Source organism: Corallococcus sp. AS-1-12 (genome assembly GCF_020036995.1).
GTDB lineage: Bacteria > Myxococcota > Myxococcia > Myxococcales > Myxococcaceae > Corallococcus.
The window spans coordinates 113,506-574,878 of sequence record NZ_JAIQDD010000003.1 but is presented as its reverse complement, the minus strand read 5'-3'; the positions used below and the strand labels follow the sequence as shown (position 1 = coordinate 574,878).

The window sequence follows — 461,373 nt, the reverse complement described above, 5'->3', positions numbered from 1 at the left end:
CCCACCTCGCCCTGCGGGATGTCGCCCGCGGCGCCGGTCGACTGAGTGGACCCGGCCGACTGCGTATCCCCGGCCTGGAACGCGTCACCCGCGTCCGACGGGCCGCCCGCGCCGGACGCGCCATCGATGCTCGGAGCGCCACCCGAGTTGGACGCACCGGACACGCAGGACGCCCCCTGGGCTCCAGCCGCGCCGTCCGCGGAGGCAGCGGCGCCGCCCATCTGGGCCTGGAGCAGTTGGACGAGCTGCTGCAACTGCTTCACGACGTCCTCGAGCCCCTCCGAGAACTGCTTCCACTGCGCGCCCTGCGCGGGGCCCGCGCTGAAGCCATCCTCCTGGAACCGGGCCGCCAGGTTCGAACCCGGCTTCTGGCAGGCGCCGCCCTGCACGCGGGCGCCGGCGATGGCATCCGGGCGGGTGGCGAAGTCCTGGGAGGGAACGCGGAAGGAAGCGGAGCGGGCGGAAGCGGGCGCGATGGCCATGGGGATTTCCTCGTGAGCTTGAGTGCTGCTGACGAGGAACACCTACAGCAGGAGACATGCCATCCCCTGGACCGACACCTGCTGGAGGCCAAGTGCTTGAGTTCCTTGAGGAAGCACGAGGCGCGGGGGGACGAACCGGGGCCCGTCCCTGGTGACTGGAGTCACCGCTCGCCAACCGCGGTCACCAGCCGCGACGCACCCTACTTCGTGCGCCGGGCCTTCTTCGCGGCCGAGGCCTTCTTCTTCACCGGCGCGGCCTTCTTCACGGCCCGGGGCTGCTTCGCGGCCACGGCCTTCTTCGTGCCGCGCGCGGGGCCCTGCTTCTTCAGCGACGCCGCGCCCTGCTTCGCGAGGCCCGCCTCCAACGCAGGGGGCTTCTTCGCGCCCTTCTTCCCCGCGGGCTCGCGCTTCGGAGCCCCTTCACGGGTCACCTCCACGGTCCTCCCGGAGAACGCGTCCCAGTTCTCCAGCGCACGCGTCCAGCGCGCCAGCGTCTCCTCACGGGAGGACGCGTCCGGCAGCCCCTCCGCGTGCAGCGCCACGGTGACGCCATGCACCGACGGCAACAATCGAAGCTGCACGGTGCGCGCACGGGGCCACCCGTCACGCTCCAGGCGCAGGCGGAGTTGCCTGGGCGGGACCTGACGCACCACCTGGACGCGCGTCCCGTCCGTGAGCGTGACCTGCTCGCCCTCCTTCAGCGCGTGGGCGCAGGCCCCCACCCACCGGACCAGGCCAGCCGCCTCGCCCCACGCGGCCCAGGCCATCTCAGAGCCCACCGCGAAGGAGCGCCGCACTCCCGCCTGATAGCCACCATCCGAAGTCCGACCCGTCGCCATGGTCAATCCTGTCTGCCCAATCACCCCGTCGGGCGGTAGCCCGGCATGAGGAAGTTGTCGTGGTCCGCGTACGCCGGCGCGTCCGCCTCGCCGGTGAAGGCGCGCAGGGCGCAGTACTCCGGATAGGAGGCCTGGACGGTGATCTGATCCCCCACCTGGAGGACCACGTCACCGTTGGGGTGCAGCGTCTCCTGGTCGCCCCGAATGAGCGACAGGGCCAGCCCGCCGAAGCGGTCGCGCACCTGGGAGATGTTCATCCCCGGCAGCCCCTCCCGCACCACGAACAGCGACACCACCATCAGGTGCTTGCCGATGCGAAACGAGTGCACGAGCCGCGGATCCAACGCCGCCAGCGCCATCGCGGGCGCGGCCAGCGAGGAGCTGGACAGGGCCTCCGCCTTGAACGTGTCGCGCACCTTCGCGCCCAGGTCGTCGTCGAACAGGCGGATGACCACGCGGATGCCGGGGTTCAGCCGCCGCGCGTCCAGCGCGATGTTCAGGTTCGCCAGGTCGTCGTCCGTGGCGCAGACGATGGCGGACGCCTTCTTCACGTGCGTGCGCGGCAGGCACAGCGGGCTGCGCGTGTCGTCGATGAGCAGCGGGATGTTCTCGTCGCGCAGCGCGGACACGAACGTCGCGTCCTCGCGCTTCTCCACCACCACGACGTCCTTGCCCATCTCCCGCAACTGCGTCACCACGCGGTAGCCCACGCGTCCCGCGCCGCACACCACGACGTGGCCCTTCATCGTTTCGGACACCACGGAGACCCACTCCTTGTCGTTCTTGTGCCGCGCGAAGAAGAGGTACGCGAAGCGCACCACGCCATCCACCACCAGCGCGATGCTGACCGGCGGGATGAGGATGTTGAGCGCCTCCACGAACCAGTCGCTCACGTAGGGCAGCGACGGCTGGCCGAAGAGCAGGAAGTAGACGTGGTGCAGCGCCTCTCCGTAGGAGATGCGGCTCCCGTCCGGCCCCACGTAGCGCCAGTGGTACAACGCCGGCCCCACCCCGAAGATGACCGCGGCGAGCAGCAGCGTGCTGCGGAACCTCCGCGACAGCGCGCGCAGGTACCGCAGGTCCATCATCAGGCGCGCGGCGGGGCTCTTCATGCGCGCGGGAGTCTACGCCGCCGGGGTGATGTCCGTGGAGGCCTCCGCCTTCGCACGGCGCTTCTCGATGAGCCACACCGCCAGCACGCCCAGCTCGTAGCAGAGCAGCATGGGGCCGGCCATGAGCGACAGGTTCACCACGTCACCCGTGGGCGTCAGCACCGCCGCCGCGATGAGGCACACCACGAACGCGTGGCGCTGGTAGCGGATGAGGAAGCCCGACTTCACCACCCCGACGATGCCCAGCAGCGCCATCACCAGCGGCAGCTCGAAGATGACGCCGAAGGCGAGGATGAGCAGCAGCACCAGCGACAACTGCTCGTTCATGGTCAGCATGGGCCGCGTCCAGCGCGCGGCCTCCGCCTCGGCGTGCCCCTTGGCCAGCTCCTTCTGGAGCCGCCACAGGCCGGCCATCTCCTCGGCGCGCGTGGGCGCCACGCCCGCGAGCAGGCTGGCCGACTGGTCCATGGCGGCCTCCGACGCGACGTAGTCCTGCTTGCCGAAGGCCGTCACCGCCTCCACGCGCTTCTCCACCGCCTGGCGCAGCACGCCGCGCGCGGGGACGCCCAGCCCGTCCGCGGCCGCGTCCAGCAGGTCGCCCAGGCCCCTGAGGCGCGCGGTGAGCTCCACGCTCTTCGCGGACGCCACCTCCGGGTCCTTCACCTGGCCCTCACCGGCGGCCGTCAGCGCGGCGCTGGTCTCCTTGGCCACGTGGCCGGCGCGCTCCACCTCTCCAATGCGCAGGAAGCGCAGCGCGTCCTCCGCGCCCATGCGCGCGGTGTCCATGCGCTGCTCCAGGGCGAGCGTCTCCTCCTCGTTGAGGAGGAACTTGAACATGGAGGGCAGCACCAGGAAGTAGCAGAACAGCGAGCCCACGATGAACGCGACGGAGCCCAGCACCACGAAGGGCGACGCGTACTTGCGCTCCTCCGGGTAGAGCCCCGGCGCCACGAAGCCCCAGATCTGCCAGAGGATGACGGGCGTGGTGAGGAAGATGCCGCAGTACACGCCCACCTTCATCAGCACGTTGATTTCTTCGATGCCGGATGTGTAGACGAGCGAGCGCCCCTCCGGGGGCAGCGCGTCCAGCACCGGCCGCATCAACACGCCGAAGATGGGCTTGGCGAAGATGAGCGACACGGCGCCCAGCACGAGCACCGCGAGCGAGCACTTCACGAGCCGCGAGCGCAGCTCCGTGAGGTGCTCCGACAGGCTCATCCGGAAATCCGACAGGTCAACCCCTTGGCGATTCAGGGCTCAGCTCCGTTTCGGCGCGTTGCGCGCCACCGTGCCCGGGATGGGGGCGAGTTGCGGAAGGCCGTTCTCGTCCTGCGCCGGCGCCGCGCCGGGCTCCGCCACCGCCTGCGCGCCGGGGGCGGGAGCCGCGCCCGCGGCGGCCTCGGAGGGCGCGGGCACGTTCGCGGGGTCCACCGTCGCGGTGAGCGCGGGCGCGGGCTCCGCGAGCACGTTGGCGGGGGCGGCGCCCGGGAGGGAGGACGGGGCGAGCTCCGGCGGCGGGGACGGCACGCGCGTGCCCGGGCGCGGCGGGGGCTCGCTGCTGAACTCCTGGTCCATGGCGTAGAACTCGCGCTCCACCACGTTGCGCACGTCGTCCGTCTGCCGGCGGAACTCGCGCATGAACTTGCCGATGGCCCGCGCCAGCTCAGGCAGCCGCTGGGGGCCGAGCACGATCAGCGCGGCCACCAGGATGAACACCATTTCGCCTGCGCCGATGTTGAACATGGGTGGTCGTCTTCCCCTTGGAGGGAACGTCCCGGGGTTATCGCGCCCACAGGCGGCCCGCGCAACCGTCAGCGACCGTCCAGCGTCCGTCTGGCCTCGTGGCCAGGAGGCGGGCGGCCGGGCTCCCCGGGCCTCCTGGGGCACATTGCCCCATCAGCCGTGGGAATGGGCCTCCGGTGACAGCGGCGCGGCCATCCCCTGCGCCGGGGGCACCGCCAGGGCCCGGGCCTGCTCACGCGAGCGCACCCGCCCCTCCACCACCCGCAACATGACGGGCACCCCCGCCGCCAGCCCGATGGACACCCAGGCGATGGTGTCCATGCCGCCGAGCGTCCCGTCCGGCAGGTCCACCAGCAGGCGCGACGACAGGAAGGCCCCCAGCGCGGAGGCCATGTGCTGGGTCGCGGACTGCAGCGACATGAAGCGGGCGCGCACCGGGTTGTCCGGCACGCGCGAGGTGAGCGTGTTGTACGCCACGTTGCGCACGCCCATGGCCAGCATGAAGGCCATGAACAGCACGGGGATGGGCAGCCACGCGGGGTAGTGGATGAAGCCCACGTACGTGGAGAAGGCCGCCAGCACCACGCCCACCGTGCCCACGCGGAAGGAGCCGAAGCGGTCCACCAGCGGCCCCGTCATCCGCAGCGTGAAGAAGCTCACGACGCCGCCCGCGGCGTAGATGATCCACAGGTCCTCGCGCGGGTAGCCCAGGTTCTGCTGGAGGTAGGCGGAGATGTTCGGGATGACGATGAAGCCGCTCATCATCACCAGCGCCGTCATCCCATAGGACAACTGCACGTCGGTGCTGCCCAACAGCGCCCCCACGCCCGGGGCCCGGGCCGCGCTGCCGCCGGGCTTGAGGTGCCCGCGCACGGGAGGCAGCAGCCAGAGCGCGGCCACCACCAGCACCAGCCCCAGCGCCGCCACCACGAAGAAGGGCGTCCGCCAGGTGCCCAGCTCCGCGACCTTCAAGGCCAGGGGCACGCCCAGCACGGAGGCCACGGAGAAGGACGCCATCACCGCGCCCAGCGCCCGGCCCCGGCGCTCCACCGGGATGAGGTCCGCGATGATGGACAGGGACAGCGCCGTGGCCGGTCCGCCGAAGAGCCCCGCGCACACCCGCGCCAGCAGCAGCGTGGACAGCCCCACCGCCAGGCCCCCCGCCGCGGTGGCCGCGACCAGCCCCAGCATGCACACGGCCAGCGCCTTGCGCCGGTCGAAGCGGTCCAGGAAGTAGCCGCCCAGGAGCCCCGCCACGCTCGCGGCGGCGGTGTAGCTGCCGCCAATGGTCCCGATGTGCGAGGACTCGATGCCCAGCCCCTTCGCGAAGTCCGGGCCCAGCGGCATCACCATCACGAAGTCGAGGATGTTGACGAACTGCACCGCGCCGATGAGCAGCACCACGGCGCGCTCGGACACGGGACGGGAGGAGGCGGACTCGGACGACTCGGGCATGAAGGCCTTTGAAGGGGAGCGGCCGGCGCGTCAGACGCGGAAGCGGCGCACCTCGGCGCGGAGGATTTCGGCCTGGCGCGTGAGGTTGTCGATGGCCTCTTCCAACTGGCGCACCGAGCGCGTCTGGTGCTCGGACACGCCCTTGATGGTCTCCACGGCCTTGAGCACCTGCTCGCTGCCCTTGGTCTGCTCCTTCTGGGCGCGGTTCAGGTGGGTGACCATCTCGTTGATGCTTTCGATGGAGCGGGTGATCTGCTTGCTGCCGTGCGCCTGCTCCTGGCTGGAGCGCTGCACGTGCTGGGTGAGCGTCTTCATCCGCTCCGCGCTCTTCATGATCTGCTCGCCGCCCCGGGCCTGCTCGTTGGAGGCCTGGGAGATCATCGACACGGTGGCGGAGATGCGGTGGATGGCGGCCGTCACCTGCTTGCTGCCGCGCGCCTGCTCCACGGTGGCGCGGGCAATGGCCTTCACCATCTGGGTGGACTTCTGGGTGCTGTCGTTGATCTTCCGGAGGGCGCCCTCCGCCTCGCGGCCCAGTTGCACGCCCTCCTCCACGCTCTTGACGCCCTGGTTCATCACCACCACGGCGTTGCGGCTCTCCTCCTGCACGCCGCGGATGAGCTCGGCGATCTCCTTGGTGGACGCGCCGGTGCGCTCGGCCAGGTCCTTGATCTCCTCGGCCACCACCGCGAAGCCCTTGCCGTGCTCGCCGGCCTGCGCGGCGATGATGGCGGCGTTGAGGGCCAGCAGGTTGGTCTGCTCGGCCACGTCGTCGATGACGTTGAGGATGTTGCCAATCTCGCTGATGCGCCGGCCCAGGCTGTCGATGACGCCCGCGGCGGTGCGGCTGGTGTCCTTGATGCGGTCGATGCCGGAGAGCGTCTTGCGCAGGGCCTCCACGCCCGTCTGCGCGTCCTCGAAGACCTGCTCGGACAGGCGGGCCGTCTCGTTGGCGTTGGCGTCGACCTGACCGATGGCGGCGTCCATCTGGCTGATGGCGGAGGACGTGTCCTCCGTGGACGCGGAGAGATCCTCGATGTTCTTGGCCACCTCCTTGATGGAGTACGTCATCTGCTCGATGGCGCTGGTGGTCTCCTCCACGCTGGCGGCCATGGCCTGGACGTTCTCCGCCACCTCGTCGTTGGTGGCGGCCATCTCCATGATGGAGGAGCTGCTCTCCTCGGCGCTCTGGTAGAGGACCTCCACGTTCTCCGCGATGCCGCGCAGGGAGGCCATCATCTCCACCATGGAGGAGGACGTCTCCTCCACGCGCGACTGCACGGTGCCCGCGCCGGAGGACACGGTGGTGCCGGTGCGGTGGATCTGCTCGATGACGCCGGCCACCACGTCGGACACGCCGCGCACGCGGCCCAGCGTGTCGCGCCAGGACTGGGCCATGCGGTTGAGGGCCTCCGCCAACTGGCCCAGCTCGTCCTTGCTGTTGCGCACCTCCGCGCGGCCGGTGAGGTCCGCCTCCGCCAGCTTGCGCGCCATGGACATCATCGCGTCCAGCGGGTGGAGGATGAACGCGCGCGAGATGAGGAACGCCACCAGGAGGAAGAGCACCAGGCCCACGAGGAAGGCCAGCAGCACCGTGTGGCGCAGGGCCGTGAGCACGCCCTCCAGCCGGGCGCCGTCCACCACCACCACGACCTCACCGGGCACGCCGCCCGCGAGCGTCACCGGCCGGGCCACCGCCCAGTTGCCGTTGTCGAACTCCATCTGCTCCAGCGACGGGAGCGGGCGCTGCTGGAGGCGCTTCTCCAGGCCCTGGGTGAACCAGGCGGGCGCGGTCGCCGGAGAGGTGGCGCGGGGCACGCCCTGGGCGTCCAGCACGGCCACGACGCCGAAGTCGTCATCCCGGGGGAGCCCCTCCAGGTTGGGGACGGGCTGGGTGTCCGCCTGCCGCTGGACGAGGGCGGACACCTCCTCCGCCTTGTTCTGGGCGTGCAGCGCCATGCGCTCCCTCAGGTGGTTGCCCACCTGGCGGGGAACGACGAAGTAGAGCGTCCCGAGGATGACGGCCAGCGCGAGGCCGAACGAACCCAGGAGGATGCCCCGGAGACCGGGTTTCTTGAGGCGACGTTGCAAGGCCCGCCCACTGTAGGGAGGGTGGCCCGCCCAGGGCAAGGAACGGACCTCCCCGTCCGCCCGGGTCGGACGCTGGGTTCCTGGGAGCAGGATGCGTAAGGTCCAGGGGATGACCGCGACGCTGCTGCTCACCGACCCGCTCTTCCTCCAGCATGACGCCGGCGAGGGCCACCCCGAGTCGCCCGCCCGCTTGCGGCGCATCCTCCAGATGCTGGCGCGAAACCCCATCGCGGGCACGGTGATGACCCATCCCCGCTCCGCCACGGACGCGGAGCTTCTGGCGGTGCACACCCCGGCGCACCTGGACGCGATGGAGAAGCTGGGCGGCCGCTTCGAGCGCATCGACGAGGACACGGCGGTGTCGCCGGACAGCATCGACGCGGCGAGGCTGGCGGCGGGCGCGGCGGTGCAGGCGGTGGAGGCGGTGATGGCGGGGACGGCGAGGAACGCGTTCGCGCTGGTGCGTCCGCCCGGCCACCACGCGGAGCCGGACCGGGCGATGGGCTTCTGTCTCTACAACAACGTCGCCATCGCGGCTGAGGCCGGACGGCGGCTGGGGGCCGAGCGCGTGCTGGTGCTGGACTGGGACGTGCACCACGGCAACGGCACGCAGGCGGCGTTCTGGGGGCGCCGGGACGTGCTCTACCAGTCGGTGCACCAGTTCCCCTACTACCCGGGCAGCGGCGCGGCGCCGGAGGTGGGGCGCGGCGAGGGCCAGGGCTTCACGGTCAACTGCGGCCTGCCGGGCGGCAACACGGACGCGGACTACGGCATGATCTTCGAGGAGCTGCTGCTCCCCGTGGCGCAGGCGTACCGGCCGGACCTGATGCTGGTGTCCGCGGGGTTCGACCCGCACCGCGCGGATCCGATTGGCGGCATGGACGTCACCGAGCGCGGCTTCGCGGCGATGTGCACGGCCGTGCGCAAGCTGGCGGAGGAGGTCTCCGGCGGGAAGCTGGCGCTGGTGCTGGAGGGTGGCTATTCGCTGGAGGGGCTGTCGAACTCCGTGCACGCGTGCATCGAGGTGCTGGCGGGGCGCGATGACAGCTTCGCGCCCGGCACGGTGAACGCGGACGCGAGGGCCGCGCTGGCGACGAGCCGCGAGGCGCTCAAGCCGTTCTGGGCCAGCGTGCGCTGAAGCGACCGCTGGCGCGACGCGGCGTCCTCACCCGCCGGACTGGCGGCCTTCAATCGCGCACAGGAGCACCGCCGCGGCGATGCCCAGACGCCGGTCCAACCGGCGCTGCGTGTCCACGGAGAAGTCCAGGTCGATCTTCTGGATGAACGGGTTGAAGTGCTGGCGGAAGCTGAACACCTGCTCGCCGCCCAGCGTGCCGGTGAAGGTCTGGGGAATCAGGTTGGTGAGGAAGCGCCGCACGAGCGCCAGCAGCATGCTGTCCTCCTCCACCTTGCCCACCTCCTGCCCGTCCGCGTCCAGGATGAGCCAGGTGTCGCGCAGGATGGAGCTCAGGGCCTTGCGGCGCAGCGCGCCCACGCGCTCGCCCGTCGCCGCGTCCGTGACGTCGTAGGTGGCGCCGAAGTCCAGGATGCTGCGGGCCTGGATGGTGATCAGCTCCTCCTGCATGTCCTCGCCGCTGTAGACGCGCAGGTCCTCCTTCAGCTTGAAGGCCTTCATCTTCGAGTAGAAGGCGACGTTGCCCGCCTCGTCGTAGATGTGGAACGCGCCGCCGAACAGCTTGAAGAACTTGCGGCGGAGCATGAAGCGGGTCTGGCCGAAGCGCCCGGAGGCAAGCTCACTCCGGGGACGGGTCTGGAGGGCGGTGGACATACCGCCACTCCCTAGCGCGAAGCGGCGCGCGGAGCCAGGGGCCTACTTGATGCCCTGCTGCTGCTTGCTCTTCGCCACGAGCTCCTCGGCCTTGGCGTGGATGTTGTCGAACTGGGTGCGGTAGACGTCCGAGTGGCTCTTGCCCGTCTTCGCGTCCGGGACGTTCTGGCGCGCCCAGTAGCTGTCGAAGCTGGGGTCGGCGCCCTCCAGCCGCTTGCCGAACCGGTCCATCTCCTTCGGCCAGCCCTGGTTCTGGATGCCGTCCTTCATCACCTCATGGTGGCGCTTGATGCCGTCGTACTCGATGCGCTCCATGCTCTTGGCGAAGTTCTCCCGCCGGGCGCTCAGGTCACCGCCGAAGGCCGGCTTGCCCAGCGCCGCGTTGACTTCGTTCTGGAAGGCGTCCGTCGTGACCTTGCTGAACTTCTTCTGCTGGGCCGCGTTCGTCAGCTCGAAGGCCATGACGCCCGCGCGCTTGGGGCCCGTGAGGTCCGGCCGCAGGCCAATCTGCTTCGGGCCCGAGTAGAACATGCCGCCCTGGACCTGGTCCTTGGTGATGATGTTGAGGGTCTTGCCATCGGACGCCTGCGAGGCGTCGTTCGCCAGCGCCGCGTACTTCGGGTTCTTCAGCATCTCCTCGTGCGCCATCTTGTCGTAGGCGGCGTGCATGGAGGGGTCCGTGGGCGGCTTCCGCACCGGCTGCTGCGGCAGGGACTCCTGGGTCCGCTGCTTCTTCAGCGGGGGCCCCTCCGCCACCGGCTTGCGGATGGGCGAGGTGAGGTCGTCGTGCTTGCGCTTCGGCGGCAGCGAGGGGCCAGCGCCTGCTTTGAAGATGCCACGGGGCATGGGGAGCGCTCCTGGAAGGGGAGCGCAGGATAGCGCGAAAACCCCTGCCTGGACACGCCGCGTCAGGTTTCGCGCCGCTCGTGCTGTTGGAAGGCTTCCAGTTGCGCCGTCAGCGCGCGCTGGAAGGCGGGCCGGGCCTCGCAGCGTTCCTTGTAGGCCTTGAGCGTGGGGTGTGCGTCGAGCATGTCGGTGTGCCTGAGGATGCGCAGCACCGTGGTCATCATCAGGTCGCCCGCGGTGAAGCGGTCCTCCAGGTACTCGCGGTCTCCCAGCCACGTGGCGAGCTCGCCCAGGCGGTGGTGGAGCCGCGCCACCACTTCAGGCCGGTGGAGCTTCGCCCACGGGGCCTCCGGCGCGAAGAGGTCGATCTCCGCGAGTTGCTGGACGTAGATCTCCAGCGAGTTCAGCGCCGCGAACACCCACGTGAGCGCGCGCGCCCGGCCCGCCTCGTCCCTGGGGAAGAGCACCTCGCTCCTCGACGCGAGGTGGACCACGATGGCGCCGGATTCGAAGAGCGTCAGGCCGTCCTCCTGGAACACCGGCACCTGCCCGAAGGGCTGCTGCGCGCGGTAGTCCGCGGACTTCTGCACCTGCGGGTCGATGAGCCGCGCCTCGTACGGCAGGCCCGCCTCCTCCAGCGCCCACCGCACCCGGAGGTCACGGACCACGCCCTGCGCGAACGGCGGCACCCACTTGAAGGCACTGATGGTGATCATGCCCGGCAGCCTCGCGCCGTTCCGTCAGGCATGACCAGCGTCATCCATGGCGCATGTCGCCGGAGTGGCGGGCTTGAAGCGTGGAGGGCGACTCGCGGGGGCCCAGGCATTGAAGGGACGCGCTGGTACTGTGCGCGGGTCCCCTCCCCGAAAGAACGTGGCCATGCAGGGTCGAGCCGCCATCGCGCTTCTGCTTCTTCTCTCGGCGTGCGCGTCTACGACGCCGACGCCGCGCGGTTCAGCGACCGGGGGCACGCGCCTCGCCAACCTCCAGCGGGCCGCGGCGCTGCCCTGGACGGATGAGGGACGGTGCATTGTCCAGGAGGCGACCCGCCCCTGGGCAGAGATGGTGGAGCGGTGCTTCCCGGCGCTGGATGCCGACCGGGTCCGGTTTCACGACACGACGGGACGGTGCACCGTGGCCTCCACGGATGCGGCGGCGTTGGGAGTCGGTATCTGCGTCCTGGCCGCGCCCGAAATCGCCGTGGGCGCGGTGATTGTCGTCGGCGTGGTGGTGGTCGCCGTCGTCATCAAGGAGGCGCTGGATGCATACGAGTTCCGCCAGCTCTATCCGGAGGAGGTGAAGCCCACGATCGGAACCAGGGTGGCGCCTCGGGAGACCGTGGCGAAACGAAGGCCCCTGCCACAGCCTTCTGGCCAGGACCTGCTGCCGCCGCTTCCGCCCAGGCACCGCAGGCGCCCGTCCCGCTGCGAGCCCATCCCCGTGCCGCACCGGGGCGGCGACGACGACCACAACACGTGCGCGGATCGCATTCCGCCGAACCGGTATCCCGGCATGGATGTGCTCGTGGATGGGAAGCACTTCGACGCGCTGCAGGTCGGCGTACCCGTGCTGTGGGAGATCAAGACCGACCGGTTCGACACCTACAGTGAGTTCCTCCAGGGACAAGTCGTTGAAAAACAGGTGATGGAGATGCGCGAAGAGCGGGACATCGCGGAGGCCTGTGGGTATCGATTCGTCGTGGGAGTCAGCACCGAGCAGCACAAGCAGGCATTGCTCGACGAGGACGACTCACTTCATATCGTCGTCACGGGGTGCACACGATGACCCGCCTCCTCTTCACGATTTATGCTCCCGCCCTGCAGCCCAACGACGGCCGCTCGCTCTCGGTGGTTCGTGCACTGGAAAGCGCGTTCCCGGGCCTGCGCATGGAATGGGAGATCTCCAAGGAAGGGCACCCGATTGCATTGCCACAACGGGATGCCTGGCTTGAGGAAGCCGCCGCACACGGGAAATTCCCCCTCCTCTGCAACGGCGATGAGAGTGCTCCTGTGATGCTCAATGGGCTGGAGATTCCCGCACGGCAAGCTCCAGGCGGGCAGCCCCTTCTCGATATCCACGCGAAGCTGCCCATGGATGCGTTCACGCTCGAGAAAGCCGCAAGCATGCTGGAGGGCATGGCTGAGAGTGCACGGGGTTTCTGGGGACATGCATCGCAGAAGAACTTTGGCGTAGAGATTTCGGAGCAACTGCGTCGCTCCGCGGATGCACCGATGTTGTCCCCCCGGGGGCTCCCCATGCTGGAGATGCCCTGGAACATCCGTTCCGCAGTGATTCCCCGGTACCTCGGGTGGCTGAACTACTGGTCCGAAGCCGCCGCTCGGGCCATCGGTTTCCCGGACGCTGCTCGTGACGCGGAGCTGCTGTCCTGCTCACGGCGCACCCCTTCTGGGGGCTGGGTGGTCCAGCTCACGGAGGCCCCGCTGGACTACGACAACCCCGCGCACATCGAAGCGCTCCAGCGAGCCTACGAGCGGTTCCCCGCCATCGGTGGACGCGACTCCCGCTGAGCCCCGGACCTGCCTCCCGGAACGATGCCCGCGCCCTTGGCTATGAACACCTCGTGTCCAGGAGGTCGTGCATGGCAAGCAAAGCGAAACCCTCGGGCAACGGACACGGCAAGCAGGCGAAGCAGAAGCCCAACATCCTGGTCATCTGGGGAGACGACATCGGCTTCTGGAACATCAGCGCCTACAACCAGGGGATGATGGGCTACCGCACGCCCAACATCGACCGCATCGCGAAGCAAGGCGCGCTGATGACGGACTGCTACGGCCAGCAGAGCTGCACCGCCGGCCGCGCGGCGTTCATCACCGGCATGAACCCGCTGCGCACCGGACTCACCACCATTGGCATGCCGGGCGCGAAGTACGGCCTGCAGGACTCCGACCCCACCCTCGCGGAGATGCTCAAGCCCCTGGGCTACACCTGCGGCCAGTTCGGCAAGAACCACCTGGGCGACTCCAATCCCTACCTGCCCACCGTGCACGGCTTCGACGAGTTCTTCGGCAACCTCTACCACCTCAACGCGGAGAACGAGCCGGAGTGCCCGGACTACCCCAAGGACCCGGCCTTCAAGGCCCGCTTCGGCCCGCGCGGCGTGCTGCACAGTTGGGCCACGGACCGCAAGGACGCCACCGAGGACCCGCGCTGGGGCGTGGTGGGCCACCAGCGCATCGAGGACACCGGCCCGCTCACCACGAAGCGCATGGAGACCGTGGACGGCGAGTTCCTGGAGGGCACCCTGGACTTCATGGAGCGCGCCGTGAAGGACGGCAAGCCGTTCTTCCTCTGGCACAACACCACGCGCACGCACGTCTGGACGTTCCTCCAGGAGAAGTACCGCAACGCCACGGGCTACGGCCTCTACGCGGACGCGATGCGGGAGCTGGACGACATCGTCGGGGTGCTGCTGGACAAGCTGGATGAGCTGGGCATCGCGGACAACACCCTGGTCGTGTTCTCCACCGACAACGGCGTGGAGAAGATGGGCTGGCCGGATGGCGGCAACAGCCCGTTCCGCGGGGAGAAGGGCTCGACGTGGGAGGGCGGCGTGCGGGTGCCGTGCGTGGTGCGCTGGCCGGGCGTGGTGGAGCCGGGGCGCGTCATCAACGACATCTTCGCGCACGAGGACTGGATGCCCACGCTGGTGGCGGCGGCGGGCGGCCCCACGGACCTCGTGGAGAAGTGCAGGAAGGGCTACAAGGTCGGCGCCAAGACCTTCCGGGTCCACCTGGACGGATACGACCAGAGCGGGCTGCTGGCGGGCACGGAGGAGGGCCGCCGCAGCGAGTTCCTCTACGTGCTCGACAGCGGCGACCTGGCGGCGGTCCGCTACAAGGACTGGAAGATCATCTTCAGCTACCAGGACGGGGAAGGCCCGGACATGTGGTTCAGCGGCAAGCGCTTCAACCCGGCGTGGCCCTACCTCATCAACCTGCGCTCGGATCCGTTCGAGTACGGGCCCCACTCCGGCCTGTACACCCAGTGGTACGGCGAGCGCATGTTCACGTTCGTCCCGGCGCAGATGCTGGTGAAGCAGTTCGCGGAGAGCCTCATCGAGTTCCTGCCCAGCCAGGCGCCGGGCAGCCTGAGCATCGGGCCGATGAAGGAGCGCGTGAAACAGAAGATGGCGGAGGCGCGCAAGCAGAAGGAGGCGCCCAGCATCGGCGACCAGGTCATGACCCTGGCCAACGAGGTGGAGCAGTTCATCCACCGCGCCCAGCAGTCGCACCATTGACCCCGCGTACCGCCACCGCCGGATGGAGCACCGACGGCGGTGGCGGTGCTGCCTCGCTACTTCGGCCCTGGAGGTCCCAACTCATCCGGAAGGGGCGTCCGGAGGAACTTCAGTCCCTTGGGCAACTGGATGACCTGAAAGCCCCGGCCCTCGATCCTGACGAGCGTGCCATCGACAGCTTCTCCACTGGCTAGCCATATGTCCGCATCGGCCTGGGTCGCGAACTCCCTTGAGATGGAGACGTGCGCCGAGGAGTCGGAGAACTCCCGATGAAACTCAAGAAAGCCGTCCAGCTTCTTGAGCCGGCGGAGGTAGAGCAAGGAGATAGCCGCAAGTTGGACAGCGGCCTCTTCCTTGGAGCCGGGCGGATAGCTTTTGCTCACGGCGTCCAGGATTCGCAGCGTCGACTCCATTTCGAATTCCTTGGAAGCAGTCATGGCCTTGTCCCGTTCGCTGTCACTAGAGCGCAAGAGGGGCGAGAATCAACGCTCCCGATCCAACCGTGGCGACGACGAACGCCACGCCCGCGATGACGACGACCGTTCCAATCGCCACCTCCGTCCGGTGCGTTCTCAACCAATCCAGCGCCCCATCCCGATTCGAGAACCGCAGTTCCGAGCCCTTCCGTGACGCCCGCTCCACGTCCTCGATGCAATCCATGTAGCGTGCGCGGCACTCCTCCGTGCAGTACTCATGGTGCTTGCCGGAGCCCCACTTGATGCTCGTCAGCGGCGGAGCGGAGTTCCAGCACCGGTCGAAGCAGGTGACATGCTCGGCATCGCAATCACGACCACCGGCGCCACCCACTCCACCTGCATCCTCCGCGATGAGATAGGTATGCCGCGCTGGCCTCTGGGCCTGGGAGCACCCGCCTGAAACAGTGGCGGCGAGCAGAAGCCATGCGCCCAAAGCCTTGGGCAGGACTGCCCTCTGTCCTCGGACTTTTCCAGCCATCCAGGCTCCACCGCACGTCAACGCGCCGACACCCTACCCGGCCCCCGGTGCGAGTGTCATTCCCCGCGCCGGACCGGATGTTCTCCAGTGGAGGACCTCAAGCCATGCACCGGAATGACAGCCGCGACGCCGCCCCCGACGTGGAGCCCACCGACACCGCCGCGCGCCCCGGCCGGGCTCCGTTCCCGGACATGGTGTGGGTCCCCGGCGGCACGTACTGGATGGGCTCCGACCACCACTATCCGGAAGAGGCGCCCGCGCACCAGGTGACCGTCTCCGGCTTCTGGATGGACCGCTTCACCGTGACGAACGAACAGTTCGCCCGCTTCGTCGAGGCCACCGGCTACGTCACCGTCGCCCAGCGGCCCCTCGACCCCGCGGACTACCCCGGCGCCACGCCGGAGACGCTCGTCCCCGGCTCGCTCGTCTTCCAGAAGGCCCCGGGGCCCGTGGACCTGGGCAACGTGGCCAACTGGTGGAGCTACGTCCCCGAGGCCTGCTGGAAACACCCCGAGGGCCGCCGCTCCTCCGTGAAACACCGCCGCGACCACCCCGTCGTCCACATCGCCTTCGAGGACGCGGAGGCCTACGCCACCTGGGCCGGCAAGGCGCTCCCTTCCGAAGCGGAGTGGGAGCGCGCCGCGCGCGGCGGCCTGGACCGCAACGAGTTCTGCTGGGGCAATGACTTCACTCCGAACGGCGAGCACATGGCCAACACCTGGCAGGGCTACTTCCCGTGGCAGAACCTCCGCGAGGACGGCCACGAGGGCACCTGCCCCGTCGGCGCCTTCCCGCCCAACGGCTACGGCCTGCATGAGATGGCCGGCAACGTCTGGGAATGGACCACCGACTGGTACCAGGAGCGCCACCAGGGCAACAAAGGCAAGGCGTGCTGCATCCCCGTGAACCCGCGAGGCCCCTCCACCGCGCAGGGCAGCCAGGACCCCTCCACGCCCGCCATCACCATCCCCCGCCGCGTCCTCAAGGGCGGCAGCCACCTGTGCGCGCCCAACTACTGCCGCCGCTACCGCCCCGCGGCACGCTCGCCCCAGGCCGTGGACAGCGGCGCCAGCCACATCGGCTTCCGCTGCATCGTGCGCCCCTGAGCCGCTACGCGGGGCCCGCGCCCGGAGGCACCGGCGTGCCCCGGTCCACGGAGAAGCGCGGCGGCACCACCACCGTGGCGAACACCAGCCCCAGCACCAGTTGGAGCGCCACCAGCAGCACGTCGAACAGCCGCGCGTCCTCCGCGCCCGCGGCGCCCCCGCCGAGCAGCGCGACGAGGACCTTCGTGCCGATGAAGCCCGGCGCCAGTTGCAGCAACCCCGGCAGGATGACCGTCATGGGCATCCGGTCCCCCTTGCGCCCGTAGAGCAGCCCCGCGACGCCCAGCACGAACGCGGCCACCAGCGGACTGCCCCGGTCCCCCAGGAGCGCCTTCGCGCCCGTCTGCGTCCCCCAGGCGAGCAGCACCCCGGCGACAATCCACGCCACGTCGCGAGGCCGTCCCGACATGCACACCGACAGCGCCACGCCTCCCACCGCCATCAGGAGGAACGTCAGGAGCGGCGGCAGGGCGGGCCCCGCCGCGTGCGGCGGCAGCGGCCAGAAGAAGCTCCAGAGCGTCCCCGCCGCGGCCATGCCCACGCCCATCATCAGGAAGCGCAACAGGCCGTACGTCAGCCGGGGCAGGCCCGCCTCCACCGACTCCATGGCCAGCTCCAGCGAGCCCAGCGTCACCACCATCGCGGGCACCAGCAGCACGATGCCGCCGAACAGCGCCCGCACGGCGTTGAAGGGCGGCAGCACGAACGTGAGCCCGAACGCCACCAGCGTCCCCAGGAACGCGGCGAGGAAGCTCTTCTGCAGGTCCACCCGCTGCGAGTGCAGCGTGCCGAAGTGGATGCCCCCCGCGACGAAGCCCACGACGAAGGCCGCCAGCATCTCCCACCCCGCCCCGCCCACCCGCGCCGCCACCGCGGCGCCGTAGACGCCGTACGCCACGAACACGAGCCACACGGGATAGGGCGCGCGCCGGGCCAGGATGCGGTCCAGCTCCGCGCGGGACTCGGGCACCCCCCCGCGCCCTTCGGCGATGGCGTCCGCCAGCCGCAGGAGCGCCGCGGCCCGGACCAGGTTCCAGTGCGGGCTGAAGGGCAGCCTCGCGAAGGCCACGCGCGGGCGCCGCGGTGACGCCACCTGCGTCATCGCCAGGCTCTGGAGCGTAAAGACCTCCACGTCCAGCCCCCACGCCTTCGCCGCCCGGCGCACGCGCTCCTCCACCAGCAACGACGGCTGGTAGGCCAGGTGCAGCGCCTTCGCCAGGTCCAGCAGGAAGGCCGAGGCCGCCTCCTCGTCCACCGCGCCTTCGTGCCGCGGCGGCGTCATGGCGCGTCCGCCTTCGGGGCTTCCTCCACGCTGCCCTTGCCGCTGGTGCCTCGCGTGTCCTTGAACGAGAAGCTGGCGCCCACCAGCAGCGTGGCCTGGAAGTAGCGGACGTCCTGGGTCCGCAGGGAGGAGGACAGGCCCAGTTGCTGGAGCGACTCCGAGAAGCGGCCGGTCTGCTTGCCGCCCCACGCCAGGTCGCCGCCCAGCGTGAAGCGCGAGCGGCCCAGCACGAAGTGGATGCCCGAGGCGACGTGGTACAGGTCCCAGCCGCTCAGCAGCGCGTTCGTCCCGGGCGTCTGGTCCAGCGCGCTGAAGTCCGTGTGCCCGCTCAGGTACACCCGCACCCGGTCCCCCAGCGCCTGCTCCACGCCCAGCGCCCCGTTGAGCAGCGCCTTGAGCGCGAAGGCGTAGTCCCCGTCGATGGGCTCGGTGGTGCCGCGCGGCACGATGGGCTCCGCGTCCACCAGGGTGACGGTCGCGACGCGCGCGTAGCCCTCCAGGGACGCGTACACCGCGGTCGACGCGCCGAAGCTCCGGCTGACGCCGAGCGCCGCGGACCAGGAGTTGCGGAAGTGCGCCGGCAGGTCCTCCTGATAGTTGAACACGGGGGCGGGCGCGTTCGTGTCCAGCCCCTGGGACTGCACGGCGCGCTCGTACCCCACCGAGCCCCGGCCCCAGAGCGCCACGCTCGGCGTCGTCACCGCGAGCCCCACGGCCCAGGGGCCGCGCTGGTAGCTGGCGCCCACCTTCAACAACACCCGGACGTGGTCGAACTCCAGGTCGCGGCCCAGGGTCGCCAGCAGCTGCTGGCCGGCGGCGCCGGAGCCCTGCGCCAGCGTCTGGAAGCTCAGCTCGTGATGCCGGGACGCGATGAACGGCGTCAGGCCCAGGCCCAGGTGCTCCGTGACGGGGTAGGCCCAGGAGAGGCCCGTCCAGAACTCGCTCACGTTCTGGTCCAGGCGCACGTTCGTGGACAGCAGGTCCAGGCCCTGCACGCCGGCCAGGTCCGTGCCCAGCCGCGTGCCGCGCGACTGCAGGCTGTAGGCGAAGCCCTGGCGCGTGAGCAGCGAGTAGGCCATCCGGGACTTCCCCAGGAACCCGAAGCGCAGCGAGCCGGCGATGAGCGACGGCAGCACGTCCACGTTGGAGTCGGACAGGCCCCTGCCCTGGCCCTGCCCGTCCTTCACGTTCACGTGCGTGTACTCATAGACGCTGCCGGTGAGCTCCAGCTCCGGCGCGTCCAGGAGCGCGAGCGCGCCGGGGTTGTAATAGACGGCGCTGATGTCGTTCGGGTTGCCCACGAAGGCGCCGCCCAGCAGCCACGCCCGGTTGCCGAACTGCCGCGTGGTGTAGTGCGCGTCCTGCGCCAGCGCCGTCACGGAGAGGAGCAGGCCCAGCGCCGCGCCCAGCACCGTGGCGCCCGGGGCCCTGGAATGGATTGGCATCATGGCGTCAGTGCACCTGTGGCGAGGAGACGGGCGCGCCGCCTTCGGCGGTCCGCGCGTCGCCTCGCGATTCGAGGTAGGCGCGAACGGCCGCGCCCACGGTGGGAAAGAGCAGCTCCTCGCCGATGCGCGCTGTCAGCCCGGAGCGCTTGAGCATCCGGCGCATCGGCGCGCGCGCCTGGGCCACGGCGAAGACGATGCCTTCGTCCGTGAGCTCGTGGCGCACCTTCTCCAGGCTCTCCGCGGCGGTGATGTCCAGGTCGAACACGGAGGACGCGTCCAGCACGAACCAGCGCACCGGGTGGCGCGAGTCCGCCACCAGCCGGCGCACCTGTTCGCGCAGGAAGCGGGCGTTGGCGAAGAAGAGGGGCGCGTCGAAGCGGTAGACGACGAGGCCCGGGATCGTCTCCGCGTCCGCGTGGCCCTCCACGTCGTGCCAGCCGGGCATGCCCTCGCGCTCGCCCAGCACGGCGTCGTGCGGGTGCGCCGCGCGGCGGATGAGGTCCACCAGCGACAGCGCCACCGCGATGAGGATGCCCTGGAGGATGCCCAGGAAGAGCACGCCCAGCATCGTCACCACCGCGAGCACCGCCTCCACCGGCCGCACGCGCCACAGCCGCAGGAGCGGCTTCACCTCCAGCAGGTACACCGCCGCGACGATGACGATGGCCCCCAGCGTCACCAGGGGCAGCTTCGCCAAAAGCGGCGTGAGGAACAGCGAGAACACCAGCACCACCCCGGCCGCGCCCACGCCGACGAGCTGCGTGCGCCCCTTCATGGACGCGTTGACCGCCGTGCGCGAGTCGCTGCCCGACACCGGGAAGCCCTGCGTGAGGCCGGTGAGCAGGTTGGCCGCCGCCTGGCCGAAGAACTCCTGCTGCGTGTCCAGCCGGTAGCCGAAGCGGTCCGCGTAGATGCGGCCCGTGAGCACGGAGCTGGCGTAGCTCACCAGCGCGAGGCTGAAGGCCGCGGGCAGCAGCGCGCGCACGTCCTCGAAGCGCAAGGAGGGCAGGCCGAACGCGGGCGCCGCCGCGGCGATGGGCCCCACCACCTTCACGCCGCCGTGCTCCAGTTGGAACGCCCAGGTCGCCGCCGTGGTGAGCACCACCATCACCAGCGGCGCGGGCCAGCGCGGCAGGAAGCGGCGCATGGCCACCAGCGCCGCGACGATGCCCAGCCCCAGGAGCAGCGTGGGCACGTGCGTGCGGCCCACGTTCGCCGCGACCTCCTGCAACTGCCCCGCGAACTGGTTCGACCCGCGCTCCAGCCCGAACATCCGGGCCAGTTGGCTGCCGATGATGATGAGCGCCGCGCCGTTGATGTAGCCGATGAGGATGGGCCGCGACAGGAAGTCCGCCAGCGCCCCCGCCCGGAACAGCCCGCCCAGCAGGCTCACGCCCCCCACCATCAACGCGAGCAGCGCCGCCAGGGACGCCAGCCGCTCCGGTCCGCCGCCCGCCACCACCGGGCCCAGCGCCGTCGCGGTGAGGATGGCCGCGCCCGCCTCCGGCCCCAGCAGCAGGTGACGCGACGGACCGAACAGCGCGTAGGCCAGCATCGCGAAGACGCCCGCGTACAGCCCCGCCGCGGGGCGCACGCCGACAATCTGCGCGTAGGCCAGCCCCTGGGGGATGAGCATCGCGCCCACGGTGAGCGCGGCCAGGACGTCCGCGCGCAGCCACCGCCGCTCATAGGTGCGTGCCTGCTCGATGCCCGGAAGGAAGCGACCCAGGACCTGAGCGGCCTTGGCCGCGGTGCGCTTCATGGCCCTTCCCCCCCGTGTGCCTGGCCTCCCGGACGCAAGGAAGGGTGGAGGCCCACGGGCGCCGCCGCATCACCCACCGGGGTGCGTTGCGCGCATCGGCTTCACGACAGGAAGCGGCCTATGTGCCCGCGGAGGCCCGCCTGCCCGACGGCAGGGACGGCCCGCCGCCGCGCTCGGACGCCTGGTGGCGCTGGTTCCAGAGCAGGTACGGCACCAGGGCCAGGGTGCGAATCAGGAGGTACAGCCCCATGACGCCCAGCAGGCTCTTCATGGGGTAGATGCTGCTGCCCAGGCAGAAGGCGAAGGCGGGGTTGCCGAAGACGGCGGAGATGGCCAGCGCCGTGCGGTCCCCGGGCCGGGGCCGGCCGGCCACGTGGCCCAGGGCCGCGGCCCCCAGCGTCACCACCACCATCGCGACGAACGCCCAGAAGTGGAGGCGCTTCAGCAGCGGGAGGCTGACCACGACCAGCGTCAGCGCGGCCACGGCCAGGGCGACGTTGAAGTAGAGCTTCACCGGCTTGCGCAGCCGGTGCGCCCAGGCGGGGGCCACCTTCTGGAAGCCGATGCCCAGGGCGAAGGGCACGAGGAACGGGAGGATGACCCTGCCCAGGAGCGTGCTGTACGGCGGCGCCTGGATGGCGAAGGGGAACAGCCGCTCCAGCAGGTTCAGGGACAGCGGCATCAGCACGATGGCGACGAGCGACAGCGTGATGGACAGCGCCAGGGCCAGCGACAGGTTGCCCTTCTGATGGGACACGACGTTGAGCGCCATGGGCAGCCCCGGGCAGAACGCCATCACCGCGATGACGCCCGCGGCGACGGGCGGCACGGGCAGCACCTTCACCACGATGAGGGACAGCAGGGGCACGCCCACGAGGCACACCCCCAGGCCTCGCGCGAACGCGGGCTGCCGCACGCCCTGGCCCAGGTCCGCCAGGCGCCACGACAGCCCCTGCGACAACCCGAGCGCGATGATGAAGGTCGAGATCATCAGCTCGATGAAGGCATGCAAGACGTCCATCACCGGCCCTCCTGCGGGAAGACGCGCTTCCAGTCCCGGCGCATGCTGACCACGGTCCAGCCGCCCTCGCGCGCGGCCTTCAGGGACGCGTCGTTCTTCTCCTGGTAGGCGAACTCGCGCTCCGCGTCGTCGTGGTCGATGAGCAACGCGAAGCCGGGGCGCGGCTGCTCCTTCGTGTACTGGAGCATCGGGATGTCACCACCCGAGCGGACGTTGCCCGCCGCGAACACGGGCCGCCGCCCGATGTGCTGCTCGATTCCCACCGGCTTGCCGGCCTTGTCGTTGAGGTGGTCCAGGCGGGCCTCGCGCCGCAGCACCGGGTGGCCGTTGTTCTCGTCGTACTTCTCCTTGAGGCTGCTGCCGATGACCTGCTGGGGCGGGATGCCGTAGGTGTCCTCGGAGACGACCCGCATGAAGTCGGCGCCGCCGCCCGAGGAGATCCACGTCTGGAAGCCGTTGGCGCGCAGGTACTGGAGCAGCTCCAGCATGGGCACGTACGCGAGCTGCGTGTACGGCACGCCCAGCGTCGGGTGGCGCGCCGTCTGGAAGAAGGCCTGGGCCTCGCGGGCGAACGCGTCCTGCGTCTTGCCCGCGTGGGTGGCGGCGAACAGCTCCATCAACTGGGGCTCGTCCATGGCGGACAGCAGGGCCAGGTCGCCTTCCAGCACGGCCTTGAAGGGCTGCCGCTTCGCGAGCGACGCGTCCTCCTTCACGCGGGCCTTGACCTGGTCCAGCAGGAAGGCGCCCTGCGCGACGGGCTGCTCCTGCCAGAGCGTGCCGTCGTTGTCGAAGGTGGCGATGCGCTCCTCCGGGGGGACGTAGCCGGGGCCGCCCTCGGTGGTGGCGCGGGTGACGAAGTCGATGATGGACTGCTTCACCGGGCCTTCATTCCAGGACGGCAGCGGATCCGCCGCCAGCGCCTGGAGGGGGATGGCGACCAGCAGCGCCAGCGCCCACGGCAGGCAGGCCGTGCCCTTCCACGTGCGTCGCATCAAGCTCGCCTCCTGTCCCGGTGCAATCCCAGACATGAGGGTGGGAACGCCGGGGCCCCGCCACAACGCGGCGTGGGGGCTTCAGGAGGAGGGCCCGCTGAGCCCGGCCGTCAGGGAGCAGGCGGCGTCTGGAGAAGAGGGGGAAACGGCGCAGCACAGGCCCCCCATGAGTCCGAGCAGCAGGCAACGCGTCCGGACTCCCGCCATCAAGTCCTCCCCCTGCCTGTGCCGCGCCCGGGGATGAAGCTGGTGAGGAAGTGGAGCCGGTCGCCACGGAACGCGGGTCGCACGGGGATGTCCGCTGACGAGGTGAGGTGCCTGCCTTCAGACGAGCTCGCGGCGGCGCAGGGCGCGCCACTCCGCGGCGGCGAGGACGACGAGCACGAGCACCAGCAGCAGGAACGAGCCACGCCAGTGCCTGCCTGGGATGCCGCCCAGGTTGACGCCCAGCAGTCCGGTGATGAAGGACAGGGGCAGGAAGACGCCGGAGATGATGGTGAGCATGTAGAGGATGCGCTGGCTGCGGGCGTCCTGCCGGGCCTTGATGTCCTCGTGGAGGATGCGGGCGCGCTCCACCAGGGCGTCCATCTCCTTGAGGGCGCCGCCGGCGCGCTCGGCCATCTGGCGCAGCTCCCGCTGCTGGGCGTGCACCCACTCCACGGTGAGCAGGCTGACGCGCAGGATGGCGTCGCGGACCAGGGAGAGGAAGCGGCGCTGCTCCACGAGGGTGCGGCGCAGTCGGCGCAGGTCCCCCGGCACATCGGCGGTGTCGTCGCGGCGCGCCTCGAAGCGGGTCTCCAGGCCGGACAGCGTGTCGTCCAGCTCGCTGGTGCGCAGCGCGGCCGTGGAGATGGCGGTGGTGGCGAAGGCGAGGAAGAGGTCCGTGCCACGGGGTCCCCGGCCATGGGCGAGCTGCTCCCGGACGGCCACGATGGCGTGCTGGGACGTGGGCGCCACGGTGACGCAGCGGTCCGCCGTCATCCAGGCGCGCAACTGGCGCGGGGACGACGCGTCGGGAGGCGTCGAGTCCGGGTGCAGCAGGAGCAGGACGAGCTCGTTCTCGTTGAGCACGTCGATGCGCACGCGGCCCGTGTCGGCCAGGAGCGGTTCACGCACCTGGGGAGGCAGGCGGAAGACGGCCTCCAGCACGCGCGGCAGGTCCGGCAGGTCCGGAGGCAGGTGGACCCAGAGCATGCCATCCGAAGCCCGCCAGCTCCGCGTCTCCTCCAGGGTGAGCGGGCGTGCACCGCCGCGGCCATCCAGGAGCAGCGCGAAGGCGTTCTCGAACCCGTCCATGGAAGGAAGGTGGCGAGGGAGTGGACAGGGACCAAGGTCCCGGGCAGCGCATCAGCCTGGCGCCCGCTCACCCCGGGTCGAAGACGGCTCAACCCTCACGCGCGGCGCCACCGGGACGACAGCACCGTCAGCGCCACGAGCGCGCTGCCTGCTCCCGCGAGCGCCAGCAGGGGCCGTCTCAACCGCGCGCCCAGGGCCTCCAGCGCTCCGGCGGTGATGTCCCGGCTCGTGCGCCGCACCAGGTCCTGGTGGCGGGGCTCCTGCCGCCAGCGGAGCTGTTCCTGCGTGAGCGCGCTCCCCGCCCCCCGGACGGTGGCCGCCGCGGTGCGCTCGGCGAGCGCCGCCAGGGACGCGCCCAGCGCTTCCCGGGAGGCCATCGGGTTCGTCACCAGCTCCTCGTGGAGGCCCGCAGCCAGCCCCCGCACCAACCCCTGCCCCGCCTGCTCCACCAGCCCCAACAGCCACGCGGAGTCCTCTCGCAGCATGGACTCGACGCCCGACACCAGCCCCCGGCCCACCTTCGACGCCACCTCCTCCCCCAATGGCACCACGCCGCGCGCGTCCTCCAGGATGGCCGGCAGGGAGTCATGCAACTGCTCCGTGGCCGCCTTCACCACGCCCCGGGCCATCGCCTGGGCGCGCTCGCCTGGCGTGCGGATCTCATCCGTGCGGGAATGGGCGAACGCCACCACCTCGTCGAAGAGCTGGTTGAGCCTCACCATGAAGCCGTGGAGCGGCAGGCCCCCGTCATTCCACTCCTTCTCCAGCGCCTTCAGCGCCCCCTCCATGGCCGCGCCCGCCAGCACCTCGGTCGCGTCCGCCGACGCTCCCGGTTCGCGCCCGGCGGCCTCGTGCGCCATGCGGCCCAGCACCGTGAGCGAGTCCTGGAGCAGGGTGTGCAACTGATGGTCGCCGTCGGGGACCTCCTCGCGGAGCCCGTCGGCGGTGCCGCGCACCACGCCGGTCGCGATCTCGGCCGCCACCATGCGCTGCAGTGACAACGTCAGGTTGCGCAGCGCCTCGACAGGTCCCGTGCGGCCCGTGATTCCCATCAAGACACCCGTCCTTCCACAGGGGGTTCCCCTGGAGGATGGGAACCGCCGCGCACCCGGGCAATGACATCCAGACACGCCCTCCGCACGCCACGCCGCTCCCTTCCGGTTGTCCACCGCCCGCCGCGTCCCCATCCCTACGCGCAACCCCAGACACCGGAGCGTGCCCCCATGGCGACGAAGCCCGTGAAGAAGAAGCAGCCCAACATCCTGGTCATCTTCGGAGACGACATCGGCTACTGGAACCTCAGCGCCTACAACCTGGGCGTCATGGGCTACCGCACGCCGAACATCGACCGGCTGGCCAGGGAGGGCGCGCTCTTCACTGACTACTACGCCCAGCAGAGCTGCACCGCCGGCCGCGCGGCCTTCATCACCGGGCAGTGCCCCTTCCGCACGGGCCTCACCAAGGTCGGCATGCCGGGCGCGAAGGTGGGGCTCCAACCCGAGGACCCGACCCTCGCGGACCTGCTCAAGCCCCTGGGCTACCGCACCGGCCAGTTCGGCAAGAACCACCTCGGTGACCGCGACGAGTTCCTGCCCACCGTGCACGGCTTCGACGAGTTCTTCGGCAACCTCTACCACCTCAACGCCGAGGAGGAGCCGGAGAACGTGGACTACCCCAAGGACCCCGCGTTCCGGCAGCGCTTCGGTCCGCGCGGCGTGCTCAAGAGCAAGGCGGACGGCCGGGGCGGCCAGACGGTGGAGGACACCGGCCCGCTGACAAAGAAGCGCATGGAGACCGTGGACGAGGAGTTCCTCGCCGCGACCCTGGACTTCATCGACCGCACGCAGCAGGAGCAGAAGCCCTTCTTCATCTGGTTCAACACCACTCGCATGCACATCCACACGCACCTGCGGAAGGAGTCCCAGGGCAAGACGGGCTTCGGCCTCTTCCCGGACGGCATGGTGGAGCACGACGGGCACGTGGGGCGGCTGCTGGACAAGCTGGACCAACTGGGCATCTCGGATGACACCATCGTCATCTACAGCACGGACAACGGCGCGATGACGAGCATGTGGCCGGACGGCGGCATGACGCCCTTCCGCGGCGAGAAGGACACCAACTGGGAGGGCGCGTTCCGGGCCCCGTGCCTCGTGCGCTGGCCCGGCGTCGTGAAGCCCGGCACGCAGATCAACGAGCTGTTCTCCTCCGAGGACTGGCTGCCCACGCTGCTCTCCGCCGCGGGCGAGCCGGACATCGTGCGGAAGCTGCTCGACGGCCATGACGCGGGCGACAAGCACTTCAAGGTCCACCTGGACGGCTATGACCAGACGGCGCTGCTGTCCGGCCAGTCCCCGGAGTCCCGGCGCGAGGAGTTCTTCTACTTCGGCGACGACGGCGAGCTGGTCGCCATGCGCTACAGGCGCTTCAAGCTCGTCTTCGAGGAGCAGAACGCCAGGGGCATCGAGGTGTGGGCGCAGCCCTTCACCAGCCGCCGCGTCCCGCTCATCTTCGACCTGCGCGCGGATCCGCTGGAGCGCTCCATGGACTCCGTCGGCTACTTCTCCTGGATGGTGGACCGCACCTTCGTCCTGGTGCCCGCGCAGGCCCTGGTGGGCCGGTTCCTGGCCTCCTTCCAGGAGTTCCCGTCGCGCCAGCACCCGGCCAGCTTCTCCATCGACCAGGTGATGGCGAAGATGGAGAACGGCGCCGCCCCCGTCCACTGAGGGCGGTGTCGCCCATCCATCGTCGCGAGGAAACACGCCTTGTGCGTGCCGGGAGCATGAGGCATCCAGGGGCCTCTTCCCGGAACCTCGCGACATGACCGTCTCCCCTCCCCCGGACGTGCAGGACGCGGCCCCTCGCGGCAGGCGCTGGCGCCGCGCCGCCCTGTGGGCCGCGGTGGCGGTGGCGGTGCTGGAGGTCGCCCTCAACGTCGCGCTCAACACGGGCGTCACCCAGGCCATCATGGGCCGCGCGACGGACCGCACGCGGTTGACGTGGGAGCGCGCGTGGTGGCTGTGGCCCGTGGGCCGGCTGCACCTGAAGGGCTTCACCCTCACCCAGCAGGACGCGAACGTCTGGTGGAAGGTGGAGGTGGACGCGCTGGAGGCGGGCATGTCGCTCACGGGCCTGTTGCGCAAGCGCGTGGACGTGGACGGCATCGACGGGCACGGCGCCCGCTTCCACCTGGAGCCGTCCGGCGCGCCCGAGGAGCCGTCCAGCCCGAGCAGCAAGCCCTGGGTCATCCACCTCCGGGACGTCACGCTGCACCAGGTGCGCGAGCTGGACTTCAGCCGCGTGCGCTTCGAGGGGGCCCTGGACGTCACCGGCACGCTGAACCTCCAGTCCCGCGAGCGGCTCCAGGTGGACCTGCCGTCGGTGCGCGTGGCCGAGGGCTTCATCGCGGTGGACGGCAAGCGCGTGGCGCGGCTGGAGTCACTCGACTCGCGCGCCCGGCTCGACGCGCCCTTCCAGGCCGACAAGGGCTACGACCTGTCCCAGGCCCTGGGCGGCCAGGTGAAGACGCGCATCGACGTGCTGCCCCTGGATTGGATCAACGACCTGCTGGGCGAAAGCGCCCCCGTGTCCCTTCACGGCGGCGCGGGGCGGGTGGACCTGGACGTGCGCATGGAGCGCAACACGCTGGAGCCAGGCAGCCAGCTCAAGGCCTCCGGTGAGGCGCTGGACCTGAGGGCCGGCCCCATGCGCGCCCGGGCGCCGTGGAGCCTCCAGGCGGCCATGGCCCCGGAGCCGAAGGGGCCGCCGTCAGGCTCGCTGCGGCTGGCCTTCGCGCCCGTGCACGTGACGGGCCCCAAGGGCCACGACCTGGAGGTGCCGGAGGTCGCCCTCACCGTGCAGGCCCGGCGGCGGGAAGGTCAGTCCGGCCTGGACCTGGCCCCCGAGCTGCGCGTGGCGAAGAGCAAGCCCCTGGACCTGCGCGTGCTCAACCCGTGGCTGGGCCAGACGCTCGAAATCGACTCCGGCCACGTGACGGTGCGCAGCGAGGAGCCCTCCCAGGGCGCGAAGGCGCGCAACACCCTGGAGCTGCGCATGGACACGGACCTCGTCTCCGGACGCATGGGGCCCAACAAGGTCCTCCTGCGCGCGGAGGTGGAGGTGGACGCGCGGAACCTGTCCTGGGACATGACGGAGCTGGGCCTGAGCGGGACGACGCTGCGGCTGAGGGACGTGTCCTCCAACGGCAACGTGCCCATCCGCGCCTGGAGCGGGACCTTCACCCTGCCGCGCGCCAGCCTCTCCCTGTCCCCCACCGTGCTGAGGGCGCGCTTCGCGAGCCAGCTCACGGACACGCAGCCCATCGTCGCGCTCATCACGTCCTCCAGGAAGCTGCCCGGCTTCCTCACGTCCCTGCTCAACATCCCCAAGGTGGAGGTGACGGGGGAGGTGCAGATCGACGAGCGCGGGCTCCAACTGCGCGAGCTGAAGGCGAAGGGCGAGGGCTTCTCGCTGCAAGGCCACCTGGACCTCGTGCAGGGAAACATCACGGGCGCCCTGCTGGCGTCGCTGGGCGCGGTGACGGGCGGCATCGAGCTGCGGCCCGGCAAGCACGACCTGCACCTGCTGAACGCGACGGAGTGGTTCAAGGGGCAGCCCGCGCCGCCGTTCCGTTGAGCGGCGCTCCTACTGGAGGGTGTGGCCCAGGAAGGCCGCCGGCCTCGCGTAGGCCGCCACCGCGGCCAGCAGCACGTCCAGGTCCACCGGCTTCTCCAGGAAGGCGTCCACGCCCAGGGCGTTCATCGCCCGGGCGCCCGCGTCCTGCGAGTACAGGACGATGACCGGGATGGAGGCGAGCGCCGGGTCCTCCAACTGTCTCAGCCGGAACGACCAAGCGTTCATCCCCGGCATCATCAGGTCCAGCAGGATGAGCGCCGGGCGCAGCCCCTGGTCCAGCAGGCGCAGCGCCTCGAAGCCGTTGCGCGCCAGCGCCACCTCGTACCTGTCCAGCTCCAGCGCTTCCTTGTAGGCCCGGAGCAGGTCCAGGTCGTCGTCCACCACCAGGATGCAGTTCCACCAGGGCATGCGTCGCACACTCCCGAAGAGTCCCGTCCCTCCAGGGTGTCAACGCGCGGAAGGAGCCACCTCGTCCTCGGGTGGGGGGGGAGGTGTTTTGCCTGCCTTCGGGCGCGCAACCGTGCGACAAGGCAGGCCGCTGCGACACCCTTCGGAGGACGGCATGGCGGAGATGACCTACCGGACGGCGCTGGTGACTGGCGCCTCGAGCGGCCTGGGACGTGGACTGGCCCTGTGGCTGGCGAAGCACGGCGTGCGCGTCTTCGCGACCGGCCGGCGGCTGACGCACCTGCAGGCCCTGTCCGCGGAGGCCCAGGCCGCGGGCGCCGCGGTGGAGCCCGTCGTCATGGACGTCAGCGCGTCCGAGGCCTCCCAGGAGCGCATCCGCGCCATCGACGCGGAGTGCGGCGGGCTGGACCTGGTGGTGGCCAACGCCGGCATCGGCGGCCCCACGCACGGCAAGCGCATGGACTGGGAGCGCGCCCGCTCCATCATCGACACCAACGTCACCGGCGCCGCCGCCACGCTGTGCGCGGTGCTGCCGCAGATGGTGGAGCGCCGCCGGGGCCACATCGTCGGCGTGTCCAGCCTGGCGGGCATGCGGGGGCTCGCGGGCCATGCGGCCTACTCGGCGTCCAAGGCGTTCCTCGCCACCTTCCTGGAGAGCCTGCGCGTGGACCTGAAGGGCACCGGCGTCCAGGTGACGTGCGTCTACCCGGGCTTCGTGAAGAGCGAGCTCACCGCGAAGAACACCTTCCCCATGCCCTTCCTCATGGAGACCGAGGACGCCGTGGCGCGCATGGGCCGCGCCATCTTCGCGGGCGCCGCGGAGGTGAGCTTCCCCTGGCAGTTGTCCACGCCCATGCGCGTCCTGAAGGTGATGCCCAACCCGCTGTTCGACGCCACCGCGCGCCGGTTGAAGTGAGAGAGGAGGCCCGCCCTTGAAGACGCCCCTGTCCTTCGCGCAGCGCTTCGCGAAGCTCGCCGACGAGCGCTCCCCCTTCTGCCTGGGCCTGGACCCGTCCCGCGACGTGCTCGCCCGCTGGAACCTGCCGGACACCGCGCAGGGCCTGTCCGACTTCTGCGACCGGCTGGCCGACGCGGCCGGCGACACGCTCGCGGTGGTGAAGCCCCAGAGCGCCTTCTTCGAGCGCCACGGCCCCCAGGGGCTCGTCGTGCTCCAGCGCGTGCTCCAGCGCTTCCGCGCCGCGGGCACCCTCACGCTGCTGGACGTGAAGCGCGGCGACATCGGGTCCACCATGGACGCCTACGCGGAGTCGCTGTTCGGAAGGGGCAGCGCGTACGACGTGGACGCCGCCACCTTCACCGCGTACCTGGGCCTGGGCGCGCTCGCGAAGACGGTGGAGCGCGCGAGGGCCCACGGGGCCTGCGCCTTCGTCGTCGTGCGCTCGTCCAACCCGGAGGGCGTGCCCGTGCAGAACGCCGTGGGGAGCGACGGCCGCACCGTGGCCCAGGCGGTGGCGGACGGCCTGCGCGAGCTGAACGAGAAGGCCGGCCCCGGCGTGCTGCCCGCGGGCGCGGTGATGGGCGCCACCCTGCCCCCGGCCGACCGCGACGTGGTGGAGCGGCTGGGCGGCGCGCTGCTGCTCACGCCCGGCATCGGCTCGCAGGGCGCGGGCTTCAACGACCTGCCCAGGCTCTTCTCCGGCCGCGAGCGGCAGGTGCTGCCCACCGCCGCGCGCTCCGTGCTGGAGGCCGGTCCGGACGTGGCCGCGCTGAGGAAGGCCCTGGAAGCACATCAGGCGCCCTCGCGTGCGTTCCGCGAAGGCGCCTGAAGGGGCACTGCGTCTTGAGATGCGGCGCGCGGGCTACTGCGCGCCCATCATGAACTGGTCCACGCCGACCTGGTTCTTGTCGGGCACGGCCTCCTTCGGCTCGGTGCCCTTCTTGAAGAACATCAGCTCCGCGCCCTTGGCCCCGGGGCTGGACACCTTGCCCGTCTTCTTGTCGATGTAGAGCCGCGCAAGCTGCATGGACTGCCAGGGGTAGAACTCCGGCTGCGGCCGGCCCTCCAGCGCGCGCTTCATGTAGTTGAGCCAGATGGGCAGCGCCGCGCGGCCACCCGTCTCGTAGCGGCCCAGCGGGTGCGGGTTCAGGTCGTAGCCCACCCACGCCACCGTCACCAGGTCCTTGGTGTAGGCCGCGAACCACGCGTCGAAGGAGTCGTTCGTCGTGCCCGTCTTGCCCGCCGCCGGCTTGCCCAGCCTCTGCGCGGGACCGCCGGTGCCCTGGAGCACCACGCCGCGCAAGAGGTGCGTGAGGATGAAGCCCGTCTCCGGGCTCATCACCTGCTCGCCCGGCTCGAAGAGGCGCGCGTAGCCCGCGGCCACGCGGTCCTGCAGCGGGGCCCACGCGTCGTCGAACGCCGTGTGGTCCTCCAGCGTGCGGCCGAAGCGGTCCTCCACCTTGCGGATGAAGTACGTGGGCTTCTTGCGGCCGTAGCGGTTGAAGGTCGCGTACGCGCTGGCCAGGTCGAACGGGTACACGCAGGACGAGCCCAGCGCCGCGGAGAAGTCCATGTTCATGGGCGTCGTCAGCCCCAGCTTCTTGGACCACTCCGCCATGTTGTGCACGCCCACCGCGCCGAACGTCTTCACCGCGGGGATGTTCATGGAGTTCACCAGCGCCGTGCGCAACAGCACGTCACCCACGAACTCCTCGCTGTAGTTGGCCGGCTTCCACGACACCTTGTTGTCCGGGTCGTGCTCCACGATGGGCGAGTCCACGATGACGGTGGCCTCCGTCCACTCCAACTGCTCCAGCGCCGCCGAGTACACGAACGGCTTGAAGGACGAGCCCGGCTGGCGGCACGCCTGGAACGCGCGGTTGAACTCGTTGTCGTCGAAGTCGTAGCCGCCCACCATGGCGGTGAGGTACTGGCGATGCGGGTCGATGGAGACCAGCGCGCTCTGCGCCTCCGGCGTCTGCTCCAGCCGGAAGAGCTTCACGCCCTCCTCGGGGATGGCCTCCGCGAGCTTCTTGTCCCACTGCTCCTTGTCGTCCGTGAGCTCCTTCTTCACCACGTGGCGCAGCACCACCACGTCGCCCACCGCCACGGCCTTCTTGACGGAGGTGATCATGCTCGCCGGGTAGTAGCTCTCCGGGTTCACCTTGCGCGCCCAGCGCATGCCCAGCAGCGGCAGCCGGCCCTGGTGCGGCCCCACCTGCACGTCCGCGCCCTTGCCGTCGTCGTCGATGCGCGTGACGACGCCCACGTAGAGGCGGTTCTCGACGAGCTCCTCCTTGCCCATGGCCTTCTTCGCCTTGTCGAGGAACGCCTTGCGCTCGCCCTCCGTGGCCAACTGCATCACCGGGCCGCGCCAGCCCTGGCGCTTGTCCACGGACATCAGGCCGTCCAGCACGGAGTCCTGCGCCGCGCGCTGGCGCTCGCTGTCCATGGTGGTGAAGACCTTGAGGCCCTCCTTGAGCAGCACGGGGTTGCCGTAGCGGTCCACCACGTCCTTGCGCACCTGCTCCACGAAGTACGGGGCGAACTCGTGGAAGACGTCCTCCACCGGGTACACCTTCACCGGCTCCGCGTTGGCCTGGTCATGCTCGGCCTTGGAAATCATGCCCTCCGTCAGCATGCGGCCCAGCACGTACGAGCGGCGCTTCTTCGCGGCCTCCGGACGCAGGAAGGGCGAGTAGCGGCTGGGCGCCTGGGGCAGGCCCGCGATGAGCGTCATCTCCCCCAGCGTCAGGTCGCGCACGTCCTTGCGGTAGTAGTTCTCCGCCGCGCTCTGCACGCCGTAGCTGTGGTGCCCCAGGAAGACGTTGTTCAGGTAGAGGTACAGAATCTCTTCCTTCGTCAGCGCCTGCTCCAGCCGGAAGGCGAGGATGGCCTCGCGGATCTTCCGCTTGGGCGTCTTCGCGGTGGCCTCCTTGTAGCCCTCCGCGGAGATGAGGACCGCCTTCGCGGTCTGCTGCGTGAGCGTGGAGCCGCCCTGCACGCCGCCGGCGCGCAGGCCCAGCTTCGTCATCACCGTCTTGGAGACGGCGCGCGTGGTGCCCAGCACGTCCACGCCGAAGTGGTCGAAGAAGCTGGAGTCCTCGCTGGCGATGAACGCCTGCACGAGCCGCTTGGGGATGCGCTCGTAGGGCACCACCTTGCGCCGCTCGTTGTAGAACTCGCCCGCGAGCACCGCGTCGTCGGTGTAGACCTCCGTGACGATGGGCGGCCAGTACTCGTCCACCTTCGGGATGGCGGGCAGCCCGTCGGAGAAGACGTAGTAGGCGCCCACGACGGCGAGCACGCCCGCGGTGGCGCCCATGAGGCCCAGCACGGCCACGAGCTTCATCAAGCGCACGAGGATGTTGCGCTTGGGCGGAACGCCGTCGAGCACCAGCTTGGAGCGGCTGCGGTCAATCTTCGGGTCGGACATGCGTGTTCTGTCGAGTCCTGGGCTCAAGGCTTAGAGGAGCGCCGCCCGCTTCAGCACGTCCTTCAATTCGGGTGGCATGGGGGTCTCCACGACGACCTTCCTGTCATCCTCGGGGTGCGGAAATTCGATGCGCTCGGCGTGCAGGAACAGACGTTTGAGCCCCCAGCGCGCCCGCACGTCGCGGTTGAAGGCGAAGTCTCCGTACTTCTTGTCACCCGCCACCGGGTGGCCCACGGCGACCAGGTGCCTTCTTATCTGATGCGTGCGCCCGGTCTCGATGGTGCAGGAGAGGAGGGCTGCCTCGCTCGACTGGCGCACGACCTTCCAGCGGGTGACGGCCTCCTGCATGTTCACTCCCCGACGGGCCTTGGACTCGGCCGTCTGCTGGTGCTCGGCGAGCGGCAGGTCGATGACGCCGGAATCCTTCGGCATCTTCCCCTTCACCAGGGTCAGGTAGCGCTTCTTCGGGTGGCCGTGGGTGAAGATTTCCGTGAAATGCACCATCGCCGGGCGGCGCTTGGCCACCAGGATGACGCCGGAGGTCTCCCGGTCCAGGCGGTGGGCGGGGGAGGCGGTGAAGTCGTTGCGGGTGGCCTTGGGGCCCAGGTAGGCGCGCACGTAGTCCACCAGGGTGCCCCCGGTGATGCCGCTGCCGGTATGGACGGCCATTCCGCTGGGCTTGTCCACGGCCATGAGCCAGTCGTCTTCCATCAGGATGACCAGCCGGGAGGGGTCCACCGGTGGCGGCGGGGGGGGCGGACGGTCCGATTTCGGACGCTCCGCGAGGGTGAGTTGCTCTTCGGTGCCGCGGATGGTGAGCACGTCTCCTTCGACAAGCAACTGCTCCGGCTGCGCGCGCTTGCCATTCACCCGCACCTTCTTGGTGCGGATCATCTTGAAGAGGTGGCTGACGGGGACGTTGGGCATCCGCTTGCGCAGGTGCTTGTCCAGCCGCATCCCGACGGTGTCGGCTTCGATTCGGTACTCGATCATTTGTGCTGGCGCCTGGACCAGAGCACACGAATAATTCGGGGTCCATGCCGAAAGCCCCAACTATCGAGAAGCTGCTCCAGAACGGTTCCGCCGAATGGAACAAGCTGCGCAAGTCCGGCCAGGCGCCCACCGGCCAGACGGGCGCCACGTTCACGCAGTTGTTCTCCGCCAACGCCGACCTCTCCGGACTGGAGCTGGTGGGCTCCGAGTGGGAGCGCTGTGACCTGTCGAAGATGAACTTCCGGGACACGGACCTCACCAACGCCTACTTCCACGGGGGCCGCCTCCAGGACTGCGACTTCCGGGGCGCCAACCTGGAAGGCTGTGTCTTCGAGAAGCTCAAGCTCCTGCGCTGTGACTTCACGGGCGCCAAGGGTCTGGACGACCTGGAGATGGACGACGTGGACATGGACCGCGTGACGGGCCTGGACGGCGAGGAGGCCCCGCCGCCGCCGCCCCCGCCGGTGCAGGGCATCACGGCGTTCACCCGCGAGCAGCGTGAGAAGATGCTCGGCCAGTCGCACGCGGGCGGCGCGATGGACGGCGCGACCTCCGCGCACCCGGACGAGCTGCCCCCGTTCCGGCCGCAGGACCCGCCGGGCTCGCTCTTCTTCCGGGCGCTCAAGCGCGTGGGCGCGCCCCCGCTCTGGGTGCTGGACGTGCCGGGCCTGCGTCCGCTCCTGCCGCAGCGGCTGCCGCCGGGCAGCTCCCTGGAGACGCTCTACCGCGAGGCGGTGAAGACGCGGCTGGAGAACAAGAAGCCCGCGGCGGACCCCGGCGCGGTGGAGCGCGCGCAGAAGGCGCTGCGCATGGGCGGCAAGGAGGCCAACGTCGCGGCGGTGTACCTGCGCGAGGTGGGCGTGCTGCCCCTGTTCCGCTTCGCCGCGGCGAAGCAGCTCAAGGCGGAGCTGCGCACCGAGGTGGAGGTGGACGACCTCACGGGCTCCGTGGACCCGCGCACCACGGGGGCGCTCCTGGAGCTGCGCCTGACGCACGAGGTGGTGGAGCACCTGCACGAGGTGCGCCGCCGGCTGGCCGCCGCGCAGCTCTACACGTCCCTGCTGGAGGCGGGCTTCAACCCGGAGAACAACTGGGACGAGGCGCTGGAGTCGGCGGACGCGTCGCTGGAGCTGGCGAACGCGGCCACGGGCGAGGACCGGCAGGCGCTGCTGGAGGGCTTCCAGGTGTTCGCGGCCCTGCCGGAGGAGGCGCGGCTGCGCCGCCTGGCGTACCTGGCGGAGTCCGTGTCGAACCTGGAGCTGCTCAGCCGGCTGCCGGAGGGCATGGAGCCGCAGTGGCTGTCCGGCCCGGAGGTGCGCGAGTGCCACGAGCGCGAGATGACCTACGTGCAGTCGCTCAAGGCGCAGGACATCCCGGCCAAGGTGCCGGCGCTGGCCAAGGCGGAGCTGGGCGTGCCCGAGGGCGAGGTGCCCGAGGAGAGCGACGACGACCTGTTCGTGCACGTGCGGTGCGACGTGTGCGGCAAGGAGAAGCTCATCGTCCAGTCGCCGGAGGCCTGAGGCCTTCCGTCCCGCGGGTGACGTGACGACACGGCCCGGCCGGAGCGCCCCCAGGCGCATCCCGCCGGGCCTTGTCATGTCCTCCGCCGCCTGTGCGCTGGAAGCCGTTTCTCCCTCCTTCCAGGAGGAGGATTTCATCCGGCGCCTCGCCGCCTACCTTCAAGACGCGCGGCGTGGCACCGCGAGCGAGGGTGCGGCGGACGGGATATGGGGCGAGGCAGGCACGCACGGGGGCACGGCGGAGGCGGAAGTCCGTGGCCTCCAGGGGGCGTGCGGCTGGCCTGCGCGCTGCTGGTGGGCGCGCCCGCCTTCGCCCAGGAGGCGCCGTGCGAGGACGCTCCCGCAACGGAGGCTCCCGCACGGGCCGGACCGCGGTCGCCGCCAGCGGATGCCCCGCTGAACGAGGAGACCGTCCGCGAGGACGCGCGCCGGGAGAAGGCCCACCCGTGGCTCGCGGTGGGGGAAGTGACGGCCATCAACCTGTTCGTCTGGACGTGGGACCGGGTCCTCGCGAACAAGGACTGGGCGAAGGTGAGCCCGTCCACGTGGGCGAAGAACCTGCGCACGGGCTTCGTCTGGGACGCGGACGGCTTCCTCACCAACCAGTTCGCGCACCCGTACCACGGCAGCCTCTACTACACGGCCGCGCGCGACAACGGCGTGCCCTACGCGGCCGCCCTGGCCTTCACGCTGTTTGGCAGCGCGCAGTGGGAGCTGTTCGCGGAGAACGAGCTGCCGTCCGCCAACGACCTCATCAACACGTCCGTGGGCGGCATGGCCATTGGCGAGGGGCTCTACCGGCTGTCCTCGCTGGTGCTGGACACGGAGGCCCGGGGCGGCGAGCGCTTCGTGCGCGAGCTCACCGCCGCCGCCATGAGCCCCGTGCGCGGCTTCAACCGCGTGGTGCGCGGCGACGTGACGCGCCACGAGCCCACGCCCCCGGACTGGCGCCCCAGCGACCTGTCCATCTGGGGCAACCTGGGCTACCTCAAGCTGGGTGACGGCCGGCCCCTGGCCTGGGGCGAGGACCAGTTCTTCCTCCACGCGGCCATGCGCTACGGCGACATGTACCAGGGCGACATCCGCCGCCCCTTCGACGCCTTCGACGCGCGCGTCCAGTTCACCTCGAAGGAGACCAGCTTCATCAGCCATGCGCGCATCCAGGGGCTGCTGCTGAAGGCGTCCCTCTGGAGCACGGAGAAGGACGAGCTGCGCTTCGGCCTGCTCCAGCAGCTCAGCATCGTGGACACGGAGGCGTACGAGCTGGGCGGCCAGTCCGTGGAGGCGGGCCTGCTGCATGAGCGCCAGCTCGGCGCGCGCTCGAAGCTGCGGACCGCGCTGCTGGTGGACGGGAGCCTCCTCACCGGCATCTCCTCCGAGCACAGCGGCGTCGCGGGCCGCAACTACGACTACGGTCCCGGCCTGGGCCTGAACCTCCAGGTCGCGTACATGCGCGGCGCCTGGGAGGTCCTCACGCTGGAGGCGGGCACCTCCCACATCGTGGTGGTGGACGGCTCCGGCGGCTCACACCAGGTCTTCACCGGCCAGCTCCAGGCGGACATCCCCGTGTACAAGCGCCTGGGGCTGGGCACGGAGCTGAACTGGTTCCACCGCCACAGCCGCTTCGAGTCCTACCCGGACGTGGAGAAGGACGCGTACCAACTGCGCGTCTTCTTCTCCGTGCACTACTAGAAGTCGCCCGAAAGGATGAGCTCCGGGGGCGCTTTCCAACACCTGACTGCTTACCTTCCGCGAGCGCGGCATGCAGCCGTGCGCGGAGGCGCGGGCGGACCGGATGGGGCACGGTGGGTGGGGGCCATGGCTGCCGCGAGGCGTGGCGCTGGCGTGCGCCCTGCGCGCCTGCGTCGCGGTCGCGGATGGTTCGCCACAGGACATGGCGCGCTCCGTTCCGTCCAGCGTCATGGCCCTCTGCGCGGCGCGGCTTTCGCCCGGCCAGGAGACCCGGTGGGAGCCCTGCCCTCCCGTGGCCGAGGCGTACGCCGCATTGCCGGCGGATGCGCCCGTGAGGGAGGACGAGCTCCGGGACAACCCCGGGCCCCACCCGTGGATCGCGGTGGGGGAAGTCACGGCCATCAACGGGGTCGTCTGGACGTATGACCGGTACATCGCGAAGAAGGACTGGGCGTACATCTCCACGTCCGTGTGGAAGGAGAACTTCCGCACCGGCTTCGTCTGGGACCAGGACGGCTTCTCCACCAACCAGTTCGCCCACCCGTATCACGGCGGCCTCTACTACACGGCCGCGCGAGACAACGGCCTGCCGTTCCAGGCCGCGGTGCCGCTCACCTTCCTGGGCAGCCTGCAGTGGGAGCTGTTCGCGGAGAACGAGCCGCCCTCCGCCAATGACCTCATCAACACGACCGTGGGCGGCGTGGCCATGGGCGAGGCCCTCTACCGCCTGTCCTCGCTGGTGCTGGACACGGAGGCCCGGGGCCGCCAGCGCTTCGTGCGCGAGCTGACCGCCGGCGTCCTCAGCCCCATGCGCGGCATCAACCGCGTGGCGCGCGGCGACGTTTCCCACCACGGCCCGTCGCCGACGGAGTGGTGGCCGGAGGACATCGCGGGCTGGGCCTCCCTGGGCTACCTCAAGCTGGGGGACGGCAGGTCCCTGGCCTGGGGCGAGGATCAGTTCTTCATCCAGGGCACCCTGCGCTACGGCGACATGTACCGGGGCGCGCACCACCGGCCCTTCGACGCCTTCAACGCGCGCGTCCAGTTCACCTCGCGGGAGAGCAGCCTCGTCAGCCACGCGAGGCTGCAGGGCCTGCTCGTGAAGTCCACGCTCTGGAGCGCCGAGCGCGACGAGCTGCGCCTGGGGCTGCTCCAGCAACTCGACTACACGGACACGCTCGCGTACGAGGTGGGCGGCCAGTCCCTGAACGCGGGCCTGCTGCACGAGCACAAGTTCCCCAACCGCGCCCGGCTGAGGACCGCGCTGCTCGTGGACGGCAGCCTCCTCACCGGCGTCACCTCCGAGCACACCGACAGCGAGGGCAACGAGGGCCGGGACTACGACTACGGCCCCGGCCTGGGCTTCCAGCTCCAGATGGCGTACCTGCGCGAGGACTGGGAGGTCGTCACGCTGGAGGCGGGCGCCGAACACGTGGTGGTGGTGGACGGCTCCGGCGGCGCGCACCGGGTGCACCAGGCCCAGCTCCAGGTGGACCTCCCCGTGTACCGGAACCTGGGGATGGGCTCGCAGCTCAACTTCTTCCGGCGCCACAGCCGCTTCGACGCCTTCCCGTCCGTGACGAAGGACACCTGGCAACTGCGCATCTTCGTGTCCCTGCACTGACGGCGGGGAGGACGCTCAGCCCACCGCCTCCGACGGCGGCGCGGAGGGCAGCGAGTACGTCACCGGCGGCGGCAGCATCACGCGCACCTCGTCGCCCGCGCGGATGAGGCCCGGGCGCTCCACCCAGCCCACCAGCCCGCGCTTCTGCCACGCGGCCTTCACGAAGCGGCCCGCCAGCCCCTTCAGGTCCGGGTGGTGCGCTTCAATCACGCGGCCCGGCTGCACGCAGGGGTGGTTCTCCCCTTCCATCACCAGCGTGGCGTCCTCCGGGAAGAACAGCCGCGTCCCCGGCGGCAGGTGCGTCAGCCGCGGCACGCCCACGAGCTCCAGGTTCGCGCCCAGCCACGACGCCAGCACGTGCGGCACGCCCAGCGCGCGCGCCACCTCCACCAGCTCCTCGCGCGACACGATGGAGAGCTGCCGGGTGTTGCGGATGAGCGTCCCCTTGGGGAACCACGGCACCCGCACGTCCGCCTTGCGCGTGAGGCCCGCGTGCCGGTCCCCCACGATGCCCGCGAAGTCCACCGTCACCTCCGGGACCTCCCGGGTGACGAAGCGCTTGGGTTCAGCGTCCGTGCACAGCAGCACGTTGGCCAGGTGTCCGGTCAGCGAGGGAGCAGGAGTGGGCATATCGGGCGCCCGTTCCAACACGCCAGCGCGGCGAAATCAAAACAGGGTCATCTGCTGTGGCTTGCCCAGCGGGCGGGCGTCCGTGCCCGCGTCGCGCAGCGCCTGGGCCAGCTCCTCCGCGAAGCCGTGGCAGGTGATGACGTCCCGCGCGCCGGTGTCCTTCACGTAGCGCAGCAGCGAAGGGAAGTCCGCGTGGTCGGACAGCGGGAAGGCCACGTCCGCGCCGTAGCGCCGCGCGCCGCCCGGGTCCATGGCCCAGCCGGTGAGCACCGCCGTGGCCCGGGGCCAGTGCGGCGCCAGGGCTCCGCCCCGCGCCAGGTGCGGCGGGAAGAAGAGGACCTCGCCCGGCTCCACGCGGCCGTCGTAGCGGCGCAGGTTCTCGATGGGGACGCCCAGCTCCGCGTACAGCTCCGCCACCTCGAAGATGGACGGGTGCGCCACCAGCTTGAAGCCGCGCAGGGCCAGTTGCTTCATCGCCTCCTGGCTCTTGCCCAGGGGGTAGCCCAGGAGCACCGGCGTCGCGCCCCGGCTCAACTGCGCGTGGAGCCATGTCTCCACCTGCCCCAGCACCTCCGGGCGCGGCGGGAAGCGGTAGCGCGGGTGCCCGAAGGTGGACTCGATGACCAGCGTGTCGCAGGTGGCCACCTCCGTGGCCTCCGCGGTGAGCGACGGCGCGGTGTTCAGGTCCCCCGTGTAGACGATGCGCCTGCCATCCGCGCGCGTGACGCGCAGTTGCGCGCTGCCCAGGATGTGGCCCGCGGGCAGCAGCTCCAGCAGCAGCGGGCCCAGCTCGAACGGGCGGCGGAACGGCACGGACAGCGGCGCCGCCACCGGCCCCAGCCGGTGGGCCATGAAGCGCAGCGTGGCGGCCGTGGCGATGGTGCTCTCGTGGCGGGCGATGTGGTCCGAGTGTCCGTGGCTGACGAAGGACAGCGGCGACTTGCGCTTCGCGTCCAGCGACAGGGGCGTGCCCGACAGGTGCAGGCCGTTGCGTCTCAGCTCCACGCTCATGGGATGGGCGCTGTCTATAGCGCGGCCCGGCTGCTCGCGCTCACGGCTGGAGCCGCGTCGGATGCTCAGGCTGCGGGCGTGCGGCCCCGTGCCCGCCATCCGTCCCACACCACCGTGCCCAGCTCCGACGCGAAGACGCCCACGACGATGAGCGCGCCGCCCAGCCACTCCTTCGGGCCCAGCACCTCGCGGCCCACCGCCACGGAGTAGGCCGAGGCGAACACCGGCTCCAGCGCGAAGATGAGCGCCGCGCGCACGGCGCTGGTGCGCGCCTGGCCCCACGTCTGCACCAGGATGGCCACCGCGCTCGCGAGCACGCCGCACGCGAGCACCGCCACCACCAGCGGCTGGCTCCACTCCAGCCGGCGCTCCACGAAGGGCAGGCACAGCGCGGACAGCACCGCCACGCCGACCAACTGCACCGCCACCAGGCCCACCGCGTTGTCCTTCGACGCGAAGCGCTCCGTGAGCAGGATGTGCCCCGCGTACGCCACCGCGCACCCGATGGACAGCCAGTCCCCCAGGCGGAAGCCGCCCATGCCCCCGGGCAGCGCGTCGTCCGGCGTGGGCCGCGTCAGCCAGTACAGCCCCACCGCCGCCAGCACCACGCCCACGCTGGTGCCCCACCGGGGCAGGCGCTTGAGCAGCACCATGGACAGCAGCGGGACGAAGAGGACGTTGAGGCCGGTGAGGAACGCCGCGCGCGACGGCGTCGTATCCGTCAGCCCCACCGTCTGGAGCGCGAAGCACAGGAACAGCACCCCGCCCAGGAGCAGCCCCTTGGGGACGATGCCGGGCGCGAACATCCGCCGGCGCGCGATGACGGCCAGCGCCGCCGCGCCCACCACGAAGCGCAGGGTGAGGAAGGTGAAGGGGTCCGCGAACGCGAGCGCGTCCTTCACCACCACGAACGTCAGCCCCCAGAAGACGGTGAGGAGCACCAGCGCCCCGTCCGCCCTCCACCGCGCACCGTCACGCCCTTCGGACACCGCATCCACCCTTCCCCGCCCAAGGCCTCGAGCAGGACGCCCCGCCGTTTGGCCCAGCCACCGGCGGAGCGCAACCCCCATCCGGCGTCAGGGAGGCAGGGGGCGCACCAGCACGACCAGCCGCTTGCTCCCCCCGGCCGCGTCCCACTGCTGGTTCGTGGCGACCGTGAGCGCGTCCGGCGCGGGGCGGAACCCCAGGCCGGAGAAGGTCCGCAGGGAGGCGGTGTTGTCCTCGTCGATGTCCGCGTGGAGCCGGTCCGCGCCCTGCCGGTGCATCTCCTCCACCAGGCACCGCACCAGCGCGGTGGCCACGCCCATGCGCCGCACCTTGGGGGACACCACCAGCGAGCGCACCCAGAAGCCGTCCAGCGACAGCCCCTCCTGGTGGTAGTCGTCCGCCCACGCGAAGCCGAGCAGGTGCCCCTGGGCGTCGAAGGCGCCCGCCGCCGCGCCCACGCGCCGGTCCGCGGGCAGGCCCCACCGGTCGCGGAGCTGCCGGCGCAGGAAGGTGCCGGACACCACCAGCCGCTCCGTGGCGAAGGCGAGCAGCGCGTCCAGGTCCTCCGGGCGCACCAGGCGGATCTCCAGCGGGCCCACGAACTGGCGGCGCAGCGGCTTCGTCCACCCGGAGAACAGGTCGCGCAGGTGGCGGAACACCGCCCGGGACGCGGGCTTCGTCCACACGCCGGACAGGGTGCGCTGCAGGAGGAACAGCGCCGGCCGCGTGGGCCGGGGCAGCCGCATCACCCACCGCCCGCGCTTGAGCGCGATGATGCGCCCCACCAGTTCCCCGCCCGCCACGTCCGTGCCGCCCAACAGCGACGCCGTCACCCAGGGCTCCGTGGACAGCACCACCTGCGCGGCCAGGCGCGGCCCGTGCCGCACCAGCGCCACGTCCCCGCGCGCCAGCCGCTCCGGCCCGCAGCGCAGCAGCCGCACCGCGTCCCCGCTGCGCAGGAGCGGGTAGAGACACCGCCCCATGCCGCGCACCCACAGCCGGTGGCCGAAGGGCAGCGCCGCAAGCAGGTCCGCGAGCTCGGCCGTCGAGACGCCACCAGAGGGCATGCCCCCACTCTGTCATGAAGGCGCCCCCGAAACCCGCCCCCGGTGCAGGCCCACCCCCGCTTCGTCCGGAAACGGCTATGACACGGCCCCAGGTCCAGGCCAGGAGGGCCCATGCCGCCGACGATGCCCGAGGGCGAGTACGCACCCGTTCCCCGCCAGGGATGGTGGAGCCGCAATTGGAAATGGGCGGTGCCCCTGGGCTGCCTGGGGATGCTGGGCTCGTGCTTCTGCTTCGCGGCCATCGCCGTGGGCTGGGGCTACTCGTCGTTCAAGGACATGGGCGCGTACACGGACGCCATCGCGGAGGCCCAGGAGGATCCGCACGTGCGGCAGGCCCTGGGCGGCACCTTCACGCCGGGCTTCCCCAGCAACACCCAGGTGAGCACCCGCAACGGCCGCACCCACGCGGAGTTCACCGTCCCGCTGGACGGCCCCAAGGCGGACGGCAGCCTCCACGCCGTGGCCGACAAGGACGGCGAGACGTGGACCTTCCGCACCCTCTACGTCCAGGTGGAGGACGGGCAGCGCATCGACCTGCTCGACACGGGCGAGCCGTCCCCGGAAGCCCCCGGCGCCCCCCCGGAGCCGGAGGAGGTGCCCCACGAGCTGGAGCCGGACGACACCGAGCCCCCGGAGCCGCCCGCGCGCCAGAAGCCCGGCCACGACACCGACATCGAGCTGTAGGCCCCACCAACGGCAAAGGGCGCGCCGCCGGGATGTCCCGGTGACGCGCCCCTCGCGGGTCACGGTCCGCCGTGAGGACGGCGGAGGCGGCCCTACTTCAGCTTCTGGATGCCCTCGCGCAGCGCGGGCAGGACCTTGAAGAGGTCGTCCACGAGGCCGTAGTCGGCCACCTGGAAGATGGGCGCCTCCGGGTCCTTGTTGATGGCGACGATGGTCTTCGAGGACTTCATGCCGGCCAGGTGCTGGATGGCGCCGCTGATGCCCGCGGCGACGTACAGCTTCGGCGCGACGACCTTGCCCGTCTGACCGACCTGCAGGTCGTTGGGCACCCAACCCGCGTCGCACACCGCGCGGGACGCGCCCACCGCGGCGCCCAGCAGGTCCGCCAGCGCCTCAATCTCCTTGAAGTCGCCCTTGGTGCCACGGCCGCCGGACACCACCACGCTGGCCTCCGTGAGCTCCGGACGCGCGCTCTTCACCTCGTTGAACGACACGAACTTCGTCTTGGAGGCCTCCAGCTTCGGCTGGAAGGACTTCACCTCCGCGGACGCGCCGGCGCCCGCGGCCGGGCTGAACTCCGTGGCGCGGATGCTGATGACCTGCACCGGCGTGGAGAGCTTCACCTCGGCGAACACGTTGCCGGCCCACATGGGGCGGGTGAAGGTGATGTCCGCGCCGCCGCCGTTGATGGCGGTGATGTCGGTGGCCATGGCGGCCTTCAGCCGGGCGGCGACGCGCGGCAGCAGGTCCTTGCCCTGCGCCGTGGAGGCCGCGCCCACGAAGGTGGCCTTCAGCTCCTGGGCCAGGCCCGCGATGACGGGGGCGTAGGTCTCCGCGAGGTAGTGCTCGAACTCGGGAGCGGCGGCGGTGTGGATGACCTTGGCGCCGGAGCCCTTGAGCTCCTCCGCCAGCTTGGACGGGTCCTTGGAAAGCAGGACGAGGTGCAGCTCCGCGCCGGCCTTGTCCGCGAGCTGCTTGCCCGCGGCGATGGCGTTGAGGGAGGCCTTGCGCAGGTTCCCGTCCGGCTGCTGCTCGGCGACGATGAGGACGATGGACATGGTGTCTGTCTCCGGAATCGTTGGAAGGGTTGGGAGCGCGGTCAGACGACCTTCGCCTCGTTGTGCAGCTTCTCCACCAGGGTGGCCACGTCCGGCACCTTGATGCCCGCCTTGCGCGCCGGAGGCGACGCCAGCTTGAGCACTTGAATCTTGGGGGCCACGTCCACGCCCAGGCCCGCCGGGGTCAGCTCCTCGATGGGCTTGCTCTTCGCCTTCATGATGCCGGGGAGGCTGGCGTAGCGCGGCTGGTTCAGGCGCAGGTCCGTGGTGACGATGGCGGGGAGCTGGACCTCCAGGGTCGCCAGCCCGTTGTCCACTTCACGCACCACCTGGACGCTCTTCTTGTCCGCGGACAGCACCACCGCCGGGACCTTGTTCTTCTCCTGGTCGCTCTCCAGCGACTCCACCTTGGAGGCGAACGTGGCCTGGCCCCAGCCCAGGAACTCGGCCAGGTACTGGCCCACCTGGTTCTGGTCGTCATCGATGGACTGCTTGCCCAGCAGGACGATGTCCGGCTTCTCCTTCTCCGCGACCTTCTGGAGCAGCCCCGCGATGCCCAACTGATCCAACGGGCCCGTGTGGTTCACCCAGATGGCGCGGTTGGCGCCCATGGCCAGCGCGTGGCGCAGTTGCTCCTGCACCTCCTTGCCGCCGATGGAGACCACCACCACCTCGCCGGTGTGCTTCGCCGCGAGGCGCAGGCCCTCTTCCACGCCGATTTCATCGAAGGGGTTGATCTTGTACTTCAGCCCCTCCTTCACGATGTCCGAGCCGTCCGGCTTCACCTTGATCTTCGACTCGGGATCTTCCACGCGCTTGGCGGTGACGAGAATCTTCACGGCGGGCTTCTCCTCAGTGGGGAGTGTTTGGAAATCGGGCGCTTGACGCGTCGCGCATCAGGGCCGGAGTAATAGACATCCGCACACGGCGGCGGCAACGGGAAAGCCCCGCCGGGCACAGTTTTGCTTTTCTACCTGAACAGTTCCTTCGCGATGACCAGGCGCTGCACCTGGCTCGTGCCCTCGTAGACCTGGATGAGCTTGGCGTCGCGCATCAGCTTCTCCACGGGGTATTCCTTCATGTAGCCGTAGCCGCCGAACACCTGCACCGCGTCCGTGGCGACCTTCATGGCCATGTCCGCGGCGAAGCACTTCGCGTAGCTGGACTGGAGGGTGTTGCGCTGTCCCTCATCCAGCACCTGCGCGCTCTCGTAGGTGAGCAGGCGCGCGGCGTGGGTGTTCATGGCCATCTCCGCCAGCATGAACTGGACGGCCTGGTGCTCGCGGATGGGCTTGCCCATCGTCTGGCGCTGCGCGGAGTACTCCAGCGAGTGCTCCAGCGCCGCGCGGGCGATGCCGATGGAGATGCTCGCCGTCAGCGGGCGGCTGTTGTCCAGCGTGGCCATGGCGATCTTGAAGCCCTCGCCCTCCTCGCCGATGCGATTGGCGACAGGGACACGCACCTCGTCGAACGTGACGGTGGCGGTGTTGCTGGCGCGCTGGCCCATCTTGTTCTCGTGCTTGCCGGTGGTGAGCCCCTGCGGACGGCCCTCCACGACGAAGCAGGTGATGCCCTTGTGCTTCTTGCCCTTGTCCAGCGTGGCGAACACGGTGAACTGATCCGCGTAGCCGGCGTTGGTGATGAAGCACTTGCTGCCGTTGAGGACGTACTCGTCACCCTCGCGGCGCGCGGTGGTGCCCATGGCCGCCACGTCCGAGCCCGCGGCGGGCTCCGTGAGGCAGAAGCAGCTCAGCTTCAGCTTCTCCCCGAAGGGGGCCAGCAGGCGCTTCTTCTGGTCGTCCGTGCCGGACAGGATGATGGGCAGGTTGGCCAGGTCGTTGGCGATGAGGGACGTGGCCACGCCCGCGCAGCCCCACGCCAGCTCCTCGCACACGATGACCTGCTCCAGGTGCGTCAGGCCCACGCCGTTGTACTCGGACGGGATGGCCATGTTCAGCAGGCCCAGCTCGAAGGCCGCGGAGATGAGGTCCTTGGGGAAGTCGGAGGTCTCGTCGTAGTGGGGGGCCTTGGGGCGCACCACGTCACGGGCGTACTTGCGCGCGGCCTCCTGCAAGGCGCGCTGGTTTTCGCTGAGCTGGAAATCCATGGGCGGGGCTCCGGGAAGGTTGATTCAAATATCAATCCGCTCCCTCTGCCATACCGCTCCCGCCGTCCAGGCGCCAGCCCCCGAAAGGGGCCCCCCGTCGTTCCAGGGACACCGGAACGGCGGAGGGGAGGCTCGGAAGCCGGCCTGGGAGCCCGGGCGGTTACTTCCCCGCGGGCTTGCCCTGCTTGGGGACCTTCTCCCAGTCCGCGAGGAACTTCTTGATGCCCGAGTCGGTGAGGGGGTGGTTCGCCAACTGGGTGATGACGTTGTAGGGCAGCGTGGCCACGTCCGCGCCCAGGCGCGCGGCCTGGAGGACGTGGACGGGGTTGCGCACGCTGGCCACCAGCACCTGCGTGGTGAAGTCGTAGTTCTGGTAGATCTCCAGGATGTGGGCGATGAGCTCCATGCCGTCCTGGGAGATGTCGTCCAGCCGGCCCACGAAGGGCGACACGTACGTGGCGCCGGCCTTGGCGCACAGCAGGGCCTGGTTGGCGGAGAAGCAGAGGGTGACGTTGGTGCGGATGCCCTCCGCGGTGAGCGCCTTGACGGCCTTCATGCCCTCCACGCCCATGGGGATCTTCACCACGACGTTGTCGTGGATCTTCGCCAGCTCCCGGCCTTCCTTGATGAGGTCCGGGGCGTCCAGCGACACGCACTCCGCGCTGATGGGACCGTCCACGATGGAGCAGATCTCGCGGATGGTCTCGTCCAGCCCGCGGCCGACCTTGGCCAGCAGTGACGGGTTGGTGGTGACGCCGTCCACGCAGCCCATCTCATGGGCCTTGCGGATTTCGCCGACGTCCGCGCTGTCGATGAAGAACTTCATGCCGTCCCCTTGGGTTTTTCCGGCCACGGGCGGCCGGGCGGGCAGGCCGTAGCCCAGGCCCCCCCATGCGTCAAGGATGGCCGCCCACGCGACGGCTGGAGTAGAGGTAGCGCCCATCCATGGCCCGCGCTCCCCGCTCCACCGCCAAGAAGCCCAAACTGCGTGCCCTCCCCGGCCGCGCGCCCTCCCCCGCCCCCGCCCGCCGCGACGACGACGACGAGGCCGCGCTCACCTACGCGCGAGGCGTGCTGGAGGCGGAGGCCCGCGCGATTCTAGGCGTCACGGACCGGCTGGGGGACGCGTTCCTGCGCGCGCTGAAGCTGGTGCGCGACTGCCCGGGCCAGGTGGTGGTGACGGGCATGGGGAAGGCGGGCCACATCGGCCAGAAGCTGTCCTCCACGCTGGCGTCCACCGGCATCCGCTCCGTGTTCCTCCACCCCGCGGAGGCCGTGCACGGGGACCTGGGCCGCGTGGGCCCGGGCGACGTCATCCTCGCGCTGTCCAACAGCGGCAGCACGGAGGAGCTCCTGCGCCTGTTGCCCCTCTTCAAGCGCATGGGCACGCCGGTGGTGGCGCTCACCGGGGACGCGGACAGCCCGCTCGCGAAGGGCGCGGAGGTGGTGCTGGACATCGGCCGGATTGAAGAGGCCTGCCCCATGGGCCTGGTGCCCACCGCGTCCACCGCCGCGCTGCACGCCGTGGGGGACGCGCTGGCCATGACGCTGCTGCGAAGCCGCCCCTTCGGGCGGGACGACTACGCGCTCCTGCACCCGGGCGGGAAGCTGGGGCGCTCCGTGCTGCGCGTCTTCGAGCTGATGCGCACGGGCCCCGCGAACCCGCTGGTGCTGGACACCGCGCGGCTGTCCCTGGCGGTGGTGGTGATGACCAACACGCCGGGCCGGCCGGGCGCCGCGTGCGTGGTGGACCGGGACGGGAAGCTGGAGGGCATCTTCACGGACGGCGACCTGCGCCGGCTGGTGGAGAAGGGCCACACCGACTTCGAGGTGCCGGTGCGGCAGGTGATGGGCAAGCGCCCGCGCTGCATCACCCCGGACACGCTGGTGCTCACCGCCGCCGCGCAGATGCGCGAGCTGAAGGTGGACCAGTTGCCCGTGGTGGACGTCGAGGGCCGCGCGGTGGGCCTGCTCGACGTCCAGGACCTGCTGGCGGCGAAGTTCGTCTAGGAAGGCCGGGCGCTACTGCGACAGCTTCGCCTGGAGCGCGGCCTTGTTGGGGTAGTTGGGCACGTCCTGGGCCAGCTTCTCCCAGAGCGCCCTGGCGCCCTTGGCGTCGCCCTTGGCGAGCAGCGTGTCGCCCAGCTTCTCCACCGCGCCCGCGTCGGACTCCAGCGCCACGCTCCACACGCGCGCGCCCATGGGGCGGCCCAGGCCGACGAGCGCCCAGGCCATGCCCGCCTTGGCGCGGCCGTTCTCCGGCTGGAAGGGCACCACGCGGGTGTAGTTGGCCAGGGCCTCCTGGTAGCGGCCGCGCGCCAGGTGCTCCTCGCCCTCCTCCACCAGCTTCGTGAGGCCCGCCTCCAGCTCCGGCGTGCGCTCGGTGTTCTTCACCGCGTCCACCATCTCCGGCGTCAGCGGGCGCGGCGCGTCCGGCGGCATCGCGGCGGCCTGCGCGGTGGACTGGGACAGGCGCACCTTGCGGTCCTCGGCGCGCGACTGAAGCCACTTCTTGCGCCCGCCCGCCTTGGCGATCTCCTGGATGCGCACGCTCAGCTCGCGGGCCATGGGCGCGCGCTGGGAGTTCGGATGCGCCTGCACCAGCGCGTCGAAGCCCTGGCGCGCGGCGCCGAGCGCCGGGAGGTTCTCGCCCTGCGTCTCGAAGAGCAGCGAGGAGTGGGCGTAGAGCGCCTCCTCGTGTTGGGGCTCCACCTCCAGCACGCGCTCATACGCCTTCAGCGCCTTGGCGCTGTCACCGCCCAGGTACAGCGCGTTGCCCATCAACACGTCCACGTCCACCGCGGGGACCAGCGCGGCGCCCGCGCACGCGGCGGCGCCCGCGGTGTCACCGGACTTCGCGCGGGCCTGCGCCACGGCCGCCATGGCGTCCAGCGCCTGGCCAGGCGTGAAGCCGCAGTTCGCGGCCTCCGGGGTGGGGATGGCGGCCTTGCCCAGCTTCTTCCTGGACGCGAGGAACAGCGAGCGCACGCCGTCCGCCTTGGCCTGCGCCTGGCCCAGGTAGGCCAGCGCCTCCGCGTTGCGGCCGTTCGTGTAGTAGAGCTTGCCCAGCGACGAGGCGATCTCGAAGGTCTTCTCCCGCTCGCGCAGTCCCTCGGACGAGTCGAGCTGCTTCATCAGCTCCTCGGCGGAGGGCGGCAGCTTGTTCGCGTCCACCGTGGGGTGGCCCGAAGGCAGCGGCGTGCCCGGCGCCACGGGAGAGCCCGCGGGCATCGTGGGGTGGCCGGGGGGCAGCGCGCCGGTGGCGGCATTGGCGCCAGCGCCCATGCCCGCAGGCGACGCCTGGGTGCCGGGGGGAATCGTGGGGTGGCCAGGAGGCAGGGAGGTGGGCTCGGCCGCGAGCAGCGCGGTCGTGGCCAGGACGAGGGACAGGCTCATAGTTCGTGGACGGGGAAACGGGCGCCCATGTCGGGCCAGTAGAGGGCCTCGCGCTTGCGGACGTCCTGGGGGGCGAGCTTCGCGAGCAGCTCCTGCACCGTCATGCCCAGCACCGGGTGGCGGGAGTCGGGGGCCAGCTCCGCCAGGGGCTCCAGCGCGAAGCGGCGCTTGTGCAGTTCAAGGTGGGGCACCTGGAGGTTCGCGTCCGCGACGACGCAGTGGTCCTCCTCGTCCCACAGGAGGATGTCCAGGTCGATGGTGCGCGGGCCCCAGCGCTGGAGCCGGCGGCGGCCCAGGTCCTGTTCGATGCGCTGGAGGATGCACAGCAGGCGCTGCGGCGTCAGGTCGCACTCCAGCGCCACCACGGCGTTGAGGAAGCGCGGCTGCGCGGGCCCCACCGGGGCCGAGTCATAGAGAGAGGAACAGCCCAGCACCGACACCGCGTCGATGCACGACATCGCGGAGAGGGCGGCCACGAGGTGGGCCTCGCGGTCGCCCTCGTTGGAACCCAGTCCTACATAGACGGTCGCACTCAAGGCTCCATCTCAACCGGGTTCACCAGGGTTCCGATTCCCTCCAGCTCCACCTCCACCGTGTCCCCCGCCTTGAGCGCGCCCACGCCGGACGGCGTGCCCGTGCTCACCAGGTCGCCGGGCAGCAGCGTCATGATGTGGGAGATGAAGGACACCAGGCGGGCGGGGCTGAACACCATGTCGGACGTGCGGCCATCCTGGCGCACCTGTCCGTTCACCCGGCACACCACCCGCAGGTCCGCGGGCGACAGGCCCGTCACGGCCCAGGGGCCCGCGCAGGCGAAGGTGTCGTAGCCCTTGGCGCGGGTGTGCTGGATCTCCTTGCGCTGGATGTCGCGCGCGGTGACGTCGTTGAAGGCGGTGAGGCCCCAGATGGCGCGCGCGGCGGTGGCCTCGTCCGCGTTCTTCAGGCGCTCGCCAATGACGAGCGCCAGCTCCGCCTCGTGGTGGACCTCCTGGCTCGCCCTGGGGATGCGGATGGGCGACCCCGGGCCGTTGAGCGCGGTGGAGGGCTTGGTGAAGATGAGCGGCTCCGTGGGGATGGGCTTGCCCATCTCCTCCGCGTGCTTGCGGTAGTTCTGGCCGATGCAGACGACCTTCGACGCGTCCGAGGGCGTGAGCAGCGTGAGCCCCTGGAGCGAGCGGCGCAGGCCGGTCTCCTTGCCGCCGGCCCACGGCGCGGCGGTGAGCACCACCACCTCGTTGCCGTCGACGCGGCCGAAGCTGGCGCGGCCCTCGACCTGGAAGCGGCAGTAACGGGCGGTCATGTCTTCCCCTGGAGGCCGAGCACGTCGGCCATGTCATAGAGTCCCGGCGCGCGGCCCGCCACCCAGCGCGCGGCCCTCAGCGCCCCTTGCGCGAACTGATCACGGTTCGTCGCGCGGTGGGTGAGCTCGATGCGCTCGCCCTCCCCGAAGAAGTACACCGTGTGCTCGCCCACCACGTCCCCGCCGCGCAGCGCCTGCACGCCAATCTCACCCGGCGGGCGGGCGCCCGTCTGGCCCTCGCGCGCGAAGGTGAGGTCGTCCTTCGTGCGGCCCAGCGCGTCCACCAGCACCTCCGCCAGCTTGAGCGCGGTGCCGCTGGGCGCGTCCTTCTTCATGCGGTGGTGCGTCTCCAGCACCTCCACGTCGAACGACGGCCCCAGCACGCGCGCCAGCTCCGCCGCCATGCGGATGACCAGGTTCACGCCCACGGACATGTTGGGCGCCGCGACGATGGGGACCTGCTTCGCGTACGCCTCCAGCCGCGCGCGCCCCTCCGGCGAGAAGCCCGTGGTGCCCACCACCAGCGCCACGCCGCGCTCGGCGCAGACGCGCGCGTGCTCCAGCGTGGCCTCCGGGCCGGTGAAGTCCACGACGACGTCCGCCTTCGCGCCGTCCAGCGCGCGGCCCAGGTCGTCGTGCGCCACCACGTCCAGCGGAGCGCCCAGCCGGGCCACGAGCCCCGCGTCCTGCCCGGAGAGGGGGCTGCCCGGGCGCACCGTGGCGCCCACCACCGGCAGGTCGCTGGCGGCCTTCGCCAGGCGCGCCAGCGTGCTGCCCATGCGGCCGGAGATGCCGGTGATGACGGTGCGGGTCATGGCGCTCTCTTCCCTTCAGCCCTTCAGCAGGCCCAGCCCGGACAGCTCGGCCTTCAGCTTCGCGGCGTTCGCCTCGCCCATGGGCACGAGCGGCAGGCGGAGCTCCGGGCCGAACATGCCCATCAGGTGCAGCGCCCACTTCACCGGGATGGGGTTGGACTCCACGAAGAGCAGCCGGTGCAGCGCGTTCATCCGCACCTGGAGCCCGCGCGCCTTCGCCATGTCGTTGCTCCGCGCCGCCGCCACCAGGTCCGCCATCATGCGGGGCGCGACGTTGGAGGACACGGAGATGACGCCCTTGCCGCCGCACGCGATGAAGGGCAGCACCGTGAAGTCGTCACCGGACAGGAGCGTCATCCGGTCGCCGCACTTCTCCACCAGGTCCACCGCGCGGATGAGGTTGCCCGTGGCCTCCTTCAGCGCCACGACCTCCGGGACGTCACACAACTGGAGCACCGTGTCCGGCAGCAGGTCCACGCCCGTGCGGCCCGGCACGTTGTAGGCGATGAGCGGGAAGCCCGGGTGCTCCTTCGCGATGGCGCGGTAGTGCTCCACCAGGCCCGCCTGCGTGGGCTTGTTGTAGTAGGGCGTGACGATGAGCGCGCCGTCGGCGCCCACCTCGCGCGCGCGGCGCACGGACTCGATCGTCTCTCGGGTGCTGTTGCTGCCCGCGCCCGCCACCACCGGCACCCGGCCCTTCACCTCGTCCACGACGACGGCGATGGCGCGCGCGCGCTCGTCCGCGTCCATCGTCACGGCCTCGCCGGTGGTGCCCATGGGCAGCAGCACGCTCGTGCCGCCGTCCAACTGGTAGCGCACCAGGGCACGGAAGGCCCCCTCGTCCAGCACCCCTTCACGGAACGGAGTGGCCAGCGCCGTCATGGAGCCTTCGAAGGTCTTCATGCCGGCGCTTATACGTTCAGGCCCGCTCGCCGCGCCAGAGGTCCTCGACGCGCTCGCGCTCCCGCACGACACGCCAGGCCGCTCCGTCCACCAGCACCTCCGCCGGCCGGGGCCGCGAGTTGTAGGTGGAAGCCATGCTCATCCCGTAAGCCCCGGCGCTCATGAAGGCGTACAGGTCGTCCTGGCGGGGCAGCACCAGGGGGCGCGCCCGCGCGAGCACGTCCGTGGACTCACACACCGGCCCCACGACGTCCACCTCCACGTCCCGGCCGCGGCGCTTCACCACCGGCTGGAGGTCATGGTGCGCTTCGTAGAGGGCCGGGCGCATCAGGTCGTTCATGCCCGCGTCCACCACCACGAAGGTGCGCGCCCGCGTGGGCTTGCGGTACAGCACGCGCGTGAGCAGCACGCCCGCGTTGCCCACGAGCGCCCGCCCCGGCTCCAGCAGCAGCGTGGCCCCCGTGGCCTCCGTCGCGTTGAGCACCGTGCGCGCGTACTCCTGGGGGCTGGGCGGCGTCTCGTTGGAGTAGGTGATGCCCAGCCCGCCGCCCACGTCCAGGTACTCCAGCGCGTGGCCCCGGGCCTTGAGCGTGACGTAGAGGTCCGCCACCTTGGTGAGGGCGGCCTTCATGGGGGCGGTGCGCGTGAGCTGCGAGCCGATGTGGCAGTCCAGCCCCAGCGCCTTCAGCCCCTTCAGCTTCTTCGCCTTCGCGTAGAGGGCGACCGCCTCCTCGAAGGGCACGCCGAACTTGGACGTCTTCAGGCCGGTGGAGATGTAGCGGTGCGTCCTGGCGTCCACGTCCGGGTTCACGCGCAGGGCGAACGGCGCGCGCCTGCCCAGCCTGCGCCCCACGGCGTCCAGCGCCTCCAGCTCCTCCGCGCTCTCCACGTTGAAGAGCAGCAGGCCCTGGGACAGCGCCTGGGCCATCTCGTCCGGCGTCTTGCCCACGCCGGCGAACACCGTCCTGCCCGTCTCGCCGCCGGCCTGCTTCACGCGCGCCAGCTCGCCGCCGGACACGATGTCGAAGCCGCTGCCCAGCCGGGCGAAGAGCCCCAGGATGGCCAGGTTGGAGTTGGCCTTCACCGAGTAGCAGATGAGGTGCTTCTGGCCCTGGAACGCCTCCGTCACCGCCTGGAAGCGCTCCGTGAGCGCGGCGGTGGAGTAGACGTACGTGGGGGTGCCCACCGCGTCCGCGATGGCGGGCAGCGGCACCTGTTCGGCGTGCAGCACGCCCTTGTGGTGGTGGAAGACGCTCACTCGGGCAGCCCGGCGTCCAGGGTGGACGGAGGCACCGTGGGGCCGGAGGGCTCCACGGGCCCGCGCGGCGGCTGCTGCGCGGGCACCGTCTCCGCCGTGGGCGCGGGCAGCGGCGCCGGCCGGGGCGCGCGGGGGCTGCCCTTGATGCCGCACGCCACCAGCGCGAGCGTCAGGCTGGTGGCGGCGCACAGCCGCGGGAGGCAGGAGCGCATGGGGCTAGAACCGGATGGCCAGCGTGCCGCGGATGGCGTGCGCGGTGTTCAGCTCCTGGGCCGGCAGGTTCAGGTCCTTCAGGCCGTCCAGCGGGAAGAGGATGCCGTAGTCGATGCCCGCCACGAAGCCGTCCTCGGTGACGTAGCGCGCGCCGATGTCCGCCTCCAGGCCCAGGCTCTTGCTGATGTAGGACGGCGTGGACTCCGCGTAGAACGCCTGCGAGTAGATGACGCTGCCGAAGACGTCGAAGCCCTCCGCGATGGAGTACTTGAGGCCCGGCTTCACGTAGAACGCGTCCGTGACGCCGTTGAGGATGGACCGCCACAGGATGAGGTCCACGCGGTAGTCGCGGTTGAAGCGGAAGTTGCGGATGGCGTTGTCGCTGCAGCCGCCGGTGTCGCAACTGTACTGGCGGCCCTCCACGTCGCCCGGCGCGGTGTTGCCGTCCGAGCCCGTGCCCTGGCGGCCCGGGTAGTTGCCGAAGCCCGGCGCCCTGTCACCGGACGCGAAGCCCGCCTCGATGCCCAGGTGCAGCTTGTTCTCGATGACGTGGAACTCCGTCTGGAGCACGCCGCCGAACTGCGCCACGCGCAGCGACTGGGTGGTGGGGTCGGTGGCGGTGAGCGCGCGCCCGTCGATGGTGCCCAACTGCGCGGCGAACTCCGCCTCGATGCGGAACTTCTTCTCCTCGTACTTGAACCACAGGTCCGGGATGTAGAGCGTGCCGCCGCGCGGGACGAAGGCCGGCGTGGTGACGTTGACGGGGATGGAGGGGTTGGCGTCCTCGAAGGGGACGCCCGTCTCCGTCAGGGTGGCGTAGCGCTGCGTGCGGTAGGTGAAGTACAGGCCGTAGTTGAGGACGCCCTGGTTGTTGTCCAGCTTGGCCTTCTGCTGCTGGTCGGTGTCGCGCCGCGCGATGGCCAGCACCAGGCTGTGCGCGTCGTCGGACTGGGTGAGGTCCACCGGCTCGCCCAGGGCGTTGGCCTTCTCCGTGGACAGCCCCTCCGAGTTGAAGTCCAGCATGGGCGTCACGTACCAGCCGGCGAACGGCTCGGTGACGAACTGGATGCGGTCCACCGTGTCGCCGTAGTCGCAGTCCAGGCAGTTGCCGTCGTTGCGCAGCATGCCCAGGCCCCAGTGGCTGCCCATGCGGCCGAAGCGCAGGATGCCCACCGGCGTCGTCACCTCACCGTACGCGCGGCGGACATGGACGGAGTCCTTGAACGCGTTGACGGCGGAGTCGGACGGGGACTGGTTCTCCGAGAAGAGCGTGAAGTTGTTGCGCCCATCCCCGCTGTAGGCGCTGTCCGGGTTGGAGCCCAAGAGGACGTTGTCCAGCGCGTCCACCTGCGCCTTGATGCGCACGTCCTCGGAGATGTTGAAGGACGGGTCCAGGCGGAAGCGCATGTTGGCGCCGGCCTGGGTCTGCTCGGCGCCGGAGCGCGGCGAGCGCGTCCAGAGCTGGCGGCCCAGGGGCGTGCCGGAGGGCAGCGGGGGCTTGCCCAGGTCGAACTTGTAGAAGAGCGTGGGGCGCACGCGCAGGTAGCCGTCCAGCGTGAACAGCTCCAGCTTGCGCTTCTCCTCCGTCCACTCCTCCTGCCAGTCGTTGTTGGCCACGGCCTGGGTGGCCGTCTGCGCGCGGATGTCCTCGCGCAGCTCCTGTCGCGTGGCCTCCAGGCGCTGCTCCAGCTCCTCGCGGCTGACGGAGCCTTCGGAGGCGGGGGCGGGGGAAACGGCGGCCGGAGCCGCGGGAGCCGCGGCGGGAGCCGACTCCTGGGGTGCCGAGGGCGTGGTGCCACCATCGGGCACCGGCGTCTGCGCGGTGGCCGTGGACGAGGCGACGAGCAGCGCCGCCAGCAGGACGTGAGACATGGTCAACGGTCTCCGGGGCCGCGACATGACGCGGCCGGGTGTAAAGGGCGGGCGATTCAAGCCATGCCCCCCTGGGGTGTCAACGTCTACGGGATCGGGGTTTCGGGCCGCGGACGGCGGGAGCCGGCCCCTTCCCCGCCGCCGTCCCCTTCCGGGACGCGCGGACAGCAACCGTGGAGAGCGGCTGACATTTCGGACAGAAATGCGTGGTGCGCCCACCCTGGGTGAAGGCTTCCACCTTCGTTCCACACTTCGAGCACGGCCCGTCCGCCCGCCCGTAGACGCGGAAGCGGTTCACGGACCCTGGCTCCTCCAGGTAGGTGATGTCCTCGCCCTCCTGCTCCTTGAAGGCGAAGTCGAACGCGGCGTGGATGGCCTTCGCCAGGTGCTTCCAGTCGTCCGGCGTGAGGGTGCCGGGCTTGCGCGCCGGGTGCAGCCCCGCGCGGAAGAGCGCCTCCGCGGCGTGGATGTTGCCCAGGCCCGCGACGCGGCCCTGGTCCATCAGCGCCACCTTCAGGTCCTGCCGGGAATCCCCCACCGCCTCCTGGAGCTGGGGGCCGGTGAGCCCTTCAGTCAGGGGGTCCCGCCCCAGGGCCTTCACCGAGGGCAGCTCCCACAGCGCCTTGGCGGGCACGGGCTCCATGCGGCCGAAGAGGCGTGGATCACTGAAGTGGACCACGTGGCCGTCATCCAGGTGGAAGCGGGCGCGGCTGTGGGGGACGGGCACGCCCTCCTCGCGGCGCACGAACTTGCCCGTCATGCCCAGGTGGGCCATCAGGCCGTGGCCGCCCTCCAGGGTGAGGAGCAGGTACTTCCCCTTGCGCTCCAGGGACTCCACGCGCCCGGTGAGCCGGGTGAAGAGGGGCAGCTCCGCGCCCCGGAAGACGCGGGTGGCGTCCGCTTCCGCGCGCACGATGCGGCGGCCCTTGAACCAGCGCTCCAGGTTGCGCCGGGCGATCTCCACTTCCGGTAGCTCAGGCATCCAGGCGCAGGGGCATACCACCGGACCGTGTCCGGCGCATGTCCCCCGGTGGATGGCGCTCCGGGAAGGTGCTTGCCCGGGACGCGGAGGCGCGGTTACGACGGGCCGCGAAAGCTTCCACCCACTGAGCAAGAAGGGACGACTCGCCCATGCAACGGATGGTCACCGCACTGCTGACCCTCACCCTGGCCTCGGGCCTCTCCACGGGCTGCACCAAGCAGCGCGTGGGCGCGGAGAAGGCGATCGCCAGTGTCCTCATCTCCGACGAGCAGGAGAACCAGCTCGGCCTCCAGGTGAAGAAGGAGCTCGAGACGAAGGAGAACATCCAGTACGTGGAGGACCCGGAGGTGCTGGCGTACGTCCGGGGCATCTCCCAGCCCATCCTCGCGCAGGCCAACAAGGACCGCTCCGGGGTGAAGTGGAAGGTCAACGTCATCAATGACCCGAAGACGGTCAACGCCTTCGCCACGCCGGGCGGCTTCCTCTACGTGTACACGGGCCTCTTGCTCGCGGCGGACACGGAGGCGGAGCTGGCGGGCGTGATGGCGCACGAGGCGGGCCACGTGGTGGGCCGTCACTCCGCGCGCGCCATGGTGAACGCCTATGGCCTGCAGGCCATCACCCAGGTGGCGCTGGGCCAGAACCCGAGCACCGCCGCGCAGATCGCCGCGCAGTTGGCGGGCGGCGGGCTGCAGTTGGCGCACAGCCGCAGTGAAGAGACGGAAGCGGACGAGTACGGCGCGAAGTACGCCTCCGCCTCGGGCTTCGACCCCAACGGCCTCATCACCTTCTTCCAGAAGCTGCAGAAGGAGCAGGGCCACACGCCGGGCGTGCTCAAGTGGCTGTCCACGCACCCCACCAGCGAGGACCGCATCGCGCACCTGCGGAAGATCATCGCGCAGCAGGGGCTCAAGGGCGACCGCGACTCCCCGGGCGGGCTGACGGCCATCCAGGCCAGGCTGCCCAAGCAGTAGCCGTGACGGCCGGGCCCCGGCGCTTCAGTGCACGGACGGGTTGTCACTCCCGTCCGGCATCAGGCCCGGGGGCTCCGGGTCCTTGCCCTCCGCCACGCGGCGCTTGCGCCGGAACAGCGCCAGCCGCGTCTTCCGGGCGCTGGCGGCGCTCTTGGCCGCGCCGGGCGTCTTGAGGGGCGGCTCCAGGGGCGCGGGCTGGCCGAAGTCGCGCGCGCCCTTGGCCTTCCCCTGCGCGGAGGCGTGCTCCAGGATGGCGTTGAGCTCCCCTCCGAGGATGAAGATGAGCCCGGAGATGTAGAGCCACAGGAGCAGCACCACCACGCCACCGATGGAGCCGTAGGTGACGTCGTACTTGCCGAAGTGCTCCACGTACTGGGTGAAGCCCCAGGTGCTGCCCAGCCACGCCAGGGTGCCAATGACGGAGCCCGGGGTGATGTACTTGAAGCGCTGCTTCACGTCCGGCAGCAGGTAGTAGCAGAGCGACAGCATCAGCATCACCAGCGCCGCGGTGAAGGGCCAGCGCAGCCAGGACCAGACGAGGTGGAACTCGTCGATGAGCGCCAGCTTGTCCGCCACCCACGCCCCCACGCGCCCGCCCAGCAGCAGGATGGCGAAGGACAGGGGAATCAGCAGGCCGCCCATCAGCGTCACCAGCAGCGCCAGGCCCTGCGTCTTCCAGTAGGGTCGGGACTCCGACACGTCGTAGGCCAGGTTGAGCGCCTTGCGCAGGGCGTCCACGCCGCGCGACGCGGTCCACAGCGCCACGATGAGACCCACGGTGAGCAGCTTGGGGCGCGTCTCCCCGACGAGGGAGGTGAGGTGCTGGCTCACCACGCCCAGCGCGTCGCCGGGGACCAGCGGGCGGATGCGGTCCATCATCGCGTCCACGGCGCCGGGCGCGAACGGCATGTACGCCACCAGCGTGACGAGGAAGAACAGGAAGGGGAACAGGGAGAAGATGAAGTAGTAGGACAACTGCGCCGCCACGTCGGTGACGGTGTCCTCTTCAATCTCCTTCCAGAAGCGCCGCGCGAACTCCCTCCACGTCAGGTACTTGAGCCGTGGCAGCCCCATGTGGTTCCCCCTCGGGTCCGTGGGGAGCCAATGTGTGAACGGCCCGGCCCTTCGGCAGCAGGCGGCCGGACGAGCGCTCGCGGCCGGAGGCGCTGGCGGCGTGCCGGCTGTTGAACGCTAGACGAGCCCGGAGGGCAGGTAGCGGCCCAGCAGCGGGCGCAGGCGGCTCTTCACGTCGGCGGGGATGCGGGTGCGGTCGGTGAAGATGGCCAGCGCGAGCGCGCTGTCGCAGCGGCAGGTGGTGGGCGTGCCCGCGATGCGGGGCAGCGCGCGGCGCAGGAGCGCGGCGCCGTGGGCGGTGACGGCGTCCAGCCGCTGGGCGAAGCGCGGCAGGAGCGCTTCGGGTTCCTGGCCCACGGGCGGGGAGCGCCAGGAGTCGTGGTCGGTGGGCAGCGCGACGAGGGCATAGTGCAGCTCCGCCTCGCGGGCGAGCCGCGCCTCCGGCATGGCGGTGAGCCCCACCAGGTCCCCGCCCCACGTGCGGTAGAGCTGGCTCTCCGCCTGGGTGCTCAGGGAGGGGCCCTCGATGCAGACGTAGGTGGCGGAGGCGTGCACCTCCGTGTCGCTCTGGAGGGCCGCGTCGGTGAGCGTCTGGCGCAGGGTGGCGCAGAAGGGCTGGGCCAGCTCCACGTGCACGGCGACGTCGTCGTAGAAGGTGCAGGGGCGGCGGTAGGTCCGGTCGATGACCTGATCCGGCAGGGCCAGGTGCAGCGGCTGGATGGAGTCACGCAGGCTGCCCACGGTGCCGGTGGCCAGGACGTGGGTGACGCCGAGCGACTTCAGGGCGAAGAGGTTGGCGCGGTAGGGGGCGCGGGTGGCGTTGTGGACGTGGCCCTGGCCGTGGCGGAAGACGAAGAGGATGGGGACGCCGTCCAGCTCCGTGGCGATGAGCGGGGTGCTGTGGGGCCCGAAGGGCGTCTCCACGGAGAGGTGCTCGCCGCGTCCCTGGAGTCCCAGGGCCTGGTAGAGGGCCTGGCCCCCGATGATGCCCACCTTGACCGCCGCCATGCGTCTCCTCTCGCCCGGTCGCCGGGCGTGGGCCTGACGATATCGCGGGGGGCTCGCCCAGGAAGCGCGGAAGACTGGTAGCTTTCACATTTGCCATGCGTCTTCTTCCGCGCCTCGTCGTCCTCAGCGTCCTGTTCGCAACCCCCGCCCTGGCCGGTCCCGTCCCGCCCGGCTGCGAGGAGGACGCCACCACGTGCAAGGAGGACTGCACCATCGAGTACGGCGGCAACGGCGCCGCCCTCAAGAAGCTGACGCGCTGTTTCGAGGGCTGCCTGGAGACGCGCACGCAGTGTACCCGCCGGTTCAACGCGGTGAACAACCGGGCGCCGGACGCACCGGAGGCGCCGCCCGAGCGCCGGATGGGCAAGACGGAGGCGGCCAAGCTGCGCGAAATCAAGGAGAAGGACCGCCGCCGCGAGGAGGACCCCTTCGGCGACGACGAGAACAAGGAGCCGCGCGCGAGGCCGGTGCGCGACTCCTACGATGATCCGCCGGAGCCGCCCCCGGAGCGCACGGGCTACCGCGCGTCGGACGAGAAGCCGGCGAGGAACAACGGACGGAAGCAGGCGGCCGTCCCGGCGAAGGCCCAGGAGCCGGAGCGCACGCCGCCCCCGCCCTCCCCCGCCGTGGCGCCCGAGCCGGAGCCCCGGCGCACGGAGACCCCGGACATCGACGCCTTCGCGGAGCCGCCGCCCCGCGCCGAGCCGCCCGCGCGCAAGCCCGAGCCGAGGCCGGCGGTGGCCGAGCCCGCGCAGCCGAGCCGCTCGGACGACGAGGACCTGCCGCCCCCGCCGCCGCCCGTGGCGAAGAAGGAGCCGCCGCCGCGCATCCAGGAGCCGCCGCGCCCCGTGATTCCGCCGGAGCCCGCGAAGAAGGACATCTCCGAGTGGGACCCCAACGGCGACTGACGCCGGTCCGTCAGCCCGCGCGCACCACCACCGGCGCGGCCTTCACCGGCGCGCCCTGCGTCAGCCGCACGCCCACGAGCACCAGCGCGCCGCCCAGCGCCAGCTCCCAGTGCAGCGCTTCATCCAGGAAGAGCCACGCCACCAGCGCCGTCACCGCCGGCTGCAGGTTGGAGAAGATGGCCACGCGCGACGCGGGCACCTTCGACAGCGCGTAGGACCAGAGCAGGTACGCCACCACCGACGTCATCAGCCCCACGTACACGATGGAGGCCTTCGCCGCGGCGCTGGAGGCCCACACCGCCGCGGGCTCCAGCACGAACGGGGCGAGCGGCAACTGCAACACCGTGGCGACCGTCATCGTCCAGGCCGTCGCGCGCAGCGGTCCATGCTCCGTGGCCAGGGACTTGCCCTCCGTCGTGTAGACCACCCACGCCACCACCGCCGCGAGGATGAGCAGGTCCCCCTCCAGCGTGCCCCGCGCGCTCGCGAGCCCCCGGCCCAACAGCAGCACCACCACGCCCACCAGCGCCGTGAGGATGCCCGCCGTCGTCCGCGTGGACGCCCGCTCCCGGCCCAGCACCAGGCTGGCCACGTACACGCCCAGCGGCGTGAGCGCGTAGAACAGCGCCGCGTGCGCCGCCGTGGAGCGCGACAGGCCGGAGAAGAACAGCGTCTGGTTCACCGGCCCGCCCATCAGCCCCAACAGCGCGATGCGCGGCCACGCGTGGCGCGGCGGCAGCTTCCGCCCCGGCGTCAGCGCCAGCAGCGCCACGAACGCGACGCCGCAGACGAGGAAGCGCCACAGCACCACCGTGAACGGCGACAGCTCCGTCATCGCCCGCTTGGCGGCCAGGTACGTGCCCGCGCTGATCAGCACCTGCACCGTCAGCGCCGCGTACACCCGCCCGAGCGGCGGCGGCGCGGCGGACGGCGTCACGGCTCCAGTTGCAGAAGCGCCCATCGTGCGGCGCTGCGTACCAGCTCGCTGTCGTCGCCGCTGAGTTTTTCGAGCAGCGGCCGGGCGTGTGCCTGCCGTGCGACGCCCAGTGCGTAGACAGCGTTGCGCCTCAAACCGTCGTACCGCGCGCGCGCCAGCGCCGTGCCCGGGATGAGCTCCTTGTATTGCTCGGGGGTCAGCGCCGCCAGCTCCAGCGTGCCCAGCGACGCCACCGCGCGGGGCATGAAGCGCTCGTCGTCCGCGAACACCGGCTTGCGGTTCAGCGGGCACACCTGCTGGCAGATGTCGCAGCCGAAGATGAGGTTGTCGAACTTGAGCCGGAACGCCTCCGGCACGTCACGGTCGCGGTTCTCAATCGTCTGGTACGACAGGCACGCCCGCGCATCCACCTGCCGGTTGCCCACCAGCGCGCCCGTGGGACACGCCATGAGACACCGCCGGCAGGAGCCGCACCGGTCCGCCACCGGCCCCTCCGGATACGCGTCCACCTCCGCGTCCAGGATGAGCGTGGCCAGCAGCACCCACGAGCCGTGCGACTCCGTGATGAGGCAGCCGTTCTTGCCCACGTAGCCCAGGCCCCCGCGCGCGGCCCAGACCTTCTCCATCATGGGGCCGCTGTCCACGCCGCCGTAGGTGCCCAGCCCCGGGTACCAGGCGTTGAGGGTCTTGCGGAACGCCTTCATCCGGTCGCGCAGCGTGGAGTGGTAGTCGCGGCCCCTCGCGTACCGCGCGATGGGCGAGCCCTGCGACGGCGCGTCGTCCCGCCAGTAGTTGTTCGCGAGCGACAGCACCGTGCGCGCCCCCGGGAGGAGCACCGACACGTCGAGCCGCTCCTCCGCGCGCGACCCCATCCAGTCCATGTCCGCGTCGTAGCCGGCCTCCAGCCACGACATCAGCGACGACGGCGGGATGGGCTCCGCGCGCGCGAAGCCGATGAGGTCGAAGCCCACGTCCTGGGCGAGCCGCCGCAAGCGGGCCGTGGGCAGTTGCGTCGCGTACACGGGGCTACTTCGTCGGCTTCTCGGGGATCCACTTCACGTCCGGCAGGCCGGCGCGGAAGTTCACCAGCCGGGCCACCACGAAGAGCAGGTCCGACAGGCGGTTCAAGTACATGGCCACCGCGGGCGGGGCCTTGTCCTCACGCAGCAGCGTCACGACCCGGCGCTCGGTGCGGCGGCACACCGTGCGCGACAGGTGCAGCGCAGCGGCCGCGGGCGCGCCTCCCGGGAGGATGAAGTGCGTCATCTTCGGCAGCTCCTCCTCGTAGCGGTCGATGTGGCGCTCCATCTCCTCCACCCACTCCGGGCGCAGCTCCGGGATGTGGGCCGCCGCCTTGGTGTGCGGCGGCGTGGCCAGCACCGCACCCACCGTGAAGAGCTGGTCCTGGAGGCGCTGGAGCAGGTGGTCCAGGTCCGCCGGCAGCGAGAACGTGCGCGCGAGGCCCAGCGTGGCGTTGAGCTCGTCCACCTCGCCGTACGCCTCCACCAGCGCGTCGTCCTTCGACACCCGGCCGCCGCCGAAGAGGCCCGTTTCGCCGGCGTCGCCGGTCTTCGTGTAGATCTTCATGGCAGCCCTTGTTTAACGATGCGACACGGCGACGCCGTGCGCGGGTGGACAGCGGCCGATATTTTGCTCGCTTGCCCGACCCCACCTAGGGAAAAAGGGCCCCATGCAGCCTTACCTGAGTCTGATGGAGCACGTCCTGAATCACGGGACGAAGAAGGGCGACCGGACCGGCACGGGGACGCTGAGCCTCTTCGGCCACCAGCTCCGCTTCGACCTCACCCAGGGCTTCCCCCTGGTGACGACAAAGAAGCTCCACCTGAAATCCATCATCCACGAGCTGCTGTGGATGCTCCGGGGGGACTCGAACGTGCGCTCGCTCCAGGAGGTGGGGGTCACCATCTGGGACGAGTGGGCCAGCGCGGACGGCAGCCTGGGCCCCGTCTACGGCCACCAGTGGCGCTCGTGGAACACGCCGGACGGCGGCCACGTGGACCAGATGAAGCAGTTGGTGGACGGGCTCAAGAAGAACCCGGACTCGCGCCGGCACCTGGTGAGCGCGTGGAACGTGGCGGACGTGCCCTCCATGAAGCTGCCGCCCTGCCACGTGCTGTTCCAGTTCTACGTGGCCGACGGGAAGCTCTCCTGCCAGCTCTACCAGCGCAGCGCGGACATCTTCCTGGGGCTGCCCTTCAACATCGCGTCGTACTCGCTGCTGACCCTGATGGTGGCGCAGGTCACGGGCCTCACCGCGCACGAGTTCATCCACACCATCGGTGACGCGCACCTGTACCTCAACCACGTGGAGCAGGCCCGGGAGCAACTGACGCGAGAGCCGCGCCCGCTGCCGCGCATGCGCCTGAACCCGGACGTGAAGGACCTGTTCGCCTTCCGCTACGAGGACTTCACGCTGGAGGGCTACGACCCGCACCCCGCCATCAAGGCGCCCGTGGCCGTATGAGCCCGCGCGTGTCCGCCATCGTCGCCATGGCGGCGAACCGCGTCATCGGTCAGGGCAACACCCTGCCCTGGCGCCTGCCGCCAGACCTGGCGCGCTTCAAGCGGCTGACGCTGGGCCACACCCTCGTCATGGGCCGCAAGACGTACGACTCCATCGGACGTCCCCTGCCCGGCCGCACCACCGTGGTGCTCACCCGCCAGCGCGACTGGCCCGCGCCCCAAGGCGTCCACGTGGCCCACACCGTGGACGAGGCCCTGGAGCGGGCGCGGGGCGACAGCGAGGTCTTCATCGCGGGCGGCGCGGACCTCTACGCGCAGACGCAGGCGCTGTGGCAGCGGCTCTACCTCACCCGCCTCGAGCGGGACGTCCCGGGCGACGCCTTCTTCCCGCCCATGGACCTCAGCGGATGGACGCTGGTGGAGGAGGAACGGCACCCGGAAGGCGACCTGCCCTTCGGTTTCTTCACCTACGAGCGTCAGGGCCAGCCCTGATTCCAGGGGTTTGCCTCACGAGGGGGGCTTATCAATTGAATTTGATTCGCAGAATTGAACACGCGTGGCGCGGTTGGTAGAAAGCGGTCGTGAAACACGCCGCCGCCCTCACGTTGTGCCTGCTGCTCGCGCTGTCCTCTTCCGCCCGGGCCGAGTCGCCGGCGTCCGACGAGGGGCGTACCTGGCACCGGCTGGTGGGCATCCTCCAGTACCTCCAGGCGGACTACCCGGCGGCGGTGTCGTCCCAGTCGGAGTTCGAGCTGACGGAGCAGAAGAGCTTCGCGGCGGAGGCGCTGGCGGCGGCGAAGGACCTGGGCCCGGCGGCGGCCACGTTCGTGCCCCGCGTGGAGGCCATCCAGGCGCGCGTCAACGAAGCGAAGGACCCGGAGGGCGTCAGCCGCGACTGCGGGGAGCTGGTGGAGAGCCTGGTGCTGGCGGGGGGCCTGGCGCGCAGCCCTCGCGTGGCGCCGGACCTGGAGCACGGCAAGAAGCTCTTCCAGGCCAACTGCACGGCGTGCCACGGCGCGGAGGGCAAGGCGGACGTGTCCATCGCGGCGAACATGGAGCCGCGGCCGGCGAACTTCCATGACGCGGAGCTGATGGAGGACGGCCTCACGCCCTACAAGGCGTTCAACACCACCAGCTTCGGCGTGCCCGGCACGGCGATGCCGGCCTACCCCACGCTCACCGAGGACGACCGCTGGTCGCTGGCCTTCTTCGTCTTCACCCTGCGCCAGCCGCCGTGCCAGGGCGAGCCGCCCAATGCGTCGCTGGAGCGGCTGGCCACGTCCACGGACGCGGAGCTGGCGAAGGCGTTCGGCGCGGACAAGGTGGCGTGCCTGCGCCGGAACATGCCGGACGCGGACGAGGAGAAGGTGCTGCTCAACGCGCGCGCGGCGGTGGGCCACGCGATGCGCATGGGCGCGGAGGGTGACTACGTGGGCGCGAAGAACGCGCTCCTGGACGCGTACCTCAACGGCCTGGAGCCGGTGGAGCCCAAGCTGCGCGGGCGCGACCCGGCGCTCACCCAGAAGCTGGAGGAGGCCTTCATGCAGGCGCGGCTCGCCGCCGAGCGCAAGAGCCCGCACCTGCAGGACGAGGGGCGCGAGCTGCTGTCGCTGCTGGACCAGGCGCGCAAGTCCACCGGGAGCACCACGGACGTGCTGTCCGTGGCGTGGCTCACGCTGCTCATCCTGCTGCGCGAGGGCTTCGAGGCGACCATCATCGTCACGGCGCTCCTGGCCGCGCTGAAGAAGATGAAGGCCATGGACCAGGTCCGCGTGGTGCACGCGGGCTGGGTGTCCGCGCTCATCGCGGGCGCCCTCGCGTACATCGTGGGGCGCAAGCTGCTGGCGGGCGCGCAGCGCGAGTGGATGGAGGGCATCACCGCGCTGGTGGCGGTGGGCATGCTGCTGTACGCGGCGCTGTGGCTCAACGCGCGCGCCAACGTGAGCCACTTCATGGGCGAATTGCGCCAGAAGATGCAGGGCGCGCTGGGCCGGGGCAGCACGGTGGGCCTGTTCGTCATCGCGTTCACGTCCGTGCTGCGTGAGAGCTTCGAGACGGCCATCTTCCTCCAGGGCCTGGCGGTGGACTCCGCGGCGGGCGTGGCCTGGGGCGTGGCGGGGGGCCTCGTCGCGCTGGCGGTGCTGGTGCTCTTCGTCAACCGCCTGGGCTACCGGCTGCCCATGAAGACGCTCTTCAGCCTCTCCACGGTGGTGATGGTGGTGACGGCGGTGATGCTGCTGGGCAAGGGCATCCACTCGCTGCAGGAGGTGGGCGCGCTGCCGCTGGTGCCGGTGCGCTTCATCTACGTGGACATGCTGGGCCTGTACCCGGATGCGCTGTCGCTGGTGCCGCAGGCGCTGCTGGCCGTGGCGCCGCTCGTCTACCGGGCCCTGCGCCGCCGCACCCGCGTGGAGACGCCCGCCTCCGGTGACGGGGCGACGCCGACACAGCCGTTGCGGTAGCCTCCCGTCCTGGTGAAGCACACACGTCTGTCCACACTCCTCGCCCTGCTGCTCGTATCGGGCCTGGCCTCGGCCCAGGAGGCCCCCTCCGAGCCGGCCCGGGCGCCCGCCGGGAGCCTCACGCCGCCGCCGTTGGTGGGCGCGCCGGACGAGGACGTGCCTCCGCCGCCGGACGTCACCCCCGGTGACGAGGTCCCGACGCGCGCCGCCGTCCCCGCCCAGGCACTGCCCCCCGTGAAGGCCGCGCCCGCCGCGAAGGACCCGGTGCCGCGCGTGGCGGTGGAGGTGCTGGGCGGCACGGCGGGCGGCGTCGTGGGCGCGACGGTGCTGGGCTCGGTGGGGTACCTGCTGGGGTCCGCCACGGTGGGCTGTGACGAGTGCCTGGTGATGGCCGTCGCGGGCGCCGCGGCGGGAGGCATCATCGGCATCCCGGTGGGAACGTACGCGGGCGGCCGGTTCATGGGCGGGCGCGGCCGGGTGGGCGCGACGGTGGCCGGGAGCATGGTGGGCTGGGGCGCGACGTTCCTGGCGCTCACGCTGGTGAACAGCGGCACGGAGGCGCCCCCGGCCCTCAACGCCGCCCTCTTCATCCTCCCGGTGGTGGGAGCGAGCGCGGGCTTCGAGCTGTCCCACGCCAACGCCCTGAGCAAGGAGGCCGCGATGCAGGAGCCCCCTCCTGGCCCGTCCGTGCGCCTGATGCCCGTGGCCACCTACAGCTCCAAGGGCCCGCACCTGGGCTTGATGGGCAGCTTCTAGGCGCCCACGCTGAGAAAAGACCAACACGCATTTCCTCACGTATTAGCCACATATGAGGATGCATAGCTAGAATCGGCGCCCGCACTGGGTATTTGGGTGGTTCGGCGCACCGACGGGATGAACCATGGACACCATCATCCGATTGCAAGACCCCGACGGCGAGAGTTCATCGTACTTGCTCGAAGCGATTCTCGATGCGAGTCACAATGCGTCAGAGGGTACGGGAATGTTCGCCTTCGCATCAGCGAAGGGGGTCCGCATGCTGTTCGACGATGCCGACTTCGCGGCATTCCTCAAGCGGGCTTCATTCGATCTGATCGTTGGGGTAGACGCAGTTACCAACGTCGCCACGTTGGCATTACTGAAGGAGTACACCGAGACGTACCGGAAGCTCGTCGTTCGTGTCTTCCTTCATCATCGCAAGGGCATCCTGTTCCATCCGAAGTTCTGCTGGTTCCGCTCACTCAAGGGCGGCACGGCAGTGCTTGGCTCTGGAAATCTCACGCTAGGTGGGTTGGCCGGAAACTGGGAGGCGTTCAGCCTCTGCGGAGCGACTACCGCTGAGGCCCAGACCACTGCGGCACAGTGGAGGAAGTGGACCCTCAGCAACAAGGCCCGGCTGAAATCGGTGGATGATGAAGAGGTGCTAGCACGAGCGGCAAAGAACGTCGCCGCAGCTATTCCAGCGGTCGATTCCGACGACGTCGCGCTTGATGATGTGTCATCAACAACGGCCCCAGACACGGTCATGATTGCTGAGATTCCTCGCGGTGAGCGCTGGAAGCAGGCGAATTTCGATCTTGAAACGTTCCGTCAGTTCTTCCAAGCAACACCGGGTGCACGCCAGCGCGTGTTTCTGTGGCACGTCGCGGCTGATGGCACTGTAGGAGACATCGAGGTGCGTCCATGCGTTAGCGTCAAGAGCCAGAATTACCGAATTGAGCTGGGGGCGGCTGTCAACCTGTCCTACCCCGAGGGCTCCGCTCGTCCCATCGCCGTCTTCTTGCGCAGCGCGACGCGGAAGTTCCGCTACCGGCTGCTTATGCCAGAAGATCCTTCGTACAACCACGTCCTGCGGATTCTCGCCCAGCGCTGGACGGGCCGTACGGGTCGTATGCGCCGTGTGACGATGAGTTCTGACGAGCTTCGCCGAGCCTGGCCCGATTCTCCCCTTCTCCCAGAGCCCTGAGGCACAAACCAGGAGGGTTTATGGCCGGCATACGATGAGGACCTCTGAGTCGTAGAAAACTCGCGTGTTCAACTGATGCTGATTGAACTTGTTGTGCGCATAGCGGCCAACCGACTGCACATCCACGTCTCGGAAATGCTCTCGCGCCAACGCAACGATGCTCTCGACCGTCATGAGCCGAGGGCGTGCCCCTTCATCCTTCTGGTAGGGCGAGTACGACAGCACAAGGGGGGACTCCAGGCGCCGTACACCTGCGAATAGACGAGCGAATGCTCCTGGCGCTTGCGACTTGATGCAGAAGGGCGACTGGTGCCGATCTACCCGATAGAAGCCGCGGCTCAGGAGTTCGTGGCCCCCCAGGCGCATCGTGGAAACCTCCGGGTTGTCGCGCAGGCACATTGTTTCGAGCACATGGTAGAAGCGGCTGTAGTGGTCTCGCGTGTACGGCGGGTCGGCATAGACAACACCAAGCCGACCGTCGAACTGTGACAGAAACTCCTGGTAGTCCAGGCGCAGCACCTTGTGATGATGCTGCGTACGTGGCAACTGCTGATAACGGGCCATCCAATTCGCAAATACGTCGAACGTCTCCAAGGAGCGGTCGCGGATGATCTGCCGCGTTAGGTGGTGTTTGGGCCGACCTTCCGAATCCCTCGGACGGATTGGTTGGGCGAACTGCTTGCCCACCGTGTTCACGATCTCACTAGCCGTGCTGAGCACGGGAGCGAGGTAGTAGTCCCGCTCCCTAGTTGGAAACGCGTGGACGCGCTCAAGCAGTGCGTCGAGTTGGAGGGTCTGCCGAAATGAGAAGTACACGCCCCCGAAGTATCGCGTGGTAAGGGTCCCTGGATGGGAGTCCAGGTCCCCGCGCGCGAGACGACGAGAGGTGCTCGCGAGCGCCTTTTCCAATCCGGTGCTGATCTTTTCCGGAGACTTGCGCGCATGCGCCAACAAGGATCCCTGTTCCACGAGTTCACATAGAGGATCGGGGTTGCCAGCCACTGCGTCCTCAATGCAGCGTTCCTCGTAGGAAAGGAGCGGCTCCAAGGCCTGAGCGAGCTTCTCCAGATGGGCGGAGCGCCGAACATCGGCGAGGAGGCTCTCCCCCAGCGCCGTATCCCAGGACTGCCGAAGCATGGCCGAACAGACGACTCGGGAATACTCTTGGATGTCTACAGCGATGACATCGCGGCCGTGGGCGAGCGCCAGGGAAACGGTCCCCGATCCGGCGAAGAGATCGCATGCCGACCCGTGCGGGAGTTCGACTTGCTCGATGGTCTCGAGAATCGTTTCCACGAGACGCAGCTTGCTACCGAGGTAGTGGATGGGCCGGAACGCGATCCTCGTCTCGCCGGCTAGCGGTACAGGCGTAGAGGACGGGAAGAGCGGCAGGTTCGCATTGGCGGCGGTCGTCTTACTTGTCACTTGGGTACCTCTCCATTACCTTCCGTCGACCGTCCACGACCTCGCGCATTGCGAGGCCCACATCGAAGCTGTGCCATGTTCCCTGGTCCTGTGAGTGAGGCAAAATCCTTCGCTTCAAGTTCCGCCGCCGCCTCCGCCTCGCGCGAATTCACAAGGGAGCCGAAGCTCTCCTACGGCGCCAGTGGATCCGGTAATGGCCTCTATCATGGGGAAAACTTGGCGACGCTTGCGCGCCTTGAACCTCTGCTGCGCGGCACCGTTCGATGCATCTACATCGACCCGCCCTACAATAACCAGGAACGGTACGCCCATTACCACGATGCGCGGTCGCACTCTGAGTGGCTCGCAGCAATCGTCCAGCGAATCGAGCGGCTCGCGCCGCTACTACGTGAGGACGGCACCCTCTGGATTTCTATCGACGACCGCGAGGTCCACTACCTGAAAGTCGCGGTGGACGCGGTCTTCGGTCGGGAGAACTTTGTCTCGACCATTATCTGGCAACAGCGGACGACGAGAGAGAACCGAAAGGTCTTCTCGAACAACCATGAGTATCTACTGGTCTACGCGAAGGACGCCAAGGGCTTCCGTCAGTCAAGGAACCAGTTGGCACCAACTCCGGAGATGCTGAGTCGGTACAAGAATCCGGATCAGGATCCACGCGGCCTCTGGCAGTCCGTATCAGCGAACGTGCAGGCTGGGCACGCCACGGCCTCACAGTTCTACCTGCTCGCTGCTCCGAACGGGCGTCGCCATGCGCCACCGAACGGCCGGTGCTGGATATACAGCGAGAGGAAAATGCAGGAGGAGATCCGCAAGAACAACGTGTGGTTCGGAAAGGATGGGAATGGAACCCCGCGCCTGAAGCGGTTCCTGTCGGAGTCGTCAACAGGGCTCACCCCGGAGACGTTCTGGCCCGCCGTGGACGTAGGGACCAACGATCTGGCCAAAAAGCACTTACTCCAGTTGTTCCCTAACGAGACGGTCTTCGATACGCCCAAGCCCGAGGCATTGATTCACCGCATTCTTCACATCGCCACGAACCCTGGTGAACTCGTGCTCGACGCCTATCTCGGCTCGGGAACAACGGCGGCCGTCGCGCACAAAATGCGCCGGAAGTACATCGGCATCGAAGAGGGTAGTCAGGCTGTCTCCCATTGCGCCAGCCGCCTCAAGAAGGTCGTTGATGGCGAGGCGGGAGGCGTGTCCGCAGCGGTTGGCTGGAAAGGCGGCGGGGGGTTCGACTTCTATCGGCTGAGCCGTTAACTGGGGAACAATGGGGAGTTGGGCCAAGCACGGCGGAATTCGCCGGGGCTCATCATCAGTCGCCTCATCTGGCCCGCGCGTGCCGGCTCGCTTTGGTCCAAAATGGAGAGAGCGCGCTTATACAAGGGATCGGACGGCATTAGCAGGTAGTAGCGGAAATGCCGCGTCATGATCCGTAGGAACACGCCGATCGGGCGAAGCCCGCCCCCTGGATAGGGGAGCCCCTTGGCTGCACCAAGCTCAATCCGGTAGTTCCTGCTATGGACGCTGACACTCTGGCGTACTTCTCGGTCTTGCACCCGACCGTCCGGCGCAACCCGCCACAGCGTGACGTAGTGACGTTCGCCCGGCTCTAACTGGAAAAACTCACGGAACGTGTTAATATTGAAGTTCGCCTGATTCCAACGCCCACTGGCACGAGGAATCTCGGCGAGCAATACCATTTCGGTCTCCGGCACTTCGGAAACTGCTGGAGACGACTGCTTCCGCCTAAGCACAACATCAATGCTTCTCAGAACCGTTTGGGCCAGGCGCAGCGCATCTACCTGGGTCTCGGGGCGTAGCCGAAGAGGCTCGACGCTCTGGCGGACCTGCCCGACGGAGGAAGTCATTAGGTACCTGTAGGCCTGTTCTGCGGCGCCTCCTGTCGTCCCCAAAGGTAAAACAACCTTCTTTGTTCTCAAGGCGTGCTTGAAGATTTCGTCGGTCTTCCGCTCGCCACCAATGAGGACTACCGCATCCGCGCGCTGGATGGGCTCGCGAAGAGTACCCTTCTCATCACGAACGCTCAATCTTGCCTTGACCAACAAGTCTGTGCGCTTGATACCAGCCCCCTGAAGCACAGCCTCATAAGCAGTTGCTCCTATCTCATCACTTGTGGCAAGTCCATGCCCAGCCTGCGCAAGAGCACTTCCGAGGTACGCGACAACCCGTTGATTCGAATGAATTGGCTCCTGCTCCTCACCACTGGCAATGACTATCCAGCGCCCTGACGGCGACCACTCCAGAAGGAGGACTACCGAGGGTTCGGATACCTCTAGCGTCCACCGCCGTGCGACGGCCGGAAATTCGACGACATAGCTGCCGTACTGCAGTTCAAGCTCCCATGAGCGCTCGCTCGCACGAGTCTCCATAATGGCCTGAGCGCCGCGAGCATAGAGCTGGACCTCCAGTCCGTGATAGATGCTGTGAAACTTGATCCTGACCTGCGAGTGATGAGGCCTCTCATCTAGCCTGGGGCGAAGTGAGACGTCCACCCCAGCGAGGTTACGTGCGACCTCCGTGTAGACACCGCCCATACGCTGAAGCACGTGGGCCGCGATAGTCGCGAAGGCATGGTGTTGCTCCACGAAGGGAGTGGCGTCCTTCGTCGGGTCGACGAGAAGTGCGGGGAAGTTTCGTTCCTGGCCGAACTGGCTCTCTATGAACTCGGAGACGTAAAGGAGCACATTCCGGGCGCTGCCGACCGGAACTGAGTCGAGGAGACGCTCGCGCACACCCGGCCAGAAGTCGTACTGCTTCTCCTCTGGGTTGGTCGATGCCTCCTGTCCCGGAATCTCCCGGAGCACTCCCCCTAGGAACACCTCGGCCAAGTGCTCATGTCTTGCCTCTGGCACTAGGGTTTCCCGGATGAGGTTCATAACCGGAAGGCTGACCGGAACGACTGCCAGCAGTCCCGCTAGTTTTCGAGCAGGCAAAGAGGCCGTAGCAATAAAGCGATCGAAACGCTCCTGAGCGGAAGGGGCATGCCCCGTCCCTGCGACCGCAACCGTAACCGCAAGGTCCTGCGCCGGACGAAACTCGAAGCCTTGAACACATGCACTGCCACCCGCCACCAGCCTCGCCCACGCCGCAATGGACGCCGGCTCCAGCCCTACCACGGGCACGACCGGTCCTCCGAAAGGCCCCTCCTGGGCATCCCCGCTATCATCTTCCACCAGCAGTTGAGTGTTCGAAGAACCGCGCCGCATGGCCCGTAGAACCATATCGGTTCCATTGCGCAGGGCCGTACGCCCCCAGTACTGCTTGGGGAGCACCTGCACTACGACGGTCGGTCCCGCACGGCCCCAAAGGTCAAGCAGCCTTGGAACCTCGCCTGTATGCCATCGTCGGGAAACACAATCGGATACCACCATCACAAGCCGCCGACCCTCCGGGTCGAGCAGTTCATCTGGCCGACTCTCGACAAGTGGCCTCTCGGCCGTGCCAAGTCCGGCCATGAGGCGTAGCTCGTCTTCACTCGAATCCGTGGGCAGGCGCCATACTCGCACGTCCCGGAAAGAGCCATGAAATTGCAGTAGGTCTCGCAGCTCGGTTGCTGTCTGGCGCCAGAGCGCCATAGAGGCTCCACTGTCAACCACGAGGGCAAGTTCGAGCCACCGAACCTGTGCGAGGCGAATTACCGGCAGCCACACGCCGGTCTCCGCGATCTGCTCTGCTGACGCCGTCTCGTCGAGAACCTGCATCCGTTTGGACTGAAAGCGTCTGTGGAATGGGCGCAGCGCACGGCCGAGCCCCAGCCGATCAGGTAGCGCAGAGGCGGACGGGACTCTAATCGGTATGCCCCTATAGGCACGCTCGTGGCTCGGCAGTACCAAGGGAACTGGTGGTGGCGCGACGGGCGTCTTACCTTTCGAGTCCTCCTTGGACATCGGAGGTGTAGGGAGTTCCGCCCCCAGTATCAGTTCCGAGGCAGGTTCTTCCAGAGACGAATTTAGGGCAGGCACCTCCTCCGGCAAGAAGCGCGCTAGCCAGAGGGCATCCGCGAGTTCCTCAGCAGAGAAGTTGAGGCACGAGGACTCAAGCGCGCGTATGAGCTGATTAATCATGGAGCAGTGCGAAGATTCTTGAGTAGGGCGTCGATGACACTCACCTGGTCGCCATCCTTCTCCTTCAGACGCGTCACCATGAAAATGGCATTGAGGAGCTGATCCGTGGCGAGCACCTCATTCTTCGACGCAGCGAGAAACCGGGAAATCAGAGGCTGGGCCTCTGCGAGTGCCTCCGGCCCAAGGTGTGCTTCGACAATAGATCTGAGCCGCTGCTCGTCCGGAACGGAGATCCTCAAGTGGAGACAGCGGCGCAAGAACGCGGGCGGGAACTCGCGCTCACCGTTGCTGGTCAGGAGCACGATGGGGAAAGCCGAGCACCGGACCTTTCCTCCTGGGATAGGGACAGGTTCCCCCTCGTCGGCCGGCCGTACCTTCACCTCGTTTGCGTCTTCCCCCAGCCGGACCAACTCCGGAATCTCGAATTCGCCCTCCTCGAAGACGTGCAGCAGGTCGTTGGGCAGATCGATATCGCTTTTATCGATTTCATCGATGAGCAGCACGCGGGGCCGCGGCTGGGGCAAAAGGGCCGTTCCAAGGGGGCCGAGCCGAAGGAACTGCCCGATGCTGGGTGATGGTGATTGGCCCTCCTTTTGGGCAAGCGATGCGGCCTGGAGCCGCCCTACCGCATCGTAACGGTAGAGGCCCTCATGGAGCGTGGAGCGCGTATTAATGGGCCAGACCAGCACTGCCCCCAGCTTCAGCTCGTGAGCCACGGCATACGCGAGCGAGGACTTTCCCGTTCCCGGCATGCCTGTAATGAGGAGCGGGCGCCGTAGATAGAGCGCCGCGTTGACCATCTTGATCTCCTCCTCACCGGGCCGGAACCACTCGCCACGGTGGGGCTTCTCGCTGTAGTCCCTCCATTGCGGAGGCCTGGGAAGCTCTTGGATACGATTGTGCGGCTCCTGCTGCCCTCGGAAGATGCGCCAGTCGTTCATGAATCGTCTCCCTGTCAGCCCACGGCCGGAGCCGCGAGGACCGACTCATCCTCCGCATCGGGAGGCAGTCGGTCGGGGTTGTCCCACAAGAGGGTGATGTGTTCTTCGAGCACTAGGGGCTCCTTCCGCTGCTGGCGCGCCGTGTGGACGCGATCTGGCAGCCCGAGGAGCGGGCCCTCCAGAAGCTTCTGGAGGTAGAGTCTCGCATCCGCCTCCGTCACGTCTTTCCGCAGGCTCAGTACAGCGGGGGCGCCGGCATTGACGCTGCGCTGGAGGAGCTTCGGCTCGCAGCCCACCGGGATGGCCACACAAAGGGTGCTGTTGCGCTGGAGCCGCTCGGCAAGGTTATCCCCTAATCGGCTGGGCACGAGCCACTCCACGAAGGCCAACTCAGGCGTGACCTGGAGCTGTTTGAGCTGCTCCCATTTGCTGCGCCACAGGCCCCATCCTCTCCACTGCGACTCGTAGAGACGTTCGTAGGGGCGGACGACTACGGGGTACCGGAAACCCAGCCTGACAGCATCATCTTCCTCTCCAGAAGTGAAGGGCCAAGCATCAACGTTCTGGGGGAGGAGTTTGTGGCGCAAGCAGACCTCGATAGTCATCCGGTCGCAGGCCAGAGAGAGCGAGTAGGACACCTTCGGCTCCCGCAGCACCTGGGCTAGTACTTCGGGGAGCTGGCCCAGCGTGCTCTGCCTGCGCGCCAGGACACACTCGGGAATCAACGAGAGGGGTCGCTGATCCTGCCCCAAGGACCAAAGCCAGGCCGTGACGAAGGCCTCATCTTCCGGAAGACCTGTGTCGCTCTTCTTTGACTCGCATTTCACAAACAGGCGAAGCGCGTGAATCTTCTCGGCGGCAGAGGGAGCAATGGCGGTCTCTTCTTCTTCTTGGAGCCACTTCCGGAGCTGTCCAGCCGTAGGCTCCGTCCCCTGCCCTGCAACTTGGTCAATGAACTTCAAGAGGGGATGAGCTCCGTCTGACTGAGCAGGTGCGCTGGAGAGGCTATCTACGAGGCGCATGAATGTCGTGGCCGGCCGCTGCTCCATGCTCGGGGCCGGGGCGATCATCCACCCTTGAGGCATGCTGTTCTGGGCAAGCTGTTCAAGCCGCTTGGCCTCCAGGGACAGGGGTGCCTGTTCGACGAGCGTCTCAAGTTGCTGGAGCCGAGCGGTCGGGAAGCGCGGGAGCAACTCTTTCTCGAGTTGCTGCAGGACCGTATTCGCGGAACTGGCCCTCAGGGCTTGTCGGAGGAGCAGCACGAGCCAGCCCTTGGCTTCGGCGTGCTCCAGTAGTTCCGAAACGCTCGTGTCGAGGTCACGCTCCGAGGTGAATCTGTTGAGCCGGATCCCAAGACGGTACCGGGTGAATTGTTTGAGCGCCTCCCAGCTAGGAAATGCGCTACAGAGCGCATCCGCAAACGCCTTAAGCTGCGCCCCATCCAAGACTAGGTCCATTCAAGGTACTCGCCAGGGTCCTTGCCCCCATGCACACTGGGACCGTAACAGAGCCTGACTCAGGCATCGAGAGGAGAAACGGGACACATGGAACTCACAGGATCCCAGCGCGAGCGACTGCATGAAGCGCTGCTGAGTACTTTTCATACCGAGCAACTATTGAAGCAGATGGTGCGGTATAAGTTGGACCGCAAGCTGGCGACGTTCGCTCGCGGCTCGTTGGGCGAGCAAGTTTTCATGCTCATTGAGCAGGCCGAGGCGCAGGGGTGGCTCGAAGACTTAGTACGAAAGGCCCATGAGGCCGAGCCTGGTAATTCGAAACTCCATGCCATCCACGCGGAGCTTCTGGGCTCCAGTCCGCATGATCAGCAGGCCAGTACCCAAAACGGAGCCGCGAAGAGAGAGTTCCAGGAGCGCCGGGTTGTCATCCTGACCGCACTTTCCGTGGAATACCAAGCCGTTCGCGCCCATCTGACCGACCTCCGTGATGAGGTCCACCCTGCGGGGACCGTTTATGAACGGGGCCAATTCCTTGCCGCAGAGCAGAGCTGGTCCGTCCTCATCGCTGAAATTGGGGCGCAGAATGACACTGCGTCCTTCGAAGCCGAGCGGGCCATTCAGCATTTCACTCCCACCGTAGCATTCTTTGTTGGGGTGGCTGGGGGCATCAAGGACGTTGGCCTCGGAGACGTGGTGGCCGCCACCCGCGTGTATGGCTACGAGTCGGGCAAAGCAAAGGTGTCATTCGAGCCCCGGCCAGATGTAGGAGAGAGTAGCTATGCCCTGGAGCAGCGGGCCCGGGCGGAGGCTCGACGGGAAGACTGGTTGGCGCGGATTCAGGGCGGCCACCCTGGAGTGAGGCCCTGCGCTATCGTCGGTCCCCTCGCAGCAGGAGCGAAGGTCGTGGCGGATACGCGCTCGGAGGTCGCCCAATTCCTGCGGGCGCAGTACGGGGATGCGTTGGCTGTCGAAATGGAGGGACGCGGCTTCCTGAGGGCGACCCGAGCCAATGCCAACGTCTTGGCACTGGTGGTCAGGGGAATCTCTGACCTCCTCGACAACAAGCAGGCGGCTGATGAGGCCGGCTCCCAACAGGTAGCAGCTCGCAATGCCGCCGCCTTTACCTTCGAGCTACTCGCGAAGCACCAGAACTGAGCGCGGGCAAGTACTCGCTGGCCTCATCGTGACGGGCGGCTGGGACTCGTAAGGTCTACGGGATATGTACGATAGATGACGGCGCGTAGAGCTGGAATAAAATGCCGGCTCACGCTCCGACCCGGAACCAAGTGAAGGACTCCTCGCGCACGCGGCCCTCCGCCGTCAGCTTCTCCAATGACGCCAGAGCGCTGCGCTCCGCCACCGGGTGCATGAGCGGTGGCGTGTCCGCGTAGGCCGTGGCCACCACCTCCGCGAGCGTCGCGCCCGACGCGGGCACCGCCTCCAGGATGAGGGCCTCGCGCTGGGCGCGGTGACGCAGGTACTCGTTCAGCTTGCCCGGGCCGTCCGGCACCGGGGAGCCGTGCGCGGGGTAGAGCGTCGTCACGGGCCAGTCGCGCAGCCGCTTCAACTGCGTGAGGTACTCCGCCATGTTGCCCTCCGGCGGGTCGATGACGATGGAGCCCACGCTCGCCACCATGTCCCCCACGATGGCCGCCTTGCTCCGCGAGTCCACCAGGCACAGGTGGCCGCGCGCGTGCCCCGGCGTGTGCAGCACGTGCCAGCGCTGCACCATCGGTCCGTCCAGGTTCAGCACCTCGCCGTCTTCGAGCAACCGCTCCACCGGGAAGTCCAGCCGGTCCGCCGTGCGCGCGTGGCACCAGAGCGGGATGCCCAGCCGCTCCTTCACCGCGAACGCCCCGCCCACGTGGTCGCCGTGATGATGCGTGAGCACCACCGCCACCGGACGGGCGCCCTCCGCCTTCAGCCCCGCCACCAGCGACAGGAGCTTCGCGTACTGCTTCACGTCCGACGAACCGGGGTCCACGATGAGCAGGTCGCCCGTGCCCAGCACGTACGCGTTCGTGTGCGTCGCCGGAGGCAGCGTGGGCGTCTCCAGCGCCACCACGCGCACGCCGCGCTGGAACTCGATGCGCTGGGCCACGAAGCCCGGGCAGTACGGCGGCGTGCACAGCTTCGCGCGCGCGTCCGCTTCGTCCGTGAACCCGGACAGCACCTGCAACGCGTGCTGCGCGGGCGGGTGCAAGAGCGCCGTGCCGTCGCTCCAGCGCGACAGCGCGTCCTCCGGGCGGATCCACGCGCCTTCCGTCAGCTCGCCGGGGATGATGCTCGCCGCCGCGCCCTCCGGCAGCTCCACCAGGTAGAAGCGCGTGTCGAAGCGCACCGGGATGGCCGGCGGCGTCACCCAGCGCCCCGCGGGCTTGAGGTCCTCCGCGCGCAGGGACAGCGTGTGGCGCGTGAGCCACTCGCTCCACTTCACCGTGCCCGCGAGCAGCGCCGCCCGGCCCTCCTCCAGCGCCTCGGGCGTCAGCGCGCGCGCCCCTTCCGCCACCAGCACGCCCGCCTCCTCGAACAGCTCGCGCGCCGCCGCGGAGCGCAGCGCGGCCTCCTCCTCCTGGGCGCCCTGCACGGGGACGTCGTGGTCGTCCTTGTCCAGCTTGCCGCCGGGGAAGGCCTGGAAGCCGCCCGCGAAGGCGAGCGCGCGCTCGCGCTTCACCCAGAACACCTCCACGCCGGAGTGCGCGCGGCGGTAGAGGATGACCACCGAGGAGGGCCGGGGCTCCACGGGGGTGTGGGGCGCGAAGAGGCCCATGCCGGGAAGGGGCTCGCTCATGGTTGCACCGTCGTCCTTCAGGATTGCGTCGTCTGGCCGAGCAGCCGGCCCATCATCTCGCGCGCCCGCTCCGCCTGGTCTGGCCGGACATAGAGCCGCGTCAGTCGCACCGCGCCACTGTAGCGCTGGTAGAGCGGCGTGTAGCGCGCCACCTCCGTCAGCCGCCCCGTGGACACGTCCAGGATGAAGAGCCCCGGGTTGCCGCCGCCCCCGGAGGACCCCACGTACTTGCTGAGCGCCCCCTTGGACTGCACCGTGTAGTGCTCGAAGCCGCCGCTGGTGAGCGCGCTGCTGAGCACCTCCAGGTCGTAGCCGGTGTCGCGCTCCGTGAACTGCGCCAGCAGCTTGAAGCCCTGCCGGCGGCTGATGCGCTCCGCCCACCGGTTCTTCGAGCGGCGCAGCGTGTACCAGAGCGCCGCGTCGTCGCAGAGCAGGAAGGACTCCGGGTCGTGGGGGATCTCGAACTCGCCGGGCGTCTCCTCGTAGTACCGGCGCAGCATGTGGTCGAAGTTCACCGACGTGTGGTGCAGGTACACCGACACGAACATGTGGTAGCGGCTGAGCAGGAAGTCCTCGAACGCGAACGCCGCCGCGCGCGACAGGGCCAGCACCGCGCGCCCGTCCTTCACCGCCGGGTTCAGGTTGGAGACGATCCAATCCATGTCGTACCGGCCGTAGTTCACGCCCGTGTAGAACGAGTCGCGCAGGAGGTAGTCCATCCGGTCCGCGTCCAGCTCACCGGAGACGATGGCGCGCAAGAGCGGCGTCCAGTCCACGCCCTTGTAGGTGAAGCCCGGGTCCTTGGGCGGCTTCGCGCCGGTGATCAACGCCACCGCCGCCATGGGGGTGATGCCGCGCGGACCGAACTCGCGGTGGATGACGTCCGTCAGCGAGCTGTCCAGCAGCAGCTTCGCCGTGTAGTCCTCGTGGGTCGCCTGCTCCCCTTCCGCCACGGAGTCCAGCCAGCCGGGCAGCCGCAGCAGCGACCGCCGGGGCGCGATGCGCTCGGACGCGTGCGACAGGGGCATGTGCCCCAGGTCATGACAGAGCACCGCCAGGCGCACGGCGGTGCAGAAATGTTCACGTACATCGTCCGGCAGCTCGGAGCGGCCCGCCACGGCGTTGAAGACGCGCGAGGCGACGTACATGGCGCCCAGGCTGTGCGCATGGCGCGTGTGGGTGGCGCCGGGGAAGGCCATGTCCCCGAAGCCCAACTGCCGCACGTAGCGCAGGCGCTGGTAGAAGCGACTGTCGATGACGGCCTTCTCCGGGTCGCTCACCGGGATGACGCCGTGGATGGGGTCGCGAATCCGCATGTCGTCCTTGTCGGGACCTGAAACCGGGAGTGGCCGGTTTCCGCTCCAACGGGTCACCCACCGTAGCGCATACCCCGGCAGGCGGTAGCCCCGTGAGGGACCGACCAGCCACCACGCCACAGGCTGGGAAGGTCCGTGGGGACGTGCTAACCCTCGGGACACTCCGAATGCACATCATCCTGCTGCACAATCGTGACCACGACCTCCTCGAGGACGACCCGGGGCGCGAAGCCCGCGAGGACGTGGTCCGGGTGGCCGAGAGCCTGGCCCACGCGCTGAGCCGGGACGGCGTGAACGCCGAGCCGCTCGCCATCGAAGGAGACAAGCTGGACTTCGTGGAGGCCCTGCGCTTCCTCCAGCCCGACCTCGTGGTGAACCTCTGCGAGTCGCTGGCCGCCGACAGCCGCGGGGAGATGGCCGTGCCCTGCCTGCTGGACGCGCTGGGCCTGCCGTACACCGGCTCGTCCGCCCTGTCGCTGGGCCTGGCGCTGCACAAGCCCAAGGCCAAGGACGTGCTGCGCGCCCACGGCGTCTCCACCCCCGCCTCCTTCGTGGTGAAGAAGCGCGAGGACGCCCTGGCGGTGGACCTGCCCTGGCCGCTCATCGTGAAGCCCGCGCGCGAGGACGCCAGCGTGGGCATGGACTTCGACTCCGTGGTGACGGAGCGCGCGGCGCTCGTGCGGGCGTGCGAGTCCGTGCTGCGCACCTTCCATCAGCCCGCGCTCGTGGAGCAGTTCATCCCGGGGCGTGAGGTTTACGTTCCGCTGCTCGGCAACAGCCCGCGCCAGGCGCTGCCGCTCACGGAGATCCACTTCGGTCGCGCGTTCGAGGACCGGCCGAACATCGTGTCGTACCGGGCCAAGTGGGAGGCGGAGTCACCGGAGTACCGGGACTCGCCCACGGGGCCCTGCCGGCTCGACGCAGTGCAGGAAGCGCGTTGCATCCAGACGGCGCTGGAAGCATTTGCAGCGCTGGATTGCCAGGACTATGGACGCGTGGACCTTCGGGTGTCGCCCGAGGGTGTGCCGTACGTCATCGACATCAACCCCAACTGCGACCTTCACCCGGGCGCGGGGTTCGCGAAGGCGGCGCAGGCCGCCGGCATGGACTACGCGGCCCTGGCCTCCCGCATCGTGGAGGTCGCGCTCGAAAGGACCCATGGAAATCCGCACGCTCGAAAGAAAGGACCGGGAACCGCTCGCCGCGCTGATCCGGCGAATCGAAACCTTCTCGCAGGAGGAGCAGGACTGCGCCATCGAGCTGGTTGACACCGCGCTCACGGCGGGCAACCGGGACTACACCATCCTGGTGGCGGACCGCGGGCAGGACGGCGGCGGTCTGGTGGGCTACTGCTGCTACGGCCCCACGCCGATGACGGAGAACACCTTCGACCTGTACTGGATCGCCTCCGCGCAGGAGGTCCGGGGCCAGGGCATCGGCGCGGGGCTCGTCTCCGCCATGGAGGCCGACCTGCGCCGCCGCAAGGCGCGCATCATCCGCGTGGAGACGAGCGCCACGGAGGCCTACGGCCCCACGCGCGGCTTCTACGCGTCCATGAAGTACGGCGAGGAGGCGCGCCTGCGCGACTTCTACAAGCAGGGTGACGACCTCATCATCCTGACCAAGCGCCTGTAGTCCTCCCCAGGAGCGAGCAGATGCCTTCCATGAACCGACCGATGCGACGCACCCGTCTGGGATTGTTGAGCCTGCTCGCCCTGCTGACGGGGGCGCCCTCCGCGGCCTGGGCCCAGGCCCCCGCCCTGAAGAACCAGGTGAAGGCCGCGGCGGCCAAGGCGCAGGCGAAGGCGCCCCAGGCCCCGCAGGCCCAGGAGCAGCTCTCCGACGCGCTGAAGGCCCCGCGCCCCAAGGGCGGCGAGTACTTCGGCCTGTACCTGATGGACAAGAAGGTGGGTTGGTTCTTCACCGACCTGACGGTGCTGCCGGGCAACAAGGCCCAGAGCATCAACGAGCTCATCTTCAAGGCGCAGGTGGGCACGCGCGTGTCGGAGCGCGTGCACCGCGAGGTGCGCGTCTACGAAGCGAAGCCGGGCGGCAGGCTGCTGTCCTTCACCGTCACGCAGAAGGGCGACGGCGGGGACAACGAGCTGGTGGGCACGGTGACGGGTGACACCTTGCGCGTGGTGCGCAAGCGCCCGGGCCAGCCGGATGAAGTGCTCAAGCCCCTGCCCGCGCCGAAGGAGACGATTGAGGACGCGGACCAGGCGCGCGTGGCGCTCCTGCGCGGCCAGAAGGTGGAGGGCGTGGCGCTGGACGGCACGGACCTGGAGGGCTACCGCACCGTCACCACGGTGGAGGCCCCCGAGGAGCAGATGCTGGGCGGCGTGAAGGTGAAGCTGTCGCGGGTGAGCACGCTGTCGGACAAGGAGAAGGTGCCGGTGGCGGCCTTCCTGACGACGGACGGCAAGATGGTGCGGGTGGACTTCGGCCAGACGATGCAGGCGCGGGCCGAGTCCGAGTCCGTGGCGAAGCGGCTGGACCTGGTGGAGGTGTTCGGCCTCACGCGCGTGGTGCTGCCCAAGCCCCTGCCCGCGAAGGCGCGCGAGGTGCCCGGCCAGGTGAAGCTGGTGATGAAGAACCTGCCGGAGAAGTTCCAGCGGGACACGTACCGGCAGAAGTACCAGCGGCTGCCGGACGGCCGCGTGGAGGTGACGCTGCTGGCGGCGCCGCCTTCGCCCAAGGGCCGCGTGGCCCGGCCGGTGGCGGACCCCGACGGCGGGGAGAACCTCAAGTCCACGCTCGCGGTGGAGGCGGACGCGCCGGCCATCAAGGCGCAGGCCAAGAGCATCATCCGCGAGGAGAAGGACGCGTACACGGCGGCGCGGATGCTGTCCGCGTGGGTGTACAGCAACCTGCAGAAGGACTACGGCGCCAGCGCGGACCGGGCCACGGACGTGCTGCGCCAGAAGAAGGGCGACTGCACGGAGCACTCGCTGCTCACGGTGGCCATGCTGCGCGCGTCCGGCATCCCCGCGCGCCGCGTGGACGGCGTCATCTACATGGTGAACTCGGACGGCGTGCCCGCGCTGTACTGGCACGAGTGGGTGGAGGCCTACGTGGGCGAGTGGACCCAGTTGGACCCCACGTTCAACCAGCCCGTCGCGGACGCCACCCACTTCTACGTGGGCTACGAGGGGAACGCGGAGATCACGCCCCTCATCGGTTCGTTGCAGGTCACGGACGTGAAGTAGTCACGGTGCCGCGTCCCCCGGGCCCAGGTCAGTGGCCCGGGGCCGCCACCAATCGCTCCGCGAGCAGGCCCGCTTCGGTGATGGGCCGCTCGCAGACGAAGCCGCGGCAGAGGTACGCGGCGCCCTTGCCCTCCACCGGGTCGCGTCCCGCGAAGAGCTCCTGGAGGCGCGCGGGCGGAGTGGCGCGGGTGTCGTGCCAGCCGAAGGAGAACACCGGCGCGTAGGTGCGGTTCGCGGCGGCCAGCAGCGGAGCCACGGCCTCGCGGGTGCCCGCGAAGGTGACGCCGGACGCGCCGTCCACCAGCGAGTCCGCCGCGAGCCCCAGGTGGCCGTAGCCCATGGGGTTGCGCACGAGCTGATCGTGCAGCTTGGCCACGTAGTGCTCGGGCTGGTCCAGGTGGCACACGTCGCCGGTGAGCGCGGAGAGCGTCACCTGCGCCTCCGTCAGCGTGGACGCGCCGGACGGGAAGGCGTTGTCGAAGAGGGAGAAGGCCGCCACCACCAGGTCCTTCTGTCCCCGGGGCGCGGACAGGTACGCCTGCTTCTCCTCGTCCCAGAACAGCTCCACCGCGCGGTGCGCGAGCGCGTCCGCCGCGTCCAGGTACTTCGCGTCGAAGGTGGCCTGGTAGAGCGCGGTGAGGCCGGAGGCGAAGTCGCCGTAGTCCTCCAGGAAGCCGTCGATGCGGCCCTGGCCGTGCTGGTACGAGCGCAACAGCCGCTTGCCGTCCCACATCTTCGCGAGCACGAAGTCCGCCGCGTCCGCCGCGAGCTTCGCCCAGTCCGGCCGGTCGAACACGCGCGAGGCCAGCGCGAGCCCGCGGATCATCAGCCCGTTCCAGCCCGCCAGAATCTTGTCGTCGCGGCCCGGCTTCACGCGCTGCTCGCGCAGGAGGAAGAGGACGCGGCGCGCCTCCGCCAGCTCCTTCTCCACGGCCTCCACGGGGCGGCCCTGCTCCTTCGCGAGCTGCTCCACGGGGACCACCACTTCCAGCACCGTGGCGCCGTGCTCGAAGTTGCCTCCGGGCTTGATGCCGAAGTGGCGCAGCACGGTGTCCGCCTGCGGGCCCACGGCCAGGGCCGCGCGGACCTCCTCGGGGCGCCAGACGAAGAACTTCCCCTCCTCGCCTTCGCTGTCCGCGTCCTGCGTGGCGTAGAAGCCGCCGGCCGGGTCGGTCATCTCGCGGCGGACGTACTCGACGGTCTCCTCCACGACCTTGCGCCAGAGCGGCCGTGACTCCACCTGCTCCGCTTCCGAGTACAGGTGCAGGAGCTGGGCGTTGTCGTAGAGCATCTTCTCGAAGTGGGGCACCAGCCAGCGCTCGTCCACGGAGTAGCGGTGGAAGCCGCCGCCCAGTTGGTCGTAGATGCCGCCCAGGGCCATGCGCTCCAGCGTGCGGAACACCGCGGCCTTGAGGGGCTCGCCGCCGCCGCGCCGCCACGCGCGCAGGAGCAGCGCCACGTTCATGGGGTTGGGGAACTTGGGGGCGCCGCCGAAGCCGCCGTTCACCGGATCCATGCGCTTCAGCATGGACTGGCCCATGGCGACGATGTCCTCCGCGGACAGGTGCGCGGGCGCGGCGTCCAGGCCGTGGGTGGACAGCTCTCCCAGGCCCTCCTGGAAGCGCCGGGCCTGCTCCTCGATTTCGTCCGCCTTGTTCTCCCACGCGTCGCGCAGCGCGGAGAGCAGGCGCGGGAAGCCGGGCCGGCCGTAGCGGTCCGAGGGCGGAAAGTAGGTGCCGCCGTAGAACGGGCGCAGGTCCGGGGTGAGGAACACGGTGAGGGGCCAGCCACCGCCCTGCCCCATGAGCTGCACGACGCCCTGGTAGATTTGATCGAGGTCGGGGCGCTCCTCGCGGTCGACCTTGATGTTGATGAAGCCCTCGTTCATCAGGCGCGCGATGTCGGGGTGCTCGAAGGACTCGTGGGCCATGACGTGGCACCAGTGGCACGCGGAGTAGCCCACGGACAGCAGGATGGGCTTGTTCTCCGCGCGGGCGCGGGCCAGGGCTTCCTCCCCCCAGGGGTACCAGTCCACGGGATTCGTGGCGTGCTGGCGCAGGTACGGCGACGGCTCCCGGGCCAGACGGTGGGTGTGCCCAGAGGGGGGATGGTCATCCATGAGGTACTCCCGGTGTGCAGCGGCTTCGCGGTCCTTCACATTGTGAGCCTGGGTTCGCGGGGGCAAGCTGAAATGGCCTCACTCCCCGCTGGCCAACGGCCCTCCGGTGAGATTTGTCAGGGGGCGTGCGTGCGTCCGCCCCCTCCAGCCCCGGCCCGGGAATGAAGGCGTGTCTCGTCCTGGTGGGGATGGGCGTGGGGGTGCGGCTCGCGCTGGCGCTGGGAACGGACGTCTACTTCGACGAGACCTATTACTGGCAGTGGGCCCGGCATCTCGCATGGGGATATTTCGACCATCCGCCGATGGTGGCGTGGCTCATCGCCGCGCTGGGCATCCGGGGGACGGCGCTCCTCTGCGGGCTGGGGACGGGCGTGGCGGTGTGGGGGCTGGCGCTGGACGTGTACCGGTCCAGGGACGCGGCCTGGAGGGCGGTGGCGCTGTGGAGCGCGGTGCCGGTGGGCATCCTCTCCGGAGTCTGGGCCACGCCGGACTCGCCCATGTTGCTGTTCTGGGCGCTGGGGTTGTGGGCGCTGTACCGCGAGAAGTGGGTGCTGGCGGGGCTGACGTGTGGGCTGGCGCTGCTGTCGAAGTATCCGTCCGTGCTGCTGGGCCTGGCGTTCATGGTCGCGGCGTTGAGGGCGCGGCGGCTGCCGGCGGGGGCGTGGCTGACGGCGGGGCTCGGGCTGTTGTGCTTCCTGCCGGTGGTGTTGTGGAACGCGAGCCACGACTGGGTGGGCTTCAAGTTCCAGTTGAACCACGGGCTGGGCGGGCGCGGAGGGTGGGCGACGTTCGGAGAGTACGTGGCGGGGCAGTTCGCCATGGGAGGGCCGGTGGTGTTCCCGCTGGCGCTGGTGTACGCGGTGCGAGGGCCGAGGGAGCAGTTCCTGCTGCGCATGGCGGCGGTGATTCCGCTGCTGTTCTTCGGCTACGCGGCGGCGAAGACGCGGGGTGAGGCGAACTGGCCGGCGGCGGCGTACGTGGCGGCGTGCATTGGCGTCGCGGGGATGCGGCCGGTGTGGCAGCGGGCGGCGGCGTGGAGCGGGATGGCGGTGGTGCTGGCGGTGACGTCGCACCTGTTGTTCCCGGTGCTGACGTTCGAGCGGGACGTGGTGCTGGCGAGGACGCACGGCTGGGGCGTGCTGGAGCGGCTGAGGACACCGGAGCAGTTGTTCCCGGGCATGGCGCCGGGGCCCACGGCGGTCTACGCGCCCACGTACCAGTTGGCTTCACAGGTCGCGTACACGGCGGGCGTGGAGACGGACACGGTGGGGCCGGCGAGGCGCAAGAGTCAGTACGACCTGTGGCCCGAGCTGGAGTTGAAGCCCGGTCAGGACGTGCTGTGGTGTTCGGAGAACGGCGTGGCGCCGCCGGAGGAACTGGTGCAACGCTTTGGCGCCGTGGAAGGGCCTGTGAAGCTCACGGGGGTCTTCCAGGGACGAAGGCTGCACACGTTCACGGTGTGGCGGCTGAGGATGTTGAGCTCCGCCGTGCAGCCGTAGCCCGTCCTCACCAGTCCTGAGCCATTGGTCTATAGTCGCTGCACGCCTTCCTGGGTTGCCGGACATGGACCGCAATACCAAGTTGATACCACGGGCTTGGCGTACAGAATCGGAGCGGGTTGTCCGATTCACGGAGACATCTCTTGCGCCCGGATAACCCGTCCACGGGGCCACGCTCCAGAGAGCGCATAAGTACTCGCCAGCTAGCAACTGGTCGCTCATCGCATTGTCCTCAGCGGAGAAATACCGCGCCCGTCTGTCGTAAAAGCCTTCGCCACAGCCATCGAATCACTTGGGCTAGTCAACCTATAATCAATACAACATAACCATGTTCCAGCTCACACAAAGGGCTTCAGGGACGAGCATCTCCTTCAGCAATCCGTATTCCTTCACATATGGTCCAACCCTCTTTGCCCCCTATCAAACGCTACGGCACCATTATCGTAGACCCCCCCTGGCCTGAACAGGGTGGGGGACGAATCAAGCGCGGCGCGGATCGTCACTATCCGCTTATGTCACTGAAGGACATCACTGCACTGGGCCCCAGGATCCAGGCTATCGCTGCGCCTAACTGTCACCTCTATCTCTGGACGACCAACAACTACCTCATCAGGGCGGGAGCAGAGGTCCTTCCGGAGTGGGGATTCTCGTACATCACCTGCATCACATGGGAGAAGGAGGGGATGGGGCTTGGGCAGTATTTTCGGGGCACGACCGAGCATGTCCTCTTCGCTCGCAGAGGGCAGCCCCCCTACCGCCGCCTCGCCTCTGGGAAGAGGGCCCAGGGCAAGACTGGCTTCACGACCCAGAAGGAGACCGTCCAGAGACAACTTGAGCGAGACGGCGCGTGGTTCGTACAGCGGAAGGCCCGTCACTCCGAAAAGCCGAGCATAATCCATGAATGGGCAGAGAAAGTGAGCCCAGGCCCATACATCGAATTATTCGCGCGCTCAATTCGCGATGGATGGGATTGCTGGGGCAACGAAATTCCATCCAATGTGATCTTTTGAATCGAGCATTTGCGGCCCCGCCCCTATGCGCACTTCCGACCTGTTGCCTCTCTATTTCTTCCGACGGATCATCGGAGCCGTTGGAGGCACCTGGGCTCGCTCAGCCTCATACCTATCTCTACACCGGACATAGCGGGCCGCGTTGGCGTGTCCCGTGCTTTCCGAGTGATTGAGTTCGCGACACCTCTGGCACCAACTCTGTATCCCGTCCGGGTGGTTTCCGGATACTCGCTGAGGCGTTGTGCCAAATTCAGGAGGTTGTCGGAACACATGATGAGACTCCGTACTCCCTGAGCAGTTTGGGCAAGACTTGAGCAACTCCCTCTCGCTCATAATGCTCAATCTCAGGACCTTGCCGCAGTCGTCACAACGCATACCCGTTCCAGGCAGCTCGTTCGCAGTTGGCATGAGTCAAACGGTAGGTCAGCTCTCGCTCTTGAGTCCAGGTGGGTAGCAATTCACCTTGGGCATCAAATCGGAAGATGCATGCATGACTGGCACACATCGGCAGATTCGGTTCCTCACTACAGCCAAAGCTGAGCTACGCATTGGGGCCCAGAAGTGACATAGCGCGTCATCAGCTTGATTCCAGAGCCACCAGCAACTCCACGCTTCGAGGAGCATGAACAGCCACCGGTTCTTCGTAGATGCGAGAGCAGGAGTCCTGCACTTCTTGGACGGAGTGAAGCCACAGCTTGGCTATTTCACTAACGTCATCAACCTGCTCCATCGAGAATCGTAGATGGAGCGCATATGAGGACAGGCGCACTCCGGGGACAGATCCCTCCCAATAGAGGCATGCGAATTCCCATGCATTGAGGTCCTTCTCAGGGATTCTTCCCCACTTCCCCTCGCCCTGATGCATTACACCGCGCACGCGAGCACCCTGCGCCTATCCTTGGGTCCGGAGCCCGCCACGTACCAGCTTGGTCTCAAGTGGAGGCGCGATATCTTCTCAAGCAGTACGTCCATCGCCTTCCGCCTGTTCTCCATAGGGATGGCACGCACCCTACCGCGCTCAATGAAGAATCCGCTCCGGCACGAAACCGGGGGAACAGCATCTCCCCCGGCTTCGTGGCTCATGTCAGGGGCAGAGGGTGCCTTCGCGGCGGCACACGCGGTCGCCGCAGAAGCAGGAGTAGCCCGACTGGCAGGGGCCACACTGGGGCGGCGGATTGGTGCCACCGTAGTAGCCCTCACCCGTCACGGTCGCGGTGGCGAGCAGCGTGGTGTGCGCCCGGCCCGAGTAGAGCTTGAACGCGAAGGTGTTGCCCGCGGTGATCCATGGCGCGGCCTGACACAAGTTGTCGCCCCGGGCGAAGAGCACCTCGGACTGGTTGTTCACGCTCACCCAGACCTCTCCCTCGGAGATGCCGCTGACGTCGAAGCAGACGTTCGTCGTCCCCGTCTGCGTCACATCCAGGTTGATGCGCACGTTCGTGGGCGTCGCGCTGATGGTCCCCGTGATGGGATCCGGCTTGTAACAGAGGGTCTCGTTGTAGCCCCAGGTCGTACACGGATAGCCCATCGTCGTGCAGTACGAGGAGCAGTACTGATTGAGGATGGTGTACCCGGACGGGCAACTGAACACCGGCGCTCCACAGATGTAGTAGGTCGCGGCGTTCTCCTGCGTAGCCAGGGACTCGCCCCCTTCCTCTGCTGCGTCATGCATGTCCGGGCCCGAGCAGGCCAGGGCCAACGTGGCGATCATCAATGACAGGATGCGCTTCATGGACATCACTCCTCGTACGGGTTCGAGAGACGAGGAGCAGACCATGTCCAAGCCACTCAACCAACACCCAAAGTGAAGGCGCACATCAACATGACGAAGAGGAACGCGAAGTAGCTCCGGGCCGCCAGCCGTCCCGAGAGCGCGCGGGGCCGGCGGTTCTTGAAGAACAGCGTCAGGTTGATGACCGCCATTCCCAAGGGCAGCAGGAAGAGCCAGCCCCTGGTCAGCCACAGGTAGAGCCCTGACGCTCCGGCCATCATCGCGAAGGCAATCACCGCGCTGGCCATGGAGCCCACTTCGTCGCTGTAGAGCTTCTCCCCTGGCTTCGTCGTCCCCGGCCACGCCGTCTTCCGCATCACCTCCCAGTGCAGGTACAGGAAGACCATTCCCAGGATGGCCAGCAGCCCGTTTGGATTCAGGGGCCTCCCCGTGCGCTCCGCGTGCGCCACCCAGACGTAGAGGCCGTGGCCCACGTGGAGCTGGATGGCGATTCCAATCATCAGGAACATGCTGCGCTGGTACGCGACCCAGTGCTTCTCCAGTGCCCAGAGCACCAGCGCGTGCACCATGATCCCCAGCAGGATGGCGGCCCTCACCCACGACACCGCCAGATTCGCCCCCAGCAACACGGCCGCGTTGAGCCCCAGCGCCACGTACAGGTCCCCGAAGCTGACGTCTCCCTTCGCCAGGCCCCGGTTGGGGTTGTGGACGAGGTCGTATTCGTAGTCGCGCAGCTCATCCACGATGCGCATGAAGTAGCCCACGCCGAAGATGCTCAGCGCGACGTGCAGCAGGTCCGGAGAGAACTTCAGCCCCCCTCCCCCGTCGAGCACTCCGAACATCCCGTCCAGGCTCACGCACCAGAGCGAGATCACCAGCAGGTAGAACAGCGGCGGGTAGCGCTGCACCGAGAAGCGCAGCGTCGCCCTTGCCCGCTCCATGACGGTCCTGCTCATGCCGCCACCAGCGTGACCGTCCCCGTGGAACCATCCACGCGGACCCTGGCCCCATCCGGAATGCGCGTGGTCGCGTTCGCCACGCCCACCACCGTGGGGATGCCGAACTTCCGGCCCGCGATGGCCGTGTGCGACAGCATGCTGCCGCGCTCCACCACGATGCCTCCCGAGGCCAGCATCAGGAACAGCCAGCCCGGGTCCGTCTCCTTCGCGATGAGGATGTCGTCCTTGCCCAGCGTGCCCACCGCTCCCGGGTCCAGCACGATGCGCGCGTTCCCCTCCACGATGCCCGCGCTTGAACCGATCCCCTTGAACAGCGAGGCGTTGTCGCTCGCGGCCTCCACGACCCTCGGGATGCCGTCCGCCACGCTGCCCACCGTGGTGAAGTCCCTTGGCGGCTGGCGCTCCTGGTTCTCCTGCTGCTCCCTCCGCCGCAGCCTCGCGAGCTCGCCCAGGCTCCTCGTGACGCTGCGACCTTCGAAGTGGTCCAGCACCTCGCGCATCGTGAGGTAATGCACGTCCAGCGGTGCATCCAGCACGCCCCGCTCCGCCATCCGCTGACCGAGCGCCGCGAACACCTTCTTGCTGAATCCGAAGAGCTGGCCTCGCCAGAACCGGCTGTCCTCGCGCAGGCCAATCACCGTCCTCAGCCCCGCCAGGAGCTGCTCGATGGCCAGCTTCCGCAGCGGGTGCCCCTGGAGGAGCGTGGCCAACTGCGCCTCCGCCTCCGTGCGCCTGGCCCTGTCCGACGCCCTCAACTCCTCACGCGTCACGGACGTGCGCGCGTAGGACTGGACGACTCGCACCAGGTCCCAGGGCGTGTCCCGCAGGTTCGGGCGCTCCACGTTCAGCTCCTGCACTCCCCGGTCTCCGAACTCGTTCAGGTGCTCACGGAAGGCTCGGGCGAACGCGGGTGGCACATCCCCGGCGTCGATGCTCCGCCAGAGCGACTCCGCCTCCCCTGCGTCGAAGCGCTTCGCCAGCGCCGGGTCCGCGCGCACCATCTCCGCGAGCGCCACCGCGGAGAGCAGCGCGTGGGTGCCCGCGTCCGGCTTCGCTCCGCACATCAGACCCACCAGCAACGCGCTGGGATCCTCCCCTGTCCACTTGAGCAGCAGCCTGCGCGCCAGGCCGAAGCACGTGTTGATGTACCAGTGGTTGATCAGCGTCAGCCCCCACCAGTTCCCCACCTCCGTCCAGACACGCCGGAAGTGATGGATGAGGACCAGCGGGTCCTCCTTCTCCACCGGCAGGGCCCGGAGCCCCGCGAGCGTCCGCTTCCACCACGCTTCGAACGCTTCGAAGTCCCGCTGGAACGTCGCGGTGACGCTCAGCGCTCCCAGCGCCGAACGCCCCAGCGCGTACGCGTAGCTCGCGGTGCTGGGGAAGCTCTCACGGTGGCCCGGCAGCCGGATGACCAGCGAGGCGTCCCGCTGGAGCACGTCCTCCAGGTCCCGCATGGACGTCGCCGCGATGAACGGGTTGATGCCATTGACGTGCATCAGGTTCGACAGCGAGTGGTAGACGCGCCCGTCGATGAACCCCAGCATGTTCTGGAACGCGGGCGTCTGGTCGTGCAGGACCCTCGCGTCCGCGCCCTTCATGCGGCGCAGCAGGTCGTAGAAGATGACCTCGTAGAAGTAGCTGGCCAGCGAGTACGTCAGCGGCGTCGTGACGCCCGGGAAGCTCTCCGAGACGTTTCCGCAACCCCACACACGGATCTTCCGGAAGTCGAAGGCGATGGGCCGCGCCTGTAACACGTGCAGCGTGCCGTCCTCCGTGAACGTACCCTCGATGTCCTGGGGCAGGCCGAAGCTGCGCTCGATGTCCTTCGCCAGCGCGGCCAGCCGCTTCAGCTCCTCGTCCGTGAGGCACGGCGCGTCCCGCAGGGGCTCCGGCACGGGGCGGCGGACCAGCTCGCCTCCGGGCTCCGGGTTCTCACAGAGCATGTCCGCCTTGTGTCCCAGCTCCCGGTCGATGCGGCCCGTCTCCGGGTGGATGAAGTAGTGGTCCACCCCCACCTTCTCCTGGACCACGCCCTCCCCGATGCCGTGCCCCGCGACCACCAGCGTGCGCCGCTCCGTCGTCTTCGGGTCGCACGTGAAGACCACGAACGAACGGCGGCCCGGAATCATCCGCTGCACTCCCACCGCCACCATCAGCCCCCGGACGTCACGTCCCTGCGCCAGCCGGTAGATGAGCCCCTCCGGCGTATAGGCGGAGGCCCAGCAGCGGCGGATGCGGTCCAGCAGCATGTCCCTCCGCACGTAGAGGAACGTGGAGCTCACCCCCGCGAACGGATCCGTCTCCGAGTCCTCGCTCTCCTCCAGTGCCCGGCCCACCACGGAGGCGCGCACGGCCACCATGCCCTCCTCGCCGAAGGTCCGGTCAAAGGCAGCCAGGAGGGTGGCTTCGCGCTCGGCGCCCAGCGGCACCTGGAGGAAGCGCTTCTCAATCTCCTCCGCCACGCGGCGGATGTCCTGATGCGACGTCCGGTCCACCGCCGTGGTGAGCCGGTCGATGTCGGTCTGGAGGGGCGCCGCCACCTCCTGGAACATCGTGGTGGTGAGGCAGAAGAACTCGGGGACCGGGAAGCCGTGCTTCGCCAGGTGCTGCTGGCGCGCGAACTTCTGGCCGACGTGTCGCGGGTCACCGGCCTCGGTCATCGAGACGAGCGGTTGGGGGGAAGGCATGACAGGGGATTCCTTCAGGGACGAAAGTCATTGAGCGCGCTTCGCAGGGCATCCACCGGGGACCTCGCCAACAGGTCCTCCGGCCCGAGCACCGCCGCGAGCCGCGAGACATCCAGACACTGTGAATGGACCAGCAACTCCAGACGTTCGGCCACCGCCCGGGCCCTCCGGCTGGGGACCTCCCGCATGAGTCGCGGCACCCACCCGGGAGCCCGGACCTTCACGAGCGGAGGAGGCAAACCCAGCCCCCGCCCCACCGTGCCCAGGAACTCGCCTCGCAGCAGTGGGCGTGAGTACGCGACGTTGAACGCCTGCTGTTCGGGGCGCGGCGTCTCCACCATCCGCCGCGCGAGCCTCCAGAGGATTCGCCCCAGGTCATCCACGTCGATGACCGAGCACCCCACCGCGTCGTGCCCGACCTGCACGCCCTGCTTCAGGAGCTTCACCATCGCGGGCAGGACGAACCGGTCCCCACGCCCGAGCAGGAAGCGCGGCCGGAGCAGCGCCGCGTGACGCCCCGTCCGGACCGCGTGCTCCGTGATGACGTCCTCGGCCGCCACGCGCGAGCGGGCCAGGGCGGTGACGGGCCGGAGCGGATGGTCCTCCTTCACGCCCCGGTGGGGCCCCGCGCCATAGACAGACATGGAGCTGCCGAAGAGGACACCCCGGCAATCCCCCGTGAGTCGAGACAGGAGCCGCCGCGTGCCGTCCACGTTGGTCCGCTCGTAGCCCGTGCCGTCCGTGTCCCGCTGCTTCGTGGCCAGGTGCAGGACGACGTAGGGATACGACGGGAACAACGCCTCTGGAATGCCGTGCAGGTCTCCCCGCACGACGTGCACGCCGTCTCCCCACTCGCGGCCGTCGGGCGAGCGCACCAGCGCGTGCACGGGATTCCCTCCGCGCTGGCGCAGGAAGGCCTGCCCCACCATGCCGGTCGCGCCCGTGAGCACGACGCCGAAGCCGCCTACCAGACCCATGGGACCAACCGCTTGCGGCTCGCCGCGTACTCGGCGTAGCCCGGGAAGGAGCCCAGCAGCAGCCGCTCCTCGTGCCGGATGCGCAGGAGGACCGCCGGGACGAACAGCAGCGCGAAGACGGCGATGCCCACGACCGCGGGGAACACCAGCAGGTAGCCCACGTGCGCCAGCAACATGCCGGTGTACGCCGGGTGCCGGAGCCTCCGGTACACGCCCTCCGTCACGAGCAGGCTCGCGTCCGGCAGCCGCACCCGGTGCGAATAGGCCTTCCCCAACGCGCGGATGGCCGTGAGCCGCAGCGACACCCCGGCGATGAAGCAGAGCAGCCCCACCGCTCGCGGCACCGGCCCCCACTCCAACGTGGGGAACGCGACCGCCAACAGGAGGGTCGCCAGGCGCCCTATCGCATACAGCTCCAGCGTGGCGCTGTCCCGCTCCGCGGTGGGCTTGCGCGTCTCCCGCAGCGTCACCCGGCTCTCCACCAGCATCCACGTCAGGTACAGGCCCAGCATCAGGGCCGCGATGGGCCGGCTGTCCTCCGGCGTGCGCAGCACCTGCCGCGAGCCCAGCGGAATCAGCAGCCCCACGCCCGTCACCAGCAGCAGCGTGGGCATCCAGCGGTGCAGACCCTTCATGACGCCGCCTTCGCGCTCACGGCGCCAATCAGCCCCGAGTAGCAGCAGATGTCCTCCTGCCAGCCCTGCACGGCGATCCACATGCGGTTGCGGCGCCCTTCGCTGCGCACCGGCTCCGCCCACTCCGGGAGCCGGAAGCTGGAGAAGGTGCGGATCACCACCGGCAGGTCGTTGCGCACGAAGCGCCGGAACTCCAGCGTCAGGCGCGTCATGATGAGCGACCAGTCCAAGGGCAGCCCCACGCCGTGGATGGCCGCGATGCTCGCCTGCCGCGCCAGCTCCGTGAGGAGCATCCCCTGCACGTGCTCGGAGGGATGGTCGAAGACGAACTCTGGCGAGTCCGTGAACGCGTTGAACTGATGCAGCGCCCCCACCCGGCACGCGTTGGCGAGCAGCACGTTCGCCGGGTCGCGCTTGTGCACGAGCACCGGGTCGATGCGCTCCAGCGGCCGGGCCTGCTCCGCCCCGGTGAAGGACTGTCGCCCCTCCGAGACGGGGTTGCGCACGGGGATGCGGGCCAGGAGCTCGGAGACGTTCTCCGGCGGTTCCTTCTTCCAGGGTCTCCCCACGCGCACGCCCACCGGCGTGGCGTCCGCCCACTCCGCCAGCGCGGGGAACCCGGCGGCGCGCTCGCCCAGGTAGAGGCCGCAGTGCTCTTGCAGCACGGCGGCCAGGAACTCCGCCTCCTCCACGTCCTTCACCGGGATGCGACAGGGGTGCTCGACCTCCGGCAGCAGGGGCTCCGGCACGAGCAGGAACGGGACGGCCTCCGGCGACGCCACCCGCAAGCGGCGCTCGGGATGACTGGGAACGGAATCCATGTCTGCCTTTCTCCAACCGAGGGGGAAAGACAGTCTAGGTATCGCGATGTCTCAACACGAGAACCGGGGAAGGCCCGTTTTTACGAGCCAGGGCACCAGACCCGGAGGGATTCGCGGGCCTGTCTCATGAACCATCATGACACGTCGCGAAATGAGTCTTGGATTGAGACGGCCGGTGCGGCCCCGGGCCCACCGCCCCTCGGGAGAGTCCGGTGCGCGGCGGATCCGCGCCTCCCGCTTCTCCCCACCACCGCCCAGGTAGAAGCACCTCCGCGCCCGAGGGCGGCGACCGGTGGTGAACAGATGCCCCTGGCATGGCGCCGGCGGTGCGCAACCTGTCGGACAGTCGGACAGGTCGCGGGTTGTAGCCCGGCGGGGGCGTGATGACGGTGCGCCCCCAGCGGGACAGTTGGCAGGCGGGCGGGCGTGGAGGGGCGGGCATGGGGATTGTCAGCGGTCGTGCGTGGCTTTCGGCGTTGTCGTTGGCGGTGGGTGCGGCCCCGGCGTTCGCGCGGGCCGAGCCCGCCCAGATGGATCCGGTGAGCGTGCGCCGCCTGGTGGACCTCACCTCCACGCCCCAGTTGCTCCCTGACTTCAATCGCCCCGGCGCGCAGGCCACGGCCGAGCTGAACGGACGCCTCTACTTCCTCGCCACACCGGGCGACGGCAGCGCCGGCCCCTACATCCAGGACCTGTGGGTGACCGACGGAACGCCCGCGGGCACCCGCTCCGTGCAGGAGGAGCTGCTGCCCTCCGGCGCGCGCATCGACCCGGGCTCGCTGCGCGCCACGCCGCACCGCCTGTTCTTCACCGCGACGTCGGCGGAGACCGGACGTGAGCTGTGGACGAGCGACGGCACGCGCGAGGGCACGCACGTCACGCGTGAGCTCAACCCGGGCCGGCTCGACGGCGTGGCCTTCCAGGCGCCCGTCTTCGTGTTCGGGGACTCCGTGCTCTTCGCCCCGGCGGGCATGGGCGAGACGGAGTTCGACCTCTGGAAGTCTGACGGCACCGCCGAGGGCACCGTGCCCGTCAAGGACATCTACCCGGGGCTCGCCACGGCGAACGCGAACGGCTTCGCGCGCGTGGGGGACACCGTCTTCTTCTCCGCGGAGACGGAGCAGGGCTTCGAGCTGTGGCGCACGGATGGCACCGAGGCGGGCACGGCGCTCGTGCGGGACCTCCACACCGGCGTCGGCGACTCCCTGCCGCGACACCTCACCGCCGTGGGCGACACGCTCTACTTCACCGCGGAGGACGCCACGCACGGCCGCGCGCTGTGGAAGTCGGACGGCACCGGAGCGGGCACCGTCCTCGTCCACGGCTTCAAGCCCACGACCACGGCGGGCCCCAGCGTCCACCACCTCACCGCGCTGGGCAGCTCGCTCCTCTTCCTCGTGACCGGCACGCCCGAGGGCATCGAGCTGTGGCGCACGGATGGCACCGAGGCGGGCACCCTGCCGGTGAAGACGCTGCCCCGGTCGATGCTCGAGGGGCCTCCGGGCGTGACGCTCGTCCCGGCGGGCAGCCGCGTCTTCGTGGTGGCGCGGGGCGCCGCCTCCGGTGACTCGCTGTGGGTGACGGACGGCACCGAGGCCGGCACCGTGCACCTCTCCCGGCCCACCGCGTACGGAGTGGAGTCCGTGCGCGGCTTCACGCCGTGGGAGGACGGGCTCGCCTTCATCGTGACGACGCAGGCGGGGGCGAGCGAGCTGTGGCGCACGGATGGCACCGGGGCGGGCACGGCCCGGCTGACGTGGCTTCCTTCAGGCAACCTGTCCGCGCTGGCCTCGGGGCTGGTGTCCTTGCAGGGGGCGCTGCTGACGACGGCCGGCGACCCGTGGACGCCTCGCGCGCTGTGGCGGATGGAGCGGGATGAAGCGCCGCCGACCTTCGTGTGCCCGGCCACCCGGGACGTGCCCGCCAACCGCCCCGAGGGGACCCTGACGCAGGGCCTGGCGCCGGTGCTGACCAGCGCGCTCGCGGCCACGGTGCGCACCACCCATCCGGACTCCAGCCTGCTGCCGCTCCACCAGCCCGTCCTCGTCACCACCCGGGCCGAGGACGCGACGGGCCGGCTCGCGTACTGCTCCACCGTGATGACGTCACGGGACCTGACGGGGCCCGCCATCAACGGCTGCCCGACGCAACTGTCCCTGGGCACGCGGTCCGCTCGCGGAGCGACCTTCTACTACCCGACCCTGAACATCCAGGACGAGTCGGGCTCCAAGGTGCTCGTCACCTACAGCCCGGAGAACGGCAGCATGCTGCCCCTGGGCACCACCCAGGTGAACATGACGGCGAAGGACGCGGCCGGCAACGAGACCACCTGCGCCTTCCCCGTCACCGTCTTCGACGGACAGGCCCCCACCGGCGCCTGCAAGGTGAGCGAGGTCCGCGTGGAGGCGGAGGGGCCCGACGGCGCGCACGCGTACTGGCCGGAGCCCACGCCCACCGACAGCATCTCCAGCAAGGTCACCGTCACCAGCACGCACGCGTCCGGGGACCTGTTCCCGCTGGGCCTCACCCGCGTGCAGGTCGTCAGCACCGACGACGCGGGCAACAGCACCTCCTGCGAAATCCAGGTGCGGGTGCGCGACTCCCGCCCGCCCGTGCTCACCTGCCCGCAGGACCAGACGCTGACCACCGCGGTGATGTCCGGCACCCGCGCGGCGTACCCGGACGCCACCGCCGCGGACGCCGTGTCCGGGACGGAGATCTCCTACAGCCCCGTCGTGGGCACGCCGCTCGCGCCCGGCCTGCACGCGGTGCAGGTCACCGCCATCGACGCGGCCGGCAACGCGGCGCTCTGCAACTTCCAGGTGACCGTGCAGTACGACCCGACGAGCGACATGCGGCAGGGCATGGGCTGCTCGGTGGGCGGCGGCCCGGAGTCGGCGGTGGGCTGGGCCGCGCTCGTCGCCCTCGCCTGGACGCTCAGCCGCCGTCTGAAGGACGGCAAGCCGCGCGCGTGAGCCATGAGCCGTGGCGGCGAGGGGGACTTCCGCTACAGTCCCCAGCGCCCCCATGGACCTCACCCTCTTCGTCGTCGGACTCATGAAGGTCGTCCTCGGCGGACTCGTGGCCGCGCTCGGCATCGGCTTGAGCATGCGCGGCCTGAGCCGCCTCCTGGACAGCCACCCCGTGGAGGAACTGCGCCAGGGCAACGTCGCCTCCGGGCTGGTGCACGCGACCAGCCTCGTGTCGCTGGGCCTGCTCGTGCAGCACGCGCTGAAGGCCACGGGCGACGCGGTGGACCTGGCGGTGCAGAACCCGCCCGTGTCCGCCATGTCGGTGCTCCAGTTGCTGGGCCTGGCGCTGGTGCACGTGGCGCTGTCGCTGGCGGTGGGCGTGGCGGTGCTCGCCCTGGGCGTGCGGCTGTTCGACAAGATGACGCCGGGCATCGAGGAGCTGGCGGAGGTGCGCAAGGGCAACATCGCCGCCGCGCTCCTCCTGTGCGCCTTCCTGCTGGTCATCGCGCTGCTCACCGCCCCGGGCCTCCAGGCCGCGCTCAACGGGCTCATCCCCTTCCCGCAGCTCCCCACCGGGGTGCTGCGCGCGCCCGCCTGAGCCACCCCATGGCCGCGCGCGCGTGGAAGACGCTGCTGTCGCTCCTGCTGGTGGGCGCGCTCATGGCCTTCGCCAGTTGGGAGCTCGGGGTCGGCCGCAAGGCGGGCCGGCTCCCGGATCCCCCCCGGCCACCGACGGAGGCTCCCCCCGCGGACCCCCAGGAGGCGATGCGGGACCTGGGCGTGGTGCTGGTGCCGGAGGACACGCCGCCGGAGCGGGCCAGGTCCTATGACTGGCGCGTGGACGGCATGGAGCCCGCCCGTCAGCAACTGGCCTACGGGCTGGGAGAGGCGATGGAGCGCGGGCTGGAGCAGGCGCACCGCGACTACAGCGTGCGGCTGCGCTACCGCGCCATGGGCCCGGAGCGCTTCACCTACGTGGCGCCGCCGGGCTGCGGCACGGACATGCGCTGCATCTACGCGGAGCTGATGCGCAGCAACGCGGAGCCGGTGCGCGTGCTCGGCGAGCGCTTCGCCACCTCCATCCGCGAGCGCGACCTGGACGCGGCGCAGGCCACCGAGCTCATCCTCGGCTTCGTGCGCCGCATCCGCTACGAGCTGCCCGGCGACGAGCCCTTCGGCATCGTCCCGCCGGGGCTGGTGCCCGCGCAGGACCGCGGCGACTGCGACTCCAAGGCGGTGCTGGCGCTGATGCTGCTGCGGCAGGTGGGCGTGGACGCGGTGATGCTCTACTCGGACGCGCTCGCGCACGCGGCCATCGGCGTGGGGCTGCCCGGCACCGGCACCCGCATCCCCTTCGCGGGGCGCGCGTACCAGTACGCGGAGCTCACCGCCGAAGGCTGGCCGCTGGGGATGATTCCGCCCCAGTACGACAAGCCGCAGTTGTGGCGGGTGCTTCCACTGCCGGACGTCCAGGGCTGAGCGCCGCTGGAGATTTGCATCGAATACGGCTATTCCTGCTCTATCCGGGATGCTCGTCGAGCGCGGGCATCCCGTCTACCCAAATGGGGGCAGGCACATGGCGGCTTCACGGACGTGGATGATGGGCCTCACGGCGGGGCTGGTGGCGCTGGCGGGGGGTTGTGGCGGCGCCGGGGACACGGCGGCTCCGAGCACGGTGGAGCAGGCGCTGGGCGCGTGCACGCACTCGGTGACGACGAACACGTACGACGGGCCGGACTACTGGGGCACGCTCGTCTTCAAGAACACGGGGACGGTGGCCATCGCCAACCCGGTCATCGCGCTCGACGTGCCCTCGGGGGTGACGTGCGACGATGACCAGCCCGGCTGGACGCACACGCAGTCAGGCCGCACGTGCACCTTCACGCGCACGTCGTCGCTGACGGTGGCGGTGGGCGCGTCCTACACGTTCAACTACTCCACCAACTCCAACGTGTCCTTCACCGCGGCCAACGTGAAGGTCCAGTCCGACAGTTGCGGCGGCACGTCCCCTGGCGGCTCCGGCCTCACGGCGAACCAGAAGAAGGTGGCCGAAGGGCTGACGAGCATCTGGGAGAACGACACGCCCACGCTGGACTACGCCTATTCGGAGAACATCTTCGACGGGCGCGGCTACACCAACGGGCGCGCGGGCTTCTGCACCGGCACGGGCGACGCCATCCAGGTGGTGGAGTGCTACCGGGCCCTGCGCACGGAGGCCAATGGCAACCGCCTGGCGAAGTACTGGAACGCGCTCACCGTCATCAACAACCGCTTCCTGTCCACCGGCCAATCCCAGGCGTCCACGGCGGAGCTGGACGCCGTGGGCAACTGGACCGCGGACTGGGCGGCCAGCTTCAACACCACCGCCACGAAGGCGGACTTCAAGCAGTGCCAGGACCAGGTGAGCGACGCGCTCTACTACACGCCCACCATCAACGAGGCCGCGAAGTGGGGCCTCACCCAGGCGCTCACCAAGGCCGCGCTCTATGACGCGTCCATCAACCACGGCTTCGACGGCATGAAGGACCTCATCCGCAAGGCCAACACGGCCCTGGGCAACAGCGGCCAGGTGGCGCCGGTGGTGGGCTACAACGGCATCACGGAGAGCGCGTGGCTCCAGAAGTTCCTGGAGAAGCGCCGCGACGTGCTGGCGGCGGACTCCACCTGGGTGGAGGCGGTGGACCGCGTGGCCGCGTACGAGAAGCAGCGCCGCCGCGGCAACTGGGACCTGGGAGTCGCCCTGCGCAACGACGTGCGCGCCCGCGACTGCTGGACGACGGCCTACCCGGCGAGCGGCTACACCGTGCGCAACATCAACCCGGACGGCACCTGGAGCACGCCGTCCTCGTACACCTATTCCTGCCAGTAGCAGGACGGTCCGGCACGCGGGCCGTGACGGCGGGCGCCCCGGGATGGCATGACCTGGGGCCATGGCCCGTGACGTTTCGTTCTTCGACAAGCTCGGCTCGCTGCTCGCCCAGGAGCGCGAGGCCGAGAAGGCCCGGATGACCTCGCTCGCGCAAGGGCTCACCCTGCGCGAGCGCGAGGAGCAGGGCCTGTCCGTGCTGGACCTGGAGACCGTCGAGGAGGAGGTGGGCCTGGGCGGCCGCATCCTCCTCACGCTCGCCCGCGCGGACCGGGGGAAGCTGCCCACGCGCGTGTCCAACGGCGACCTGGTGGCGGTGCTGCCCCGCCGCGCGGAGGTGAAGGACCCCGCGAAGGCGCTCGTGTCGCGCGCCACCTCCACCCGCATCCAGCTCGCCTTCGACCGCGAGCCGCCCGCCTACCTGTCCGAGGGGCTGCTGCGCCTGGACGTCGTCCCCAACGACGTCACCTACGAGCGCGTGCGCGCGGGGCTCCAGCGCGTGAAGGCCATGGACAAGGGCCAGGAGCGCCACAAGCGCGAGGTGCTGCTGGGCAACGAGCCCCCGCGCTTCGACAACACGAAGGACTTCACCCCCACCCGCCCGCTCAACCCGGAGCAGCAGGACGCCGCGAAGCGCGCGCTGGCCGCGGAGGACTTCTTCCTGGTCCACGGCCCGCCCGGCACCGGCAAGTCCACCGTGCTGGCGGAGGTGGCGGCCCAGGCCGTCGCGCGAGGCGAGCGCCTCTTGTGCACGGCGGCCAGCAACGCCGCGGTGGACCACCTGCTGGAGCTGTGCCTGGAGCAGGGCCTGCGCGCCATCCGCGTGGGCCACCCCGCGCGCGTCGCCGCCCGCCTCCAGGAGCACACCCTGGACATCGTGGTGGAGGAGCACCCGGACCGCGTCGTCAGCCGCGACCTGTTCGACGAGGCCTTCGACCTCTTCGGCTACGCGCGCAGGCAGCGCAGCCAGGGCCGCAGCCGCGAGCGCTTCTCCAACGCCCGCTCCTCCACCGCCGAGGCCAAGGACCTGATGGACGAGGCGCGCAAGCTGGAGAAGAAGGCCGTGAAGGCCGTGCTCGCCCGCGCGGACGTGGTGTGCGTGACGCTCGCGAGCCTGGGCTCCGGCGTGCTCGCGGGCGAGGAGTTCGACCGCGCCCTGTTGGACGAGGCCACCCAGGCCACGGAGCCGCTGGCCCTCCTGGGCTTCCTGCGCGCCCCCAAGGTGGTGCTCGCCGGAGACCCCCAGCAGTTGCCGCCCACCGTGCTGTCCCAGGAGGCCGCCAAGGCGGGCCTGGGCACGAGCCTCTTCGAGCGCCTGCTCCAGGACCACGGCGACGACGTGAAGCGCATGCTGCGCGAGCAGTACCGGATGAACGCCGCCATAATGGCCTTCCCCTCCCAGGAGATGTACGGCGGCGAGCTGCGCGCCCACCCGTCCGTGGCGGAGCGCACGCTGTCCGGCGTGCTCGACTCCGGCTCGGGCGCCCAGGTGGACGCGCCGCCGGTGCTCTACCTGGACACCGCGGGCAAGGGCTTCGACGAAGAGGTGGAGCCCACCACGCACTCCCTCCTCAACCCGGGCGAGGCCACCTACGTCATCGCCCGCGTGCGCGAGCTCCTGGAGCGGGGCCTGTCCCCGCGCGAGGTCGCCGTCATCGCCCCGTACAGCGCCCAGGCCCGCCACCTGCGCGAGGCCCTGGAGGCCGTGCACCCGGAGGTGGAGGTGGACACCGTGGACGCGTTCCAGGGGCGGGAGAAGGACGCCATCCTGGTGAGCATGACCCGCTCCAACAGCGAGGGGCAGTTGGGCTTCCTCAACGACCTGCGCCGCATGAACGTGGCCCTCACCCGCGCCCGCCGGCACCTGTTCGTCGTGGGCGACTCCGCCACCCTCAGCAGCCACCCCTTCTACGCGCGCTTCATCGAGGGCACCCAGACGGACGGCGGCTACCGCTCGGCGTGGGAGTGGCCGGACCCCGCTGAACAATGATTGTCATCCCAACGACCCGGACCTGCCCTGGAGGACTACGCAAGGAGTGCGACCCGGGTGCGCGAAATTTGTCGCCCCGCTGAACGAATTTTGTCACCTGCTCGGCGGCCGGGCGTGGGAGACGGCCGGAAATCAGGCATTTGGCTCCATCCGAGGGGTCGGCACGAAGACTGCTTTCCTTTCCGGACACGGAGGGAATGCATGTCTCAAGCGCCTGTGGTGACCAAGGAGAATGACGTCTGGGTGATTCGGATTGAACGGCCCAACGGCAAGACCCAGGAGTACCGCTGCGCCACGGAGAGCCAGGCCCGGCAGTTGGCCATGGTGCTCGGCAAGCCGGACACCGGCGGCCCGCCGCGCCCGGCCGCGGCGTCGTCCAGCACCGTCGCGTAGGGTCGCCAGCACCCGGGGGACGGAGTAAGGCGTGGAGGCACGAGGAGGCACCCGTGCCCGCCGCCGCATTCGAATCCCTCACCGTCGACGCAGAAGGGCTGCCGCTGCACGTGCGGCAGCGTGGCCCCCAGGGCGCCCCCGCGGTGCTGATGCTCCACGGGTGGCTGGACCACTCCCACAGCTTTGATCCGCTCTGCGAGCACCTGCCCGAGGCCTGGCGCACGGTGCTGCTCGACTTTCGCGGCATGGGCGAGAGCGGCCACGCGGGCCCCGGCGCCGCGTACCACTTCAGCGACCACCTGCTGGACGTGGAGGCCACCCTGGACGGGCTGGCCCTGCCGCCGGTGCACCTGGTGGGGCACTCGCTGGGCGGCATCGTCGCGCTCGCGTACGCCGCCGCGCGCCCGGAGCGCGTCCAGAGCCTGACCCTCATTGAGAGCCTGGGGCCCTCCGGCGGTCCGCCCGCGGGCGCCGTGCAGCGGCTGCGCGGCTTCCTGGACGACGCGCGCCGGCCCCCCAACCGCAAGCGCTACCCCACCGTGGAGGCCGCCGCGGAGCGCCTGCGTCAGGCGAACCCCACCCTCTCCCCGGACGCGGCGCTGCTCTTCGCGCGCCATGGCACCCGGCGCACGCCGGAGGGCGACTTCGCCTTCACCTTCGACCCGCGCCACCGCCGCCGCTTCGGCCAGGGCTTCGACGAGGCCCAGTGGCTGGCGCTGGAGGCCGCCGTCACCTGCCCGGTGCAGCTCCTGCGCGGCACGCAGGGGCTGTCCCCCGCCCCGGAGCTGCTGGAGGCGCGGCTGGCCGCCCTGCGCACGCTGGCCGCCCCGCCCCGCTCCTTCGAAGGCGGTCACCACGTGCACCTGGAGCAGCCCGCCGCCGTCGCCGCCGCGATCGCCGCCTTCGTGACCGGAGCGTCCAGTTCATGACCTGAAAAGTTGGGGGTGCAGGTTGGCAAAGGGTCGGGAAAAACCTTTCACCCTCCAGGGCACCCCGGTTCCCTCCAGCGCTCACTTGGCCGCTGGAGCGTCCGCCAAGTCCCTGATTTCTGGTGGTTGACGGGGGGCGCTCCCGTCCGGCACGGGTCTTGATTAGGGGGAGCCCGAGTTGGATCACGTGTCCCGGGCATCCGTGTGCGTGTGGTGGGGAAGGGTGGGGAGCGGACAATGGTGATGGGGTGGAGGGGTCGGGTCGTCCTGCTGGCGTCGTTGGTGGCGGGGACGATGGCGTGTCACGAGGAGGACCAGACGCGCGGGGTGCAGGCCACGGCGGTGCTGGACGTGGACGCGCTCGACTTCGGCGAGGTGCCGGTGGGCGAGTGGCGTGAGAAGGAGGTCCGCATCCGCAACGTCGGCTACGTGCCCTTCTCCGCGCTGGAGGCGTTGGGGCTGGGCAACAACCCGTCCTACCAGGTGGAGCTGACGGACGGCGGCGGCCGCGTGCCGCCGGGCGAGTCGCACGTCGTCAAGGTGCGCTTCCACCCGCTGGCCGAGGGGCCGGTGGAGGAGACGCTGCGCGTGACGACGGACGCCAACGTGGGCGCCCTGCAGCAGGTGCCCGTGCAGGGCCTGGGCACGCCCACGCGCATCGGCGTCAACCCGCCGGTGCTGGACTACGAGACGCTGGAGGTGGACAGCGACCGCACGCTGGAGGTCACCGTCACCAACCCGGTGGACCTGCCGCTGACCCTGAAGGTCGCGGGCGAGAACGCGGATCCGTTCACCGCGGACACCATCACCGTCCCGCCCAACACCACCCAGGTGGTGAAGACGAAGTACCTGCCCCGCGCGCTGGGGCAGATGGGCGCGCGGCTGGAGGTCGTCTCCTGCGAGACGTGCACCCCGTCCGTGGTGGACCTGAAGGGCAACTCCGTGGCGAGCGCCTTCGTGTTCGACCCGGCGCCCGTGCCCTTCGACGAGATCCCGGTGCACGAGCGCACCGAGTCCTTCACCCGCGCGCGCAACATCACCTGGCGCCCGGTGACCATCTCCGCGCTGGCCACCAGCGACCGGGCCTTCTCCGCGCTGTCCAAGCCGGAGGGCAGCACGGTGCGGCCGGGCGAGGTGGTGGAGATGCGCATGGAGTTCGCCGCGCGCTTCTCCGGCCCCAACGTGGGCAACCTCACCGTGGCGTACGCGTCCGACAAGGCGCGTGAGTCGCGCGTGATGCTGGACGCGCGCGGCGGCCGGCCCACGCTGGCCGTGGCCCCGGTGGCGCTGGACTTCGGCGAGCTGCCGGTGGGCGGCAAGGTGGAGCAGGTCATCCGCATCACCAACGCGGGCAGCAACGGCCCGCTCACCTTCACCGGCGTGCGCGCGGACGGGGACGCGGTGCAGTTCAACGTGGCCACGCCCACGCGCGGCACGCAGGACTACCCCTGGAAGGGCGGCACCTGGCCCACGCTGGAGGCCAACGGCCTGCAGATCCAACCGGGCGACGACGCGCTGGAGCTGAAGGTCTACTTCGAGCCCCGGAACGAGGGCACCTTCACCGCCACGCTCTACGTGCAGTCCAACGACCTCTTCACGCCCGAGCGCGCCATCACCCTGACGGGCCGCGCCCGCGCGTCCGGCCCCTGCGTGTACGAGCTGCTGCCGCAGCCGAAGCTGGAGTTCGCCAACGTGGTGCCGGGCCGCGGCGCGGTGCTGGGCTTCTACTTCCGCAACCCGGGCCGGGCCGAGTGCGCCATCAAGAACGTGCACCTGTCCAATGACGGCGGCGGCGTGTTCTCCATGCCGGGCGGCCCCATCACGGGCGGCGTGGTGCTCTACGACACGGCCTTCAGCTCCATGATTGCCTTCCGCGCGCCCACCACGGGCGGCGAGTTCAACGGCGAGCTGATGCTCACCGTCAACAACCCGGCCTACCCCACCGTGACGCTGCCCATCCACGCGGTGTCCAACCCGTCGTGCCTGGTGGCCACGCCGTCCTTCGTGGACTTCGGGCCCATCCGCTACGACTGCCCGGCCCGGCCGCGCACGACGTTCCTCTCCAACCGCTGCAGCGAGCCGCTCACCGTGGGGGACGCCACCATCGGCAACGGCACGTCCAAGCAGTTCTCCCTGCGCACGCCGGTGACGTCGCCCATCACGCTCCAGCCCGGCGAGGGCTTCGAGATGGAGGTGGACTACGCCCGCAGCGTGCTGGGCCAGCACTACAGCCCGCTGTACTTCCAGGTGGACGCGGAGGCGAACCGCTTCCTCGTCCCGCTGCTGGCGGAGACCAACCACGAGGGCATCCAGGTGGACCGCTTCACGCAGGGCACCGACAGCCAACTGGACGTGCTCTTCGTGGTCTCCAACACCACCACCATGGAGCCCTACCAGCAGCGCCTGCGCAGCGCGATCCCCGGGTGGCTCGCGCGGGCCAAGGAGCTGAACGTGGACGTGCGCGTGGGCGTCACCAGCACGGGCCTGGTGCAGCGCCCGGGGCTGTGCGGCGGCGGCGCCAACGGCGGTGAGGCCGGCCGGCTCTTCCCGGTGGACGGCAGCCGCGCCCGCGTGGTGTCCGGCAACAGCGCCAACGCGGCGACCACCATCCAGGCCAACATCGACGTGGGCCTGTGCCACAACCTGGTGCAGGGCCTGGAGACGATGCGCCAGGGCCTGTCCGCCCCGCTGTCCGACCAGGCCGACGACGTCCGCACCCCGCAGCCCAACGACGGCAACCTGGGCTTCACCCGCGCCGCCGCCCGCATGGCCGTGGTGGTGCTGGCGGACGAGGACGACCACTCCGGCTTCGAGCCGGAGAGCTACATCCAGTTCCTCCAGACGCTGAAGGGCACGGGCATGTCCCAGCGCAGCAACCTGCACGCGCTCGTCCCCAACGGGACGTCCTGCTCCACGGCGGGCGCCAACGCGGACCGCTTCGCCGCGGTGGCCCGGGGCACGGGCGGCTCCGTGGGCTCCATCTGCGAGGGGGACTACCGGGGGTTCCTGGACCCCATCATCCAGCAGGCCGGTGAGCCCCAGGCGGACTTCCCCCTCACCGCGACGCCGGACGGCACCGCGGAGATGAGCGTGCGCGTGAACGGCCGCACGCTGGGTGCGGACCAGTGGACCTACGACCCGGCTCGCAACGCGGTCATCTTCGCGGCGGGCTCCGTGCCCACCCCGGGCCAGGCCGTGGAGATCCGCTACCGCAGCATCTGCTCCGCCACGCCGTAGGCGGACGCGTCCGTGACGCAGCGCGGCCGGGCCGGTCCCTGAAGGGGGGCCGGCCCGGTTCGCGTTTTTGCGGAAGCCCGGGCTTTTGAGATCCGCGCTGACGCGGCTATCGTCACGGCCGGAGTGGAAACGTTCGGCCGCTATGAATTGCTGCGCAAGCTGGCCACCGGCGGCATGGGGGCCGTCTACCTTGCCCGGCAGAAGGGGCCGGTGGGGTTCCAGAAGCTGCTGGTGGTGAAGCGGCTGTTGCCCCACCTGTCGGAGGACGACGAGTTCCTCCAGATGTTCCTGGACGAGGCGCGCATCGCGGCGCTGCTCAACCACCCCAACATCGCGCAGATCTACGAGATGGGGGACGTGGACGGGCAGTACTACATCGCGATGGAGTACGTGCACGGCGAGCCGCTGGGTTCGCTGGTGCCGCGTGCGTCGGCGCACCCGGGCGGGTTTCCGCTGGGCCTGCGGTGCCGGATCATCGCGGAGGCGGCGGCGGGCCTGGACGCGGCGCACAACGCGCGCAGTCCTTCCGGGCGGAAGCTGTCGCTCATCCACCGGGACGTGTCGCCGCAGAACGTGCTGGTGGGCTTCAACGGCGGCGTGAAGCTCATCGACTTCGGCGTGGCGAAGGCGCAGGGCAAGCTGTCGCAGACGGTGGTGGGCACCATCAAGGGCAAGCACGCGTACATGTCCCCGGAGCAGGCGCGGGGTGAGCCGCTGGATGCGCGCTCGGACGTGTTCGGTCTGGGGACGGTGTTCTACGAGCTCCTGACGGGCGGGCGCCTGTTCAAGCGCGAGACGGAGATGGCCACGCTCAAGGCCGTCGTGGGGCACAAGATCGTCCCGCCGTCGGAGGCGGTGCCCGGGATTCCGAAGTCGTTGGACCCCATCGTCTTCAAGGCGCTGGCGCGCAAGCGGGACGACCGGTTCTCCACCGCGGGCGAGCTGCAGTTGGCGCTGGAGGAGTTCCTCCAGCAGGAGAAGCTGTCCGGCACCAGCGCGCACCTGGCGGCGTTCATGCGGGACGTGTACGCGGACGAGTTGGAGGAGGAGCGCTTCGCGGCCGAGCCGACGATGATCTACTTCGACCCGCGCCTGATGGCCCGGCCGGGCGGCGCCGCGTCCACGAAGCCGCCGGCCGCCGGGACGACGCCGTCCGCGGGCAAGGCGCAGGCCCCGGCGAAGACGCCGCCGCGCGCGCCGGAGCCGTCGGTGAGCCAGTCGTCGACGAAGGCCTCCGCGTCACCGGAGGACTCCGGCATGGGGACCGCCGCGGAGCGGACCTCGCGCACGAAGGAGAACTCCGGTCTGAGCCGCCCGGAGGCCCGGCCCGTGAGGACGCGGGAGAACACGGGCGTGAGCCTCGCGGACACGCGGCCCCTGCACGACGAGGATGCGGGCCGCCCCACCGCGAAGCACGAGGCCATGCGCGGCGACGCGCGTGCCTCCACCGGGAAGTTCGATGCCGTGCGCGGCGAGGACGCGGCGCGTGCCTCCACCGCGAAGCATGACGCCGTGCGCGCTGAAGACCCAGGCGCGTCCACCGCGAAGCACGACGCGATGCGCGCGGAGACCGGCCGCTCGTCCACCGCTCAATTCGGCGCCGTGCGCGCGGAGCCCGGTCGCTCCTCCACGGCCCAGTTCGGCGCCGTGCGCGCGGAGGGCTCGAAGGCATCCCGTCCGGCCGAGGGCTCCCCCGGAAGCCGCTCGGCGGCGAAGGCCGTGAAGGCCACCGGCGACGCGACGGGGAGCCGCTCCGCCGCGAAGGCGGTGCGTGCGCCGGAGGACTCCGTCGGAGGCAAGGCGCCCGCGAAGACGGGCCGCACCGAAGGCTCCGTGTCCTCCGCCCGCCGCCCCGCTCGCGGCACCGGGCCCGACTCCGACAAGTAGGCTCCCGCCGGAACCGCTCGGCTACAGGCTCGCCAGGGCCACGCGGTACAGCGCGCGGTAGCCCATGCGCGGGGCCACTTCGAAGCGGTCCGCGTTGAAGATGTCGCGCAGCAGCGCCTGCCCGTCCGGCGTGGACGGCAACCCCAGGAGCGCCGCCTCCAGCGCCGTCACCAGCGGCGCGGGCAGCCCCATCGCCACCGGCACGCCGTCGTTGGGGGCCTCGTCCGTGTACGCCAGGAGCTCGAACTTCGCGCCCATCCCCGGCCCCAGCACGTCCTCCACGCCCGTGGTGAACGTCAGACCCGTGGAGGCCGGCGGACAGAAGACGCTCGTCACGTCCGCCCTGCCTTCCAGCACCGCCTCCAGCGCGCCCTGGTACGAGCCCGTGAACTGCTGCGACACGAACGCTCGCGACGGCTCCAGTCCCTGCGTCTTCAGGAACGCGCTGGGCAACAGGTAGCCCGCCACCGAATCGCGGTCCACCCACGCCGCCGTGGCGCCCTTCAGCTTCTCCAGCGTCAGCCCGGAGCCCGCCCGCCCCACCAGCGCGGAGCGGTAGCTGGACATGCCCCGGCGCACCCCGCGCGCCAGCACCCGCACGCCCATGGCCTCCATGCGCGCGCACACGAAGGGCGGCGCCCAGGCGGCGTCCGCCCGCCCGGACAAGAGGTCCTTGGCCAGGGTCTCGTAGCTGGTGGCGACGTTCACCTCCACCAGCTTGCCCAGCGCGCGCTGCAGGAACGACGCGAGACGTTCCGCACGCTCGCGCGCCGTCTCGCTGCCCAAGGACGGCGGCAGACCGAAACGGAAGGAGTGCCGCGAACCGGCGGGGACGTGCGGGGTCATACGACTCCCGGTTTACCCCTGCTGGTCCAACCGCGCCACTTCATCGTCAGCCAGACCGAACGTCGCCTGGAGCAGATCCAGGATGCGCTGCTCCGCGGTGCTCGTCCGGCCGGACGCATGGGCGATCTTCGTGGCCAACTGGTACGCCTTCACCCGCTGCGAGTGCGTGGCCAGCCCGTGCGCCAGGACATGGAGCCGCTGGGGCAGCCCGTCCGTGGCCAGCGCCGCCACGGACTCGCTCACGAAGCCCTGCGCCCGCTCCGGGCTCACGTTCTGGAAGAGCGGATCCGCCGCGAAGCTCTCCACCATCGCCCGCGCCTCCGCCTCCTTCAACTGGCCGTCCGCCGCCAGCACCAGGACCATCACCTCCGCGAACAGCCGCTCCAGGGGCTCGCCCAGCGCCTCCGACAGGCTGCCCCCCTGCTCGATGACGTCGATGATCTGCGCGACCTCGTCCTCGGAGATGCCCAGCGCCGCCTGGAACGTCTTGAGCAGCCCCAGCTCCGACCGGGTGGCTCGCTGGTCCGCCAGCGCCACCGCCGCCGCCAGGCCGAACGCCAGCATCCGGTTCTTGTGGTCCGGCAGCCTGCGGCGCAGCGAGGCGAGCACCTCCTCCAGGTTGCGCGCCTCCGACAGGCGCACCGCGCTGGTCTCCACCAGCAGGTTGAGCTCACCGGACTGCGTGCCCTCGAACTCCGGGCGCTCCAGCACGCGCGCCAGCAGCGTCTGCATCTCGCGCTGGGACACGCTGCCGTCCGCCATCGCGGCCAGCAGCATGGCCTCCACCAGCGCCGCGTTGCGCTCCTTGCGCGCCTTTACTGCCTGCTCTCGAGCCATGGACTGGCGCTCCCTTGCGTCTCGTTGGTGGGGGGGGTGGCCACGGGCCCGTCTTCCGTCGCGTTCAGCGGGTCCGGGTTCAGCGTCTTGTCCAAGAGGTGCGTGGGCCGCACGTTCGACATCGCGTTGAGCAGGCTCTGGCGGACGTTGGGGATCTCCTTGCCCAAATCCTCCACCAGCTTCTGCATCCGCTTGCGCTGCAGGTTCTCCTGCGACCCGCACAGGTCGCAGGGGATGATGGGGAACTGCTTCGCTTGCGCGAACTGGATGATCTCCTTCTCCGGCGCGTAGCACAGCGGCCGGATGACCACGTTGCGGCCGTCGTCGCTCTTGAGCAGCGGCGGCATCGCCTTGAGGCTCCCGGCGAAGAACATGTTCAGGAGCATCGTGTGGATGAGGTCGTCGCGGTGGTGGCCCAGGGCGATCTTGTTGCAGCCCAGGTGCACGGCGGCGTTGTAGAGGATGCCCCGGCGCAGGCGTGAGCACACCGAGCACTGCGTCTTCCCGGGCGGGGTCTTCTCCAGGACGATGCTGTAGGTGTCCTCCTTCAGCATCTTGTAGGCGTAGCCTTCCTTCTGGAAGTAGCCCTCCAGGATGTGACCGGGGAATCCCGGGTGGCCCTGGTCCAGGTTCACGGCCAGCAAGTCGAACTTCACGGGGGCTCGCCGCTGCAGCTCGCGCAGCAGGTGGAGCATCGTGTAGGAGTCCTTGCCTCCCGACACGCCCACCATGATGCGGTCCCCGGCCTCGATGAGGCGGAAGTCCGCGATGGCCCGGCCCATGTGGCCAAGCAGGCTTTTTTCAAGACGTTGGGCGTCGTTCATCGGCGGGGCCATCCTAGCGGCGGTTCGGGAAAAAACACGTCAAAGGGGCGGGCCGGTCCGCTAGCCTGCTCCCCGCGATGCCGACCTTCCCTCAGGGTGCCGTGGACGTGGTGGACCGCGCGGGCGAGGAAGCCGCCACGCGGGTGCTGGAGGCCGCGCCGGAAGTGGCGGTGGACCTGGAGGCGGACGCGATGCACGCCTTCCGCGCCCGCCTGTGCTTCCTCCAGTTGGGCACCGACACGGACATCTTCCTCTTCGACACGCTCCAGCCGGGCGTGGATCCGCGCCTGCTCTCCCCCATGATGGAGGACCCCGCGCGCACCAAGTACTTCCACGCCGCCCAGGGCGACCTGCAGTTCCTGGCGGAGGCGGGCGTGCGCGTGCGCGGCCTCTTCGACACGCACCGCGCGGTGACGCTCCTGGGGTGGCCCAAGGTGGGCCTGGCGGACCTGGCGCGCGAGCGGCTGGGCGTGGAGCTGCCGAAGGAGCACCAGCAGTCCGACTTCTCCCTGCGCCCCCTGCCCCCGGGCATGCGGGACTACATCGCCAATGACGTGCGCTACCTCTGTGAGCTGGGCCGCCAGGTGCGCGACGCGTGCCGCGAGGCGGACATCCTGGAGGAGGTGCTGCTGGACTGCGAGCGCATGTGCGCGGAGGCCGAGGCCCGGCCGGAGGTGGGCGCCGAGTACAAGCCCAAGCTGTCGCGCACCGGCCTGAGCACGGCCCAGTACGGGCTCGCGTACGCCATCGCGCAGGCGCTGCACAAGCTGCGGCTGGAGTGGGCGGAGAAGGACAACGTGCCCATGGGCCGCATGCTGTCCAACATGGCCATCACCGACCTGGCCCTGAAGCAGCCGGACACGCACAAGGACCTGGCCCGCGCGGCCGGCGTGCGGGGCGCGGTGGTGCGCGCGCACGGCGACGCCATCCTCGCCCTCATCCGCGACCATCAGCAGAAGGCCGCCCGGGGCGAGCTGGACCTGGACCGTGAGCCCAAGGGTCCGCGCGACCCCCACCGGCGCAAGCGCGAGGACGCGCTCAAGGCGTTCCGCGTGGAGCAGGCCGCCCTGCGCAAGGTGACGCCCAGCGTGGTGCTCACCAACCCGCTCATGGACGCGCTCGCGTCCAAGCCGCCCGCGGACGTGTCGGAGCTCTCCCAGGTGCCGTACCTCGGGGAAAAGCGGATCAAGCTGTACGGCGACAAGCTGGTGGCGTTGCTCAAGCCCTTCCCGGTGCCCGGAAGCTGACGTTCCCCCGCGACGAAGAGGCAACTGGGCTACGCTTCGGCGGAATCGTGCGCGCGGCTTGTGCATCCCTTGCCGGCTCGCTGTCCATGGCCCTGGAACGCAGGTGTTGAAGCGCCATCTGCGGCTTGGGTGCCGGTTGCGAGAAACGCGTGCGTGCGTACCTTTGACGCCGCACAAAGGGAGGGCGTGGCCATGTTGGGAGCCAGGACAGGCGGGGCGCGGACAGAGGTCTCCCGGTGCATCGCCGCGAGCCAGAAGTGCCAGTCGGCCTGCGAGGCGGGCATGGCGCGCCTGACGGCGCAGGGCATCCCGGCGGATGACGACGCGGTGCGCCTGCTGCGCCAGTGCGCGGAGCTGTGCGAGCTCAACGTGCGCGCGCTCCAGAAGGAGAGCCGCCTGTCGCGCCGCACCGCCAGCCTGTGCTTCGAGTTGGGCAGCCAGGTGGCCCGCGCCGCGTGGCTGGAGGCGCAGGACCCGGACGCGCACGCGCTCGCGCGGGACGCGCTGCACCTGGCGCGCGCGTGCCGCCCGCTGGTGTTCGCGGCCTGAGTCGCTAGAGCTGGATGCCGTACAGCGCGCCGTACTTCGCGCGCAGGTACGCCAGGAAGTCCCGGTCCGTGAGCCCCTCGCCGGTGATGGCGCGCACGCGCTCCTCCGCGGGCAGCCGGAAGCCGTGCGAATGCAGGTTCGCGCGCAGCCACCCCAGCAGTGACGCCGTGTCGCCCTTCGCCAGGTCCGCCTCCAGCGACGGCAGCGCCCGGCTCGCGGCGGCGTACAGCGAGGCCGCGTACAGGTTGCCCAGCGAGTACGTGGGGAAGTAGCCCAGCTCTCCCCAGGCCCAGTGAATGTCCTGGAGCACGCCCTGCGTGTCGTCCGGGGGGGTAATCCCCAGGTAGCGCCGCATGCGCTCGTTCCACGCGGACGGCAGCTCCGACACGGGCAGCTCGTCGCGCAGCATCGCCAGCTCCAGCTCGTAGCGCAGGGCGATGTGCAGGTTGTACGTCACCTCATCCGCCTCCACGCGGATGAGCGACGGCACCACGTGGTTGATGCCCGCGTGGAAGCCGTCCAGGTCCACGTCCGCCAGCGCCTCCGGGAAGGCCTCCTTCAGCGCGGGGAAGTGCGGCACCCAGAAGGCGCGGCCGCGGCCCACCAGGTTCTCCCACAGGCGGGACTGGGACTCGTGCAGGCCCATGGAGGGCACGGACGCCAGCGGCGTGCGGTGGTGCTCCGGGGAGAAGCCCTGCTCGTACAGGCCGTGGCCCGCCTCGTGGAGCGTGCCGAAGAGGGCGGCCGGAGGCCACGTCGCGTCCAGGCGCGTGGTGAGGCGCACGTCCTGCGCGTGCACGCTGTTGGTGAAGGGGTGGATGCTCACGTCCTGGCGGCCCGACTCCAGGTCGAAGCCCACCGCCTTGAGCAGCCGCATCGTGAACCGCCACTGCTGGCCGGTGTCGTAGGTGCGGCCGGAGAGGAACGCGGGGAAGGGCCGCTTCTGCTCGCCCAGCGCGGCCACCATGGGGATGAGCGCGTCTCGCAGCGCGGTGAGCACCGGCGTCAGGCGCTTGACGCGCATGCCGGGCTCGAAGCCCTCCAGCAGCGCGTCGTAGCGCTCACCGTCGTGGCCCTGCGCATCCGCCTGCTCGCGGCGCAGGGCCAGCAGCGCCGCCAGCGCGGGCTGGAAGCGCTCGAAGCGCTTCGTGGTGCGCGCCTCGCGCCAGGCCTGGAGCCCCTCGCCCTGCGCCTCCGCCAGCGCGGTCACCAGCCGGGCGGGCAGCCGCACCGCGCGGTCGCGCTCGCGGGTGAGGACGCGCACCATGGCGCGCTCGTCGGGCGTGAGGGACGCGAAGTCCGGGCCCCCCTCCCCCGCGCGGGCCAGGGCCTCGCCCAGGCGTGGATCCACCAGCCGCTCGTGGTGGAGGGCCTGGACGGTGGCCATCTGCTGGGCGCGGGCGGCGCCTCCCTTGGAGGGCAGGTAGACCTCCCGGTCCCAGGAAGCCAGGTTGATGACGCTGTTCAGGTCGTTCAGCTCATGCATCCGCGCGCGCAGCCAGGAGTCCATGGCTTGTGTTTCTAGCGCGCTTCCAGGGTATGAGGACCCCCGCGATGGCCAACATCCTCCAATTCTTCATGGCACCCGACGACGAGGTCGCCTTCTTCCGCTTCCTGGAGCGCCACGTCCTCGAGGTGTACCCCCGCCGCGTCCCCCCGGACTGGCAGGCCTTCCGGGCCACGGCGGAGAACATCCCGCGCCTGCCGGAGGAGGACCTGTACCTGGTCGCCAGCGAGATTGGCCCCGCCATGGTGGACAAGGTGAAGCGCGGCCCGGACAAGGGCTTCTGGCGCATCGACGAGGTGCGCTCGCCCGTCATCTTCATCGAGCGCTCGCGCCGCAACGAGGAGGGCGAGCTGCTCAGCGGGAAGATGTGGGTGGAGCTGGAGGTGACGTCCCAGACGGGCCGCCGCGACGCGGCCCCGGACAAGTTCCGCCGCCTCTACCTGGAGGTGGAGGAGTTCGTGAAGAAGACCTTCCGCCGGGGCGACCCGAAGGACTTCTTCGTGGGCAACCGCGCCGCGCGCCTCTTCAAGGAGGGCCTGGTGCTGCGCGACTCGGCCTTCCGGGGCGGCACCGTGGTGCCGCACAAGTAGGCGCGTTGTCCTAGCTGCCGGTCGCGGCCGACGCGGCCTGGCGCAGGAGCGGGGCCTCGGAGAGGAACTTCAGCTCCGGGTGCTTCTCCTCGGCGTGCTGGAGCGCCCAGTCGTCGCGGAAGAGCACCAGGGGCAGCCCGTCGCGGTCCTGCACCGTCTGGCGGTTGCCCTCCCAGTCGAACGACTTCGGGTCGAAGTTCTGCCCCACCACCCACCGGGCGTGGCTGAAGGGCAGCCGGTCCAGGGCGATCTTCGCGCCGTACTCGTGCTCCAGGCGGTACTGGAGCACCTCGAACTGGAGCGCGCCCACCACGCCGACGATGGGGTCCTTCATGCCCATGGCGAGCTGCTGGAAGATCTGCACCGTGCCCTCCTCGGAGAGCTGCTCCAGGCCCTTCTCCATCTGCTTGCGGCGCAGCGGATCCTTGGAGCGCACCACCGCGAAGAACTCCGGGCTGAAGCGCGGCACGCCCTCGAAGAGCACGTCCTGCGAGCCCTCCGCCAGCGAGTCGCCGATGCGGTACTGCCCCGGGTCGAACAGGCCGATGACGTCCCCCGGCCACGCGTCCTCGATGGACGTGCGCTCGGCGGCCATGAACTGGCTGGGCTTGGCGAGCCGCACCTCCTTGCCCAGGCGCGAGTGGAAGGCGTTCATGCCCTTCACGTAGCGGCCGGACACCACGCGCATGAACGCGATGCGGTCGCGGTGCGCGGGGTCCATGTTCGCTTGAATCTTGAAGACGAAGCCCGCGAACTTCGGGTTGGTGGGCTCGCGCGGGCCCTGCGTGGTGGGGCGCGACGTGGGCGCGGGCGCCAGGTCCAGGAACGCGTCCAGGAAGGGCCGCACGCCGAAGTTGGTCATCGCGCTGCCGAAGAACATGGGGGACAACTGCCCCGCGTCCGACTTCTCGCGCGTGAACTCGTCCCCGCCGATGTCCAGCAGCTCGATGTCCTCGCGGAGCTTCTCCAGCTCGTTCTCCGTGAGGACGGTCTTGATCTCCTCCGAGTCGATGGACACCGAGCGCTCCGCCACCTCCGACTCGCCGTGCGAGCCCTCCGCGGAGAACACGTGCACCACGCGCGCCTGCCGGTCGTAGACGCCGCGGAACTCCGGCCCCATGCCAATGGGCCAGTTCATGGGGTACGAGCGGATGCCCAGCACCTGCTCCAGCTCGTTCATCAAGTCGAGCGGCTCACGGCCGAAGCGGTCCAGCTTGTTGACGAAGGTGAAGATGGGGATGCCGCGCATGCGGCACACCTTGAAGAGCTTCTTCGTCTGGGGCTCCACGCCCTTCGCCGCGTCGATGAGCATCACCGCCGCGTCGGCGGCGGAGAGCGTGCGGTAGGTGTCCTCGGAGAAGTCCTGGTGGCCCGGGGTGTCCAGCAGGTTCACCGCGTGGTCGCGGTAGCTGAACTGGAGCACGGACGACGTGACGGAGATGCCGCGCTCCTTCTCCAGCTCCATCCAGTCGCTGGTCGCGTGGCGCCGCGCCCGCTTGGCCTTGACGCTTCCGGCCAGGTGGATGGCGCCGCCGTACAGCAGCAGCTTCTCCGTCAGGGTTGTCTTTCCCGCGTCGGGGTGGGAGATGATGGCGAAGGTCCGTCGCCGGGCGACCTCCCTCTCGAGCTCGTTGGCCATGATCCGAGGCCAACTATCACGGGCGGTCGTTCCTTGCAGCTTCGCAAGCAGCGCCTGGAGGTCCGGCCGGGCTCCGGCCCTCCGGGGTGGCCCTCCCTCCAGCCCACATTGGAGCCACGCCATGCCGCGAATCCTCCATGTCACCGGCACCCCCTGGGAGCCCCGGGTGGGCTACTCGAGGGCGGTGCGCACGGGCCCCTTCGTGTCCGTGTCCGGCACCACCGCCACTGGCGCGGACGGCCAGCTCGTGGGTGAAGGGGATGCGTACCGGCAGGCGGCCCAGGCGCTGTCCAACATCCGTGCGGCGCTGGAGGCGGTGGGCGCCCGGCTGGAGGACGTGGTGCGCACGCGCATGTACGTCACCGACATCTCGCGCTGGGAAGAGATTGGCCGCGCCCACGGTGAGGTGTTCGCCGCCATCCGCCCGGCCACCTCCATGGTGGAGGTGAAGGCGCTCATCGACCCGCGGATGCTGGTGGAGATCGAAGCGGACGCGGTGGTGGCGTCCGCGCTGGCCTGACGGCCTAGAACTCGGGGGTGACGTCGGTGGGGACGTCGTCCGGCGCGCCGGGGTTGCCGGGCTCGGGCGTCACGTCGTCGCCGGTGCCCTCCGGGGGCGTCACGTCGCCGCGCAGCTCCACCGCGGGGCAGGCCTGGAAGGTGCCCACGCGGCTGCCGGGCACCTCCGTGCAGCCGGACTCCGAGCACTGCAGGAGGACGCGGTAGACCTCCTTCTCCTGCGCGTCCCAGCAGGCGGTGCCCACGTAGGAGGTGTTCGCCGCGATGTCGCCGCCCCAGGCGCGCACGTCCACGCGGCCGCCGGTGCCGGGGATGTGGCGCACGGAGGAGAGCACCTTCTCCTTCGCGGAGGTGGCGGTGCCGGGCAGGTTGTACGGGCCGAGCACGCGCACGCGGGTGACGCCGGTGGCTTCAATCTTGTGGCCCACGAAGGCGCCGGTGACGGCGTCGTGCGTGGCGGGGTTGGGGGTGAAGTTGGCCAGCCGGTACGCCAGGGACTTGCTGCCCTTGCCGAAGTGGGCGAACGACATCATCAGCTTGCCCTGGCCCGCGTAGGACGGGGCCACCGCCTTGAGGTTGTCCAGGGAGATGGCCAGCGTGCCCCGGCCCCGGTGCGCCGCATCCCCGCGCTTGAGCGCGCCCGCTGCGATGACCTTGAAGGCGACGTCGTCCGCGCTGTTCAGCGGACGGGCCTCCAGCTTCCACTGGTAGCGCTGCCCCGCGCCCTTGCGGATGGCGAGCTTGAAGGTGGCGTTGGCGCGGTCGGTGGGGCCGTACACCAGCACGTCACCGGGCTGCGCGTCGGCGGCCTGCTTCGCCAGCTCCGCGATGGGCACCAGCGCCTGCCGGAGCGTGTCGTTGAGCGCCTTCACCTCCATGCGGGCGCCCTCCAGCATCGCGGCGCCCTGACCGTCCAGCGACGCCTCCACCTGCATCAGGTCCTGGGCCACCAGCGCGGCGCCGTCCTGCGCGAGCGCGTCCGTGTTGATCTCCAGCGAGGTGCCCGCGAAGTCCGGCAGGGACTCCACCGCCTCCTGATCATCCACCCCGCCGCACGCCGTCGAGAGCACCAGGGCCGCACCCACCGCCAACGTCTTGTTCCAGCGCATCGTCATCCTCCAGGTCGAAAAGGTTCGCATGACTGCCTGCTGTTCCTTCAAACCCGGCGGACCCGGCGCGGTTGCGGGGCGGGGAATTTTCTTCGCGGGGGGCCGCGATGTGCGCGGGTGTCGGCCCACGGGGTGGTCGCCCTCCCGGGGAGCCCCTACCTTTCAGGGACCATGGGCGTCGAATGGAAGAGCAACATCGACATCGCGGACGCGCTGGAGCGGGTGGCGGACCTGCTGGAGACGCAGGACGCGATGCCCTTCCGGGTGGGGGCCTACCGCAAGGCGGCGGCGACCATCGCGAACTGGCCGGACTCGGTGGCGCAGGTGCTGGCGGCGGAGGGAGAGGCCGGCCTGCGGGCGCTGCCCGGCGTGGGCAAGAGCATCGCGGGGACGGTCGCGGAGCTGGTGCGCACGGGACACGTGGGGCTGCTCGAGCGGCTGGAGGGAGAAGCCTCCCCCGAGGTCCTGCTCGCCAGCGTGCCCGGCATCGGACCGGAGCTGGCGAAGCGCATCCATGACGCGTTGGACATCTCCACGCTGGAGGCGCTGGAGCTGGCCGCGCACGACGGGCGCCTGGAGCGGGTGGAGGGCTTCGGCCCCCGGCGCGCGGAGCAGGTGCGCGAGGTGCTGGCGGCGCGGCTGGGACGCAACCGGCGCGAGCGCGAGCGGGCGCGCTCGCATGGCGGAGAGGACGCGCCGCGCCCGCCGGTGGCGCTGCTGCTGCGCGTGGACGCGGACTACCGGCGGAGGGCGGCGGCCGGGGAGCTGCGCCGCATCGCGCCCAAGCGCTTCAACCCCTCCGGAGCGGCCTGGCTGCCGGTGATGCGCGAGCACGTGGACGGCTGGAACTTCCGCGCGCTGTTCTCCAACACGGCGCTGGCGCACCAGCAGAACGCCACGGATGACTGGGTGGTCCTCTACTACGACCAGGACGACGTGGAAGGCCAGTACACCGTGGTGACCTCCCACGTCGGGCCGCTCAATGGCAGACGCGTGGTGCGCGGGCGCGAGAACGAATGTCTCGCGTACTACGCCCGCCGGGACGCGGCGCACGAAGCGCCGCACGCGGGCGCGTGAAGCCAGCGCCCGGCTCAGGGCGCCGGTGAGTACACGTCCACGGCGACGCGCGCGCCGCTGCTCCCGCTGCCGCCCGCGACCAGCACGCGGCCGGAGGGCAGCAGGGCCAGTCCGTGGTGCGTGTTGCGCGTGGACAGGATGCCCGCGGGCGTCCAGGCGTTCATCGCGGCGTCATACACCTCCGCCGAGTCGAGCACGCCCAACCCCGAGCCCCCCTCCCCCGTCACCACCAGCACGCGGCCCGTGGACAGCGCCGTGGCGTGCGGCAGGTAGCGCGGCGTGTTCATCGGCGCCACGGTCCTCCAGGTGCCTTGCGCCACGTCGTACAGCTCCGCCGAGCGCAGCGGCCCGTCCACGCCCCAACCGCCCGCCACCAGCACCTGGGCGCCATGGCCCAGCGGCACCGCGATGTGGCCATAGCGCGCCACCGCCATGGACGCCGTGGGCCGCCACGTGCCCGTGGCCGGGTTGAACAGCTCCGCGCTCGCGGTGATGGCGTCCGCCCCCGTGGAGCTGCCGCCCATCACCAGCACCTCGCCCGAAGGCAGCGGCACGGCCGCGTGGTACGTGCGCGCGTGTCCCATGGCGCCCGTGGCGCTCCAGGTGCCCGTGGCCGGGTTGAACAGCTCCGCGCTCGCGAGCGTGGAGGAGATGCTCGCGCCCGACGCGCCGCCCGTCACCAGCACCTGGCCGGAGCCCGGGAGCAGCGTCGCGGTGTGACGGGCCCGCCCCGTCCCCAGGTCCCCCACCGGCGTCCAGGTCCCCGTGGCGGGCGCGTAGACCTCCGTGGCGGACAGCCAGGTGGAGGCGTCCCGCTGCCCGCCGCTCACCAGCACGCGGCCGTCATTCAAGGGCGTGGCCGAGTGCAGGAAGCGCGCGGTCCCCAGCGAGCCGGTGTCCCGCCAACTGTTCGTCGCCTCGTCGTACAGAATGGCGCTCACCAGGGCGGCGCCGGAGAAGGACGCCCCGCCCGCCACCAGCACGTCGCCCGTGCTCAGCCGCGTGGCGCTGAGCTGCGAGCGCGCGGTGCCCAGGCCCGCCGCCGCGCTCCACGGCAGGGCGGACGGGCGGTAGCGCTCCGCGGACGCGCTGAGCGCCCCCGCCTGGGGCACGCCGCCCAGCACGAGGACCTCTCCTGACGGGAGCAGCGCGGCGGCGTGGCTGATGCGGCGCGAGGCCATCGTCGCCGTCTCCGTCCAGACGCCGGTGGCCGGCGTGTAGAGCGCGGCGCGGTCCAGGTAGGGCTGGCCGCCCGTGGAGCCGCCCGCCACCAGCACCTGCCCGGAGGTGAGCAGCGTCGCGGTGTGGAAGACGGACTGGAACGGCAGCGCGCCCTGGGACGTCCAGGTGCCGGTGCCCGGGTCGAACAACTCGGACGTGTTCGTGGCCAGGCTGCCCGCGAAGCCGCCCGCCACCAGCACCTGCCCGGAGAGCAGCAGCGTCGCCGTGTGCCCGGTGCGCTGCGTGACCATGCGGCCCACCGCCGTCCACTCGCCCGTCGCGGGGTCGTAGCGCTCCGCCGTCGCCAGCACGTCCCCGTTGGCGCTGTCCCGGCCGCCCGTCACCAGCACCTTCCCGTCCGGCAGCAGCGTCGCCGCGTGGCCCAGCCGGGCCGCGACCATCCGGCCGGTGACGGACCAGGAGTGGGTCGCGGGGGAGTAGAGCATCGCGCTGGACAGCGCGTTGCCGAAGCCGCTGTCTCCGCCCGTCACCAGCACCCGGCCATCCGGGAGCAGCGTCGCGGTGTGCTGGGAGCGGGGCAGGTCCAGCCCCGTCGCCGCGGACCAACTGTTGGTGTCCGGGTCGAACAGCTCCGCGCCGGCCGACGCCAGCACGGAGGTGCCTCCGCCCACCACCAGCACCTTGCCGGAGGCCAGCAGCGTGGCGGTGTGGCGCTGGCGGCTGGTGGCCATGGCGCTCAGCGAGAACCAGCGGCCGGTGCGCGGATCATGCAGTTCCACGGCGGACGTGCCCCCGCCCGCGACGAGCACATAGCCATTGCGCAGCAGGGTGGCCGTGGCATCCACGCGCGCGGAGGCCATGGTGCCGGCGCTGCCCCACGAGGACGTGTCCAGGCGCGAGGTGGAGGTGGAGGGGGCGTCATGGAACGACGGAGCTTCGGGGGCGCAGGCCGCCGTGGACGCAAGCGCGAGCGCGGCCAGCAGGCCGTGAAGACGGATATGGAGCATGGAGGGGGAGGTCCTTCACTTCATGGGGGGACGCGGCTTTCGCCGCGCGGGGGGGGCGGCCCTTAACCCAGACGAAGGAAAGACAACAGCGGAATTCCTATCAACCAGACAAGCCGGGTCAGACATGCCTCCGCGACGCGGCTCAACTGCTCGCGGACGTGTAGTGGCGGATGGACATCCGCCACACCCACCGCGCCACCGCGGCGAACGCCACCGCGCCCACCACCGCGCCCACCAGCCAGGTCCACGGCAGCCGGCCCAGCAGCGCCAGCGCGGGGAAGGTCGTCATCAGCGCCAGCGGGATGATGAAGGTGAACACCCACGCCAGCGAGCCCCGAAACACCGAGGACGGCCACCGGGCCGCGTCGAAGATGGACGTGAACAGGTACGTGAGGTTGTCCACCTTCACCACGAAGAAGGCCGCGCTCACCACGAGGATCCACATCGAGTAGAGGATGAGCATGCTCGTCCCCAGCAACACCAGCGACGCGAACACGCCCGGCAAGGACGGCCAGCGCCCCAGCGACACGAACGCGTAGACGAACAGCCCCACGCCGGACAGCACGTTCACCGCCCGCCACGGCAGGAAGCGCTGCGTGGACACCAGGAACTGCGCGTCCGCGGGCTTGAGCAGCACGAAGTCCAGCGTGCCCTTGCGGATGTGCTCCACCATGCCCGTGAGGCTGGGGCTGATGGCGCCCTCCAGCACGCCCTGCAAGAGCGTGAACCAGCCCACCACCAGCAGCGACTCCTGGAACGTCCAGCCTTCGATGCTGGGCCGCGCGCCGAAGACGACGAACAGCGGCGCCAGCGCGGTGAACGTCCACGCCAGCGACGTGAGCCCCTCCGCCAGGAAGTCCGCGCGGTACTGCAACGCCAGCAGGCCGGAGGCCTTCAACTGCACGCCCAACAGCCGCAGGTAGCGCCTCGCGTTCACCACCGCCCTACCCTCCGAACGCCGCGAAGCGCGCCAGGCCCCGCCGCCAGACCGTCATGGACACCACGCCCAGGCCCAGCACCCACGCCCACTGCGCGGCCAGCAGCGCCCAGGCCTCCTTCGCCGCGTGCGCCCCCGTCATCAGCTCCACCGGCAGCCCCATCTGGTAGCGGAACGGCAGCCACTCCATGACGGTGCGCACGCCGGGCGGGAAGAACTCCACCGGGAACATGTACCCGGAGCAGACGAAGAACAGCACCATGTAGACTTCCATCAGCTTCTGGCTGCTCTCCAGGAACAGGCTCAGCGTGCCCAGCAGGACGTTCAGGTAGAACGTGATGAGCCACGCGCCCACGATGCCCAGCGCGAACAGCCCCCAGCCCCCCAGCGACGTGGGGATCGCCCGCTCGGCGCCCGCCGCCCACAGGCTGATGCCCAGCACGGGCACGACGATGGCGACGCGCAGCGGGATGCCCGCCAGCACCTCCGTCGCGTACGCCAGCAGCGGGGAGATGGGCCGCAACAGCCGCATCGCCAGCGTGCCCTGCTTCACCTCGTAGCTGACCAGCCACGCCACCCAGGAGCTGGTCATCTGCCGCACACAGAAGGCCGCGAGGAAGTAGCCCGTGAACTCCGCCTGCCCGAAGCGGCCCACCGGCCCGCCGCGCGCCACCGCCGACCACAGGGCCAGCATGATGAGCGGCATGGTGGTGGCCAGCACCCAGATGATCATCTCCGCGCGGTAGGCCACCGCCTCGGAGAAGCCGATGCGCAGCATCGTGGGCAGCGCCTTGAGGGCCGTGCGCAGGCTCACGCGGACGCCGCCTCCCGGGCGGCCTCCGCCCGGCGCGCCTTGCCCTCCTGGAACAGCTCGCTCATCACCTCTTCCAGCGGCGCGTTCTCCACCGTCAGGTCCGTCACCGGCAGCGTGGACAGCGCGCGGCCCACCGTGGCGTTCACCGCGTCCTGCTGGACCTGCAACACCGCCGAGCCCGGCTCGTGCGACACCACCTTGCCCAGCGCTGTCAGCAGGCCCGCGTCCACCGGCTGGCCCAGCCGCAGCACCACGCGCTTCTCCGGGCGCACGCGCTGCACCAGCGCGTCCAGGCTGCCGTCGTAGGACAACTGCCCCTTGTCGATGACGATGACCCGCGGGCAGAGCGCCGCCACGTCGTCCATGTAGTGGCTGGTCAGGATGAGCGTGGCGCCCGTCTGCTCGTTGTAGGCCTTGATGAACGCGCGCATCGTCACCTGCATGGACACGTCCAGGCCGATGGTGGGCTCGTCCAGGAAGAGCACCCGGGGGCGGTGGATGAGGGCCGCGGCCAGCTCGCACTTCATCCGCTCCCCCAGGCTGAGCTGCCGCGTGGGCTTGCCGATGAGGTCCCCCAGCTCCAGCAGCGACACCAGCTCCTCCAGCGTCTGCTTGTACTGGGGGCGGGGCACGTCGTAGATGGCGCGGTTGAGTTCGAACGTCTCCGAGGGCGGTAGGTCCCACAGGAGCTGCTGCTTCTGCCCCATCACCAGCATGATCTTCTTGAGGAACGCCTCCTCGCGGAAGCGGGGCACGTGGCCATCCACGGTGACTTCACCCTCGGACGGGTGGAGCAGGCCGGCGAGCACCTTCAGCGTCGTCGTCTTGCCCGCGCCGTTGGGGCCCAGGAAGCCCACGCGCTCCCCGGGCCGGATGTCGAAGGAGATGCCGTCCACGGCCTTGACGGTCGTGTAGCCGCGGTGGACGAGCGAGCGAAGGGCCGCCTTCAGGCCAGGCGGGCGCTTGTGGACCTGATAGTGCTTGCGCAGTCCGCGGACGGAAATCATGGCGGGATGGGTTTAACGCGGTCGCCTCCGGGTGGCGACCCCTGATGTGAAGGCAACGATGAGCAACGCATACAGCAAGGACCTGGAGCGATGGCTGCCCCGGCTCATCTCCGTGTGGCGCGCGTCCCGGGGCCGGGGTGACGGGCCGGAGACGCGCCTCACGCCGCAGGAGGTCAAGGAGGTGGGCGCGGGCGTGAAGCAGCTCTCCCACGGCCTCACCCGCGAGCGCCAGTTGGCCGGCGCCCGGTACATGGACGACCCGCGCCTCTTGGGCGCCTACCTCCTCTTCTACTGGCCGGTGTCCTACGCCCAGGCGCGACAGGTGCTGGGCGAGCTGCCCAACCGCCCCCGGCAGGTGCTGGACCTGGGCAGCGGCCCGGGCCCGGTGGCCTTCGCGGCCATGGACGCGGGGGCCAGCGAGGTGACGGCGGCGGACCGCAGCAAGCCCGCGCTGGAGCTGGCGCGCAAGCTGGCCACGGAGGCCGGCGAGGCCCTGGCCACGCGCGAGTGGGATCCGCTGAAGAAGAACGCCACGCTGCCGGAGGGGCAGTTCGACCTCATCACGATGGGGCACGTGGTGAACGAGCTGTACGGCGCGACGGACGAAGCGCTGAAGCCGCGCGCGGCGCTCCTGGAGTCGGTGCTCGCGAAGGTGAAGAAGGGCGGCAGCCTGCTGGTGATGGAGCCCGCGCTGCGCGAGACCAGCCGCAACCTGCTCAAGGTGCGCGACCTGCTGGTGGAGCGCGGCTACGCCATCCGCGCGCCGTGCCTGTACCGCGGCGCGTGCCCCGCGCTGGTGAAGGAGACGGACTGGTGCCACGCCGAGCGCCCGTGGCCCATGCCCCGCGTGGTGGAGGAGCTGGCGCGCGCGGCGGGCTTCCACAAGGAGTCGCTCAAGATGAGCTACCTGGTGGTGGCGCCCAAGGGCGAGGCCTGGCCGGAGCCGCCGCCGGGCCGGCTGTTCCGCATCGTCAGCGAGTCGCTGGAGGGCAAGGGCCGCCAGCGCTACATCGGCTGCGGGCCGGAGGGGCGCGTGGGGCTGGCGATGCAGGAGCGCCACCGCGCGGAGAAGAACGAGAGGTTCTTCCACCTGCAGCGCGGCGACGTCATCGAGGCGACGGACATGGAGACCAAGGGCGACGGCTACGCGCTCGGGGAGAACGCCGAGGTGCGCATGGTGGCCCAGGCCGGCCGCGGCGTGCCTCCCGCGCCCAAGCCCTGAGCGGACGCGGGGGGGAGTCGTTCTGGGGCGGACGCGGTATTTCCGAACGGCTCGCCCCAGGGGTGCCGTCTGTTGTTAGGTTGCGTGGCACCCCGTTCCCAAGGAAGGAATCCCGTGCCCGCTCCCACGCCGCTGCGAACGCTCTATCCCTCCATCGAGCCCTACCGCACCGGCCAGTTGAAGGTCACCGGGGGCCACGCGCTGTACTTCGAGGAGAGCGGCAACCCGAAGGGCAAGCCCGTGGTGTTCGTGCACGGCGGCCCCGGCGGCGGCACCGACCCGAAGCAGCGCCGCTTCTTCGACCCGGCCGTCTACCGCATCATCCTCTTCGATCAGCGCGGCTGTGGCCGCAGCACGCCGCACGCCAGCCTGGTGGAGAACACCACCTGGGACCTGGTGGCGGACATGGAGCGGCTGCGCGAGCACCTGGGCCTGGAGCGCTGGATGCTCTTCGGCGGCTCGTGGGGCAGCACCCTGTCGCTCGCGTACGCGGAGGCGCATCCGGAGCGCGTCACGGAGCTGGTGCTGCGCGGCATCTTCCTGTTGCGCAAGCAGGAGATCGACTGGTTCTACCAGCGCGGCGCGAGCGCGCTGTTCCCGGACGCGTGGGAGCACTTCCTCGCGCCCATCCCCGAGGACGAGCGCAGCGACCTGCTCCAGGCCTACGCGAGGCGGCTGATGGGCGACGACAGGCACTCGCAGCAGGAGGCCGCGAAGGCGTGGAGCGTGTGGGAGGGCCGCACGAGCTGCCTGTACCCCAACGCGGAGCTCATCGCGCGCAACGCGGGCGACGACTTCGCCATCGCCTTCGCGCGCATCGAGTGCCACTACTTCGTCAACCGGGGCTTCCTGCGCACGGACACGCAGTTGTTGGACGACGTGCACCGCATCCGCCACATCCCCACCGTCATCGTGCAGGGCCGCTACGACGTCGTGTGTCCGCCGGAGAGCGCGTGGGCCCTGCACCGCGCGTGGCCGGAGGCCCAGTTCGTGATGGTGCCGGACGCGGGCCACTCCGCCAACGAGCCCGGCAACACCTCCGCCCTCATCGAGGCCACGGACCGCTTCCGCGGCCTCTAGCGGGCCGCGCTCAGCCGCGAGGCGTCAGCGACTTCGCCAGCTCCTCGTAGAGGTGGATGGCGGAGCGGATGGCCTTCTCCCAGTCGCCCAGGTGCAGGCTCTCGTTCTCCGAGTGGGCGTACGTGTACGGGTCCTCCACGCCGATGAGCAGCGCGGGCACGCCGCCCAGCTCCTTGGCGAACGGCTCCACGAACGGGATGGATCCGCCGCACCCGATGGTGACCGGCTTCTTCGCGTAGCCCTTCTCCAGCGCGCGGAACGCCGCCTGGAACGCCGGGTGCGACGAGTCCGTGTACCACCAGCCGGACGCCGGGTCCTCGCGGATCTCCAGCTCCAGGCCCCACGGGCACACCTTCTTCAGGTGCGCCACCAGCCGGCGCTGCACGTCCTCCGGATCCATGTCCGGCACCACGCGGATGCCCACGCGCGCCCACGCGGACTCCACGATGATGTTGCGCGCGTCCTTGCGGCTGCTGGCCTGGATGGCGTTGATGGCCAGGCTCGGCTGGCGCCAGTTCGTCTCCCACGGGTGCCGCCCGCCGCCCAGGAGCTGCACCCCTTGGCGGATGCCCGCCTGCTCGCGGAAGGTCGCGTCGTCACCGGGCAGCGCCTGGATGCTCTGGCGCTCCGCGTCCGTCAGCGGCTTCACCTGCTCCATCACGCCCTCAATCGCGATGGAGCCATCCGCGTGCGTCAGCGACGCCAGCATCCGGCACAGCGCCATCGCCGGATCCGGAATGGGCCCGCCCCACATCCCCGAGTGCACCGCCTGGTGCAGCCCCCGCACCTCCACGTCCACCGTCACCAGCCCGCGCAGCGCCGTGGTGATGGACGGCAGGCCCGTGTCGAAGTTCGTCGTGTCCGTCAACACGATGGCGTCCGCCGCCACCAGCTTCGCGTGCTTCTGGAGAAATGCACCCAGGTGGTCACTGCCCGCCTCCTCCTCGCCCTCGATGATGACCTTCACGTTGAGTGGGAGTTGGCCGGTGCTCTTGAGCCACGCGTCCACGGCGGAGGTGTGCACGACGATGCCCGCCTTGTCGTCCGCCGCGCCGCGGCCGTACAGGCGGCCGTCACGCACCTGGGGCTCGAAGGGCGGGCTCTTCCAGGCCGCCTCGTCGCCCGCGGGCTGCACGTCGTGGTGCGCGTAGAGGAGGAGCGTGGGACGGCCCGGCGCCTTGAGCACCTCGCCATAGACATACGGGTGCGCGCCCTCGATTTCGAGCAACTGGACGTTTTCAAATCCACGGTCCTTCAACAGGGCCGCGGTGGCCTCCGCGCTCTGGCGCACGAGGCCGGCGTCGAAGCCGGGGAAGGACACACTGGGAATGCGGACGAGGGCCTTGAGGTCCTCCAGGTACGCGGCCTTGTGGGACTCGAAATGGGACAGCGCGGGGTCGGTGGACATGCCCACCCCTTAACCCAAAAGCCGAGCAGGCACGCGGGATGCGCGCGCCCAAACGTCGCGCGTCTTATGTATCCTGCCGCCCATGCCTGGACTACCTACCCTGCTGTTGGTGGATGACGACAGCTTCGTGCGTCGCATCCTCAAGGACGTCATCGCGGACACGGGCATCGACCTGCGGCTGCTGGAGGCGGCGGACGGGGAGGAGGGGCTGGCGCTGGCGCAGAAGGAGCAGCCGGCGGTGATGTTCCTGGACCTCTTCATGCCGAAGAAGAGCGGGCTGGAGGTGCTGGGCGCCATCAAGAGTGTTTCACCGGAGACACGCGTCCTGGTCATCAGCAGCATGGACGCGGAGCCGGTGGTGGAGCAGGCCATTGCCGCGGGGGCGATGGGCTTCGTGGGCAAGCCCTTCCATCCCCTGGAGATCGCCGCGGCCGTACGCCAGGCGCTCGCGTCCTGATTCCGCCGAGGTCCCTGTGTCGTCATCCGTTGTCGGTTACTGGGTGGGAGACTCGCTCGGCCGCGTGCTGGGCCCCCTGCAACTGCAAGCCTTCCGCGACCTCATCGCCTCCGGTCGCCTGAAGACGGCGGTGCGCGCGTCGCGCGACGGAGCGAACTGGGTCGCGCTCCAGGACCTCCCGGAGGTGCGCGACCTGTTCACCGCGGCGCCCACGGCCACCCTGGAGAATCAGCAGGCCGAGCGCCTGCGCAACCAACTGCGCGGGCTGCTGCACCTGCCGCCGCACGAGGTGTTCGGGCTCAAGCCGCAGGCGTCGCTCGACGAGTTCCGGCTCGCCTTCTTCCGCATGGCGAAGCGCTTCTCACCGGAGCACCTGTCGCCGGATCTGCATCCGGAGCTGCGCAAGGTCTCCGTTGAAATCTTCGACTTCCTCTCGCGGCGGATCCGCGAGGCGGAGACGCTCTTCCTCCAGGGCGCCCTGCATCCGCCCGCGCCCCCGCCGCCCCGGTTGGACATGGCGGGCGCGCTGCCCGCCGCGCCGCTGCCACTGAGCGGAACCGCGGTGCCCGCGCGTCCCCAGGCCGCCGCGATTCCACCGACGCCGGTTCCAGGCTCCCTCACGCGCCCGGTGGCGGCCTCCATTCCGCCCACGCCCGTGCCGGGAACGATGACGCGGCCGGTGGCGGCCTCCATTCCGCCCACGCCCGTGCCGGGCAGCATGACGCGTCCGGGGGTTCCTTCCGCGCCGCCCCGGCCGCCTCCGGTGATGACGCCCACGGCGGCGCGCCCGGTGACGCCGCCCGCGCCTGCTCCCGCCCCCACGCCGCCGCCTCCCGCGCCCGTCCGGCGCCCCATCGCCGCCCCCGCGCCCTCGTATTCGAGCGCCGAGTTCGTGGGCCTGGAGCGCCGGTCGGACGACCGGCTGCACGCGGACGTGAAGGTGACGATGAAGAACACGGGCATCTTCACCGACCACCGCATCATCAACCTGTCGTCGGGCGGCCTGTTCATCGGCACGGACCGGCCGCTGCGGCTGGGGACACAGGTGGAGCTGACCTTGCGCTTCGAGGATCCGGAGCGGGTCATGACCCTGCGCAGCTCCGTCATCTGGGAGAACTCCCTGGACGACGGCAAGAACCCCAAGGGCTACGGGTTGCGCCTGAGCGCGCTGCGCGCGGAGGAGCGGGACTTCATCCAGCAGTACGTCCGCCGCACCAAGAAGCCCTGACAGGTTCCCGGGCGGTGGCCAACGCCCGGGACTAGAACAACTGGCCCAGGAAGACCGCGCCCATCGCCACGAAGGCGACCCACACGGCCATGACGGACTTCAACTCCAGGTCCCGGCGGTCCAACTCGTTCGCGAAGTTCATGGTGTCTCCTCCAGTGCTCAACGCCTTCATCCCTTCCTACGGCCCACCCGCGCGGCGATTGCCTCCGGGCCCCCGTCCCCCTGGAACGCAGGAGCGGCGATGAGCGCCTCCAGCCCGCCCGGCACACTGGATGGCCTGCTGCCCGCGCTGCCGGTGCCGCTGTTCGTGATTCGCGGCGACCGGCTGGTGTTCACCAACACCGCGCTGCGCACGCTGCTGGGCCTGCGAGAGGACGAGCTGCCGTCCCTGCTGGAGCTCGCCGCGCGCTTCGGGCCGGAGGAGCGCGCCTGGCTGGATCCCCTGTGCGAGGCGCTGATGCGCGGCGAGCAGCCCACGCCGGTGCGGCCCTCCTGGGTGCGCGTGCGCGGCGCGGACGGACGCCAGCACCTGCTCTCCCCCGTCAGCGCGCCCGGCCGCGTGCCGCAGGAGCAGCTCGTGCTGCTGCTGGACGCGGAGGGCGGGGACGCGGTGCGCACGCTGTCCACCATGCTGGTGGCCACCGCGGCGGAGCTCCTGCGCTGCCGCGACGAGGGCACGGTGCTGGAGCTGGCGGTGGAGTCCCTGCACCGGCAGGGCTTCTACGTCTCCGTGCTGCTGCTGGAGGGAGACTTCCTGCGCCACGGGCCCATGCGCCAGGAGCCGGAGAGCCTGGCGGCGGCGGCGCGGCTGTACGGGCAGGACGTGCACGCGGTGCGCTTCCACCGCTCCGGGATGCCGCACCTGGAGGAGGTGCTCACGAGCCGCCGGGCGACGTTCCACCCGGACGCGTTCAGCATGGCGCGGCGGCTGCACTCGCCGGAGGTGGCGGACAACATCCAGCGCATCTACCCGCCGGGCTCCCGCGCGCTGGACGCGCCCATCTTCGTGGGGGACGAGCCCTTCGGCGTGCTGGCGGTGCAGTCCACCACGCTGACGCCCGCGAACGCGGGGGCGCTGGAGCTGTTCGCGCAGCTCATCGGCGGCGCGCTGGAGAACGTGCGGCACCACCGCGCGGCGGAGGCGCGGCTCGCGGAGGTGCACCGCCTGCAGAACGAGCTCATCGCCAGCGAGCGGCTGACGGTGCTGGGCGAGGCGGCGGGCGTCGTGGCCCACGAGGTGCGCAACCCCCTGGGCGCCATCCTCAACACGGTGGCGGTGCTCAAGCGCGAACCCCGCCTGGGGCCCGCGGGCGCCTCCGCCGTGGAGATGCTGGAGGAGGAGGCCATCCGGCTGGAGGACATCGTGCGCGACCTGCTGGACACGGTGCGCCCGCTGGAGCCCCGCCCGCGCCCCGTCTCGCTGGGCGAGCTGGTGCACCGCGCGCTCGCGCAGTTGCTCCACGGCCGGGAGGAGCTGCCCAGGCCGCGCGTGGCGTTCGACGAGGCGCCGGACGTGCCGGAGCTGTCCGGTGACGAGACGCTGTTGCAGTTGGCCGTCACGCACCTGATGCGCAACGCCATCCAGGCCTCGCCGCCCGGAGGCACGGTGCGCGTGGAGGTGCGCCGCGTGCCGGACGGGGTGGCGCTGAGCGTGGAGGACGAGGGCCCGGGCATCGCGGGGTTGGATCCGCAGCGCGTCTTCGAGCCCTTCTTCCTCACCCGCGCCAACGGCCGGGGCCTGGGCCTGGCCATCGTGCGGCGCGTGGTGCTGGCGCACGGAGGCAGGGTGCGCGCGGGCGCGCGTCCCGAGGGCGGCGCGCGCTTCGAGCTGGTCCTGCCGCTCTAGCTCAAGCGCCCGAGAGCAGCAGCAGGCAGCGCAGGCCGCCGTTCTTCACGTCGAGCTGCCGCGCGCCCTTCAGCCCCAGCGCCGCCACCAGCCTCGGCTCCTCGGGGACGATGAGCGCCTTGCGCCAGTCGCGGAACGCGCCGTTCAACGTCGCGCCCAGCGCGCGGTAGAGGTCCGGCAGGTCCTCCACCTCGCCCACGCGCTTGCCGTAGGGCGGGTTGGCCACCACCAGCCCGGGGGCGTCCGGCGGGGCCTTCAGCGTGCGCAGGTCGTGCCGCTCCAGCGTCAACGTCACGCCCGCGCGTCTCGCGTTGCGCCGCGCCGTGCCCAGCGCCCCCGCGTTGAGGTCGTATCCGCGCATGGGCGCGCGAGGCTCCGCCAGCCCCTCGGCCTCCGCCTCCGCGCGGCGGCGCGCCCAGGCCTCCTTTTCGTAGGACGGGAAGGACTGGAACGCGAACGTGCGCAGCAGGCCCGGCGCGCGGCGTTGGGACAGCCATGCGCCCTCCACCAGGAACGTGCCCGAGCCGCACATCGGATCCACCAGCGGCACGTCTCCCGCGTAGCCCGCGAGCCGGAGGATGCCCGAGGCCAGCGTCTCGCGCAGGGGCGCGCGCCCCACCTCCTGCCGGTAGCCGCGCTGGTACAGGGGCGCACCGGACGTGTCCACGCTCACCGTCCAGCGCGCGCCCTCGCCGCGCACCAGCAGCGTGAGCCCCGGCCCTCCGCCCTCCTCGTCCAGGTGTCCCGCGACCGTCACCTCGCACGGGTCCCAGGCCACGGCCGCGGACTCCAGGACCACCGCCGGCCCCGGGGCCACGGAGCGGTGCAGCGTCACGGACAGCCGCAGCGGCGCCTTGCCGTCCCAGACGGCCGCCATGGGCAGCGCTCGCAGCCCCTGCACCAGCGCGTCCGCGGTGGGCGCCGTGAAGGTGCCCAGGCGCAGGAGCACGCGGCTCGCGGTGCGCAGGCGCAGGTTCGCGGTCTGGTGCAGGCCGGGAGGGCCCTCGCACTCGATGCCGCCCTCCGCGCGCCGGAAGGACAGCCCCAGCTCGCGCGCCTCCGCCTCCAGCGCGGGCTCCAGGCCCGGCAGCGTGGACACATAGAGGGTTTCGCCCGTCCGGGCCCGAGCGTCCGTCACGCCGGCCGCGTCCGGGCGGCGGAGCCAACATCCATGGCGGCCTGCTCCAATGCGCGCTCCATCTGGTTCAGGTCATAGGGCTTGGGCAGCAGCACCACGCGCTCCAACATCTGGCCGTCCTCCGCCGACACCGCGCGCGAATCACCGGACGCGATGATGATGCGCAGGGACGGGTAGCACCGCGCGGCCTCGCGCGCCAGCACCACGCCGGACTTGCCCGGCAGCGTCACGTCCGTGAAGAGCAGGTCGAAGGGCTCCTTCGCCAGCGCCTCGCCCGCCGCCTCCGCGCTCTCCACCGCGCGCACGGTGTGTCCCAGGTCCGCCATCAGCTCGGACGCGGACTCGCGGATGTCCGCGTCGTCCTCCACCAGGAGGATGCGCAGCGCGCCCTTCGGCGGCGTCTCCGCGGGCGCGGGCGCGCGGAACGGCTTCGCCGCCAGCCGCTGCTCGCGTCCGCGCAAGAGCGAGCGGATCTTCCGCGCCAGGTCCTCGCGCCGGTACGGCTTGGACAACAGGCTCACGCCCGGGTCCAGCCGGCCGCCGTGCACGATGGCGTTCTCCGTGTAGCCGGACGTGAAGAGCACCTCCAGGTCCGGCAGGTGCGCCTTCGCCAGCCGCGCCAGCTCCGGGCTGCGCACCGGCCCCGGCATCACCACGTCCGTGAAGAGCAGGTCCACCGGCAGGCCGCTCTGGATGACCGCGAGCGCGCTCTGCCCGTCGTGCGCCTTGAGCACGCGGTAGCCCAGCTCCGTGAGCACCTCCACCACCGTGGCCCGCACCGCCGCGTCGTCCTCCACCACGAGGATGGTCTCCGTGCCGCCCTCCACCTGCCCCGGGCCGCTCTCCACCGGCTGCGCCGCCGCCTGGAAGGTGCGCGGCAGGTAGATCTTGATGGACGTGCCGTGGCCCAGCTCGCTGTAGATCTTCACGTGGCCGCCGGACTGCTTCACGAAGCCATACACCATGCTCAGCCCCAGGCCCGTGCCCCGGCCCTCCGGCTTCGTGGTGAAGAACGGCTCGAACGCGCGCTCCATCACCTCCGGCGTCATGCCTGAGCCCGTGTCGGAGATGGCCAGCAGCACGTACTGCCCCGCCGTCACCTCCGGGTGCAGCATCGCGTAGTGGTCATCCAGCATCGCGTTGCCCGCCTCGATGGTCAGCCGGCCCCGGCCCTCCATGGCGTCGCGCGCGTTGATGGCCAGGTTGAGGATGACGTTCTCCAACTGGTTGCGGTCCACGGACGTGTTCCACAGCCCGCCCGCGATGACCGTCTCCACCTCCACGTCCTCGCCCAGGGCGCGGCGCAAGAGGTCGTCCATGTCGCGCACCAGCCGGCCCAGGTTGAGCGCCGTGGGCGCCAGGGGCTGCCTCCGCGCGAACGCGAGCAACTGCGAGGCCAGCCGCGCCCCGCGCTCCACCGCGCCCAGCGCCGTCTCCAGGCGCCGCTGCGCGCGCGAGTCACCCACCGCGTCGCGCTGGAGCAACTGGAGGTTCCCGCTCACCACCTGGAGCAGGTTGTTGAAGTCATGCGCCACGCCGCCGGTGAGCTTGCCCACCGCCTCCATCTTCTGCGCCTGGAGCAGCGCGGCCTCCGTCTGGCGGCGCTCCGCCTCGCTCTCCTCCAGCGCCCGCGTGCGCTCGCGCACCAGCTCCTCCAGGTGGTCGCGGTGGCGCGCCAGCTCGTCCTCCGCCCGCTTCTGCGCCGTCATGTCGTGGCCCTGGACGAAGATGCCGGAGACGCGGCCGTCCGCCTCGATGACGGGCTGGTAGACGAAGTCCAGGAAGGCCTCCACCAACGGCCCCCCGGGCTCTCGCTGCAACTGCACCCGCATGTTGTGCCCGACGAAGGGCTCGCCGGTCGTGAACACCCGGTCCAGCAGCTCGAAGAAGCCCTGCCCGGCCACCTCCGGCAGGGCCTCCCGCACCGTCCGGCCCAACAGCTCCCGGTGCCCCACGAGCTGGAGGTAGGAGCGGTTGGCCAGCTCGAACACGTGCTCGGGCCCCCTCAGCGAACACATGAAGCCCGGCGCCTGCTCGAACAGGCGGCGCAGGTGGCGGCGCTCGTCGTCCAGGACGCGGTTGGCCTCCTGCACCGCCTGGGCGCGCGCGAGCACCCCGCCCATGAGCTGCGTCCGGGCCCCCGCGTCCGGTGACGCCTCCGCGTCACGCACGGCCCGCTTGAGCTGCTGCAGCTCCGTCACGTCCATCGTGTGCTGGAGGATGAAGGCCACCTCGCCCCGGCCATCCAGCAGGGGCGTGTGCGTGGCGCTCCAGTAGCGCTCCTCCACCACCACGCCGGACTCCGTCTGGCGCGGCACCCGGTAGGGGATGAGCGCCAGCGTGTCCAGCGTCCGCTCCGTCAGCACGCGGAGGAACGACTCGCGCAGCATCCGGGCGCTGGCGTTGGCCGGGTCGTCCGGGTCGTGCGGGAACGCCTCGAAGATGGGGCGCCCGACCAGGTCCTCCAGCCGGCTGGCGGTCACCCGCAGATAGGCCGCGTTCGCCGTGACGTACCGCAGCTCGCGGTCCAGCAGCATGTAGGGATTGGGCGACAGCTCGAAGAGCTTCTGGAAGTCGAAGGGTGCCTGCATCCATTCACGGGGAGGTCGAGCAACCTCCCCGCCTTTCCCGGGCCGCGAACGCGGAAAGGGGTTCCCGTCCAGTGTACGGACGTCCCCTCCATCACACCGTCCAAAAGGCCCGGGGCCCACCTCTTCCCGGATGCCAGGCCTCCCGGGGGGCAGCCTTCTGGACACCACTCAACATCCGCTTTGCCCAGCCACCCCTTGGACCTGCCACGTCCGTCATGGCTGTAAGACTGAGCGGGTCTTTCAGACCTCAGAATTACTATGATATGAGATTATTACCGCAAGGCGGTGTAGTCCCACATGAACCGGGGTGTGCGGCAGGGGGTCGCCTTGGACGGGGGAGGAAACGACCTCCCGGCCTTCCGCCAGAGCGCTCGCGCCCGGCAGGAGGTCTGTCCCCAGATGCTCGCCGTTCCAGAACCGTTGTCGCTGGATGACTCGGAAGCGGTCACCTCCCGCGCGTTCGACCGTCGTGGCTTGACGGCGTCGGTGAGGAAGCTGTCGGTGGTGACCAACGCGCGGGGCCTGTGGGCGGTGGCGCGCCAATGGCTCATCATCGCGCTGTCGGTGGCGTTCGTGGTGCAGGTGGACCGGTGGTGGGCGTGGGTGCTGGCCGCGGTCATCATCTCCACGCGGCAGCACGCGCTCCTGAGCCTGGTGCACGAAGCCTCGCACCACCACCTGCTCACGCACCGCAAGGCCAATGACGTGCTGGCGGACCTGCTGTGCGCGTTCCCCATGAACATCACCACGGAGGGCTACCGCAAGGAGCACGCGGAGCACCACCGCTACGTCAACACGGAGAAGGACCCGTACTGGCGCACGGCGCAGCGCGACCATGCGTGGATGTTCCCGCGCACGCGCGTGGGCACGGCGCTGGTGCTGCTGGGGGACATGGTGGGCTTCTTCACCCCGTCCCACGTGCGCATCATGATCCCCTGGTCCTATACGGGCCGCGCGCTGGGCAAGGGCGGCCCGCCGCCGTCCCGCGCGGAGCACGTGCGCTACGCGCTGTGGCTGGCCGGCTTCATCACCTTCCTCACGCTCACGGGCGGCTGGCTCCACTACCTGCTCCTGTGGTCCATCCCGTCACTGACGCTGATGATGGTGGCCTTCCGCATCCGCGCGGTGGTGGAGCACCCCTTCACCCCCGCCACCCCGGATGAGACGCACGAGACGCGGGACGTGGCGGCGGCCACCTGGTTCGAGCGCTTCTTCATCGCGCCCTTCAACGCCAGCTACCACCTGTCCCATCACCTCTTCCCGTCCGTGCCCTACTACCACCTGCCCGCGCTGCACGCGCAGCTCATGCGGACGGGCCTCTACCGCCCCGGGGAGAACCACTTCCAGACGTACCTGGGCGGCGAAAAGAGCGCGTGGAGCTTCCTCACGTCCTTGGGCCGGAATAAAGACCGTGATACATTGTCTGTGAATGATTGAAGCTGGATGCATCACAGGCTGACAGGCTTTCCCCTGGAGGCGCGCCCGTGGCGCCTCCAGGCGTGTTTCACTCTCAAAACAGACGCTCGCCGCCCCGCTGATACAGCGGCCTGGCGTCCTTGAGACGTGTTGAAATAGCCCACCCCGTGGCTTGAACACAGACGAAGAATCGCGATGTGTCCTTGCCTGCGATTCGCCAGGTCCCCCCTCACACGCCCGCCAATCCCGGCGCGGCGACAGGGCGACCGGGGGACCCCTGCCACGCGCCGCGAGCAGGGGAAGCGGTCCCCCCGGCCCACCCTCTTTCACCTGGCCGCAGGAGAGAACTTGAGAAGGCAGCTCATTGGGTTCCTCGTGGCGTTGGGCGCGATGCACACCGGCTGCGGTGGCGCGCCGGACTTCACGTCCACGGCGGGTGACGACGACTCGCTGGGGACGTCCGGGGACGCGCTCGCGAGCGCGACGACGATGTTCGACGACGCGCTCGGTTCGGGATGGCAGGACTGGTCCTGGGCGACGCACAGCCTTGGCGCGACCCGGCCCGTGTACGCGGGCACCCGCTCCATCTCCGCGACGTTCGGCCCCTGGACGGGCCTGTACTTCCACCACGCGGGCGTGCCCACCGCGGGCCAAGGCTTCGTGGAGCTGCAGGTGAACCCCGGCGCGACGGTCAACCCCGCCATCGCGCTCTACGCGAGCGTGGGCGGCGTGGCGAAGCCGCCCGTGGCGCTCAACCCCACCTGCGCGGGCGGCACCATCAAGGCCAACGCGTGGACGCTGTGCCGCATGCCGCTGAGCACGCTGGGCGCGGCCAACGCCAGCCTGGATGGCCTGGTGGTGATGGAGAACGCGGGCCGCAAGCTGGCCACGATGTACTTCGACAACGTGCGCCTGGCGGCGAGCACCACCGCCCCTTCCGCGCCCACGGCCCTGCAGGCCACGGGCTCCACCACGGACGTGGCCCTCACCTGGGGCACGGTGGCGGGCGCCACGGGCTACCACGTGTACCGCTCCACGTGGCAGACGGGCACGTACACGCGCCTCACCTCCACGGCGCTCACCTCCGCGGCCTACAAGGACACCAGCGCGGTCGCGGGCACGGCGTACTGGTACGCCGTCACCGCGCTGAACGCGGTGGGTGAGAGCGCGAAGTCCACGGCGGTGTCCGGCAAGCGGACCTCCCCCACCGGCGTGAGCGTCAGCGTCACCCCCACCACCGCGACGCTGTCCCTGGGCGGCGTGCAGACCTTCACCGCGACGGTGACGGGCAGCACCCACACGGCCGTGACGTGGAGCGTCCTGGAAGGCTCCGCGGGCGGCACCGTCACCTCCAGCGGCACGTACACCGCGCCCCGGACGGCGGGCACGTACCACGTCGTGGCCACGAGCAACGCGGACGCGACGAAGAAGGCCACGGCGGACGTGGTGGTGACGGGCCCGGTGGGCACCACCAACAAGTGGGTGTCCGGCTACTACACGGGCTGGAACGCGGATGACTACCCGCCTGAGAAGGTGGACTTCAGCGCGATGACGCACATCATCGTGGGCCGCGTGACGCCGAACACGGACGGCACGGTGGACGCCATCTTCGACAACTCGAACGGCTCCGCCATCGCGAAGACGCTCTCCTCCCGCGCGCACGCCGCGGGGCGCAAGGCCATCATCATGGTGGGCGGCGCGGGCGAGCACGCCAACTGGGTGGGCGCCGCCTCCGCCGCGAACCGGGAGAAGTTCGTCCAGAGCCTGCTCAAGGCGATGGACGACCACGGCTACGACGGGCTCGACATCGACTGGGAGCCGGTGGAGGAGGTGGACAAGCCGAACCTGCTCGCGCTGGTGCAGCGGCTGCGTCAGGTGCGTCCCAACATGCTGCTGACGTTCCCCATTGGCTGGGTGAACAACAACTTCGCCACGGACGCGTCGCTCAAGTGGTACCCGCAGCTCGCCCAGTACCTGGACCAGGTGAACGTCATGTCCTACGAGATGATTGGCGTCTGGGACGGCTGGGAGTCGTGGTTCACCTCCGCGCTCACGGGCGAGTCCGGCACCCACCCGACCTCCGTGGAGTCCAGCCTCAAGGCCTGGGTGGCCGCGGGCATCCCCAAGGAGAAGCTGGGCATGGGCATCCCGTTCTACGGCCTCGCGTGGCGGCACATCACCGGCCCGCGCCAGCCCTTCACCCACTGGTCCGACTACGTGGGCGGGGACAACTCCTTCACGTACAAGAAGATCCTGGCGCTCTCCAAGACGGGCAAGCTCCAGTGGGACGTGGCGGCGCAGGCCAACTACGTCACGTTCGACACGCCGGTGGAGGACGGCACGGTGCGCTGGATTACGTACGACGGTCCGGAGGCCATCCAGGCCAAGGGCCAGTACGCCAAGGCGAACGGCTACGGCGGCACCATCATCTGGACCATCAACCAGGGCTGCACCGACCCCGCGACGGGCACCAACCCGCTGCTCACCGAGGTCAAGAAGGCCTTCCTCCAGTAACCGCTGACGGCGTGAAGACGGACGGCCGCGTGGGCACCCGCCCGCGCGGCCGTTTCCGTTCGCGGGCGCATGGGCCCGCCTACGCGGAGGGCGGCACGGCGGAGGGCGGGGCCGTGGGGGCCACCGGGTCCGGGCCGCCGGCATAGACGCCCTGGTACGCGGGCGGCAGCAGCGCGGCCACCCGGCGCATCATCGCGTCCACCAGCGCCTGGCGCGCGTCGGAGGCGCCGGACACCTCCGGCTCCAGGTCCTCCATGCGGAAGGCGGGCCCGAAGGTCACGGTGACGTCGGCGTGGAAGAGCCGCTCGCCGCCCATGTCCGCGTCGTTGATGGGCATCAGCTTCTCCGTGCCCGTGAGCGCCACCGGGACGATGGGCACGCCCGCGCGCTTGGCGATGAGCCCCACGCCCTTCTTCGCCTGGAGCAGGCCCGCGGAGCGGCTGCGGCCCCCCTCCGGGAAGATGAGGACGGACTGGCCGCCCTTGAGCAGCTCCACGCAGCGGCGCAGCGCTTCGATGTCCGGCGAGTTGGGCGTGATGTCGATGGTGTCCATCGTCTCCGCCGCCAGCCGGGTCATCACCGTGCCGTGCAGCTTCACGCCCGCCAGGAAGACGACGCGCCGGGGCCGCAGCGCCCGGTAGAGCGTGAAGCCGTCCGCGTTGGACAGGTGGTTGCAGATGAAGAGGCAGGGGCCCGCCGGCAGGTCCTTCAGCCCGTACACCTTCGCGTGGGACAGCCGGCCCCACACCCCATGCATCAAACCGCGCACGACATGGCGGCGCACCCCGTAGGGGAGCAGCGACATCAGGGCGAAGAGAAGTCGAAGCACGGGCCGGCCCACCTCCTCCTGGAAGATGTAGTCCTGCCCGGTGGGGTGGGTCAGCGGTCCTCCGGGAGCGCCAGGCCGCCCGCCCGCCCTTCCGTCATCCAGTCAACGAAAGGCCTACCCCAGGGTCCGGATGCGGGGAGCGCGCCGCCCGCGCTCGCGCCCGCACGGCCCCGCACCCCGCGTGTTATGGGGTGGCGCATGAGCGCCGAAGCCACGCCCTCCCGGGCGAAGCGGCCCGTCGAGTACGAGGCCACCGTCACCGCCCTCCGGATGGAGACCCACGACACGGCGACGCTGTCGCTGGAGCTGGACGCGAGCGCGGGACCGCTCGACTACAAGGCCGGCCAGTTCCTCAACATCGACCCGCACCAGTTCCGGGCGCTCGCGCAGCAGTGCGCGTACCTGCAGGAGCAGAAGGGGCGCAAGGAGTCGCCGCGCTCGTACTCGCTCGCCTCCGCGCCGCACGAGCGGCACGTGGCCATCACGGTGAAGGACGAGGAGTTCATCCCCGGCGTCACCCGCTACCCGCCGCTCCTGTCGCCCCTGCTGGTGCACGGGCGGCTGGTGGGGGCGAAGCTGAAGGTGACGGGCTTCATGGGGCCGTATGTGCTGCCGGACGACGTGACGGAGCGGGCGGACCACGTGCTGCACGTGGTGGCGGGCTCCGGCGCGGTGCCGAACTTCGCCATCGTGAAGGACGCGCTGCACCGGGGGCTGAAGCTGCGGCACACGTTCCTCGCGTCCAACAAGACGTGGGGGGACATCCTCTACCGCGAGGAGCTGGCCGCGCTGGAGCGCTCGGCGCCGGACCGCGTGCGGGTGGTGCACACGCTCACGCGCGAGACGGATGAGACGAGGTACGGCCCCCAGGTGCGCAAGGGCCGCGTCGGAGAGGCGCTGCTGCGCGAGCTGGTTCCGGCGCCCGACACCTGCCTCGTGTACGTGTGCGGGCCCGCCATCACGCCATGGGACCGGCGCAAGGCGCTGGAGACGCGCACGCCCGCCACGCCGCGCTTCATGGAGGCGGTGCTGGGCCACCTGCATGAGCTGGGCATCCCGGACAAGCGCATCAAGCGCGAGGCCTACGGCTGACCGGACCTCAATGCGCCGTGACGTCCACGGGCGGCAGTTGGTCCAGGAACGTCAGCACGCGCTCGGCCGTCTCGCGGGGGTGCTCCATCGGGAAGAGGTGCGAGCCGAGCGGCAGCGCGTCCACCCGCGTGCGCTTCATCTCCCGCTCCGCCCGCGCCAGCGCGTCGGGCAGCAGCATGGCGGAGCGCTCGCCTCGCAGCACCAGCGTGGGCGCCGCGTTGGCGCGGATGAGCTTCCAGGGGTCCGCCGGGAAGGTCTCGAAGATGCGGGCCTCCCACTCGCGCGGGAAGCGCAGGCGGAAGTCCCCCTCCGGCGTGGGCACCAGCCCGTGCGTGATGTAGTCGCTGAAGCAGTCCGCGTCCCAGTCCCGGAACAGCTTGCGCTGGCGGTACGCGGCGGCCGCCTCCTCGCGCGTCGCCCAGCGCTCCTTGCGCCGCAGCGCGCCCTGCACGATGGCGGCGCGGTCCATGCGGCCCATCAGCTTCATCAGGCGCATCGCCCAGAGACGGGAACCGGTGACGAGCACGGGGTCCAACGCCACCACCGCGCGGAACAGCCCCGGGTTCGCGGCGGAGGCCATCAACGTGCTGGTGCCGCCCACGCTGTGCCCCACGCCCAGCACGCCCGAGCGCCCCCGCGCCTTCAGCGCGCGCGCGAGGTCCTCGCCCAGCTCCCTCCAGGACGTGAGCGCCTTCGGGTCCTGGCCCGGCACCAGCGGACGCATGCGCAGCGACACCACGTGGTAGCGCGTCGCGAGCCGCGTGAAGAGCTTCCGGTACGTCTCCGGAGGAAAGCCGTTCGCGCAGGCGAAGTGCAGGAGCGGCCCGCTCCCACCCCAGTCATCCAGCTCCAAGGCCATGCCCCTTCCCATCCAACGACCCCCACCGCGTCACGCGGAGGGACTTCACGGCTCGCCCCACACGTCTCCGGTGCCCTGACGGCCACCGGCCGGCCCCATCCCGGGACGAGACTCCGTACCCCGACATTCAGACACCGCGAACGCCGCCCTGGGTCCTGCCGCCGGGCCCGACCTCCGGCATTGACGCCATCCTGACCGGCCCCCCTGACGTGCCCACGTCCTCCGACATCCGCCCGGACGCGTCCTCAAGGAACCCGGCCGTCTGGAATGTCGTCCCGTGCGCATCCCAGGGACAGAGGGCATGTAACGCCTGCCCGGCCGCCTCGCACGGCCGGGGCGGCGGCCGTCCCGGTGCGGGGGGAAGACGCCTCCCCCTCCCGTGAGGTCACCTGCCCCGCCCTACGGTCCAGGTCCGGACTGCTTGCGTTTCAGGGCTCCGGCGGCGACGCGGGCGCAGCGTCCGGCGCGGGCTCCGCGTCCGGCGTCTCCGCGTCCGGCGTCTCCGCGTCCGGCTCCGCGCCACCAGCGGCCGCGCCCGCGGGCGTGATGCCCAGCAGCCGCGTCAGCCGGGGCTGCACGCCCGTCTCCGCCAGCAGCGCCTGGAGCTGAAGGCGCGCGCGCCGGTTGTCCCGGTGCACCCGCCGCCCGAGGATGAGCTCGTTCTTCAGCGAGTGCTCCCACCCGGTCAGCTCCGTCACCGTCACCTGGTAGCCGAACGCCTCCAGCGTCAGCGCGCGGATGACGTTGGTCAGGTGCGAGCCGAACTCGCGCCGGTGCCACGGGTGCTGGAAGAGCAGCGACATGGAGCCGGCCGGCTTCGCCTTCTTCTCCTTCAACTGCGCGGCCACCTCCGCCTGGCAGCACGGCACCACCGCCACGTGGTCCGCGCCGTGCTTGATGGCCGCCACCAGCGCGTCGTCCGTGGCCGTGTCGCACGCGTGCAGGGCCATCAGCACGTGGATGCGCTCCGGGTACTCCGCCTGGTCGATGTGCGCCGTCTGGAAGCGCATCCGGTCGAAGTGCAGCCGCTCGGCGCGGCCCTTCGCGCGCTCGGTCAGCTCCGGCCGCCCTTCGATGGACAGGAGCTCACCGCCGCCCGCGTCCTTCAGGAACAGCTCGTAGACGACGAAGCCCAGGTACGCGTTGCCGCTGCCCGCGTCCACCACCAGGGGGTTCGCGTGGCGCGCCTGCACGTCCTCCATGGCGGGCCGCAAGAGGCCCACCAGGTGGTTGACCTGCTTGAGCTTGCGCAGCGCGTCCGCGTTGAGGTTCCCCTCGCGCGTGAGCAGGTGCAGCTCCCGCAGGAGCGCGGGGGACTGGTCCGGGAGCAGCTCCTTGCGGACCTGCGGCGCCTTGACGTTGCGTCTCAGACGGACACCACTTCGGTGACCTCCGGGATCATCTCCCGGAGCCGGCCCTCGATGCCCATCTTCAGCGTCGCCGTGGACGACGGGCAGCCCGCGCACGAGCCCTTCATGTGCAGGTACACGATGCCGTCCTCGAAGCGGTCCAGCGTGATGTCACCGCCGTCCTGCGCCACGGCCGGGCGGATCTCCTCGTCCAGGATGACCTGGATGCGCTGCTCCACCGTGCCGTCCGCGCTCGTCACCTGGCGCGCCGCCGCGACGGCCGCCTCGTCCACCACCGGCAGGCCCTCCGACAGGTGCGTGTCCAGCGTGGACATCACGGAGTCGTTGAGCTCGTCCCACTCGCCGGCCTCGCCCTTCGTCACGGTGACGAAGTTCGTGCCCAGCATCACCGCCGTCACGCCCTGGATGTCCATGAGCCGGAGCGCCAGGGGCGACTTCGCCTGCGCGTCGTCCCGGTTGGTGAAGTTCACCGCGCCACCGCCCAGCAGCTTGCGGTCCACCACGTACTTCAACGTGCTGGGGTTGGGGGTCCACTCGAGCTGGATGTTCACTGACATGCTGTTCTCCCTACGAAAGTCCGCTTCCTCTAAAGGGCGCCGGGCCCCATAGCAACCTGTCCGGCTGTCAGGCAAACGCCCCGCGCTGGCCTTTCACTCCGGATGGAGCCCCGCCCGCCGCCGATGTAAGACACGGCACCATGCCCTACCCGCCGCGCCTCGCCCACCTCGCCACGAAGGCCGTGGTGGTGGCCAAGCTGAGCCCCACCTACGCGGACGCCCACCGGGTGGACGCCGAAGAGGCCTCGCAGCGCCTCTCCACCGCCCTCTCCGGGCGCCTGCTGACCTCCCTCCTGGAGGCCACCTGGACGCAGATGCTCGGGAGCACGAAACGTCTCAAGGAAGAAGGCCTCCTGGAGAAGGTGGCCGCCACCCTGAGCGACCGGCCACAGCGGCCGGGCAAGGTGGCCACCGTGACGGCCGGGTGGAGCGCCTTCCTCATCCTCGTGGACCTGGAGGTGGGCACCGCCAGCGACGCCGCCCGCCGGGTCATGGAGTCCGACGAGGGCCGCAAGCGCGCCGCCGCGGGGCTCATGGAGGTCGCCGGCTTCCTCGCCCAGGAGCTCACGCGCGGCAAATAGGACGGCCGGCCGGTCGTGGCGGCAGCCGCCACCCGCCGTTATAGGCTGGCGCTCGCCACGTCCATGTCCGCCCCGCTCCCCACCACGCTGCGCCTGCTCACGTCCATCACCGACGTTCCCGCGTCCGCGTGGGACGCGCTCGTGGACCCGGGGTCGGTGCCGTTCCTGGAGTGGGGCTTCCTCGCGGCCCTGGAGGAGAGCGGCAGCGTGGTGCCCGAGCGCGGCTGGCACCCGCGCCACCTCACGCTGTGGCGGGGCGCGCGCCTGGTCGCCGCCGCGCCCGCGTACCTGAAGGACGACAGCCACGGCGAGTTCGTCTTCGACGCCGCCTGGGCCACCACCGCCGAGCGCGCGGGCATCCGCTACTACCCCAAGCTCGTCCTGGGCGTGCCCTTCACGCCCGCCACCGGCCGCCGCGTGCTGGTGGCCCCCGGCGAGGACGCCCCGTCCCGCGAGGCCGAGCTGTACAACGCCGCGCTGGAGTACGCGCGCGCCGAGGGGCTCTCCAGCGTCCACGTCCTCTTCCCCACCCCGGAGGAGCTGCCGGTGCTGGAGGCCCAGGGCTACGCGCTGCGCCTGGGCGTGCAGTACCTGTGGCGCAACGCGGGCTACCGGACGTTCGACGACTTCCTCGCCCGCTTCCGCTCCAAGCGGCGCCACCAGCTCCAGCGCGAGCGGCGCGCGGTGGCGGACCAGGGCCTCACCCTGCGCACGCTGCGGGGCGACGCGCTGGAGGAGGTGGACGCGGCCTGCGCCCACCGGCTCTACGTCTCCACGGTGGACCGCTACCCGTGGGGCGTCCGCTCCCTGACCGAGGACTTCTTCGTCCGCCTGCTCGCCGGCTTCAGGCACCGGTGCGAGTTCGTGGAGGCCCGGCGGGAAGGCCGCAGGGTGGCCGGCGCGTTCAACTTCACCGGGCCGCGCACGCTGTACGGCCGTTATTGGGGAGCGTTCGAGGAGCATCCGTTCCTGCACTTCAACGTGTGCCTCTACCACCCGGTGGAGGACTGCATCGCCCTGGGGCGCGAGCGCTTCGAGCCCGGAGCGGGCGGCGAGCACAAGCTCACCCGGGGTTTCGAGCCGCACCTCACGTACAGTGCGCATCTGTTCCTCCACCCCGGCCTGGACCGGGCGGTGCGCGGCTTCCTGGCGCACGAGCGGGCAGCCGTCGAGAGCGGCCTGCCCCTGTGGTGGGCGGAGACGGGTTTCAAGGAGCGGGTCTGAGCGGTTTCAAGCAGGCCCGCCAATGGTTCGCGAAGCGAAGGCAAGGGAGTCCGCAAGCCCATGGCTCAGAAGCACCAACACGATGACGGCCAGGTCGTCACGGAGGCCGTCCCCAAGCAGAAGCTGAAGAGGCCGACGCTCTACAAGGTCCTCCTGCACAACGACAACTACACCACGCGTGAGTTCGTCGTGGCCGTGCTCAAGGAGATCTTCCACAAGTCAGAGACGGATGCCGTGCAGATCATGATGCACGTTCATTACAACGGCATCGGTGTGGCGGGCGTTTATACCTACGACGTCGCCGAGACGAAGCTCAAGACAGTGGAGGCCGCGGCGAGGGACAACGGGTTCCCCCTGCGGCTGTCCATGGAACCCGAGGAAGGCTGAACCGTGGCGGGACCATCGATTGCCAAAGAATTGCAGGCCAGCTTCCGCACCGCGCTCGACGAGGCGCGGAAGATGCGTCACGAGTACCTGACCCTGGAGCACCTGCTCCTGGCCCTCACCCGTGAGTCGCGCACCCGCGAGGTGCTCAAGGGCTGCGGCGCGAACGTCAAGCGCCTGCAGGAGAACCTGACCTCCTTCCTGGAGGAGACGGTCGAGCGCCTGCCCGACGACGTGGACGCCGAGCCGCAGCAGACCATCGGCGTGGAGCGCGTGCTCCACCGCGCCGCCATGCACGCGCTGTCCGCGGAGCAGAAGTACATCGACGGGGGCGACGTGCTGGTCGCCATGTTCCGTGAGGAGGAGAGCCACGCGCTCTACCTGTTGCAGCAGGAGGGCGTCACCCGCCTGGACCTGCTCAACTTCATCTCCCACGGCACCACCAAGGACGGCGAGTCCGAGGGCGAGCCGCGCGCCACGCCCGCCGGGGACGACGAGGACGGCGAGTCCCAGAAGAAGAGCCCGCTGGAGGCGTACGCCATCCAGCTCAACACCGAGGCCAAGGCGGGCCGCATCGACCCGCTCATCGGCCGCGACAAGGAGCTGGAGCGCACCATCCAGGTGCTCTGCCGCCGCCGCAAGAACAACCCGCTCTACGTGGGTGAGGCCGGCGTGGGCAAGACGGCCATCGCGGAGGGCCTGGCGCTCCACATCACCGAGGGCCGCGTGCCCGAGGCGCTGAAGAACGCGGTCGTCTACTCGCTGGACATGGGCGCGCTGCTCGCGGGCACCAAGTTCCGCGGCCAGTTCGAGGAGCGCCTCAAGGGCGTCCTCAAGGCGCTCCAGGAGCTGCCGGACGCCATCCTCTTCATCGATGAAATCCACACCATCGTCGGCGCCGGGGCCACGAGCGGCGGGTCCATGGACGCGTCCAACCTGCTCAAGCCCGCGCTGGCGTCGGGCCGGCTGCGCTGCATCGGCTCCACGACGTTCCAGGAGTTCAAGGCGTCGTTCGAACGCGACCGTGCGCTGTCCCGCCGCTTCCAGAAGATTGAGGTGGACGAGCCCAGCGTGGAGGACACCGTCAAGGTGCTGGAGGGCCTGCGCAGCCGCTACGAGGAGCACCACCACGTGAAGTACGGCGAGGGCGCGCTCCAGGCGGCGGCGGAGCTGGCGGCCAAGCACATCAACGACCGCTTCCTGCCGGACAAGGCCATCGACGTCATCGACGAGGCCGGCGCGGCCGAGCGGCTCAAGCCGGAGGGCGTGCGCACGGGCGTCGTCAGCGCGCACGACGTGGAGCAGGTCGTCTCCAAGATGGCCAAGATCCCGGCCAAGAGCGTGTCCGCGAGCGAGGGCGTCCAGATTCAAAACCTGGACAAGGAGCTCAAGGGCGTCATCTACGGGCAGGACAAGGCCATTGAAGAGATGGTGGGCGCCATCAAGCTGTCGCGCTCCGGCCTGCGCGCGCCGGAGAAGCCCATTGGCAGCTTCCTCTTCTCCGGCCCCACGGGCGTGGGCAAGACGGAGCTGGCGAAGCAGTTGGCGCAGAGCCTGGGCGTGGAGTTCCTGCGCTTCGACATGAGCGAGTACTCGGAGAAGCACACGGTGAGCCGGCTCATCGGCGCGCCTCCGGGCTACGTGGGCTTCGACCAGGGCGGCCTGCTCACGGACGCCGTGCGCAAGCACCCGTACGCGGTGCTGGTGCTGGATGAGATTGAGAAGGCCCACCCGGACCTCTTCAACATCCTGCTCCAGGTGATGGACCACGCGACGCTCACGGACAACAACGGCCGCAAGGCGGACTTCCGCAACATCATCCTCATCCTGACCACCAACGCGGGTGCGCAGGAGATGAGCACCAAGGCCATGGGCTTCGGTGACCCCAGCGTGGTGGTGGACGGCTCGCGGGCGAAGAAGGCCATCGAGCGCACCTTCACGCCGGAGTTCCGCAACCGGCTGGACGGGTGGATCCTCTTCTCCGGCCTGCCCCCCGAGGTCATCCTCAAGGTCGTGGACAAGGAGGTGCGCCTGCTCCAGAAGGTGCTCGACGAGAAGAAGGTCAAGCTGGAGCTCACGCCCGCCGCCCGCGCGTGGCTGGCCGAGCACGGGTACGACCCGGCCTTCGGCGCGCGCCCCATGGCGCGGCTCGTGGACAACACCCTCAAGAAGCCGCTCGCGGAGGCGCTGCTGTTCGGCTCCCTCAAGAGCGGGGGCGTGGCCCGCTTCGACGTCGTGGACGACGCCGTGAAGCTCCAGGCGGAGGCCACCGAGGCCGTGCCGGCTTGAAGCACGGCTGAGGCTTGAAGCACCCGAGGCCCCGGGCCCCCTTCATGGGGACTCGGGGCCTTCGTGTTTCTACTCCGGCTTGGACTCGACCTTGTACGCGCCCACGGCGCTGGAGAGCTGCTCGGAGATGATTTGAAGCGTGGTGGCCGCCTCGCCCGTGGACCCGATGCGGGCCACGGTGTCGTCCATCATCCTGGACAGGTCATTCACCGCCAGGGTGATTTGATTGATGCCCACGTTCTGCTGGTTCACCGCGGCGGCGATCTGCCGGACGGCGGCGGCGTTGTCCTGGACGATGGAGGACAGCTCGCGCAGGTTCTGCCCGCTGTCGCGCACCTGGGCCAGGCCCGCCTCCATCCGCTCCGCGCCGCGCTCGGTGATGCGCACCGCGGCGGTGACGGAGTTGGCGATGTCGTCCAGCAGCTCCCGCACCCGCGTGGTCGCCTGGATGGACTGGTCCGCCAGCGCCCGGATTTCGCGCGCCACCACGCTGAAGCCCTTGCCGTGCTCACCGGAGCGCACCGCCTCGATGGCCGCGTTGAGCGCGAGCATGTTGGACTGGTCCGCCAGGTCCTTCACCGTCTGGGTGATGCCGCCAATCTGGCGCGTGCGCTCGCCCAGCTCCAAAATCTTCTCCGCGATTTCACCCACCTGCGCGCGGATGTCGTTGAGGCCCGCCATCGTCTGCTCGATGGAGGCCTCGCCCGCCCTGGCCAGGGCGTCCGCGCGCTCGGCGACGCTGAGCACGCTCTCCGCCTTCTGCGCGGCCAGCGTGGACGTCTGCTTTATCTCCTGCGCCGTCACCTGCGTCTCCTGGAGCGCGGCGGCCTGGCGGGAGATGGTCTGCGCCTGCTCGGTGGAGGACGCGTTGAGGTGGTCCGTGGACTGGGTGAGCGCGGTGGCGGCGTGCTGGAGGTTGACCGTCACCTCGCGCAGCTTGCCCACCATCTGCGAGAAGGAGTTGGACAGCCGCCCCACCTCGTCGTTGCCGCGTGCCTGGATGGGGCGGGTGAGGTCGCCGGACGACACGATGTGGCCCGCCACGGACGTGAGCTCCGCCAGCGGCCGCACGATGCTCCGGCCGAACAGCGCCGCCAGCACCACGCCGCCCGTCACCAGCAGCAGCGCGAACCCCAGCATCTCCCAGCGCAGCGAGTCCACCCTCGCGTCGATGAACTCGCGCGCCATGCCCACGTGCACGGTGCCCAGCCGCCCCTTCTCCGCCACGGCCGCCGCGACGTCCAGCGCGCGCAGCGTCTTGCCGCCGCGCAGGATGCGCACCTCCGGCACCACGCGGGTGCGGCCCTGGCCCACGCCGGGCTGCGCGTCGAGCGCGGCCTTCAGGTTCTCCGGGAAGCCGCCCTGGAACGAGTGCACCAGCACGAAGCCCGTGGGGTCCTGGATGAAGATGTAGGCCAGGTCCTCGCGCTCGCGGAACGTCTCCAGGAGCGGCTGGAGCGAGCCCATGCCCGCGGACACGCCCTGCTCCGCCGCGATGGCCAGGCTCAGCGCCACGGCCTCGCCCTCGCTGGCGTGGCGCTCCTCCAGGTTGGACTCCAACTGGCGGGTGGCGATGAGGGTGAGCAGCAGGGCCACGGAGGCGCTGATGACCGCCGTGACGAGCACGAACTTCGGCGCGAGCCCGAGCCCGCGCAGGAAGGAGACAGGGAGCGCGGCGGAGGGCTTCAAGGGAACACTCCCGGGCGACGGCGGTGTGTTGCTGGGAAACGGCTCACCGGGCCCCCCCCTCCGGGCCGCGGGCGGGACGGAATGACGGGCGCTGGCAGCTCTGCAGGATGAGGTCCGCCACCAGCGCCAGGGGCGTGCCCCCGTCGGTGGCCTTCAGCTCCACGGCGGCGCGGGGCATGCCGTAGACGACGCTGGACGCCTCGTCCTGGGCCAGGGTGACGCCCCCGGCCTGACGGATGGCCAGCAGGCCCCGCGCGCCGTCCTCGCCCATGCCGGTGAGCACGCCGCCGCCGCTGCGCCGGCCGTACGCCATGGCCAGCGAGTTGAGGAGCACGTCCCCGTTGGGACACGGGCCCCCCTGGCTGCGCTGCAGGCGCGCCAGGCCCACGCTGTCCACCAGCAGGTCGTGGCCATCCAGCGGGAAGTACACGCGGCCCGGCTCCAGCCGCTCGCCGTCGCGCGCCACGCCCACCTGGAGCTCGCACACCTGGGACAGCCAGCGCACCATGCCCTGGGTGAAGCCCACGGTGATGTGCTGCGCGACGAGCATGGGCACCGGCAGGTCGCGGGGCAGCTTGGACAGCACCTCCGCCAGCGCGGGAGGCCCGCCGGTGGAGGCGACCAGGCCGAACACGTCCACCCGCGTCCCGCTGGGCACCGGCGGCGGCGCCACGGCGCGCGGACGGCGGGAGATGACCGGCACCTCCGCCATCAGGCACACGGAGTGGGCCAGCTCCCGGCCCCAGCGGCGCAGCTCCTCCGCGTTGGTGACGTTGGGCTTGCCGATGAGCTCCAGCGCCCCGGCGCTCATCGCCTGGAAGCCCAGGTCCACGCCGCGCTGCTCCGCCACGGCGCTCACCACCAGGATGCGCGCGGGCGCCTGCGACATGATGTGCGCGATGGCCGCCGGGCCGTCCAGGCCGGGCAACAGCAGGTCCATGGTGATGACGTCCGGCCGCAACAGGCGCGCCAACTGCACGGCGCGGTTGCCGTCCCCCGCCCGGCCCACCACCTCAATGCGCGGCTCCTCCGTGAGGAGCGCGGTGAGGGTGTTGGCCATGGTGGGCGAGTCATCCACCACGAGCACGCGAATGGGCTTCTTGGAGCTCAAGCGCGGCTCCCCCTGCGGCTCATCACGTCCAGCACCTCCGCCAGCAGGCGGCCCGCGGCGCACTCGCGCTTGCTGAGGAAGCCGTCCGCACCGGACGACAGGCCCCGCTCGCGCGCCACCGCGCTGTCGTGCGCGGAGACCAGGATGACGGGCAGCGTGCGCGTGTCCTTGCGCTCGCGCAGCCGGGCAATGAGCTCGATGCCGTCCATCTCTTCCATGTCCAAGTCGCAGATGACGACGTCGTAGGTGTCCGCCTGCAGCCGCTCCAGCGCCCGCGCCCCGCTGGCCGCCAGGTGCACCTGGAAGCCGCCCGCCTCCAGCATCGCCCGGTGCAGCGCGCGCGCGGTGAGCGAGTCATCCACCACCAGCGCCCGCCGGCTCCCCGCGGACACCGTCACCTTCTCCGAATCCGACACCACCCAGTCCGGCCGGAGGATGAGCAGCAGCTCACCCCGGCTGAGCGTCGCCGCGCCCTGCCAGGCCGCGACCTCGCGCACCTCCGAAGGCAGCGGGCGGATGACCAGGTCCCGGTCCCCCACCACCGCGTCCACGCCCAGCGCCACGCGCTTGCCGCCGCTCTGCACGATGAGCAGCGGCTGCCCCTCGGCGGGCGGAGACGACGCGCGCAGGCCCAGCCGCGCGCCCAGGTCCACCACCGGCAGCAACTGCCCCTGGTGTTCCAGGTGCGTGCGGCGCTTTCCCACGCGCAGCATGTCCGGGCGCGCGAGCTGCGTGGACTCCACCGCCAGCATGGGCAGGCCCACGAACTGCTCCAGCGCGCGCACCATCAGCACCGGCGAGCTGCCCAGGTCCACCGGCAGGGTCAGCACGAAGCGCGTGCCCTGCCCGCGCGTGCTCGACACCTCGATGCGGCCCTGCAGCGACTCCACCGTGGCGCGCACCGCGTCCAGGCCCACGCCGCGCCCGGAGGTGTCCGTCACGTCCGAGCGCGTGCTGAAGCCCTCGCGGAAGATGAGCTCGCGCACCTGGTTGTCGTTGAGGCGCGCCGCCTCCTCCGCCGTGACCAGCCCGCGCTTCTCCGCGACCTTGCGCACCTGCGTAAGGTCGATGCCGCGCCCGTCGTCGCTCGCCTCCAGGTACAGGAGGTTGCCCTGCTGCTCCACGCGCAGCGTGAGCGCGCCCTCGTGGTGCTTGCCGGCCTTCTCGCGCTCGGCGGGCATCTCCAGGCCGTGGTCCACGGCGTTGCGCAGGATGTGCACCAGCGCGCCCTGGAGCTTCTCCAGCAGGCGCCGGTCCAGCGACACCTCCGCGCCCACCACGGACAGCCGCGCTTCCTTCCCCAACTGGCGCGACAGGTCGCGCACCATGCGCTGCAGCGGGTCCAGGATGGTGCGCGTGGGGCGCGTGGTGATGGCCTTGAGGCCGTCCTCCAGCGCGTCCACGATGTCGCTCGTCTCCTCGCCGTCGGTGCGCAGCGAGCGGCCCGTGCCGGACAGCAGCGTGCGCGCCTCCGCGGTCTCCGCCAGCAGGCCCTGCTTCGCGAGCAGCGCGGACACCCGCTCCAGCTCCCGGCTGCGCTCCTCCACCCGCAGGCGCACCTCGCGCAGGCGCTCCACCTCGCGCATCAGCGACGTCACCTGGCCCGCGCTCACGCGCCACCCGGCGTCCGCGGACTCCCCCGCGGGCTCCAGCGAGGCGGACAGCTCCGCCGGCGCGCCGGCCACCGCGGGCTGGGCGGCGGGCGGCGGCTGCGCGAAGGCGCCCCCCGGCAACACCGCGGCCTCCTCCGGCGGCGGCGCGGCGGCGACCAGTTGGGCCAGCGCGGCGGCGGGGTTCGGCAGGTCGTCCCCGCGCCCGTCCGCGTGCGCCTGGGCGCGCAGCATGAAGAGGTCCAGCCCGTGCAGCAGCACGTCCACCACCGGGCGCGGCATCTTCTGCGTGTGCGCCTTGAGCGGCGCCAGCGCGTCCTCCAGCTTGTGGGCGATGTCGCCCAGGTCCTGGAGCCCCAGCGAGGACGCGCTGCCCTTCAGCGTGTGCAGGTGCCGGCCCAGCCGGGTGTAGATCCTGGCGAGCGCGTCGTTCTCCAGCCCCTCGCGCTCCAGCTCCAGCAGGTCCATGGTGACCTTCTGGATGACCTCCTGGGCCTCCACGGCGAAGCCCGCCACCAGCGGTTGCAGCATCGGATCAACGGGCATGGCGCACTCCCCCGTCGGACCGGCCGAACAGGCGCTTCGGGTCGATGAGGTGGATGAGCTGCCGGTCGTGGGTGAAGACCTCCACCACCGGGCCCTCCGCCCGGGCGCGCGCGGCCTCCACGGACGCGAGCGGCAGCGTCGTGGGACGCGGAATGGCCTCGCAGTCGAGCGCGCACAGCTCGCCGTCGCCCCGGTCCACCACCAGCAGCACGGCCGGGTCCTGCCGCCACCCGTGGCCGCCCAGCAGCGACGCCAGGCTCAGCGCGGACAGCACCTGGCCCTGGAAGCGCAGCACGCCAATCACCGCGGGCGCGGACAGCGGCACCGGCGTCACCATGCGCAGGGGCAGCGCCGCGCGCAGCGACTCCAGCGGCAGCGCGTAGCGCTCCTCTCCCAGGGGGAACTCGGCGATCCAATGGACCGCCTCCTCCACCGCCGACTCGCCCTGCTCACGCAGGCGCGCGGCCCGGCGCGCGAGCAGGTCGCGCGTCTCCGACTCCAGGGTCTCGTCCACCACCAGCGGCGTCGCCTTCATTCCAGCGCCCCCAGATTCAGGTAGGCGTCAGCGGACGCCAGATAGAAGCGCGCGGGCAGCGCCTCCGGTCCATCCACCAGCGCGTCCGGTGGCAACTGCCCCGCCCGCGTGCGCAGCGCGCGCATCAGCGGGAAGGCCGCGTCCCGGGCCCCCGCGCGCTCGCGCAGCAGCGCCAGCTCCAGCAGGCCCGGCAGGTAGTCCGGCGCCTGCTTCACGAGCAGCTCCAGCACCGCCGTCGCCCCGGCCACGTTGCCCTCTTCAATGCGCTCCAGCGCCTGCAGGTGCATCCGCGCGGGCGAGGGCGGCGGGGACGGCGGCGTGGGCGACACCGGCGTGGGCGCGGACAGCCGCCGGGGCGCGGGCGTCATGCGCGGCGCGGGCACCGGCGGCGCCACGGGCAACTGCGCGAAGGGGCGCTCCTCCGGGCGGGGCTTGCGGAAGGCCTGCAGCTCCGGAGCCCCCTCGCGCGTGAGCCCCGGCGGCGCGCGGTCCACCTCCACCGTGCCCAGGAACAGGAGGCCCCCCGGCGCCAGCGCCCGCGCCAGGTGGACGAGGGCCGCGTCCCGCGCGGACGGAGAGAAGTACGTGAGCACGTTGCGGCAGAGGATGAAGTCGAACTGCCCGAAGCGCTCCGGCAGGGGCGCCAGCAGGTTCGCCGGAGCGAAGCGCGTCACCTTGCGCACCTCCGGGAGGATGGACACCTGACGCCCGTTGAGCAGCTCGTAGACGGGGTGCAGCGCGGGGGCGGACTCGCGCCGGGACCACGCGCCGTAGGTGCCGCGCCGCGCGGCCTCCAGGCTGGCCTCGTGCAGGTCCGTGCCCACCACCTCCACCGGCATCCCCGCGGGCGCGCACGCCAGCAGGCACGCGGCCAGCGAATAGGCCTCCTCGCCGGTGGCGCACCCGGCGCTCCAGCCGCGCAGGTGCATGGCGCCGTGGCGCAGCGCCGCCGGGATGCCCTCCTGCGTGATGTAGCGGAAGTGCTCCGGCTGGCGGAAGAAGTACGTCTCCCCCACCAGGACCGCGCGCACCAGCGTGTAGGCCAGGGGCGAGCCCAACTGCTGCAACTCGCTCAGGACCTCCGTGGGCACGCGCCCCCGGGCCAGCTCCGCGCGCAGCACGCGCTCCACCGCCTCCTGGGCAATGGCGTCGTCCCGGAAGCCGGTGGTGTCCGCCACCACTTCCCGGGCACGGGCCAGAAGCCTCGGGTCGAGCCCCGCACTCATGCGCTCCGCTCTTCCTCCACCGGCGCGAGCAGCGCGGGCAGGTCACGCAAGAGTCCCCGCGAGATGAACACCTTCGGATCCAGGATGGGCAGCGCGCGGCCGCCCGTGCGCAGCATGCCCACGAGCCCCTCCTGCAACAGCCCGTGCTCCGCGCCGCCCACCTTCTCCCGCCGGTCGATGTCGCCCGCCTGGAACTCCTCCGGGTCCTTCACCGTGTCCACGGTGAGCGCCAGCGACACGCCCTCCACGTCGATGACCACCAGCATCCGCTCCGCGATGGGCGACTTGTGCTGGACGCCCAGCCGCAGCGCCACGTCCAGCACGCACACCGCCTGGCCGCGCAGCTCCACGTACTCGCGCAGATACGACGGCCCCGTGGGCAGGGGCCGCGTCAGGGGCTGCAGCAGGACCTCCTTCACGGAGTCCAGCGGCACGGCGAACTCGCGCTCGCCCACGCTCAGCCGCAGCACCAGCATGGCCCCGGAGCGCGAGCGGCGGCGCGCGTTCTCCAGCGCCTCGCCCACGCGCAGCAGCAGCTCGTCCGCGCGGAAGGGCTTGGCCAGGAACGCCTCCGCGCCCAGGCCCAGGCACGCCTCCGCGCGCTGCTTCTCCGAGGAGATGATGATGACCGGGATGTCCGCCGTGCCCGCGTCCGCCTTCATCCGCTGGAGCACCTCGTCCCCGTCCATCTCCGGCATGGACAGGTCCAGCAGCACCGCCGCCGGGTGCAGCCGCCCCACCTTGTCCAGCGCCTCACGGCCATTGCTGGCCGTGTGGATGGTGTAGTGCCCGGAGAGGATGGCCCGCTCCAACGCCAGGATGGCGTCGCTGTCATCCACCAGCAGCAGCGTCGGCAGGCTCACGGTCTTCAGCCCCCGCTCAGGAACTGACGCACCGTCTTGGTCAGCTCGTCGTGGGACACCGGTTTCTGGATGAAGGCGTTGGCCCCCGCAGCCGAGCCGCGCTGGCGCAGGTCCTCTCCCTTCTCCGCCGTCAGCAGGATGACCGGCACCTTCTGCACCTGCGCCTGGGCGCTGGCGCGAACCTCCTTCACGAAGGTGATGCCATCCATGTTCGGCATGTTGATGTCGGCGATCACCACGCTCACCGGCACCAGCCGCAACAACTGCAGCGCGCGCTGCGCGTCCTCCGCCTCCACGATGCTGACCTTGAGGTTCATCAGGTAGATCTTGAGGATGTTGCGGACGGTCGGGCTGTCGTCCACCAGCAAGACGTTGGTGCTCACTGTGCCACGGCTCCTCGCGCCGGCGCCGCGAAGTGCGGGAGGTGCCTGCGCTGCATGGGTGATCCTACCGTGAGCGCTCCAATCGGCGGAAGCGGGGGGGCTCCCGTCCGCCGGGGAGCCGGGCAGGCGGATGTCTGGACTTCCCAGGAAGGTTGGATGGCTTCAGCCCTCCTTGGGCGTGGGGTTCGCGGCGACCCCTTCTGGCGGTGCTTCCACCGTCTCCACCGGCGGTGCGCCCACCGCGTGGTAGCCGCCGTCGACGTGAATCATCTCGCCGGTGGTGGAGGACAGCCAATCGGACAGGAGCGCGCAGGCCGTCTTGGCCACGTGGTCGTGGCTGTCCTTGTCGCTCCAGCCCAGCGGCGCCTGCTTGCCCCAGTACTGCGCGAGCGCCTTGAAGCCCGGGATGCCCTTGGCGGCCACGGTGGCCAGCGGCCCCGCGGCGAGCGCGTTGACGCGGATGCCCTTGGGCCCCAGGTCGCGCGCCAGGTAGCGCACCGTGGCCTCCATGGCCGCCTTGCACACGCCCATCCAGTCGTAGATGGGCCACGCCTGCCGGTTGTCGAAGTCCAGCGCCACGATGGAGCCGCCCTGGGTCATCAGCGGCGCGCACGCCACCGCCAGCTCCTTCACGGAGAAGGCGGAGATGCGGAACGCGGTCTGCACGCTCTCCCACGGCGTGTTGAGGAAGTTGCCGCCCAGCGCGTCCTCGGGCGCGAACGCGATGGCGTGCAGCACGCCGTCCACCCGGCCCCATTTCTGCCGCAGCGCCTCCGTCAGCGCCGGAAAGTGCGCCGGGTTCGTCACGTCCAGCTCCAGCACCTCCGTGCCGGGCTTGAGCCGCTTCGCGCTGCGCTCCGTGAGGGACTTGGCCCGGCCAAAGCCGGTGAGGATGACCTCCGCGCCCTGCGCGATCGCGTGCTCCGCGACGCCAAAGGCCAGCGACTGCGGGGTGAGCACGCCGGTGATGAGCAGCTTCTTGCCCTGAAGGAGCATGTCGGTACGTTCTCGAAAAAGTGGGTGGAAGAGGGGGCGTGTGCTTACCACTCCTCAAACCGCCGTGGGGGCCCCCCGGCCCCGTGTCCCGTTCGCCTCGGATGTACGTCTGTTCAGCATGCCAGGGGCCCTGGCGGCTCCTTTGAGCCCCTCGCAGCGGGGGGATTCCGGTGCTCGGTGAAGCTGCGCTCACGCGGGGCATGATTCCATCTGCTCCCGGAAGTAAAGCCGGGCAGCCATGCATGACGCGGTTCAACAAACCTGAGGCGAAAACCCCCCAACACGTCCCCCATCCAGTAAAAGACCCCCGCCATGGCGAATTTCCAGGACAGTTTCCTCTCGGGTGGAAACATCGACTTCATCGAGGGGCTCTACGCGCGCTTCCTCGAGGATCCGGGCAGCGTGGACGCGAGCTGGCGCGAAGTGTTCGAGCGCAACAACAGCACGGGCCGCCCCATCTTCAACACGAAGCTGCTGGAGGCCCCGACCCCCGCCGCACCGGAGGGCAAGGGCAAGGGCAAGGCGAACGGCGCCGCCGCGCAGGCCGCCGCCGCCGCGCCGCAGGCCCCGGCCGCGCCGGCCCAGGACATCGGGCTGCAGTCGAAGGTGGATCAGGCCATCACCGCCTTCCGCCTGCGCGGCCACCTGCGCGCGCGGTTGGATCCGCTGGACCGCCCGCGCCCGCAGCTCGGCCACGTGGCGGACGTGGCGCTGATGGATGAGAACCACTTCTCCGCGAAGGAGCTGGAGCAGGCGGTGGAGTGCAACGGCGTCTTCCCGCAGCAGCGCGTGCGCCTGGCGGACCTGGTCACGCGGCTGCGCCGCACGTACTCCGACCACATCGGCGTGGAGTTCATGCAGATGCTCGACAGCGAGCGTCGCCGCTGGCTCATGAAGCGCATGGAGCACAGCGACAACCGCACGCCGTTCTCCGTGGAGGAGCAGCGCCACATCCTCACCAAGCTCTCCTACGCGGAGGGCTTCGAGAACTTCCTGCACACGAAGTACGTGGGCGCCAAGCGCTTCAGCCTGGATGGCGGCGAGGCGCTCATCCCCATGCTGGACGCGCTGCTGGAAGTGGGCAGCGGCATGGGCCTGAAGGAGCTGGTCATCGGCATGGCCCACCGCGGCCGCCTCAACGTGCTGACCAACATCCTGGGCAAGAAGCCGGATCAGATCTTCAGCGAGTTCGACGGCCCCAAGGACCCCAAGGCGTACCTGGGCCGCGGCGACGTGAAGTACCACATGGGCTTCTCGTCGGACCACGCCACGCGCGCCGGCAAGAACGTGCACCTGTCCTTGGCCTTCAACCCCAGCCACCTGGAGTGCGTGGGCCCCGTGGTGGAGGGCCGCGTGCGCGCCAAGCAGGACCGCGGCGGGGACACCGAGCGCACGCAGGTGATGCCGCTGCTCATCCACGGCGACGCGGCCTTCATCGGCCAGGGCATCACGTCGGAGACGCTCAACTTCTCCGGCCTCAAGGGCTACACCACGGGCGGCACGGTCCACATCGTCATCAACAACCAGGTGGGCTTCACCACCGACCCGTCGGACTCGCGCACCAGCATCTACTCCACCGCCATCGCGCAGATGCTGGACATCCCGGTGTTCCACGTGAACGGGGATGACCCGGAGGCGTGCGTCCACGCGGCGCGGCTGGCGGCGGAGTACCGCCAGACGTTCAAGAGCGACGTGGTCATCGACCTCATCTGCTACCGCCGCTACGGCCACAACGAGGGTGACGACCCGTCCTTCACCCAGCCGGCGATGTACGACCTCATCCGCAAGCACCCGCCCGTGCGCGCGCTGTACGCGAAGGCGCTGGCGGAAGGGGGCCGCATCAGCGCGGAGGACTCGGACGCCATCAAGCAGCGCTGCTTCCAGGACTTCGACGCGGCGCTCACCCGCGCCCGCCAGGAGAGCCAGTTCAAGGAGCCCAACGCGCTGGAGGGCCTGTGGAAGCCCTACAAGGGCGGCCTCCTGAAGAACGCGCCCCAGGTGTCCACGGCGGTGGCCAAGGCCACCCTGCGGGACGCGCTCCAGAAGCTGGCCACGGCGCCGGAGGGCTTCAACGTCCACCGCGACGTGGAGCGCACGGTGCTCAAGAAGCGCCAGGGCATGCTGGAGAGCGAGGAGCTCCAGTGGAGCGAGGGCGAGTCGCTGGCGTACGCGACGCTCCTGTCGGAGGGCTACGGCATCCGCCTGTCCGGCCAGGACAGCGAGCGCGGCACCTTCAGCCACCGCCACGCGGTGCTGCACGACACGCAGACGGGCGCGGAGTACACGCCCCTGCGCCAGTTCGCCACCGGCAAGGCGACCTTCAACGTCTGGAACAGCCCCCTGTCGGAGATGGGCGTGCTGGGCTTCGACTACGGCTACAGCCTGGACGTGCCGGACGGCCTCACCCTGTGGGAGGCCCAGTTCGGTGACTTCGCCAACGGCGCGCAGATCATCATCGACCAGTTCATCGCCGCGGCGGAGAGCAAGTGGCGCCGGCTGTCCGGCATCACGCTGCTCTTGCCGCACGGCTACGAAGGCCAGGGCCCGGAGCACTCCAGCGCGCGCCTGGAGCGCTTCCTGGACCTGTGCGCCGAGGACAACCTCCAGGTCTGCTACCCCACCACGCCCGCGCAGATCTTCCACCTGCTGCGCCGCCAGGTGCTGCGCCCCGTGCGCAAGCCGCTGGTCATCATGTCGCCCAAGAGCCTCTTGCGCCGTCCGGAGGCCACCAGCCGCATGGACGAGCTGGCCACGGGCGCGTTCCAGGAGGTGATTCCGGACGCGAAGGCGGACGCCGCGAAGGTGAAGCGGCTGCTCCTGTGCAGCGGCAAGGTGTACTACGACCTGGCCAAGGCCCGGGACGAGCGCAAGGACGACTCCATCGCCATCGTGCGGGTGGAGCAGCTCTACCCGTTCCCGCAGGACGAGCTGTCTCACCTGGTGGCGAAGCTGCCGGCGCTCCAGGAGCTGTACTGGGTGCAGGAGGAGCCGCGCAACGCGGGCGGCTGGCACTTCATGTTCCCCCGCCTGCACGACCTCCTCTCCGGCCGTTCGCAGCAGCAGACGGTGAAGCTGGGCTACATCGGGCGCGCCGAGGCCGCCAGCCCCGCCACCGGTTTCACGAAGACGCACGACTACGAGCAGCAGCTCATCATCGAAGAAGCCATCCTCCGAGGACCCCAGAATGGCCGTTGAACTGAAAGTCCCTCCGCTCGGCGAATCCATCACCGAGGCCGTCGTCGGCAAGTGGAACAAGAAGCAGGGTGAGGCTGTCGCCGCGGACGAGCCGCTCGTCGTGCTGGAGACCGACAAGGTCACCATCGACGTGCCGGCCCCCGCCGCGGGCAGCATCGCGTCCATCGCCTTCAAGGAGGGCGACAAGGTCCGCGTGGGTGACGTGCTGGGCACCATCGAGGCCGGCGCTGGCGCCTCCGCCGCGGTGGCCGCCGCCACGCCCGCGCCCGCCCAGGCCGCGGCGCCCGTGTCCGCGCCCGCCGCCGCTCCGGCCCAGGGCGACACGCGCATCACCCCCACCGCGAAGAAGATGGCGGAGGAGAACCGGGTGGACGTGGGCCAGTTGAAGGGCTCCGGCACCGGGGGCCGCATCATGAAGGAGGACGTGCAGGGTCAGCTCAACCGCCCGTCCGCCCCCCCGGCCCCGGCCGCGCCGTCCGGTCCCCGCCCCAACGCCGCGCGCGAGGAGCGCGTGCGCATGACGCCGCTGCGCAAGCGCGTGGCCGAGCGCCTCATCCAGGCGCAGTCCACCGCCGCCATGCTCACCACCTTCAACGAGGTGGACATGGGCGAGGTGATGGCGCTCCGCAAGAAGTACAACGACAAGTTCCAGGCGAAGCACGGGGTGAAGCTCGGGTTCATGAGCTTCTTCATCCGCGCGTCCGTGGAGGCCCTCAAGGCGTTCCCGCAGATCAACGCGGAGATCGACGGCGAGGACGTCATCTTCAAGCACTACTACGACATCGGCGTGGCCGTGAGCGGCAGCCGGGGCCTGGTGGTGCCGGTGGTGCGTGACGCGGACAAGCTGTCGCTCGCGGACCTGGAGAAGACAGTCGGTGACTACGGCGGCCGTGCGCGCAACGACAAGTTGACGATGGCCGACCTCACGGGCGGCACGTTCACCATCACCAACGGCGGCATCTTCGGCTCCATGCTGTCCACGCCCATCCTGAACCCGCCGCAGACGGGCATCCTGGGCATGCACAACATCGTGGAGCGCCCCGTGGCCCGCGACGGCCAGGTGGTCATCCGGCCCATCATGTACATCGCCCTCACGTACGACCACCGCCTGGTGGACGGCCGGGAGGCCGTGCAGTTCCTGGTGCGCGTCAAGGAGTGCATCGAGGACCCCGAGCGTCTGCTGCTCGACATCTGACTTACCCCCCCGCACATGACAGTGTTGGGGGCTCAAGTCGGGCAATCCCGGAGGGCCGGCTGGACTTCCAGTCGGCCCTTTCACTACAAATAGCTCTGTCTCCCCGGTCGTCGGGCAGAACGGGTGGCCTTCCCCACGGCTGCCCTGCAAACGCAAGGAAGCGCAATGGCAACTGGTACCGTGAAGTGGTTCAACGACGCGAAGGGCTTCGGCTTCATCACCCAGGACGGCGGCGGCGAGGACGTGTTCTGCCACCACACCGCCATCAACATGGATGGGTTCCGCACGCTGGCCGAGGGCCAGAAGGTGGAGTTCGAAGTCACCAAGGGCCCGAAGGGCCTGCAGGCGCAGAACGTCCGCGCGGCGTGAAGTGACGCGTCTCAGCCATTCCTCACGGACTGGTTGAAGCAACAGAGGCCCGGTCCCCGCAAGGGAACCGGGCCTCTGCCTTTTCAAGCCCTGGGGCCGCTCGCGGCCTACTTCTTCAGGTTCTGCTCGAAGTGGGCGATGACGCGCTCGTACTGGCGCTCGGTGATGAGCGGATCCGGCACCATGTGCGTGAGGCCGGACAGGGGCAGGAGCTGGTGCGGCTTGCCCGCGCGGAAGAGCGCGTCCGACAGCTTCAGCGTGTGGAAGAAGTACACGTTGTCATCCGCGGTGCCGTGGATGAGCAGCAGCGCGCCAATGGGGCTGTCCTTCTTCGCGTACGTCAGCAGGCTGCTGACCTCGTAGGCCTGGGGGGTCTCCTCCGGCAGGCCCAGGTAGCGCTCGGTGTAGTGCGTGTCGTAGTCGCGCCAGTCCACCACCGGGGCGCCGGACACCGCGGCCTTGAAGAAGTCCGGGCGCTTCAGCGCGGCCAGCGCCGCCATGTAGCCGCCGAAGCTCCAGCCGGTGATGCCCACGCGGGAGAGGTCCATCTCCGGGACCTCCTTCGCCAGGGCCTGCACGGCCTCAATCTGATCATCCAGGGTGACGGTGGCGAAGTCGTTCTTCACCGCGCGGTTCCACTCGGAGGTGCGCAGCGGCGTGCCGCGGCCGTCCACCTTCACCACCAGGAAGCCGTGGTCCGCGAACCACTGGCTGAGCAGGTGCGCGGCCATGGACTGGTGCACCACGGTGACGGTGGGCCCCGCGTAGACCTCCACGATGACGGGCAGCTTCTGGCCGGGCTTGAAGTCCCGGGGCTTCACCAGCGAGGTCCAGAACTTCTTCGGGCCCACCTGGCGGATCTCGAAGTTCGGCGTGAAGGACGGCTCCTGCGCCACCTCCGGCAGCTCGCCCAGCTTCGTGCCGTCGCCCTTGAGCACCACCGTGCGCGGCATGCTCTTGGGGCCCTGCGTGTTGAGGACGACCAGGCCGCCGTTCTTGGACACGAGCCCGTTCTCCACGGCCGGGCCGCTGGTGCCGGTGGCCACCTGCTCCGGCGCGCCGCCCAGCTTCACGCGCCACAGGTGGCTCTGCGTGGGGTTCGGGTCGCCGGTGAAGAAGAGCGTCTTGTCCGCCTGCACGAAGCGCGACAGGTTGCGGTAGCCCGCGTCCGGCTTCACCACGGAGCGGTCCAGCTCCCCGTTGGCCTTGCGCAGCTCCACCTCCGGGCCGCCGTTGCGCTCGGTGTACCAGAGGAAGCCGGAGCCATCCTCCAGCCACAGCGGGTAGTCCTGGGCCAGCTCCACCCAGGCGTTGTCCTTCTCCGTGTGGAGCACGCGCGTCTTGCCCGTGGCGGGGTCCACCGCCAGCACCTGCTCCTCCGTCTGGAGGCGGTTCTGCACCACCAGGGTGAGCGGCCCGCCCTTGTCCCACTTCACCGTGGCCAGGTACGGGTACTTCTGCGCGTCCCACTGCGCCCACACCGTCTTGCCACCGGTGACGGGCGTGACGCCCAGGCGCACCTTGGCGTTGGCCTTGCCGGGACGCGGGTACGGGAAGATCTCCCCGCCCTTCTCCGGGTGCATCACGTCCACGATGGTGAGCTTCTCCACGTCGGACGTGTCGGACTCCGTGTACGCGATGGACTTCGAGTCCGGGCTCCACCAATAGCCGGAGAAGCGGCTCATCTCCTCCTGCGCCACGAACTCCGCCAGGCCGTGCGTCTTCTGCGCGGTGCCGCCCTGCGTGACGCGCTTCTCCTGGTTGGCCGCCAGGTCCACCCGGTACACGTCGTTGTCACGGACGTACGCCACCTGCTTGCCGTCCGGCGACAGGCGCGGGTCGATGACGCCGGGGCCCGTCTTCAGCTCCGTGGACTTCCCCGTGGCGCGGTCCACCACGTAGAGCCGGCCGGACAGGGGCACCAGGAGCTGGGTGCCGTCCTCGGAGAGGCTGTAGGAGGTGAAGCCCCGGGCGCTGACGCGCATGCGCTCGCGGCGGGCCTTCTCCTCGGCGGACAGCGTCTCCTCCGCCCCCTTGAGCAGGGCCTCCGGCGTGAGCAGCTCCCGCGCCTGACCGTTGGCCACGTCGAACGCGTAGAGCATCTGCACGTTGGACGTGGGGGACGTGCGCAGGAAGAGGACGGACTTCTCGTCCGGGGTGATGCGCGTGCCCACCGGGCGGCCGCTCTGGAAGCGGCGCGTTTCGGCGTACTGGCGCAGGAAGGTGTCCGGCTGCTTTTGCGAAGGGGCCATGGCGGAGGGTTTGCGCTCCTGGGCGATGGAGGGTGCGCTGCTCATGAGGAGAAGCGCGGCGGTAAGGACCTGACGCATGCGTAGCTGAATCCCCGCGCGGGGCGGGGCTCCTTTCGCGGGAAGGTGCGGGCAAGCCTACACTCCGGCCGCCGCGCGGCCCTGCCAACGTCCGGCCCTGGAGAGGATTCCCAACCCGCATGAACCCGAAAAATGACGACGCCTTGCGCCACCTCCGCCTCGCGGGCGTGGTGCGGCTGGGCCTGGGCGGTGGCCGGGGTCCCATGGACGCCTATGTGTTCGACCCGCATCGGCTCGCGCTGCCCGCGTGGGCGTGCGCCCTGGGCGACGCGGGCCCGCCTGCCCTGCTCGTCACGCTGGACCGGCACCTGGACATCGTGGTGCCGGAGCGCCCCGCGGACATGCCGGACCGCTCCGCCGGCCTGCACGCGCTGGACGAGCACGCGCGGTGGAGGCTGGACGTGCGCAACTACGACCACATCCTCGCGGCGATGGAGGCGAACCTCGTGGGCGACGCGTTGATCATCGCGCGCACCCGGCCCCGGGGCTCCTTCTCCGGGGACACCTACGTGGACACGCGCGGCCGCTCGCACCGCCTCGTGACGGTGACGACCGTGGACCGCGCGGCGGAGGCGTACCTGCGCCCCGGCCCCACGGACGCGGTGCGCGACGTGCTGGAGGCCGCGTCCGCCGTGCTGCTGGACGTGGACCTGGACTGCTTCACCAGCCTGAGCGACGCGGACCCCACCACCGTGCTGCCGTGGCCGAAGGCCGTCATCCGCGAGTTCCTCCTGCCGCCCGACTCGGAGCCCTTCTGGGACGCGGTGCTGGGCAAGGCGGTGGCGCTGACGCTCGCGCGCGAGCCCCACCACTGCGGCGGGCTGCTCGCGTCCGGAGAGCTGTTCCGCGACGTGGCGGAGGTCCTCTTCCGCGAATTGCTCCGCGTCGAACCGCCCTGAGCCGCGTCAGGGGGAGTCGAGGAAGCCGGGCCGGTACTCCGTCACCTGCCCGCTGCTGAGCGACAGGCGGCTGCCCACGGGGGGACGGTCGCCGTTGAGCACGTAGCCGAAGTCGATGCGGAACGGGAACACGTTGAACTGGGGGAACAGCACCCGCAGGCCCACGCCCACGGTGGTCACCATCTCCGGCCGCTTATTGAACGCGCTGCCCGAGTCCAGGAAGAACACGCCGCCCACGTGCACCGTGCGCACGACGAGCGGCGCGGTGCGGTACTCCAGGTTCACCAGCAGCAGCCGCTTGCCGGAGTACGCATCCACCGCCGCGCCGCGCAGGCCGTTGCTGCCGCCCAGGAGGCTCACGCGCTCGGACAGGTCGTCGATGTTCACGTCCAGCAGGCCGCGCGCCACGAAGCGCCCCCCGAGCACGCGCGGCGACACCTGCACCAGCTCCGCGGCCCAGCGGCGGTTCGTCCAGCCCTCCTTCACGCCCGGCCGCGGTGCATTCAACTGCTGGCGGACGGACGCGGCCGCGGACGCGGTGGTGAGCGCGTCCCCCCAGTGCACGCGGTAGCGCAGGGACAGCCCCCCTTCCGCGAAGTGCGCGGCGGACAGGAACACCGGCGGCGCGTAGCGCAGCGTGGCCAGCACCGAGTGCCCCAACTGGAAGTCCTCCGACAGCGTGTACGAGTCCACGTTGCGCAAGACGTCGTAGCGGGCCTCGAAGGCGCTCAAGGAGAAGTTCGCGTACCCCGCGTCCTCCGCGCGCGGCAGGTAGTTGCGGCGGAACCAGTCCGCCTGCGCGTCCGTGAGCTGGGACGCCACCGGCGCGGCGTAGGCGTAGTGGTAGGCCCCCGCGCCCATGCCCACGTTCCACTTGTAGCGCTGGCCGTAGGAGCGCGTGTACGTGGCGCCCGCGGCCACCTCGCGCGCGTTGTAGATGTACGGCACGGGCTCGCCGTCCGGGAACGGGAGCTGCCAGATGTCCGCGCCCCGGAACTGCCGCGCGGTCTCCATGTTCCACGCCACGGACGTGCTCAGGCTCCACGGCGTGGCCAGCGAATACAGCGGCCGGCTGACGACCAGGCTCCCCCGCGAGCCCTCCGCCCTCCCCGTGTCGCGGTTGATCAGCACCGCGGCGGACTCCGTCAGCGACCAGCGGCTGCCGAGCACGCGCCGGTCCGTGTAGCTCTGGCCGAGGCTGAACGTGTCCAGGCGCATGATGAAGTCCAGCGCCACCTTCTTGCCGCGCCCCAGGAAGTTCTGCTCCGTGCCTTGAAGGCGCAGGTAGAGCAGGAGCGAGCCCACGGCGGAGAACTCGTTGTTGAGCCGCAGGGACCACAGGTCCTTGGTCACCAGCAGCAGCGCGACCTTGTCCGGCGCGCTGCCCTTCACCGGCACCGCGCGCACCACGGAGAACAGCCCCAGCTTGCGCAGGTTGCGCACCGACTCCGCGACGAGCGCCTCCGAGTACGGCTGCCCCGGCGTAATCAACACCTCCTGGCGGACGACCTCGTCGCGGGTGCGGACGTGGAAGATGTTGAGCAGCGATGGATACGGATCCATCGGCGCGACCACCTCCTCCGCGGCGACGAGCACCTCCTCCAGCACCTTGCCCTGGGGCGCGAGCTCCACCTGGCGCTCGACCTCGCCCAGGCCCCACGCGATGAGCGCCTCCTCGTAGTTCTTCGTGCGCTCCGCGTCCGTGGCGGCCTCGGGCGCCTGCGTGCCCTCCGGCCCCACCGGGACCTGCTCCGCGCGGGGCGGCGCCGCGACCTCCGTGTTCGACACGCCCGACGGCTCGACGTCCGGCGAGCGCACCGGCGCGTCCGAAGGCACCACGTCCCGGGGCTTGCCGGAGCCTTCAGGCTCGGGCGGACGGGGCGCATCGGAGGGCAGCGACGGAGCGCCCTGCTCGGGCGACGCCTGCCCTGACGGCGTGCCCGTCGCGACGAGCAGGGTGACCAGCAGGACGGGCAGCGGGAGCGGCACGCGCGCATCCTGTCATGCGCCGGGCCTGCCGCCAGCCTCCCCTCACTCCAGCGCGGTGCGCAGGTCTCCCGGCCGGGCCATGGGCAGCTTCTCCCCCTTCGCGATGGCCGCCACGATGCGCGCCAGTTGATCCACTCCGTCCGTCAGCGCCGCCGGCCCCGGCTGGAGGATGTAGGAACTCCTCACTTCGTAGAGCTGGTCGTCCACCACCGCCCGCACGCCGGCCCACCCCGGACGGGAGGCGATCTTCTCCCGCTTCGCCTTGCGCCCGCACCAACTGGCGATGACGCCCTCCGGGTCGCGCCGGGCCACCTCCTCCGGGTCGAAGATGCGGCCCTTCGCCCCCTGCGACGCGCGCGACTCCTGGCACACGTCCACCCCACCCACCACCTCCACCAGCTCCGAACACCAGCGGATGCCGGAGATGAGCGGCTCGTGCCACTCCTCGAAGAAGATGCGCGGCCGCTTGGGCAGCGACTGCGCCGCGTCCGAGTGGCGCTCCAGGTTCTTCTCCAGTTGGGCCGCCAGCGCCTCCGCGCCCTCCGCGCGCCCCACCAGCGCCCCGGTGAGCCGCACCGCCTGCAATATCTCCGCGAGCGAGCGCTGGTTGAACAGGTACACGGGCACCCCGCGCTTGCACAGCTCCCGGCCGATGTCCGCCTGCAGGTCGCTGAACCCCAGCACCAGGTCCGGCTTCAGCTCCAAGATCCGCTCGAAGTTCGCGTCCAGGAACGAGCTGACCCGGGGCTTCCTGCGCGCCTCCGGAGGCCGCACCGTGAACCCCGACACGCCCACGACCAGGTCCCCCGCCCCGATGCGGTAGAGCACCTCCGTCGTCTCCTCCGTCAGGCACACCACCCGCCGCGGATAGCGCGGCGCCGACGACAACAGCTCGGACAGCCCAGCATTCATGCGGGGCACCCTAACCCGCCCGAGCCCCCCTCGCCGGGGATGACGCGACGCACCAGTCCCCACGAACTGTGCGGCAACGGACGCCGATTTCCTCGTTTTCCAACCCCCACCGGGGGCGCGGTGCGCACGGGAGGTGCGGGAGGGCGGGCGCGCCGCGCGGGCCGGAAACTCGGGGCTCGGGCGCGGCGATGATAGCGGCACGTCTCTTGGGCGGTTTTCAAAGGCGGTGCTAGCATCCGCCGGGTCCGAAACGACGTATGCGGTTCTTCTCTTCGCCTTGGGGGAACACATGATCGAAAGCGACGCCCCCCGCAAGGGCGCGCCAGCCGACGTGGCGGATCCCCTGCTCGGGCGGATCCTCAACGAGCGCTTCCGCATCCTGGAGACGCTTGGCGCCGGAGGCATGGGCCGCGTCTACAAGGCCATGCAGGCGCCGTTGGATCGCCTGGTGGCGCTCAAGGTCCTCAACCCGCAGTACAGCGGCGAGGGCAAGGACCCGGGCTTCCAGAAGCGCTTCTTCCTGGAGGCCAGCGTCACCGCGAAGCTGCGCCATCCGAACACCGTCACCGTCATCGACTACGGCAAGACGGAAGACGGCATCTACTACATCGCGATGGAGTACCTGGAGGGGCTGACGCTGTCGCAGTTGCTCACCCAGGAAGGGCCGCTGCCGTGGGAGCGCGCGCTCGCCATCGGGCAGCAGGTGGCCCGCTCGCTGCGCGAGGCGCACAAGGTCGGCCTCATCCACCGCGACCTCAAGCCCGCCAACGTGATGATCCTCAACCAGGAGGCGGATCACGACGTGGTGAAGGTGCTGGACTTCGGCCTGGTGAAGTCGTTCTCCGGCGACGCCGCCATGAAGGAGGACACCACCCTCACGCAGGCGGGCGTCATCCTGGGCTCGCCGCAGTACATGGCGCCGGAGCAGGCGCGCAACATCGCGGATCCGCGCAGCGACGTGTACAGCCTGGGCGTGGTGCTCTACCAGACGCTGATGGGCCGGCCGCCCTTCCAGGCGGCGCAGAGCATCGACGTCATCGTCAAGCACATCAACGACCCGCCGCCGCCCTTCCACACCGTGTGGCCGGACCACACCGTGCCCGCGGAGGTGGAGGCGCTGGTGATGAAGTGCCTGGCCAAGCGCCCCGTGGACCGCTACGCGTCCATGGACGCCGTGCTCCAGGGCATGCGCACCGCCGCGTCCGCGTCCGGCGTCAGCGGCGTCTTCGCCACGCGCACCGGCCTCAACGCGGTGGGCTCCGGCCCCCACAGCGGCCCGCACAGCGGCATCCACTCCGGCGCCCACCCGGCGCTGGGCTCCGGCCCCACGCCCGCGCCCAACACCATGGCGCTGGACATCTCCGTGGACGAGGCCGGCGGCCTGGCGGAGAAGAAGTCCAGGAAGGGCCTGGGCATCGCGCTGTTCGGCGTGTCCCTGTTCGTGGGGCTGGGCGTGGCGAGCATCTTCGTGCTGCGCGGCGCCCAGAAGCCCCCGCCGGAACCGGCCGTGTCCGCCCCCGTGGCGCGCACGCCCGTCGCGCCGCCGCCCACCCGTGAGGCCGCGCCGGTCGCGGAGGCCGCCGCGCCGCCGCCAGCCGCTCCCCGCCCCGTCCGCTTCGACGTGGAGAGCGATCCCCCGGGCGCGGAGGTGAAGATCAACGGCAGGGTGCGCGGCAACACCCCGCTGGTCATCAACCACACGCCGGACACGCCGGGGCTCGCTGACGTGGAGGTGTCGTTCGCGATGGACGGCTACCAGACCGTGAGCAAGACCTATTCGGGCGAGCCGGGCACCACCGTCAACGTCTCCATCAAGCTTCCGCGCATCAAGAAGCAGCCGGGACCGAAGCCCTCCCCCAAGGCTCCCAGCTCCCAGTACAAGGACGATCCGTACCAGTGAATCCCCCGACAGCCTTCCGACGTGGGGCGCTCCTCGCGCTGTGTCTTTGCGCGACCGAGGCCCTGGCGGACGCGCGACTTGAAGCGCGCCGCCACTTCCGCAACGGCATGAGCCTCATCGAGCAGAAAAACTTCGATGAAGGCATCGCCGAGCTGGAAGCGGCCTATGCCATCAAGCCGCACCCCAGCGTCCTCTACAACATCGCCCGGGCGTACCAGGACGCGGGCCGGCTGGACGAAGCGCTGGACGCCTACAAGCGCTACCTCGCCTCCAACCCGCCGGACGCCGCCAACGTGCAGGCCCAGGTGACGCGCCTGGAGGCCACGCGCCAGGCCGCGCAGGCGGAGGCGCCGGAGCCCGGCGCCCAACCCGGCACGGCGGGCTCCACCACCGGCCTGCCCATGCCGCCGCCGCCCCCCACGAGCATCCAGGCCCAGCAGCAGTTGGCCACGCTCATGGAGCGGCTGGAGAAGGCCGTGGCCCGCGCGGAGTCCATGTCCGCCCAGCCCCAGGCCCCGCAGCAGCCCGCGGCCACGCCCGGCCCCACCACCGTCAGCTCCAGCGGCGGCGAGTCCGGCGACACCTCCGGCGACCAGGGCCTGGTGCCGTATGAAGAGCGCGTGGTGACGGCGAGCCGCCGCGCCCAGTCCTCGCTGGAGGCGCCCAACGCCACCACCGTCATCACGGCGGAGGACATCCGCCTGTCGGGCGCCACCACGCTGCCGGAGCTCTTGCGCCGCGTGCCCGGCGCGGACGTGATGGCCATGGGCGTGGGCAGCGCCAACGTCAGCCTGCGCGGCTTCAACCAGCGCCTGGCCAACAAGGTGCTGGTGCTGGTGGACGGCCGCACCGAGTACCAGGACTTCCTCGGCCTCACGGTGTGGGCGGGGCTGCCCATCGGCCTGGAGGAGATCGACCGCATCGAGGTCATCCGCGGCCCGGGCAGCGCGCTGTACGGCGCCAACGCGATGCTGGGCGTCATCAACATCATCACCCAGGCCCCCGGCACCGGCCGGCGCGCGCGCTTCGGCGCCATGGCGGGCGGCGGCAACACCGTGCAGGGCTCCTTCGTCAGCCACGGCCAGAACGGCGGCCTGCGCTACCGCGCGTCCGCCGCCTACCGGCAGGAGGACAAGTGGAGCCGCGATTACGAGAGCGGCCGTCCGGACTTCGCCCTCCAGGGGCCCGCGGATCCCGACCTGGGGCAGCGCGGGGCTCGCGCCAACCTGTCCACCGTCTACACGTTCCAGGAGGGCCAGGCGATTGGCGTCTCCGGCGGCGTGCACCGCTACCTGACGGAAATCTATCCGCTGGGCCTCCTGCGCAACTACTACATCGACGGCCTGGGCGCGTACGCCAAGGCGGACGTGGAGCTGGGCGCGGTGAAGCTCAAGGCGTTCTGGAACCACCTGTCCGGTGACGCGGGCCCGCAGTACGAGGCCATCGGCCAGCGCTCGCTGGGCATCCAGGTCGCCTCCAACGTCTTCAACGGTGAAGCGCTGTACGCGCGCGGCTTCGAGCTGGCCGGCGAGCACCAGGTGAACATCGGCGTGGAGGGCCGCCTGAAGCGCGTGGCCTTCACCTACCTGGACGACCTGCGCGAGGAGTTCCACGCGGCGGCCTTCGTCCAGGACGACTGGCGCATCGTGCAGCCCTTGCGCCTCATCGTCAGCTACCGCGTGGACCGCCACCCGCTGCTCGACAAGGGCAACCCCGGCATCGCGCAGTCGCCGCGCCTGTCCGCGGTGTTCCAGCCCATTGAGGGGCACGCCTTCCGCGCGTCCGTGGCCACCGCCTTCCGCGAGCCCACGTTCCTGGAGAGCTACACCCGGCTGCCCGTGCCCGTGCCGGGCGTCAACGGCGTGAGCCTGCTGACCACCGGCAACCGGACGCTGCGCCCCGAGCGCCTCAACGCGCTGGAATTGGGCTGGCGGGGTGAGTCCCCGCGGCTGGGCCTGGACTGGGACGTGGCCCTCTACCAGAACACGGTGAAGGACCTCATCGCCCTGTCGCCCGTGCAGTCGCTGCCCGCCGGCGAGTCCTACGACAGCGGCACCGGCAGCTACCTGCTGGGCCGCTCCATGTTCACCAACGAGGCCGCCATCTACACCGCGCGGGGCGTGGAGGCGGGCATCAACGTGTCCCCCATCGACGGCCTGGGCGTGAAGGCGAGCGCCGCGTACCAGCACATCAGCTCCGACCTGCCGGACGAGGGCCAGTGCGGCACGTGCAGCCAGACGCCGGCCTTCCGCCTCTTCGGCGGCGTCACCTACCGCACGCGCACGGACCTGGAGTTCGGCATCGAAGCGGCGTTCACCACCTCCACCACCTGGGTGGAGCGCGAGCCCTCCGCGTCCGACCCGACGCGCGTGGACCTCATCGCCAACAACCTCCCCGCGTACACCGTCGTCAACGCCCGCGTGGGCTACACCGTGGTGAAGGACTTCGTCTCCGTGGCGCTGCAGGGCAGCCAGCTCGGTGGCGGCCACGCGGAGCACCCCTTCGGCAACCGCATCGAGCGGCGCGTGTTCGCCAACCTCACGGTGACCCCATGAAGCGCGCCCTCCCCTTCCTCGCCTTCACGCTCGCGTCGCTGCTGTCCGGCGGCTGTGATGCCCCGGACGTGGTGCCCACGGCGGACGGCCGCCAGAACACGCGCTCGGCCCGCATCGAGGGCAACCTGGTGGTGCAGTCGCGCGCGCGCGGCAACGCCATCGTGTTCCTCTACGACGCGGCCAACCCTCCGCCGCCCGCGGGCTCCGGCCGCCCGCTGGCCTTCACCGTCGTCACCGCCGCGGAGCTGTTCGGCGCGTCCCTGGGGGACACCTCCCCGGGCCCGTTCACCGCGCCGTTCGCGCTGAGCCTGGTGGAGCCGGGCCGCTACCTGCTGCGCGGCTTCATCGACGCGGACACCTGCCGGAGCGTCCCGCAGCCCTGCCACGTGTCCGACTTCAACCCCTGGTACAGCGTCACCGCCGAGCCCAACGCGGGCGACGTGGGCGGCGGCGCGGTGGACCCCCTCACCAGCGCCACGCGCATCCTGGAAATCACCACGGACGCGGACGGCTGGCCCCAGCCGCTCACCGGCGTCTCCGTGTCCTTCGCGGACTCGGCCACCGTGCCCTTCGACCGGCCGGCGTTCCAGACCGCGGACCCGCGCGAGTTCGCCGCCTCCACCACGCCCACCAAGCTGCTGACGCTCACGCCGCAGGTGCTCACCGGCGCGGTGGATCAGCGGCCTCCCGGCTTCTGGGTGCAGTTGGCGGACGCCAACAAGGACGGCGTCCCGGACGACGCCAACGGCGACGGCAAGCCGGACATCGCCTGGCCGCGCGTCATCGTGCGCAAGCTGGCGGAGGGCGTGCCGGGCTACGTGGACGACACGGACCACGACCGCGACGGGCAGCCGGACGCGGTGGTGCTGGCGGCCGGGCTGGTGCCTGATCCCCTGCTCGCGGCGCTGCTCGACGAACAGGGGAAGCCCCGCCCGCAGCCCGTCTTCGTCCCGCAGTTGCTGGTGGCCGTCCGCGCGCAGGCGCTGGACGCGCGCGACCCCGCCGCGCCCACGCCGCTCGCGACCGTGCCCCCGGGTCGCTACAGCGTCACCCTGCTGCAGTCCACGGGTCAGACGTGGCGGCTTCCCAACGAGCTGGACCCGGCGCTCGCGGAGGCCGTGGGGCTGCCAGGCGTGGCGTCCCAGGCCTTCGTTCTGGAGGTCCGCTGAGGGTCGTTTTGGCCCTCCCGAAATCGCGGCGTGGCGCCCTGGGTTGCTTTGACTTCGCAGGGCCCTTCCGCGACCATGGGCGAGCCGCTGGAGGCGTTTCCTCCCCGAGGTTTTGATTCCGATGAAGGCCGGCCCTCTCTCCACCCCCGAAAACGCGCCCTCCCGTCCCACGGGGAGCACGCCCACGGTCCGTCCGGCCGGGGGGACCGGTCCGCAGCGCGTGTTGCTGGTGGACGACAGCCGCTCCATCCGGACGCTGCTGAAGATCTACCTCATGGCCCGCAGCTTCGAGTTCCTGGAGGCGGAGTCCGCCGAGGAGGGCCTCAAGGTCGCCGAGGCGGAGCACGTGGACCTCATCCTCACCGACTTCCACATGGACGGGATGAACGGCGCGGACTTCGCCGGGCAGATCCGCGCCAGCACCAACGCCAGGCTGTCCAAGGTCCCCATCCTGATGATGACGGGCGACCCGAACGTGGCGGAGGTCCGCGCGCTGGGCCAGAAGGCCGGCATCAGCGCCTTCGTGCGCAAGCCGGTGAGCTGCGCGCAGTTGATGACGCTGGTGGACACCATCCTCCCGCTGCCCCGCGCCGCCGCGAAGTAGCCCGCTTCAGGCCGGGCGCTCCCGCGCGAGCGCCCGCCGCTTTCGCAGCGCCTCGCCCACCCGCACCGCGAAGAGCAGCGCCAGGACGGCCCCGTAGAGCACCGGCTCCGTGACGTCCTTCTTCACCCGCCACACGAAGTGCACCACGCCCAGCACCGCGGCCACGTAGGCCAGCCGGTGCAGGCGCTGCCACGCGGGGAAGCCCAGCCTGCGCACCCACGTGTTCGTGGAGGTGACGGCCAGCGGCACCAGCAGCAGCAGCGCGGTGAAGCCCACGGTGATGAAGGGCCGGGTGAAGACGTCCTCCGCCATGGCGCGCGCGTCCAGGCCCTGATCCAGCACGGCGTAGGTGAGGAAGTGCGCCGCCGCGTAGGTGAAGGCCAGCAGGCCCAGCGTGCGGCGGATGCGCGCGGGCCACGTCCAGCCCGTCACCAGCCGCAGCGGCGTGCACGCCAGGGACGCCACCAGCACCGCCAGCGCGAGCAGGCCCGTCTGGTTGAGGGCGAACTCGATGCCGTTGGCCCCCAACTGTCCCTGCGCCCCCTGCACCGCGAGCAGCAGCAGCGGGGAGAGCCCTCCGACGGCGATGGCGGGGTTCAGCCAGGGGAGCTTGGAGGAGGCCATCGTTCAGAAGTCCCGCTTCAGGTCCATGCCGCTGTAGAGGCCGGCCACCGCGTCCGCGTAGCCGTTGAAGGGCAGCGTGGGCCGGCGCGAGCCCTCGCCGATGCGGCGCTCCGTGGCCTGGCTCCAGCGCGGGTGGTCCACCGCCGGGTTCACGTTGGCGTAGAAGCCGTACTCGCGCTTGTTGGCGAGGTTCCACGTCGTGGGCGGCTGCTCGCGCGTGAGCGTGATGCGGACAATGGACTTGATGCCCTTGAAGCCGTACTTCCACGGCACCACCAGCCGCAGCGGGGCGCCGTTCTGCGCGGGCAGTTGCTTGCCGTACAGGCCCGTGGCCAGGAGCGTCAGCGGGTGCCGGGCCTCGTCCAGGCGCAGCCCCTCCACGTAGGGCCAGTCCAGCACCGGGCTCTTCTGGCCGGGCAACTGCTCCGGGTCCTCCAGCGTGGTGAAGGCCACGTACTTCGCGAAGGACGTGGGCTGCACGCGGTCCAGCAGCTTGCCCAGGGGCAGGCCCAGCCACGGAATCACCATGGACCAGGCCTCCACGCACCGCATCCGGTAGACGCGCTCCTCCAGCGGGAAGGCGGAGATGAGCTGATCCACGTCCACGGTCCACGGCTTGTGGACCTCCCCGTCGATGACGACGGTCCACGGCCGCGTCTTCAGCAGGTGCGCGCGGCGGGCCGGGTCGTTCTTGTCCAGGCCCAGCTCGTAGAAGTTGTTGTAGGTGGTGACGTCCTCGTAGGGCGTGCGCGGCTCGTCCGTGCTGAAGAGCCCCTGGGCGGGCACCACCGGCTGGTCCACCGCGCCCGCGTCCGGCACGAAGCCGTCCATGGGCCGGGTGCGCTTCATGCCCAGCAGGTACAGCCCGCCGCCCACCACCGCGGCCGTGCCCGCGAACAGGCCCGCGTTCTTGAGGAACTCGCGGCGGCGCACGTAGAGCTTCTCGGGCGTCACTTCGGAGCCGGGGGGCTCGGGAGGGAGCTTGTCGCGCATGGCTCCCTCTATAACGCCCCAGCCCCTTTTCCGGTTACCGCCGGGCGTCCTTCACCCGCCACAGCCGCCACCAGGGCGTGCCGGGGGACTGGTGGTGCTCCCAGTGGTAGCCGAAGAAGAAGCACGACAGCAGGGCCCACGGGTGGTTGCGCGGCAGGGAGCGCGCGTGGTGCGGCGCCATCCCCTCCGTCTCCGGGCGCCGGTGCGGCAGGTACGTGCCGAAGAAGAACAACTGCACGGTGGCCAGCACCGACGGCAGCACCCAGAAAGCCAGGATGCGCGCCTGGGGCACGCCCAGCCACAGCAGCACGTTGAACTTCAGCGCCATGACCGCGATTTGGGGCCACGTCGTGTAGCGGACCATGAAGGCCCCGAACCACGGCCAGAAGGCCTTCCCCCGCGCCGCGAAGTCCGGGTCGTGCTCGCCGGTGGGGTCCGCGTGGTGCGCGCGGTGGTTCACCACCAGCCGGCGGTAGGACAGCCCCGCGAAGAGGAAGCAGGCCAGCCCCCCCACCGCCGCGTTCACCCGGCGGTTCAGGGACACCGTGCCGTGCATGGCGTCATGCCCGGTGATGAAGAGGCCGGTGGACAGCCACATCTGCAACAGGACGTGCAGCCAGGGGAGCGGTGAGGCCCACGGCTGCGCGGGCCCTGCCAGCAGCCACGCCAGGTGCCCGCCCCACGCGCCCACCACCGCGAGCGCGAGCACGACGCCCCACGGGTCGGGGGCAGCGGGATGGGTGGAGGGCTCGGGCGCCATGGCTCCCTTACTGGCCATGCCCCGCCCCCCGCGCACGAAGAAAAGCGCGCGGGCGGGGCGGAAGGCGCGGCCGGGACGCTACTTCGCCGCCGCCGGGGCGCCGAAGTCCTTCACCAGCGCGTCGGCGGTGACGTAGCGCGGCTCGATGTCCACCGGCACGTTCTTCAGCCGCTCCAGCACCTTCTGCACGGAGGGGCGCACCACGCCCTGCTTCGCGAGCAGCGCCTCCGCGGCGGCGCGGTCGCCCTGGGCCTGGAGCGACATGAGCTGGTTGGTCAGCGACGTGACAGCCGCCTGCATCTTGTCCGGGACGACCTCGAACGTGCCGTCCGCGTTCACCTTCACCGCGCCGGTGTCCAGGAAGTGGTTGAGCTGGAGCGCGATGCCCTTGCCGTGCGCCTCGTCGATGCCGAAGCGGATGGAGCGGAACGCGGACGCGAGGAACGTCGTGTACATGGTCCGCTGCAGGCCCTTGTCCAGCGTGCCCTTGTCCACCAGCCGCTGGAGCGCCCACAGGCCGGAGATGTCCGCCTTGGCCTCCTCGATGGCGCTGGAGGACGCCTGCAGCGCCTGACGCACCGTCGTCTGCTTCCCGGCCACGGTGACGTTGTGGGGCCCCAGGCCGTGCATCAGCTCGTGCATGAGGATGTGCGTGAAGAAGGCGTCGAAGGACACGTCCTTGCGGTCCTTCGCGGGCAGCGCCACCTTCGCGATGGGCACCAGCACGCGCTGGAACTTGGCCTCCTGGATGTTCTTGAGCATCACGCGCTTGGTGCCCTTCTCCGCCGCCACGCGCTCGTCGTTGGGCAGGTTGAAGGCCGCCGTCTGCACGCCCCGGTTGCCGTCACCGGAGGAGTAGAGGCTGTTGATGACGCGGATGGGGGCGAGCGCGCCCAGCTTCGGGTTGCGCAGGTTCGCGTCGATGGGGAGGTTGTTCTCCAGCTCCTGGAGCTCCGCGCTGAACTTCGCCAGCTTCTGCGTCTCCGCGTCGTCGCGCACGCCGATGAAGGCCTCGAACGCGGCCTTGTAGTTGAACCAGCCGTCCTCGTAGACCTCGTAGGGCCCGATGGTGGGCTCCACGCTCGCGTCCAGCTCCATCCACGCGACCTCGCTCGCGTAGTAGTCGTTGGACAGGAACGCCGCCGCGCGCGTCTCCAGGAAGCGCTTCAGCGTGGGCTGCTGGGTGAGCGCCGCCGCCTCACGCAGGAGCTGCGCGGCCATGCCCAGCTCGCCCTGGTACTCCACGCTGTAGGGCACGCTCATGAACTTGCCGTCCGGCCCCCTGCGCAGCGTGGTGAAGAAGCCCGTGGCCGCGTGCTGCTGCGCCTCCGGCAGGCTCTTCACCCACGCCTCCACCTCCGCCTTGGTGGCGCCGGCGGGATAGAAGTTCCCCTCGTCCGGCTTGGGCGGCACTCCGGGGATGAACGGCTTCGCCTCGTCCAGGCGGGACCAGGGGCCCTTGTTGAGCAGGAACGCGTGCAGCCGCTCCTTGCCCAGGGGCGTGGTGTCCTTCACCAGGTCCAGCAGCAGGGTCGGATTGCCCGCCCACGCCTGGCCCAGGAAGAGCGGGTCCATGATGCGGGCGGCCTGGAGGACCTTGGCCAGGGCGCGCTTCTCCGCGTCCGGCAGCTTGGACACGTCCACCTTGACGTCCACGGGGGCGAAGCGCGCGGTCATCCGCTTCAGCGTCGGGGCATCCGGCAGGCGGGCGGGGGCCTCCTGGGCGGGGGCGGCGCCCGACAGGAGCAGCGCGCCGAGCAGGGGCAGCAGGGTTCTGGACTTGGGCATGCCCCCTTCCCTACCCCAACCCGCCCCCTCCTCCCAGCGGCGGATGTGGGTGGATTCCCTCTTCTCGACAAGTCCGCCGGCATGGTTATGGGGAAGGGCATTGGCGCGTTCCGTCAGCGCCCGGAGGCCTTCATGTCCGCAGAGACCCACCCCCAGCGGGAAACCCATTCATTCCAGGCGGAGATCCAGCAGCTCCTGAGCCTGGTCATCAACTCGCTCTACAGCCACCAGGAGATCTTCCTGCGCGAGCTGGTGTCCAACGCGTCCGACGCGCTGGACAAGCTGCGCTTCCGCTCCATCACGGAGCCGGAGCTGCTCAAGGACGAGCCCGCGCTGGAGCTCCGAATCGTCCCCGACGCCGACAAGGGCACCCTCACCATCGAGGACACCGGCATCGGCATGACGCACGACGAGCTGGTGAAGAACCTGGGCACCATCGCGCACTCGGGTTCGCGCGAGTTCCTCCAGGCGCTGGCGCAGAAGGGCAAGAACGACGTGCAGCTCATCGGCCAGTTCGGCGTGGGCTTCTACAGCGCGTACCTGGTGGCGGACCGCGTGGAGGTGGTGAGCCGCGCCGCCGGTGAGACGTCCGCGTGGAAGTGGGCGTCGGAGGCGCACGGCACGTTCACGGTGGAGCCCGCGGAGAAGGCCACGCGCGGCACCGCCATCACGCTGCACCTGAAGGCGGACCAGAAGGAGTTCCTGGACGAGTGGAAGCTGCGCCAGCTCATCACCCAGTACTCGGACTACGTGGGCCACCCCATCAAGCTCCAGGTGACCAAGCACGTGGGCAGCGGGGACACGCAGGCCACGGAAGCAGCGCTGGAGGTGGTGAACAAGGCGAGCGCCCTCTGGCAGCGTCCGAAGAGCGAGATCACGGACGAGCAGTACCAGGAGTTCTACAAGCACCTGACGCACGACTACGACAAGCCGCTGGCGTGGACGCACTTCAAGGCGGACGGCACGCAGCAGTTCACCGGCCTGCTCTTCGTGCCCAAGCACCCGCCGTTCGACCTGAACTCGCAGCAGCAGCGCGGCGTGCGGCTGTTCGTCAAGCGCGTGTTCATCATGGACCGCTGCGAGGACCTGGTGCCGCAGTGGCTGCGCTTCGTGCGCGGCGTCATCGACTCGGACGACCTGCCGCTCAACGTCTCGCGTGAGATGTTGCAGGACTCGGCGGTGGTGCGCGCCATCCGCAAGCACGTGGTGAAGAAGTCGCTGGACCTGCTGGAGAAGCTGGCCAAGGACAAGCCGGATGACTACCGCGCGTTCTGGGAGTCCTTCGGCACGGTGCTGAAGGAGGGCCTGACGCTGGAGACGGAGTACCGCGAGAAGCTGGGCGCGCTGGTGCGCTACGAGTCCTCGCGCGAGGAGGGCCTGACGTCCCTGGCGGACTACGTGGGCCGCATGAAGGAGGGCCAGGAGGCCATCTATTACGTCTACGGCGAGAGCCGGAAGGCGGTGGCGGACAGCCCGCACCTGGAGGCGCTGAAGCAGCGCGGCTACGAGGTGCTCTTCATGACCGACCCGGTGGACGAGTGGGCCGCGCAGGGCCTGCGCGAGTTCCAGGGCAAGCCGCTGGTCTCCGCGCTCAACGCGGACCTGAAGCTCCAGTCCACGGAGGAGGAGAAGAAGGCGAAGGAGCAGGTGTCGGAAGGGCTCAAGGGCCTGACGGACAAGATGAAGGACGTGCTGAAGGAGGACGTGCGCGAGGTGCGCGTGTCGGACCGGCTCACGGACTCGCCGGTGTGCCTGGTGGTGTCGGAGGGCGGCACGCCGGCCTACCTGGAGCGCCTGCTCAAGGAGCGCGGCAAGGGGATGCCGCGCATCAAGCGCATCCTGGAGGTCAACCCCAAGCACCCGGTCATCGAGCACCTGCGCTCGCTCCTCGCGAGCAACCCGGCCGCGCCGCAGGTGGGCGAGTGGATCGAGCTGCTCCATGACCAGGCGCTGCTCACGGAAGGCAGCCCGCTGAGCGACCCGAACCGCTTCGCCCGGCGCATGACGGCGCTGCTCACGCAGGTGGCCTCGGGCAACGGCATGCCGGCCGCCCAGGTGCCGCCGCCCGCCGCGACGGCGCCCCAGACGCAGCCGCAGTCCACCTGAGCCCAGGACGTTCCCATGCGTGCGCGGGTCACGAGGCCCGCCACGCACGGGGCGTGGGCTTGCTCACCCCCAGTTCTCGGCCTCCGCCTGCTTCAGGTCCGCGAGCAGCGCCTCCCCGGTCCACGCGCGGCGGTTCCCACTTTCCGCCTCGCGGATGAGCTCCACGAGCCGTGCGTTCACTGGCGCGGAGAGGTGGTGCTGATGGGCCAGCCGGACGACCTCGCCGTTGAGGTAGTCCACCTCCGTCTTGCGGCCCGCGTGCAGGTCGTCCCACATGGACGAGCGCGCCTTCGGGTCGATGGCCAGCATCTTCTTCGCCAGCACCGCGAACACCGCGTCGGGCGCCCCCAGCAGCAGGGGAATCCACCCCGGCGGCAGCGGCGTCAGCTTCGCGGGCTTCACCCCGGCGAGCCCCAGCACCGCCAGCGCCTCGCCCTGCGCGAGCGCCAGGCACCGCCGCCACGCGCGCTGGGACAGCTCCTCCTTCAACGGCAGGTCCGCCAGCGCGTTGAGCGCGTTGTTCAGGTTGAACAGCAGCTTCGCCCACTGCACCGCGACGATGTCCGCGTGCTGCTTCAGCGCCAGCCCCGCGCGGGTGAAGGCCTCCACGAACGGCGCGAGCCCCGCGTGCCGCTCCACCTCCAACGTGCCCTCCGACCCCGCGTGGAAGTGGCCCTGCCCCTGCGCCGCGACGTTGAAGGGCACCATGCCCGTGAGCACCGTGTGGCCGGGCAGCAACCCGCGCAGCACCGCCGCGTTGTGCAGCCCGTTCTGGAAGCTGATGACCCGGGCCCCGGGCTTGAGCCTCGGCGCGAGCGTCCGGCCCGCCTCCTCCGTCGCCGCGGACTTCACCGTGACGAGCACCAGGGCCGCAGTGGACAGCGCCTCCGGCCCCGTGTCGATGCGCACGTCCGCCGCGGGCACCTTCAGGTCCGCGCCCTGCCAGTCCGTCAGGCGCAGGCCGTGCGCGCGCACCTCCGCCACGATTCGTTCACGGCCGATGAAGCGCACCGCCGCGCCCGTCGCGGCGAGCCTCCCGCCCACGTAACAGCCGATGCTGCCCGCGCCGAAGATGACCACTTCCGGAGTCGAAGCCATGGGCGCGCATTGTGGCACGCGCGCTCACGTCGCGGGCCACACCACGACGATGAGCACGTCCCACAACGCATGGCTCACCCAGGCCGCGGCGGGCGTCCGGCGCCACTCGGTCAGCGCGCCCCAGGCGAGCGACGTGGGCAGCGCGGCCAGGGCCAGCAGCGGCTCACCGAAGCCCAGCAGCACGACGCTCGACAGCACCGCCGACCCCGCGACCGCGCCCCACCGCCCCAGCCGGGGACGCAGCGCGCCCTGCACCCACCCGCGCCAGAACAACTCCTCCGCCGGGACGAGCAGCAGCACCAGGGCCAGCGCCGTCCCCAGCGAGCCCGTGCCGAACGTCGAGTAGACGGATTGCAGCGGCGCGCAGAGCGCGTCGGTGAAGCCGCCGCAGAACGCCCACAGGAAGGCCCTCGCGCCCGCGTACAGCACCACCGCCTGGGCGGCCCCCCACGCGGCATCCGGACGCGACAGCGGGGGAAGTGGCCTGCGCCAGGGGCCCATCGCGCGCCACGTCACCGCGAGCCAGACGGCGCAGAAGACGGAGGCGACGGCGAAGAAGCGCGGCGGGTGCACGTGCACCAGCGCCGTCCAGGCCAGCACGCCGCCAGCGGCCGCGACCCGCCACAGGGGCAGGGCCGCGTCACCGGCTGACGGCGGTCCAACGGGAGAAGCAGTCATCGCGCGCGGCAGCGTACCCCGGCGCGAGGGCCACCGGCGGGCGCGTTCATCCCCCCGCCCGCCGGTGAAGGCGTCACGTCACGGCGTGAGGCACACGCCGTTGCCCGAGCCATCGTCGCCGCACACGTAACCGGAGCCGGTGCGGCACTCTCCCGCCACCCCCGGCGTGCAGGACGCGAAGCAGAAGGCGCTGCTGCCGCTGGAGCTGCTGTAGCAGGCGGACCCCGCCGGGCAGCTCGACGTGAGGCAGTCCTGGGTGCAGTAGCCCCCCGGGAAGTACTGGCCCGTGGCGCACAGCCCGTTGGTGCCGCAGTCGCTGTTGCGGGTGCAGGCCTCGCCAATCTTCGAGTCGGACCCGTCGCCCTCGTCCGGGGACTGGTACGGCACCAGGGTGAAGCTGATGCCGCTGGTCGTCTTGCCCTGGGTGACCGTCACGGTCTCCACCTGGGTGGTGTCACGCCAGAAGCCCACGCGGTCGCCGCTGTTGAAGTAGTTCCCGTCGCCGGTGTCGTCGATGGACGCCAGCACCAGGTAGTCGCGCGGGGTCATCTTCAGGCTGTAGTTGTACCCACCGGCCGCGGGCACCAGGGAGATGCCGTCGTCGTCGACCTGCACCTCGCCCGCCGCGTCCAGGTACGCGAACCCGATGACGGCGTCCTTCTCATCCGTGGCGCCCACGCGGAACTTCACCAGCACCTGCGCGGTGCCCGCCCCCGACGCGCCGGTCAGGTCGAGCTGCGCCACGTAGCTGCCCGGCGCCAGCGAGCCCGGGGTGACGGTCACGTTCAGCGACGTGGACTTGTACGCGGGGACCGACAGCGAGGTGCTGGAGACGGACACCGCGGAGGCGTTGGTGCCGGTGACGGCCACGCCCACCTGCAGCGTGCCACCGCCGTTGTTGCGCACCGTCAGCGCCTGCGAGGACGCGCCGGAGAAGGACAACTGCGTGGTGCTGATGGCCAGCTTCGGGGGCAGCGACGTGTCCCCGCCGCCCTTGGCGCGCAGCACGGCGGCGTACGCGTCCACCAGGCCCGCGCCACAGCCCTCCGCGCACTGGCTGGTCGTGTCGGCGGTGGCCTTCAGGATCTCCTCCACGTCCGCCGACGTGAGCGAGGGGTCCTGCGCCAGCATCAGCGCCACGATGCCCGCCACGTGCGGGGTGGCCATGCTGGTGCCCTGGTACCACTCGTAGGAGGGCTCGTTGTTGCTGTTGGGCAGCGTGGACAGCACGCCGTCCGGGAAGCCGTCGCCGTTGCGGTCCTCGCTCGTCTGGCCACCGGAGGCCATCACGTCCACCTGCGCGCCGAAGTTGGAGTAGCTGGCGCGCTTGCCGTTGAAGCGCGCCGCGCCCACGCAGATGACGTTCTGCTGGTTGCAGGGGAAGCTGCTGGAGGTGTTCACGTTCTCGTTGCCCGCGGCCACCACGATGATGGCCCCGCGCCCGTTGGCCGCGTTGATGGCGCTCTGCATCTCCGCCGACGCCGAACCGTCACCGCCCAGGCTCATGTTGATGACCCGCGCGGGCGTGGTGTTCAGCCGCACGCCGGGGACGTTGCCGCCGCTGGCCCAGGTGACGCCCGCGATGATGTCCGCCAGCGAGCCGCCCTGCGTGCCCAGCACGCGCACCGGCAGGATGTTCTGGCCGGACCAGGTGACGCCCGCCACGCCCACGCCGTTGTTGGACGACGCGCCAATGGTCCCCGCCACGTGCGTGCCGTGGAACGACGAGCCGCCGTTGGGCAGGTCCTTGCCGTTGTCCGTCGGGTCCGCGTCCACGCCATCGCCGTCGCCCGCGTTGGTGAGGCTGGAGATGAGGTCCATGCCGGGCAGCATGCGCGAGTTCAGGTCCGGGTGCTTCGTGATGCCGGTGTCCACCACCGCCACGACGATGGACGCGCTGCCCGTGCCCAGGTCCCAGGCCGCCGGCAGGTTCATGTTCTTGTAGTGCCACTGCCGCGCGTAGAGCGGATCATTCGGCACCGCCAGCGCCCGCACCCGCAGGTTGCTCTCCGCGTTCTTCACGCCCGGCACGGCCTGCACCTGGGACAGCACGCGCACGTGCTCCGCCTGGGTGAGCGCGCGCACGGTGGGCGTGCCGCCGGACATCGCCTGCGGCTGGCTCACCTCGTAGCGCAGCAGGTGCTGCGTATCGCTCAGGTAGGCCTGGTGCACGACGTGGTAGCCCGCGATGCGCGCCTGCGCGACGGCCTCCTCCGCGGACAGGCCCGGCGTGTCGAAGCGGAGGATGATCTCCCCCGGCAGCAGCGACGCCTCGTGCGTCAGCGGCTTCCCGGGAATGCCCGTGCGCCACACGCCCCGCGCGGCCAGGGCCTTGGAGACCTTCTGGGACAGGTCCTTCGCGCCCGGCAGGGAGAAGAACGCATCCAGCGACGACCCGGCGTTCGCGGCGGCGGAGCCGGCCTGGAACGGCTGGAGGGACCCTGAAACGGTCCCCTTCGGCGGAGCGGTGTCGTCGTCATCGTCTTTGTTGTCGCCGGGACAGGCCACGAGACCGAGCAATCCCAGGAGGGCAAGGCGGCGGAGCATGAACGGATTCCTTGGAAGAACGAGGGTGTGCGTCCGACCCTAGGTCCGCTGCGGGCAACGCGTCCAGCCGTCAGGGGCCCGGCCGGCCGGTCACCCTCCCCTCCGCGATTTCCCCCCTCGCGCGAGCTGTTGCCTGGCAGGCAACGTGCTGCTTCGCGGACCCCAGGGAGGCCTACCTCCCCAGGTCCTGCAACACCGCCTCCGCCGCGCGGCGCCCCGACGCGAGCGCGCCGTCGATGGACGCGTTCTCGCGGTGGTCTCCGCACACGTAGAGCCCCGCGGCCAGCCGCACGGGCCGGTGCGGCTCCACCAGCGCGGACGGAGGCTGCGCGGGCAAGGCCTCCGCGAGCGTGTACGTGCGCAGGTGCCGCCACGCGGACACCGCCGCGCCGAACCACTCCGTGAGCTGCGCGCGCACGCGCGCCTCCAGCGAGTCCGCGCCGCCCGCGTCGTCCACCACCGACACGGACACCAGCGCCTGGCCCGGGGGCGCGTACGCGGCGGACACCTCGCTCATCACCGCCACGTTGTTCACCGGCCCGCGCCCCTCGCCATCGAGCACGAGCCAGGGCCCCTCCACCGGCGGCTCCGGCGCCGCGAAGTACAGGCACGTCACGCGGTTCATGCGGGGCGCGGGCATGCCCACGAGCAGCGACGCCGCGCTGCTGGGGTCCGTCGCCACCACGACCGCGTCCGCGTGCAGCATCTCCCCACCCGGCAGGAGCACGCGGTGCCCCCACGCCTCCTCCACGCGCACGCGCATCCGCAGCGCGCCCGAGGGCAGCTTCGCCGCCAGTTGCGCGGGGATGGCGCCCATCCCCTGCGCGGGCACGGCCGCGTACCCCGTCGCGAACATCCGGAACACGAACTCCAGCATCCGGCTGGACGTCGTCAGCCCCCGCTCCAGGAAGATGCCGCCGAGGAAGGGCGTGAAGAACGCTTCGAGCATCTCCTCGGAGAAGCCCAGGTCCCGCAGGAAGCGCCGCGACTCCTGCTGGGGCCGCTGCCACAGGTCCTCCAACTCACCGGACGTGGCGTGCTGCCGCAGCTCCAATACGCGCAGCTTGTCCGCCAGCCCCCCTGGCGCGTCCAACAGATGTGACGCCGCCGTGACGGGACGCCGCAGCGGGTCCGCCAGCGTGTGCAGCCGCCCACCCCGCCACACCTTCGCGCCGGGGATGAAGCGTTGGAGTGAGAGGGCCTTCAGGTCCAGCACCCGCCGGCCTTCCGGGTAGGCGGTGAGGTACACTTGGAAGCCCCGGTCCAGCAGGAACCCCTCGTGCGAGTCGGTGCGCACTCTGCCGCCCGGCGCGTCCCCCGCCTCCAGCACGTGCGCGTCCACGCGCGCCTCGAGCAGCGCCGTCGCGCACGCCAGGCCCGCGAGCCCTCCCCCCACCACGATGACCCCGGGCCGCTTCGCCATGGTCCGCCTCCCGTCCGAGCGTGCGGACCCTGGCTTGATAACGCCAAGACGTGCAAGCGAGACTCTGGTTCGGTTGCGGGCATCCGACAGTTACGGCAAAGGTTGCCGTGTGCACGGTGCTCCAGGCACACCCACGCTGGCATTCGCCCGCGTGCCCTTTGGAGAGAAAGAGCAGGAGTTCCCCCATGTTGATCGTGATGCGCCCAGACGCGACGGCCCAGGACATCGAGCGAGTGAACGATGAGATCCGCCGCCGTGGCTGGCATCCGCACGCGATACCTGGGGGCTCTCGCACCGCCATCGGCATCACCGGCAACCCCGGCGCGGTGGAGCCGGAGCCCTTCCGCGTGCTCCCCGGCGTCGCGGACGCGGTCGCCATCTCCCAGCCGTTCAAGCTGGTCAGCCGCGAGGTGAAGCCGGAGGACAGCCTGGTGCGCGTGGGCGACCTCACGCTCGGCGGCGCCGCCATCCACGTCATCGCCGGCCCCTGCTCCGTGGAGTCGCGCGAGCAGATCATCTCCACCGCGCAGGCGGTGAAGCAGGCGGGCGCCACCATGCTGCGCGGCGGCGCGTTCAAGCCGCGCACCAGCCCCTATGAGTTCCAGGGCCTCAAGGGTGACGGCCTGGCGCTGCTCGCGGAGGCGCGCAAGGAGACGGGCCTGCTGGTGACGACGGAGGTGAAGGACACGGCGACGCTGGCCTCCGTCGCGGAGCACACCGACATCCTCCAGGTGGGCGCGCGCAACATGCAGAACTTCAGCCTGCTGGAGGCGGTGGGCGAGACGCGCAAGCCCGTGCTGCTCAAGCGCGGCATCAGCGCCACCATCAAGGAACTGTTGATGGCGGCCGAGTACATCGTCGCGCGCGGCAACACCCAGGTCATCCTCTGCGAGCGGGGCATCCGCACGTTCGAGAACATGACGCGCAACACGCTGGACCTGAACGCGGTGCCCATGCTCAAGGCGCTCACGCACCTGCCGGTGTTCGTGGACCCGTCGCACGGCATCGGCGTGCGCAAGGCGGTCCCCGCGATGATGCGGGCCGCGGTCGCCGCGGGCGCGGACGGCCTCATCGTGGAGGTCCACCCGGATCCGCCGCGCGCCCGGTCGGACGGCTTCCAGTCGCTGGACTTCTCCGAGTTCGAGAAGGCCATGGGTGAAGTGCGGGCCATCGCCCAGGCGATGGGACGCGAAACGGTCAGGCTGGGATAGGCCATGACTCTCAAGGAAGCGCTTGGCAGGGTGGTGAGCCGGCGCGACCTCTCCCGCGAGGAGATGGCCTCCGTCATGGGCCAGATGCTCGCGGGCGAGGCTTCCGCCGCGCAGGTCGGTGCGCTGGCGGCCGCGCTGCGCATGAAGGGGGAGACCGAGGACGAGATCCTCGGCGCGGCGGAGGCCATGCGGGCCTGCGCGGCGAGGATTGCTCCCCAGGCGGAGGTGGTGCTCGACACCTGCGGGACGGGGGGTGATGGGGCGCACACCTTCAACATCTCCACCGCGGTGGCCTTCGTGGCCGCCGGGGCGGGGGCGACGGTGGCCAAGCACGGCAACCGCGCGGTCTCCAGCCGCTGCGGCAGCGCGGACGTGCTGGCGGCGCTGGGCGTGTCCATGGAGCGGGCGCACGCGCAGGTGGCGCGCGACATCGACGAGCACGGGGTGGGCTTCCTCTTCGCGCCCTCGCACCACAGTGCGCTGAGGCACGTGGCGCAGGCGCGCAAGGACCTGGGCTTCCACAGCGTGTTCAACCTGCTGGGGCCGCTGACGAACCCCGCGGGGGCGCGCTACCAGCTCCTGGGCACGTTCGACCGGCAGCGCGTGGAGCAGACCGCGCGCGTGCTGGGGCGGCTGGGCAGCCGGCGCGCCTGGGTGGTGCACGGGCACGACGGGCTGGATGAGATTTCACCGTGCGCGCCCACGGAGGTCGCGGAGCTGTGCGCGGACGGCACCGTGCGCCGCTTCACGGTGACGCCGGAGGACGCGGGCCTGAGCACGGTGCCGCGCGAGTCCATCGCGGGAGGCGACGCGGAGGAGAACGCGAAGCGCCTGCGCGCGCTGCTCGCGGGAGAGCGCGACGGCGTGCGCACGGCGGTGCTGCTCAACGCGGCCGCCGCGCTGCTCATCGTGGGGCTGGTGGACACCCTGAAGGAGGGCGTGAAGCGGGCCGAGCACGCCATCGACTCCGGGGCCGCCGAACGCAAGCTCGCGGCGCTCATCCAGAGGGTCGCGGCATGACAACGTCCTCCTCGGCCGCGAAGCCCGTGGACGCGCCCGGCACGCTGGACGTCATCATGGCGCGCAAGCTCCGGGAGCTGGGCACCCGGCCTCCTCCCACGCACGGCGCGCATCCCCCGACGCGGGACTTCGCCCAGGCGCTGGTGCGGCGCGTGCTCGGACATCCGGTCAACGTCATCGCGGAGGTGAAGCGCAAGAGCCCCTCGGGCGGCGCCTTCCCGCACGCGGACGTGGTCGCGGTGGCCCGCTCCTACGAAGCCGCCGGCGCCTGCGCCATCAGCGTGCTCACCGACGGGCCGGACTTCGGCGGCAGCCTGGAGGACCTGGTCGCGGTCCGGGCCGCCGTCTCCATCCCCGTCCTGCGCAAGGACTTCCTCGTCGCCGCCAGCGAGGTCGAGGAGAGCGCGGCCTGGGGCGCGGACGCGGTGCTGCTCATCGCGGACGCGCTCGGGGACACGGAGCTCCGGGAGATGATCGCCGCCGCGAAGCAGGTGCGCGTGGCCGCGCTCGTGGAGGCCCACACGGAGGCGCACGCCGAACGCGCGCTCGCCGCGGGCGCCAGCATCATCGGCCTCAACAACCGCGACCTCGCCACGCTGAAGACGGACACCGGCACGGCGCTCCGGGTGATGCCCGCGCTGCGCGCCCGGTCCACCGCCCTGGTGGCGGAGAGCGGCCTCAAGAGCCTCGCGGACCTCACCGCCGCGCGCGACGCGGGCGCCAACGCCGTGCTCGTCGGCGAATCGCTCCTGCGCGACGCGGACCCCGGCCGGGCCCTGCGACGGCTGCTCGGGCTGGAAGGCGGCGGGACATGAGGACCCTGGTGAAGGTCTGCGGCGTGACGCGCGTCGAGGACGCCGAAGGCGTCTGGGCCGCGGGCGTGGACGCGCTGGGGCTCAACTTCCATCCAGGCTCCCCCCGCTTCGTGGACCTGGCCAGGGCGGTGAGCATCGCGCGCACCCGGCCCCCGCTGGCCGCCCTGGTGGGCGTGTTCGTCAACGCGACCCGCGACGACGTGCGCGTGCGCGTGCGCGAGTGCGGCCTCACCGCCGTGCAGCTCCACGGCGACGAGTCCCCCGAGGACTGCTCCGGCTACGGCGTGCCCGTCATCAAGGCGCTGCGCGTGCGCGGGCCGGACGACGTGGAGAAGGCCAAGAGCTACGTGGGCGTGGGCGATGTGTCGGGCCTGCTCCTGGACGGCGCGGCCCCGGGCTACGGCGGAGGCGGCGTCACCTTCGACTGGTCGCTGGTGAAGCAGCTTGCGCGCTGCGGCCTGCCCGTGCTGGTGGCGGGCGGCCTCAAGCCTTCCAACGTGGCCGAGGCCATGAGGGCCACCCGGCCCTACGGTGTGGACGTGGCCAGTGGAGTGGAGTCCTCCCCTGGCATCAAGGACCTGGACGCGGTGCGCGCCTTCGTGCGCACGGTCCGGTCCCTCAACCCCTGAGGAGTCGTGCCATGACGACGGACACTGCCGTGGGCCGCTTCGGCCGCTACGGCGGACGCTATGTGCCGGAGACCCTGGTCCCGGCGCTGCTGGAGCTGGAGGAGGCCTACGCGAAGGCGCAAGCCGACGCCTCCTTCGGCGAGGAGGTCACCCGCGTGCTGCGCGAGTACGTGGGCCGGCCCACCACGCTGACGCCCGCGCACCGCCTCACGGAGGCCTGGGGCGGCGCGAACGTGTGGCTCAAGCGCGAGGACCTGGCGCACACGGGCGCGCATAAAATCAACAACACCGTGGGCCAGGTGCTGCTCGCCCGGCGCATGGGCAAGAAGCGCATCATCGCGGAGACGGGCGCGGGCCAGCACGGCGTGGCCACCGCCACCGCGTGCGCGCTCTTCGGCCTGCCCTGCGAGGTCTTCATGGGCGCGCTGGACGTGGAGCGCCAGGCGCTCAACGTCTTCCGCATGCGCGCGCTGGGCGCGGTGGTGCGGCCGGTGGAGTCGGGCTCGCGCACGCTCAAGGACGCGATGAACGAGGCCATGCGCGTCTGGGTGTCGCAGGTGCAGGACACCTACTACGTCATCGGCAGCGCGGCGGGCCCGCACCCCTACCCCACCATCGTGCGTGACTTCCAATCCGTCATCGGCCGGGAGATTCGCGCCCAGACGCTGGCCACGATGGGCCGGCTGCCGGACGCCATCATCGCGTGCGTGGGCGGCGGCTCGAACGCCATCGGCGCGCTGCACCCCTTCATCCCGGACACGGCGGTGCGGCTCGTGGGCGTGGAGGCCGCGGGCCACGGCCTGGACTCCGGCCAGCACGGCGCGTCGCTGACGCTGGGCACGGAGGGCGTGCTGCACGGCTCGCGCTCGCTGGTGCTCCAGGACGAGAACGGCCAGATTCAAGAGGCGCACAGCATCTCCGCCGGCCTGGACTACCCGGGCGTGGGGCCGGAGCTGGCGCACCTGGCGAAGACGGGGCGCATGGAGGTGCGCACCGCGACGGACGACGACGCGCTCGCCGCCTTCTACGAGGTCGCGCGCACGGAGGGCATCCTCCCCGCGCTGGAGACGTCGCACGCGTTCGCCGCGGCGCGCGCGCTGGCCCGCGACCTGGGCAAGGGCAAGCACCTGGTCATCAACTGCTCGGGCCGGGGTGACAAGGACGTGGCGACCATCTCGGCGCGCGGCGTGCCGCCGGCCACGGGGGTGAAGTCATGAGCACGGAGCTGGGCAAGGCGTTCGCGAAGGCGAAGGCCCGGGGAGAAGGCGCGCTGGTGGCGTACGCGATGGCGGGCGACCCGGACCTGCCGAAGTCCGTGGACGTCTTCGCCGCCATGGTGGAGGGCGGCGCGGACGTGCTGGAGATCGGCGTGGCGTTCAGCGACCCCATCGCGGACGGCCCCGTCATCCAGGCCGCGTCCGAGCGGGCCCTGAAGGCCGGCGCCACGCTGCGCCGCGTGCTGGATGAGGTCGTCCCGGAGGTGCGCCGCCGCTGCCCGGAGACGCCGCTGGTCATCATGACGTACGTCAACGTGGTGATGGCCATGGGAGAAGAGCGCTACGCGAAGCTCGCGCGCGAGCGGGGCATCGCGGGCACCATCCTCCCGGACCTGCCGCCGGAAGAGAGCGCGAGCATCCGCGCCGCGTTCGACAAGGAGGGCGTGGACCTGGTGCCCCTGTGCGCGCCCACCACGCCGCCCGCGCGCGCGGAGGCCATCGCGAAGGACGCGAGGGGCTTCGTCTATTGCGTGTCCGTGGCGGGCGTCACCGGCATGCGCTCGGAGCTGCCGCCGGACCTGTCCCAGCGGCTGGACCTGGTGAAGCGCGCCGCGTCCGTGCCGGTGGTGGCGGGCTTCGGCATCTCCAACGCGGACACGGCCCGGCCGCTGGTGGCCCACGCGGACGGCGTCGTCGTGGGCAGCGCGCTGGTGAAGGCCGCCCACTCGGACGGCCCGGCCGCGGCGAAGCAGCTCTGCGCGGACATCAAGCGCGGCCTGAAGCGCTAAGGTCCCGCTCCACGCGCCGGCCCGTCGCCGGCGCCTGGAGACCGGACATGCACACCCCGCCCATCCTGGGACCCACCCTCGAAACGCCGCGCCTCATCCTGCGCCCGCCCACGCTCCAGGACCTGGAGGGCTTCGTGGCGATGATGGCGGACGAGGAGACCGCGCGGTACATCGGCGGCCTCCAGCCCCGCTCCAACGTGTGGCGCGCCGTCTGCACCATGGCCGGCTCCTGGGCGCTCCAGGGCTTCGCCATGTTCTCCGTGTTCGAGAAGGCCACCGGCAGGTGGGTGGGCCGGCTGGGGCCCTGGCAGCCCGCGGAGTGGCCGGGCCCGGAGGTCGGCTGGGGCCTGTCGCGCGACGCGTGGGGCAAGGGCTACGCGACGGAAGGAGCCGCGGCCACCATCGACTGGGCCTTCGACCACCTCGGGTGGACGGAGGTCATCCACTCCATCTCCCCGCCGAACGAGCCCTCGAAGCAGGTGGCCCGCCGGCTGGGCTCGCGCTTCCTGCGCATGGGCATGCTGCCGGCGCCCTACAACGACCACCCGGTGGAGCTCTGGGGCCAGAGCCGCGAGGAGTGGCGGACACGCAAGCGGTAGTACAGATTGGCGCCATGAACACACGCGCCCCCCAGGTGGTCCTCGTCCGTCACGGTGAGACGGAGTGGAGCCGCAGCAGCCAGCACACCGGCCGCACGGACCTGCCGCTCTTGGAGGAGGGCCGCCAGATGGCGGAGCGGCTCCGCGCGCCGCTGGGCAAGTGGCGCTTCGCCGCCGTGTGGACCAGCCCGCTGATGCGCGCGTGGGAGACGTGCGTGCTCTCGGGCTACGGCGACGTGGCCCAGAAGAAGGACGACCTGATGGAGTTCGACTACGGCGACTACGAGGGCCGCACCGGCGCGGACATCCGCACCACGCGCCCGGACTGGACGCTGTGGAAGGACGGCGTGCCCAACGGAGAGACGCTGGAGCAGGTGGGCGCCCGCGCCGACCGCATCATCGCGGAGGCGCGCGCCCTCCAGGACGACGTGCTCCTCTTCTCGCACGGGCACATGCTGCGCATCCTCGCCTCGCGCTGGCTGGGCCTGCCCCCGGACGGAGGCAGGCTGTTCCACCTGGGCACGGCGTCCATCAGCGTGCTGGGCTCCGAGGCCGGCGGCAGGCAGCCGGTCCTCGTGAGCTGGAACGACACCACGCACCTGCGGGAGTGACGGACCGCTACAGCTTCCCCTCCAGGAAGTTGCGCACCAGCGACGGGCCCTCCGGCGTCAGCACGCTCTCCGGATGGAACTGCAGGCCCACCACCGGCCGCGTGCGGTGGCGCAGCGCCATCACCAGGCCGTCCTGGCTCCACGCGGTGGCCTCCAGCTCCGCGGGCATGGACTGCGCCGCCACCACCAGCGAGTGGTAGCGCGCCGCCTGGAAGCCCTGCCGCACGCCGGTGAAGACGCCGGTGCCGTCATGGCGGATGTGCGCCGCCTTGCCGTGCACGGGCTCCGGCGCGCGCACCACCTGCCCGCCGAACGCCGCGCCAATGGACTGGTGCCCCAGGCACACGCCCAGCACCGGCACGCGAGACTGGGAGATGGCCGCCACGCTCACCCCGGCCTCGTGCGGCGTGCACGGCCCCGGGGACACCACCAGGTGGGACGCGCCCGACGCCGCGATGCCCGCGACGTCCAGCGCGTCGTTGCGCACCACCTTCACCTCCGCGCCCAGCGTGTAGAGCAACTGCACCAGGTTGAAGGTGAACGAGTCGTAGTTGTCGATGACGAGGATCACCGCCCACCTCCTTCGCGAGCCAGGCGCAGCGCGGCGGCCATGGCGCCCGCCTTCGCCTCCGTCTCGTCCGCTTCCTTCATGGGGTCCGAGTCCGCCACCAGCCCCGCCCCGGCGGTCCACATCGTGCGGTCGCCGTCCACGAAGAAGGTGCGCAGCGCGATGGCCACGTCCAGCGTGCCGCAGAAGGACAGGTAGCCCACCGCGCCGGCATAGGGCCCGCGCCGCATGGGCTCCAGCTCGTCGATGATCTGCATCGCGCGGATCTTGGGCGCGCCCGACACGGTGCCCGCGGGGAAGGTGCTCGCCAGCGCGTCCAGCGCGTCGAAGCGCGAGGTGTCCAGCTTGCCGCGCACCTGGGACACGATGTGCATCACGTGGCTGTAGCGCTCGATGATCATCAGGTCCTCGATGCGCACCGTGCCCGGCGCGGCCACGCGGCCCACGTCGTTGCGCCCCAGGTCCACCAGCATGATGTGCTCCGCGCGCTCCTTCTCGTCCGCGAGCAGCTCCTTCTCCAGCGCCTGGTCCTCGGCCTCGGAGCCGCCCCGGCGGCGCGTGCCCGCGATGGGCCGCACCACCACGTCCCCGTCGCGCACCTGCACCAGCAGCTCCGGCGACGCGCCCACCAGCGCGCGCGCCTCGCCCAGGTCCACCAGGAACAGGTACGGCGACGGGTTCACCCGCCTGAGCGCCCGGTAGAGCGACAGCGGGGGGATGGCGCCCTTCGCCTCGAACCTGCGCGCGAGCACCGCCTGGAAGCAGTCGCCCGCGCGCACGTACTCCTTCACCTTGTCCACCGCCCGGGCGTAGCCCTCGCGGTCCCAGCACGCGACGGGGGCCGGCGCGTTCTTCTGCGCGGGGACGGCGGCGTAGGCCTCCGGCGGCAGCGGCCGGCGCAGCTTCTCCGCCAGGCCTTCCGCGCGCGCCTCCGCGTCCTTCAGCGCCGCCGCCACGCTGCCGTGCAGCGCGGGCCGCGCGATGGAGATGGCCTTGAGCGTCTGGGTGCGCGTGTCGTGGGTGACGAAGTCCTCCGCGATGAGCCACTCGGAGTCCGGGAAGCCCGTGTCGCGCGGGTGGCGGTCCGGCACGCTCGGCTCGAACCACGACGTGGCGTTGTAGCCCAGGTAGCCCACGAGCCCGCCCAGGAACGGCGCCTCGCCCGGCAGCGTCGCCACGGACAGCTCGCGCCACAGCGTGCGCAGCACGTCCAGCGGCCGGCCCTCGCGGCGCTCCTCCTGCGAGCCACGCCACAACGTGAGCCCGTCCCGGTCCAGCCGCACGCGGCCCGCCGGATTCACGCCCACGTGGCTGTAGCGCCCGAAGCGCTCGCCGCCGTAGCACGACTCGAGGATGAAGCCGCGGCTCCCACCGCCCAGCTTCAGGTATGCCGACAGCGGCGTATCCAGGTCCGCCGGCAGCTCCACCGACACCGGCACCGCCTGTCCCGCCTCCGCGCGCTGCCGGTAGGCTGCCTTCCGCTCCTGCGCATCCATGGTCGATTGCCCTGACCCCTCTTCCATCACCCGGAGGGGCGCCCGGGTGCCCGGCCTTCCGGGCCCTGCACCTACGGCTTCGCGACGGGCTTCGCCTGGGCGAACACGCCGTCCTTCCACTGATAGACCTCGCGCTCCGTAACCTTCTGGGGCTTGCCTTCTTCCTCCTCCTCGACGTTCGTGCGCACCACCAGCGCGCGCTTCTCGGCCGGCTGGAAGGAGACCTCGAAGGTGCTCTCGTTCGGGGGGTCCATCAGCCCGCCCAGCTCCAGCGCCACCTTCGCCTTGCCCAGCACGCCCGGCTTCCCGTTGGCCCCGGTGTAGCTCACGTAGGACGTGACGAAGTCGCCGCAGCGCTCCGGCGCGGAGTCCAGTTGGAGCAGCGGCACGCCCGCCTGCTTCGCGGGCACCAGCTTCACCGTCACCGGACCGCCCCGGCCCTCGCCGTACGCCGTGGACGCCACCGCCACGTCCACGCTGCTCACCCGGCGCGGCGGCTTCACGCCCGGCTCCAGCACTCGAACGCGCGCCTTGAACTCGTTGCTCATCACCACCGTGGCCACTTCCATCTCGCCGTCGCCGTCCAGGTCGGCCTCGAAGCGGAACGGCGTGAGCGTGTTGCCGAAGACCCAACCGGTGACGGGGGCCGCGCCCTTCGCGTCCACGACGGACACCTGGTACCAGGTGTTGACGTACTCGCCGACCTTCGCGCGCTCCCCCGCCTTCACGACCTTCACCGGCGTGCCCAGCATCAACGTCCGCACCACGGACGCGTCCGCCGCCGCGCTCGCGCGCAGGTTCGCCTCGTCCACGCCCAGGTAGACCGTCTGACCGGCGGTGAAGGCGGTGAACCCGAAGGACGCCGGATCCGGCGCGCCCTCCTCCACCACGGAGGCGCTGTATTCGAGCACGGCGTCCGGCGCCGGAGGGGACTGCGCCAGGGTGAGGGCCAGGAGGAGCGCGGACGGCGTCATCGCGAAAGGGTCCGAGGTGGAGGGTTTCCCCGGGTTTATCCCCTGTCCACGCCCACCATCCAAGGGGCCCTCCGGTCCCTGGCTTCGTCGTTTGGAGCGCAAGCATGGCCAGGACGGACGCCCGCCCCCTTGTCAGCGGAGCACGGAGGAGGGTCCGGCCGTGGGTGGCCCCTGCTCCAAGGCCTCGTTACCTCTAGAGGACCGTGGCCACCGCGACCCACCAGGAACGAACGCCGCTGGTTTCCGTGACGCCGCAGGGGCTGTACTGCCAGGCGGGGAACTTCCACATCGACCCGTGGCGCCCGGTGGAGCGGGCGCTCGTCACGCACGCGCACGGCGACCACGCCCGGAGCGGGAGCCAGCGCTACCTGGGCGCCGCTCCCGGACGGGGCCTGCTGCAACGCCGACTGGGCGCGGACGCGGTCATCGACACGCTGGAGTACGGCGAGGCGCTGAAGGTGGGCGACACCACCGTGAGCTTCCACCCGGCGGGCCACGTGCTGGGCAGCGCGCAGATCCGCGTCGAGCACCGGGGCGAGGTGTGGATCATCTCCGGCGACTACAAGCGCACGCCGGACCCCACCTGCGCGCCCTTCGAAGTGGTGCGCTGCCACACCTTCATCACGGAGGCGACGTTCGGCCTGCCCATCTACCGCTGGGATGACACGGGCCTCGTGGCCCAGGACATCCTGCGCTGGTGGGACGCGAACCGCGAGGCGGGCCGCTCCGCGGTGCTCTTCTGCTACGCGCTGGGCAAGGCGCAGCGCCTGCTGGCGGAATTGGGAAAGCTCACGGACCGGCCGGCCTATGTGCACGGCGCGGTGAACGGGCTCGTCACCGCGTACCGCGAGGCGGGCGTCGCGATGCTGCCCACGCAACTGGTGTCGGAGACGGAGAAGGGCGCGTCCTTCGCGGGCGCGCTGGTGCTGGCGCCGCCGAGCGCGGCCGGCTCCACGTGGATGCGCCGCTTCGGTGAAGCGGAGACGGGCTTCGCGTCGGGGTGGATGCGCGTGCGCGGCAACCGGCGCCGCCGTGGCTACGACCGGGGCTTCGTGCTCTCCGACCACGCGGACTGGCCGGACCTCCTGCGCACGGTGGCGGGCACGCGGGCGGAGAAGGTGCTCGTCACGCACGGCTACACGGACCCCTTGTCGCACTACCTGCGGGAGCGGGGCGTGGACGCCTCGCCGCTCGCCACGCCCTTCGAGGGCGAAGCGGAGGACTGACGCGTGCGAGCCCTGGCCGACCTCTACGACACGCTCGACCAGACCACCTCCACCAACGCCAAGGTGGAGGCGATGGCGCGCTACTTCCGGACGACGCCGCCGGAGGACGCCGCCTGGGGCCTGTTCTTCCTCACGGGCCAGAAGCTCAAGCGGCTGCTCACGTCGAAGCTGCTGGTGGGCTGGACGCAGGAGCTCACGGGCATCCCGGACTGGCTCTTCGACGAGGTCTACGCGTCGGTGGGAGACCTGGCGGAGGTGATTGCCCTGCTGCTCGACGGCGCGAACCTCCCGCCCGAGCACGCCGAGGAGCTGCCCCTCTCCCGCTGGTTGGAGGAACGCCTGTTGCCCCTGCGGGGCCTGGACGCGGCGGAGCAGCGCGAGCGCGTGGTGGGCTGGTGGAGGTCCATGCCCCGCCGCGAGCTCTTCCTCCTCAACAAGATGCTCACAGGCGAGCTGCGCGTGGGCGTGTCCAACACGCTGGTGGTGCGAGCCATCGCGCAAGTGACAGGCCTGCCCCCGCCCAGCGTGGCGCACCGGCTGATGGGCACGTGGACGCCGACGAAGGCGTTCTTCGAACAGCTCGTGGCGCCGGACGTCTCGGACGGGCACGTGTCGCGCCCGTATCCCTATTACCTCGCGTCACCGCTGGAGCAGCCGGCGGAGTCGCTGGGCGAGTTGGGTGACTGGCTCGTCGAATGGAAGTGGGACGGCATCCGGGGCCAGCTCATCCGCCGCCAGGGCGACGTGTTCCTCTGGAGCCGGGGCGAGGAGCTGATCACCGAGCGCTTCCCCGAAATCACCGAGGCCGCCCGGGCCCTGCCCGAAGGCACGGTGCTGGACGGCGAGGTGATGGCCTACGAGGACGGCGTCCCCCTGCCCTTCGCCCGGCTCCAGCGCCGCATTGGCAGACAGAAGCTCACGCCCAAGGTGCTGGCGGAGGCCCCCGCCGCGTTCGTCGTCTACGACCTGCTGGAGCAGGACGGGAAGGACGTGCGCGAGCTGCCCCTGCGCGAGCGGCGCGCGAGGCTGGAGGCGCTGCTCAAGGACCACCCGCGCTTCCCCATCTCCCCCACGGTGACGGCTCCGTCGTGGGAGGCGCTGGCGGAGCTGCGCAAGGAGTCCCGCGCGCGCAACGTCGAGGGCTTGATGATCAAGCGCCTGGACTCGGTGTACCAGACGGGGCGCAAGCGCGGCGATTGGTGGAAGTGGAAGATCGACCCGTACACCGTGGACGCGGTGCTGCTCTACGCGCACCCAGGCCACGGCCGGCGCTCGTCGCTCTACACGGACTACACCTTCGCGGTGTGGAACGGCGAGGACCTGCTCCCGGTGACGAAGGCCTACTCGGGCCTCACCGACGAGGAGATCAGCCGGCTCGACCGGTGGATCCGCGCCCACACGCGGGAGAAGTTCGGCCCTGTGCGCTCGGTGGATCCAGAGCAGGTGTTCGAGCTGCACTTCGAAGCCATCGCGCCGTCTCCACGCCACAAGTCGGGCGTCGCCCTGCGCTTCCCACGCATCGCCCGCTGGCGCGCGGACAAGACGGCGAGGGACGCGGACACGCTCGACTCGTTGAAGGGGCTGCTCCATGCCGCCCACTAGGCCCCGCCGCAATCGCATGCGCGGCAAGCACGCGCCGGAGAAGCAGGCCGAGAAGCCCCCACGAACCCGAGCGAGGAAACCCGCGCCCCGGCCCCCCTCTCCCTACCAGGGCACGCCGCTGGCTCAGCTCCGGCAATGGTTCGCCGCCAGGGGCTGGACGCCGTATGCCTTCCAGGAAGAAGCCTGGGCGGCCTACGCGCGAGGAGACAGCGGCCTCATCCACGTGCCCACCGGCGCGGGGAAGACCTACGCGGCCTACCTCGGCCCGCTGGCGGACGTGGCCGAGCGAAACGAGAAGGGGCTTCAAATCCTCTACCTCACGCCCCTGCGAGCCGTGTCGCGTGACGTGGAGCAGGCCCTGCGCGAACCGTTGATGGCCCTGGACGCGGACCTGGAGGTGGAGAGCCGCACGGGAGACACGTCCTCCTCCGTGCGCCAGCGTCAGCGCGAACGCCTGCCCCAGGTGCTCATCACCACGCCGGAGTCCCTGTCGCTCCTCCTGACGCAGGAGCAGGCCGCGGAGAACTTCGCCTCGCTGCGCGCCGTCATCGTGGACGAGTGGCACGAACTGCTCGCCTCCAAGCGGGGCACCCAGGTGGAGCTGGCCCTGGCCCGCCTGCGTCACTTCGCGCCGGGCCTGCGCATCTGGGCGCTGTCCGCCACGCTCGCCAACCTGGACGAGGCCGCGCGCACCGTCGTGGGCACGGACCACGAGCCCACGCTGGTGAGCGCGGACCTTCAGCGCCCGGTGGACGTGGAGACGCTGCTGCCAGCGGAGGTGGACACCTTCCCGTGGGCCGGGCACCTGGGCTTCTCCATGTTGCCGCGCGTGGCGGACTGGCTGGATCCCACGCAGTCCACGCTCCTCTTCACCAACACGCGCTCCCAGGCGGAGCGCTGGTTCGAGGGGCTGCGCTTCCTTCGCCCCGAATGGGAGCACCTGCTCGCGCTGCACCACGGCTCCATCGACCGCGAGGAGCGCGAGCGCGTGGAGGGAGGCCTCAAGGACGGAAGCCTGCGCCTCGTCGTGTGCACGTCGTCCCTGGACCTGGGCGTGGACTTCGGCCCGGTGGAGCGCGTCATCCAGATAGGAAGTCCCAAGGGCATCGGCCGCACGCTCCAGCGCGCGGGCCGCAGCGCGCACCGCCCCGGCGCCACGTGCCGCATCCTCTTCGTCCCCACGCACGCACTGGAGCTGGTGGAGATGGCCGCCGCCCGCGACGCCATCGCGCGCCGCGAGGTGGAGCCACGCACGCCGCTGTCCAAGCCGCTCGACGTGCTGGCCCAGCACCTGGTGACGTGCGCGCTGGGAGGAGGCTTCACCCGCGAGGCCCTGCGCGACGAGGTCCGCACCGCGACAAGCTACGCGTCCCTCACCGACGAGGAGTTCGACTGGGCGCTCGCCCTGGTCCGCGAGGGAGGCCCCACGCTGCGCGCCTACCCGGAGTTCCGCCGCGTGGTGGAGGTGGACGGCCGCTTCCGCGTGCCCGACGTGCGCCTCGCCCGGCTGCACCGGCTCAACATCGGCACCATCACGTCGGACGCGTCCGTGCGGCTCCGCTACTGGAGCGGCGGCACCCTGGGCACGGTGGAGGAGTCCTACGTCAGCCGCCTGAAGCCCGGAGACACCTTCCTCTTCGCGGGCCGCCGTCTGGAATTCAGCCACTTCAAGGACATGACGGCGTACGTGAAGCCCGCGAAGGCCAAGGCCACCCAGACGCCGCGCTGGGGCGGCAGCCGCCTGCCCCTGTCCACCTCGCTCGCGTCCGCGATGCGCCGCACGCTGGAGGCCGCGCGCCAGGGCGACGTCACAAGGGACGAGGTCGCCGCCGCCTGGCCCATCCTCGACGCGCAGGCCCGCCTGTCCCGCATCCCCGGCGACGGCGGCTGTCTGGCGGAGACCTGCCGCACGCGGGACGGCCACCACCTCTTCCTCTATCCCTTTGAAGGAAGGCTCGTGCACGAAGGGCTGGCGGCGCTGCTCGCCCTGCGCCTCACCCGCCTGCAGAAGGCCACCTTCAGCCTGTCCGTGAACGACTACGGCCTGGAGCTGCTCACCCCCACGCCCTTCCCCTTCGACGAAGCGCTGCGCCCGGCCCTCTTCACCCGCGAGCGGCTGGTGGAGGACATCCTGGAGAGCGTGAACCTGAGCGAGCTCGCGCGCCGGCAGTTCCGCGACATCGCCCGCGTCGCCGGACTGGTGATGCCGGGCCTGCCCGGAGCGCGCAAGTCCACCCGCCAGGTCCAGGCCAGCGCCGCGCTCCTCTATGACGTCTTCGTGAAGTACGACCCGGACAACCTCCTCCTGCGTCAAGCACGCCGCGAAGTGCTGGAACATCAGTTCGAGCAGGGCCGGCTCGCGCGCACCCTGGAGCGCCTGGAGGCGCACCCCGTGGAGGTCGTCCACGTCCACCGGCCCTCGCCGCTGGGCTTCCCGCTCGTCGTCGAGCGCATCAGCGCCAGCGTGTCCAACGAATCCCTGCTGGACCGCGTGCAGCGCCTCAAGGAGCGATGGTCCCAGGCCGATGCCAGACCCGCGTAGCGGACGCGGACGTGGAGCTGCTCCCGGAACGGGCCTTGCACTGGCCCCAGGCCGGCGTGCTCGCGGTGGCCGACCTGCACTGGGGCAAGACGGAGTCCTTCCAGCAGCACGGCATCCCCCTGCCCCTGGGGGTCCTGGATGACGACCTGGCCCGCCTCTCCTCCGCCCTCACCGCCACCGGCGCCCGGCGCCTCCTTTTGGTGGGGGACCTGGTGCACTCGCGCCAGGGGCTCACCACGGATGTCATCAGCCGCGTGAATACCTGGCGTGAAACACATGCTTCACTAGAAGTCGTGCTGATACGCGGCAACCATGACCGGCACGTGCGGACCCTCCCGCCGTCCTGGAGGATGGAGGACCGCGTGGAGGCATGGGACGAAGGCCCGTTCCGCTTCGCCCACCACCCGGAGCCGGCCGCCGGGCGCTACGTCTGGGCCGGGCACCTGCACCCCATGGTGCGGCTGTCGGGCGGGGAGGACCGGCTGCGGCTGCCCTGCTTCCACCTGGGCCCCGGCGTGGGCGTCCTGCCCGCGTTCAGCGCCTTCACGGGGGGCATGGACATGCGGCGGGGCAGGAAGGACCGCGTCTACGCCGTCGCCGGCACCGCGGTGGTGGAGCTGTAGCGCCACGCGCTCCGGCGACCCGGACTCCCAGTCGCCGCGCTCCATGCGTGGCGCGGACCGTCGCACCCTGTAGCGCGCGCCCTGAAAGCGATTGAGCGCAGAGGGAAACGGGCCCTCGCGCAAAGCTCCCTTCCGATCGCCAGAAGCGGGATTCATCACCGCGCGCGGACAACTTGTCGCAACCACCCCAGAAGGTGCTAAGCGCTCCTTATTCCCACTCCCCACAGAATGGTTGACACTGCCGTGCTCATGGTTGATGGTCCCGCGCCGCATTGGGTCGGGAAATGCATGAGGGACCCGCGCCCACGGCACCATCCTAGAGGTTCGTTGGACGTGACTGCCTTGCCGTCTGAGCGCCAGGAGCCACCCCCCGCCCGGTCCACCGGGACCGGGACGGCCCCCCTGACTTCCGCGCCGAACGGTTTTCCTGCGTCCGCCCCTGCTTTCATGTCGCCTTCAGTCCTCTTGCCCCTGGTCCTGGTATGAGCGGCCCTCTCTTCCCACGCTGGACGAATACGGTGTCGCGCCTGTCGGCCGCGATGCTCCTCGCCGTGCCCGCCATCGCCATCGGCGGCCTCTTGGCCTACGTGCGCAGCCCGCTCGTGACCAATCAGGCCCGCCCGGTGGAACAGCCCATCGAGTTCGACCACCGGCACCACGCCGGTGACGAGCAGATCGACTGTCGCTACTGCCACTGGACGGTGGAGAAGTCCCCGTCGGCGGGCATCCCCTCCACCACCGTGTGCATGTCCTGCCACGCGCAGGTGTGGAACAAGAGCCCGTACCTCACCGAGGTCCGCAAGGCGTTCTTCGCCGACCAGCCCATCCCCTGGGTCCGCGTCCACAACCTGCCGGACTTCGTCTACTTCAACCACTCCATCCACGTGGGCAAGGGCGTTGGCTGCGCCACCTGCCACGGCCGCGTGGATCAGATGGGCGCCATCGAGCAGTCCGCGCCGCTGACGATGAGCTGGTGCCTGGACTGCCACCGCAACCCCGGCCCCAACCTCCGGCCCCCGGAGTTCATCACCAGCATGACCTGGGCGCCCCCGGCGGATAAGGCGGAGGCCTCGGCCCTCGCCGAGACGCTCATCAAGGAATACGACGTTCACTCGCGCACGAGCTGCTCCACATGCCACCGATGAACACCAAGCCTGACAGCGCGCCCGCGCAGGAAACCCCCTCGTCCTTCGCGCTCCCGGTCGTTACGGGCCGCAACGAGGCCGCCCCCCACGCGCACGCCCACGACGACGTCGTGAACGAAGCGCTCGAGCACGCCTCCACCCGCGCCGTCCCGGCGGAAGGCGCGTACGGCAAGACGTACTGGCTCGGCCTGGAGGAGAAGCTCGCCACGCCGGAGTTCCTGGAGGAGACCCGCCCGGAGTTCCCCGTCGGCGCGGACCTGCCCCCCACCGGCTTCGCCCGCCGCGAGTTCATGCAGCTCCTGGGCGCGTCGCTCGCCCTGGCCGGCGCCACCGCGTGCAGCACCCGTCCGCAGGATGAGCGGATGGTGGCGTACACGAAGACGCCGCCGGAAGTGACCCCGGGCAACCCGCTGCACTACGCGTCCGGAATGACGCTCGGAGGCCACACCTCCGGCCTGCTCATCACCGCGCGCGAAGGCCGCCCGGTGAAGATCGAAGGCAACCCCCAGCACCCCATCAACCAGGGCGCTGCCGGCGTCTTCGAGCAGGCGTTCCTGCTCTCGCTCTATGACCCGCAGCGCGCCCGCGTGCTGCGGCAGGGCAACAACCCCCGCTCGCTGCGCGTGCTGGCCGAGGACATCTCCGCCCTCGTGAGCCAGAAGGCCGCGGCCGACGGCGGCAGCCGCCTGCGCTTCCTCACGGAGCCCATCAGCTCCCCGACGCTGCGCGACGTCACGGGCCGCATCCAGAAGAAGCTGCCCAACGCGCGCTTCCACACGTTCTCGTCCATCACGGACTCCGCCGCCGCGCAGGCCAACCGCGCGCTGTTCGGCCAGCCGGTCCAGGCCCTCTACGACCTGAGCCGCGCGGACGTCATCGTCTCCCTGGACGCGGACTTCCTGGAGAGCCGCCCGGAGAACCTGGCCCTCAACCGCCAGTTCGCGGACCGCCGCGACCCGAAGAACGGCGAGCTCAACCGCCTGTACGTGGCGGAAGCCCGCATGTCGATCACCGGCGGCATGGCGGACCACCGCCTGCGCGTGAAGTCCGCCGAGGTCTTCGGCATCGCCGCCGCGCTGGCGCAGGCCGTGGGTGGCCCCGCCGCCAGCCTGGGCGCCGCCGCCTCCGGCAAGGCCGGCGCGCCGAGCGCGAAGGTCTCCTCGTGGGTGGAGGCCGTGGCCCAGGACCTCAAGTCCAAGGCCGGCCGCTCCGTGGTGCTCGCCGGTGAGCGCCAGCCCGCCGCCGTGCACGCGCTGGCGCAGGCCATCAACGCCGCGCTGGGCAACGTGGGCACCACCGTGAAGCTGGTCCCCGCCGCCGCTCCGGAGGCCTCGGGCCTGTCGGAGATCAGCGCCCTGGTCGCGGACATCAAGGCCGGCAAGGTGGACACGCTGGTCATCACCGCCACCAACCCCGTCTACGTCCTGCCGGTGGACGCGGGCTTGGCGGAGGTGCTGGACCCCAAGCAGAACGCCAACCGCAAGGCGCTGTCCGTCCTGTACGCGGGCCACTACGAGGACGAGACCTCCAAGTTCGCCGACTGGTTCGTGCCCCTGGCGCACCAGTTGGAGACCTGGAGCGACGGCCGCGCGGTGGACGGCACCGTCAGCATCGCCCAGCCCCTCATCCAGCCGCTCTTCAACGGCGTGCCGGAGATGGAGCTGTTCGCGCTGTTCCTCGACGAGCCCTTCCGCCCCGCCTACCAGTTGGTGCGCGACTACTGGGCCGCGCAGGGTGGCGAGGCCGGCCGCGGCGACTTCGAGACCCGCTGGGAGACCTGGGTCTCCGAGGGCGTCGTCCCCGGCAGCGTCGCCGCCGCGCTGACGGCCACCCCGGACACGGGCGCCGCCTCGCAGTTGGTCGCCGCCTACCAGCCGCCCGCGGCCGGTGAGCTGGAGATCAACTTCGTCCACGACTACCGCGTCCTGGACGGCCGGTTCGGCAACAACGCGTGGCTCCAGGAGACGCCGGACCCCATCACGAAGATCGTCTGGGAGAACGCCGCCATCCTCAGCCCGGCCACGGCCAAGAAGCTGGGCCTGGAGAACAACCACGTCGCGGAGCTGGAGTACGGCGGGCGCAAGCTGCAGGTCCCCGTCACCATCCTCCCCGGCAACGCGGACGACACCGTCACCGTGGCCCTGGGCTACGGCCGCACCGGCCTCCACGAGGTCGTGGCCAAGGACATCGGCTTCAACGCCAACCTGCTGCGCAGCGTGAACGCCCCCTGGTTCGACGGCGGCGCCCGGCTGACCAAGGTCCGCGGCAGCCACAAGTTCGCCCGCACCCAGTACCACTGGCGCATGGAGGGCCGCCCGCTGGCGCTCGACATGTCCGTCAGCGAGCTCAAGCACCCGTCCAAGGAGACGGAGCACACGCTGGAGCGCGTCCAGGCCAAGTACGAGCTGGGCAAGCAGAACAACCTGCCGGACTTCGACTACGCGAAGACCCCGCAGGAGGGCTACAAGTGGGGCATGTCCATCGACCTGTCGCGCTGCACGGGCTGCAACGCGTGCGTCGTGGCGTGCCAGGCGGAGAACAACATCCCCGTCGTCGGCAAGGAGCAGGTGGGCCGCGGCCGTGAGATGAACTGGCTGCGCATCGACCGCTACTTCCAGGGCGATGAGAACGACCCCGCCATGGTCATGCAGCCCGTCGCGTGCGTGCACTGCGAGAAGGCCCCCTGCGAGTACGTCTGCCCGGTGAACGCCACCGTGCACTCGGACGAGGGCCTCAACGACATGGTGTACAACCGCTGCATCGGCACGCGGTACTGCTCCAACAACTGCCCGTACAAGGTCCGCCGCTTCAACTACCTGCACTACACGCAGGGCAAGACGCCGACCGAGAAGATGCTGATGAACCCGGACGTCACGGTGCGCAACCGCGGCGTCATGGAGAAGTGCACCTACTGCGTGCAGCGCATCGAGCGCGTCCGCATCAACGCCCGCGTCGAGAAGCGCCTCATCCAGGAGAAGGAGCTCCAGACGGCGTGCCAGCAGACCTGCCCCACGCAGGCCATCGCCTTCGGCTCCCTGGCGGACCCCGCCCAGCGCGTCACCCAGCTCCACGAGGACGAGCGTGCCTACCGGCTGCTGCACGAGCTGGGCACCCGCCCCCGCACCGCCCACCTCATCCGCCTGCGCAACCCCAACCCTGCCCTCGTGCCCGCCGCCCCTGCTGAAGCCGCGCCGGCGCATGAAGGAGGTCACTGACCGTCATGGCCGAGACCGCACACGCACTCCCGCTCGACCCCCTCGAGCCCCGGGACCTCGTCGCGCCGCACCACGACGACAAGTCCCTCAATGAAACGCTGCTCGACCATGTCTGGCGCAAGCCCGGCAAGGGCTGGTTCATGCTGCTGGGCATCACGTCCGCGGCGCTGGGCCTGCTGGTCGTCGGTGTCACGTACACCCTCGCGCGCGGCATCGGCGTGTGGGGCAACAACCAGCCGGTGGGCTGGGCGTTCGACATCATCAACTTCGTCTGGTGGGTCGGTATCGGCCACGCCGGTACGCTCATCTCCGCCATCCTCCTGCTCTTCCAGCAGAAGTGGCGCACGAGCATCAACCGCTTCGCGGAGGCCATGACGCTGTTCGCGGTCATGTGCGCGGGTCTCTTCCCGCTGCTCCACACGGGCCGTCCCTGGTTCGCCTTCTGGCTGTTCCCCTACCCCAGCACCCTGGGCGCCTGGGCGCAGTTCCGCTCGCCGCTCGTGTGGGACGTGTTCGCCATCTCCACGTACCTCACGGTGTCCGCCCTGTTCTGGTTCGTGGGCCTCATCCCGGACCTGGCCGCCCTGCGTGACTCGTCCAAGACGAAGCTGCAGCGCACCATCTACGGCCTGTTCGCCCTGGGCTGGCGCGGCTCCGGCCGCCACTGGCACAACTACAAGATCGCCTACCTGCTGCTGGCCGGCCTCTCGACGCCGCTCGTGGTGTCCGTGCACACCATCGTGTCGTTCGACTTCGCCGTCTCCCAGATTCCGGGCTGGCACGCGACCATCTTCCCGCCCTACTTCGTGGCCGGCGCCGTGTTCAGCGGCTTCGCGATGGTCATCACCCTCATCGTGCCCGCCCGCAAGTACCTGGGCCTCCGGGACGTCATCACCGACCGCCACCTGGAGAACATGAACAAGGTCATCCTGGCGACGGGTCTGCTCGTGTCCTACGGCTACCTGATGGAGCACTTCATCGCCTGGTACTCCATGAACCAGTACGAGTTCTGGACCTTCTACGTGAACCGCGCCACGGGCCCCTACGCCGGCGTGTACTGGCTGATGATCGCCTGCAACGTCATCACCCCGAACATCTTCTGGTTCAAGAAGGCCCGCACGAGCATCCCCATCATGTGGGTGGCCTCCATCGCGGTGAACATCGGCATGTGGTGCGAGCGCTTCATCATCATCGTGACGTCGCTCTCCCAGGACTTCCTCCCCTCGTCGTGGGACATCTACACGCCGACCTGGGTGGACTGGTGCATCTACATCGGCACGCTGGGCCTGTTCGGCACCCTGTTCCTCCTGTTCCTCAAGTTCGTTCCCGCCGTCGCGGTGAGCGAGGTGAAGGAGCTCCAGTTGGAGCTCAAGCACGCCGCCCACGCCGCCCATGGCAACGGACACCACGGCTCGGACGCCGCGGCCACCCACGGAGCGCACTAGCATCATGGAAGCCAAGGTCCTTGATTCCTGGGTGTTGGCCGAGTTCGCCACTCCGGAAGCCCTCGTCTCCGCCACGCAGCAGATGCGCGAGAAGGGCTTCCAGGGGATGGACACCTACTCCCCCTACCCGCTGCACGGCGGGTCGGAGGCGCTGGGTCTGCCGCCCTCTCGCGTGCCCTTCATCGCCCTGGGTGGCGGCCTCACCGGCATGGTGACCGCCCTCACGATGCAGACGTGGATGAACACCATCGACTACCCGCTCAACGTCGGCGGCCGTCCGCTCCTGAGCCTCCCGGCGTGGGTGCCCATCACGTTCGAATTGAGCGTGCTGTTCGCCGCGTTCGGCATCTTTTTCGGCCTGCTCGGCCTGAGCAAGCTGCCGCAGCCCTACCACCCGGCCTTCGAGTCGGAAGAGTTCCGCAGCGCGTCCACGCACGGCTACTGGCTGAGCATCCCGCACCCCACGGGGACGGACGCCGCGGACGTCAAGAACCAGTTGACGGCCCTGGGCGCGACCCACGTGACCGTCGTCTCGGGAGAGAACGAATGAGGTGGCTCATCCCCGCCGCCGGGCTCGCCGCGCTCACGGGCTGCAACGTCAGCTCGGAGTTCCTCCAGCGCATGGAGACCCAGGCCAAGTACGAGTACTACGAGACGTCCGAGTTCTGGCCGGACGGCCGCGCCATGCGCGTGCCCCCCGCCGGCACCGTCCCGCGCGAGCGGCCGGTGGGCAACCCGGGCATCTCCACGGGCCGCGCCAACGGCGTGGCCGTGAACGCCATCCCCCTGCCGGTGGACAAGCACCTGCTGGAGCTGGGCCAGAAGAAGTACAACATCGTCTGCTCGCAGTGTCATGGCGTGCTCGGCGACGGCAACAGCGTCGTCGCGGAGAACATGGCCCTGCGCCTGCCCCCGTCCCTGCTGGAGCTCGCGGACAAGCCGGCCGGCCACTTCTACACCGCCATCAACGAGGGCTACGGCATCATGCCGTCCTTCTCGGGTGAGCTCGACACGCGTGAGCGCTGGGCCGTCGTCGCCTACGTGCGCGCGCTGCAGGCCGCCCGCAGCACCGCCGGGACGCAGCCCGTCCCGCAGGAGAACCGATGACTGCCATGGAGCGCTACACCGGCACGCCCAAGCTGATGGTGCCCGCGTTCGGCCTGGGCGTGGTGGGCCTCGTGCTCACCGCCGTGGGCTTCTTCATGAACCCCGAGGCGACCAGCTTCAGCTACCTCTTGGGCTTCACCTACTGGGTCGGCATCAGCGTGGCCGCCCTCATCATGCTGTGCATCTTCCACACGGCGAAGGCGAAGTGGCCCATCGTCCTGCGCCGCGCCATGGAGACCATCTCCATCGCGGTGCCCGTCTTCGCGGTGCTCATCCTCGCCCTCATCCCGATGATGAAGTACCTCTACCCCTGGGTGGACGGCTCGCCGCTGGCGGCCCACATCCACGGCATCGAGGTGGAGCACCTGGCCCACAAGAAGGCCCACTACCTGAACCTGGGCTTCTTCGCCGTCCGTCAGGTCATCTACTTCGCGGTGTGGATCTTCGTCTCGCACCGGCTGTACGGCTGGAGCACCCAGCAGGACGACGTCGGCGGGCTGGAGCTCACCGTCAAGCAGCGCAAGTTCTCCCCGGGCGCCCTGCCCTTCCTGGCGCTGACCATCACCTTCGCGGCCTTTGACTGGCTGATGAGCCTCACCCCGCTGTGGCAGTCCACCATCTTCGGCGCCTACTACTTCGCCGGCAGCTTCCTGGCCGCCTTCTGCGTCCTCACGCTGGCCACGGTGCGCGCCCAGGGCAAGGACCTGTACGGCAGCCTGGTGAAGACGTCCCACCTGCACAACCTGGGCAAGCTCATCTTCGCCTTCACGGCGTTCTGGGCCTACATCGGCTTCTCCCAGTTCCTGCTGGTGTGGATCGCCAACATCCCGGAAGAGGCCCCCTGGTACGGCCTGCGCATGTACGGCCCGTGGCGGAGCGTCTCCATCGTCATCTTCTTCGGTCACTTCGTGCTGCCGTTCTTCACGCTGCTGTCACGCAAGCTGAAGGAGAAGCCCGGGACCCTGGCGGTGGCCGCCACCTACATGCTTCTCATGCACGCCGTGGACCTGTATTGGCTCATCTGGCCGGCGTTCTCCGGTGAGGCCGGTCCGACGTTCCACTGGACGATTCTCACGGCCTTCGTGGGCGTGGGCGGGGTCTCGGTGGGCTACGCCCTGTTGCGGGCGCGCGGTCGGTACACCTTCCCGGTGAAGGACCCCTACATCGCGGAGTCCCTGAGGTACGTGCAGCCATGAAGAAGACCCAGTCCGAAGTCGAATCGCGGGTCATCGTCGGCGCGCATGGCGTGGCGGCCGAGGAAGACCACCTCGTCATGGGGAAGATCGTGGGCATCGGCGTCGGTGCCATGGTCCTCTTCCTCGCGGGCGCGGTGTGGGCCTGGCGCATCCAGGTCGTGACCATGCAGGAGGCCCAGCCGGACGGTCCTCCTCCTCGTCCCGCCGCGGTGGGTCAGTACGAGATCGGCATCGTGAACCAGCGCCTGTTCGAGCAGGACTGGCGCGCGGCGGAGAAGATTGGCGGCCAGCACCAGGCGCTGAAGAACGGCTGGGGTGACCAGCCAGGCGTCGCCGCCCACAAGCCGCTGGGCCAGGCCATGGACCAGGTCATCACGACCGAGGCCCAGAAGGCCCGCGAGCCCGCCCCGGCCCCCACGCCGGCCCCGGCTTCCCCCGAGGCTCCGGCGCCCGCGCCGCACACGGCCCCCCCGGCCCCGGCCCCGAAGAAGTAGGCTCCCACCCGCTCCTCCTGCCCCCGAGCCGTCCCCCGCCATGCCGTCCCTTCCTCCTCTCTGCTCCGCCCGCGCCGCCGGGCTCCTCGCGGCGCTCGCGCTGGTGCTCACCAGCGCCACGCCCGCGTTCGCCCTGCCGGGCGGAGGCAAGACGCCCCGCGCCATCCTGGAGGCGGACTCCGACCTGCCCCCGCCGGTGACGGGGGTGGACGTGGTGGAGCACCTGGGAGAGCCGCTCCCCCTGGAGACCCGCCTCCTGGACTCCACCGGGGAAGAGGTGCGGCTGGGCACGCTGCTGTCCAAGACGCGCCCCACCCTGCTCACGCTCGTCTATTACGAGTGCCCCATGCTCTGTAACCTCGTCATCAACGAGCAGGTCCGCGTGATGCGCGAGCTGGGCCTGGAGCTGGGCAAGGACTACGAGGCCGTCACCGTCAGCATCGACCCGAAGGACACCCCGGTGCAGAGCGCGGAGCGGCGGCGCAAGTACCTCCAGTCCATGGGCAAGCCGGAGACGGCCCCCTGGCATTTCCTCACCGGCACCGACGAGAACATCCACAAGCTCGCCGACGCCGTGGGCTTCAAGTACACGTATGAGCCGAGCACGAAGCAGTACGCCCACCCCGCGGTGGTCACCGTGCTCACGCCGGAGGGGAGCATCTCCCGCTATCTCTACGGCACGTCGTTCGACCGCAAGGACGTGAAGCTTTCGCTGCTGGAAGCAGCGGGCGGTCGGGTCGGGACGAGCGTCGATCGCATCGTCATGTCCTGTTTCAAGTATGACACCGCCACGCGGCGGTACGGTTTCTACATCTTCGGGTTCATCCGCCTGGGCTCCCTGGCTGTCTTCGGCGCCCTGGCCACGATGCTGATCTATTTCTGGAGGCGCGAGCTGAAGAAAGGCGCGACTACATGAGCGACCTGGCCAACCAATTCCTGTTCCTCCCGGAGCGCGCGTCCACGTTCGCGGAACGGGTCGACTTCCTGCACTACTTCGTCGTTGGTACGACGATGGTGATGTCCGCGGGCGTCGGCCTCGCGGCGCTCTTCATGTTCTTCCGCTACCGCCGGCGGGAGGCCCACCAGCACACGGAATACGTGGTGCCGGACCTGAAGACGGAGTTCCTCTTCGTCTCCGTCCCGCTGGTGTTCTTCCTGGCGTGGTTCGCCATCGGGTTCCGGGACTTCACCTGGTACACCACTCCGCCCAAGGACTCGATGGATGTCTACGTCATGGGCAAGCAGTGGATGTGGAAGTTCTCCTACCCGGAGGGCCCCAACGGCGTGAACGTGCTGCACGTGCCGGCCAACCGCCCGGTGCGCCTGCTCATCACGTCCCGCGACGTCATCCACTCCTTCTACGTCCCGTCCTTCCGCATCAAGATGGACGCGGTGCCGGGCCGCTACACGCAGGCCTGGTTCGAGGCGACGAAGCCCGGCACGTACCAGGTGCTCTGCACCGAGTACTGCGGCCTGTCGCACTCGAAGATGCTGGCCGAGGTCGTCGTGCTCGCGCCGGAGGACTACGAGAACTGGCTGAAGGAGCAGCAGCGTGGCCGCCTCCAGGACCGGCAGGACGCGCTGGCGGACACGTCGCTCGTGCCGCCCGTCGCCCGCATGGCCGAGCAGGGCCAGAAGCTGGTGGGCACGCAGGGCTGCCTCAAGTGCCACTCGGTGGACGGCTCGAAGCACATCGGCCCCACCTTCCTGGGCATGTACGAGCGTGAAGAGAAGCTCGACGATGGCCAGAGCATCCGCGTGGATGAAGCCTACATCACCCAGTCGATGATGGACCCGGGCGCGCACATCGTCGCCGGCTACCAGAACGTGATGCCGACCTACCAGGGCAAGCTGCAGGGCCCCGAGTCGGCCGCCATCGTCGAGTACATCAAGACGCTGCGCACCGCGAACGTGCGCGAGACCGCTTCCGAGGGCCCCGCCTATGACCCCATCCAGTAGCATCGCCGCGCCGGGGGCCGTCCCCGGCCATGAGGCGCACGACGACCACGGCCACCACCCGAGCTACCTGACGGACGGCACCACGGTGAAGTCGTGGCTGCTGACGGTGGACCACAAGCGCATCGGCATCATGTACATGGCCTGGGTGCTGCTCTTCTTCCTCGTGGGCGGCATCTTCGCGCTGCTCATCCGGATCGAGCTGCTCACGCCCGGCCCGACCATCATGGACGCGATGACGTACAACCGCGTCTTCACGTTGCATGGCGTGGTCATGATCTTCCTGTTCATGATCCCCGCCATCCCGGCCATCTTCGGCAACTTCATGCTGCCGCTGATGCTGGGCGCCAAGGACGTGGCGTTCCCCCGCCTGAACCTGCTGTCGCTCTACGTGTACCTGGCCGGCGCGGGCTTCGCGCTCTGGGGCATGCTCAACGGCGGCCTGGACACCGGCTGGACGTTCTACACGCCGTACAGCGCGCACACGACGACCACGGTGGCGCCGGTGCTCTTCGGCGCGTTCATCATCGGGTTCAGCTCCATCCTCACGGGCATGAACTTCATCGTCACCGCGCACACCATGCGCGCGCCGGGCATCACCTGGTTCAAGATGCCCCTGATGGTGTGGGCGCTCTACGCCACCAGTTGCATCCAGGTGCTGGCGACGCCGGTGATTGGCCTGCTGCTCCTGCTGGTGACGGCGGAGAACCTGTTCAGCCTGGGCATGTTCGACGTGGCCCGCGGCGGTGACCCGGTGCTCTTCCAGCACCTGTTCTGGTTCTACAGCCACCCGGCCGTGTACATCATGGTGCTGCCGGCGTTCGGCGTGATGAGCGAGGTCGTCTCCACGTTCAGCCGCAAGAACATCTTCGGCTACCGCGCGGTGGCGTACTCGTCGCTGGGCATCGCGTTCGTGGGCTTCTTCGCCTGGGGCCACCACATGTTCGTGTCCGGCCAGTCCACCTTCAACGCCGGCGTGTTCGGCGTGCTGACGATGCTGGTGGGCGTGTTCACCGCCATCAAGGTCTTCAACTGGGTGGGCACGGTCTACAAGGGCGCGGTGGAGTTCACGACCCCGTTCGCCTACTTCTGCGGCTTCCTGTTCTTCACCGTGTTCGGCGGCATGACGGGCATCGCGGTGGGCACCGTGTCGCTGGACGTGGCGTGGCACGACACCTACTTCGTCGTGGCGCACTTCCACTTCATCATGGTGGGCGCGACGATCATGGCCTTCCTGGCCGCGCTCCACTACTGGTTCCCGAAGATGTTCGGGAAGATGTACCACGAGGGGTGGGGCCTGGTTTCCGCGGCGCTCATCATCCTGGGCTTCAACGCGACGTTCATCCCCCAGTTCCTCGTGGGCAACGCGGGCATGCCGCGCCGCTACTACGAGTACCCGGAGCGCTTCCAGGCGCTGAACGTGGCGTCCACCGCCGGTGCGTCGCTGCTCGCGTTCGGCTTCATCATCATCGCCATCTACCTGACCTACGCGCTCATCTACGGCGAGCGCGTGGACAACCCGTGGAACAGCAAGGGCTACGAGTGGCTGACCATGTCCCCTCCGCCCACGCACAACTTCATCGGGCCCCAGCCGACCTACCCCGAGGAGCCGCACTTCTACGTGGATCCGAAGAAGGCCGAGGGCGAGGTGTCGGATGTCTAGCGCTCACGTGACGCCGGGCTCGGTGCCCGGTCCCAAGCTGGCTGCCCACTTCGCGTCGCTGGATGTCCAGAAGCACGCGGCGCGGCTGGGCATGTGGCTGTTCCTCGCCACGGAAATCCTGCTCTTCGCGGGTCTGTTCGCGTGCTACGCGGCCTACCGCTTCCTGTTCCCGGAAGCGTGGGCGGCCTCCAGCCGGAGCCTGGACCTGACGATGGGCACCATCAACACGGTGGTGCTCATCACCTCCTCGTTCACCGCCGCCATGGCGGTGCACTACGCCAAGGAGGGGAAGAACAAGATGGTGGGGCACATGAACGTGCTCACCCTCCTGATGGCGCTGGGCTTCCTCGTCATCAAGTTCTTCGAGTACAAGCACAAGTTCCACATCGGGACGCTGCCGGGCCGCTACTACTTCTACGAAGGCATCCAGTTGCCGGGCGCGCCGCTGTACTTCTCCGTGTACTTCGCCTCCACCGCGCTGCACGCGCTGCACGTCATCATCGGCATGACGGTGCTGGCGTTCGCCACGGTGCGCGCGTACCGCGTCGGGGACTTCAGCGCGAACAACTACACGCAGGTCGAGCTGGGCTCCATGTACTGGCACCTCGTCGACCTGGTGTGGATCTTCCTCTTCCCGATGCTGTACCTGGTCTGAGGGTTACGACATGGCCATCGCCAACGAATCGCGTCAGGAAGAGCACAACATGCAGGAGCACCACGGCGCCGGGCGCTACGTGGTCATCTGGATTGCCCTGCTGGTGCTGACGCTCGTCACCGTGTTCACCGGCCGCATGCACCTGCCTGACTTCGGTCTGGTGCTCGCGCTCATCATCGCCAGCGTGAAGGGCACGCTGGTGGCGCTCTACTTCATGCACCTGTCGGAGCACCAGGGCGCCAACCGCCTGGTGTTCGCCGTGTCCATCCTGTTCGTGGTGCTGCTCATCGGCTTCTCGCTGATGGACCTGGGCACCCGCTTCCGTCTGGCCAACCCGCCGGGGTCGCAGTACAGCGACCTGCAGTCGGTGGACATCGGCGCGAACCCGACGGAAGGCCGCACGGGTGGCCACCAGCAGCTCCAGAAGCAGGGACACGAGACGCACGAGTAGTCCCCCGCTTCCGTCAGCCCCCTGAAGCACGAACGCGGCGCCCGGGATTCTTCCCTGGCGCCGCGTCGCTTTGGGGCGGGCCCGGCGGGCCCGCCCCGCCCGGCGGAGGACTACAGGGCGACGGTCAGGTTGAAGGAGAGCGCCGTGTCCGTGGACACCTTGCCCGGGGGCGGGGCGCTGTCGGCCTTCACCTGGAAGCCCACGCCCAGGGCCAGCGCGTCGGTGAGGCTCGCCATCACCTGCGTCTGGCTGCTGAAGAGGATGCGCGAGTCGGAGATGACGCTGACGAGGATCTCCGCGTCCTCCTGGAAGGTGATGTCCTTGGAGATGCCGTAGCGGAACAGGGCACCGAAGCGCGGGCCGCCCAGGTCCACGTCCGGCAGGTCCACGCGGTCCGGGTAGTACTGGAAGCGCGTCTCGCGGGCGTAGCGGAAGGCGAAGTCGGTGCGCAGGACGGAGTCGCGCGTGCCCAGCTTCTCGTCCTTCTTGGTGTCGAACCAGAGGATGCTGGCGCCGGCTTCACCGTAGGGCCGCGACTCCACGCTCTTGATGTGGTCCGTGTCCACGCCGGCCAGCAGGTAGCCGCTGAGCTGATCCGTGAAGCGGCGGTCCCCACGCAGCTCGAAGCCGGCGTTGAGGGCCACCACCTGGGACAGGGACTCCACCTCCCCTTCCACCTCGGGCGGGCGGCTGCGGCCGTACGCGCCGTAGGCCTTGATGGAGTAGATCCACTTGTCCGTCTTGCGCAGCGCGCTGGCCAGGCCGCTCACGGTCAGCGTGGACGCGTTGCCGGTGAGGGAGATGAGGCTCAGGCCCACGCTGACGTCCCAGGCGCTGGGCTTCGCGGGGGCCGCGGCGGCAGCGGCCTCGACGGCGGGCGCGGGAGGCGGCGCGACGGGCCCGCGCGCGGTCACCTCGGCCAGCTTCTCGATGGCCTCCGCGAGCCGGGCGCTGGCCTCGGCGGCGCGCTCCGCGGCGAGGGCGGCGCGCTCGGCGGCGGCGGCGGCGCGCTCCGCGGCGGGGGCGTCCTCGGGGAGGGCGGGCGGCGCCGGAGCGCGGACGGCGGCCGGCGGCGGCGGGGCGGCGGGACGCGGGGCGGGTGCCGGCGGCGTCTGGGATTGCAGTGACGAGGCGAGCAGCAGCGCGACGGGGAGCATCAAGGTTCCTTGGGTGAGGCAGGTGCGGCAGCGGACCTGCAAGGGAGCGTGAGAGTGCCGGCTCCCTTTCCGGCGTGAACTTCTTAACGCCATGGGACAGGGAGCGTCTCCACCTTCTAGGCTCGAAATGCGGGCCCTTCCTGGCCCCGGTACGTGAGGACCCGCCCTTGAGGCCCACCCTGCTCGCGCTGCTGTTCGTGTCGTTGTCCTGGCCCGCGGTCGTCACGGCGGCGCAGAAGGTCACCGTTCCGGTGGACGTGGGCGTGGGGCCGGCGGTGTTCGTGTTCTCCGGCCCCATCGCGGACGACCAGTTGCTGCACACGGGGCTGAAGCTGTCGGTGGACGCGGTGCTGGACAAGGAGTGGCTGCGCAAGAACCAGCGCGCGATTCCCGCGCGCTACCGGAAGCAGGCGAAGCAGATGGACGAGATCCGCATCTCGCCGTCCATCTTCATCCCGGACTCGTTCATCATCTCGCCGAAGTACCGCGACACGGGGATGTACGGCGTGACGTTCAAGCCGCTGGGGCTGGGGGTGCCGCTGTCGTCCAGTCCGGTGCGCTTCAAGCTGGGCGTGGGGCTGGTGTTGACGTACGCGTACATCTTCTCCGACACGCTGCCGGACACGCACTTCCTGCGGCCCGGAGCGAGCCTGGGCGCGGACCTGGAGTTCCAGTTGGCGAAGAGCTTCCTCGTCAGCGTGGGCTGGGAGTCCACGTTCTACGTGCCGCAGGAGCTGGGCGGGTTGGGGCTGCCGGACTCCCTGGGGGACGGCATCTTCCACGTGGGGCAGGCGTACCTGCAACTGCACTTCCGGTTCCCGTACACCACGACGCTGTAGGGCTCGCGCGCGGGCGGGGCGCGCGTCTAGGGTGCCCGGCACCATGTCCCTCGTCCTCGCCACCGACGCGCAGAAGGCGCAGCGCGACTCCGTCACCCATGCCGCGTGGGGTTCGCCCCTGAGCGTGCCGCAGTACCAGGAGCGCGAAGCGCGGCTGCGCGCGCACCCGTGGAGCCGCGAGGGCATGAACACGTGGCTGTGGCTGGCGGATGACGGCCGGGTGCTGGCGTCATGCGAGACCTTCCACACGGACAGCTTCCTGCGGGGCGCGGACGGACACCTGACGCAAGGGGACAGCTACGCCATCGCCAGCGTGTACACGGAGGAGCACCTGCGCGGGCGGGGGCACGCCACGCGGTTGATGGACGCCGTCGCCGCGGAGCTGGAGCGGGTGGCGCCGCGTCCGCACTCGGTGGTCCTGTTCTCCGACGTGGGGGCGCCGCTGTACCGCCGGTCCGGCTACGTGGAGGTGCCCGCGTGGGACTGGCACCTGGACGCGGTGGACGCGCCGGGGGGACGGCCCGTGGACGCGGGGCTCCAGGAGACGGACGTGGCGGGGGCGCTCGCGCGGATGCGCCGGCCGAACGTGCCCTTCTTCCTGTGGCCTGGCGCCGCGCAGGTGGACTGGCACCTGGAGCGGGAGCGCATCTACGCGGACCTGCTGGCGCGGCCCCGTCCCCGGACGTGCGGCGCGGTGGTGGGGGAGTCCACCGCGCTGTGGACGATGAACGCGCGCTACGGCGAGCTGGTGGTGCTGATGCTGGATGCGCGGGACGCCTCGTCGGCGGAGGCGCTGCTCACGGAGGCGCGCCGCGTGGCGCATCAGGCCGGGCTCAAGCGCGTGGTGTGGTGGGAGGAGCCCGCGACGGCGTCACTGCTGGGCGGGGTCCCCGGCGCGGTGCGGGTGCAGCGGGACGGGTCGCTGCCCATGCTGCGTCCGCTGCGCCCGGGGCTGCCCGCCGCGCCGGAGGTCCCCTTCCCTCGCGCCCTCTGGGTGTGAGCCCGGTGCTTCGGGACCGCCGCCACCGTCCGACGTGACAGGGGAACCCGCGCGCCGCCATCCCTGGAAGGGCGCGCTGGCCGCCTGACCTCCGGCCGGGTGGGAGCAGGGGCGCTGCCCCCAACCCGGATGTGTCAGGCGGCGACAGGTCCCCTAGGATGCGCCCCATGGCCGAGCGAAGGCGCATCATCGAGGGCACCTGGAACTGCACGTCCTGTGGCGCCCGCAACATCCCTGCCCGTCACAAGAACTGCCCCTCCTGCAACAACCCGCGGGAGCTCACCGGCAAGGAGTCCGAGTTCGACTTCGGTGACGTGGACGCGGCCTCCGGAAGGTCCACCCGCGAAGGCGTCACCGACGAACAGGCCCTGGACCTGGCCGGCGCCGGCGAGGACTGGTTCTGCGCCTACTGCGGCGCGGCCAACCGGGGCGACGGCAAGCGCTGCCGGCAGTGCTCCGCCGAGCGGGGCTCGGACGCGAAGGCCGCGCCGCTGGCGGACCTGTCCCCCCAGGCCCCACCGAAGCCCGCGCCCAAGCCGCGCCGCCTCGGGAAGGTGGCGCTCATCGTGGTGGGCATCCTGGGCTCGTGCTGCCTGGGCACCTGCGCGGTGGGCATCTGGGGCAACATGAAGCATGAGCTCCAGGGCGAGGTGGTGGCCACGAACTGGCGCCGCGCGCTGGTGCAGGAGCGCTTCGTCCCGGAGACGCGCACGGGCTGGCGGGACGAGCTGCGCCCCACGTCTCCGCGCATGCCGGTGAACGGCACGGGCGAGGTCGCGGGCGTGGCGAACATCCGCGACTGCGAGTCCCGCCAGCGCGGCACCCGCCGGGTGGCGGACGGCACCCAGCGCGTGTGCCGGACGAAGACGCGCAAGGTGGCCTGCGGCACCGAGGAGAAGTGCACCCGTCGCGACAAGGGCAACGGCTTCGCCGAGGAGGTCTGCCACGACGTGACGAAGTACTGCAGCGAGTCCTACGAGGACTGCGACACGGAGACGCGCTACCGCAACGAGCCCGTCTACGCGCAGCAGTGCTCCTACGACACGTACGCCTGGAAGCCGGTGGACACGCGCGAGCTCAAGGGCACGGAGGGGCCGCCGCGCTGGCCGGAGCTCACCGCCGGGACGAACGAGCGGGTGCGGCGGGAAGAGGACTACACCGTGCTGGTGCGCTACGACGACGGCGGCGTGAAGCAGCACGAGGTGAAGCCCACGCGCGAGGAGGAGTTCGCCGCGTGGAAGAAGGGCCAGGGCGTCACGCTCACCGTGACGAACCTGGGCAAGGTGGAGCAGGCCGTCCGCCGCTGAAGGAGTCCCATGGAGTGCACCTGCTGTGGCGCCTGCTGCGTGGCGCCGGACATCGCCGCGCTGGACAAGCCGCTGGGGCTGAGGTGCCCGCACCTGGGCGCGGACAACCTGTGCACCGTGTACGAGCGGCGGCCCCAGGTGTGCCGGGACTACGCGGCGGATGAGGTCTGCCGCCGCATCGAGGCCCCCACGCTGGAGGAGCGCGTGCACAACTACCTGGCGCTGTTCCAGCTCACCGCGGAGGCCCAGGCCGTGCGTGAGTCCGGCTGCGCCTCCATGCGGATGGCGCGCGCCATCAGGGAGCGGAAGTGACCTTCCAGCCCACCGAGCCGTTCATCCCCGCGCCGGGCCTTCGCGGCGCGCACGCGCAGACCATCTACGCGTCCCTCGTGCGCCCCACGCGCGTGCCTCCCCTGCGCCGGGAGCGGAGGGACCTGCCGGACGGGGACTTCGTCGACCTGGACACCTTCGACGGGCCCACGGGCGCGCCGCACGTGGTGGTGCTGCACGGCCTGGAGGGGTCTTCCCAGGCGGGCTACGTCACGGAGGTGCTGCGGGGCGCGGCGAAGCGCGGCTGGGGCGCCACGGCGATCAACTTCCGCTCGTGCAGCGGGGAGCCGAACCGGCTGGCCCGGGCGTACCACTCCGGGGACACGGCGGACACGCTGCTGGTGATGGCGGACGTGCGCGCGCGCATCACCGGGCCCATGCTCGCGGTGGGCTTCTCCCTGGGCGCCAACGTGCTGTGCCGGCTGCTGGAGGAGACGGGCGAAGCGGCGCCGGTCGTGGCCGCCGCGTCCATCAGCGCGCCGTACGACCTGGACGCGTGCTGCCGCAAGCTGGATGGTGGCGGCGGCTACCACTGGCTCTACCGCGAGCGGTTCCTGCGCACGCTCAAGAGCAAGGCCCGCGCGAAGCTGCGGCGGTTCCCGGGCGCGTTCGACGGCAAGCGCATGGAGGCGGCGCGCACCATCCGGGGCTATGACGACGTGGTCACCGGGCCGCTGCATGGCTTCCGGGACGCGGAGCACTACTACCGGGAGGCGTCGTCGGGGCCCCGGCTCGCGGACATCCGCCGGCCCACGCTGCTCTTGAGCTCCGCGGATGATCCGATGCTGGAGGCGCCGGTGATTCCGCCTTCCGCGCGGGACAACCCGCTGCTCAGCGTGGTGCTGACCGAGCAGGGCGGCCACGTGGGCTTCGTCGCGGGCCGCGTGCACCGTCCGTACTTCTGGGCGGAGGCGCAAGCGCTCGCGTTCTTCGAGCGGGTGCTCGCCCGCTGATCAGCCGAAGAAGAAGGTGAGGCCGAGTTTTCCGGACGGCTGGAGTTTGCGCATCATCCACGACTGCGTCTCCGCGGGAGACAGCGAGTCGCGGAAGGGCTCGTCCAGCTTCTTGAGGCTGGGGACGTCCATCTCCATGAAGCTCATGCCGCCGCGCACGAAGAAGCTGAGGCGCCGGGTGGCGTTGAACTCCAGGCCCAGGTGCGTGCTGATGTACGTGTAACCCACGCGCTCCATGGAGGAGGTGGGCAACTGCGTGCGGTCCGCGAGCCTCCGGTTCAGCGTCTTCGTGCTCGCGGCCTGCGCGTGTCCGAACTCCCAGGAGAACGAGGGAGAGACCTTGCTCTTCAGCGGGAGGAGCGTGAGTCCCGCGCGCAAGGCGCCTCGCAGGCCGTTGTGCGCGCCGCCGAGGTGGATTCGCAGGTGCGGCGAGGGCCGGAGGACGCCGGAGAGTCCCGCGCCCTCGGGCATGCCCGCGTCGAGCATGAGGCCGAAGGGCGCCAGCCGCTCCGGATCATTCATGCGGCGCCGGCCTTCGCCCTGCTGGGCCTGGACCTGCGGCAACTGCGCCTGCGGTGCTGACTGGGCCATGGCCGTGTGAGTCGCCAGGACCATGACCGCCGCGGTGACGATGGACACCGCTCCCATGAGGCTTCTCCCCGTTCCAGACATCGCGGCCACGCGCGATGAGATTTGCGAGGTACGCCGGATCCCGGAATCACTCGCGCTCCGAGACCCGGCTGCGTGTTGCTCCCCCCGACCCGCCACTCCACTCCCGCCACTGCCACACGCCCGGTGCTGACTGTCGCGTCGCCTCGATGCCGCCGCCGGCTGGATCGCGAAGCTCTCGCACCGCCACGTCTTGATTCACGGCCCTTCACGTCTCCCGTCCGGCGACCACGGCCGCCATTGCCGGACTCCCCCAAACTGCGCACTGCTCCGTCCCGCCGCCCAGCCCCGTCCCGCGACCTGCTTGCTGCCCTGCTCGACCGCGCAGCCTGCTGCCCCCCGGTGCCGCGCGGTGTGAGGTGATGCGCACTGCCCTGATCCACCGTGCTGCGTGCTGCGTCCCCCTCCACCGTCCCGCCCGTGCTGCCCCGTCCCGCCCTACCCCGTCCTGCGTGCTGCCCCGTCCCGCCCGTCCTGCCCCGTCCTGCGTGCCGCCCCAACCCGCCCGACCCCGTACCGCCTTTGCGCCCCCGTCCTGCGTGCTGCCCCGACCCGCCCGACCCCGTCCTGCGTGCTGCCCCGTCCCGCCCGTCCTGCCCCGTGCTGCCTTTGCTGCCCGACCCGCCCGACCCCGTCCTGCCTTTGCTGCCCCGTCCCACCCGTCCTGCCCCGTGCTGCCTTTACTGCCCCGACCCGCCCTACCCCGTCCTGCGTGCTGCCCCGACCCGCCCTACCCCGTCCTGCCTTTGCTGCCCCGTCCCACCCTGCCCCGTCCTGCTTTTGCTGCCCCGTCCCGCCCTGCCCCGTCCTGCTTTTGCTGCCCCGTCCCGCCCTGCCCCGTCCTGCTTTTGCTGCCCCAACCCGCCCTACCCCGTCCCGCCTTTGCTGCCCCGTCCCGCCCTGTTCCCCTTGAAGCAGTACGGCTTCCCCCCACCGACTCCGTCCCCCCCGCCGTGCTGCCCGTTGCTGATGCCGGGGTGCCTAAGCATTCGCCGTGCCGACACTTCTTCGCGGGATATTCCCCTTTGATATCGGGGACTTGAGCCATCCCGGCCCACGGGCCGACCCCGACTGTGGGCCCTGAGCCGGAAAAAACTCCTGACCCTCCGGGGCCCCGGCCTAACGTGTGACAGCCTTGTTGACGGGATGATGGAGGAACCCGTGCGCCTTCCGGTCGCCGCCGCACTGCTCAGCCTGGTCGCCTGCTCCGAATCGACCGAAGGCACCACCCCGAAGCTCGAAGGCCTCATCAATCCGAGGCAGCGGCTCATCACCCCCGCGCGCGTCTGCAACGCCGGTGGCGCCCCGTCGGGATGGCGCCTGGAGCTCATCGGCGACCGCTTCACCCCCGTGCCTCGCGACGCGCTCACCGACTCGCCGTCCGTGGAGCTTCCCACGGTCTCCCTGAGCGGCCCCGCCGACTACACGCTCCCCGCGGACCACCTCTTCTTCGCGCGCACCGAGCTCATGCGGATGGACCTGCCCACCCGCGACAGCACGCCGTCGAACACGCTCCCGCCCGGCGCCTATACCGTCTCCGTGACGAACCCCCTCGGCGGCACCGCCGAGCTCGAGGACGCCCTGCGCGTCGTGCCACCGCCCGTCATCACGACCCTCACCGCGCCCGAGGGCTTCCGCTACAACGCCGCCAGCCCCCTCGTCATCGAAGGCAGCGGCTTCCGCGCGGACGCACTGCCGCTCATCGTCCTCCAGCGCCAGGGCGAAGAGGACCAGCCCCTCTTCACCGTCACCGTCGTCTCCGACACGCGCATCGAAACCGAGGTGCCCCCCGCGACGCCGGAGGGCACCTACGCGCTCACCCTCACCAACCCCGAGGGCTGCTCCGTCACGCGTCCCCAGGCGCTCACCATCACCTATCCGCGGCTGGGCAACCTCTCCGTGTCGCCCGCGAGCGGCCCCGCCAACAGCGACACGACCATCACCCTCACCAACACCGCGTCCGGCACCGCGAAGCCCTTCACGCCCGGCACCCACGACGTGTACCTCGTCGCGCCCGTGAAGACGGACCCCGGCCAGACGGTGAACATCCCGCTGTACGACGTGACGTACGTCTCCCAGGCGCAGCTCCGCGCCACCGTACCCAACTGCTCCGGCTTCGACTCGCGGCCCGTCACGGACCCCGCGTGTCCCGGCGGCATCGTGCCCGGCACCTACGGGCTCATCGTCGCGGACCCCAGCGGTGCCTTCGGAACCCTCCCCGCGTCCTCCGGCTTCACCGTCACCCCATGAACGCCCTCGCCCTGCTCGCGGCCGCGGCGCTGGCCGCCGCCCCCGCCTCCAAGAAGGACACCGGAGGCCCCCTCTTCATCGCGCCCAAGGTGGGCTTCATCAAGCCCGTCACCTCGCTCGGCGGCGACCTCTTCCTCGGCGGCGAGGTGGGCTACCTCACGCCCCTCCTCCAGCGGCGCCTCGCGCTGGTGCTGGAGGTGAACTACCACCGGCCCTCCACGTCGGGGACGCTGCGCGGGCCACAACTGGACAACCTGGGCCAGCCCATCGAGTCGCCGTACACGCTCGCCGAGCGCGAGGTGGCCATCCAACTGTCCGCCGTGTTCCGCTTCCCCCGCGCGCTGGGGCCGCTCACGCCCTACGTGGGCGCGGGCCCCGGCCTGTACCTGCACCGCGCGACGGTGGAGTCCTTCGACAGCACCACGTCGGAGAGCGGCAGCGGGCCAGGCTTCCAGGTGCTCGCGGGCGCGGAGCTGCCGCTGGGTCCCGGCGGCGCCTTCCTGGAGGCGAAGTACCACTTCGCCCGGGTGGACTTCCTCACCACCGGCAGCGTGAACGCGGGCGCGGTGCTCGCGGCCCTGGGCTACCGGCTGCGCCTGTAGTCGCGCGGGGGCTTCAGGCCCGCCCCACCGGCGGGCGCAGCATCCGCAGGAGGTGCTGGGCCAGCAGGTCGCGCGTGGCCTGGAGCACCGACCCCATCAGGTGGTGCAGCGCCTCCGCGGTGTCGCCGTGGGCTTCGCGCACGCGCTCGGAGCGGCCGTCGAAGATGCGCAGCCGGCCGGGCACCAGCGAGATGACCGGCAGCGACGGGTGCCGCTTGCGCAAGAGCCCCAGGAACAGCGGGTGGTCCTCGTCCGGACGGCGCAGGTCCACCACCACCAGCGCGGGCTTGTTCTCCTTGATGGAGGCGAAGGCGTCATCGGGCTCGCCCGTGGCGGACACCTCCACGTCCGGCTCCGCGTCCAGGAAGCGGCTGAGCAGCGCGCGCGACGCCGCATGCGGGCTGACGACCAGGACCCGCATCAGCGCGACGCCCGGAAGGACACGGGCCTCCAGCCGACGGGCGGAACACGGCGAGCAGCGGCGGGGCGGGTCCAGGACATGGGATGAGCAGGTAACGCCCGGACCCCCTTCGAATCAATCCATCCCGCGTCCAGGTGCGCACGCCGTCCATCCAGGCGGCCAACCGTCCGCGCCCGTGGCTTCTTCCGGCCGCACGGGCCAGAGTGGCGGAGCGCCCTCCAACCCGCTACTTCCCATCCCGCGCGAGTCTCCCCCCACGTCGGTTCCCCCCGCGTCCCGAGCGTCCGCCATCGAGCCCCTGCCCTCCCCCCTCACCGAGCTGCACTACGACAGCGGCACGCTGGTGGCCCCGACGCTGCCCGACGACGCGCGCCTGCACGCGCTCTTCCAGAAGGACGGGCGCACGGGCGTCTTCCGCGCGCCCGCGCTGCACTACCGCGACGTCGTCCTGCGCCTGCGCGAATGCGGGCTGCCCTACGAGGACCGCGCGAAGCGCTTCGAGCCGGCGGAGCTGCCCCTGGCGGTGCCCATCGAGCCGTTTCCGCACCAGCGCGCGGCGCTGGACGCCTGGACGCGCGCGGGAGGCCGGGGGCTGGTGGAGCTGCCCACCGGCGCGGGCAAGACGCTGCTGGCGGTGCTCGCCATCGCGTGGGTGAAGCGGCCCACGCTGGTGGTGGTGCCCACGCTGGACCTGATGGCGCAGTGGCAGGGCGTGCTGGCGAAGCACTTCGCCACGCCGGTGGGCATGGTGGGCGGCGGCGTCAACGACCGGCAGACGCTCACGGTGACGACGTACGACTCCGCGGCGATGCAGATGGAGTTCACGGGCAACCGCTTCGGCCTGCTCATCTGCGACGAGTGCCACCACCTGCCCGCGCCCAGCTACCGCTTCATCGCGGAGGGGACGCTCGCGCCCTACCGGCTGGGGCTCACCGCGACGCTGGAGCGCGCGGACGGCGGCGAGCGCGTGTGCGAGGAGCTCCTGGGCCCGCTCGTGCACCGCACCGGCATCGACGAGCTCCAGGGCCAGTACCTGGCGCCCTATGAAGTCCGCCGCATCGAGGTGCCGCTCACGCCCGACGAGAAGACCCGCTACGACGAGGCGCGGGGCCGCTACCTCACGTTCGTGCGCAAGCTGGGCGTGCCGCTCGCGTCTCCCGAAGGCTGGGCGCGCTTCCTGGCGCAGAGCCAGCGCAGCGACGAGGGGCGCGCGGCGTACCGGGGCTACCGGGAGCAGCGCCGCATCGCGCTCACCTCCAGCGGCAAGCTGGACGCGCTCTGGAAGATATTGCTGGAGCACCGCGAGGACCGCGTCATCGTCTTCACGGACGACAACGAGACGGTCTACACGCTGGCGCGCAGGCTGCTGCTGCCCGCACTCACGCACCACACGCCGCTGCCGGAGCGCAAGGCGCTGCTCGCCGCGTTCGCCAGCGCGGAGCTGCCGGTGCTGCTCACCTCGCGGGTGCTCAACGAAGGCGTGGACGTGCCGGACGCGCGCGTGGGCGTGGTGCTCAGCGGCAGCGGCAGCGTGCGCGAGCACGTCCAGCGCCTGGGCCGCATCCTGCGAAAGCGCCCCGGCAAGCGCGCCCTCCTGTACGAGGTGTGCTCCGCGCAGACGGCGGAGAGCGGCATCAGCGAGAGACGCCGGCAGCACCGCGCCTACCAGGAGCCGGAGGGTCCGCCCGATGCTGGAACATGACGTCCGCCCGCGCGCGTGCCAGGAGCGCGAGCGCATCACCTCGCGCCGTGCGCGGGGGTCCTCGGCATGCTGACGCGTGAGCTGCTCGCCTCGCGCGTGCGCGAAGGCATCCTGCGCCCGTCGTTCGTGAAGACGCACGACCCGTCCCTCCAGGCGCTCGCGAAGGAGCTGCTCGCGGACGCGGAGGCGTTCCGGGGCCAGAGCCGCGACGACGTGGAGGAGTCCTTCAGCCTCAAGGCCGGCGCGTTCAGCCGCCCCAAGGTCGCGCGCGGCCTGGTGAAGCTGCTGCTCGACCGGCTCCTCTTCGACGAGGCCGGTGAAGGCGCCACGGAGGCGCGCTGGCGCACGCTGCTCGTGGGCGCGAAGGTGCTGCGGACCCTTGCCCCGGACACAGCGCTGGAGGCCTACGAAGCGCGCCTCACGGAGGCCCTGGACGCGCCCCTGGCGGACACGCGCGAGGCGCTCTACTCGGACCTGCCCGGCAACCGGAAGCTGCTCGGGTGGGACGGCGAGGCGCTCACGCCGCAGGCGCTCTTGGACCGCTACAACCTGGCGCTCGCGCAGGGGCCGCTGCTCAACGCCCGGCGCCTCACCCTGCGCGCGCGGTCGCCGGAGCTCTTGCGCGTGCGCAAGCTCCTGCGCTGGCTGAAGTTCTGCCGGCTGGTGGCGGAGGTGCGGCGCGACGGCGAGGACTGGTCCCTGGAGGTGGAGGGCCCCGGCGCCATGCTGGCCCTGCAGAAGAAGTACGGCCTGCAGCTCGCGAGCTTCCTCTCCGTGGTCCCCGTCCTGGAGCGCTGGGAGCTGTCCGCGGTGCTGGAGGACGCGCGCAAGGTCTCCACGCTCCAGCTCTCCCACGAGGATCCGCTGGTGTCCCCGCTGCCCGCCGCGCTGGGTCACGTGCCGCCGGAGGTGGCCGCGCTGGCGGAGGGCTTCGAGGACGAGGCCTGGGAGCTGGACTTGACGCCGCTGCCCCGCCACACCGGCGCCGCCGGCCTGTGCGTGCCGGACCTCACCTTCCGCCACCGGAAGACGGGCCAGCAGGTCGCGCTGGAGCTGTTCCACCCGTGGCACGCCGCGCCGCTGTCACGCCGGCTGGCGGAGCTGCGCGCGCGCCCGGACGCGGGGCTGCTGCTGGGCGTGGACCGGGCGCTGGCGAAGGAGGCGGCGGAGCGGCAGGCGCTGGAGGGCCACCCGCAGGTGGTGCTCTTCAACGGCTTTCCCTCCGTCCGGAAGCTGCGGGAGCGGCTCGCGCGATGGGACGGCGCGGCGCAGGCCGGATGAGCGCCCGCGCGTCCTCAGCCGCGGGGTTTGAACTGCGAGGCCAGCACGCTGAGGATGCGCACGGAGCCCCGGTCCAGTTGCTTCGCGCGGCGCAGCAGCCGGCGCAACTCCGCGGACTCGCCGTAGTCGGACGGAGGCTCCGCGGCCCACTTCACGTCCTGCGACGGCTTGAGCCCCAGCGCCTCGTCCGCGGAGATGGACAGCACCACGCACAACCGGCGGAAGGTCTGGATGCTGGGCAGCATGTGGCCGCGCTCCAGGCGCCCGTAGACCTCACTGGCGATGCCGATGCGCTCCGCCACGTCCGCCTGGGTCAGGTTCAGGCGGGTGCGGGCGACGCGGGCCGCGCCTCCGAGCCGGGATGCGAGGGTCTTTTCCATGGGGTCGTTAACCTACCGGGTTCGCCCATGTCGATATGACTTGAGAGGTTGGCTTCCAAGAACTTCCGGGGTAGGCTTTTCGCGACACAACCTCTTGCGTCTAGCCTGTCCGCACCACCCATTGCCTTCATGCGAGAGCCCTCCGGCCCCCCTCCCAGCTTCCTCTTCGTGGACGCGGATCCGCGTGCGCTGGCCGCGCTGCGGCGACTCTCCAGGTACCTGCCCGGAGACAAGCGTTTCGCACTGGGCGTGCGCGAAGCGGAGCGGCTGATGGGGGAAGCGGCGCCGTCCGTGGTGGTGAGCGGCTATGGCCTGCCGGATGGTGACGGGCTGGGCCTGCTCACGTGCGTGCGCGCCCGGCTTCCGCGCGCCGCGTGCGCGCTGCACACCACGCATCCCCCGTCCCGCGGGTTGCGGGAGAAGGGCATCACCTGGATGGACCGCGCCGCGCCGCCGCAGCAGGTGCTGGCACTCCTGGCGTCGTTGAGCTGATGGGAGCTGACGGCGAGCGGACGGCCGGGCGTTCCCATGGCGTGCGCGGCCGTGCGCGTTAAGGTAGGGCCTTCCCCACGCACGCCATGAAGCTCTACGCCATCAGCGACCTGCACCTGCGGCACAAGGAGAACCACGAGGCGCTGGCGGCACTCGCGCCGCGTCCGGACGACTGGCTCATCGTCGGCGGCGACGTGGGCGAGACGCTCGCGGAGATGGAGCTGATGCTGCGCACGCTCACCGCGCGCTTCCGCCAGGTCGTCTGGGTGCCGGGCAACCACGAGCTGTGGACCATGCCCTCCGAGCAGCCCCCGCTGAAGGGCGAGGCGCGCTACCTGCGCATGGTGGACCTGTGCCACCGCTACGGCGCGCTCACGCCGGAGGACCCGTATCCGCGCTGGCCCGGCGAGGGCCCGCCCCGCGTCATCGTCCCCATGTTCCTGGGCTACGACTACACCTTCCGCCCGGACACCGTGCCCGCGGACAAGGCGCTGGAGTGGGCCTGGGAGGACGACCTGATGTGCACGGACGAGGTGCTGCTGCATCCGGAGCCCTACCCCACCCGTCAGGCCTGGTGCCACGCGCGCGTGGAGCGCACCCGCGCGCGGCTGGAGCGGCTGCCGCCGGAGTGCTCCACCATCCTCATCAACCACTACCCGCTGCGCTACGAGCACGTGCGGCTGCCCCGCATCCCGCGCTTCTCCATCTGGTGCGGCACGCGGCTCACCGAGGACTGGCACACGCGCTACCGCGCGGAGGTGGTGGTGACGGGGCACCTGCACATGCCCGCCACGCTGTGGCGCGACGGCGTGCGCTTCGAGGAGGTCTCCCTGGGCTACCCCATGCAATGGCGCCACCGGGGCGGCCTGGAGCGCTGCCTGCGCGAGGTCCTCCCCGGTCCCCAGCCCGTCCCCCAGCCGTGACGTCGCGAGTCACCGTCCGGCGCGCGCCGCGCCATCCCCCACGCGTTTGACGGTGCGCGGCCCGCGGGCGTGTAGTTGCACGCCATGCCCGAGCCCTCCTCCGCTGGCCCCGTCGAGATCTCCGAGCGCGTGCACCTGCTGGATGCCCTGCGCGGCTTCGCGCTGCTGGGCGTCTTCGTCTCCAACAGCCTGAGCTGGTTCAGCGGCCGGCAGCTCCTGCCGAGCGAACAGTCCCAGGCGCTGGCCGCGCCCCCGCTGGAGATGGTGGTCCGCCAGCTCTACGCCTTCTTCGTGGACCAGAAGTTCGTCACCCTCTTCTCCCTCCTCTTCGGCCTGGGCTTCGCGCTCCAGATGACGCGCGCGGAAGGGCGGGGCGCCTCCATCGTGCCGGTGTACCGGCGCCGGCTGCTCGTGCTGCTGGGCATCGGGCTGGTGCACATGTTCGCCGTCTGGGTGGGGGACATCCTCAGCACCTACGCGCTGGTGGGCTTCGTGCTGCTCCTGTTCCGGCAGCGCTCGGACAGGACGGTGCTCACCTGGGTGGCGGTGCTCTTCGTCGTCCTGCCGCTCGCGCTGTCCGTCGCGCAGCGCTTCGGCCCGGAGCTGCTGCACGGCAAGGAGGCCGCGGAGCAGGCCGCCAAGGCCACGCGCGAACTGGAGAACGCGCACCGCACGGCGTTCCTCACCGGCCTGTCCAGCGACTCCGTGCTGACGTCACAGCAGGCCAACGCCGTCTTCGCCTGGCAGAACCTGCCCAACCCGGGCCGCCCCATCTGGCTGTGCATCATCCTGGGCCGCTTCCTCCTGGGCCTGTGGGTCGGACGCCGCCGGCTGCTGGAGGACGTGGAGCGCCACCGCGCGCTGCTCGTGCGGGTGATGGCCTGGGGGCTGGGCGTGGGCAGCGCCGTCGCCACCCTGTCGCTGGTGCTCTACCTGAGGAAACAGGGCGCCCCCGGCGGCCCCGGCGCCCAGCTCGAGCAACCGGTGTGGATGGTGGGCATGCGCACCCTGCGGGAGGTGGGCTACCTCTTCATGGGCTGCGGGTACGCGGCGGCCTTCGCGCTGCTCTTCCAGAAGGAGCGCTGGAGGAAGGTGCTGGGCGTGCTCACGCCCGCGGGCCGCATGGCGCTGACGCTCTACCTCATGCAGTCGGTCATCAGCATCTGGCTATATGACGGCTGGGGGCTGGGGCTCGTCGGCCGCACGCCGCCGTCTCGCACGGTGCTCATGTGCCTGGGCGTCTTCGCGGCGCAGGTGGCCTTCAGTCACTGGTGGCTGGCGCGCTTCCGCTTCGGCCCGGTGGAGTGGCTGTGGCGCTCGCTCACCTACGGCCGCATCCAGCCCATGCGACTGGTCCCCGCCAGCGCGGCGCGCGCGGCGCACTGAGCTGTATCGCCATCTCAAAAGCGGGGGCGCGTGATTTGACGCTGCCGAGGGCACCGGCATGTAGTGCCCGGCATGTCCGAGTCCCCTTCCGCCGGTCCCATTGAGAGCGCGCAGCGCGTCCACGCCCTGGACGCCCTGCGCGGCTTCGCGCTCCTGGGCGTCTTCATCTCCAACAGCCTGAACTGGTTCAACGGCCGGCTGTTCCTGCCGAAAGAGCAGGCCCTGGCGCTGGCCGCGTCGCCGCTGGAGCTCACGGTCAATTCGCTCTTCGCGCTGCTCATCGAGCAGAAGTTCGTCACCCTCTTCACCCTCCTCTTCGGCCTGGGCTTCGCGCTCCAGATGACGCGCGCGGAGGGGCGGGGCACCTCCATCGTGCCGGTGTACCGGCGCCGGCTGCTCGTGCTGCTGGGCATCGGGCTGGTGCACATGTTCGCCATCTGGTTCGGCGACATCCTCACCACCTATGCGCTGGTGGGCTTCCTGCTGCTGTCGTTCCGCGAGTGCTCCGGGAAGACGGTGCTCGTCTGGGCGGCGCTGTTCCTGTTCGTGGTGCCCATCGTCTTCTCCATCGGGCAGCGGCTGCTCCCGGTGCTGCTGGACGGCGCGGCGGCGACGGAGCGCGCCCAGAAGGCCACGCGGGAGGAGGAGGCGGAGCGCCGCGCGGCGTTCCTCGCCGGACTGTCCAGCGACTCGGTGGTGACGACCCAGCAGGCCAACGCGGACTACGGCTGGGCCAGCATCCCCAACCCCAACCGCCCGGTGCTGCTGTCCATCATCCTGGGCCGCTTCCTCCTGGGCCTGTGGGCCGGGCGCCGGGGGCTCCTGCAGGACGTGGAGCGCCACCGCCCGCTCCTGCGGAAGCTGGCCGCCTGGGGGCTGGGGGTGGGCGGCGCCATCGGGCTCTTCGTCCTGGCGCTCAACCTGGCGTACCGGGGCGTGACGAGCCTGCCGGGGTGGCTGGTGTGGATGCGCATCCCCAAGGACGTCGGCATCCTCTTCCTGGGCGTGGGCTACGCGGCGGCCTTCGCGCTGCTCTTCCAGAGGGAGCGCTGGCGCAAGGTGCTGGGCGTCTTCACCCCCGCGGGCCGCATGGCGCTGACGCTCTACCTCATGCAGTCCGTGCTGAGCCTGTGCGTGTATGACGGCTGGGGCCTGGGGCTGGTCGGCAAGACGCCGCCGTCGCTCACGCTGCTCATGTGCCTGGCCCTGTTCGCGGGACAGGTGGCCTTCAGCCACTGGTGGCTGGCGCGCTTCCGCTTCGGGCCGGTGGAGTGGCTGTGGCGCTCGCTCACCTACGGCCGCGCCCAGCCCATGCGCCTGGCACCCACCGCGGCGCCCGCGGCGAGCTGAAGCGGGGACAAAAAAGAACCCCGGGTCCCGCGAGGAGGCGGGAGCCCGGGGTCTCAGGAGCGGAGCGCGGCACCTTCGCCGCGCCCTGCGCCTTCAGGCACTACTTGACCTTGTAGGAGGCCGCGAACACGGTGTTGATGTAGCCGTCCACCGTCGTGTCGACCAGGCTCGGCACACCGACAATCGTGATGTAGTACTTGCCCGCCGGGATGTTGCGCAGGATGACGCTCTCCGTCGCGCTCTCCTTCACGCCACGGCCCAGGTAGGACGTGAACGTCGGAGCGGCGGCGGCCTGCACGTAGACGTCGGCGTTGCCCTCGCCCTCGCCCAGCGCGATGGACAGGGTGTTGATGCCGGAGTCCTTCTTGAACTCAGGCATGTCGATGATGAAGGTGCGGCTGGAGCCCGGCACGCCGGAGAGGCCCTCGATGCGGGTCTCGTTGCCGATGTCCTCGAAGCCACCCTTCCAGGTCACGGACAGGCTGGTGTTCGAGTAGGTCGTGAAGCCCTTGATCATCACGTACCAGATGCCCTTGGCGCCGGAGGTGGCGAAGGTGCAGGTCTCCGCGTTGCCGGACTTGTACGGACGGCAGTCGTACAGGGAGTCCGTCGGGGCGTTGTTCTTGCGGACGTAGAGGTCCGCGTCACCCGTGCCACCGGACAGCGTGAAGGTCACGTCCGTGGCGCCCTCGGGGATCGTCACGGAGTAGTACACCTTGCTGCCGGAGGTGCCGCTGATGCCCGTCACGGGCACGCCCTTCTCGATCGGCGTGGTCACCGGAGGAGGCACGGGCACGCCCACGCCCACGGCCTTCCAGGCGTTGCCGACCTCGGTGATCTCCGCCGCGGTGAAGCCCAACTGCGTCGCGGCCTGCTCCGACGCGGTCTTCGCCGCCTCGAAGTTGGAGGACGCGGTCAGCAGGTCGGCGTTGATCTTGTAGAAGACCTTGGCGGCCTTCTCGAAGCCGATGCCGTTGACGACCTGGGTCGTCTTGGCGCGCGGGTGCGTGCCACCCTGGGACATCAGGTAGAACGCCAGGTTGGAGATACCCGAGCTGTAGTGCACGTCCACGCCCGAGCCGTAGTCCGGGTAGTAGTCGAGCGAGTCCCCGTCCTGCGTGGGGTTCTTCATGTAGCGCAGGCCGTCACCCGGGATGTTCGGGGTCCAGACGTCGTCGCCGACGATCCAGGTGCCCTCGTCGATGACCTTGCCCTTGCCGTACCACTCGCAGACCGCGCCGAAGATGTCGGAGATGGACTCGTTGAGGCCACCGGACTCACCGGAGTAGGTGAGGTTGGACTCGTACTCCGTCACCGCGTGCGTCAGCTCGTGCGCCGTCACGTCCAGCGAGTTCGCCAGGTTGGAGGCGTTCACGCCGTCGCCATCGCCGTACACCATCTGGGAGCCGTCCCAGTAGGCGTTGACGTAGTTGTTGCTGTAGTGGACGTAGCTCTTCAGCAGGTGGCCGGCGTTGTCGTACGAGTCACGGCCGAACAGGTTGCTGTAGCAGTCGTAGACGGTGCCGAGGTGGTCGTAGTTGTTGTTGATGACCTGGTCGGCGACCGGGGCCTCACCCTCGAAGCGGCCCTTGACGGCCGTGGAGGGCGTGGTGCGGTGCTGCAGATCCCACACCTCGCGCTTCTTCGCGGAGTGGATGTGCGGAACGCGCTCGAAGACGTCACCCGTCTTGGCGTTCACGTACACGGAGTCATCCACCGGGGTGGTGTCCTTCAGCTCGCCCTGGACGCGAACCTCGTAGGCCAGGATGAGCTCGTTGCCCGAGCGGCGGTACACGAGCTGGGGCTCGCCGTTGGCGGCCGCGCGCTCCGGGGAGCCGCGATCACCGACGGCCGCCGCGATGGCCGCGTCGGACGCGATGGAGGCCTTCAGCTCGCCCTTCAGGTCGCCGCGGGCGTTCGAGTTCACCGCGAACACGGAGCCGTTGCGCGCGTGCAGGCGGACCTCGGCGTCCTGCACCAGGATGCCGTTCTGGGTCACGCCGTAACGGAAGTGGGTGTCACCGTCGAAGCCCACGTAGGCGCGCTTCAGGAACAGGTCGTTCGCGTTCAGGCGGAACAGCGGCGCCACGTTCGCGAGCACCGGCGCCAACTGCTGCTGGGCCGCGATGCCCTGGATGGCCGAGGGAGCGGGAACGGAACCGAAGGAACCGGTGAGGAAGGTGGGGACCGCGTCGGAGTCCGCCGCGATGACCTTCTGGCCCGCCGACAGGTTGGCGGAAGCCTTCTGGATGTTCGCGTCCTCCGTGTTCGCGGCGGGAGCGCCGTCGGTGCAGGCGCCGACCATCAGGGACAGGGCAGCGGCACCCAGGGCGCCGCGTACTCGCTTCTCGTACATGCAATCCTCCTAAGGGGAAAGATTAGGAAAACACTGTGCCACAGGAGACGCGCGTTTTTCAAGTACAGGCGAGATTTCTACTTTTACATCTTTTCTCAAACTTCGAGATATCTCGCAACTGCTTGAAATGACGGAGGGACTCACGCAGCCCGGCGGGAACGGGGTAGGTGCTTCAATCCGGAAAGGCGGTTACTTCATGGCTGAAGCACCTGTCGGCGGATGCGTGCAATGAGTGAACGCCGGGGAGAAATTGCCGTCTCATTTATTCCCGACCCGGGTGGGTCCTGTGTCACCGCTGACATCCCGAGGGCCTCCGGGGCGGGGCGGACGGGCTAGCGTCCCGGGTCCAGGAGGCGACACACATGCGCGCGTTGCAGCTTCAGCGGCTGGCGGGGCCGGACGGCCTGGCGATGGTGGAGGTCCCGGAGCCGGAGGCCGGGGACGGGGTGCTCATCGACGTGGTGGCGGCCGGGGTGAGCTTCCCGGATCTGCTGCTCACCCGGGGCCAGTACCAGATGAAGCCGGAGGTGCCCTTCGTGCCGGGGGTGGAGGTGGCGGGCGTGGTGCGCGCCGCGCCGGCGGGGGCGCGGGTGAAGCCGGGCGACCGGGTGATGGGCTTCTCCTTCACCCTGGGCGGCTTCGCGGAGGCCTGCGTGGTGGCGCCGGAGCTGGCCTTCCCCATTCCGGAGGCGTGGAGCTTCGAGCAGGCGGCGGGCGTGGTGATGAACTACCACACGGCGCACTTCGCGCTGCACCGGCGCGGGAAGCTGCACCCGGGTGAGACGGTGGTGGTGCACGGCGCGGCGGGCGGCGTGGGCACCGCGGCCGTGCAGGTGGCGAAGGGCGCCGGGGCGCGCGTGCTGGCGGTGGTGAGCGACGAGCGCAAGCGGGAGGTGGCGAAGCGCGCGGGCGCGGACGTCGTCCTCCTCTCGAAGGACTTCCAGGCCGGCGTGCGCGAGGCCACGGACGACCGGGGCGCGGACGTGGTGCTGGACCCCGTGGGCGGCGACGTCTTCGAGAAGAGCCTCAAGGTGCTGGCCCCGGAGGGGCGCCTGCTGGTGGTGGGCTTCGCCAGCGGCCAGATTCCCTCCGTCACGGTGAACCGGCTGCTCCTGCGCAACGTCTCCGTGGTGGGCGTGGCGTGGGGCGCCTCCCTGATGCAGGCGCCGGAGCTGGCGGGCACCATCGCCCGGGAGCTGGAGGCGCTCGCGGCGAAGGGCTTCGTCAACCCGGTGGTGGGCCGCGTCTTCCCCTTCGAGGAGGGCGCCCGGGCGCTGCGCGAGCTGGAGTCGCGTCAGGCCGTGGGCAAGGTCGTCCTGAAGGTGAAGGCCGGCTGACGCCCCCCCGGCGTCACTCCTCGGGGCGAGGCAGGGGCGTGGGGGTCCCCGCCTCGCGCTCCAGGACGTCCGCGGCGCGGGCGTCCCGGGGCAGGCCGAAGCGGGCGCGCGAGCACATGAGGAGCTGCCCCGCGTAGACGCTGTCCGCCAGCGCGTCCGCGTACCGGCCGTGGGCCTCGCACAGGCGCGCCCGCTCATCCACCAGCCGGGCGAGGATGCGCGCCTGCTCCGGGTGGGCGAAGAGCCCGACGACGGAGCGCGCGTCGAAGCGGGAGAGCGTGTCGTACTCCATGCCCAGCGTCGTGACGCACGCCTCGCGGATCCGCTCCAGGCACGCGTCCCAGGAGGCGCGCGAGCGGGCGATGTCCGGCACCGAGCGGCCAAGCTCGCGGACGGCGTTGAGCAGGAAGGCGTGTCGTAGCGAAGGCATCCGGTCCTCCACTACAGCCCAGGCCCCCTGAATCATCCAGCGCGTCAGGGGGTGCGGCCCCACCCCGACGAATCAGGCCGCACCCACCCGCCCGGGGGCCCGCGCGCGGCGGCGGCACACCCCCACGGGAAAAAGACAGACATCGTCCACCTGCCGTGGCGATACGCGCCCGCGATGTTTTAAAGATATATCCAGACAGGAATGACACACACCGTGTGCGGGCGTCCCCTGACGGAGACGGGGGCGTGGATGACCCGAGCGTGTGTGTCGCAATCAAGACTCCGCGTGTATCACCGCGCGGTTCCTACGTATTGCGCGAGCGCTGCCAGTCTTTAGACTTTTCCGACGCGAAGCCCCCCGCGCGTAAGTCACCACATCCCAAGGAATGCACCATGGCCCTTCCGTCCACGCTGCGTCTTCCCCCGACCGCGGAGGTCGCCTTCGGCGCCACGGTGCTGAAGCAGCCGGAGCTGTTGCGAAGGGCGGCCCGGGTGGCGCGGCGGCTGCGGGCCGAGTGGAACGTCCAGCCGGGAGACCGCGTGGGGTTGATGGTGGTGCCCGGGCCGGAGGTCATCCCGGCCATCCTGGGCATCTGGATGGCGGGCGCGGCCTACGTGCCCTTGGACCCGTTCCTCCCCGACGAGCGGCTGCTGCGCATCCTGCGCGACGCGGGCCTGCGCGGCGTCGTCACGCAGCGCATGCACCGCGTCTCCGTGGGGCTCCTGGAGACGTGGCTGGGGACGCCCCTGCCCTTCCTGGAGGCGGACGCGGCGGCGGTGGACGCGGCGGAGGACGGCGAGGTCCCGGACGTCATCGACGCGCCGTTGGAGCGGCCCGCCTACCTCATCTACACCTCCGGCAGCACGGGTGAGCCCAAGGGCGTGGTGTGCACGTTCCGGGGGCTCGTGAACCTGGTGCAGGGCGTGGCGCCGCTCCTGGGCCTGGGGCCGGACACGCGGCACCTCCAGTTCGCCAGCATCAACTTCGACGCGTCCGTGTGGGAGGTGTTCCCCACGCTGTTCGCGGGCGGCACCGTGGTGCAGGGCACGCGCGAGGACCTGCTGCCCGGCCGGCGCATGGCGGACTACCTGCGCCGGCAGCGCGTGACGCACCTGTGCCTGCCGCCGTCCGTGCTGGGGCAGTTGGGGCCGCACGTGGACACGCTGCCGGACGTGGCGTGCGTGGTGATGGCGGGCGAGCGCTGCCCGGCGCCGCTCGCGGAGCGGTGGCACGCGTCCGGCCGCCGCGTCTTCAACGCCTACGGCCCCACGGAGGGGACGGTCTGCGCGACCGCGTACCGGGTGAAGGGCGGCGAGTCGCCCGTGCCCATCGGGCAGGCGCTGCCGGGCGTGCGCGTGCGCGTGGTGGGGCCGGACGGCCAGGACGTCGCGGTGGGCGCCACCGGCGAGGTGTGGATTGGCGGCGAGGGCGTGGCGGAGGGCTACCGCCACCAGCCCGAGCGCACGCGGGAGCGCTTCCCCACGGACGCGCAGGGCGCCCGGTGGTACCGCACCGGGGACGAGGCCGTGCGCCGCGAGGACGGGGCGCTGGTGTTCCTGGGCCGGATGGACCAGCAGGTGAAGCTGCGCGGCTTCCGCATCGAGCTGGAGGCCATCGAGCAGGCGCTGTACGCGTATCCGGGCGTCGCGCAGGCGGCGGTGACGGTCTTCGAGCACACGGACGCACAGGGCCAGACGACGGGCCTGCTGGTGGCGTACCACAGCGTGCAGGAGGGCCACACGGTGTCGCTGGACGCGCTGCGCGCGCACCTGGGCGCCGTGCTGCCGGACTACATGGTGCCGCACCGCTTCGTGGCGCTGCCGCGCCTGCCGCTCATGCCCCACCTGGGCAAGGTGGACCGGGCGGCGCTGCCGCCGCCGGTGGACTGGGTGGGCGCCACCGCGGCAGAGCCCCACGCCGCGCCCGCGACGCCCGCCACCCCCATCGAACGGCTGTGCCGCGCCTTCGAGCGGGGCCTGCGCGCGGCCCCGGGCACCGTCACGGCGAACACGCACTTCTTCCAGGCGGGCGGTGACTCGCTGGGCGTGGCGCACGTCCTGGCCCAGGTGGAGGAGGATTTCGGCGTGTCGCTGCCGTCGCGCCGCGTGTACTCGCACCCCACGCCCGCGCTGCTGCTGCCCTTCTGCGAGGCCGGCGCGGCCCCGGCCGAAGCGGGCCCCCAGGGCGTGCGCGCCACGCTGCTGACGGACGCGCGGTCCGCGGCCCTGCCCCGGCTGACGGCCCCCGTGCCCGTCACGCAGCCGCCGCGCACGCTCCTGCTCACGGGGGCGACGGGGTTCCTGGGCATCCACCTGCTGGCCGCGCTGGCGCCCCGCGTGGAGCGCATCCACTGCCTGGTGCGGGCGCGCGACGACGCGGAGGCCGGCGCGCGGCTTCGCGCCACCGCGCGCAAGTACGGCGTGCACCTGCCCTGGCGCGACGGGCGCATCCAGGCGGTGGCGGGCGACATCACCCGGACGCGGCTGGGGCTGGAGGCGTCCGTGCATGACGCCCTGGCGCTCCAGTGCGACGCGGTGGTGCACTCGGCCGCGAGCATCAGCTACATCCTGCCGTACGCGGACGCGGGGCGGCCCAACGTCGCCGGCACGCAGCAGGTGCTGGCCTTCTGCGCGCACGGCCGCGCGAAGCCGCTGCACCACGTGTCCTCGCTCAGCGTCCACGGCGCGGTGGGCACGCTGCTGGGCCTGGAGGAGGTGGACGAGGACTTCGCGCTGGAGCGCTCGCTGGACCTGATGGCCTACGAGAACGGCTACACGCGGGCCAAGTGGGTCGCGGAGCGGCTCGCCGTGGACGCGCGCGACAGCGGCCTGCCCGTCAGCATCTACCGGCCGGGCTTCATCCAGGGCCACAGCCGCACGGGCATCGGCAACGCGGACGACATGCTGTGCCGGCTGCTGGTGGGCAACGCGCAACTGGGCATGTCGCCGGACCTGCCGGACAAGTACTGGCTGCCGGTGCCGGTGGACTACGTGGCCAGCGCCACCGCGCACCTGGTGCTCACCCAGGCGCCGGGCGGCACGTACAACCTGGCGCCGGAGCGCGAGCAGGAGCCCTCCCACAACGCCCTCTTCGACATGCTGGGCGAGCACGGGCACCCGGTGCGCCGCGTGGCGCCCGCGGTGTGGCTGCGCGAGCTGGGGCGGGTGGGGCCGGACAACGCCCTCTTCCCGCTGGTCGCGTTCCTGCGGGAGAAGGTCTACCACGGCACCCGCACGGTGCTGGAGCTGCACCACCGCACGCCGCGCGTGCGCACGGACCACACCCGCGCCGCGCTGGCGGGCACGGACATCCAGTGCCCGGACATCGACTCGGCCCTGCTGCGCCGCTACGTGAAGGACCTCTTCGCGCGTCACCGCGCCGCGGCCCTCGCCGCGTAGGCGAGGGCGGGGGCGTCAGTGGTGCGGCGGGGACTTCACATGTCCGTCGCCGAAGCGGTAGTGGGCCACCACCGGCTGGTGGTCCGAGGACTCCGTGGAGCGGTCCACCTCGAAGAGGACCGGAATCAGGGAGCGCGTCGCGTAGAAGTTGTCGAAGCGCTTGCCGGTGGCGTGCACCACGCCGTGGCTGTCCGGGTGCGAGGTGAGCGTGGCGCAGTCCGCGATGTCCTGCAGGCGCCACCACGCGGGGCTGTGCTTGGGAATCTGGCCGGAGCTCAGCTCCTGACGGGCGTGCTGGGGCGTCGTCAGCGAGTGGTCCGCCAGCCGCACGCGCACCGTCGTCGCGTGGCACACCGTCTCCGGCAGGTCCTGCTCCAGCGTGTGCAGCTCATGGCGCAGGCGCGGGTCCGCGATGTTGCCCACGCCGCGGTCGCCCACCGTGACGTTGTGCATGTCGTCGCCGTAGCGCTGGCGGAACTCCTCGATGGTGTCCGTGTCGTTGTCCTGCTTCGGGTGCAGCAGGTGCGCCACCAGCCAGGAGCCGCCCCGCTTGATGGCGGTGTTGGCGTTGAAGTCGCCCAGCACGACGGCGGGGACGCCCTCGCGGCGGCGCAGGAGCGCGTTGAGCTGGCGCAGGTTGAGGGCGTTGATGCCCGAGTCCCCCAGCGCGTGGTGCAGGTTGTAGAGGTAGAGCGGGCGGCCCTCCACCTGGACCTTCAGCCACAGCACGCCCCGGTCCTCCACCAGCTCCCCCGCGTAGCCCTGGCGCGTGATGGCCTCATCGCGCTCGGCGTCCGTGAGGACGTAGGTGAAGTGCGCGGCGTCCACGATGGGGTGGCGGCTCAGCCAGGCCTTGCCGTTCACCAGCCGGGTGCCGTTGTCGCCGTCGCTGCCCTGGTACGCCAGGTGGAAGCCGAAGCGGGACGCGAGCAGCACCGACATGGGCACGCCCGCCTCCTGCAGGCCGATGACGTCCGGCATGCGGTCCTGGGCCTCCAGTTGGGTGAAGTACTCCAGCAGCGCCTCCTGGCGCTCGCCGCCCAGGAGGATGTTGTAGCTCATCACCGTGAGGCCCGGTCCCCGGGGCGCGCGCGGCGCGGGGTGGTGCACGATGAAGGTGCGGCCGTCTCCCAGCCGGCGCTCGCTGGAGGGCAGCGGCACGGCCTGGAAGTCCGGCAGGGTCAGGGTGGGGTCACGCCTCGGCAAGACATCCTCCGGCCCGCTCGGCTTGCGTCCGAGCAGGTGTCCCACGGCGGGCAGGTGCTCCAGCACTTCGGGCATCTTCATGCCGCCCTCCCCTTGCTGGGGCGCCAGGCCCGCGGGGTGCCACGAGCAGAGGGGAAGCGATGTCGGGCGTCATGCCGTCGCGCTGTGAATTCCACCGAGCCTCCATCCAGAAGTCCTCCGCTCAAGTTCGTGGCGGGAGGCCTCGTCCGCCAGCGTCATGCAGGGGGCGGGCGCTCGGCCGGAGGGTTGCCCTGCGTGCGCCGGGCGTCGGGCGGTGCACATCCGCCGGTGGCGGAATCGGCCCGGGCCTGGGGCGCGGGTGGTTAGATGGACGGGCGATGAAGGAACTCGATGAGCTGCTGCGGGCCTGCGGGCGTGCCTCCGGCCCGGTGGTGCTGGCGACGGTGGTGGCGGTGTCCGGTTCGTCGTACCGGCGCCCGGGTGCCCGCATGCTGATGGGCGCGGACGGGTGGCTCGCGGGCGGGGTGAGCGGCGGGTGTCTGGAGGGAGACCTGGTGCGCAAGGCCTTCTTCTGGACGTCGGATGGGCCGCGCGTGCTGCGCTACGACACCACCGGCGACGCCGCGGAGGACGAGGGCGGCCTGTCGTTCGCGCTCGGGTGCAACGGCGTGGTGGACATCCTGCTGGAGCGCTGGGAGCAAGGCCCGGGTGACGCGCTCGGCTTCGCGGCGGAGGCGCGCAAGCAGTCGCTGCGCGCGGTGGTGGCCACCGTGTACCGGGGCCCCGAGGACGCGGTGGGTTCGCGGCTGATGCTGCGCGAGGACGGCGTGTCGGCGGGCAACCTCCAGGGCGCGCTGCTCGAGCCGGTGCGCGCGGCGGCGACGGAGGCGCTGGTGCGCGGCGAGCCCTGGAGCGGCGCGTGCGGGGGCGCGGAGGTGCTGGTGGAGGTGGTGGAGCCGGCGCCGCCGGTGGTGGTGTTCGGCAGCGGCTTCGACGTCGCGCCCGTGGTGGCGCGCGCGCAGGGGCTGGGGTGGCACCTCACGGTGGTGGCGGACCGGCCCGTGGAGCTGCTGCGCCGCAGGTTCCCGGGGGCCCAGGCGCACGTCGCGTCACGGGCCAGCGAGGTGTTGGAGAAGGTGCCGCTGTCCGCGCGCAGCGTGGTGCTGGTGATGACGCACAGCCTGCCGCAGGACCGGGAGCTGCTGGAGCGGCTGGTGCCGCTGCCTGTGCGCTACCTGGGAGTGCTCGGGCCACGCGCGAGGACGGAGCGCATCTTGCGGGAGCTGGCGCGTACGCCCACCGCCGCGCAGTTGGAGAAGCTGCACGCGCCCATGGGGTTGGACCTGGGCGCGGAGGGCGCGGACGAGATTGCGCTGTCCATCATCGCGGAGGTGCAGGCGGTGCTGGCCGGACGCGACGGGGGACGGCTGCGCGAGCGGCAGGCGCCCATCCACGCGGAGGCCACCCCGCAGGAGCGCAGGTCGGCGTGAGGGACCGCCTCCGCGAGCCGCACGCGACCAACGGGCTCGCGACACGCACGGCGCATGCGCCCATCTTCGCGCGGAGGCGCGCATGAGCGTCGCCATCGTGCTGCTCGCCGCGGGGGGGTCTTCGCGGCTGGGGCAGCCCAAGCAGCTCCTGCGCCATGAGGGCATGTCGCTGGTTCGGCGCGCGGCGGAGCGGGCGCTGGCCGCGAGTCCCCTGGTCGCCGTGGTGCTCGGCGCGCGGCGTGAGGACGTCGCCTCGGAGCTGGACGGGCTCGCCGTGCGGTGCGTGGACAACCCGGACTGGGCGCTGGGTCAGGGCTCCTCGCTGCACGCAGGCCTGCGGGCGCTTCCCCCGGACGTGGACGGCGCCCTCTGGATGCTCTGCGACCAGCTTCGCGTGGACACGGCCCACCTGCGCTCGCTCATCTCGACCTTCGAGCGCACGCGCGCGCCCATCGTCGCGTCCTCCTACGCGGGCACCCGGGGCGTCCCCGCCCTCTTCTCCCGCGCCCTCTTCCCCGAACTGGACGCCCTTCCCGCCACGGGCGGCGCACGCGGGCTCATCGCCCGGGACCCTTCTCGCGTCGTGGAGGTCCCGCTGCCCGGCGGCGAGGAGGACGTGGACACCGCCGAGGACGCCCTGCGCCTCACGCGCCCCGGACGCGGTGGGTGATGCCCTCCGGCCCGGCCACCACCAGGTCGGTGGTCAGGTTCAGGAACAGGCCGTGCGCCATCACCCCGGCGCGGGACTCCAGCTTCGCGGCCAGCGCCGCCGGGTCGCTGATGGGACCGAAGTCACAGTCCAACACCACGTTGCCCTGATCCGTGTGGTACGGCGCCCCGTCCAGCGCGAGCCGCACCACCACGCGCGCGCCCAGCGACTCCAGGAACAGCGCCTGCGAGCGCCAGCCGAAGGGCAGCACCTCCACCGGCACCGGCCACTTCGTGCCCAGCCGGGGCGACAGCTTGGCCGCGTCCACCACGATGACCTCGCGGCGGCTGGCCTGCGCCACCACCTTCTCGCGCAGCAGCGCCCCACCGCCGCCCTTGATGAGCGACAGGTCCGGCGCCACCTCGTCCGCGCCGTCGATGGTGAGGTCCACCACCGGGTGCACGTCCAGCGTGGTGAGCGGCACGCCCAGCGACGCGGCCAGGGCCTCCGTCGCGTGAGACGTGGGGATGCCCACCACGTCCTTCAACGTCCCGGCGGAGAGCAGCGCGCCCAGCCGCCGCACCGCGTGCGCGGCCGTGCTGCCCGTGCCCAACCCCACCACCATGCCCGGCTGGATGAAGTCCACCGCGCGCTCCGCCGCCGCGCGCTTGTAGGAAGCCGAAACACTCTCGTCGGAAGTCATCGCGGGCTCAGGGAAGGAAGCGGCTCAGTGCGGCGACCCAGGATGCCCGGAGTCGGCCGGAGGTGCACGCCGCGCTTCACTTCGCGGCGGCGCGAGTGGACCCGCCAACAGTGCCTCGTCCGCGTTCCCCAACCCGGAGGGCGCGGCCACCGCCTGACGGCGCTCCCGCCTCCACGTCTTGCGGCGCTCGCGCTGCACCTCCGTGAGCAGCACCTGCCCCGCCGCCGCCGCCGGCACCGCGAGGATGACGCCCAGCAGCCCCGCGACCGTGCCTCCCACCAGCGCCACCAGGGAGATGAGCAGCGGGTTCATCTTGATGGCGCGCCGCTGCACCAGGGGGCTGAGCAGGTGGGCCTCGAACTGCTGGTAGACCATGAACAGCGCCAGCGCGAGGAGCGCCCGCTTCGAGCCCACCGACGCCAGCGTGGTGACGGCCACCAGCAGCGCGGTGATGATGCTGCCGATGAACGGGATGAGCCCCAGCACCATCGCCGCCAGGCCGAGCGGCAGGAAGTACGGCACCCCCAGCGCCAGCGACATGCCCGCCGTGAAGGCGCCGCCCACCGAGACGATGAGCAGCGTGCCGAAGAGGTAGTTGCCCACCGCCTCGCGCATCCGGCCCACCACGCGGCGCACGCGGGCACGGTTGCGCGGACGCACCCAGCCCAGGATGCTCGCGTAGAGGTCGTGCCCGAAGAGCAGACCGAACACGGCCAGCGCCAGCACCGTGATGCCCGCGCCCAGCAACTCCACCGTGGACGACAGCACCGTGATGAGCGGCCGGGCCAGGATGCCGGGCTCCACGTTGAACGCGTCCTGCGGATGCGACAACACGCCGAAGTGCTCGTCCAGCTTGCGCACCCACGGGGCCTGGGTCAGCTCGGTGAAGAAGACCGGCGCCGCCTCCACCAGGTGCTGGAGCTGCTCCACGAGCAGCGGCACCAGCGTGAGGATGAGCAGGCCGATGATTCCCAACAGCGTCAACGCGATGAGCGCCACGCCCAGGCCCCGGCGCAGGCCCCACGACTGAAACCGGCGCACGACGGGCTCCGCCGCCAGCCCCAGGAGCAGCGCCGCCGCCAGCAGCGTCAGCACGGGTCCCAGGCTCCGCATCGCCGTGCCCAGCAACACGAGCAGCACCACCTGGGCACCGACCGACCACACCGTCCGGGGCGGCACGTAGACCGGCAGCCCCTTGCGCGAAGGCCTCATGCACTCAAGGTAGGGAGTGCCCTCCAGGCAGGCGACAGGCTTCCACGGACCGTCCCAAGTGGACGCCACGTGAAGCTGGTGCCCGACCGGTGGGCAGGCGGGCAGCCTGTGGCGCCCGTCCATCGCTCCGGGCAGACTGCCGCGCCCATGGACAAGCCCCAGACAATGCGGTCCTTCGTGAAGCTGCTGGTGACGGATGCGCAGGCCTCCGTCCGCTTCTATGAAGGCCTCGGCTTCGAACGCATCGCGTCGGACCCTCCCATCCTCCGCCTCCAGTGGGGCGGCGAATCGGACGTGTACCTCGTGAGCCCTCCTTCGAACCTGAAGCTGGAGGGGCGAAGGGGCATGGGCGTGCTCGTGGGCTTCCGCGCGGGCTCGGACGGCGTGGACGCGGTGGCCGCGAAGGCGGCGGCGCTGGGCGCGCACGTGGAGGGCCCGACGGTGCAGCCCTGGTACACCCGCGAAGTCGTCGTCACGGACCCGGACGGCTACCGGCTCAACTTCATCGAACCCGCCTGACGCGCGGCCCCGGGGACGCCGCCGCCCCGACACTTGATTGCCCCAGCGGCTTGCGCCAGCCTGTCGCGGCCTCCGTGAGCACACCCCGCTACTTCGTTCCCCACGCCGCCAGCCCGGTCGAACCCGTGCCGTGCGATGCCTCGGAGGTCGTCCACGTCCTGGACGCCTTCCGGCTGGAGCCCGCCTCCCTGGGCGAAGCCGAGTGGTTCGTCTGCACCGACGTCGTGGGCCAGCTCCAGCTCATCCCCGGCAGCGAACGCGCGCGGCTGCCCGCGTCCGTGCAGGCGCAGCTCGCGCACCATGAAGTCGCCTCCGGCAAGCCCCCGCGCCGCCTGGCCGCGACGGAGCTGTTCTTCTTCTCCACGGAGGTGGTGGAGCACCCCTCCAACACGGAGGGCTTCAACGACCCCGTCTACCTCTACGGGACGCTCACGGGCCCGTGGCCGGGCAACGCCGTCACGCGCGTGAACGGGCAGCTCACCGTCACCCGGGGCGACGTGCTCGCGGGCTTCGCGCACGGCGCGCAGGAGGCCTTCCACTACGTGCAGGACGCGGAGAGCCGCGACGCGCCTCGCGCCTACCACGCGCTGTTGCCGGGCGACCGCGCGGATCAGCTCGCGCAGGGACGCGGGCTCGTCCTCACCTACCCCGCGGTGCCCGCGGAGCTGCAGACCCACCACGCCGCCAACGGCGCGCAGGTCGCGAGCGTGCTGCACGCGGTGCTCAGCCAGCTCCAGGAGGACGCGCGCGCGAACCAGGGCCCCCAGGCCATCGCTTCGCTGGAGCTGCCCGTGCCGAGCCGCGCGATGGCCATCGCGGACCTGGAGCTGCGCGGCTACGAGGTGAAGGGCGACCTCGCCACGCCGCGCCCCACGAAGGGCGGGCTGGTGGGGAAGCTCGCCGGGTGGCTCCAGGACGAAGCCGTGCGCGTGCCCCGGGAAGCGCCGCCGCCGGAGTTCCTGGAGCTCGCGCGCCGGGTGCTGCCGCTCCTGCCGGGCTGGCCCACGGAGACGGAGCGCGCGCTGCGCGCCCACGTGCTCGCGGGCACGCCGGTGACGCGCCCCACGGTGCCTCGCGCGCCCACCCCGCCCGCGTCCATCCCGCCGCGCCTGCCCACGCCGCCCGTGCGCTCCAGCGACTGGATGCGGGACTTCATCGACGCGCATGGCAAGCCCGGCGGCGAGAAGCCGCGCCTCACGCGCATGCAGCCGAAGCCCGCGCCCCGCCCGCCTCCCGCGAAGCCCGCATCCCCGGCCTCATGGCAGGCGGACTTCGCGCCGGCTCCGGCCGCGCCCGCCCGCCCGGACACCCGGCAGCAGGAGAAGTCGCCCGCCCCGCCCGGCAAGAAGCCGGACTGGATGAGCGACTTCGACGACTGACCCCCTCGCGCGTTTGCGCGGCTCGCACACCGGGCGATAGCGTTTTCACCCTCCAGAAAGGCAGACCATGGGACACGAGAAGCCGATCGAGCCGTTTTCGGACCTGCACCGCGAAGGGGACCACGTGCGCGCGGTGCTGCTGCATGACCCCACGGTGGAAGGCCTGGACATGGCCATCTACATGGACGCGTCGGGCAGCATGCGCGAGGAGTACGCCTACAAGGCGCAGCAGCGCACCTTCCTGGAGTGGCTGCGCGGCGCGCCGCTGAAGGAGCCCTCCAACGACGTGGAGCCGCAGGTCCGGTGGATGCTGGAGTACCTGGCCACCAAGGACCGCAACGGCCTCCTGCGCGTGGCCTACTGGGCCTGTGGCACCAACGGCCGCCAGGTGGAGCCCGTGGGTGAGCTCAAGGGCACCGACGTGAAGCAGTACAAGTTCCCCGGCGCGAAGCAGTTGGGCGGCTACACGTACCTGGAGCCCGCGCTGCGCGACTACGTGAAGTACCTGGAGGAGCAGGTGAAGGTGGGCGCCAGGCGAGGCTGCGCCATCATCGTCACCGACGGCCGCCTCCATGACGCCGAAGCGGTGGAGAAGTTCTCCGAGGAGGTCGCGAAGAAGATCGCCTCCGGCCGCCTGCCGCGCATCAACTTCGTGCTGGTGGGCGTGGGCGACGACATCGACGAGGAGCAGTTGGAGCACATCGCCCACGCGGAGTACCCGGGCGTGGGCCACCTCTGGTGCCACCGCATCGCGAAGGAGATCACCCAGGTGGCGGAGCTGGTCGCCGTGCTGGTGGACGAGACCATGACGGTCGCCGCCGGCGGCACCATCTACGACGACAAGGGCAAGGTGCTGAAGACGTACGAGGGCCGCCTGCCCGCGGTGCTGGAGTTCGAGGTGCCGGAAGAGGCGAAGAGCTTCACGCTGGAGGTGAACGGCCAGCGCTACACCCAGCCGCTCCCCGACGAAGAGCACCACGACGAGGACGAAGACGAGGACCACCACTGATGGCCGGCCACGAAGTCATCAACCGCCCCTTCTCCGACGTCCACCGGATGGGCAACAAGGTCGTCGCGACGCTGTTGCACGACCCCACCGTGGAGGGCCTGGACGTGGCCCTCTACATGGACGGCTCCGCGAGCATGGAGAACGCGTACGGGCCGCGCGGCATCCTGGCGAAGCTCGCCCCGGTGAAGAACCAGGTCGAGCCGCAGATGCAGTGGATGCTGGAGTACCTGGCCAACAAGGACCGGGACGGCAAGGTGCGCGTCACCTACTGGGCCTGCGGCGACGGCACCCAGTTGGAGGTGGTGGGCGACCTCACGGGCCCGCAGGCCAAGGGCTACCGCTTCCCCGGGCCCAAGTCCTACGGCAAGGCCACGGTGATGCTGCCGGTGCTGCGCGACTTCGTGGCGCACATCAAGCAGCAGGTGGGCGAAGGCGCCAAGCGGGGCCTGGCGGTCATCATCACGGACTCGCAGATCAACGACGCCCATGACGTGACGGCCTACGCCACGCAGGTGGCCAAGGAGATCGCCTCCGGCCGCCTGCCGCGCATCAACTTCGTCTTCATGGGCGTGGGCGAGCACGTGGACGAGGAGCAGATGGAGGAGATCTCCCATACGACCTATCCGGGCGTGGGACACCTCTGGTGCCACCGCCACGCGGACCGCATGGAGGAGATGGCGGAGCTCGTGGCCGTGCTGGTGGACGAGACCATGACCGTCGCCGCGGGCGGCACCGTCTACGACGAGCAGGGCAACGTCCTGAAGACGTACGAGGGCCGCCTGCCCGCGGTGCTGGAGTTCGACATCCCCCCGACGTGCAAGCGCTTCACGCTGGAGGTCGCCGGCCAGCGCTTCGACCAGCCCGTCCCCGAGGAGCACGAGGACGGGGACCACGACGAGGATGAGGATGACGGCCCCAAGGCGGAAGCTCCGCCTCCGGCCGCCGCGTCCTCGCACTCACGCCGCGGACACCGCCACTAGGGCGACAGGAAGAGCCAAGCCATGTCGGAGCAGAAGAAGAGCGGTTCGCGGTTCGGCACGCTGAACATCAAGGGCCTCAAGGAGGCGCCAGCCGGCGGCAACGCCGTGCAGCGCCACGTCCACGGCCCGGGGTGCGACCACGACCATGGCCATGAAGGCCATGATCACGGGCACGCGCATGCGCACGGCGAGCCCCACGCGCACGGCCCCTCCTGCTCCCATGGCCACGACCACGGGCATGACCACCACGGCCATGCCCACTCCCAGCGCGTCATCCGTCCGCCGGCCCACCGTCCGGCGGAAGGGGGCGGCGCGGCGCTCCAGTTGGACCTGGAGGGCACGCTGCCGGGAGAGACGGACGACCAGGGCCGCTTCGCGCGGCTGGAGGCGGCCCTGGAGTCGCAGCACGGCATCACCGACGTGCACCTGCGCCGCGACGCGGGCCACGCGGAGGTGTGCATCCACTACCAGCCGTCGCTGGTGAGCGTGTCTCAGTTGCTGACGCTCGCTCGGAAGACGGGCGCGCAGGTGGCCGCGCGCTACCTGCATCACACCTGGTTCGTGCGCGGGATGGACTCCGCGGACGCGGCCCAGGTCATCGAGCACGCAGTCTCCAGGATGAAGGGCGTGCTCACCGCCAGCGTCGCGTACGCCAGCGAGCGCCTGGTCATCGAGTACGACAAGCAGGAGCTGAAGCTCCCGGACGTGGAGGCCCGGGTGAAGTCGCTCGGGTACGGGCTGGAGGTGCCCATGGCGGGCCACGCCTGCTCGCACCACGCGCACGGTGGCGGTCTGGCGCCGCTGCTGGAGCTGCCGCTGGTGGTCGCATCCGGCGTGCTGCTGGCTGCGGGCTTCGTGGTGGAGCACTTCGCGCTGGCGCCGCCGCTGGTGGCCACGGTGCTCTGGGCGCTGTCCATGGCGAGCGGCGGCTTCTTCGCCATCCGGGGCTCGGTGCAGTCCATCGCGCAACTGCGCATCGACATCGAAACGATGATGGTGGTGGCGGCGCTGGGCGCGGCGGTGCTCGGCGCGTGGTTCGAGGGCGCGTTCCTGCTCTTCCTCTTCAGCGCGGGCCACGCGCTGGAGCACCGGGCCATGGAGAAGGCGCGCCGCTCCATTGAAGCGCTGGGCCAGTTGCGTCCCGAAGTGGCGCGCGTGCGCCGGGGCTCGGAGGTGGTGGAGGTGCCGGTGGCGGACGTGAAGCGCGGTGAGCGCATCGTCGTGCGCCCGGGCGACCGCGTCCCGCTGGACGGCGTCATCCTGGAAGGAAAGAGTTCCCTGGATCAGGCGGCCATCACCGGCGAGTCCATGCCGGTGGCGCGCAAGCCGGGCGACGAGGTGTTCTCCGGCACCATCAACTGCGAGGCGGCGCTGGAGGTGGAGGTGACGCGCCTGTCGTCGGAGTCCGTGCTGGCGCGCGTGGTGGACATGGTGGCGCAGGCGGAGGCGCAGAAGGGCAAGCGGCAGCGCTTCGCCCAGCGGCTGGAGCGCACCGTGGCGCCGCTCGTGATGGCGTCCGCGGTGGTGTTCCCGGTGGTGCTGGTGCTGACGGGCACGCCGATGAAGGAAGCGGTGCTGCGCGCGGTGGGGCTGCTGGTGGCCGCGTCGCCGTGCGCGCTCGCCATCTCCACGCCGTCCGCCGTGCTCTCCGCGGTGGCGTCGGCCGCGCGCGGCGGCGTGCTGATCAAGGGCGGCATCTACCTGGAGCTGTTGAGCGGCATCCGCGCCATCGCCTTCGACAAGACGGGCACGCTCACCGTGGGCCGCCCCCGGCTGCTGACCACGTGGGCCGCGCCGGGCGTGACGCGCGAGGAGCTGCTGGGCACCGCCGCGGGCGTGGAGGCGCTGTCCGCGCACCCGCTGGCCAGGGCGGTGGTGGACGGCGCCGCCGAGGCGCGCATCGCCGTGCCCGCGGGCCGCGACCTGGAGGCCATCCACGGCCAGGGCATCCGCGCGAAGGTGGGCGATGACGCCGTGGAGGTGGGCAGCACGGCCCTCTTCGCGGGCGAGGCGATTCCCGCCGAGGTCACCGCGGAGGTGACGCGGCTGGAGGAGGCGGGCCAGACGACGATGGTGGTGCGCCGCGCGGGCCGCTACCTGGGCGTGCTGGGCGTGGCGGACACGCTGCGCGGCGGCGCGCGCCAGGTGGTGCAGGCGCTGAAGGCGGGCGGCATCGAGCGCACGGTGATGCTGTCCGGAGACAACGCGCTCGTGGCCCGCTCCATCGCGCAGCAGGTGGGCCTGGACGAGGCGAAGGCGCCGCTGATGCCCGTGGACAAGGTGACCGCGGTGAAGGAGCTGGGCCGCACGCACGCGGTGGCCATGGTGGGCGACGGCGTCAACGACGCGCCCGCGCTCGCCGCCGCGGCGGTGGGCGTGGCCATGGGCGGCGCCGGCAGCGACGCGGCGCTGGAGACGGCGGACGTGGTGCTGATGAGCGACGACCTGGCGAAGCTGCCCTTCGCGCTGGAGCTGTCCAGGCGCGCCACGGCGGTGATGAAGCAGAACCTGGTCATCGCGCTGGGCGTGAGCGCCGTCCTCGTCGTCGCCGCCGTGCTGGGCCTCACGCGCATCAGCCAGGCCGTGGTGCTCCACGAGGGCAGCACGCTGCTCGTCGTCTTCAACGGCCTGCGCCTGCTCGCCTTCCGGCCGAAGGCGCCCGCCTCGCCGCCCCAGCCCGCCACCGGCCCGCAGCCCGCCGCCGGTTAGCCCGCCCGCGTCATGCTTGGCATGACAACTTCCCCCACGCCCGGAGGAGCGGGCGCACGCGGGATGTGTTGTCTTGCGGGCGGCATGACTTGAAGTGGATGCACGCAGCGCGTCGTGAGCGGGGGGTCACAGGCGGCGCGGGTTGAACGTGGCATGGTGGGGCCCCCCATGCCCGTCAGCGTCTTCGACCTCTTCAAGATTGGAATTGGACCCTCCAGCTCGCACACGGTGGGGCCCATGCGCGCGGCCCGCACGTTCGTGGTGGGGCTGTCGGACGCGGGGCTCCTGGAGCGCGTGACGCGGCTCAAGGTGGAGCTGTTCGGTTCGCTGGGTGCGACGGGCAAGGGGCACGGCAGCGACAAGGCGGTGCTGCTGGGCCTGCGCGGAGACACGCCCGAGGACGTGGACGTGGAGCTGGTGCCCTCCATCGTCGCGCACTGGCGCGCGGAGGGGCGCGTGTCGCTGCTCCAGCGGCTGGTGCTCCCCTTCCGCGACGGCGAGCACCTGGTGATGCACAAGCGCAAGGTGCTGCCCTACCACCCCAACGGCATGCGCTTCACCGCGTTCGGCGAGGGCGGGGAGACGCTGGCCTGCCGCATCTACTACTCGGTGGGCGGCGGCTTCGTGGTGGACGAGCACGCGGCGGCGGGCGCGGATCCGCTGCGCGCGGAGAGCGCGTCGGTGCCGCTGCCCTTCAAGTCCGCGGAGGAGCTGCTCCAGCACTGCGAGCGGGAGCGGCTGCCCATCAGCTCGGTGATGCTGCGCAACGAGCTGACGTCGCGGAGCGAGGAGGACATCCGCGCGGGGCTCTTGCGCATCTGGACGGTGATGCAGGCGTGCGTGACGCGCGGGTGCACCACGGGGGGCATCCTGCCCGGCGGGCTGAAGGTGGAGCGGCGCGCGGCGGCGATGTACCAGCGGCTCATCAGCCGGCCGGAGGCGGGGCTCACCAATCCGTTGACGGTGCTGGACTGGGTGAACCTGTACGCGCTCGCGGTGAACGAGGAGAACGCGGCGGGCGGGCGCGTCGTCACCGCGCCCACGAACGGCGCGGCGGGCATCATCCCGGCGGTGCTGCACTACTACTGGCGCTTCGTGCCGGGGGCGAACGCGGACGGCGTGGTGCGCTTCCTCCTCACGGCGGGCGCCATTGGCGCGCTCTACAAGGAGAACGCGTCCATCAGCGGCGCGGAGGTGGGCTGCCAGGGGGAGGTGGGCAGCGCGTGCTCCATGGCGGCGGGAGGGCTCGCGGAGGTGCTGGGCGGCACGCCGTTGCAGGTGGAGAACGCGGCGGAGATCGCCATGGAGCACAACCTGGGGCTCACCTGCGACCCGATTGGCGGGCTGGTGCAGGTGCCCTGCATCGAGCGCAACGCGATGGCGTCCGTGAAGGCCATCAACGCGGTGCGCATGGCGCTGTCCGGCGACGGGAAGCACTTCGTCAGCCTGGACAAGGTCATCAAGACGATGCGCGACACCGGCCGCGACATGAAGGACAAGTACAAGGAGACCGCGCGCGGCGGCCTCGCGGTCAACGTCCTGGAGGTCGCGAACCTCAGCGTCGGCCTGCCGGAGTGCTGAGGCCTCCGGAGGCCTGAAGCCCTACCGCCTGCGCTTGCCACCACGCCCGGCGGACACGGGCACCGCCTTCACCACCGGCGAGGGCCTCGCGGAGAGCCAGGCCTCCACCTCCTTCGACTGCGCGGTGCGCCCCGAGGACCTGAAGCGCGTGAGCGCCTGTGACGCCGCGTCTCGTGCTTCCCCCTCCTCGCCGTCCTTCCACAGCGCCTGCGCCAGCGCGAAGCCGGACTCACCCAGCGAGTCCTCCTGCACGTCCTTGAAGGACAGCGCCCGCTTCAGCGAGGCAATCGCCTCACGCGTGCGGCCCAGCCCCAGTTGCGCCTGCCCCACCCCGTCCAGCGAGTAGTAGACCAGCTCGTCCTCGGGCCCCAGCTTCGCCTCCTTCACCTTCAGCGCTTCCTCGTAGTCCCGCAGCGCGTCCTCGTAGCGCTGGAGCGCGAGCAGGCTCATGCCCTCCTCGTCCAGCGCCTCCGCCAGCTTCACGCTGTCGTTCCCCAGCAGCGTGCGGTGCAGCGACACCGACACCCGCGCGTGCTCCAGCGCCCCGGTGAAGTCCCGCTGCTCGCGCAGCGCCATGGACAGCGCCTGGTGCCGGCGCGCCGTGTCCAGGTGCACGGGCCCCATCGCCTTCTCCGTCTGCGCCAGCGCGTCCTTCAGCACCGTCACCGCCTGCGCGCTCTTGCCCGTCTCCAGCAGCGTGCGCCCCAGCGTGAACGCCACCCGCGCCCGCTTCGGGTGCCCTTCCGGGAGCGCCTTCGCCAGCAGCCCCGACGCCTGCTCCAGCAGCTTCAGCGCGTCGTCCGGGTGGTCCTGCATCAGCGCGAGGTTAGCCGCGTTCACCTTCAGGTCGCTCTCCAGCACCGCGTCGCCGCCCACGCGCTGGAGCGTCGCCTCACCCAGCCGGCCCCAGCGCTGCGCGAGCGCGAACTGCTCCTGCTCGCCGTCCACGTAGAGCAGCTTGTTCATCACCGCCACCGCGAGCCGGTCCGCGCGGCCAGCCTCCGCGTCGTAGACGGCCTGCTCCAGCACCGCGCCACCCGCGGCCTTGTCGCCCAGCACCGCCTGCGCCCAGCCCAGGTGGAAGCGCAGTTCCGCCATCAGCGGCAGGTAGCCCGTGGCCATCACGCGCGCCTCCGCGGCCTTCGCCAGCTCCAGCGCCTTGGGCATCCGGCTCAGGTCCACGCGGGCCTTCACGTCCGCCAGCGTCCCCTCCAGCGCCTCCAGCTCCGCGCGCTTCGCGGGATCCGCGGGCCGGGGCTGAAGCTCCGTCAGTGACTCCACGTCCGCGCAGTCGCCCGGCGCAGGCAGCGCGTACGCCGCGTCCAGCGACTTGTCCACCAGCGCCACGTCCGCCGTCTGGAGCGTGGCCACCAGCGCGCCCAGGTCCTTGCGCCGCCGCTCCAGGCACACGAAGCGCTGGGACAGCAGCTCCTCCGTCTGCACCTCGCGCACGCGCGTGTCCTCGCACGCCGCCGTGTGCTGCTTCGCCCACTCCGCGCCGTAGCCGTCCAGCACCTCGCCCACCCGGCGCGCCATGTCCTGCGCCACCGGGCTCTTCGTCGCCAGGAACGACTGCTTCACCTTCTCTCGCGCGTCCGGCCCCCAGCGCTCCGCCACCAGGTTCGCGGCGCCCTCGCACACCTGGGAGCGCGACCACGCCACCCCGCCCGCCACGCCCAGCACCACCGTGGCCGCCACCGCCGCTCCCGCGCGGCGCTGGAGCAGGGCCCGCCGCTCCCGCTGGCCCAGCACCGTCAGCAGCTCCGCCATGGAGCGGAACCGGTCGCGAGGCTCCAGCGACAGCCCCTTCATCAGCGCGCGGCGCACCCACGCCGGCACCTTCGAGTCGCGCGGCGGCTCCAGGATGGGCGACGGCGGCAGCACCTGCACCGCCGCGGCCCGTGTCACGCCGGGCTCGTCCTCCGCGCCCACCTGGGGCCGGAGCTGGGACGCCACCCGCGACAGCTCGTCCGGGTCGAACGGGCGGATGCCGTACAGCGCGCGGTACAGCGCCGCGCAGAAGCTGAACTGATCCGACCGCGAGTCCAGCAGCTCCCCCCGGAACTGCTCCGGGGACATGTACGCGGGCGTGCCCATCACCAGGCCCGCCTGCGTGAGCTGCGAGTTCAACGGCGAGTCGTCCCCCACCGGCCGCGTGCGCTCGCCGTCCTCATCGTCCTCCACCTCGCCCATGGGCCGCGCCAGCCCGAAGTCCGTGACGTAGACGCGCCCGTCCTTGCCCACCAGCACGTTGGCCGGCTTGAAGTCCCGGTGCACCAGCCCCGCCACGTGCGCCGCCTCCAGGCCCCGCCCCGCCGCCAGGTATTTGTCCAACAACTCCTGCCACGTCCGGGGCTTCGCCTTCGTCCAGTCGCGCAGCGTGCCGCCGTCCACCAGCGCCATCGCCACGTAGACCTGCTGCTCCCACTGCCCCACCTCGAAGACGGGGATGACGTTGGGATGGGAGATGCGCGCCATGGCCTGCGCCTCGCGCAACAGCCGCGCCCGCCCCTGCTCCAGGTCCTCGTGGCTGCCCTTCACCCGCAGGAGCTTCAGCGCCACCTTGCGGTCCAGGTCCGGGTCATAGGCGGCGTACACCACCCCCATGCCCCCCTGCCCCAGCACCTTCAGCGGGACGAACCGGCCCACCTGCCGTGACGACAGCCGCTGCGACTCGCCGCCCCCCGCCCCTCGCGACGGCGCCGAGGCCTCCGCCCCGCCCTGCCCTGTCGCTGGCGCGCTGCCTCGACCCGTACCGTAAGTTTCTCGCGACGTCGAAACGCGCGGCGCGGAGCCGGGCGCGGAAGCCCCGTCGTCCCTGTCATGCCGGTTCGCCATGGGTCCAGTGTACCCCTCATTCCAGGATTCCATGGTTCTTCGGCCCGGCCGCCTGCCCGGTTGCGTCGGAAATCACGCGCTTCCCTCAAAAGCCGTGATCCGGAAGCAACCCCCAAAGTCCTGCGCGGATAATGCGGGAGGAAAAAGACCCAGACGCGACAGGAGACGCCTCATGGCACTCGGTATTGGCTCCAAGCTCGATTCGGTCATGGCCCGCATCCGCCAGGCCGCGGAGCAGGCCCGCGCGGAGATGGCGGCGGCCGCCCAGTCCGTGAAGGAGCCCCTGCCGGACGCTCCGGACGCCAAGCCGCTCAACGCCGCGGAGGGCCGCTACCTGGACTCCTTCCAGGAGGAGCGCGCCAAGAAGATGGGCATGCCGGAGCTGGCCGCCCCCCCGCCGCCGGGCACGGACCCGGCCGCCAGCGCCATCCCCACCAACGAGGCGACGCAGGCCCAGAAGGAGCAGGGCTGGAACGCGCCGCAGACGACGGTCGCGCAGACGAGCAAGAAGGGCTGCGCGGAGGCCACCCTCACGTACCTGGAGCAGTCCAGCGCCGAGGAGGCCGCCCCGCTGACGCAGCAGGAGGCCCGCGAGAAGGTCCGCAACAAGGCGGACACGATGAGCACGTCCGTGCGGGACCGCGTGGACGTGAACCTGGATGACGGCGCGACCCCGGACGAGATGGGCGCCATGCTCGGCAGCATGGGCATCAAGGTCACCAACGGCTTCAACGAGTGCGACACGGACGCGCTGAGCGGCGCGCTGAAGCACGGTCAGATGGCGCTGGCGCTGGTGGACTCCAACGCCCTGCTCAACACGACCCTGGCCGAAGGCGACAAGGGCCCGGAGAGCGGCGAGCTGCACTGGCTCACCATCGACGGCGTGAACCCGGGCAAGAGCAAGGGCACGGACGACGACCTCTACCGCGTGCGCGACCCCGTCAACGGCGCCTACTGGGTGAAGGCCAGCGACCTGAAGAAGAGCATCGAACAGGCCCAGGCGCAGCACGGCAGCGGCGGCGTGATGACCGTGCAGAAGGACGGCACCGCGAAGACGACCGAGCAGCGCGAGGCCCTGGCCCAATCCAACCTGGAGCGCACCCAGTCCCTGGGCAAGGGCAACGGCGGAGCCAGCCGGCGCCTGAGCGTGGGCGAGTCCAGCTAACCCGCGCGCCTCCCCTGCTTCACCCCGACGCCTTCCCCCGGACTCGAGCCAGGGGAAGGCGTTCGCGCGTCCGGAGGACTCCCGCGCGCGGCGCTCAGGTGCCGTCGATGAGGCGGTTGGCCAGGTCCGGGCTGAACTGTCCGGCGGGCGTGCCCGGCGCGATGCCGCACTGGCCATCCGAGTCCCCCGGCGTCTTCACCCACAGGAGCATCTCCGCGCCGCCGCCCGTCTGCGACGTCACGCCCAGCTTGCGGCCCGCGGGGTTGCACCACTCGCCGTTGGAGCCGTTCCCGTTGCGGCTGGTGTCGATGACGTACTGCCGCGTGTAGCCGTAGCGGCTGTTGAGCGCGGCGTTCACCGCGTTGCCGTACGTGGAGGTCTGCGCGGTGGGGTAGAAGTTGGAGACGTTGAGGGAGAAGCCGCGCACGTTGCGCACGCCCGCGGACTCCAGGCGCTGCGCCATGGTGTCGGCGGTAATCCAGCTCGCGTTGCCGCCGTCCAGGTAGGTCCACGTGTTGGGCGCGCGGTCGCGCAGTTGCTCGGAGGCGTAGCGGATGAGGCTCAGCCGCGTGGCGCGCTCCGTGTCGTTGGGGAGGCAGTCGAGCTGCGCGACGGCGTCCGGCTCCACGATGACCACCGCCGGCCGGTTGCCGATGGCCGTCGCGAAGGCGGAAATCCACGCGCGGTACGCATCCGCGCTGCCGGCCCCGCCGCCGGAGTGGCTGCCGCAGTCACGGCCGGGGATGTTGTAGGCCACCAGCACGGGCAGCTTGTCCGCCGCGTCCGCCGCGGCCACGAAGTTGGACACATCCTGGGAGATGTTGCTGTTCCAGTTGCCGAACCAGCGCGCCATCGGCTTGGAGGCGATGGACGCCTGGATGCGCGACGCGCGGCCATCCCCGCTGTTGTTGCGCACCCACACCGCGGGGTTGGAGTTGGGGTCCACGTAGAAGCCGCTCGTCATCGCCACCGGGCCGGAGCCGGTGCCGCCCTCCGTGGTGAGCGAGATGTCATCCAGCCGCACCGTGACGGCGTTCGTCCGGCCGCCCAACTGGAACGTCACCTGTCCCTGGGCGGACGTGAACGACGACGTGAAGGGGAAGGAGAACCGGCGCGACGTGCCGTCCAGCGTGAAGGACTGCGTGAGCGTGGCCGTGTACGGAGACACCTCCTGCTGCACGGTGGCCCGCGCGGTGATGGCCGCCGTGGCGGTGGCGGTGAACGCCAGCGTGTACGTCTTCCCAGCGGTGAGCGTCAGGCCGCTCTGTCCCACGATGGCGTCCCACGGGTTCGCCGTGTTCGCCGCCACGTCCACGCGCCACGCGCCGCCCTCCACATAGGACTGCGTGCTGGCGTTGTTCCACCACGGCGCCACGGTGCCGGAGCTGAAGGTGCCGTTGGTGAGCAGCTCGGTGAGCGCGGCCTCCCGCGCCGTGAGCGCCGGAGCGTCGGCCGGAGCTTCGGGAGTGACAGGCTCCGCCGGGCCACAGGCCGCGAGCGCGAACAGCGGGACGAACGACAACCGACGCACGGAACGAGGGATGCGCATGAAGGGGAGCTCCTCACCACGGGGGAGCCCCCTTCTTGCGGCGCGCCACTCAGGAATACAAGACTAAGCGGCTATTTCAGCTATTGACGGAATATTGCCGGACCCTTCACGCCGAGCGGCCAACCGCGCGGGGCTCACGGCCCCTGCGGTCCGGGGCTGGAGTTGCCGCCGTCGGTGACGTAGCGCCACTGACCGTCGGCCTGCCGGCGCCAGACGGTGAGGTACTTCACGTGGTCCACCTCCGGCTGGCCCTTCGCGTCCTTGCCCGTGGCGATGGCGCGGCCCACCGTGTACGCGAGGTCGCCGGAGCCCGCCGCGTCGCCCAGCACCGGCTCCCAGCGCAGGTCGATGGCCTCCAGCGTGAACGGCGCGTAGGCCTTCGCGATGGCGTCATGGCCGAAGATGCCGGCGGTTCCCTGCGGCATCACCGCGTCCTCCGCGGCCCAGGCGGTGAAGGCCTTGCCCATGCCCTCGGTGATGGACATGGCGGAGAACGCGCTGTCCGCGGCCTTCGCCTCCTCCAGCACCTTCGCGGGCGCGAGCGCGCGCGGCTCCGGCGCCGGCTGCGTGGACGAAGGCGGGAAGCCCGCGGGCGGCGTCATCGGCGCCTTGGCGGCGTTGAGCACCGCCACCGCCACGCGCCACTGTCCGTCAGGCTGGCGCTTCCACGCCGTGATGTAGCGCGCGGTCGGCCGGACCGACGTGCCCCCCGACTCCACGGACACGTTGCCCACCGCGTACCCCAGCGTCCCGTCCGCGCTCACGTCCCAGCGCACGGGCGCCCAGCGCACCTTGCCCTCCGCCTCCAGCGGATGCGCGGCCAGCCACGCGCGGATGGCCTCCTTGCCCTTCTGCGCGTACGCGCCGTCCACCAGCAGCACCGCGTCGTCCGCGACGAAGTCCGCGAAGGCCTGCGCCGAACCGGCCTTCTCCGCCGCGTCCGACATCGCCTGATCCGCCGCGCGCAGCCCCGCGCGCTGGTCCTCCAGCGATTGCCTCGCCGCCACGGCCTCCGCCCCCGGCCCGGAGGCCTTCGCGCCACCACACCCCAGGGTCCCCAACGCCGCGACGACGAGCGCGCCCGCGAACATCCGTTTCATGTGCTGGTTTCCTTTCGTGAAACACCGGGCCCGCGCGCCATGGCCGGCACCCCGGGCTCCCGGGCCCCTGCCATACACCCGAACCCCCACCGGATGCGTCCTGGTGAGACTGCACGATCCAGGAATGATGCGTTTCTACACTTAGAAGGGAATTTCTCTCCCCACCGTGAAAGGAACCCCTCGAATGGATGGACGTAACGGAAGGACCGGCGCCCGGCTGCTGCCGCTGACGGCACTGCTGCTGGCCACCGGGTGTGAGCCGCGCACCGGGACGCCCCCGGCGCCGGAGGGCCCCACCGCGTCGCTGAAGCAGGGGGCGGGCAGCCTCTCCGCCACGGTGCGCAGGACGGCGCACGGCATCCCCCACGTGCTGGCGGACGACTTCGCGGGCGTGGGCTACGGCTACGGCTACGCGTTCGCGCAGGACAACTTCTGCGCGCTGATGGACGCGCTGGTGACGGTGAACGCGGAGCGCTCGCGCTACTTCGGGCCGGACGGCACGTACCTGGCCGCGCTGGGCAGCCAGTACAACAACCTGAAGAGCGACTTCTTCTACCAGGCCATCAACGACGACGGCACGGTGGAGGCGCTGCTGGCGAAGCCGCCGCCCCTGGGGCCCTCCCAGGACGTGCGCGAGCTGGTGCGCGGCTACACGGCGGGCATCAACCGTTACCTGCGGGACACCGGCGTGGACGCGCTGCCGGACGCGCGCTGCCGGGGCGCGGCCTGGGTGCGCCCCGTCACCGAGCGCGACCTGTACCGGCGCTACTACCAGCTCAGCCTCTTCGCCAGCTCGCTCTTCTTCCTGGACGCGCTGGTGGACGCGAAGCCCCCGTCCCTCTTGCCGGACGGCACGCTGCCCCTGCCGCTGCCCGTGCCCGCCACGCTGGACCGCAAGGTCTTCCCCAGCTCCGAGACGCTGGGCCTGGGCAGCAACGCCTTCGGCCTGGGCAGTCAGGCCACGCGCAACGGCAAGGGCATGCTGCTGGCCAACCCGCACTTCCCCTGGGAAGGCTCGGAGCGCTTCTACGAGGCGCACCTCACGGTGCCGGGCAAGCTCAACGTCTCCGGCGTGAGCCTGCTGGGCGTGCCCGCCATCCTCATCGGCCACAACGAGACGCTGGCCTGGAGCCACACCGTCTCCACCGCGTACCGCTTCACCCCCTTCGAGCTGAAGCTCGTCCCGGGCTTCCCCACGAAGTACCTGTACGACGGCCAGGTTCGCGACATGACCACCCGCACCGTCACGGTGCAGGCGAAGCAGGCGGACGGGTCGCTCACGGCGCGCCAGCACACCTTCTACCGCTCCCACCTGGGCCCGATGCTGGAGTACCCGTCCGGCCTGATGACGTGGAACGGCCTCACCGGCTACGCGTTCCATGACGCCAACGCGTCCAACCTGCGCATCTTGGACGCCTTCTTCGCCATGGACCGCGCGGCGAGCGTGGACGCGCTGCGCACGGCGCAGAACACCTGGCAGGGCATCCCGTGGGTGAACACCATCGCCACGGACGCGCAGGGCCGCGCGTACTACGCGGACATGAGCGTGGTGCCGCACGTCACCGACGCGAAGCTCGCGCGCTGCGTCCTCTCCCCCATCCCGCTCCTGGTGCTCGCGAGCGCGGGGCTGCCGGTGCTGGACGGCTCGCGCTCCGACTGCGCGCTGGGCAGCGACGCGGACGCGGTGGAGCCGGGCATCTTCGGCCCGGGCAGCCTGCCGCGCCTCACCCGCGCCGACTACGTCACCAACTCCAATGACAGCTACTGGCTGCCCAACCCCGCCCAGCCGCTCACCGGCTTCCCGCGCATCCTGGGCGGAGAGAAGAACGTGCGCAGCCTGCGCACGCGCCTGGGCCTGAAGATGGTGCAGGGCCGGCTCGCGGGCACGGACGGCCTGGAGGGCCAGGGCTTCACGCTGGAGCAGCTCCAGACGGTGATGTTCAACAACCGCAACCACTCCGGCGAGCTGCTGCGCGACGCCGCGGTGTCGCTGTGCCGCCGCACGCCCTTCGTGCTGATGCCGGACCTCACCTTCGAGGACCTGCGCCCCGCCTGCCCCGTGCTGGCCGCGTGGGACCTGAAGGGAGACCTGGACAGCCGGGGCGAGCTGCTCTGGCGCGTGTTCATCTTCAACGCGGTGGGCATCACGGGCGGGCCGTACCTGGTGCCCTTCAGCGCGAACGACCCCGTCAACACGCCGCGCACGCTCAACACCCTGAACCCGCAGGTGGCCCAGGCGCTGGGCACCGCCATCCGCACGCTGCGCGAGCGCGGCATCGCCCTGGACGCGACGACGGGCTCCGTGCAGGGCAAGCGCAAGAACGGCATCTTCTACCCGGTGCACGGCTGCGCCCACGACGAGGGCTGCTTCAACCAGATCGCCAACCAGCTCCTGCCGGACGGCACGTACGAGCCCATCCTGGGCTCCAGCTTCGTCATGGCCGTGTCCTTCACGGACGCAGGCCCCGTGGCGAAGTCCGTGCTCACCTACTCCCAGTCCACCCATCCTGCCTCGCCCTGGTACGCGGACCAGACGGCGATGTTCTCCCAGAAGCAGTGGGTGGACCGTCGCTACACGGAGGCGGAGATCGCCGCCGACCCGGCGCTGACCGTCACGCGGCTCCAGGAGTAGTCGCGGCCAGACGGCAGGCCCCAGGCGGCCCGGTGTCCCTCCCGAGGAGGGGCGCCGGGCCGCGGTGCTTTCAGCCCTTCGCGCGCGGGGCCTGGAGGTCCAGCGCCACCTCCACGCGTTCCACGATGCAATCGCCAGGGGAGCCGCTCGTAGGGGGGCGAGAGCGCCGCCACGACTTCACAGCCCAGCGCATCCCCAGGCGTTCCGCGCGCCACGGGGATGCGTCTGTCAAACGCATTTCCCAGAGCGCGAGGCTGATATTTTTGTATCCAATGCCAATTGCCAAACCAACTCACAAAAGACATACTTCACCACGGGTGAAACAATGATTTCCCTTCAGGTGGCGCAATCTCGCGCCCCTTTCTGGGATTTCGCCCGAGGAGACCCCGTGAAGATGCTTCGTTGGAGTGCGGCGGCGCTGGCGCTGTTCGTCGTGGGCTGCGGGAGCGTGGAGGAGGCGGCGCTGGAGACACAGGAGGCGGAACTCCGGAGCTGTTCCTCGATCCTCGACTGTGTGTCGGGCTGCACCTGCGGCAGCGGGCTGTGTGTTCCGGGCCCCGGCCCCACTCCGCCCGCGGGCTACTGCGACCAGGCCCCCGTGCGCGCCTGCACCACGTCGTCGCAGTGCGCCGCCGGCTGCGCCTGCACGGGCAGCGTCTGCGTCGCCAGCCCGTCCAACCCTTCCGCCAACTGCCTGGTGGCGCCTCCGGATGGGTACGAGAGCGACAACACGCACACCTCCGCCTCGTCGTACCTGGGCACGCCGCAGCTCAACCACACGTTCCACAACCGGTTGGACATCGACTGGGTGCTGGTCGCCACGCCGGTGAACCAGGTGCTGACGGTGGAGGCGTACAACCTGCGCGACAACGTCCAGGCCCAACTGGACCTCTACGCGTACGACTACGCCACCCGCACGCGGGGCGCCCTGCTGGCCACCACCCAATCCAAGGTCTGCGCGGACTTCACCCCCACGTGCCAGCGGTACCGGGTCACGGCCAACGTGGTGGCGGGCGGCGTCTACGCGGTGCGGCTGGTGAACCGCGCCGACACCCCGGCGGGCAGCGACTGGCGCCCCACGCCGACGTATGACCTGAAGATGTACTGAGCCCCAGCGCCTTCAGTCGCGGGACGGCGGGTCGTCCGCCGCCGCCCCATGACCAGACACCTCGCCGAGTCTCACCACTTGGTGAAGTCGATAGGGATTGTCAGGCCCATCCCAGGAAGGCAGTATTCACTCCGGGTGAACATGGAGATTTCCCTCGAGTGACGCAACCCCGCGTCCCCAGGGAGTCTCACCTGGAGATGGAGCCATGAAGATGCTTCGTGTGAGTGTGGCGGCGCTGGCGCTGTTCGCGGTGGCCTGCGGCCCCGTGGAGGAGCAGCAGGCGCCCGAGGCCGAGGCGCTGGAGACGCAGGGGTCGGCGTTGGCGGCCCGGGCCTGTGTGAACAGCCTCGGATGCCGTCAAGCCTGTGCGTGCGAGGGCGGCTATTGCGTCCCGGACGGGTTCGGCCCGCCGCCGCCCGACGGGCACTGCGACCTGCCGCCCGAGCGCGCCTGTTCGACGGGGTCGGACTGCGCGTCCGGCTGCAACTGCGTGGGCAACGTCTGCGTCAATGACGGCTTCAGCCCGCCCGCCAACTGCCTGCTGGCGCCTCCAGACGCCTACGAGAGCGACAACACGCACACCTCCGCCTCGTCGTACCTGGGCACGCCGCAGCTCAACCACTCCTTCCACCGCCAGAACGACGTGGACTGGGTGCTGGTGGCCACGCCGGTGAACCAGGTGATGACGGTGGAGACCTACAACCTGCGCAACGGCCCCACGATGCGCGTCGAAATCTACGCGTACAACTACGGCACCCGCACGTTGGGGGCGCTCCTGGGCAGCACGCAGTCCACCGTCTGCTCGCTGTTCATCCCGTCATGCCAGCTGTACCGCGCGACGGCCAACGTCGTGGCGGGGGGCGTCTACGCGGTGAAGCTCACGGACAAGCGCAACCGGCCCTCGGGGGACGACTACACGCCCACCGCGAAGTACGACCTGAAGATGTACTGAGCCCCAGCGCCTTCAGTCGCGGGACGGCACGTCGTCCGCCGTCCCGTCGATGACGCGCTTCGCGATGGCGAAGGAGAAGCCCGCGCGGGCGAGCGCCGCCAGGTCCCGCTGGCGGTGCTCCTCACGCGTGCTCGGGTCGCGCCGGAAGGGGCCCAGCCGCTTCTTGCGCGCCCAGATGCGGGCGGCGGCGTCCTCGGGCACGTCCTGGGTGGCCTCCGCCAGCTTCTCCTGCACCAGCTCCGGCGCCACGCCCTTCATGCGCAGCTTCTGGGTGATGACGCGCGCGCTGCGGCCGGACGCGCGCAGCGAGTGCACGCGCGTCTCCGCGTAGGCCCGGTCGTTGATGAGGCCGTTGCGGATGAGCTTCTCCGCCAGCGCGTCCACCCAGCCCACGGCCTCCGCGCGGTCGCCGCCGTGGAACTTCACGGAGCGGTCCACCCGGCGCATCAGCACGCGCTTGAGCTGGCTCACCGTGGCCGAGTACCGCTTGAGGTAGTGCAGCGCCGCGTTCTCCAGGTAGCGCGGCGACACCTTCCGGGGCGGCTTCGGCTTGCGAGGCTCCCGGCGGCGCTCCGGGTCCCTGTCGGTGGGGTCATCCATGGCGGGACAGCTCTACCACCGGGGTCCGACGCTTGGGGACGCGTCCGCCGCCCCGCCGGGTGGGCCGCCCGGGGCCCGTCCGTCCGGCGGGCCTCCACGAAGGCCCGTCACGACGCCACCTGCTCCCGCGCGTAGTGCGTGGGGGGCAGGCCGACGTGGCGGGTGAAGGCCACGCTGAAGGTGCTCGCGGAGCTGTAGCCGACCTGCTCCGCGACCTCGGCGACGGTGACCTCCTTCCTGCGCCGCAGCAGGTCCTTCGCCTTGGCCATGCGCCAGCCGAGCAGGTACTCCATCGGGGCCATGCCCACCGCGCGGCTGAAGCGCTCGAAGAACGCGGAGCGGGACAGCGCGGCCTCCTTCGCCAACTGCGCCACGGTCCATGCGTGGGTCGGGCGCTCGTGCATCCGGCGGAGGGCCACGGACAGGCGCTCGTCGGAGAGCCCGCGCAGGAGGCCCGGCGACGCCGCGAGGCCCGCCGTGGAGCGGAGCGCTTCGATGAGCAGCACCTCCATGAGGCGGGCGAGGATGACGTCGCGCGCGGGCCGCCGCTCGCGAGACTCGTCCCTCAAGAGCTCCACGAGGGAGGTGAGCCGCTGCTCGCCGCGGACGTGCACGAACTGGGGAAGGAGCGAGACGAGCAGGCTCGCGTCCGGCGAGGCGAAGGTGCAGTACCCCACCATCATCCGGACATCCGGCGGGCCCTGGTGGACGCCGTTCCTGATTTCGCCATCGGGCAACACGATGCGCGGCGTCTCCTGCCTTCCCCTGGGCGGTTCGATGCTCGTCGTCGTGAAGTCGAACGCCGCGGGAACCAGGACGAAGTCCCCCTTCTCGAGGATGACCGGCTCGCGTCCGTCAATCGTGAGGCGGCAGCGCCCCATGAGGACCGCGCAGTAGAAGGGCCGCCCATTCTCCGCGCGCCGCACCCGCCACCTGCCCGCGCCGCTGACGAACTTCGAGAACGGAGCGCCCGGATGGAGCAGCGAGACCACCTCCGTGAGCGGATCCACCATGGCCGGACTCCCGCGAATGAAATCTGGACTCCCTGTTGTAGCAGGTCCGGATGGCGCTCCGTATATCCGTCACCGAACCCGCACCGACAGGAATCCCCATGAAGACCATCTTGATCACCGGCTGCTCGTCCGGCTTCGGCCTCGACACCGCCCGCCACTTCCTCGAACACGGCTGGAAGGTCATCGCCACGATGCGCAAGCCGCGCGAGGACGTGCTGCCCCGCTCCGAGCACCTGCGCGTGCTCCCGCTCGACGTCACCGACCCGGCGAGCATCCGCGGGTTGGTGGAGGCCGCGGGCCCCATCGACGTGCTGGTCAACAACGCGGGCGTGGGCCTGATGGGCGTCTTCGAGGGCACGTCCATGCAGACGGTCCGCGACACCTTCGAGACGAACACCTTCGGAGCGATGACCGTGACCCAGGCGTTCCTGCCCCACTTCCGGCAGCAGAAGTCGGGGGTCATCGTGAACGTCTCGTCGGGAACGACGTTGAGGCCGCTCCCGCTGCTCGCCGTGTACTCCGCGAGCAAGGCGGCGCTCAACGCGTTCACCGAATCACTCGCGCTGGAGCTCCAGCCCTTCGGCGTGCGGGTGGGCCTGGTGATTCCGGGACGGTCCCCGGAGACGCCCTTCGCCCAGAACGCCCAGTCCCGGGGGCAGAATCAGGGCGTCACCGTCCCCGAGGCCTACGCCGGCTTCGTGCGGAGCATCTTCGAGCAGAGGACGGCGCATGCCTCGGGACCGGTCACCCGGTCGGTTGACGTGGTGGAGGCCATCTGGCGCGTGGTGAACGACCCGTCCGCCCCGCTCCGCCTGCCCGCGGGCGCGGACGCCGTGGAGATGGAGCGGGCCCGGACGAGCTGAACCCGGGGTTGCGCTTCAAGCGCACCGGCTCGTGAGATATCCGTGTCGATCCACCGCACGGTCATTCGTCGTGCGGTTGGACCCCACTGCCAGGAGCCCCCCATGCGCTTCATGCTCATTCCCCGCCCGTCCACCCTCGAGCCCACGCACTCGGACGCGCCCTTCGACGAGGCCGTCTTCATCGCGCAGATGAAGTTCAACGAGGAGATGCACCGGGCCGGCGTGCTCGTCGCCTCGGAGGGGCTCAGCCCCGCCCCGGGTGCGCACGTGGTCTTCAAGGACGGCAAGTCCACCGTGAAGGACGGCCCCTACGCGGAGACCAAGGAGCTCATCGGTGGCTTCTACGTGCTGGAGGTGAAGTCGAAGGAGGAGGCCATCGAGTGGGCCCGCCGCTATCCGGGCGGCATGGGCAACGACGACGTGATGGAGGTCCGCCCCCTCACCGGCGCCGCGGACATCCCGCCGGAGCTGGTGACGCTCATCGAGAAGGTGGCGCCCACCTGGAGCCAGACCTTCAAGAAGTCGTCGTGACGCGGGGGGCTCCCAGGCCCTCCGGAACCGCCCCGGCGTCATCTCCAGGGTGAGGCCCCCTGCCCGCTCGCCCTCCAGCCCCGCGTGCGCCGCTCCTTTCCCTGGGGCGCCCGGGAGGGTAATCACCAGGGCGTGAAGACTCCGGCCGTCGAGAACCTCCCGCCCCCGTCCGACACCGAAACGGCTCCGCCGCCCGACGTCTCCGTGGAGGACGTGCGCCGCGCCACGGCGCTGCTCAGCACGCTCGCCGAGCACCGCGCGCTGCTGCACCACCTGCCGCAGCAGGACCACCACGCGCTGATGGCCGCCGCGGGCCGGCTCATCCACCCGGACAAGGCCACGAAGTCCCGGATGGTCAACGCGCTCCGCAAGGAGAAGAAGGACGTGCTGCGCGCCAACGACCGCGCGGTGCGCTCCAGCACGGAGATCCGCGTGCTGCGCAAGGCGCCGGTGCTCTCCCTGCCCGCGCTGCCCGCGCCGCCCCCGGAGGCCGCGCCGGAGCGCCTGCTGGAGGTGCCGCGCAAGTGCTACGTGTGCAAGGTGGAGTTCCGCAAGGTCCACTTCTTCTACGACGCCATGTGCATCCCGTGCGGGGACCTGAACTACGCCCGGCGCACGCAGCGCGCGGACCTCCAGGGCCAGGTGGCGCTCATCACCGGCGCGCGGGTGAAGATTGGCTTCCAGGCTTCGCTGATGCTGCTGCGCTCGGGGGCGACCGTCATCTCCACCACGCGGTTCCCGAAGGACGCGGTGCACCGCTACGCGCGCGAGCCGGACTTCGCGGACTGGGCCCACCGGCTCCAGGTGCACGGCCTGGACCTGCGTCACGCGCCCAGCGTGGAGCTGTTCGCGCGCCACATCGAACAGACGTACGAGCGGCTGGACATCCTCATCAACAACGCCGCCCAGACGGTGCGCCGGCCGCCGGGCTTCTACCAGCACCTGCTGGACGGCGAGCTGCGCGACCTGGAGTCCCTGGCCCCGGAGCTGCGCCCGCTGCTCGCGGGTCACGCGTCCTGCGTCGCCGCGCTCCGCCCCGCGCTGGGTTCGGGGGACCCGGGCAGCACGTCCCTGCCCGTGGCGACCTGGCGCAGCAGCGACCCGGCGCTGGGCATCCACTCGTCCGCCGCGCTGTCGCTGCTCCCCTACGCCATGGAGCAGGAGGGCGACACGCGCGCCCTCTTCCCGGAGGGCCGGCTGGACGCGGACCTCCAGCAGGTGGACCTGCGGGCCACGAACTCCTGGCGCCTCAAGCTGTCGGAGGTGCGCACCGCGGAGATGCTGGAGGTGCACCTGGTGAACGCGGTGGCGCCCTTCATCCTGTGCGGGAAGCTGAAGCCGCTGATGCTGAAGGACCGCTCGCGCCCGGGCCACATCGTCAACGTGTCCGCCATGGAGGGCAGCTTCAGCCGCTGGACGAAGACGGACCGGCACCCGCACACCAACATGGCCAAGGCCGCGCTGAACATGATGACGCTCACCTCCGCGCCGGACTACGCGCGGGACAACATCTTCATGAACGCGGTGGACACCGGCTGGGTGACGGACGAAGACCCCGCCCGCTTCGCCGAGCGCAAGACGCAGGAGTTGGACTTCCAGCCCCCGCTGGACATCGTGGACGGGGCCGCGCGCGTCGTGGACCCCGTCATCACCGCCGTGAACACCGGCGAGAACGTCTGGGGCAACTTCTTCAAGGACTACCGCCCCACGGACTGGTGAGCCCCCGGCCGCCAGCCAGGATTCCTGGCATTCCAGCTTAGGCGAATCTGTCTACCGGCGTGCGGGCGGGTTCGCAAGGCCCCGGATTCACTGCCAAAGGGCCGGGCCGGTGGTATCAAGCACGCCACCATGTCCGAAAAGCCTTCGCCCCTGTTCAACGCGGTCCCCGTGGAGATGGACTTCCCGGCCGAGGAGCGCCGCATCCTGGCCTTCTGGAAGGAGCGCGGCATCTTCGAGAAATCGCTCAAGGCGAACGAAGGCAAGACTCCCTTCGTCTTCTACGAAGGCCCGCCCACCGCGAACGGCCTGCCCCACAACGGCCACGTCCTCACGCGCGTCATCAAGGACCTGTTCCCCCGCTACCAGACCATGCTGGGCCACTACGTGCCGCGCAAGGCGGGCTGGGACACGCACGGCCTGCCGGTCGAGGTGGAGGTGGAGAAGGAGCTCCGCATCCACGGCAAGGCGGAGATCGAGAAGTACGGCGTGGAGCCCTTCACGGAGCGCTGCATCGAGTCCGTGTTCCGCTACACCTCCGAGTGGGAGCGGCTGACCCAGCGCATCGGCTTCTGGGTGGACCTCAACGAGGCCTACGTCACCTATCACCGCGGCTTCGTGCAGAGCGTGTGGTGGGCGCTCTCCGAGCTCTACAAGAAGGGCCTCCTGTACCAGGGCCACAAGGTGGTCTGGTGGTGGCCGCGCGGCGGCACCGCGCTGTCCGCGGCCGAAGTGGGCCTGGGCTACAAGACGGTGGACGACCCCAGCGTCTACGTGGCCTTCCCGCTGCGCGACGCTCCGGACACGGCGCTGCTCATCTGGACGACGACGCCCTGGACGCTGCCGTCCAACATGTACGCCGCCGTCAACCCGTCCGTGGACTACGTCACGGTGGACGCGGGCGACCGCAAGCTCATCCTCGCCGCCGCGCTGCGCGAGGAGCTGGCCAAGAAGCTGAAGAAGGACCTGCCCGTGCTGTCCACGCAGAAGGGCAGCGACCTGGTCGGCAAGCGCTACACGCCGCCCTTCGACACGTACTTCGCGAAGGAGGCGGACGCCACGCTGCCGCTGAAGGACGGCGAGCAGGACACGGTGGGCTGGCGCGTGATTCCGGCGGACTTCGTCACGCTGGACAGCGGCACGGGCATCGTCCACACGGCGCCCGCCTTCGGCGAGGACGACTACAAGGCCTACCGCAAGGACGCCACGCGCTTCCAGGACCCGGACGCCCTGGTCATGCGCTGCGCGGTGAAGCCGGACGGCACCTTCTCCGACGAGGTGCCGCTCGTCACCGGCCGCTTCGTGAAGGACGCGGACAAGGACCTGCAGCGCAACCTGAAGGAGCGCGGGCTGCTCATCCACACGGAGCAGTACCGCCACGAGTACCCCTTCTGCTGGCGCGCGGACGAAGACCCGCTCATCCAGTACGCCCGCCCCGCCTGGTACATCCGCACCACCTCCGTCATCGAGCAGGCCCAGGCCAACAACCAGCAGGTCAACTGGGTCCCGGAGAACATCAAGGACGGCCGCTTCGGCGACTTCCTGGCCAACAACGTGGACTGGGCCCTGTCGCGCGAGCGCTACTGGGGCACGCCGCTGCCCCTGTGGATCCACTCCGAAACGGGTGAGACGGAGGCCGTGGCCTCCATCGCGGAGCTGCGCCAGAAGCCGGGCAACAACGTGGCCGCCGTGGAGGCGGAGCTGAAGGCGTTCCTCGCCGGCAAGCCCCACGAGTCCAACGCGGAGCACCTGCTGGTCCACAAGCCGTGGATCGACAAGGTGACGTACGAGAAGCCCGGCGCCGGCGGGAAGTTCCAGCGCGTCCCGGAAGTGGTGGACGTGTGGTTCGACTCCGGCTGCATGCCCTTCGCGCAGTGGGGCTTCCCGCACGCGGAAGGCTCCCGGGAGATCTTCAACCGCGCGTTCCCGGCGGACTTCATCTCGGAGGCCATCGACCAGACGCGCGGCTGGTTCTACTCGCTGCTCATGGTCAGCACGCTCCTCTTCGACGAGGAGACGCAGAAGCGCATGGGCCTGACGCCCAAGCGCGAGTGGCCCATGCCGTACAAGAGCTGCATCGTGCTGGGACACGTCTCCGACAAGGAGGGCAAGAAGGAGTCCAAGTCCAAGGGCAACTACACCCCGCCGGAGATCATCCTGGACGAGGTGCGCATGGACTTCGCGGTGCTCACCGCCACGGAGGCCGGCGTCCCCGCGGAGCCCGGCGTGGCGCTCATCGCGCGCGAGGACCTGGAGGGCCTGGACACGCAGGAGGGCGCGAAGGTGCAGCTCTTCCGCCCGGACCGGCCGGAGAAGCCCGTCACGGTGACGCTGAAGGTGCACAAGAAGCTCAAGCGCCGCGTGGTGCTGCTGGCGCCGCCGGAGCTCCAGCAGTTGGACGTGAAGCCCTCCGCGCGCGGCGTGGACGTGATGCCGGTGGAGGTGCCCCGGCTGGCGGCCACCGAGCGCGTGGTGCTCAAGGACCCCGCCACCAAGGCGCCGGGCGCGGACGCGTTCCGGTGGTTCTTCTACGCGGCGAGCCCCACCTGGTCCAACACGCGCCACTCGCTGGCGAACGTGCGGCTGTTGCAGAAGGACTTCCAGGTCAAGCTGCGCAACGTCTACTCGTTCTTCACCATCTACGCGAACATCGACGGGTTCAACCCGGCGAAGGGCACCGCGGGCAGCACGGAGGCCCCGTGGCTGGCCATCCGCAAGAGCCAGGGCTGGCGCGAGGTGAAGGCCCGGCCGGTGCTGGACCGGTGGATCCTCTCCGAGGTGCAGCTCACCCTGCGCGACGTGGCCAAGGCGCTGGACACGTACCAGGTCTACGACGCGGCCCAGCGGATGGTGGCGCTGGTGGACGCGCTGTCCAACTGGTACCTGCGCCGCAGCCGCGAGCGCTTCTGGGCGCCGGGCTTCGAGCAGGACAAGCAGGACGCGTACTTCACGCTCTACGAAGCCCTGACCACCCTCACCGCCATGGCCGCCCCCTTCATCCCGTTCTTCGCGGACGAGATGTGGGGCAACCTGGTGGGCAAGCCGTGGGGCGCGTCGCAGCCGGAGAGCGTGCACCTGGCGCGCTTCCCGGACGTGGACACGAGCCTCATCGACGAGGGGCTGGCGGCGGAAATGGGCGCCGTGCGCGAGCTGGTGTCGCTGGGCCTCAAGGTCCGCACGGACAACCGGCTCAAGGTGCGCCAGCCGCTGTCGCGCGCGGACGTCATCCTGTCGCGCCGTGAGCTGACGGAGCGCGTGGCGGTGTACCAGGCGCTCATCAGCGACGAGCTGAACGTGCACACCGTGAAGCTGGTGGAGCCGGGCAGCCCGGAGGCGGACGTGGTGCGCTACCGCGTGCGCCCCAACCTGCGCGCCATGGGCAGCCGGCTGGGCCCCAAGCTCGCGCCGGTGCGCAAGGCGTTCGACTCGGGCGACGGCCGCGCGCTGCACCAGGAGCTGCTCACCACGGGCAAGGTGGCCCTGAACGTGGGCGGCGAGGACATGGTCTTCCCGGCCGAGGAGCTGGAGACGCTGGTGGAGGCGCAGCCGGGCTACGCCGCCGCGGGCGGGGCCGTGGGCGTGGTGGTGATGCACACGCAGCTCACGGAGGCCCTGGTGGACGAAGGCCTGGTGCGCGAGCTGCTGGCGCGCGTGCAGGGCTCCCGCAAGGACATGAACCTGGGCTACACCGACCGCATCCGCCTCTGGGTGGACGGCGATGAGCGCGTGAAGCGCGTGGTCGACGCGGCCCGCGAGGAGATCGCCCGCGAGACGCTCGCCTCCGAAATCCACGTGGGCCCCGAGGGGCTCACCGGCACGGAGGAGGAGGCCAGCCTCAACGGCCTCCCCGCGAAGCTCCGCGTCGAGCGCGCCTGAGCTCCGGACCTCCGGAGCGCAGGGAAGGACCGCTCCGGGGAGCCCCATCCCCGGAGCCTCGGGTGTCGCCCGTCAGCGCCACTTCGTGAACCACGTCAGGGCGCGGGCTTGAACATGACCCCACCGAGGACCGCCGGAAGGCCGCGCCTCAGTTCACGGTGAACGTCGTGTCGTTGCGGTACAGCAGCGTCTGGGACCAGTCCGCCGTGTAGACGAGCGTGTCCACGCGGCAGGTGCCCGCGCTCAGCGACGTGGGGCGGGTCATACGTCCCGCCGCGCACTTTACAGCTTACGTGTCAGCAAGGACCAGGCGGGCTTCGCTGTCCGTGGGCGCCCGCCGATATGCGCCGGGCCCCACGCCCCAGTGGCGCTTGAAGGCCTTGCTGAAGGCGGGCCCGCTTTCGTAGCCGGCGCGCTCGGCGATGGTGTCCAGGCTGTCAGTGGATTCGCGCAGCCAGCGCGCGGCGCGGATCATCCGCCAGTGGGCCAGGTAGTGCAGCGGCGTCTCTCCCACCAGCGAGTGGAAGCGCGCGGCGAACCCGGAGCGGGACACCCCCACGGACCGGGCCAGCCGCTCCAACGTCCATGGGGCGCCGGGCTGCTCGTGCATCAACGCGAGCGCGTTCCCGATGGCCGGATCCGCCAGCGCCTTCCATCCCGCCTGCCCCGCGCCTCCGAGCGCCGTCTGGGCCCGCAGCGCATGGACGAGCAGCACGTCCGCCAGCCGGCCCAGCACCAGCGCGCTGCCGGGCCCCGGCAGGGCGGTCTCCGCGGTGATGAGCTGCACGCTCGCGGCGAGCGAGGGCGTCCCCTGCCCCTCCTGCGTGGACAGGCGGATGATGGAGGGGAAGGCCCTCAGCAGCGGATGCGACGGGTCCGCGCCGAACTGGAAGCAGCCGGTGATGAGCGTGGTGAGCGGCCCGGTGCCCCCCAGCCGCGTGGCGGGTGGGCGGAGCCGTTGCGCCGGGACGAAGTCGCTCGCGGCGGGGGTGCGACGGCCGCCGTCATCCAGCACGTGCGCGGGCGCCCGGGGCAGCAGCACCACGTCTCCGGCGGACAGGAACACCGGCTTCGCCGCGCCCTCCACCTGGAGGCGCAGGCTCCCACGCGCCACCACGTAGAAGGAGGCGTTGGCCTTGCGGGGCAGGCGCACCGCCCAGGGCACGCCCAGCTCGAAGCGGCCGAAGAGAAGCGTCTTGAACCGCAGCGTCTCCAGCACGTCGGAGACCACGTCGGTCTTCCCGTCCGGAGGCATTGGACTTTGAGACAGTTCTTTTGGACGCGGTGACATGGGGCGTCCATAACGAGCGGCCTATTCCTGGTCCATCACCTCTTGCTGGAGGCCGCACATGGACCGCACTTCCCCTGACCTGTCCCGGCTGATGGACGCGCACCTCGCGCTCATCGCCACGGACGTCGAGCGCTGGCTGGCGCTCTTCGCGGACGACGCCGTCGTCGAGTTCCCCTACGCCCCCTCGCTCGGCAGGCCGTCGCGGCTGGAGGGCATCGAGGCCATCCGCGCCTACTTCGCGCCCATCACGAAGCACTTCCAGGGGCTCACCTTCACGGACGTCCGGCGCTACCCGGGCGTGGATTCAACGACGGGTTGGCTGGAGGTGCACGGCGCGGCCACGTTGCAGCCCGGGAACATCCCCTACGAGCAGGACTACGTGATGCGGGTGCAGGTGCGCGACGGCCGCATCGTGCACTACCGCGAGTACTGGAACCCGCTGGCCGCGCCCCGCGGCACCTTCGAGTCCTTCACCCGGGAGCAGGCATGACGCGCATCCTCGTCATTGGAGCCGCTGGCAACACGGGCCGCCCCATCGCGCAAGGGCTCATGGCGGAGGGCTTCACGGTGCGCACCGCCACGCGCGATGCGCGACCGCCCACCGCCGCCGAGCACGTGCGCTTCGACTGGGCGGATCCGTCCACGCACGAGGCCGCGTTCGAAGGCGTGGACCGGATGTATGCCCTGGCGCCCGCGCTGGTGGAGGACCCGTCCGTCCTGATGACCTCCGTCCTGAAGCGCGCGCTGGCTGGCGGCGTGCGGCGGGTCGTCCTGCTCTCCTCGTCCGTCGTTCCAGAGCAGGGCCCGGGGCTGGGGCAGGTGCACCACCTCCTGCGCACGCACGCGCCGGAGTGGGCCGTGCTCCAGCCGTCGTGGTTCATGCAGAACTTCATCAGCCCCGGCCACCACCACGCGGCCAGCCTCCAGCGCGACGGCGCGCTGGTGACGGCCACCGGCCAGGGACGGGTGGGCTTCGTGGACGCGGCGGACATCGCGGCGGTGGGCGTCCGGGCGCTGGCGGATGCGAAGCCGCACGACACCGCGCACGTCATCACCGGGCCCCAGGCGCTGAGCTACGACGACCTCGCGGCCATCCTGTCCCGGGTGGCGGGCCGCTCCATCCGGCACGTGCACGCGACGCCCGCCGAGGCCCAACGGCACCTCCAGGACTCCGGCATGCCGGAAGTCTACGCGCGCTTCCTCACGCAGCTCGACATGCTCATCCGCGACGGCGCGGAGGACCGCGTCACGGACACCGTGCTCCGGGTCACCGGCCGGCCGCCTCGGGACTTCGAGTCCTTCATCCGGGCCCACCCGGACGTCTGGCGTTGAGTCCGCGCCCTCAAGGGAGACGCGCCACCGCCCGGGCGACGGGCGGCGGCGCGGACGGCTCAGGTGCAGGTCTTCGGATAGCTGGAGTTCGGCAGGCAGACCTTCACCTGCCCACCGTTGCAGCCGCACCAGTTGGACGTGCACTGCGAATCGCTGGTGCACGCCGTCCAGTTGGCACACTGCTTCGGATACGTCGAGTTCGGCAGACACACGCGGGTCGTGCCCCCGTTGCAGCCACAGCGATTGGAGGCGCAGTCCGCGTCTCCGCTGCACGACGCCCAGTTGGGCTGCAACTGCGACTCGATGCTGCCCACCTCCACGTCAGACGTCGTCTCCTCCGGCGCCATGTCCATGCCGCCGCACGCCAGCAACGGCAACACCAACAAGGCCAGGAACAGGCTTTGACGCTTCATCACATCGCCTCCATGCAGGGGTGATGTCCCAGCTCGCCTGGGATTGCGATTGCCGGGACGCCCAATCCCTACCAAAAGCAAAAATACGAGTCAAAGCCGCTTAATCCGATTTAATTGCAGCTAACGGCCATCTGGGGACGTCCCGGTGACGCATGGGGACTGCCGTGCACTCCGGGCGGGCGGGCCCACCAGGGCATTGCCCCGGGCAGGGCATTGCGCCTATGGGAGGGGCATGGCTGACGTGCCTCTTACCGCAGCGGACTTCCCGCCCCCTTCCGTCGAGGAGTGGCGCCGGCTGGTGGACAAGGACCTCAAGGGCAAGCCCTTCACGGTGCTCCAGTCCCCCCTGGAGGGCGGCCTGTCCCTCCAGCCCCTCTACACGCCCCAGGACGCCCCGGCGCCCTCCGAGCCGCCCGGCGTCGCACCCTACGTGCGCGGCACCCAGCCGCTGGGCCACACCGAGGGCGGATGGCTTCTTTGCCAGGAGTACGCGGGCCCGGACGTGGCCGCGACCGCCGGCGCGCTCCGCGAGGACCTGGAGCGCGGCACCCAGGGCGTGTGGCTGCTCCTGGACGCGCCCCACGGCCTGGACGTGAAGGACGAGGCCACGCTGGAGCGGCTGCTCCACCACGTGCCGCTGGAGCGCACGCCGGTGCACCTGGAGCCGACCGCGGACGTGCTGCGGCCCGCGTCCCTGCTCCTGGAGGTGCTGGCGAAGAAGGCCGGCGCCGCGAAGCAGGCCCTGCGCGGCAGCCTGGGCATCGACCCCATCGCCGCGCTCGCGCGCCACGGCGCCGCGAAGGTGGACGTGGCCCGCACGCTGAAGGAGGCCGCGCCCCTCGTCACGTCGCTGCTCAAGGACGCGCCGGGCCTGCGCGCGCTGCTCGTGTCCTCGCGCCCCTGGGCGGACGCGGGCGCCACGTCCGTGCACGAGCTGGCGTGGACCCTCGCCACCGGCGTGGAGTACCTGCGCGAGCTGGAGCGCGCGGGCGTGACGCCGGGCGAGGCCGCGCGGTCCATGCAGTTCGCCCTGTCCGTGGGCGGGCAGTTCTTCCCGGAGATCGCCAAGCTGCGCGCGGCGCGGCTGCTCTGGTCCAAGGTGGTCGCCGCTTCGGGCGGCGCGCCGGAGTCGCAGGCCATGGCGCTGCACGCGCGCACGGCCAGCGCCACCAAGACGCGGCGCGACCCGTGGGTGAACATCCTGCGCGGCACCGCGGAGTCCTTCGCCGCCGTCGTCGCGGGCGCGGACAGCGTCAGCACCGCTCCCTTCGACGAGCCCCTGGGCACGCCCGACGAGCAGAGCCGGCGGCTGGCGCGCAACACGCAGCTCATCCTGCGCGACGAGTCCAGCCTCAACCGTGTCGCGGACCCCGCGGGCGGCAGCTACTACCTGGAGCAGCTCACCGGCGAGTTCGCCCGCGCGGCCTGGGCGGAGCTCCAGCGCATCGAGGCGCTGGGCGGCATCTCCCGCGCCATCGCGCAGGGCGACGTGGCCCGCGTCCTCACGGAGACGCGCGCCGCGCGCGACAAGGCCGTGCGCACGCGCAAGCTCCCCATCGTGGGCGTCAGCGAGTTCCCCCACCTCCACGAGGCCCCCGTGCAGCGCGAGGCCCGTCCGGCGGCGCCCGCTCCGGCGGAGGGCGCCGTCACCCCGCCCCAGCCCTTCCGCGTGGCGGAGGCCTTCGAGTCCCTGCGCGACGCGAGCGACCGCTACCACGCGGCGCACGGCGCCCGTCCTCGCGCCTTCATGGCCAACCTGGGCACCGTGGCGGAGCACACCGCGCGCTCCACCTGGATTGCCAACGTGCTCGCCGTGGGCGGCATCGAAGCCGTCGAGCACCACGGCTTCGCGGACGCGAACGCCGCCGCGGAGCTGTTCGCGAAGGCGGGCACGACGCTCGCCGTCATCTCCGGTCCGGACGCCCTCTACCCGGAGGCCGTGCCCGCCTACGTCGCGGCCCTCAGGGCGAAGGGCGCCCGCACGGTCGCCGTCGCGGGCCGCCCCGGTGACCACGAGGCCACCTTCCGCGCGGCCGGCGTGGACCTCTTCCTCTACGCGGGAGCGGACCTGTTCCAGCTCCTGAAGACGCTGCACACGCACCTGGGAGTGGCCTGATGCGCCCCACCGTTCCGGACTTCTCCCGCGTCGCCTTCGACGCCCCCGAAACCCAGACGCCCGCGTCCGTGCTGGAGCAGCAGCGCGCGAAGGCGAGTGAGGCCACGCGCGCCGCGGAGGCCTGGGACACGCCCGAGGGCATCCCGGTGAAGCCGCTCTACACCCGCGAGGACCTGGAGGGCGTGGCGCACCTGGGCTCGCTGCCGGGCCTGCCGCCCTTCGTGCGCGGCCCGTACTCCACCATGTACGTGCAGCAGCCGTGGACGGTGCGCCAGTACGCGGGCTTCTCCACGGCGGAGGCGTCCAACGCCTTCTACCGCCGCAACCTCGCGGCCGGTCAGAAGGGCCTGTCCATCGCGTTCGACCTGGCCACGCACCGCGGCTACGACAGCGACCACCCGCGCGTCGCGGGTGACGTGGGCATGGCGGGCGTCGCCATCGACTCCATCAAGGACATGCGCATCCTGTTCGACCGCATCCCGCTCGACCAGATGAGCGTGTCGATGACGATGAACGGCGCCGTCCTCCCCGTGGTCGCGCTCTACGTGGTCGCGGCCGAGGAGCAGGGCGTGAAGCCCGAGCAGCTCAGCGGGACCATCCAGAACGACATCCTCAAGGAGTTCATGGTCCGCAACACGTACATCTATCCGCCCGGCCCCTCGATGCGCATCATCGGGGACATCTTCAAGTTCACGGCGGAGCGGATGCCGCGCTTCAACAGCATCAGCATCAGCGGCTACCACATGCAGGAGGCCGGCGCGACGCAGGACCTGGAGCTGGGCTACACGCTCGCGGACGGCGTGGAGTACGTGCGGGCGGGGCTCGCCGCGGGCCTGGGCGTGGACGCGTTCGCCCCGCGCCTGTCGTTCTTCTGGGCCATCGGGATGAACTTCTTCATGGAGGTGGCCAAGATGCGCGCGGCCCGCCTCCTGTGGGCCCGCCTCATCAAGGGCTTCAATCCCAAGAGCGACAAGAGCCTGGCGCTGCGCACCCACTGCCAGACGTCCGGCTGGAGCCTCACCGCGCAGGACGTCTACAACAACGTCGTGCGCACCTGCGTGGAGGCCATGGCCGCGACGCAGGGCCACACCCAGAGCCTGCACACCAACTCGCTGGATGAGGCCATCGCGCTGCCCACGGACTTCAGCGCGCGCATCGCCCGCAACACGCAGCTCTACCTCCAGTTGGAGAGCGGCACCACGCGCGTCATCGACCCGTGGGGCGGCAGCTACTACGTGGAGCGCCTCACCCACGAGCTGGCCCAGAAGGCCTGGGGCCACATCCAGGAGGTCGAGGCGCTGGGCGGCATGACCCAGGCCATTGAAGCGGGCCTGCCCAAGCTGCGCATCGAAGAGGCCGCCGCGCGCACGCAGGCGCGCATCGACTCCGGACGCCAGGCCATCATCGGCGTGAACAAGTACCCGCCGGAGCGCCCGGACAACATCGAAATCCTCAAGGTGGACAACTCCGCCGTGCGCGAGGCGCAGATTTCCCGCCTGCGCGAGCTGCGCGCGGAGCGCGATGGCGAAGAGGTCCGCCGCCGCCTGGACGCGCTCACGGAGGCGGGCCGCCGCAACGAGGGCAACCTGCTGGCGCTGGCCATCGACGCGGCGCGGGCGAAGGCCACCGTCGGAGAAATCAGCGACGCACTGGAGAAGGTCTTCGGGCGCTACGAGGCCACCGTGCGCGGGGTGACGGGCGTGTACTCAGCGGAAGCAGGACAGGCGCAGGGCATCTCCGAGGCGCGGGCGAAGGCGGATGACTTCCTGGCGCGCTTCGGCCGCCGGCCGCGCATCCTCATCGCGAAGATGGGCCAGGACGGCCACGACCGCGGGCAGAAGGTCATCGCCACCGCGTTCGCGGACCTGGGCTTCGACGTGGACATCGGGCCGCTGTTCCAGACGCCGGAGGAGTCCGCGCGCCAGGCGGTGGAGAACGACGTGCACGTGGTGGGCGCGTCGTCGCTGGCCGCGGGCCACCTCACGCTGGTGCCGCAGCTCAAGCACGCCCTCAAGGCCCTGGGCCGCGAGGACATCATGGTCGTGGTGGGCGGCGTCATCCCGCCGCAGGACTACGACGCGCTCCGCGCCGCTGGCGCCGCCGCCATCTTCGGCCCCGGCACCGTCATCGCGAAGGCCGCCATCGAGCTGCTCGACAAGCTGGCCGCCGAGCAGGAGGCGGCGTGAAGCTGCTGCCCGCGGACACCTACGTGGACGGCGTGCGCGCGGGCGACAGGGCGGTGCTCGCGCGCGCCATCACCCTGGTGGAGAGCGAGCACCCGCGCCACGCCGCGCTCGCGCAGGAGGTCCTCACGCGGCTGTTGCCCCACACCGGCAAGAGCCGCCGCGTGGGCATCAGCGGCGTGCCCGGCGTGGGCAAGAGCACCTTCATCGACGCGCTGGGCATGCACCTGGTGGGAAGCGGCCACAAGGTGGCGGTGCTCGCCATCGACCCGTCCAGCAGCGTCACGGGCGGCAGCATCCTGGGCGACAAGACGCGCATGTACCGGCTGGCGCGCGAGCTGGCCGCGTACATCCGCCCCAGCCCCTCCAGCGGCACGCTGGGCGGCGTCGCGCGCAAGACGCGGGAGACGCTGCTGCTCTGCGAGGCCGCCGGCTTCGACGTGGTGCTGGTGGAGACGGTGGGCGTGGGCCAGTCCGAGACGGTGGTCGCGGACCTGGTGGACTTCTACCTGGTGCTGATGCTCGCGGGCGCCGGGGACGAGCTGCAGGGCATCAAGCGCGGCATCCTGGAAGTCGCGGACATGGTGGCCATCAACAAGGCGGACGGCGACAACCTGCCGCGCGCCACGCGAGCCCGCGCGGAGTACCGCGCCGCCCTGCACCTGATGCGCCCCGGCGCGGAGCCGGTGGTCACCACGTGCAGCGCCATGGAGGGCACCGGCATCGACACGCTGTGGGCCTCCGTGGAGGACGTCGTCGCCCGGCGCGAGGCCTCCGGCGAGCTCCTGCGCCGGCGCACCCAGCAGCAGGTGGGCTGGATGTGGGCCATGGTGAACGACGGCCTGCGAGCGGCCCTGCGGGCGCACCCCGAGGTGTCCGCCCTGGTGCCGGAATTGGAGCAGGCCGTACGCGAAGGACGCGCGACGCCCACCTCCGCCGCACTGCGTGTGCTGGGCGCGTTCCTGCCGCAATCGCAGCCCTGACGAGGCGCGTTGTCCAGAGGGCAACGCCTGTCTCAATCGCTTGCCGGGCCTGCACCGCACTCCTAGTGTACGCCCGTGCGACACCCCCAACCGAACACCGCTCCCCAGCCGTACCGGCCCCGCCACCACGTCCGCATCGTCACGGCCGCCAGCCTCTTCGACGGACACGACGCGGCCATCAACGTGATGCGCCGCCTGATGCAGTCCTCCGGCGCGGAGATCATCCACCTGGGCCACAACCGGTCCGTGGCGGAGATCGTCGACTGCGCCATCCAGGAGGACGCCCAGGGCATCGCCCTCACGTCCTACCAGGGCGGCCACGTCGAGTACTTCAAGTACATGATCGACCTGCTGCGCGAGCGCGGCGCGAACATCAAGGTGTTCGGCGGCGGCGGCGGCACCATCCTCCCCACCGAAATCGACGAACTGCACAAGTACGGCGTCGCGCGCATCTATTCCCCGGACGACGGCCGCGCCATGGGCCTGCAGGGGATGATTGACGACCTCATCTCCCAGTGCGACTTCGAGAAGCGCCCGTCCGACTTCAAGGGCCTCCTGAAGCAGCCGCTGCCCCGCGAGCCGGAGCGCATCGCGTCGCTCATCACCATCGCGGAGAACTTCGCGGACGCGGGCGAAGCGCTGCGCGCCGCGCTGAAGACCGCCGTCGCGGACGCCCCCCGGGTGCCCGTGCTGGGCATCACCGGCACGGGCGGCGCAGGCAAGTCCAGCCTGGTGGACGAGCTGGTGCGCCGCTTCCTGGCGGACTTCCCGGACAAGACGCTGGCGGTGCTCTCCGTGGACCCGTCCAAGCGCAAGTCCGGCGGCGCGCTCCTGGGCGACCGCATCCGCATGAACGCCATCGACAATCCGCGCGTCTACATGCGCTCGATGGCCACCCGCCAGAGCAACCTGGCCCTGTCCCGGCACGTCGCCCACTCGATCGAGGTCTGCAAGGCGGCGGGCTTCGACCTCATCGTCGTGGAGACCTCCGGCATCGGTCAGTCGGACACGGAGATCACCGAGCACTCGGACGTGGCGCTCTACGTGATGACGGCCGAGTACGGCGCGGCGACGCAGCTCGAGAAGATCGACATGCTCGACTTCGCGGACGTCATCGCCATCAACAAGTTCGACAAGCGCGGGTCGCTGGACGCGCTGCGCGACGTGAAGAAGCAGTGGAAGCGCAACCACAACGCCTTCACCCTGGCGGATGACGCGGTGCCCGTGTACGGCACCATCGCGTCGCAGTTCAACGACCCGGGCATGAACACGCTCTACCGGGCGCTCATCGACGCGCTGGTGAAGAAGACGGGCGCGAAGCTGGACAGCCGCTTCCAGCTCACGCCCGGCATGAGCGAGAAGAAGTGGATCATCCCCCCGGAGCGCACGCGCTACCTGGCGGAGATCGTCGACGCCTGCGAGTCCTACGACGGCTTCGCGCGCGCCCAGGCCGCCATCGCCCGGCGCATGTACCAGTTGCACGGCACCATCCAGGCCCTGCGCCAGAACGTGGGGAAGAAGAAGCTGGAGATCGTCGAGCCGAAGGACGCGGCCGACGTGGTGCAGGTGACGGAGCGCGTGGAGGGCGAGCCCGCGTACCTGGGCGACCTGGTGGCGCTGTACCAGGACCTGGAGAGCCGCCTGCACGCGGACTGCCGGCGCCTCCTGGCCGAGTGGCCCGCGACGAAGAAGCGCTACGCCGCGTCCAAGTACCAGTTCCAGGTGCGCGACAAGGTCATCGAGCTGGATCTCATCTCGGAGACGCTGTCGCACCTGCGCGTGCCCAAGATTGCCCTGCCGAAGTATGAGGACTGGGGCGACATCCTGACGTGGCTCTTGCGGGAGAACGCGCCGGGCGCCTTCCCGTTCACCGCGGGCGTCTTCCCGCTCAAGCGCGAGGGCGAGGACCCCGCGCGCATGTTCGCGGGCGAGGGCGGCCCGGAGCGCACCAACAAGCGCTTCCACTACGTGTCGCGCGGCCTGCCGGCGAAGCGCCTGTCCACGGCGTTCGACTCGGTGACGCTGTACGGCGAGGACCCGGACCACCGGCCGGACATCTACGGCAAGGTGGGCAACTCGGGCGTGTCCATCGCGAACGTGGACGACGCGAAGAAGCTCTACTCCGGCTTCGACCTGGCGGACCCGTCCACGTCCGTGTCCATGACCATCAACGGCCCGGCGCCCATGCTGCTGGGCTTCTTCCTCAACGCCGCGGTGGATCAGCAGTGCGAGAAGTGGATCCGCGCCAACGGCAAGGTGGAGGAGGTCGAGAAGAAGATTGAAGCGCTCTACCGGGAGCGCGGCCTGCCGCGTCCGCGCTACCAGGGCGAGCTGCCCCAGGGCAACGACGGCCTGGGCCTGCTGCTGCTGGGCGTTTCGGGTGACGAGGTGCTGCCGGCGGACGTCTACGCGAAGATCCGCGCGTCCACGCTCCAGGCGGTGCGCGGCACGGTGCAGGCGGACATCCTCAAGGAGGACCAGGCGCAGAACACCTGCATCTTCTCCACGGAGTTCGCCCTGCGCGTGATGGGCGACATCCAGCAGTACTTCATCGACCAGAAGGTGCGGAACTTCTACTCGGTGTCGATCTCCGGGTACCACATCGCGGAGGCCGGGGCGAACCCCATCTCCCAACTGGCCTTCACGCTGGCCAACGGCTTCACCTTCGTCGAGTACTACCTGTCGCGCGGGATGCACATCGACGACTTCGCGCCCAACCTGTCGTTCTTCTTCTCCAACGGCATGGACCCGGAGTACGCGGTGCTGGGGCGCGTGGCCCGCCGCATCTGGGCCAAGGCCATCCGGGACAAGTACGGCGGCAACGACCGGTCGCAGAAGCTGAAGTATCACATCCAGACGTCGGGCCGTTCCCTGCACGCGCAGGAGATTGCCTTCAACGACATCCGCACCACGCTGCAGGCGTTGCTGGCGCTCAACGACAACTGCAATTCGTTGCACACCAACGCCTACGACGAGGCCATCACCACGCCCACGGAGGAGAGCGTTCGGCGGGCGCTGGCCATCCAGTTGGTCATCAACAAGGAGTTCGGCCTGTCGAAGAACGAGAACCCGAACCAGGGCTCGTTCATCATCGAGGAGCTGACGGACCTGGTGGAGGCGGCGGTGCTCAACGAGTTCCGCGCCATCTCCGAGCGCGGCGGCGTGCTGGGCGCGATGGAGCGCATGTACCAGCGCTCCAAGATTCAAGAGGAGTCGCTCTACTACGAGACGCTCAAGCACGACGGGACGCTGCCCATCATCGGGGTGAACACCTTCCTGGACCCGAAGGGTTCGCCCACGGTGACGCCGCCGGAGGTGATTCGCGCGACGAAGGAGGAGAAGGACTACGCCATCACGGCGCGGGACGCCTTCTGGAAGCGCAACGCGAAGACGGCGCCCGCGGCCCTGGAGGCGGTGCGCCGCGCGGCCCTGGACAACGGCAACGTGTTCGGCGCGCTGATGGACGCCTGCAAGGTGTGCACGCTGGGCCAGTTGTCCCGCGCGCTGTACGAGGTGGGCGGCCAGTACCGGCGCAACATGTGATGCGAGCGCCGCGGTCCCGGGCGGACGTCCCGGGACCGCGCCAGCCCTTCGCACACCCAACCCCTCTCAGTACGGGCTGGACGTGGGGCGGATGATGATTTCGCTCACGTCCACGTCCGCGGGCTGGCTGATGGCGTAGCGGATGGCGCGGGCGATGGCGTCCGCCGGGATCGCGTCCTTGCGGAACTCGCGCATGTACTCACGCGACGCCGGGTCGCTGATGCTGTCCGCCAGCTCCGACTGGGTGACTCCCGGCGAAATCACCGTCACCCGGATGTCCGCGCCCACCTCCTGGCGCAGCCCCTCCGAAATGGCCATCACCGCGAACTTCGTGGCGCAGTACACCGCCGCCGTCGGGCTCACCGCGTGCCCGCCAATGGAAGACAGGTTGATGAACTGCCCTGACTTCTGGCGCTTCATCACCGGCAGCCCCGCCGCGATGCCGTGCAGCACGCCCCGGATGTTCACGTCGATCATCCGGTTCCACTCGTCCAGCTTCAGCTCCTCCAGCCTGGACAGCGGCATCACCCCCGCGTTGTTGATGAGCACGTCCAGCCGCCCGAACTCCTTCAGCGTGAAGGCCACGAAGCCCTCCACGTCCTCGCGCTTCGTCACGTCCAGCGGGCGGTAGCGCGCCTCGCCGCCCTTCGACCTCAATTCGCCCGTCAGCGCCTCCAGCCGGTCCGTGCGGCGCGCGCCCAGCACCACCTTCGCCCCCTGGCTGGCGAGCAGGCGGGCTGTCGCCTCGCCAATGCCGCTGCTCGCTCCCGTGATGGCCACCACCTTGCCCTGGATGTCCGTCGTCATCGCGTTCGTCCTCTCTTGAAGGCCCGGCGCGGAAAAAAATGGGCGCCGGGGACGAGGACACCCTCTCAAGGAGCGCGGCGATGGCGGTATCCGGATGCTCGCGGACTCTTGCCCATTCCTGCACGAGCACCCATCCCCGGCAGGAGTTAGAACGGACGCGCATGCCGAGCGACCCGAGCCCGCACCTGTCCGAGCTGGCGACCCTCCTGGAGCGCCACACGCCCACGGACGGCATCCACGCCACCGCCATCCCCCGCGTGGTGCTCATCCGCGCCTCCCAGCCCTCCACGCCCCTGCACGCGCTGCAGGAGCCCGCGCTGTGCATCGTGGCGCGGGGCCGCAAGCAGGTGCTGCTGGGGGAAGAGCTGTATGTCTATGGCCCGGACCAGTGCCTCGTCGCGTCCGTGGACCTGCCCGTCACGGGACAGGTGGTGGAGGCCTCCGCCGACGCGCCCTACCTCTGCTTCCGGTTGGACCTGGAGCCCGGACAACTGGGCAGCCTGATGATGGAGGCGGAGCTGGAGGCGCCCGGCCCCACGGACACGGCCCGGGGCCTGGCCCTGGGACCGGTGGGCGCGCCGCTGCTGGACGCGACGGCGCGGCTGGTGCGCCTGTTGGATACGCCGCGCGACATCCCCGTGCTCGCGCCGCTCGTCATCCGGGAAATCCTCTACCGCCTGCTGTCCGGTGAGAACTCCGAACGGCTGCGGCGCATCGCCGTGGCGGACAGCCGCCGCGAGTCCGTCACCCGCGCCATCCACTGGCTCAAGGAGCACTACGCCGCGCCGCTGCGCATCGAGCGGCTGGCGCGCGCCGTCCACATGAGCCCGTCCGCGCTCCACCACCACTTCAAGTCCGTCACCGCGATGAGCCCGCTGCAATACCAGAAGCAGCTCCGGCTCCAGGAGGCCCGCCGGCTGATGCTGGCCCAGGCCATGGACGCGGCCATGGCCGGCCACTCCGTGGGCTACGAGAGCCCGTCCCAGTTCAGCCGCGAGTACAGCAGGATGTTCGGTGCACCACCTTCGCGTGACATCGCGAGGCTGCGGGAGTCGCTCGGCTCCGCCCCGGCGGCGGTGCGCTAGTCCCTGGGGCCGATGGCGGCCCCAGCGCATCGTTTCCACGTTGTGCCCCCCTTCCGAGGCCAGCGCCCCGGAAGGCATCCCTGGCGGGAGGGGCGCGATGTCATCTGGTGAAGGCGGAGACTGGGGACTGAAGCACGCGGCGGCACAGCTCACCGCCGGGGAGCTGGAGCAGGTGGCCCACGAGGAGCCGTTCCGGGACTCCGCCCTGCCCCCCTCGGGCAGCGCCGTGCGGTTCCTGCGCGTGCACCTCATGCGCATCGCGGGACACCTGGGCGAGCTGCACCTGCCGGACTTCAAGGAGGTGGTGGGCCACGCGCTCCAGGCCGTGGACGGCGCCACGCCCCTGGTCTTCGTCGCCCAGCTCCGGGAGCGGCTCGCCTTCGAGCGGACCAGCTCGCGGCTCTACGCGGGCCTGCTGGTGAAGACGCATGCCCTGGGCAGCTACCCGGGAGGCCCCACGCCGGAGCGGCTGGTGGAGCTGCACAACCAGGAGCTGGACCACCTGAACCTCATCCGCGAGTGCATCTACCGGCTCGGCATGGACGCGCCCCAGTTGACGGCGCACGGAGACAGCGCGGATCCGCGCCCCCATGGGCTGCTCCGGGCCGTGGACGACCCGTGCGCCACGCTCGCGGACGCGCTGCGCGCGGTCCTCATCTCCGAGATCCTCAACAACGCCGGCTGGGCGATGCTCGTGGACCTGGCCCAGGAGCTGGGGCCGCCCGACCTGGTGGACGCGTTCCGCGAAGTGCTTCGCGAGGAGACGCTCCACCTGGAGGAGGTCACGGTCTGGGTCGCCAACCTGCCGGACGACGTCCGCGCCGCCGACGCGCGGGCCTCCGCCAGTTGAGGTACGTCAGCGGGCCACGGGCCGCCTCCGGGCGACGCGCTCCCGCACGGTGGCGATGAAGGCCGGCTTGTCCGCGCTGCCCTTCACGCCGTCGAAGTCCAGGTCCAGGTTCTCGGCGACGGCGCGGAGGTATTCCAGACAGGGCTCGTCCGGGGGCGTCTTCCCTTCCGCGAACAGCGGATGACAGGTGGGGCAGTAATTGACCACCCAGACGCGCTCGCCCTCTGGAATCTCCAGGGAGACGGGGCTGCCGTCGCTCACGTCTTCGTCATACGGCTCGATACACCAGACGCCCGTGGCGTCATCATCGTCCATGAGCAGTTGGCGGTAGTTGAGGCTGGGGACGAACTCCCACTCGCCCCAGTCGTAGCCGAAGGCCTGCGTCCGCGTGCGGCGGGCGCGGCCCCGGGCCTCCTCGAAGGCATCCGCGTCCTCCGGCGCCCCGTCGGCTGCGAAGAAGAACAGGTCCAGGAGGGCCTCGTCGTTGCCAAAGCCCTCCTCCTCGCACTCCTTGCCGGTCTTCTCACCACACACGAACGACGAGGGAGGACCGCAGACGCTGCATCGGTAGTCGTGGACGCCCATGGTTCGAGACTACCAGCCGCGGCCGCGCGGCTCAGTCGTCGTCATCGTCGTCGTCTCCGACGCCGTCCAGCCAGTCGCCATCCTCGGTGTAGAGCCGGTCGGTGATGTTGAAGGTGCACGTCAGCTCGCCGCCGTCCTCGTAGCGATAGACGAACCGGCCCTGGGCCTGACCGTCTCCGTGCAGCAGCCGCTCCAGCGTCAGGGTTCCCTCCACCGGGACGCCGGTGACGGACGGATAGCCCTCCTGGCCCGGCCCGGTGAAGGCGCCCCATTCGAGGACCCGGGACGTGTCCTCGGCCACCAGCACCTCGCCCTGCCGCAGGAGCTTCGCGGTCCACGCCCCTCCGGCCACCGTGGGTGCTCCCGGTATCACGATGTTCACGCCGAAGAGCGGGAGCTCGGGGGCACCGTTTGGCGTGTACGCTAGGTGGAGCTGCGTTCCCTGGGTCCCGTCGTTGTGGACGTACGCGGACATCACGGAGTTGTTTTCGATGGGCCACGCGATGCTCTGGGCGCCGTACGGCCCGCGGCATTCGCCCTCGGGCTTGGGGACGGAGTCACAGGCGGTGGAGGACAGGGCGCACGCCAGCAGCGGCAGCGCGGTGCGGAACAGGGGTCGGAACATCCGCCCATCCTAACCAGGGAATCCCGTCAGAAGCAGGAGGGGCCACGGAGGCCACAAGGGGGCTCGGAGCCATGGGGCCGTCTGGGCTTGGGCCTGGACCCGCGGGAACAACCCACCGGGACGCGTGCCTCCGTATGAAAAGGCATGCGAGTCATGGACCTCCGCCGGACGCGGTCTCTGCTGGGCGCCCTGCTGTCGTTTGGCGCCGCCGCCTGTCACGGGACGGACGGGCCTGCCTCCCCGTGCGAGGACGCGGACTGCGCGGTGCCCGGACTCACCCGGGCGTTCGAGCAGGGCACGCCGTCCTCCCAGACACAGCCGCGCGCGGACTTCGGCGGCCTCAAGGTGCGGCGGGCCTCCGGACGCACGTTCGCGCTGGAGACGACGCGGGACGCGGAAGGACGGGACACCCGCCGGCTCACCGTGTCCGCGAGCGACGGCACGCGGCTGTGGCGGTTCGACGCCGAGGCCGGTGACCACCTGAGCGACTTCACCGTGCATCCGTCCGGGGAAGTCACGCTGGGCGTCGAGCGCACCGGCGCGACCGCGGACGCCTACGACCTGGTGCGCCTGTCCGCCGAAGGCCAGGTGCTGTCGCGGCGGCCCCTGCCCACGCCCGCGACGGTGCCCGGCGAGGACCTGGGAGGCACCCTGCCCTCCCCCGCGTTCCGCATGAAGTCGCCCTGGGTCCACGCCCTCACCGACGGCTGGCTGCGCACGGAGGCGCGCGGCGAGGACGTGGCCGTGGTCTTCCTGTCGCTCGTGACCATCCCGGAAGGCGGGCCCGCCACCCAGGAGCTGGCGTCAGGCCTGATGACGCTCCAATGGATGGACGGGCGCTACACCGAGCAGTGGACCCGCGTCGTCGACGGGCGCCACTCCACGCAGCCGGCCGCCTGGGCCTACGACGAGTTCCGCTGGCGCGAGGCCGCGCTCCGGCCGCTGCTCGCGGTGGACGCGGACGGAAGGCTGGTGGTGGGCCGCACCTGGAACAGCTCCCGCTGCCTGGCCTCCAGCCGCACGTTCAACGACTTCACCTCCGTGCACTGCCGCTCCGGCGACGACGTCACCACGCCCATGGACACCGAACGGCAGCCCTTCGCCGTGACAACTTTCACGCCGGTGGGGACGCGCATCGGGACGCACGTCTTCGTCCCCGCCCGGGCGGCGGAGTTCGTCGTCTTCGACATGGCGGTGCGCGACGGGGAGGTGGCGCTCGCGGGCACCGTGGTGACGGAGGGCCCGGATGGCACCGTCGCCTGGTATCCGTCCGCGCCGGACGCGCAGGACCGGATGACGCCCTACGACGGCTACCTGGGCGTGCTGTCACTCGACTCGGGCGCCCTGCGCTTCGAGCACCGCGTGGACACGGGCCGCGCGGACCACTTCTCCGCGCTGCGCTGGACGGCCCCGGGGTGGGCCGCCGTGGGCGCGTCCGGCTGGGACCGGTGGTACGGCGGGATGAGCATCTCGCGCGGCGCCGGGGCCCTGCTCGCGCTCGCGTCGCATAACGGCCAGACGGTGCGCACCCGGAAGGCCGGCCCCGAGGGACAGGGCCGACACTTCCACCTGCTGGGCGTGGACGCGGACGGGGACTCGCTGGTGGCGGTGGGGCTCGCGGAGGCGCCGATGACGCACTCCGGAGACGATGGCCACCCGGAGGCCATGACCTTCGGCGGGCTCACGGTGGAGCTGCGCTGAGAGCCCCCACGGGCTCAGTAGCCCGGCGACACGTAGCAGAAGTCAGACAGGTACGGGCAATCCTGCGGGCAACTGGACGGCGTCTCTCCGTCGCAGCACACGCCGTCGCCGCAGACGGGTCCGAAGCCACAATCCTGCGGGCAGTTGAAGGCATTCTCCGTGCTGGGGTCGCAGGTGTAATCGCCGCAATAGCCGCCGGGGCTGCCGCAGTCCTGAGGACAGTTGGATGTGTTCTCCGCGCTGGGGTCGCAATAGCTGTCACCACAGACGGCGCACAGGCCGGCGGAGGACGCGGACGCGAACCCCAGGGGGCTCACGTAGCAGAAGTCAGACAGGTACGGGCAGTCCTGCGGACAACTGGACGGCGTCTCCCCGTCGCAACACACGGAGTCACCACAGGTGGGCCCGCTGCCACAGTCCTGCGGGCAGTTGAAGGGGTTCTCCGTCGCGGGGTCGCAGATGAAGTCGCCGCAGGAACCGCACAGGGCCTTCTCCTGCCGCGCCAGCTCGGGCGCCGAGGCCTCCGTCTCCACGGCTCCTCCGCACGCCAGCAGCAGGCCCGACACCAGGGCCAGCAGCCCCGTCTTCATCACGTTCATCGTCTGTCTCCGTGTTTTTCAGCGTTTCCACCCTGAACGGGCTTCCGCTTGTTAATACGGTTCACGGATGGCGCTCAAAGGCGCGGGGAGCGCGGCGTACACTGCCGGGCATGACGACCTCCGCTTCCGACGCCTCGCGGCTCCTGGACCTGCTGTGGGAGCGCTACGCCTCTGAAGTCTCCTTCGCGCGCACCTTCGTGGCGCTGTCCGGGGGACACTTCCGCAACGACCACGTCGCGTTCCGCACCCTCGCGCGGCCGGAGGGAGGCATTGCCCTCTTCTCCCGTGTGTTCGAGCGGCTCGGGTGGAAGCCGGCCGGCGCGTACACGTTCCCGGACGCGCACCTGTCCGCCATCTACCTGTCGCATCCGGACGGACTGCCGCGCGTCTTCCTGTCCGAGCTGAAGCAGGAGGAGCTGTCGCCGCGCGCCCGCGAATTGCTCGCCGCGCTGCCGGTGGATCCGCCGCCTCCGGAGGACGTGGAGGCGCTCGCGGGGTGGTTCACGGCGCCGCCGCCTCCCGAGGAGGCCGCGCTGCTGGAGCTGGAGAAGGAGACGCAGTACGGCGCGTGGCTGCTGGCCTTCGGCCGCAAGGTGAATCACTTCACCGGCGCGGTGGACGACGTGGAGGCGTGGCAGCGGCGCATGCGCGACGCGGGAGTGCCCATGAAGGCGGACATCGAGGGCGCGCCCGGCACTTCGCTCCGGCAGACGGCCACGCACGCGGCCCCGCTGCCCCTGACGCTCCGGGGCGGTGGCACGCGCGCATGGCCGTACGCGTACTTTGAAATCGCCCAGCGCTCGGGAGGGTTCGACGGGTTCCTGGGGCCGCAGGCCCGCGCGCTGTTCGACATGACGAAGCGGGGCTGAGGCTCGCGGCCCGAGGGGCGCTCAGGGGAGGGGTTTGGGTGCGTCCCCCGGACCGCGACGCCTCGTGAGACTAGTGGCGGCCGCCGCCGCGCTCGCCACGGTCGGGCAGGCTCAGCGCCGCGCCGTCGAGCGTGCCGTCGCCGCACTCCGGACCGAAGGTGAGCACGTGGCTGGCGCCGTCCGCGGTGGTGCGCGTGAGCGTGCCGCTCGTGGGCCAGGGGCACACGTCGCGCGGCGGCCGGACGATGCCCTCCAGCGTCACGGTGCCCTGCGAGCCGTCGAGCGCGGTCTCCGTGTACGCGCCGTCGATGGTGCGCACCGGCGGCGTGTCCGTGGAGAACGCGATGGACAGCGAGCCCTCCAGCCGCACCGACTTCACCACCGTGCCGTCCGCGTCCGTGCGCGTGCGCGTCACGTCCGCCTGCGTGCTCTTGCGCCGGGGCGGAGCGCCGTCCACCAGCTCCGACGTGGAGGCGGTGGTGCCCTTCACGGTGGAGACCTCACCGTCGGAGTGGGTGCTGGAGACCTCGAAGGTGACGGTCTGGTTCTGGGTCACCGCGCCCGTGCAGTCCTCGGCGGCTTCGTACGCGTTCACGATGTCCACCGTGCCGCTGGAGGGCCCCCGCGGGCCCGGTCCGCCCGGCCTGCCGCCGCCGTCGAAGGACTGGCCGCGCACCTGCGAGCCCGTGCCGTCCTGCGGGGGAGGCGCGCCACCTCCGCCGGGCGGCTGTCCACCGCCACGGCCGGGGCCCTCGGGGCGCGTAGGGGGCGCGCAGTCCGTCCACTCCAGGTGCACGGTGGCGGGCAGCGTCTTGCCGCACACCTCCACGGTGGTGATGTCGGGGCTCGCGTCACAGTGGAAGCCTTCGATGGCCTGGGGGCGCAGCTTGTCCAGGCCGTGCAGGAGGCTGGACACCTCCACCGCGTCGCTCGAGTCCGACGTGGCCTCCACCGCCTGGGATACCTCCGACGTGGCGTCCAGGGTCGAGCCCTGCGACCCGCCGCAACCGACCGTCATGGTGCCCACCACCAGCGCGACTGCTCCCAGCCACTGACTGCCCCTGCTCCAGTGCCTCATGAGTGCGTGCTCCCTTGTCATCCGGTGCCCGGCCGCTGTCCGTACGCCCCGGTGAGACGAAATGAATTTCCGCCGTGTTCCCGGCAGGGGATTTCCCGTGGCTTTTTGAGCGTGCGCGGCGGCCGGATAGAGTGCCGCCGACCGTGAACGACGAGCTGCGCGCACTCATCCTCGAAGCCCAGGACGGCAGCGTGCGTGCCTTTGAGTTGCTCGTGTCCTCGCACCTGCCGCGCGTGCGCCGCTTCGCGCGGGCCTTCGCCGCGTCGGATTCGGACGTGGATGACCTGGCGCAGGAAGCGCTGGTGAAGGTCTACAAGAACCTGCGCTCGTTCCGCTTCCAGTCCGCGTTCCAGACGTGGCTCTATTCGGTGGTGCGCAACGCGTTCTATGACGCCACCCGCAGCCGCGCCGGCCGCGAGCGCACCCGCGAGGAGCCGCTGGAGCAGGAGCACGTCCAGGCGGCGTCGGACGCCGAGTCCGCGGATGCAGGGATGATGCGCGCCCAGGAGCGGGACCGGCTGTGGCGGGCGCTCCGGGCGCTGCCGCCGGAGTTCCGCACGGCGGTGGTGCTCTTCGACGTGGAGGGGCACAGCTATGAAGAGGTGGCGGACATCGAAGGGGTGCCCGTGGGCACCGTGAAGTCGCGCCTGTCGCGGGGCCGGGCGCACCTGAAGGCCCTGCTGGCGGGGGACCAGGGCCCCGGCGGCCCGGAAGATGACGCGCGGGTGGGAACATCCGGGCAGGACATTTCGTCGCATGCTGCGAGGAGCAGGAGATGAGTGAGCCCGAGGACAGGGAGGACCGCGCGCTGCGCGAGCGTCTGGCAGCGCTGCGGGACGACGCGCCCGGGCCCGACTTCCAGGCCCTGCTCCACCGGAGGCTCGTGGAGGCCGGACCGCCCACACCGGCGTCGGGGTGGGATGCGGTGCGGGACTTCTGGCGCCGCCGAGCGCCGGTGCTCTGGCCGGCGGTGGGCGTCGCCATGGGTGTGGCCACGTTCCTGGTGCTGGGGGCGGTGCGAGGCACGCCTGGGGTCCCGGGCACGGCAGCCGCGGGGATGGCGGCGCTCGAGCGGCCCGGCACGCAGGTGCCGGTGAGCAAGGTGGCGGTCATCAAGCTGGACTTCACGGCGGACGTGGCCGTGGAGCAGGCGGACTTCCAGGTGAGCCTGCCGGAGGGGCTGTCCTTCTGGGCGGACGGAGAGGAGTTGCCGCTGCGCTCCTACCAGTGGACGCAGCCCCTGAGCGCGGGCAGCAACGTGATTCCCATCGCGGTGCGCGCCCAGCGGCCGGGGCGCTATCTGGTGACGGCGCTGGCGCGCGCGGGCGACCAGCGCATCGAGCACGACGTGGTGCTGGAGGTCACGGGCGGATGAAGACGGGGTACTCGACACCGGCGCTCGCCGTCCTCCTCTGGTTGGGAGGCGGAGCCGCGCACGCCCAGCAGGCACCGGCCCCTCCGCCAACGGAGGCCGCGAGGCCGCCCGAGGCGCCCGTGCCGCCCCCTCCATCCGGAGCGCAGCAGGCGCACGTGCGCAGCTCGCACACGGTGGACGTCATCGCGCCGGGGGAACAGGTGGACACCATCCTGAGGCGCAGGAACGCGGAGCGCCCACCCCCGCCGCCCCGAGGAGACAGGGTCCGTCCAGCGCCGGGTCCGGACGCCCGCGGCCCTGCAGGAGGGCCGGGACATGACGGACGACCCAACGGGTCGCGCCAGCCAGGGGATGAGGGCCGCATGCGCTCGCCGTCGCCCAGGACCGACGGAGCGCCACCGCCGCCCAATCAGCAGCCGCCCACGCAGCCCCACCAGGCACCGCGGCGCTGAACGAAGGCCCGTGAGCAGCGAGGAGCGCGGCACGCTGACGGCGAAGCCTGGACCTCTCCAGGAACAAGCCGTGCGCAAGAGCCGCGCTCGCGCCTCATGAAGCAGCAAGGAGCCAGGGGCGCCCCCCGCCCGAGGCGGTTCTCCAAAACCTGTCCGACAGTCGGACAGGTTTCCGCGGCTCGAATGGAACAGAGGTCCTCCAACCAGGTTGGCTGACGCGCCAGGTCCAAGGAGGGGACATCGGAGTGGCGGCCAGGAGTGCCACCCGCTTCGTCCAAACCTGTCCGACAGGTTCGCGCGATGCACCGCCAAGGAGGGCGTCCGCCACGCCCAAGCCTCTCCTTGTGGGCCGCGCAGCCATCATGTCCGGAAGCCCCGCGCGGCCCAAACCGGTCCGACAGTCCGACAAGTCCCCTCGGCCCGAATGAAGAGGCAGCGCCGTCCTGCCGCGGTTCCCCCAAACCTGTCCGACTGTCCGACAGGTTGGTGCGGTTCACCGCCAAGGGGGCCGCCCCCACGGGTCTTCGACTCGCCGGCAGAGCGTCTCGGTGTTCCAGAACCTGTCGGACTGTCCGACAGGTTTCTGCAGTGCCCCCAAGGAGGGCGCTCCCATGGGTCTTCGACTCGAGGGGAGAGCGTCGCTGTGCCCCCGAACCGGTCCGACTGTCCGACCAGTTGGTGCGGTGCACCGCCAAGGGGGCGGCCCCCACGGTCTTCGACTCGAAGGGAGAGAGTCTCGGCGCCCCTGAACCGGTCCGACTGTCCAACTGGTTGGGGCGGTGCGCCGCCAAGGGGGGCTCCCACGGAGGTTCTCGACTCGCAGAGAGAGCGTCCTGGTGCTCCAAACCTGTCCGACTGTCGGACAGGTTTCCGCGATGCATCCCAGGAGGGTTCTCGGCTCGCAGGGGGAGCGTCTCGGTGTTCCAGAACCGGTCCGACTGTCGGACCGGTTTCCGCGATGCATCCCAGGAAGGTTCTCGGCTCGCAGGGAGAGTGTCTTGGTGCTCCAGGACCGGTCCGACTGTCGGACTGGTTTGCGCGGTGCGCCTCCAAGGGGGCGCTCCCATGGAGGTTCTTGACTCGGCTCTGGATGGACTTGGGCCTGGACTGGTGACTGGCGGGGCCGTTTGCACGGGATGGGTCTGTGCACACCGGTCCCTGCTCCCGTGCCGGAGGGGGCGGTGCGCCGCCCTCGCACCCTTGCGGGGAATGCGCTACGTCGCGATGCGTGTGGACGGGCTTGCTGCTTCTGGTGGCACTCGCGGCCGGGGAGCCGCTGGAGGACGCGCGCGAGTCCTTCGCGGCGGGCCGGTATGCGGAGGCGGAACAGCAGGCACTCCTGGCCCCTTCTTCCGGCGCCTCGATGTACCTCGCGGGCCTGGCCCGCTTCCGCCTGGGCCGCCCCGAGGAAGCGCTGGCGGCCCTGGATGCCGCGGGGCGTGCTCCGGATGCTCCCGAGCCCGACGCCTGGAACTTCAACCGGGGCGCTTGCCTCTATGCGCTCGGGCGCTTCGCGGAGGCCGAGGAGGCCTTCGCCCGCGTCCGTGAAGGGGCCCCGCTCGCTCGCGTGGCGTGGATCAACGCGGGCTTCGCCGCCTTCGACGCGGGCGCTCCAGAGCGCGCCGCGCAATGGGCGGAGCGCGCCTCGGCCGGTGCCTCCACGGAGGAGGCGCTGCAGGTGGAGGAGCTGCGCGCCCTGCTCGCGCCTCCCGTGAACGAAGGCGATGAGGCCTACCGACAGGGGCTCGCGTCCTTCGACGCCGGCCGCTTCGACGAGGCCCGTGCCCACTTCCTGCGCGCGGCGGAGCGACAGCCCGACTCCGGCAGGGCCCGGCTCATGGCGGGCGCGTCGGCCTGGCGCCTGGGCTTGCGCGCGGAGGCCCGCGAGGACCTCAACGCGGCGCTCGCGCTGACGTTGACTCCGGTGGACCGCGCGACGGCGCATCAGTACCTGGACCTGCTCTCCCACGGACTGCGCGCCAGCGGCCCGGGCCTCTGGGCCTCCGCGAGCGTGGGGCCGGGCTTCGACAGCAACGTGCTCCAGGTGGGCGTCGCCGCCCGCGACGTCTCCGGCGCGAACGCGGACGTGGTGACCGCGAGCGCCTTCGCCGAGGCCGGCGTGGGCCTCACCGCCCGCTTCCGCCTGTCCGACCGACTCTTCGCGGCCCTGTCCTACGGCGGCAGCCAGCGCGCCTACGCCGTCTCCTCCGTGCGGGACTACTCGCTCCAGCTCCACCGCGCGACGGCGTCCGCGGAGTGGGAGGCCGCGCGCAGGGTGCGCGTGGGGCTCCTCGCGGGCGGCGACATCTTCTTCACCGGCCTGGAGGACTTCCGGGGGCTCCAGGCCTCCGTCAACGCCAACGCGTGGCTGGCCTGGGACGAGACCGAACACACCCGCACGCGGCTGGACCTGGGGGTCGCCGGCAAGGACGGAATCGGAGAGGAGTTCGCCTACCTCACCGGTCCACGCCTGGACGCGACGCTGTCCCAGGAGTGGCACCTGGGCCCCGCGAACCTCACCGCGTGGTACCGCTACCGGCAGGACCGCATTGGCACGCTGGAGCAATCCTTCACCAGTGACGGCTCGGTCCTCCTGTCACAGACGTATGTCATTCCCTTCGGCTTCACGGGCCACGCCGTGGGCGCCTCCGGCCGGTGGCAACCGCGGCCCTGGCTCACCGCGAGCCTGGACGCGGACGTGGAGTGGCGCCGCTACCTGGACGACAACGCCCTGCGCGTCGTGACGGCCGGAGGAGACAGCGAGACGTGGAACGTCCGCCGCCGCCACGACACGCGCTTCGTGCTGATCCCCAGCGTGAGCGCCCGGCTGTCAGGCCACCTGCGGCTCACCGCCCGCTACGAGCTGCTGGTGAACCGCTCCAACATCGACATGCGGCTGACGGACGACGACCCCGCCGCGTGCGAAGGCGCGGAGCACCTGTGCCACGCGTATGACGCCACGAACGGCAACTACGAGAAGCACGGGGTGATGCTCCAGCTCGAAGCCGCGTGGTGAGCCGGGCCCCCGCGTGTCGGCTCCGCGATGGAGCGGTCCACCTCCGGGGTGGGGCCTTCAGGCAGGGCGGCGCACAGGGTGCGTTGCGAGGGCGGGGGCGGCTCGCCACCTTGCCGCACGACGAACCCACGACAGAGGAGGCACACCATGCCCACGTCCCGACTTCCGCTGACGCTCGCCGCGGCCGCGGCGCTTTGTTTCTCCGCGGGTTGTTCCAAGAAGGGGATGCACAAGGAGGAGTCCCAGCAGCCGCTGCCCGCGTCCGCCCAGTCCGCCGCGACGCCGGCCACCACGGACCCGCGCTGCCCCATGTCGGTCCCAGGCACGCAGGTCCACACGAAGGACACGCCCAACGGCGTGTCGATGATGTTCACCACGTCCGACCCATCGCAGGTGGGGGACCTCCAGATGCGCGCCCGGCGGCTGCTGGACGAGCAGTCCAAGCGCACCAACTCCGAGCCCGTCATGAACAGGGCGCAAGCGGAGGACCTGGGCGACAGCAGCACGGAGATCCAGAGCGGGCTCGACGAGAGCGGCACCGGCGGCGGCGGCAACCGGGACATGGCAGGAGCGCCCACCGTCCCCGCCGCCGCCGTGGGCGAGGACACGCCGGATGGCATCACCATCACCTACACCGCGCAGGACCCCAGGCAGACGCGCCGCCTCATCGACGAGATCCATGAGACCGCGCGCCAGATGCAGGGCGGCCACTGCCCCGGCATGTAGCCCCGCGCCGGGACGGCGTGGCGAACGCCGTCCCGGTGGAGGCCCTACCGGCGGAACACCACCGTGAGGTTGTTGCTCGGCATCTCCACCACGCGCTCGCGCTGGAGCCCGTGGCGCGCCGCCTCGGCGGTCACCGCGCCCAGCTCGCGCACGCCCCAGGACGGGTCTCGCGCGCGGAGCGATTCGTCGAAGGCGAGGTTGCTCGGCGCGGTCTGCTTCCCCTCCACGAAGTAGGGGCCGTACAGCACCAGCCGCCCGCCCGGGCGCAGCACCCGCGCCGCGCCCCGCATCAACCCCTGGCAGGCCGCCCACGGCGCGATGTGGATCATGTTCACGCAGAGCATGGCGTCCGCGTGCTCCACCGGCCACGCGTCCGAGCTCGCGTCCAGCACGCGCGCGGGCAGGACGTTGGACAGCCCCTCCTCCCCGCGCCACGCGTCGATGCTCTCCAGCGCCGCCGGGTCGCCGTCCGTCGGCTGCCAGGCCAACCCCGGGAACGCCTTCGCGAAGAAGGCCGCGTGCTGGCCGGTGCCGCTCGCCACCTCCAGCAACGTGCCCTCCGCGGGCAGCACCTCCCGGAGGACGGCGAGGAGCGGTTCGCGGTTGCGTTCGGTGGCCGGGGCGTGACGCTTCATGCCCTCCCCTCTTCCACACCCGCGCACGCGAAGAAAGGCCGCTCGCGGAAGATTGCAATCACAGCCAACACAGCGGCCGCCCGCGCACGGAATCCGCAACACTTTCCGGGTCCCTTCGAAAACCTCCTGCCTCGACTCGCCTCATCCCCCAGGCAGGAGTGACCTTGACGTTCTTCAACCGGAATGTTTCACGCATGCTGTGCTCGGTGTCGCTGCTTGCGTTCGCGGGCTGCGGGCCGATGACGGAAGACGCCCCCTCCCTCCCCGAGCAGGAGGTCGCGACCGCCCGGCAGGCGGTGTCCACCATCGCGTACCGGAGCAGCGCCACGGCGGGCGGCAGCACGCGCACGTCGCTGAGCATCGCGCTGCCCGCGGGCACGGCGGCGGGTGACGTGCTGCTGGCGCGCATCATCAACCGCAACAACGTGGCCGCGGTGGCGACGCCGCCCGCGGGCTGGACGCTGGTGCGCTCGGACCAGAGCGCGTCGCAGATCAAGGCGTGGATCTTCTACAAGGTCGCCACCGCGTCCGAGCCGTCCACGTACGCGTTCACCATCGACATCGCCAGCTACATGGCCGGCAGCATCTCCGCGTTCTCCGGCGTGGACACGGCCAACCCCATCGACGCGCAGACGGGCCAGAAGAACGGCCTCACCGCCAGCTTCAACACGCCCGCCCTCACCACCAGCACGGCCAACGGCGTCGCGGTGTGGTTCGGCTCGCAGTTGTGGACCGGCACCGCGTGCCCGGCGAGCCCCATCGTCCCGCCCGCGGGCTTCACCGAGCCCGTGGACACCTGCCTCGTGTCCTCGTCCACGGGCCTCCTCTACAACGTGGCCCACAAGGACCTGGGCGCCGCGGGCGCGCAGGGCTCGTTCAACGGCTCGTCCCCCTACGCGGAGACGAACATCGCGCAGGTGGTGGCGCTGCGCGCGGCCAACGCCTCCGCCTCCTGCTCCGTGGGGGACACCTTCTCCACCGCGTACACCCCCCAGGGCACCGTGACGGCCACCGCGCTGGTGGAGCCGTCCGGCCTGGCCGCCAGCCGCCTCACGCCGGGCGTCCTCTACGCGCACAACGAGGACACCACCGCCATCGTCGCCATCAGCACCACGGACGCGAGCACGAAGGGCACCTTCACCGTGTCCAACGTGACGCCCGCGGACTGGGAGGACGTCGCCACCGGCCCGTGCCCCGCCGGCCAGTGCATCTACATGGGCGACATCGGCCGCTCGAGCGCCAACTTCCCCACGCCGCCGTCCACCTTCGCCGTCTACCGCATCCCGGAGCCCGACATCGGCGCGGGACAGACGAGCGGAAACCTCACCGCCGAGGCCTTCCCCTTCCAGTACCCGGACACGCCCAAGGACGCGGAGACCCTCATGGTCCACCCCACCACGGGCGACATCTACATCGTCACCAAGTCCTACTCGGGCGCGAGCAAGGTCTACAAGTTCCCCCAGCCGCTGCCCACGCCGGGCACCCTGAGCACGCTGGTGTTCGTGGCCAACCTCCCGCTGCCCACCACCACGGACACCAACTACGGCGCCGCCACGTCCGGCGCCATCCACCCGTGCGCCAACCGCTTCCTGCTGCGCACCTACCGCAAGGTGTATGAGTTCCGCGCCGCCACCGGCGCGGCCTTCGAGACCGCGTTCGCCGCCACGCCCGTCTCCCTGACGGACACCGTGGAGGGCCAGGGCGAGGCCATCGAGTACGACCCGACCGGCACGGCCTATTACACGATGAGCGAGTCGCCCTCGCCCTTCAGGCTCAAGCGCGTCGTGCGCCAGTAGCGCGCAATCGCAGCCATGCGCAGGCCGCGTCCGGCGCCCGGGCCGGGCGCGGCCCCTCGTACGCCGTGAGACATCCACGCCGTGACAACGCCTGGATGGAATTTAAGTTATTTCTCGTTTTCCGTGTATAATCGCAACCATGCGATGCCTCCGTCCCCGTCTCGTGCGCGCCGCCGCGCTGCTCTCGGTGTTCACTCCGCTGCTGGCCTGCGGGCCGGAAGCGGGCGCGCCGCCCTCCGCTGACGCGCTGTCCGCGCAGCCTCGGCCGCTGGCCGCGACGGGCCACAAGGCGTTCCGGGTGATGACGTACAACGTGCGCGGTCCGCTGGACACGGGGGTGCGCGCGTGGCCCAACCGCAAGGCGGCGGTCATCGAGCGCATCCTCGCGAACAACGCGGACATCGTCGGCGTGCAGGAGGCCCAGGCGCCCTCGGGCGGCCCCAGCATCCCCGCGGACCTCATCGCGGGGCTGACGGGCACGGACAAGCCCTACGGTGTCTTCAACCCGGGCGGCGGCAGCCCGAAGCTCATCTTCTTCAAGAAGAGCCGCTTCGAGCTGGCCCCGGAGGTGGGCCAGGGCAACGAGGCGCTCGTGAACCCCTACGCCTCCAGCGACCCGTGCTTCAGCCACGCGGAGGGGAAGAAGCTCGCCTGGGTGGGCCTGCGCGACCTGACGTCCGGACAGGTGTACTTCGTGGCCAACACGCACTTCGCCTACGCGGCGGCGTGTTCCCTGGGGCGGCTCAAGGAAGCGGAGCAGATGGCGTCCTTCCTGGCCACGAAGCCCGGGGGCCTGCCGGTCGTCGCCATGGGGGACTTCAACTCCGACGCGCAGGGCCTGTCCACGCCGGGGGAGACGACCATCGCGGACCTGGAGGGCGGGGCCCGGCTGTTCCGCACCGCGCGCTTCGACGGCGTGACGGGCGTGGACGACGCCACGTTCAACAACGCGTGGAGCGGCTCCACGTCCACGAAGTACCAGCGGCTGGACTACATCTTCCACAACGGGGGCGCGCTCACCTCGTCCGCGCCCGCCATCGACCGGACGGAGAGCGGCGGCCTCACGCCGTCGGACCACTACCCGGTGCTCGCCACCCTTCGCCCGGCCGTCTTCTCCGCGGGCTCCACGCTTTCGCCGACGCCCAACGGCACGTCCACCAGCACGCAGCTCTTCTTCGCGGACGTCACCGGCGACGGCTGCGCGGACCGCATCACCTGGAACTACGCGGTGGGCGAGGGCGAGACGTGGGTGGCGAAGTCGAGGTGCGACGGCGGCTTCGCCACGGCGGTGAAGAACACGGGCGCGACGAGCGGTGTCGCCACCACGCGCTTCTTCTTCGCGGACGTCACCGGCGACGGCTGCGCGGACAAGGTCCTCTGGCGTCCCAACCTGGGGGACGGCGAGGTGCGCGTCTACCCCGCGAAGTGCGACGGCACCTTCGGCGACCGCGTGGCCGTCACCCAGGCGGCGAGCACCAGCGACGCGACGCGCTTCTTCTTCGCGGACATCACCGGTGACGGGTGCGCGGACCTGGTGCGCTGGAACCCCACGCAGAAGTCCGGCGCCTTCGACGCCTTCGTGTCGAAGTGCAACGGCACGGTGTCCTTCGGCGCGGCGGTGACGAGCACGACGGGGGCGAACACGAGCGCCGGCACGCGCGTGTTCTTCGCGGACGTGGACGGCGACGGCAAGGCGGACCGCATCCTCTGGAACCCGGGCCAGGAGGGGGGCCGCACGCGCGTATACCGCTCCACCGGCGCGGGCGCGTTCGCGCTGTTCTTCCTGCACGAGTCAGGCACCAGCGGCGTGGACACGTCCCGCTTCTACTTCGCGGACGTGGACGGCGACGGCAAGGCGGACAAGGTCTTCTGGCGGCCGGGCTTCCGCGAGGGCCGGATGCAGATCTACCCGAGCACCGGCACCAACTTCGCGGGCAGCCCGGTGATGGACAACACGGGCTACAGCAACTCGGAGAACACCGGCTTCTTCTTCGCGGACATCGACGGCCGGGATGGCGCGGACAAGGTGTACTGGAACCCCAACAACTACGACGGCGACACGAAGGTGTTCCGCGCGCTGGCGCCGTAGCGCCCTCGTGCACGAAGCAGGGCACTCCGGGGGCCCTGCCCCACGAACCCATGGCCCCGGACGGTGCGACGCGCGCAGACTGCGCCTCCACATGCGCGCCCTGCTCATCGCCACCGTCCTGTCCGGGGTCCTCGGCTCCGCGTCCGCGCGGGCCCAGGCCCCCGCCCGCTCCTACGTGCTGCGCCCCGCGCGCGTCTTCGACGGCGCCACCGCGAAGCCCCACACGGGCTGGGTGGTGGTCGTCACCGGAGAGCGCATCGCCGCCGCGGGGCCCGCGCAGGGCGTGAAGGCGCCGGAGGGCGCGGAGGTCATCGACCTGCCCGGCGCGACGCTGCTGCCCGGGCTCATCGAGGGCCACTCGCACCTGTTCCTGCACCCGTACAACGAGGCGCCCTGGAACGACCAGGTGCTCAAGGAGTCCCTGGCGCTGCGCGTGGCGCGGGCCACGAACCACGCCAGGGCGGCGCTGATGGCGGGCTTCACCACCACGCGCGACCTGGGCACGGAGGGCGCGGCGGACGCGGACGTGGGCCTCAAGCAGGCCATCGACCAGGGCATCATCCCGGGCCCGCGCATGGTCGTCACCACGCGCGCGCTGGTGGCCACCGGCAGCTACGGCCCCAAGGGCTTCGCGTCCGAATGGACGGTGCCCCAGGGCGCGGAGGAGGCGGACGGCGTGGACGGCCTCACGCGCGCGGTGCGCGGGCAGATGGGGCGCGGCGCGGAGTGGATCAAGGTCTACGGCGACTACCGCTGGGGCCCTCGCGGCGAGGCGCTCCCCACCTTCTCCCTGGAGGAGCTGCGCCTCATCGTGGAGACGGCCAGGAGCGGCGGGCGCCCGGTGGCCGTGCACGCCAGCACGCCGGAGGGCATGAAGCGCGCGGTGCTCGCGGGCGCGGAGAGCATCGAGCACGGCGACGCCGGCACGCCGGAGGTCTGGAAGCTGATGGCCCAGCGGGGCGTGTTCCTGTGCCCCACGCTCGCGGCGGGCGACGCCATGCTCCAGTACCGGGGCTGGAAGCGCGGCGTGGACCCGGAGCCCGAGTCCGCGAAGAAGAAGCGAGAGGGCCTCAAGGCCGCGCTGGCCGCGGGCGTGCCCCTGTGCGTGGGTGGGGACTCGGGCGTCTTCCCGCACGGGGAGAACGCGCGCGAGCTGGAGCTGCTGGTGGCCAGCGGCGTGACGCCCGCGCAGGCGCTCCAGGCCGCCACCTCCGGCAACGCGCGGATGCTGCACTGGGAGGACCGCGTCGGACAGGTGAAGGCCGGGCTCCTCGCGGACCTCGTGGCCGTGGAGGGCGACCCCACGCAGGACATCCGCGCCGTGCGCCAGGTGCGGCTGGTGATGAAGGGCGGCACGCTGTACCGGCGCTGAAGCGGCGCTCAAGGCCTCTCACGGCGGACCCGGCCGAGCAGGGCGTCCGCGAGCCCCGCCAGCAGCAGCACCGGCGCGGCCAGCACCGCGCCGAACCAGGACAGCGCGTAGAGGACCCCGAAGCCCATGCGCCAGGGACCGCCCACGACAGTCCCGGACAGCACGCCCACGGACTCGATGCCTCCGCCCAGGTGCAGCGCCAGGAAGAGCGCGCCAAGGCCCAGCGCGACGAGCACGAACGGGTGTCGCATCATCGGTGCGCCTCCTGGGTGAGGCGCCAGAGGGGTCCTTCGACGAGCGCGTACAGCAGCACCGCGTCCGCGAGCGGATTGCCCGCCGCGAAGCGCAAGCCGGTGCCGTCGTGCACCGGGAACGCCGCGAAGTGGAGGCTGGTGAGCAGCCCGTCCAATGCCTCCTCGTCGTCGAACGCCGCCGCGCCCACGAGCGCGAGCCCGCTGGAGCCCGCGTTCGCGTTCACCCACGGAATCGTGGGACCGGAGTCGATGTCCTGCACCGCCTCCGCCTCCCCTGGCCACTCCCCCGCCCACGCGAAGCCCAGCGCCTGCCCCAAGAGCGCGGCGCGGGCCCGCTGGTACTGGTCGCGCGCGAAATCCGCGTCCACCACCTGGAGCATGTGCGCCGCGAGCCACAGCGTGGAGCCCTCCGGCCCGTCCTTCGTCACGCCGTCGTAGGTGAAGCTCGACACGAGCAGACCGGTCCGGCGGTCGGACAGGTGCTCCCGCGCGGAGGCCACCCACCGGCGCAGGAGCGCGCCATGGTCCCGCCCGTCCACGCGGTCCGACAGGCGCAGCGCCGCGAGCGCCACCGTGTTGCAGAAGGTCCAGCCCTCATCCGGGTAGCTCTCCGCGGCGAGCACCGGCGCGCGCTCCAACTGTCCGGCGATGAGGTCCACGCGCTCGCGCAGGAGCGGCGAATAGTCCGCGCGCTCCTCCACGCTCTGGCGCGCGGCGAGCATCAGCGCCAGCTCGCCGTCCACGAAGAGGCTGCGCCCGGCCGGATCCTTGAAGGGGCCCGCGTGCACGTAGGGAAGGAAGAAGGCCTCATGCGCCCGTCGCTCGTCTCGCAGCGTCCGGGCGATGAGCACGTCCACCACGGCCAGGTGCTCCGCCTTCCGCGCGGGCTCCGACAGCGCGAGGTTGGCGAACGACAGCACGGAGAAGGTGCGCACCATCAGGTCCCACTCCGGGTTCGTGCGGTGGAGCACGTCGCGCTCCGCGCTCGATTCCTGGAGCGAGAACGCGCGTTGACGGAGGGCCAGCGCCGCCGTCAGCGCTCCCCGGTCGCGGGGCCGGAACAAGAGCTGGAGCGCCGGCAGCCACACCGCCACGGCCAGCACCAGCAGCACGAGTTTGCGTCGCATGCCCGCCAGTCTCGGCCGCTGGCAGGGCTGAAGCGTGGCCTCTCGGGCCGGACGGTCGGGCCCGCTCGCTGAACGGTCGCGGTCCCGCCCGAACCGGCGCATCCCTTGAACGTCATGTCCCAACCCGCCGGGCTCGCGTGTCCCAAGGGCCATGAAGACACCCGGATGGACCGCGCTGACGGTGGGAGTGTTCCTGGGAGGGCTGGGCCTGGCGAAGCCTCCTTCGGCGGAGGCCTGCAGTGGCGTCGCCTGTGACCCGCGGATGATCCGTGTCCCGCTGCCGGAGGACCCGGTCGTGCCCGCGAACGTGCCGGCCCTGGTGATGCTGCCGATGGGCTGGCCCCTGTTCGATTCCGAAAGCCTGCGCCTGCGCACGGAGGACGGCGCCGACGTGGAGGCGAGCCTCCTGCAGGGCCGGCACGGGAGCGCGGTCCTCGTTCCGGCCACCCCGCTCACGCCGGGAACCCGCTATCGCCTGGAGGGCCACAGCCCGTGCGCGGGCTACCCGGAGGAATGGGACACGGTGTCGGCGACGTTCACCGCGGGCCCGGCGGTCGCGCTTCCAGCGGCCTCGGGGACCCTGCGAGCCGCTCCCGAGCAGCATGGCCCCTTCCAGGTCTTTGGCGGCGCTTCCTGTTCGACGGAGGTGGAGGGCAGCCAGGTGACGCTGGGCTTCACGCCCTCGCCGGAGCTGGTGCCCTTCCTGCCGTGGGTGCACTGGGCGCTGGAGGTGGATGGGCAGCCGTGGGCCTCCGCACCGCACGGCGCGGTGGGGCCGGCGGGCACCCTCCTCTTCCTGGACCGGCTCCAGTACCCGCATGCGCTGCTCACCGTGTACTCGGTCTGCGAGTTCTCCCGGCAGCAGCCGCCCCCCACGGACCCGGGGCTCGCTCCCGGGACGCACGTGGCCACGCTGCGTCCGGTGCTCGAACAGTCCGGCACGCCGCTCCCGCCCCTGGAGGTCTCCTTCGAGCTGACGTGCCCCGAGAATGAGCCCGAGCCCCAGGCGCCCCGGAGCGAGGGGTGCTCCCAGGCGGGCGGAGGCCTCGCGGCGTTCGGGCTCCTGGCCACGCTCCGGCTCTGGCGACGCGGGCCGCGCACGAACCGTCCCTGAGGGATGTCCCAACCTCCCGGGCTCCCGTGTCTGATGAAGCAAATGCACGGACACGCTTGGACATGGGGCGCGGTGGGCATGTTCCTCCTGGGGCTGGGGGCGCTCGCGCCACCCTCCGCGGAGGCGTGCGCCGCGCCCAACTGCCTCGTCGACGTCCGCTTCCCGCTCCCCGAGGACGGCGGAGCGGTCCCCGCGAACGTCCCCGGCCTGGTGGTGGTGCCGCCGCTCCTGGAGAACACGGACGTCTCCACGCTCCGGCTGCTCCAGTCGGATGGCACGCCGGTGCCCTTCACGCTGGAGGATGGCGCTCGCCGGACGCAGGTCGTGGTGCCGAAGGCGCCGCTCGTGCCGGGCACGCAGTACCGCATCGAGGCGAAGGGCCTCTGCCAGTTCCAGGAGACGCGGACGCAGTCCGCGACCTTCACCGCGGGCCCGGAGCTGCCCCTGCCCACGACCCTGGGCACGCTGAGCGTGGACACGCCGAGCCGGGGGGTGTTCCCGGTGTACGGGGACTCGAACTGCGGCAGCCCGCAGGAGGGCGACGCCACCACGCTGCGCTTCACCCCGTCACCAGAGCTGGTGCCGTTCCTGCCCTGGGTGCACTGGACGGTGGAGGTGGACGGGCAGCCCTGGTCGTTCTCCAACCACCACGGGTTGACCGCGACGGGCGAGGACAACGCGGACAGCCACAAGTACGAGTACATCCGGCGGCTGCTCTTCCTCTACACGGTCTGCACGACGTACGACCCGCCCCCGCCCGGGCTGGGCGTCACGCCCGGACGTCATCAGGCCACGCTCCGGGGGACGCTGGAGCACGCGGACATCACGCTGCCGCCGCTGAGCGTGGACTTCGAGCTCTCCTGTCCCAGGCCCTGCATGTCCGCGGGCTGCGCCGACGGAGGCACCGGAGCTGTCGGAGACCCCGGGGACGAGGAGCCCATCCAAGGCCCTTCCAAGAGCGGCTGCACCCAGGCAGGCGGGGGCCTGACGCTGCTGGGGCTCCTCGCCACGCTGCGGCTCTGGCGAAGGAGGACCTGACGCTCCGGGCGCGGGGGTCTCGCCTGCCACCCGCAGGGCCAGCGTGGCGAAGGTGGCGATGACCGACCAGTAGAGGAAGCGGAAGTCGCAGCCGATGCTGATGACCAGGTAGCTCAGCCCGTAGCCCAGGCCTGACAGCGCGGTGAAGAACGCAAGCGGCCGGCGCCTCACGTCGCGCAGCGAGAGCAGGGCCAGCACGGTGAGCGCTCCCAGCCAGGCCCAGCCCCGGAACAGCAGGGAGTCGCGCACGAGGTCCGCGGCCCCCCGGAACCACCGGTGCAGCCCGCCCTGCTCCGGCAGGCGGAATCCCCAGGGATTGGGGTCGATCCGTCCCTGGAAGGGGAAGAACACCGGCCCGTCGAAGGCTCCGAGGAGGCGCCGGAAGGTCTCCCAGCGGTGGTGCGCGTACGCGGCGGGCCAGGCGTGGACGACGCGGGCCCATTCGCGCACCAGCACGTCGCGCCGGCCGGGCAGGCTCTCCAGATGGATGGGCCGCGCGTCCGGCGCGCCCGCGAGGAGGAACCCGACGTGGAAGGGCGAATAGCCGCGCGCCAGCTCCGCGGCGGAGAGGTCCTGCGCCAGGGAGGAGGCCGGGAACAGCTCGGGGTGCGCCGCGTAGATGCCCGCGAGGTCGAAGACGAAGAGCTGGCCCGCGGCCCAGGCCCTGCTGGCGCCCAGCGCGCGGTTGATCAGCGAGGGCGTGAGGGCCAGTCCGGCCACGAGCCCCGCGAGCACCAGGGCCCGCGCGGGCCAGCGCCACGTCGGGCGCGCCACCTGGGCCATCACGGGAACCGCCAGGGGCAGGGCCGCGACGAGCGCGTTGTGCCGCAACGCCGTGCCCGCCACCATCAGCACCAGCGCCCAGAGCGGACGGCGATACCTGAGCGCGGCCACCGCGCCGAGCAGCACCGCGGCGGACATCACGTCCTTCCAGAGGGTGACCGCGAGCGCCCAGACCGTGGGCACGAGCAGGAAGGCCCCGAGGACGAACAGGCCCTTGCGTCCCGTGCGCCCATCGGGAGAGCGCACCAGCAGCGCCATGCTCCCCGCCAGCAGGAGGAGCTGGCCCAGGAGGACCAGCGACGGAGAGCCCACCCACCTCCCGCTGAGGCCCAGCAGCCACGAGCCCAGGGGCGGGTGGACGTCATTGAAGGTGCCGCGGAGCCCCTGCGCGTACTGGTCGAGCGTGTCGACCGACATCAGCCCCGGATGGAAGGCCGCGAACAGCACGCCCACCCAGAGCACGACGCCGGCCGCCGGAGGACCGGCGTCCCGCCAGGGGACGTGAGCCGGCGAGGAGGAGACCTCCGAGGGGTGCGCCATGAGCATCGCCCTGCCTGTGCTGGAGTGGCCCAGGACCAGGGCCCGGGGAATCGCGCGTCAATGGAATCGACGCGCAATTCCAGCCGGTTTTGGATGGCTCAGGGAGGCGGCGGCTAGGGAGCCGTGAAGTTCACAACGGTGCTGCCGTCGCCTGCCGCGGCGAACCGGGTAGGCCTGGGGCCGTCCAGCGACCGGAGCGTCTTTGCCGCCGTGTGCACGGTGCTCCAGGCGCTGCCATTGAAGAACTCGATCGTATTCGCGGACGTCACCGCATAGATGCCGTTCTTGCTGAAGGCGAGCACGTCCAGGATGTCCGGGGGATTCGTCTGGCCGTTGGGAACAGGGATGGACGGCAGGGACTGCCAGCCTGTTCCGCCGATCCAGCCGAAGAGGCGACCCTTGTCGCCCGCGACGTATGTGTATTGTCCGTTCAGGACATGCACCGCGCGCACGTATTCTGCGTCCGGAGCATTGAGAGACTCCTCCGTCCACGTGGTTCCTGCCGAATTGGTGCGATAGGCCCGCGCCTTGCCGTCCGTGTCCGAAACACCGACCGCCACGAGCGAATCCACCGTCTTCAAGCCACCAATCGCACGCAGGTTCGAGGGGACGTCCGTGACCTCAGCCAGAGCGTTGGGTGCATCGTAGGCAGGAGACCAGCGGTAGATCTTGCCGTTGCTCGCGACCGCGTAGACCGTGGCACCGGCCATGGGATCGTCAATTCCAAAGACGCCATTGAAGTCCGTGTTGTTCTTGTCGGTCGCCACCTGAAGTGTGAAACACGTGTTCCCGACGTCGGCCAACGTTCGAGTCGACACCCAGCCATCCTCTCCGACGACGAAGACCCGGCCACCCGGGGAGACCCAGGCTGCATTCCAGGACTTCCGACAGGAACCATCCGTGAACTCGTTGGCGCCAGGGATTGTACCGTCCAGATGCGCCAGCTTGTTCGGGCCCGCGATCCAGGCCTTCTGCCCGTCTTCGTAAAGGGCAATGGCCTTCAGCGAGTCCCCGGCTCCGAGGACCCCTGCATCGGTGGTCCAATCAGGGAGGGTGCACTCCTCGTCCACCCCGCCAGCGCAGTTGTTGTCCAGCCGGTCGCAGGCCTCCGGCAGTCCATTGCGGACGTAGATGGAGCTCTCATCGCAGTCCTCGGACTGGGCAACACCGCCGTCCACGGGCGACTCGCAGCCCAGTCCCGCGTCCTGGCCCTTGGAACCGTCGCCGTCGCCGTCCACGAACCAGGCCACCGGATTCGCGGTCGCGAGTCGCGCGCAGGCCGTCTGGCTCGGGGTGGAGGCACACGCGGTCTTGCCCGCGCACTTGAGCTCATCCTTGCAATCAGCGCCGACGCCGAAGTCCTCGTCGTTCATGCCATTGCAGTTGTCATCCATGCCATCGCAGAGGAACTCCGTGCGATCCGGCCGGATCTGCCCGTTGCCGTCGTTGCAATCTCCGCCAACAGCCACGGTGCCCGCGGGCTGGACGCAGTTCTCCACCCGGGTGCTGCCGTAACCGTCGTTGTCCGCGTCCGTGTACCAGACCTTCTTGTCCGTCGCGTCCGACTCCCCGAGGGTGCAGTTGTCATCCTTCCCGTTGCACACCTCGGGGGCGCTGGGGTGCACGGCGCTGTCCGCGTCGTTGCAATCGGAGCCGCTGACGACACCCTCCGCGTCGGCGCTGCTGAAGTAGCCGTCGCCGTCATCATCGAGGGCCCTCACGTTGAAGGCCACATCCAGCGTGCCCTCCTCGGGGACCTCCGCCCTCATCACCTGCGGCTCGCCCACCGCGGTGCCCGAACAGCCGAGCTCCCGGAGCTGCGTCGTCACGCTCAGCACGCGGCCCCAGTCCTTCTGCCGGAACACCGCCACCGACGCGGTTCCCGGCGTCTTGCTGGGGAGCTCCACGTCGACGCTCTTCGTGTTCCCCGCGTTCTCCACGTCCGTGGCGGTCACCGTGAAGCAGCCGCGCGTGAAGCCGCTGTAGCTGAGGGTGACTTTCAGCGCTCCGGCCTTCGAGTCGTCCTTCTTGCACCCCGCCAACACGGAGGCACACAGCACTGTCATCAGGAGTAGACGCATGGACCGGCATTTTCGGGCGCGCCCCGGAACCGGGCAAGGCGCATCGGAGAGAAAACATGCCTACACGCACCCCGACGTGTGTCAGGGGCATGCAGGCAGGCTGCGGCTCCGGCGGGGTGACCGAGGGCGCTTCACCGCCTCAGAGGTTGCTCTCGTCGGTGTCGGGGTCGAGGCGAACGAGGTAGGGCGGGACGGTCCACTTCAGGGCCTGGTCGACATCCCCCTTCCCACTCTTGCCGAAGAGCATGACGCGGGAGAGCGCCATGCCGCTGATCAGGCCGTTGTTCTTGATGATGGCCTTGCGGAACTCGGAGAGGGTGTCCTGGAGGTGGGTGGTGTTGGGGCGCGACGCGATCAGCGCGTTCAGCATGCCCGCGGCGAGCATCCCCTTTTCGACCAGCGCGGAGAGCGCCTCCATGTATCCGTCGTACTCCTCCTTCGTGAGCAGGGGCCGGCGGCGGATCCGCTTGAGGAAGCGGAGCTTCGGGATCATCGGGTCGGACTGGTCGCGCAGCAGGCTGCCCATGAGCGGCACCTCACCGTCCGGGTCGTTGTGGAAGTACGTCTGCGTGAGGTCCATGTCCCCCAGGGAGATGTCGACATCCATGTGGATGCCTCCCACGAAGTTGAGGTACAGCAGCCGCGCGAGGTCGGAGAAGTATTTGACCTCATCCCAGTTGCGCGACACCGCCGAGCCCCCGACGACGGTCGCGAGCTTCGAGAGCCAGTTGCTGGAGTCATCCAGCTTCTCGATGGGGAGCACCCGGAAGCCCGCCTGCTCCAACCTGCGCCGTTGGATGGCGCGCGTCGGCCGCTTGTCCACGGGCTTCGGAGGCCGCTTCGAGAAGATGAAGATGCCCTCGCTCTTCTTCATCTCTCCTTCGAGATGCCCATCCAGCACCCGCTCGACCTCGGCGGAGTACCACAGGTAGCAGGTCCAACCCGCCCGCCTGGCCCGTGCGCCGTCGGAGACCAGGTCGTCGACGACCGCCGGGCTCATCGGTCCGCCCGTCCAGAAGCGATGGATGTTCTTGGGGATCGCGTGCTTCGTCCCCATGGGGGAGTTGAGGAGCCGCGAGATGATCAGCGCTTCGTCCGATTGGCTGGGGTTCCAATACGTCCGGTTCTCCAGGCCGCTCAGGATGCCTCGAAGCGGCGTCGACGACACCGTCGTCAGCGCCGTGGAGGAGTTGTTGGAGCGCAGCGACCGCTTGAAGTCGAAGATCGGAACGGTCGTCTCCTCGACCGGCGGCCCCGAGGCGCCGTGGGTCAGGCAGATCCCCATCGAGCAGAAGACGCAGGTGTCGCGCACCCACTCGCGCACCAGCGACTTGCTTCGATGCCCGGGGTCGCTACAGATTCCCAGCTCACAGAACGTACACATGGCCCGCGCCCCTCGTGCGGTGGTCGAGCGGAGGACTCTCGCACTTCCCGCCCGGGGATGGGAGGCCTACCAGGTGATGGGCAGCGCGTGCACACCGAGCAGGTTCTCTTCCTTCTTGAAGCGGAGCTCCTCCGGTGACACGGCCAGCCGCAGCGTGGGGATGCGCTGGAAGAGCGTCTTGAAGACCACCTCGAACTCGATGAGCGCCAGCGCCCGCCCCGTGCACAGGTGGATGCCATGGCCGAAGGCGAAGTGACGGTGCACCTCGCGTTGGAGGTCCAGCCGGTCCGGCTCCTCGAAGACCGTCTCGTCGCGGTTGGCGGAGTCCGGCTGGGCGAGGATACCCTCACCGGCGCGGATGAGCTGGCCACCAAGGGTGACGTCCACCGTGGCGACGCGCTGCCGGGCCAGGTGCGAGACGTTGATGAAGCGCAGGAGCTCCTGGACGGCCGCGGTGAGGGCCGCGGGGTCCTCCATCGCGCGGAACTTCGCCAGCTCGCCCGGGTCGAGCAGCAGCGCCAGCGTGCCCAGGCCGAACATGTACGCGGACGGCCCGTGGCCCGCGTAGAACAGCGCATGGAACAAGGCGGCGGCATCCGGGGCGCTCAGCTTGCCCGTCGCCACCTGCTCGGCCACGACGCGACCGATGAGCGTGTCCGTGGGCTCCCGCAGGTTCGCCTCCACCAGCGCCAGGAAGAAGGCATCCAGTCCGGCCAGGGCCGCCGTCGCCTCCTCGCGCGACGAGGTCCGGGAGCCGACGGTCCGGCTGAGGACGTGCAGCCGGTCCGCGCCGTCATGCGGCACCCCGAGCAGGTCGCAGATGACGCGAATGGCGACGGGCAGCGCGAACGTGGCCATCAGGTCCACCGGCCGAGGGCCGGCCAGCATCGCGCCGAGCGCCTCATCCACGGTGCGCTGGATGCTCGGCCGCAGGGCCTCCATCCGCCGGGGCAGGAACTCCTGCACGAGCATGGCCCGCTGCGCCCGGTACTCCGCGTCCGGGCGCAGGAAGAACGGCAGGGGCCGCCCCTGCCGGGCCGCCGAGGAGGCGGAGATGTGCGGGAACCCCGGCAGCGTGGAGTCCAGGACCAGCCGGGGATCGCTCAGGACCGCGAGCACGTCCTGGTAGCGGCTGACCAGCCACGCCGTGTTGCCGTCGAACAGCCGGACCGGACACACCGGGGCCTCCTGTCTCAACCGCTTGTATTCAGCGGGGGGCTCCAGCGGATGCCGCCAGTCCTTGGGGAATGGATAGGAATTGCTCATCGGGAGGCTCCTGGTCGTGTCAGCAGGGCGGCGGCGCCCGCCACGGTGGGGTGCTGGTACAGCTCGCGCACTCCGAGGTCCCGGCCCAGCTCGCTCCGGACCCGGGCCGCGATTTCAATCAACTGAAGGGAGTGGCCGCCGAGCCGGAAGAAGTCGTCGTACGGGTCGACCGAAGCGACCTTCAGCACGTCGGCGAAGATGCGGGCGAGCCGCGCCTGCGTCGCGCTCGGGGGCGGGCGCAGGCTCGTCGCGCGCGCGGTGGGATTCACGGTCCGGAGGACCTCCTCGTAGTCCGCCAGCAGCCCCTCGATGAACGCGAGGTCGAAGAGGCTCTCATCGAATTCGGCCCACACCGTGAACAGGCCATCGGAGCGCTCCTCGACCCGCAGGGTGAGCTCGAACTTCGCGGAGGGGAGGTCCAGCGACAGCTCCGTCACCTCGCAGCCGTGCAGGGCCAGCGCTCCCGCCGTGTGGGGCGGATGGTGGGCGAAGTTCACCTGGACCACGGGAGACCGCGTGGGGTCCCTGGGAGGCGACAGGTCCGCGACGAGCTGCTCGAAGGGCAGGTCCTTGTGTGCGTACGCGTCCGCCCTGGAGGCGGCCACCCTCGCGAGCAGTTGGCGGAAGTCGGGGTCGCCGCGCAGGTCCACTTCCAGCGCGACGGTGTTGACGAAGAAGCCGAGCACGCGCTCGACCTCGGGCAGGTCCCGGTTGGCCACGGCCAGCCCCAGCAACACCCGCTCACGTCCCGCGCGCTGACCGAGCACGAGCCCGCACGCGGCGGCCAGCACCGTGAACACCGTCTGACGTTCAGCGCTCGCGAGGGCGTGCACGGACCGGGCAATGGCGGCGGGCAGCACGCGATGCGCGCGGCGCCCCCGGCCCAGCGCGGGACGCGGGGGGACGAGGTCGAGGATGAGGGGGACGCCCGCCAGCCGCTCGCGCCACCAGCGCGACAGGGACTCGCGCCGTGAAGCGGTGAGCTGTTCGTGCTGCCACGCGGCCCAGTCCACGTACTGCACGGGCAGCTCGGCCAGGCCCGTGGGTTCGCCCAGGACCGCCGCGCGGTAGGCCAGCGCCAGGTCCTCGGAGAAGACCTGAAGCGACGCGCCGTCCGCCGCGAGCAGGTGCAGCGCGAAGACCAGGAAGTGCGTCCCGGGCTCCAGCCGGAGCACGGTGAGCCGCAGCAGCGGCCCGTGCTCCACATCGAACGGACGCGCCGCCTCGGCTTGCGCGTGGAGTAGGGCCTCGGCTTCGGTCGCCACGTCCACGACGTGGACATGGGCCTGCCCCTGGGGCGAGAGGTGCTGCTGCGTCCCCAGGGGGAAGACGGTCCGCAGCGGTTCGTGCCGGGCCTCCAGCACGTCCAGGGCCTCCCGCAGGGCGCGCAGGTCCAGCGGCCCCGCCACCCGGTGGCAGCGGACCGTGGCGTGGGCCGCGCCGGTGGGGTCCATCCGGTGCAGGAAGCACAGCCGCTGCTGGGCGAAGGACATCGGGAACGCGGTCGTCATGCGCGCGGCAATCGCTTGATGGACGTGGAGGCGGCCGGCGCCACGGTGAGCGCGTCCGCCAGTTGCGCGACGGTGGGCCCCATCAGGATGGTCGCGAGCCCGACCTCGCGCCCCATCATCCGCCCCAGCCGCGAGGCCAGCCGCATCGCCTGCAGGGAGTGCATGCCCAGCGCGAGCAGGCTCTCGTGGACATCCACCCGGGTGACGCCCAGCAGCTCCGAGACCACCGCCGCGATGCGGACCTCGGTCTCGGTCCTGGGCGCCGTGAAGGGCGCCTCCGGGCTCCGCTGGGTCGTGGTGGGCAGCCGGGAGCGGTCCACCTTTCCGTGCGGGGTCAACGGCCACGCCTCCAGGACCACGACCTCCGAGGGCACGAGGTGTCCCGGCAGCCTGCGCGCCAGGTCCTCGCGCACGGCCCGGGCGGACACCGCGACGCCCGGCTCGGCCACCACGTAGCCCACGAGGCGGGGCTCCTCCGCGCGCGAGTCGATGACCGCGAGGGTGTCCGCCACGCCGGGATGTCCGGCCAGGGCGGCGCGCACCTCCGCCAGCTCCACCCGGAAGCCCCGGACCTTCACCTGCTCATCACGGCGGCCCAGGAACTCGATGATGCCCCCCGGAAGCCACCGGCCCAGGTCTCCGCTGCGGTAGAGCCGCCCGCCAGGATGCGCCGCGAGCGGATCCGGCACGAACTGCTCCGCGGTGAGCTCGGGCCTGCCCCGGTACCCCCGCGCGACACCGTCCCCGCCGATGCAGATCTCCCCCACCGCGCCCGGCGGCGCCACCTGCCCGTGCGCGTCGAGCACGACGAGGTGGGCATTGAACAGCGCCCGGCCGATGGGCACGTTCGAGGCCTCGGGATCATGCCCTTCGTCGAGCTTGTAGGCGCTGGCCATGACGGTGGCCTCCGTGGGGCCGTAGCCGTTCGTCAGCCTGGTGAAGCCCGCGCGCTGGAGCGTGCGGAACGCCTCCGGGGGGAAGGCCTCTCCGCCCACGATCACCCGGTCCAGGGCTGCGAAGGACTCCGGGGCCTCCGCCGCCAGCCGGGGCAACACCACGGGGGGAATCACCGCATGCGTGATGCGCTCCTCGACGAGGCACCGGACCAGCGACGGCACGTCCCAGACCGGCGGCAGGAAGTGGACCGCGGCGCCGTTCAACAGCGCCCCCCAGACCTCCAGCACCGAGACATCGAAGGAGACCGACGCCATCGCCAGCATCGTCTTGCCCGGTCCCAGGTCCTCGGCCAGGGCCGTCCGGTGCAGGAGCGACACGACCGAGCGGTGTTCGATTTGAACGCCCTTGGGCTTGCCGGTGGAGCCGGAGGTGTAGAGGACGTAGGCCAGGTCCGATGGACTCACCGGGGGCAACGGCGGACCGGACTTCGCGGGAAGGTCGTCCAGCACGACGGTGGGCAGGCACGTGAGCCGGTCCGTCAGCGCCGCCGTGGTGACCAGCGCGTGGGCCCCGGCGTCCCGGACGAGCGACTCCAGGTACGCCGGTGGCGCCTTCGGATCCAGCGAGAGGAAGGCCGCCCCCGCCAGGAGGCTCCCCAACTGGGCCACGACCAGCTCCGCCGAGCGGTGGAGGCACACCGCCACCAGCGCCCCCTGGCGGACGCCCAGGGCTCGCAGGTGGTGCGCCAGGGTCTCCGCCCGGTGCCACAGCGCTCCGTATGTCAGCACGGAGGCACCCGCCTTCACCGCCGGAGCGTCGGGCGAAAGCCGGGTCCAGTGGGCCAGCAGCTCATGCACCTGATACGTGGGAGCCTCCGTCCTGGCGCCCACGCTGACGAGCGCGCGCTGCCGCGCTTCGTTCATCAAGGCCAGCCGGGACACGCGGGTGTCCGGCGCGGCGGTGATGGAGCGCAGCAAGTGCTGGTACGCGGACAGCATGCCGGTGACGAAGAAGTCCTCGAAGAAGTCGGAGTCGAACTCCCACGAGAGCAGGATGCCGGACAGGGAGGCGCGGGGACTGGAGCGCACGGGGCCGCCGGAGCGGGGGATGCTCACCAGGTCCCCGGCGAAGCGGCTGATGTGTCCCGGTTCGGCGTAGAGGGGCACCGCGACGACGGACAGCTCGAACTTGGCGGAGCCATTGCTCAGGCCCTCGACGATGGTGACGTCGAGCGGAGACGCGTCGAGCGAGCCCACCGACGAGTCATGGAAGTTGAACATCGTCTGGATCAACGGGTTGAGCCCGCCCTGATGCCGCGCGGGTGACTCCGCGAAGATGTGCTCGTACGGCAGCTCCTGGTGGTCGAAGACCTCCAGCGTGTTGCGCCGCACCCGCGACAGGAGCTCCGTGAAGGTCGGGTCCTCGTGCAGCCGGCCGCGCAGCACCACCGTGTTGACGAACATGCCCAGCAGGCTCTCCGTGTCCTGCCAGCGCCGGTTCGCGACGGCGGTTCCCACGAGGATGTCCCGCGAGCCGGTGTAGCGGTGCAACAGGACGAAGAACGCCGCCAGGAGCGTGGTGAAGAGGGACGTGTGGTTGCGGTCCGCCAGGTCCTGCAACCGGCGCGCGAGCTCCGCGTCCAGCTCCATCCGGGGCGCCACCCCGCGGAAGCGCCGGGGCCCGGACACCCCGCGACGCGGGAGCTGGAGCTGCGTCTGCGCGCCCTCCAGGGCCTGACGCCAGAAGCGGCGCTGCGCGTTCGCGGCCTCCGTGCCCACCCACTCCCGCTGCCAGCGCGCGTAGTCGTAGTACTGCACGGCCAGCGGAGGGCGGCGCACCTCTCCGTGGCGGACATGGTCGGTGTAGCCGTTGATCAGCTCGCGGACGAAGACGTTGAACGACCAGCCGTCATGCACGACGTGGTGCTCGACGTGCACGAGGAGGTGCTCCTCCTCGCCCACCTTCAGGAGCCGCCAGCGGAACGGCCTGCCCTCCGCCAGCGCGAAGTGCGCCTGGACCGCCTCGCGAACCGCCTCGCCCACCCGGGCCTCCAGCACGTCCTCGCCCACGCCGCTGAGGTCCTGGAGCGGCACCTCCACCGCCCAGGGCGGCTCCAGCTCGCAGAGCAGCTCCCCATCCACCTCGGGGAAGCGGGTGCGCATCACGTCGTGGCGACGGACGATGTCCGTGAGGCTCGCGTGCAGCGCGGTGAGGTCCAGGGCCCCCGCCAGCCGGAAGACGGCTTGCGTGTGGTAGGCCCGCGCGTCCGGGTTGAGCTTGTGCATCAACCACACGCGCTCCTGGCCAAACGACGGAGCGATGGCGGCACCGGCCTGGCCTCCGCGAGGCCCCAGGTCCACCCCACCCTGCCCCTGCTGCAAGCCGGACGCGAGCTGGGCGACCGTGGGCGACTGGAGCACCGCGCTCAACTCCAACCGCGCGCCCAGGACGCGGCGCACCCGGGCGACGAGCTGGGTCGCGAACAGCGAGTGCCCGCCCAGCTCGAACAGGTCGTCATGCCGCCCCACCCGCTCCATCCCGAGCAGCGCCGCCGCGATGCCCGCCAGGGCCTCCTCGGCGGGGGACTCCGGCGGCTGATAGCCGGTCCGCTCCCTCCGCCGCGGACGGGGCAGCCGGGCCCGGTCCACCTTGCCGCTCGTGTTCAGCGGCCACGCGTCCACCACCACCACGACGTCCGGCACCAGATAGCCGGGCAGCCGGTGGCGCAGCTCCGCGCGCACCGCGTCGCCCGACAGCACCGCGCCGGCGACGGGCATCACGTAGCCCAGCAGCCGCTCCCCCGTGCCGTCGACGAGCGCCACCGCGTCCCGCACGTCCGGCAGCGCGGCCAGGGCCGCCTCCACCTGCCCCAGCTCGATGCGCGCGCCCCGGATCTTCACCTGGTCGTCGCGGCGGCCCAGGAACTCCAGCGTGCCGTCCGGCAACCCGCGGCCCAGGTCGCCACTGCGGTACAGCCGTCCTCCCGGCAGCGGGCTGAACGCGTCCGGAATGAACCGCTCGGCGGTGAGGCCCGGCAGGCCCAGGTAACCGCGCCCGACCCCGGCGCCTCCGATGCACAGCTCCCCCGGGGCTCCGTCGGGGACGGGGCGCAGGTGCTCATCGAGCAGGACCACGTGGTAGTTCGAGATGGGGCGGCCGATGGGCACGCGCTCGCCTTCCACGGAGCGCACGGCCTGGAGCGTGCTGGCCACCGTCACCTCCGTGGGGCCGTAGCCGTTGATGAAGCGGTGCTGCGCGCCCCACTGCCGGACGGTCTCCGGCAGGCACACGTCCCCCACGCTCATCAGCATCTGGAGGTCGGGGAAGCCTCCCGGCCGCAGCGTGCGCAGCACCGTCGCGGGCAGCACCGCGTGGGTGATGCGGCGAGCCACCAGCACCTGGGCCAGCGGCTCGCCGGAGAGCTGTGCCGCGTCCAGGGTCTCCAGCCGCCCGCCGTTGGGCAGCGCCATCAGGACGTCGAACAGGGACGCGTCGAACGACGGGTGGAAGAACTGGAGCGCGCGCGTCTCCGGCCCCAGCGCGCCCAGGAGGTCCCGCTGGGCATGCAGGAGGTTGGAGACCCCGCGATGCTCGCTCATCACCAGCTTGGGCTCACCCGTCGAGCCGGACGTGCAGATGATGTACGCGAGGTCCTCCGGAACGAGCACCGCGTCGTCCTCCCGCGACGCGACGGAGTCCGCTTCGGCCCCCGCCTCCAGGAAGGGGATCGCCGGCACCGCGCTGTCCGGCGAGGCGCCGACCACGAGCGCCGCGCCGATCCTGCGAACGATGTCCTCCCGCCAGGCCCGCGGATGCGATGGCGACAGCGGGAGGTAGGCCGCGCCCACCTTCCACACCGCGAGTGCGAGCTCGACGAAGGCGGGGCCCCGGTCCAGCACGAGCGTGACCACGTCCCCCCGCCCGATGCCCCGGGCCCGCAGGTTCGAGGCCAGGGCGCGGGTGCGCGCGTCCAGTCGCGAATAGGTTGTTTCACGGGTCCCGTCCGAGAGCGCCACGCGGTCCGCGTGCAGCCGGCATTGCTCCGCGATGACGTCCACCACCGAGCGCCATGGACCGTGGTCGACCCGGGAGTCCGGGACGCGCGCGGCGACGTCCCCCAGCGCCTCCCGAGCCACCGCGCTGCTCCGGCCCTCCAGCGCCCAGGGGCTCTTGCGCCGCAGGCTGGCGAGCAGGCGTTCGTATTCGGTTCCGGTGACGCGGGAGGAAGGGGGCGAGGAGGGCAAGCGAGGGGCTCCTGATACAATAAAATAAACGCCGCGGGGCCCTCGTAATCGGCTCGCGGCGTCAGAGCACGTCGTTCTCCTCCAGCAAGCCCCGTGGGCCTGGCAGCGCGGGCTGTCTCACGCGCCACCTTCGTCCTTGGCTTACGGCGCAGGCCTCCAGGCCGGACTGGAATCCGCGTTCAGGGCGCAGCCCCAGGGCTCGTGACCCGCTGGCCGCGCACCTGGAGCCAGAGTGGAACCTCCATTGTCTTCGCGTGCCACGTTCCGTGCTCCCACAGCCCGTCCTCGCCCCAGCAGTCCCCATGATCCGCCGTGACGAGGATGGTCGCCTCGCTGAAGGCGTCGAGCAGCGGCGCGAGCCGGGCGTCGATGAACTCCAGACAGGAGCGCTGTCGTGACTCGCAGAGCGCGCGGTTGTTGGTCTGGCCATAGGGAACGCAAGGGTTGTCCCCAAGGCTCCATGAGGCCCCTTCATGCCAGTAGGGCACATGCGTCTCGCCGGCATTGAGAAAGCAGAAGGTGGGAGCTTCGCCGGTGGTCAGTTCCCTGGACAGCCACGCCAACTGACGGCCCAGCGCGGAGGGATTTCGTGGGTAGAAGAAGCGCTGGAAGTCCTGGCAGAGCCAGGCCCCGGTGGGTGTGCCGGGGTCGAACCAATCGACAGCGCCCGTGCCAACCGTGCGGTAACCGAGCTGGCCGAACCCGTCGATGATGCTGCGCCCCGGCAACAGGAAACCGTCTCGGGGCGTGGCGCGGACCTTTCCATTCACCAGCCGGAAGAGGCGTCCCCACTTCGGGTCGAGGAAGGGCTGCTTCAGGCCCGGAACGCCCGGCGTGGTGCCCACCCACATCGCCGCGTGCGAGGCGAACGTGAAGTGGGCCGGTGCCATGGCCCGGATGGGCAAGCCCAGCCGAGACAGCGAGGAACAGGTGGCCCGCACGGCCGTGTCATAGCGAAGCGAGTCCAGCGTCACGAGCAGCACACTCTCCGGCGGCTGTTTACGAAGCTCCGTCATGGGCAGCCTCGGGAGGTGGGCTCCTGCACCAACTCCATGAAGCGCTGGTGCAGGATTTCAAATGGGTCCACTGCCTCCAGCCGCGCGGCACGCCAGCCCGGCGGGCCCTCCCAGAAGCCCTGCGACAGGTCCTGCTCAAGGACCCGCTGGCCGTCCTCGTCGATGACGCTGGAGGAAACCGCCAGGTTCCAGTCCGGCCACGGAGTGTCCGGCTTTTGGCGTGCGGCAAGCCGCTCGTGCCTGCGTGCATGCGGTATGACCAACCAGACGGTGAGCAGCGGGATGGCGCTCTCCTGAAATGCCTGCCGGACGGCGGCCCGGTGGATGCCGGAGCCGGAGAACTCGAAGATGCCCCGGGGCGTGCGCGAGCAGGCGCGGAGGAACCAGGCCCTGGCGAAGTAATCCCCTGCGACTGTGCCGTCACCGTACTCGCGGCGGAAACCGTCGATGTGGACGTGGGGCAGCTCCCAGCGGGAGCACAGGGCCTGCGCAAGCGTGGACTTCCCCACCCCAGAGAGTCCGATGAGAAGGATGCGCGGCGGCACGGCAACGGAACCGGACATTTCCAGACTCCTCCCCACGGCGGCAGGCACATCATCCTAGCCTCACTCCACGCTCATCCGGGGCTTGCATGGCACAAACCACGTTCAACCGCGGTGAGGAGCGGATGGAAGCCGTGCTCAAGCCACTGTCCGAGTCGTCGAGGATGGACGCGCCTCTCAAGCGTTCCCCCGGGAGTATGTCTTGTCTGGACATTCACGACGACATTGGGAAATCCCAACTGGCATTGCGCAACCCTGGTGAGCCCGGCGCCCTCGACATCACGTCAGTGGCGGATCGGGTTCAACGGTCGACGCGTGATACGCGGATGTGTGGGAAATGACGGCGCTCGGCGCGGTCGCGGTTCCCTGGTTCGGCCCGCCCCTGCGCAGTGGTTCACATCCCGGGACCTCGGGAGGCGATGCCCGGGTGACGTGACGCGCATCACGCGGTCCGCTATGTCCCTGCTGCGTGAGCACGCCCCTCCTCACCCTGCTGGCCCTCCTGGGCTTCGCCGCGAACTCGCTGCTGTGCCGCGCGGCCCTCTCGGGTGGCGCGGCGCGAAGCATCGACGCGGGTTCGTTCACGCTGGTGCGGCTTGCGTCGGGAGCGCTGGTGCTGGCGCTGCTGCTGCGGCTGCGACGGGGTGGCCGCGGGGCGACGGGACAGGGGAGCTGGGCCTCCGCGCTCGCGCTCTTCGTGTATGCGGCCGGCTTCAGCTTCGCGTACGTGCGCATCGGAGCGGGCGTGGGCGCACTGCTGCTCTTCGGCTGTGTGCAGCTCACCATGCTCGCGGCAGGGCTCGCGCGCGGTGAGCGGCCCCGCGCGCTCGAATGGGCGGGGCTCGCGGTGGCACTCGCGGGGCTCGCGGGGCTCACGCTTCCTGGAGCGAGCGCGCCGGATGCGCTCGGCGCGGGGCTCATGGCCGCGGCGGGCGTGGCGTGGGGCATCTACAGCCTGCGGGGGCGTGGAAGCACGGACCCTCTGGCGGCAACGGCCGGCAACTTCGTGCGCGGCGTGCCGCTGGCCCTGGCGCTCGTGATGCTCGCCCGCGCTCTGGACGCGGCCCCACACCTCTCGTCGAAGGGGCTGCTGCTCGCCGTCACGTCAGGCGCGCTCGCCTCGGGTGTGGGCTACAGCCTCTGGTACGCGGCGCTGCCACACCTGAGCAGCGCGCGCGCGGCGGTGGTGCAATTGTCCGTCCCGGTCATCGCGGCGGTGGGCGCCGTGCTGCTGCTGGGAGAGCCCCTCACCCAGCGGCTGCTCTGGGGCGGCACCGCGCTGCTCGCGGGCGTTCTGCTGAGCCTGCGTGCGAAGCAGCGCCCCATGACGGCGAAACGCTAATCCCAGACGCCAAGACCGCCCCACGCGTAGCTTTTCAGCGGCATCGCGATTTCCAGGCAAAGCTTGACCAACACTCTCATTCGCAGTTGCATCAATGCCTCACCAGCGAAAGGGAGCGTCACATGTTGCTTCGTGGGTTCGCGATGTTCGCCGTCGTCTCCATCTTCGGGATGGGCTGTGGTGGCGCGGAAGTGACGGATGATGCGGAGAGCGGTGTGCAGCCCGGTCAGGACTCCGCCGCGCTCGCCACGAGCTGCGAGACGCTCCAGACCCGCACCTGTTCTCCGGGGGCGGAGACGGGCTGCCAGTGGGCCAATGGCACCTTTGGCGAGTGCTTCTGCCAGGAGATCCCCTTCAACAAGTGGGTCTGCTTGAGCACCTGAAGTCCCCGCGGCAGCCGCCTCTGGCAGGGAAGGCCTGTCAGAGGCGCGGGGAACGCTGCCTCACTGGCGGATCAGCTCATGGACGGGCTGCCCATCCGGGCCCACGCCATCCAGCCGCACGAAGTCGACCGAGAAGGGCCAGGACGTCTTCACGAAGACGTGCTCCAGCCGGGAGACGCTGTCGCCCAGCTTCGTCCACGCCTGGAGCCGGCATTGGCCGTCGACCCGCGCGGCGGTGATGTCGATGGGGCGCGAGGGAAAGGCCCGCAGCCGCACCCGTACCCGCCAGCCATTGTCGGTGGCTTCAACCTGCTGCGGGTCCTCCAGCCCATACACGGGCTGCTCGACCCCCAGCAGCTCCTCCACCTCCGAGGGCCCGCGCTCCAACATCCGCCAGTACACCTGCACGGGATGCGTCCCCACGGGGCGGCAAGCCTCGTCCAGGCGCAGGGCGTAGTGGACCTGGTTCCGGTTCTCGCTCCGGGACAGGAAGAAGGCGGACTGCGCCGGGAGGGGCGCCCCGGCCGCGGAGGCCAGGGTCGCGACGGTCGTCAGCGCGACGGCGGTGAGGTTGCGGAGCCCGGATTCAGGAGACATAGGATGGCGCGGTGACGGCCGTCGCTCGCGAGGCCGTATCGGGAGGACGCATACCCCTGTTCCCCCGGCAATGTCACCCGTCCCTCAAGCCCGGCGCCAGAGGATGTCCCCGCAAGGACTGGAGACGGCCTGTCCTTCACTGCCCACGGGCTCCTGCTTCCCGTCGCACAGGAAGTCGATGCCCGCGGTGTCATGGGCCGGGACCTTCGCGAGGAAGCGCTCACCGGCTGCCCCGCGCCCGACGATGACGCCGAACCTCGGGCTGCCGTCGCGTTCGTACAGCACCGTGTACGTCTCGATACGGCCGGGGCCCGTGGCGTCCTCCACGAACGGAGGGATGGGGCCGCGCGCGGCGTCCGCTTCCGCCTGATGCTCGAAGGACCGGGGGACCGCTCCGGCGAGCCGCGGTTCGCGCGTGAGCACGAGGCTGTGATTGTAGGTCGCGAAGCCGCCGTTGCCGAAGAGCAGGCCGTGGCGTCCCTGCTCACGCAGCCGCTGCACCATGCTGACCACCGCGTGGCCCATGTAGTTGGCGATGGGGCCGCCGCCGAACGTGAGCCCACCGAACACGGTGGCGGGCTTCTCCACCGGCCAGCCCAGCACCCGGCGCGCCATCTTCGGCACGCAGGGGAAGCAACTGTAGAGCTCCACGAAGTCCAACGCGTCGACGGTCAGCCCGTTCAGCTCCAGCGTGCGGCGCAGCGACACGGCCATGCTCGGTGAGCTTGCATAGCCATCGCGCGCGAGGAAGTCCTCCGGCTCGTGCGCCGCCGCGCCCTGTCCCACGTACACGAGGCGGTCCTCCGGTACGCCCCGCGCGAGCGCCTTCGCCAGGCTGGTGACCAGGAACCCCGCGCCCTGGTTCACGGCGCTGTTCGCCACCATCCGCTTGCAGTACGGGAACGCGATGGGCCGGTTGGACGCGGAGGGCGTCAGGATGTCCTCCACGGACGCGGGCTCGCGGATCCACGCGCCCGGGTTGCTCGCGGCGACTTGCGAGAACCGCGACCAGATCTCCCCGCTCTCCCGCTGCGCCTCCGCCAGGGTCTGGCCATACGCGGCGCGGCCGGCGTTCTCGTAGAGGGGATACACGTCGACCGGCGAGTTGAGGCCGTAGCGCTTCCGGTAGGCCGCGTGCGCCTGGACGCCGATGCTTGTCGCGGCGTTGTGCGCGGAGGGCGCATCCCCCGCCGCCAGCGCCGCACGCCGCGCCGCCGTGCGCAGCGCCTCGCCGCCCACCACCGCCGCGACCTCCACCGCGCCGGAGGCAACGCGGAGGGCGGCCTCGTGGAGCAACCGCACCGGGCTGTCGCCGCTGGCCTCCGCCGTCTGCTCCTGGAGGCGAGGCCGGGCGCCCAGCCGCTCCGCCAGCGCCAGCGGCAACGGGCCCATCTGCCGGAACGAGAGCTGATCCACCACCGCCAGCGAGTCCAACCGGGAGAGCCAGCCACCGCCCGCATCCGCGTCCGCCGCTCGCAGCGCGGCCTCCATCAAGCCCAGCGAATCCAGGCCCCGCAGCGGATCCTCCGGCCGGTCGTTGATCTGCCCCACACCCACGATGACGGGAATCCGGTTCGCGTCCTTCATGCCTCGCCTCCTGACCGACCTGCTCCCACGGCCAGCCAGCCCGGTCAATGCGCCGATACTACCCGGGTCCTGGCGAGCGACAGGCGCTGCTCAATCCCTCGTCAGCCCCTCCAGCTTCGAAAGACAGGCCCCCAGCCGCTTCATTCCTTCCGGAATGTGTGTCGCGGGAATGCCGCCATAACCCAACACCAGCCCCGGCCGGGCGCGGGGCCCCGCGAAGTAGCGCGACAGGGTGATGAGCCCGACGCCCGAGGCCCGCGCCCGGGTCACGGTCTCCCGTTCCAATGCCAGACCGCCCCGCCGGAATGTCGCGCACAGGTGCAGGCCCGCCACGGAGGGCACCTCCTGGAGCCAGTCGCCGCAGTGACGTGAAAGCCCGTCCACCACGCGCGCGTGCCGCGCCTCATAGTCCCGCCGCATCTTGCGGATGTGCCGCGCCAGCAGCCCGCTGTCGATGAACCGCGCGAGCGCGGCCTGCTCCGGCACCGGACTGTGCCAGTCCATCACCCGCCGGGCCCACCGCAGCTCCCGCTGGAGCGACGGCGGCGCGACGAGGAACCCCATCCTCAACATGGGGACCATCACCTTCGAGAACGAGCCCACGTAGAGCACCCGTCCGGAGCGGTCCATCCCATGCAGGGTCTCCAGGGGCCGGCCGCCAAAGCGGAACTCGCTGTCGTAGTCGTCTTCCATCACCACCGCGTCCCGCCGCTTCGCCCACTCCAGCAGCGCCACCCGGCGCGCGGGGGACATGGGCATGCCCAGTGGGAACTGGTGTGACGGCGTGACATAGACGAGCCGCGCGGTGTCCGGCAGCGCCGCCACGTCCAGCCCCTCCGCGTCCACCGGCACGGGCACGACGCGCGCCCCCAGCGACTGGAACACCTGCCGCGCGGGCGGATAGCCCGGCTCCTCCATGGCGACACAGTCGCCCGGCTCGATGAGCACCCGGCCCACGAGGTCCAACGCCTGCTGCGCGCCATTGGTGATGAACACGTCGTCCGCCTCCGCGCGCACGCCCCGCGCGACGCCCACGTGCCGCGCCACCGCCTCCCGCAGCCCCCGGTGCCCGGCGGCGTCCACGTAGCCTCCGGCCACCGTGGCGGGCCGGAGCTGGCGAGACACCAGCCGGCGCCAGGACTCGAAGGGGAAGCCCGAGACATCCGGGCTGCCCACGCCAAAGTCATACGCGGCGGGGGCCAGCGGCGCGGGCAGGTCCGGCAGCGCGCGCCAGAAGGCCCGGGCTCGCAGCGACACCTGCGCCTCCCGCCCTGCCCTGCCGCGCGGCCGGGAGGCCTCTCCCTGGACGAAGCTCCCCGCCCGCGTGCGCCCCGCGATGAGGCCCTCGGCGGTGAGCCACTCATACGCCACGCCCACGGTGTTGCGAGCCACGTCCAGGCGCAGGGCCAGCTCGCGGGTGGGCGGCAACCGCTCCCCGCGCCGCAGCCGTCCGTCCAGGATGGCCGCGCGCAGCCCCCGGTAGATCTGCCCGGCCAAGTCCCGGCGCCCCCGGAGCTCCACATGGAAGTCCATGCGGCATCCTCCCACGGATTGGCCCAATGGAATTCGTCAATCCTGGCCCTGTCACCGGGCCAGCGGCGGACCATCCTGCCGGCATGACCGATTCCACCTACGCCTCCCACCCCGTCGACTCCGAACGCATGCCGTGGATCCCCATGGGCCGGCCCGGGCTCGCGTTCAAGCCGCTGCGCTTCTTCCGCGACGGCAGCGGCTGGATGTACCTCTTCCGCCTGGAGCCCGGCACGCTCATCCCCCGGCACCGCCATGTCGGCGAGTCGCACGCCTTCAACATCTCCGGGCGCCGCAAGCTGCTCGACACCGGCGAGGTGATTGGCCCGGGCACGTATGTCCATGAGCCGCCCGGCAACGTCGATAGCTGGCAGGTCGTGGGCGACGAGCCCGTCGTCCTGCACATCACCGTGAAGGGCGCCATCGAATACCTGGGCGAAGACGGCCAGGTCCTCAAGAGCGTGAGCCCCGCGGAGCGGCTGGAGACGTACCGGCGCTGGTGCCAGGAGCACGGCGCCGAGTTCCTCGCCACGCTCGAGTAGCCCGAAGGAGCCTCGGCCACGCGCGGCCATCCCGCGGCAGCAATGTCAGACACGCTTGCCAGGCGGGGTGCGGTGCGGAGCTGGAGCCCACCGGAGTCCTGGAAGCGGGAGGCATCGGAGCGCCGCCTCCTGACCGGCGGCAACACGGAGCCGTGCCTCATCAACGCCCCCACGGCGGGCGTTTATCACGTGATGATCAAGGGCTACACGGACTCCTCCGGGCTGACGCTTCAGGCGTCCTACTGACGTCGTCCCAGCCGCGCTGATGTGTGAAGCAGTGCCCGGCCCTCAGGTGATTTCTTCCCTCGGGGCCGGGGTTGGGGGAACACTCCGGCCCCATGAGCGCTCGGCGGTTCGACGTGGTGGTCCTCGGCTCCGGTCCCGGCGGTGAAGGGGCCTCGATGAAGGCGGTGAAGTCCGGCCGCAAGGTGTGCACCGTGGAGCAGGGAGCCCTGGTGGGCGGCGCCTGCACCCACACCGCCACCATCCCCTCCAAGGCGCTGCGCCACGCCATCCAGCGGCTGCTGGACGTGCAGCAGGACCACCCGGAGATGCGGGCGGAGCTGGCCCGGCACACCACGCTCAACGACATGATGCGCGTGGCGACCACCGTCGTGTCCAAGCAGGTGCAGCTCCGCACCACCTTCTACGAGCGCAACCGCGTGGAGCTGTTGACGGGCCGCGCGAAGTTCCGGGACGCGCACACGGTGGAGGTGACGGAGCCGCGCGGCTCCGTGGAGCTGCTCACCGCGGACGCCTTCGTCATCGCCACGGGCTCCAGGCCCTACCGGCCTGCGGGCGTGGACTTCCGCCACCCGCGCATCTTCGACTCGGACACCATCCTCAAGCTGCGCGAGTCCCCGCTGTCGATGATCATCTACGGCGCGGGCGTCATCGGCTGCGAGTACGCCTCCATGTTCCGGATGCTCGGCGTGAAGGTGGACCTGGTGAACACGCGCGACCGGCTCCTGTCCTTCCTGGACGACGAAATCTCCGACGCCCTCTCCTACCACCTGCGGGAGCAGGGCGTGCTCATCCGCCACCAGGAGGAGATGGTCTCCGTGGAGCCGCACGACGACAGCGTGGTGCTCCAGCTCAAGAGCGGCAAGCGGCTGAAGGCGGACGTCTTCCTCTGGGCCAACGGCCGCTCCGGCAACAGCCAGGACCTGGGGCTGGAGGCGCTGGGCATCGCGGTGGACTCGCGCGGGTGCATCCAGGTCAACGACGGCTACCAGACGTCCGTGCCCCACATCTACGCGGTGGGTGACGTGGTGGGCGCCCCGTCCCTGGCGAGCGCCTCCTATGATCAGGGCCGCTTCGCCGCCACGCACATCGTGGAGGGGCGGATGGAGCACAAGCTGGTGAAGGACATCCCCACCGGCATCTACACCAGCCCTGAAATCAGCAGCCTGGGCCGCACCGAGCGCGAGCTCACCCAGGCGGGGGTCCCCTATGAAGTGGGCCACGCCTTCTTCAAGAGCCTGGCGCGCGCACAGATCACGGGCCGCACCGTGGGCATGCTGAAGCTGCTGTTCCACCGGGAGACGCGAGAGATTCTCGGCATCCACTGCTTCGGGGACAACGCCTCCGAGATCATCCACATCGGCCAGGCCATCATGGCGCAGGACTGGCCGGGCAACGGCATCGACTACTTCATCAACACGACCTTCAACTACCCCACCATGGCGGAGGCGTACCGCGTGGCGGCGCTCAACGGCCTCAACCGGCTGTTCTGAAAACACGAAGGGCACCGCGGGCGCTGGAAGGCCCACGGTGCCCCGGAGGTGTCACGTCAGGACGCGCCGCTTAGTAGCGGTAGGTGTCCTGCTTGTAGGGGCCGCTCTTCTCCACGCCGATGTACTTCGCCTGCTCGGGGGTGAGCTCCGTGAGCTGGGCGTTGAGCTTCTTGAGCTGGAGGCGGGCGACCTTCTCGTCCAGGTGCTTGGGCAGCACGTACACCTTGCCCACCTGGTACTTGTCGCTGTGCGAGTACAGCTCGATCTGCGCGATGGTCTGGTTCGCGAAGGAGCTGGACATCACGTAGCTGGGGTGGCCGGTGCCGCAGCCCAGGTTCACCAGGCGGCCCTTGGCCAGCAGGATGATGCGCTTGTTGTCCGGGAAGATGACGTGGTCGACCTGGGGCTTGATCTCCTCCCACTGGTACTTCTCCAGGGAGGCGACCTCGATCTCATTGTCGAAGTGGCCGATGTTGCAGACGATGGCCTGGTCCTTCATCTTGGCCATGTGCTCATGGGTGATGACGGACTTGTTGCCCGTGGCGGTGACGAAGATGTCCGCCTTGTCCGCGGCGTAGTCCATGGTCACGACGCGGTAGCCCTCCATCGCGGCCTGGAGCGCGCAGATGGGGTCGATTTCGGTCACCCACACCTGGGCGGACAGCGCGCGCAGGGCCTGCGCGGAGCCCTTGCCCACGTCGCCGTAGCCCGCGACGACGGCGATCTTCCCGGCCACCATCACGTCCGTGGCGCGCTTGATGCCGTCCACCAGGGACTCACGGCAGCCGTAGAGGTTGTCGAACTTGCTCTTCGTCACGCTGTCGTTGACGTTGATGGCGCGGAACAGGAGCGTGCCCTTCTGGGACATCTCCTGCAGGCGGTGCACGCCCGTGGTCGTCTCCTCGGTGACGCCGAGGATCTTGGCGCTCTTGCGCGAGTACCAGGTGGCGTCCTCGGCGAGCTTGGCCTTGATGGAGGCGTACAGCTCCGTCTCCTCCTCGCTCTGGGGGTTGGCGATGACGGAGGGGTCCTTCTCCGCGCGCTTGCCCAGGTGCATGAGCAGCGTGGCGTCACCGCCGTCGTCGAGGATCATGTTCGGACCCTCGTGGTCGCTGCCGGCGGGGCCGAACTCGAAGATGCGGTGGGTGAAGTCCCAGTACTCCTTGAGGGACTCGCCCTTGTGGGCGAACACCGGGGTGCCGGCCTCCACCAGCGCGGCGGCGGCGTGGTCCTGGGTGGAGAAGATGTTGCAGGACGCCCAGCGGACCTGCGCGCCCAGCGCCTGGAGCGTCTCCACCAGCACGGCCGTCTGGATGGTCATGTGCAGCGAGCCCGTGACGCGAGCGCCCTTGAGCGGCTGCTGCTTCGCGTACTCCTCGCGGATCGCCATGAGCGCGGGCATCTCGCTCTCGGCGATGCGGATCTCCTTGCGGCCCCAGCTCGCGAGCTTGAGGTCGGCGATGGCGTAGTCCTGATTCTGCTGCTTGGTAACCGCGGTCATGGTGTGGCTCCGGATCCAGGGTGGCGCGCCTGCTGGCAAGGGAGCGGCCGAGCCCTGGGAAGAAAGGCCGCCTCACCCTCGCAAGAAACGCGTTCAGGTGAGCGCCGTTGGGTCATTCGGCTTCGAGCCTGGGGCCGGGAAGGCCTCGCAACGCTCCTCGAAGTCGCGGGGGAAACTACGGGAAGGCGCCCTGAATTTCAAAGGGAGTTTGCCTCCCTGGAGGGCAGCCGGAAGTCGCACCCGGGGTGCCCTGGCGGACAGCCTCAGGGAATGTCACGAGGGGTGGGAGAAGCTGCCCCCTCCTCCGGCTGAACGCGGGCGTGCTCTGCCTGTGGAGGGCAGGAGACCGGGCGAGTCCCCATCGTGGTGTCCGAGGTGTCACCGGAACGCATTGACCACGACGGCTGACGCCACGGAGCCATCGAGAATGGCCGTGCCGGGCTTTGACTCGGGCCGCTTCCGCATCTGGTCCTCGCTCAGCCGTGCCACGGCGCAGATGGGGACCTCGTCGCCGTCGGGTGGATGGGCCTTGTAGTACCGGACAACGGCCTGTGGCCCGCTCGTCCAGACCTCTCCGTACAGCCGTGTTGTTGTCTCCAACGGGCCCAGATCGCGCATGAGGACGCTCTCAATCGGGCCATCGTAGAGGGTGATGCGGCGCGATCTCATCTGGTTCGCGTCCAGTTCCACGAGCGCGGCGTCCCCCACATGCAGCTTCAGGTATCGCATGGCTTCGAGCGCCTTCTCTGGACACGCCTGCATTCCAGGAGAGCCGTCCGAGCGCAATGAAACGCCACCGGCCGTGGTGCACGCAGAGGACGTGACAAGCAGGATGACAGAGGAGAGCAGGGGGGCTCGGCGGGTGGGCATGTCAGGAACTTCTACTGCCGAACCAGGGTGCGATCCATCCTCACCAGGACCTGCTGGTTGCCGTCAGACCTGAAGATCTGAAGGGCCAGATCCACCAGTTGCCCGTTCTTCTCGAAGGCTCTCTTGTCCGCTACGACGGCGATGGTTCCTGACTGCCCTGGAGCGATCGCGGAACGGGTCATCCGAAGCGCGAAGGACTGCTTCGTGTGGCTCGTCATGTCGCGCGTCAGGTAGGCGTCCGCGAACTCCCATGTGCCGACGGAGCCCGTGTTCGTCAGGGAGATAACGGCTGCCGCCTTGCCTTGGCCCGAGTAGACCTCAACGATCATTTCCATGTCCGGGTCCTTCGGGCGGGCGGATGCCACGAATCGAAACGGCGTCTTCTTTGCCTGCCCATTCGCCAGAAGCGTCGCGTAGGCATGGTCGATGGAGTTCTCCTCCTTGCGATAGCGCTCGTTTTCCTCGGTCAGGACGTCGTTCTTCTTGAGGGCGTCCATCAGGGCCGAGTGCATGGCCGCGTAGCTCTCCCGATTCTTGAAAACGTCGACCTGCTGGTCGAGAATCGGTGGCCACCCACCGCCATCCTTCTCCCTCCACGGAGGCCTTACGAGGAATGGGATCCCAGTGCCATCCGCCAGGGTCACGATCAGGGGGAGCCCTTCATCGCTGTCGAGGTCCCGGATGGGCTCGATGATGACCTTGTTGCGAACCACCGTCAGCGGTTCGAGCCGGCCCTCCCAGCCAATGACTTTCGTCTCGCTCGGATCAACGAACGCCTCGAAGCGCAAGGTCGTGATGACATGACCCTTCACGTAGACGGTTTGGGTGCCGTCTGACGGGTGCTCCGAGAGCAGGATGGTCCGCTGATTGGGGCGGTCGCACTTGTCGCTTGCCTTCACGGCCGCTCCGGTCAGCAGGACGAAAAGCAGGATCGATCTTGCGAATGGGCCCAGTCGCATAGAATAGGCAACGTATCAGGATGGAAGGCCGACGGCCAACCCAAGACCACCCCAAAACCCCACAAAGATGCAGATCACACCAAGCCTTGAAATCTAAAAACCTGAAGTAAGGATGACGCACCCCTGATCTCCAGAGGGGCCGGCTCCTGGGAGTTCCATGCAATCCATCTGACTTGTTCTGTTACTCCTCTTGCTGGGAGGGTGTGCAACCACCCGCGTCGTCCACGTGGATGTTGGAGCCGGCAGGCAGGTGGTTCACGAGTCCCTGGACGTGGATCTGGTCCGGGTGGGTGAGGACGACTTCAAGGCGGCCCTCACGGGGCTCATCCTGGACATGCGCATGGACGTGGCCTTCCGCGAGACGGATGCCGCCGACCAGCGGGGGTGGGTGCGGTCCAGGGCCCTGCTCGCGTCCTCGAAGGGATTCGCGGACCCGGGCTCGGGCAGTTCACCTGACGCGCTGTACGCGCGCATCTGCCCTGACGGGGACGACTGCTTGCCCCTGGTGGGTGGAACCGGGCTGCCCTTCTCGCGCAAGGACCGGACGTTGATGGCCCTGTCGTTCGCGCTGGATGCGGTCTGGGGGAGTGTCGAGGCGGAGATCGGCAAGCTGCTGAACCCGGTGGTGCTCAAGGCCATGGTGACCTCGGCCGCGCTGTCCGTGCTCCTCACCATGACGCTTCCCGAGCCCGTCACCAAGGTCATCGCGGTGGCGTTGACCGCGGCGATGGTGGCCTATCTGGGCATCGTGCCGGTCTGGGAGATGGGCCGGGGCTTCGTGCGGCTGTGGGATGACGCAGGGACGGCGACGAGCGTCATCGAGTTGCAGGACATCGGGCACCGCTTCGGCAAGGTGCTCGGGACCAATGGGACGCGTGTCCTGGTGTTGCTCGTCACCGCGGCCCTGGGCGGAAGGAGTGCGATGGCGGCCCAGGGGCCCAGGCTCCCGGGCTTCCCTCAGGCCGCGCTTCGAGGACAGGCCGAGGCGGGATTCATCCTCGGAGAGGCACTGAATGGCGGCGTGACGTCCATCTCGATGCCTGCCGCGGGAGTGCTGAACGTGGCGCTGGCTCCGGGGGCGGCCGCTGCCGGCGCGATGTACTCGAATGGCATTCCGGGTGATGCCGAAGGCCCGGTCCATCACATCTGCACGAACAAGAACCTGGTTTCGACTGCCTCAGGCGGCCCTTGGACGCCGAAATGTGAGGACGTGTTCAAGAAGGCAGGGATGGGCCTGGAAGATGCCGCCAACAAGGTGCGACTCAAGGGGCACGAGGGACCTCACCCCGAGCTGTATCACCGAGAGGTGATTCGGCGCCTCAATCGTTCTGTTTCGCGCTGCCAAACGACGGAGGCTTGCCGGGCCAGTTTGACGAGAGAACTTGCGAGAATCGCCAACGACCTTCTAACGCAGGGCTCCGACCTGCGGAGGTTGATTGTGAATGGGGAGCATTGAAGTGGAACGTCACTTTTACTCGGTGGTGCTTGGAGATGTGCCCCAGTGGCTCCTTGCGACGCCGACACGGGATTCGGGGCAGGCGTTTGACGAACCTTGGATGTTCACGGATGGCCGCGTCCTACCAGACTCTGGCCTAGCCAGATCCTGGGTGACACATCCCGGAGTGAGGCGCACCTTCGTGTTCGCAGGAGTAGAGGAAACGCCCATTGTCAGTGAAGCCGTCGCGAACGTCTTCAGGGCGCTCGCACCCGGCGACGTGCAGCTCTTCCCGATGTCCATTGAGGGAGAGGCCGACCCGTTCTTCGTCGTCAACGCCACCAAGGTGGTTGATGCCATCGACGAGGCACGGTGCCGGGAGGTGCATCACTATGACGAGGGCACCCATCCCCCTGAATTCGAAGGGGAGTACAACTGGATCTACGGACTGCGAATCGACCCCGCCAAGACCGAGGGCGCGCAGGTCTTCCGGCTGAAGAAGCTCAAGGTTGCGTTCATCGTCTCGGAAGACGTCAAGAACGCCCTCGAAGCGGTCGGCAACCTGGGCGTGTCGTTCGAGCGCGTCACGGGCAGCGCGTCCAATGACACGCGGACCTTCAATTCCTGAGTCCCTCCTGGCACGCTTGGAACCATGACGGACCTCATCCTGACTGGTGCCTCCCGTGGGATTGGCCATGCACTGGCATTGGCGCTGGCCCCGTCCAGGGACACGCGGCTGTTGCTCGTGGCCCGTGACGCGGGCCGGCTCCAGGCGCTGGCCGCGGACGTGGAGCGGCTCGGGGGCCGGGCGCTGGCGGTGCCCGGGGACCTGGGGACGCTGGCGGGGGCCCGGGAGCTGGGGACGCGCCTGGCGGAGCTCGCCGCGCCGGGGGCGACGCTCGTGCACAACGCGGGGCTGTGGCCGTCCCAGCGGGTGCTCAACGCGGACGGACTGGAGACGGCGTTCGTCACCAACCACCTGGCGCCGCTGGTGATGCAGCGCCCGCTGCTGGAGTCCGGGCGGCTGCGGCGCATCCTGGTCGTCAGCGCCGGCCTCATCATCAAGGGCCGCTTCGACGCCGCCCGCACGCCCACGGGCGAGGACTTCTCCAGCATCCGCACCTACTGCGACACCAAGCTGTGCTTCGCGCTGGCCATGCGCGACGTGGCCACCGCGCACCCGGAGGTGGACGTGGTGGTGCTCCACCCGGGCGTGGTGCGCACCGACCTGGGCTCGCGGCCGGGGTTCGTGGGCTGGCTGCTGTCCCAGGTGAAGCGCGCCTGGGAGCGCCCGGAGGTCTGCGCGGCCCGGCTTGCGCGCATCCTCGCGCGCGAGCGCTGGTCCCCTCCCGGGGATGCCCGCTGGCTGCTGGAGGAGACCGAGCAGCCGTGGCCCGCCGTGGCCCGGGACGCGGTCACACGACAGGCGTTGCGCGACACCACCGCCCGGCTGCTCGCCTCCCGCTGACGGGCGGCCCTGCCCGTGGCCAGCTTCCCCAGGGGAGGCACGCCATGCAGGAGCCGACACAGCCGAGGAAGCAGGCAGGACTTCGCGCCCCGGACGCGCCTCCCGTCCCCTGGCACGCGCTGCTCCCGGAGGCCGTGCTGGAGCGGCTCGCCAGCACGCCGCAGGGACTGACGGAGGCGGCGGCCCGGGAGCGGCTCGCGCGCCATGGCCCCAACGTGCTGGAGCGCTCGCGGCCGGACAGCGCGTGGCGGCTGCTGTGGCGGCAGATCGACAGCCCGCTCATCTGGGTCCTCATCGCGTCCGCGGGCCTGGCCATCCTGCTGGGCAAGGTGACCGACGGGCTCGTCGTCGCCGCCGTCGTGGTCCTCAACACCCTCATCGGCTTCGTGCAGGAGTACCGCGCGGGCCGGGCCATCGAGGCGCTGAACCACATGGTGCCGGAGACCGCGCAGGTGCTGCGCGACGGGCACCCTGTCACCCGGCCCGCGGCGGAGCTCGTCCCCGGGGACGTCGTGCAGCTCGCGTCCGGGGACCGCGTGCCCGCGGACCTGCGCCTGCTGCGCTCGCGCAACTTCCAGGTGGAGGAGGCCGCCCTCACCGGCGAGTCCGTTCCCTCGAGCAAGCACGTCGCGGCCGTGGCCGAGGACTCGGAGCTGGGGGACCGGGCGAGCCTCGCCTTCGGCGGCACGCTGGTGACGTCCGGCACCTCCACCGCCGTCGTCGTCGCCACCGGCGGCGCCACGGAGCTGGGCCGCATCTCCCACTTGATGCAGCAGGCCGCGGACCTGAGCACGCCGCTCACGCGGGAGCTAGCCCGGCTGGGCCGCCTCATCAGCGCGGGCATCGTCGTGCTGTCCGCCGTGCTGCTCGGGGTGGGCCTGGTCCGGGGGTATGCCTTCAGCGACGCGGTGCTGGTGGCCATCACCCTCGCGGTGGCCGCCATCCCGGAGGGGCTGCCCGCCATCGTCACCATCGCCCTGGCCATCGGCGTGCAGCGCATGGCGTCCCGCCGCGCCGTCATCCGCAAGCTGCCCGCCGTGGAGACCCTGGGCAGCACGACCGTCATCTGCACGGACAAGACGGGCACCCTCACCCGCAACGAGATGACCGTGCAGGCGCTGTGGACCTGGCGCGGGCACTACACCCTCACCGGCGTGGGCCACTCCCCCCTCGGCGAGCTCTTCCGCGCGGGGCGCGCCCTGGACGTGGCTCCGGACGACGTGCGCGCGCTGCTGGTCGCGGGCGTGCTCTGCAGCGAGGCCGACCTCCAGCCTCGCGAGGGGCGCTGGGGGATGACGGGCGACCCCACGGAGGGGGCGCTGCTGTTCGCCGCGAAGAAGGCGGACCTGGGCGTGATGGAGCTGCGCGAGCGCAACCCGCGCCTGGACGCCATCCCCTTCGAGTCCGAGCACCAGTACATGGCCACGCTCCACGCGGGGGGACCGGAGGGGCGCGAGCTGGTCCTCAAGGGCGCCCCGGAGGTCGTGCTGCGCCGCTGCGGGCCGGCGGTGGACCGCGACGCCGTGCTGGTGGAGGTGGAGCGCATGGCGCGGCAGGGGCTGCGCGTGCTCGCCTTCGCGCGCAAGGGCCTGCCCGGGGCGGAGGCCCTGCGGCCCCAGGACGTGGAGGCCGGCTTCACGCTGCTGGGCCTGCAGGGGATGATCGACCCGCCCCGCGAGGAGGCCGTGGCCTCCGTGAAGGCCTGCCACGCCGCCGGCATCCGCGTGAAGATGATGACCGGGGACCACCCGGGCACGGCGGAGGCCATTGGCCTTCAGCTCGGCCTCCAGGACCCGGGCCAGCCGGGCCTCACCGGCGCGCACCTGTCCGGCATGAGCGACGCGGAGCTGGCCGTGGCGGTGAAGGACACGAACGTGTTCGCGCGCCTGGCCCCCGAACACAAGCTGCGGCTGGTGCGCGCGCTCCAGACGCAGCGGCACGTGGTGGCCATGACGGGCGACGGCGTCAACGACGCGCCCGCGCTCAAGCAGGCGGACATCGGCGTGGCCATGGGCATCACCGGCACGGCCGTGTCCCGCGAGGCCGCGGACCTGGTGCTGACGGACGACAACTTCGCCACCATCGTCGCCGCCGTCGAGGAGGGCCGCCGCGTCTACGACAACCTCGTCAAGTCGCTCGCCTTCGTGCTGCCCACCAACCTGGGGCTCGCCCTCATCCTCATGCTGGGCGTGACGTTCTTCCCCCTGCAGGAGGCCGGCGGCGTGCGCGAGCCGCTGCTGGCCATGCGCCCCACGCAGTTGTTGTGGATCAACCTGGTGGCCACCGTCACCCTGGCGCTGCCCCTGGCCTTCGAGGCGAAGGAGCGCCACGTCATGCGCCGCCCGCCGCGCGCGCCGGACACGCCCGTCCTGAGCCGCTTCGTGGTGATGCGCACGGGGCTCGTCGCGCTGCTGATGGCGGCGGGCGCCATCGGCCTGTTCCTCTGGGAGTTCACGCGCCAGGGCGGCACCCACGGCGCCCCCAACCCCCTGGCCCTGGCCGAGGCGCGCACCATGGCCGTGAACACCGTGGTCAGCTTCCAAATCTTCTACCTGTGGCTGTGCCGCACGCTGACGGGCTCCTCGCGCGAGGTGGGCTTCGCGAGCAACCCCACCGTGTTCGTGGGCGTCGCCGCGCTGGTGCTGCTCCAGGCCGCGTTCATGTACGTGCCCTTCCTCCAGCGCCTCTTCGGCTCCGCGCCCCTGTCGCTGGCGGACATCGCGCGGTCGGTGCTGGTGGGCGCCTGCGTGCTGCCCGTGGTGGGCCTGGAGAAGTGGCTGCGCTCGCGGCGGCGGGAGGCGGGCCGGAGCGTGAGCGCCACCTAGACGCCCCCGTCCGCGCGCACGCCCAGCTCCTGGAGCAGGGCCATGAAGTCGGTGAGGTGGCGGGCGGCGGTGAAGCGGGTGCGGACGTGTTCGTGCGCCTGGGTCCCCAGGCGGGCCGCGAGGACGGGGTCGTCCAGCAGCCGTCGCACCGCGGCGGCGAACCCGGCCAGGTCCCCGGGGTCCCGCACGAGCAGGCCGTCCACCTCGTGGCGGACCTGGTCCTGGAGGCCACCCACCGCGCTGGCCACCACGGGCCGGGACTTCCACATGGCCTCCGTGATGGTGAGCCCGAAGCCCTCCCGCAGGCTCTTCTGCACCACCACCGCCGCCTGGCGCTGGAGCGCGTTGACGATGGCGGCGTTCTCGTCCGGGTCCACCATGGGCAGACAGGCCAGGTGGACGCGCTGGCGCAGGAAGTGCGGCTGCTCGTGCCACGCGGCGATGACGGACTCGAGCGTCGCCGCCGCCTCCGGATCATCCGCGACGGACGTCACGGAGGGCCCCGCCAGGACCAGCTCCGCGCGCAGGCCGGGCGACTCGCGCAGGAGCCGCGCGAAGCCCCGCAGCACCCCCACCGGGTCCTTCAGGGGGTCCCACCGGGAGACCTGCACCACGAGCGGCGTGCCGGGGACGGGCGCCGAGCCCAGCCGCGTGATGTCCGCGCCACGCGACACGCGGGCCGGGACCCCGTCCATCCGGGTGAAGACCGGGTCGGGCGCGTCTGGCGCGAGCCCCACGAGCCCCGTGTGGCCCAGGATGGCGAGCGCGACCTCCGGCGCCATGGGCTGGTTCTTCACCGCGAAGATGTCGATGGAGGGCGGGATGACGACGGACCGGTCCGCGAGCAGGGGGGGCACGTAGGCGGCCCTTGAGAAGACCGCGAGCCGCGCGGCGGCCAGGTCCGGCGCGAGGAAGGCCCACGCCCGCGCCACCTCCTCGTCGGGCGTGTCACACCCGATGTGGCAGCGCCAGACCACGTGCGCGCCCGCCGCGGTGAACGTCGGGGCCAGCCCCGCGGTCTGGGGGTCGTGCAGCAACACCACGTCCCCGGGCCGCACCAGGACGAGCAGCTCCTCCGCGTTGTCGCGGAGCACCTCCTCGTAGCAGGCGCGCTCGGCGGCCCCCAGCGGCGAGCCGTCTCCCCGCGAGCCATGCAGCGCGTGGTGCAGCCGCTTGGTGACGTGGAAGAACGCGGGCGTGCCCTGCACCACCATCCAGCGCGTGTCCACGCCCGCCCCGCGCGCGTACGCGAGCAGCCGGGGCAGCATCTCCGCCACGCCGCCGCCCCGGGCCGTGGAGTTCACGTTCCAGAAGGTGCGGCCCAGCATGCGCGCGCGGGCCTCGTCCGCGTTCGCCTGGAGCATCTCCCACTCCAGCCCCGTGAGCCCCGGCCGGAAGCGCTCCAGGGAGCTGGCCTGCACGTGGACCTCGAAGGGCTTCAGCATGGCGTCACCATCACGGCAGCGTGGGGTGCTTGACGACCAGCACGGGCCGGCGGCTTCGGGCCACCACCTCCTGCGCCACGGAGCCGAGCACCGCGCGGCGCACACCCGTGCGCCCGTGCGAGCTGAGGCAGAAGATGTCCGCCCCGTACCGCTCCGCCGCCTGGCAGAGCGCCTGCGCGGCGTGGACCCCGGGCAGCAGCTCCAGCCGGACGGTGATGCCCCGGCCGGCCACGTCGCGGGGGACCAGCGCCTGGAGCTGGCGCCGCAGCTCGGGCTCGTCGTCCTCGTCCCCGCTCAGCGCCACCGCGGGCCAGAAGTCCGCGTAGACGATGGGGACCGGCGACTCGATGACGTACGCCAGGATGAGCTCTCCGCCCCGGGGCAGGAGCGACAGGGCGTGGGGGATGGCCCGGTTCGCCAGCGGCGAGAAGTCCGTCGACACGAGGACGCGCTGGATGGCCGGGATCTCCACGGGCGCCTCGGCCTCCCGCTCCACGCAGGTCGGGACGCAGGCGACCGCGGCCACCGGCGCGAGCTGGAGGGCGGAGAGCGACACCGAGCCATGCCGCACGCGCCGCAGCCCCCGCCGCTGGTGGGTGCCCAGCAGGAGGAGGTCCGCCCGCGCCGCCTCCGCCAGCCGGGACAGCGGCTCCGCCGCGTTCCCGTGGTCCGAGGCCATCCGGACCTCCGCGTGGGGCTCGCCGATGCGCGACAGGCGCTCCCGCAGGTCGCGCTCGAGGATGGCCTCCAGGTTCTCCGACTCCGGGTTCACGCGGTACAGCCCGAGCCGTCCGTACTCCGTGGCCGGGTTGTAGACATGGGCGACCGTCAGGTCGACCGGCCCCACCCGCCGCAGCTCCGGCAGCCAGCGCAGCGCGAGCTCCGCGCTGTGGGAGAAGTCATCGCCCACGGCGACCCGCAGGGGGCGCTTGCCCTGGCACCAGTCCAGGAACGGCTCGGGCAGGCGGACCATCAGGAAGGGGCAGCGCGACATCTGCGCGATGCGCGCCGGGACGCCGCCCAGCCGCCAGCGCTTCTCCGAGCGCCAGCCCAGGGCCGCCGTGATGATCATCCGCGCCTGGAGCTTCGCGGCGTGCTCGACCAGCGCCTCGTCCGGCATGCCCAGCAGCACCTGGGGCTCCACGGACAGCCCCGGGTGGCTCAACCGGTCGGCCTCGGCGGCCAGCCGCTGCTCCAGCTCGGTGATGGCGCTGCCGCGCTCGGCCGGCCAGTCCCGCCGGAGCATGCCGGGCTCCGCGGCGTGCACGAGCACCAGCGGCGTGCGCGTCCGCTCCGCGATGGCCGCCGCGACGCGGACGGCCTCCCGGGCATGGTCGGTGAAATCCGTGCCGACGACGATGGCCATGACGTCTCCCCAGGGCCTTCGCATGCCCCGCTGCCGCGCGGGACGCGCCCCTCCCGTGGAACGTTGGGGCCGGCGGCGGAGCGCGCAAGCGTTCCGGGCAGGCGCAGGCGGCGAGCGGTCCCTCAGCCGGGCCCGGGGGCCGGCGCGGCGGGCGCCTCCGGGAAGAGCAGCTCCAAATGGTACGTGCCGTCCACGCGGCGGCTGCGCACGGGCAGGCCGCTTTCGTGGAAGACGTCCAGCATGGAGGTGTTCGTCACCAGGACGTCCGCCTGGAAGCCGGGGATGCCCCGGGCCATGGCGGCCTCGCGGATGCGCCGCATCAGCACCGTGCCCACGCCCCGCCCCTGCCAGTCGTCGCGGACCACGAAGGACACGTCCGCCAGGCGCGTGGCCGGGTCCACGATGTAGTGCACCACGCCCACCACCTCCTCCGTGCCGGGCGGGCATGCGACCAGGGCCATGTCGTGCTCGAAGTCCAGGTCCACCAGCCGTTGGATCTCCTCGTGCGGGTGCTCCTTCTTGAAGCCCATGAAGCGCCGGTAGCAGCTCTCTTGCGACAGGCCGTACAGCAGGTCCTGCAGGGCGCGCTCGTCGGTGATGCGGGCCGCGCGGACGACCAGCGCGTCGTGCGACAGCGTGTGCTCCAGCCGCTCCTCCGCCCAGGGGTAGCGCGCCCGAGGGACCACTTGATCCGGCAGCACCCAGCGGCGGCCCTTGGCCGCGGCCAGCAGCTCCGCCCGGAAGTCCGGGTGGGCGACGTTGATGAGCGCGAGCGCGCGCTCCCGGATGCTCTTGCCCCAGAGCTCCGCGACGCCGTACTCCGTGACGACGGAGTGGACGTCCCCCCGGCTCGTCACCACGCCGGTGCCGGGCTCCAGCGCCAATTGGATGCGGCTCACGGTGCCGCCGTGCGCGGTGGAGGGCAGCGCGATGATGGCCCGGCCTCCGGGGCTGCGGCTCGCGCCCCGGATGAAGTCCACCTGCCCGCCGATGCCGGAGTAGAAGCAGCCGCCCAGCGTGTCGGCCGCCACCTGGCCGGTGAGGTCCACCGCCAGGGCGGAGTTGATGGCGACCATCCGCGCGTTGCGCGCCACCACCGCCGGGTCGTTGGTGTCGTCGCTCGGCCGCATCTCGATGGCCGGGTGGTCATGCGCCCACGCGTAGAGCCGCTGGCTGCCCATGATGAACGACGTGACGAGCTTGCCCGCGAGCACCGTCTTCCTGCGCCCGGTGATGACGCCCGCCTCCACCAGGTGCATGACGCCGTCGGAGAGCATCTCCGTGTGGATGCCCAGGTCGTGGTGGTTCACCAGCGCCGCCAGGACCGCGTCCGGGATCCTCCCGATGCCCGACTGCAGCGTGGCGCCATCCGGGATGAGCCGGGCGACGTGCGCCCCGATGCTCCGGGACACCGCGTCGGGCGGCTCGGGGTGGACCTCCAGCAGCGGGAGCGACACCGGCACCAGGTGGTGGATGCGGCGCACGTCCAGGAACGAGTCCCCGTGCGTGCGCGGCATGTTCGGGTTGACCTCCGCGATGATGAGCGAGGCCGCGTCCACGGCGGCGCGCACGATGTCCACGGAGACGCCCAGGCTGACGTAGCCGTGGGCGTCCGGCGGGCTGACCTGGATGAGCGCCACGTCGATGCGGACCCGCCGGCTCCGGATGAGCTCCGGAATCTCCGAGAGGAACACCGGCATGAAGTCCGCCCGCCCCTCCTGCACGGCCTGCCGCACGTTGGGCCCGATGAAGAAGGCCACGTGGCGGAAGCGCCCGGCCTGCGCGGGCTCCACGTAGGGCGCGGGCCCCAGCGTCAGCAGGTGCACCACCTCGTTGTCCGAGAGGGAGGGGCCCCGCTGCTCCACCAGGCCCCGCACCAGCGTCACCGGCTCGGCCGCGCCCGAGCCGATGAGGATGCGCCTCCCCGGCAGCACGGCACGCAGGGCCTCCTCGGCCGTCCTCACCCGGTCCGCGTAGCGTCGAGTCCAGTCGTCCATACCGGTGCGGATAAGCACGGGGCGCGGCCTCCGCGCGCAGGGGCGGTCAGGCTCGCGGGGTCCCTGCTCCCCTGACGGTGTACGTCCAGGAGGCGCCAGCCCCAGCTTGGAAGAAGCGCGAGGAGCCCAAGACCATGGATCCGTCCCTTCCCCCCGAGCCCTCTCTCCAGACACCGGAGCCCCGTCCGGCCCCTCCCCCGTCCATCCTCTGGTTCGACAGCCTGTCCCGCGAGGACGTGGCCCAGGCCGGAGGCAAGGGCGCCAACCTGGGCGAGCTGACCCGCGCCGGGCTGCCCGTGCCCCCGGGCTTCGTCATCACCGCCGCCGCCTTCCACCAGGCGATGGAGCCCGTGCGCGCCCGGCTGCGCGAGCTGTGGGAGCAAGTCGACCCGGATGACACGCGGTCGCTCGCCGGGGTCACGGAGTCGCTGCGCGCGCTCGTGCTCCAGGCGCCCCTGCCCGACTGGCTGGAGACCGCCATCCTCGCCGCCTACCACCGGCTGAGGGAGGGCGCCGCGGTGGCGGTGCGCTCGTCCGCCACGGCGGAGGACACCACCACCACCTCCTTCGCGGGCATGCACGAGTCGTTCACCAACGTCGTGGGCGATGACGCGCTCCTCGGCCGCGTGCGCGCGTGCTGGGCGTCCGCCTTTGGCCCGCGCGTGGTGGCCTACCGCAAGGCGCAGGGGCTCACGGAGCTGCCGGAGATCGCCGTGGTGGTGCAGGCCATGGTGGACTCGACGCGCTCGGGCGTCATGTTCACCGTGGACCCCACCACCGGCAACCGCCGGCACCTCGTCATCGAGGGGGCCTTCGGCCTGGGAGAGGTCGTCGTGGGGGGACAGGTGGAGCCCGACACGCACGTCGTGGACCGCGAGGGGCCGCGCCTGCTGGAGACGCGCGTGGGCGTGAAGGCCTTCCAGTGGGTGCGCGACGGCGTGGGCCGGGAGAAGCGCGAGGAGCTCCCTCCGGAGCGGGCCCGCGCGCGGGTGCTCAAGGACGTGGAGGTGCTGGAGCTGGCGCGGCTGGGGATGCGCGTGGAGCGGCACTACGGCTCCCCCCAGGACATCGAGTGGGCGGAGCAGGACGGCCGCTTCTACCTGGTCCAGTCGCGGCCGGTGACGACGGGGGCCGCCGCCGCGCCGGAGCCCCCGGAGCCTGGCGCGTCCACGGGCAAGGCGCGGGTGAGCGGCCTGGGCGCGTCTCCCGGCGTGGTCTCCGGCCGCGTGAGGGTGCTGCGCGACGCGAAGGAGGGCTCCAGGCTGGAGGCCGGTGAAATCCTCGTGGCGCCCATGACTTCTCCGGACTGGGTGCCCACGCTGCGGCGCGCGGGGGCGGTCGTCACCGACAGCGGCGGCATGACGTGCCACGCGGCCATCGTCAGCCGCGAGCTGCGCAAGCCCTGCGTGGTGGGCACGCGCACCGCCACGAAGGTCCTGCGCGACGGGGAGGAGGTCACCGTGGACGGCGCCGCCGGCACCGTGCGCGAGGGCCGCGTCCGGGAAGCGCCCTCCGTGGCGGTGGTGGGGACGCCCGCCCCGCAGGCGGCACCCCGGGAGGCCCTGGGGCCGGAGGCGCTGGGCACGCGGCTCTACGTGAACCTGGCCCTGCCGGGACAGGCCCGGGAGGCGGCGGCGCTCCCGGTGGACGGCGTGGGGCTGCTGCGGGCGGAGTTCATGCTCACCGAGGCCCTGGGCGGCGTGCACCCGCGCAAGCTCATCGCCGAGGGGAGGAGCCGCGAGTTCGTCGAGCGGATGTCCCAGGCGCTCCTGACCATCACCCGCGCCTTCCGGGGCCGCCCGGTCGTGTACCGGACCACGGACTTCCGCACGAACGAGTTCCGGGGGCTGGAGGGCGGCGACGCGTACGAGACCGTCGAGGCCAACCCGATGATCGGCTTCCGGGGCTGCTACCGCTACCTGCGCGAGCCCGAGGTGTTCCAGTTGGAGCTGGAGGTGCTCGCCCGCGTGCGGGACGAGACGCCCAACCTGCACCTGATGATTCCCTTCGTGAGGACGAAGTGGGAGCTGGAGGCGTGCCTGGAGGCCGTGGACGCGAGCCTCCTGGGACACCACCGGGGGATGGAGCGCTGGGTGATGGCGGAGGTGCCCTCCGTCGTCTACCGCATCCCGGAGTACGCGCGCATGGGCATCACCGGCGTGTCCATCGGCTCCAACGACCTGACGCAGCTCATGCTGGGCGTGGACCGGGACTCGGAGTCGTGCGCGGAGCTCTTCGACGAGGAGGACGCGGCGGTGCTGGACGCCATCGTCCGCATCATCCGGGCCAGCCGCGAGGCGGGCATCACGGCGTCCCTGTGCGGACAGGCCCCGTCCAACCGGCCCGCCTTCGCGGAGCACCTGGTCCGCGCGGGCATCACCTCCGTGTCGGTGGACCCGGCGGCAGTCGGCGCGACCCGCGCGGCCGTGGCGGCGGCGGAGCGGCGGCTCCTGCTGGAGTCCGCCCTGCGCCGGTAGGGCCTGCCTCAGGCGTACGTCCCGGCGTGCGCCTCCGCGCCCTCCGCCAGGGGCAGCGTGAAGAAGAACGTGCTGCCCACGCCGGGCGCGCTGTCCACGCCGACCTGGCCGCCGTGGGCCTCCACCAGCCCCTTCACGATGGCGAGCCCCAGCCCCGCGCCCTCCTTGCGCTTCGGCCCGGCCTGCCAGAAGCGCTCGAAGATGCGCGGCCGGTCCTCCGCCGCGATGCCGGGGCCCGTGTCGCTCACCAGGAAGCGCACCTGGCCCGCCTCCGGCTGGACGCGCAGGAGCACCCGGCCGCCCTCGGGCGTGAACTTGAGCGCGTTGCCCAGCAGGTTGGAGAGGATCTGCGACAGCCGCTGCGGATCCGCCAGGACGCGGGGCACGCCCTCCGGCACATGCGCCTGGAGGCTCAGCGACCTGGACTCCGCGAGCCCCCGGTGCTGCTCCAGGGCGTCCTGGATGAGCGGCGCCACCTCCAGCGGCGCGCGCTCCACCGTCAGGCTCCCGCCTTCCATCCGGGCCACGTCCAGCAGGTCCTGGATGAGCCGGTTCGCCCGCTGGACCGACTTCTGGAGGGTCTCCAGGCGCGGCCGGGCGCGGTCGCCTGGAGGCAGGTGCTTCTCCAGCATGGTCGCGCTGAGCTGGATGACGTTGAGCGGCGCGCGCAGGTCGTGCGCCACGATGCGCAGGACCTCCTCGCGCATGCCAATGGCCTGCTCGGCCCGCTCGAAGAGGCCGGCGTTGTCGATGGCGAGCGCCGCGCGCCGGGCGAGCTCCTCCGCCTGGGCCTGCTCCCGGGCTCCGTAGCGGCGCCCTTCCCCGGACATCGCGAACAGGATGACGCCCAGGTTCCGCTCCCGGCTGCGCAGCGGCACGATGAGGACCGAGCGCAGCGGCAGCGGCTCCCGGTGCCCGGCGTCCACCGCGGCCGCGTCGAACATCCCGGGCGGCACCTCCGCCAGCAGCAGGGTCCTCCCCGTGCGCTGCACGGAGGCGATGAGCGGGGCCGGCAAGAGGGACTCCGGCCCGTGCGCCGCGTCCAGCGCCCGCAGCCGCTCCGCCGTGCGCGCGTCCATGGCCGCGTGCGCGGTCCGGTGGACGCGCCCGCTCGCGTCCAGGCAGGCCACCACGCACCAGTCCGCCAGCGCCGGCACGGCGAGCGACGCCACCGTGGCCAGCGTCGTGCGGGATGACAGCGACGCCGCGAGCCGCGGCCCCACGTCCGCCAGGAAGCGCGAGGCCTGCTCCAGCTCCTGGCGCTCCGTGATGTCCTGCATCTGCGAGATGAAGTGGAGCGGCACGCCCCGCGCGTCACACACGACCGCGCTCCAGATGAGGATGGCGATGCGGCGGCCGTCCTTGCGCACGTAGTGCTTCTCCCGCTGGAAGGAGGACAGCTCCCCCTGGCGCATCCGCTTGGCGTACTCCACGTCCAGCGCCAGGTCCTCCGGCGCGGTGAGGTCCTGGAACGACCGGTGGAGCATCTCCTCCCGCGAGTAGCCCACCAGGTCGCAGAGCGCCGCGTTCACGTGGAGGAAGCGGCCATCCAGCCCCACCAGCGCCATGCCGACGGGCGCGCCCTCGAACGCGGTGCGGAAGCGCTCCTCGCTCAGGCGCAGCAGGTCCTCCGCCTTCCGCCGCGCGCTGATGTCCCGGAGGATGACGGTGAGCCACAGCGTGCCCTCCACGTCCAGCTTCATGATGCTGGCCTCCGCCGGGAAGGACTCTCCGCCGCGGCGCTGCCCGAGGATGGGCAGCCGCTCACCCATGTGCCGGGACATCGCCGCGCCCTGCACGAAGCGTCGCACGTGCTCCCGATGGACGGCCCGGAGGTTCTCCGGGAGGAGGATGTCCAGCGGCTGGCCCAGGACCGCTCGCGCGGAGTAGCCGAAGATGCGCTCCGCGCTCGCGTTGAACAGGACGATGCGCTGCTCCGCGTCGATGGAGATGATGGCGTCCGCGGCGTGGGTGACGATGCCCCCGAAGCGCGCCTCCGACAGCCGCAGCGACTGCTCCACCCCCCGCCGGCTCGCGTCCAGCCGGGAGAGGGCGTTCGCGTTCCAGAGGACCACGGCGAGGAAGGCCGCCATCGTCAGGAGCACGAAGAGCGTGATGCCCTCGGTGGTGCCGTAGAGCCCCAGCCGCTCCCCCAGGAGCCGGACGGCGCCCGCCGCGGGCACGACCAGCAGGACCGCGAGCAGCAGCCGCCGCGCCGAGTGGCCCCCGAAGTCCTCGCGCAGCAGCACGCCCGTCAGCCCGCGGTCCGGGTGGAGCGAGAGCAGCCCTCCCGACAGCAGCAGCAGGGCCAGCGACAGGAGGAGTCCCGGCGCCCTGGAGACCCCCGTCACGGTGTTCAGGGGGGGCAACCCGAACCAGTGCCCCTGGTACAGCCCTCCGACGAGGCCCCACACCGCGAGCAGCGCGGCGCACGTGGCCAGCCACCGCGCGGGGTACCCCCCCTGGCGCGTGCGCAGGTGCAACGTCCCGAGCGACAGCCCCGTGAACAGCAGGCCCAGCCCGCCCCCCGGGTTGCCCCGGGTGAGCTCCGCGACGCCCAGGACCACGACCCCGGCCGCCAGCACCCGCCCCACCGCGCGCCGCGCGCCACGCGCCTCCTGGGAGTGGAGCAGCCAGAGCGCGCCTCCCGCGAACATCAGGCCCCAGCCGTCCCAGGGAGGAGGACGGCCCGGGCCCGTGGAGGACGACAGGGCCTGGCCCCCCACCAGGAGCGCGCCCGCCAGGAGCGAGGACGCGCTCGCCACGGTGGCGACCTTCGCGAGCCCCCGCCAGAACAGGGGCGGGGTGACGGGAGGCGGACTCGTCATGAGGCCCCCGGGGCCGGTGTGCGCCGGCCGGTGCGCCACCGGTGGCCCCGGAGCAGGCCGCCCCGCGCGCGCGGCCCCGCGACGAGCAGGGGCACCAGCGCGGCGGTGACGGCGACGAGGACCCGGCCCCAGTCGCGAGCACCGGGCGGGTGCAGCCCCACGAGCGCGGCCAGCGCGGGCACCTGGATGAGCAGCACGGAGAGCCCCAGCGACAGGCCGCAGACCCACCGCGCGGTGCGGGTCCGCAGCCGGGTGAGCACGGCCGCGAAGGTGGCGCTCGCCAGCGTGAGCGTGGCCATCGCCACCGCCCGCGCGCGCTCGATGTCGTTGCCCTCCGACAGGCACCGCGCGAAGGCCCAGACGAGCCCGCACGCCAACAGCACGCCCACCGCCGTGAGCAGGGTCCACTCCCGCCAGGAGAAGAAGCGCGCCGCGGGCCTCGCGCGCAGCGGGGTGAGCCGCCCGGGCCGCGCGGCCGCCTGGAAGGCCAGCATCGCGGTGGGGTGGATGATGAGCTCCAGCCACACGATGTGGATGGGCAGGTACAGCAGCGGCTTGCCCCAGAGCGGCACCAGCGCCGCCGTGCCCACCAGCGGGATGTGGATGAGCAGCAGGTAGAGGAAGCAGCGCTGGAGGTTGGAGAAGAGCTGGCGGCCCTCCGCGATGGCGCGCACCAGCGTGCCGAAGTCGTCGTTGAGCAGCACGATGGAGGACGCCTCGCGGGCGCTGCGCGTCCCCCGCTCCCCCATGGCGATGCCCACGTCCGCGACCTGGAGCGCCGGCACGTCGTTCACCCCGTCCCCCGTGGCGGCCACCACCTCGCCCTGTCTCCGGAGCGCCTTCACCAGCGCGTACTTCTGGGCGGGCAGCGCGCGCGCCACCACGTCCACGGGGGGCACCCTCCCCGTGTCGTCCAGCCGCGCCACCAGGGCCTCTCCCGTGAGCACCACCGGGTGTTCGCCTCCCAGCCCCAGCCGCCTTGCGACCGCGAGCGCCGTCCGGGGGTGGTCGCCGGTCACCATCACCGTGCGCAGCCCCGCGTCGCGGCACTCCCGCACCGCCTCCTCCACGCCCGCGCGCACCGGGTCCTCGCACCCCACGAGCCCCACGAAGTCGAAGCCCCGGTCCGGCTCACCGCCATGCCAGTGCGCCGCGTCCAGCGTCCGGCTCGCGCACGCGATGACCTTGTGGCCCTCGCGCGCGAGCGCGTCCACGCGAAGCGCCCACTCCCGCCGGGCGTCCTCGGACAACGCGCACAGGTCCAGCACCCGCTCCGGCGCGCCCTTCACCGCGGCGAGCAGCGTCCCCGCGCCCTGCCGCACCACCGCCGTCTCGCGCTGGCGCTCCTCGGTGAAGGGGAAGGTGGCCTCGCGGGTGGGAGCGGGCAGCTCCGGCAGGTCCCGCGCGCCCGCCTCCAACAGCGCCACGTCCAGCGGATCCTTCCCCTCCTCCCGAGACGCCAGCACCGCGGTCCGCAGCAGCGCCTGGGGCGAGGTCCCGGGGGCAGGCAGCAGCCGGGCCACCCGCAGGAGCCCCTCCGTCAGCGTGCCCGTCTTGTCCGAGCACACGCAGCTCACGCGGCCGATGTTCTCCACGGAGATGGCCTGGCGCACCAGCGCCTGCCGCCGGGCCAGGCGGTACACCCCCGCGCCCAGGAAGAACGTGAGGGCCACCGGGAACTCCTCGGGCAGCGCCGCCACGCCGAGCGTCGCCGCGCTCAGGAGCGCGTCCAGCCACCCGAACCCCTGGCGCAGGCGGACGAGCGCCAGCACCACGCAGAGCGACGCGGCCACGCCCACCAGCACCGCCACCAGGTGCGCCACCGCGTGCTGGAGCGGCGTCCGCGCCCGCCCCTCCTGCCCCGCCGAGCGGATGATGCTCCCGTAGAGCGTCTCCTGACCGGTGGAGACGACGCGCACCCAGGCCGTCCCGGTGAGCAGCCGCGTTCCCGCGAGCCCCCAGTGCACCGAGTCCACCGGCGGCTCCGAGCCGGGCGGGAGGCGCTCCAACGGCCGCTTGCGCACGGGCAGCGACTCGCCGGTGAGCGAGGACTCCTCGGCCTGCAGGCCCTGCCCCCGCACGACCAGCCCATCCGCGGGGAACGTGCCGCCTGCTTCCACGCGCATCAGGTCTCCGGGCACCACGTCCTCCGCCGGCACCTCCACCTCATGGCCGTCGCGAGACACCGTGGCGCGCTCGGCCAGGCGTCCGCGCAGGCCCTCGGTGGAGGCCTGGGTCCGGTGGTGCAGGTAGACGTCCATGCCCAGCAACGGCACCAGGGCCAGCAGCATCACCGCGCCATTCACCTGCTCGCCCAGGGCGAAGTAGAGGGCGCTCGTGCCCACGAGGAACCAGAGCATCGGGTCGCTCGCGGCCTCGCGCACGCTCTGGAGCGCGGAGCGGGGAGGCCGGCCCCGCACGTCGTTGCGGCCGTAGCGCACGCGGCGCGCCAACACTTCATCCGCCCCCAGGCCACGCACGTCTTCCCAGCCCTGAGGCAGGCGATCGACTGGAACCAGGACTCGCATGACGCCCCCGGAAGAAGCTGGGGTCCTGAACGGGCGTCGGCAACGCGTCCGGTCCCCCGTGAGCCCCTTGGGATACGGGCGGCACGTCGCGAAGCCGCGGACGGGCCGTGCCGCCGGGAGGGACGCCTGGCCGCGGCCTCCTTGCGCCCGCGCTCCGGCCGCTCCACGCATCAGGGTGGACTCATGCGGGAGGGCACGGATGCGGATCCTCATCACCTCTGGAAGCAAGCTGGGCGGGACCCGGGAGATCGCCGGCCTGCTCGCCCGGGTCCTGCGGGACGAGGGCTTCGACGCGGAGACGACACCGCCGGAGGCCGTCGACTCCGTGCGCGCCTACGACGCCGTCATCGTCGGAGGCGGGCTCTACGCCAACCGCTGGCACCGGCAGGCCCGGCGCTTCGTGCACCGGCACCTCCACGAGCTGCGCGAGCGGCCCGTGTGGTTCTTCTCCAGCGGACCGCTCGACGACTCGGCGTCGCGGGAGCGCATCCCGCCCACGCACCAGGTCCAGGCGCTCATGGAGCAGGTGGGCGCGCGGGGCCACGCGACGTTTGGAGGAAGACTGGAGCGCGACGCCCGGGGCTTCATCGCCCGGTCCATGGCACGCGAGCACTCGGGGGACTGGCGGGACCCCGAGCGGATCGCCCGGTGGGCGCGGAGCGTGGCCGCGGAGCTGCGGGAGGCCGCGCGGCCGCTGGGCGCCTTCGAGTCCATGGGCGAGGAGTCACCGCGATGACGGCGGAGCCTCCTGACGTGCGCCGCGTCCGCTGCCTGCGCGTGGGCCTCCCTCGCTTGCGAGGTGACTAGCTTGGAGGGGCGACTGCAAGGAGAGGCCATGACCATCGCCTGCGCGACCAACTTCTCGGATGACGCCCGGCGCGCCTGTGACACGGCGGCGCTGCTCGCACGGCGGATGAAGGTCCCCCTCTGCATCGTGCACGTCCTGACCGGCAACCTGGTGCGGACCTTCGGGGACGCCATCTGCGAGACGGCCCGGTCCACGCTGCGCGACGAGTGCGACCGGCTGCGGGGCTCCGACCTCCAGGTCGACTCAGTGCTCCTCACGGGCGAGCCGGAAGAGGAGCTGCGCAAGCTGGTGGCGAAGCGCGGCTTCCAGTGGGTGGTGGCCGGGACGCCGCGCGTGGACACGCCCTTCCGGGGCCTGGGGGGCACGCTCGACCGGATGGCCCAGGTGCTGGAGGTCCCCTTGCTGGTGGTCCGCGAGGGTGCGGGCCTGGAGGCCTGGGCGCGCGGCGAGCGCCCCCTGCGGGTCATGCTGGGCGTGGACCGCTCCAGGCCCTTCGAGGTCGCCCGCGAGTGGGTGAAGCAGCTCGCGAAGGTCGGGCCGCTGGAGGTCGTGGGGGGCCGCATCGTCTGGGTGGGGAGCGAGGCGGAGCGGCTGGGCCTGGTGCATCCGCACAGCTACAAGGACATGTCCCCGGAGCTGCGGGAGGCGCTGGAGCGCGAGTCGGACTCGTTGCTGGAGCCCCTGCGCGCCGCGGGCATGCCGGTGCGCTCGCGGCTGGAGCCGGGGCTGGGCCGCATCGCGGACCACCTCATCGCCCTGGCCACGGAGGAGCAGGTGGACCTGCTGGTGGTGGGCACGCACCAGCGCAGGGCGCTCGCGAAGCTGTGGAGCGTGTCCCAGTCCGCGCGGAGGCTGGCGCCCATGTCGGTGGTCAGCGTGCCGGTGCCCGCGACGGAGCAGGCGCTGGAGCAGGAGCCGCCCCGGGTGCGCACGGTGCTCGCCACGACGGACTTCGGTGAGGCCGGCGACCGCGCCATCGCCTACGCCTTCGCCATCACGCCCCCGGGCGGCACGGTGCACCTGCTGCACGTGGAGCCGGAGGAGGCGACGCCCGAGGAGCTCCAGGCGGCGCGGCATCAACTGGCGCTGCGCGTGCCGGCCCCGGAGCACGACGGCAACCACAAGGTCGAGCTGTCGGTGCTCAAGGGCGACGACGTGGCGGCGGTCATCACCCAGGCGGCCGAGCGCCACTGCGTGGACCTGGTGTGCCTGGGCACCCACGGCCGCACGGGCGTGAGCCGGATGGTGCTGGGCTCGGTGGCGCAGCAGGTGATGGCCCGCAGTGACCGGCCCGCGGTGACGGTGCGCATGCCGCGCGCCTGAAAGACAGACGAGGTGAGACATGAAGGCAGCCGTGTTCCGAGGCCCCCAGAAGCTGGCCGTGGAGGAGGTGGAGCGGCCGAAGGCGGGGGTGGGCGAGGCCATCGTCCGGGTGACGCTCACCACCATCTGCGGCACCGACGTGCACATCCTGCGCGGCGAGTACCCGGTGAAGCCGGGCCTCACGGTGGGCCACGAGATGGTGGGCGTCATCGACGAGCTGGGCCCGGGCGTGACGGGCTACCAGGTGGGGCAGCGCGTGCTGGTGGGCGCCATCACGCCGTGCGGCCAGTGCCGGGGCTGCCTCTCCGGGCACGCGTCCCAGTGCGGCCACGGCGAGGGCCTGGAGGCCCTGGGCGGCTGGCGGCTGGGCAACACGATGAACGGCGTGCAGGCGGAGTACGCGCGCGTGCCCTTCGCGCAGGCGAACCTGGCGCCCATCCCGGACGAGCTGAAGGACGAGCAGGTGCTGCTCCTGGCGGACATCGCGTCCACGGGCTTCAGCGGCGCGGAGTCCGGCGGCGTGAAGATGGGGGACGCGGTGGTGGTGTTCGCGCAGGGGCCCATCGGCCTGTGCGCCACCGTGGGGGCGCGGCTCATGGGCGCGTCGCTGGTGATTGGCGTGGACGGGGACGACACGCGCCTGTCCATGGCGCGCAAGCTGGGCGCGGACGCGGTGATTGATATCCGCGGCCAGGACGTGGTGGCGGAGGTGAAGCGGCTGACCGGCGGCGGCGCGGACGTGGCCATCGAGGCGCTGGGCACGCAGCAGACCTTCGAGAGCGCGCTGCGCACGCTCAACCCCGGCGGCACGCTGTCCAGCCTGGGCATCTACTCCGGGAAGCTCCAGGTGCCCTACGACGCCTTCGCGGCGGGGCTGGGGGACCACCGCATCGTCACCACGCTCTGCCCGGGCGGCAAGGAGCGCATGCGGCGCCTGATGGAGGTGGTGCGCGCGAAGCGCGTGGACCTCACGCCGCTCTTCACGCACCGCTTCCAGCTCAAGGACATCCGGGAGGCGTACGAGCTGTTCAGCCAGCGCAAGGACGGCGTGCTCAAGGTCGCCATCCGGCCTTGAGCACGCCGGCGGGTGCTACCGCGGCGCGAGCGTGCCGCCGAGCATCAGCCCATTGACGCTCCCGGAGTTGGCCGCGCGGAGCTCGGCGAACCCTCCGGTGAAGTCCGTGGGCCGCAGGATGGCGTAGCCGTTCGCGTCCACGCCCGAGGCGAGCGGCGTGTTCAGCATGAGCTCGAAGCGGACGCCCCGCTCCATGTTCTCCACGATGAGCGCGCTCACGTAGGTGGTGGGCGAGCCGTCGGAGCTGATGCTGAAGGTCAGCGTCCGGCCCTGGAGCGCGGAGACCACCTGCTGCTGGAAGGCCGCGCCGGTCGCGCCGCCGAACTGGACGGTGACGGGCGAGGTCTGGATGGTGGTGAGGTAGGAGCCGTAGTCCAGCGTCCGCGTCACCGTCGCCGACTCATAGCTGATGACGTAGGGGATCTGCCGCCCGCCCACATCCGCGAAGACGTCCGGAGGGCTCCCGGGCGGAGGCGGCGGACGGGAGTCGAAGTGGATGGTTCCGGAGATCCAACCCCCGGTGTCCACGCCAATGCCCACGTCGACGGTGCCATCGCCCGGCACCTTGAACAGGAAGCGCACCGGGCGCGTCTCGCCCTCGGTCAGGGTGAACGACATGGGGTTTGGTGACACCAGCGTGACCGGCACCGTGACGCCCGGCGCATCCGTGCGCTCCACGTGCCAGTCGCCATTCATCTGGAGGGTGTACGTCCCGGCCATGAGCGGCAGGAGCACCGTCTCCGCGGTCGTGTCCGTGATGGTCGCGTTCTGCGGCCCGGTGATGTCGAACGTCGCCCCCACCAGCCTGTAGGTCCGTCCGGCCGACGTCGACACCAGCGGCAGCTCCAGCAATCCCTCGCCGTCGCGAACCACCGGCGTGGACGGTTCAGACACCTCACCACACGCGAGCGCCAGCAACGCGAGCGCGCCCACGAACCACTTCAGCATGTGCATGGACTTCCCCCTCGGAAAGGCGCCGACGATAGGATTCTGAACAACGCAAGGTCAAGACAGACAGACCCGCGCTCACAATCACAGCCATTTCCAGCCGGCGCGTGCATCCTGTGGTTCATGAGCGACACCCCTGACCTCAAGACGGCGGACCTCTGTGACGCCCACGCGGGAACTCCACGCTTCCAGGTCGCGGAGCCGGGCTTCCTGGACTACGGCGGGCGCAGGAGCTTCTTTGGCCCCATCAGCACCGTGCGCGCGCCGGAGGACAACTCCCTCGTGCGCAAGGCATTGGAGGAACCCGGCCTGGGCCGCGTGCTGGTGGTGGATGGCGGCGGCAGCCGCCGCTGCGCGCTCGTGGGTGACGTGCTCGCGGCCCTGGGGCAGAAGAACGGCTGGGCGGGCGTGGTCGTCCATGGCTGCATCCGCGACGCGGAGGAGGTGGGCCGCACCGACATCGGCGTGAAGGCGCTGGGCACCCACCCGCTCAAGAGCGGCAAGCGCAACGAGGGCCAACGCGACGTGGAGGTGCGCTTCGCCGGCGTCACCTTCACCCCGGGCCATCACCTCTACGCGGACGCGGACGGCATCGTCACTTCGGAGAAGGCCCTGCGCTGACCTTTCCCCTCCCCGTCCCGGGCCACACGGAGCGCAGCGTCCCCGCGATGGTGCGCAGCGCTTCCGCCCGGGGATGCCCCGGACGCCACGCCAGCGCGAGCGTCGGCCCGGGCGCCCGGCGGCGCGCCCCCACGCGCGTGCACAGGGCCAGGGTCTGGCTGTGGAAGCAGTGCCCGTCCTCCAGCAGCAACTCGTCCTCTTCATCCAGGTCGCTCAGCCGCACAACGACGCCGGCCAGACACCGCTGGCCGGCGCGGCCTTCAAGGGCAACGAGGCCATCGCCACGGTGCTCCTGGACGCGGGCGCGAACGTGGACGGCGCACCGCGGTGGACTCCGCGCGGGCGCTTGGCGCGTGGCGGTCAGCCACCCGGCTGGAGCCTCAGCCCTGAGCCTCCCCTGTCACGGGGAGTAGCCGTCCGAGAGCGTGCGCATGAAGGCGACGATGGCCTGCTCCTCCTGGGGTGACAGGCCCAGGTTGCCCACCGTCCGCGTGTTGATGTTCAGCCCCACCTCCGGCAGGGGCCAGCAGTCCACGCCCGGCGTCCCGGACGCGCTGCCCGTGCAGACCGGCAGCACGTCACGCGTGTTGTAGAAGTGGACGATGGACTCCAGGCTCTTGAAGTAGCCGTTGTGGCCATAGGCCTTGGTGAAGCCAGGGTAGGGGCGCTTGTCCACGTTGCGCAGGGTGGGGACCTTGACCTTGCCCAGGTTGTCGCGCGCGGAGGACGCATAATCCTGGCGCGTCTGGAGGAAGCCCCCCAGGCCGGTGTCGATCCAGAAGGGCCCGTCCGGGTTGAACTGGAGCTGCCAGTACCAGGGGTTGAGCAGGTTGCGCGGAACGCCCAGGTTGTCGAAGGTGTAGTCGGTGAAGAGCGGCGGCTCGCCATTCGGGCCGCGCTGGCTCGTGTGGCAGGTGTCGCACCGGGCCTTGCCCTCGAAGAGCTTGAGGCCCCACTGCTCCTGGGAGGAGAGCCGCGCGCGGCCGGCGAGGAATGCGTCGTACTTCGAGGAGAAGGCGTTCACCTCGCGAGAGCCCTCGTACGCGGCGATGGACCTCGCGATGTTGTCATACGCGCGCGGCACGTCCGCGCAGATGCGGGCGCCCCAGACGGCGCGGAAGAGGTCGCCGTACGGGCCGCCGCAGACCTTGGCCACCACCGCGGCCTCGCTGGGGTTGTTCTGCTCCACGGGGTTCAGGAAGGGGCCCTGCGCCTGGTCCGCGGCGGGGTTGCCCAGCTCCTCGCCCGTGGCGCGGCCGTCCCAGAAGTTGCCGCCCACGAAGTCGGCCTGTCCTGGCGTCACCCGGTGGAGGATGGGGGCCTGCGTGGCATAGGCGGACGAGGGCGGCTTGCGATTGCCGAAGCGCCCCCGCACGGCGCCTTCATAGACAGAGCCGGTGAGGTTGATGAGCAGGCTGGGGCCCGTCCAGCCCACCTCGGGGCCATGACAGACGGCGCAGGCCTGGCCCATGGGCTCGGAGAGCCGGCGGTCGAAGAAGAGCAGCTTGCCGAGCCGCTCCACCGGCTTCAGCCCTCCGGGCCCCGACGAGGCCTCCTCGCGCAACGTGGCCTCGAAGATGGCCGAGGCCTGGAGGGACTCGGCCGTCTCCGGCGGCTTCGACTCTCCCGTGTCTGCGCTCGCGGGAGAATTCAATGACAACATCCCCGGGGCCGGAGCGACTTCACACGCCAGCGACCCTCCCAGCGTCATCAGCAGGAACAACCTCCACCATGACCGTGACCCATGCATTTCCAGCACCTCGGAGCGGGAGTGGCGGCCAGGGTGCCGTCGCCACCGGACCCCGGCCATGGGCCGGAAGCGCGGGCGGCTGTCGGATTCCATGGATGGGATTGCCCTTGGGAGTTGAAAAGGCATAGGAACGCGACCATGAGCTCCACGGACGACCCCAAGAATCCTGCTCCGCCTTCGAATGCCGACGACGCCGCCGTGCTGGACTTCGTGCGGAGCGCCTTCGCGGTGGTCCGCACGGGGGACGCGCGGAAGCTGGCGGAGATGCTCGACGCCGGGCTCCCCGTGGGGGTGCGCAACGAGCGGGGGGACTCCCTGCTGATGCTGGCCAGCTACCACGGCCACGTGGAGGCGACCCGGCTGCTGCTGGAGCGCGGGTCGGACCCCGAGCAGCCCAACGACGCGGGCCAGACGCCGCTGGCCGGCGCGGCCTTCAAGGGCAACGAGGCCATCGCCTCGGTGCTCCTGGAGGCGGGCGCGAACGTGGACGGCGCGGGCCCGGATGGCCGCACGCCGCTGATGTTCGCGGCCATGTTCGACAAGGTGGAGATGATGGAGCTGCTCATCCAGCACGGCGCGGACCACAGGATCCGGGACGCGGACAGGCGCACCGCGCTGGACTACGCGCGGTCCATGGGCGCGGCGCGCGCGGCCGCCCGGCTGGATCCGAAGCCCTGACAAAGACACCCGGGGCTACGCGTTCGTGTGGCCCCAGGCGTCCTCGGACGGCCTGCCCCGGCCGTCCCCGCCCCGGGCCGCCTCCGCCTCCACCAGCGAGGTGACGGCCTCCACGATGTGCTCCGCGTCGATGCCCGCGGCGTTCAACAGCTCCGCGGGCTTGCCGGAGCCGGGCATCTTCGTCACCGCGAGCCGCACCACCGTGGGCAGCCGCTCGCGCTCGCCGGTGAAGGACTCCAGCACCGCGTCCGCCAGCCCCCCTTCCGCCCAGTGGTCCTCCACCACCACGAGCCGCCCCTGCGTCTCACGCGCGGCCTTGCGCAGCGTCTTCGCGTCCACCGGCTTCACCGAGTAGAGGTCGATGACGCGCACCGGGACGCCGTCCTCCTTCAGCGCCTCATACGCCTTGAGCGCCTCGTGCAGCGTGATGCCGGCGGCCACCACCGTCGCCACGTCCTGGCCGGACTGGCGCACCACCTTGCTGCCCCCAATGGGGAACTCCTCCGTCGCGGGGTAGAGCACCGGCGTCTTCTCACGCGTGCTGCGCAGGTAGGTGATGCCCTGACGCTCCAGCACCTGCGCCAGCAGCTTCGCGGTCTGGTTCGCGTCGCTCGGGTAGAGCACCGTGCTGCCGCCCACCGCGCGCATCATCGCCAGGTCCTCCAGCGCCATCTGCGACGGGCCGTCCTCGCCAATGGACACGCCCGCGTGGCTGCCGCACAGGTGCACCGTGGCGTTGGAGATGGCCGCCATGCGCACCTGATCATAGGCGCGTGACAGGAAGGCCGCGAAGGTGCTGACGAAGGCCCTCTTGCCCAGCACCGCCATGCCCACCGCGCTGGACACCATGTTCTGCTCCGCGATGAACATCTCGAAGTAGCGCTTCGGGTGCGCCTTCTGGAACTCGCTCGCGTACGTGGAGTTGGACACCTCCGCGTCCAGCGCCACCACGTCCGGCCGGGCGTTGCCCAGCGCCAGGAGCGCGTCGCCATACGCCTTGCGCGTGGCCTCCTTCTGGCCGACCTCGTACGTGGGCAACCGCAACGGCGAGGCCTTGTCCTGGACGGTGGCCTTCAGCGCCTCCGGCGTCTTCACCTGGATGCGGACGTGGCGCTCCCCGCCCAGCTCGCGGATGGCGTCCTTCGCCTTGTCCTCCGGCAGCGGCTTGCCGTGCCAGCCGTCATGATTGGCGATGAGCGAGGAGCCGCGCCCCTTCTCCGTCCTGCAGATGAGGCAGGTGGGCTGACCCTTCTTCGCCTGGGCTTCGGCGAAGGCCCGGTCGATGGCGTCCAGGTCGTGGCCATCCAGCGTGACGGCGTTCCACCCGAAGGCGCGGACGCGGGCCGCGTAGGCCTCCAGGTTCCAGCCCAGCTCCGTCTCGCGGCTCTGCCCCAGGCGGTTCACGTCGATGATGCCGCACAGGTTGTCCAACCCGTAGTGGCCGGCCTTGTCGAACGCCTCCCACACGGAGCCCTCCGCCGTCTCGCTGTCGCCCATGAGCACGTAGGTGCGGAAGGGCAGCCCATCCATCCTCGCGCTGAGCGCCATCCCCACGCCCACCGCCAGCCCCTGCCCGAGCGAGCCGGTGGCCACGTCCACGAGCGGCAGCACGTGCGGGTTCGGGTGGCCCTCCAGCCGGCTGCCGAACTTGCGCAGCGAGAGCAATTCCCTGTCGTCGATGGCGCCCGCCGCCTTGAAGGCGGAGTAGAGGACCGGGCAGGCGTGGCCCTTGGAGAGCACGAAGCGGTCGTTGTTGGGGGCCTTCGGCTGCTGGAAGTCGAAGCGCAGGTACTTCTGGAACAGCACGGCCATGATGTCCGCCGCGGACATGGACGAACTGGGATGGCCCGAGCCCGCCGCCGTGGTGCAGCGGATGCTGTCGATGCGCAGTTGCGCCGCGAGGTCCGCCAAGGTGTCCGCCATCTCTTCCGCTCCCGGGTTTGGGGGGCCAGGGGTGTGCCCTGGCTAGTGTGTTGACTGCCCCCGCTTCCGAGAAGCGCTGCCCCCCGCTGGCCCTGTTCGCAGGCAGAATCCGCGAGTGCCTGCCCGCCCGGCCGGACGTGGGCGACAGGGCATGCGCATCTTGAAGAAACGCCATCCGGGCGCCTCGCGCCCCCGCCGGGAGAATCCATGAATCCGCTGCGACAGCTCGCCGAGTTCGGCCAATCCGTCTGGGTGGACAACCTCCAGCGCAGCTACATCACGAAGGGCACGCTGAAGAAGTTCATCGAAGAGGACGGGCTCAAGGGGCTCACCTCCAACCCGACCATCTTCCAGAAGGCCGTGTCGGGCAGCGACGACTACCAGGACCTCTTCGACGCGGCGAAGGGCCAGGGCCTCTCCGGCAACGACCTCTACGAGCAGCTCGCGGTGCGCGACGTGCAGGGCGCCGCGGACCTCCTCAAGCCCGTGTACGACGCGACGAAGGGCCAGGACGGCTACGCGTCGCTGGAGGTGTCTCCCCGGCTGGCGCTGGACACGCAGGGCACGCTGGAGGAGGCGCGCCGGCTGTGGAAGACGCTGGCGCGGCCCAACGTGATGATCAAGGTGCCGGGCACGCTGCCGGGCCTTCCGGCCTTCGAGCAGCTCACCGCCGAGGGCATCAACGTCAACGTGACGCTGCTCTTCAGCCAGGAGCGCTACAAGCAGATCGCCGAGGCCTACGTCTCCGGCCTGGAGAAGCTCGCCGCGTCCGGCGGGGACGTGAGCCGCGTGGCGAGCGTGGCGTCGTTCTTCGTCAGCCGCATCGACGCCATCGTGGACAAGGAGATGGAAAAGAAGCTCAAGGCGGGCGCCACGCCGGAGCAGCAGAAGGCGATGGAGGGGCTGAGCGGCAAGGTCGCCATCGCCAACGCGAAGCTCGCCTACCGCACCTTCAAGGAGGTCTTCGGGAGCGCGCGCTGGAAGGCGCTCGCGGCGAAGGGCGCGAAGGTGCAGCGCGTGCTCTGGGCGAGCACCAGCACCAAGAGCCCGAAGCTGCGCGACGTGCTCTACGTGGAGGAGCTCATCGGCCGCGACACGGTGAACACCATGCCGCCCGCCACCATCGACGCGTTCCGGGACCACGGCAAGGTGCGCCCCAGCCTGGAGGAGGACCTGCCGGCGGCCGAGGCGACGATGCGCCAGTTGGAGGCGGCCGGCATCTCCATGAAGACGGTCACCGACGAGCTGGCCACCGACGGCATCCGCCTGTTCACGGAGTCCTTCGACCAGCTCCTCGCCGCGGTGGGCGACAAACTGAAGAAGACCTGAGGCCGGACGCCCACGTCCAAGGCGGCGGCGTCACCCGGTGGCGCTACCGCCTTCCGTGAGGAGGAGGCTGCTGGAAGCGCGCGGGGACGGCGGCGGGCTCCAGGTCCGCCGGGTGCGTCTCCAGCCAGCGGGCCACCGTCGCGGCCTCGGGCTCGCGCGTGGCGCGGACGAAGCGCGCGCGGGCCGTCTCCGCCTCCTGCCTCGCGGGCTGCTTCTCTCCGGCCTCCCACAACGCCCTCGCGAGCGCGAAGCCTGACTCCGCGAGCGTCGCGTCCGGCATCGACGGGTACGCCACCGCCAGCCGCAGCGGCGCGATGGCGTCCTTCGCGCGGCCCAGGCCCAGCAGCGCCTGGCCCACGCCGTCCTGGCTGTACTGGAAGGTCTCGTCCCCCGGCGGCGCCACCTGCCGCTTCGTCGCGAGCGCCTCCTCGTAGACGCGCAGCGCCTCGTCATGGCGGCCCAGCGCCAGCAGGCACATGCCCACCTCGTCCAGCCCCTCCGCCACCGGCAACGTGCGCGCGCCCAGGAGCGCCTTGCGGATCTCCACGGCGGCGCGCGCGTGCGGCAGGGCCCGGGCCGGCTCCGCCGCCTCGCGAAGCGCCCAGGCGAGGGCGTCATGCCTCCGCGCGGTGTCCGGGTGCAACGGGCCCACGTCGGCCTCCGTCAGCGACAGCGCGCGCTCCATCAACGCCACGCCGCGCGCGGTGTCCTTCATCCGGATCGCCAGCCCTCCCTGGAGGAAGAGGGTGCGCGCGCGCAGCGGGTGCCCTTCCGGCAACGCCGCCTCCGCCCGCGTCCGCGCCTCCTCGAACAGGGCCTTCGCACGGGGGAAGTCATTCCTCGCGACCGCGAGGTTGCCCTGGTTGACCCGCACCTCCGCCTCCAGCACCGCGTCGCCGCCCATGCGGCGCAGCGTCGCGTCCGCGAGCCCGCTCCAGACCTCCGCCGGCTCGAAGTGCCGCTGGCCCTCCTCCACGTAGAGCAGCCGGTTGAGGATGGTGACCTTCAGGCGGTCCGCCCTGCCGGCCTCCGCGTCGAAGGCCGCCTGCCGCAGCGCGGTCGCGGCCCCCTCGGAGTCCCCCAACTGCTCGCGCATCCAGCCCTGCTGGAGCTGGAGCCGGGCCATCAGCGGCGCGTACCCGGTGGCGCGCACGGGCTCCACGAGCGGCTCCAGCCGCGCCCGGGCCTGGGGGAGGCGTCCGCCATCCACCAGCACCTTCACCTCCGACAGGAGTGACTCCAGGCGCTCCACCTCGGCGCGCTCCGCGGGCGACTCCGGCAGGCGCTGCTGCTCGCCCAGCTTCGCCACGTCCGCGCACTCGTCCAGCGCGGGGAGCGCGTTCACCAGCGACAGGGACTTCTCCACCAGGGCGGTGTCCGCGGAAGACAGCAGCGCCACCACCGCGCGCGCGTCCTCGCGCCGCCGCTCCAGGCACACCACGCGCTCCACGCGCAGGGCCTCCGGCTGGGTGCCCTCCACGAGCGTGGCCCTGCACGCGTCCGTGTGCTGCTGGCTCCAGCTTCGCGCGTACCCGTCCAGCACGGCCGCCACGCGCCCGGCCATGTCCGCGCCCAGCGGGCTGCCCGTGGCGGTGAAGGCACGCACCACCTGCTCCCGCTGCGCCGCCCCCCACACGCGGGCCATGAGCGCGTCCGCGCCCTCGCACACGCGCGACTGCTGATGGAGCACGCCTCCGCCCAGGAGGAGTCCGCCCGCCAGCAGCGCCGCGCCGCTCCACGCGCGTCGCCGGGCCCTGCGCTTCGGCTCCTGCCCCAGCGCGTCCAGCAGCTCCGCGAGCGACGGGAAGCGCTCCGCCGGCCGCAGCGCCAGCCCGCGCATCACCGCCCGGCCCACCCACGCGGGCACCCGCGAGTCGCGCGGCGGCTCCAGGAGGCGGGGCGCGTCCGGGCCCTCCAGGTCGGCCGGCGTCCGCAGCGCCTGCATGCGCGCGACGTCGAAGGGGCGCTGGCCGTAGAGCGCGGCGTACAGCGCGGCGCAGAAGCTGAACTGGTCCGTGCTCGCGTCCGGGACCGCGCCCAGCACCTGCTCCGGGGACATGTAGTTCGGCGTGCCCATCACCGCGCCGGTGACGGTGATGGGCGCATCCAGCATGCGCCGCGACGCCGCCAGGTCGGCCACCTCCCGCGCGGCGAGGTCCGCGTCGTCGCCAGAGGGCAGCCCCACCTGGCGCGCGAGCCCGAAGTCCGTCACGCAGACGCGGCCCCGGCGGTCCCTCAGCACGTTGGCGGGCTTGAAGTCGCGGTGCACCAGCCCCACCGCGTGCGCGGCCACCAGCCCCCGGCCCGCGCCCAGGTACGCCTCCAGCACCTCGCGCCACGAGCGGGGGGCCTCCTTCAGCCACTGCCCCAGCGTGCCTCCCTCCAGCAGCTCCATCGCCAGGAAGACCTGGGCGCCCCAGAGGCCCACGTCGAACACCGGGATGACGTTCGGATGCGAGATGCGCGCCATCGCCTGCGCCTCGCGCAGCAGCCGCGCCCGTCCCTGCTCTGGATCCGCGTGCCCATCCGGGCGCAGCAGCTTCAGCGCGACCTTCCGGTCCAGGTCCGGGTCATAGGCCGCGTACACCACGCCCATGCCTCCCGCGCCCAATGGCCGCAGGAGCAGGTAGCGCCCCACCTGGATGGGCGAGGACGCGCTGGCCCGGGGTTGCCGGTCCGAATCGCTCGTCGCGGACACGGGCTCCGCCGACTTCCGCGGCAGCAGGCGCGTCGCCTCGCCCTCGGGGTTGCGCGCGGGGAGCGTGTCGTCGCGCTCATGTCCGGCCGGGGTCTTCATGGTGGGGACATCCTAGAGGCGCTGGCGCGGCCATCACCATGCCCCCACAACCGGGCTATCCTCCCCTTCGATAATAGGGGGCCGTGGTCTCTTCCCCCGAGCACAAGGGCTGATCATGAACGTCACCCGTCCCCAGCACCACCCTGTCTCCCTGCCCACCGAGCAGCCGGCCGCGACGCAAGGCAACGCGCCGGTCCAGGGCCAACGCGCGCCGGAGCCGGTGCACGAGGCGCGTCAATCCACCCACCTGCCGCAGGACCGCTTCGAGGAGTCCCCCGAGGTCGCGGGGCAATGGGCCGCGCAGGCCGCGCAGGCCGGGCAGCCCCAGGGCGCGCGGCCCCTGGAGCTGTCCCAGATGGAGCAGGTGCCCTCGCTCACGGACGCGACGTCCCCGGACGCGAAGGGCTGGGCCCAGCCGACGCCGGTCCTCCGGCAGACGGACGACATCAATTGTGGTGCGACGGCCGCCGCGATGCTGGTGCGCGCCAGCGGCGGGGGGCAGGGGCAGACGGACGCCCAGCTCGTGCAGTCGCTGCAAGCAGGCTACTCCGACAGCAAGGGCACGACGCCCAAGCAGATGAGCGACATGCTCGCGGGCCAGGGCTTCGAGGTGACGCGCGGCGCCTCCAACTTCGACCGCGACGCGCTGAACGCCGCGCTCGACTCGGGCAAGAAGGCGCTGGCCCTGGTGGACTCCAACCTCATCCAGCCCGGCGCCTCCGGCACCACGCCCGCGGGCAGCGCGCACTGGGTGGAGATCGACGGCAAGGATGCCCAGGGCCAGTACCGCATCCACGATCCGGCCACCGGCTCCAGCCATGACGTGAGCCTCCAGCACCTCACCCAGGCGATGAACTCCGGCTGGGATTCGTTCCAGGGCGGCGGGATGCTCATCGTCAATCCCAAGGGCGGTGACACGTCCACCCTCGCCGCGTCGAACGTGAACCACGCCACCCCGCTGGGGGACTCCTCCGGCATCGGCTCCAAGAACAACTCGTTCGGCTCGCGCGAGTCCGGCTCGTAGCGCCCCGGCGTGGGGACGCGAAGAGGCCCCGCGTGCATCGCACGCGGGGCCCCGTCCTCCACGCCCGACCGTCTCCTCAGATGTTCGGGATGTCGGAGGCGAAGCGCTGGTTGCTGGTCAGCGCGGACGGGTTGGCCTGGATGGACTCCAGGAAGAGGCGCGCGTTGTTGGAGATGCTGCGCTCGAAGGCGAACGCGTCATCGGCCTTCACGTTCGGGTTGTTGCTGATGCGCTGCTCGGGGTGCTCGAAGTTGGTGCGGCCGCCGCGCACGTGGTGCAGGTAGTTGTTGGCCCCCATCGCGCGCATCGCGTCCAGCGCGTTGGTCACGTTGAGCTTGATGGCCTCCGGGGTCTCCTTGTTGAGGTCCTGGAGGTTGGCTGGCAGGTGCTTGCCGTAGTTCTTGAGCAGGTCCTCGTTCAGGTTGAAGGGGCCGTAGTTCGTCGAGTCGCCCTTCTTGGCGTAGTCCGTGCCGCCCTCCTGCATCGCCTGCGCGACGAGCACCGCGGCCTCCTCGGGCGTGGCGCCCGCCTGGGTGGCGGTGTCCCAGATCTCCTTCTTCCAGAAGCCCAGCGACTTGTTGTTGTACAGCTTGTCCTCCGAGTACGAGACCGCCGGGTAGTCCCTGGACGCGTCATGCGAGCTCTTCGAGACGAGCGTGCTCGCGCTCACCGGGTCGGAGCCCGCGCCCGCGGGCCGCGCCGAGGGCGTGGTGGACTGCACCGCCTGCGTGCCCGTCGCGGGCTGGGCCTGGAAGCTGTCCGTGTGGAAGAGCTTGTTGCGCAGGGCCGCCGCGGCGCTGTCCTGGGCCGCCTGCGACGGCTGCGAAGGCTCGGTCTGCTGGAGCCGGGACGTGAAGAGCGAGGACGGGTTGGAGCGGGAGGAGATGGAGGAGATCATGGGTTGCTCGGGGTCGTCGTGGCCGTCAGTGGCCGGTGCTCATCCCCAAAGCAGGAGCGATGCCAACGCCCCGGTCCCCCTGTCGCGCCGGGCTCCCCGAGGGAGCGCCCCCCTGAGCGGGCTCGCGGGTGGGTGACTTGAGTCATCCGGTGGCGGTCCCAGTGGGTGACTGCAGTCACCCGGCGTCGTCTTCGTCCGCCCCGGGCTTGCCGTCGCTGAGCTCCAGGCCGTGCTTGCGCATCAGCTTGCGCAGGTACACCCGGTCGATGCCGGCCTCCCGGGCCGCGCGGTTGAAGCGGCCCTCGCAGCGCTTGAGGAGGCTCTTGAGGTAGTCGCGCTCGAAGCCCTCGACGAGCTGCTCCTTGGCTTCCTTGAAGGGCCGGGCCAGGTTCAGCGCGCCCGCGCGGGAGGCGGCGCGGCCGGGGACGCCCGGGTCGATGTCCGGCAGGGACTCCTCCCCCAGGTTCACCACGCGGTCCACCACGTTGCGCAGCTCGCGCACGTTGCCCGGCCAGGGATACTGGGCGAGCAGGGCGCGCGTCTGGTCCGACAGCGTGCTGGGCGGCTTGCCCAGGCGCTCCAGCACGGCGTCGATGAGCAGCGGGATGTCCTCCGGACGCTCGCGCAGCGGCGGCAGCACGACGCGCAGCACGGCCAGCCGGTGGAAGAGGTCCCGGCGGAACTTCTCCGCCTTCACCGCGGCCTCCAGGTCCACGTGGGTGGCGGCCACCACGCGCACGTCCAGCGCGCGGTAGTCGTTGCCCCCCACCCGCTTCACCTGCCGGCGCTCCAGCACGCGCAGCAGGCGCGGCTGCAACTCCAGGGGCAGCTCCCCCACCTCGTCCAGGAAGACGGTGCCCCCATGAGCGCGCTCGAAGGCACCCGCCCGGTCCGCCTGCGCCCCGGTGAAGGCGCCCTTCACGTGGCCGAACAGCTCGGACTCGATGAGCGACGGCGCGATGCCCGCGAGGTCCACCACCACGAAGGGCTTCTTCGCGCGCGGGCTCTCCTGGTGCAGCCCCTCGGCGCACAGCTCCTTGCCGGTGCCCGTCTCGCCCTGGATGAGCACGTCCGAGTCGCCCGGGGCCATGCGCTCCAGGAAGGTGAACACCTCACGCATCCGGCGGCTCTGGCCCACCAGCGCGCCGAAGCGGTCGCGCGGCGACAGCAGCAGCGAGCGCTCACGCGTGTCCTCGGGCATCACCTTGAGCTGCGTCTCCCCCAGGCGGAGGATGGCGCCGGGCTGGACCTCCAACTGGCTGAAGCGCAGGCCCTGACAGAAGGAGCCGTTGTAGGAGCCCAGGTCCGTGGCGACGACGCGGTCCTCCCGCACCTCCAGCCGCAGGTGGTGGCGGGACACGGTGCCGTCCTCGAGCACGATGTCGCAGTCCGCGCTCTTGCCCAGCCGGTACTCCCCCACCGGCAGCGGGTGGCTCCGGCCGGCCGAGGGCCCCGACAGGACCCACAGCTTCAACCGGACCTTTCCCCCGGGCTTCTCGGGAAGGGTCCGGGTCCTGTCGGAAGACGGCGTCACCCGCCCCTCCGGCCTGTCATCCCGTGTCGACACCGCGCCGACGCTAGCACGCACGCTGAGGGCAGGACGCCCCGGGGGCGGAGGCCGCACCGTGCCTACCGGTAGGTGTCCAGGTAGGCGCGGTGGCTGCTGGAGAACTCGTGGTTCGTGAAGGCGTCCCAGTTGATGGACCAGGTCATCAGCCCCTTGAAGCCCGGGTAGCCGCCGGCCTGGCGCAGCACATAGGTGCCTCCGAAGGACTGGCCCTTCATCAGGTAGTCCAGCGCCTTCTGCACGTTGGCGGGCGTGGTGTAGCCGCCGCCCGCGGCCTGCGGCGAGGACGGCAGGCCGATGACGACCTGCTCCGGCCGGAGCGCGGGGAAGACGGCGCTCGCGTTGCCGCCCACGGGGAAGCCCTGGAGCAGCATCTCCGCCATGGCCACGTGGAAGTCCGGCGTGGACTGCGCGTAGGCGCGGCCGTCCAGGGCCATCACCGTGCCGGTGTTGTAGTGCTGCACGTGCAGGTACGTCAGCCGGTCGCGCAGCGCGTGGATGACGGGGAGGTAGGCGCCCCACGGGCCGCCATACGCCGCGTAGCCGCCCTGCACGTAGGCGGTCTCCGGCGCCATGGTGAGCAGGAAGCCCGCGCCGTTGTCGTTGAGCAACTGGCGCGTGCCGGCGATGAGGTTCTGGATGCGCGGCGTGGTGGGGTTGCGGAAGTCGGTGTCCCCGCCGTTGAGTGACAGCGACGCGCCCTCCAGGTCCAGGTCCAGGCCGTCAAAGCCATACGTGTTGATGAGCCCCTGCATGCTGGTGACGAAGGCCTGCCGCGCCGCCGCGTCGTCCAGGTGGATGGTGCCGTTGGCGCCGCCCAGGGAGATGAGCACCTTGCGGCCCTGCGCCTTCAGCGTGGCGATGTCCGCCTTGAACTCGGCCACGGTGGCGTTGTACGGCGTGAAGCCCATGGTGCCCGACGGCGCGCCCACCACCGGCTCCGCGAAGGCCACCTGGATGACATTGAACATGGACGACACGTCGCGCAGCCGGATGTTGGTGGAGCCGTTGTCGAAGTTGTGCCAGTAACCGACCAGCACCTTGCTGCCCGCCGGAGCCGTGTTGCCCGTCGTCACGGCGACGCTGTTGCTCGCGGCGGAGCGGTTGCCGGCCGCGTCGCGCGCCTTCGCGGTGAACGTATAGGTCGTGTTGGCGGCGAGCCCCGTCACGGTGGCGCTGGGGGTGGTGCTGGTGGCCGCCGCGCTGGCGCCGCCGTTGACGAAGATTTCGTAGCCGGTGACGCCCACGTTGTCGCTGGACGCGTTGAACGCCAGGGACACGCTGGAGGCCGTCACGCCCGTGGAGCGCAGGGAGCCGGGCGCGGTGGGAGCCTGCGTGTCCGAGGGAGGCGTGCCAGTGCGCTCCAGCCACAGGGCGAGCACGTTGGGCGGCTCCCAGCCCACCAGGGACGTGTGGGCCTGCCGGCAGTCATAGCCCTTGCCGCCATAGGACGCGATGTCGCCCACGGCGTACGCAACGCCCGGGGCCCAGGCGCCCCGGTCCGCCGCCAGGGCCAGGGCGGGCAATAGCAACAGGAGCACGGCGAGCGCCGCGCGGGACGACGAACGAGGGGGATGCATGGGGGAAAAGCCTCCCGGAAAAGGGGTCCGGGACACAGGGAGGGCGGGCCCGGGCGATTCGGGTCAACCGCGTGGACTCCATTCCTCGCGGTGAGCATGGAGGGCATCTCGCGCCATCCTCTCCCGCATGGATGTTGCCTCTCGATACGACGCCATCTCCACCCTGGAGCTGGTGGCCATCACCCACATGGAATCGCTCGGCTGAGCCATGACGGTACGGGCCGCTCCCGTGGAAATCCCAGGGCTTCCTCCCGTCCAGCGGTCTCCGGGCGACAGGAAGCGTGCGGGCCCCCCACGTGCGCCTTGCAGCGCGGCGGTGGGTGCACTAGCCATCGGGGGACGAGGGCCGACGGCGCCGACCGCTCGGGTCCTCCGAGGATGACTTTATGGCCCAGCGCCGCCCGACCCGACCTTCCGCCTCCTCTGATTCGTCCAAGTCCCGCGGTGCCGCTGGCAAGGCCGCCTCGAAGCCCGGGGGCCGTCCTGCCGGGGGCAAGGCCCCAGCCCCGGCGAAGAAGGCCGCGGTCGCGAAGCCGAAGCAGCCCGCGAAGGTGATGAAGGGCGCGGCGGCAAAGGCCCCGGCCTCCAAGGCAAAGCCTGTCGCGAAGGCAGCTCAGGCTCCGAAGACCTCCGCTTCGAAGGGAGCGAAGACTCCGAAGGCTTCGGCGGCGAAATCGGGAGCACAGGCTTCGAAGGCGCCTGCATCGAAGTCCGCGGCGCAAGCGCCGAAGGCCTCCACCGTGAAGGCAGGCGGTGCGAAGGCGCTGAAGACGCCGGCCGCGCAGACCTCAAAGACAGCCGCCGAGAAGTCCTCCCCGGCCAAGGAGAGCCCCAAGACTTCCGCATCGAAGGCATCCGGAAGTGCGGCGCCGGCAGCCGCAGCGCCGTCTGCTTCAACCAAGAAGGCCCCCAAGGCCTCCGCGTCGAAGCCTTCCTCGACCGAGGAGAGCCCGAAGGGCGATGCATCGAAGACCGCTGAAGTCGTCGCGGAGCCCGCATCAACCGAGGAGGCCCCGAAGGCCGCCGCTTCGGTCCCCTCCGAACAGCCGCCCCAAGCTCCCGAGCCGGCCACCGCGGCTGCGGAGACGGCCGAACTGAAGACGGATGCCAGCACGGCTCCTTCGAAGCGCGCGGGGAAGACGCCGAAGGGGTCCTCCGCGAAGAAGTCCCCCGCCGAAGGAACTCCCGCCTCCACGCCTTCGGAGAGCCCCACGGAGTCCACCGCTCCCACGCCACAGGCGGAGACCGGCGCCACCGACGCCGCTCCCGCGAGCACCGTGGAAGGGACTCCCGCCACGGAGGCAACGGCCGCCGAGGAAGCCCCCTCGCGCAAAGGCACTGGCCGCGCCGCGAAGCAGAAGACGTCCGAAGCCGAAGCCGCTCCCACCAAAGCACCTGAGGAGCCCGCCGCCGCCCCCAGCGAGGAGCCCGCATCGAAGTCGAAGCGCGGCGCCAAGGGCGCGGCCCGCCCCTCCGAGGAGCCCACCCCGGCCCCCTCCGCCCCGGCGAAGCCCGCGCGCACCGCCGACCCGCAGTACCTCATCCTGACCGGCGGCTCGCCCTTCCTGCGCGCCATCGGCTCCGTGCGCCGCCCGGACGGTGAGACCCTTCCGGGCTTCGCCAACCTGGCCGTGACCAAGATGTCCGCCGCCCCGCTGCCCACCGAACCGGGCGCGTACGAGTTCCGCTTCCAGGCCAGCAACGGCACCGGCGACTTCAAGCTCGCGCAGCGCAGCGAGACCGGCGCCCCGCGCAACGTGCGCGACTTCGAGATGGCCTCCTCGGGCGGCTTCCAGCTCTACCGCTTCACCATCTCCTGAAGCCCCGTCACGGCGGCAGGAACCGCGACAGCAGCGCGAGCCCCGGCGCCTCCAGGGGCACGCGCCCCCGCAGCGCGGCGAACAGCGACCAGCCGTGGTCCGCGAGGAGGACCACGGCCGCGTCCGCCGCGACGCTGAGCCCCATGAAGCCCACGTAGCCCCCCATCACCGACGAACGCCACACCACGTCCTTCCCTCGCACCTGGGACACGTTCCATCCCAGGCCGCGCTGGAAGGCCCCCGCCTTCACCCGGGGCGCCTGCATCCGGTACAGGGCCTTCGTGAAGGACGTCTCTCCGCGCCCCAGGTTCGTCTCCAGGAAGCGCATCACGTCCCCCACCGTGGAGTGCATCGCGCCGCCGCCCGGGAGCGCCGGGAAGGTCCACGGCGGCACGGGCTTTCCTCGCGCGGCGTGGCCCTGCAACAGGCGCGGAGCCAACTCCTCCGTGACGCGCGCCGTGGTGTCCATGAGCCCCATGGGCTTGCAGAGCACGTCCCGCATCAGGTGCCCGTAGTTCAGCGCCATGCGCCGGGAGAGCGCGTGGCCGAGCACCCCCATGCCCAGGAAGGACTCGGAGGACGGGTGCGGCGGCGGCCGGCGAGGGTGGTAGTTGCGCAGGAACTCGCCGAACAGGCTCGCGGAGTAGTGGCCGAACGGGTCGTCCGGGTTCGAGGGCGCCGCGTCCAGGTTCGGCGGCAGGTGCGGCAGCCCGGAGGTGTGCGTCGCCAACTGCTCCAGCGTGATGCTCCGCGCGACCTCGTCGTTGAGCAGCGACGCGGGGATGAGGTTCCCCAGGGGCTCGTCGAGCCGCACGTCCCCCCGCTCCGCCATCACCGACAAGAGCGCCGCAGTGAAGACCTCCGTGAGCGCCCCCAGGGAGAAGAGGGCGTCCGTGGCCGGAGGCGTCCCCTTGCGCCGGAGCCCCTCCACGTGCAGCGCGCCCCGCCACGTCATCGCCGCGCACACGGAGGCCGTCGGGTAGCCGCGCAGGTAGGGCCGCAGCTCCGCGTGGAGGAGGTCGGATGGGTTCGACATGGAGTGGCGCTTTACGGGCCCGCCACCCGGTGAGCAAGCCCTCCGGAAGCGGCTCTGTCAGGCCCCACCGTGCGAGGCCGTCCGCCAAACGGAAGGCCCCTTTCGTCCCGACACGCCGCCCGCGTCCGCGCCCGCCAGCGCCCGCCGTGGCCGTGTCAGGCCCCGCGTGTGCTCGCGTCCACGGGGGCCCTTCCCCTGACGAAAGGCCACCGGATGCCCGCTTCCCCCGCCGTGAAGGCAATCCTCTTCGGTCGCAACCCGCACCAGCCGGATCCGTTCGACGTGGAGGCCGACGCGGCCGAAGCGCTGGGCGTGGACACGTACCAGGCGGACCTCTCCGCCCTGCTGTCGGGCGACGCGGCCAGGGCCCTCACGGGCGTGCCGGAGCGCGGCCACCTCCGGATGCTGTACCGGGGCTGGATGCTCACGGAGGAGGAGTACGCGGAGCTCGACGAGGCCGTGCGCGCGCTGGGACACCGGCTGGTGACGACGCCGGAGCAGTACGCCGCCGCGCACTACCTGCCCCACTGGTACCCACGGCTGGCCGGCTACACCGCGCGCTCGGTCTGGACGGAGGGGCCGGACGTGGCGGAGGCGTGGAGGGCGGCGCGGAAGCTGGGGCCTCCGCCGTACATCCTCAAGGACCACGTGAAGTCCGCGAAGGAGCGCTGGGCGGAGGCGTGCTTCGTGCCGTCGGACGCCACCCGCGAGGACTTCGAGCGCACCTGCCAGAACCTGCTCGACGAGCGCGGCGACCGCTTCGAGCGGGGCTTCGTGGTGCGCCGCTACCTGCCGCTCAAGGTGTACGGACGGACGCCCGCGGGCCCTGCGCACCTGGAGTTCCGGCTGTTCTTCGGCGCAGGCCGGCTGCTGGCCGCGGAGCCGTACCACGAGTTCGACGTGGAGGTGCCCGACTTCACCGCCTTCGAGCCGCTGGGCCGCCGCATCCCCTCCCCGTTCTTCACCATGGACGTGGCGATGCTGGAGGACGGCGGCTGGGCGGTGGTGGAGGTGAATGACGGCGGCGTCTCCGGACTGCCGCCCGGGTTGGATCCGCGCGACCTCTTCGCCGCGCTGCTCGGATGATACCGTGCGCGGACATGAAGGACTCCGTCCGCGCGCACCGGGGGCTGCGCCACCGCATCGCCGCCCTCCTCCTCGTAGGACTCACCGCGTGCGGCGGCTGTCAGAAGACAGACGCCGAGCGCGCCGCGAAGGAACGCGCGGAGATCGACCAACGCCTCCGGGACTCCGTCGCGCTCGTGCCCTACCGCGCCCTCAAGCTCTCCGTGCGCGCGGGCGACGACCCCAGGGCTCCGGAGGAGGTGGCCCTGCTCTGGAAGGCCGTGGCCGGAACGCGCGCGTTGCCGGACAAGCCCCTCACCGACGAGGCGACGCGCGCGGCGGCCCGCACGTACCTGGACCTGGGCATCGCCCTCTACAAGGCGCGCAAGACGCTCCAGACGCGCGACGAGGACGAGTTCCCCCTGCTGTGGACCCGGTGGGCCGAGGGCGCGCCCCTGCCCCTGGCGACCTACGACGCGGGCCAGGAGCACGCCTTCCTCGCCGCGGTCCTGCTGGCGCTGGACACCGCGGAGAAGTCCGACCGCATCCCCGCCACGGAGCTCGTCTTCTACGAGCTGTCGCGCGCCACGCCCTCCCCCACCTGGCCCGCGGCCCTGCGCGCCGCGGTGCAGGCGAGCCGGGGCGTCGCCTTCTGCCAGGCGGGCTACCACTACGCCGCCGAGGAGGAGCTGACCGGCTTCATCACCGAGACGGAGCGCCTGCCACCGGAGGGCTTCCCCGCCATCCAGCAGGGCACGCCCGCGCAGTCGCGGGAGGCGGTGCTCGCGGCCGGGCACTTCCTGCGCGCCTGGAACCGCATGGGCCTCAAGCGCGAGCGCGCCGCCGAGGACGACATCGAGCAGGGGCTGCGCTCGCTCCAGACGCTGGGCGTGGAGAACGAGCTGACGTGGTGGGGCTGGGCCTTCATCCACACGCGGCGCGGACGCTACGAAGAGGCGGCGGCGGCGCTCGACAAGCTCGCGGCCAGCCCCTACCTGGAGGAGGCGGAGCGGCGCGAGGTGCACGACAGCGCGCAGGCCCTGCGCAAGCACGGGGACAGCCTGCCGCTGTTCCAGCAGACCCGCGCGACGCTGCTCCTGGGCCGGACGCTGCTCGCTCGCGCGGGAGGCCTGGAGCACGTGCTCACCGTGCTGCTGGGGCCGGAGCAGGCCAAAAAGCTCTATACCCCGCTCGTCTGGATGGACCGGGTGCGCCAGCGCACGGCCCAGCTCTCCCCGGAGCAGGTGGCCCAGGGCGCGGGCGAGACGCTCGACCGCGCGCGTGAAGTGGGCAACCGCGGCTGGAAGGCCCTCCAGGAGCGCCTGGACCAGAGCACCGCCCAGGACACCCCGCCGTGAACCGCCGTCACGGCGCCACCGCTTCGCCCAGCGCCTTCACGGGGTAGTGCCCCGGGGAGGCGCGGAAGCGGCGCTCCAGCCCGCCCGGCTCGAGCACGCCCCGCTCGAACAGGCCCAGCAGGAAGGCCTCGTACGTCCCCGCGCGGGAAGGGCCCGCGCGCTTCAGCTCCTCGTAGAGCACGAAGGCCAGCACGTGCATGCCGTCGTCGTGGGCGCGGAAGAACTCCGCCCCCGTGAGCGGCCGGCCCTCCCGGTCGCGCAGCAGGCCCTCGCGCTCGCTGACGTAGACGTCGATGGCCTCCGCGCAGTCCTCCTCCGTCAGGCCGCGCGGCGTGGTGTAGCCGAACGCGGGGTCATGCTCGCGCACCAGCCGCTGGAAGTAGGGGTCCGCCTCCAGCGCGGACAGCTTCGCGTCCAGCTCGCCCTCGCGCGTGAACGGCGGATGCAGCAGCTCATGCACCGCCGTCTTCACGGTCACGTCCGCCGGATAGGTCGCGTCCGTGAGGAAGTTCCACCCCGTCACCCGGATGCCGTGCGGCTTCGCGAACTTCAGCACGTGCGCGCTCAGCGCCGCCACCGGGAGCTCCCTGCCCAGCACGGCTTCGTCCCAGCCCACCACGTCGTGCGGCGCCACCTTCACGGCCAGCCCGGAGAGGGCCTGCTCCACCTGCGGCAGGTACTCCGCCCGCCAGACGCGGGGGAACTCCACGCGCTCGAGGAACGCCAGCAGGACGCCCAGGTCCCCTCGCACGTCCTCCATCTCCGCGAAGCCGTCCTCCCGTCCGTAGGACGTGGCCAGGAAGTCCGCGCGCATGCGGCTCCACGCGGCGTCGTCCGCCACCGTCGCCGCCAGGTCCTCCACCGTGGTGGGCCCCGTGACGGAGAAGACCAGCGTCAGGAACGGCCCCACCATCTTGCCGCCCTGCTTCGCCATCCGCTCGGTGAGGTGCGCGAGCGCGGCCTGCTCCCGCGGCTCCAGGAGCGCGGAGAAGCGCTGGAACTCCGCCGGGTAGAAGCGCGTGTAGAACGCGTCGCCTCGCAGCAGGTTCAACAGGCACAGCGCGTCGTACGCCTCCGACGGGCGCAGCACCCACCGCGTGCGTCCGGCGTCCACGCGGCGCAAGGCCGGCTCCGGCGCCGCCGGGACGGGCCGGGAACCCGCGCAGGCGGTCCACATCAGCGCGCCCAGGAGCGCCACGGCGCGGCGGAAGGAATGCGATGGCAGGGTCATGGCCGGGAGATAGGACCGCCCGCCCACCGCCGTCTTGGACGAAACCTACCGCGTGGAACCGGATGCACGCCCCGCCAGCCGCCGGTACTCCGCCGGGGTGAGGTGCAGGCGGCGGCGGAACTCGCGCGTCAGGTGGCTCTGGTCGCAATAGCCCGCGTCGAGCGCGATGTCGCCCAGGGGCCGCTGCGTCTCGCGCAGCGCCCGGCCCGCGCGCTCCAGCCGGACCCGGCGCAGGTACTCCGCCGGGCTGCACCGCCAGGCCTGACGGAAGGCCCGCCCCAACCGCTGCGGGCTCACCCCCGCCTCCCGCGCCAGCGCCGCGAGCGTGGGCGGCGGTCCGCGCGCCGCGTCCAGCAGCTCCCGGACGCGCCCCAGCCACGCCGGAGGGCCCCCCGCCTCCCGCACCGGCGCTGACGCGCGCACCGCCTCCGCCAGCAGCTCCAGCGTCAGCCCTTCGATGGCCAGCGCCGCCACGTCATCCGCGCTCCGGAACTCCTGGTACACGCGCGCCGCCAGCGCCACCAGCCGCGCCGACGACAGGTCCACCCGCGGATCCAACCGCCCGGCGAGCGCGCTCCGCGACCGCCAGCACGCCTCCGAGAAGTCGATGTTGAAGGTGCGCGTGCGCACGTCCCGGATGCGCTGCGCGTGCTCCAGCCCGGGCGCCTGGAAGGCGACCGAGCGGGCCGTGCACTCCCGCGCGCGGCCCTCCACCACGTCCGTGAAGCCTCCCTCCAACGTGAGCCGGAAGCCCGCGTGCCGGTGCCCGTGGGATGGCAACCGGACACCCGGTGCGTACGTACTCTCCGTGAGCACGAGCCCCGCCACCTCCACGCGCTGGAGGGGCGTGCCCAGGTAGCGGCCGAAGTCGAGGACGGGGGCGGAGGTCACGCCTCACTTTCGCATCCGCCAGGGATCCCATTGCATCCCCGGGCGTCGATTCCGCCCTTCCTCTTCCGAGCGCCAGTCGGCCAGGCGGCCGCGGCCCGCCCACGTTGGCCGTGCACGCCCCGAGTCCCCAGCTTTGCCCAAAGCCTCTTCCCATCCTTCCCAGGAGCCGCACCGATGAAAGCCATCTGCTGGCATGGCCACGGCGACGTCCGTTACGAGTCCGCCCCCGACCCGAAGATTGAGGACCCTCGCGACGCCATCATCCGCGTCACCCGCACCGCCATCTGCGGCTCCGACCTGCACCTGCTGGACGGCTACATGCCGACCATGAAGAGCGGGGACGTGCTGGGCCACGAGTTCATGGGCGAGGTGATGGAGACGGGCTCCGGCGTCACCAAGCTCAAGAAGGGCGACCGGGTCATCGTCCCCTTCAACATCGCGTGCGGCGAGTGCTTCTTCTGCCAGAAGACCCTCTTCTCCCTCTGTGACCGCTCCAACCGCAACGCGGAGATGGCCGCGAAGGTGATGGGCTATTCGCCCTCCGGCCTCTTCGGCTACTCGCACATGCTGGGCGGCTTCTCCGGCGGCCAGGCCGAGTACGTGCGCGTGCCGTACGCGGACGTGGGCCCCCTCAAGATTCCGGACGGCCTCACCGAGGACCAGGTCCTCTTCCTCACCGACATCTTCCCCACCGGCTACATGGCGGCGGAGAACTGCGAGATGGAGAAGGGCGACACCGTGGCCGTGTGGGGCTGCGGCCCCGTGGGCCAGTTCGCCATCCAGAGCGCGTGGATGTTCGGCGCGGGCCGGGTCATCGCCATCGACCACGTGCCGGAGCGCCTGGCGCTCGCGAAGTCCTGGGGCAAGGCGGAGACCATCGACTTCACGAAGCAGGACGTCTTCGACACCCTCCACGAGATGACCCGCGGCCGCGGGCCGGACCGCTGCATCGACGCCGTGGGCGCCGAGGCCCACGGCACCGGCAGCCTGGACGCCGTCATCGACAAGGCGAAGGCCGCGGTGAAGCTGGCCACGGACCGGCTGCACGCGCTGCGCCAGGCCATCCACTGCTGCCGCAAGGGCGGCACCCTCTCCGTGCCCGGCGTCTACGTGGGCTTCCTGGACAAGGTCCCCTTCGGCTCCTTCGTCAACAAGGGCCTGACCATGAAGACGGGCCAGACGCACACGCACCGCTACACCCGGCCCCTGCTGGAGAAGATCCAAGCTGGCGCCATCGACCCGACGCGGCTCATCACCCACCGCGCCCGCCTGTCCGACGCCCCCGCCCTCTACAAGAAGTTCCGCGACAAGGAGGACGGCTGCATCAAGGTCGTGATGACGCCGTAGCCCGCGCTCAGGCCTGCCCCGTCAGCCGGTAGTACGCGTTCGGGCGGCGCCAGCGGATGAAGGCGCGCGCCAGCGGGTTCATGCCCCAGTGGATGGGCACCGGATCCACGACGAAGCCCAGCTCGTCCTTGAACTGTTCGAGCTGGGCCGCCTCGCGCGCATGCAGCCCGCCCACCAGGGTCCGGGCCCCCAGCCGGCGGCACACCTGCGCGAACTCGTAGATGAGGCCCGTGGAGATGTTCGTCGGCAGCGCCCACGTCGCGTAGTAGGCGCTGAAGCCATACGCGACGCCGTCCACGATGTAGCCGTCCAGGTAGCCGCCCAGCTTGTCGTCCACCATCCCCGCCAGCACGCACCAGTGGTCGGAGGCGAAGTACTGCCGCAGGCCCTTGAGGTACTCGTCCAGCGTGGGGATCTTCTTGTGCTGCGTGCGCGTCAGCGCGTCCCGCACCACGGGATAGCCCTGCTCCAGCAGCAGCGACGGCCCCGTGAGCTGGACGATGCGCACCGTGCGCTGGCACTTGCGCAGCTTGCTGCGCCGGTTCGAGTTCAGCCGGCTCATGTCATAGGTGTCCAGGTCCTTCAGCCGCACCACGGGCACCTTGCCGGTGGCGGCGTTCGCCGTCTCCGGCGTCAGCGCCGCGCGGTAGCCCCAGGCCAGCGGCGTGGGCGGCGTGGCCTCATCCGGCGTCAGCCGCGCCAGCAGGTGCACCGGCTGGAAGAAGCCGGGCGCCCCCGACTGCTCCCAGTAATGCCCCCGGTGGGAGATGACGCGAACGCCCTCTTCGCGCCGGCGCTCGGCCAGCTCCCGCTCCGTGAGACATGTGAAGCGGGCCTCCGCGACATCGCGGAGCTGGGGAAGTGACAGGACCATGGGAACCCCTCCACCAACGACACGGGAACGTCAGGAACGGGGCGCGCGGTAGGCGGGGAAGAAGTCCTCGCCCGCGTGCCCCTGGGACAACTGCGCGTACGCTTCCGGGTCGCAGATGATGTCGTGCGTGTAGAACCGGGACATCGCGTTGGCGAAGCCGCGCTTGAACCGCTCGACGCCGTCGCCCGGACGGACGCCGCCGCCCAGGTGGACGCAGGCCTCCAGCTTCTCCGCCAGCTCCACCATCACCGGGAACTCGTTCTTCGCCGGTGAATGCATCAGGTACGCGTCCGCCGTGCCGCCAATGAAGTTGTGCAGGAGCCCGTCGCTCAGCACCACCAGCGCGGAGGAGGCCACCGCCCCGTCCGGCGCGCGCGTCGTCACCAGCCACGCGAAGGGGCAGGTGAAGACCTCCTCGAACCAGTCATCGGAGAAGAAGTACCGCTCCCCGGCCCGGTTGCGGACCATGGTCTGCCGGTAGATGGCCTTGAGCGCCTGGCGCTGCTCCTGCGTGGAGTCCTTCGCCGGAACGACGGAGCTGACGTAGCCGAGCCGGGCGTTGCGCCGGATGTCCGCGCCGTGGTCGCCGCGGAACTTCAGCGGCAGCTTCGGGTCGATGAGGCACACCTCCCCGCGCAGCCGGCCGCCCGCGAAGCAGTACGGCCCGCCAATGCGGTCGCGCAGGAAGACGCTGACCAGCTCCGTGCCCCGCCAATCGATGGCATCCACCGGCACCTCGGAGAGCCCGTTCAGCTCCGCCCCGGGAAACCCATACGGAGAGACCGCGTCCCGGGAGCCCGTGCCTTCAATGGGCCGCACGATGAGCGGCACCCGGAGGGCCCGCCCCGCCCCGTCCTCCACGATGAGGCTGTGCGTCACGCCTTCCGCGCGCAGGTGCTGCTCGGAGCGGAAGTAGTCAGCCGAAACGGCGCGCTGGCCTCCGTCAGGGACGAGGACGGCTCTCCACGGTGCCATTGGATTCACGGGTGCGCCCCCCGGGCGGAAACAGCGGGCCTGACAGTGCCCGGAACAGCCAGAGGGTATGTGGATGGGACCCAGGTCCGTCACCGCCCCCCGGGGTGCAGCGCGGATGTCCTGATTCCAGCGCTTCGCGCCCCCCTCAGCCCCCCAGGGCAGGGCATGTGTCACCTCACCAGCGGGGCATAACGGCTTCCAGACATTTGGCATTGTTCGGGCTTACGCTCGCACGCTTCATCCGGAAGATTGCCCGCCCATGAAACACGTCCTGTTATTGGCCGCGGTGTCTTGCCTGAGCGCATGCGCCTGGGGCCCGGGAATGCATATGGACGAGGACGCCTTCCGGGAGCGCTACGAGGGAAAGGCAGACGCTGGCGCGGACGGCGCCTACGACATCATCCCCATCGACGCGTCCCTCATCAGCCACCAACTGGAGGAGCGCAGGCAGGCGCGGCCCGCGCCCCTGGTGGATCCGCTGGCGCGGGTGGCCACGGACTATGACTACCGGGTGACGCCGCACGACGTGCTGAGCGTCATCGTCTGGGACCACCCGGAGCTCACCATCCCCGCTGGCGAGTTCCGCCCCGCGGAGACCGTGGGCAACCCCGTGGCGGCGGACGGCACCATGTTCTACCCCCACGTGGGCCTCATCCCCGTCGCGGGCAAGACGCTGCGGGAGATCCGCGAGCTGCTCACGCAGCGGCTGGCGAGCGTCATCGAGAAGCCCCAACTGGACGTGCGCGTGGTGGGCTTCCGCGGCCAGAAGGTCCAGGTGACGGGCGAGGTGGTGGCCCCCGGCACCCTGCCCGTCACCGACGTGCCCCTGCGCGTGCAGGACGCCATCGCCCAGGCGAAGGGCTTCGGCCCGGAGGCGGACCTGCGCACCGTCACCCTCAGCCGGGGCGGCACCACCTTCACGCTCGACCTGCAGGCCCTCTACGAACAGGGGGACGTGAGCCAGAACTGGCTGCTCCAGGACGGCGACATCCTCAACGTGGCGGACCGCAGCCGCAACAAGGTCTTCGTGCTGGGCGAGGTCCGCAGGCCCTCCTCGCGCGTGATGGTGAAGGGCCGGATGACGCTGGCGGAGGCCATTGGCGACAGCGAGGGCTTCGACCCGCTCACGTCCAACCCGGGCCGCATCTATGTCATCCGCGGCAGCTTCGAGCGGCCCTACATCTTCAAGCTGGACGCGAAGTCGCCGGACGCGCTGCTCCTGGCGACACACTTCCAATTGCAACCGCGCGACGTCATCTTCGTCTCCGCGCACGACCTGACACGTTGGAATCGCATCATCCAGCAAATCCAGCCAACAGTTCAGCTGCTCTGGCAGGCAGTGGATATCGGAGACAGAACCATCATCATCAACAACCCATGACGAGCCCTCCTGAACGCGTGACGCCGCCCCGCCCCGGCCCCGGCACGCAGGACGATGAGCTGGGATTGGGTCGATACCTGGCCATCCTGGGGGAGCGCCGCGGCACCATCGCGGCGTGCGTCGCCCTGGCCCTGGCCGTGGGCGGGCTGTACTTCCTCACCGCGGCGCCGGTGTACCGGGCCAACGCCATCCTGCGCATCGAGCAGAAGGGCAGCAGCCTGGGCCAGTTGGACGCGCTGATTCCAGACGCGCCCAGCCTGGCGGCCCCGGAGATGGAGGTCCTGGGCTCCAGGGCGCTGCTGGGGCGCGTGGCGGACGCGCTGAACCTGGGCGTGAGCGTGCGGCCCCGCTACTTCCCGCTGGTGGGCGCGGCCCGCGCCCGGGCGCACGCGGGGCCGGACCTGGCGCCGGTGCCGTGGTGGGGCGGGGCCTCCTTCGCCTGGGGCGGGGAGAAGCTCCAGGTGGAGCGGCTGAACGTGCCCACGGAGTGGGAGGACCTGCCGCTCACGCTCGTGGCGGACGCGGACGGCGCGTACACGCTGCGGGGCCCCGAGGGGGGCGTGGTGCTCCATGGCGCCGTGGGCGCCGACGCCCGGACGGAGGCTGGCGCGGCCCATGAGGTGGAGCTGCTCGTCACCGCGCTGCACGCCCGGCCGGGGACGCGCTTCCAGGTGACGCGCCGCTCGAAGCTCGCGGTGGTGGAGGAGCTGCAGCGCGCGCTGCGCATGGGGGAGAAGGGCGCCGGCACGGGCGTGCTCAACCTGACCCTGGACGCGCCGGACCCGGTGCTGGCCACCACCCTGCTCCAGAACATCGCGGACACGTACGTGCGCTCCAACGTGGAGCGCCGCAGCGACGAGGCGGGCCGCACGCTGTCGTTCCTGGACAGCCAGCTCCCCGGGCTGCGCCAGAGCCTGGAGCAGGCGGAGGCCGCGCTGCGCGACTACCGCGCCGGCAAGGGCGGCGTGGACCTGGGGCTGGAGGCGCAGGCCGTGCTCAACCGGAGCGTGGACCTGGACAAGGACCTCTCCACGCTCGCGCTGGAGCGCTCGGAGCTCCGGCAGCGCTTCACCGAGCACCACCCGCTGCTCGTGGCCATGGAGCGCAAGCTGGCCCGCCTGCGCACGGAGCGCAGCGCGCTGGACACCCGGCTCAAGGGGCTGCCGGACGCGGAGCGCGTGTCCGCCCAGCTCACGCGCGACGTGAAGGTGGCCAACGAGCTGTACCTCCAACTGAACAACAAGGCCCAGGAGTACCGGGTGCTCAAGTCGAGCACCATCACCAACGCGCGCATCATCGACGCGCCCGTGGTGACGCGCCTGCCCGTGCGCCCCGCGAAGCAGGACGTGTTCGCGGTCAGCCTGGTGCTGGGGCTGGTGTCCGGCGTCGCGCTGGCCTTCGCGCGGCGGTCGCTGCAACCGGGCGTCACCGACCCCGCGGCCCTGGAGTCCGCGCTCGCGGTGCCCGTCCTCGCCAGCGTCCCCACCGGCCCCCGCCGCGCGGCGTCCCCGCGCGGCCCCTCCATCGTCCTGGCGCGCAGCGTCCCCCGGGACGTCACCATCGAATGCGTGCGCGGCCTGAGGACCCGGCTCCAGCGGGCCATGAAGGAGGCGGGCAGCCACGTCGTCACCCTCACCGGCACGGGCCCCGGCGCCGGGACGTCCTTCATCACCCTCAACCTGGCGTGGCTGCTGGCGGAGACCGGCCAGCGCGTGCTGCTGGTGGACGCGAACCTGCGCGGCGGCTGGCTGCACCGGTGCTTCCGCGAGGCGCGCGTCCCCGGCCTCCATGAGGTGCTGCGGGGCACCGCGACGCTGGAGCAGGCCCTGCTCCAGGAGGCCGCCCCCGGCCTGTCGTTCCTGGGCGCGGGCGCGCTCCCGCCGGACCCGGCGGAGCTGCTGGCCGGCGCGGCGTTCGACACGTTCGTGGCGCGCGTGGCGGCGGAGTACGACGTCGTCCTCTTCGACACGCCCTGCATCCTCGCGGTGACGGACGCGGCGCTGGTGGGCCGGCACGCGGGCGTGCGGCTGGCCGTGGTGCGCGCGGCGACCCAGTCCCTGCGCGAGGTGGCCACCGCGCTGCACCAACTGGAGCAGAGCGGCGTCCCGGCCCGGGGCGTGGTCCTCAACGGCGTGCCGCGCTCCCGGACGGGCCGCGCGGTGAGCGGCGTCTACCAATACGAATACCCGTCCGCGGGCTGAAGCCCTGCCGGGAGGACGACGCCGTGAGCTGGCTGAGCTGCACAGGACTGGGCTTCATCGCGGCGCTCTACGTGCTCGCGGGCCGCTGGGGCTTCCACCGGCTGGGCCTCGCCGTCAACGAGGAGGTGGACACGAACCTCATCCTGGAGCTGCGGCTGTGGATCGTCCTGTGCGGGACGCTGCTCGCCTCCGTGGGGCTTTTGCACCGCGCCCGCCGCGACGCGCGCCCCGGCGAGGCGCGGTTCGACCCGCCGCTCATCGCGGCCCTGCTGGGCTTCCTGGGCTACATGTGCGCCAGCACCGCCTGGTCGCCCGACCCGCTCTTCTCCCTGACCAAGGTCTGCGACCTCCTGCTGGTGGGGATGATGTGCGTGGGCTTCGCGCTGGCCTGCTTGCGCCAGCCCGCGCCCCGGGTGCTGGACGCGTTCTGGGCCGCCGTCGTCGCGGCCACGGCGCTGCTCGCGCTCACCGGCGTCAAGCAACTGCTGGGGGGCGGCGCGGGCGCGCGGCTCGCGGTGATGGGCGGCGGGCCCAACATCTTCGCGCGGCTCATGGGGCTGCTCGCCATCGGGGCGCTCTACTTCTGGTACTGGAAGGGCCAGGCGTGGTTCTGGATTCCGGTGGCCGCCACCGGCGTCGTGCTGGCGCTGCTCACGGGGTCGCGCGGCGGCTCCGCCGCCATCACCGCGGGCATCATCACCTGCCTCGTGGTGGGGCGCGTGCCGCTGCGCCGGCTGCTGCTGCTGCTGCTGCTGGCGACCGCCGCCATCACCGCGGTGGCCATGTTCTCCCCGCTGGGGGAGGCGCTGAGCAACTCCGTGCAGGAGCGCTTCCTGCGCCTCACCCTCAACTACGAGGCGGGCGCGGGCGGCGCCAGCAGCAACGACGGCAAGGTGTACCTGTCCGGGCGGGAGATCCTCTACGCGAGGGCGCTCCAGTTGGGCGAGGACTACCCGGTGGCGGGGGCGGGGCTCGCGGCGTTCCCCGCGCTGCGCCTGGGCGTCTACCCGCACAACCTCTTCCTGGAGGTCTTCTGCGAGGGCGGCGTCGTGGGGCTGCTGCTGCTCGCGACCGTGCTCGCCACCTTCGTGCGCTCGGCGCTCCTGCGGCGCCAGGGCCTGGACGGCGCCACCGTGGGCGCGGCGGTGCTGGTGCTCCTGGGCAGCCAGGCCAGCGGCGACCTCTACGACAGCCGCGCCCTCTTCCTCTTGATGGTGATGGCCTCCGCGACCGCGGTCCCCGGACGCCAGCCCGCGCAGTCGGGCACGCCCCTTCCCCAACCTTCATTCACAGGAGCCGTCTGACATGCGCATCGTCTACCTGCATCAGTACTTCAACACCCCCACCATGCACGGGGGGACGCGCTCCTATGAGCTCGCGCGGCGCCTGGTCTCCATGGGCCACGAGGTCCACATGGTGACGTCCGACACCCGCACGGACGTCCGCCCGGGCAAGGGCTGGCGCGAGTCCAACGAGAGCGGCATCCAGGTGCACTGGCTGCCGGTGCCCTACAGCAACGCCATGAGCTACCCGGACCGCATCCGGGCCTTCAGCCACTTCGCGGTCAACTCCACGCGGCGCGCCGCGCAACTGCCCGCGGACGTCTTCTTCGCCACCAGCACGCCGCTCACCATCGCGGTGCCGGGCATCGCCGCGTCGCGGTGGAACAAGCGGCCCATGGTCTTCGAGGTGCGCGACCTGTGGCCCGCCATCCCCATCGCGGTGGGCGCGCTCAAGAGCCGCTCCGCCATCCTGGCCGCGCAGCTCCTGGAGAAGGCCGCGTACGCGGGCGCGGAGCACATCGTCGCGCTGTCGCCGGGCATGAAGGCGGGCGTGGAGGCGGCGGGCGTGCCGCCGGAGAAGATCACCATCATCCCCAACCTCTGCGACCCGGAGCGCTTCCAGGTGCCGGCGTCCGCGGGCCAGGCGTTCCGCCAGAAGTACGCGTGGCTGGGGGACAGGCCCCTGGTGCTGTACGCGGGCACGCTGGGGCTGGTGAACGGCGTGGAGTACCTGGTGCGGGTGGCCGCGGAGATGCGGAAGCTGGACCCGGAGGTCCGCTTCGTCATCATGGGCAAGGGCCGTGAAGAGGCCATGCTGCACTCGCTGGCGGAGCGGCTGGGGGTGAAGGACCAGAACCTCTTCTTCCTGCCCAGCGTGCCCAAGGAGCAGGTGCCCGCGGTGCTGAACGCGGCCACCATCGCCACGTCGCTGTTCACGGACGTGCCGGGCATGCAGGACAACTCCGCCAACAAGTTCTTCGACGCGCTCGCCGCGGGCCGTCCGCTGGCGCTCAACTACGGCGGCTGGCAGGCGGAGCTGCTGGACCGGGAGGCCTTCGGCCTCAGGCTGCCGCCCAGGGACATCCCCGCCGCGGCGGCCATGCTGGCCAGACGGCTGCGCGACCCGCGCTGGCTGGCGGAGGCCGGCGCGCTGGCCGGGAAGCTGGGCCGGGAGCGCTACTCCGCGGACATCGCGGCCCGGCGGCTGTCAGAGGTCCTGCAGCGCGCGGCGGCGGCACGGTCATGACCGCGCGCTCGGTGGGGAGCAACTTCATCTGGTCGCTCTCCGCCGGGCTCGTCTACGCCCTCGCGCAGTGGGGCGTCCTGGTGGCCTTCGCGCGGCTGGCCACCATGGAAGAAGTGGGCCAGTTCGCGCTCGCCCTGGCCATCACCGCCCCGGTGCTGCTGATGGCCCGCATGCAACTGCGCACGCTCCAGGCCACGGACGCCAGGAGCACCTTCGGCTTCGAGCACTACCTGGGCCTGATGGTGCTCAACGTCGTGGCGGGCGTGGCGGTGTGCTGCGCCATCGCCACCGCGATGGCGGACTCCCTCCACGCGGGCTGGGTCATCGCGCTGGTGGCGCTGGCCAAGGGCTTCGAGGCGGTGAGCGAGGTCTTCTACGGCGCGCTCCAGAAGGCGGAGCGGCTGGGGCTCATCGCCCGGTCCACCATCGCCAAGAGCGTGCTGTCCGTGGTGCTGGTGCCGCTGGCGCTGTGGCTCACGCACAGCCCCATCGCCGGCGCGGCGGCCCTGGCCTTCGCCTGGGCCATCGTCCTCTTCGTCTTCGACGCCAGGGCGCTCCAGCGCGAGTTCCCCGGCATGCGCTCCTGGAGCACCCTCTGGCGCACGCCGTGGCGCACGGAGGGAAGTCGGCTCAAGGCCCTCTTCCTGCTGTGCTGGGTGCTGGGCCTCACCGCCCTGCTGGCGGCGCTCAGGCCCAACATCCCCCGCTACCTCCTGGAGGCGCACGCGGGCCAGGCGGAGCTGGGCATGTACGCCGCGCTCGCGTACTTCGCCGCGCTGGGCGGCCGGGTGGTGCACTCGCTGGGGCAGGCCGTCAGCCCCCGGCTGGGCCGCTACCACGCGGCGAGGGACGCGCGCCGCTACGGCAGGGCGCTGGCGGGCTTCACGGCGGCGTCCGCGGTGGTGGGCCTGTGCGCCATCGCCGGCGCGGCGCTGCTCGGCCGGTGGGCGCTGACGCTCTTCTACGGGGCCGCCTACGCCAGGAACCTCACGCTGTTCGTCTGGCTGATGGGGGCCGCGGCGCTGGAGTACGTCTGCTTGAGCCTGGCGGTGGGCCTCACCGCGGCGCGCGAGCTCAAGGGACAGGTGGTGCTGCTCGTCGTCTCCGTGGCCGTGGTCGCCCTGGGCAGCGCGGTGTGGGTGCCGCGCGTGGGCCCGGTGGGGGCCGCCTGGGCCCTGGGGCTGGGGTGGGTGTCGGAGCTGACATGCAGCGTCTGGCTGACGACCCGCGTCTGGCGGCGGCTGACCGCCCCGGAGCCCGCGCAGGCGCTCCAGGCCGTCCCACCGGGCCCCGTGGATGCACGGGAGCCGACAGCGGGCTGAGTCCCAGGGGTCGTGGTGGCGGGCCGGGAGGACTTCTAGCGTCTCTGGCTTCAAGGAGCGGCGTCCCCATGCAAAGACAGGCAGGAACCGGGTTGTTCCTCAAGCGGTGCATCGACGTGGTGGCGGCGGGTCTGGGATTGCTATGCCTTTCCCCGGTGATGGCCGCCACGGGACTGTTCGTCCGCCTGACCCTGGGGGGCCCCGTCCTGTTCCGGCAGCGGCGCCCGGGGAAGCACGGCCAGCTCTTCACCGTCCTCAAGTTCCGCACGATGCTGGAGGCCACGGACGCGAACGGCCAGGCGCTGCCGGACGAGCAGCGCCTCACCTGGGCCGGGCGGCTCTTGCGCTCCACCAGCCTGGACGAGCTGCCGCAGTTGTGGAACGTGCTCCGGGGCGACATGAGCCTCGTGGGGCCCCGCCCGCTGCTCGTGGAGTACCTGCCGCGCTACTCCGCGGAGCAGGCGCGGCGCCACGACGTGCTGCCCGGCATCACCGGCTGGGCGCAGGTCAACGGCCGCAACGCGCTCTCCTGGGAGGAGCGCTTCCGCCAGGACGTCTGGTACGTGGACCACTGGAGCCTGGCGCTGGACCTGAAGGTGCTGCTGCTCACGGTGGTGCGCGTGCTGCAGCGCCAGGGCATCTCCTTCGCGAGCGAGGCCACCATGCACAAGTTCATGGGCACCCCGCAGCCGGAGGCCAGGGTCATGGCGCTCCGGCAGCAGGAGCAGGCCCCCGTCAGCCCGCCGTCCGCAGCCCCTGTCGCCGGGGAACGGCGCGGACCACCTCCACCACCCGCTCGAGCTCCTGGCGCGTGAGGTTGGAGCCGGACGGCAGGCACAGGCCGTGGCGGAACAGGTCCTCCGCCACGCTGCCCCGCCGCCGCGCGAAGCCCGCGAAGACGGGCTGCAGGTGCATGGGCTTCCACACCGGCCGCGCCTCGATGTCCTCCCGCTCCAGCGCGGTGCGCACCGCCTCCCGGTCCGCGCCGAACGCCTCCGGGTCGATGGTGAGCGTCGTCAGCCAGCGCGTGTGCCGGCCCCACGGGGCCTCCGGCATGAACTCGATGCCCGGCAGGTCCCGGAAGGCCTCCGCGTAGAAGGCGTGGTTCGCGCGGCGCGCGGCCACCCGGTCCTCCAGCACGTGCAACTGCCCCCGCCCGATGGCGGCCAGCACGTTGCTCATCCGGTAGTTGTAGCCAATCTCCGAGTGCTGGTAGTGCGGCGCCGCGTCGCGCGCCTGCGTGGCCAGCTTGAGGGCGTGCCGCACCAGTTCCCCGTCCGCGGACACCAGCATCCCGCCGCCGGACGTGGTGAGGATCTTGTTGCCGTTGAACGAATAGATGCCCACGCGGCCCACCGTGCCGGGGGTCCGCCCCTTGTAGGTGCTGCCCAGGGCCTCCGCCGCGTCCTCCACCACCGGCACGCCGTAGCGGTCGCAGGCGGCCATCAGCGGCTCCAGGTCCGCGCTCTGGCCGTACAGGTGCACCACCACCACGGCGCGGGGCAGCCGGCCCAGGCGGGCCCGCATCGCCAGCTCCTCCTCCAGCAGCGCGGGGTCCATGTTCCAGGACGTGCGCTCACTGTCGATGAAGACGGGGCTGGCGCCCAGGTAGCGGATGGGGTTCACCGACGCGGAGAAGGTGAGCGTGCTCACCAGCACGTCGTCGCCGGGCCCCACGCCCACCAGTTGGAGCGCCAGGTGGAGCGCGGCCGTCCCGGAGCTCAGCGCCAGCGCGTGCGGCGTGCCCACGCACCGGGCGAACTCCTCCTGGAAGGCATCGACATGGGGCCCCAGGGGGGCAATCCAGTTGCTCGCGAACGCGTCATCGACGTAGCCGCGCTCGAGCGTGCCCAGGTGGGGCGAGGACAGGTAGATGCGGGAGGACATGCGAAGACTCCAGGCAGGACCGGGCATACGCAACCCCGGCATTGCCTGGAGCGTTCGCACACTCCCTCCTCCCGCGCGCTCGGGCGGGAGGAGGGGGTGTCTGTTCCGCATCGTGGAATTCGGACTAGAGCGCCGAACCCGCGCCCAGCAGCTTCGCGTTGAGCGCGCCGTTGCCGTAGTACTGCGTGTTGTTGCCCACGGTGTGGGTCTCCAGACGCTGCTGGAGGGTGGCGTTGTAGCGGCCCAGCTTCATCAGGCCGTCATTGAACCAGCCCGTGCCGCTGCCCGTGCCGTCCACGTAGTTGGCGTACTTCTTGGCGGACGGCCAGATGACGTTGTTCAGGGTGACCACGAACTTGCGCATGTCCGCGTCCGTCCACTCCATGCCCGCGTCGTGGGCTTCCACGAGGTAGGCCATCACGCCGTTGCCGTGCGCCACGTCCTGGCCCGGACGCTTCTTGGAGCCCCACTCGGCGGCCCAGAAGTACGCGTTGGCGTTCACCGGGCTGGTCATCAACTGACCGCGCAGCGACGAGGTGTTGTTCGGCATGTCACGGTTGATGTTGTTGAAGACGGTCAGGTACTGCGCCTTCTTCGTGGCGTCCGTCGTCATCATGGACAGGTCCATGGAGATGTACGCCCAGTGCGACGCCATGTGCGTGTTGACGCGGTAGATGTAGCTGTTCGCGCCGCGCTTGAGCCACTTCTCGAACATGTTGCGCTCGGTGAACGCCAGCAGCTTGTCGTACTGCGCCTTGTACGTGGCGTTGCCGTAGAGCGCGGGCGTCTCACGGATGGTGCGCAGCATGCGCGTCACGTAGCGCCAGCAGTAGCTCTCGAACAGGGGGACCTCCTGGCCCAGCGTGTCCGAGCGGGCGGACGCCCAGCCCATGTAGCTGTCCTTGAACTGGCTGCGGGGCAGCGAAGAGGAGACCTTCGCGTTGTTGACCACGTTGTTCACATACAGCAGCGCCCGGTCCATGTACTGCGTCTTGCCCGTGGCGCGATACATCGCGGTGTTGCCGTCGATGCCGTAGGCCAGGTTGTAGAACTGCCAGCTATCCAGCGACTTGCTCATGGGCAGGAAGCTGGAGGTGTGCTCCGAATTCCAGCGGTTCAGGAAGAGCGTCTCCCAACCCGCGACGGTGCGCAGGCTGACGGCGGCCTGGGCGCTCGAGCCGAGCCCCTCCTCTCCAGTGGAGGGCGCGGGCACTTCCGCGGAAGCAGGGGCGTCCGCCTCCGGGGTGGAGGGAGCAGCCTCGCTCCCCGGCTCGGAGGGGGCCGCCGCGATCTCCTCGGGGGAAGAGGGAGCGAGCGTCTCCTCCTCGCCAGGGGCGGGGATGTCGGTGCTGTCCGGGGTGTTGTCTCCGTTGGGACTGGCCGTGCTGGCCGCGTCCTGCTCGGGGTTGGGGCCGCAGGCACCACCCACCAGCAGGGCAAGCGACAACAGGGACGACAGGGCACGACCAGAGTTGCGACGAGGTTCCAACATCAGGGGGGTCCTGTGGGGTAGCTCCAGCCGGCAAGCCGTTGGGCTACCCTGTTGTGGGAACGCCGGAGTGCGTTCACAGGACGCCAAAAGCATTTGGCGGCACACGTAATTCCTTTGTGATTAGACAAAAAGAAAATGATGACTGTCCGTGAGTCTTCAGACCGGCGCCCCGTGGGCCTGTCCGCCTGAGCCGGCATGTGTGTCATCAGGGGTGGGGGATGTATGACGAGGGCAGGGCAGGCGAGCGCCATGCTGGTTCCCGACGCGGGAGCCTCGGCGCTCTCCGGGCAGTACTTCCGCTCCGGGCATCACCTACGCGCCGAGCAGGTCACCCATACGCTGGTCGTCAAAAACGATACAGGCGGGATGTTACACGTGCCACTCATCGTGCGAGCGATTGAGGGGACTCCGTATCGCGACGCCATCTCCCCCTATGGCTTTCCGGGCGGTGAGCTGAACGGGTTGAGCGAGGTGCCTGCACCTGCCGTGGATTGGCGGAGCACGGAGCTGGTCAGCATCTTCGTGAGGGAGCGGGTTCAGGGACCGCGCTGTTTCACGGGAGGCACGGCGCGCAACGAGGTCTTCTTCGTGGACCCTTGCCGCCTGCTCACACCCCGGGAGATGCACCGCCGGCACATGCGGCGAAACGTCCGGCTGGGGTTCGTGAGCACGGTGTGCGCGGCCCGGGACGCGCCCCCCGAGGAGCGCGCGGGGTTTCGCGACGTGTACCGGCAGACCATGGTGCGGGACCGGGCGTGCCACCGGTACTTCTTCTCCGACGCGTACTTCGAGGAGCTGTTCGCGTCCCCGGAGGCCTGGCTCGCGACGGCGCGCGCGCCGGACGGGACGGTCGCGTCCGCGGCCCTGGTGGTCCGCAGTGACGGGCTCCTGCACTACTACCTGGGCGGCACGGCGGACGCGCACCTGGGGCGCTCCCCGGCGAAGAACGTCTTCGGGGAGATGATCTCCCTGAGCCAGCGGCTGGGGCTCCCGCTCCACCTGGGGGGCGGGCTCACGCCGGGGGACGGCCTGGAGGACTTCAAGCGCGGCTTCTCCAACGCCAGCGGGCGCATCCACACGCACGAAATCGTCTGCGACGCGGCGGTGTACGCCACGCTGTCGGAGGGCCGCGCCGCCAACGGCTTCTTTCCGGCCTACCGCTCGCCTCTCCGCCCCTGACGAAAAGCCCCGGCCTCCCGCCCGGAAGGGGGCACGGGAGACCGGGGCTTCGCGTGGACGGCCGGGGCCGCGTGGGGTTCAGGCGCTGACGTTCTGCTCCGCCGCGGACGGCTTCACGGGGGCGAAGACGGGCAGCACCTTCGCCACCGTCGCCGGCATCTTCGACGGGGTGTACGCGGGGATGAGCTCCTGGAGGGCGCGCTTCACGTCGTGGGAGTCACCGGCGCGGGCCGCGCGGTCCAGGCGCTTGAGCTGGATCTGGAAGTCCGCGGGCGGCGCGGGGCTCTTCGCCACCTTGATGCGGTTGCGCACCTGCTGGGTGAGCTCCTCCTCCTCGGACATGAGCACCTCCTCCAGCTTCTCCCCCGGGCGCAGCCCCGTGTAGACGATGGCGATGTCCTTGTCCGGCACCAGGCCCGTCATGGTGATCATGTTCGCGGCCAGCTCCGCGATGCGGACCGGCGCGCCCATGTCCAGGATGCACAGCTCGCCGTAGCCGCCCAGGCCGGCCAGCACCACCAGGCCCACCGCCTCCGGGATGATCATGAAGTAGCGGGTGCAGTCCGGGTGGGTGACCGTGACGGGGCCGCCCGCTTGGATCTGCTGCTTGAAGAGCGGCACCACGCTGCCCGCGGACCCCAGCACGTTGCCGAAGCGGACGGCGCAGAAGGTGGTGCGCGACGTCACGGCGATGTCCCGGATGACCATCTCCGCCAGCCGCTTGGAGGCCCCCATCACCGACGAGGGCTTCACCGCCTTGTCGGTGGAGATGAGGATGAAGCGCTCCGCGCCGCACGCGTCCGCCATGCGCGCCACGTTCTGCGTGCCGAAGACGTTGTTCTTGATGGCCTCCTCCGGCGCGTCCTCCATCAGGGGCACGTGCTTGTGCGCGGCCGCGTGGAAGACGTACTGCGGCGCGAACTCCTGGCCAATGCGCAACATCCGGTCCAGGTCGCGGATGTCCGCCACCACGGAGTGCACCGGCACGTGCGGGTAGCGCGCCTGGAGCTGGCGCACCAGCAGGTAGAGCTCGTTCTCGTTGATGTCCACCACCACCAGCGACGCGGGCGAGTGCCCCGCGACCTGCCGGACGATTTCACTGCCGATGGAGCCCGCGCCGCCGGTGACGAGGATGCGGCGGCCCGTCACCAGCCGGTGCACCTCCTGATGGTCGAACGAGATGGCGTCCCGGGGCAGCAGGTGCTCCGGGGCCAGGTCGTGCAGCATGGCGGCGGTGATCTTCTGGTCCAGGTAGGCGAACGAGGCCGGGATGATCTTGAAGCTGACGCTCTGGTGCCGGCACAGGCTCAAGAGGTGCCGGGTGCGCTCCGGGGACAGCCGGGGGATGGCGATGAGCACCTGCGTCACCCGGTGCTTCCGCATCAGCTCCGGCAGCGCGTCCAGCACGCCGAGCACCGGCTTGCCGTTGAGGAAGGTGCCCTGCTTGCCCGGGTCGTCATCCACCAGCCCGATGACGTGCCACGGGCTCTTGCGGTCCCTCAGCAGGTCGCGCAGGAGCAGGTCCCCGGCGCTGCCCGCGCCCACGATGAGCGTGCGCTGGGAGCCCTGCGCCTTCGCGCGCTGCCGGTCCAGGTACCACTGCCGGGCCATGCGCGGCGCGAAGCGGTGAAAGCCCAGGAGCGTGGTGGTGATGAAGAACTCCAGCGCGACCACCTGCCCCGGCAGCGACTCCATGAAGAAGATGGCGCGCAGCAGCTCGAACACGATGGTGCCCGCGAGGCTGGCCAGCTCCAGCCGGACCGCCTCGTGGATGCCGGAGCGGTGGAAGGACCAGCGGTGCAGCCCCAACCAGACGAGCGTCACCAGGCGCACCGCGACCAGGAGCGCCACGGCCCGGGGCAGGACAGCCCTGCAGGCCGGCGACAGCCCGTCCGCGAAGTGCAGCATCGTGGCGGCGACCAGCGAGCCGGCGATGAGGACCGCGTCCACGCCCAGCATCCGCAGCCAGCCGAAGCGGTGGGTCCTCCGCGGCGCATGCTCCGGGGTTTCCCGAACCCCCAACTCCAGGCTCATCGCTTCCAGACCCTGACCGTGTTTCATCTCACTCACCCCCTGAAGCCCGGCGTGCACGGGAGATCCGCCGTCCCCCCGCATACGCAGTGCGAAGGGCACGCCCAGACTCGAAGCCCTGAACAAAGTGGACGCGCGTCCAGTGAGGCTGAAGCTGTCCGAGAGTGCTGTAGAACCAGGATTCTGGGGAAGCGTGGGCCACCGGGCGAACACCCCGTCCCCCGGGGCCGACGTCCAGACAGGTCCCCGCCGCCCCCCGCCACGGAGTGCGCGCGGCCCCTCACGCCGGACGGGGTATTGTTTCAACGCCGTGACACCCCTCCCGCGCATGAGGGGCATAGCCGGCCCCTTCAGGCAGGGGGCCGCGGCGCCGGGCTGACACTTCGCGCGCCTTGCTCCGCCCGACCCCGCCCGCCACGCTGGGGCCATGACGACCGAATTCATCCTGCTCCGGCACGGGGAGACGGAGTGGAACGCCCTGGGGCGGTTGCAGGGGCACCTGAACAGCATGCTCAGCCGTGAGGGGCTGCGGCAGGCGGAGGCGCTCGCGGCGCGGCTGGCCGCCCATCCCTTCCAGGCCCTCTACAGCAGCGACCTGGACCGCGCGGTGCAGACGGCCTCCCGCATCGCGGCCCGGACGGGCCACGACGTCCAGCGGGACGCGCGCCTGCGGGAGCGCGCGCTGGGCGTGCTCGAAGGGCTGACGCGCGCGGAGGCCGGCCAGCGCCACCCGGACGTCTTCGCCGCGTACTCGGAGGGCCACGCCGACTACGTGGTACCCGAAGGGGAGAGCGCCTCCCAGCGCCTGCGGCTGGCGCTGCACTGCCTGGAGGAGCTGGGCGCGCGCCACCCGGGGGCCCGCGTCGTGGTGGTCACCCATGGCGGCCTGCTCAGCGCCCTGTTGCGCCACTGCCTGGGCATCCCGCCCTCGGCGCCGCGCGCCTTCTCCGTCCTCAACGCGGGCTGGAACCAGTTCGACCTCCACGAGGGGGCCCTGCGCATGGTGACCTGGGGAGACGTCAGCCACCTGCGCGCGCTCAGCCTGGACGACACCTGAGGCACCCGTGACGGACGGGGCCTGGATGGTCGTACACTGCTGCGCGCCATGCGCACGCCATCCGCTCCGGGACTGGGACCGCCGGCGGTCTTCGTGGGCCGAGCCCACGAGGTACGCCGGCTGGGGGACATGCTGAAGCGCGTGCGCACGGGCGTCGTCTACGGGCTGCCCGGCGCGGGCAAGTCCGCGCTGGTGGCGGCGGTGGCCGCGAAGCACCGGGGCCCCGTCGTGCACCGGCGCGTGCGCCCCGGGGACACGCTGGACACGGTGGTGGACGACGTGCGCCGCCTGCTGAGCGAAGCGCCCGTGGCCCAGGCCCTGTCGGACGCGTCCCGGCTGGAGGCGCTGGCGGCGGAGCTGGAGGCGCGCCGCGCCCTGTGCGTGCTGGACGACCTGCACGTGCTCGGGCCGCCGGAGCGCGCCGCGCTGGTGGAGGACCTGGGCGGGCGGCTGCGGCAGGGCACGCTGCTGGCCACCTCGCGCGAGTCGGTGCCCCGGCACGCGGCCAGCCCGGACCGGGTGGAGCTGCGGCTGGAGGGCCTGCCGGAGGAGGCCGCGAAGGAGCTGTGGCGGGAGCTGGACGCGCTCTACGGCGAGCGCGACGGCTTCGACGCGGCGTGGGGCCGCTCGCGGGGCCTGCCCTTCCTCCTGCGCCGCGCCCACGCGGGCGACACGGGCGGGGACGAACCCGTGCGAGCGGCGCTCGCGGCGCTGCCCGCGGACGAGCGGCGGCTGTGCGCGATGCTGGCCTTGAGCCAACTGCCGCTCACCGCGAGCGCGCTGGGGCCGGTGCTGTCCGGCGACGCGGCGGACCCGGCGCCGCGCCGGTTGGGCGCGAAGCTGCTGGTGGAGACGGACTCGCGGGGCCGGCACGGCGTGCACGACCTGGTGCGCGAGGCGATGGTGTCCCTGCTGTCGCCGGACGAGGCGCGCGCCGGCCACGAGGCGCTGCTGGAGGTCCTGGAGCGGGAGCCCCTGCCCGCCGTGGTCCGGGTGCGCGCGGTGTGCCGCCACCTCCAGGCGCTCGGCCGGCACGAAGCGCGCGCGGCCTTCATCGTCGCCCAGGCGGAAGCCCTGGTGCGCCACGGCGCCGCGGACGAGCTGCTGGGCCTGCTGGACTCGCTGCCCGCCGGGCTGCGCACGCCCCAGGTGAAGCTGGCCCATGCGCGCGCGCGGGTGCGGCTGCTGGATTTGCGCCGGGCCTACCCGGAGCTGCTCGCCCTGCGCGCCTCGCTGGAGGCCGCCGCCGGCGCGCCGGAGCCGGAGTCGAACGAGGCCCTGCGCGAGGGCGTGGGCGCCGTGCTGGTGCGGGTGGCCCTCTTCGCGCTGGAGCCGGAGGCCTGCGAGCGCACGCTGGAGGCCATGCCGGTGCCGAGCAGCGCGGAGGTCTTCCTCCAGCAACTGCTGGCCTGGACCGCGCTGCGCTTCTTCCAGGGGCGGCTGGATGAGTCCCTGGCCATGCTGGACAACGCCGCCGCCGCGACCGGGGACCGGCGCGTGCTGGGCTGGTGCGCCTACGCCCGCGCGCTGATGCTCTGGATTGAAGGCCGCGACAGCGAGCTGGCGGAGCCCCTGGCCCAGTGCGTGTCCTTGCTGGAGGACGCGCCGCTCGACTCGCGAGGCCCCCTGGTGGCGGCCATGTCCGCGGGCATCCTCAGCCGGCTGGGCCGCTTCACGGAGGCGGACGCCGCGCTCGCCAGCGCCCGGGAGCGCCTGGGCCAGTTGGGCGCCCCCCGCCTCGCGCTGGAGCTGGACTGCATCGCGGCGTGGGTGCGCGCGGAGTCAGGGCAGCGCGGCGCGGCGCTCGCGGCGCTGCGGGAGACGGAGGGCCGCGCGGAGAAGGCGGGCTACCTCTTCGTCCGGCTGCTGTGCCGCGTGGGCGCGGGCCGCATGCTGCTGGAGCTGGGCCGGCGCGCGGAAGGAAGGGCCCAACTGGACGCGGTGGAGGAGGAGGTCCGCTCGCGCGGCGTGGTGGGGCTGATGCGGGCCGCCCGGGTGGCGCGCACGCTGGACGTGCCGGGGCCGGACGCACCGCCCATCACCGTGGAGCCCCGGGAGGTGCGCCCTGGCATCGCCGCCCGCCAGCGCGCCCTCGCCGCCCTCGCCGCCGCCCGGAGCGGGGACGCCCCGCGCGCCACGGCGCTGCTCACCGCGCTGGAGCCCCTGGCCCGAGGTGACGACTTCGCGCTGGAGCACACGCTGGGGCACCTGGCCCGCGCCACGCTCCACCGGCACGCGGGCCGCGCCCGCGAGGCCGCGCAGGCCCTGGAAGAGGCCACCCGCGCGGCGACCGCGGGCGGGCTGGACCCCGAGCTGATGGCGGAGCTGACCCGGCCGCTAGCATCCGCCGCGAAGGCAGACTCCCTCCCGGAAGCGCCGGAGGAGGTGGTGCTGGACGCCCGCCGTCATGAGCTGCGAGCCCCGGGGAAGACCGTCTCCCTGGAGCGGCGCGCCCTGCCGCGCAGGCTGCTCTACGCGCTGGCTCGCCAGCCAGGGAGCATCCTGTCGAAGGAGGACTGCGTGCGCGCCATGTGGAACGCGGCCTACGACCCGCGCCTGCACGACAACGCCTTGCGCGTCCACGTCAGCCACGTGCGGGACATGCTGGAGGGCACCGGCACCCGGGTGGTCTTCGAGGACCCCGGCTACCGCCTGGAGGTGTCCTCGGGCTTCACCTTCGTCGCCGGATAGCCGCGTCACGCCAACTCCATAACAGTAGTTATCCAGTTACAATAAATCGCCCACCGGGGTATTTACAAAGAGTCCTGGACTCCTCAAGAATCCCGTCGCTTCATATTTACCAATCAAAACGGGGTTCACATGATTTCGGCTCAGATGGTGCGTCGCTGGACCGCCGCCAGCGCGGTGTCGCTGCTGGTCGTCGGTTGCGGTCCCCAGACCACGGAGGAGAAGCAGGCCCAGCCGGAGACGCCGGCTCCCGCCGCCACCACCCAGGAGATCGTCGGCGGCACGGCGACCACCATCGAGGCGAACCCCTGGCAGGTGTCGCTGCAGAGCAGCGGCGGCAGCCACTTCTGCGGCGGCTCCGTCATCAACGAGAACTGGATCCTCACCGCGCAGCACTGCGTGAACTCGGGCGGCTCCATCTCCAAGCCGGGCCGCATCGTGGCGGGCGTCACCAACCGCACCACCACCACCGGCGGGCAGGTCCGCACCGTGTCCCAGGTGGTCGTGTACCCGGGCTACGTGGACGCCAACTACGGCAAGGACGCGGCGCTCCTCAAGCTGTCCTCGCCGCTGGACCTGAGCGGCGCGAACGTGAAGGCCATCCCCATCGTCACCGCGGCGGACGAGGCGGCGGGCGTGGGCGGCGTCGGCGCCGTGGCGCGCGTCACGGGCTGGGGCACGCTGTCCAGCGGCTCCTCCTCGCTGCCCACCACGCTCCAGACGGTGGACGTGAACGTCATCAGCAACGCCGACGCGCAGGCGGACTACCAGGGCCAGGAGACCATCACCGCGGACCAGTTGGGCGCCACGGCCCCGGGCAAGGACTCCTGCCAGGGTGACAGCGGCGGTCCCCTCACCGTCCTCAAGGGCAGCACCCGCGTGCTCGCGGGCATCGTGAGCTGGGGCTACGGCTGCGCCGACCCGGCGTACGCGGGCATGTACGGCCGCGTGTCGTCCTTCGCCAGTTGGATCGACAGCACCATCAACGCCCCGCAGCAGCCGACGCAGACGCTGCTGAGCCAGACCAACCTCTCCGGCTCCTCCGGCACCTGGAAGCACTACGCCATCACCGTCCCCGCGGGCTCCACGACCCTGACGGTGGAGCAGTCCGGCGGCACGGGTGACGCGGACCTCTACGTGCGCCAGGGCTCGCAGCCCACCACCACCGCGTACAACTGCCGCCCGTACCTCAGCGGCAACGCGGAGACCTGCACCATCACCGCCCCGGCGTCCGGCACCTGGTACGTCTCCGTGCGCGGCTACTCCGCGTACTCGGGCGTCTCCGTGAAGGCCACGGTGCCGTAGCCGTCGCCTGACACCGGCGTGAGCGCGCAAGCCCTCTTCCTCCCCTCGCGGGAAGGAAGGGGGCTTTCGTGTTTCAACCCCTCGCGTGCGCGGAGTGCTACACCCGGAGTCATGGCCCGGCCCGTCCCCAGAGCTTCGCGCTGTCCCCACTGCAACGCGCCCTTCACGCCCCAGGCCGCGAAGACGCACTACGTCTGCGGCTACTGCGGCCACGCCTTCGACCTGGACGGCCCACACCCGGCGCGGCCTGGCCCGCCGCCCCCCGCCCAGGCGAACCGGCAGGCCCTGATGGTGGTGGCGGGCGTCGCGGCGATGGTCGTCATGGGCGGCGTGGGCGCGGCGGTCGCCCTCCTCAAGGGGGGCCCGGATGAACCCAGCCCCGTCCCACCCCACCTCCCGCCGCCGTCCCCCGCTCCGTCGCGCCACCGGTCGTCCCCGGGCCTCCACCCGAGCCCCCCAAGCCCGGACCCGAGCGCCTCCAGTGGGCGGAGCGGGGCGCGCCCGCGTTCGTGGACGTCAACGGCGACGGGACGGAGGACATCGTCGGCCACGTGAGCCGGCACGAGGGCGCCTCCGGCGTCCAGCACTTCATCGCCGCGTTCGACGGCCGGACGTTCCAGAAGCTCTGGGAGTCGTCGCCCTCGGAGGGGCCGGACGCCTCCCGCCACACGAAGGTCATCGCCCAGAACGGCCACCTGGTGATGAGCGAGCAGCGCACGGTGAACCTGCTGGAGCTGGAGACCGGCAAGCGGCTGGGGCGCGTGCCGCTGACGGACTCGCCGCGCCGGCTGTGCATCCCGCCCGGGGACACGACGTCCGTCTGGGTGGAGGTGGTGGACCACCAGCACCTGCTCTTCGACACGCGCACCGCCACGGCGAAGCCCGCGCCCCGGGCGCCGAAGGGCTGCGCCACGCCGCCCCTGAGCCCGCAGACGTGCAACATGAGCCGGCCGGCGGAGCACCCCACCTCCTGCGAGCGCTCCAGCTACCCGCCCTCCGACATCCGGGGCTTCTCCACCAAGTACCTCTTCCGCACGGGCGGCTACACGCTGGCGCTGGGCACGCGCTGGCCGGGGACGCAGGTGCCCCTGGTGGCGCTGTACGCGCCGGGCAACCGCAAGCCGCTGTGGCACGACACCGTGTCGGAGAAGGACCCGCTCCTCCTGCGGGACACCGCGCCGGAGGTGGGGGAGATCACCCAGGACGCCGTGTACGTCGTCTATGCGCTGGAGAAGGGCGGCGCGTACCTCATCCGGCGCGACCTGCGCACCGGCGCCGTGGTCTGGGACGTGCCCATGCCCGAGACCCGCTCCCTCACCATGATGACGGCCCTCTGGGTCCGGGGCGGCAGGGTGTACGTGCCGATGTGGGGCGCCCTGCACGTCCTGGACGCCGCGACGGGTGAGCGCATCGGCGGCATCGGGACGGAGTGAGTCAGTAGATGGAGATGAGGTGGACCCGCACGCGGGGGTTGCCGAGGTACTCCTCCAACCGCCAGCGGGTCCGCATCCCGTCCTCGCGGATGCCCACGCCGCCGTCCGTGGGAGGCTCCGCGCTGGCGAGCGCATCCCGGAGCTGGGACACCGCCCAGCGGTCGAACTTCGGGTCCCCGGAGCCCTCCAGCACCTGGAGGTCGATGAGGCTGCCGTCGCGCGCCTGCCGCACCTCCACGATGGCGACGAGCGCCAGGATGGGGGTGGTGACGTCCATCATGTAGACGTTCGCCGCGCGCCCGGCCTCCACCGCCGCGCGCATCCGGTCGGACGTCTCCCGGCGGACGTCGCGCTCCTGGGGCGCGAAGGGAGTGCCCGTCTTGCCGAACCGCTCGATGGCCTCCAGTTGCTCGCGCTTCAGCCGGCGGGCGAGCACCTCGGTGTCGGGAGGCGGCGGGTTCACGAGCTGCTCGGAGAAGCCCTGGCGCAGCTTCGCGAAGTAGGGAGGCGTCGCGCCCGTGGCCCGCGCGGACGCGGTCGCGTCGTGGGCCCAGCCATCCACCCGCTGGCGCGCCTCCTCCGCCTCACGGGCCGCCAGGGCCTTGGGGTCCGGCTCCGAGCCGGGGACGTTGCGAAGCGTCCGCCCCGTCGACGGAGGGCCCTTCAGGAGCCCACCGCCCAGGAGCCCGGGGGGCTCCAACTGGAGCGGGACGTCCCGGAGCGGAGGTGACGGGCGCTCGGCGGGAGCTTCCGCGAGCGGCTCGGGAGCGGCCTTCCCGGGGGCGGCGGGAGCTGGCGCTTCGTCCTTCTTCCGCTCGCGCTCCGCCAGCGGCGTCGGCGCTCCACCCTTCCGCTCCCGCGTGGAGGGTTCGCGCTCCGCCGGACGCGCGGGCGGGCGCGGAGGGCTCGGCTCCGCTTCGGGGGTGGGGCGTGCGTCCCGGGTGACGATCTCCAGCTCGATTGCCCGCGGCGGCTCGTGACGCCGGACGTTCGCGGCCGGGCTCCGCCACAGCGCGAAGAGGAGCGCCGCGTGCAGGAGCCCGGACACGACGAGCAGGAGGAGGAGCTGTGAGCGCCGGGACACGAAGCTCAGCTTGCTCCGTCCCGCCGCGCGGGAGAAGTGGCGCGGAGCGTGGGTGTCGGACCTCCACGCTCCCCTGCCCTCCTACGGCGTGGGTCGGGCCGTCACTCCGCCCAGTGGACCTTGCCCAGCCCCGCCGGGATGAGGTCGCAGACGTAGACGATGTCGTCGTACGGGTAGTTGTCATACACGCCCCGCGCCGGGATGCAGCGCGCCTGGCTGGGGTTCGGCGCGTTGTAGTCCGCGGCGAGCTGCTGGCAGTAGGCGTTGTCGGTCGTGCCACCGCACTCCTCGGTGCACTGGTCCGCACGGATCCAATACGGGTTGTAGATCGGGTACGAGTCCGCCTCCGTCCAGCACAGGCCCGTCGCGCAGTCGGTGTCCGCCGAACAGCCCTCGCCCACGGCGTTGAGGCCCTGCTCCTGCTGCGTCGGGGTGGAGGGCTGCGGCTCGGCGGCGGGGCTGCCGCCACAGGCGAGCAGCGCCAACGAGAAGAGCGTCACGGGAACGGCGAAGCGCTTGCGCATCATTGGAAGAAACCTTTCCAGGAGAAGGGGGAGTCCTGAGAAAACCATCTTGGCTCCCATGGGCCAAGTCACATTCTCGCGGCAATGGATTGGGGTACGCTGGCGGCACTTCACGCGGAGGGCCCCGTCCATGTGCCGGAGCATCAAGACGCTGTTCAACTTCGAGCCCCCCGCGTCGGACGCGGAGGTCCGGGCGGCGGCCCTGCAGTTCGTGCGGAAGCTGAGCGGCACCAGCGCCCCGTCCAAGGCGAACGAGGAGGCCTTCCACCGCGCCGTCGAGGACGTCACCGAGGCCGCGCGCCGGCTGGTGGACTCCCTGGTGACCACTGCCCCGCCGCGCAACCGCGACATGGAGGCCATGAAGGCGAAGCTGCGGTCCGCGAAGCGCTTCGCGCCGCGCTGACGGACGCCGCGCGCTGGAGACAGCGTCCGTCCGGAGGCAGGCCGCGGCTCAGGGGATGTTGATGCGCGAGTGCAGGGCCCGCCCGTCGTACGCGGCGGCGCCGCAGCGCGCATGGGCCCAGTCTCCGTTCACCGCGGAGCAGACGCGGAAGGCCTGGATGTTGGAGTACGGCACGTTGATGCCTGGCGTGTCGCAGCGCCCCTGGTAGGTCCAGGACAGGCTCTTGTTCACGGCGCCCACGCCGATGCACGGGCCAATCCACGCGCCCGTGTCCCGCCGCTGCACGTCGATGGAGTACTGCGCCAGCGTCTCCTCCTCGCTCCACTCCAGGTCCACGAAGGGCGTGACGCCGCCGGGCAGCTCCAGGGACACGTCGTCGGAGATGCCGTCATAGGCCTTCTCCACGAAGGGCCCCCAGACGTTGTTGTTGGAATAGAAGAGGCGGAACGCGGCGATCTCCCCCTTCGTCACCACGCGGTCCCCGGCGCTGCGGCACACGCCGTCGAACACCGTCTTGTGGGCCTGCCCCAGCAGCACCACGGACGTGCACGGCCCCACCACCGAGCCATTCTTCAACACGACGTCCAGCGAGTAGCTGTACCCCGCGAGCCGGTTCCAGCGCACGCTCACCTGGTTGAGCGACGTCATCGCCCCATCCGGCTTGAACGCGACGCGCTGCCTGTACGTGCTGCGCGAGGCGAGGTTGCCCGCGCTGTCGAAGGCGCCCTGGTGGAAGACGTTGAAGTACTCGCCCCGCCGCTCGACGATGACGTTGTGGCCGTGGGACTGCACCAGCCGGCCCGCGGAGTTCTTCGACGGCAGGGACAGCCGCCGCACCGCCCGCGCCCGCGTGAGCTCTGGGATGGAGTCCGCCATCACGTAATACATGGCGTACTGGCTGTTGTACCAACCGCCGCTGAAGACCAGGTAGTAGCGCCCGTCGCGCTTGAAGAGCTCCGGCGCCTCGTTGATGCCCTCCTCGTAGGCCGGCGTCGCGAACACCGCCGGGCCCGCGTGGTTGTAGACGGTGCCGGGCGCGGCCAGCTTGAACGAGGAGATGTTGTTGCCGTTCTGGAACCAGACATAGAAGAGCCAGCGGTCCACGCCGTCATCGAACGTCGCCGAGTCGATGCGGATGTTCCGGTTGCACCCCTGCGGCAGGCACGCCGTGCCGGTGGTGGTGCGCGGCCACGTGGTGTTGGCGTTGAGGGGCTGGGGCGCGCCGAAGACCAGGTTCAAGTCCGGCGCCGTGGCGACGAAGGTCGTCACCTCCTGCCCCGCCGGAGGACACGCCGCGCCGTTGGGCACCCGGTGGCCGGAGAAGTGGAGCTGGTAGACGCTGCCCACCCTGCTCAGGTCCGGCGCCCACAGGAAGCAGTAGTCGTAGGTCGGATCCGCCGCGGACGGGTTGTAGTCGCGCTTGAAGCGGAACGTCGTCAGGTCGTTCGACTCATACAGCGGAATCACCACCCCGTTGCCCGTGCCGGTGAGGAAGAACAGGTCGTCGTTCTCCTTGTAGACATCTGGATCCGCCAGCCACTGCATGAGCAGCGTGCGTGAGGGGTCCTGCGCGAGGGCGCTCCCGGCGAAGGTCGTGGTGAGGAGGGACCACAGCAGGGCGGCTCGGACGGGCTTCATGAGACATCTCCATGAAAGTCTTGAAATTCAAGCTTACAATGAAGGCCTCGGGCGCGGGGCGGACGCGGCCCCGTCACCGCGCGCGCTTCCTCCCGGACCTGGCCGGGGGCTTCGCGAGCGCCTCCGCCTGCCTCCCGATGGTCTCCGCCAGGAAGTCCACCACCGCGCGCACCCGCGCGTTGTGGGCCAGGTCCTCGTGGAACACCAGCCACACGGTCCGCTCCAGCTCCGGCAGGGCGTCACGCAGGGGCACCAGCTCCGGATGCAGGTGGCCGAAGAACGCCGGCAGGAGCGCCACGCCCAGGCCCTCGCGCGCGGCCTGGAGCAGCCCCAGGATGGACGTCAGCCGCAGCGCCACGGTGGCCTTCGCCGCGTGCACGTCCAGCCACTTCGACTCCGGCCAGCGCCGCGAGTCCTGCGCGTACCCCACCACCGAGTGCCCCTGGAGCCCCGTGTCGAAGCGCACCGGCCCCCGGCGGGAGAGATAGGCCTTCGACGCGAAGGGCACGACCCCAATGGCAGCCACCTTCCGGGCCCGCAGCGACGCCTCCCGTGGCCTGACCAGCCGGATGGCCACGTCCGCCTCGCGCCGCACCAGGGAGAGCGCCTCGTAGCCGGAGAGCAGTTGCAACTCGATCTCCGGATGGCGCTCCTGGAACGCGGCCAGCCAGGGCATCACGTTGTGGACCAGGAAGGAGTCCGTCGCGGTGACCGTCACCGGCCCGGAGGGGCGCAGGTCCTCGCCGCTGGCGAGCCGCTCCACCCGCAGCGCCTCCGCCTCCACCGCCTCCGCGGCCGGGAGGATGCGCAGCGCCACCGCCGTGGGCTTGAGGCTCGTGGGGGTCCGGTCGAAGAGCCGCGCCCCCAGCTCCTTCTCCAGCACGGCCAGGCGCCGGCCCACCGTGGTGGGGTCCACCTTCAACCGCCGCGCCGCCGCGGAGAGGTTCCCCTCCCTCGCGATGGCCAGGAAGTGCCGCAGGTCGCTCCATTCGGGCATGGCCTGCATTCTCGCAGAGGGCCCCTGCGGAAACGGGCATTTTCGCAGCCCCCGTCCGCCGCCATCCTCCCCGGCGTTTCCTTCCACCGAGGAGTGCCTCCCGTGAAGCCCCTGCCCAAGCTCGTCGCCGCCGTCGCCGTCCTCTCCGCGTTCACCTTCGCCGCCGCCAGGGGCAAGGAGTCCGCCGCGTTCCAGCAGACCGCCTATGACAAGCTCGCCTGGACGGAGATGATGCCCGGCGGCCCGTCCGTGCACGTGCTCTGGGGCGACATGAAGAAGGGCCCGTACGCGCTGTTGATGAAGTTCCCCGCCGGGTTCGACTCCGGGCCGCACACCCACTCCGCCAGCTACCACGGCGTGCTGGTGAAGGGCCGCATGACGAACACCAGCGAGGGCGCCGCCGAAGCGGGCGCCGTGGAGGCCGGCAGCACCTGGGACCAGCCCGGCAAGGTGGTGCACCGCAACCAGTGCTCGCCAGACGCCGAGTGCGTGCTGCTCATCGCCCAGGACAAGCCCTTCGACTTCGCGCCCGCGAAGGCGAAGTAGCCGCGTCAGACCTGGATGGGCACCACCAGCGACGCGGCGTAGCCGTCCGTGGTGTTGCCCGTCACCGTCGCCAACTGCGTGGACGCGCCGTCGCTGAACACGTTGTCGCTGGAGAGCGAAACCTGGCTGAGGTTGCGGACGCTCTGCGAATACCCGGACGTCGCATAGACGGTGTCGCAGACGTCCTCGGGCAGGGCCAACTGGGACGTGGCCACCTTGTTGCGCGAGGAGGAGGTCGCCTCCACCGAGGGGTAGATTTCGAAGTGGATGTGCGGCCACCGCCCGCTGTAGCAGGCGGGGAAGACGCTGGTGAAGGTCACCCTGCCCTCTTCATCCGTCACCTGCACCCCGCGCAGGTAGTTCTCCTGGGTGACGCCCGACGAGTACATGGAGTAGCGCCCCGCCTGGTCGCAGTGCCACAGGTAGATGGCGTAGCCCCGGAGCGGCGTGCAACTGTCATTGCTGGCCACCAGCGTGAGGGTGACGGTGAGCGGGATGCCCGCCGCGACGCCGCTCGCGCCCGCGATGCTGGAGCGGATGTCGCTCCGGACGATGCCCGACAGCACCAGGGCATTGGCTCCGTTGGACCCGTCGCCGGGATAGGGGCCGGCCGTCTCCTCCGGAATCCTCGCGCAGCCGGACGCGTCGTCGTTGCCGCCGCTGGAGTCCGTCCCCCCGCAGCCGATGACGGGGATGAGGCTGGTGAAGGCCATCCAGCGCAGCAGCTCCCGCCGGTCCGTGCGCTTCGCCAGCACCCGCAGGTCCTGCTGGAGTCCGTCGTGGTGGTTCTGTTCGTGGTCACTCATGCGCCCTGCCCCCTTGGAGTGACCGTGACGGTAGGGCACAGGTCTTAAGCGAGTCCTAAGGCGCCGGGCGTGATGCGTTTTTGCAATCCAGGCGCGGGCTCCTGGCGTATCTGTCCGGCCATCTGGCAAGGGAGCAGGCACCCATGACGAAGCGCGCGAGTGGTCCTTTCGACGTCAAGCTCACCCCCATGGCCCCGGAGGCGGGCGCGGTGGAGGCGGCCCCGGGCCGGATGACGCTCGACAAACGCTTTCACGGCGGACTGGACGCCACGAGCCAGGGACAGATGCTCGCGGTGCGGACGCCGGTGGAGGGGTCCGCGGGGTACGTGGCCATGGAGCGCGTCAGCGGAACGCTGGACGGCCGCGCCGGCACCTTCGCGCTCCAGCACTCCGGGACCCTGACGCGCGGGGCGCCCCAGCTCGTCATCACGGTGGTGCCGGACTCCGGAACCGGCGAGCTCACGGGGCTCGCCGGTTCCATGACCATCGACATCGCGCCGGGCGGGAAGCACTCCTACGACTTCCAGTACACCCTGCCGGACGCGCCATGACCCACCCAGGCGGACGTCCCGCGGTTGATGGCTCCGGGTGGGCGAGCGGGCCCGGCGCGGGGCGCTGACGCCTTCGCGGGCCTGCTCGGGAAGATTGGCGCCGGAGCGCGTAGAAGCAGGTGACGGGAGCCTCCATCCCTCCCGGCACCCCATCATGGCCCGTCCCAAGAGCCCCCTCGTCTGGATCCTCCTCGCGGTCGGAGGCGCCTGCGCGTTCTGCTGCACCGGCACCCTGGGGCTCATGGCCCTGGGGCTCTTCGCGGGAGGCGACAGCGCCACGCCCGGCGCCCCCGGCGCGGTGAGCAGGGCCCAAGGCGGCAGCCCCGGGGAGCCCGGAGGCTTCGCGTTCGACGCGCCTCCGGGCTGGAAGACCCAGCAGGACGGGCGCTTCATCCTCGAGTGGGACCATCGGGGCGACACCCTGGGGGTGGAGGCGCTCCGGCTGCCAGCCCTGCCCGGGCTCGATGACGCCGAGGGCCGGCTCGCGAAGCTGTGGCAGGAGCGCATTGGCGCGGACTGGAACGACGTGAAGCCGAACCCGCTGGTGATGCGGCGCTTCGTGGCCAACGGGGCCCGCGCCTTCTTCACCGCCGCGGTGGTGCGCGCGAAGAACAACGACCGGACCTTCCGGGTGAGCCTCTACCTGGTGGAGGCGGGAGACCGCCTGGAGCCGCTGGTGTTCATCCAGAGCTTCATGACGCCCGGGGGCCTGGGCGAGGCCATGTCGGCCTCGTTCTCCTGGAACACGTCCTACGTCCGGGTGGAGGAGGCGCTGAAGGGCGTGCGCGGGAGCCCTGTCGGCCTGCCGCTCGTGGACGACGCGCAGGTGGTGGGCCACTTCGTCTACGGCAGCAGCTCCGCGACCCAGTGGGTCAACACCTATACCGGCGGCACCAGCATGACGGCGGTCTCCTACAGCGTCGACTACACCTTCGGCGCCGATCGCGAGTTCCAGTACAAGTTCGCGGGCGCGTCCGGACAGGTGGGCGCGATGAAGTTCGGCTCCGACGACGACCAGGGCACCTGGAGCGTGAAGCACGACGTGCTGACGCTCACCGGAGCGAAGCGGACACGCCGGTACCTGCTCATCGGGGCCGCGCGCTCTCCTGAAGGCAAGCGCACGCTCTACCTCATGCCGGAACACCCAGGATGGTCGCTGGCCCCGGGCGCCATCGGGCAGAACGGCGAGCTGTACGTGGAGGTGGACTGAAGCGCCCCCATCCGGTGACACCGCCAGGGGTCCCCGGTGTTCCATCCGCCGGCCGGCGCGAATGCACCGGCCCTTCCCTCACAGGAGATGGAGCATGGCGGTCCTGCACCGTGGAGTGCGGCTGGGTATGGCATTGCTCGCGAGCTTCACGGCCCCCGCCTGCGGGCCGGGGGCACCGGCCGGTGTCGCGCTGGAGGTGGGCGAACAGGAGCTGGAGGCGGCGAAGTCGCCCCTGCCGCCCCTGGACCGCGAGGCGCTGCGGCAGGCCATCGCGGGGCTGCCGAACGCGGAGGTGACGGGCGCGCTGGTCCGGGTGAGCGGCGCGGACGGGCGCTGGCTGGGCACGTCCGGCGTGGCGGACGTCCGCACCGGCGCCCCGGTGCCCGCGGACGCGCACTTCCGCATTGGCAGCATGACGAAGGCGTTCACGGCCACCGTCGTGCTCCAGCTCGCCGCCGAGGGGCGCGTGGACCTGGACCGGCCCGTCCAGGACTACCTGCCGCGCCTGCTGCCCGCGGGCGTCTACGCGCCCATCACCGTGCGCCAGTTGCTCAACTTCACCCACGGCCTGCCCGGCGTGCCGGTGCCGCAGAAGGACCCCGACTGGTTCTTCGAGAACCGCTTCCGGCGCTTCAGCCCCCGGGAGCTGGTCTCCCTGGCGCTCCCCCAGGGCCCCCGCTTCGCGCCGGGCACGCGGCAGGAGTACGGCAACATCGGCTACCTCGTCGCGGGGCTGCTCATCGAACAGGTGACGGGCCGGCCCTACGGGGACGCGGTGCGCGAGCGCATCCTGCGGCCGCTGCACCTGCGGGACACCTTCGTGCCCGGCAACGACGTGACCCTTCCCGGACGCCACGCGCGTGGCTACGAGGAGGTCGCGCCGGAAGAGACCGGCTGTCCGGCGGGGGCCATCACCTACGGCACGCGCTGCCTGGTGGACGTCACCGAAGCGAGCCAGTCCGTGCCCTGGGCCGCCGGAGAGATGATCTCCACGGCCGAGGACCTGGACCGCTTCCTCGTCGCGCTCTTCCAGGGGCGGCTGCTGCCGCGCAAGCAGCAGGAGGAGCTGTTCACCGTCCCGGACCTGCCCGCCGCGGGAGGAGGCCGCGCCACCTACAGCGCGGGCCTCTCCCGCTACGACCTGGGCGGCGTCATCTTCTGGGGCAAGAGCGGCGACCGGCACGGCTACAACAGCGGGATGGGCGCCACGAGGGACCTGCGCCGGCGCCTCATCTATTCGGTCAACACGCTCCACATGGGAGGAGACCCGCCGGACATCGCCGCGCGGATCATCCAGGCGGCCCTGACGGGACCTTCACAGCCGTAGAGGGTGGGGGCGAGATGGGGTTAGCCTGCCACGCCACATTGACTGGAGGCTCCCATGACCACGCTCGACACGCCTGTCATCATCGGCCGTTCAAGCTCGCATTTCACGCGCATCGCCCGGCTCTTCGCCGCGGAGCTGGGCGTTGACCACTCCTTCCAGGTGGTGCGGGACCTGCTGTCCACGAACCCGGAGGACTACGGCGGCAACCCCGCGCTCCGGATTCCCGTCCTGAAGACCTCTCAAGGGGTCTGGTTCGGCGCGCTCAATGCCTCCCGTGAGCTGTGGCGGCGGTCGAACCCCAGACCCCGGGTGGTGTGGCCGGAGGATCTGGACGTGCCCCTGCTGGCGAACCTGCAGGAGCTCACCCTGCAGGCCATGGCGACGGAGGTGACGCTGGTCATGGAGAAGATGGCCGGCGCCGGTGAGGGGACGACCCATGCGCGCAAGCTGCGGGAGTCCCTGCTCAACATGATGGCGTGGCTGGAGTCGAACGCGAGCGCCGCGCTGGCCGCGCTCCCGCCCGACCGGGACCTGAGCTACCTGGAGGTCACGCTCTTCTGCCTCGTGACCCATCTGGAGTTCCGGGACGTCCTACCCACGGCCCCCTATGAAACGCTGAACCGCTTCTGTCAGCAGTTCGCACAGCGCCCATCCGCCAGCGCCACCCAGTTCCGCTTTGATGTCTGAGTACACCCGGGCTTCGCGGGACGAGCGCGGCTTGTAACGACCCTCCAGGTCATCCGCCAATGGAAGGATGGCTGGGCTGAGGTCTCCACGCGTCATGGACAAACGGGCTTCGTTGCCTCCGAGTACATCTGGACCCATTTGCCCGAACCCAGCGCAAGACTGCATCGGGTTGAAGCAGGCGTGTCCGGCACCGCCATTGCCATCGCGGAAACCTATTACGGCGATCTGGCCACCCAGTGGGGGCAGGACCTGCGCTTCTTCGTCAACGTCCTCGCGAACGTGAACCGCCTGGCCGTGCCGTTGGGGACAACGGGGTGGCGTGAAGTGCACTTTCGCAGCGACACCTTGATCTGGATTCCAGGCCGTGGCTTTGCCCAATCCCTATCGGATGTCGTCAACTCCGGTTCCCGCTCCTACAACCTCGCCACGACGGTGGGCTCCACCGTCGCGCGCGTCGCCCAACTCTGGGATGACTTCCATCGCGCGGTCGCCCTCTCCACACGCTATCTCAGCGGGTCCGTCACGCGGCACGCGGAAAAGGTCCTCCAAGACATCGTCATGGCACTGGCCGAGATGGTGCTGGGAGGGATCGCGGTGCTCGCGGTCTCAACCGCGATAGGAGCGGGAATCGGTGCGCTGGCCGGCGGGATCGGCGCGGCACCGGGTGCAGCCGCCGGATTCGAGATCGGGCTCATTGTCCTTGAGTGGTTGGGGCTGGCCATGTTGCTGAACTGGCTCGTGGAGTCCCTCTGGAAGGTAGCCAAGGCATTCCACAAGTTCATCAGCACGGTGTGGGAGGCGAAGGGGAACGCGAACGCGATCGATCGCGCCGCACGCGAATTCGCAGAGGCCATCGCGACGCTGGTCAGCGCCATCCTGGAAGGGGTGCTCATGCTGGCGATGTCTCGCGGGGTGTCCTGGATGGTACGAGCGCTGCGCGGGACAGCCCTCTCGCGCAAGCTGGGAGAGGCCCAGTTGGCGAACTGGCTCAACAAGCGCCTCGACGCCTTTCGAGAACGGCGTGCGGGACGTCCGCGAGAGGTCATCGGTCAATTGACGCAAAAGATCGTCGACGCCCGCTACTTTCGCGGAGTGGACCTTGTTCAGCGAACGCGCAAGGGACGCTACATGAGACTGGGAGAGTTCGACGGAATCGATATGCAGCAGCGGTTGCTCATCGAGTACAAGTCAGCTCGAAGGCTTCATCGGTCAAGCCCACCAAGAGATCCGGCGGACTGGGCCAACGAACTGATCTACGAAACCACCGTCGGGCGAATCCAGGCGCTTACACAAACTGCGACCGGGACACGGCCAACACAGACGGGCTCGGCCACGGTCCCTGCCATCGAGGAGATTCAAGGCTTCCGGCGCTTGCAGTTCCGCATCGACGCGGACACACCAAGGCTGCGTGCAGGTGTGGAGGCTGCCCTGCAAAAGCTCCGTTCAGCCCATCCAGGCTGGACGTTCGAAGTGCGCTGGGGCATTGACTTCCGGTTGCCGCCCCTTCCTGACTGGGCCATCGTCGGCCAGCACCCAGAGCTCCACTGATGTCCGTTGCCATCCTCGTCAAATTCAAATCGACAGACCAGGCTCCCCTCTACATCCCGGTGGCCACCCAGGGGGAGTACCATGGTGTGTGGCTTTCCGCTGCGGAGAAGCTTGGCCTCAAATGGGTACCGCTGTTCGAAGACGGCCCTGTTGTCGACGTGAGCGATCTGCCTTCGTTGCTGGATGAGTTCCGGCAACTGCGGAAGGCGTTGGCAGGCAGCCCGACGAATGCCTTGCTTCTCGAACACATCGATTCGATTCTGGAGCAGTTCGGCCAATTGGACCTCACCGAGGTCTCCAAAATCGTCATTGGTTGATGACCGGGTCCGTCCTGGCGCTACGGCCGCCGCGGAGTCTGCTTCCTTCGCGTGCCCATCGCGCCGGACGCGGCGCCTTTGAGGATGCGGCGGAAGGTGGGGCAGTCCAGGTGGCTCGGATGCGGGCAGGCAGCGGCGTGCCGCAGGCCGTCGCGCATCGCGCTCAGCTCGCGGATCGTCCTGTCCAGCTTCTCCGCCTGGGCCGTGAGCATCTTCCGGTCGATTCGTGGCCGCCCGTCCGGCGCGAACATGCGCCCCACCTCATCGAGCGAGAAGCCCGCTGCGCGCCCCATCGCGATCAGCGCCAGCCGCTCCAGCACCTCGGGACCGAACAGGCGGCGCAGCCCCCGCCTGCCGATGGAGGCAATCAGCCCCCGCTCCTCATAGAAGCGCAGTGTCGAGGCGGGAACGCCGGAGCGCTTCGCCACCTCCGTGATGTCCAGTGCGGTCATTCGCTTGACCTCAAGTCGGCTTGAAGTGGCACCCTGCGGCTTCAGGTTCTTGAAGGCAAGCAGGAGGAGATATCCATGAATGACACGCGCCAACCCGAGGACGAGCAGACGAACCTGTGGAACGGCACCGCCGGACACGCCTGGGTCGAAAACCAGGCGGTGATCGACGCGATGTTCAAGCCGCTCGAAAACCTGCTCGTCGAGGCAGTCGCCGAGGGCTCCGCGCGCCGGGTGCTCGACGTCGGTTGCGGCACGGGCAGCACGACGCTCGCCGTCGCGCGGCGGCTGGGCGCGGAGGGCCGCTGCACCGGCATCGACATCTCGGAGCCGATGCTCGCCGCCGCCCGGGCCCGGGCCGAGCAGGAGGGCACCCCGGCCCGCTTCATCCGAGCCAACGCGCAGCTCCACACCTTCGAGCCCGCGAGCTTCGACATGATCATCTCGCGCTTCGGCGTCATGTTCTTCGAAGACCCCGTCCAGGCCTTCGCGAACCTGCGACACGCCGCCAGGAGTGGCGCCCGACTCCTGGCCATCGCGTGGCGGAGCCCTTCGGAGAACCCGTTCATGACGACGGCCGAGCGCGCCGCCGCGCCGCTCCTGCCGAACCTCCCCGCCCGCAAGCCGGACGCGCCAGGACAGTTCGCCTTCGCGGATTCGAACCGGGTCCACCGCATCCTGGAGGCGAGCGGCTGGGCCGGAATCGACATCCAGCCCATCGACGTCACCTGCACCCTGCCCGAGAAGGAGCTGGTCCGTTACCTGTCCCGGTTCGGGCTCCTCGGGAGGGTCCTCCAGGAAGTGGACGAGAAGACCCAAGCCCAGGTCATCCAGACGGTCCGCGCCGCGTTCGAACCGTTCGTGCACGGAGCGGAGGTCCGCTACACCGCGGCCTGCTGGAAGGTGGAGGCCAGGTCGTCAGCGAGCCCTTGATTACGGCTCGCGGGAGCCGCGGCCGCGCACGTCCAGCGGATCCTGCTTCGTCTCCACGCAGGTGGCCCCCTGGGCCTGGGCCCTGCGGACCCTCGCGTCGCAGTGCTGCCACGCCCCCGCGGGCGTGGCCACGCTCCCGCCAAGGTGGAGCGCGCACGAGGGGTTGTGCCCCCAACTGTCCTCCTGCATCCAGTAGAGGAACGTCTCCGTCATGGCTCCCGGCCGGGTGCACTCGATGAAGTGCGACTTGCCGTCCGCCTTGAAGAACGCGCTCGTCGTCGCGTTGGGGACCTGCTTCTTCGGCGGAAGGACCGTCTCGAAGCGCGCCTGGAAGCCCTGCACCCGGGTGCCGTCCGCCGCCAGCCGGAGAGGAGAGGTCACCGGCTGGCCCGCCAGCTCGTCGAAGAGCCCATCCACCACCACCGACCCGTCCGGCATCGCCGCCACCATCCGGAGGAAGCCCGCGACCTCTGGGTTCCGCTTCGCTTCCGCCGCCGCCTTCCGGTAGCGCAGCCCCGCGCCAAGCCCCTGCTGGAACCGCGCATCCACCGAGCCGTCCGCCTTCAGGCGCACGAGCCCCGGACCCCGCCAGGGGCCCTCCGGCGGATCCACGGCGGGGATGTTGTTCTGGGCCAGCACGAGCGTCCCGTTCGGTCCCAGCCCCATCTGCGGCACGCGCATGAAGCGGCCCTGGGGGAACTCCCCTTCCTGTTGGAAGGTCTTGTAGGCGGGGTCGAGCCTCCCCTTGGGCGTCAGGCGCACCACGTGCGCGCGCTTCCCGCCCTGGCCCACCTCCCCCACCCCGATGACCGAGCCGTCTGGACGCGGGGCGATGAGGCTCAGCTCCATGCCGTCCTCGCCCTTCATCAGCCAGGACAGGAGGGGCGTGTTGAAGCGCGCATCCGGCTTCCACCGCGCGTCGAGGGCGAGGATGGGAATCTCGGCCCGCTCCCCTTCCGGCTCGAACCGGCCGCTCAGGAAGAGGCCTCCATCAGCCCGCGCGCGGACCTGGTTCAACTCGAACCAGCCCAGCCCGAGCCCCTTCAAGACCGAGTCGAAGCGCACGGTGCGGTCGATGGCGCCATCGGGCGTGAAGCGCAGCAGCCACAGCGGCACCTGCTTCAGGTAGCTCTCGTCTGGCGTTGACGCCGCGACGATGAGCCGCGACTTCGCATCCACCTCCGCGGTGATGATGAACGACGAGGCGCCCACCTTTTCGAGCAGCGCCTCCCGCACCTTGCGGTTGAAGGCGTCCGCCTGCGCCCCCGCCGCCGTGTGGCGGACGAGCACATGGGCAATGCTCGCGGGCCCGCTCTCGCCTTGGGGGGCCTTCGCGTCGCGGGAGTGATACGTCGCGATGTAGCCCCCGGAAGGCACGGCGAGCAGTTGCACCAGCTCCTTCATGCGGTCCCGGTCGGACGCGGCCTCGAGCGCCACGGAGGCCGGTGACCTGTCGCGCTGGCCCAGGGCATCGATGACCACGACGCTGCCCACGGGCTCGCCGTTCAACCGGTTGCAGGTGTGCCCCACCACGCCCCAGGCGCCCTTGGGCGCGGGGAGGACGGCCACGAGCTCGCAATCGCCATTCGGCTCGTGGAACTGGTCATGGGGCGACCAGATTCCGTCCTCCTCCGCGAAGGCCCCACCGCCCAGTGCCAGGGCGAGCAACACCGTGCCCGCGTTCCTCAAAGCCTGCATCGTGCGCTCCCGTTTGACTCAAGGCGCACCATGGTGTCACGCCGCGTGCCCCTTCTGGAACCCGCGCGCGGGTGGACGCCTCAGTCAGGCCAGTTGCCTTCCATGGGATGCGGGCCGTCCGTGAAGGCACGCACCAGGTGGACGCCGCCGACGAAGGCGCCCGCCCATGAGCCGCCCTTGCCGCCGAAGGACTCCTCGCGGTCGCCCCGCGAGCGCAGCGCGTTGATGCCCACCTTGAAGGCATGGAGCCGCGCGGCGATGCGTTGGGCGAGCCCCGGGTCGTCCGTCGCCACCGAGGCGACGAGCGCGCCCTGGGAGACGTTGGCCTCCCGCAGCAGCTCCTCCTCGGAGTCCACCGACACCAGGACATCCACCGGACCGAAGGGCTCGCGCAGGTAGAGCTCGCTGTCTCGCGGGACGCCGAAGAGCAGGACGGGCGGCAGGTACGCGCCCCGCTCCTGCCGCGCGGTGAAGGCGTCCTCCGCGAGCATCCCCTCATGCAGCACCTGCGTGCCCTGCTCCCGCGCCCGGGCGATGAGGCCGCGGAGCTCCTCCACCTTGCTGGGGGAGATGAGCGGCCCGAAGTCCACGTGCGCGCCCAGGACCGGGTTGCCGACGCGCAGCGTGGAGACCGCATCGACATACGTCCGGACGAACTTCGGGACGAGTGACTTCTCGACGACCCAGCGGGTGTAGGCGGTGCAGCGCTGCTTGCCGAAGTCGAAGCCCGCGCGAATCTGTTCGCCGAGCCCGTCCCAATCCGTGAAGTGCGTGATGGCGTAGGCGTTCACGCCCTCCATCTCCAACGCGTAGCGCTTGTCCGTGTCACGCAGGCGGCGGTGGACCTCGCCACCGTTGGCGCGGCCGCCAATGAAGGCGACGCCCGCGATGAGGGGATGGCCGACGAGCGCCTCGGAGAGGTCCCTCCCGCGCCCGCCGACGAGCGACACAGGAAGCCCCGCGCGGCGCAGCAACGCGAACGCGAGGGTCAGCGAGACGCCGCCGCCCTGGGTCGGAATCTTCGCGATGACCGAGTTGCCCGCGAGCGACTGCACGAGCACGTTGAGCAGGAGGACGGAGAAGGGATAGTTCCAGGAGGCGATGTTCGAGATCAGGCCCAATGGCTTGCGGCCATCGATCATCCGGCCCATCTGCTCCAGGTACCACGCGATGCCCGCGAGACACCGGTCCACGTCGTTGGAGGCCGTGGGCAGCGTCTTGCCAATGTCCCACGCGAGGATGCGGACGAGCAGGTCCCGGTGCGAATGGAGCAGCACCACCGCCTCCGTGACCGCACGGGCGCGCGCATCGAGCGGACGGGCCGCCCAGGGCCCGAACTCCGCCGCTGCCTGCTCGACGCCCGCGGCGACCTGGGAGGCGCCGAGCAGCGGCAGCTCCGCGAGGACGCTGCCATCGATGGGCGAGACAGCGTTGAACCAGGCAGGCGGCTGGACCCACCTCCCCGCGATGGGCGAGAGCAGACGCCCCTGGGAGTCGAAGGCCTCCGGCACGGCCCTTCGCGCCTCGGCCAGCAGGAGGCGACTTTCAAGATGACGAAGGGGCTCGCCAACACGTTCGGTATCCAGCATGGGTGCTCCTCCTCGCGCGTCGACCGCGCTGATTCCAATGAAGCCCCGGCCCATGACGAGCTGCGGCATGAGTGCAATATCGTCATGCACGCCGCGTCTGTCTGGGGAGGCAGGCAGGGGCCCGCCGGGCGGCGTGTGCGCCCCCTGAAGGCGAGCAGCACGGGCGCGTCGTGAATCCGAGACGCCGAGGAAGGCCCGGCGCGTCACGCATGCGCCCTGGACAATTGCAGCCACCATTCAAGGGATTGCCACGCGAGCGGCGGGCGGCCACGCTCGCGCCGCATGGGACACAAGCGGCTGATGAGGATTGGCGTTGTCGGCGGCGGGGCCATGGGGTGCGGCATCGCACTCGAGCTCGCCCTTGCCGGCAGGCAGGTGGTGCTCTTCAACAGGCAGTCGGAGAGCAGCGAGGCGGCGCGCGTGAAGCTGGAGCGCGACGCCGCGCTGCTGGTGGACACGGGGATGCTCCGCGCGGAGCAACGCACCGCCGCGCTCGCGCGCATCCATCGCACCACGGTGCTCGCGGAGGCCGCCGTGGACCAGGACCTGGTCATCGAATCCATCCCCGAGGACCTGGCGCTCAAACAGCAACTCTTCAAGGAATTGGACCGGCTCGCGTCACCGGACACCCTGCTCGCCACCAACACCACCGCGCTGAGCGTGACTGCCATTGCCCGCGACTGCGCGCACCCCGAGCGGGTGCTCTCCGCGCACTACTACCTGCCCGCGCACCTGGTGCCGCTGGTGGACGTCATCCCCGGTGAGAAGACGTCCCCCGAAGCGGTGGAGACGGTGCGGCGCTTCCTCGAGGAGCTGGGCAAGTCGCCCGTGGTCTTCGCGAGGGACGTGCCGGGCTCGGTGGGCCCGCGACTGCAGCAGGCGCTCATCGGCGAAGCCTTTCGAATCGTGCAGGAGGGCGTGGCCACGCCGGAGATGGTGGACCGCGTGCTCACCCAGGGCATCGGGAGGCGCCTGGGCGCCTCGGGCATCTTCGACCGGCTGGACCTCGTGGGGCTGGACTTCATCACCGGCGTCCTGCGCGGCTCGGGGCGCCCGGTGCCGCCCGTGCTCGCCCAGAAGGTGGACCAGGGCGAGCTGGGACTGAAGACGGGCCAGGGCTTCTATCCATGGACGCCGGACAGCGCCGCCGCCTTCGAGGAGCGCATGGCCCGCCACCTCATCACGCAACTGCGCGAGGACCGGGCCGCGGGCCGCCTCCCCCCGCCGGAGTCCGGCGAATGAGCGCCGACGTCGTGCTCGTGGACCCCGCGGCGCTGTCGGACTTCGTCGCGGACGCCATCCGGGAGTACACGGCGTGCACGCCGGAACTCCCGCCGCGAAGCTGGGCGGTGCTGCTGGGGCGCTTCACGGACGACGCGATGCACGTGGAGCGCGTGGGCTTCGCCACCAACATCCGCGAGACGGACGACACCGTGCTCCAGGAGTTCGAAGCGGCCATCATCCCCCGCTTCGGCGCCTGCTACGCCAACGGCAGGCGCGGCTTCTGGTGTGAGCCCCGCGAGCTGCTGCGCATCACCGCCGAGGCCGAGGCCGAGGGGCTGGAGGTGCTCGGCTCCATCCACCTGCACCCGGACTGGCACCGCATCGGTCCGCCCCACGAGCGCGGCCTGCGCGTCAGCCAGGAGCCCACGCCCATGGACCAGCACCTGTTCCAGGGCAGCGGCTGGCCGCTCAACATGATCCTCTATCTGGAGCGGAGAGAGGGCAGGCTCTACCACTCGCTCGGAGCGTGGGCCCCGCCGTCCGACGCGGAGTCCGGCGCGGGCTGCCGCGCGCTCGCCATCCGGATGCGCACTCCGGAAGCAGGTGTGGCGTAGCCACGCCCGTCGGCGCCGAGGAGTCCCACCACGACCCTCCCCGGCGCTCTGGACCCGCCAGCCGGCGCCTACGCCGCGGCGTCAGGCGCCTGCTGGAGCTCCGGGGCTTCGCTGGCCGCCACGGTGCGCGTCTTGGCGATGAGCAGGTAGATGGCCGGCACGAAGTAGAGGGTGAAGAGCGTGCCCAGCGCCATGCCCGTCACCAGCACGAGCCCGATGCTGTTGCGCGCCGCCGCGCCCGGCCCCGACACCAGGACGAGCGGGAAGTGACCCGCCACCGTGGCCACCGTCGTCATCAGGATGGGACGGAGCCGCTCCGCCGCCGCCTCCTTCACCGCCTCCAGCTTCGAGCGGCCCTCCTCCTGGAGGCGGTTGGCGAAGTCCACGATGAGGATGCCGTTCTTCGCGATGAGCCCCACCAGCGTCACCAGCCCCACCTGTGAGTAGATGTTGAGCGTGGTGGTGAAGCTGTCCGTGAAGTACGGCATCATCGGGTTCGGCATCCGCAGGAACGTGGTCACCAGCGCGCCGAAGAGCGCCAGCGGCACCGACCCGGCGAGGATGATGAGCGGATCCCGGAAGCTGTTGAACTGGGCCGCGAGCACCAGGAAGATCAACACCACCGCCAGCCCGAACGCCGGGGCGAACGAGTCGCCTTCCAGGCGGAGCTGCCGGGACTCGCCCGTGTAGTCGATGCGGTAGCCCGCGGGCAGGATGCGCGCGGCCTCGGTCTCCAGGAAGGTGAGCGCCTCGTCCAGCGGACGGATGGCCACGCCGCTGAGCTTCACGGCGTTGAGCTGCTGGAAGCGGTTGAGCGACCGGGGCGCCACCTTGTCCTGGAGGGACGCGATGGCCGACAGGGCCACGAGCTTGCCGTCCGGACCGGTGACGTGGAGGTCCTTGAGCTGCTCCGGCGTGAGACGCGAGGTCCGCAGCACCTGCGGGATGACCTTGTAGCTGCGGCCCGCGATGTTGAACCGGTTGACGTAGTTGCCGCCCACGGCGGACCCCAGGTCCTGTCCCACGGTCCCCAGGTTCAGGCCCAACTGCGCCACCTTCTCGCGGTCCACCTCCAGCTCCGACTGGGGCTGGTCCAGCTTCACGTCGATGATGGGCGGGAAGGCGAACATCCCGCTCTGCGTCGCCTTCTCCTGGAGCTGCTGCGCGAAGCCCAGCAGCTCGTCCGCCTCCGCCGTGGAGGCGATGACGAACTCCACCGGGAAGTTGCCGCCGCCCGGCAGCGCGGGGGGCTGGAGCGTGAACGTCTGGACCGCCGGAAGCGTGCTCACCCGCGCCTGCGCCTCCGCCAGCACCTGCGCCGTGGTCCGCTTGCGCTCCTTGAACGGCTTCAGCACCAGGCCCCAGAAGCCGTTGCTTGGCTGCACGATCTGGAAGTTGAAGCGGGACTCCGGCATCTCCATCAACAGCTCGCTCGTCCGCGTCACGGACGGCTTGAGCTGATCCAGGGTCGAGTTGGACGGCGTGCTGACGATGCCGATGACGAAGTCCTGGTCCTCCACGGGCGCCAGCTCCCGGGGTGACTGGCTGAACATCATCAGGGCGAGCACGCTCAGGAAGATCCACGCCGCGTAGACGGGACCGCGCACGAGCAGCGAGCTGTCCAGGGAGCGGGCATACGCGGCCCGCAGGCGCTCGAAGCCGCGGTTGATGATGCCCGCGAGCCCCTTGTCCTCGTGGCCCGCCTTCAGGAGCACGGAGGACATCATCGGGGAGAGCGTCAGCGCCACCACGCCGGACAGGGCCACCGCGCCGGCCAACGTGAGCGCGAACTCACGGAACAGCGAGCCCGTGAGCCCGCCCTGGAAGGCGATGGGCGCGTACACCGCGGCGAGCGTGAGCGTCATCGCGATGATGGGCCCCACCAGCTCGCGCGCGCTCCGGAGGGCGGCCTCCACCGGGCGCAGTCCGTTGCGCAGGTGGCGCTCCACGTTCTCCACCACGACGATGGCGTCGTCCACCACCAGGCCCACCGACAGCACCACCGCGAGCAGGGTGAGCAGGTTCACCGTGAAGCCGAACACCTGCATCAGGAACACCGTGCCGATGAGCGACACCGGGATGGCCACCACCGGCACCAGGATGGAACGCACGGAGCCCAGGAACAGGAAGATGACCACCACCACGATGAGCAGCGTCTCCCCCAGCGTGCTCACCACCTCGTCGATGGCGTTCTGGATGTAGTCCGTGCCGTCGAAGGCGACGCCGCCGTGGATCTGCTCGGGCAGGTCCTTCTGGAGCGAGTCCATCTCCTTGCGGATGCGCTGCATGACGTCCAGCGAGTTGGCGTTGGGCAGCGACCAGATGCCGACGAACACCGCCGTCTTCCCGTTGAGCGTCACGTCCGTGTCGTAGTCCTCGGCGCCGAGCACCACGTCCGCCACGTCCGACAGCCGCACCACCGCGCCGCCATCCTTGCGGACGATGAGCTGCTTGAACTCCTCCACCGAGCGCAGGCCCGTGTTCGCCGTGAGGTTCACCTGGACGAGCGAGCCCTTCGTCTGGCCCACGGCGGCGAGCGTGTTGTTGGTGGCGAGCGCCTGACGGACCTGGATGGGGCTGACGTTGAGCGCGGCCATCTGGTCCGGCTTCATCCACACCCGCATGGCGAACGTCCGCGCCCCGAGGATGTCCGCGCGCTGCACGCCCTCCACCGAGGACAACCGGGGCTGCACCACGCGCACCAGGTAGTCGGACAGCTCGTTCTGCTCGAGGAAGTCCGAGGTGAAGTTGAGGTACGCGACGGCGAACTGGCTGTCCGCCGACTCGATGCTCAACACGGGGACCTGGGACTCCGGAGGCAGGTCTCCGCGCACCTGGTCGACCTTGGCGCTGATTTCACTCAAGGCGCGGTTGGCGTCGTAGTTGAGCTTGAGCCGGGCGCGGATGATGGAGATGTTCTGCGAGCTCGTGGACTCGACGTAGTCGATGCCGTCCGCCGCGGCGATGACGCGCTCCAGCGGCGTGGTGATGAAGCCACGGACGAGCTCCGCGTTGGCGCCGACGTAGACCGTGGTGACGGTGATGTCGGCGTTCTCGCTGCGCGGGTACTGCCGCACGTTGAGCGAGCGCAGGGCCTGCAGGCCCGCGATGATGATGATGAGGTTGACGACCAGCGCCACGACGGGCCGCCGGATGAACAGGTCGGTGAATTTCATGGGTTCGCCTTCCTGCGTCCCTTACGGGTTCACCGGCTGGGGAGCGACCTCGGTGGGCGGCGCCAGCGCGTTGTTCACGACGACCGCCGCGCCGTTCTTCAGCTTGAAGACGCCGCTGCTGACCACGGTCTGCCCGGGCTTCAGGCCGGACGTCACCGCGACGTAGTCCCCCCGGCGCTCTCCCAGCCGCACGAACTGCTGCCGCGCCAGAAGGGCCGTCTTGCCCGCCGCGTCCTTGCCCTCGGACAGGGTGAACACCGAGTCACCGTAGGGGGCGAAGAGCACGGCGGTGGCGGGGATGGCCACCACCTGCTCGCTGGCGTCGGAGAGCACCTCCACGCTGGCGAACATGCCAGGCAGGAGCCGCCCGTCCGCGTTGGGCACGGTGGCGCGCATGCGCACGTTGCGGGAGGACAGCTCCACCTCCGGGTTGATGGTGGTGAGGTCCCCCTCCCAGGACTCGCCCGGGAAGACGTCGACGCGCAGGCGCACCTTCTGGCCCTGCTTCACCTGGGCCAGCGCCTGCTGGGGCAGTTGGAACTCCACGATGGCCGGGGTGGAGGACTGGAGGGACGCGATGGGGTTGCCCGGGGAGACGAGCTGCCCCAGCTCCACCTGGCGGATGCCGATGCGGCCATCGAAGGGCGCGCGGATGGTCTTCTTGGCGATGAGGGACTTCAGGTGGGCCACCGCCGCGGCGGACTGGAGCGCTCGCGCGCGGACGGCGTCCAGGTCCGACTGGGTGTTGGCGCCCTGGGCATGGAGCTTCTCGGCGCGCTCGCGGGTCAGCCGCGCGAGCTCCGCGTCGGCCTCGGCGCCGGCCAACTGGGCCTGCTCGCTGGAGGTGTCGAGCTGGACGAGCACCTGGCCCTTCTTCACCGAGGCGCCGTTCTCGAAGCGGATGTCGGTGACGACGCCCGGCAGCTCCGCGCTCAGGGTCACGCCCCGGAGCGCCATCACGGTGCCGACGGCGCTGCGCGTCCCCTGCCAGCCGAAGGACTGCGCCTGGGCGGACGTCACGGACTCGGGAGGCGGCACGAAGGTCTCACCGGCGCTGATCATCGACATGATCTGGCCCGCCTTGACGGCGGCGAGCCCCGCGAAGACCCCGAGCAGCAGCAGCACGCCGAGGATCCACCGCTTGAGGCGGCTGGCGCGGGGCGGTGAGGAGAGAGGCACTTCGGGAGCATTCGCATGCATCGTGGGCACCCACGGGCTGCCGGCGGCAGCCGTGTCAGGGAATGCGCCGCCCTCTAGCCGAACCGCTGTGCGTTTGCGCCCTTGAAAATCTGTTCAGGTTGTGACCACTCCCTGGGTTGGCTTCGCGCGCGAAAAAGTCGGGCGAGGATGTGACCCGGCCGTTAATGGCGCGCGCTGGCGCAGGCTGCTGCGCTCGGAGCCACGGGGCATCGTACATGCGTCCAGCCCCCCAGGCCCGATGCCGACCCGGAGCAGCAGCGGTGAGACACACCCCGTCTCACCCGGGCGCGCTATTCCCTGGCTGTCTTCGTGAAGCGCGTCCGCCATTCCGCCTGCTCCACGACCAGCGCCTGCCGCCCTCACGGCAGGACATGGCTGATTGCATCGCTTCATGTGCAGTCGTTCAACGGCACACATGAGCCAATCACGTCAGGGGAGGTTGCGACATGGGCAGCATCATCGAGGAAGAACGCCTCAACGGCTTCGCGAAGCAGCTCGAGTCCATCTCCGGCCAGGGGGACACGCAGTTGCCCCAGCAGCTCATCGGCGGCGCCGTGGGCTTCGTGCGCAAGGCATCCGACACGCTGGAGCAGAACTCGACGGAGGAGCTGCTGCGGCAGGCGCAGACGCGGATGCGCGAGCGCCCGGGGGTGGCGCTGGCGGGGTGCGCGCTGCTCGGCTTCGTCGCCGCTCGATTCCTGAAGGCGTGAGGGGGATGGACATGGATCCCTCATCCTCACGCGCTCGTGGTCAATACATGGGGCTGGACGCGGACGACGTGCGGGCCCGCCCCCGGTCGGAAGGCTTCCGTGACACGGACGGACTGGGCGAGCAGTCGCTTGGGACCATCGTGTCCGAGTTCCTCGAGCAGGGCCGGCACCTGCTTCGAGCGGAGTTCAGGCTCGCGCGCACGGAGATGCGCTCCGAGGCGAAGAAGGCGGCGGCGGGTGGCGGCATGCTCGCGGCGGGAGGCGTGGTGCTCCTCCTGGGCGCCATGGCGCTGGTGGCCTTCCTGGTCATCGCGTTCGCGCAGGTGATGCCGCTGTGGGCCAGCGCGCTGCTGGTGACCGTGCTGCTCATCGCCTCGGGGGCGGGCATCGCCGCCGTGGGAGCGAAACGACTCAAGGCGGTCCACGCACCGCGCAAGACCATCCAGACCCTCAAGGAGGACAGCCAATGGGCGAGCACGACGATGCGCTCCGCGAAATCGCAGATGCACGGGCACGCATGAGCGTGCTGGCGGATGAGCTCGGCCGCCGCGCGAACCCCGAGCTGCTGAAGGCCCGCGCGAAGGAGTTCGCGCTCGAGAAGAAGGAAGAGGTGACGGAGCACGCGAAGCAGCTCGCCGCGGAGAAGCGCGAGGAGCTGAAACAGCAGGCCCGCGAGAAGGTGCTCGACTGGAAATCCCACGCCAAGGAGAAGGCGATGCGCAAGACGTATGAATGGACGGATGAGGCCACCCACACGCCACGAGGACTGGGGCTGCTGGGCGCGCTGCTGGGGGCCGGGGTCGGCTCCATGTTGATGAAGCGGGCGTTCCGCTCGCGCATCGAGGAGCGCGAATACCGGGTCCGCGAGTATGAGCGGATTCCGGTGGGCCCTGGCCGAGAGCGCGTCCCCCTCTACGAGGCCGAGCGCGAGTACTACGGCGCCTACGAAGCCGGCCGGGTCATCCCCGTGCCTGGATACACCACGCGCGAGGAGTCCAGCGGAGGCGAGGGCATGCACCTCAAGGACCGCGCGAGCGAGGCGCTGCACACGGCGAGGGAGACCGTGGGGAGCACCACGGAGAACGTGAAGGACCGGGTGAGCAGCGCCGCGGACACCGTGCGCGGCCGGGTCCACGACGCGGCGGACGCCATGCGAAGCCAGGCCTCGCACCTGCGTGAGCGCGTGCCGTCGCCCCAGGCGCTCCGGGGACGCACCTCGCAGTGGTACGACCGGGCGCTCGAGGAGCAGCCCCTGGCGCTCGCGCTCGGCGCGGTGGCCCTGGGCATGCTGGCCGCGAGCCTGCTGCCGGTGACGGACAAGGAGCGCCTGCTCCCTCCCGGGCCCGAACCTTCGGGCCCGGGAGACAGGCCCCCTGAAACATTGTCGTGTATCAGCGGACCTTTCCACACTCGCTAGCTAGGTTCACTTAGCGATAATTTCTCGTTTTGTTGGATTGTACGATTCAAACCCTCTAAAACAGCGACAGTCCACCCGGTGGTCCCGCGGTGGGACCGGGAGCTGGGCTGATCCACGCCAAGAGGGGCGACGAACATGTTCAAGAAGGCTGCTGTCGTCGTGGTGAGCTGTGGTGCGTTGCTGACGGCCTGCGGTGGCGCTCCGCAGAGCGAGAACGAGGAGATTGTCTCCAACCTCGTCGAGGCGGGCTTCCCGGCCAACGACATCATGGTCGTCGACGGCGCGGTGTACGTGGGGCGTGACGCGCACGTGAGCCTGGAGGCCTCGCGGGAGATGCTCCAGGCCGACGCGCGGACCGCGGAGCAGTACCGGACGACCAACCTCGTCGGCACCAGCGTGACGAAGATCTGCGTCGTTCCCACCAGCCAGTTCAACAGCTACAGCCGGCTCAGCGAGGGGCTCGACCTGGCCATCGAGAACTACAACAGCCAGGGGCTGCGCATCACCTTCGCGCGCGGGTCGGCGTCCGACTGCACCGCGACCATCTCCGCGAAGACCACGAGCGGCACCGGCGGCTCGGCCGGGTTCCCCAAGGGCGGCAAGCCCTACGGCACCATCAACATCGGCACCGGTCTGCAGAGCTACAGCGTGGACGTGAACGAGCACGTCATCACCCACGAGCTGGGCCACACCATCGGCTTCCGCCACTCGGACTACTACGACCGCTCCATCAGTTGCGGCAGCGGTGGTGACGAGGGCGCGTCCAACGTGGGCGCCATCCACATCCCGGGAACGCCGACCACGGCCACGCGGGGCGGCTCGGTGATGAACTCCTGCTTCAGCTCGAACGAAAGCGGCGAGTGGACCAGCTCTGACCGCACGGCGCTGGACTACCTCTACTGAGCGTCGGCTCGCCGCGGGAACTTCACCCCGCGCGCGAGTGCATCGCGGCCCCAATCCAGGGATGCTTCCACGCGTCCGCCCCGCCCTGGGGCGGACGCCTGGAAATCGGCGTCAGAGCACACACTGCTGGGCAAGGCGCGTGAGTGCAACGGCAACCCGGGCTACCACATGGGCACCATCGAAGCAGGGCTGACCCGGGCCGGCGCGAGTACCATCCGCGTGGAGCCGTTCGACTTCAACGGCCACGCGTGCTCCTACCGCGTGCGCTGGGATTCGTGACCGCAAGATAAGACATCCCAGTCACGCTGACAGGAGGACGTGAGGGATTGGGAAAGGCTCTCAACAAAGCCTCCCTGACGAGTACAGCCGCATCATGTTCGACGCGGACCGCTGACGCCGGATGTCAGACCGCGTCTGTAGAAGGTCATCCTGACGATGACCGACAAAATCACCTTTCCTGAACAAGCAGCATTTCAGGATCCAATCAAAACACCTGGGCGTCTTCGTCAGTCCATGGGGTCCGCGAAAGGAACCGCCCTGCTCTCTGCGGAGCGGCTTTCCTTCGCCTTCCCCCAGGGGGCGCCCGTGCTCCGCGAGGTCTCCCTTCACTTGAAGGGGGGCGCGTCCGTGGGGCTGCTCGGCGCCAATGGCGCGGGCAAGACGACTTTGCTGGGGGCGATCACCGGCACCGTGCGGGGAACGACGGGCGGCTCGGTGCGGCTCGACGTGGGTGGGCTTCACGCCCGCCGCGCCATCGGGTTCGCGACGCAGGCCATCGCGCTCTATCCCGTGCTCACGGTGGAGGAGAACGTCGGGCACCTGGCCCGGCTGTTGTTGGGACGCGCGGAAGCCAAGGCCGCCATCGCGCGGACCCTGGAGGAGTTCGCGCTGGGTCCCATCGCATGCACGCGCGTGCATCACCTGTCGGGTGGGCAGCGGCGGCTCGTGCACCTGGCCGCGAGCTTCGTCCATGCGCCCCCCATCCGGTTGCTGGATGAGCCCACCGTCGCGCTCGACTTCGAGGCGCGCCAACTGGTGGTCCGCCGGGTGCGCGCGTGGCGTGAAGAGGGCGCAGCGGTGCTCGTCACCGCGCACTACCCCGAGGACATCGAGGAGCTGTCCACGGAGCTGGTGCTGCTGCGGGACGGGAAGACCCGCGACCTGGGGGAGCTGGGCACCGTGCTGTCGAACCAGACGCGCACCCTGTCGCTGCGTGGCGCGCGTCCCGATGCTTCGTGGGAGCTCACGCTCGCCACCAGCAGCCTGGAGGAGGTCCGCTCGAAGCTGGGCGAGGTCCCCTCCGATGTCCACCTGTCCGAGCTGCGCCTGTCCGGCAACCGGCTCCGCGACATCCTGCTGAGGGACCCATCCCTGAGCGCCTTCGCTCGGGAGCCGGAAGGGCCATGAATCAAGACATCGCTTCCAGTGCCCCCTCCGCGCCCAGCGGCGTGGCGGGTTTTGTCAACGGGGTGCGCTGCTACGCGCTGACGGAGTGGCGGGTGCTCGCTCGCGAGCGCACGGCCATGGTGTTCATCTTCATCCTGCCCGCCGTGCTCTCCGCCATCCTGGGCCCCGGTGTGTCGGGGCTCGACGCGGCCCCGGGCGCCATGGGCCGGGCCACCATCGGCTTCGCGGTGATGTTCAGCTACATGGTGGTGACCTACTCCGGTCACGCGTTCTACCGGGACTTCTGGTACCACACCCACGGCAGGCAGGCGCTGATCCGCCCCTCCCGGCTCGCGTTCGCCATGGGCAAGGTGCTGCCCGCTTGCGCGATGTCGTTCGTGCAACTGCTGCTCTTCACGGGCTTCGCGGCGGCGTTCCTGGGCCTGCCGCTGAACGGCAACGTCCTCCAGGTGGCCCTCACCGGCGCGGCGCTGGTGACGAGCGGCTCCGCCCTGGGCTTCCTCCTCTTCGCCATCACGCGCAGCACCGCCACGCTCTCCAACCTCTCCTACCTGGTGCTGGTGACGTTCAGCGCGGTGGGTGGCGCCATCGTCGCCACCGAAGCCCTGCCAGGTTGGTCTCGCACGCTCGGCTACGCCACGCCGCACTACTGGGCCCTGCGTGCGCTCAACGAAGCCACCTTCGGCCCGGGCCGCTGGAGCGTCGTGCTCCAGAGCACCGCCGTCATCCTCACCTTCACCGCTGTCTGCGCGACCGCCGCGAGCCTGGCGTTCGACTTCCGGGATGCAAAACATGACACGACCTGAACAAGACACCGCGGGCCGCCCTCGGGCGCCCGTCATCCAGCGGCTGCTCGCGGACCCGCGCGTCGCGCAGGCCCGCCTGGGCAAGCGCATTGGCCGCCTCCCCTACTTCACGCGGGTGGAGTCGGCCACCGGCCCCATCACCCGCATGGAGGGCCGGGACATCCTCAACTTCGGCTCCAACAACTACCTGGGGCTCGCGAACGACCCTCGCGTCATCGCCGCCGCGCAGGAGGCCTCCGCCCGCTGGGGCGCGGGCGTGACGGGCTCGCGCCTGCTCAACGGCAACCTGGCGCTCCACGAGGAGCTGGAGGACGCCCTGCGGCGCTTCTATGGCCGCACCGGCGCCATGGTGTTCTCCACCGGCTACGGCGCCAACCTGGGCCTGATGAGCTCGCTGCTGGGCCGCAATGACCGCGCCTGGGTGGACGAGGAGATGCACGCCTCCGTCCTGGACGGCGTGTGGCTGGCGCGCGCGACCATGAAGCGCTTCGGCCACAACGACCCGGAGCACCTGCTGGCCCAGGCGAAGGAGGACACCACCTCCGGACTCTGTGTCGTGGAGGGCGTCTACTCCATGCGCGGAGACCGGGCCCCGCTGCGCCGGTTCCTGGAGGTGTGCCGCGAGACGCGGCTGGCGCTCGTCGTGGACGAGGCGCACGGCCTGGGCACCGTGGGCGCGCGCGGCCTGGGCACCGTGGAGGAGGACGGCGTCGTCCAGGACGCGGACTTCATCACCATCACCTTCTCCAAGAGCCTGGGCTCCTGCGGCGGCGCCATCATCGGGGACAAGGCGCAGATTGAGGCGCTGCGCGTCCTCACGCGGCCCTTCCTCTTCACCGCCGCCAACACGCCGGCCTCCGTGGCCGCGGCGCTGGCCGCCCTGCGCATCCTCCATGAGGACCCGGGGCTGGTGGCCCAACTGAAGGAGCGGGTGCGCTCGCTGCGCGAGGCGCTGGTGGAGCGCGGGCTGCGGCCCATCCCGTCCGACGGTCCCATCGTCAGCGTGGAGGTGGGCGCGGACTTCGACACGCTCCAGGCATGGAGGCTGCTGTGGAACCGGGGCATCTACGCCAACCCGGTCATCCACCCGGCCGTCCCCGCGGGCCACGGCCTGCTGCGCCTGAGCGTGATGCGGACGCATGAGGAGCAGATGGTGCGCACCGTCGCGGACGCGTGCGCGGACGTTTTCTCGGACTTGCAGTTGTCCCATGAGGGACGCGGGAAGGTGGCATCATGAAGCGCACGCATCAGCTCTCCAGTGGTCAACCGCTCACCCTGCAGACGCTTCGCGCCCACGGCGTGGACGTCGAGCGCATCCTGTCGGAGCTGGTCAGCGACCCCGCCTCGTGCGGCGTGCTGCTGACGGGCTCGCTCGCGGCCGGCAACGGCACGCCCAGCTCGGACGTGGACCTGATGGTGCTGGTCCCGCACCGCACGTCGCTCATCTCCACGAAGGAAGGGGTGCGCTTCAAGAACAGCCGCTTCAGCGAAGCGCTCCAGTACTGCGACGGCATCGAGGTCAACATCGAGCTGGCGGAGCGCGGCCGCGTCGCGGAGATCATGACGTGGATGACGGCCATCGCGCCGGCGCTCTACAAGCCGTCCGAGCTGAAGTTCATCCCCATCATCGACGGCCCCGAGCTGCGCTTCCTGCACCGGCTGCGCGCGGGCTTGCCGCTGATGAACCCGAGCCTGGTGGCGAGCTGGCGGGACGAGTTCCTGGTGGAGCTGCTGCCCACCTACCTCACCGTGCGGCACTTCATGGAGGTCCACGAGTACCTGGAGGACGCCATCAGCCACCGCGCCGTCAGCGAGGAGTCCAGCCGGCACGTAGCGCGCATCGCGGTGGAGGAGGCGCTGGTCTCCATCCTCGCGTCCCTGGGGGTGACGAGCGCGGCGCGCAAGTGGCTGCTCATCGAGTCGCGCAAGGCGATGGCCACCGCGGGCGAGGTGGACCGGGGGCTGCTCGAGGAAGGGCTCCAGTTGCACGCGGACTGCGCGACGGGCCCGCTGGGCGGATGCCTCACGCGCATCGAGGCGCTCCACCAGCGCATGGCCCAGCGCATGTCGGCGGAGCCGGAGCTGGCGCGCGCGGTGGAGTTCCTCCAGGGCAGCATCGACTACGTCCTCGAGCACCAGGGATGAGCCCCTCCGGAGACACGGCCCCCCCTGCCCGCGCCACCGCGAGGGCGCGGCTGGGGGACGCGCTGGGGCAGCTCTACGGGGCGGAGCGCGCGGAGGCGCTCGTCCGGGAGCTGGCCCAGGCGGCGGAGGGCGTCCGCGCTCGCCCGCAGCCCGGGCGCGCGGCGGTGGACGCGCGGCCCGCGGTCATCGCCGTGTATCCGGACCACGTGCTCGACGGGGGCATGGCTCCGCTCGCGGCGCTGCGGCGCTTCCTCCTCGAGGAGGTGGGCGGCGTGGGGCCGGCGCTGCTGCACGTGCTCCCGCCCTATGTGTCGGACGGGGATGACGGCTTCGCGGTGGTGGACCACCGGGCCGTCCATCCCCGCCTGGGGACCTGGGAGGACCTGGAGCGGCTGTCGGACGTCAGCGGCGGGCTGATGCTCGACCTGGTGATGAACCACGTGTCCACTTCCCATCCGGCGTTCCGGGACGTGCTGCGCGGGGAGGGACGGCCCGGGGACTTCCACCTCTTCTCCGAGCCTCGGGCCATCGAATGGGGCACGCGGGTGCGGACCTCCTCCATCCTCCAGCGCTTCGGCGAGGTCTGGGCGTGGTGCACGTATGGGCGGGCCCAGGTGGACCTGAACCACGGCTCGCCGGACGTCTTCCTGTCCATGGCGGGGACCCTGCTGCGGCTGGTGGAGGCGGGCGCGCGGGTCGTGCGCCTGGATGCCATTCCCCACGTGTGGAAGCGCGTCCCCGGAGGGCCGCACCAGCCGGAGGCCAAGCTGCTGGTGCGCGCGCTGCGCGCCGTGACTGACCTGGTGGATCCGTCCGTGCGCCTGCTCGCGGAGACGGACCACCGCACGGGAGAGCGGTGCTACCTGGGAGAAGCACTCGCGCAGCACGACAACCACCTCGCGGTGCCGCTGCTCGTCTTCGCGGCGGCGCTCGCGGGCGAGGGCGGTCCGCTGGTGGACTGGGTGAACGCGTCCGCGTCGGATGCTCACGGCCGTGACGGCTACGCGTTCCTCCAGACGCATGACGGCGTCCACCTGCGTCCCATGGACCCGCCGCTGGATGCCCCCACCCTGCGGCGGGTGATGGAGCGGCTGGAGCGCGCCGGGGTCCGGGTGTCCCACGCGGACGTGGGGGGCGAATCCCAGCCGTACGAGCTCAACAGCTCCCTGCATCGCATCTTCTCCACGGAGGCGGGGCTCGACGTCGAGCGCTACCTGGCCGCGCACGCGCTGCTCTTCGCGCTCCCCGCCACGCCCTGTCTCTACTTCCCCACGCTGTTCGGACTTCCGGACGCGGTGGGCGTCGAGCCCTCCAATCCCCGCGCGGCGAACCGTCACCGCTACTCGGATGAAGCCCTGCGTGCGTGGGTCCGTCAGCCGGTGCACGCGCGCATCCTGAAGTCCCTGCTGGGCCTCATCCGCCTGCGCGACCAGACGCCCGCGCTGCGGGAGGACAGCGGCTGCGAGGCGCGGCTGCCAGCCCCCCAGGTCCTGCACCTGGCGCGAAGCCATGGCCGTCAGCCCCTGCACGTGTTGGTGAACTTCGGCGCGGAGCCCGTGTCCGTCTCCGTGCCGCCGCGAAAGTGGAAGGACCTGCTCGGCGGGCGTGAGGGCCAGGGGGACGTCCTGCTCGCGCCCTCCGAAGCGCTGTGGCTCGTGGAAGCCGGGAGTGGAGACCTCACATGAGAAACACCGCCAGTGTGTCCGGCCTCGTGGAGGCCTTCGGCTCGCGTCCGGGGAGCGAGGAGTTCGTCTTCACGTTCTTCGACCCGTACGCCATCGGGCTCGGGCTCGCGGAGGAGGCGCTCGCGTTCCTGGAGCGCGAGGGCTTCCGCGCCGTGGACCGGCGCTTCGTCCAATACACGCAGAGCAGCATCGAGGCGGTGTACAGCCCCAACCGCCCCATCGCGCTCGACAAGACGTGGGCCGTGCCCAGCGAGGTGTACCTGCTGGAGTCCTCCTGCGCGCTCATCCTCCGCACCCCGAGCCGGTCGGCCTGCGCGGCGTTCAAGGCGCTCAAGGGGTCGGCGAATCCCCACAAGCGCGCACCGCACCACCTGCGAAGCCAGCTCCAGGCCCCGACGCGCGCGCTGAGCCTCATGCACTCCTCGGACGACACGCGCGCCATGATTGAAGAGGCCGCCACGGCCTTCGATCCCCGGGAGCTGCGCATGCTCCTGGAGTCGGAGGGACGCCCCACCCGGCGCGCGAGCTCCGCCATCCAGCAGCTCCCGGGGGCCGTCGTGGGGCGGGCGTGGCGGCCTTCGCCCATGGAGTTCCTGGTCCACCTCCGCCTGCGCCTCGCGGAGGAGGTGGAGCTCGTCGCGCCCCTGCCGGAAGAATTGGTCTCACCGTGGCGCGAGGCCGCGAACGAGCTGGAGGGGCTCCGCTCCGAGCCCTCGGCGTCCCGCGAGGTGTACCTGCGCGTGGTGGCCCGCGAGGCGGCGCTGGTGAACGACGCGGTCCAGGCGGGGCTCTCGCACCCACGCCGGCCCGGGATGTTCGACTACCGCGTGGAGCCGGCGCTCGTCGCCTCGGTGCTGGAGCTGCTCCACCACCCCGCGCTGTACCGCGAGACGGACCTCACGCGGATCATCGGTCCGCAGGGGGCGCTGGTCCGCAACGCCTACGAGCGCGTGCTCCTGCGCAGCGCGCTCCAGGAGTTCGAATGACCCCGTCACCCCGTCAGCGGTACGCGCTCCAGCACCCGGCTCTTGAGGATGAGGTCGTCGTGCGTGCGCAGGATGGAGAGCTCGGTCACGTCGAGCTCCACGAGGGTCGTCTCGCGGAAACGCCTCAGCACGTCGAAGAGCTCGTCCGCCTCGTGCACGTCCAGCTCGGAGTTGAAGCGCAGGTGGTCCATCAACTGGAGGCAGCCGATGTAGAAGCCCGGGTGGAGCGAGTGGCCCAGGCGCGTCTGGACCTCGGTGAGGTGGTCCACGGGGTTCGGGCCGTCCGTCAGCTCCGGGTAGACGGGGAAGTAGATGCGGCCGTTCTTCTTGCCCCAGAACCAGCCGCCCTTCACCTGGATGCGGAAGCGCGGGAAGCCCTCCAGCCGCTGCTTCACGAAGGGCACGATGTCCGCGATGGGCATCCGCTCGTGGAGTCCGTTGCAGATGGTGAAGTGGTGTCTGTATTTGCGCCGCTCGACGGTCTCCCAGGAGATCTTCCGCGCCGCGGCCGTCATCGCCACGGCGTTCATGAAGCGGTTGAACTGGGGGCTCTGCGCGAAGGCGCCGAAGTCCACGAAGCCCACCAGCGAGACGCGGGGCGCGCGGTAGGTGCCCAGCCAGTCGTAGCCGGCCTTGAGGTCGAACGGCACGACCTCCGGGTGGTCCGGCCGAACCAGCGGCAACTGCATCAAGCGGTACTCGTAGGAGAGGACATGGTCCTCGGACGGGCGGGGCTGAAGCTCATTGCCCGGGCGGCGGTACGCCAGCCGTTCATCCGTGGCGAAGGTTCTCATGCATCGAATCCACCACACGTGGGCAGAGGCCACAATGCGATGCCGCGCACGCGCCCTGCCCCACGTCCGCTCGTGCGAGGTCGCCCGTGATAGCCCTGGAACGCGAAGCCGCGACGCTTCGCCCCACCCCTCCGGTTGGAAGTCCTCCTGACTGCCGCATCCGTGGCGTCGGGCCCGTGCACGCGTCCATGCGGGCCTGGGCCGAGCGCGTGCTGGACACGCTCGCCCGGACGTATGACGGCGCGCCGCTGACGCTCGTGTTCAAGGGCACGGTGCTCCCGCGCCCGCGCCCCCTTCGCGTGCTGCTCCAGGAGTCCTCCGCCGTCATCGCGACCTGGCGGGGAGCGTGCCGCTTCATCGTCGGAAGGACCCAGGCGGTGCGTGAGGTGCTGGAGCGATGGGACCTGGACGAAGCGGTGGACCCGCTGGCCCGGATGGGTGACGTGGCGTGCTTCGAGCTGGAAGACGACGAGGTCTCCACCGAGCCCCAGGCCCCCGCGGGCCGGCTCGTGCTGGGGGACAAGGCGCGCACGCTCGACCTCCTGTCGGAGCTGCACGGGCCGTGGCGCATCTCCCGGCCGCACATCGTGCGGGGCGGTGACTGGGCCCGGGACCGGGACGCCGTGCTCCAGCGGGTGCGGGAGCGCTTCGGGGACGCGCGCGTCGTGGTGCGCTCCTCCTGCTCCGCGGAGGATGCGTGGAACGCGTCGAACGCGGGGCGCTTCCTCTCCGTGCTCGACGTGGACGCGGGCGATGCCGCGGCCGTGGCCAGCGCCATCTCGGACGTGTTCGAGTCATACGGTCCGGGGGCCCGGGAGGAGAAGGTCTTCCTCCAGTCCTACGTCCACCCCGTGAGCGAGAGCGGCGTGCTGATGGCGCGGCACCCGGAGACGCTGGCCTCCTACTGGGTGGTGGCGTCGGACGTCTCCAGCGGGCGCACGGATCAGATCACCTCCGGCGCCCTGGAGAAACCCTCCTCCGCGTACGTGGAGCACGCCGTGCCCCGGGGCCTGCTGCCGGATTCGCTCCGCCGCGTCGTCACCGTGGGGCGTGAGCTGGTGAAGCTCATTGGGGTGGAGGCGCTGGACATCGAGTTCGCGCTGGCGGGCGGTGACTTCCACCTCTTCCAGGTGCGCCCCATCGCCAAGGGCTCGTCGCTGCCGGAGGGAGGCGAGGTCCGCCGGGCGATGCTGCTGGCGGATGCCTGCAAGGCACACCAGGCGCTGCTGCGGCCCAAGGCCCCCGTCGTCGGAGACGGGCCCGTCTACAGCACGATGACGGACTGGAACCCGGCGGAGATGATTGGCCGGCGTCCGCTCCCGCTCGCACGGACGCTCTACGGCGGGCTCATCACGGACCGGACCTGGGCGGAGCAGCGCGCGGCCTACGGCTACCGGGACCTGCGCGGCACGCCCCTGCTGCGCGACTTCGCGGGGCACGCCTACGTGGACGTGCGCGCCTCGCTCAACTCCTTCATCCCGGCCGTCACCCCGGTGCGCGTGGCGGAGGTCCTGGTCTCCCAGCAGTTGGCCCGGCTCGCCAGCGCCCCCGAGCTGCACGACAAGGTGGAGTTCGAGATCGCGGACACGTGCGCGAGCCTCGGCCTGCGCGAGCGGCTTCGGAGGCTCTACGCGTCCTCGTTGGACGCGGGGGAGCTGGACGCCCTGGCCACCGCGCTGCGGGACATCACGCTCCACGGGCTTCGCGACCTGCCCGCGCAGGTGGAGCAGGTGGAGCAGCTCCGGGCCCATCCGTTCGCGCCGGGCTTCGAGGGCGGGCTCGGCCCCGTCCTCTCGCGCCTGCGCAAGCTGGGCACCCTGCCCTTCGCGCACCTGGCACGGACGGCGTTCGTGGTGACCGCGCTGCTCAAGAGCTTCGTGCGCGAGGGCGTGATGGATGCCAGCGAGCAGCGCGAAGTGCTCCAGCGCATCCGGACGGTGGCGGGGCAACTGCAAGCGGACGCGCACCGCGTGCGGCGGGGCGAGCTGGGCCTGGAGGCGCTCGTCGCGGAGTTCGGGCACCTGCGCCCGGGGACCTATGACATCCGGATGCCCCACTACGGCGCGGACCCGGAGCGCTACTTCGGCCCGCTCATCTCCGGAGCGGAGGAGCCGTTCAGGCACGAGGCGCCCCTGTCCCGGAGCCTCCACGAGCGCCTGGGCGCGGGCCTCCGGAGCGCCGGCCTGTCGATGACCAGCGAGGTGTTCCTCTCGCACCTGGGCGCGGGCATCGCGGGGCGCGAGTACGGCAAGCACGTCTTCACCAAGACGCTGAGTGGCGTGCTCGAACACCTGGCGGCGTGGGGCGAGCCGCTGGGGCTGGGCCGGGATGACCTGGCCCACCTGTCGCTGGAGCAGGTGGAGACCGCCCTGGCGCTGCCGCCGCTGGAGGCCCGGTCGTGGTGCCGCGACGCCGTGGAGGAGGCCCGCGAGCACGCCGCCGCCGTCAACCTCATCGAGCTGCCGGACATCCTGGTGCGCACGTCACACCTGCTCTTCCACGTGAGCAGCGGAGAGCAGCCCCTGTTCGTCACCAAGGCGTGCGTGCGAGCGCCGGTGCTGGTCGCGGACGGGCTGCCAGACCCGGAGCGCGTGCGCGGCAACATCGTGCTGCTGGAGCGCGCCGACCCCGGCTACGACGGGCTGCTCGCGCTGGGCGTCGCCGGCATCGTCACGGCGTACGGGGGCGCGAACTCGCACATGGCGGTGCGCTGCACCGAGCTGCAACTGCCCGCCGCCATCGGCGTGGGCCGGGAGCAGTTCCGGCGGCTGTCGGGGGGCCGGGTGATGACGCTGGACTGCGGGGGGCGCAGGCTCGTCCATGAGTGAGCGCCGCGTGGTCCTCATCACCCAGCGCAGCGACCGTGTGCCGGGGCGCCCGGAGGTGCGGGACGGACTCGAGGACTCCTGGGCCTCGGGCCTGTGGGAGGCCGGCTGGGTACCGTTCCCCGTGGTGAACGTGGCCGCCGCGGCCGTGGCCCAATTCGAGGCCCTGCGTCCGGGGCTCGTCATCCTGAGTGGAGGCAACGACGCGCCAGGCACCGGACCGGACTCCGTGTCCGCGCGCGACGAGACGGAGTCCATTCTCCTGTCGCTCGCCGCGCGGACGCGCACGCCGGTGCTGGGCGTGTGCCGGGGCGCGCAGATGCTCGCGCGCTTCGCGGGGATGCGGCTCGTGCCTGTTGAAGGCCACGTGCGCGTGCGCCACGTGCTGACGGGTCCACTCGCCAGGGCGTGGCGGGGCCCGGCGGAGGTGGCCAGCTTCCACCACTGGGGCGTGGCGGAGGACTCCATGCCTGAGGGATGGCACGTCCTGGCCCGCTCGGAGGACGGCGCGGTGGAGTCCTTCGCGAACCGGGAGCGGCGCTCGCTGGGCATCCTCTGGCACCCCGAGCGGGAGCCCCATCACCTTCACGCAGTCCTCGAATCCATGGAGGCGTACGAACCGTGAAAGCCATCATCCTCGCGGCGGGTCTGGGCACCCGCATGGGGCCGCTCGCGGCGAACCGGCCGAAGTGTCTGGTGGAGCTGGCGGGGGCCCCGCTGCTCGACCATCAACTGGCCGTCTACGCGCACTTCGGCGTGGACGTCACGGTGATGGCCGGCGCGTACCCCGAGCTGACCCGGGCGGGACGCAACGTGCGCGTCGTCGTGAACCCGGCCTACACCACCGGCAACATGGTCTCCACGCTGCGCTTCAGCCTGCCGGTGGTGTCCCGCACGGAGCCGGTCCTCGTCTCTTACGGGGACATCGTCTTCTCGTACGAGGTGCTGGCGCGGATGCTCGCCGCGTCGCGGGACATCGAAGTCGCCATCGACACGCAGTGGCGCCAGCTCTGGGAGCTGCGGATGGAGGACCCCACGACGGACTGCGAGTCCTTGCGCCTGGAAGGCGAGCGCATCGTGGACATCGGCGCGCGGGTGCGTTCGGTGGACGAGGTGCAGGGGCAATACATCGGCCTCTTGCGGTTCGGGCCCGGAGTCCTGCACGCGCTCCTGGAGCGCTTCGACCAGCGCGTGGCGATGGATCCGCGCTACTGGAACATCTCCATGACGGCCCTCCTCCAGGACCTCATCTCCGAGGGCGTGGCGGTCCACGCCGTGCGCATCGCCTCTGGCTGGCTGGAAGCGGACAACGCGGAGGACCTGCGCCGCTACACCGAGGCCCACGCGTCGGGAGCGCTGGCGGGGTTCTGGTCCCCCACGGCCATCAGATGAGGCGCACCCGGGGGTCCCCGGCGTCCTGGCGCAGGGAGAAGCCAGCGCGGTAGCGCTCCTGGATGTCGGGGACGGAGGTCAGCGCGCGGACGGCCGCGTCCCAGTCCGGCCAGGTGAGGTGCTCCGAGCGGACGGCGTCACGGAAGGGCGTGTCGTCCGTGAGGTGGAAGTGCACCTGGCCCACGTCCTGCCGGGGGCCCGCGTTGACGAGCACCGACGCGGGGGTCCGCTGCCGTGCTCCGGCGATGAGCGCGAAGAGGTCCGCGCGAAGCCCGGCGTGGCGCGGGTGCGCCAGGGCGAAGACGTCCGGCACGCCGCGCAGGGGGACGGCGATGTGGTGGAAGGTGCCGTAGACGGGGCGCGGGTGGCGGTAGATGGCGGCCTGCGCCGAGCGGTCCACGGAGGTGAGGGGCAGGAGCCGGTCCGCGTGCGCGAAGCCGAAGCGCACCAGGGAGCCGGAGGCAGGGGTGCGCGCCATCCGGAACGCAAGCTGTTTCAGGGTTGCCATGAACGTCCTTCGCTCGGGTGTCCGTCGACCGGAGCATGCCCTCGCGGTCTGACAGTCTGCTCTGGCACCCATGGCCAGGGCATCTAGATTGATTTTCTGCTATAACCCGTTTGCCTCGTTTTGCGCGTAGGCAACTGCAATTCATCCCTCTTACAAAGGACCTTCCCTTCATGTTCTCACGAAGCTTCGTCGTCGCGGCAGGGTGCATCGCGCTGGGCCTCGGGTGTGGCGAGCCCGCGGACGAGACGCAGGAGATCGTCGCCAACCTGATGGGTGCCGGGTTCCCTTCCAACGACATCATGGTGGTCGAGGGGAAGGTCTATGTCGGGCGTGACGCCGAGGTGACCCTGGAGGCCTCGCGCGAGATGCTCGCGACCGACACGACCACCGAGGAGCAGTACCGCACGAACAACGTCGTCAGCCCGGCCCTGACGAAGATCTGCGTCAACGGCTCGGCGTTCACCGGGGTGTTCAGCACGGCGCTGGACCTGGCCATCCAGAACTACGCGGAGATTCCGCTCACCTTCACCATGGCGCGCACGCCGAGCACCGGCTGCAGCTTCACCATCAACGCGGTCATCGACCCGAACATGAATGGCGGCGTGGCCGGGTTCCCGGCGAACGGCAACCCGTTCGGGCAGATCACCATCGGCGGCCAGCTCAGCCAGTACGGCGTCGACGTCATCGAGCACGTCATCACCCACGAGTTGGGCCACACCATCGGCTTCCGCCACTCGGACTACTACAACCGGGCCATCAGTTGCGGCTCCGGCGGCAATGAGGGTGACGCCGGTGTCGGGGCGATCCACATCCCGGGCACGCCGACCACGGCGAGCGTGGGGGCCTCCATCATGAACTCCTGCTTCCGCGCCGTGGAATCAGGCGAGTTCACCGACAGCGACCGCACCGCGCTGAGCGCCATGTATGCGGTGTCCGCCCCCAGCCTGGTCAGCGCCCTGGACCCGAATCGCTGCCTCGACGTGACCAACGGCAACCCCGCGCAGGGAACGCCCACCCAGCTCTGGGAGTGCAACGGCACGGCCGCGCAGCGGTGGAGCCTGACGCCCCAGGGAGAGCTGCGGAGCGGCCTGGCGTCCAATCTCTGTCTGGACGTCGCCAACGGCGATTCCACGCCGGGCACGCGCATCCAGATTTTTGGATGCAATGGCACGCCCGCCCAGCGGTGGACGGTGGTAGGCACCACGGTGCGCAGCGCCCTGGCCCCCAACCGCTGCCTGGATGTCGACAATGGCAGCACGGCGCTGGGAACCCGGATTCAGCTCTGGGAGTGCAACGGCACGAACGCCCAGAACTGGTACACGCGCTGAGCGCGGGCTCCAGGCGGTAGCAGCACCCGCGCGTCCGGGGAGGTGGCCTGAACGAGGCCCCCCGGGCGCGCGGCTCCGGGGCGACCCCAATGGCTATCTCTTCGGCACGTACCGCATCGACACCGCCCCCGAGCCGAACTCCAACCGGCTCACGAGCTTTTCGAGAGCCCCGCGAACAAGGTCGGTCCACGGAAAAGTCCGTTGCCCGGCTCCTGCTTGAGCCGCGGAATGGTCTTCTCCAGCGAGGCTGTCCACTGCCATTGGCAGCCGTGCGAAGACGACTTCCTCAAGAACGCCATGGTACTTGTGACCGATGACACCGGCGATCTCCTCCTCTGACTCCGACACGTGGCCTGACGTCATCCAGACGTGGCTCCGCGCGGGGCTCGCCGCGACGCTGCTCATGGCTCTGGCTTGTAAGGAGCCGGCCCGGGGCGCCAGCGCGGCGGAGCGGCTCAAGGCGGAGGCGACGCTTGTTGAATCGGCCCGGCTTGTCTCCTGCCAGGGAGACAAGGAGTTGGCGCGGATGCCCGAGCCCCTGTTGGCGCAGCTTCGGACCGCGTTGCCCCGGGCCACGGTTTCACGGGACCCGGCCCTGACGACGCCGCCTTGGGAGTCCATCCTGCTGGAGCTGAAGCTCCGCGACGGACAGGCGGTGTTCGGACAACTGGTGCGCGAGGACGTCCTCCGCCTGCGCGAGGAGCGCTGGTGCGGCGGGGGAACACAAGGCGTTGAGCTGCTTCTGACGGATGGCCCCTCGCTGCTCCCCTGGTTCCAGCAGCACCTGGGCCCCGCTCCGTCGAAAGAGCATCAGCTTCCGCCAGGGCCTCCCCCTCCTCCCTGACACGCGCGCTCAGCCTGGGAAGGGATTCGCCTGGGACCTCCGGCTGGCGGCCCCCCGAGCCACGCGCAGCCACACCAGCGAGACCATCAGCCACGCCGCCGTGAGCGCGCTCCACGTCTGGGGCGCGCTCGCCTGGACCAGCCACAGCGTCACGGCCACGCCCATCGCGAGCACCCGGGCCAGCTCCAAGGGCTCGCTCCAGGCCTTCGACTCCAGCATCCCGCTCCAGGCCGTCGCCATCGCCCAGAGCAGCAGGCTCAACGCGACCTTCTGCCACCCCGACAGCGGCGAGGCGTGGTGGCTCACCAGGAGCATGAACGGCATCGACGCGAACAACTGGAAGACGAGGTACCCGCGGACGCCAGGCAGCTCCCGCGAGTGGTACTTCACCTCCGCGCCCCCCTGCTTCCAGTACCCCAGCTCGCGAGGAGGAAGGTCCGCGGGCCGCCAGCCCGTGGGCATCACCCAGAGCCGCAGCCGGTCCCAGTGGCTCTTCGTGGCGACGGCGTCCGCGAAGAGCCGGGCCCACGCCTGGAAGTTGATGACCGTCGGGTCCCAGGTGTTCGCCGGGGTGGTCAGGCCGTAGGAGCACGGCTCGGTCTCCTCTTCATACGTGCCGAACATCCGGTCCCAGATGATGAGGAAGCCCGCGTAGTTCTTGTCGATGTACGCGTCGTTGCGAGCGTGGTGCACGCGATGGTGTGACGGCGTGTTCAGCCACGACTCCACCCACCGAGGGAGCTTGGGGATGACCCGCGTATGGGGGATGAACTGGAGCACCAGGTGGAAGGCCACCATCGCCAGCACGGCCTCCGGGGGAAAGCCCACCAGCACCAGCGGCCAGTAGAACAGGAACGAGAAGAGGCGCTGTGTCACGCTCGCGCGCAAGGCCACCGCGTAGTTGAGCTCCTCCGTGGAGTGGTGCGGCGAGTGGGCCGCCCAGCCGATGTTGGTGCGGTGCCCGAAGCGGTGGAACCAGTAGAAGAGGAAGTCGACGCCCAGGAAGAGCGCCACCAGCGACAGGGGCGACGATACGTCCAGCCTCCACGGCGCGAACTGCCCCAACTGCGTGAAGAGGGGCAGCACCAGCAGGGCCACCGCGACGTTGACGCACTGGTTCATCACCGCCGTGCCCATGCTCGCGATGGAGTCCTGGAAGCTGTAGTAGCCGTTGCGCCGCACCACGCACCAGGCGAACTCGGTCAGGGCCAGGGCAATGACGAAGGGCGTCGCCACGGCATAGACGTTGATGGACATGCCGCCGGTATATGGTTCCCGGCGCGGCCTGCGCCTTAACCCAGGTCAAGCCAGGGTCCTTCGAGACGTGAGATTCCCCAAGCTCTTCGAGCGCCTCGCCACGTTGGCCCCGCTTCCTCCCGAGGAGTGGGTGAAGGCCGAGGCCGTGGCGAAGGAACAGGCGCTCGAGAAGCGGGAGCTCTTCCTGCGTCCAGGGGATGCGGCGGACCGGTTCGCCGTGGTGCTCCAGGGCGTCTTCCGGGGCGTGCGCGTGTCGCCACGCGGGGGCGAATCCATCAAGGCCTTCCGAGCCGAGGGCGAGCTGATTGGCGCCTACGCGGAGATGTTGCAGCGGCGGCCTTCAATGACCGCGATTGAAGCGCTCGAGCCGAGCCGCGTGCTGGTGTTCCAGGCGCGGGACTTCCAGACGCTGGAGCAGGGCCACGTGTGCTGGGAGCGGCTGGCCCGCCGGGTGGCGGAGCAGCACTTCCTCCTCAAGGAGCGCCGTGAGCAGGAGTTCCTGGAGCTGTCCGCGGAGGAGCGGCTCGTGAACTTCTGGGAGGAGCATCCGCACCTGAAGGGACGGATTCCCCAGCGCGACGTGGCGGCCTACCTCGGCATCACCGAGGTGGGCCTGAGCCGCATCGTGTCGCGGCGCCGCAAGCGCACCCCGGCGTAGCGCGGATCCGCGAAGGCGCCCTTCCGCACTACGCCTTGGGGAACTTGACGGCGACGGCGGTGACCTTGACCAGCTCGTAGGACTCCTGCCGGTTGAGCAGGTTCGTCTGCTGCGCGACCAGTTGGGCGCGGAACTCCACCTGCCGCGCCTCGTGGTCGAAGATCGCGTAGACGACGTAGTACCGCGCCTTGCGAACCATCGTCTCCGGGTCGACGGAGAGCTGGACGTCGTCCGGGTTCAGGCTGCTGTCGACGACGCACTTGAAGCCGGCCAGCTTGTGCAGGTTCTGCGAGGCGCTGTCGGTGCGGGCCTCGTGCCGGATGAAGATGCGGCCATCCTGGAACTTGTACCAGAGGCTGCAGCCGCTCAGGTTCGCGGTGAAGAAGTACGTGACGGTGTCGGTGGTGAGGTCGATCCCGCCCTCCGTGACGTCACCCGACTTCCAGGGCAGGTAGAAGGCATCCGGGGACCTGCTCTCCTCGAGCGTGGCCAGCTCGCGGTCTTCCAGCGTGTCGAACGTCACCGCGTAGACGCCCATGCCGGAGCCAGGAGCGGGACCGAGGATGAGCGGCTTCTGCTTCTGTCTGCCGGATGCGTTTCCCATGAGGCGCATTCATAGCAGCAGGTCCGGCCGTCCGAGCCGTGAATACCATCCAGACTCAAGCCATCAGCGAGCGGCATGACCTGCCGGGCACCATCGAGTGGGAGACGGCTCTCATTTCCCCTCCTGTGCGCCCCCATGTTAGGAGTTGCCCGGTTCCGGGAGGAGTTCATGCGTTCATCTCAGGCATTGGGGCCGACCCTCTGCTGGGTCTTTCTCATCGTCCTGCCGTCCGTCGGGCTGGCGGCCCCAAGCAGCGAGGTGAAGAGCCACCTGAAGGCCATTGCCAACCTCTACGAGGAGCTCGAGTTCGAAAGTGCCCTCGGGCAGGTCGCCACGGCACGGCAGCAGGCGAACGGACCAGAGGACGACGTCGAGCTGTCTCTTTGGGAAGGCCTGCTCCTGGCGGAGTTGATCCGGACGGAGGAGGCGTCCGCCGCCTTCACGTCGGCACTGGTCCTGCGGCCGGACGCACAGCTCCCCGTGAAGGTGTCGCCCAAGGTGTCGAACCAGTTCGAAGCGCTGCGGAAGGCCGTGAAACGCGCGCAGCAAGCGCGCCGTGACGTCCCCAGTCCCACGCCGCGCCAGACGACGGATGCGCCGCGGGAAGTGGCTCCGCCGTCCTCACCGCCCCGAATCGCGTCTCCGTCCGACATCGCGTCGGCGCCCACCGCATCCCCGCTCCAGGTGACCCAGGAGGCTCGGACGGGTTCCTTGCGATCCAAGGCCTATATCCCTGCCATTGCCGGTGGCGCGCTCATGGTCGCGGGTGGGATTTCCTGGGCGCTGTCTCGTGGGGAGGCATCAAAGCTTCGCAACGCGGACCCGTCCCTGGCGACCTCCGCGGACATTGACCGTTCCGTGTCGCGAGGCCGGACACTGCAAGCCGCGGGTGTGGGCCTGCTGGGGGTCGGCGTCCTGGGGCTGGGGTTGGCGGCGGGCATGTATCTGATGGGGGCTCCCGAGGAGAAGTTCGCCATGCAACTGGGGACGGATGGACGGTCGGCGCTTGTGTATGGGAGGTGGCCATGAGCTTCCCTCGACTGCGCGCGGCGCTGGTCGTGTTCGTGCTCGCGAGCGCGGCCTGTACCGACTTCGACCTGGAAAAGCAGAAGCTGTGCAAGCAATTCCCCGAGCGGTGTGACGCCATGGACGACACGTCCGGAGCGCTGAACGTCACCGTCGGCTACATCGGCTTCATGCGCGGATGCGTCACGGTGACGGCCACGGACGCGGACAACGCGAGCAACACGAGGAGCCTCGACGTGGCGATCCCCGGCAAGACGCCGGGCACCGTGTCGGCGGAGGTGTTCCGCAAGAAGGACTGGGGCCGCATGCTGCGCGTGACGGCGCAACTGCGTGAACTCGACTGTTCTGGCCCCGCGGTGGGCGCCGCACAGGAGATGAAGGCGCAGGTTCCCGAGGAGGGCACGCTGGATGTGGCCTTCACCGTGAGGGCCGTCGATGAGGATGGCGACGGCTACTTCAGCAGCGCCGACGCGGCGGGTGTCGTCAGTGGTACCGATTGCAACGACAGGGACAGCGCCGTGAGCCCCAGCGCCTTTGAGGTGTGCAATGGGAAGGATGACAACTGCACCCTCGGGGAGTCGGACGCGACCGACAAGCAGGTCTGGTACACGGACGCGGACGGGGACGGCTACGGAAGCCTCCGGGTGGAGAGCTGCGTCCAGCCTGTTGGCGCCGTGGCGGTTGGAGGAGATTGCAACGACGCCGACGGGCAGGTCCGGCCGGGTCGGACGGAGTTCCGCTGCGATGGCAAGGATGACAACTGCAATGGCATGAACGACGAGGACTTCGGCGTCGACAGTGCTTGCGAAGATGACCTCAAGTGCTCGGGCAAGGTCGCGTGTGCATCCACTCCAGGCCAGACGGCCTGCGCGCGACTCCCGACTGAGAATCCGGTGACCTGGTTCGTGGATGGCGACGGCGATGGCTACAAGGGACAGGCCGCGGGGGTGGGCTGTCGGTCGCCGGTGGCTGGCGGTGTTTCCCAGTTCGAGGACTGCGACGAGAGTTCCATCTACGTCCGCAATGGGCTGCCGGAGGCATGCGACCGCCTGGACAACAATTGCTCCGGCGGTGTGGACGAAGGGTGCGCTCCCCTCACCTGGACGACCAGTACATACGTTGGAGGAAGCGGGGACCTGATGACCATCGCCCTCTACGACGAGGGGCGGAAGGCATGGATGGCCGGACCGAACAAGCTCGTCCATTTCGACAGCACGACCGGCACGGCGTCGTATACGAATGCCTCCTGCCAGGGGAACTGGAAGGCGGTGTGGGTGGGCGCGAACGGGCGCGTCTTTGTCGCCGGAGATTCAGGAAAGATGGCGACACGGCTCCCCGACACGGATCCGGACTGCTTCAGCATCAACGTACCCGGCGCATCGACGCTGGCGTTGCAGGGCATCACGGGTATCGAGCAGACCCACTCCAGCGCCACGGTCTATGCCGTCGCGACCAATGGCAAGATCTTCAAATGGAAGGCGCCCTACAATCTCGCTGATTCTCTTTCTGAGTTCGGCGCCGGTCTCCAAAACCTTCGTGCGATTTCGAGCGCGGGTTCCGAGGACTCATTGCTGGCCGTGGGTGGGGATATCAATAGCAAGGCAGTCGCCTACCGCTATGACACGGCCAGCTCCTCGTGGAAGACGGACCTCCCTGTCGGAGCCTACGACGGGTTTCTCAGGGGCATCCATGTCACGGGGGGCCGCTTCACCTACGCGGCGGGAGACAACGGACTGGTCCTCAAGCGGAATGGCGGAGCCTGGACCTCCCTGCCTACCGTCCTGGAGTCCACCGGCAAAGCGAAGGCCGCCATCCAGGACGTCCTCGCCTTCAGTGAGAAGGGCATCTACGTCGCCACCAGCGAAGGGCTCATCCACTTCTACGATGGCTTTACGTGGACCACGGCGTACTCGGGGACAGTCCCGCTGTACTCCCTGGATGGCTCCAACCCCGCTCGCATCGTGGCCGCGGGAGCCAACGGCACCGTGGTGAACTTCACGGCTCCCGCGGCCCCCTGAGCCCACCGTCCAGCAAGCGGGCGCTCCTTCCCACTGTACTTATCCGGTGATCAGCGGTAGACCGGCGCCCGCCCGGGGCGGCAGCCGCAGCACCTGTTCCGCCCAGGAGCGTTTGTGGGGAGTTAGTTCAGTTGGTTAGAACGCCGGCCTGTCACGCCGGAGGCCACGGGTTCAAGTCCCGTACTCCTCGCCAGTCAGAAGGGCCCGGAATCGCAAGGTTCCGGGCCTTACGCTTTTCCGCGCAACGGATGGCCTGGTGGAGGGTGCGGTCCACCCCCTCTGGCTTTGCCTTCCTGTCCCTTGAGGCCGGTTGCGAAACCATCTCCGTCAGGCTTTAAACTGCCGCCCGTCACGGCCAAAGCCTCACAACCAGACACCAACAGGGGGCGTGGCCTCAAGGGCCACGGAACAGACAAGCATGAATACTGCCATTCGATGGATTGGGATGCTGGCCACGTGCGCGTGGCTTGCCGCGTGCCAGGGGATGCCCGAGGAGGGCTCCGAAGTCATCCGCATGGAGATCGCCCTGACAGGGGATGTCTGCGGAGTCAGCTCGGCCAACGCGACGGTCTCCGCGCCGGACATGACGACCCTGGGTCCCGTGGCGCTCCAGGTGACGGATGCGTCCATCCAGGGCCGCATCACCCAGGTCCCGGCGGGCACGGCCCGGACGGTCCAGGTGAACGCGCTCAACGCCTCCGGCCGGGTGGTGTACTCGGGAAGCACCCAGGTGGATGTGGTCGCCGGCAGCGTCACCTCGGCCAACCTCGTCCTGCGCCGCGACCTCACGAACTGCCCCAGCACGCCGGGGACCGGTGGCATCGACATCGTCGGCTCGCTGGAGACGGGCGAGCCGTCCAGCGACGGGGGCACGTCCGACGGTGGCTCGACCCAGGATGGGGGCATCGTCCTCGACGGCGCGCAGCTCGCCTTCAACGTGGATGACGCCACGCTGACCAGCGGGGGCATCATCCACTTCTTCGACCGCAACGCCGACCGGGTCCACCGGCTCGACGTGAAGAACCGCCGTTTCCTGAGCGCCTACGCGGGCACGGCGGACGCCGTGTCCATGGCGGTGACTCCGGACGGGGCCACCACGTACCTGGCCTACACCGGCGGGCGCATGGACGCCTTCTCGAGCGACGGCACCGTCCGCTTCTTCGCCGCGGCGCCGGAGACGGTCTCCAGCATGGTGGTGGCCGGAAACTACCTGTTCACCATCGACGGCTCCGGCGCCTGGGATTCGCACTCGCTCTACCAGCGAGCCACAGGCGCGCGCGTCGCCACGGCCGAGTGGCGCTACTCCGCTCGCGCCCTCGTGTTCTCCCCGGTGAACAAGCGCGTCTACCTGCTCAACGCGGGCGTGTCGCCGACGGACGTGACGATGGTGGACGTGGATCCGGTGGCGGGCACGCTGGGCGCCGAGCGGGACTCGCCGTACCACGGTGACTACAACCTGCCCAACCCCATCCGGCTCCTGCCGGACGAGTCAGGCGTCCTGGTGGGCAGCGGCCTGTTCTTCAACGCCGCCGACCTCACCTACCGCACCAGCATGGGCCTGTCGTTCGTGGACGCCGCCTTCCACAACGGCCGCTACTACCTCATCGACACGGTGGGCAACACGACGCAACTGCGCGTGCTGAGCAGCACCTTCGACATCCTCTCGGCGGGCTACTACCCCGGCCTCGCGAAGCGGGTGTTCGTGCACGACGGTGAGCTGGTGCTCGTCACGGAAGTGCGCACGGGGCAGCTCCAGGTGCGCATCCTCGCGCCGTAAGCCGAAGCACCGCGGATGCAGTCAAAAGCCCAGCAACCCCACCGGGTTGCTGGGCTCTTTTTTCCCTGCGGCGCAGCGGTGGACCCCTTCCGCTACTGCGTGACGTCGACGGTGTAGACGCCGTCGCCGGACGTGGCGGTGCCCGTCACGTGGGTGCTGCCCGGCGTGCGGCGGACCTGGCCGGTGCCGTCGTCCTCGATTTCACCCGTGAGGGTGAGGTCCAGGGTGACGCTGCCCTCCAGGTCCCCGGTCATCTGGAAGGGCCCCTTGAGCGTCCCGGTGAACGTGCCGCCCGGGATGTCGCGCAACTGGAGGGTGAGCTCCGGCTGCGTCGCCGTGTCCGCGCTCGAAGCGTAGGTGATGTTCACCGGCTCCTCGTCCCCGCCCGGGAGGATCTCACCGTCGGAGTAGCGGGTCATGCCGATGCGCAGGCGCATGCCCTTGTTGGCCGAGCTGCCCTGGTCCACCTGCCCGGTGACGAGCAGCGTCCCGGAGGCGGCGCCCGTCGTGGACTGGGGCGGGATGTTCGCGCTGGACGCGGCGTTGAAGCCGAGGAAGCCCAACTGCAGGGCCTTGCTCACGGACGGGTCGAGCCCGAGGTACGCGCGGCGGGCCTGCTCGTCCGAGCTGATGTCGTCATCCCCGCAGGCCGTGAGGCCCAGGGACAGGAAGAGGGAACATGCGACGGCGGTCAAGGCACGCGGAAGGGGTGTGAACATGATGGGTGTCTCCGTCATCCGATGGTGCTGTTGCACGTGCAGGGCGTCGTGCCGGTGCAGGCTTCCCCGGTGACCGTCTCGCAACTGAGCAGCGGGCAGCACGGGCTGGTGGTCGAGCAGGCCTGACCGGCGGCGGAGCAGGTGGAACCCTTCTCGCAGGTGCCGACGATGCTCCCACCCGGGATGTTGCAGCCGAGCCCGACGCAGCAGTCCGCGGGCGAGGTGCAGGCCTGGCCCTGCGGCTGACAGGCGCTGGGGGCCGAGCAGGTGCCACTGGTGCAGATGCCGGAGCAGCAGGCGGAGCCCGTGGCGCAGGCCTTCCCGTTCGCGGCGCACGTGCCCGCGTCCGTCCCCCCCGTGCCGCCGTCCTGGGTGCCCGTGCCGCCGTCCGTGCCGCCACCGCCCGGCACGTCCCCGGTACGGCAGGCGTAGCCGAACTCGGAGGCGATGAAGCAGGTGGTGCCGGCGCAGCACTTGGAGGCCTGCGGGTCACAGGGCGTGCCCACGGGATCGCACGTCGTCGTCTTCTGGCAGGTCAGGCCGCCATCCGCGCCGGGCAGGCAGCGTGCGTCGCCGCAGCACTGGTCGGAGAACTGGCACTGCTGGTCCTGCGCGATGCAGCACGGCTCCTCGCCGGTGTAGCCCGTGGGGCAGCCCGCCGGGCAGTTGTTGTTGGGGCAGCCGCCGAAGCAGCGCGGCACGCCGGCGGAGTCCACCTTGCACACGGCCTTCTGTCCGTCGCAGCAGGCCTCGCGGGCGTTCACGTCGATGATGCCGCCGTCCGGCAGTTGGCCGCTGCCGCAGATGTTGCCCACCGGGTTGCAGCCATTCGGCTTGTCACAGCGGCTCTCGCGGCAGTCCACCGCGTTGGACAGCTTCTCGCCGCCGCAGCACACGCCGTCGTCGGTGCAGTAGTCGCCCGTGGGACGGCAGCCGCCCACCGGCTGGCACACGGTGGTGCCGAAGCCCAGGTCCACGCACGTGCGCGAGCAGCAGGTGCTGGAGCCCGAGCACGGGTTGCCGTCCTGGAGGCAGCCGCCCGCGCCGCCACCGCTGACCGCCACGCAGCGGCCCGGGGTGCCCGTGTTCTCCTGCGAGCACACACCGCCGCAGCAGTCCGCGCCCTTCATGCACAGGTCGTTGTTGGCCTGGCACGAGTACGCCGCCTTGCAGATTCCTCCCTGGCAGTTGCTGGAGCAGCAGTCCCCCGCGCCGGTGCAGGCCTGGCCCGGCACCTTGCAACTGCTGGTGTTGTTGGAAGGCAGCGCCGCGCACTTGCCGTCCGCGCCGCAGAGCTTCGTGCAGCACGCCTCCGCGCTGGCGCACGTGCTGCCCACGTCCAGGCACTGCAGCGTGGAGCACTTGCCGTCCAGGCAACTGTTCGTGCAGCACTCGATGCCGCTGGTGCAGGCATCACCCGCGGCGGTGCACTGGGCACTGGGGGCCGGACAGACGCCCGTCTCCGAACAGAGGCCCGTACAGCACTGGGCGCCCGAGTCCCGGCTGCACGCCGTGCCCTCGCCGAGGCACTGGGAGCCCGGTCCCGCGTCGGGCAGGGGCTGCCCCGCGTCCGTTCCGGCATCCACCGTGACCGGCGGTGGGTCCGGCGGCTTGCCGATGTCTCCACTGCTACAAGCGACGACACCCAGGGCCACACCCAGGGCCCCCAGCAACAGCCAGCGGTTTGCCTTCATCCCCTGGAGACCCCGGACGGTGACGACCGGCCACGCGACAGCCCCGCCCACGCCCTGATTCCAGGCCCTTGCGGCAGCCGCCCTCCCCGGACCGGCAATCACAAGGAGGGGCTGGCGTACACACCTCGCGTCCCTCTCCCATCCTTCGGTGACCCCATGCGTCGTTCCCTGTCCCGTCTCGTGCTCGCGGTCATCCTGTTCGGCCCGGGAGGCGCGGCCCTCGCGGCGGAGGGGACGAAGAAGCCCGCCACGCAATGGTTGGCCAGCCCTGCCCAGGCGGCCCGCGCGGCGCGCGTGGAGACGGGCCTGGCCCCGGTCGTCATCGAAGGCGAGAAGCCCCAGCGCCTGACGCTCCCGCAGTGGATGGCGCTGTACCGGATCCCCGGGCTGAGCATCGCCGTCTTCGACAAGCACGCCATCGTCTGGGCCAGGACCTATGGCGTGAAGGAGGCGGGTGGCTCGGAGCCCGTCACCCTGGAGACGCTGTTCCAGGCGGGCTCCATCAGCAAGCCGGTGACGGCGCTGGCGGCGCTGCACTTCGTCGAGGCCGGCAAGTGGTCGCTCGACGAGAACATCAACGACAGGCTGCGCTCGTGGAAGGTCCCCGAGAACGACTTCACGAAGGAGCAGAAGGTCACCCTGCGCAGGTTGCTCAGCCACAGCGCGGGGACGACCGTGCATGGCTTCCCCGGGTACGCCGTCGACGCGCCCGTGCCCACGCTGGTGCAGGTGCTGGAGGGCGCGGCGCCCGCGAATACCGCTCCGGTGCGCGTCGACCTCGTCCCCGGGACCAAGACGCGCTACAGCGGCGGTGGCACGTCCATCGTCCAGTTGATGATGGTGGATCAGCTCCAGAAGCCGTTCCCCCAGGTCATGCGGGAGACGGTGCTGAAGCCGCTCGGCATGAGCAGCAGCTCCTACGAGCAGCCCCTGCCTCCGGCCCTCGCCGCCAGGACGGCGACCGGGACGTACGCCAGCGGGAAGAGCGTCGCGGGCCGCTGGCACGTGTACCCGGAGATGGCCGCGGCCGGACTTTGGACCACGCCGTCCGAACTCGCGCGGGTCGCCCTCGAGGTGTCCAGCGCGAAGGCGGGGAAGTCCCAGCGCGTGCTGTCGCAAGCGATGACGAAGCAGATGCTGACGCGGCAGTCGGAGGCGTTCGGATTGGGCTTCCAGGTGGAGCCCGGCACCGACCGCTTCTGGCACGGAGGCTCGGACGAAGGCTTCCAGGCCGCGTTCATGGCCTTCGGTGACACGGGCAGCGGCGTGGTCGTCATGGCCAACTCAGACAATGGCTTCCTGCTCTTCGATCGTCTCATCGCCAGCGTCGCGGCCGAGTATGGCTGGACCGCGTTCAAGCCTGAGCCCGTGTCGCCGTCCTCCCAGGTGGATGTGCTCATGCGGCTCAAGGGCGTCGACACCGCGCTCGCCTGGTACACCGCGAAGCACCGCGAGGGCATGAAGGGGCTGGAGTCAGGGCACCTGAACCAGCTCGGCTACCGGTTGCTGGCAGACGGCAAGGGCGCGGAGGCGGTGCGGGTGTTCGAAAAGAACGTGAAGCTCTTCCCGGCGGATGCGAATGCCTATGACAGCCTGGGCGAGGCGCAGCTCCAGCTTGGACAGAAGGAAGAGGCCATCGCGAACTACAGGAAGTCGCTCGCGCTGGACGCGGGGAATGCCAACGCGGTGAAGGTGCTCCAGAAGCTTGGCGTGCCCGCCGGGAAGTGAGCGCGGGGCCTCCGCCAGGAGTTGCATCGGCTGCGGGCCCCCAGGGCTGAAGTCCCGGACGCGGTGCGGCGTGGCGCCGCGAGTCGGGATTTCTGGCAGAGTGGAGCGCATCCACCGGGGGGTATTCCATGCAGAGCAACGTCATCACCGAGGTGTTCCTGCCCATCGCGCTGGGCGTGATCATGCTCGGGCTGGGCCTGAGCCTCACCCTCGCGGATTTCCGCCGCGTGGCCCTGTTTCCGCGCGCGGCGCTGGTGGGCCTGGGCTGTCAGACACTGCTCATGCCCGTGGTGTGTTACGGCATCGCGACCGGCTTCGGGCTGCCTCCGTCGCTCGCCGTGGGGTTGATGTTGTTGTCCGCCACGCCCGGTGGCGCGACCGCGAACCTCTTCAGCCACCTGGCCAAGGGCGATGTCGCGCTGAACGTCAGCCTGACGGCGGTCAACAGCGTGCTGTCGCTGTTCACGTTGCCGCTCATCGTGAACCTCTCCGTGTCGCACTTCATGGGCGAGGAGCGGGCCATCCCCTTGCAGTTCGCGAAGATCCTCCAGGTGTTCGGCATCGTCCTGGTGCCCATCTCGCTGGGCATGTGGGTGCGCGCGATGCGGCCCTCACTGGCGCAGGGACTGGACCGGCCCGTGCGCATCCTGTCGGCGCTGTTCCTGGTGCTCGTGGTGGCCGGAGCGGCGCTCAAGGAGCGGGACCAGGTGGTGACGTACTTCCAGAGCGTGGGGCTCGCGGCGCTGGCCTTCAATCTGGCCAGCATGGCGGTCGGCTTCGTGGTGCCCATGCTGCTGCGCATCGAGCGCAAGCAGGCGGTGGCCATCGCGATGGAGGTGGGCATCCACAACGGCACGCTGGCCATCGCCATCGCGTCCAGCCCCCGGCTGCTCAACGACGGCGTGATGGCCATCCCCGCGGCCATCTACAGCATCATCATGTTCTTCACCGCCGGAGTGTTCGGCGCCCTGGTCGCCCGGAAGCAGGCCGCGAGCGCGGCTGCGGTGGACCTGCATCCCCAGTCGAATTGAGGGACTTCGGCGGTCCTCTATTTGGACGTGTCCCGGAGCAGCCCCAGCAGGCGAAGCATCTCCAATTAAAGTGAAAGCATGCGAGTCGGCCTTTTGAAGCGGGTAATCAGGTGCACCCTTCTGATGGCCTCTGTCGCGTGCGTGTTCGCCCTCATTTATGTCGCCTGGCTCTGGGTCGACACCCCTGACGTCACCCACCTCAAGACGCAGCGGCCCTCGACCACGGCCTTGATGTGGCTCAGGGAACGGGAACGGGCGCCCCAGGCCCGGCTCCTTCCGGAGGACTGGATCCCGGTTGAGCACATGCCTCTGCTCGCGTGTGCCGTTGTGAAGGCGGAGGACAGGATGTTCTTCCGTCATGGTGGCTTCGACTGGCACGAGACGCGGGTCGCGCTCTGGCAGGCGTGGCGCACGGGACATCTGCGCGGGGCGAGCACGATGACCGCGCAGCTCGCCCGCACCCTGTTCCTCTCACCCGAACGGTCCCTTGAACGGAAGCTGCGGGAGGCCTTCCTGGTACAGGACCTTGAGAAGGCTCTCTCAAAGAGAGACATCCTGGAGCTCTACCTCAACACCATCGAGTGGGGAGACGGCGTCTACGGGGCCGCCGACGCCGCCCGTCAGTATTTTGGAAAACCGCCTGACGTACTCGACCCTTTCGAAGCAGCAACGCTGGCGAGCCTCATCCCGGCGCCAGGAGCGCCGCTGGTTGGCAAGAACCTCGACCGCTTCAACCGCTCCCACGCCAGGGTGCTTCGCCAGCTCTACCGCTCACGCATCATCACGCAGGAAGAGCGTGACGCGGCGGAAGCTTCGCGGCGGACAGGTCTGTCTGACGCGGCAACCACTCCCTGGCCAACACACCATGCATGGGTGCCACGGCATGACCTGATGCCCTTCCTGGACCAGGAGTGTGGCCTCGAAGACGAGCTCGCGAATCGGCGGCACTGAGTCGAGGAAGGCCTACGGGTTCGCGGAGGAGGCCGTCTCCAGCAGGCGCAGGACGGTGCCGCAGTCATGATGGGTTGAGCCCTGGAGCCTGGAGGCGAGATGGGGCTCCACCGCGTCGGCCCTCCGTGCGAACGCCAGGGCAGAGGGCAGATCGCCTCGCGACTCCGCGCACCTGGCTGCGACACAGAGCAACCCCACCAGATGCGGGGCCTCCGCGATGGCACGATCCAACAGGGGCGCCGCCGCCACGCAGTCACGGCTCCGGGACAAGCGAAGCGCCGCCCGGGAGAGTGCTTCGACATGCGCCGTGGCGACAAGAGCCTGCCTCGGGCCCAGGGTCGCGATCAGGTAGTAACGCCCCAAACACCACGTCCCTCCGGCAATCAGCAGCGCCAGGATGACGAAGGCCTTTCTACGTACGGAAGAGGTGAACACACACGGCGTTCCCTCCGCCATCGCGAGGCCGACGAGCACGCCCCCTGCGGCAAGCTGTTCCGCATGCAGCAGCGGTTGGTCGAAGACGGCATGGACGCCGAAGACGGTCAGCGCCGCTCCAAGCCCAGGCACGGTGGCGGCCCTGACTCGCCTCGCGACGGTCCAGGAGAACGCCCCCCAGGCAGTAAGGCCGAGCAGCCCCGTCTCCGCGAGGATCCGCAGCAGGTCGGACCGTGGGGCCCGTCCATCTCCATAGGGAGGAGGATGCAGGCCCGCTTCATGGGCGAATCGTGAGCTGGCGTCCGTCCATGCCGTGGGGCCCATGCCGAGAAGGGGCGCGGAGGCAACGATGGAGCGGGTGACCATGGCTTGCCCGACGCGATAGCGCCCCGACCCCTGGTCGTGCTCCGCGATTCTCATGAGAGATGCCGCGAAGGGAGAGGACTCCTGCCAGCGCAATCCCGGCCAGGGGACCAGGACTGCCAGCCCCACGGCGAGCACCAGCAGTAGCAGGACTCGAGACAGTCGCGTGCGGAGGTCCGCGCCCATGGGTCCACGAAGCAGGCCGAACCCGGTCAGGACCACCGCGATCCCGAGCCCCAGCCACACACTGCGACATCGCGTGAGCACGACGATGATGACCAGGAGCACCGTCGAAGCGCCCCAGGCGATACCCTTGCCACGAGCAAAGCGGGCGATTGCGAGCGGGAGGATGAGCCCGACGAAGCCCGCGACCTGATTGCGCCCACCGAGGGTCGATGCGGGCCGCCGGAGGTCAACCCAGGGCAATTCCAGGCCCAATGCCTCCAGCAACGCCACGGCCGCCACGACCACCGCCACACCCGTGAGCAGCGCGACGAGCCGGTCGCGCTCCGGGGCGTCTCTGGCGAGCCGGGCAGTCACCACCGCGATGATCAACGCCGAGGCCTCGGCCGCGATGCGTTCAAGGCCGAGCTGAAGTGACGCCGTGCCAGCCATGGTGGACACGAGGCCCACCAGAATCATCCCGGCCCAGGCCAATACCGGGGCGGAAATTCCAGGGGGCTCCCGTCGGGAGAGGCCCCCGTGGAGCGCGAGCATCAGGGCGAACACTCCGAGCGCCAGACGTTTGGGGACGTAGACTCCGTCCCCGGCCTCCAGCCCCTCCGCACCGATGAGCAGCGCAGTGGAGACGAGGACGCACCCGACCAGCGCGCGCTCGATGCTGACGGCCTCCCAACGTGAGTCCATTCAGTGGCCCCTGCTCGGATTGAGGTTACTCCTCTTCCGCGCACGTGCCGTTGTTACAGACATAGCCGGGTTCGCAGTTGAAGTCGTTGTTGCAATCTCCGCAGTTACCCTGACCAAGACAATCGGGAACACACTCGGTGCCCTCGCAGTAGTATCCCGTTTCGCAGCCTGTGTTCATGCAGTTGTCCGGGTCGTCGATGCACATCCCGTCCATACAGGTCTCCCAAGGCCAGCAGAGGACCTGCTCACAGGGGTCTGGTTCGGGTGGCGCTTCGATGCAGAAACCCTGCGCCGAGTCGCAAATTTCGCCTGCATCGCATGGCGTAAAAACATCACAGGCGGCGCCGACGACACGCTGGCGGGCATTAGACAAATGATTGTCGGGAACTGTTGCCCCACAACTGAGCGTTCCCACAGCCACCACCAGTGCAGCCCACTCGCGAATGTGCTTCGTCATGGTGCCTCGCCTCCCTGGATGCCGCGTGGCACGTCTGCGTCCATGCGGGACAGGGATTGTCCTTACAAAGAATCCACGGTTCAACAGGTTCTCGCGGATGCCCGAACAGGCAAGGCCCGGACTCCACGGGGACGGGCCTGCGCAGGGTCTCGTGGAACGACGGGCACCTGGCGCCGCTGAGTCATCGGCCTGCCATAGCCACTCCGCACAATGCGACGCGGGGACGATACGGCGAGCCCAAAACTAAAACGGACTGGAGGCTCCGAAAGCCCCCAGTCCGTCACCAGTTCATGCACATCCAGCTTCGTTTATTGGCAGCTACCGACTGCAATCGACGCTGCTACCCCTTGGACGAAGCAGGGTCGTTGCCGTAGCTGTTCTTCTCTCCAATGGTGCCATCACGCTTGTGGATGGTGTGCTCGACGCCCTGCTCTTTCGCCTGAGACCTTCCAGCATCCTCGGCCCGATCCTTGAGCCGGTGCGTGCTGAGGATCTTTCCGTCTTGCTGATTCACCCATCCGCTGCCGTTCGGGTTGGGAGTCGTGTGCACGCCGCCAC

At 70.7% G+C, this 461,373-nt stretch carries 377 protein-coding genes, 1 tRNA gene and 1 riboswitch (2 of these 379 cut by a window edge); of the genes, 203 read left to right on the top strand and 175 right to left on the bottom strand.

Features of this window, described 5'->3' with window-relative positions:
- The 7 genes from K8556_RS07210 to K8556_RS07180 all read right to left on the bottom strand — a co-directional run.
- A protein-coding gene (locus K8556_RS07210; RefSeq protein ID WP_223739267.1) for a transglycosylase SLT domain-containing protein crosses the window boundary here: on the bottom strand, window positions 1-482 show its 5' portion. 346 nt of this gene lie to the left of the window's left edge; the window shows 482 of its 828 coding nt (coding positions 1-482); its start codon is at window positions 480-482; the stop codon falls past the left edge of the window.
- A gap of 200 nt (window positions 483-682) precedes the next feature.
- Window positions 683-1,321 (bottom strand): SRPBCC domain-containing protein, encoded by a 639-nt coding sequence (locus K8556_RS07205; protein WP_223739266.1) that lies wholly within the window; start codon window positions 1,319-1,321, stop codon window positions 683-685.
- A 20-nt stretch (window positions 1,322-1,341) separates the two neighbouring features.
- Window positions 1,342-2,433, bottom strand: a complete 1,092-nt coding sequence (locus K8556_RS07200; protein WP_223739265.1) for a TrkA family potassium uptake protein — start codon at window positions 2,431-2,433, stop codon at window positions 1,342-1,344.
- Window positions 2,434-2,445: 12 nt separating this feature from the next.
- Entirely contained in the window at window positions 2,446-3,651 is a 1,206-nt protein-coding gene (locus K8556_RS07195) for a twin-arginine translocase subunit TatC (RefSeq protein WP_223739264.1), read from the bottom strand.
- 39 nt (window positions 3,652-3,690) lie between these two features.
- Window positions 3,691-4,176 carry a Sec-independent protein translocase protein TatB gene (gene tatB, locus K8556_RS07190; protein WP_223739263.1) on the bottom strand — a complete coding sequence of 162 codons (486 nt, stop codon included), beginning with the start codon at window positions 4,174-4,176 and terminating at the stop codon, window positions 3,691-3,693.
- A gap of 153 nt (window positions 4,177-4,329) precedes the next feature.
- Window positions 4,330-5,631, bottom strand: a complete 1,302-nt coding sequence (locus K8556_RS07185) for an MFS transporter (RefSeq protein ID WP_223739262.1) — start codon at window positions 5,629-5,631, stop codon at window positions 4,330-4,332.
- 30 nt (window positions 5,632-5,661) lie between these two features.
- On the bottom strand, window positions 5,662-7,722 hold the full coding sequence (locus K8556_RS07180) for a methyl-accepting chemotaxis protein (protein ID WP_223739261.1): 2,061 nt from the start codon (window positions 7,720-7,722) through the stop codon (window positions 5,662-5,664).
- 91 nt (window positions 7,723-7,813) lie between these two features.
- Here K8556_RS07180 and K8556_RS07175 point away from each other — a divergent pair, with 91 nt between their 5' ends.
- Window positions 7,814-8,860, top strand: a complete 1,047-nt coding sequence (locus K8556_RS07175) for a histone deacetylase (RefSeq protein WP_223739260.1) — start codon at window positions 7,814-7,816, stop codon at window positions 8,858-8,860.
- Window positions 8,861-8,887: 27 nt separating this feature from the next.
- Here K8556_RS07175 and K8556_RS07170 read toward each other — a convergent pair whose 3' ends face one another.
- The 3 genes from K8556_RS07170 to K8556_RS07160 form a co-directional block, all read right to left on the bottom strand.
- Complete coding sequence (locus tag K8556_RS07170; protein WP_223739259.1) at window positions 8,888-9,511, bottom strand: hypothetical protein; 624 nt, start codon at window positions 9,509-9,511, stop codon at window positions 8,888-8,890.
- Between the two features lie 42 nt (window positions 9,512-9,553).
- Window positions 9,554-10,357 (bottom strand): hypothetical protein, encoded by an 804-nt coding sequence (locus K8556_RS07165; RefSeq protein ID WP_223739258.1) that lies wholly within the window; start codon window positions 10,355-10,357, stop codon window positions 9,554-9,556.
- A gap of 62 nt (window positions 10,358-10,419) precedes the next feature.
- Complete coding sequence (locus K8556_RS07160; RefSeq protein WP_223739257.1) at window positions 10,420-11,073, bottom strand: glutathione S-transferase family protein; 654 nt, start codon at window positions 11,071-11,073, stop codon at window positions 10,420-10,422.
- Window positions 11,074-11,236: 163 nt separating this feature from the next.
- Here K8556_RS07160 and K8556_RS07155 point away from each other — a divergent pair, with 163 nt between their 5' ends.
- From K8556_RS07155 to K8556_RS07145, 3 genes are all read left to right on the top strand, one after another.
- Window positions 11,237-12,142, top strand: a complete 906-nt coding sequence (locus K8556_RS07155) for a DUF6310 domain-containing protein (RefSeq protein ID WP_223739256.1) — start codon at window positions 11,237-11,239, stop codon at window positions 12,140-12,142.
- A complete protein-coding gene (locus K8556_RS07150; protein WP_223739255.1) occupies window positions 12,139-12,885 on the top strand; it encodes a DUF5953 family protein in 747 nt (248 codons plus the stop codon). Before K8556_RS07155 ends, K8556_RS07150 begins: the two co-directional genes overlap by 4 nt.
- 71 nt (window positions 12,886-12,956) lie before the next feature.
- Complete coding sequence (locus tag K8556_RS07145; protein WP_223739254.1) at window positions 12,957-14,615, top strand: arylsulfatase; 1,659 nt, start codon at window positions 12,957-12,959, stop codon at window positions 14,613-14,615.
- 56 nt (window positions 14,616-14,671) lie between these two features.
- On the opposite strand, the gene K8556_RS07140 is transcribed toward K8556_RS07145, so the two are convergent.
- Together K8556_RS07140 and K8556_RS07135 are read right to left on the bottom strand one after the other, a co-directional pair.
- Window positions 14,672-15,028: a hypothetical protein gene (locus K8556_RS07140; protein ID WP_223739253.1), complete on the bottom strand. Its 357-nt coding sequence runs from the start codon at window positions 15,026-15,028 to the stop codon at window positions 14,672-14,674.
- A gap of 46 nt (window positions 15,029-15,074) precedes the next feature.
- Entirely contained in the window at window positions 15,075-15,422 is a 348-nt protein-coding gene (locus K8556_RS07135) for a hypothetical protein (RefSeq protein ID WP_223739252.1), read from the bottom strand.
- A 251-nt stretch (window positions 15,423-15,673) separates the two neighbouring features.
- Here K8556_RS07135 and K8556_RS07130 point away from each other — a divergent pair, with 251 nt between their 5' ends.
- Window positions 15,674-16,675: a formylglycine-generating enzyme family protein gene (locus K8556_RS07130; RefSeq protein ID WP_223739251.1), complete on the top strand. Its 1,002-nt coding sequence runs from the start codon at window positions 15,674-15,676 to the stop codon at window positions 16,673-16,675.
- Between the two features lie 4 nt (window positions 16,676-16,679).
- Here the strand turns inward: K8556_RS07130 and K8556_RS07125 are convergent, their stop codons facing one another.
- The 7 genes from K8556_RS07125 to K8556_RS07095 form a co-directional block, all read right to left on the bottom strand.
- Complete coding sequence (locus K8556_RS07125) at window positions 16,680-17,957, bottom strand: threonine/serine exporter ThrE family protein (protein WP_223739250.1); 1,278 nt, start codon at window positions 17,955-17,957, stop codon at window positions 16,680-16,682.
- A complete protein-coding gene (locus K8556_RS07120) occupies window positions 17,954-19,405 on the bottom strand; it encodes a hypothetical protein (protein WP_223739249.1) in 1,452 nt (483 codons plus the stop codon). Before K8556_RS07120 ends, K8556_RS07125 begins: the two co-directional genes overlap by 4 nt.
- A gap of 4 nt (window positions 19,406-19,409) precedes the next feature.
- Window positions 19,410-21,167, bottom strand: coding sequence for a SulP family inorganic anion transporter (locus K8556_RS07115; RefSeq protein ID WP_223739248.1), 1,758 nt, complete (start codon window positions 21,165-21,167; stop codon window positions 19,410-19,412).
- Between the two features lie 118 nt (window positions 21,168-21,285).
- Window positions 21,286-22,188, bottom strand: a complete 903-nt coding sequence (locus tag K8556_RS07110) for a bile acid:sodium symporter (protein ID WP_223739247.1) — start codon at window positions 22,186-22,188, stop codon at window positions 21,286-21,288.
- Window positions 22,188-23,180 (bottom strand): HAD family phosphatase, encoded by a 993-nt coding sequence (locus K8556_RS07105; protein ID WP_223739246.1) that lies wholly within the window; start codon window positions 23,178-23,180, stop codon window positions 22,188-22,190. Before K8556_RS07105 ends, K8556_RS07110 begins: the two co-directional genes overlap by 1 nt.
- 324 nt (window positions 23,181-23,504) lie before the next feature.
- On the bottom strand, window positions 23,505-24,476 hold the full coding sequence (locus tag K8556_RS07100; protein WP_223739245.1) for a CorA family divalent cation transporter: 972 nt from the start codon (window positions 24,474-24,476) through the stop codon (window positions 23,505-23,507).
- Between the two features lie 95 nt (window positions 24,477-24,571).
- A complete protein-coding gene (locus K8556_RS07095; protein WP_223739244.1) occupies window positions 24,572-25,528 on the bottom strand; it encodes a hypothetical protein in 957 nt (318 codons plus the stop codon).
- A 171-nt stretch (window positions 25,529-25,699) separates the two neighbouring features.
- On the opposite strand from K8556_RS07095, the gene K8556_RS07090 reads away from it, so the two are divergent.
- A complete protein-coding gene (locus tag K8556_RS07090; protein ID WP_223739243.1) occupies window positions 25,700-27,199 on the top strand; it encodes an arylsulfatase in 1,500 nt (499 codons plus the stop codon).
- 94 nt (window positions 27,200-27,293) lie between these two features.
- Window positions 27,294-29,108 (top strand): hypothetical protein, encoded by a 1,815-nt coding sequence (locus K8556_RS07085; protein WP_223739242.1) that lies wholly within the window; start codon window positions 27,294-27,296, stop codon window positions 29,106-29,108.
- Window positions 29,109-29,117: 9 nt separating this feature from the next.
- Here K8556_RS07085 and K8556_RS07080 read toward each other — a convergent pair whose 3' ends face one another.
- On the bottom strand, window positions 29,118-29,516 hold the full coding sequence (locus K8556_RS07080) for a PleD family two-component system response regulator (RefSeq protein WP_223739241.1): 399 nt from the start codon (window positions 29,514-29,516) through the stop codon (window positions 29,118-29,120).
- A 154-nt stretch (window positions 29,517-29,670) separates the two neighbouring features.
- On the opposite strand from K8556_RS07080, the gene K8556_RS07075 reads away from it, so the two are divergent.
- Together K8556_RS07075 and pyrF are read left to right on the top strand one after the other, a co-directional pair.
- Window positions 29,671-30,432 (top strand): SDR family NAD(P)-dependent oxidoreductase, encoded by a 762-nt coding sequence (locus K8556_RS07075; RefSeq protein ID WP_223739240.1) that lies wholly within the window; start codon window positions 29,671-29,673, stop codon window positions 30,430-30,432.
- Between the two features lie 16 nt (window positions 30,433-30,448).
- Entirely contained in the window at window positions 30,449-31,303 is an 855-nt protein-coding gene (gene pyrF, locus K8556_RS07070; protein ID WP_223739239.1) for an orotidine-5'-phosphate decarboxylase, read from the top strand.
- 33 nt (window positions 31,304-31,336) lie between these two features.
- On the opposite strand, the gene K8556_RS07065 is transcribed toward pyrF, so the two are convergent.
- Together K8556_RS07065 and K8556_RS07060 are read right to left on the bottom strand one after the other, a co-directional pair.
- Window positions 31,337-33,910 carry a penicillin-binding protein 1A gene (locus K8556_RS07065; protein ID WP_223739238.1) on the bottom strand — a complete coding sequence of 858 codons (2,574 nt, stop codon included), beginning with the start codon at window positions 33,908-33,910 and terminating at the stop codon, window positions 31,337-31,339.
- Window positions 33,911-33,940: 30 nt separating this feature from the next.
- The gene (locus K8556_RS07060) at window positions 33,941-34,903 is read right to left on the bottom strand and encodes an RluA family pseudouridine synthase (protein WP_223739237.1); all 963 of its coding nucleotides are present in this window, start codon (window positions 34,901-34,903) and stop codon (window positions 33,941-33,943) included.
- Window positions 34,904-34,947: 44 nt separating this feature from the next.
- Here K8556_RS07060 and K8556_RS07055 point away from each other — a divergent pair, with 44 nt between their 5' ends.
- The 3 genes from K8556_RS07055 to K8556_RS07045 all read left to right on the top strand — a co-directional run bounded on the left by K8556_RS07055 (window position 34,948) and on the right by K8556_RS07045 (window position 39,739).
- A complete protein-coding gene (locus K8556_RS07055) occupies window positions 34,948-36,423 on the top strand; it encodes a pentapeptide repeat-containing protein (RefSeq protein WP_223739236.1) in 1,476 nt (491 codons plus the stop codon).
- A 270-nt stretch (window positions 36,424-36,693) separates the two neighbouring features.
- Window positions 36,694-38,115: a DUF3943 domain-containing protein gene (locus K8556_RS07050; RefSeq protein ID WP_223739235.1), complete on the top strand. Its 1,422-nt coding sequence runs from the start codon at window positions 36,694-36,696 to the stop codon at window positions 38,113-38,115.
- A gap of 202 nt (window positions 38,116-38,317) precedes the next feature.
- The gene (locus tag K8556_RS07045; protein ID WP_223739234.1) at window positions 38,318-39,739 is read left to right on the top strand and encodes a DUF3943 domain-containing protein; all 1,422 of its coding nucleotides are present in this window, start codon (window positions 38,318-38,320) and stop codon (window positions 39,737-39,739) included.
- 15 nt (window positions 39,740-39,754) lie between these two features.
- Here K8556_RS07045 and K8556_RS07040 read toward each other — a convergent pair whose 3' ends face one another.
- The 4 genes from K8556_RS07040 to K8556_RS07025 all read right to left on the bottom strand — a co-directional run bounded on the left by K8556_RS07040 (window position 39,755) and on the right by K8556_RS07025 (window position 43,434).
- Window positions 39,755-40,369 (bottom strand): MOSC domain-containing protein, encoded by a 615-nt coding sequence (locus K8556_RS07040; protein ID WP_223739233.1) that lies wholly within the window; start codon window positions 40,367-40,369, stop codon window positions 39,755-39,757.
- A gap of 36 nt (window positions 40,370-40,405) precedes the next feature.
- Entirely contained in the window at window positions 40,406-41,380 is a 975-nt protein-coding gene (locus K8556_RS07035; protein ID WP_223739232.1) for an MBL fold metallo-hydrolase, read from the bottom strand.
- 65 nt (window positions 41,381-41,445) lie between these two features.
- On the bottom strand, window positions 41,446-42,369 hold the full coding sequence (locus tag K8556_RS07030) for a DMT family transporter (protein ID WP_223739231.1): 924 nt from the start codon (window positions 42,367-42,369) through the stop codon (window positions 41,446-41,448).
- An 87-nt stretch (window positions 42,370-42,456) separates the two neighbouring features.
- A complete protein-coding gene (locus K8556_RS07025; protein WP_223739230.1) occupies window positions 42,457-43,434 on the bottom strand; it encodes a GNAT family N-acetyltransferase in 978 nt (325 codons plus the stop codon).
- A gap of 111 nt (window positions 43,435-43,545) precedes the next feature.
- On the opposite strand from K8556_RS07025, the gene K8556_RS07020 reads away from it, so the two are divergent.
- Window positions 43,546-44,118: a cytochrome c oxidase assembly factor Coa1 family protein gene (locus tag K8556_RS07020; protein ID WP_223739229.1), complete on the top strand. Its 573-nt coding sequence runs from the start codon at window positions 43,546-43,548 to the stop codon at window positions 44,116-44,118.
- Window positions 44,119-44,210: 92 nt separating this feature from the next.
- Here K8556_RS07020 and K8556_RS07015 read toward each other — a convergent pair whose 3' ends face one another.
- The 4 genes from K8556_RS07015 to fsa form a co-directional block, all read right to left on the bottom strand.
- On the bottom strand, window positions 44,211-45,176 hold the full coding sequence (locus K8556_RS07015; protein WP_223739228.1) for an electron transfer flavoprotein subunit alpha/FixB family protein: 966 nt from the start codon (window positions 45,174-45,176) through the stop codon (window positions 44,211-44,213).
- Between the two features lie 41 nt (window positions 45,177-45,217).
- Window positions 45,218-46,015 (bottom strand): electron transfer flavoprotein subunit beta/FixA family protein, encoded by a 798-nt coding sequence (locus K8556_RS07010; protein WP_014399255.1) that lies wholly within the window; start codon window positions 46,013-46,015, stop codon window positions 45,218-45,220.
- Between the two features lie 131 nt (window positions 46,016-46,146).
- A complete protein-coding gene (locus K8556_RS07005; protein WP_223739227.1) occupies window positions 46,147-47,283 on the bottom strand; it encodes an acyl-CoA dehydrogenase family protein in 1,137 nt (378 codons plus the stop codon).
- A 160-nt stretch (window positions 47,284-47,443) separates the two neighbouring features.
- Window positions 47,444-48,109: a fructose-6-phosphate aldolase gene (gene fsa, locus K8556_RS07000; protein WP_223739226.1), complete on the bottom strand. Its 666-nt coding sequence runs from the start codon at window positions 48,107-48,109 to the stop codon at window positions 47,444-47,446.
- 119 nt (window positions 48,110-48,228) lie between these two features.
- Here fsa and K8556_RS06995 point away from each other — a divergent pair, with 119 nt between their 5' ends.
- Entirely contained in the window at window positions 48,229-49,293 is a 1,065-nt protein-coding gene (locus K8556_RS06995; RefSeq protein WP_223739225.1) for an SIS domain-containing protein, read from the top strand.
- A 12-nt stretch (window positions 49,294-49,305) separates the two neighbouring features.
- On the opposite strand, the gene K8556_RS06990 is transcribed toward K8556_RS06995, so the two are convergent.
- The 9 genes from K8556_RS06990 to mutM all read right to left on the bottom strand — a co-directional run bounded on the left by K8556_RS06990 (window position 49,306) and on the right by mutM (window position 58,022).
- Window positions 49,306-50,679, bottom strand: a complete 1,374-nt coding sequence (locus tag K8556_RS06990; RefSeq protein WP_223739224.1) for a lipopolysaccharide assembly protein LapB — start codon at window positions 50,677-50,679, stop codon at window positions 49,306-49,308.
- Window positions 50,676-51,215, bottom strand: coding sequence for a 2-amino-4-hydroxy-6-hydroxymethyldihydropteridine diphosphokinase (folK, locus tag K8556_RS06985; RefSeq protein WP_223739223.1), 540 nt, complete (start codon window positions 51,213-51,215; stop codon window positions 50,676-50,678). The genes K8556_RS06990 and folK overlap by 4 nt, the downstream gene beginning before the upstream one ends.
- Window positions 51,212-51,979, bottom strand: a complete 768-nt coding sequence (locus K8556_RS06980) for a fumarylacetoacetate hydrolase family protein (protein ID WP_223739222.1) — start codon at window positions 51,977-51,979, stop codon at window positions 51,212-51,214. The genes folK and K8556_RS06980 overlap by 4 nt, the downstream gene beginning before the upstream one ends.
- The gene (gene dapB, locus K8556_RS06975) at window positions 51,976-52,794 is read right to left on the bottom strand and encodes a 4-hydroxy-tetrahydrodipicolinate reductase (RefSeq protein WP_223739221.1); all 819 of its coding nucleotides are present in this window, start codon (window positions 52,792-52,794) and stop codon (window positions 51,976-51,978) included. Before dapB ends, K8556_RS06980 begins: the two co-directional genes overlap by 4 nt.
- A 15-nt stretch (window positions 52,795-52,809) precedes the next feature.
- Entirely contained in the window at window positions 52,810-53,697 is an 888-nt protein-coding gene (dapA, locus tag K8556_RS06970) for a 4-hydroxy-tetrahydrodipicolinate synthase (protein WP_223739220.1), read from the bottom strand.
- Between the two features lie 16 nt (window positions 53,698-53,713).
- Window positions 53,714-54,955 carry a diaminopimelate decarboxylase gene (lysA, locus tag K8556_RS06965; protein ID WP_223739219.1) on the bottom strand — a complete coding sequence of 414 codons (1,242 nt, stop codon included), beginning with the start codon at window positions 54,953-54,955 and terminating at the stop codon, window positions 53,714-53,716.
- Window positions 54,952-55,167, bottom strand: coding sequence for a hypothetical protein (locus tag K8556_RS06960; RefSeq protein ID WP_223739218.1), 216 nt, complete (start codon window positions 55,165-55,167; stop codon window positions 54,952-54,954). The genes lysA and K8556_RS06960 overlap by 4 nt, the downstream gene beginning before the upstream one ends.
- Before the next feature lie 4 nt (window positions 55,168-55,171).
- Window positions 55,172-57,040, bottom strand: a complete 1,869-nt coding sequence (locus tag K8556_RS06955) for a TIGR04551 family protein (RefSeq protein ID WP_223739217.1) — start codon at window positions 57,038-57,040, stop codon at window positions 55,172-55,174.
- A 79-nt stretch (window positions 57,041-57,119) separates the two neighbouring features.
- Window positions 57,120-58,022, bottom strand: coding sequence for a bifunctional DNA-formamidopyrimidine glycosylase/DNA-(apurinic or apyrimidinic site) lyase (gene mutM / locus K8556_RS06950; RefSeq protein ID WP_223739216.1), 903 nt, complete (start codon window positions 58,020-58,022; stop codon window positions 57,120-57,122).
- A gap of 149 nt (window positions 58,023-58,171) precedes the next feature.
- On the opposite strand from mutM, the gene K8556_RS06945 reads away from it, so the two are divergent.
- Window positions 58,172-58,996, top strand: a complete 825-nt coding sequence (locus K8556_RS06945; protein WP_223739215.1) for a M48 family metallopeptidase — start codon at window positions 58,172-58,174, stop codon at window positions 58,994-58,996.
- Between the two features lie 24 nt (window positions 58,997-59,020).
- On the opposite strand, the gene K8556_RS06940 is transcribed toward K8556_RS06945, so the two are convergent.
- On the bottom strand, window positions 59,021-60,070 hold the full coding sequence (locus tag K8556_RS06940; RefSeq protein ID WP_223739214.1) for a YihY/virulence factor BrkB family protein: 1,050 nt from the start codon (window positions 60,068-60,070) through the stop codon (window positions 59,021-59,023).
- A gap of 117 nt (window positions 60,071-60,187) precedes the next feature.
- Window positions 60,188-61,078: an MTAP family purine nucleoside phosphorylase gene (locus K8556_RS06935; protein WP_223739213.1), complete on the bottom strand. Its 891-nt coding sequence runs from the start codon at window positions 61,076-61,078 to the stop codon at window positions 60,188-60,190.
- Between the two features lie 95 nt (window positions 61,079-61,173).
- On the opposite strand from K8556_RS06935, the gene K8556_RS06930 reads away from it, so the two are divergent.
- Window positions 61,174-61,986, top strand: coding sequence for a hypothetical protein (locus K8556_RS06930; protein WP_223739212.1), 813 nt, complete (start codon window positions 61,174-61,176; stop codon window positions 61,984-61,986).
- 10 nt (window positions 61,987-61,996) lie between these two features.
- Here the strand turns inward: K8556_RS06930 and K8556_RS06925 are convergent, their stop codons facing one another.
- From K8556_RS06925 to K8556_RS06915, 3 genes are read right to left on the bottom strand one after another with little or no spacing between them, the layout of a single operon-like run.
- Window positions 61,997-62,947 (bottom strand): DMT family transporter, encoded by a 951-nt coding sequence (locus tag K8556_RS06925; RefSeq protein ID WP_223739211.1) that lies wholly within the window; start codon window positions 62,945-62,947, stop codon window positions 61,997-61,999.
- On the bottom strand, window positions 62,920-63,945 hold the full coding sequence (gene queG, locus K8556_RS06920) for a tRNA epoxyqueuosine(34) reductase QueG (protein ID WP_223739210.1): 1,026 nt from the start codon (window positions 63,943-63,945) through the stop codon (window positions 62,920-62,922). The genes K8556_RS06925 and queG overlap by 28 nt, the downstream gene beginning before the upstream one ends.
- A gap of 4 nt (window positions 63,946-63,949) precedes the next feature.
- The gene (locus tag K8556_RS06915; protein ID WP_223739209.1) at window positions 63,950-64,510 is read right to left on the bottom strand and encodes a cob(I)yrinic acid a,c-diamide adenosyltransferase; all 561 of its coding nucleotides are present in this window, start codon (window positions 64,508-64,510) and stop codon (window positions 63,950-63,952) included.
- A 103-nt stretch (window positions 64,511-64,613) separates the two neighbouring features.
- Between K8556_RS06915 and K8556_RS06910 the strand changes: the two genes are divergently transcribed.
- The 5 genes from K8556_RS06910 to K8556_RS06890 all read left to right on the top strand — a co-directional run bounded on the left by K8556_RS06910 (window position 64,614) and on the right by K8556_RS06890 (window position 69,814).
- Entirely contained in the window at window positions 64,614-65,408 is a 795-nt protein-coding gene (locus K8556_RS06910; RefSeq protein WP_223739208.1) for a thymidylate synthase, read from the top strand.
- Window positions 65,405-65,899: a dihydrofolate reductase gene (locus tag K8556_RS06905; protein WP_255651410.1), complete on the top strand. Its 495-nt coding sequence runs from the start codon at window positions 65,405-65,407 to the stop codon at window positions 65,897-65,899. Before K8556_RS06910 ends, K8556_RS06905 begins: the two co-directional genes overlap by 4 nt.
- Window positions 65,900-65,988: 89 nt before the next feature.
- On the top strand, window positions 65,989-67,869 hold the full coding sequence (locus K8556_RS06900; RefSeq protein WP_223739206.1) for an FTR1 family protein: 1,881 nt from the start codon (window positions 65,989-65,991) through the stop codon (window positions 67,867-67,869).
- 12 nt (window positions 67,870-67,881) lie between these two features.
- Complete coding sequence (locus K8556_RS06895) at window positions 67,882-68,625, top strand: GlsB/YeaQ/YmgE family stress response membrane protein (RefSeq protein WP_223739205.1); 744 nt, start codon at window positions 67,882-67,884, stop codon at window positions 68,623-68,625.
- 124 nt (window positions 68,626-68,749) lie between these two features.
- Window positions 68,750-69,814, top strand: a complete 1,065-nt coding sequence (locus K8556_RS06890) for a phospholipase D family protein (protein ID WP_223739204.1) — start codon at window positions 68,750-68,752, stop codon at window positions 69,812-69,814.
- A gap of 18 nt (window positions 69,815-69,832) precedes the next feature.
- Here K8556_RS06890 and K8556_RS06885 read toward each other — a convergent pair whose 3' ends face one another.
- Window positions 69,833-71,239, bottom strand: a complete 1,407-nt coding sequence (locus tag K8556_RS06885) for a DNA adenine methylase (RefSeq protein ID WP_223739203.1) — start codon at window positions 71,237-71,239, stop codon at window positions 69,833-69,835.
- A gap of 75 nt (window positions 71,240-71,314) precedes the next feature.
- Between K8556_RS06885 and K8556_RS06880 the strand changes: the two genes are divergently transcribed.
- Window positions 71,315-72,502: a site-specific DNA-methyltransferase gene (locus tag K8556_RS06880; RefSeq protein ID WP_223739202.1), complete on the top strand. Its 1,188-nt coding sequence runs from the start codon at window positions 71,315-71,317 to the stop codon at window positions 72,500-72,502.
- Here K8556_RS06880 and K8556_RS06875 read toward each other — a convergent pair.
- The 3 genes from K8556_RS06875 to K8556_RS06865 are packed head-to-tail and all read right to left on the bottom strand — an operon-like array spanning window position 72,499 to window position 77,728.
- Window positions 72,499-75,330, bottom strand: a complete 2,832-nt coding sequence (locus tag K8556_RS06875; RefSeq protein WP_223739201.1) for an SAV_2336 N-terminal domain-related protein — start codon at window positions 75,328-75,330, stop codon at window positions 72,499-72,501. The genes K8556_RS06880 and K8556_RS06875 overlap by 4 nt on opposite strands.
- The gene (locus K8556_RS06870; RefSeq protein ID WP_223739200.1) at window positions 75,327-76,271 is read right to left on the bottom strand and encodes a MoxR family ATPase; all 945 of its coding nucleotides are present in this window, start codon (window positions 76,269-76,271) and stop codon (window positions 75,327-75,329) included. Before K8556_RS06870 ends, K8556_RS06875 begins: the two co-directional genes overlap by 4 nt.
- A gap of 14 nt (window positions 76,272-76,285) precedes the next feature.
- Window positions 76,286-77,728, bottom strand: coding sequence for an effector-associated domain EAD1-containing protein (locus K8556_RS06865; RefSeq protein ID WP_223739199.1), 1,443 nt, complete (start codon window positions 77,726-77,728; stop codon window positions 76,286-76,288).
- 87 nt (window positions 77,729-77,815) lie between these two features.
- Between K8556_RS06865 and K8556_RS06860 the strand changes: the two genes are divergently transcribed.
- Complete coding sequence (locus K8556_RS06860; protein ID WP_223739198.1) at window positions 77,816-78,883, top strand: effector-associated domain EAD1-containing protein; 1,068 nt, start codon at window positions 77,816-77,818, stop codon at window positions 78,881-78,883.
- Between the two features lie 109 nt (window positions 78,884-78,992).
- Here the strand turns inward: K8556_RS06860 and K8556_RS06855 are convergent, their stop codons facing one another.
- Window positions 78,993-80,519: an MBL fold metallo-hydrolase gene (locus K8556_RS06855; protein ID WP_223739197.1), complete on the bottom strand. Its 1,527-nt coding sequence runs from the start codon at window positions 80,517-80,519 to the stop codon at window positions 78,993-78,995.
- 17 nt (window positions 80,520-80,536) lie between these two features.
- Window positions 80,537-81,835, bottom strand: a complete 1,299-nt coding sequence (locus tag K8556_RS06850) for an HD domain-containing protein (protein WP_223739196.1) — start codon at window positions 81,833-81,835, stop codon at window positions 80,537-80,539.
- A gap of 167 nt (window positions 81,836-82,002) precedes the next feature.
- Between K8556_RS06850 and K8556_RS06845 the strand changes: the two genes are divergently transcribed.
- From K8556_RS06845 to K8556_RS06835, 3 genes are read left to right on the top strand one after another with little or no spacing between them, the layout of a single operon-like run.
- Entirely contained in the window at window positions 82,003-83,103 is a 1,101-nt protein-coding gene (locus tag K8556_RS06845; protein ID WP_223739195.1) for an ATP-grasp domain-containing protein, read from the top strand.
- Window positions 82,994-83,470: a GNAT family N-acetyltransferase gene (locus K8556_RS06840; protein WP_223739194.1), complete on the top strand. Its 477-nt coding sequence runs from the start codon at window positions 82,994-82,996 to the stop codon at window positions 83,468-83,470. Before K8556_RS06845 ends, K8556_RS06840 begins: the two co-directional genes overlap by 110 nt.
- A gap of 41 nt (window positions 83,471-83,511) precedes the next feature.
- A complete protein-coding gene (locus tag K8556_RS06835; protein ID WP_223739193.1) occupies window positions 83,512-85,044 on the top strand; it encodes a transglutaminase family protein in 1,533 nt (510 codons plus the stop codon).
- Between the two features lie 28 nt (window positions 85,045-85,072).
- Here the strand turns inward: K8556_RS06835 and K8556_RS06830 are convergent, their stop codons facing one another.
- Window positions 85,073-87,163: a thioredoxin domain-containing protein gene (locus K8556_RS06830; RefSeq protein ID WP_223739192.1), complete on the bottom strand. Its 2,091-nt coding sequence runs from the start codon at window positions 87,161-87,163 to the stop codon at window positions 85,073-85,075.
- Window positions 87,164-87,288: 125 nt separating this feature from the next.
- Between K8556_RS06830 and K8556_RS06825 the strand changes: the two genes are divergently transcribed.
- Complete coding sequence (locus K8556_RS06825) at window positions 87,289-88,662, top strand: glycosyltransferase family 39 protein (RefSeq protein ID WP_223739191.1); 1,374 nt, start codon at window positions 87,289-87,291, stop codon at window positions 88,660-88,662.
- 395 nt (window positions 88,663-89,057) lie between these two features.
- Window positions 89,058-89,672 (top strand): MT-A70 family methyltransferase, encoded by a 615-nt coding sequence (locus K8556_RS06820; protein WP_223739190.1) that lies wholly within the window; start codon window positions 89,058-89,060, stop codon window positions 89,670-89,672.
- A 1,084-nt stretch (window positions 89,673-90,756) separates the two neighbouring features.
- Here K8556_RS06820 and K8556_RS06815 read toward each other — a convergent pair.
- Genes K8556_RS06815 through K8556_RS06790 form a run of 6 tightly spaced genes read right to left on the bottom strand, consistent with a single transcriptional unit; the run spans window position 90,757 to window position 97,486 of the window.
- Window positions 90,757-91,404, bottom strand: a complete 648-nt coding sequence (locus K8556_RS06815; protein ID WP_223739189.1) for a hypothetical protein — start codon at window positions 91,402-91,404, stop codon at window positions 90,757-90,759.
- Between the two features lie 56 nt (window positions 91,405-91,460).
- The gene (locus K8556_RS06810; protein ID WP_223739188.1) at window positions 91,461-92,360 is read right to left on the bottom strand and encodes a hypothetical protein; all 900 of its coding nucleotides are present in this window, start codon (window positions 92,358-92,360) and stop codon (window positions 91,461-91,463) included.
- On the bottom strand, window positions 92,357-95,053 hold the full coding sequence (locus K8556_RS06805) for a PEP/pyruvate-binding domain-containing protein (protein WP_223739187.1): 2,697 nt from the start codon (window positions 95,051-95,053) through the stop codon (window positions 92,357-92,359). The genes K8556_RS06810 and K8556_RS06805 overlap by 4 nt, the downstream gene beginning before the upstream one ends.
- Before the next feature lie 14 nt (window positions 95,054-95,067).
- Window positions 95,068-96,030, bottom strand: coding sequence for an NAD(P)-dependent oxidoreductase (locus K8556_RS06800; RefSeq protein ID WP_223739186.1), 963 nt, complete (start codon window positions 96,028-96,030; stop codon window positions 95,068-95,070).
- Window positions 96,018-96,665: an isoprenylcysteine carboxylmethyltransferase family protein gene (locus tag K8556_RS06795; RefSeq protein ID WP_223739185.1), complete on the bottom strand. Its 648-nt coding sequence runs from the start codon at window positions 96,663-96,665 to the stop codon at window positions 96,018-96,020. The genes K8556_RS06800 and K8556_RS06795 overlap by 13 nt, the downstream gene beginning before the upstream one ends.
- Window positions 96,662-97,486: an AfsA-related hotdog domain-containing protein gene (locus tag K8556_RS06790; RefSeq protein WP_223739184.1), complete on the bottom strand. Its 825-nt coding sequence runs from the start codon at window positions 97,484-97,486 to the stop codon at window positions 96,662-96,664. Before K8556_RS06790 ends, K8556_RS06795 begins: the two co-directional genes overlap by 4 nt.
- 440 nt (window positions 97,487-97,926) lie before the next feature.
- Here K8556_RS06790 and K8556_RS06785 point away from each other — a divergent pair, with 440 nt between their 5' ends.
- The 9 genes from K8556_RS06785 to K8556_RS39435 all read left to right on the top strand — a co-directional run bounded on the left by K8556_RS06785 (window position 97,927) and on the right by K8556_RS39435 (window position 111,760).
- Window positions 97,927-100,461, top strand: a complete 2,535-nt coding sequence (locus K8556_RS06785) for an HYR domain-containing protein (protein ID WP_223739183.1) — start codon at window positions 97,927-97,929, stop codon at window positions 100,459-100,461.
- A gap of 52 nt (window positions 100,462-100,513) precedes the next feature.
- Entirely contained in the window at window positions 100,514-101,056 is a 543-nt protein-coding gene (locus tag K8556_RS06780) for a DUF350 domain-containing protein (protein WP_223739182.1), read from the top strand.
- Window positions 101,057-101,064: 8 nt separating this feature from the next.
- Window positions 101,065-101,937, top strand: a complete 873-nt coding sequence (locus K8556_RS06775) for a hypothetical protein (protein WP_223739181.1) — start codon at window positions 101,065-101,067, stop codon at window positions 101,935-101,937.
- 97 nt (window positions 101,938-102,034) lie between these two features.
- Window positions 102,035-103,327, top strand: a complete 1,293-nt coding sequence (locus K8556_RS06770) for a chitosanase (protein WP_223739180.1) — start codon at window positions 102,035-102,037, stop codon at window positions 103,325-103,327.
- Window positions 103,328-103,388: 61 nt separating this feature from the next.
- On the top strand, window positions 103,389-105,314 hold the full coding sequence (locus K8556_RS06765) for an AAA domain-containing protein (protein ID WP_223739179.1): 1,926 nt from the start codon (window positions 103,389-103,391) through the stop codon (window positions 105,312-105,314).
- A gap of 201 nt (window positions 105,315-105,515) precedes the next feature.
- Entirely contained in the window at window positions 105,516-105,707 is a 192-nt protein-coding gene (locus K8556_RS06760; protein ID WP_223739178.1) for a hypothetical protein, read from the top strand.
- Window positions 105,708-105,760: 53 nt separating this feature from the next.
- Entirely contained in the window at window positions 105,761-106,636 is an 876-nt protein-coding gene (locus tag K8556_RS06755) for an alpha/beta hydrolase (RefSeq protein WP_223739177.1), read from the top strand.
- 237 nt (window positions 106,637-106,873) lie between these two features.
- Entirely contained in the window at window positions 106,874-109,873 is a 3,000-nt protein-coding gene (locus K8556_RS06750) for a choice-of-anchor D domain-containing protein (RefSeq protein WP_223739176.1), read from the top strand.
- Window positions 109,874-109,996: 123 nt separating this feature from the next.
- Entirely contained in the window at window positions 109,997-111,760 is a 1,764-nt protein-coding gene (locus K8556_RS39435; protein ID WP_370639891.1) for a serine/threonine protein kinase, read from the top strand.
- 21 nt (window positions 111,761-111,781) lie between these two features.
- Here K8556_RS39435 and K8556_RS06740 read toward each other — a convergent pair whose 3' ends face one another.
- The 3 genes from K8556_RS06740 to ttcA are packed head-to-tail and all read right to left on the bottom strand — an operon-like array spanning window position 111,782 to window position 114,279.
- Window positions 111,782-112,606 carry a phosphate/phosphite/phosphonate ABC transporter substrate-binding protein gene (locus K8556_RS06740; protein ID WP_223739175.1) on the bottom strand — a complete coding sequence of 275 codons (825 nt, stop codon included), beginning with the start codon at window positions 112,604-112,606 and terminating at the stop codon, window positions 111,782-111,784.
- A gap of 12 nt (window positions 112,607-112,618) precedes the next feature.
- Complete coding sequence (locus tag K8556_RS06735) at window positions 112,619-113,443, bottom strand: tellurite resistance TerB family protein (protein ID WP_223739174.1); 825 nt, start codon at window positions 113,441-113,443, stop codon at window positions 112,619-112,621.
- On the bottom strand, window positions 113,422-114,279 hold the full coding sequence (gene ttcA / locus K8556_RS06730) for a tRNA 2-thiocytidine(32) synthetase TtcA (RefSeq protein ID WP_223739173.1): 858 nt from the start codon (window positions 114,277-114,279) through the stop codon (window positions 113,422-113,424). Before ttcA ends, K8556_RS06735 begins: the two co-directional genes overlap by 22 nt.
- A 65-nt stretch (window positions 114,280-114,344) precedes the next feature.
- Here ttcA and K8556_RS06725 point away from each other — a divergent pair, with 65 nt between their 5' ends.
- Both K8556_RS06725 and K8556_RS06720 read left to right on the top strand, forming a co-directional pair.
- Window positions 114,345-115,514, top strand: coding sequence for a ribonuclease D (locus K8556_RS06725; protein ID WP_223739172.1), 1,170 nt, complete (start codon window positions 114,345-114,347; stop codon window positions 115,512-115,514).
- A gap of 192 nt (window positions 115,515-115,706) precedes the next feature.
- A complete protein-coding gene (locus K8556_RS06720; RefSeq protein WP_223739171.1) occupies window positions 115,707-116,063 on the top strand; it encodes a hypothetical protein in 357 nt (118 codons plus the stop codon).
- A 4-nt stretch (window positions 116,064-116,067) separates the two neighbouring features.
- Here the strand turns inward: K8556_RS06720 and K8556_RS06715 are convergent, their stop codons facing one another.
- A complete protein-coding gene (locus K8556_RS06715) occupies window positions 116,068-117,573 on the bottom strand; it encodes a carboxypeptidase M32 (protein WP_223739170.1) in 1,506 nt (501 codons plus the stop codon).
- Between the two features lie 44 nt (window positions 117,574-117,617).
- Between K8556_RS06715 and K8556_RS06710 the strand changes: the two genes are divergently transcribed.
- On the top strand, window positions 117,618-118,160 hold the full coding sequence (locus tag K8556_RS06710) for a hypothetical protein (RefSeq protein WP_223739169.1): 543 nt from the start codon (window positions 117,618-117,620) through the stop codon (window positions 118,158-118,160).
- A 10-nt stretch (window positions 118,161-118,170) separates the two neighbouring features.
- Here the strand turns inward: K8556_RS06710 and K8556_RS06705 are convergent, their stop codons facing one another.
- Complete coding sequence (locus tag K8556_RS06705) at window positions 118,171-119,799, bottom strand: peptide chain release factor 3 (RefSeq protein ID WP_223739168.1); 1,629 nt, start codon at window positions 119,797-119,799, stop codon at window positions 118,171-118,173.
- 121 nt (window positions 119,800-119,920) lie between these two features.
- On the opposite strand from K8556_RS06705, the gene K8556_RS06700 reads away from it, so the two are divergent.
- Window positions 119,921-120,319: a RidA family protein gene (locus tag K8556_RS06700; protein ID WP_223739167.1), complete on the top strand. Its 399-nt coding sequence runs from the start codon at window positions 119,921-119,923 to the stop codon at window positions 120,317-120,319.
- A gap of 4 nt (window positions 120,320-120,323) precedes the next feature.
- On the opposite strand, the gene K8556_RS06695 is transcribed toward K8556_RS06700, so the two are convergent.
- A complete protein-coding gene (locus K8556_RS06695) occupies window positions 120,324-121,457 on the bottom strand; it encodes a hypothetical protein (protein ID WP_223739166.1) in 1,134 nt (377 codons plus the stop codon).
- 141 nt (window positions 121,458-121,598) lie between these two features.
- Between K8556_RS06695 and K8556_RS06690 the strand changes: the two genes are divergently transcribed.
- Window positions 121,599-122,504: a helix-hairpin-helix domain-containing protein gene (locus K8556_RS06690; RefSeq protein WP_223739165.1), complete on the top strand. Its 906-nt coding sequence runs from the start codon at window positions 121,599-121,601 to the stop codon at window positions 122,502-122,504.
- Between the two features lie 14 nt (window positions 122,505-122,518).
- On the opposite strand, the gene K8556_RS06685 is transcribed toward K8556_RS06690, so the two are convergent.
- The 4 genes from K8556_RS06685 to K8556_RS06670 form a co-directional block, all read right to left on the bottom strand.
- Entirely contained in the window at window positions 122,519-124,693 is a 2,175-nt protein-coding gene (locus K8556_RS06685) for a kelch motif-containing protein (RefSeq protein WP_223739164.1), read from the bottom strand.
- A gap of 142 nt (window positions 124,694-124,835) precedes the next feature.
- A complete protein-coding gene (locus tag K8556_RS06680; RefSeq protein ID WP_223739289.1) occupies window positions 124,836-125,630 on the bottom strand; it encodes an ABC-2 family transporter protein in 795 nt (264 codons plus the stop codon).
- A gap of 7 nt (window positions 125,631-125,637) precedes the next feature.
- Complete coding sequence (locus K8556_RS06675; RefSeq protein ID WP_223739163.1) at window positions 125,638-126,444, bottom strand: ABC-2 family transporter protein; 807 nt, start codon at window positions 126,442-126,444, stop codon at window positions 125,638-125,640.
- Window positions 126,441-127,451, bottom strand: coding sequence for an ATP-binding cassette domain-containing protein (locus K8556_RS06670; protein ID WP_223739162.1), 1,011 nt, complete (start codon window positions 127,449-127,451; stop codon window positions 126,441-126,443). Before K8556_RS06670 ends, K8556_RS06675 begins: the two co-directional genes overlap by 4 nt.
- Before the next feature lie 58 nt (window positions 127,452-127,509).
- Here K8556_RS06670 and K8556_RS06665 point away from each other — a divergent pair, with 58 nt between their 5' ends.
- Together K8556_RS06665 and pip are read left to right on the top strand one after the other, a co-directional pair.
- Window positions 127,510-128,673 (top strand): small ribosomal subunit Rsm22 family protein, encoded by a 1,164-nt coding sequence (locus K8556_RS06665; protein ID WP_223739161.1) that lies wholly within the window; start codon window positions 127,510-127,512, stop codon window positions 128,671-128,673.
- 114 nt (window positions 128,674-128,787) lie between these two features.
- Window positions 128,788-129,753, top strand: coding sequence for a prolyl aminopeptidase (gene pip / locus K8556_RS06660; protein ID WP_223739160.1), 966 nt, complete (start codon window positions 128,788-128,790; stop codon window positions 129,751-129,753).
- Between the two features lie 10 nt (window positions 129,754-129,763).
- Here the strand turns inward: pip and K8556_RS06655 are convergent, their stop codons facing one another.
- Complete coding sequence (locus K8556_RS06655) at window positions 129,764-131,161, bottom strand: M20/M25/M40 family metallo-hydrolase (protein ID WP_223739159.1); 1,398 nt, start codon at window positions 131,159-131,161, stop codon at window positions 129,764-129,766.
- An 82-nt stretch (window positions 131,162-131,243) separates the two neighbouring features.
- Here K8556_RS06655 and K8556_RS06650 point away from each other — a divergent pair, with 82 nt between their 5' ends.
- From K8556_RS06650 to K8556_RS06640, 3 genes are all read left to right on the top strand, one after another.
- Window positions 131,244-131,618 (top strand): response regulator, encoded by a 375-nt coding sequence (locus K8556_RS06650; RefSeq protein ID WP_223739158.1) that lies wholly within the window; start codon window positions 131,244-131,246, stop codon window positions 131,616-131,618.
- A gap of 16 nt (window positions 131,619-131,634) precedes the next feature.
- Complete coding sequence (locus K8556_RS06645) at window positions 131,635-132,846, top strand: TIGR02266 family protein (protein ID WP_223739157.1); 1,212 nt, start codon at window positions 131,635-131,637, stop codon at window positions 132,844-132,846.
- 241 nt (window positions 132,847-133,087) lie between these two features.
- Window positions 133,088-134,692 (top strand): ATP-binding protein, encoded by a 1,605-nt coding sequence (locus K8556_RS06640; protein ID WP_223739156.1) that lies wholly within the window; start codon window positions 133,088-133,090, stop codon window positions 134,690-134,692.
- Between the two features lies 1 nt (window position 134,693).
- On the opposite strand, the gene K8556_RS06635 is transcribed toward K8556_RS06640, so the two are convergent.
- Both K8556_RS06635 and K8556_RS06630 read right to left on the bottom strand, forming a co-directional pair.
- The gene (locus K8556_RS06635) at window positions 134,694-135,830 is read right to left on the bottom strand and encodes an RNA methyltransferase (RefSeq protein WP_223739155.1); all 1,137 of its coding nucleotides are present in this window, start codon (window positions 135,828-135,830) and stop codon (window positions 134,694-134,696) included.
- On the bottom strand, window positions 135,827-138,421 hold the full coding sequence (locus K8556_RS06630) for a response regulator (protein WP_223739154.1): 2,595 nt from the start codon (window positions 138,419-138,421) through the stop codon (window positions 135,827-135,829). The genes K8556_RS06635 and K8556_RS06630 overlap by 4 nt, the downstream gene beginning before the upstream one ends.
- A 399-nt stretch (window positions 138,422-138,820) precedes the next feature.
- Here K8556_RS06630 and K8556_RS06625 point away from each other — a divergent pair, with 399 nt between their 5' ends.
- Window positions 138,821-139,858: a fatty acid desaturase family protein gene (locus K8556_RS06625; RefSeq protein WP_223739153.1), complete on the top strand. Its 1,038-nt coding sequence runs from the start codon at window positions 138,821-138,823 to the stop codon at window positions 139,856-139,858.
- Between the two features lie 327 nt (window positions 139,859-140,185).
- On the top strand, window positions 140,186-142,351 hold the full coding sequence (locus K8556_RS06620) for a glycosyl hydrolase family 18 protein (RefSeq protein WP_223739152.1): 2,166 nt from the start codon (window positions 140,186-140,188) through the stop codon (window positions 142,349-142,351).
- A gap of 79 nt (window positions 142,352-142,430) precedes the next feature.
- On the opposite strand, the gene K8556_RS06615 is transcribed toward K8556_RS06620, so the two are convergent.
- Window positions 142,431-143,180 (bottom strand): lysophospholipid acyltransferase family protein, encoded by a 750-nt coding sequence (locus K8556_RS06615; RefSeq protein WP_223739151.1) that lies wholly within the window; start codon window positions 143,178-143,180, stop codon window positions 142,431-142,433.
- A gap of 198 nt (window positions 143,181-143,378) precedes the next feature.
- Here K8556_RS06615 and K8556_RS06610 point away from each other — a divergent pair, with 198 nt between their 5' ends.
- Entirely contained in the window at window positions 143,379-144,272 is an 894-nt protein-coding gene (locus K8556_RS06610) for an oxidoreductase (RefSeq protein WP_223739150.1), read from the top strand.
- Between the two features lie 7 nt (window positions 144,273-144,279).
- Here K8556_RS06610 and K8556_RS06605 read toward each other — a convergent pair whose 3' ends face one another.
- The 3 genes from K8556_RS06605 to K8556_RS06595 form a co-directional block, all read right to left on the bottom strand.
- Window positions 144,280-145,131 (bottom strand): alpha/beta fold hydrolase, encoded by an 852-nt coding sequence (locus K8556_RS06605; protein ID WP_223739149.1) that lies wholly within the window; start codon window positions 145,129-145,131, stop codon window positions 144,280-144,282.
- 428 nt (window positions 145,132-145,559) lie between these two features.
- Window positions 145,560-146,333, bottom strand: coding sequence for an SAM-dependent methyltransferase (locus K8556_RS06600; protein ID WP_255651445.1), 774 nt, complete (start codon window positions 146,331-146,333; stop codon window positions 145,560-145,562).
- Between the two features lie 164 nt (window positions 146,334-146,497).
- Entirely contained in the window at window positions 146,498-147,058 is a 561-nt protein-coding gene (locus K8556_RS06595) for a NifU family protein (RefSeq protein ID WP_223739148.1), read from the bottom strand.
- 140 nt (window positions 147,059-147,198) lie between these two features.
- On the opposite strand from K8556_RS06595, the gene K8556_RS06590 reads away from it, so the two are divergent.
- From K8556_RS06590 to clpA, 4 genes are all read left to right on the top strand, one after another.
- Complete coding sequence (locus tag K8556_RS06590; RefSeq protein WP_223739147.1) at window positions 147,199-147,639, top strand: hypothetical protein; 441 nt, start codon at window positions 147,199-147,201, stop codon at window positions 147,637-147,639.
- A gap of 63 nt (window positions 147,640-147,702) precedes the next feature.
- Entirely contained in the window at window positions 147,703-148,863 is a 1,161-nt protein-coding gene (locus tag K8556_RS06585; protein WP_223739146.1) for a GNAT family N-acetyltransferase, read from the top strand.
- Between the two features lie 60 nt (window positions 148,864-148,923).
- Window positions 148,924-149,250 carry an ATP-dependent Clp protease adaptor ClpS gene (locus tag K8556_RS06580; RefSeq protein WP_014399347.1) on the top strand — a complete coding sequence of 109 codons (327 nt, stop codon included), beginning with the start codon at window positions 148,924-148,926 and terminating at the stop codon, window positions 149,248-149,250.
- A 3-nt stretch (window positions 149,251-149,253) separates the two neighbouring features.
- The gene (gene clpA, locus K8556_RS06575) at window positions 149,254-151,536 is read left to right on the top strand and encodes an ATP-dependent Clp protease ATP-binding subunit ClpA (protein ID WP_223739145.1); all 2,283 of its coding nucleotides are present in this window, start codon (window positions 149,254-149,256) and stop codon (window positions 151,534-151,536) included.
- 69 nt (window positions 151,537-151,605) lie between these two features.
- Here clpA and K8556_RS06570 read toward each other — a convergent pair whose 3' ends face one another.
- From K8556_RS06570 to fabI, 8 genes are all read right to left on the bottom strand, one after another.
- Window positions 151,606-153,225: a methyl-accepting chemotaxis protein gene (locus K8556_RS06570; protein WP_223739144.1), complete on the bottom strand. Its 1,620-nt coding sequence runs from the start codon at window positions 153,223-153,225 to the stop codon at window positions 151,606-151,608.
- 43 nt (window positions 153,226-153,268) lie between these two features.
- Window positions 153,269-154,336 (bottom strand): chemotaxis protein CheB, encoded by a 1,068-nt coding sequence (locus K8556_RS06565; RefSeq protein WP_223739143.1) that lies wholly within the window; start codon window positions 154,334-154,336, stop codon window positions 153,269-153,271.
- Window positions 154,333-156,492: a response regulator gene (locus K8556_RS06560; RefSeq protein ID WP_223739142.1), complete on the bottom strand. Its 2,160-nt coding sequence runs from the start codon at window positions 156,490-156,492 to the stop codon at window positions 154,333-154,335. Before K8556_RS06560 ends, K8556_RS06565 begins: the two co-directional genes overlap by 4 nt.
- Window positions 156,482-157,027 (bottom strand): chemotaxis protein CheW, encoded by a 546-nt coding sequence (locus K8556_RS06555; protein ID WP_223739141.1) that lies wholly within the window; start codon window positions 157,025-157,027, stop codon window positions 156,482-156,484. Before K8556_RS06555 ends, K8556_RS06560 begins: the two co-directional genes overlap by 11 nt.
- Window positions 157,024-158,253 carry a protein-glutamate O-methyltransferase CheR gene (locus K8556_RS06550; RefSeq protein ID WP_223739140.1) on the bottom strand — a complete coding sequence of 410 codons (1,230 nt, stop codon included), beginning with the start codon at window positions 158,251-158,253 and terminating at the stop codon, window positions 157,024-157,026. The genes K8556_RS06555 and K8556_RS06550 overlap by 4 nt, the downstream gene beginning before the upstream one ends.
- Complete coding sequence (locus K8556_RS06545) at window positions 158,250-159,116, bottom strand: response regulator (protein WP_223739139.1); 867 nt, start codon at window positions 159,114-159,116, stop codon at window positions 158,250-158,252. Before K8556_RS06545 ends, K8556_RS06550 begins: the two co-directional genes overlap by 4 nt.
- 5 nt (window positions 159,117-159,121) lie before the next feature.
- Window positions 159,122-159,499, bottom strand: a complete 378-nt coding sequence (locus K8556_RS06540; protein WP_120567417.1) for a response regulator — start codon at window positions 159,497-159,499, stop codon at window positions 159,122-159,124.
- 162 nt (window positions 159,500-159,661) lie between these two features.
- Entirely contained in the window at window positions 159,662-160,495 is an 834-nt protein-coding gene (gene fabI / locus K8556_RS06535; protein ID WP_223739138.1) for an enoyl-ACP reductase FabI, read from the bottom strand.
- A 312-nt stretch (window positions 160,496-160,807) separates the two neighbouring features.
- Between fabI and K8556_RS06530 the strand changes: the two genes are divergently transcribed.
- The 3 genes from K8556_RS06530 (at window position 160,808) to K8556_RS06520 (ending at window position 165,254) form a co-directional block, all read left to right on the top strand.
- Entirely contained in the window at window positions 160,808-163,690 is a 2,883-nt protein-coding gene (locus tag K8556_RS06530; RefSeq protein WP_223739137.1) for a 2-oxoglutarate dehydrogenase E1 component, read from the top strand.
- Entirely contained in the window at window positions 163,680-164,885 is a 1,206-nt protein-coding gene (gene odhB, locus K8556_RS06525; RefSeq protein ID WP_223739136.1) for a 2-oxoglutarate dehydrogenase complex dihydrolipoyllysine-residue succinyltransferase, read from the top strand. Before K8556_RS06530 ends, odhB begins: the two co-directional genes overlap by 11 nt.
- Before the next feature lie 165 nt (window positions 164,886-165,050).
- Complete coding sequence (locus K8556_RS06520) at window positions 165,051-165,254, top strand: cold-shock protein (protein ID WP_014397260.1); 204 nt, start codon at window positions 165,051-165,053, stop codon at window positions 165,252-165,254.
- A 107-nt stretch (window positions 165,255-165,361) separates the two neighbouring features.
- Here the strand turns inward: K8556_RS06520 and K8556_RS06515 are convergent, their stop codons facing one another.
- Window positions 165,362-167,584 (bottom strand): S9 family peptidase, encoded by a 2,223-nt coding sequence (locus tag K8556_RS06515; RefSeq protein ID WP_223739135.1) that lies wholly within the window; start codon window positions 167,582-167,584, stop codon window positions 165,362-165,364.
- 119 nt (window positions 167,585-167,703) lie between these two features.
- On the opposite strand from K8556_RS06515, the gene K8556_RS06510 reads away from it, so the two are divergent.
- Entirely contained in the window at window positions 167,704-168,483 is a 780-nt protein-coding gene (locus tag K8556_RS06510) for a UPF0489 family protein (RefSeq protein ID WP_223739134.1), read from the top strand.
- A gap of 6 nt (window positions 168,484-168,489) precedes the next feature.
- Here the strand turns inward: K8556_RS06510 and K8556_RS06505 are convergent, their stop codons facing one another.
- Together K8556_RS06505 and K8556_RS06500 are read right to left on the bottom strand one after the other, a co-directional pair.
- The gene (locus tag K8556_RS06505; RefSeq protein ID WP_223739133.1) at window positions 168,490-170,472 is read right to left on the bottom strand and encodes a BamA/TamA family outer membrane protein; all 1,983 of its coding nucleotides are present in this window, start codon (window positions 170,470-170,472) and stop codon (window positions 168,490-168,492) included.
- 42 nt (window positions 170,473-170,514) lie between these two features.
- Window positions 170,515-171,384: a cobalamin-binding protein gene (locus K8556_RS06500; RefSeq protein ID WP_223739132.1), complete on the bottom strand. Its 870-nt coding sequence runs from the start codon at window positions 171,382-171,384 to the stop codon at window positions 170,515-170,517.
- Window positions 171,385-171,673: 289 nt separating this feature from the next.
- On the opposite strand from K8556_RS06500, the gene K8556_RS06495 reads away from it, so the two are divergent.
- The 4 genes from K8556_RS06495 (at window position 171,674) to K8556_RS06480 (ending at window position 177,612) form a co-directional block, all read left to right on the top strand.
- Window positions 171,674-173,284 carry a serine/threonine-protein kinase gene (locus K8556_RS06495; RefSeq protein ID WP_223739131.1) on the top strand — a complete coding sequence of 537 codons (1,611 nt, stop codon included), beginning with the start codon at window positions 171,674-171,676 and terminating at the stop codon, window positions 173,282-173,284.
- Window positions 173,281-175,839, top strand: coding sequence for a TonB-dependent receptor domain-containing protein (locus tag K8556_RS06490; RefSeq protein ID WP_223739130.1), 2,559 nt, complete (start codon window positions 173,281-173,283; stop codon window positions 175,837-175,839). Before K8556_RS06495 ends, K8556_RS06490 begins: the two co-directional genes overlap by 4 nt.
- Window positions 175,836-177,008: a hypothetical protein gene (locus tag K8556_RS06485; protein WP_223739129.1), complete on the top strand. Its 1,173-nt coding sequence runs from the start codon at window positions 175,836-175,838 to the stop codon at window positions 177,006-177,008. Before K8556_RS06490 ends, K8556_RS06485 begins: the two co-directional genes overlap by 4 nt.
- 121 nt (window positions 177,009-177,129) lie before the next feature.
- Window positions 177,130-177,612, top strand: coding sequence for a response regulator (locus K8556_RS06480; protein ID WP_223739128.1), 483 nt, complete (start codon window positions 177,130-177,132; stop codon window positions 177,610-177,612).
- 6 nt (window positions 177,613-177,618) lie between these two features.
- Here K8556_RS06480 and K8556_RS06475 read toward each other — a convergent pair whose 3' ends face one another.
- Genes K8556_RS06475 through K8556_RS06460 form a run of 4 tightly spaced genes read right to left on the bottom strand, consistent with a single transcriptional unit; the run spans window position 177,619 to window position 181,777 of the window.
- Window positions 177,619-178,236: a sulfite oxidase heme-binding subunit YedZ gene (locus K8556_RS06475; protein WP_223739127.1), complete on the bottom strand. Its 618-nt coding sequence runs from the start codon at window positions 178,234-178,236 to the stop codon at window positions 177,619-177,621.
- A 3-nt stretch (window positions 178,237-178,239) separates the two neighbouring features.
- Window positions 178,240-179,229 (bottom strand): protein-methionine-sulfoxide reductase catalytic subunit MsrP, encoded by a 990-nt coding sequence (gene msrP / locus K8556_RS06470; protein ID WP_223739126.1) that lies wholly within the window; start codon window positions 179,227-179,229, stop codon window positions 178,240-178,242.
- Between the two features lie 34 nt (window positions 179,230-179,263).
- Entirely contained in the window at window positions 179,264-180,007 is a 744-nt protein-coding gene (locus tag K8556_RS06465; RefSeq protein ID WP_223739125.1) for a fatty acid desaturase, read from the bottom strand.
- Window positions 180,008-180,067: 60 nt separating this feature from the next.
- A complete protein-coding gene (locus tag K8556_RS06460; protein WP_223739124.1) occupies window positions 180,068-181,777 on the bottom strand; it encodes a hypothetical protein in 1,710 nt (569 codons plus the stop codon).
- A gap of 132 nt (window positions 181,778-181,909) precedes the next feature.
- Here K8556_RS06460 and htpG point away from each other — a divergent pair, with 132 nt between their 5' ends.
- On the top strand, window positions 181,910-183,883 hold the full coding sequence (gene htpG, locus K8556_RS06455) for a molecular chaperone HtpG (RefSeq protein ID WP_223739123.1): 1,974 nt from the start codon (window positions 181,910-181,912) through the stop codon (window positions 183,881-183,883).
- A 63-nt stretch (window positions 183,884-183,946) separates the two neighbouring features.
- Here htpG and K8556_RS06450 read toward each other — a convergent pair whose 3' ends face one another.
- The 4 genes from K8556_RS06450 to K8556_RS06435 form a co-directional block, all read right to left on the bottom strand.
- A complete protein-coding gene (locus tag K8556_RS06450) occupies window positions 183,947-184,981 on the bottom strand; it encodes a 2-dehydropantoate 2-reductase (protein WP_223739122.1) in 1,035 nt (344 codons plus the stop codon).
- Window positions 184,982-185,005: 24 nt separating this feature from the next.
- Window positions 185,006-185,659, bottom strand: a complete 654-nt coding sequence (locus tag K8556_RS06445) for a CPBP family intramembrane glutamic endopeptidase (RefSeq protein WP_223739121.1) — start codon at window positions 185,657-185,659, stop codon at window positions 185,006-185,008.
- A 78-nt stretch (window positions 185,660-185,737) separates the two neighbouring features.
- Window positions 185,738-188,206, bottom strand: coding sequence for a S8 family peptidase (locus K8556_RS06440; protein WP_223739120.1), 2,469 nt, complete (start codon window positions 188,204-188,206; stop codon window positions 185,738-185,740).
- Between the two features lie 172 nt (window positions 188,207-188,378).
- Window positions 188,379-189,629, bottom strand: coding sequence for an NAD(P)/FAD-dependent oxidoreductase (locus K8556_RS06435; protein WP_223739119.1), 1,251 nt, complete (start codon window positions 189,627-189,629; stop codon window positions 188,379-188,381).
- A gap of 185 nt (window positions 189,630-189,814) precedes the next feature.
- Between K8556_RS06435 and aroF the strand changes: the two genes are divergently transcribed.
- From aroF to K8556_RS06395, 8 genes are read left to right on the top strand one after another with little or no spacing between them, the layout of a single operon-like run.
- Entirely contained in the window at window positions 189,815-190,840 is a 1,026-nt protein-coding gene (aroF, locus tag K8556_RS06430; protein WP_223739118.1) for a 3-deoxy-7-phosphoheptulonate synthase, read from the top strand.
- 3 nt (window positions 190,841-190,843) lie between these two features.
- Window positions 190,844-191,860, top strand: a complete 1,017-nt coding sequence (gene trpD, locus K8556_RS06425; protein ID WP_223739117.1) for an anthranilate phosphoribosyltransferase — start codon at window positions 190,844-190,846, stop codon at window positions 191,858-191,860.
- The gene (locus tag K8556_RS06420; RefSeq protein WP_223739116.1) at window positions 191,857-192,675 is read left to right on the top strand and encodes an indole-3-glycerol phosphate synthase TrpC; all 819 of its coding nucleotides are present in this window, start codon (window positions 191,857-191,859) and stop codon (window positions 192,673-192,675) included. Before trpD ends, K8556_RS06420 begins: the two co-directional genes overlap by 4 nt.
- Complete coding sequence (locus K8556_RS06415; protein ID WP_223739115.1) at window positions 192,672-193,304, top strand: phosphoribosylanthranilate isomerase; 633 nt, start codon at window positions 192,672-192,674, stop codon at window positions 193,302-193,304. The genes K8556_RS06420 and K8556_RS06415 overlap by 4 nt, the downstream gene beginning before the upstream one ends.
- An 11-nt stretch (window positions 193,305-193,315) precedes the next feature.
- The gene (trpB, locus tag K8556_RS06410; RefSeq protein WP_223739114.1) at window positions 193,316-194,521 is read left to right on the top strand and encodes a tryptophan synthase subunit beta; all 1,206 of its coding nucleotides are present in this window, start codon (window positions 193,316-193,318) and stop codon (window positions 194,519-194,521) included.
- Window positions 194,518-195,309 carry a tryptophan synthase subunit alpha gene (gene trpA, locus K8556_RS06405; RefSeq protein ID WP_223739113.1) on the top strand — a complete coding sequence of 264 codons (792 nt, stop codon included), beginning with the start codon at window positions 194,518-194,520 and terminating at the stop codon, window positions 195,307-195,309. The genes trpB and trpA overlap by 4 nt, the downstream gene beginning before the upstream one ends.
- Before the next feature lie 47 nt (window positions 195,310-195,356).
- A complete protein-coding gene (locus K8556_RS06400; protein ID WP_223739112.1) occupies window positions 195,357-195,908 on the top strand; it encodes a GNAT family N-acetyltransferase in 552 nt (183 codons plus the stop codon).
- A 14-nt stretch (window positions 195,909-195,922) separates the two neighbouring features.
- Window positions 195,923-196,519 (top strand): histidine phosphatase family protein, encoded by a 597-nt coding sequence (locus K8556_RS06395; RefSeq protein ID WP_223739111.1) that lies wholly within the window; start codon window positions 195,923-195,925, stop codon window positions 196,517-196,519.
- Window positions 196,520-196,526: 7 nt separating this feature from the next.
- Here the strand turns inward: K8556_RS06395 and K8556_RS06390 are convergent, their stop codons facing one another.
- From K8556_RS06390 to K8556_RS06380, 3 genes are all read right to left on the bottom strand, one after another.
- Window positions 196,527-197,090 carry an aminodeoxychorismate/anthranilate synthase component II gene (locus tag K8556_RS06390; protein ID WP_120620477.1) on the bottom strand — a complete coding sequence of 188 codons (564 nt, stop codon included), beginning with the start codon at window positions 197,088-197,090 and terminating at the stop codon, window positions 196,527-196,529.
- The gene (locus K8556_RS06385) at window positions 197,087-198,583 is read right to left on the bottom strand and encodes an anthranilate synthase component I family protein (RefSeq protein ID WP_223739110.1); all 1,497 of its coding nucleotides are present in this window, start codon (window positions 198,581-198,583) and stop codon (window positions 197,087-197,089) included. The genes K8556_RS06390 and K8556_RS06385 overlap by 4 nt, the downstream gene beginning before the upstream one ends.
- A 71-nt stretch (window positions 198,584-198,654) precedes the next feature.
- A complete protein-coding gene (locus K8556_RS06380; RefSeq protein WP_223739109.1) occupies window positions 198,655-199,557 on the bottom strand; it encodes an SH3 domain-containing protein in 903 nt (300 codons plus the stop codon).
- Window positions 199,558-199,760: 203 nt separating this feature from the next.
- Between K8556_RS06380 and K8556_RS06375 the strand changes: the two genes are divergently transcribed.
- The 16 genes from K8556_RS06375 (at window position 199,761) to K8556_RS06300 (ending at window position 218,877) form a co-directional block, all read left to right on the top strand.
- The gene (locus K8556_RS06375; RefSeq protein ID WP_223739108.1) at window positions 199,761-200,783 is read left to right on the top strand and encodes a ligase-associated DNA damage response exonuclease; all 1,023 of its coding nucleotides are present in this window, start codon (window positions 199,761-199,763) and stop codon (window positions 200,781-200,783) included.
- Between the two features lie 3 nt (window positions 200,784-200,786).
- Window positions 200,787-202,385: an ATP-dependent DNA ligase gene (locus K8556_RS06370; RefSeq protein WP_223739107.1), complete on the top strand. Its 1,599-nt coding sequence runs from the start codon at window positions 200,787-200,789 to the stop codon at window positions 202,383-202,385.
- Entirely contained in the window at window positions 202,372-204,927 is a 2,556-nt protein-coding gene (locus K8556_RS06365; RefSeq protein WP_223739106.1) for a ligase-associated DNA damage response DEXH box helicase, read from the top strand. The genes K8556_RS06370 and K8556_RS06365 overlap by 14 nt, the downstream gene beginning before the upstream one ends.
- On the top strand, window positions 204,897-205,550 hold the full coding sequence (gene pdeM, locus K8556_RS06360; protein WP_223739105.1) for a ligase-associated DNA damage response endonuclease PdeM: 654 nt from the start codon (window positions 204,897-204,899) through the stop codon (window positions 205,548-205,550). The genes K8556_RS06365 and pdeM overlap by 31 nt, the downstream gene beginning before the upstream one ends.
- 482 nt (window positions 205,551-206,032) lie before the next feature.
- A complete protein-coding gene (locus K8556_RS06355; RefSeq protein WP_120620483.1) occupies window positions 206,033-206,695 on the top strand; it encodes a cytochrome c3 family protein in 663 nt (220 codons plus the stop codon).
- Window positions 206,692-209,910 carry a TAT-variant-translocated molybdopterin oxidoreductase gene (locus K8556_RS06350; protein ID WP_223739287.1) on the top strand — a complete coding sequence of 1,073 codons (3,219 nt, stop codon included), beginning with the start codon at window positions 206,692-206,694 and terminating at the stop codon, window positions 209,908-209,910. Before K8556_RS06355 ends, K8556_RS06350 begins: the two co-directional genes overlap by 4 nt.
- 5 nt (window positions 209,911-209,915) lie before the next feature.
- Window positions 209,916-211,355, top strand: coding sequence for an NrfD/PsrC family molybdoenzyme membrane anchor subunit (nrfD, locus tag K8556_RS06345; RefSeq protein WP_223739104.1), 1,440 nt, complete (start codon window positions 209,916-209,918; stop codon window positions 211,353-211,355).
- Between the two features lie 4 nt (window positions 211,356-211,359).
- Window positions 211,360-211,905: a DUF3341 domain-containing protein gene (locus tag K8556_RS06340; protein WP_206788838.1), complete on the top strand. Its 546-nt coding sequence runs from the start codon at window positions 211,360-211,362 to the stop codon at window positions 211,903-211,905.
- Window positions 211,902-212,462, top strand: a complete 561-nt coding sequence (locus tag K8556_RS06335; RefSeq protein ID WP_014399396.1) for a cytochrome c — start codon at window positions 211,902-211,904, stop codon at window positions 212,460-212,462. Before K8556_RS06340 ends, K8556_RS06335 begins: the two co-directional genes overlap by 4 nt.
- Complete coding sequence (locus tag K8556_RS06330) at window positions 212,459-213,658, top strand: hypothetical protein (protein WP_223739103.1); 1,200 nt, start codon at window positions 212,459-212,461, stop codon at window positions 213,656-213,658. Before K8556_RS06335 ends, K8556_RS06330 begins: the two co-directional genes overlap by 4 nt.
- Window positions 213,655-214,152 (top strand): hypothetical protein, encoded by a 498-nt coding sequence (locus K8556_RS06325; protein ID WP_223739102.1) that lies wholly within the window; start codon window positions 213,655-213,657, stop codon window positions 214,150-214,152. Before K8556_RS06330 ends, K8556_RS06325 begins: the two co-directional genes overlap by 4 nt.
- A 40-nt stretch (window positions 214,153-214,192) precedes the next feature.
- Window positions 214,193-215,068 (top strand): SCO family protein, encoded by an 876-nt coding sequence (locus K8556_RS06320; RefSeq protein ID WP_223739101.1) that lies wholly within the window; start codon window positions 214,193-214,195, stop codon window positions 215,066-215,068.
- Complete coding sequence (coxB, locus tag K8556_RS06315; protein WP_223739100.1) at window positions 215,065-216,111, top strand: cytochrome c oxidase subunit II; 1,047 nt, start codon at window positions 215,065-215,067, stop codon at window positions 216,109-216,111. The genes K8556_RS06320 and coxB overlap by 4 nt, the downstream gene beginning before the upstream one ends.
- Entirely contained in the window at window positions 216,095-217,771 is a 1,677-nt protein-coding gene (locus K8556_RS06310; protein WP_223739099.1) for a cytochrome c oxidase subunit I, read from the top strand. Before coxB ends, K8556_RS06310 begins: the two co-directional genes overlap by 17 nt.
- The gene (locus K8556_RS06305; RefSeq protein ID WP_223739098.1) at window positions 217,764-218,426 is read left to right on the top strand and encodes a cytochrome c oxidase subunit 3 family protein; all 663 of its coding nucleotides are present in this window, start codon (window positions 217,764-217,766) and stop codon (window positions 218,424-218,426) included. The genes K8556_RS06310 and K8556_RS06305 overlap by 8 nt, the downstream gene beginning before the upstream one ends.
- Window positions 218,427-218,436: 10 nt before the next feature.
- Window positions 218,437-218,877, top strand: coding sequence for a cytochrome C oxidase subunit IV family protein (locus K8556_RS06300; protein WP_223739097.1), 441 nt, complete (start codon window positions 218,437-218,439; stop codon window positions 218,875-218,877).
- A gap of 110 nt (window positions 218,878-218,987) precedes the next feature.
- Here the strand turns inward: K8556_RS06300 and K8556_RS06295 are convergent, their stop codons facing one another.
- Entirely contained in the window at window positions 218,988-220,034 is a 1,047-nt protein-coding gene (locus K8556_RS06295) for a DUF481 domain-containing protein (protein ID WP_223739096.1), read from the bottom strand.
- A 167-nt stretch (window positions 220,035-220,201) separates the two neighbouring features.
- Between K8556_RS06295 and K8556_RS06290 the strand changes: the two genes are divergently transcribed.
- From K8556_RS06290 to K8556_RS06270, 5 genes are all read left to right on the top strand, one after another.
- On the top strand, window positions 220,202-220,873 hold the full coding sequence (locus K8556_RS06290; protein WP_223739095.1) for a hypothetical protein: 672 nt from the start codon (window positions 220,202-220,204) through the stop codon (window positions 220,871-220,873).
- A 43-nt stretch (window positions 220,874-220,916) separates the two neighbouring features.
- Window positions 220,917-221,873, top strand: coding sequence for a GNAT family N-acetyltransferase (locus K8556_RS06285; RefSeq protein ID WP_223739094.1), 957 nt, complete (start codon window positions 220,917-220,919; stop codon window positions 221,871-221,873).
- Between the two features lie 167 nt (window positions 221,874-222,040).
- Entirely contained in the window at window positions 222,041-223,180 is a 1,140-nt protein-coding gene (locus K8556_RS06280) for a hypothetical protein (RefSeq protein ID WP_223739093.1), read from the top strand.
- A gap of 9 nt (window positions 223,181-223,189) precedes the next feature.
- Window positions 223,190-223,492, top strand: a complete 303-nt coding sequence (locus K8556_RS06275; protein WP_223739092.1) for a YkgJ family cysteine cluster protein — start codon at window positions 223,190-223,192, stop codon at window positions 223,490-223,492.
- Entirely contained in the window at window positions 223,489-224,463 is a 975-nt protein-coding gene (locus K8556_RS06270; RefSeq protein WP_223739091.1) for an alpha/beta fold hydrolase, read from the top strand. Before K8556_RS06275 ends, K8556_RS06270 begins: the two co-directional genes overlap by 4 nt.
- On the opposite strand, the gene K8556_RS06265 is transcribed toward K8556_RS06270, so the two are convergent.
- Entirely contained in the window at window positions 224,464-225,111 is a 648-nt protein-coding gene (locus tag K8556_RS06265; RefSeq protein ID WP_223739090.1) for a hypothetical protein, read from the bottom strand.
- Window positions 225,112-226,293: 1,182 nt separating this feature from the next.
- On the opposite strand from K8556_RS06265, the gene K8556_RS06260 reads away from it, so the two are divergent.
- Window positions 226,294-227,382 carry a hypothetical protein gene (locus K8556_RS06260; RefSeq protein ID WP_223739089.1) on the top strand — a complete coding sequence of 363 codons (1,089 nt, stop codon included), beginning with the start codon at window positions 226,294-226,296 and terminating at the stop codon, window positions 227,380-227,382.
- Window positions 227,379-227,984, top strand: a complete 606-nt coding sequence (locus K8556_RS06255) for an outer membrane beta-barrel protein (protein ID WP_223739088.1) — start codon at window positions 227,379-227,381, stop codon at window positions 227,982-227,984. The genes K8556_RS06260 and K8556_RS06255 overlap by 4 nt, the downstream gene beginning before the upstream one ends.
- Window positions 227,985-227,997: 13 nt before the next feature.
- Here the strand turns inward: K8556_RS06255 and K8556_RS06250 are convergent, their stop codons facing one another.
- Window positions 227,998-228,408 carry a response regulator gene (locus tag K8556_RS06250; RefSeq protein ID WP_083892341.1) on the bottom strand — a complete coding sequence of 137 codons (411 nt, stop codon included), beginning with the start codon at window positions 228,406-228,408 and terminating at the stop codon, window positions 227,998-228,000.
- A gap of 295 nt (window positions 228,409-228,703) precedes the next feature.
- Between K8556_RS06250 and K8556_RS06245 the strand changes: the two genes are divergently transcribed.
- Together K8556_RS06245 and K8556_RS06240 are read left to right on the top strand one after the other, a co-directional pair.
- Window positions 228,704-230,107 carry a DEAD/DEAH box helicase family protein gene (locus tag K8556_RS06245; RefSeq protein WP_223739286.1) on the top strand — a complete coding sequence of 468 codons (1,404 nt, stop codon included), beginning with the start codon at window positions 228,704-228,706 and terminating at the stop codon, window positions 230,105-230,107.
- A gap of 66 nt (window positions 230,108-230,173) precedes the next feature.
- Window positions 230,174-231,388: a DUF790 family protein gene (locus tag K8556_RS06240; protein ID WP_223739087.1), complete on the top strand. Its 1,215-nt coding sequence runs from the start codon at window positions 230,174-230,176 to the stop codon at window positions 231,386-231,388.
- 14 nt (window positions 231,389-231,402) lie between these two features.
- Here K8556_RS06240 and K8556_RS06235 read toward each other — a convergent pair whose 3' ends face one another.
- Window positions 231,403-231,768 (bottom strand): helix-turn-helix transcriptional regulator, encoded by a 366-nt coding sequence (locus K8556_RS06235; protein WP_121761695.1) that lies wholly within the window; start codon window positions 231,766-231,768, stop codon window positions 231,403-231,405.
- Window positions 231,769-231,897: 129 nt separating this feature from the next.
- Here K8556_RS06235 and K8556_RS06230 point away from each other — a divergent pair, with 129 nt between their 5' ends.
- The 4 genes from K8556_RS06230 to K8556_RS06215 all read left to right on the top strand — a co-directional run bounded on the left by K8556_RS06230 (window position 231,898) and on the right by K8556_RS06215 (window position 235,919).
- Window positions 231,898-232,260, top strand: a complete 363-nt coding sequence (locus K8556_RS06230) for a response regulator (protein WP_223739086.1) — start codon at window positions 231,898-231,900, stop codon at window positions 232,258-232,260.
- 86 nt (window positions 232,261-232,346) lie between these two features.
- The gene (locus K8556_RS06225; protein WP_223739085.1) at window positions 232,347-233,183 is read left to right on the top strand and encodes a metallophosphoesterase; all 837 of its coding nucleotides are present in this window, start codon (window positions 232,347-232,349) and stop codon (window positions 233,181-233,183) included.
- Window positions 233,184-233,267: 84 nt separating this feature from the next.
- Window positions 233,268-234,569 (top strand): DUF418 domain-containing protein, encoded by a 1,302-nt coding sequence (locus tag K8556_RS06220; RefSeq protein WP_223739084.1) that lies wholly within the window; start codon window positions 233,268-233,270, stop codon window positions 234,567-234,569.
- Window positions 234,570-234,641: 72 nt separating this feature from the next.
- Window positions 234,642-235,919, top strand: a complete 1,278-nt coding sequence (locus K8556_RS06215) for a DUF418 domain-containing protein (protein ID WP_223739083.1) — start codon at window positions 234,642-234,644, stop codon at window positions 235,917-235,919.
- 100 nt (window positions 235,920-236,019) lie between these two features.
- Here the strand turns inward: K8556_RS06215 and K8556_RS06210 are convergent, their stop codons facing one another.
- Window positions 236,020-238,275 carry a M4 family metallopeptidase gene (locus K8556_RS06210; protein ID WP_223739082.1) on the bottom strand — a complete coding sequence of 752 codons (2,256 nt, stop codon included), beginning with the start codon at window positions 238,273-238,275 and terminating at the stop codon, window positions 236,020-236,022.
- A gap of 362 nt (window positions 238,276-238,637) precedes the next feature.
- Between K8556_RS06210 and K8556_RS06205 the strand changes: the two genes are divergently transcribed.
- Window positions 238,638-239,612 carry an NADPH:quinone oxidoreductase family protein gene (locus tag K8556_RS06205; RefSeq protein WP_223739081.1) on the top strand — a complete coding sequence of 325 codons (975 nt, stop codon included), beginning with the start codon at window positions 238,638-238,640 and terminating at the stop codon, window positions 239,610-239,612.
- Window positions 239,613-239,625: 13 nt separating this feature from the next.
- Here the strand turns inward: K8556_RS06205 and K8556_RS06200 are convergent, their stop codons facing one another.
- Entirely contained in the window at window positions 239,626-240,042 is a 417-nt protein-coding gene (locus tag K8556_RS06200) for a hypothetical protein (RefSeq protein WP_223739080.1), read from the bottom strand.
- A gap of 392 nt (window positions 240,043-240,434) precedes the next feature.
- On the opposite strand from K8556_RS06200, the gene K8556_RS06195 reads away from it, so the two are divergent.
- The gene (locus K8556_RS06195) at window positions 240,435-243,440 is read left to right on the top strand and encodes an amino acid adenylation domain-containing protein (RefSeq protein ID WP_223739079.1); all 3,006 of its coding nucleotides are present in this window, start codon (window positions 240,435-240,437) and stop codon (window positions 243,438-243,440) included.
- A gap of 15 nt (window positions 243,441-243,455) precedes the next feature.
- Here K8556_RS06195 and K8556_RS06190 read toward each other — a convergent pair whose 3' ends face one another.
- Window positions 243,456-244,727, bottom strand: coding sequence for an endonuclease/exonuclease/phosphatase family protein (locus K8556_RS06190; RefSeq protein ID WP_223739078.1), 1,272 nt, complete (start codon window positions 244,725-244,727; stop codon window positions 243,456-243,458).
- 278 nt (window positions 244,728-245,005) lie between these two features.
- On the opposite strand from K8556_RS06190, the gene K8556_RS06185 reads away from it, so the two are divergent.
- Window positions 245,006-246,118, top strand: coding sequence for an XdhC family protein (locus K8556_RS06185; protein WP_223739077.1), 1,113 nt, complete (start codon window positions 245,006-245,008; stop codon window positions 246,116-246,118).
- Between the two features lie 82 nt (window positions 246,119-246,200).
- Complete coding sequence (locus K8556_RS06180) at window positions 246,201-246,788, top strand: NTP transferase domain-containing protein (RefSeq protein WP_223739076.1); 588 nt, start codon at window positions 246,201-246,203, stop codon at window positions 246,786-246,788.
- Here the strand turns inward: K8556_RS06180 and rpiA are convergent.
- Both rpiA and K8556_RS06170 read right to left on the bottom strand, forming a co-directional pair.
- Window positions 246,763-247,470 (bottom strand): ribose-5-phosphate isomerase RpiA, encoded by a 708-nt coding sequence (gene rpiA, locus K8556_RS06175; RefSeq protein WP_223739075.1) that lies wholly within the window; start codon window positions 247,468-247,470, stop codon window positions 246,763-246,765. The genes K8556_RS06180 and rpiA overlap by 26 nt on opposite strands.
- A 24-nt stretch (window positions 247,471-247,494) precedes the next feature.
- On the bottom strand, window positions 247,495-248,682 hold the full coding sequence (locus K8556_RS06170) for an AI-2E family transporter (RefSeq protein WP_223739074.1): 1,188 nt from the start codon (window positions 248,680-248,682) through the stop codon (window positions 247,495-247,497).
- Window positions 248,683-248,847: 165 nt separating this feature from the next.
- On the opposite strand from K8556_RS06170, the gene K8556_RS06165 reads away from it, so the two are divergent.
- The 6 genes from K8556_RS06165 (at window position 248,848) to K8556_RS06135 (ending at window position 256,859) form a co-directional block, all read left to right on the top strand.
- Window positions 248,848-249,201 (top strand): VOC family protein, encoded by a 354-nt coding sequence (locus tag K8556_RS06165; protein ID WP_223739073.1) that lies wholly within the window; start codon window positions 248,848-248,850, stop codon window positions 249,199-249,201.
- Window positions 249,202-249,275: 74 nt separating this feature from the next.
- On the top strand, window positions 249,276-250,580 hold the full coding sequence (locus tag K8556_RS06160; RefSeq protein ID WP_223739072.1) for a hypothetical protein: 1,305 nt from the start codon (window positions 249,276-249,278) through the stop codon (window positions 250,578-250,580).
- Window positions 250,581-250,647: 67 nt separating this feature from the next.
- Window positions 250,648-251,589: a vWA domain-containing protein gene (locus K8556_RS06155; RefSeq protein ID WP_223739071.1), complete on the top strand. Its 942-nt coding sequence runs from the start codon at window positions 250,648-250,650 to the stop codon at window positions 251,587-251,589.
- Window positions 251,589-252,569: a VWA domain-containing protein gene (locus tag K8556_RS06150; protein ID WP_223739070.1), complete on the top strand. Its 981-nt coding sequence runs from the start codon at window positions 251,589-251,591 to the stop codon at window positions 252,567-252,569. Before K8556_RS06155 ends, K8556_RS06150 begins: the two co-directional genes overlap by 1 nt.
- Window positions 252,570-252,590: 21 nt before the next feature.
- Window positions 252,591-255,278 (top strand): cation-translocating P-type ATPase, encoded by a 2,688-nt coding sequence (locus K8556_RS06140; RefSeq protein ID WP_304503941.1) that lies wholly within the window; start codon window positions 252,591-252,593, stop codon window positions 255,276-255,278.
- Window positions 255,279-255,446: 168 nt separating this feature from the next.
- The gene (locus tag K8556_RS06135) at window positions 255,447-256,859 is read left to right on the top strand and encodes an L-serine ammonia-lyase (RefSeq protein WP_223739069.1); all 1,413 of its coding nucleotides are present in this window, start codon (window positions 255,447-255,449) and stop codon (window positions 256,857-256,859) included.
- A gap of 21 nt (window positions 256,860-256,880) precedes the next feature.
- Here the strand turns inward: K8556_RS06135 and K8556_RS39430 are convergent, their stop codons facing one another.
- Window positions 256,881-259,697 carry a protein kinase gene (locus K8556_RS39430; RefSeq protein WP_304503940.1) on the bottom strand — a complete coding sequence of 939 codons (2,817 nt, stop codon included), beginning with the start codon at window positions 259,695-259,697 and terminating at the stop codon, window positions 256,881-256,883.
- A 172-nt stretch (window positions 259,698-259,869) separates the two neighbouring features.
- On the opposite strand from K8556_RS39430, the gene K8556_RS06120 reads away from it, so the two are divergent.
- Window positions 259,870-260,862, top strand: a complete 993-nt coding sequence (locus K8556_RS06120) for a hypothetical protein (protein ID WP_223739068.1) — start codon at window positions 259,870-259,872, stop codon at window positions 260,860-260,862.
- Between the two features lie 94 nt (window positions 260,863-260,956).
- On the opposite strand, the gene K8556_RS06115 is transcribed toward K8556_RS06120, so the two are convergent.
- Together K8556_RS06115 and K8556_RS06110 are read right to left on the bottom strand one after the other, a co-directional pair.
- Window positions 260,957-262,411, bottom strand: a complete 1,455-nt coding sequence (locus tag K8556_RS06115) for a glycoside hydrolase family 6 protein (RefSeq protein ID WP_223739067.1) — start codon at window positions 262,409-262,411, stop codon at window positions 260,957-260,959.
- Window positions 262,412-262,545: 134 nt separating this feature from the next.
- Window positions 262,546-263,511 carry a DUF4440 domain-containing protein gene (locus K8556_RS06110; protein ID WP_223739066.1) on the bottom strand — a complete coding sequence of 322 codons (966 nt, stop codon included), beginning with the start codon at window positions 263,509-263,511 and terminating at the stop codon, window positions 262,546-262,548.
- A 184-nt stretch (window positions 263,512-263,695) separates the two neighbouring features.
- On the opposite strand from K8556_RS06110, the gene K8556_RS06105 reads away from it, so the two are divergent.
- From K8556_RS06105 to K8556_RS06095, 3 genes are all read left to right on the top strand, one after another.
- Window positions 263,696-266,143 carry an acylase gene (locus tag K8556_RS06105; protein WP_223739065.1) on the top strand — a complete coding sequence of 816 codons (2,448 nt, stop codon included), beginning with the start codon at window positions 263,696-263,698 and terminating at the stop codon, window positions 266,141-266,143.
- Window positions 266,144-266,531: 388 nt separating this feature from the next.
- The gene (locus tag K8556_RS06100) at window positions 266,532-267,251 is read left to right on the top strand and encodes a hypothetical protein (protein ID WP_223739064.1); all 720 of its coding nucleotides are present in this window, start codon (window positions 266,532-266,534) and stop codon (window positions 267,249-267,251) included.
- A 205-nt stretch (window positions 267,252-267,456) separates the two neighbouring features.
- Complete coding sequence (locus K8556_RS06095) at window positions 267,457-268,203, top strand: hypothetical protein (protein ID WP_223739063.1); 747 nt, start codon at window positions 267,457-267,459, stop codon at window positions 268,201-268,203.
- A gap of 12 nt (window positions 268,204-268,215) precedes the next feature.
- On the opposite strand, the gene K8556_RS06090 is transcribed toward K8556_RS06095, so the two are convergent.
- Window positions 268,216-268,803: a regulatory protein RecX gene (locus K8556_RS06090; protein ID WP_223739062.1), complete on the bottom strand. Its 588-nt coding sequence runs from the start codon at window positions 268,801-268,803 to the stop codon at window positions 268,216-268,218.
- A gap of 107 nt (window positions 268,804-268,910) precedes the next feature.
- Window positions 268,911-269,816, bottom strand: coding sequence for an AraC family transcriptional regulator (locus K8556_RS06085; protein WP_223739061.1), 906 nt, complete (start codon window positions 269,814-269,816; stop codon window positions 268,911-268,913).
- A gap of 98 nt (window positions 269,817-269,914) precedes the next feature.
- Between K8556_RS06085 and K8556_RS06080 the strand changes: the two genes are divergently transcribed.
- The 4 genes from K8556_RS06080 to ileS all read left to right on the top strand — a co-directional run bounded on the left by K8556_RS06080 (window position 269,915) and on the right by ileS (window position 276,802).
- The gene (locus K8556_RS06080; RefSeq protein WP_223739060.1) at window positions 269,915-270,679 is read left to right on the top strand and encodes an SDR family oxidoreductase; all 765 of its coding nucleotides are present in this window, start codon (window positions 269,915-269,917) and stop codon (window positions 270,677-270,679) included.
- A 102-nt stretch (window positions 270,680-270,781) separates the two neighbouring features.
- Window positions 270,782-271,210, top strand: coding sequence for a YciI family protein (locus K8556_RS06075; protein WP_223739059.1), 429 nt, complete (start codon window positions 270,782-270,784; stop codon window positions 271,208-271,210).
- Window positions 271,211-271,342: 132 nt separating this feature from the next.
- A complete protein-coding gene (locus tag K8556_RS06070; RefSeq protein ID WP_223739058.1) occupies window positions 271,343-272,929 on the top strand; it encodes an SDR family NAD(P)-dependent oxidoreductase in 1,587 nt (528 codons plus the stop codon).
- 129 nt (window positions 272,930-273,058) lie between these two features.
- Window positions 273,059-276,802, top strand: a complete 3,744-nt coding sequence (gene ileS / locus K8556_RS06065; RefSeq protein ID WP_223739057.1) for an isoleucine--tRNA ligase — start codon at window positions 273,059-273,061, stop codon at window positions 276,800-276,802.
- A 289-nt stretch (window positions 276,803-277,091) separates the two neighbouring features.
- Here ileS and K8556_RS06060 read toward each other — a convergent pair whose 3' ends face one another.
- A complete protein-coding gene (locus tag K8556_RS06060) occupies window positions 277,092-278,057 on the bottom strand; it encodes an AraC family transcriptional regulator (RefSeq protein WP_223739056.1) in 966 nt (321 codons plus the stop codon).
- A 94-nt stretch (window positions 278,058-278,151) separates the two neighbouring features.
- On the opposite strand from K8556_RS06060, the gene K8556_RS06055 reads away from it, so the two are divergent.
- Window positions 278,152-278,583 carry a nuclear transport factor 2 family protein gene (locus K8556_RS06055; protein WP_223739055.1) on the top strand — a complete coding sequence of 144 codons (432 nt, stop codon included), beginning with the start codon at window positions 278,152-278,154 and terminating at the stop codon, window positions 278,581-278,583.
- Entirely contained in the window at window positions 278,580-279,425 is an 846-nt protein-coding gene (locus tag K8556_RS06050) for an NmrA family NAD(P)-binding protein (protein WP_223739054.1), read from the top strand. The genes K8556_RS06055 and K8556_RS06050 overlap by 4 nt, the downstream gene beginning before the upstream one ends.
- Window positions 279,426-279,484: 59 nt before the next feature.
- Here the strand turns inward: K8556_RS06050 and K8556_RS06045 are convergent, their stop codons facing one another.
- Window positions 279,485-279,838: a hypothetical protein gene (locus tag K8556_RS06045; RefSeq protein ID WP_223739053.1), complete on the bottom strand. Its 354-nt coding sequence runs from the start codon at window positions 279,836-279,838 to the stop codon at window positions 279,485-279,487.
- 232 nt (window positions 279,839-280,070) lie between these two features.
- Between K8556_RS06045 and K8556_RS06040 the strand changes: the two genes are divergently transcribed.
- The 4 genes from K8556_RS06040 (at window position 280,071) to K8556_RS06025 (ending at window position 288,663) form a co-directional block, all read left to right on the top strand.
- The gene (locus K8556_RS06040) at window positions 280,071-281,954 is read left to right on the top strand and encodes a methylmalonyl-CoA mutase family protein (protein ID WP_223739052.1); all 1,884 of its coding nucleotides are present in this window, start codon (window positions 280,071-280,073) and stop codon (window positions 281,952-281,954) included.
- Entirely contained in the window at window positions 281,954-284,140 is a 2,187-nt protein-coding gene (gene scpA / locus K8556_RS06035; protein WP_223739051.1) for a methylmalonyl-CoA mutase, read from the top strand. The genes K8556_RS06040 and scpA overlap by 1 nt, the downstream gene beginning before the upstream one ends.
- Window positions 284,137-285,120 (top strand): methylmalonyl Co-A mutase-associated GTPase MeaB, encoded by a 984-nt coding sequence (gene meaB / locus K8556_RS06030; RefSeq protein ID WP_223739050.1) that lies wholly within the window; start codon window positions 284,137-284,139, stop codon window positions 285,118-285,120. The genes scpA and meaB overlap by 4 nt, the downstream gene beginning before the upstream one ends.
- A gap of 75 nt (window positions 285,121-285,195) precedes the next feature.
- Window positions 285,196-288,663: a methylmalonyl-CoA mutase family protein gene (locus K8556_RS06025; RefSeq protein ID WP_223739049.1), complete on the top strand. Its 3,468-nt coding sequence runs from the start codon at window positions 285,196-285,198 to the stop codon at window positions 288,661-288,663.
- Window positions 288,664-288,729: 66 nt separating this feature from the next.
- Here the strand turns inward: K8556_RS06025 and K8556_RS06020 are convergent, their stop codons facing one another.
- Window positions 288,730-289,470 (bottom strand): SDR family oxidoreductase, encoded by a 741-nt coding sequence (locus K8556_RS06020; protein ID WP_223739048.1) that lies wholly within the window; start codon window positions 289,468-289,470, stop codon window positions 288,730-288,732.
- A gap of 161 nt (window positions 289,471-289,631) precedes the next feature.
- Between K8556_RS06020 and K8556_RS06015 the strand changes: the two genes are divergently transcribed.
- The gene (locus K8556_RS06015; RefSeq protein WP_223739047.1) at window positions 289,632-290,555 is read left to right on the top strand and encodes an AraC family transcriptional regulator; all 924 of its coding nucleotides are present in this window, start codon (window positions 289,632-289,634) and stop codon (window positions 290,553-290,555) included.
- 97 nt (window positions 290,556-290,652) lie between these two features.
- Entirely contained in the window at window positions 290,653-291,405 is a 753-nt protein-coding gene (locus K8556_RS06010) for a ferritin-like domain-containing protein (RefSeq protein ID WP_223739046.1), read from the top strand.
- A gap of 6 nt (window positions 291,406-291,411) precedes the next feature.
- On the opposite strand, the gene K8556_RS06005 is transcribed toward K8556_RS06010, so the two are convergent.
- Window positions 291,412-291,990, bottom strand: a complete 579-nt coding sequence (locus K8556_RS06005; protein ID WP_223739045.1) for a hypothetical protein — start codon at window positions 291,988-291,990, stop codon at window positions 291,412-291,414.
- Between the two features lie 31 nt (window positions 291,991-292,021).
- On the bottom strand, window positions 292,022-292,615 hold the full coding sequence (locus tag K8556_RS06000) for a hypothetical protein (protein ID WP_223739044.1): 594 nt from the start codon (window positions 292,613-292,615) through the stop codon (window positions 292,022-292,024).
- A 153-nt stretch (window positions 292,616-292,768) separates the two neighbouring features.
- Here K8556_RS06000 and K8556_RS05995 point away from each other — a divergent pair, with 153 nt between their 5' ends.
- On the top strand, window positions 292,769-294,316 hold the full coding sequence (locus K8556_RS05995; protein ID WP_223739043.1) for a hypothetical protein: 1,548 nt from the start codon (window positions 292,769-292,771) through the stop codon (window positions 294,314-294,316).
- A 14-nt stretch (window positions 294,317-294,330) separates the two neighbouring features.
- Here the strand turns inward: K8556_RS05995 and K8556_RS05990 are convergent, their stop codons facing one another.
- Window positions 294,331-294,915, bottom strand: a complete 585-nt coding sequence (locus tag K8556_RS05990; RefSeq protein WP_223739042.1) for a hypothetical protein — start codon at window positions 294,913-294,915, stop codon at window positions 294,331-294,333.
- Between the two features lie 110 nt (window positions 294,916-295,025).
- Between K8556_RS05990 and K8556_RS05985 the strand changes: the two genes are divergently transcribed.
- The gene (locus K8556_RS05985; RefSeq protein ID WP_223739041.1) at window positions 295,026-295,784 is read left to right on the top strand and encodes a DUF1338 domain-containing protein; all 759 of its coding nucleotides are present in this window, start codon (window positions 295,026-295,028) and stop codon (window positions 295,782-295,784) included.
- Between the two features lie 70 nt (window positions 295,785-295,854).
- Here the strand turns inward: K8556_RS05985 and K8556_RS05980 are convergent, their stop codons facing one another.
- On the bottom strand, window positions 295,855-296,862 hold the full coding sequence (locus tag K8556_RS05980) for a hypothetical protein (protein ID WP_223739040.1): 1,008 nt from the start codon (window positions 296,860-296,862) through the stop codon (window positions 295,855-295,857).
- Between the two features lie 143 nt (window positions 296,863-297,005).
- Between K8556_RS05980 and K8556_RS05975 the strand changes: the two genes are divergently transcribed.
- The 4 genes from K8556_RS05975 to K8556_RS05960 all read left to right on the top strand — a co-directional run bounded on the left by K8556_RS05975 (window position 297,006) and on the right by K8556_RS05960 (window position 302,431).
- Window positions 297,006-297,641 carry a sigma-70 family RNA polymerase sigma factor gene (locus tag K8556_RS05975; RefSeq protein WP_223739039.1) on the top strand — a complete coding sequence of 212 codons (636 nt, stop codon included), beginning with the start codon at window positions 297,006-297,008 and terminating at the stop codon, window positions 297,639-297,641.
- The gene (locus K8556_RS05970; RefSeq protein ID WP_223739038.1) at window positions 297,638-298,237 is read left to right on the top strand and encodes a hypothetical protein; all 600 of its coding nucleotides are present in this window, start codon (window positions 297,638-297,640) and stop codon (window positions 298,235-298,237) included. Before K8556_RS05975 ends, K8556_RS05970 begins: the two co-directional genes overlap by 4 nt.
- Before the next feature lie 1,704 nt (window positions 298,238-299,941).
- On the top strand, window positions 299,942-301,705 hold the full coding sequence (locus tag K8556_RS05965) for a tetratricopeptide repeat protein (protein ID WP_223739037.1): 1,764 nt from the start codon (window positions 299,942-299,944) through the stop codon (window positions 301,703-301,705).
- Window positions 301,706-301,852: 147 nt separating this feature from the next.
- The gene (locus K8556_RS05960; RefSeq protein ID WP_223739036.1) at window positions 301,853-302,431 is read left to right on the top strand and encodes a hypothetical protein; all 579 of its coding nucleotides are present in this window, start codon (window positions 301,853-301,855) and stop codon (window positions 302,429-302,431) included.
- Between the two features lie 44 nt (window positions 302,432-302,475).
- Here K8556_RS05960 and K8556_RS05955 read toward each other — a convergent pair whose 3' ends face one another.
- On the bottom strand, window positions 302,476-303,066 hold the full coding sequence (locus tag K8556_RS05955; protein WP_223739035.1) for a DUF938 domain-containing protein: 591 nt from the start codon (window positions 303,064-303,066) through the stop codon (window positions 302,476-302,478).
- Window positions 303,067-303,224: 158 nt separating this feature from the next.
- Between K8556_RS05955 and K8556_RS05950 the strand changes: the two genes are divergently transcribed.
- The 3 genes from K8556_RS05950 to K8556_RS05940 all read left to right on the top strand — a co-directional run bounded on the left by K8556_RS05950 (window position 303,225) and on the right by K8556_RS05940 (window position 308,323).
- A complete protein-coding gene (locus tag K8556_RS05950; protein ID WP_370639890.1) occupies window positions 303,225-304,862 on the top strand; it encodes a cell wall anchor protein in 1,638 nt (545 codons plus the stop codon).
- A gap of 139 nt (window positions 304,863-305,001) precedes the next feature.
- Complete coding sequence (locus K8556_RS05945) at window positions 305,002-306,951, top strand: FG-GAP-like repeat-containing protein (protein WP_223739033.1); 1,950 nt, start codon at window positions 305,002-305,004, stop codon at window positions 306,949-306,951.
- 91 nt (window positions 306,952-307,042) lie between these two features.
- The gene (locus K8556_RS05940; protein WP_223739032.1) at window positions 307,043-308,323 is read left to right on the top strand and encodes an amidohydrolase family protein; all 1,281 of its coding nucleotides are present in this window, start codon (window positions 307,043-307,045) and stop codon (window positions 308,321-308,323) included.
- A gap of 8 nt (window positions 308,324-308,331) precedes the next feature.
- On the opposite strand, the gene K8556_RS05935 is transcribed toward K8556_RS05940, so the two are convergent.
- On the bottom strand, window positions 308,332-308,577 hold the full coding sequence (locus tag K8556_RS05935) for a hypothetical protein (RefSeq protein ID WP_223739031.1): 246 nt from the start codon (window positions 308,575-308,577) through the stop codon (window positions 308,332-308,334).
- Window positions 308,574-309,704: a hypothetical protein gene (locus K8556_RS05930; protein ID WP_223739030.1), complete on the bottom strand. Its 1,131-nt coding sequence runs from the start codon at window positions 309,702-309,704 to the stop codon at window positions 308,574-308,576. The genes K8556_RS05935 and K8556_RS05930 overlap by 4 nt, the downstream gene beginning before the upstream one ends.
- A 151-nt stretch (window positions 309,705-309,855) precedes the next feature.
- Here K8556_RS05930 and K8556_RS05925 point away from each other — a divergent pair, with 151 nt between their 5' ends.
- Window positions 309,856-310,818, top strand: a complete 963-nt coding sequence (locus K8556_RS05925) for a hypothetical protein (protein ID WP_223739029.1) — start codon at window positions 309,856-309,858, stop codon at window positions 310,816-310,818.
- Between the two features lie 567 nt (window positions 310,819-311,385).
- Here K8556_RS05925 and K8556_RS05920 read toward each other — a convergent pair.
- From K8556_RS05920 to K8556_RS05885, 8 genes are all read right to left on the bottom strand, one after another.
- Window positions 311,386-313,179, bottom strand: a complete 1,794-nt coding sequence (locus K8556_RS05920; protein ID WP_223739028.1) for a hypothetical protein — start codon at window positions 313,177-313,179, stop codon at window positions 311,386-311,388.
- A 113-nt stretch (window positions 313,180-313,292) separates the two neighbouring features.
- Window positions 313,293-315,260: a putative metal-binding motif-containing protein gene (locus tag K8556_RS05915; RefSeq protein ID WP_223739027.1), complete on the bottom strand. Its 1,968-nt coding sequence runs from the start codon at window positions 315,258-315,260 to the stop codon at window positions 313,293-313,295.
- A 139-nt stretch (window positions 315,261-315,399) separates the two neighbouring features.
- On the bottom strand, window positions 315,400-316,644 hold the full coding sequence (locus K8556_RS05910) for a hypothetical protein (RefSeq protein WP_223739026.1): 1,245 nt from the start codon (window positions 316,642-316,644) through the stop codon (window positions 315,400-315,402).
- Between the two features lie 66 nt (window positions 316,645-316,710).
- A complete protein-coding gene (locus K8556_RS05905; RefSeq protein ID WP_223739025.1) occupies window positions 316,711-317,910 on the bottom strand; it encodes a cytochrome P450 in 1,200 nt (399 codons plus the stop codon).
- Window positions 317,907-319,421 (bottom strand): condensation domain-containing protein, encoded by a 1,515-nt coding sequence (locus K8556_RS05900; protein ID WP_223739024.1) that lies wholly within the window; start codon window positions 319,419-319,421, stop codon window positions 317,907-317,909. The genes K8556_RS05905 and K8556_RS05900 overlap by 4 nt, the downstream gene beginning before the upstream one ends.
- Window positions 319,418-324,562 carry a non-ribosomal peptide synthetase gene (locus K8556_RS05895; protein ID WP_223739023.1) on the bottom strand — a complete coding sequence of 1,715 codons (5,145 nt, stop codon included), beginning with the start codon at window positions 324,560-324,562 and terminating at the stop codon, window positions 319,418-319,420. Before K8556_RS05895 ends, K8556_RS05900 begins: the two co-directional genes overlap by 4 nt.
- A 179-nt stretch (window positions 324,563-324,741) precedes the next feature.
- Entirely contained in the window at window positions 324,742-325,578 is an 837-nt protein-coding gene (locus tag K8556_RS05890) for a hypothetical protein (RefSeq protein ID WP_223739022.1), read from the bottom strand.
- Entirely contained in the window at window positions 325,575-326,171 is a 597-nt protein-coding gene (locus K8556_RS05885; protein ID WP_223739021.1) for an ATP-binding protein, read from the bottom strand. The genes K8556_RS05890 and K8556_RS05885 overlap by 4 nt, the downstream gene beginning before the upstream one ends.
- A 418-nt stretch (window positions 326,172-326,589) precedes the next feature.
- Between K8556_RS05885 and K8556_RS05880 the strand changes: the two genes are divergently transcribed.
- Both K8556_RS05880 and K8556_RS05875 read left to right on the top strand, forming a co-directional pair.
- Window positions 326,590-327,462, top strand: a complete 873-nt coding sequence (locus tag K8556_RS05880; RefSeq protein ID WP_223739020.1) for a DMT family transporter — start codon at window positions 326,590-326,592, stop codon at window positions 327,460-327,462.
- A gap of 122 nt (window positions 327,463-327,584) precedes the next feature.
- Window positions 327,585-327,845: a hypothetical protein gene (locus K8556_RS05875; RefSeq protein WP_223739019.1), complete on the top strand. Its 261-nt coding sequence runs from the start codon at window positions 327,585-327,587 to the stop codon at window positions 327,843-327,845.
- Between the two features lie 60 nt (window positions 327,846-327,905).
- On the opposite strand, the gene K8556_RS05870 is transcribed toward K8556_RS05875, so the two are convergent.
- The 3 genes from K8556_RS05870 to K8556_RS05855 all read right to left on the bottom strand — a co-directional run bounded on the left by K8556_RS05870 (window position 327,906) and on the right by K8556_RS05855 (window position 331,562).
- Window positions 327,906-328,442: a DUF4833 domain-containing protein gene (locus K8556_RS05870; RefSeq protein WP_223739018.1), complete on the bottom strand. Its 537-nt coding sequence runs from the start codon at window positions 328,440-328,442 to the stop codon at window positions 327,906-327,908.
- An 84-nt stretch (window positions 328,443-328,526) separates the two neighbouring features.
- Window positions 328,527-330,029, bottom strand: a complete 1,503-nt coding sequence (locus K8556_RS39425) for an acetyl-CoA acetyltransferase (protein WP_304503939.1) — start codon at window positions 330,027-330,029, stop codon at window positions 328,527-328,529.
- Between the two features lie 90 nt (window positions 330,030-330,119).
- The gene (locus tag K8556_RS05855; RefSeq protein WP_223739017.1) at window positions 330,120-331,562 is read right to left on the bottom strand and encodes a PLP-dependent aminotransferase family protein; all 1,443 of its coding nucleotides are present in this window, start codon (window positions 331,560-331,562) and stop codon (window positions 330,120-330,122) included.
- A gap of 83 nt (window positions 331,563-331,645) precedes the next feature.
- On the opposite strand from K8556_RS05855, the gene K8556_RS05850 reads away from it, so the two are divergent.
- The 3 genes from K8556_RS05850 to sthA all read left to right on the top strand — a co-directional run bounded on the left by K8556_RS05850 (window position 331,646) and on the right by sthA (window position 333,837).
- Window positions 331,646-332,101 carry a cupin domain-containing protein gene (locus K8556_RS05850; protein ID WP_223739016.1) on the top strand — a complete coding sequence of 152 codons (456 nt, stop codon included), beginning with the start codon at window positions 331,646-331,648 and terminating at the stop codon, window positions 332,099-332,101.
- 72 nt (window positions 332,102-332,173) lie between these two features.
- Complete coding sequence (locus K8556_RS05845; RefSeq protein WP_223739015.1) at window positions 332,174-332,347, top strand: hypothetical protein; 174 nt, start codon at window positions 332,174-332,176, stop codon at window positions 332,345-332,347.
- 92 nt (window positions 332,348-332,439) lie between these two features.
- A complete protein-coding gene (gene sthA, locus K8556_RS05840) occupies window positions 332,440-333,837 on the top strand; it encodes a Si-specific NAD(P)(+) transhydrogenase (RefSeq protein ID WP_223739014.1) in 1,398 nt (465 codons plus the stop codon).
- Window positions 333,838-333,907: 70 nt separating this feature from the next.
- On the opposite strand, the gene ahcY is transcribed toward sthA, so the two are convergent.
- The 3 genes from ahcY to K8556_RS05825 all read right to left on the bottom strand — a co-directional run bounded on the left by ahcY (window position 333,908) and on the right by K8556_RS05825 (window position 337,167).
- Window positions 333,908-335,338, bottom strand: a complete 1,431-nt coding sequence (gene ahcY, locus K8556_RS05835; RefSeq protein ID WP_223739013.1) for an adenosylhomocysteinase — start codon at window positions 335,336-335,338, stop codon at window positions 333,908-333,910.
- A gap of 92 nt (window positions 335,339-335,430) precedes the next feature.
- Window positions 335,431-335,503, bottom strand: a riboswitch (S-adenosyl-L-homocysteine riboswitch).
- A 213-nt stretch (window positions 335,504-335,716) separates the two neighbouring features.
- Window positions 335,717-336,067, bottom strand: a complete 351-nt coding sequence (locus tag K8556_RS05830; protein WP_370639889.1) for a hypothetical protein — start codon at window positions 336,065-336,067, stop codon at window positions 335,717-335,719.
- A gap of 152 nt (window positions 336,068-336,219) precedes the next feature.
- Window positions 336,220-337,167, bottom strand: a complete 948-nt coding sequence (locus K8556_RS05825; RefSeq protein WP_223739011.1) for a DUF2381 family protein — start codon at window positions 337,165-337,167, stop codon at window positions 336,220-336,222.
- A gap of 334 nt (window positions 337,168-337,501) precedes the next feature.
- Between K8556_RS05825 and K8556_RS05820 the strand changes: the two genes are divergently transcribed.
- The 4 genes from K8556_RS05820 to K8556_RS05805 all read left to right on the top strand — a co-directional run bounded on the left by K8556_RS05820 (window position 337,502) and on the right by K8556_RS05805 (window position 342,895).
- Window positions 337,502-338,623, top strand: coding sequence for an AHH domain-containing protein (locus K8556_RS05820; protein ID WP_370639895.1), 1,122 nt, complete (start codon window positions 337,502-337,504; stop codon window positions 338,621-338,623).
- 166 nt (window positions 338,624-338,789) lie between these two features.
- A complete protein-coding gene (locus K8556_RS05815) occupies window positions 338,790-339,230 on the top strand; it encodes an imm11 family protein (protein ID WP_223739010.1) in 441 nt (146 codons plus the stop codon).
- 24 nt (window positions 339,231-339,254) lie between these two features.
- Window positions 339,255-340,070, top strand: a complete 816-nt coding sequence (locus tag K8556_RS05810) for an SDR family NAD(P)-dependent oxidoreductase (RefSeq protein ID WP_223739009.1) — start codon at window positions 339,255-339,257, stop codon at window positions 340,068-340,070.
- Between the two features lie 44 nt (window positions 340,071-340,114).
- On the top strand, window positions 340,115-342,895 hold the full coding sequence (locus tag K8556_RS05805; protein ID WP_223739008.1) for an HAD-IC family P-type ATPase: 2,781 nt from the start codon (window positions 340,115-340,117) through the stop codon (window positions 342,893-342,895).
- Here K8556_RS05805 and K8556_RS05800 read toward each other — a convergent pair.
- The 3 genes from K8556_RS05800 to K8556_RS05790 all read right to left on the bottom strand — a co-directional run bounded on the left by K8556_RS05800 (window position 342,892) and on the right by K8556_RS05790 (window position 347,721).
- Complete coding sequence (locus K8556_RS05800; RefSeq protein ID WP_223739007.1) at window positions 342,892-344,340, bottom strand: glycosyltransferase; 1,449 nt, start codon at window positions 344,338-344,340, stop codon at window positions 342,892-342,894. The genes K8556_RS05805 and K8556_RS05800 overlap by 4 nt on opposite strands.
- 10 nt (window positions 344,341-344,350) lie before the next feature.
- Complete coding sequence (locus K8556_RS05795) at window positions 344,351-345,706, bottom strand: universal stress protein (protein WP_223739006.1); 1,356 nt, start codon at window positions 345,704-345,706, stop codon at window positions 344,351-344,353.
- A gap of 122 nt (window positions 345,707-345,828) precedes the next feature.
- On the bottom strand, window positions 345,829-347,721 hold the full coding sequence (locus K8556_RS05790; RefSeq protein ID WP_223739005.1) for a bifunctional acetyl-CoA hydrolase/transferase family protein/GNAT family N-acetyltransferase: 1,893 nt from the start codon (window positions 347,719-347,721) through the stop codon (window positions 345,829-345,831).
- 116 nt (window positions 347,722-347,837) lie between these two features.
- Here K8556_RS05790 and ppsA point away from each other — a divergent pair, with 116 nt between their 5' ends.
- Complete coding sequence (ppsA, locus tag K8556_RS05785; RefSeq protein WP_223739004.1) at window positions 347,838-350,180, top strand: phosphoenolpyruvate synthase; 2,343 nt, start codon at window positions 347,838-347,840, stop codon at window positions 350,178-350,180.
- Window positions 350,181-350,188: 8 nt separating this feature from the next.
- Here the strand turns inward: ppsA and K8556_RS05780 are convergent, their stop codons facing one another.
- Entirely contained in the window at window positions 350,189-353,008 is a 2,820-nt protein-coding gene (locus K8556_RS05780) for a PAS domain S-box protein (RefSeq protein ID WP_223739003.1), read from the bottom strand.
- Complete coding sequence (locus tag K8556_RS05775; protein WP_223739002.1) at window positions 353,005-355,488, bottom strand: cation-transporting P-type ATPase; 2,484 nt, start codon at window positions 355,486-355,488, stop codon at window positions 353,005-353,007. Before K8556_RS05775 ends, K8556_RS05780 begins: the two co-directional genes overlap by 4 nt.
- A gap of 247 nt (window positions 355,489-355,735) precedes the next feature.
- On the opposite strand from K8556_RS05775, the gene K8556_RS05770 reads away from it, so the two are divergent.
- The 3 genes from K8556_RS05770 (at window position 355,736) to K8556_RS05760 (ending at window position 358,742) form a co-directional block, all read left to right on the top strand.
- Window positions 355,736-356,272 (top strand): flavodoxin domain-containing protein, encoded by a 537-nt coding sequence (locus tag K8556_RS05770; RefSeq protein ID WP_223739001.1) that lies wholly within the window; start codon window positions 355,736-355,738, stop codon window positions 356,270-356,272.
- A gap of 99 nt (window positions 356,273-356,371) precedes the next feature.
- On the top strand, window positions 356,372-357,667 hold the full coding sequence (locus K8556_RS05765; RefSeq protein WP_223739000.1) for a universal stress protein: 1,296 nt from the start codon (window positions 356,372-356,374) through the stop codon (window positions 357,665-357,667).
- Window positions 357,668-357,686: 19 nt separating this feature from the next.
- Window positions 357,687-358,742: an alcohol dehydrogenase catalytic domain-containing protein gene (locus K8556_RS05760; protein ID WP_223738999.1), complete on the top strand. Its 1,056-nt coding sequence runs from the start codon at window positions 357,687-357,689 to the stop codon at window positions 358,740-358,742.
- A 15-nt stretch (window positions 358,743-358,757) separates the two neighbouring features.
- Here K8556_RS05760 and K8556_RS05755 read toward each other — a convergent pair whose 3' ends face one another.
- On the bottom strand, window positions 358,758-359,696 hold the full coding sequence (locus K8556_RS05755) for a hypothetical protein (RefSeq protein ID WP_223738998.1): 939 nt from the start codon (window positions 359,694-359,696) through the stop codon (window positions 358,758-358,760).
- Between the two features lie 117 nt (window positions 359,697-359,813).
- Between K8556_RS05755 and rraA the strand changes: the two genes are divergently transcribed.
- Window positions 359,814-360,311, top strand: a complete 498-nt coding sequence (gene rraA, locus K8556_RS05750) for a ribonuclease E activity regulator RraA (protein ID WP_223738997.1) — start codon at window positions 359,814-359,816, stop codon at window positions 360,309-360,311.
- Here rraA and K8556_RS05745 read toward each other — a convergent pair.
- Both K8556_RS05745 and K8556_RS05740 read right to left on the bottom strand, forming a co-directional pair.
- Window positions 360,286-360,534 carry a hypothetical protein gene (locus K8556_RS05745; protein ID WP_223738996.1) on the bottom strand — a complete coding sequence of 83 codons (249 nt, stop codon included), beginning with the start codon at window positions 360,532-360,534 and terminating at the stop codon, window positions 360,286-360,288. The genes rraA and K8556_RS05745 overlap by 26 nt on opposite strands.
- A gap of 177 nt (window positions 360,535-360,711) precedes the next feature.
- Window positions 360,712-362,022 (bottom strand): cytochrome-c peroxidase, encoded by a 1,311-nt coding sequence (locus K8556_RS05740; RefSeq protein WP_223738995.1) that lies wholly within the window; start codon window positions 362,020-362,022, stop codon window positions 360,712-360,714.
- Between the two features lie 177 nt (window positions 362,023-362,199).
- Here K8556_RS05740 and K8556_RS05735 point away from each other — a divergent pair, with 177 nt between their 5' ends.
- The gene (locus K8556_RS05735) at window positions 362,200-362,739 is read left to right on the top strand and encodes an ankyrin repeat domain-containing protein (protein ID WP_223738994.1); all 540 of its coding nucleotides are present in this window, start codon (window positions 362,200-362,202) and stop codon (window positions 362,737-362,739) included.
- A 15-nt stretch (window positions 362,740-362,754) separates the two neighbouring features.
- Here the strand turns inward: K8556_RS05735 and K8556_RS05730 are convergent, their stop codons facing one another.
- A complete protein-coding gene (locus K8556_RS05730) occupies window positions 362,755-364,662 on the bottom strand; it encodes a transketolase (protein ID WP_223738993.1) in 1,908 nt (635 codons plus the stop codon).
- A gap of 207 nt (window positions 364,663-364,869) precedes the next feature.
- Here K8556_RS05730 and tal point away from each other — a divergent pair, with 207 nt between their 5' ends.
- The gene (tal, locus tag K8556_RS05725) at window positions 364,870-365,991 is read left to right on the top strand and encodes a transaldolase (RefSeq protein ID WP_223738992.1); all 1,122 of its coding nucleotides are present in this window, start codon (window positions 364,870-364,872) and stop codon (window positions 365,989-365,991) included.
- A gap of 43 nt (window positions 365,992-366,034) precedes the next feature.
- Here tal and K8556_RS39420 read toward each other — a convergent pair whose 3' ends face one another.
- Window positions 366,035-368,788 (bottom strand): serine/threonine-protein kinase, encoded by a 2,754-nt coding sequence (locus K8556_RS39420; protein WP_304503938.1) that lies wholly within the window; start codon window positions 368,786-368,788, stop codon window positions 366,035-366,037.
- Between the two features lie 115 nt (window positions 368,789-368,903).
- Here K8556_RS39420 and K8556_RS05705 point away from each other — a divergent pair, with 115 nt between their 5' ends.
- Window positions 368,904-369,812: a papain-like cysteine protease family protein gene (locus K8556_RS05705; protein ID WP_223738991.1), complete on the top strand. Its 909-nt coding sequence runs from the start codon at window positions 368,904-368,906 to the stop codon at window positions 369,810-369,812.
- A 76-nt stretch (window positions 369,813-369,888) separates the two neighbouring features.
- Here K8556_RS05705 and K8556_RS05700 read toward each other — a convergent pair whose 3' ends face one another.
- From K8556_RS05700 to K8556_RS05685, 4 genes are all read right to left on the bottom strand, one after another.
- Complete coding sequence (locus K8556_RS05700; RefSeq protein ID WP_223738990.1) at window positions 369,889-370,710, bottom strand: hypothetical protein; 822 nt, start codon at window positions 370,708-370,710, stop codon at window positions 369,889-369,891.
- Window positions 370,711-370,885: 175 nt separating this feature from the next.
- Window positions 370,886-372,184 carry a sigma 54-interacting transcriptional regulator gene (locus K8556_RS05695; RefSeq protein ID WP_255651407.1) on the bottom strand — a complete coding sequence of 433 codons (1,299 nt, stop codon included), beginning with the start codon at window positions 372,182-372,184 and terminating at the stop codon, window positions 370,886-370,888.
- 155 nt (window positions 372,185-372,339) lie between these two features.
- Window positions 372,340-373,857 (bottom strand): chitinase, encoded by a 1,518-nt coding sequence (locus K8556_RS05690; protein WP_223738988.1) that lies wholly within the window; start codon window positions 373,855-373,857, stop codon window positions 372,340-372,342.
- Between the two features lie 613 nt (window positions 373,858-374,470).
- A complete protein-coding gene (locus tag K8556_RS05685; RefSeq protein WP_223738987.1) occupies window positions 374,471-375,070 on the bottom strand; it encodes a hypothetical protein in 600 nt (199 codons plus the stop codon).
- A gap of 64 nt (window positions 375,071-375,134) precedes the next feature.
- On the opposite strand from K8556_RS05685, the gene K8556_RS05680 reads away from it, so the two are divergent.
- Window positions 375,135-375,677, top strand: a complete 543-nt coding sequence (locus K8556_RS05680) for a hypothetical protein (RefSeq protein ID WP_223738986.1) — start codon at window positions 375,135-375,137, stop codon at window positions 375,675-375,677.
- Between the two features lie 7 nt (window positions 375,678-375,684).
- On the opposite strand, the gene K8556_RS05675 is transcribed toward K8556_RS05680, so the two are convergent.
- The gene (locus K8556_RS05675; RefSeq protein ID WP_223738985.1) at window positions 375,685-376,713 is read right to left on the bottom strand and encodes a serine hydrolase; all 1,029 of its coding nucleotides are present in this window, start codon (window positions 376,711-376,713) and stop codon (window positions 375,685-375,687) included.
- A gap of 213 nt (window positions 376,714-376,926) precedes the next feature.
- On the opposite strand from K8556_RS05675, the gene K8556_RS05670 reads away from it, so the two are divergent.
- Complete coding sequence (locus K8556_RS05670; RefSeq protein WP_223738984.1) at window positions 376,927-377,799, top strand: ATP-grasp domain-containing protein; 873 nt, start codon at window positions 376,927-376,929, stop codon at window positions 377,797-377,799.
- 14 nt (window positions 377,800-377,813) lie between these two features.
- On the top strand, window positions 377,814-379,136 hold the full coding sequence (locus tag K8556_RS05665; RefSeq protein WP_223738983.1) for a hypothetical protein: 1,323 nt from the start codon (window positions 377,814-377,816) through the stop codon (window positions 379,134-379,136).
- A 7-nt stretch (window positions 379,137-379,143) separates the two neighbouring features.
- On the opposite strand, the gene K8556_RS05660 is transcribed toward K8556_RS05665, so the two are convergent.
- Together K8556_RS05660 and K8556_RS05655 are read right to left on the bottom strand one after the other, a co-directional pair.
- On the bottom strand, window positions 379,144-380,367 hold the full coding sequence (locus tag K8556_RS05660; RefSeq protein ID WP_223738982.1) for a hypothetical protein: 1,224 nt from the start codon (window positions 380,365-380,367) through the stop codon (window positions 379,144-379,146).
- A 45-nt stretch (window positions 380,368-380,412) separates the two neighbouring features.
- On the bottom strand, window positions 380,413-381,258 hold the full coding sequence (locus tag K8556_RS05655; protein WP_223738981.1) for a helix-turn-helix transcriptional regulator: 846 nt from the start codon (window positions 381,256-381,258) through the stop codon (window positions 380,413-380,415).
- Window positions 381,259-381,432: 174 nt separating this feature from the next.
- Between K8556_RS05655 and K8556_RS05650 the strand changes: the two genes are divergently transcribed.
- A complete protein-coding gene (locus K8556_RS05650; protein WP_223738980.1) occupies window positions 381,433-382,605 on the top strand; it encodes a zinc-dependent alcohol dehydrogenase in 1,173 nt (390 codons plus the stop codon).
- Between the two features lie 7 nt (window positions 382,606-382,612).
- Here the strand turns inward: K8556_RS05650 and K8556_RS05645 are convergent, their stop codons facing one another.
- Together K8556_RS05645 and K8556_RS05640 are read right to left on the bottom strand one after the other, a co-directional pair.
- A complete protein-coding gene (locus tag K8556_RS05645) occupies window positions 382,613-383,479 on the bottom strand; it encodes a hypothetical protein (RefSeq protein WP_223738979.1) in 867 nt (288 codons plus the stop codon).
- Window positions 383,480-383,509: 30 nt separating this feature from the next.
- Window positions 383,510-384,454, bottom strand: coding sequence for a GNAT family N-acetyltransferase (locus K8556_RS05640; RefSeq protein ID WP_223738978.1), 945 nt, complete (start codon window positions 384,452-384,454; stop codon window positions 383,510-383,512).
- 259 nt (window positions 384,455-384,713) lie between these two features.
- Here K8556_RS05640 and K8556_RS05635 point away from each other — a divergent pair, with 259 nt between their 5' ends.
- The 6 genes from K8556_RS05635 (at window position 384,714) to K8556_RS05610 (ending at window position 392,702) form a co-directional block, all read left to right on the top strand.
- On the top strand, window positions 384,714-385,835 hold the full coding sequence (locus K8556_RS05635) for a polysaccharide export protein (protein WP_223738977.1): 1,122 nt from the start codon (window positions 384,714-384,716) through the stop codon (window positions 385,833-385,835).
- Window positions 385,832-388,036 carry a polysaccharide biosynthesis tyrosine autokinase gene (locus K8556_RS05630; protein WP_223738976.1) on the top strand — a complete coding sequence of 735 codons (2,205 nt, stop codon included), beginning with the start codon at window positions 385,832-385,834 and terminating at the stop codon, window positions 388,034-388,036. The genes K8556_RS05635 and K8556_RS05630 overlap by 4 nt, the downstream gene beginning before the upstream one ends.
- Before the next feature lie 23 nt (window positions 388,037-388,059).
- A complete protein-coding gene (locus K8556_RS05625) occupies window positions 388,060-389,340 on the top strand; it encodes an O-antigen ligase family protein (RefSeq protein ID WP_223738975.1) in 1,281 nt (426 codons plus the stop codon).
- 1 nt (window position 389,341) lies between these two features.
- On the top strand, window positions 389,342-390,565 hold the full coding sequence (locus tag K8556_RS05620; RefSeq protein ID WP_223738974.1) for a glycosyltransferase family 4 protein: 1,224 nt from the start codon (window positions 389,342-389,344) through the stop codon (window positions 390,563-390,565).
- Entirely contained in the window at window positions 390,562-391,887 is a 1,326-nt protein-coding gene (locus tag K8556_RS05615; RefSeq protein ID WP_223738973.1) for a lipopolysaccharide biosynthesis protein, read from the top strand. Before K8556_RS05620 ends, K8556_RS05615 begins: the two co-directional genes overlap by 4 nt.
- 68 nt (window positions 391,888-391,955) lie before the next feature.
- The gene (locus tag K8556_RS05610; RefSeq protein WP_304503937.1) at window positions 391,956-392,702 is read left to right on the top strand and encodes a sugar transferase; all 747 of its coding nucleotides are present in this window, start codon (window positions 391,956-391,958) and stop codon (window positions 392,700-392,702) included.
- On the opposite strand, the gene K8556_RS05605 is transcribed toward K8556_RS05610, so the two are convergent.
- Window positions 392,623-393,774, bottom strand: coding sequence for an aminotransferase class I/II-fold pyridoxal phosphate-dependent enzyme (locus K8556_RS05605; RefSeq protein WP_223738972.1), 1,152 nt, complete (start codon window positions 393,772-393,774; stop codon window positions 392,623-392,625). The two genes, K8556_RS05610 and K8556_RS05605, sit on opposite strands and share 80 nt — an antisense overlap.
- A gap of 124 nt (window positions 393,775-393,898) precedes the next feature.
- Window positions 393,899-395,266 carry a hypothetical protein gene (locus K8556_RS05600; RefSeq protein WP_223738971.1) on the bottom strand — a complete coding sequence of 456 codons (1,368 nt, stop codon included), beginning with the start codon at window positions 395,264-395,266 and terminating at the stop codon, window positions 393,899-393,901.
- A gap of 195 nt (window positions 395,267-395,461) precedes the next feature.
- Between K8556_RS05600 and K8556_RS39705 the strand changes: the two genes are divergently transcribed.
- Window positions 395,462-396,445 carry a GNAT family N-acetyltransferase gene (locus tag K8556_RS39705; RefSeq protein WP_370639888.1) on the top strand — a complete coding sequence of 328 codons (984 nt, stop codon included), beginning with the start codon at window positions 395,462-395,464 and terminating at the stop codon, window positions 396,443-396,445.
- A gap of 78 nt (window positions 396,446-396,523) precedes the next feature.
- On the opposite strand, the gene K8556_RS05590 is transcribed toward K8556_RS39705, so the two are convergent.
- On the bottom strand, window positions 396,524-398,506 hold the full coding sequence (locus tag K8556_RS05590) for a nucleoside-diphosphate sugar epimerase/dehydratase (protein ID WP_223738969.1): 1,983 nt from the start codon (window positions 398,504-398,506) through the stop codon (window positions 396,524-396,526).
- A gap of 397 nt (window positions 398,507-398,903) precedes the next feature.
- Here K8556_RS05590 and K8556_RS05585 point away from each other — a divergent pair, with 397 nt between their 5' ends.
- From K8556_RS05585 to K8556_RS05570, 4 genes are all read left to right on the top strand, one after another.
- Window positions 398,904-399,533: a histidine phosphatase family protein gene (locus tag K8556_RS05585; protein WP_223738968.1), complete on the top strand. Its 630-nt coding sequence runs from the start codon at window positions 398,904-398,906 to the stop codon at window positions 399,531-399,533.
- Between the two features lie 48 nt (window positions 399,534-399,581).
- A complete protein-coding gene (locus K8556_RS05580; protein WP_223738967.1) occupies window positions 399,582-402,224 on the top strand; it encodes an AAA family ATPase in 2,643 nt (880 codons plus the stop codon).
- A gap of 144 nt (window positions 402,225-402,368) precedes the next feature.
- On the top strand, window positions 402,369-403,526 hold the full coding sequence (locus K8556_RS05575) for a trypsin-like serine protease (RefSeq protein ID WP_304503936.1): 1,158 nt from the start codon (window positions 402,369-402,371) through the stop codon (window positions 403,524-403,526).
- A 509-nt stretch (window positions 403,527-404,035) separates the two neighbouring features.
- Entirely contained in the window at window positions 404,036-404,959 is a 924-nt protein-coding gene (locus K8556_RS05570) for a PQQ-binding-like beta-propeller repeat protein (RefSeq protein ID WP_223738965.1), read from the top strand.
- Between the two features lies 1 nt (window position 404,960).
- Here the strand turns inward: K8556_RS05570 and K8556_RS05565 are convergent, their stop codons facing one another.
- Together K8556_RS05565 and K8556_RS05560 are read right to left on the bottom strand one after the other, a co-directional pair.
- A complete protein-coding gene (locus K8556_RS05565) occupies window positions 404,961-406,043 on the bottom strand; it encodes a TonB C-terminal domain-containing protein (protein WP_223738964.1) in 1,083 nt (360 codons plus the stop codon).
- A 101-nt stretch (window positions 406,044-406,144) separates the two neighbouring features.
- Window positions 406,145-406,570 (bottom strand): hypothetical protein, encoded by a 426-nt coding sequence (locus tag K8556_RS05560; protein ID WP_223738963.1) that lies wholly within the window; start codon window positions 406,568-406,570, stop codon window positions 406,145-406,147.
- Window positions 406,571-406,697: 127 nt separating this feature from the next.
- Between K8556_RS05560 and K8556_RS05555 the strand changes: the two genes are divergently transcribed.
- On the top strand, window positions 406,698-406,970 hold the full coding sequence (locus K8556_RS05555) for a DUF2277 domain-containing protein (RefSeq protein WP_223738962.1): 273 nt from the start codon (window positions 406,698-406,700) through the stop codon (window positions 406,968-406,970).
- A 48-nt stretch (window positions 406,971-407,018) separates the two neighbouring features.
- On the opposite strand, the gene K8556_RS05550 is transcribed toward K8556_RS05555, so the two are convergent.
- Window positions 407,019-408,608, bottom strand: coding sequence for a glycoside hydrolase family 43 protein (locus K8556_RS05550; protein WP_223738961.1), 1,590 nt, complete (start codon window positions 408,606-408,608; stop codon window positions 407,019-407,021).
- 73 nt (window positions 408,609-408,681) lie between these two features.
- The gene (locus K8556_RS05545; protein ID WP_223738960.1) at window positions 408,682-409,605 is read right to left on the bottom strand and encodes a LysR family transcriptional regulator; all 924 of its coding nucleotides are present in this window, start codon (window positions 409,603-409,605) and stop codon (window positions 408,682-408,684) included.
- A gap of 102 nt (window positions 409,606-409,707) precedes the next feature.
- Here K8556_RS05545 and K8556_RS05540 point away from each other — a divergent pair, with 102 nt between their 5' ends.
- Window positions 409,708-410,151 (top strand): DUF4437 domain-containing protein, encoded by a 444-nt coding sequence (locus tag K8556_RS05540; RefSeq protein WP_223738959.1) that lies wholly within the window; start codon window positions 409,708-409,710, stop codon window positions 410,149-410,151.
- Between the two features lie 5 nt (window positions 410,152-410,156).
- On the opposite strand, the gene K8556_RS05535 is transcribed toward K8556_RS05540, so the two are convergent.
- Window positions 410,157-410,957: an intradiol ring-cleavage dioxygenase gene (locus K8556_RS05535; protein WP_223738958.1), complete on the bottom strand. Its 801-nt coding sequence runs from the start codon at window positions 410,955-410,957 to the stop codon at window positions 410,157-410,159.
- Window positions 410,958-411,100: 143 nt separating this feature from the next.
- On the opposite strand from K8556_RS05535, the gene K8556_RS05530 reads away from it, so the two are divergent.
- From K8556_RS05530 to K8556_RS05505, 6 genes are all read left to right on the top strand, one after another.
- Complete coding sequence (locus K8556_RS05530; protein ID WP_223738957.1) at window positions 411,101-411,508, top strand: DUF3224 domain-containing protein; 408 nt, start codon at window positions 411,101-411,103, stop codon at window positions 411,506-411,508.
- 154 nt (window positions 411,509-411,662) lie between these two features.
- Window positions 411,663-412,718: a hypothetical protein gene (locus K8556_RS05525; RefSeq protein ID WP_223738956.1), complete on the top strand. Its 1,056-nt coding sequence runs from the start codon at window positions 411,663-411,665 to the stop codon at window positions 412,716-412,718.
- A gap of 94 nt (window positions 412,719-412,812) precedes the next feature.
- A complete protein-coding gene (locus K8556_RS05520; protein WP_223738955.1) occupies window positions 412,813-414,045 on the top strand; it encodes a serine hydrolase in 1,233 nt (410 codons plus the stop codon).
- A gap of 54 nt (window positions 414,046-414,099) precedes the next feature.
- Window positions 414,100-414,732, top strand: a complete 633-nt coding sequence (locus tag K8556_RS05515; protein WP_223738954.1) for a glutathione S-transferase N-terminal domain-containing protein — start codon at window positions 414,100-414,102, stop codon at window positions 414,730-414,732.
- Between the two features lie 180 nt (window positions 414,733-414,912).
- Entirely contained in the window at window positions 414,913-416,280 is a 1,368-nt protein-coding gene (locus K8556_RS05510) for a DUF6861 domain-containing protein (protein ID WP_223738953.1), read from the top strand.
- Window positions 416,280-416,597: a hypothetical protein gene (locus tag K8556_RS05505; protein WP_223738952.1), complete on the top strand. Its 318-nt coding sequence runs from the start codon at window positions 416,280-416,282 to the stop codon at window positions 416,595-416,597. The genes K8556_RS05510 and K8556_RS05505 overlap by 1 nt, the downstream gene beginning before the upstream one ends.
- 20 nt (window positions 416,598-416,617) lie before the next feature.
- Here the strand turns inward: K8556_RS05505 and K8556_RS05500 are convergent, their stop codons facing one another.
- Complete coding sequence (locus K8556_RS05500; RefSeq protein ID WP_223738951.1) at window positions 416,618-417,049, bottom strand: helix-turn-helix domain-containing protein; 432 nt, start codon at window positions 417,047-417,049, stop codon at window positions 416,618-416,620.
- Between the two features lie 75 nt (window positions 417,050-417,124).
- Here K8556_RS05500 and K8556_RS05495 point away from each other — a divergent pair, with 75 nt between their 5' ends.
- A complete protein-coding gene (locus K8556_RS05495; protein ID WP_223738950.1) occupies window positions 417,125-417,979 on the top strand; it encodes a class I SAM-dependent methyltransferase in 855 nt (284 codons plus the stop codon).
- On the opposite strand, the gene K8556_RS39415 is transcribed toward K8556_RS05495, so the two are convergent.
- Both K8556_RS39415 and K8556_RS05480 read right to left on the bottom strand, forming a co-directional pair.
- On the bottom strand, window positions 417,980-419,677 hold the full coding sequence (locus K8556_RS39415) for a hypothetical protein (RefSeq protein WP_304503935.1): 1,698 nt from the start codon (window positions 419,675-419,677) through the stop codon (window positions 417,980-417,982).
- A gap of 80 nt (window positions 419,678-419,757) precedes the next feature.
- Window positions 419,758-421,266: an aldehyde dehydrogenase family protein gene (locus K8556_RS05480; protein ID WP_223738949.1), complete on the bottom strand. Its 1,509-nt coding sequence runs from the start codon at window positions 421,264-421,266 to the stop codon at window positions 419,758-419,760.
- 300 nt (window positions 421,267-421,566) lie between these two features.
- Between K8556_RS05480 and K8556_RS05475 the strand changes: the two genes are divergently transcribed.
- On the top strand, window positions 421,567-422,508 hold the full coding sequence (locus K8556_RS05475) for a 3-hydroxyacyl-CoA dehydrogenase family protein (protein WP_223738948.1): 942 nt from the start codon (window positions 421,567-421,569) through the stop codon (window positions 422,506-422,508).
- On the top strand, window positions 422,505-423,104 hold the full coding sequence (locus K8556_RS05470; RefSeq protein WP_223738947.1) for a hypothetical protein: 600 nt from the start codon (window positions 422,505-422,507) through the stop codon (window positions 423,102-423,104). Before K8556_RS05475 ends, K8556_RS05470 begins: the two co-directional genes overlap by 4 nt.
- A 68-nt stretch (window positions 423,105-423,172) precedes the next feature.
- Here K8556_RS05470 and K8556_RS05465 read toward each other — a convergent pair whose 3' ends face one another.
- Together K8556_RS05465 and K8556_RS05460 are read right to left on the bottom strand one after the other, a co-directional pair.
- A complete protein-coding gene (locus K8556_RS05465; RefSeq protein WP_223738946.1) occupies window positions 423,173-426,280 on the bottom strand; it encodes an efflux RND transporter permease subunit in 3,108 nt (1,035 codons plus the stop codon).
- Window positions 426,281-426,301: 21 nt separating this feature from the next.
- Complete coding sequence (locus K8556_RS05460; RefSeq protein WP_223738945.1) at window positions 426,302-427,459, bottom strand: efflux RND transporter periplasmic adaptor subunit; 1,158 nt, start codon at window positions 427,457-427,459, stop codon at window positions 426,302-426,304.
- A gap of 467 nt (window positions 427,460-427,926) precedes the next feature.
- Here K8556_RS05460 and K8556_RS05455 point away from each other — a divergent pair, with 467 nt between their 5' ends.
- The 11 genes from K8556_RS05455 (at window position 427,927) to K8556_RS39410 (ending at window position 437,539) form a co-directional block, all read left to right on the top strand.
- On the top strand, window positions 427,927-428,190 hold the full coding sequence (locus K8556_RS05455) for a hypothetical protein (RefSeq protein WP_223738944.1): 264 nt from the start codon (window positions 427,927-427,929) through the stop codon (window positions 428,188-428,190).
- Window positions 428,191-428,201: 11 nt separating this feature from the next.
- Window positions 428,202-428,711, top strand: coding sequence for a phage holin family protein (locus K8556_RS05450; protein ID WP_223738943.1), 510 nt, complete (start codon window positions 428,202-428,204; stop codon window positions 428,709-428,711).
- Window positions 428,657-429,607, top strand: a complete 951-nt coding sequence (locus K8556_RS05445) for a hypothetical protein (RefSeq protein WP_223738942.1) — start codon at window positions 428,657-428,659, stop codon at window positions 429,605-429,607. Before K8556_RS05450 ends, K8556_RS05445 begins: the two co-directional genes overlap by 55 nt.
- A gap of 135 nt (window positions 429,608-429,742) precedes the next feature.
- Complete coding sequence (locus K8556_RS05440; RefSeq protein ID WP_223738941.1) at window positions 429,743-430,510, top strand: zinc-dependent metalloprotease; 768 nt, start codon at window positions 429,743-429,745, stop codon at window positions 430,508-430,510.
- Window positions 430,511-430,633: 123 nt separating this feature from the next.
- Window positions 430,634-430,789 (top strand): DUF2378 family protein, encoded by a 156-nt coding sequence (locus K8556_RS05435; RefSeq protein ID WP_370639894.1) that lies wholly within the window; start codon window positions 430,634-430,636, stop codon window positions 430,787-430,789.
- A gap of 306 nt (window positions 430,790-431,095) precedes the next feature.
- Window positions 431,096-431,917 carry an ABC transporter ATP-binding protein gene (locus tag K8556_RS05430; protein WP_223738940.1) on the top strand — a complete coding sequence of 274 codons (822 nt, stop codon included), beginning with the start codon at window positions 431,096-431,098 and terminating at the stop codon, window positions 431,915-431,917.
- A complete protein-coding gene (locus K8556_RS05425; protein ID WP_223738939.1) occupies window positions 431,914-432,723 on the top strand; it encodes an ABC transporter permease in 810 nt (269 codons plus the stop codon). The genes K8556_RS05430 and K8556_RS05425 overlap by 4 nt, the downstream gene beginning before the upstream one ends.
- A complete protein-coding gene (locus K8556_RS05420; protein WP_223738938.1) occupies window positions 432,710-433,960 on the top strand; it encodes an aminotransferase class I/II-fold pyridoxal phosphate-dependent enzyme in 1,251 nt (416 codons plus the stop codon). Before K8556_RS05425 ends, K8556_RS05420 begins: the two co-directional genes overlap by 14 nt.
- Entirely contained in the window at window positions 433,957-434,868 is a 912-nt protein-coding gene (locus K8556_RS05415; protein WP_223738937.1) for a nucleotidyltransferase domain-containing protein, read from the top strand. The genes K8556_RS05420 and K8556_RS05415 overlap by 4 nt, the downstream gene beginning before the upstream one ends.
- Complete coding sequence (locus K8556_RS05410) at window positions 434,865-436,553, top strand: alpha-amylase family glycosyl hydrolase (RefSeq protein WP_223738936.1); 1,689 nt, start codon at window positions 434,865-434,867, stop codon at window positions 436,551-436,553. Before K8556_RS05415 ends, K8556_RS05410 begins: the two co-directional genes overlap by 4 nt.
- Window positions 436,550-437,539 carry a nucleoside-diphosphate kinase gene (locus K8556_RS39410; protein ID WP_304503934.1) on the top strand — a complete coding sequence of 330 codons (990 nt, stop codon included), beginning with the start codon at window positions 436,550-436,552 and terminating at the stop codon, window positions 437,537-437,539. Before K8556_RS05410 ends, K8556_RS39410 begins: the two co-directional genes overlap by 4 nt.
- Before the next feature lie 5 nt (window positions 437,540-437,544).
- On the opposite strand, the gene K8556_RS05395 is transcribed toward K8556_RS39410, so the two are convergent.
- Window positions 437,545-438,333, bottom strand: coding sequence for a hypothetical protein (locus K8556_RS05395; protein ID WP_223738935.1), 789 nt, complete (start codon window positions 438,331-438,333; stop codon window positions 437,545-437,547).
- Window positions 438,334-438,509: 176 nt separating this feature from the next.
- Here K8556_RS05395 and K8556_RS05390 point away from each other — a divergent pair, with 176 nt between their 5' ends.
- The 3 genes from K8556_RS05390 to K8556_RS05380 are packed head-to-tail and all read left to right on the top strand — an operon-like array spanning window position 438,510 to window position 442,550.
- Entirely contained in the window at window positions 438,510-441,161 is a 2,652-nt protein-coding gene (locus tag K8556_RS05390) for a PEP-utilizing enzyme (RefSeq protein ID WP_223738934.1), read from the top strand.
- Window positions 441,154-441,783 (top strand): gamma-glutamyl-gamma-aminobutyrate hydrolase family protein, encoded by a 630-nt coding sequence (locus K8556_RS05385; RefSeq protein WP_223738933.1) that lies wholly within the window; start codon window positions 441,154-441,156, stop codon window positions 441,781-441,783. Before K8556_RS05390 ends, K8556_RS05385 begins: the two co-directional genes overlap by 8 nt.
- Window positions 441,780-442,550, top strand: coding sequence for a phosphocholine cytidylyltransferase family protein (locus K8556_RS05380; protein ID WP_223738932.1), 771 nt, complete (start codon window positions 441,780-441,782; stop codon window positions 442,548-442,550). Before K8556_RS05385 ends, K8556_RS05380 begins: the two co-directional genes overlap by 4 nt.
- On the opposite strand, the gene K8556_RS05375 is transcribed toward K8556_RS05380, so the two are convergent.
- Entirely contained in the window at window positions 442,543-443,058 is a 516-nt protein-coding gene (locus K8556_RS05375; RefSeq protein ID WP_223738931.1) for a hypothetical protein, read from the bottom strand. The two genes, K8556_RS05380 and K8556_RS05375, sit on opposite strands and share 8 nt — an antisense overlap.
- A 170-nt stretch (window positions 443,059-443,228) precedes the next feature.
- Between K8556_RS05375 and K8556_RS39405 the strand changes: the two genes are divergently transcribed.
- Both K8556_RS39405 and K8556_RS05360 read left to right on the top strand, forming a co-directional pair.
- Complete coding sequence (locus K8556_RS39405; protein ID WP_304503933.1) at window positions 443,229-444,386, top strand: M57 family metalloprotease; 1,158 nt, start codon at window positions 443,229-443,231, stop codon at window positions 444,384-444,386.
- 313 nt (window positions 444,387-444,699) lie between these two features.
- Window positions 444,700-445,230: a hypothetical protein gene (locus K8556_RS05360; RefSeq protein ID WP_223738930.1), complete on the top strand. Its 531-nt coding sequence runs from the start codon at window positions 444,700-444,702 to the stop codon at window positions 445,228-445,230.
- 9 nt (window positions 445,231-445,239) lie between these two features.
- On the opposite strand, the gene K8556_RS05355 is transcribed toward K8556_RS05360, so the two are convergent.
- Window positions 445,240-446,487 (bottom strand): sterol desaturase family protein, encoded by a 1,248-nt coding sequence (locus tag K8556_RS05355; RefSeq protein ID WP_223738929.1) that lies wholly within the window; start codon window positions 446,485-446,487, stop codon window positions 445,240-445,242.
- A 67-nt stretch (window positions 446,488-446,554) separates the two neighbouring features.
- On the opposite strand from K8556_RS05355, the gene K8556_RS05350 reads away from it, so the two are divergent.
- Window positions 446,555-447,145, top strand: a complete 591-nt coding sequence (locus K8556_RS05350; RefSeq protein ID WP_223738928.1) for a Crp/Fnr family transcriptional regulator — start codon at window positions 446,555-446,557, stop codon at window positions 447,143-447,145.
- Between the two features lie 28 nt (window positions 447,146-447,173).
- On the opposite strand, the gene K8556_RS05345 is transcribed toward K8556_RS05350, so the two are convergent.
- Window positions 447,174-447,749, bottom strand: a complete 576-nt coding sequence (locus K8556_RS05345; protein ID WP_223738927.1) for a hypothetical protein — start codon at window positions 447,747-447,749, stop codon at window positions 447,174-447,176.
- 258 nt (window positions 447,750-448,007) lie between these two features.
- On the opposite strand from K8556_RS05345, the gene K8556_RS05340 reads away from it, so the two are divergent.
- The 4 genes from K8556_RS05340 (at window position 448,008) to K8556_RS05325 (ending at window position 452,570) form a co-directional block, all read left to right on the top strand.
- On the top strand, window positions 448,008-448,778 hold the full coding sequence (locus K8556_RS05340) for a hypothetical protein (RefSeq protein WP_223738926.1): 771 nt from the start codon (window positions 448,008-448,010) through the stop codon (window positions 448,776-448,778).
- Window positions 448,775-450,793, top strand: coding sequence for a putative metal-binding motif-containing protein (locus tag K8556_RS05335; RefSeq protein WP_223738925.1), 2,019 nt, complete (start codon window positions 448,775-448,777; stop codon window positions 450,791-450,793). The genes K8556_RS05340 and K8556_RS05335 overlap by 4 nt, the downstream gene beginning before the upstream one ends.
- 116 nt (window positions 450,794-450,909) lie before the next feature.
- Window positions 450,910-450,986, top strand: a tRNA-Asp gene (locus tag K8556_RS05330).
- Window positions 450,987-451,211: 225 nt separating this feature from the next.
- Window positions 451,212-452,570 carry a hypothetical protein gene (locus tag K8556_RS05325; RefSeq protein WP_223738924.1) on the top strand — a complete coding sequence of 453 codons (1,359 nt, stop codon included), beginning with the start codon at window positions 451,212-451,214 and terminating at the stop codon, window positions 452,568-452,570.
- A gap of 92 nt (window positions 452,571-452,662) precedes the next feature.
- Here the strand turns inward: K8556_RS05325 and K8556_RS05320 are convergent, their stop codons facing one another.
- Both K8556_RS05320 and K8556_RS05315 read right to left on the bottom strand, forming a co-directional pair.
- Window positions 452,663-453,289: a hypothetical protein gene (locus tag K8556_RS05320; RefSeq protein ID WP_223738923.1), complete on the bottom strand. Its 627-nt coding sequence runs from the start codon at window positions 453,287-453,289 to the stop codon at window positions 452,663-452,665.
- Window positions 453,290-453,303: 14 nt separating this feature from the next.
- Window positions 453,304-454,983 (bottom strand): hypothetical protein, encoded by a 1,680-nt coding sequence (locus K8556_RS05315; RefSeq protein ID WP_223738922.1) that lies wholly within the window; start codon window positions 454,981-454,983, stop codon window positions 453,304-453,306.
- Between the two features lie 156 nt (window positions 454,984-455,139).
- Here K8556_RS05315 and K8556_RS05310 point away from each other — a divergent pair, with 156 nt between their 5' ends.
- The 3 genes from K8556_RS05310 to K8556_RS05300 all read left to right on the top strand — a co-directional run bounded on the left by K8556_RS05310 (window position 455,140) and on the right by K8556_RS05300 (window position 458,693).
- Window positions 455,140-456,711, top strand: coding sequence for a serine hydrolase (locus K8556_RS05310; RefSeq protein ID WP_223738921.1), 1,572 nt, complete (start codon window positions 455,140-455,142; stop codon window positions 456,709-456,711).
- 128 nt (window positions 456,712-456,839) lie between these two features.
- Complete coding sequence (locus K8556_RS05305) at window positions 456,840-457,742, top strand: bile acid:sodium symporter family protein (RefSeq protein WP_223738920.1); 903 nt, start codon at window positions 456,840-456,842, stop codon at window positions 457,740-457,742.
- 123 nt (window positions 457,743-457,865) lie between these two features.
- A complete protein-coding gene (locus K8556_RS05300) occupies window positions 457,866-458,693 on the top strand; it encodes a biosynthetic peptidoglycan transglycosylase (RefSeq protein ID WP_223738919.1) in 828 nt (275 codons plus the stop codon).
- Between the two features lie 12 nt (window positions 458,694-458,705).
- Here the strand turns inward: K8556_RS05300 and K8556_RS05295 are convergent, their stop codons facing one another.
- The 3 genes from K8556_RS05295 to K8556_RS39700 all read right to left on the bottom strand — a co-directional run.
- On the bottom strand, window positions 458,706-460,358 hold the full coding sequence (locus K8556_RS05295; RefSeq protein ID WP_223738918.1) for an O-antigen ligase family protein: 1,653 nt from the start codon (window positions 460,356-460,358) through the stop codon (window positions 458,706-458,708).
- Window positions 460,359-460,383: 25 nt separating this feature from the next.
- Window positions 460,384-460,815, bottom strand: coding sequence for a hypothetical protein (locus K8556_RS05290; protein WP_223738917.1), 432 nt, complete (start codon window positions 460,813-460,815; stop codon window positions 460,384-460,386).
- 340 nt (window positions 460,816-461,155) lie between these two features.
- Window positions 461,156-461,373, bottom strand: the 3' portion of a protein-coding gene (locus tag K8556_RS39700; protein ID WP_223738916.1) for a DUF2188 domain-containing protein. The gene runs 22 nt beyond the window's last position; the window shows 218 of its 240 coding nt (coding positions 23-240); its start codon lies beyond the right edge, outside the window; it ends in the stop codon at window positions 461,156-461,158.

Coding starts and splice junctions, on each gene's coding strand:
- K8556_RS07205 (WP_223739266.1), bottom strand. CDS start 1,321: ATGGCGACGGGTCGGACTTCGGATGGTGGCTATCAGGCGGGAGTGCGG.
- K8556_RS07200 (WP_223739265.1), bottom strand. CDS start 2,433: ATGAAGAGCCCCGCCGCGCGCCTGATGATGGACCTGCGGTACCTGCGC.
- K8556_RS07195 (WP_223739264.1), bottom strand. CDS start 3,651: ATGAGCCTGTCGGAGCACCTCACGGAGCTGCGCTCGCGGCTCGTGAAG.
- tatB (WP_223739263.1), bottom strand. CDS start 4,176: ATGTTCAACATCGGCGCAGGCGAAATGGTGTTCATCCTGGTGGCCGCG.
- K8556_RS07185 (WP_223739262.1), bottom strand. CDS start 5,631: ATGCCCGAGTCGTCCGAGTCCGCCTCCTCCCGTCCCGTGTCCGAGCGC.
- K8556_RS07175 (WP_223739260.1), top strand. CDS start 7,814: ATGCGTAAGGTCCAGGGGATGACCGCGACGCTGCTGCTCACCGACCCG.
- K8556_RS07170 (WP_223739259.1), bottom strand. CDS start 9,511: ATGTCCACCGCCCTCCAGACCCGTCCCCGGAGTGAGCTTGCCTCCGGG.
- K8556_RS07165 (WP_223739258.1), bottom strand. CDS start 10,357: ATGCCCCGTGGCATCTTCAAAGCAGGCGCTGGCCCCTCGCTGCCGCCG.
- K8556_RS07160 (WP_223739257.1), bottom strand. CDS start 11,073: ATGATCACCATCAGTGCCTTCAAGTGGGTGCCGCCGTTCGCGCAGGGC.
- K8556_RS07155 (WP_223739256.1), top strand. CDS start 11,237: ATGCAGGGTCGAGCCGCCATCGCGCTTCTGCTTCTTCTCTCGGCGTGC.
- K8556_RS07150 (WP_223739255.1), top strand. CDS start 12,139: ATGACCCGCCTCCTCTTCACGATTTATGCTCCCGCCCTGCAGCCCAAC.
- K8556_RS07145 (WP_223739254.1), top strand. CDS start 12,957: ATGGCAAGCAAAGCGAAACCCTCGGGCAACGGACACGGCAAGCAGGCG.
- K8556_RS07140 (WP_223739253.1), bottom strand. CDS start 15,028: ATGGAGTCGACGCTGCGAATCCTGGACGCCGTGAGCAAAAGCTATCCG.
- K8556_RS07130 (WP_223739251.1), top strand. CDS start 15,674: ATGCACCGGAATGACAGCCGCGACGCCGCCCCCGACGTGGAGCCCACC.
- K8556_RS07125 (WP_223739250.1), bottom strand. CDS start 17,957: ATGACGCCGCCGCGGCACGAAGGCGCGGTGGACGAGGAGGCGGCCTCG.
- K8556_RS07120 (WP_223739249.1), bottom strand. CDS start 19,405: ATGATGCCAATCCATTCCAGGGCCCCGGGCGCCACGGTGCTGGGCGCG.
- K8556_RS07115 (WP_223739248.1), bottom strand. CDS start 21,167: ATGAAGCGCACCGCGGCCAAGGCCGCTCAGGTCCTGGGTCGCTTCCTT.
- K8556_RS07110 (WP_223739247.1), bottom strand. CDS start 22,188: ATGGACGTCTTGCATGCCTTCATCGAGCTGATGATCTCGACCTTCATC.
- K8556_RS07105 (WP_223739246.1), bottom strand. CDS start 23,180: ATGCGACGCACGTGGAAGGGCACGGCCTGCCTGCCGTGGGCGCTGGCG.
- K8556_RS07100 (WP_223739245.1), bottom strand. CDS start 24,476: ATGGACGGGTTCGAGAACGCCTTCGCGCTGCTCCTGGATGGCCGCGGC.
- K8556_RS07095 (WP_223739244.1), bottom strand. CDS start 25,528: ATGGGAATCACGGGCCGCACGGGACCTGTCGAGGCGCTGCGCAACCTG.
- K8556_RS07090 (WP_223739243.1), top strand. CDS start 25,700: ATGGCGACGAAGCCCGTGAAGAAGAAGCAGCCCAACATCCTGGTCATC.
- K8556_RS07085 (WP_223739242.1), top strand. CDS start 27,294: ATGACCGTCTCCCCTCCCCCGGACGTGCAGGACGCGGCCCCTCGCGGC.
- K8556_RS07080 (WP_223739241.1), bottom strand. CDS start 29,516: ATGCCCTGGTGGAACTGCATCCTGGTGGTGGACGACGACCTGGACCTG.
- K8556_RS07075 (WP_223739240.1), top strand. CDS start 29,671: ATGGCGGAGATGACCTACCGGACGGCGCTGGTGACTGGCGCCTCGAGC.
- K8556_RS07065 (WP_223739238.1), bottom strand. CDS start 33,910: ATGTCCGACCCGAAGATTGACCGCAGCCGCTCCAAGCTGGTGCTCGAC.
- K8556_RS07060 (WP_223739237.1), bottom strand. CDS start 34,903: ATGATCGAGTACCGAATCGAAGCCGACACCGTCGGGATGCGGCTGGAC.
- K8556_RS07055 (WP_223739236.1), top strand. CDS start 34,948: ATGCCGAAAGCCCCAACTATCGAGAAGCTGCTCCAGAACGGTTCCGCC.
- K8556_RS07045 (WP_223739234.1), top strand. CDS start 38,318: ATGGCGCGCTCCGTTCCGTCCAGCGTCATGGCCCTCTGCGCGGCGCGG.
- K8556_RS07040 (WP_223739233.1), bottom strand. CDS start 40,369: ATGCCCACTCCTGCTCCCTCGCTGACCGGACACCTGGCCAACGTGCTG.
- K8556_RS07035 (WP_223739232.1), bottom strand. CDS start 41,380: ATGAGCGTGGAGCTGAGACGCAACGGCCTGCACCTGTCGGGCACGCCC.
- K8556_RS07025 (WP_223739230.1), bottom strand. CDS start 43,434: ATGCCCTCTGGTGGCGTCTCGACGGCCGAGCTCGCGGACCTGCTTGCG.
- K8556_RS07020 (WP_223739229.1), top strand. CDS start 43,546: ATGCCGCCGACGATGCCCGAGGGCGAGTACGCACCCGTTCCCCGCCAG.
- K8556_RS07015 (WP_223739228.1), bottom strand. CDS start 45,176: ATGTCCATCGTCCTCATCGTCGCCGAGCAGCAGCCGGACGGGAACCTG.
- K8556_RS07005 (WP_223739227.1), bottom strand. CDS start 47,283: ATGGATTTCCAGCTCAGCGAAAACCAGCGCGCCTTGCAGGAGGCCGCG.
- fsa (WP_223739226.1), bottom strand. CDS start 48,109: ATGAAGTTCTTCATCGACAGCGCGGACGTCGGCGAAATCCGCAAGGCC.
- K8556_RS06995 (WP_223739225.1), top strand. CDS start 48,229: ATGGCCCGCGCTCCCCGCTCCACCGCCAAGAAGCCCAAACTGCGTGCC.
- K8556_RS06990 (WP_223739224.1), bottom strand. CDS start 50,679: ATGAGCCTGTCCCTCGTCCTGGCCACGACCGCGCTGCTCGCGGCCGAG.
- K8556_RS06980 (WP_223739222.1), bottom strand. CDS start 51,979: ATGACCGCCCGTTACTGCCGCTTCCAGGTCGAGGGCCGCGCCAGCTTC.
- dapB (WP_223739221.1), bottom strand. CDS start 52,794: ATGACCCGCACCGTCATCACCGGCATCTCCGGCCGCATGGGCAGCACG.
- dapA (WP_223739220.1), bottom strand. CDS start 53,697: ATGAAGACCTTCGAAGGCTCCATGACGGCGCTGGCCACTCCGTTCCGT.
- K8556_RS06960 (WP_223739218.1), bottom strand. CDS start 55,167: ATGCGCTCCTGCCTCCCGCGGCTGTGCGCCGCCACCAGCCTGACGCTC.
- K8556_RS06955 (WP_223739217.1), bottom strand. CDS start 57,040: ATGTCTCACGTCCTGCTGGCGGCGCTGCTCGTCGCCTCGTCCACGGCC.
- mutM (WP_223739216.1), bottom strand. CDS start 58,022: ATGCCTGAGCTACCGGAAGTGGAGATCGCCCGGCGCAACCTGGAGCGC.
- K8556_RS06945 (WP_223739215.1), top strand. CDS start 58,172: ATGCAACGGATGGTCACCGCACTGCTGACCCTCACCCTGGCCTCGGGC.
- K8556_RS06940 (WP_223739214.1), bottom strand. CDS start 60,070: ATGGGGCTGCCACGGCTCAAGTACCTGACGTGGAGGGAGTTCGCGCGG.
- K8556_RS06935 (WP_223739213.1), bottom strand. CDS start 61,078: ATGGCGGCGGTCAAGGTGGGCATCATCGGGGGCCAGGCCCTCTACCAG.
- K8556_RS06930 (WP_223739212.1), top strand. CDS start 61,174: ATGCGTCTTCTTCCGCGCCTCGTCGTCCTCAGCGTCCTGTTCGCAACC.
- K8556_RS06925 (WP_223739211.1), bottom strand. CDS start 62,947: ATGGGCGCTTCTGCAACTGGAGCCGTGACGCCGTCCGCCGCGCCGCCG.
- K8556_RS06915 (WP_223739209.1), bottom strand. CDS start 64,510: ATGAAGATCTACACGAAGACCGGCGACGCCGGCGAAACGGGCCTCTTC.
- K8556_RS06910 (WP_223739208.1), top strand. CDS start 64,614: ATGCAGCCTTACCTGAGTCTGATGGAGCACGTCCTGAATCACGGGACG.
- K8556_RS06905 (WP_255651410.1), top strand. CDS start 65,405: ATGAGCCCGCGCGTGTCCGCCATCGTCGCCATGGCGGCGAACCGCGTC.
- K8556_RS06890 (WP_223739204.1), top strand. CDS start 68,750: ATGGACACCATCATCCGATTGCAAGACCCCGACGGCGAGAGTTCATCG.
- K8556_RS06880 (WP_223739202.1), top strand. CDS start 71,315: ATGTTCCCTGGTCCTGTGAGTGAGGCAAAATCCTTCGCTTCAAGTTCC.
- K8556_RS06875 (WP_223739201.1), bottom strand. CDS start 75,330: ATGATTAATCAGCTCATACGCGCGCTTGAGTCCTCGTGCCTCAACTTC.
- K8556_RS06870 (WP_223739200.1), bottom strand. CDS start 76,271: ATGAACGACTGGCGCATCTTCCGAGGGCAGCAGGAGCCGCACAATCGT.
- K8556_RS06865 (WP_223739199.1), bottom strand. CDS start 77,728: ATGGACCTAGTCTTGGATGGGGCGCAGCTTAAGGCGTTTGCGGATGCG.
- K8556_RS06860 (WP_223739198.1), top strand. CDS start 77,816: ATGGAACTCACAGGATCCCAGCGCGAGCGACTGCATGAAGCGCTGCTG.
- K8556_RS06855 (WP_223739197.1), bottom strand. CDS start 80,519: ATGAGCGAGCCCCTTCCCGGCATGGGCCTCTTCGCGCCCCACACCCCC.
- K8556_RS06850 (WP_223739196.1), bottom strand. CDS start 81,835: ATGCGGATTCGCGACCCCATCCACGGCGTCATCCCGGTGAGCGACCCG.
- K8556_RS06845 (WP_223739195.1), top strand. CDS start 82,003: ATGCACATCATCCTGCTGCACAATCGTGACCACGACCTCCTCGAGGAC.
- K8556_RS06840 (WP_223739194.1), top strand. CDS start 82,994: ATGGAAATCCGCACGCTCGAAAGAAAGGACCGGGAACCGCTCGCCGCG.
- K8556_RS06835 (WP_223739193.1), top strand. CDS start 83,512: ATGCGACGCACCCGTCTGGGATTGTTGAGCCTGCTCGCCCTGCTGACG.
- K8556_RS06830 (WP_223739192.1), bottom strand. CDS start 87,163: ATGGATGACCATCCCCCCTCTGGGCACACCCACCGTCTGGCCCGGGAG.
- K8556_RS06820 (WP_223739190.1), top strand. CDS start 89,058: ATGGTCCAACCCTCTTTGCCCCCTATCAAACGCTACGGCACCATTATC.
- K8556_RS06815 (WP_223739189.1), bottom strand. CDS start 91,404: ATGAAGCGCATCCTGTCATTGATGATCGCCACGTTGGCCCTGGCCTGC.
- K8556_RS06810 (WP_223739188.1), bottom strand. CDS start 92,360: ATGAGCAGGACCGTCATGGAGCGGGCAAGGGCGACGCTGCGCTTCTCG.
- K8556_RS06805 (WP_223739187.1), bottom strand. CDS start 95,053: ATGCCTTCCCCCCAACCGCTCGTCTCGATGACCGAGGCCGGTGACCCG.
- K8556_RS06800 (WP_223739186.1), bottom strand. CDS start 96,030: ATGGGTCTGGTAGGCGGCTTCGGCGTCGTGCTCACGGGCGCGACCGGC.
- K8556_RS06795 (WP_223739185.1), bottom strand. CDS start 96,665: ATGAAGGGTCTGCACCGCTGGATGCCCACGCTGCTGCTGGTGACGGGC.
- K8556_RS06790 (WP_223739184.1), bottom strand. CDS start 97,486: ATGGATTCCGTTCCCAGTCATCCCGAGCGCCGCTTGCGGGTGGCGTCG.
- K8556_RS06785 (WP_223739183.1), top strand. CDS start 97,927: ATGGGGATTGTCAGCGGTCGTGCGTGGCTTTCGGCGTTGTCGTTGGCG.
- K8556_RS06780 (WP_223739182.1), top strand. CDS start 100,514: ATGGACCTCACCCTCTTCGTCGTCGGACTCATGAAGGTCGTCCTCGGC.
- K8556_RS06775 (WP_223739181.1), top strand. CDS start 101,065: ATGGCCGCGCGCGCGTGGAAGACGCTGCTGTCGCTCCTGCTGGTGGGC.
- K8556_RS06770 (WP_223739180.1), top strand. CDS start 102,035: ATGGCGGCTTCACGGACGTGGATGATGGGCCTCACGGCGGGGCTGGTG.
- K8556_RS06765 (WP_223739179.1), top strand. CDS start 103,389: ATGGCCCGTGACGTTTCGTTCTTCGACAAGCTCGGCTCGCTGCTCGCC.
- K8556_RS06760 (WP_223739178.1), top strand. CDS start 105,516: ATGTCTCAAGCGCCTGTGGTGACCAAGGAGAATGACGTCTGGGTGATT.
- K8556_RS06750 (WP_223739176.1), top strand. CDS start 106,874: ATGGTGATGGGGTGGAGGGGTCGGGTCGTCCTGCTGGCGTCGTTGGTG.
- K8556_RS06740 (WP_223739175.1), bottom strand. CDS start 112,606: ATGACCCCGCACGTCCCCGCCGGTTCGCGGCACTCCTTCCGTTTCGGT.
- K8556_RS06735 (WP_223739174.1), bottom strand. CDS start 113,443: ATGGCTCGAGAGCAGGCAGTAAAGGCGCGCAAGGAGCGCAACGCGGCG.
- ttcA (WP_223739173.1), bottom strand. CDS start 114,279: ATGGCCCCGCCGATGAACGACGCCCAACGTCTTGAAAAAAGCCTGCTT.
- K8556_RS06725 (WP_223739172.1), top strand. CDS start 114,345: ATGCCGACCTTCCCTCAGGGTGCCGTGGACGTGGTGGACCGCGCGGGC.
- K8556_RS06720 (WP_223739171.1), top strand. CDS start 115,707: ATGTTGGGAGCCAGGACAGGCGGGGCGCGGACAGAGGTCTCCCGGTGC.
- K8556_RS06715 (WP_223739170.1), bottom strand. CDS start 117,573: ATGGACTCCTGGCTGCGCGCGCGGATGCATGAGCTGAACGACCTGAAC.
- K8556_RS06710 (WP_223739169.1), top strand. CDS start 117,618: ATGGCCAACATCCTCCAATTCTTCATGGCACCCGACGACGAGGTCGCC.
- K8556_RS06705 (WP_223739168.1), bottom strand. CDS start 119,799: ATGGCCAACGAGCTCGAGAGGGAGGTCGCCCGGCGACGGACCTTCGCC.
- K8556_RS06700 (WP_223739167.1), top strand. CDS start 119,921: ATGCCGCGAATCCTCCATGTCACCGGCACCCCCTGGGAGCCCCGGGTG.
- K8556_RS06695 (WP_223739166.1), bottom strand. CDS start 121,457: ATGCGAACCTTTTCGACCTGGAGGATGACGATGCGCTGGAACAAGACG.
- K8556_RS06690 (WP_223739165.1), top strand. CDS start 121,599: ATGGGCGTCGAATGGAAGAGCAACATCGACATCGCGGACGCGCTGGAG.
- K8556_RS06685 (WP_223739164.1), bottom strand. CDS start 124,693: ATGCTCCATATCCGTCTTCACGGCCTGCTGGCCGCGCTCGCGCTTGCG.
- K8556_RS06670 (WP_223739162.1), bottom strand. CDS start 127,451: ATGATTTCCGTCCGCGGACTGCGCAAGCACTATCAGGTCCACAAGCGC.
- K8556_RS06665 (WP_223739161.1), top strand. CDS start 127,510: ATGAGCAACGCATACAGCAAGGACCTGGAGCGATGGCTGCCCCGGCTC.
- K8556_RS06655 (WP_223739159.1), bottom strand. CDS start 131,161: ATGTCCACCGACCCCGCGCTGTCCCATTTCGAGTCCCACAAGGCCGCG.
- K8556_RS06650 (WP_223739158.1), top strand. CDS start 131,244: ATGCCTGGACTACCTACCCTGCTGTTGGTGGATGACGACAGCTTCGTG.
- K8556_RS06640 (WP_223739156.1), top strand. CDS start 133,088: ATGAGCGCCTCCAGCCCGCCCGGCACACTGGATGGCCTGCTGCCCGCG.
- K8556_RS06630 (WP_223739154.1), bottom strand. CDS start 138,421: ATGCAGGCACCCTTCGACTTCCAGAAGCTCTTCGAGCTGTCGCCCAAT.
- K8556_RS06625 (WP_223739153.1), top strand. CDS start 138,821: ATGCTCGCCGTTCCAGAACCGTTGTCGCTGGATGACTCGGAAGCGGTC.
- K8556_RS06610 (WP_223739150.1), top strand. CDS start 143,379: ATGAGCGCCGAAGCCACGCCCTCCCGGGCGAAGCGGCCCGTCGAGTAC.
- K8556_RS06605 (WP_223739149.1), bottom strand. CDS start 145,131: ATGGCCTTGGAGCTGGATGACTGGGGTGGGAGCGGGCCGCTCCTGCAC.
- K8556_RS06600 (WP_255651445.1), bottom strand. CDS start 146,333: ATGGAGGACGTGCAGGCGCGCCACGCGAACCCCCTGGTGGTGGACGCG.
- K8556_RS06595 (WP_223739148.1), bottom strand. CDS start 147,058: ATGTCAGTGAACATCCAGCTCGAGTGGACCCCCAACCCCAGCACGTTG.
- K8556_RS06590 (WP_223739147.1), top strand. CDS start 147,199: ATGCCCTACCCGCCGCGCCTCGCCCACCTCGCCACGAAGGCCGTGGTG.
- K8556_RS06585 (WP_223739146.1), top strand. CDS start 147,703: ATGTCCGCCCCGCTCCCCACCACGCTGCGCCTGCTCACGTCCATCACC.
- K8556_RS06580 (WP_014399347.1), top strand. CDS start 148,924: ATGGCTCAGAAGCACCAACACGATGACGGCCAGGTCGTCACGGAGGCC.
- K8556_RS06560 (WP_223739142.1), bottom strand. CDS start 156,492: ATGCCCGTTGATCCGATGCTGCAACCGCTGGTGGCGGGCTTCGCCGTG.
- K8556_RS06555 (WP_223739141.1), bottom strand. CDS start 157,027: ATGAAGGCGACGCCGCTGGTGGTGGACGAGACCCTGGAGTCGGAGACG.
- K8556_RS06550 (WP_223739140.1), bottom strand. CDS start 158,253: ATGAGTGCGGGGCTCGACCCGAGGCTTCTGGCCCGTGCCCGGGAAGTG.
- fabI (WP_223739138.1), bottom strand. CDS start 160,495: ATGCTCCTTCAGGGCAAGAAGCTGCTCATCACCGGCGTGCTCACCCCG.
- K8556_RS06530 (WP_223739137.1), top strand. CDS start 160,808: ATGGCGAATTTCCAGGACAGTTTCCTCTCGGGTGGAAACATCGACTTC.
- odhB (WP_223739136.1), top strand. CDS start 163,680: ATGGCCGTTGAACTGAAAGTCCCTCCGCTCGGCGAATCCATCACCGAG.
- K8556_RS06520 (WP_014397260.1), top strand. CDS start 165,051: ATGGCAACTGGTACCGTGAAGTGGTTCAACGACGCGAAGGGCTTCGGC.
- K8556_RS06515 (WP_223739135.1), bottom strand. CDS start 167,584: ATGCGTCAGGTCCTTACCGCCGCGCTTCTCCTCATGAGCAGCGCACCC.
- K8556_RS06510 (WP_223739134.1), top strand. CDS start 167,704: ATGAACCCGAAAAATGACGACGCCTTGCGCCACCTCCGCCTCGCGGGC.
- K8556_RS06500 (WP_223739132.1), bottom strand. CDS start 171,384: ATGAATGCTGGGCTGTCCGAGCTGTTGTCGTCGGCGCCGCGCTATCCG.
- K8556_RS06495 (WP_223739131.1), top strand. CDS start 171,674: ATGATCGAAAGCGACGCCCCCCGCAAGGGCGCGCCAGCCGACGTGGCG.
- K8556_RS06485 (WP_223739129.1), top strand. CDS start 175,836: ATGAAGCGCGCCCTCCCCTTCCTCGCCTTCACGCTCGCGTCGCTGCTG.
- K8556_RS06480 (WP_223739128.1), top strand. CDS start 177,130: ATGAAGGCCGGCCCTCTCTCCACCCCCGAAAACGCGCCCTCCCGTCCC.
- K8556_RS06475 (WP_223739127.1), bottom strand. CDS start 178,236: ATGGCCTCCTCCAAGCTCCCCTGGCTGAACCCCGCCATCGCCGTCGGA.
- msrP (WP_223739126.1), bottom strand. CDS start 179,229: ATGCGCGACAAGCTCCCTCCCGAGCCCCCCGGCTCCGAAGTGACGCCC.
- K8556_RS06465 (WP_223739125.1), bottom strand. CDS start 180,007: ATGGCCAGTAAGGGAGCCATGGCGCCCGAGCCCTCCACCCATCCCGCT.
- K8556_RS06460 (WP_223739124.1), bottom strand. CDS start 181,777: ATGCCCAAGTCCAGAACCCTGCTGCCCCTGCTCGGCGCGCTGCTCCTG.
- htpG (WP_223739123.1), top strand. CDS start 181,910: ATGTCCGCAGAGACCCACCCCCAGCGGGAAACCCATTCATTCCAGGCG.
- K8556_RS06450 (WP_223739122.1), bottom strand. CDS start 184,981: ATGGCTTCGACTCCGGAAGTGGTCATCTTCGGCGCGGGCAGCATCGGC.
- K8556_RS06445 (WP_223739121.1), bottom strand. CDS start 185,659: ATGACTGCTTCTCCCGTTGGACCGCCGTCAGCCGGTGACGCGGCCCTG.
- K8556_RS06440 (WP_223739120.1), bottom strand. CDS start 188,206: ATGCTCCGCCGCCTTGCCCTCCTGGGATTGCTCGGTCTCGTGGCCTGT.
- K8556_RS06435 (WP_223739119.1), bottom strand. CDS start 189,629: ATGGCGAAGCGGCCCGGGGTCATCGTGGTGGGGGGAGGGCTCGCGGGC.
- aroF (WP_223739118.1), top strand. CDS start 189,815: ATGTTGATCGTGATGCGCCCAGACGCGACGGCCCAGGACATCGAGCGA.
- trpD (WP_223739117.1), top strand. CDS start 190,844: ATGACTCTCAAGGAAGCGCTTGGCAGGGTGGTGAGCCGGCGCGACCTC.
- K8556_RS06420 (WP_223739116.1), top strand. CDS start 191,857: ATGACAACGTCCTCCTCGGCCGCGAAGCCCGTGGACGCGCCCGGCACG.
- K8556_RS06415 (WP_223739115.1), top strand. CDS start 192,672: ATGAGGACCCTGGTGAAGGTCTGCGGCGTGACGCGCGTCGAGGACGCC.
- trpB (WP_223739114.1), top strand. CDS start 193,316: ATGACGACGGACACTGCCGTGGGCCGCTTCGGCCGCTACGGCGGACGC.
- trpA (WP_223739113.1), top strand. CDS start 194,518: ATGAGCACGGAGCTGGGCAAGGCGTTCGCGAAGGCGAAGGCCCGGGGA.
- K8556_RS06400 (WP_223739112.1), top strand. CDS start 195,357: ATGCACACCCCGCCCATCCTGGGACCCACCCTCGAAACGCCGCGCCTC.
- K8556_RS06395 (WP_223739111.1), top strand. CDS start 195,923: ATGAACACACGCGCCCCCCAGGTGGTCCTCGTCCGTCACGGTGAGACG.
- K8556_RS06385 (WP_223739110.1), bottom strand. CDS start 198,583: ATGGATGCGCAGGAGCGGAAGGCAGCCTACCGGCAGCGCGCGGAGGCG.
- K8556_RS06380 (WP_223739109.1), bottom strand. CDS start 199,557: ATGACGCCGTCCGCGCTCCTCCTGGCCCTCACCCTGGCGCAGTCCCCT.
- K8556_RS06365 (WP_223739106.1), top strand. CDS start 202,372: ATGCCGCCCACTAGGCCCCGCCGCAATCGCATGCGCGGCAAGCACGCG.
- pdeM (WP_223739105.1), top strand. CDS start 204,897: ATGGTCCCAGGCCGATGCCAGACCCGCGTAGCGGACGCGGACGTGGAG.
- K8556_RS06355 (WP_120620483.1), top strand. CDS start 206,033: ATGAGCGGCCCTCTCTTCCCACGCTGGACGAATACGGTGTCGCGCCTG.
- K8556_RS06350 (WP_223739287.1), top strand. CDS start 206,692: ATGAACACCAAGCCTGACAGCGCGCCCGCGCAGGAAACCCCCTCGTCC.
- nrfD (WP_223739104.1), top strand. CDS start 209,916: ATGGCCGAGACCGCACACGCACTCCCGCTCGACCCCCTCGAGCCCCGG.
- K8556_RS06340 (WP_206788838.1), top strand. CDS start 211,360: ATGGAAGCCAAGGTCCTTGATTCCTGGGTGTTGGCCGAGTTCGCCACT.
- K8556_RS06335 (WP_014399396.1), top strand. CDS start 211,902: ATGAGGTGGCTCATCCCCGCCGCCGGGCTCGCCGCGCTCACGGGCTGC.
- K8556_RS06330 (WP_223739103.1), top strand. CDS start 212,459: ATGACTGCCATGGAGCGCTACACCGGCACGCCCAAGCTGATGGTGCCC.
- K8556_RS06325 (WP_223739102.1), top strand. CDS start 213,655: ATGAAGAAGACCCAGTCCGAAGTCGAATCGCGGGTCATCGTCGGCGCG.
- K8556_RS06320 (WP_223739101.1), top strand. CDS start 214,193: ATGCCGTCCCTTCCTCCTCTCTGCTCCGCCCGCGCCGCCGGGCTCCTC.
- coxB (WP_223739100.1), top strand. CDS start 215,065: ATGAGCGACCTGGCCAACCAATTCCTGTTCCTCCCGGAGCGCGCGTCC.
- K8556_RS06310 (WP_223739099.1), top strand. CDS start 216,095: ATGACCCCATCCAGTAGCATCGCCGCGCCGGGGGCCGTCCCCGGCCAT.
- K8556_RS06305 (WP_223739098.1), top strand. CDS start 217,764: ATGTCTAGCGCTCACGTGACGCCGGGCTCGGTGCCCGGTCCCAAGCTG.
- K8556_RS06300 (WP_223739097.1), top strand. CDS start 218,437: ATGGCCATCGCCAACGAATCGCGTCAGGAAGAGCACAACATGCAGGAG.
- K8556_RS06295 (WP_223739096.1), bottom strand. CDS start 220,034: ATGCTCCCCGTCGCGCTGCTGCTCGCCTCGTCACTGCAATCCCAGACG.
- K8556_RS06285 (WP_223739094.1), top strand. CDS start 220,917: ATGTCCCTCGTCCTCGCCACCGACGCGCAGAAGGCGCAGCGCGACTCC.
- K8556_RS06280 (WP_223739093.1), top strand. CDS start 222,041: ATGGCCGAGCGAAGGCGCATCATCGAGGGCACCTGGAACTGCACGTCC.
- K8556_RS06275 (WP_223739092.1), top strand. CDS start 223,190: ATGGAGTGCACCTGCTGTGGCGCCTGCTGCGTGGCGCCGGACATCGCC.
- K8556_RS06265 (WP_223739090.1), bottom strand. CDS start 225,111: ATGGGAGCGGTGTCCATCGTCACCGCGGCGGTCATGGTCCTGGCGACT.
- K8556_RS06255 (WP_223739088.1), top strand. CDS start 227,379: ATGAACGCCCTCGCCCTGCTCGCGGCCGCGGCGCTGGCCGCCGCCCCC.
- K8556_RS06240 (WP_223739087.1), top strand. CDS start 230,174: ATGCTGACGCGTGAGCTGCTCGCCTCGCGCGTGCGCGAAGGCATCCTG.
- K8556_RS06235 (WP_121761695.1), bottom strand. CDS start 231,768: ATGGAAAAGACCCTCGCATCCCGGCTCGGAGGCGCGGCCCGCGTCGCC.
- K8556_RS06230 (WP_223739086.1), top strand. CDS start 231,898: ATGCGAGAGCCCTCCGGCCCCCCTCCCAGCTTCCTCTTCGTGGACGCG.
- K8556_RS06225 (WP_223739085.1), top strand. CDS start 232,347: ATGAAGCTCTACGCCATCAGCGACCTGCACCTGCGGCACAAGGAGAAC.
- K8556_RS06220 (WP_223739084.1), top strand. CDS start 233,268: ATGCCCGAGCCCTCCTCCGCTGGCCCCGTCGAGATCTCCGAGCGCGTG.
- K8556_RS06215 (WP_223739083.1), top strand. CDS start 234,642: ATGTCCGAGTCCCCTTCCGCCGGTCCCATTGAGAGCGCGCAGCGCGTC.
- K8556_RS06210 (WP_223739082.1), bottom strand. CDS start 238,275: ATGTACGAGAAGCGAGTACGCGGCGCCCTGGGTGCCGCTGCCCTGTCC.
- K8556_RS06205 (WP_223739081.1), top strand. CDS start 238,638: ATGCGCGCGTTGCAGCTTCAGCGGCTGGCGGGGCCGGACGGCCTGGCG.
- K8556_RS06200 (WP_223739080.1), bottom strand. CDS start 240,042: ATGCCTTCGCTACGACACGCCTTCCTGCTCAACGCCGTCCGCGAGCTT.
- K8556_RS06195 (WP_223739079.1), top strand. CDS start 240,435: ATGGCCCTTCCGTCCACGCTGCGTCTTCCCCCGACCGCGGAGGTCGCC.
- K8556_RS06190 (WP_223739078.1), bottom strand. CDS start 244,727: ATGAAGATGCCCGAAGTGCTGGAGCACCTGCCCGCCGTGGGACACCTG.
- K8556_RS06185 (WP_223739077.1), top strand. CDS start 245,006: ATGAAGGAACTCGATGAGCTGCTGCGGGCCTGCGGGCGTGCCTCCGGC.
- K8556_RS06180 (WP_223739076.1), top strand. CDS start 246,201: ATGAGCGTCGCCATCGTGCTGCTCGCCGCGGGGGGGTCTTCGCGGCTG.
- rpiA (WP_223739075.1), bottom strand. CDS start 247,470: ATGACTTCCGACGAGAGTGTTTCGGCTTCCTACAAGCGCGCGGCGGCG.
- K8556_RS06170 (WP_223739074.1), bottom strand. CDS start 248,682: ATGAGGCCTTCGCGCAAGGGGCTGCCGGTCTACGTGCCGCCCCGGACG.
- K8556_RS06165 (WP_223739073.1), top strand. CDS start 248,848: ATGCGGTCCTTCGTGAAGCTGCTGGTGACGGATGCGCAGGCCTCCGTC.
- K8556_RS06155 (WP_223739071.1), top strand. CDS start 250,648: ATGGGACACGAGAAGCCGATCGAGCCGTTTTCGGACCTGCACCGCGAA.
- K8556_RS06150 (WP_223739070.1), top strand. CDS start 251,589: ATGGCCGGCCACGAAGTCATCAACCGCCCCTTCTCCGACGTCCACCGG.
- K8556_RS06140 (WP_304503941.1), top strand. CDS start 252,591: ATGTCGGAGCAGAAGAAGAGCGGTTCGCGGTTCGGCACGCTGAACATC.
- K8556_RS06135 (WP_223739069.1), top strand. CDS start 255,447: ATGCCCGTCAGCGTCTTCGACCTCTTCAAGATTGGAATTGGACCCTCC.
- K8556_RS39430 (WP_304503940.1), bottom strand. CDS start 259,697: ATGGCGAACCGGCATGACAGGGACGACGGGGCTTCCGCGCCCGGCTCC.
- K8556_RS06120 (WP_223739068.1), top strand. CDS start 259,870: ATGGCACTCGGTATTGGCTCCAAGCTCGATTCGGTCATGGCCCGCATC.
- K8556_RS06115 (WP_223739067.1), bottom strand. CDS start 262,411: ATGCGCATCCCTCGTTCCGTGCGTCGGTTGTCGTTCGTCCCGCTGTTC.
- K8556_RS06110 (WP_223739066.1), bottom strand. CDS start 263,511: ATGAAACGGATGTTCGCGGGCGCGCTCGTCGTCGCGGCGTTGGGGACC.
- K8556_RS06105 (WP_223739065.1), top strand. CDS start 263,696: ATGGATGGACGTAACGGAAGGACCGGCGCCCGGCTGCTGCCGCTGACG.
- K8556_RS06095 (WP_223739063.1), top strand. CDS start 267,457: ATGAAGATGCTTCGTGTGAGTGTGGCGGCGCTGGCGCTGTTCGCGGTG.
- K8556_RS06090 (WP_223739062.1), bottom strand. CDS start 268,803: ATGGATGACCCCACCGACAGGGACCCGGAGCGCCGCCGGGAGCCTCGC.
- K8556_RS06085 (WP_223739061.1), bottom strand. CDS start 269,816: ATGGTGGATCCGCTCACGGAGGTGGTCTCGCTGCTCCATCCGGGCGCT.
- K8556_RS06080 (WP_223739060.1), top strand. CDS start 269,915: ATGAAGACCATCTTGATCACCGGCTGCTCGTCCGGCTTCGGCCTCGAC.
- K8556_RS06075 (WP_223739059.1), top strand. CDS start 270,782: ATGCGCTTCATGCTCATTCCCCGCCCGTCCACCCTCGAGCCCACGCAC.
- ileS (WP_223739057.1), top strand. CDS start 273,059: ATGTCCGAAAAGCCTTCGCCCCTGTTCAACGCGGTCCCCGTGGAGATG.
- K8556_RS06060 (WP_223739056.1), bottom strand. CDS start 278,057: ATGCCTCCGGACGGGAAGACCGACGTGGTCTCCGACGTGCTGGAGACG.
- K8556_RS06055 (WP_223739055.1), top strand. CDS start 278,152: ATGGACCGCACTTCCCCTGACCTGTCCCGGCTGATGGACGCGCACCTC.
- K8556_RS06050 (WP_223739054.1), top strand. CDS start 278,580: ATGACGCGCATCCTCGTCATTGGAGCCGCTGGCAACACGGGCCGCCCC.
- K8556_RS06045 (WP_223739053.1), bottom strand. CDS start 279,838: ATGAAGCGTCAAAGCCTGTTCCTGGCCTTGTTGGTGTTGCCGTTGCTG.
- K8556_RS06040 (WP_223739052.1), top strand. CDS start 280,071: ATGGCTGACGTGCCTCTTACCGCAGCGGACTTCCCGCCCCCTTCCGTC.
- scpA (WP_223739051.1), top strand. CDS start 281,954: ATGCGCCCCACCGTTCCGGACTTCTCCCGCGTCGCCTTCGACGCCCCC.
- K8556_RS06020 (WP_223739048.1), bottom strand. CDS start 289,470: ATGACGACGGACATCCAGGGCAAGGTGGTGGCCATCACGGGAGCGAGC.
- K8556_RS06015 (WP_223739047.1), top strand. CDS start 289,632: ATGCCGAGCGACCCGAGCCCGCACCTGTCCGAGCTGGCGACCCTCCTG.
- K8556_RS06010 (WP_223739046.1), top strand. CDS start 290,653: ATGTCATCTGGTGAAGGCGGAGACTGGGGACTGAAGCACGCGGCGGCA.
- K8556_RS06005 (WP_223739045.1), bottom strand. CDS start 291,990: ATGGGCGTCCACGACTACCGATGCAGCGTCTGCGGTCCTCCCTCGTCG.
- K8556_RS06000 (WP_223739044.1), bottom strand. CDS start 292,615: ATGTTCCGACCCCTGTTCCGCACCGCGCTGCCGCTGCTGGCGTGCGCC.
- K8556_RS05995 (WP_223739043.1), top strand. CDS start 292,769: ATGGACCTCCGCCGGACGCGGTCTCTGCTGGGCGCCCTGCTGTCGTTT.
- K8556_RS05990 (WP_223739042.1), bottom strand. CDS start 294,915: ATGAACGTGATGAAGACGGGGCTGCTGGCCCTGGTGTCGGGCCTGCTG.
- K8556_RS05985 (WP_223739041.1), top strand. CDS start 295,026: ATGACGACCTCCGCTTCCGACGCCTCGCGGCTCCTGGACCTGCTGTGG.
- K8556_RS05980 (WP_223739040.1), bottom strand. CDS start 296,862: ATGAGGCACTGGAGCAGGGGCAGTCAGTGGCTGGGAGCAGTCGCGCTG.
- K8556_RS05970 (WP_223739038.1), top strand. CDS start 297,638: ATGAGTGAGCCCGAGGACAGGGAGGACCGCGCGCTGCGCGAGCGTCTG.
- K8556_RS05960 (WP_223739036.1), top strand. CDS start 301,853: ATGCCCACGTCCCGACTTCCGCTGACGCTCGCCGCGGCCGCGGCGCTT.
- K8556_RS05955 (WP_223739035.1), bottom strand. CDS start 303,066: ATGAAGCGTCACGCCCCGGCCACCGAACGCAACCGCGAACCGCTCCTC.
- K8556_RS05945 (WP_223739033.1), top strand. CDS start 305,002: ATGCGATGCCTCCGTCCCCGTCTCGTGCGCGCCGCCGCGCTGCTCTCG.
- K8556_RS05940 (WP_223739032.1), top strand. CDS start 307,043: ATGCGCGCCCTGCTCATCGCCACCGTCCTGTCCGGGGTCCTCGGCTCC.
- K8556_RS05935 (WP_223739031.1), bottom strand. CDS start 308,577: ATGATGCGACACCCGTTCGTGCTCGTCGCGCTGGGCCTTGGCGCGCTC.
- K8556_RS05930 (WP_223739030.1), bottom strand. CDS start 309,704: ATGCGACGCAAACTCGTGCTGCTGGTGCTGGCCGTGGCGGTGTGGCTG.
- K8556_RS05925 (WP_223739029.1), top strand. CDS start 309,856: ATGAAGACACCCGGATGGACCGCGCTGACGGTGGGAGTGTTCCTGGGA.
- K8556_RS05920 (WP_223739028.1), bottom strand. CDS start 313,179: ATGGCGCACCCCTCGGAGGTCTCCTCCTCGCCGGCTCACGTCCCCTGG.
- K8556_RS05915 (WP_223739027.1), bottom strand. CDS start 315,260: ATGCGTCTACTCCTGATGACAGTGCTGTGTGCCTCCGTGTTGGCGGGG.
- K8556_RS05910 (WP_223739026.1), bottom strand. CDS start 316,644: ATGTGTACGTTCTGTGAGCTGGGAATCTGTAGCGACCCCGGGCATCGA.
- K8556_RS05905 (WP_223739025.1), bottom strand. CDS start 317,910: ATGAGCAATTCCTATCCATTCCCCAAGGACTGGCGGCATCCGCTGGAG.
- K8556_RS05900 (WP_223739024.1), bottom strand. CDS start 319,421: ATGACGACCGCGTTCCCGATGTCCTTCGCCCAGCAGCGGCTGTGCTTC.
- K8556_RS05890 (WP_223739022.1), bottom strand. CDS start 325,578: ATGACGGAGCTTCGTAAACAGCCGCCGGAGAGTGTGCTGCTCGTGACG.
- K8556_RS05875 (WP_223739019.1), top strand. CDS start 327,585: ATGTTGCTTCGTGGGTTCGCGATGTTCGCCGTCGTCTCCATCTTCGGG.
- K8556_RS05870 (WP_223739018.1), bottom strand. CDS start 328,442: ATGTCTCCTGAATCCGGGCTCCGCAACCTCACCGCCGTCGCGCTGACG.
- K8556_RS39425 (WP_304503939.1), bottom strand. CDS start 330,029: ATGAAGGACGCGAACCGGATTCCCGTCATCGTGGGTGTGGGGCAGATC.
- K8556_RS05855 (WP_223739017.1), bottom strand. CDS start 331,562: ATGGACTTCCATGTGGAGCTCCGGGGGCGCCGGGACTTGGCCGGGCAG.
- K8556_RS05850 (WP_223739016.1), top strand. CDS start 331,646: ATGACCGATTCCACCTACGCCTCCCACCCCGTCGACTCCGAACGCATG.
- sthA (WP_223739014.1), top strand. CDS start 332,440: ATGAGCGCTCGGCGGTTCGACGTGGTGGTCCTCGGCTCCGGTCCCGGC.
- ahcY (WP_223739013.1), bottom strand. CDS start 335,338: ATGACCGCGGTTACCAAGCAGCAGAATCAGGACTACGCCATCGCCGAC.
- K8556_RS05830 (WP_370639889.1), bottom strand. CDS start 336,067: ATGCGATACCTGAAGCTGCATGTGGGGGACGCCGCGCTCGTGGAACTG.
- K8556_RS05825 (WP_223739011.1), bottom strand. CDS start 337,167: ATGCGACTGGGCCCATTCGCAAGATCGATCCTGCTTTTCGTCCTGCTG.
- K8556_RS05820 (WP_370639895.1), top strand. CDS start 337,502: ATGCGCATGGACGTGGCCTTCCGCGAGACGGATGCCGCCGACCAGCGG.
- K8556_RS05810 (WP_223739009.1), top strand. CDS start 339,255: ATGACGGACCTCATCCTGACTGGTGCCTCCCGTGGGATTGGCCATGCA.
- K8556_RS05805 (WP_223739008.1), top strand. CDS start 340,115: ATGCAGGAGCCGACACAGCCGAGGAAGCAGGCAGGACTTCGCGCCCCG.
- K8556_RS05800 (WP_223739007.1), bottom strand. CDS start 344,340: ATGCTGAAGCCCTTCGAGGTCCACGTGCAGGCCAGCTCCCTGGAGCGC.
- K8556_RS05795 (WP_223739006.1), bottom strand. CDS start 345,706: ATGGCCATCGTCGTCGGCACGGATTTCACCGACCATGCCCGGGAGGCC.
- ppsA (WP_223739004.1), top strand. CDS start 347,838: ATGGATCCGTCCCTTCCCCCCGAGCCCTCTCTCCAGACACCGGAGCCC.
- K8556_RS05780 (WP_223739003.1), bottom strand. CDS start 353,008: ATGACGAGTCCGCCTCCCGTCACCCCGCCCCTGTTCTGGCGGGGGCTC.
- K8556_RS05770 (WP_223739001.1), top strand. CDS start 355,736: ATGCGGATCCTCATCACCTCTGGAAGCAAGCTGGGCGGGACCCGGGAG.
- K8556_RS05765 (WP_223739000.1), top strand. CDS start 356,372: ATGACCATCGCCTGCGCGACCAACTTCTCGGATGACGCCCGGCGCGCC.
- K8556_RS05760 (WP_223738999.1), top strand. CDS start 357,687: ATGAAGGCAGCCGTGTTCCGAGGCCCCCAGAAGCTGGCCGTGGAGGAG.
- K8556_RS05755 (WP_223738998.1), bottom strand. CDS start 359,696: ATGCACATGCTGAAGTGGTTCGTGGGCGCGCTCGCGTTGCTGGCGCTC.
- rraA (WP_223738997.1), top strand. CDS start 359,814: ATGAGCGACACCCCTGACCTCAAGACGGCGGACCTCTGTGACGCCCAC.
- K8556_RS05740 (WP_223738995.1), bottom strand. CDS start 362,022: ATGACGCTGGGAGGGTCGCTGGCGTGTGAAGTCGCTCCGGCCCCGGGG.
- K8556_RS05735 (WP_223738994.1), top strand. CDS start 362,200: ATGAGCTCCACGGACGACCCCAAGAATCCTGCTCCGCCTTCGAATGCC.
- K8556_RS05730 (WP_223738993.1), bottom strand. CDS start 364,662: ATGGCGGACACCTTGGCGGACCTCGCGGCGCAACTGCGCATCGACAGC.
- tal (WP_223738992.1), top strand. CDS start 364,870: ATGAATCCGCTGCGACAGCTCGCCGAGTTCGGCCAATCCGTCTGGGTG.
- K8556_RS39420 (WP_304503938.1), bottom strand. CDS start 368,788: ATGAAGACCCCGGCCGGACATGAGCGCGACGACACGCTCCCCGCGCGC.
- K8556_RS05705 (WP_223738991.1), top strand. CDS start 368,904: ATGAACGTCACCCGTCCCCAGCACCACCCTGTCTCCCTGCCCACCGAG.
- K8556_RS05700 (WP_223738990.1), bottom strand. CDS start 370,710: ATGATCTCCTCCATCTCCTCCCGCTCCAACCCGTCCTCGCTCTTCACG.
- K8556_RS05690 (WP_223738988.1), bottom strand. CDS start 373,857: ATGCATCCCCCTCGTTCGTCGTCCCGCGCGGCGCTCGCCGTGCTCCTG.
- K8556_RS05675 (WP_223738985.1), bottom strand. CDS start 376,713: ATGTCGAACCCATCCGACCTCCTCCACGCGGAGCTGCGGCCCTACCTG.
- K8556_RS05670 (WP_223738984.1), top strand. CDS start 376,927: ATGCCCGCTTCCCCCGCCGTGAAGGCAATCCTCTTCGGTCGCAACCCG.
- K8556_RS05665 (WP_223738983.1), top strand. CDS start 377,814: ATGAAGGACTCCGTCCGCGCGCACCGGGGGCTGCGCCACCGCATCGCC.
- K8556_RS05660 (WP_223738982.1), bottom strand. CDS start 380,367: ATGACCCTGCCATCGCATTCCTTCCGCCGCGCCGTGGCGCTCCTGGGC.
- K8556_RS05650 (WP_223738980.1), top strand. CDS start 381,433: ATGAAAGCCATCTGCTGGCATGGCCACGGCGACGTCCGTTACGAGTCC.
- K8556_RS05645 (WP_223738979.1), bottom strand. CDS start 383,479: ATGGTCCTGTCACTTCCCCAGCTCCGCGATGTCGCGGAGGCCCGCTTC.
- K8556_RS05640 (WP_223738978.1), bottom strand. CDS start 384,454: ATGGCACCGTGGAGAGCCGTCCTCGTCCCTGACGGAGGCCAGCGCGCC.
- K8556_RS05635 (WP_223738977.1), top strand. CDS start 384,714: ATGAAACACGTCCTGTTATTGGCCGCGGTGTCTTGCCTGAGCGCATGC.
- K8556_RS05630 (WP_223738976.1), top strand. CDS start 385,832: ATGACGAGCCCTCCTGAACGCGTGACGCCGCCCCGCCCCGGCCCCGGC.
- K8556_RS05620 (WP_223738974.1), top strand. CDS start 389,342: ATGCGCATCGTCTACCTGCATCAGTACTTCAACACCCCCACCATGCAC.
- K8556_RS05615 (WP_223738973.1), top strand. CDS start 390,562: ATGACCGCGCGCTCGGTGGGGAGCAACTTCATCTGGTCGCTCTCCGCC.
- K8556_RS05610 (WP_304503937.1), top strand. CDS start 391,956: ATGCAAAGACAGGCAGGAACCGGGTTGTTCCTCAAGCGGTGCATCGAC.
- K8556_RS05605 (WP_223738972.1), bottom strand. CDS start 393,774: ATGTCCTCCCGCATCTACCTGTCCTCGCCCCACCTGGGCACGCTCGAG.
- K8556_RS05600 (WP_223738971.1), bottom strand. CDS start 395,266: ATGTTGGAACCTCGTCGCAACTCTGGTCGTGCCCTGTCGTCCCTGTTG.
- K8556_RS39705 (WP_370639888.1), top strand. CDS start 395,462: ATGTGTGTCATCAGGGGTGGGGGATGTATGACGAGGGCAGGGCAGGCG.
- K8556_RS05590 (WP_223738969.1), bottom strand. CDS start 398,506: ATGAAACACGGTCAGGGTCTGGAAGCGATGAGCCTGGAGTTGGGGGTT.
- K8556_RS05585 (WP_223738968.1), top strand. CDS start 398,904: ATGACGACCGAATTCATCCTGCTCCGGCACGGGGAGACGGAGTGGAAC.
- K8556_RS05580 (WP_223738967.1), top strand. CDS start 399,582: ATGCGCACGCCATCCGCTCCGGGACTGGGACCGCCGGCGGTCTTCGTG.
- K8556_RS05575 (WP_304503936.1), top strand. CDS start 402,369: ATGGTGCGTCGCTGGACCGCCGCCAGCGCGGTGTCGCTGCTGGTCGTC.
- K8556_RS05560 (WP_223738963.1), bottom strand. CDS start 406,570: ATGATGCGCAAGCGCTTCGCCGTTCCCGTGACGCTCTTCTCGTTGGCG.
- K8556_RS05555 (WP_223738962.1), top strand. CDS start 406,698: ATGTGCCGGAGCATCAAGACGCTGTTCAACTTCGAGCCCCCCGCGTCG.
- K8556_RS05550 (WP_223738961.1), bottom strand. CDS start 408,608: ATGAAGCCCGTCCGAGCCGCCCTGCTGTGGTCCCTCCTCACCACGACC.
- K8556_RS05545 (WP_223738960.1), bottom strand. CDS start 409,605: ATGCCCGAATGGAGCGACCTGCGGCACTTCCTGGCCATCGCGAGGGAG.
- K8556_RS05535 (WP_223738958.1), bottom strand. CDS start 410,957: ATGAGTGACCACGAACAGAACCACCACGACGGACTCCAGCAGGACCTG.
- K8556_RS05530 (WP_223738957.1), top strand. CDS start 411,101: ATGACGAAGCGCGCGAGTGGTCCTTTCGACGTCAAGCTCACCCCCATG.
- K8556_RS05525 (WP_223738956.1), top strand. CDS start 411,663: ATGGCCCGTCCCAAGAGCCCCCTCGTCTGGATCCTCCTCGCGGTCGGA.
- K8556_RS05520 (WP_223738955.1), top strand. CDS start 412,813: ATGGCGGTCCTGCACCGTGGAGTGCGGCTGGGTATGGCATTGCTCGCG.
- K8556_RS05515 (WP_223738954.1), top strand. CDS start 414,100: ATGACCACGCTCGACACGCCTGTCATCATCGGCCGTTCAAGCTCGCAT.
- K8556_RS05505 (WP_223738952.1), top strand. CDS start 416,280: ATGTCCGTTGCCATCCTCGTCAAATTCAAATCGACAGACCAGGCTCCC.
- K8556_RS05500 (WP_223738951.1), bottom strand. CDS start 417,049: ATGACCGCACTGGACATCACGGAGGTGGCGAAGCGCTCCGGCGTTCCC.
- K8556_RS05495 (WP_223738950.1), top strand. CDS start 417,125: ATGAATGACACGCGCCAACCCGAGGACGAGCAGACGAACCTGTGGAAC.
- K8556_RS39415 (WP_304503935.1), bottom strand. CDS start 419,677: ATGCAGGCTTTGAGGAACGCGGGCACGGTGTTGCTCGCCCTGGCACTG.
- K8556_RS05480 (WP_223738949.1), bottom strand. CDS start 421,266: ATGCTGGATACCGAACGTGTTGGCGAGCCCCTTCGTCATCTTGAAAGT.
- K8556_RS05475 (WP_223738948.1), top strand. CDS start 421,567: ATGAGGATTGGCGTTGTCGGCGGCGGGGCCATGGGGTGCGGCATCGCA.
- K8556_RS05470 (WP_223738947.1), top strand. CDS start 422,505: ATGAGCGCCGACGTCGTGCTCGTGGACCCCGCGGCGCTGTCGGACTTC.
- K8556_RS05465 (WP_223738946.1), bottom strand. CDS start 426,280: ATGAAATTCACCGACCTGTTCATCCGGCGGCCCGTCGTGGCGCTGGTC.
- K8556_RS05455 (WP_223738944.1), top strand. CDS start 427,927: ATGGGCAGCATCATCGAGGAAGAACGCCTCAACGGCTTCGCGAAGCAG.
- K8556_RS05450 (WP_223738943.1), top strand. CDS start 428,202: ATGGATCCCTCATCCTCACGCGCTCGTGGTCAATACATGGGGCTGGAC.
- K8556_RS05445 (WP_223738942.1), top strand. CDS start 428,657: ATGGGCGAGCACGACGATGCGCTCCGCGAAATCGCAGATGCACGGGCA.
- K8556_RS05440 (WP_223738941.1), top strand. CDS start 429,743: ATGTTCAAGAAGGCTGCTGTCGTCGTGGTGAGCTGTGGTGCGTTGCTG.
- K8556_RS05425 (WP_223738939.1), top strand. CDS start 431,914: ATGAATCAAGACATCGCTTCCAGTGCCCCCTCCGCGCCCAGCGGCGTG.
- K8556_RS05420 (WP_223738938.1), top strand. CDS start 432,710: ATGACACGACCTGAACAAGACACCGCGGGCCGCCCTCGGGCGCCCGTC.
- K8556_RS05415 (WP_223738937.1), top strand. CDS start 433,957: ATGAAGCGCACGCATCAGCTCTCCAGTGGTCAACCGCTCACCCTGCAG.
- K8556_RS05410 (WP_223738936.1), top strand. CDS start 434,865: ATGAGCCCCTCCGGAGACACGGCCCCCCCTGCCCGCGCCACCGCGAGG.
- K8556_RS39410 (WP_304503934.1), top strand. CDS start 436,550: ATGAGAAACACCGCCAGTGTGTCCGGCCTCGTGGAGGCCTTCGGCTCG.
- K8556_RS05395 (WP_223738935.1), bottom strand. CDS start 438,333: ATGAGAACCTTCGCCACGGATGAACGGCTGGCGTACCGCCGCCCGGGC.
- K8556_RS05385 (WP_223738933.1), top strand. CDS start 441,154: ATGAGTGAGCGCCGCGTGGTCCTCATCACCCAGCGCAGCGACCGTGTG.
- K8556_RS05375 (WP_223738931.1), bottom strand. CDS start 443,058: ATGGCAACCCTGAAACAGCTTGCGTTCCGGATGGCGCGCACCCCTGCC.
- K8556_RS39405 (WP_304503933.1), top strand. CDS start 443,229: ATGTTCTCACGAAGCTTCGTCGTCGCGGCAGGGTGCATCGCGCTGGGC.
- K8556_RS05360 (WP_223738930.1), top strand. CDS start 444,700: ATGACACCGGCGATCTCCTCCTCTGACTCCGACACGTGGCCTGACGTC.
- K8556_RS05355 (WP_223738929.1), bottom strand. CDS start 446,487: ATGTCCATCAACGTCTATGCCGTGGCGACGCCCTTCGTCATTGCCCTG.
- K8556_RS05345 (WP_223738927.1), bottom strand. CDS start 447,749: ATGGGAAACGCATCCGGCAGACAGAAGCAGAAGCCGCTCATCCTCGGT.
- K8556_RS05335 (WP_223738925.1), top strand. CDS start 448,775: ATGAGCTTCCCTCGACTGCGCGCGGCGCTGGTCGTGTTCGTGCTCGCG.
- K8556_RS05325 (WP_223738924.1), top strand. CDS start 451,212: ATGAATACTGCCATTCGATGGATTGGGATGCTGGCCACGTGCGCGTGG.
- K8556_RS05320 (WP_223738923.1), bottom strand. CDS start 453,289: ATGTTCACACCCCTTCCGCGTGCCTTGACCGCCGTCGCATGTTCCCTC.
- K8556_RS05315 (WP_223738922.1), bottom strand. CDS start 454,983: ATGAAGGCAAACCGCTGGCTGTTGCTGGGGGCCCTGGGTGTGGCCCTG.
- K8556_RS05310 (WP_223738921.1), top strand. CDS start 455,140: ATGCGTCGTTCCCTGTCCCGTCTCGTGCTCGCGGTCATCCTGTTCGGC.
- K8556_RS05305 (WP_223738920.1), top strand. CDS start 456,840: ATGCAGAGCAACGTCATCACCGAGGTGTTCCTGCCCATCGCGCTGGGC.
- K8556_RS05300 (WP_223738919.1), top strand. CDS start 457,866: ATGGCCTCTGTCGCGTGCGTGTTCGCCCTCATTTATGTCGCCTGGCTC.
- K8556_RS05295 (WP_223738918.1), bottom strand. CDS start 460,358: ATGGACTCACGTTGGGAGGCCGTCAGCATCGAGCGCGCGCTGGTCGGG.
- K8556_RS05290 (WP_223738917.1), bottom strand. CDS start 460,815: ATGACGAAGCACATTCGCGAGTGGGCTGCACTGGTGGTGGCTGTGGGA.